We start from the raw sequence: 448,772 nt of genomic DNA, 5'->3' as shown, positions 1-448,772 counted from the left end.
CTGCCGGGCGATTTCCGGAACTGAAATCGGCCCGTCGACCGGTTGACCGCCGGTCATCGCCACGGCGTCGTTATAGAGGATCTTGTAAGTGATGTTCGCACCACTGGCGACCGCGGCGCGTATCGCGAGCAGGCCCGAATGATAATAGGTCCCGTCACCCATGTTCTGGAAAATATGCCGCGTGCCGGTAAACGGCGCGAGGCCCGCCCAGTTGAGCCCCTCCGCCCCCATGTGGGTTGGCGGCAGAGCTTCTTCGGGGCGCGCGAAGGCGGCCATGGTATGACAGCCTATGCCGGTCATCGACACGCTGCCTTCAGGGATGCGGGTGGACCGGCTGTGCGGACAGCCCGAACAGAAAAAGGGGCTGCGCTTCGGCACATCGGCGGCGGTGGCCCTCTGGCCGATTCGCGCCGCGATCCGGGCGGCTGCGTCTTCGATTTGAGGCGTTGTCCGCTCCAGTGCGCGCAGGCGGCCCACAATTGCGAGGGCGATGGAGCCCGGATCGAGCTGGGGCGCCTGCGGGAGGAGCGGCTGCCCGTCCTCGTCGCATTTCCCGATCAGCCGCGGGCGCTCCGCCTCGTTGATCAGCAACGCAGCGATTTGCGGCTCGACGAAGGCCTGCTTCTCTTCAATCACGAACAGGGTTCGGTGGCCCCGCGAAAAGCGGGTGATGGCGCTGGGCTCGACCGGCCAGATGCACCCCAGCTTGAACAGTGACAGGCCGAGGGTGGCGGCGGTTTCTGTATCGAGGCCCAGCAGGGCAAGCGCCTGCATCGTATCGCCGTGACTCTTGCCGGCGGTGACGAGGCCCAGCAGCGGCTCCGCCGCGCGGAATATGGTCCGATCGATTCCGTTGGCGCGGACGAAATCATGCACCATCGGCAGACGATGATCGAGCATGATCTGTTCCTCGCGCAGCGGCGCGAAGACGCGTTGACGCGCATGAACGCCCTCAGGCGGGATATGGTCGGTGGCGGGGAGGATGGGCGCGAAGCGGTCGAGATCGAGATCGACCGTCGCGGTCTGTTCGGCCACCTCATTGACAAGCTTCATGCCTACCCATGCACCGCTGTAGCGCGAGAGAGCATAGCCGAGCAGGCCATATTCGATGATCTCCCCGACGTCGGCGGGATAGAACGAGGGGATCAGAGCGGCCGCCATCGCCTGCTCGCTGTGATGCGCCACCGAGGACGACTTGCCGCCGTGATCGTCGCCGTAGAAAACCATGACGCCGCCATTGGGATGCGCGCCATGGTAGTTGCCATGCTTTAGCGCATCGCCCGAGCGATCGACACCCGGACCCTTGCCATACCATGCCGCGAACACCCCGTCGAAGAGGGGATTAGGCACGGCATCGATCTGCTGCGTGCCGCGCACCGCGGTGGCCGCAAGATCCTCGTTCACCCCGGGGGCGAAAGTGATTTTCGCTCTTTCGAGGCGGTCCGATATCGACCACAGCGCAAGGTCCACGCCGCCGAGCGGCGAGCCGCGATAGCCGCTGATATAGCCCGCGGTGTTCAGACCTCTCGCCTGATCGAGCTCTTTCTGCGCCAGCAGGACACGGGCGATTGCCTGAGTGCCGCTCAGGAAGATGCATCCCGAGCGGACCGTCCACTTGTCATCGAGCGCGACGCCGAATCTCTTATTTTGTTCGATCACCTGTGGCATCCCGTCCCCCGCGCTTCTTGTGAAAGGCACAATAGCCGCGGCCGCCGGGACAGACTGTCACCTATGCGACGGTGTCTTATGATAGAAATGGCGCAGTCCGCGGGGATCGATTATCCGGATAGCGCCATAATCCGTCGTGATCAGGCCCTCGGCCTGCAATTGGCGCAACACGCGGTTGACCCGCTGCCGCGATCCGCCGACCGCTGCCGCCAGTTCATTCTGTGAAATTCGCACGCTTGCCGCTTCGCCTGGTGCCGGGCGGGCATATTCGATCAGGCGGGCGCAGACGCGGCTCGCAAGGCTGGACAGGCTTGCCTCGATGAAATGGGTGCTGATGAAGCGCATCTGGAGCGCGAGCAGTCTGAGCAGGGCATTGTCGAAATCGCGATGATCTTCTCGCAGCCGGGTGAAGGCCGGAGCGCTGATCACCTGGAGCACGGTGGGCGAGATCGCTTCGGCTGTCTGGGGCATCGCCTCGCCATCGATCAGCCCGGACACTCCGAAACAGTCGCCTGCGCTGAAGAAAAGAAAGATGATCTCGCGCCCGTCGTCACGCGACACCGACACGCGAACAGCGCCCTCGACGATGCGGAACATTTCGGGGCCGGGGTCCCCCTGCTGATAGATCAGGCTACCGGCCGCCACCCGGCGGGGGTTCGCCGCCGCGGTGAAGGCCTCGGCCGTAACGGACGAAGTCCATTGCAGCAGGTCGAAGCTTTGGAAGTTCGGCTGGACGCTTTCCATCGGGGCCTCAGGGCAGGGTGCCGCGTTCCTGATAGGTGCCAAGGACGACGAAGGTCTTGACGCGCTTGAATCCATCCATCTGGTGCAACCCGCTCAGGAACTCCTCGAGCGCACCTGTGGATGCGGTCCGCACCTTGAGGATCATGGCAGTGTCGCCCGCGACCGTGTGAATTTCCTCGATCGCGTCGAGCGAGGCCATGTCGAGCACTTGCCGGGTGGTCTCCCAGTTGCTGGTTTCGAGGTGCACGAACGCCAGGAGGTCGCGCCCGACCTTGTCCGGATCGAGCATGGCGACCGTGCGCCGGATCGTGCCGTTCCGCTTCATCCGCTTCACCCGCTCATGGACCGCAGGAGGCGAAAGATTCAGCAATTCGCCGAGTTCGGCAAAGCTTCGATCGGCGTTTTGGGCCAGCAGGCCTAATATTTTTCGGTCCACCGGGTCGAGCTCGCGGGGGCGCCGTGTCGACGGCTGATCGCCATTCGTTTCTTGTGTTGGCATCATGTCATCCATTTTCTTGTCGAATCATATTAGCCATATTTACCGCAAAGGTGAACTTGATTCGGAGAATAGGCGATGTCCCTGAATATTTATTCCCATCCGGACTTTGATGATCATGAAATGGTTATCTATTGCACCGACAAGGCCAGCGGCATGCGCGCCTTTATCGCGGTGCACGACACCACGCTGGGGCCGGGTCTGGGTGGTTGCCGGATGAAGGCATATGAAAGCGAACAGGATGCGCTGAGCGACGCGCTGCGGCTTTCACGCGGCATGACCTACAAATATGCCATCAGTGGTCAGGACTATGGCGGCGCGAAGGCCGTGATCATCGACAATCGCGATGAAGCCACCCGGTCGGAACGGATATTGGCATTCGCTCGCTGCCTTGAGCGGTTGGGTGGGCTCTATGTAACGGGCGAGGATGCCGGGATCGAGACGGCCGATGTGCGATTGATGCGGACGGCGACGCGCCATGTCCGCGAACTGCCGATGGATGACGCCGGAGAAATTGCGCTCTGCACCGCCGTTGGCGTGTTCCACGGCATCAAGGCTGGACTGGAGTTCGCTGGTTTGCCGGGCATCAAGGGTAGCGTTGTCGCGGTCGAGGGGTTGGGCAAGGTCGGCATGAGGTTATGCCAGCTGATCCATGAGAACGGCGGACAGCTGATTGTCTACGACATCGACGAGGCGCGGATCGCCAGTGCTCGCGATCGCTTTGGCGCCGTCGTGGCCGAGGCTGGGACTATCCATGCCGTCGAGGCCGACGTCTACGCTCCTTGCGCGCTGGGTGCAGTGCTCAACCCGGGCACAATACCGCAGCTTCGCGCCGCGGTGGTGGCGGGAGCGGCGAATAATCAGTTGAGCGACCCTGACCAGGATGCGAAACTGGCTGCGCGCAATATCGTCTATTGCCCCGACTTTGTCGTCAACGCAGGCGGCGTGCTGTGCGTGCCTGAAAAAGGTATCCCGTTCGATCTGGACTCGGCGCTCGGTCGGGCCCGCAATATACAGAATGTAACGGCCAAGGTGCTCGAGCATGCGCGCGACCACGGGATTACTCCGGGTCGGGCGGCAGATGTGATCGCGCTCGCTCGACTGACAAAGGCGAATGGCCCGAGGGAAGCCTGAAAAGGGTTCCAGGCAAATTATCGTGCCCGGTGAGGCAGGCCGCTGCCGGAGTCTAAAGCTTCCGCTCGAAAGCAATATGGTTTTGAGCGGAAGCTCCCGCGGCATTCGGTGGCTTTACACAAAATACAGACTGGCCGAGCCCGTCGGGAGCCGGCGCCGAGGGCAAGCGCCAGCCGAAGCCAAATCTTCCGGTCGACCGGGACAGGCGGTGATCGCGATGCCTGCTGCATCGAATGCTAATCCGATGGCTGGCCCAGCTTCATGCCGAGTTCGTCACAAAAGAAGATCAGCTCATCGATATCCCGCTGCATGAAGCGTTCCGCCGTCATCTGGTTATGGCCTGCACCATCACGAACCCGGAGCCGTACCCGGCGTCCCGACACGCTGGCGGCTTCGATGGCCGCCACCATTTTCCGGCTGTGCCAAGGCGGCGTGATCGGATCGTGAGCGCCGGCATCGCAGAGCAGGGCAGGATAGCGGACGCCGGCGCGTATGTTTTGAATGGGCGAATAGGCGCGCATCGCCGCCACGTCGGCGGGAACATCGGGGTCGCCATAATCTGCCTTGACGATGTTGAGCGACACGGGGTCACGGCCCAATGCCATGAGGTCGCTGACCGGCACTTGCGCCACGGCCGCGCCAATCAGTTCGGGCCGCTGGGTCACCGCGACGTTCACCAGAAGCCCGCCATTCGACGTACCCCAGATACCGGTTCGTTCGGGCGTGGTGATCCCGCGGGCGTGGATGTCGGCAAGCACCGCGTAGAAGTCGTCGAATGTTCCCTGCTTGCGATGCATGCGTCCGGCATGCCAGAACTCGGTGTCACGTTCGCCGCCGCCGCGGAGCTGGCAGTGGACCCAGATGCCGCCCAGCTCTGTCCAGGCCGCCGCCATGGGGATATAATGCGGCAGCTCGGGCATGTTAAAACCGCCGTAGCCGGTCACGATAGCGGCGGCCGAGCCGTCGAGTGGAACCGAGGCCTTGCGCATCACCCAATAGGTCACCGGACCGTGCGGGCCTTCGACGACGAAAGACCGCACCTCGCGATCGGCAAGCCGATTTGCCGGTGGCTCGAGCTGTTCGAGCGAAAGCGACGCGAGGTCGGCGCGATAGACGCTGGGACCGCTGTCGAGAGTGCTGTGGACGAAGGTGCAGCCATTACCGTCCGCCCCGACAATATTGAACATATTCGCGCCGATATAGCCAAGAGGCATCACCCCGAATGCGCCGCCCTCGGGCAACGGGACGGCGCCCAGATAGTTGCCCTTGATGTCCAGCGACTTGAGCCGCATCGCGCCACCCTCAATGGTCGCAAGCGCGACATAGTCGCCGCAGCGGGTGATCGACAAGAGCTTGCATTCCTCGTGATCCGCAAGGATCTCGCGCCACGTTGACCGGTCGTCCGCGCTCGCCAACGGGATTGCTACGAGGCGGCACCATCCTGAGGTATCGTCGGTGATCGCCCAATATTCGTCGCCGATGAAGGCGCCGCGGTACATCGCCGAGGCATCAGGCAGGAAACGCGTCCAATCACTGTCGCCATGCCGCTTGATCCATTGCGGCCGGGGTCCGGTCTGCGGACCGGTGATCGCCAGCCAGCGGCTCTCTCGTGCAGTCATTGGCCAGGCGAAGGGCATGTTGAGGTCGACCGCCTGCTGCTCGGCTTCGCCGGTCAGCGGCTGCCACCAGACCTGCATTTGAGGAACCATTTGCCCCTCGATCGTCGTGATCCCCAGTGCCTGGTAGAAGAAACCGTCGTTGTCAGGCGCCCAGGCGCAAAGGCCTGCCTGAGTGATATTCTCGAACGTCCTTATTATTGTTCCATCAGCCACTTTCACCAGCCGGCAGCGCAGGTCGCCATCGACATCGATGCCGACGAGCACCATCATGCCGTCGGGCGAGGGAAGGCAAACTGCGAGATTTGCGTTCGGGCCGTCCAAACCGGGGTCGACGAGCAGCCGGCCTTGCCCTGTAGGCTCGGACGAAGCTGTCAGGACGACATTGCCCTGTCCGGCAGGCTGGACCTTCCGAAACCATATGTCGCCGAAGCGCTCCGGCGCGGTCGTCGTGAAGAGATCGACGAACGTGTTCCTTACGACCTCGGTTACCGCTGCAGCGTTAGGGGAGGCCGCAAGTTCGTCGACCGTCAGGGCGTTCGCCTGCTCTTGCCAGGCGATCGTCGCCGGATCGCTGTCCTCCTCGAGCCAGCCCAGTGCCTCCCGCTCCCTGCCTTGATCCCCGCTTTGGGTCATCGCAAAATTTCCTCCAGTGAATGGTTGGACGACCGGTCGGGTCGACTTTTATCATTAATTCTAGAAAGTCTTTTCTCTCGACTTCTAAAAAGTGTCAAGACAGCAATCCGCGCAGGGCGACGACGGTCGGACCCGCGGATGACAAGCGCATGGGCATTCCCTGAAAGTCAGGCGAAAAATGGTCTGCATGGCAGCGCACCCGGATACCGCGGACGGCTATCGCGGAGACTAGGGTTTCGTTGTTATTTTCTCCGGACGCCAGTCGCGCATCGGTGGCGTGCGCGGGCAGGATCATCGTCGATATGCGTGTTTTCGGAATTCGAAGGTGCCAGACTCGGCAAGACGCGCCGCGCGGCCGCGGTTCGGAATTATCCAATAGCGCCGTCGCCGACAATCAGGACGGAAAGAGGCGCAGCGTGCGCGCCGAAGCGCTTTGCCTGCAACAGATGTCCGCTCGTTTCGAATCCGGCGGGAGGGCCGCTAGTCCCCAACCGGCCATTTCGTCGTTCCCGCGCGTGGCGCTTCCTGAAATTATCGCTGTTTGAGAATTCGGACCGTTTGCTCGCGCATCGCGAACTTCTGGACCTTGCCGGTGACGGTCATCGGGAACTCGTCGACAAAGAGGATATGGCGCGGGATTTTGAAGTGCGCGATGCGGCCGCGGCAGTGCATGCGAACAGCGTCTTCGTTAAGGCGCGCGCCGGCGCGCTGGACGATCCAGACGCACATCTCCTCGCCATATTTTTCGTCGGGAATGCCAACTCCCTGGACATCCACGATATCGGGGTGGGTGAGCAAAAACTCCTCGATTTCGCGCGGGTAGATATTCTCTCCGCCGCGGATGACCATGTCCTTGATTCTGCCGACGATCCGGCAGTAGCCAGCCTCGTCGATGGTCGCGAGGTCGCCGGTGTGCATCCAGCCATCCTCGTCGATGGCTTCGGCCGTCCGATCCTTGTCGTCCCAATAACCGAGCATCACCGAGTAACCGCGCGTGCACAGCTCGCCGGTCGCGCCGCGCGGGACGATATTGCCGCCGAGATCGACGAGCTTGACCTCGAGGTGCGGCTGGACGCGGCCGACGGTCGAGACGCGCAGATCGAGCGGATCATCGGTGTCGCTCTGGAAACTCACCGGGCTCGTCTCGGTCATGCCATAGGCGATCGTCACCTCGTTCATATGCATGCGATCGATGACCTCACGCATCACGGCCATCGGGCAGGGCGACCCCGCCATGATGCCGGTACGCAACGACGACAGGTCGAACTGGTCGAAATCGGGATGCTGGAGCGCCGCGATGAACATCGTCGGCACCCCGTAGAGCGCGGTGCAGTGCTCGGTCTCGATGGTCGCAAGCACGGCCTCGGGATCGAAAGCTTCGGCGGGATAGACCATCGCCGCGCCGTGGACCACGCAGGCAAGATTGCCCATCACCATTCCAAAGCAATGGTAGAGCGGCACCGGGATACAGATGCGGTCATTTGAGGTGAGCCCGATCCGCGCGCCGACGAAAGCGCCGTTGTTGAGGATATTGCGGTGCGACAGCGTTGCACCCTTCGGGAAGCCCGTGGTGCCGCTGGTAAACTGGATGTTGACCGGCATCGCGGGGTCGAGGCGAATATCGTCGAGAATCCCGACGTTGTCGCTTTTGAGCGACGAGAAGGCGAGGCATCCCGCATATTCGCCTTCGCCAAGCACCGCGACGAGACGGAGATCGGGGAGCCGCTGGGCACGAAGCATGCCTGGCATGGCGGTGACGAGCTCGGGCGCAAGTTCGCGTAGCATCGCGACATAGTCGCTGCTCTTGTGCGAGGGGGCGAGGATCAGCGCCGCGCAACCCACCTTGTTGAGCGCATAGTCGAGTTCGGCCACACGGTAGGCCGGATTGATATTGACGAGGATGAGGCCCGCCTTCGCGGTCGCGAACTGGACGATCACCCACTCGGCGCAATTCGGCGCCCATATGCCGACCCGGTCGCCGGGCTTCAGGCCGCGTTCGAGCAGGCCGGCGGCAACCGCGTCGACCTGTGCCTTGAGCTCGCGCCAGGTCCAGCGGACATTCTGGTGCCTGACGACAAGCGCTTCGCCTTCGGGCTGGCGAGCAACGCTGGCATCGAAACAGTCGCCGATCGTCAATTCGAGGAGGTCGGGGTCTTCCACCCCGCGCACGAAACTGTCGGTCATGTTCTTGCTGTTACAAACCTTCGTCACGCATCAGCCTCCGCGCGCCACGTTGATCACGGACAATTGCGTATATTCGGCAAGTCCCTCCTCGGACTGCTCGACGCCGAGGCCTGACGACTTGACCCCGGCCATCGGGATATGCGGCCCGATGGCGATGTGCTGGTTGACCCAGACCGAACCGCTTTCGATCCGGTCGGCAACCGCAAGTGCGCGATCGACGTCGCGCGACCACACCGAGGCGCCGAGACCGTAAGGGGACGCATTGGCGCGTGCGACGACATCGTCGATGTCCGAATAACGGATGACGGGGAGGATCGGACCGAATTGTTCCTCGTCGACGATCTGGTCGCCATCGGTGACATCGCGAACGATCGTCGGGCGCAGGAAGTATCCGGCGCGGACCATGACCTCGCCGCCGGCCACCACCGTTCCGTCCGCGCGCGCGCGCTCGAGAAAGGCCTTGACCTTCTCATATTGCGCCTTGTTCTGGATCGGCCCGATCTGCGCGCCCTGTGCCAGTCCGTCGTCCACCACCGCAGCTTCCGCGAGGCGCGCGAGTTCATCGCACATCGCATCGTAAATGCTGTCGTGGACATAGGCGCGCTTGATCGCGAGGCAGACCTGTCCGCAGTTCAGAAAGGCGGCATTGAAGATGTTCTGCGCGGTCTCGCGTACATCGACATCGTCGAGGACAATCCCCGGGTCGTTGCCACCGAGTTCGAGGGTCAGCCGCTTGAGCCCGGAGGCGGCGTTCGCCATGATTTTCTTGCCGGTCGCGGTCGAACCGGTGAAGCCGATCTTGGCGATGCGTGAGTCTGCGGTGAGAAATCCGCCAAGATCATTGTCGTCGGCGATGATGTTGACCACCCCAGCCGGAAAGATGTCGCGGCAGAGTTCGCCGAGCATCAGCGCCGTGACCGGCGTCGTCGGCGCGGGCTTCAGGACGATCGTATTGCCCGCGATCACCGCCGGTCCAATTTTCCAGCAGGCCATCAGCAACGGAAAATTCCAGGCAATGATGCCGGCGACGACGCCGAGCGGCTTGCGGCGCACCCGGATCAGTCCGCTCGCGTCGTCCTGGATCGTGCGCTCGGCGATCTCGAGCGTCGCATAATGGCGAAGATAGCCTTCTGCCCACGCGATCTCGCCCTGAGCTTCGGCGAGCGGCTTGCCTTGTTCCTGTGTGAGCGCGCGCGCCAGCTTCTCGGCGTTGGTCACGATAGCGTCGGCCAGTCGAATGACGTGAGCTTGCCGCTCTGCCATCGGGACCTCGGCCCAGGAAGGGAAGGCGATCTCCGCCGCCTCGATCGCTTCGCCCGCCTGCCGCTCGGAGGCGCGTGCGACGGTGGCGAACACCTCCTCGGTTGCGGGGTTGATCACGTCCATCGCGTGGTCGCCGTCAACCAGATGGCCGCCGATCAGCATCTTGTAATCAGGCATCTCTCTCTCCGATCAGAATTTGGTGCCCACGGTCACGCCGTAGGTTCGCGGTGATCCAACATGGTTATAGTCGAAGCCGAAGCCCGCGAGCAGGTCGACGCGTGAGGTGAAATAGAATTTGTTGGCGAGGTTCTTGCCCCATAGCGACGCCGTCCAGCGTCCGTCGTCCGACACCCAGTCGATATGCCCCGAAAGCAGTAGGTAGCTCTTCTGGCGGAGGCGAGGGATGTTGAGCACTTCGAAATACTGGTTCGACGAGTAGGCGAGGTCGCCGTGCAGGCTGAGCTTGCCGCTGCCGCCGTCGATCACCGTCGCATCGAAACCGCCGGAGAAAGTCAGCTTCGGCGCGTTCGAAAGCCGGTTGCCGCTGACATCGACGCCGCTGACCGTGCCGCGATTGATCTTGGTGTCGAGCAGGCCAAGCCCGCCGCGCAGTGTCAGCATGTCGCTGGCGCGAACGGTCAGTTCGGCCTCACCGCCGAGGATACGCGAACGCGGAATGTTGAGCAGCGTTTGCGCTGCGGTCGCAGGATCGACGTTGATGAACTGCTGGTTGCTGTAAGTGTAATGAAAGGCCGCCATGTTGAGGGTGACGCGGCGGTCGGCAAACTGGCTTTTTACCCCGAGTTCGAATGCGTCGATTTTCTCTGCCTTCGCAACCGAAAGTTCCGAAGGGTCGAAGAAGGCCTGCGCGTTGAAGCTTGGCGCGCGATAGCCGCGGCTGTAGTTGCCGTAGAGCATCACATCGGCGTTGACCTTGTAGTCGGCGCCGATCTTGCCCGACAGATTTTCCGTGCTGTAATCGAGCCGCGACGGCGGGATCAGGTTCATCACCAGCACTTCGTTGGGGCCGAAGGCATTGGCCTCGAAATCGCTCTGGACACCCTTGTCATGCGTGAAACGGATGCCGCCGCGCAGCGTGAGCGCGTCGGTGGCCTCGAAGCTCATGTCCGAATAGAGCGCATAGCTCTTTTTAACCTGGTCGAAGCTGTTCCGGAACAGGCAGCCCAAGGGAAAGCCGACTGCACAATCACCGTCGGTGACGCCGGGCAGGCCATCGGAATCAATGTCTTTTCCGATCTCGAAAGTTGTCTGATTATAGACCTTCTCGCGGTTGAAATAGGCGCCAAGAATGAAGTTGAACGGGCCGCCGAAGTCGCTTGTGAGGCGCAGATCCTGCGCGAATTGCGTCGCGCGGTCGACGTAGGGAATCTCGAGCAGTTCGCTCGCTGTCCCGTCGGTATCCTCATAAAAGCTGAGCCGGCCCTTGTCCCAGGAGGTGACGCTGGTGACGGCGAGGGTGTCGCTGACATCGAAACTGCCCGTCAGCGATACCGACCATGTGCGCGCACGGCGGCGGTCGGTGACATTCGCCTCGATCTGGCGGCGGCTTAGGCCGGGACGATTTACCGCTTCGGGCTGGGCATAGATGCCGTAGTTGCGCGGGTTCTGGTAGCTTGTCGAGGCGCGCAGGACGAAGCGCGCGCTGTCGCTGGGTTCGAAAAGCAGACTGCCGCGTATGCCATATTCACGCACGCTCGCGAGGTCGGGTTCGCCCGGCAGCTGGTTCTTGAACCAGCCGTCGGCGCGCGCAAAGGTGAAGGCGACGCGCGCCGCCAAGGTTTCACCGAGCGGCACGTTCAGCGCGCCATTGGCCTCATAGCGATCGTAATTGCCGTAGCCTAGGTTGAGATAGCCTTCGGTGCCGCCGAGTTCCGGCGTCCGGCTGATCAGGTTGACCGCACCGCCGGTGGTGTTCTTGCCATAGAGCGTGCCCTGCGGGCCGCGCAGCACCTCGACGCGCTCGAGATCGTACATTGCGACGCCCAGGAATGCGAAATTGCCTTTGTAGACTTCGTCATAATAGGTCGCGACGGGGCTCGCCTGGTTGAGACTATAGTCCGACATCGAGACCCCGCGCAGCGCGAATATCGGGGTATTGTCTCCGACGGTCGAGGTAAGCTGTAGGTTGACGATCCTGCCCGCGAGTTCGTCCGCGCTCATGACGCGCGACTTTTCGAGCGCCTCTCCGCCGATCGCGCTGACAGCGATGGGAACGTCCTGCAGCCGCTCGGAGCGCTTCTGCGCCGTGACGACGATATCGGTGCCGTCGCTCGTCTCCGCGGCAGCAGGCTTGGCGGTCGTTTCGGACGTTTGCTGGGCGAGCGCCGGCGCCGAGACACCGGCGAGCAGCAGCGCGAGCGCCGAGCAGGTCAGACGACGCATTTTTCCATTGCGCATTCGATATACTCCCCTGTTCCCACTATTATTAGTGCTGTTTCTCCGACATGCGCGCGACCATGTTCGCGCGGACTGTGGCCGCTTCCGCGCGCAGCGGCTTCAGGCGCAGCCTCCCGACCTCGGCGGCCGAATAGGGTGTGAAGTCGGGCGGAATATTCGTGGGGTCGAACCGGACGAGCGACCAGTTGATCACCTCGGCAAGATCGGCGTCGGACAGAGCGGCGGTGGCGACGCCCGGAACACGCACCAGATACTCGCGGCCCCCCGGCACCTGGAGGAACCGCGCGACATATCCGGCCATCGTCGGCGTCGTCGTGGAGGAGCCGGTCGCGTCGGCGCGGTGGCAGCCCTGGCACGACAAGATCCAGTTCTGCCGCGCGCGCGCCGGGTTGGCGACGCCCGCTATCGGCTCGGATTGGCTGCCCTCGGATGGGACCGTGGCCACCCCGGTCGCCAGTATCAGCGCAGGGGCGGCAAGCCATTTCATTTGCCGGCGGCACCCGGTTGCAGCTTGGCGACTGCCGCGGGCGAAAGCGATGCGCCGCCGACGCGATATCCCGCGATTTCCTTCGCCGTGAACGCCTTTGCGTTCGACCCGCGCACGACGTGGTTGAGCACCGCAGCTACCTGCGTGTCGTTGAGACCCGCCTGCGCGGGCATCGTCCCGCGATAGACTTTTCCGGCGACCGTGATCGGTCCCGACACGCCGCGGATCACGACGAGGGCAAGATAGCGCCGACCGGCGGCGGTCGCTGCGAGCGCGCGGACATCGGCTTTCAGCGGTGGAAAGGCGCCGGGAACACCCGCACCATCGGCGAGGTGGCAAGCGGCGCAGCGCTTGTAGATCGTCGCGCCGTCCTGCGCGGTTGCCGGTGCCTGCGCCCCGAGGGCTGCGAGACCGAGCAGCATCGCCAGCCGCCGCATCATTGCTGCTCCAGCGCGACGCCGAGGATCACCGCGGTCGAGCAATTGTAGACCGAGCTCGACGTTCCGAGGCACCAGTTGATGTCGTTGTTCGCCTGCGGGCGGACCATCGGCCGGTCGCGTTCGTTGCGGTTGCAGAGGCAGCGTCCGCAGGATGATTTGCCGCAGCAGTCGTTGTAGCTGACGATATAGGAGCGATTGTCGGCGGGGTTAAGGCAGGTCCCGATCCAGGTGATCGGCGACATCTCGGTGCCCGGCGGACAGCTGCTTGCCGTGCCGCCGCAGCAGCTGCAGAGGAATCCGTCGATCGCGCAATAGCGCCAATAGTCGCATTGCGTCTGGTCGCCGGGGTCCTGCGGATTGCCGGTCGTCTGCGGCGCGACCTTGTCGCCGCCATGACCATGGGTCTGCGCTTGTGCCCGCGATACCGGCAGCACGGGAAAAGCCGCGGCGCCGGTGATCGCGCCGCCGATCAAGGTCAGCAAGCTTCTCCGCGAGGTCGCGCGCGCGACCTGTCGTGTCAGCTTCTCCGAAAATTTGTCGAGACCCGACATATCGTCCCTTTCATGGTGTTTTTCGGGCGTTCAGCCGCGCGCGAGATAATCCTGAATCGAAGCTACGCGGCGTTCCTTGGCCTCGAACAGGCTTTCGAGATGCTCGCGATTGTTGACGAGGCCGAGCGAGGCGATGTTGCCTGCCTCGTCGATCAGCACCGCATAGGGGAGCTTCGAGACGCCGAGCGACCGGCCCAGGTCCTCGGACAGCACATAGTCGAAGCCTGCCAGACCCTCGGACATCACCAGCCGGCGGTGCGCCGCCGTATCGCCGTCGCTCGCGAGCACGACATCGAGCCATGAGCGCTCAGCGGCGCTTGCTGACCGGACCACGGGGAGAAGCGTTTTGCACACCGGACAGTCGGGCGAGAGAAAGAAGATGAGCTGGCCGCGGCGCTGTCGTTTGCCGCCGATCGCGACCTCCTTGCCCTCGAGCGACCGTAGCGTCAGTTCGGGCGCCTTGTCCCCGACAATGACCCTTTGATGCAAGGTGAGCGCGCCGGCCGGCGCGATGCGCTCGTGCAGGACGCCGACCTGCCGCGCGAGCGCCGCGACAAGGACGCAGAGCACCGCAATGGCGATCCACAGCAGGATTTGCGAGGTGAGAAAAAATCCGGTCATCGGGCGACACTCCTGCGAGTGGAAGGAAGATTGGCAATTTCGCCCGCGGCGAAGAGCAGTGCGACAAAGGCGAGAGCGGCGAGGATCGACTGGATATCGACGCCGCCGCCAATTGTAGGTGAGAAGGCGAGGGCAAGTGCGGCCGCGGCGAGTGCGCCAGCCCGGCCGATGGCGAAGCGGCCGATCCCGTGCCGCGGCTTGCCGAAATCGCAGCCGCAGTCGATCATCGCGTCACCCCGCCGCCGTGCCGCAGACAGGGCCATCGCATAGAGCGCCCACAAGAGTGCGCCGAGCAGCGCACCGCCAGTGCGCGATGCGGGGAAGCACAGCGCCAACGCTGCCGCCGCCTCGATTGCGGCCGCCGCCATCGTCACCGGCATCGCGACGACCGGGTTCAGCCGCAACAGGCTGGCGGTTGCCTGCGTCAGCCTTGTGCGCTGCGCGAGCTTATGCACCGCCGAGGTCGCGAGCATCGCCGCGAGGAACAGCGCGAGAACTGGGAAAACCGCGGACATCAACGAACCGCCGTCATCGTCATCGGGTCGTGCGCGACGTTCACGATCGTGCGGACGAATGTGCCGCTGGCGGCATCATAGACGTCGAGCGAGCCATCCGGGCGCGAAGCGACCAGCAGCGGCTTGTCCTGCTGCGTTGCCTCGATCGACACGCTATGGTTCTTGAGCGCGATGCGGCGAACAAGCGATTTCGCCTTCGGATCGATGACCCAGGCTTCGGTGCCGCCATCCTTGTGCGAGCCTTCGCCGCCCTTCGGATTCATGAGAACGTAAAGCAGGCCGGCCCGGTCGGCCGAGATGACCTGCCAACCGCCGGGGCGCCATGCGGGCTCGCCACCTGCCTGGTTCGGAATTGCGAAGCCGCCCAGATCCTTTGCCGCGGCCCCCGCGAAGTCGATGGCGCGCAGATTGCCCTTGAAGCTCACGAACCAGCCGGTGCGCCCGACCATCGCCGGGGTCATGAAAAGTGGATCGTCATCGATATCGTTAAAAGCCTCGCTCGTGACCGCGGGGCCTGGTTTTCCGGCCGCATCAAGCGCGATGCTGGTTATCGTGCCATCGGCGCAGAGCGAGGCGAAGCCGCGGGGACCGGTCGGGTAGATGAGTGAGCACCCCGGAAGGTCGACGTCGGACAGAATTTTCCGGCTAACGAGATCGACGACGGTTACAGAAGATCCGGGAGTGAAGTTGAAGACGAGCGCCCATTTCTCGCCGTTGGTGAACTGGAGGCTGTTGCGCTGCGTGACGAACAAGCCGCGCTTGCCGCCGGGAAGGATGATCTCGTCCTTCGGCGCGAGGGTCTTCGGATCCCAGACGGTTATGACATCGGTTCGCTCGCCGCGCGTCAACCGCGAGTAAAATGTCTCGCCGACATAAATCTCGCCGCGGCTCGACGAGGGGAGGATGTTGCCGAACTGGGCGACCGGAATCTGTCCGACGAGATTGTGGTTCTCTTTCGCAACGTCAACGATCGCTACCCGGCCGTCGGGCAGACTGTTGAAATGCAGGTCGTGTACGAACACCCAGCTATCGGGATAGCGAGCCGGCAGTTCGGTGACAGTTGGAACAGCCTCTTCGGGGAGCGGCTGGGGAAAATCGGCGGCATCGGCAGCGCCGGCCGCGATCAGCGCCATCGCAAAAAGCGCCAAATGTTCAACGCGCGCCATCCCGATCTCCCTTTGACCCGTTGCCGGCTTCCGGCCTCTGGTGTTAAAAATTATGCAGATGACTAAAGTTAGTCAAGTGCGTAAAGTCGGGCGCTTGTCCGATTGGACTGAGTTGGCTAGGCGGGAGCAGGAGGCCATTCGAAATTGTCCAATTTTATCGTTCCGGACCTGAAGATTACGCCGCGGATCGGCGGCTACGCGCGCGGTCAGGATGGCTTCGAGCAGATCTTGCGTTCGGCGCTTTCGCTTCTTGTCGACCATGGTGCGTCAGCGTTGACGTTGCGCCGGATCGCCACCGAGTCGGGGATGAACGTCGGTAGCCTCAACTATTATTTCAAATCGAAGGAAGAGCTGATTCGCGAGCTGCTGAACGCAGTGATCAGCAGCTACGAGGAGGCCTTCGATGAAATCATCCACGAGCCGGGTGCAAGCGCCGAAGCCCGGCTCGAGAATCTCGTCGCACTCATACTCGACGACATCACCACGAAGAAGACAACGCGTTTCTTCCCCGAGCTATGGGCGATGTCGAACCACGACAGCTTCGTCACCGAGAGGATGAACGAGCTTTATGAGCGCGCTCGCGTCTCGCTCAACGAGCTCGTCGCGGAGATCAACCCGGGTCTCTCCGCCGAGGCGCGGGAAATCCTTGCGCTCTTCATGTCGGCATCGATGGAGGGAATGACCCTGTTCGCCGGATACGAGAAGCCCTGGGTCGCCAAGATGCCGCTCATTCAGCTCTTGGCGAGAAAATCCTTTGTTGAACTGGCGAGGACTTTGCGTACTGAAGATCTCATGACGAGCTAGGCATCTTGCCGCAGTCTCCCGGTTTTGCCGACTTGATAAGATCCAGAAAGCCCCGGCACGCCGCATCTTGCAACTGCGGCATCCGGTCCTGCCAGAGTTTGCCATAGCCCGCGAAGACGGCAATGCCTTCGACGGAGGACAGGATGAGCGCGGCCAATATCGTCCGATCTTCTGCCTCGAGGGTGGGATTGAGCTCGCCGATGATCAATATGAAACGCTCATGCTCGCGAAGATAGAGTTCGTCGATACACTGCTTCGCGAACGGGTCATGGTTCGCCAGTGACCAAAGTTCCGGGAAAATGTAGCTGGTCTGCCGCGTCGTCCCGTCGCGCAGGATGAAGGTCACGAGATCGATAAATCTTTGCTCGGGGTCGCTGCCGGCCTGCACGGTCGCGCTGCTGATGGCGTCCTCATAGCTGCGCGAGATTGCTTGAAGGAGCGCGCGGACGAGATCGTCCTTCGACTTAAAATAATAGCTGATGTTGCCGGCCTTCATGCCGCATTCCTTGGCGATCCGGCGCAGCGTCATATCCTTATAGCCATGCTCGACGAGCACCGACAGCGCAGTCTTGAGGATCAGCTCGAACCCTTCTTGGCCCCTCGCATAGCCACGTTCGCGAGGAACAAACCTCAGGATCGAGAAATCGAGATCAGGCAATTTTGAACCTTCCTGCATCAACGCGAACAGCCGCCCAAGGTCTTATGCGGCAGATGAGGCGAAGTCACGCGAACTGGCGGCCGTGCCTCACAACCGCGCGCAGCCGGATCAAAACTTGACAGATGTCAAAAATATTTCGAGATGGCTTCGTCGCCGGGGATAGCCCCCGTGGCAGAGCGCGAGAGGAGCCAATCCATGTCGGATAAATCAAGCGAAGCAGGGGGAAGCGCCGAGGACGGGACGCTGAAGGTCAGACCTATCGATCTTGCCGCACCGATTGCCTGCGAAGCGAAGGTTGCTGGCCCGGGTGAACCCTTTGTGCGCGGCGGCGTGCACAGCGTTCACACAAGCGAGGATGGCGCGATGACCGTCGGCATCTGGCAGGGCACACCAGGTACAGTCACGCTGACTGACTATCCTAGCGACGAACTCTGGTACATCCTCTCCGGCACGATAGAATTTGCCGACAAGGGAGAGGGCGCGCTCAAATTCAGTGCGGGAGAGTCTTTCCTGTTGCCGCGGGGATTTTCGGGTAATGCCAGCATCAGCGGCGAGTTTCGCAAGCTCTTTGCGATGTCGCCGGCACTGCGGCGCTGAGGGGCGAGCAAAGCGTGCCGTCGGCGCTGTAGGGGCAGAAGTCGGGGAGGATTGAATGGGTCATGAGCTCTCCATTCACCAAGCGCTCCGGCGCGCGGTGTTATTGCGCGGCGAGGGCGTGGCGATCATCGACGGCGCCAAAAATTTTAGCTGGTGCACCTTCGCCGAACGCTGCGCGCGGCTTGCGGGCGCGCTCCATTCCATGGGGGTCTGCCCCGGCGCGCGTGTCGCCTTGCTTGCCCTCAATTCGCATCGCTCGCTCGAAGCTTTCTTCGGCGTTATTCACGCGGGAGCAGCCATCGTTCCGCTCAACCACCGGCTATCGAAGCCCGAGCTCGAGGCGCAGCTCGCAGATAGCCGGCCCGATGCGATCATACTTGGCGATGACTATCTTAGCTATGCGGACAGCTTTGCCGAGATCTGCGGCCGTTCGCGCCTGATACACGCCGGGGACGGCTCCGCGCCGATTGGGCTGCGGTCGTTCGACACGCTGGTCGCCGAGTTCGATCCCGTCGCAGCGGCAGAGGAAGGCGGCGATACACTTGCTTGTCTCCTCTATACGAGCGGCACGACGAGCGCCGCCAAGGGTGTCATGCTCAGCCATGCTAACCTCATCGCGAATAGTCTGAACACGATACCGGAGCTGGGTCTTGGTCGGGACACGGTCCATCTCCACCACGGGCCGCTCTTTCACGTCGCCTCCGCCGCGAGACTTTTTTCGGTGACGCAGGCCGCCGGAACCCATGTCGTTCTGCCGCGCTTCGTCGCCGCCGACGTGATCGCCGAAATCGAGCGCGCGCGTGTCACGCACGCGACATTCGTTCCGACCATGTTTCGGGCGATGCTGGATGAGCCCAGTCTCGCGACCAGCGATTTGGGCTCGCTCCGCATGATCTCATACGGGTCCGCGCCGATGCCCGAACCCTTGCTCGACGAGATGATGGCGGCACTTCCGCAGCTTCGCTTTCTCCAATCCTACGGAATGACCGAACTTTCGCCGGTCGCGACTATCCTCGGATGGCGCGACCATCTTGCTGAAGCTCGCGGCAGCGGCCGGCTGCGATCGGCCGGGCGTCCCGTTCTTTCGTGTGAGGTGATCGCCGCGGACCCCGAAGGACGGCCGCTACCTCCGGGAGAGACGGGCGAGATATTGGTTCGCGGTCCCAATGTGATGCTTGGCTACTGGGACCGTCCCGAGGCGACTGCGGAGGCGCTGCGAGATGGCTGGATGCATAGCGGCGACGCCGGGTACCTCGATGACGAAGGATATCTGTTCATCGTTGACCGCCTGAAGGACATGATCATCTCGGGCGGGGAGAATATTTATTCGCAGGAAGTCGAGAATATACTGGCGGCGCATCCTGCCGTCGCCGAGTGCGCGGTGTTCGGGCGTCCGCATCCGCACTGGGGCGAGGCGGTGCACGCCGTGGTCCGGCTTCGCCAAGACGCTGCCGTGACCGAAGCGGAACTGATCGCCTTTTGCCGCGAGCGGATCGCGCACTATAAATGCCCTCGATCGATCGAGACGCGCGCCGCGCCGATGCCGCTTAGCGGTGCCAACAAGATCCTGAAGTCCAGGCTTCGTGAGCAGTTGCTCACCCGCGACGCCGCGGCGCCGGCCTAGAGACAACCATTCCCTGCGGAAGAAAATCCCCGGCGCGCGCTGTCGAGGCCAAGCGCCGGGGCAGTCGGAGGAGAGTGTCGGCCGGGACGGAAGGGAACTGGCCGCCCCGGCATTCGAATTCCTCTTCTAGAAGCGTCCGTTGATGCTCACCCCGAAGGTTCGCGGCGGTGAATAACCGCTGAGCGTGTTGTCGAGGAACGAGACCGGGTTGCGCCGCACCACGCGAAACTGGTCGAGCACATTCTGGACGAAGAAGGTGATTCCGTAGCGCTCGTCGGCGTCCTGCAACGTCAGGCGGAGATTGAGGTTGAAGAAGTCGTCCGTCTTGCTGTCCGGCGTGAGCTGCGGCGCCTTCACCCCGTTTCCGGTCCAGTAATAGTTGCCCTGGACATAGTTGAAGTCGGCCTGCGGCGAGATCAGCGCCTTCGTTCCGATCGGCAGATCGAGTTTGACGAGGCCGTTGACGGTCCAGCTACCGGTACCCGGTACGATGTTGCCTGACCGGTCGATCGGCCCCGTACCCGTCGGCTCGATGAAGCGTTTATACTTGCCTTTCTGCCAGCCGGCACCGAGCTTTGCGGTCATGATGTCGATCGGACGTGCAGTGGCCTCGAGCTCGAACCCGTAGAACTCCACCTTGTCCGCGCTGCTGAGGAACTCGCGCGCGAACTGATCGACGACCTTCTGATGATAATTGTCGACATCATAGTAGAAGGCCGCGAAGTTCGTCTGGATACGCCGGTCGGCGAGCGTCAGCTTGACGCCAGTTTCGTAAGCGAGAACGGTCTCGGGCCCGATCGAATTGGCCTCCGAGATGTCCACGAGCGCCGCGGTATTGAAGGCGCCACTCTTTACCCCGCGCGACAGGCTTGCATAAAGCAAGGTGTCTGGCGACGGTTGATAGTCGAGTGCGAGCCGTCCGCTCCAGTTCGTCCAGTCGCGCTTTTGCTGCGAACGCTCGAGGCCCGACAGGTCGGTGACGTCCGAGAATTTCGGATGGAGCGGATCGATGGCGGCGGGATTGACGAAGGTCGTCGCACCATCATAATTTGCAAAACTGAGGTCGAGGGAGCGCTTGTCCCAGGAGACGCGCCCGCCAATGGTCAGCTTCAGCTTGTCGTTGAACTTGTAATCCCATTGCGAAAAAAGTGCGGCAGACGAAAGATTCTGCTTATAGATGCTGTAGGTGAGAAAGGCGGCCGGATCGGTGCCGAAATAGCCGAACGCGCCCGAATCGTCGCCGGCGTAGAACCAGATGCTGCCGTCGAGCTTTTCTTTCAGATAATAGGCGCCGATGATGAAGGAGAGCGGACCGTCGGTCTGCGACGTGATCCGCACTTCCTGTGAAAATTGCTTGCTGTGCGCAGTGCCGCCCTGGACGCCGTAAAGCGCGGTCTGCACGGGCCCGGCTCCATAGCCAAGATCGAGCAAGCCGATTTGCGTTCCATCGAAGAAATTGGTGGAGAGCCCCGACTTGATGTCGAGATAGCCGGTGATCAGGTCGAGGCCGACAGGTCCGAGATCGATATTGGCACGCGAGGAAAGCTCGCCATATTCGACATTCTCATACTGGCCGAGTTCCTGACGGATCTCGCGCTTATTCCCTAGAATTTCGCCGGTGAAGTTGTTGACGGCTTGCTCGGTCGGCCGGATCGACGGGGCGCCATCATATTTGCCATATTGCGCTTTGAGGAGGACGCTGGCGTTGGAAGCGAGGTCGATGTCGAGCAACCCGCGGACCGACCACCGATTGTCTTTCCCGATACGCTCGCCATCGTTGATGTTGACGAAGTCGCCATCGTCCCGCCGTCCGAAGAAGGCGAGGCGTCCCCTGACGCTGTCGCCGGCGATCGGTCCTCCGACCGCGAGATTGAGGGTGCGCTCGCCATGGCCCGCAAACGAGGCTGACCCCGAACCCTCGAGCGTGCTCGTCGGGCGGCGCGAGATGAACTGGATGGCGCCTGCCGACGAGTTATAGCCGAACAATGTGCCTTGCGGGCCTTTCAGCGCCTCGACCCGTTGCAAGTCGAAGAGCGCGAAACCCTGGCCCGTGACGTTGTTGATTAGGATGTCGTCGGCGTAAATTGGGACAGGCGTGTTCGACGAGGGGTTGAAGTCGGCGTTGCTCATGCCTCTTACCGAGAAGAGCGGCGCGCTGGCACCGAGCGTGTTGGTGGCGCTCATATTGGGGATTTGTTGAACGATCTGGGTGGCGTCCTGGAACCGGAAGCTCTCGATTGTATCGCCGCTAAGGACGGTGATAGCGATCGGGACGTCTTCAAGACCTTCCTCGCGGCGCTGCGCTGTCACGACGATTTCGCCTTCGTCTGTCCGTGCGCTCGTTGCGCTTTCCGCAACCTGTGCAAAGGCCGGCATTCCCACCGCTGACAGGCAGGCGGAGCCCGCGAGCATCCATGGCTTCATTCTCATCCCACATCCCCTTTGATTTGAAACATCGGATGCCGGATCGCCCGTGACGCCTGCCGACACCCAGTTCGCTCACCAATACTATGCGTATGACCAAAATTGGTCAATCGTCAAAAATACGTGGCTATATTGCTGGAATCCCGTGCATCCTGGCTTCGCGCGATGCCTTTTTTGCAACCCCGCGCTCGCGGAATGCTCCATTCGCGACTCGCATGCCTGGTATCCGCAAGCCGGATTTGAAAGTTTGACAGATGACAAAGATTGTGTTTGGATAGGCCCACTTGCTTCGTCAGCTGAGGAGAGATTTCGATGAAGAACCCTGAAACCGAGGCTCCTTTGCCGTCGCGCCGAGCTGTCCTCGCCGGAGCTGCCGTTGCCGGCGCTCTGGCGTCGCCGATGGCACGCGGCGCGCCCGGTGGCGGGACGACGGCTGCTGGCCGAACGGACGAATATGATGCGATCGTGGTCGGTGCCGGTTTTGCGGGGCTGACCGCAGCGCGCGAGCTCAAACAGCATGGCTACAAGACCCTGGTTCTCGAGGCGAGGGACCGGGTAGGCGGTCGAACATATACGGCTGAATTCAATGGTAAGCCGCACGACCTGGGCGGGACCTGGGTTCACTGGTTCCAGCCGCATGTCTGGGCGGAGATCAGCCGCTACGGGGTCGAGATCGAAGAGTCGCCGGGCAATTTCGCGGACGATGTTATCTATCTCGACGAAGAGGGCCGGCGCCACCAAGCCAAAATGTCGGAACGCGGCGCGGAATTTTATGGACCGATCCAGGCGATGTTCGCCGATGCGCGCGAGATCATGCCACGCCCGGCTGAACCTTTCGTCGACCGTCGCTGGGTCGAGGCGGACACTATCTCGGTGGCCGACAAGATCGCGGCGACGCAGCATACGCCCGAAAGCCGCATACTGGCGGCAACGATGTTCACCGCCAACAGCGGCGGCGCTTCAAAAAACGTGTCCTGGGTCGACATCGTGCGCTTGGTCGCGCTGAGCGGCTATAGTCTCGAACTCGAATCCGACGTCGTCAGCCGTTTCAAGATCAAGGGCGGGATGCGGTCACTCTATACGGCGCTCGAGAAGGACTGCGGTGCGACGATCAAGCTCGACAATCGGGTTGCGGTAATCGAAACGACCGCGAGCGGCGTCCGCGTTATCGGCGCCGACGGTGAGGTCTACTCTGCGAAAGCGGCGATCTCGACCGTTCCGTTGAATGCGCTCAAAGATGTTAAATTCAGCCCGCCGCTCCCCAGGGAAAAGCTCAAGGTCTCGATGGAAGGCCATGCCGGCAAAGCGAACAAGATCCATATCCTGATCGAGGGCGAGCGTCCGATCTTCACCGCTTGGGCACCCGGTACCGGGCCGAGCCCGATCAACCACATCTTTTGGGACGGCGCTGCAAATGGGCATACGCACCTTATCGCTTTTGGATCCGGCGACAATCCAATCCAGGTCATGGATAGGGAGGCAGTCGAGAAGGCGGTGCGACAGTTTCTTCCCGATGCGAAGGTCGTCGCGGTCAAGGCGCATGACTGGAACAACGATCCCTATTCCAAAGGCGCCTGGTGCATCTCAAGGCCGGGGCAAATTTCAAACGCGCTCCGCGATCTGCAAGCTCCTCACGGCCGTGTGTTCTTTGCAAGCGGCGACTGGGCCAGCGCTTGGCGGAGTGCAATCGACGGCGCGATCGAACAAGGTATTGTGACGTCTCGCAATGTGCACCGCTTGCTTTCAAGACCATAGGCGTCGCTAAAATAGCTCGCATTCGTACGGTATTAAGGAAACCAGTTTGCAAGCTGGCCGTCTGGAACCGTTTAGAGTTTCGGACGTAAGGCGTCGGAAAGTGGGCGGTGCCCGAACCGCGGTGATCATGGGCTGAGTTATGGGGGAGCTGTTTTACGCGCGCCGCGGGGCGGCTGATGGCTGCCTAGAAGGTGGACGTGCGCGCTAGCGAACGCTCCAAATTCGGATTGCGAAACCGGACGGCAAACTGCAGACGCGCCGATTCTGGCAGTGTGACCTCGGCTTTGCGGCGGCACCGACGTGAGCCTGCCCGCTGTCAGGCGCTGGACTGTGCGGGCTCGTGTCGGTGAAAGGCGGTACCGGTATTCCGGATGGCAGGACGGACGAGCGTGCGCGAGAACGTGGCGATCGAGCGTGAAGCAGAACCCCAGCGCGCGAATCGGGCTAATCTGGATATCGCGTTCAGCGTTCGACTCGCCAGGTAAAGGTGCCGAATGGGTCTGCCCGCGGCAGCCCGCGTTCAATCAGGTGCCGCGCTCGCCGCCCGCTTCGCATCGAAGCTTGCAGTAATCCGCGGAGCGGTTCGTGCAACGGCCACTAACCGCCAAGCACCGCCTTCAACTCGACGAATTCGTCGAAACCATATTCTCCCCACTCGCGGCCGTTACCGCTCATCTTGTAGCCGCCGAACGGCGCGAGAATGTCGCCAGCCGATCCGTTAATCGAAATCCGCCCGGCGCGGATGCGCGCGGCGACGCCGGGCAGGTCGTCACCGTCACCGCCCCACAGATAGGCCGCGAGGCCATAATCGGTGTCGTTGGCGATGCATACGGCATCGTCGGGATCGTCATAGCCAATGATCGACAAGACCGGGCCGAAGATCTCTTCGCGCGCGATCGTCATGTCGGAGGTGACGTCGGCGAAAACCGTCGGGCGGACATAATAGCCGGTTTCCAGACCATCGGGTTTGCCGGGGCCGCCGGCGACCAGCGTTGCGCCCTCTGCGATGCCTTTTTCGATCAGTTGCTGGATGCGTTGCCACTGCAATTGCGAGACGACGGGGCCGATCACGGCGTCGCTTGCGGGGCTGCCGACCGTCACCTTCGCGGCCTCTTCGCGGGCGAGTGCGGTGATCTCGTCCATGCGCGCCGCGGGGACGAGCATGCGGGTCGGTGCGTTGCACGACTGGCCGGAATTGTTCATCACATGGCGCACAGCCACGCCAACGGCTTTCGGGAAATCTGCGCCGGACAGGAGGATGAACGGCGATTTTCCGCCAAGCTCCTGCGCCACCCGCTTGACCGTCGGCGCCGCGGCGATGGCGACCGCGACCCCGCCGCGCGTCGATCCGGTAAAGGAAACCATGTCGACGTCGCGATGCGAGGCAATCGCCGCGCCGGTGTCGGCGCCGCCGTTGACGAGGTTGAAGACTCCGGGCGGAACCCCAGCGGCATCGAGAATCTCGGTAAAGACAATCGCGGAAAAAGGCGCGACTTCCGATGGTTTGAGGACGATGGTGCAGCCGGTGGCAAGCGCCGGTGCGACCTTGCATGCGACCTGGTTCATCGGCCAGTTCCACGGCGTAATCAGCCCGCAGACGCCGATCGCTTCCTTGCAGATGCGCGTGGTGCCGCGCTGTTCCTCGAAGACATAGTCGGTCAGCACCTTGATCGCGGCTTCGAAATGCGACAGCCCGCTTTTCGTCTGCCCGCCGGCGGCGAGCGCGGCGGGGGCGCCCATTTCGAGAGTGATCGCCGCGGCAATGTCGGCCTCGCGCCGGCGATATTCCGCCACGATACGCCCTAGCAGGGCGAGCCGCTCTTCGCGCGTCGTCGTCGACCAGCTCGCAAAGGCGCGCCGCGCCGCGGCGACGGCGCGATCGACGTCCGCGGGACCGGCTGCGGCGATCCGGCCCGCGACCTGCTCGGTGGCGGGATCGATGACATCGATAACTCCGGCTTCGGTGGGCGCCAACCAGACGCCGTCGATGTACAAATTCCGATGGTCACGCATAGCGGCCCTCCTGTTTCGATCTGTGAACTGGGATTAAGGGGCGGTGGCAGGCGTATCGCGCCGCGCCGACCAGAGCATGCTGATTGCAGCGTAGGCGACGACGATCACCACCAGCCAGCGCAGCCAGTCGAGCGGTAGCGACTTGACCAGATAGGCGGCAATCAGCACCGCCGGGACGCCTCCCACTGCGAGCCCGAGTGCCGCGGGCAGGCTGTAGCGGCCGCTGGCGACGAAGCGAGCGCCGCCCACCGGCATCAGAAAGGCGCACGAGCCCATCATGATCGGGAAGGCGACGAGCGGGTTCATGCCGAGCAGGCTGACGAGAATGAGGCACGGCGCATACAGCCCGACGCCGAGCATCATCAGCGCACCGAGCAGAAAACTCACCGCAACCGCAAGGGCCAGCTTCGCACCTTCCAGCCCCTCCGCAACGCCGCCGCCCGGCATCAGCCCGAGCAGGCTGACAAGGAACAGGATTGCGGCGCAGAGCAGCGCAACGCCCATGCCGATCTGGATGGCGCGCCGCGGCAGGCGGGCGACGAAACCGACGCCGAGCCAGGCTCCTGCGACCGCTGCGACGATCATCCCGATCAGCGTTGCCGGATCGACCGAAACGATCGCGATAAAGATCAACGCCTGCGTAATCGTCGGCAGCGCATGGCCGACGTTAAGCGTGCCGGGAATTTTTTCATCCGCCACATGGCCGGAGAGTTTGAAAGCCGCCGTTGTCGAGGCGAAGGAGCCGATGCCGAGCGTGTCGAAGAAATTGGCGACGAAACCAATGGCCAGATCAACCGGACCGGGGCGGCGCCCGGCGGGGGGCGTTTCGGCATTGCGCCGTTCAAGCTTCCACCAGCGGACTGCGAACCAGATCGCAATGAGGCTCAGTGCGGCAAGAATAATGTGGGTGAGCGACGGGATCATGCATTTGCTCCCGTGTCGTGCGCCGCGAGGCGCGCACGTTTGACCGGCGCTGTTTCCGGGATCGAATACATGGCGATCAGGCCGATGATCACGCCGCCAATCATGTACCAGGCCGGGGTCATCGGGCTACCGCTCAACTGGGTCAGCCAGGCGACGGTAAATTGCGCCGACCCGCCGAACACCGATACCGCCAGCGCATAGATCAGGCCGAGTGCGCCCGAGCGCACGCGCTGCGGCAGCGATTCTGCGATCACGACGAAGAAGACCGATGAGGCGAAGGTCGAACAGATCGCGAGGATCGCGCAGGCAACATAGAGCGCGGTTGCCGTCCGTTGCTGTTCGAGCAGTTCGAAACAGGGAAAGACGGCGAGGGCGAGGGCGATCCACGGCACCAGCATCACCGGCTTGCGCCCGATGCGGTCCGACAGCGATCCGGCGAGCGGCGCGCAGATGGCGCCGCAGACGCCAACCACCACCGTCGCGCCGAAGGCGAACTGGGTCGTCATGCCCAGCGTCGCGCTGGCATATGTCGTCATATATTTGAGCAGATAGTTGGTCGTCGTCGCCGCCGCTACGAGGCACACCCCGGCGATCGCGACGCGGCGATAGCTGACGGCGATCTCCACCGGATCGTTCGCGGCTTCGGGATGGAGCGTTTCGACGAGGGTGCGCCGCAGGACGAGGCCGATCGGGATGATCACCGCGCCGAGCAGCAGGGCGATGCGCCAGCCCCATGCGTCGAGCATCGCGTCGCTCATCAGCGACGAGAGCAGCAGCCCGATAATGCCGGCGGTCAGGGCCGAGAGGTCAGCACTCATCGCCTGCAGCGAGGTATAGAGGCCGCGCCGGTTCGCCGGGGCCGCTTCCATCAGGAAGGCGGTCGCGGCGCCGACCTCGCCGCCGACCGCGAAGCCCTGGATCAGGCGGCAGAGCACCACCATCACCGGCGCGGCGACGCCGATTGCGGCGTAGGACGGAATGAGCGGCAGCGCGAGCGACGCAAACCCCATCAGGCCAAAAGAGACCAGCATCGCCGGCTTGCGGCCGACCCGGTCGGCGAACCGTCCGAGCAGGATCGCGCCGAGTGGCCGGGTCAGGAAGCCGACGCCGAAGGTCGCGAGCGACGCGAGCAAGCTGAGCCCCGGCGTGTCGGACGGAAAGAAGGTCCGCCCGATTTGCGCCGCGAAATAGGCATAGGTGACGAAATCGTAGAATTCGATGGCGTTGCCGAGGCACACCCCGGCGACCTGCTTCCTCGACGCCGCAACCGGCGCTGCCCCTTCCGCGGACATCGTCTATTCTCCCCACACCGCTTCGTAGATGCGCAGCCAGTTGTCGCCGGTCAGCTTGCGCAGTTCGTCGTCGGTCCAGCCGCGCTGCGCGAGCCCCGTCACGACATTCGGCAATTTGCCGATATTTTCGAAGCCCTTGACATAATCCCACGGCAATTCCTGCGTATAGGCTTCGGGCGCCATCAGGATCACGTCGGCCTGGGTCAGCGGCCCGACGTCATTGTTGCGACCTTCGAGGAAATCGGGGCCGAGGCCGATGTGATCGATACCGATCAGCCGTTTCAGATAGTCATATTGGTCGAGATGCCGGTAGAGGCTTGCCTGCGGCGAGCGGACGAGCTTCGCATCGCTCGCCTTGCGGACGTGGAAGTCGCTGAACGCGGTGACGCCGACCACGCCGCCGGTCCTGGCAATCGCCTCGAACATCGCGTCGGTGGTGCAGCGCGGATTATCGTTGAGGGCGCGCACATTGGTGTGGCTGCAGATGACGGGGACGCCCGACGAGACGGCGAGCGCGGCGAAGGAGGTTTTCTCGTTCGTGTGCCCGGCGATGTCGAGGACAAGATTTTCCTTGTGGATCGCCTCGACCAGCCGGTGCCCGGCGCGGGTCAGCCCGGTGTCGGGTTCGAGGCAACCGCCGCCGAACGGGTCGGCGAGATTATAGGATATGCCGCAGATGCGGAGGCCAACTTCCCGATAGGCGCGCAGATTTCCGAGTTGGGGCTCGCCGCCGACGATCAGTCCGCCCGCCGACTGCCAACCCGCGATATGCGAGAGGCGCCCTTCGCTCTTGAGGCGCCGGATGTCGCGCACGCTGCGCGCCTGACCGATCTCGGCCTTGTTCTCGTCGAAGAAGCGGAACAGGCTGGCGAAGGACGCGAAGTCGTCGCCGACGCTCTGGTGCCAGCAATCGACGCCGCCCTTGCGGAGCATCGCGAGAAATTCGGGCGAGCGTGCCGAGGGGTCGAGACCGTTGACGACGATCCGCTGCCCCGCCGGCCTTGCCTTGGCGAACGCGCCGCCGGGGAGGCTGATCGCGGCCCCCGCCGCGAGTGCGCCACTCAGGACGGCGCGGCGGCAGGGATCAGCCGACGCGGGCAAGGAGCCGTCCTCCATCCGCGAGGAAGCGGGCCTTGCCGTCGGGGCCCGGCTTTACGAAGCGGAGCAATCCCGGCTGGACGCCGGCGAAGGACGATGGCCGTTCGAACAGGCCATCGCCCATCGACGCCAGTTTCAGCGCCGGCTTTTCCATATCCGAGTTGTCGTAGGTCCCGATCTTGTCATAGGTCCGCAGCGTCAGCCCACCCGCTGCGGCGGCGATCACATAGCGATCGGCGTTATTCTCATAGGTGCCGACATAGCGCGCGGAATCGATGCGCTTGCTGCTCCGCTGCAACGGGGCAGGGGGTTTGAGGCCGGTCCAGCCGCGCGTGACCGGATTCAGAAACGCGTCCATCAGCGCGTCGCCGCGATCGCAATTGGTCAGCAACGCCGCGACGCGCCCGGTGGCGGGATGCGCGACGAGCATCGACCGCACGCCCGGCCCGCCGCCGCCATGGCTGACGAGCCCGCCGGGCTGGATGCTCCAGCCTAGCCCATAGCCATGCGATTCGACGCCCATGCTTACATATTCGCTGGTCTTGGTGATCATCGCCCGCGCCGATGCTTCCGACAGGATGCGCGTGCCGTTGGTGCCGACCCCGCCGCCGATCAGCGCGCGCGCGAAGTCGACGAGGTCGGTCGCCGTGGTCATCTGCGTCGCGCCGGCCGGGGCAAAGCTTGGCGCGAGGAAGGGCCGCCTGGTCTGGAACATCTTGCCCGTCGTATAGTCGGTAAGATCGCCGATGCTGGTCCGGAAGCGCGGCACGTCGAGCGGATCGACGAGGGCATGCGCCATGCCGAGCGGTTCGTAGATGCGCTTCCTGACGAGCGTGTACCAGCTCTCGCCGCGCAGTTTCTGCGTCAGATAGCCGGCGATCACCGTCGCGACATTGTTGTACGACGTCTCCGTACCCGGTGCGAACAACTGGCCGAGACCGGCGCAACGGTTGATCGTGTCGACGATGCGTTCCTGGTCGGGGCCATATTCGGGCAGCCATTCGCCGTCGATCCCGCTGCTGTGATTGATCAGCATCTTGCAGGTGACGCGGCCGAGCGCGTCCATGTCGCGGGTGCGCAGTTCGGGGATATGCTTGAGGACCGGATCGTCGAGGGCGATCAGCCCGTCGTCGACGAGCTGCATCACCAGCGTGGCATTGGCGACCTTGGTGATCGAGCCGACGTGCATCAGCGTGTCGGGGGTGACCGGATCGCCGGTGACGCTGTTACGGAGCCCGGCCACGGCGCTGTGCAGCGTGCTGCCGTCCCAATAGGCAAAGGAAGCTCCGGTGATGCGATGCGCGTCGACCGCGGCGCGCAGCGCAGCGACGAAATCGACTGTCGGCGCGCTGTCCGATGCCCTTGAGGCCGCTGCTGAGGTCGCTGCCATTGCCACCGGCGGGGTCGCGACGCCGCCAGCTGCGACAAGCGCCGCGCCCGTTTTCAGGAATTCCCGCCGAGTCGACATCAGCCTCTGCCTCCCATCCGATCGCGCGGTGTGCGCCGTCTTCTTTGACCAGCTTTCCCTTTGCTACGCCGTCAACAACGGGGTGGGGAAATTTTTCATTTCAAAATTGGATAAAATGTCCTAAACGCAGATCGACTGTTAGCCATTGGGGGATTGTCATGTCAAGACTGCGCACCGCGAACCGCCGCACCATCCGGATCGGACTGATGGGGTCCGCCGCTGGCGGCGTCCTGTTGTCGGCAATGATGCCGGCCGCGGCGATGGCGCAGGGGGCGTCGAGCGACGCCGATCCGAACGAGATTGTCGTCACGGCGACGCGCCGCGAAACGACGGTCCAGGATACGCCGATCAACATTGCGGCCGTCACGGGCGACCAGCTCGAACGCGAAGGTCTGAGCTCGATCGCGGAAGCGACCCGCGCCGTTCCCGGGATCAGCATCATCGACCAGGGCTCGCGCGGCGCCAGCCAGATCATTGTGCGCGGCCTGAACGCCGAACCGCTCCGCGCCAACGACGTCGGCAATGATGGCGGCGGCACGGTCGCGACCTACCTCGGTGAAACGCCGGTGTTCATCGAGCTGAAGCTCAACGACATGGAGCGCATCGAGGTGCTGCTCGGGCCGCAGGGCACGCTCTATGGCGCCGGCACGCTGGGCGGCGCAATCCGCTATATTCCGCGCCGTCCGCAGTTCGACGCCTTCTCGCTCGATGTGCGCGGCGACGTCTATAAATATGATTCGGCGGGTTCGGCGAGCTTCGATGCGGGAGCGACGATCAACATTCCGGTCGCGTCCAATCTCGCGCTCCGGGCATCGCTCGACCGGCTCGAGGATTCAGGTTTCATTGACCAGCCTTATGTCGTGCAGACGCCGGGCGTGTCGCTGCCGAATGCGCTGGCCACCCCGGCCGGGCGCGAAGCGAATTTCCGGCGCGTCAAGGATGTGAACTATGAGGACACCTGGTCGGGCCGGGTGGCCGCGCGCTGGCAGCCGTCGGACGCCATCGACCTCAACCTTACCTATTATTTCCAGTTTCAGGACAGCGGCGGCCGCCAGTCTTCGTCGGCGCGGCTGACCAATCTGCCCGTCACGATCGGCAAATATGAATCGGCGCTGCGCGTCGAGGAACCGTCGAAGCGCGACAATCAACTGGTGGCACTGGAAGCCAGTTTCGATCTCGGCTTTGCCAAGCTGACCTCTGCATCGAGCTATTCGGACTATCGTTCGCGGGCGCAGCGCGACCAGACCGACCTCGCGATCCAGCTCGGTTTTGGATACGAAAACTTCGATCCGCTCGTCGACTACACCGATGAACGCGTCAAGGAAGAGCGGATCAATCAGGAGCTGCGCCTCGTTTCGACCGGCGGCGGCCCGTTCAACTGGGCGATCGGCGGTTTCTACAACAAATATAAGCAGCGCATCGATTATGCGGAGCTGATCCCCGGATTCTACACCGGCGATCTGCGCGACTATATCTCGCTCGATCTGCGCAAGCGCGAGGAATATGCCGTTTATGGCGAGCTTTCCTATGACCTCACCGACGCGCTCAATGTGACGGTCGGCGGGCGCTATTATAAATATGACCTGGTCACCTCGGCGCAGTTCGCCTTTGGCCCGGTCCCCCCTTCAGGGCCGGCGTTCTTCCCGGCTACGCCGGGCGGCCAGAAGGACGACGGCGTGCTCGGCAAGTTCAACATGTCGTATAAATTCTCGCCTGACATCCTCGGCTATCTGACGGTCAGTCAGGGCTATCGCGGCGGCAATTCGAACGGCGTGTCGCCGTGCCCGACGCCGCTGCCGGTGGACGTCTTCGTGTGCGGCCAGCCAAACGAACTGGCCTATAAGCCCGATACGACGACCAACTATGAAATCGGGCTGAAGACCGAGCTTTTCGACCGGCGTCTGACGCTCAACGGCGCGCTTTTCTATGTCGACTGGAAGGATGTCCAGATCGGTTCGGCGACGCAGGTCGGACAGGTGGGGATCACCGTCAACGGCAATGGCGCGTCGAGCAAGGGGGTCGAGCTCAGCCTCGATGCGCGGTTGGCCGAGGGGCTTCGCCTGCAGGGCAGCTATGCCTATACCGATGCGCAGCTCGACGAATTGTCGCCCAACCTGATCGCCACGATCGCACCGCCGGGATTCGATACCGTCTATATCGACGGGCAAAAGGGCGATCGCCTGCCGGGATCGGCCAAGCATCGCGGCAGCGTGTCGCTGTCCTATACGACGCCGGTCAGCAATTCGCTCGACCTCGACATGGGCTGGAGCAGCACTTTCTCGGGCAACGTGCTCACCACGACGGGGGGACGGGGTGGCAGCCTGACGCTGCCGTCCTATTCGATCAGCTACGCGCGGATCGGCCTCGTCAACAAGGATGCCGGTTATTCGGTCACGCTTTATGCGGACAATATCTTCAACGAATATGCCGAAATCGGCGTCCGGGATTCGGCGCTCTACAACCAGAATGTGGTCAATGCGGGCGGCAATACCGTCTATTTCCGCCGCTTCTCCACCTCGGTCGCGCCGCCGCGGCGGGTCGGCCTGCGCTTCACGAAAAGCTTCTGATCCGATAGGCCTCGCCCGCAGGGGCGGGGCCTTTTCCTGCAGGGGGGGATGAATGACGCGTCGTGCTATTCTGGTGTCGCTTGCGGTGGTAGCCTTGGCGGGGATCGCCGCCGCGCGGTTCGCGCCCTATATCTATGCCGAAAGCTGGCCGCTGCTGAACGATCCGGCAACGGTGATGTCGCCCGAACCGGCCAGGATCGCCAAGGGCCGGATGGCGGACGACTATTTCGCTGTCGAGGATCTGGGGCATGGCGTTTATGCGATCGGCGAGCCGCGCTATTATCAGGCGAATTATTCCTACCTGATCGTCGGCGACAAGCGCGCGCTGCTGTTCGACGCGGGCTCGGGCACGCGCGATATGCGCCCGGTGGTCAAGGGGCTGACCGACCGCCCCGTGACAATCTTGCCGTCGCATCTGCACTATGACCATCTCGCCGGGATCAAGGATGGCGACCGCGTCGCGATCGTCGACCTGCCGGCGACCCGCGCCGATGCCGACGGCAACCGCTTCCGCCCCGGCCGCTATCAGTTCCTCGGCATGTTCGACGGTCTGGAGACGCCGGCGTTCGAAGTCGCCGAATGGATCAAACCCGGCGCGACGATCGACCTTGGCGGGCGGACGTTGCGCCTGCTGTCGACGCCCGGGCATACGCCGCAATCGGTTTCGCTCTATGACGCGGCCGGCGGCCGGCTGTTCACCGGCGACTATATCTATCCGACGATGCTCTATGCCTTCCTGCCCGGCGCGAACAGGGGTGAATATCGGCGTACGGCGCAGCGTCTGTTGAAAGAGCTTCCTCCCGAAACCCGCCTCTGGGCCGCGCATTGCTGTCGCCGCGAAGAAGGCTATGCCGCGCCGTGGCTGACGATGAAGGATCTGGCCGACCTCGATCGCGCTTTGGGCGGGATCGATGCCGGTACGCTCAAGGGTGAGGGCTTCTTCCCAAAACGCTATCGCGTCAACGACCAGATGGATATCGGGACGACGCTGCCGTGGATCGGTTCCTGACGCGTCAGAAGCGCGCGAGGTCGTAAGGCGCCGGGTCGAACGGCGGTTCGCCGGCCATGATGCCGCAGAGGAGTTGTGCCGAAACCGCCGCTTGCGTAATTCCGAGATGCTGATGGCCAAAGGCATATCCGATCCGCGGCATCGCGGCGAGACGGCCGATCGCCGGCAGTGAGTCGGGGAGCGAGGGGCGACTACCCAGCCAGACTTCGGGGTCTGCGGAGAGACGCATGTCGTCGAAATAGCGACCGGCAAAAGCTGCGAGGCTATGCGCGCGCCGCCAGTCGGGCGGCGCGGCGGCGTCGGCAAACTCGACCGTTCCGGCTAGGCGCAGCGCGCCGTCCATCGGGGTTGCAACGCAGGATTCGCGCTGGAAGGTGACGGGCCGCGAGAGCAGGCTGCCAAGGCCGGGCAGCGCGAGGTGATAGCCGCGCTCGGCCTGAAGGGGGACGGCTGCGCCGAGTGGCCGCAGCAGCGCCCCCGATGCGAGACCTGTGGTAATCAAAATCCGGTCGGCGCGGTGGGAACCGGCGTCGGTGACGAGTAGGGCGGCGGTGTCGTCGCATCCGATCGTCAGCACGCGTTGGCGGATCACGCTTCCGCCGGCTTCGCGGAAACGGGCGAGCAGGCTCCGGCTCAGCGCTAGCGGCTCGCCGATGTCGGCGTCGCTTTCGTGGAGCAGGCCGGCGGTTGCCGCCTTGCCCAGTGCGGGTTCGAGCGCCAGCAAGTCGTCCCGATCGAGCCGACGCGACGGCAGGCCGTGCTGCGCAAGGCGCATCCGGACATCGTCGAGCTCCGTACGGTCTTGCGGATCGCGGATCAGCCGGATCATGCCTTTTTCGCGCAACTGGTCCGGCCGGCCGCAATGCGCGAGCAGGTCGCGCCACGCCGCGACCGCACGGCCGTTGAGTGCGGCAATGGCGTGCGTGATCGCATCCTGTCGCCGCGCTGACAGCGTCGTCGCGGCGCGCATCATCCACGGCATCAGCTGCGGCAGCGCCGCAGCGCGGATGACCGCCGGCGCGTCGCGGGCCAGCAGCATCCGCGGCAGGCTGGCGATGCGGCCCGGGGTAATCAGCGGGAAGATTTCGGATGCCGCGATAATCCCGGCATTGCCGAAGGAACAGCCCATGCCAGGATCGGCCGCATCGAACAGCGTGACGCGGTCACCGCGCCGTTGCGCCTCGACCGCTGCCGCCAACCCGACGATGCCCGCGCCGACGACGACGGTCGATCTAGAACTCACCGATCTTTTCCCAGACCAGCTCAGCCGCGGCGAGATCGGCCAGCGCGGTGCCGACTGACTTGAACAGCGTGCGCGTTCCGGCGGGGAGCACCAGGTCGCCCCCGACGAGGGCGCCGATGTCGCCGCGGATCGCATGCCGTGCGATCACGCCCTGTTCGAGCGGGGTGCGAAGGTCGCCGGCCTCGGCGAGCGCGCCCTCGATCGTGTCGACATAGATCACCGACTGGCGAACGCCCTCGTCGTCGATCTCGCGCATGTCGGGCCGATAGCCGCCGACGAGATCGACGTGGGTTGCCGGCTGCACCCAGTCGCCGCGGATCAGCGGTTCGGTTGCGCGCGTTGCGGCGGAGATGATGTCGGCACGTCCCGCGGCTGCTGCCAGATCGTCGGCAATGGTCACCTTGGCATCGGGCAAGCGCCGACGGACTTCAGCCGCGGTGTGTTCAGCCTTGGCGGCCGAGCGGCCCCAGACCTCGACGGTATCGATGGGGCGCACCACGGCATGGGCTTCAGCGAGAAAGGGAGCGAGATGTCCGGTTCCGAGCAGCAGCAGATGACGGGCGTCGGGGCGCGAAAGCGCGCGTGATGCGAGCGCCGAGATCGCCGCGGTGCGGCGCGCGGTCAGCTCTTCGGCATCGAGTATGGCGAGCGTCTCGCCGGTCCTGGTATCGATCAGGATGAACAGCCCGCCGATCACGGGGAGGCCGTTCGCCCCATTGTCCGCCGTGACGGTCAATATCTTCACGCCGGCATACCGATCGGCCATCGCGGGCATGACGAGCAGTTCGCGGCCGGTTTGGCGCGACACGCCAAGCCGCAGCGGCGCCGCGGCCGGTCTGCGCAGCGCGATGGCCAGATGATCGACGAGCGCCGCAAGGGGCAAGGCGCCGGCGACTTGCGCGGCGCCGATCGTTTTCATGCCTGAATATGATCGCGTAAGCGCGTGATCTCCCATAGCGGGAAGATAATAGGATTATTGGATAAAAAATCCAACATCTTTTTGATTGGCGTTCAGGCCACCGCGGTGGCTATTTTTCCGTCGTCCTCGCGGTCGCGCGCATCGAGCATTTCGAGCAGGTCGGCGCCTGTGCGTTCGATATGGTCGCGGGTCAGCGCCACCGCCTGGTTGACCAGCCCGCGCCTGCAGAGGTCGAGCAGGCCGCCATGATCTTCCTGCGCCTTGTCGATGCCATATCCGACCGTCAGCACGAGCCGCGTGTAGCGGTCGGCGTTGACGAGCAGACCGCGGACGATGTCGAGCGTCTTGCTGCGGCCGGACGGGGCGTAGAGTGCCATATGGAATCGCCGGTTGAGGTCGCCCCAGGTGTCGACATCGCCGGTCAGCAGCGCGGCATCATATTCGGCGAGGATCGACGTGGCGATGGCAAGGTCATCCTCGGTCATATTTGCGATGGCGTGGCGGATGAGGTCGGGTTCGAGCATTGTGCGCAGATCAAAGAGCTCTTCGATATCGCTGCGCGACAGGCCGGTGACGACATATCCCTTGTGCGGGAAGCTGGCGACAAGGCCTTCGCTTTCGAGCCGCGAAAGCGCCTCGCGCACCGGGATCCTGCTCGTTCCCATCTGCTCGGCCAGCGCGTCCTGCCGCAAGGGCGACCCGTCGGCGATCTCGCCGGACAGGATGAGCTGGCGGATTTCATCTGTGACCGCATCCGCGATCTTTACGCGGCTGACGATTTTCGGCTGCCTCTTTTCCGGCTTTTTCACCGAACTTCCCCGCTTGTTCCTTCCGGTCAATGATAGGCGGCTAGAGGCTTCGGCGCAATTGGATAAAAAACTGGGGATTGGGCGTGGCTGGGGGCCGCCCTTGTCATTCGTTTGGCATCGATGCCCGCTTGTCCAAATCTCGATCAGAAAGCGGGCATACCGCAACCGGCCAGCGGAGATCAATACGTGAAGACGTTATCCCACATGTACGACGCAACATCGATGGGTGCGACATAATCGCCGGTATAGCCGAGACCGACATAGCCGCTGTAAAGGACGTGAGTTCCGCCGGTGATCGTCACCAGACCGGCACGTGTTCCGCCGCGGCAGTCGCGATATTCCTCGAGCCTGACATCGTCCCTGAGCTGGACGCGCGTCAATTCGTCGCTGCAGCCGTCGATCCGCTTCCACGAGGCGAGGCTTTCGCGGGCGCCCTGGACGCCAAGAGGTATGCCAAGCAACACGTTCGGAAGGCCCAGCGGCGGCGAATTGCCATAATAGTTGATCGTGCCGTCGCCGGTCGCCGCGATTGCGGTCACGCTGACCGGTCGTGCGGGACGGCACTGGTTGCTGTTGAGCGGAAACGAGATCGACACCACGGCGGTGACGATGTCCGCCGCCTCGCACGCCATGCGCTGGGCCATTCCGCCGCCGTTCGAGATGCCGGTGACATAGACGCGGCCGTCGTCGATGTTGGACCGGCGCTTCACCTCGCCGATGACGGTGCGCAGGAACGCGACATCGTCGACCATCAATGCATTGCCGAGGAAGCAGCAGCCATAGGCATTCCAGCTCAATGCCATGCCGTCAGGCCAGACAGCGATAAAACCGCGTCGATCGGATTCGCGCAGTTGGCCCGACCATTTGCGCTCGTCGGCGGCGTAGCTGCTGAACCCATGGAGGTCGAGCAGCAATGGGACGTCGTCCTGCCCCGTATAGCTCTCGGGAACATGGACCAGATAGGAGCGAAGCAATCCGCCCGACCATGTCCATATCGTGTGGTCGCCGGGTTGCAGGCAATTGCTTGCGCAGGGGGCGGCCGATGCCGGCACCGCTGACGCGGCCCAGACGGCAAGCCACGCGACCAGCGCAACGCGCAGGGCCTTGAAAAGCGAACGGATCATATCCTCTCCTTCCTTGTTCATCTGCGTTGGGGTGGGGAGGGCAGCGGGATGAGGTCGCCGTCGTCGAGCAGTTCGCGCGGCAGCGGCGGGTCGGTGAATGGCTTTTGCGGTGCCATTTCTGTGAGCGGGGGACGGTTTTCGGGGGTCGGCAGCGCCGGCGGCGCGGTTGCGCGCACGGGAGCCGGTCTGGCGCTTTCGACCTGCGGGACAGCCTGGACGGTCACCGCGGCGGGTGTCTCAGCATCGTGGGAGGGGCCGGCGTCGCAGCCCGCGAGGAGGATCGGCAGCAAGGGCGCCGCCGCGCGCCAGCCCGCCGCACGCCAGCCCGGCGCCATCATGGCCGGCCTCCGTGCGCGCGGCGCGCGATCGCGCCGAAATGGCGTGCGCTCGGTTTGGGCGTGCGTGCGAAGTTGTGGCGGTCAACCGCGACAAGGCCGAAGTGCGGCGCATAGCCCCGCGTCCATTCGAAATTGTCGAGCAGCGACCAGTAGATATAGCCTTTGACGTCGATGCCGTCGGCGATGCAACGGCGCAATTCGTTCAGGGTCGCATCGATAAAGGCGATGCGGCGGCGATCGTCATCGGTGCCGATGCCCGTCTCGGTCAGATAGACGGGCTTGTCGATGTGCCGCGCGGCGTAGCGCAGCGTCGCGCCGACCGCCGCGGGATAATATTCATATCCCATCGCGGTCAGTTCGGCGCCCTCGGGCGCAGGCATCAGCCCGTCGTCGTTGAACCGCAGCCGCGAATAGGTCTGGACGCCGACGAAATCGCTGTGCCGCGCCGCGTCGATCCACTCGCCATATATCATGGCCTCGACCCCGGCCTGGATCTGCGCTGCGTTCGGTCCGACGCCGTCGATCTGTTGCATCGACAGCGTCAGCCCGACGGGAAAGTCGCCGGGGCCGGCCTTGATCGCCTGATAGGCCTTGGCGTGCGCATCGCGCAGGATCGGGTCGACGCGGTCGGGATCGGCAAAGAGGTAGGACGAAAAGGCGGGGGCGCTGCGCCGGCGCCGGGCGGTTTCGATCATGTTGCGCGCCCGCGCTGCCCCGGCATCGGTCGCAAAACGCGGCAGTGCCTTGCGGAGCAACAGGATATTCGCTTCGTTGAAGGTCGTCGCCATGCCGATCAGCGGGCCCAGCGCGGCCGTGGTGCGTTCGGCGAAGCGCGCGAACAGGTCGGCGCCGTCGGCGACCTCGTAGCCGCCGCGGTCGGCGAACCACAGCGGCACGGTGAAATGGTTGAACGTCACCATCGGCAGCAACCCGCGCCGGTGGCAGCCCTCCAGCACGTGCTTGTAATGGTCGAGCGCGGCAATCGAGAAACGGCCGGGCTCGGGCTCGATCCGCGACCATTCGATCCCGAAGCGGTAGCAGTTGAGGTCCAGCGAGGCCGCGATGTCCAGATCCTCGCCATAGCGATGATAGCTGTCGCACGCGTCGCCCGACGCATCCTCGAACGCCGTCGGTTCCAGATTTTCGAGAAACCAGGCGTCCGAATGGACGTTGTTGCCCTCGCTCTGGTGACCCGAGATCGCGGTGCCCCACAGGAAGCCGGGTCGCGGCGTGTTCGCCGCCGGGGCGGCGAGCAGCCTTGCGGCAGGAACGAAGCCCGCGAGCGCGGCGGCGACTGCGCGCCGGGTCGGGGTGAAGCGCGGCGTTTCCGTCACGATCGGGCTCGCTGGACAGGGGTTTCTGTCGGTGGAGCAAGGCATGTGAACTGTGCGCGTGCAGGCTCGCACGCCGATCGGCCGTGGCAAGGCATCTGTCTCTCCCGGTCCCGCTATGTTGCGAGTCGCAGCAAGGGTTATCATCGAATCGAGAAATTCACTACAATATTAATGAGTGAAAATGTGACTTGAGACATAACCGAATTTATGGGGATCTTTATCGGATTTTTGCGGAAAAATTGAAATGATCATGTTATTAATTCATGTATTAATGACTGTTGACAACCGGAAGTTTTGAGCACAAATCCCGGACCGAGAGCGCCGCAGAGCGTTTGTCATTGGGAGAAGATATGATGAGGAAGCTGCTGCTTTCCGTGTCGGCCGTCGCCTTGCTCGGCCCCGCGTCCGCCCTTGCGCAAGGCGCGCCTGCACCGATCGATGAAACAGCCAATGCCGACGATGGCGAAATCGTCGTCACCGCCGAGCGTCGCAACGTCAGCCTGCAACGGACCAGCGTCGCCGCGACCGTGCTGACGGGCGAGGATCTGGTCCGCAAGAGCGTCAACAGCGTCGAGGGGCTGCAATTCGCGTCGCCGTCGCTGACCGTGAACACCACCGGCCAGGGCAATGCATTCAACATCCGCGGGATCGGCAAGACCGAACAGAATAGCGCGATCGGCGTCGGCGTGATCACCTATCGCGACGGCGTCGCGACGCTGCCGGGCTATTTCCAGAGCGAACCCTATTACGACATTGCGAGCGTCGAGGTACTGCGCGGGCCGCAGGGTACGTTCGCGGGCGGCAACGCGACCGGCGGCGCGGTGTTCATCACCGAACAGAATCCGGTGTTCGACCGTGTCGGCGGCTATTTCCTCGCCCAATATGGCAATTACGACCATATCAAGCTGCAGGGCGCGCTTAATATTCCGGACAGCGACACGCTGGCGATCCGCTTTGCCGGCAACATGGAGCGTCGCGATACCTTCTATGACGTGTCGGGCCCGTGGACCGGCAACCCCGGCAACCGCCGCGACTATAGCGGCCGCGTCAGCATCGCGTGGGAACCGACCCCCGAACTGCGCATCCTGCTGAAGGGCGATTACAACAATATCGAATATGGCGGTCTGCCGGCGAGCCGGGCGACCGAAGCCGGCGATCCGCTGAAGGTCGCCAACGACGCGCATCTCAGCGGCCGCGACGAATTCGGGCGCATCGTGCTCAACGCCCAATATAAGCTCGCCAGCGGGCTGACGCTACGCTCGATCAGTGGCTTCCAGCGCGGAACGACCCAGATTTCCTACGATGCCGACGGGACCGCGACGATCGTGCCGGCCCTGTCGTTCCGCGACCGGATCAGCGAGGAAATCTGGTCGCAGGAATTCAATATCATCTCGCCCGATACCGGTCCCTTCACCTGGATTCTGGGTGGCTATTACCAGCATGACAAGATCATCATTCCGGAAAAGGGCGGCTATTATTCGGATGCGACGCCGAACACGCCGACCGCGCTCGACATCGAGATCGTCGGCACCAATCCCAAGACCGCGCTCGCGGCCTTCGGACAGGTCGGGTACGAGCTGGCCGATGGGCTCCAGATCACCGTCGGCGGACGCTGGTCGCGGACGACGTCGGCGAACGATGCCGAGGCGCGGGCCTATTTCACCGGGATTCCCGGCCCCATCCTGACGCTCGCGCAGGTCGACCGGACCGTCAACCGCAAGGTGAACGGCAAGGTCGCGATCAACTGGACGGTCGATCCCGACAATTTCCTCTATGCCTTCGTCGCCACCGGAACCAAGGCGGGCGGCCTCAACGGCCCGAATATCCTCGGCCGCACCCCGCTTGCCTTCGATCCCGAGGACGTCACCGATTTCGAACTGGGCTGGAAGAGCACATGGTTCGACGGCCATCTGCGCACGCAGCTCGGCGGCTATTACAATATCTACAAGAATTTCCAGATCAGCATCGTCGATCCGTTTGCACCCAGCATTTCCTCGATCTTCAACGTGCCGGGCAAGACCAAACTCTATGGTGCGGAGTTTTCGGCGCAGGGGAGTTTCGATGCCTTTTCGTTCGACGTCGCCGCGTCGGTGTCGAATTCGAAACTCGGGACTTTCTTTGCCGCCGATCCGCGGCTCGGCGGCGCCGCGACCGCGTGCGATCCCGAAAGCGGCCCGGCCGGCGGGCGGTGCGTCGATCTGTCGGGTAACGAACAGGCCTATGCGCCGAAGCTGACGCTCAGCGCCGGCGCGCAATATGCGATCCCGCTCGGCAGCGATGCCACGCTGACGCCGCGCGTTGACTTTGCTCATATCGCCGCAAACTGGGGCAGCCTGTTCCAGAACCGGCTGTTCGGCGACCGGCTGGAGGCGCGCAACATCCTGAACGCCCAGCTGACGCTCACCACCGGCGACTGGACGGTCGCGGCCTATGGCACCAACCTGACGAACCAGCATTATGTCGCGGCGATCAACGGTGCGCGCCGCCTTGCGGGTGCCCCGCGTCAATATGGCCTGCGCGTCAGCCGAAGCTTCTGATCCTCCCTCGCGGGCATGGCCTGGTCCCGCCATGCCCGCATTTTTATACGGAATCAGCCCGATGTCGGCAGCCCCGTTCCCGCCACGCCCTGCCATCGAGGGTCGCGATGACCGTTACGCATGGTTCGTTCTGGCCGCGCTCTGTTTCGTTTACATCCTCAACTTTCTCGACCGGCAATTGCTGTCGATCCTCGCCAAGCCGATCCAGGACGATCTCGGGATCAGCGACGGCGAACTCGGGCTGCTCGGCGGGCTATATTTTGCGATATTCTATTGCGTCCTCGGCATTCCGGTCGCGTGGCTCGCCGACCGGACGAACCGCGTCCGCGTGCTGTCCGTTGCTTGCGCGCTGTGGAGCGCGGCGACAATCGCGTGCGGCATGTCGACGACTTATGTCCAGCTGGCGGCGGCGCGGATGGGCGTCGGCATCGGCGAGGCGGGCGGGGTGCCGCCGTCCTACTCGATCATCTCCGACTATTTTCCGCCCGAACGGCGCGGGCTGGCACTCGGCCTGTTCAACCTCGGCCCGCCGCTCGGGCAGGCGCTGGGCGTCGCCTTCGGTGCCAAGGTCGCGGCCGCCTACGACTGGCGCCTCGCCTTTCTGCTGCTCGGCGTCGCCGGACTGATCGCCGCGGCGGGCGTTTGGGCCTTCGTCCGCGAACCGCGACGCGGGGCGACCGATGCCGCGCCTGCATCCGCCCCGGCCGGCGACACGCCGACCTTCAGTGCAACGATGAAGATGTTCTTTGCGCGTGCCGACCTGACGCTCGTCTCGCTGGCGGCGGGGGCGACGCAGTTCATCACCTATGCGACGCTCGCTTTCACAACGCTGTTCCTGATGCGCGAGAAGGGGATGACGCTCGACCAGATCGCGATCTGGTATGCGTTGGTGCTGGGTGTGGGGGTGAGCGCGGGCATCTATCTGTCGGGCCGTCTCGTCGATCGTTATGCCGCAAGTCATCCCGAAGCTTATGGGCTGATTCCCGCGATTTCGCTGTTGCTCGCGGTCCCCTTTTTCATCGGCTTCGTGCACACGCCGGCCTGGCCGCTCGCGATGCTTTTCCTGCTCGGCCCGACTTTCCTCAACTATTTCTACCTGACGCCCGCGGTGACGCTGGTCCAGAATGCCGTTCCTGCGCGCCAGCGGACGCTGGCCGGGGCGGTTCTGCTGCTCATCATGAATCTGATCGGGCTCGGGCTCGGCCCGACCTGGCTCGGCGCGGTGAGCGACTGGTTCAAGCCGACGCACCCGGACACTTCGCTGCAGCTCGCTTTCTACAGCCTCATTCCCTTCTATTTCGTCGCGATCGCGCTTCATCTCGCGCTCGCGCGGGTTTTGAAGCGCAACCACCGAAAGGACGCCCATGTCGCCGCTTAAGCTCTTCACGCTCATTGCCGCCGCCGCCGCGCTGCCGATTGCCGCACAGGCACAGACCGTCGCGGTCGCGCAGGGCAAGCTGACCGGCGAGACGCTGGCGGACGGGACGCGCGTCTTTCGCGGCATCCCGTACGCCGAGGCGCCGGTCGGCGGTCTGCGCTGGCGTCCTCCCGTCGCGGCCGGCGCGTGGAAGGGAACGCGCGATGCCACCAAATTCGGGCCCACCTGCATGCAGATTACGGCTGGCCCCGGGACCGACAGCGTCTATGCCGAGCCGATTCCGGCGATGAGCGAGGATTGCCTTGCGCTCAACGTCTGGACGCCGAAGGGTGCGAAGAAGGCACCGGTCATGGTCTGGATTCACGGTGGCGGCCTTGCCGGCGGTTCGGCCAGCAGCGCCTTTTACGACGCAAGGCATATCGCCGCACAGGGCGATGTGGTCGTCGTGACTATCAACTACCGCCTCGGCCTGTTCGGCTTTTTAAGCCACCCCGGCCTTAGCGCCGAATCGCCGCACGGCTCGTCGGGCAATTACGGTTTGCTCGATCAGATCGAGGCGCTGAAATGGGTACAGACGAACGCCGCCGCGTTCGGTGGCGACCCGGATAATGTCACCATTTTCGGCGAATCCGCCGGCGGACTCAGCGTCATGGACCTGATGGCCAGTCCGCTCGCGCGCGGCCTGTTCGCGAAGGCGATCGCGCAAAGCGCCTATATGGTCATCAACCCCGGTCTCAAGGCGGGCGCCTATGGTGCGCCGTCGGGCGAACAGATCGGCACGATCGCCGCGGCGATGCTGAAGGCCCCCGACGTGGCGGCACTCCGCGCGATCGATGCCGAAACGCTGAACGCGGCGGGGCCGAAGATCGGCTTCTTCCCGCAACCCGTGATCGACGGCTGGGTGCTCGAAAAGCAGGTGGTCGACAGCTTCGATGCCGGCGAGCAGGCGAAAGTGCCGCTGATCGTGGGCTTCAATGCGGGCGAGATCCGCACGCTGCGCCGCCTTGCGCCGCCGGTTCCCGCCGACGCGGCCACCTATGAAGCTGCTATCCGCGCCAACTACGGCGCGCTCGCGGACGATTTCCTGAAGCTCTATCCGGCGTCGGACCTTGAGGAGAGCGTCCTCGCCGCGACGCGCGATGGCATCTACGGCTGGACCGCGCAGCGCATGGCCGAGAAACAGGCCGCGGCCGGCGCGCCCGCTTTCCTCTATTATTGGGATCACAGCTATCCCGCCGCCGACTCGCTGAAGATCCCGGCGTTTCACGCCATGGAGATCCCGTACATCTTCGGTCAGGTCGGCGCCGACGCCGTCCTGCCGAAGGCGTGGCCCCGCGCGCCGGTGAACGCGGCCGAAACCGCGCTGTCCGACGCGTTGCTGGGCTATTGGACCAGTTTTGCGAAAACCGGCAAGCCGGCGGTGAAGGGCGCGGCCGAATGGCCCGCCTATGGTGCCGAGCGTGGTTATATCGCCTTACGCGGCCAGCCGGCCGCCGCGGCCGACGTCCTGCCGGGAAGCTATGCGCTGCACGAAGAGGTCGTCTGCCGTCGCCGCGCCGCCAACCAGATGTGGATGGCGAATATCGGCATCGCTGCCGGCGCCATCCCCGCCACTCCCTGTCCGACGAAGAGAAATGCCCCGTGAACCCCGGTAATCCGCAACCCTATGCGCTGACGCTCGACAAATTCCTTTCGCACGCCGCGAAATGGCACGGCGGTCGCGAGGTCGTGACGGGCACTGCGTCCGCGCGCACCAGCTATGCCGCCTTGTCGGCGCGTAGCAACCGCCTCTCTGGGGCGCTGCTGGCGCTTGGTCTGCATCCGGGTGAGCATCTTGCGACGCTGGCGTGGAATACCCAGGCGCATATGGAATGCTGGTATGCGGCAATGGGGGTGGGCGTCGCGTGTCACACGCTCAATCCGCGGCTGACCGCCGACCATCTGGCGAAGATGGTGCGTCAGGCGGAGGTGCGCGTTCTGGGGGCGAGCAGCGGGCTTGCGCCGCTGGTCGAGGCGCTGGTCGCGCTGTGTCCGACGATTGGCCATGTCGTGCTGTTGGACGATGGACCTGCGAGCGATGCGGTGCCCGATGTCCGCGGCGCGCGGCTATGGCATCTGGACCAACTGCTCGCGGTGCATGGCGCGCCTGCCGAATGGGGCGCTTTCGACGAAAATATGCCGGCGGGCCTCTGCTTCACCTCGGGGACGACCGGCGATCCCAAGGGCGTAACCTACACCCACCGTTCGAACTATCTTCACACCGCGCATCTGCTGCAGGCCGACGTGATGGGGCTGACGTGCGAGGATGTCGTGCTGGTCGCGGTGCCGATGTTCCATGCCAATGGCTGGGGCTTTCCCTTCGCGGCGCCTGCGGTGGGCGCGAAGATGGTGCTCCCAGGCCGCGATCAGGACGGCGCCAGCCTTGCGCGATTGATTGCGGACGAGGGAGTCACGGTCGCCGCGGGCGTTGCGACGGTGTGGCTGGGGCTGGTCGACCATCTCGACGCGGCCGGCGGCGAACTGCCGTCGCTGAAGCGGCTTTTGCTGGGCGGTTCGGCCGTCCCGCAGGCGCTGATGGACCGCCTCGAACAGAGACTGGGCGTCACCGTACAGACGAGCTGGGGGATGACCGAATTGTCGCCGCTGGGCGCGATGACGCCGGCGACTGCGAAAACCCGCGTCGCCGTGAAGTCGGGGCGTCCGCCGATGGGCGTCGACCTGCTGCTCACCGACGAAAAGGGTGTGGCGTTGGCCGACCAGCGCGGTGGCGAGGGGCGATTGCGCGTGAAGGGCGGCAGCGTCGTCGAGCGCTATTTCGGTCAGACGGAGAAGGCGACCGACGCGGGCGGCTGGTTTGATACGGGCGATCTTGCGACGATAGACGCCGACGGCAACCTCAGCATCACCGGCCGCGCCAAGGACCTGATCAAGTCGGGGGGCGAATGGATCAACCCCGCCGAAATCGAGGCGATCGTCGGCGGATTGCCCGAGGTGGCGCTGGCGGCGGTCGTCGGCCGCGCGCATGAAAAATGGGGCGAGCGGCCGGTGCTGATCGTCGAGCCGCGCGCCGGGGCGGAGGTCAGCGACGAGGCGTTGCTCGGTGCGCTGCGCGGCCGCGTGGCCAACTGGTGGCTGCCCGATGCGATCGTGAGGCTGGCGGCGATGCCGCTGGCGCTGACCGGAAAAATCGACAAAAAGCGATTGAGGGCCGAACATGGCTGAAACACTGACAATGCGACGTTCCAGAGGGCTTGTCCCGCGGGGCCAAGGGAATGAAATGACCAAGCCGGAAAAGCAGGTGAAGCGTAGCAGGAAGCCGACCAAGGCCGACCAGCGCGCGGCGACGATGGAACAGATTTACGACGCCGCCGAGGAGCTGTTCTCGAAGCGCGGCCTGTACGGCGTGACGCTGAAGGAGGTCGCGGCGCAGGTCGGTGTCCACCAGTCGCTGCTTCACTATTATTTCAAGGACAAGAAGGAGCTGTTCGACGCGGTCATCGCGCGCCGCGCGCCGGTGACGATCGAACGCCGGATGAAGGCGCTCGACGCCTATGAGCGCGCAGTCGAGGGGCGGCCGACGGTCGAGGGCGCATTGCGTGCCTATCTCGACACCGACCTCGAAACGCATGGCGAGGGCGGCATCGGCTGGCGCCATTATGGCCAGCTCGGCGCGCAGATGAGCAACACCGCCGAATGGGGCGCCGAACTGATGGACACGCATTTCGATGCGGTCGTGCTGCGGCTGATCGGGATACTCCAGCAGGCGATGCCCGACTGTCCGCGCGAAGACCTGTTCTGGGGCTATCATTTCGTCTCGGCCGGCCTGATGCTCACGCTCGGCCGTACCGGGCGTATCGACAAGCTGTCGGGCGGGCTCTGCAAGTCCGACGATTTCGAGGCGGTCAGGGAGCGTATGGCGCGCTTTATGGCGGCGGGCTTCATCGCGACGTGCGAAGCGCGCCGCGCGGCGCGCGAGGCCGGGCAGTGAGCGCAGCGGCGGCGCCGAACTGGCTGCGCGGCAAAAGCGGCCGAATCCGCAAACGCTGGAAGATCGCGATCACGATCGTCGTGCTGCTCGCGCTGCTGTCGCAATGTTCGGTCGCCCAAAGCCTGATCGAAAGTTCGCGCGAACCCGAAAAGCCCTTCGCGGAGACGAAGGCGCCGCCCGCGCCCGACTATGCGCAGCAGGCGGCGTGGTTCGCCTTTCCCGGCCGCAACGGTCCGGAGCGGTCGGTGCCGCCGGGCTTCAAGGCGATCGATGAGGCCGGGGCGCCCGCCGACGTCTTTTTCATCCATCCGACCATGTATCTGAAGAACGACGTCTGGAATGCGCCCTACGATGTCGACGGCGCGTATAACGGCCCGGTGCTGCTCGCGCAGCTTTCGGCCTTCAACGGCTGCTGTGCGCTCTATGCGCCGCATTACCGGCAGGCATCGCTGCGTGGGCTCGGCGACGGAGACGCGGTTGCGCTTGCCTATTCGGATGTAGCGCGCGCGTTTCGATATTATGTCGAGCACCACAACAAGGGCCGGCCCTTCATCATCGCGTCGCACAGCCAGGGGACGGGGCACGCGGTTCGTCTGTTGCAGGAGGCGGTGATCGGCACCCCGCTGCAGGACCGGCTGGTCGCGGCCTATACGATCGGCGCCTACACGCCCGCGAGTTTCGCGTCGCTCGGCCTGCCGACCTGCGCCAGCGCGCGCCAGACGGGCTGTGTGATCTCGTGGAACGCCAGCGAGAAAGGCCGCGACGCGGCGTCGATGCTGACGAAGAGCGTCGATTTCTGGTGGCAGGGCCGACGGGTCAAAAGCACCGCGCCGGCGATTTGCGTCAACCCGCTGACCTGGGACGAAACGGGCTCGGCGGGGGCGGCCGCCAACCTTGGCGCACTGCCCTTCCCGAAGGCGCCCTACCCCGAACGGGCAGCCCCGCTGGCTCCGCTCGAAAATGGTCTGACGGGGGCGCGATGCAACGACATGCTGCTCGACGTCGAAATCGGTTGGATGTCGCCGTTCCGGGACTCGCTGAGCTGGTTCTACGGCAGCTATCACCGCAACGACTATGGATTGTTCTATGCGAATATACGCACCAATGCGGTCGACCGCGTCGCGAATTGGAAAGCGCGTCATCCGGGCTGAGCGCAAAGCCAAGCCGATGATCCACGCGATGATCGCCTTCATTCTGTGCGGCGCGGCTGCGCCGGTTGCGGCGCGACATGTTGCGGCGTCGGCTATGGTTGCCGAACCCTGCGCCGGGTTGGTCATTGCGGTTCCGGATTCGGTAAGAGCCTATTTTGGGGCGCTCGCCGAATTGGCGCAGGGCGCCGCGCGTCCCGCGCCGCCGCCAGAACTGAAAGCCTATCAGGCAGCCAATGCCAAAGCCCGGAAGAGCGACTGGGCCGACCTCTGTCGTTATCGCGCCGACAATGAAAGGCGGTCGGCCGATTCAGCCCGGCCACCGCGTATCGTGTTCATGGGCGATTCGATCACTGAGCTTTGGGCCCTCGCTGATCCCGCACTTTTTAGCGCCGACATCGTGAATCGAGGGATCAGCGGTCAGACGAGCGCGCAAATGTTACTGCGATTCCAGGCCGACGTCATCGCGCTGCGTCCTGCAAAGGTCCATATCCTTGCAGGGACCAACGACATCGCCGGCAACGCGGGGCCAACCAGCGCGGCGCAGTTTCGCGACAATATCCGCGCGATGGTCGCGCTAGCAAAAGCGAACGGGATCGGCGTGATCCTTGGTGCGATTCCGCCTGCCGGGCGTTTCGCGTGGAAGCCCGGCATCGATCCCGCGCCGCGGATCGTCGATCTGAACGCCTGGCTGAAGGCCTTTGCACAAGCTGAAGAGATCACATTCGTCGATTATCATGAAGTGATTTCGGACGGCAGCCGTTCAATCGATGGGCGTTTCACGTTCGACGGGGTTCATCCCAATCGCATTGGATATGGTGAGATGAAACGGGCGTTGCAGAGAAATTTCTAGCCGATCGCAAATGCGCTTCTGATTTGGAGCAGACTGGCAATGACCGCTTCGCCAGCCTTTCATCGGCAAGCCGGCGGACAGGTTACCGCCATTCGCAGTTGCGAAACATGCCCGGATCATAGGGGCGGGTGGCGCTATTGTGGTCGCTTACGAGGAGCGGCTACCGGCGGAGACAACTTGTGGCAGGTCCCATCGAGGAAAACCGCCGACTGAACATTCATTCCGAGAAATGACATACCGTTATCAAATGCCTCAGTGAGTCCGAATGTTGCGTCGGGGTAGAGGAGGAAGACACCGCCTGCGGCATTGTTATCGGGTACGTTCGGTGCGAGCTTTTCCGCGACGAACGAAACGGCGCCCCTGAAATCATTCTTTGTGATCGGATATTGCTTTCCTTGGATAAAGAGCGGCTTGCCGTCCCAAGTCGGTGTGGTGCCGTCGTTGATTTTAACGACGTTCCTGCCGAGGTCATAGGTAAGCGTGATCGTGAAAGGGTGTGTGGAGTCGATATTTCCGCTTGCCGAACCCCAACGAACGCGCCCATCGCACTGCACCTTTACGATCCCGTTGCCGACGAGAATTTGCGCGGCGGCCGGTTCGGGAACCCATAGCGCTAGCGCAAGCACGCCTGCCCACAACTTGGATTTCATTCTCATTCTCCTTGGGTATCAGTCTGAGGAATAGGAGCCATCGCCGCAGGCGCGACGACCGGTCCTGCCTGTGACGCAGCCACTCGCGCGTCCGCCGCATGCCACATCGACGCCGTCCGTGCTGGTGGTACAGATCGTCGCAAGGGCCCCGCACGCCACATCGCTTCCATCCGTACTCCCGGTGCAAATCGACGCTTGACCGCCGCAGGCAACGTCGGAACCATCCGTGCTCCCGGTGCAGATCGAAGCGAGCCCGCCGCAGGCAACGTCGGATCCGTCCGTGCTACTCGTGCAAATCGACGCACGGCCGCCACAGGCGACCGAATTTCCGTTCGTGCTGCCGGTGCAGATCGGCGAAAGACCCCCGCAAGCAACGCTATTGCCGCTTGTGGAAGACGTGCAGATTGGAGCAAGTCCGCCGCATGCCGCCGAATTTCCGTTCGTGCTCGTCGTGCAGATAGTCGCGCGCCCGCCGCAAGCGGCATGTCCGCCGTCTGTGGATGTCGTGCATATGTTGGCATTGGGGCCGCATGCCACGGTCCTGCCATCCGTTGAGGACGCGCATATGTCGCTGCCGAACGCAACCGCCTCGTCTTCCGGGGGAGGCGCGGCCACGGAGGTGGCCATGGCGCCCGCTTGATCGGATTTGCTATTTGCAATCGCGGGTTCCGCAGCTTGGGGCGCGATTGCGCTGGTTCGTTCCTCCGGGGGAGACGGGGCATTGCTGCAAGCCGCGACAGCGATCAGCCCAATCGTCAGGAGGGCTCGAGAAAATAAGCGGTAAAAGGTCAGCATGCCTTAATTTCCAAAAAAACCACGCCGCCAATGGTGTGCCAGGCGCGACCGTTCCCGCGGAGATTATGAGTTTCGATCCAAGTTTGAGCCCTCATCAATCTTGATCCGCGTAAACGCAGCGCCAACCCCACCAAAGCGCGGCTGCCGCAATCATGCCAGCACCAATGGCATGCACCGGAGCCGCGATATCGCCAAATGCGATGTATGCGGCGTTCCAGATCCGGCTGAAACCGATTGTCTCGAACGATAGTGACTGCAGCATGATGACCGCTGCCACGACCAGCCACGGCTGTCCGTGCCGACGGTGGCGAGACCATAGCCACAGCGCGATCACAGCCGCGGTCATGCCGCCGAGATGGACGCTCCAGCGGAACAACGGGAAATCCTGGGGGCCGTTGATAATGAGGCCGGGAAGGTGGGCATTGTACACGCGCCCCAGCGCAGGTCCGATCAGAAGCAACGGGGTCGCAAGCAGCCAGGCGGCATGCCGCGCGACATTGCGCCGTTCCTTCAGCGCCATCACGCCAAACCAGAGGAAGGCCGCCGAGCCGATCAGATCGTAGACGCCGAGCGGCGAGCCCCAAAGGTTGTAAAAGGGATCTTGTCCGGAACCCGTTGCGATTGCCATGCTATGCTCGACCCCGGCGGCACCGACAAGGAAGAGCGGGATCAGGACAAAAGCCGCCAGACCAAGGCTGCGGTGCCGAGCACGATGCCCCTGGTCGATCGACCAGCTCTGCGCTGCGAGCAGCAACAGCCAGGCCGTCGCTGTGATCGCGTGAACATGCCAAGCTATCTTCGCCGTGCCGAGCCGCGAGAAATATCCGGGCCAAAAGGCCAGTACCGTCATCGCGATTATCGCGAGACAATAGATCCACGCATTGCGGTACGGCACATTCACCACCCCCACTTTCGCCAGCAGGGGTCAGTGACTACCCCCCGCGTCCCCGTTGCAAGTGATCACAAGAGGGTGCGCAGAGCAAGAAATAGTAACGTCCGCTGTTCGAGGTTCACGCCTTCGACCCTGACAGGTCGTCATCTGCAATACTCCGAAGAAGCGTGGGCAGGGTTTCACGAGCATGTTCGACGCCAGACGATTTCCGACTGTCCGCTGACCTGCGACAACACAGGCAAGCGGACAACCACACTAAATCGCAAATGTGACGTGGCCATTCTCATCGATAGGCCAGTTGGGGTTCCATGCTATCTCCCAGGCATGATCGTCGGGATCGGCCACATATCCTCGAAAACCGCCATGCGAGGGGGCATCTGCTGGTCTGATGAGGCGCCCGCCTGCTTGGACGAGCTGCTCGATCGCGCTTTCAACCTCCGCTTGGCTCGACACATTATGTCCTAGCGAAAAGGCGCCGGGCGCTGAAAGCCCCGAACGGTTCATGTCTTCTTCAAGTGCCGACTTGTCGAACGTGCCGAGCACAAAGCCGTTCATCTGATAGAAGATGATTTCTTCGTTCTCAAAGACAGGCGTCCAGCCAAATCCCTCGACATAAAAGCGGCGGGACCGCTGGAGATCGCTGATACCGAGTGTGATGACGGAGATCTGATGTTGCATATCCAAAGCCTTTCCCTCGCTGCCGCACCATTACGACAGCGTTCCAGGTCTAGGGACACAACGCCGCAGCGAAGGTCAGGGCCCGCTTGCGCGGGGACCGGGCTAACCGCACCAATCTCCCCTTTCTCGACGCACATTTGTTAGCGATGCCAAACAGGGTGGGCAACGTCGACTATCGGTCGCTTTTTGTCCTTATGCTATGGAACCGGACGCCGCCGATGAGGGTCCTGCTGAAGACATCGAGGTCAGCCACGGCTTGCAAGGAAATCAGGAGGAAGCATGATAAAATTCTTTGTGAGGCGGGCAGCGGCCCTGGTTCTGGCTATTTCCGTCCCGAGTTCGGTGTGGGCGCAGGATTACAACTATGTTCCTGGTTGGGCCGATGCGACCAACCACAAATACAAGGGAGAAAAGAAAGGCGAGTGGAAGGCAAAAACCGAGCTCTTCGATCGCTTGGGTCGGCAAAATCCTAACGCCCGATGCGCGCTAAAAAACCTGTCCGAAACGGACGGGAATGTCATAGTGAACCAGTATCGCAGCCGGGAACGCAAGACGAATGCCGCCATGGCTTTTCGGTTGGCGCAGCAACAGGTCGATGCACATCACCAGCGCTTGAAGGCGCAAGGCAAATGTTAGCTATACAGCAATAGCGGAATATCTGTGGACAGAGAGGCTTCGCCACGACAGCCGGATTTGGCGAAATTTCCATTCAGCAGGAATATTGCCTCCTCCGGCCCTTGCCTCTCGCGCACCGCGATCGGCTGCTTCTTTCAATTCCTCGTCAAAAGCGGACTGACTGCAAACGGCCAATTGCGAAGCGTTGGACGGCGAACACGCCGTCCAACGCTTCGCAAAGGTTCATTCGGCAACCGGCGCCACCCGCGTCCCAAAACCGTCGACCGCCTTCGCGTCGAAGAAGGCAAAAGCGCCTACAATCCGTCCGTCCTTCAGTGTCAGGATCCACGCATAGCTGTTGGCGTAGGGCTGGCCGTCACGTGCCGTTCCCTTCGCGTAAAAATGCGCGATTACCGTATCGCCGTCTGCGTACATATTGTGGACGCTCGGGATCAAACGCGCGCTTATCCGGGCGTTAAACGGTCGGACGACCTCGGCTATGAACGCTTCCTTCGAGGGGTAGGTCTTGCTCGCGAGCGAATTGCCGGAGATCGTCCACACCGCTTCGTCGGTAAGCGGATCATAAGGTCCGCCGGTTCCGGCCGCCCATGCATCCATTGCCCTGGCGATCGTCGCGCGGTTGGTTTCGGCTTCGGCGATATCGGTGAGCCCGTCGTTCGCACATTGGCGTTTCGCGAACTCGAAAATGAGGAGCATCTGCTCGCGTTCGCTGTCTCGCGCCGGGCCTGTCGCCGCCTGTTCGGCGACCTGCCCGATCCCGACGCGCGCTGGTATCTGCCGTCGGACCTGCGCGCGCTCGGCCAGTCGATCGTCTCACCCGAAAGCGACGATGCCGCCGCTGACACGCTCCGCCTTGCGCGCAGTACCGAACTTCTCTGCAAGTTTTTCGCGGCGCTGCGCTCCGGCAATCTCGTTGCCGTCGAAGGGCAGCCGAGCCTGACCGAAAGCGACATCGCGCGCATCGCCGCCGCGCGCCGGATCGTCGACACCCGCTGGCAGGAAAAGCTGACGATCGACGACATCGCCAAAAGCTGCGGCATCAATCGCGACAAGCTGACCCGCGGGTTTCGCGAGCTTTACCAGTGCAGCATCGCCGAGGCGCTGAGCGAGCGGCGGCTGCGCCAGGCGCGGCAGATGCTCGCGGCGAGCGATCTGCAGGTCGCGAGCATCGGCTATCGCTGCGGCTATCTCAACAACGCCAGCTTCACGCGCGCCTTTTCGCGCCGCTTCGGCATGGCGCCCACCGCGATGCGCCGCGTCGGAGTCGCAGCATGAGCGGAATGGTCGATCCCGGTGGGCGCGGTTCGTTCGTCGAGCGCGCGGTCGAATCGGTGCGCGATTTCATCTTCACCAGACGATCGCCGCGGCGAGCGGCAATCAGCTTTTCTATCAGATCGTCCGCTCGTTCGAGCAATTGATGGCGCTTGCGATCCCGCGCGCCTGGTCCGGGCGGACGACGCATGAAGAACGCGACGAGACGCTGGCGTTGCATCGCGAGGTCGCCGAAGCGATCGCCGAACGCGATCCGGCGCGCGCGCCGCGATGGAAAGCCATTTCAACAATTCCATCGGCGAAATGCTGCGGGATCAGTTCTGATTTTATCGCGCCGGTAGGGGGACAGCGCGGCTATCGCTCCATCGCCAGGCGCCCGATTTGGTGATCGCCGGAGCCCGGTTTAAGGGGCGGACGATGGCCGATATTCCGATCCTCTACAGCTTCCGGCGCTGCCCCTATGCGATGCGCGCACGAATGGCCCTGACGGTGAGCGAGACGATGTATTCGCATCGCGAGGTGGTGCTGCGCGACAAGCCGCCCGCAATGCTCGCGGCTTCGCCGAAGGGGACCGTGCCGGTGCTGGTGCTTGCAGACGGTCTGGTCATCGACGAAAGCCTCGACATCATGCGCTGGGCATTGGCGCAGCATGACCCGGAACGGTGGGTGCCGCGCGCCGACGCGGCGCTGGTCATGGAGTTCGACGAGGGCTTCAAGCATCATCTCGACCGATATAAATATTCCGGGCGCTATGATGCCGACCCGATCGCGCACCGTGCGGCGGGTCTGGCGATGCTGGCGAAACTGGACGAGCGATTGGCGCGGCATGCCTTTCTGGACGGTGCGGAACGGGGTTTCAGCGACATCGCGCTATTTCCTTTCGTGCGGCAGTTTGCGGGCGTCGATGCGGACTGGTTCGCGGTCAACGCGCCGCAGCGGGTCCGGGATTGGCTGGTCGGCCTCGTGACGTCGGACCTGTTTGATCGCGTGATGGTCAGGTTCGCGCCATGGGCGGAAGGAGAAGCGGGCCGAACCGAACGAGCGGCCACGCGTTGTCATTGAATTCGCGCGCGCATCGCTTATGTCGAAGATGCGGGCCGGGCCCCTCTGGCGATCCTTCTGGATCGTGATGTCGGACCGCATCGGGGATTTCCGATGCCGGCTCGACCAACAGGCTTTTTTCAAGCCGCATCGCATCCCCGGTCGGATCATGTTTGGAGACCATGCGATGACGCATATTTTTTCCCGATTTTCCTGGCGCCATGGGAGCAATGCGCGATGACCGGCGCCGCAGTTGGTATGCCCTGTCCGGCATGCAGAACCCCGCTCGCCATGTCTGATCGACAGGGGGTCGAGATCGATTATTGCCCGCAATGCCGCGGTGTGTGGCTCGATCGCGGCGAACTCGACAAGATCATCGAGCGCAGCGCGCTGTCGCAGCCGACGCCGCAGCACGCCCCTCAATCGGCCCCGCCTCCGCAGGGTTATCCCGCGGCATCGCACGGGTGGGATCCGGGTTATAACAAGCATCACAAGGGATATCCGAAACGGCGAAAATCCTTCCTTGAAGAGCTTTTCGACTGAACCGGCTGGCGGGGACGGCTCGGCCGTCCCCGCCGCTTTTCCCGACAGGCTGCGCCGAGGGGGCGTATCCGCATCCTTAACACCAAAGACCGATGGATATGATCGGGTCGCTATGCTTTAGTTGGCGGCATGGCAGACGATGCACCACGGTATAAGACTTATAACAGCCCCGCCGGCGGCTGGGGGGCCGCAGCGGCGACCGCGAAGGTGTTGCTCGAACAAAGCGTCGTCACCAAGGGATCGCGCGCGCTCCTGTCGATGAACCAGCCGGGCGGCTTCAAATGCCCGAGTTGCGCCTTCCCCGACGCGCATTGCACAAAGAAGCTCGAATTCTGTGAAAATGGCGCCAAAGCGCTTGCGCACGAGGCGACGAAATTCCGCGTAACACGCGACTTTTTCGCACAGCACAGCGTCACCGACCTGATGGCGCAGTCGGATTATTGGCTGGAGATGCAGGGGCGGCTGACCGAGCCGATGCGATATGACGCCGCGAGCGATCATTATGTGCCGGTCGACTGGGACGACGCTTTCGCGCTGATCGGCGCGCATCTGCGCGCGCTCGCCAGTCCGCATCAGGCCGAATTCTATACATCGGGCCGCACCGCGAACGAGACCGCCTTCCTCTATTCGATTTTCGTCCGCGAATTTGGCACCAACAATTTTCCCGATTGTTCGAACATGTGCCACGAACCGACGAGCCGCGGGCTGCCGCACTCGATCGGTATCGGCAAGGGCACGGTGATCCTCAAGGATTTCGACCATGCGGAGGCGATCTTCCTGATCGGGCATAATGCCGGCACCAACGCACCGCGCATGATGACGCCGCTCGTCGAGGCGCGCAAACGCGGGATTCCCATCGTCGCGGTCAACCCGATGCCCGAACGTGCGCTGATCAAATTCACCGAGCCGCAGGATATCGTTCAGATGGCGACCTTCGGGTCGAGCGCGATCACCAGCGAATTCGTGCATATCAGGATCGGCGGCGATCTCGCGTTCCTGAAGGGCATGATGAAGACGCTGTTCGAGCGCGAGGCAGCTGGCGAAACCGTCCTCGACCATGATTTCATCGCCGAGCACACATCGGGTTTTGCCGGGCTCAAGGCCGATATCGAGGCGCAGCACTGGCCCGACCTTGTCGCGGCATCGGGGATCGACGAGGCGCAGATCCGCCGCTGCGCCGAAATCTATATTCGCTCGAACGCGACGATCATCTGTTACGGCATGGGGGTGACCCAGCATCAGCAGGGGTCCGAGCTCGTCCAGCAGATCGCGAACCTGCTGCTCTTGAAGGGCAATTACGGCAAGCCCGGCGCGGGCATCTCGCCGATCCGCGGCCATTCGAACGTCCAGGGCGACCGCACCGTCGGCATCGACGAGAAGCCGAGCCAAGCCTATCTCGACAAGGTGCGCGATGTCTTCGGCTTCGAGCCGCCGCGCGAACATGGGCACCACTCGGTCGAGTCGGTCGAGGCGATGCTGGCGGGTACGGCAAAGGTCTTCATCGGGCTCGGCGGCAATTTCGTCCGCGCGGTGCCCGACACCGATCGGTCTTACGCGGCGATGCGAAAGCTCGACCTGACCGTCGGGATCGCGACCAAGCTCAACCGCGGGCATCTAGTGCATGGCAAGGACGCGCTGATCCTGCCCGTTGTGGCGCGCTCAGAACGGATCGAAACCGCCAAGGGCGAACAGTTCGTCACGATCGAGGATTCGATGTCGAACGTGACCGCCTCGCGCGGTGTGCTCGAACCCGCGAGCGAGTATTTGCTGACCGAGACCGAAATCGTCTGCCGCATGGCGATGGCGACCTTGCCGGAGAGCAAGGTCGATTGGGCGAGCTATATCGATGATTACAGCCTGATCCGCGACAAGATCGCGGCGGTTTATCCTGCGCTCTATGAAGGCTTTGCCGAGCGGATCGAGGCGCCGATGGGTTTCCACCTCGACATCCCGCCGCGCCGGCGCGTCTGGGCGACGCCGAGCGGCAAGGCCAATTTCCTTGTCCTTCCGGGGCTCGCGGTCAACGCGCCGGTAGCCGATCCCGACATGCTGCGCCTCGCCACCGTGCGGTCGCACGACCAGTTCAACACGACGATCTACAGCTATAACGACCGCTATCGCGGCGTGTATAACGACCGCATGATCCTGTTCATGAATGCCCAGGATATCGCCTCGCGCGGGCTGGCGGCGGGCGCGAAGGTCGCGCTCGAAACGATCGGCGCCGATGGCATTTCGCGCCGCGTCGATGGGCTCACGATCCTCGACTATCCGATGTCGCGTGGCTCGGTGGCGGGTTATTATCCCGAGCTCAATCCGCTGCTTCCGCTCGCTTTCTATGACAAGACCAGCGGCTGTCCGGCGGCGAAGTCGATCCCGGTGCGCGTCGTCGGGGCCGCGGGCTGACACCGCCGATGGCCGTCGGAAAGCATATCGCGCCGGTCCGTTTCCTGATCTTTCCCGTCGTGCTGGTCGCCGTGCTGGCTGCGGCGCTTGTCGCCGGGGTCGGTCCGCGCGCTGCCCTCCTGATCGGCTTCGACGCGGCAGCGCTTGTCTTTCTGTGCACGGTCGTGCCGCTGTTCCGCGCCGATGCCGAACAGATGCGCCGCCGGGCCGAACGCAATGACGCCAACCGCGCCGGCTTGCTCGCGATCACCGTGCTGTTGTCGCTCGTCATATTGTTCGCGGTGGGCACGCTGGTCGCCAGCCCGGACCAGCTCGATCGCGCCGATGTCGTCCTGATCGTCGCGACCCTCGCGCTTGCCTGGCTGTTCGCGAACATGGTGTTCACGCTCCACTATGCGCATCTCTTTTATCTGCAAAAGGATGGCCGCGACCGGCGCGGGATCGAGGTGCCGGGGGTGCATGAACCCGATTACTGGGATTTCCTCTATTTCGCCTTCACGCTCGGTATGACCTTCCAGACCTCCGACGTCACCATATCGGGCGCGCATATGCGGCGCGTCGTGCTCGGCCACTGCATGGCGGCGTTCATCTTCAACATGGGTATTTTGGCGTTCACCGTGAATGCCATCGGCGGGTCATAGCCCCGTCAGGCGGTCGAGGTCGGCGGCGCTGTTGATATTCGGCGGTACGAAATCGCTCGCCACGCTACGAGCGCCGATCCCCCGGGCGAAGGCTTTGACTGCGAGATCGCTCCCATCTTCCAGCATGACCTGAAGGTCGCGCAGCGCTGCGACGGGCCACAGCCCGATCACCGGCTGCGTCTCCAGAAAGGCCGGCGCGGGCTCCAGCAGCGCGCGCAGATCATCGGGCAAACGAACGCAATCGACCGACGCGGTCAGCAACTGATCAAACCCGTGATCCGCGGCATTGATCAGCGCCCCGGCCATCCCGCCCAGCGGCCCCATATCGGGGCGCGGCCAGTCGGCGATCTCGCCGCGACCGACGATGACCACCGCGTCGCAATGAGAGCGGAGCGCCGTCGCGGCATGGTCGAGCAAGCTTCGTCCATCCAGCATGGCGAGCGCCTTGTCCGACCCGAAACGGCTCGACCGTCCGCCTGCGAGGACCGCGCCGAGCGTTTTCACGCGATCATTCCGTGCGGATCGCTGACAATGAGTGCCGAGTCCGTCCGTGCGAGAGCGACGAGCGTCAGGCCAGCCGCAGCCGCGCGTGTCGCGGCAAGGCTGGTGGGGGCCGAAACCGTGACGAGCATCGGGCAGCCCGCGCGCGCGGTCTTTTCGACGAGTTCGTAACTGCACCGCGCGGAGAGCAGAATGAAGCCGCTGGCCGGATCGACGCCTGTGCGCGCCATCGCGCCGATCAGCTTGTCGAGCGCATTGTGGCGCCCGACATCCTCGCGTGCGAGCAGGATTTGCCCCGCGGGCGAGCAGAAGGCCGCGGCATGGACCGCACCCGTGGCCTGGCCGAGCGGCTGGTGATCGCGGAGCGACGCCAATGCGGTGGCGATCGCGCTGCGGTCGGTCCCGATCCGTGCGGTCACGGGGGGCAGCGGCCGCAGCACCTCTTCGATATTCTCGATCCCGCAAAGCCCGCAGCTACTCTCGCTCACCCGCGTGCGTGCGCGTTCGAGCGCGATCGCATTGCGTTCGGGCGGCAACCAGATGCGCAGCGCAAAACCGCCTTCGATCGGATGGACATCGACGCGGCCGATCTGGTCTGCGGTTTCGATCAGACCCTCGCTCAGTGCAAATCCGACAGCATAATCATCGAGATCGGCGGGCGTCGCCATCATCACCGCATAGGCGATGCCACCGACCTCGACCGAAACCGGCGCCTCGATCGCGATGCTGCGGGTCAGGTCAGCGTCGCCGGGTTCGGCAAGGCCGAGGCGGCGGACGGGCAGGTCGACCATCTCTCGATCGCGCTGATCATCTGGCTGAATCATCTGCGCAGCCTAAACCATCGACGCGGGCTTGTCCCAACCGTCGCGGCCGAGCCGGTCGGCGAGGAAGTCGATGAACACGCGCACGCGCGCGGGCAGGGTCGACCCGCCGAGGTAAAGCGCATGGAAGGGCTCGATATCACCCGGATTAAAGTCGGCGAGAATCTCGACCAGTCGGCCGTCGGCAATTTCGTCGGCGACGTTGAAGCGGCCGACACGCGCGATACCGACATTTTCAAGCGCAAGCTGGACGACGGTGTCGCCATTGTTCGCCTCGATCGCGGGCGTCACGGGAAGGTCGAAGCCTTGGCCGTCGCGAACGAACGGCCACCACGGCTGGCGGCGGCGGAAGTTGAAACCAATGCAGCGATGGTGCTCAAGCTCTTCGGGCATTGCGGGAGTGCCGTGCTTCGCCAAATAGGCGGGCGAGGCAATGACGGCGCGGTCGCTTTCGCCCAGCCGCCGCGCGATCAGCGGGCTGTCGGGCAGCGGGCCGATGCGGATCGCGACATCGGCGCGCTCCTCGACGAGGTCGATCACCATGTCGGTCAGGCTGATGTCGACGATGATCCCGGGGTAGAGGTCGGCGAAGGTGCCGAGCAGCGGCACGATATAGCGGCGGCCATAGGAATGGGTGGTGCTGACGCGGAGCCGCCCGCGCGGTGCGGCCTGTTCGCCGATCGCCTGCTCGACTTCGGTGAGGTCTGCGAGGATGCGCCGCGCGGCGTGATAATAGGCCTCGCCTTCCGCCGTCATCGCCAGCGCGCGCGTGGTACGGACGATCAGGCGGACGCCGAACCGCGCCTCGATTCCCGAGATTGTCCGGCTGACCGCCGACGGCGACAGGCCGAGCACGCGCGCCGCGGCGGAAAAGCCGCCGCGCTCGATCGCGGTCGCGAAGATTTCCATATCGGCGGCACGGTTGACGCGATCGCGGCTCATCTGTGCGTTATACGCATAAATGTTTGACCGAAACACGCTCTAAACTTGGGCTATTTGCACCGCCATCTGTGCGTCTGATGAAAATCAGGGAATCAGGCTCATGAAGATCAATTTTCCGCTGCTGGCACTCGCGACCGGCGCCTTCGGCATCGGCATCACCGAATTCGCGCCGATGGGCCTGCTGCCCGATATGGCCGAGGGGCTCGGGGTCTCGATTCCCGCCGCCGGGCTGCTCGTCTCGGCCTATGCGCTCGGCGTGATGCTCGGCGCGCCGCTGATGACGCTCACCACCGCGCGGATGAACCGCCGCACCTTGTTGATCGGCCTGATGGCTATCTTCACGCTCGGCAACTTTCTCTCGGCGATCGCGGGCGATTATTCGACGCTGATGGTCGCACGCGTGACCACTTCGCTCAATCATGGCGCCTTCTTCGGCGTCGGCTCGGTCGTCGCGGCCAGCCTCGTCGCACCCGACAAGCGCGCGAGCGCGGTCGCGGCGATGTTCATGGGGCTGACGCTCGCCAATGTGATCGGCGTGCCGCTTGCGCCATGGATCGGCGAGAGTTTCGGCTGGCGCACCGCTTTCGGCATCATCGCGATCTGGGGCCTTTTCACCATGGCCGCGCTTCGCTTCGCGCTCCCCGACATCCCCCGGGCCGAGGGTGGCAATATGCTCGCCGAACTTGGTGTGCTGAAGCGCCGCGAAGTGCTCGTCGCGCTTGCGCTGACCGCGATCGGGTCGGCGGCGATGTTCACCGTCTTCACCTATATCGCGCCGATCCTGACTGAGGCGACGGGGGCGGGGACTTTGTTCGTGACCGCGATGCTGGTGATCTATGGCCTTGGCCTCACCGTGGGCAACTGGCTTGGCGGCGTGTTCGCCGATCGTTCGATCGACCGCACGCTGATTGTCTCGCTCAGCGGGCTTGTCGTGATGCTGATCCTGTTTGCGGCGACGATGTATTCGCCGATCGCCGCGGCAGTCACGATCTTCCTGTGGGGCGTCGCGACTTTCGCCATCGTCCCGCCGCTCCAGATGCGCGTGATGGAGGCGGCATCCGACGCTCCGAACCTTGCCTCGGCGGTCAATATCGGCGCGTTTAACCTTGGCAATGCCATCGGGGCGGCGGTCGGCGGCGGGGTGATCGGCGCCGGACTCGGCTTCCCTGCGGTGTCGATTGCGGGCGCCGTCATGGCTCTGGCGGGACTGGTCATCGTCCTTGCGACGCGGCAACGCGCCGTTCCGTTACTCGTGCAAGCCTGACGATTGCCATTTGCGCCGCCGGGCTTATGCAATCGGCGGCATGGAAACGCCGATTCTCGCTGTCCTCCTTGGCAAGTCGCAGCCCTTTCGCGGCGACGAGCCCAGCGCCATCGGCAAGCTGCCGGTCATGGACGCGGTCGCTGTCGATGCGATGGGGCTTGTCGGCGATGAACAGGCCGACCGGACGGTCCATGGCGGCATCGACAAGGCGATCCATCATTATCCGGCCGACCATTATGACTGGTGGCGGAGCTATCTGGGCGATGCCCCCTTGCTCGATGCGCCAGGCGCGTTCGGCGAGAATATCTCGACGACCGGGCTCGACGAGCAGAATGTCTTTCTCGGCGACCGCTTTCGGTTGGGCACCGCTCTGATCGAAGTGACGCAGGCGCGCCAGCCGTGCTGGAAGCTCGACCACCGGTTCCAGACCAAGGGCGTGATGGCACAGGTGGTCAAGACGCGGCGCACGGGGTGGTATTATCGGGTGCTCGAACCCGGCCATGTCCGCGCCGGCGACGGGCTGGAGCTTGTCGAGCGGCCCTATCCCGAATGGCCGCTGGCGTCGCTCTTTGCCCTGCTGATCGGCGGCGAGGCGAAAGACCGGCTGGCCGACCTGCGCGCGCTGCGGGACGTGCCGATCCTCGCCGAAACATGGAAAGCGCGCCGCGCCAAGCTCGCCGAGCAATTCGGCGCCGACTAGGCGGCGGGGAGCGCCGCCCGACGATCCTTGTCAGCCATTCACCAGGCCGTCGAAATATTCGGGATCGGCCGAGCGCGCTTCGCTGACGAGGCGTTCGGTCTGTTCGGCAAGGCGAGCGACCTCTTCGGTAGTAAAGTGCAGCCCCAGCTTGCTCCGCCGCCAGAGGATGTCGTCGGTCGTCCGCGCCCATTCGCGCGTTACCATCCAGCGAAGCTCGGCGACGCTGAGCCCGTGCGCAATTTCGCCGCCGAGCGCGGCCCAATCATCCGCGCCTGCAAGCCAGCGCCGCGCGTCGGTGCCATAGGCGCGGGCGATGCGATCGATCGTCGGGGCGGCGAGGAAGGGATGGGCGAGCTTATATTCGGCCTTGAGCGCCGCGACGCCATCGGTCGGAAAATTACCGCCGGGCAAGGATGACCTGCCGGTCCAGCGCTTGCCCGACAGGGCATCGATGTGCCCCGAAAGTTCGTTGACCGCCTCTTCGGCGACGTGGCGATAGCTGGTGATCTTGCCGCCATAGATGGTGAGCAGCGGCGCGCCTTCGGTCATGTCGAGGTCGATCCGGTAGCCGCGCGTCGCCGCCTCGGGACGCCCCGATCCGTCCTCGATCAGCGGCCTCACTCCCGAATAGGTCCACACGACATCGGCGGGGGTGACGGGCATGCGGAAATAGAGGCTGGCGCCTTCGCACAGATAGGCGATTTCCTCGTCGCTCGCCTTCGCCTCGCTGGCCGGCCCCTCATGGTCCTGATCGGTCGTGCCGATCAGCGTGAAGTCGCGTTCATAGGGAATGGCAAAGAAGATACGCCCGTCGGGAAGCTGGAAGAAATAGGCATAATCATGCTCGAAGATCCGCCGCACGACGATATGCGATCCGCGAACGAGCCGCATCTGATGATCGGGCTCGGCATCGGCGCGCTTGAGCAGGTCGAGCACGGCGGGGCCCGCCGCATTGACGACGCTGCGGCCGGTGAAGCGATATTGGTGGCCCTGGTCGTCGCGCGCGTCGACCACCCACAGCCCATCCTCGCAGCGCAGCATCTCGGCCCGCGTGCGCGTGCGGACGCGGGCGCCGCGGTCGGCGGCGTCACGGGCATTGAGTGTGACGAGGCGGGCGTCGTCGACCCAGCCGTCCGAATATTCGAAACCCTTCACATATTGCGGCTGAAGCGGTCCGCCCGCGTCGTGATGCCGAAGATCGATCGAACGCGTCGCGGGCAGTTTCTTGCGGCCGCCGATATGGTCGTAAAGAAACAGGCCCAGCCGCAGCAGCCAGCGCGGACGCAGTCCCGGCCGGTGCGGCAACACGAAGCGCAGCGGACGAATGATGTGCGGCGCGATGCCCCACAATATTTCGCGTTCCTTCAGCGCCTCGCGCACCAAGCCAAACTCATAATGTTCAAGGTAGCGCAACCCGCCGTGGATCAGCTTGGTCGATTTCGACGAGGTGCCTTCGGCAAGGTCGTCCGCCTCGATCAACAGGACGCGCGCGCCGCGCCCCGCCGCATCGCGCGCAACGCCCGCGCCATTGACACCGCCGCCGACGACGATGACATCATAAGGGGCAGGGGTGTCGGTCATGGCGTTCCTATGGCAGCGTTGTCGGATTTGCCAAGAGGCGACATCGTATGCGGCTTACGTATGCGCGTTGCATTCGCGGGGTGCATCCTTCAATTCAATCATATTATCCAAGGGGACTGTAGTGAGCGTGAAAGTCGAAACCCTGATCCTGTTCGGCGCGACGGGCGACCTTGCGCAGCGCATGCTCTTTCCCTCGCTCTACAATCTGCACGTCGACGGGTTGCTTGAAGATGCGCTGACGATCGTCGCATCGGGGCGCTCGAAGATGGATCGCACGGCGTGCCACCAGATGGTGCGCGAAGCGCTCGCCGATCATCTGTCCGACGATCGGCTCGACGACGCGCAGATCGCGAGCTTTCTGGAACGGGTGGACTATTGTCCGGTCGATGCCGGTGCCGGGACGGGTTATGACGATCTTGCGGCGCAGCTTGGCGACCGGCTTGGCCGCCCGATTGGCGCTTACCTGTCTACCCCGCCCTCGATGTTCGGACCGATTGCGCAGGGGCTGAAGGCTGCGAACATTGCGTGTGCCGAATGCCGGATCGCGATGGAAAAGCCGATCGGGCAGGATCTCGCGTCCTCGCGGCAGGTCAATGCAGAGGTCGGCGATGCCTTTGCCGAGGACCGCGTCTTCCGCATCGACCATTATCTGGGCAAGGAAACGGTCCAGAACCTGCTCGCGCTGCGTTTTGCAAATATGTTGTTCGAGCCGCTGTGGAACGCGCAGGCGATTGACCATGTCCAGATCACCGTTGCCGAAACCGTCGGGCTCGAGGGCCGCGTCTCTTATTATGACGGCGTCGGCGCGCTGAAGGACATGGTGCAGAACCATATGCTGCAGCTGCTGGCGATCATCGCGATGGAGCCGCCGTCCAGCGTCTCGTCGACCGCGGTGCGCGACGAGAAGGTGAAGCTGCTCCGCAGCCTTCGCAAGATGAGCGCCGAGGATGTGAAGATGCACAGCGTCAAGGGGCAGTATAGCAGCGGCGCAGTCAATGGCGGCGCGGTCTCGGGTTATGCCGACGAACTCGGCAATCCGTCGAACACCGAAACTTTCGTCGCGTTGAAGGCCTATATCGACAATTGGCGCTGGAAGGGCGTTCCCTTTTACCTTCGTACCGGCAAAAGGATGCCGCAGCGCAAGTCGGAGGTGCTGATCCAGTTCAAGCCGGTGCCGCACAATATCTTTGCGCGGGTCGGCGCGGGCAAGCTCGACGCGAACAGCATGATCATCAACCTGCAGCCCGAGGAGAATATCCGGGTCAAGGTGATGGCAAAACAGCCGGGACTCGACCGCGACGGGGTCAAGCTCAAGGAAGTGACGATGGACGTCTCGCTCTCGCACAGCTTTGCCGGCGAGCGCCGCCGCATCGCGTACGAACGCCTGCTGCTCGATTTCATCGAGGGCGACCAGACCCTGTTCGTCCGTCGCGACGAGGTCGAGGCGCAGTGGCAGTGGATCGATTCGATCCGCGACGCCTGGGCCGCGGTCGACATGGCGCCGCAGAATTACACGGCGGGAAGCTGGGGGCCGTCGAGTGCAATCGCGCTGATCGAGCGCGACGGAGCGAGCTGGCATGACTGATCTGAACCCCGTAATCGCCAAGGTTACCGATCGTATCATCGAACGCAGCGCGCCGCGCCGCGCCGCCTATCTCGACCTGATGGATCGCCAGCGCGACGCCGGAACCAACCGCGGCAATCTGTCGTGCGGTAACCTTGCGCACGGCTTTGCCGCCTCGGGCGAGGACAAGCCTGCGATCCGTACCGGCGCGGCGATGAACATCGGCATCGTCACCAGCTATAACGACATGCTCTCGGCGCATCAGCCCTACGGCCGCTATCCCGAGCAGATCAAATTGTTCGCGCGCGAAGTCGGCGCGACCGCGCAGGTCGCGGGCGGGGTTCCCGCGATGTGCGATGGGGTGACGCAGGGGCAGGCGGGCATGGACCTGTCTTTGTTCAGCCGCGACAATATCGCGCAGGGCACCGTGATCGCGCTCAGCCATGCGATGTTCGAGAGCGCGCTGCTGCTCGGCATATGCGACAAGATCGTCCCCGGCCTGCTGATCGGTGCGCTGCGCTTCGGTCATCTGCCGCAGATATTGATCCCGGCGGGACCGATGCCCTCGGGTCTTGCGAACAAGGAAAAGCAGCGCGTCCGCCAGCTTTATGCCGAGGGCAAGGCGAGCCGCGATGAGCTGCTCGAAGCCGAGGCAGCAAGCTATCATGGGGCAGGCACCTGTACCTTCTATGGCACAGCGAACAGCAACCAGATGATGATGGAACTGATGGGGCTCCATATCCCCGGCAGCGCCTTCACCAATCCCGGAACGAAGCTGCGGCAGGAATTGACGCGCACCGCAACGCACCGGATCGCCGAGATCGGTTGGGACGGCGACGATTACCGGCCGCTGGCGCGTTGCATCGACGAAAAAGCGATCGTCAACGCCGCGATCGGCCTGCTCGCGACGGGCGGGTCGACCAACCATGCGATCCACCTGCCCGCCATTGCCCGCGCGGCGGGGATCATCATCGACTGGCAGGATTTCGACGAATTGAGCCACGCGGTGCCCTTGCTCGCGCGCGTCTATCCGAACGGCGCGGGCGACGTGAACAACTTCCACGCGGCCGGCGGTGTCGGCTATGTCGTCAAGGAACTGCTCGGCGCGGGGCTGTTGCACGGCGATGTGCTGACTGTTGGCGGAACGATGGCCGATTATGCTGCCGAGCCCGTGCTCGTGAACGACGAACTCCACTGGCAGGCGGCGCCGACCGAGAGTCGCGACGATACGATGTTGCGCCCCGTTTCCGCGCCTTTCTCGGCCGACGGCGGGATGCGCCTGCTCGCGGGTAACCTTGGCCGTGCGATCATCAAGACCAGCGCGGTCGCCGAGGATCGCTGGACGATCGAGGCGCCGTGCCGGATCTTCGATACGCAGGATGCGGTGCTGGCGGCGTTCAAGGCCGGCGAACTCGAGCGCGATGTGGTCGTCGTCGTGCGTTTCCAGGGGCCGCGCGCGAACGGCATGCCCGAACTGCACAAGCTCACCCCGGCGCTTGGCGTGCTGCAGGACCGCGGTTTCCGCGTCGCCTTGCTCACCGACGGCCGGATGTCGGGGGCGAGCGGCAAGGTGCCGGCGGTGATCCATTTGTCGCCCGAGGCGCTGCCCGGTGCCGACGGGGTCAGCGGCCCGCTCGCCTTCCTCGCCGACGGCGACATCGTCCGTGTCTGTGCGCGCAAGGGTGAAGTGTTGGCGCTCGTCGATCCCGCCATATGGGCGGCGCGCAGCCCCGCAGTGGCTCCGTCGCCCGCGGTCGGTGTCGGCCGCGAACTGTTCGCGCTGTTTCGTCACCATGCCGATGAGGCCGAAAAGGGTGGTTCGGCCGTGCTTGCGGCGATGGAAACAGTCATCTGAACCCGATCTGTCGCCTTATGGGCGACGCCAGTCTTGAATGGAGTGAATATGTCCGACAGCGGTATCGAGCAGATCATGCGCTTCGCGCCGGTCATCCCGGTGATCGTCATCGACCGCGTCGAAGACGCGGTGCCGATGGCCGAAGCACTTGTCGCGGGCGGGCTGAAAGTGCTCGAAGTCACGATGCGGACCCCCGCCGCGCTCGATGCGATCCGCGCGATGAAGGCGGTCCCCGGCGCTGTCGTGGGCGCCGGCACGGTGCTCAACCCCCGCATGCTCAAGGACGCGATCGACGCGGGTTCCGAATTCATCGTTTCGCCCGGCCTTACCGACAGCCTTGGCGAAGCGGCGGTCGCGAGCGGCATTCCCTTCCTGCCCGGCGTCGCCAATGCGTCGAACATCATGGCGGGGCTCGACCTCGGGCTCGACAGCTTCAAATTCTTTCCCGCGGCAACGAGCGGCGGAATTCCCGCGCTCAAAGCGCTCGCGGGGCCGTTCGGCGGGATCAATTTCTGCCCCACCGGCGGCATCAGCCTTGCGACCGCACCCGAGTGGCTTGCCCTCGAACCGGTGCTGTGCGTCGGCGGTAGCTGGGTGGTTCCAGCGGGCCCGGTCGACGTGACCAAAATCGAGACGCTGGCACGCGAGGCCTCCGCGCTTTCGCGCCATTGATAAACGCCATCTTTACTGCCACTGTGCCTAGGTAAAACGGCAACATAGCCGTTGGTGGGGAGATGCGCGTGCCGAGGCCGCAGCCACATTTGGAAGAAGTATTGGCGTCCGAGCCCGGGCCGCATATCGCCGCGCTGTTCGATTTCGACGGCACGATCATCTCGGGCTATTCGGCGACCGCGATGCTGCGCGAGAAATTCCAGCGCCGCGAAATGTCGGTGGAAGAGATCGCCGAGACGGCGCAGGTCATCGCACAGCACAGCCTTGGCACGATCGGCTTTTCGGGGCTGATGTCGGGCGCCGCCAAATTCATGAAGGGCGTCGACGAGGACAGCTTCATCGAGTTTGGCGAGGAGCTCTACAAAAAGCATATCGCGCGGAAGATCTATCCCGAGACGCGCGCGATCATCGAGGCGCATCAGGCCAAGGGGCACCGCGTCGCGATCATCTCGTCGGCGACGATCTATCAGATCGAGCCGACGGCGCGCGACCTTGGCATCACCGACATCAAATGCTCGGCATACGAGATCGAGGACGGCGTTTTCACCGGCGAGATCATCCGGCCGCTCTGTTTCGGCGAGGGCAAGGTGCTCGCGGCGGAAGAGCTGGCCGAGGAATATGGCCTCGATCTCGATCAGAGCTTTTTCTATTCGGACAGCGACGACGATATCGAACTGCTCGAACGCGTCGGCAAGCCGCGTCCGCTCAATCCCAATCTCAAGCTGAAAGCCATTGCCGAGGAAAATGGCTGGCCGGTGCAGCGCTTCGGTAGCCGCGGGACGCCGTCGTGGGTCGATTATACGCGCACCATCTATGCCACCGGCTCGCTCGTCGGCGCCTTCGCCGCCGGGCTGCCGATCTGGGCGCTGACGCGCTCGCAGCGTGAGGCGGCCAATTTTTCGATCGGGCTGTTCGGCGACTTTGCGACGGCGATCTCCGGCGTCGAGCTGGAGGTCGAGGACGAGAAGAACCTCTGGTCTTCGCGCCCGTGCATCTTCATCTTCAACCACCAGAGCAAGGCGGATGTGATGATCCTCGCCAAGCTCATCCGCCGCGACATGGGCGGGGTGGGGAAGAAGGAAATCAAGGACATCCCCATTCTCGGCAAGCTGATGGAATGGGGCGGTACCGTCTTCGTCGACCGCGCCGACGGCAAGAGCGCGATCAAGGCGATGGAGCCGCTGGTCGACGCGATCAAGATCGAGGGCAAGTCGATCTGCATCTCGCCCGAGGGCACGCGCAGCCTGACGCCGAAGCTCGAACCGTTCAAGAAGGGCGCGTTTCATCTCGCGATGCAGGCCGGGGTGCCGATCGTGCCGATCGTGATTCATAACGCCACCGACGTCGCGCCGAAAAACGAGTTTGTGATGCGCCCGGCGACGGTGCGCGTCACCGTGCTGCCGCCGGTCGATACCTCGGGATGGAGCCCGAAAACGATCAACAATCACGTTCGCGATGTGCGGAACATGTTCCTGCGTACGCTCGGCCAGCCCGAGGAGAGCGTGGCGGAATCGGTGGCGACCGAGGCCGCTCCCGCAGCAAAGGCCGAAAAGCCGAAGGCAGGGAAAGCGGCCGAGAAGAAGTCCGTTCCCAAGAAAAAGGCGCCGGCCAAGAAACCGGCCGCCCGCAAGGGAAAGACCGGCTAAGCGGTGGCTGACGGAACGCCCCGCACCGGAATCGTGGCGGAACAGGCGGCCGACCGGCTCTATATCATCGACGCGCGCAACGGCGTCGAGCGGCGTATCCTGCTCGACTGGATCCATTCGACGAGTGGCGATGACGAGCCGGCCTGGGCCAGCCTCGATATCGAGGATGGCGACCATGCGCTGCCCGTCGACGTGCTGCAGGCGCGGCTGGGCGGTGCGCCGTCGCGGCAGGTCGTGCCGCTGCGCGTCGCCTGGCGCATCCCGGGCTTCGACAAGGATCGCGCGCTCAAATTCCGGCACCTGATCTTTGGCGACCCGCGCCATCCGGGCCCGCTGCGATCGCGGTTGATCCTGCTTCGCGACCGCCGCCGCGCGCAGATATTGGTCGGCGAAGCAGCGACGCTCGACATGCTGCGCGATCGTTTCTGCGCGCAGACCGGCGGCGGTGATGGCGAGGGTGCCGACAGCCCCGAATTTGCGGGCTTCGTCGCGCGGCAGGCTGCGCTGGCACTCGATGTCGCCGAACGCGGAGTGCGCGGCACGCGGTACAAGGTGCCGCGCTTCGTCGCCGATGGCCTGCGTACCAGTCCCAAATTCCGCGCCGCGCTTGCCGACCTCGCGGAAAAGACCGGACGCCCCGTCGGCGATCTCTATCGCGAGGCGCGGCCGCTGATGAAGGAAGTCATCGCGCGGCCTTCGGCGCTCTTCCTCGACCTGCGGGCGCGGCTCGATCGCATGATGTTCGGCGGCTATGCGCCCGAAATGGAGGTCGATGCCGCCGAACTCGCGAAGCTCCGCAATATCCTGCGCGAACATCCGACCGCGATCCTGTTCACGCACAAGACCTATATCGACGGCGCGACGCCCAGCCGGCTGACCTATGAAAAGGACATGCCGATGCTGCACAGCTTCGGCGGGGCGAACCTCGACTTTGCGGTGATGGGTGAATTCTTCCGCCGCTCGGGGATGATCTTCATCCGCCGCAGCTTTCAGGACCAGCCGGTCTACAAGCTCGTTCTGCGCCACTATATTGCCTGGCTGCTCGCCAAGCGTTTCCCGCTTTCATGGGCGTTCGAGGGGACGCGTTCGCGGCTCGGCAAGCTGATGCCGCCCAAATATGGCCTGATGAAATATGTCCTCGACGCAGCGCATGCGACGGGAACGCAGGGCGTCCATTTCGTGCCCTTCGTCACCAGCTTCGACCTGATCCGCGACGTCGAGGAATATGCCGCCGAACAGACCGGGCGGAACAAGAAGCCCGAAAGCCTGTCCTGGTTCCTCGGCTATATGAAGAGCCTGAAGGAACCGTCGGGCCGCATCCGGCTCGATATCGGCGATCCGGTGGTGATCGAACAGGCGCCCGGACCCGACGACAAGCGCGCGCTGGAAAAGATCGCTTTCGCGGTCGCTGTCGAGGCGAACCGCGTCACGCCGCTCACCGTCACGTCGGTGATGTGCCTGATCCTGCTCGGCATGGCGCCGCGCGGTGCGACGTCGGCGGAACTGCTCGGCGCGATCGGCGCGGTGACCGACTGGGCCCGGGCGCGCGACATTCGCCTCAGCAGTGAACTCGAAAGCGGCGACGATGCCGCGCTCTCCGCAACGGTCGATACGCTGGTCGAGAGCGGCCTTCTGACGCGTTACGAGGCGGGGAGCGAGAATGTCTATTCGATCGACCCCGCCAAGCATCCGATGGCGAGTTATTACCGCAACATCATCGCGCATCATTTCCTCGACCGTGCGATGATCGAGCTGGCGCTGTTCGAACTGCGCGACGCCGACAGCGGCGATGCCACGGCCGCCTTCTGGGCCAAGATCGACCGGCTTCGCGACCTGTTCAAATTCGAATTCTTCTATCCGCCCCGCGACGAGCATCGCGCCGCGATCGAGGCCGAACTGGCGCGCATCGACCCGGTGTGGGACCGCCGCCTCGCGAGCGGCGACCGCGGCATCGCGCAGATGCTGCGTCGCTGCCAGCCGGTTGTCGGCCACGCGATATTGCTGCCGTTTGCCGAGGCCTATTCGGTCGTCGCCGAACAGCTTGCACGCGCGAAGCCTGGCGATGCGGTCGACGAAAAGGCCCTGCTCGACGCCGCACTCGTCGAGGGGCGGCAGGCCTATCTGCTTCGCCGGATCAGCAGCGAGGCGGCGATCGGCAAATTGCTCTTTGCCAACGGGCTGTCGTTGATGCGCCATATGGGGCTCGCGGAGGAGGCGACGCCGGTGAATCTCGCCGCGCGCCGTGCGCTGCTGATGGAACTGCGCGGCCTTGCCAACGTCATGGAAACGATGCGGCTTTCAACCGTCGCGCTTGCCGACCGGTTGCCGGGTTCAGGAGGATAGGATGCTCAAACAGCTCAGCGCGCAGGACGCCCAGTTCCTCTATACGCAGACGGCGAACAATCTGACGCATATCATGGGCGTCTATATCTACGACCCCTCGACCGCGCCGGGCGGCTTCGTGCGCTTCAAGGATATTATCCGCCACGTCGAAAGCCGCGTCGACACCTCGCCCTTGTTCAAGCGCCGGTTGCACCGCCTGCCGTTCGACATGGACCATCCCTATTGGGTCGAGGATGAGCATTTCGACATCGAAGCGCATATGAGCCACGCGCGCCTGTCCGAACCCGGCGACTGGCGGCAATTCTGCATCGCGGTCGCGCGCTGGTTCTCGAAGCCGATGGATATGAACCGGCCGCTCTGGGATATTTATATCATCGAGGGGCTCGACCGCATTCCGGGCATCCCGAAGGGCAGCTTCGCGATGCTCCACCGTGTCCACCACGCCGCCGTCGACGGCGCATCGGGCGCACACGCCTTCATCGCGATGAGCGATATCGACGCCAAAGGCACTCCTGCGATCGCCGAACCGCCGCCGGTCGAAGATCTCGGCAAGGCGCCGTCGAGCGCCGAAACGCTTTCGCGCGCCTGGTCGGCGTCGATGCAGTCGCCGGTCAAGTTTATGAACGCGCTGATGAAGATGTCGCCCGCGATCATCTCGTCGGCGCGCAAGTCGATCGCCGAAGGCGGGATGACTGCGGGCGTTCCCGAAACGCGGTTCAACGTGCCCGTCGGCCCGCACAAGATGTTCGACGCGACGACAGTCGCGCTGACCGACGTCGCCGAAATCCGCAAGAAGGTGCCCGGTGCGACGGTCAACGACGTCGTGCTCACCACTGTCGGCGGCGCGCTGCGCAAATATCTCGCGAAGCACAAGGAGCTCCCGAAGGACAGCCTCGTCGCGGTCGCGCCGATCAATCTGCGCGGGAAGGGCGGCAAGGCGTCGAAGCCGGGCAATCAGGTGTCGGCGATGAGCGTCCCGATCCGTACCGACATCGCCGACCCGCTCGAACGGCTCGCGGCGGTTCGCGACTATACGGTCGATGCCAAGGAAGCCAAAGCAGGCGTCAGCGCGCGGATCATGACCGGCCTGTCGCAGCATATTCCGGGTGCGACGATGGCGGCGGTCGCGCGGCTGGTGACCAGCGAGCGCTTTGCGGTTCGCGGTACCAACCTCTTCATCTCGAACGTGCCCGGCGCGCAGGTGCCGCTCTATCTGGCCGGCGCACAGCTTGTGCAGCAGCACGGCATGGCGCCGCTTGCGAACAATATGGGGCTGTTCGTCGCGACCCCCAGTTACAACGGCCGGATCGCCTTTTCGCTCATCTCCGAGCGCGCGGTGATGCCCGACATCGCCTTTTTTCGCGAATGCATCGACGAAAGTTTCGCCGATCTGATGGCGGCAGTGCCCAAGCCGGAAAAAGCGAAAGCCGTTACGGCAGCGCCGAAGGCGGCCGCCAAGTCCGCTCCGAAACCCAAGGCCAAACCGAAGTCGGCGGCCCAAACTGCGACAAAGAGCAGGGTGAAACCGGTTGCCAAAGGCAACGCAACCGGCAAGACTCGCAAAAAATAATGATGCTCTCGCAGGACTACCGAATGCTTTTTACCCCGACGCTCAGCGCCGACCGCGATCTTGTGACCGCGCCCGATTATGCTGCCTGGACCAAGGCGGCGCACGAGCATGACAAGAAATCGGGAATGCAGGCGTGGCGAGACGCCGACGAGAGCAAGCATTTCGATTATAAGGCGATCCGGGCGAGGCTCGAAAAGCTGCGCAAGCTGTCGGCGGCGGGTGACGTCAAGGGGCTGCTCTTTGTTCTGAACGAAGGCATCCATGGCAATATCGACGGCATGGGGCACGAACGGCTGTATCAGAAGGCGCGCTTTGGCACGAAAAAGCTGATCGAGGATTATGTTGCCGAGGTGGTTGCCTCGCTCGACAAGATCGCCGCGGCACGCAGCATCGGTCGCGACGAGAAGCGCGATTTCTTCCGCCGTGCCCAGCATTGCTACGGCCGTTCGGCGCTATTGCTCTCGGGTTCAGGCAGCTTCCTCTTTTTCCATATCGGCGTCGTGAAGGCATTGTGGGAAGAAGGCGTGTTGCCCGCTATCATGTCGGGCGCCAGCGGCGGGTCGATTGTCGCCGCGGTCGTCTGCACGCGCAAGAATGCCGATATCGGCGCCTTTCTCGAAAGCGGGCGCCTCGCCAACCCCGGTCGCAACCCCGACCAGAAGCGCCTCGCCCCCGATGAGGTGCGCGCGCGTCTCGACGACCTGATTCCCGACCTCACTTTTCAGGAAGCCTATGAGGTCAGCGGCCGCCACCTCAACGTCTCGGTCGCGCCCGCCGAAAAGCATCAGAATGGCCGTCTGCTCAACGCGATCACCGCGCCCAACGTGCTGATCCGCGAGGCCGTTCTGGCATCGTGCGCGGTTCCGGGGGTTTTCCCGCCCGTGATGCTGATGGCACGCGACGATGCGGGCAACCGTGTTCCCTATCAGCCCGACCGGCGCTGGGTCGACGGGTCGGTGACGCACGATATCCCGACCAAGCGACTCGAACGGCTGTACGGCGTCAATCATCATATCGTCAGCCAAGCGAACCCGATCGCACTGCCCTTCGCCAGCGACACGCGCAAACAGATGGCGCCGATCGAGGCGATCCAGCATGCGTCGATGGCGACCTTCAAGGCGTGGCTCAACGCCAATATGGTGATTTTCCAGAAGCCGCTCGAACTGATCCCGCCCATCAACAGCCTCGCCAACATGGCGCGTTCGGTGATCAATCAGGAATATACCGGCGACATCAACATCATCCGCCCGCCCAAATTCTGGTCGCCGACAAAGATTCTGAGCGATCTGGGGCAGGAGGATATCGACGAGCTGATCGATACCGGCGAGCGCACCGCCTGGCCGAAGGTCGAAATGGTCCGCACGCAGACCGCGATCAGCCGCGCGCTCGAAGCGATATTGGCAAAGATCGACAAGGCGGGCGACGACGGCCCCGGCCACCGCAGCGCCGCGCTGCAAAAGGCGGTTCGCTGAGCATGGCGGCGGGCGCTGTGATCCTGTCGGCCGGTTCCGCGGGCGCAGGTTCGAGGCTGCATGTCACCCACTGGCTTCCCGAAGGCCGACCGCGCGCGGTCATATTGCTTGCGCACGGCTATGCCGAACATGCCGGCCGCTATGACTATGTCGCAAAGCGGCTGACCGATGCCGGCTATGCCATTTATGCGGTCGATCATTGGGGCCACGGCCAATCGGACGGCGACGGCGGTTTCGTGCCGCGCTTCTCCACCTTTCTCGACGGCATGGCCGAACTGCTGACACTCGTCGAGATCAACCATGGCGATACACCGCGCCTTCTCCTCGGCCACAGCATGGGCGGGCTGATCGCGACATTGTTCCTCGTCGAAAGGCAGAATGCCTTTGTCGCCGCCGCGGTTTCGGGGCCGGCGATCCTGCCCGCCGAGCCGCCGTCGCGCTTCACCGTCTGGATCAGCCGCTTCCTCTCGCGCTTCTTCCCGCGCCTTGGCGTGTTGTCGCTCGACGCCAACGGCGTCAGCCGCGACGCGCAGGTTGTCGAGGCCTATAAGGCCGATCCGCTCGTTTACACCGGCAAGATCGGCGCGCGGCTGGGCAAGGAATTCATGGACGCGATGGCGGTCGCACAGGCCGACGCGCCGAAAATTCGCCTGCCGATCCTAATCCAGCATGGCGAGGCAGACCGGCTGACCGCGCCCGCCGGGTCGCGTTACCTGTTCGACAATGTCGGCTCGGCCGACAAGCGCCTCGAAATCTATCCCGGCCTGTTCCACGAAATCTATAACGAGCCCGAACGCGATGCCGTGCTCGACGACCTGATCGGCTGGTTTGACGCGCATGTAAAAGGGACGGACGCCGCATGAGAATTTTGCTGGTCCTGCTCTTCGCGCCGCTGATCGCGCTGGCGCTGATGTATTTCGTGTTTCCGGGCCGGCTTGTCGCGCTGGGTCGTTCCCTGCTGCGGCGGCGCGGCGGAATGGTGCAGAAGAGCGTCGTCGTCGACGGCCGTAGCTGGCCCTATCTCGAGGGCGGCGATCCGGCGAAGCCGTTGTTGCTGCTTGTCCACGGTTTTGCGGGCGACAAGGATAATTGGTCGATGATCGCGCCGTACCTGACGCGCGATTATCATGTCATCGCGCCCGATCTGCCGGGCTTCGGCGAAAATGAGCGCAACCCCGACCTTGCCTATAATCTGGAAGCACAGACCGCGCGGTTGAAGGCATTTGCCGATACGCTCGGGCTGCAGCGTCCGCACGTTGGCGGCAACAGCATGGGCGGCTGGATCGCGCTGCGCTATGCGATCGATTATCCGGGCGCGCTCGCCAGCCTGATCCTGCTCAACAATGCCGGCGTCAACGGCGCGAACGAAAGCGAGCTTCAGAAACAGGCGGCGAACGAGGATTATAATCCGCTGATCCTGGCCAATCTGGAAGACGCCGACCGGCTGGTCGCGATGGTCGTCCACAAGCCGCCGCATATTCCGTCACGGCTGAAACCCGTGCTCTACGCCGACGGCCTCAAATATCGCGATCAGCTCGACAAGATCTTCTGGATCATCGCGACCGAAGGGCGCGATCATCCACTCAACGACCGGCTCGGCGAGGTGGAAGTGCCAACGCTGATCATCTGGGGACGGCATGATCAATTGCTCGATGTGAGCTGTGTCCCCGTGCTCGAAGCCGGCATCACGGGAAGCATGTCGCATATCTTCGAACATGTCGGGCATGTGCCGATGATCGAGGATCCGAAAGCGACTGCGGCGGTGATGAAGGGCTTTCTTGCCAAGCATTGAAATGCGCGTCAGTCTCTCCTGAAAATAGGAGAGCGGAATGCGGTTGAAGGTGGGGCTGCTCGGCGGGGGCAGCTGGGGAACGACGGTCGCATCGGTGGTGTCGCGTAACGCGCCGATCACGCTCTGGGCGCGCGACGCCGAAACGGTCAACGGCATCAATAGCGATAACGAGAACCGCCGATATCTGCCCGGAATCAAGCTGCCGCCGGCGCTGCGCGCGACCGCAGACATGGCCGAGGTCGTTGCAGGCGCCGACGTACTTGTCATGGGCGTACCCTCGCACAGTTTCCGCAGCGTGCTCGAAGAGGCGCGTAGCCATTTGCGTCCCTGGGTGCCCGTCATCAGCCTGACCAAGGGGCTCGAACTGTCCTCGGGACAGCGGATGACCGAGCTGATCGAGGAAGTGCTCCCCGGCCATCCCGTCGGCGTGCTCACCGGTCCCAATCTCGCGCGCGAGATCATGACGGGGCAGGCAGCGGCGAGCGTCTTGTCGATGGAGGACGAGATCGTCGTGCGCGCGCTCCAGCCGGTGTTTCATTCGGGGCTGTTCCGCGTTTACACCAACACCGATCTGCTCGGCTGCGAGCTTGGCGGGGTGCTCAAGAATATCATCGCGATCGCGGTCGGCATGGGCGACGGGCTGGGGGCGGGCGACAACACCCGCTCGGCCTTGATGACGCGCGGGCTGTCCGAAATTACACGGCTCGGCGTCGCGATGGGCGGGCGCGCGGAAACCTTTGCTGGGCTGACCGGCATGGGCGACCTGATCGCGACCTGTACCAGTCCGCTAAGCCGCAACCGTCATGTCGGGGTCGAACTCGGTAAAGGGCGGCCGATCGACGAGATCATCGCGGGGATGAACATGGTCGCCGAAGGCGTGAAGAGCGCGCCGACCGTGATTGCACTCGCCGAACGCTACGGTCTCGATATGCCGATCGCGCGCGACGTGTTCGATGTGACGCAAGGTAAACGCAGCGCACAGGACGTGTTTCGCGGGCTGTTAAGGTCGGCCGTTGGCGACGAAGCGCACCCTGGCTAGGCGATTCCGCCGCGACCCGTGCCATTTCGGCGATCAGCCGGGAAGAAAATGGCCGTGCGCTTCGTTGACTCCCCTGACCGGCCCGCGAGCGGGCGGGCAATCAGGAGATGGACGATGAAAAAATGGACCACCCTTGCAGTCATTCTGGCGCTCCCCGCCACCGCCGCGGTTGCGGCCGTCCCTTATGGTTCGATGCCGCCGGGATTTGAGGCACCGCACATCCGCACGTCGCCGATCGCCGGCGTCGTCAACCAATATTGGTACAATTATAAGGCCGACATTCTCGAGGCCGAGAAGGAATTGCGCAGCGATCTTCGCCACGCCACCGACCGCGAAGACCGCTGGGATGCGTGGGACGAGTGGGAGACCGAGGTGGTCGATGCCGACAAGGATTATGTGAAGGAAATGCGCAAGAAGGGCTATCGCAGCGGCCGCGTGACGGTCGGCGGCTAAGTTCTCGCGAGTTCCCCGGAGCCCTCTCCGGGTCGCAGGGAAGGGCGGGTGTCATGGGGCACCCGCCCTTTCTTGTGTCAGAGTGTGGCCTCGGCCAGCAACGCTTGCGCTTCTTCGCCCTGCCAATCGATGGCGCCGACCACGCGCCAGATCTCGCGGCCTTCGGCGTCATAATAGATGCTGGTCGGAAGCGCGCTACCGGCGTCGTCGAGCAGGCCGTTCTGCGGATCGACATAGGGCTGCAAAGCCTTCAACCCCGCCTTCTGGAACCACGGATCGACAACCTCCGCGCCCTGCAGGTCCTGCGCGACCGCGATCACCGTTATGCGGTCGCCGCTTTTCGATGCGAGCGCATCGAGCGTCGGCATCTCGGCGACGCAGGGCGCACACCACGTTGCCCACAGATTGACGAGCAGCGGACGCCCACGAAAGTTGGCGAGAGTGACGGGCGCATCGTCGGGGCCCTGAAAGCGAGCGGCCGGTGCCGCCTGACCCTTCTTGCTCCGGTCGACCTGATGCTGAAAATGGCCGACGCCCTTCGCTTGGCCCGCCGAAACATTTGCTTGGCCTTGCGCGGCTTGCCCGCCCGCCTGCTTTTCCCTATCGCAGCCCGCGATCGATCCGGCCAGAAGCACGGCGAGGATCACAAGATACGGGCTTGGAACGCGGCGAATGACGACTTCTCCTGACAGCAACAGCATGTGGGGCGGCCGCTTCGGTGGCGGACCCGCGGCGATCATGCAAGAGATTAACGCGTCGATTCCCGTCGACAAGCGCCTGTGGGAAGAAGATATCGCGGCGAGCCGCGCGCATGCGGCCATGCTTGGCGCCGCCGGGATTATCGCGGCCGAAGACGCGGTTCAAATTGATCGCGGGCTGGCGCAGATCGCTGACGAATTCGCCGCAAACGGCGTGCCCGTCGACCTGAGCCTCGAAGACATTCACATGACGGTCGAATCGCGGCTGAAGGAATTGGTCGGTGAACCGGCCGGCCGACTCCACACTGCACGCTCGCGCAACGATCAGGTCGCCACCGATTTTCGCCTGTGGACGCGCACCGCCTGCGAGCGCATCGACGCGGGGTTGCGGGCGATCCAGACCGCGCTGCTGACGCGTGCCGACGAACATGCGGGCAGCATCATGCCGGGCTTCACGCACCTTCAGGTCGCACAGCCGGTGACGCTCGGGCATCATCTGCTCGCCTATGTCGAAATGTTCGGCCGCGACCGCAGCCGCTTCGCCGATGCGCGCCGTCGCCTCAACGAATCGCCGCTCGGTGCGGCCGCGCTCGCGGGCACGGGTTTTCCGGTCGATCGCCACGCCACCGCTGCCGCGCTCGGTTTCGACCGGCCGATGGCGAACAGTATCGACGCCGTGTCGGACCGCGATTTCGCGCTCGAATTCTGCGCCTCCGCGTCGATCGCCGCGATCCACCTCTCGCGCCTCGCCGAAGAGATCGTGATCTGGGCCAGCCAGCCCTTCGGCTTCATCAGCCTGCCCGACGCCTGGTCGACGGGCAGCTCGATCATGCCGCAAAAGCGCAATCCCGATGCCGCCGAACTCGTGCGCGGGCGCGCGGGGCTGCTGCTCGGCGCCTTCCAGCGGATCAGCGTGATCGTGAAGGGCCTGCCGCTCACCTATTCGAAGGATTTGCAGGACGACAAGGAAACCGTCTTTGGTGCCTTCGACGCGCTCGCGCTGTCGCTCGCCGCGATGACCGGTATGATCGAAACGCTGACCTTCCGCACCGACCGCATGCGCGCGCTCGCCGCATCGGGCTATTCGACCGCGACCGACCTCGCCGACTGGCTGGTGCGCGAGAATGGCCTGCCGTTCCGCGAGGCGCATCATGTCGTCGGCGCCTGCGTCAAGCGCGCCGAGGAACTGGGCGTCGAGCTGTCCGCGCTGCCCGCCGGCGACGCCGCTGCGATCCATGCCGCGGTCACGTCCGAGGTGCTTGCCGCGCTGACCGTCGAGGCATCGGTCGCGAGCCGCACCAGCTATGGCGGCACGGCGCCGGACGGGGTAAGGAAGGCCGTGGCCGCGGCCCGTGCGGCGCTCGAAGGAACGATGTGATGGCGACCAAGCGCCTCATCATGGCTGTATTCGCTGCAACCGCGCTGCTCGGCGCGTGCGGTAGCAAGGAAGATCTGAAGCCCGTGGCAGGCCAGCCTGCCCCGGTGATTCCTGTCGGCGCGACCAGCGCCCCGCCTACGGAGGAGCTTACGACGCCTGACGCGCAGGCCCGGCCAGCGCGCAGCGACGAACTTCTCAAACGGTCCGAACAACGCGAAACCGACGATTTTGACTTGCCGCCTCCGGGCTGAGCTTCAGGACTTTACCAATGAATCATTTTGAAATTCGGGACGGCGTGATGCACGCCGAGGATATTCCGCTGCCGCGCATCGCCGAAGAAATCGGTACCCCCGTCTATGTCTATTCGCGCGCGACGCTCGAACGTCACGCACAGGCGTTCCGTGACGGGCTGAAGGATGTGCCGAAGAAGCATCTCGCCTTCGCGATCAAGTGCAACCCCAACCTCGGCGTGCTGCGCGTGCTTGCGCGGCAGGGCTATGGCGCCGACGTCGTATCGGGCGGCGAGCTCGAACGCGCGCTGGCAGCAGGCATGGCGGCCGAGGACATCGTCTTTTCGGGTGTCGGCAAGACCCGCGCCGAACTTGCGCAGGGACTCGACCGCGGCATCGGCCAGTTCAATATCGAGCATGAGCCCGAGGGCATCGCGCTCGCCGAAATCGCGCTCGCGAAGGAAATGACCGCGCCCGCCGTTCTCCGCGTCAATCCCGACGTCGATGCAGGCACGCATGCCAAGATTTCGACCGGCAAGGCCGAGAACAAGTTCGGCGTCGGCATCGACGTCGCACCCGAAATCTTCGGCCGCCTTTCGGCGCTGCCGGGGCTCAATATGCGCGGCATCGCGGTGCATATCGGCAGCCAGCTCACCAGCCTCGACCCGCTCGAAGCGGCGTTCGAACGTGTCGGCCAGCTTGTTGCCGAACTGCGCGCGGCGGGACACAGCATCACCCATGTCGACCTCGGCGGCGGCCTTGGTGTGCCGTACAAGGCCGACGATAACCCGCCGAGCCCGGCCGAATATGGCGCGATGGTCGCGCGCGTGACCAAGGATTGGGACGTCACATTGATGTTCGAACCCGGACGCGTGATTGCCGGCAACACCGGCGTGCTGCTGACCGAGGTTCTCTGGGTCAAGCCGGGTGTGACCAATCCGTTCGTGATCGTCGATGCGGCGATGAACGACCTTGCGCGCCCCGCACTCTACGACGCCTATCACGATTTCGTTGCGGTCAAGCCGACCGGCGAGACGATGACCGCGTCGATCGTCGGCCCGGTGTGCGAAACCGGCGACACCTTCGCACGCGACCGGATCACCGACGAAGTTGCACCGGGCGATCTCGCCGTGTTCCGCACCGCCGGTGCTTATGGCGCGACGATGGCGTCGACCTATAACAGCCGCAGCCTCGTTCCCGAAGTGCTCGTCGACGGTTACCGCTATGCCGTCGTCGCCGATCGCATCACGGCGGGCACGATCATGGCCGCCGAGCGCGTGCCCGACTGGATCGACTGAGGTGGAGCAGCTTCCCGTATTCCTAAACCTTCGCGGCCGCACGGTCGTGCTGGTCGGGGAGGGGGAAGCCGCCGATGCCAAGGCGCGGCTGATAGCACGCGCGGGCGGGCGGATCGTGCCGAAGTGGGAGGAGGGCGCAACCATCGCCTTTGTCGCACTCGACGATGATGGCGAGGCGCGCGCTGTCGCGGCGACGCTCCGCGCACGAGGTCTGCTCGTCAACGTCGTCGATCGCCCTGGTCTCTGCGATTTCACTACCCCCGCGATTGTCGACCGCGCGCCGGTGACGATCGCGATCGGTACGGGCGGGGCCTCGGCCGGCCTCGCAAAGGCCGTCCGCCAGCGGATCGAAGCTTTGCTCCCCGCTCGTCTCGGCGCGCTCGCTTCTGCGCTCTATGCCGCGCGGGACTCCATGAAAGCGCGCTGGCCCGTCGTGGCCGACCGCCGCCGCGCGATCGATGCCGCACTGGCAAGCGGTGGTGCTCTCGACCCCATTGGTGCTGATGCGGCCGACAAGGTCGAAAGCTGGCTGGCGAGCGAAGCGCAGATCCACCGCTCGCGCCTGGAAACCATCGCGCTGACGAGCGCCGATCCCGACGAGCTGACCTTGCGCGCCGCACGTTTGCTGGGCGAGGCCGATCATATCTTTCACCCCGCGGACCTTCCCGCAGCCATCCTCGACCGCGCCCGCGCCGACGCGGTACGCCACATCGCCGATGCACCGCCCGCCGACCCGCCATCCGGCCTGTCGCTCTGGATTTCGCGGTCATGAGCCCAGTCCACCCGCTCTATGCCGCGATGGAGCCGACGATTTTCGAGCATATGTCGGGGCTCGCGCGGGCACATGACGCGATCAATCTCGGGCAGGGCTTTCCCGATGAACCGCCGCATCCCGACATGATCGCGGCTGCAGCGCGCGCGCTCGCCGAAAGGTCGAACCAATATCCCCCGGCCTTCGGGCTTCCCGAACTGCGCGACGCGATCTGCGGCTTCTATGCCCGGCGGCAGGGCCTCGCGCTGTCGCGTGAGCAGGTGATCGTGACTTCGGGCGCGACCGAGGCGCTTGCCGCCGCGATCCTTGCCTTCGTCGCGTCAGGGGACGAGGTGATTCTGTTCCAGCCCGCCTATGACAGCTATGCGCCGATGGTGCGCCGCGCTGGCGGTATTCCGGTGTCGGTCGCGCTCGCGCCGCCCAACTGGCGCTATGATCGCGAGCAGCTCGCGGCGGCGATCACGCCGTGCACGCGTGTGCTCATGCTCAACGACCCGCTCAATCCGGCCGGGACAGTCGCCAGCGAAGCAGAGATGGCGATACTGGCCGACATCTGCGTGCGCCACGACCTCATCGCGATCTGTGACGAGGTCTGGGAGGATGTCCGGTTCGACGGCGTGCCGCATCGTTCGCTGATGTCCTTCCCGGGCATGGCCGAACGCGCGGTAAAGATCGGCTCGGCGGGCAAGATCTTCGGCCTCACCGGGTGGAAGACCGGCTGGCTATGCGCCGCGCCCGCGATGGCCACCGCGCTTGGCCGCGCGCACCAGTTCCTGACCTTCACGACGCCGCCCGCATTGCAATGGGCGGTGGCTGAGGGTTTGGGTCGGCCCGATGCGTGGTTCGCTGAGCAGCGCGGGCGCTGGGCCGCGTCGCGTGCGCATCTGCGCGATGCGCTGGACGCCGCTGGCTTTGCGGTCCTGCCGAACGCCGCGACCTGGTTCCTGTGCATCGACCTCGCCGCATCAGGAATTACGCTTTCCGACCGGGAATTCAGCGAACGCGCGGTGCGCGAGGCAGGGGTCGCCTCGATCCCCGTATCGGCACTTTTCGAAGGCGACGGCCCGCGCCACATCCTGCGCCTCTGCTTCGCCAAGGATGGCGCGATACTCGACGAGGCGGTACGGCGCCTCGCGGCCTTTCGCGACACATTGCGGGCCGAAACCGCTTAGGGCGCGATCGCCAGCCCGTCGCCATTCTTGCCCGCCGCGATCCGGCGCAACACCTCGCCGCTCGCGACGTCGATTTCCGCCACCTTGTCGTGCCCCGTCTCGGCGGCATAGAGCCGCTTCGAATCGGCGCTGAATAACAGGGTGACCTGCCCCTTGGCCGCCTCGCCCGACACTTTGACCGTTTTCACCAGCGCGCGCGTCTCGGCGTCGAACAGGCTGATCGTGCCGCTTGCGATATTGCTCGTCGCAACCAGCTTGCCGTCGGGGCTTGCCAGCACGCGGATTGCAACCGGGTCGACCGGGTGTTCGGCGATCTTCTTTCCGGTCTTCGTATCCCAGATCGATACCCGCGGCGCATCAAGGTCGCCGACCCAAAGCTCGCGGCCCTTCTTCGTCAGCGCCAACCCCTCGGGCTTGCCGCCGATAGTCATATCGCGAAGCTTCTTGCCGGTCTTGAGGTCGAGCACACTCACCGTCCCTGCCCCGATATTCGCAGTATAGGCCGTGCGGTTATCGGGCGCGACGACGATCATATGCGTGCCCTTTTGCCCGGTCGAAATCGACATGAGCTTGCCATCGGGCGCAACCACCGCGACTGACTCGCTGCCCTCGGTCGTCGCGACCATTCGCCCGTCGGACAGCCACAGCAGCCCGTGCGGCCGCTGGTTGGGGCTGAGGTCGATTGTCCTGACCTTGGTCCGGTTCGCCACATCGAACACGTCGATCGTCGTGCTGCCATAGGCGACGACCGCCGCATGCTTGCCATCGGGCGAGACCGCGATCTCGTGCGGCATCTTGCCGGTGGGCAACCTCGCCAGTTCCTCGCCCGACGCCAGTGCGATGACGCTCAGCGTATCTTCGCCCTTGTTGCCGACGAGCAATGTTTCCGCGCCGGCGGGCGCGGCCAGCGCAAGGGCACAGAGGGCGGCGGCGATGATGCGGTGCATGACAAATCTCCCGGTTGCGACCGCGACACCCTATCCGGCGCGGCACCGCCGGCAACCCCGCTTCGACGAGCGACATGGCCGCGATTACGATAAGTTAACTGTGAAGCGCCGGCCTGTCTTCCTAGCCATGTTCCCGGCGGCGGGTCGCGCCGCGGATCATAACAGGAGGGGGAATATGGGTCTGCCAACCATCGATATCGAGGCACTGCCGTTGCTCGACACAGCAGTCGGACTGTTCGGATCGCTCGTCGGCGAAAGCGCATCGTCGGGGCCGTCGGTATTCGAGATTGCCGTCGCGATCGCGATGATCGTTTACGACTGAACCGCGGTGGGGATGGGCGTTGCCACCAACCCGGCAGCATCCGTTCCCGCGCCTTTTGCGATGTCCACGATGCCATCCCGCCACGATCATTTCCCCCGCGCCGATATGGCGCGCCGTCTCGCCATGCGCTGCGCGGTCGCCGATCTCGACGCCGAATGGAAAGCGGCCGAAATCGCGCCCGACGGGATGGTCGCCGCCATCGCGGCGCTCGCCGATGCGCCTGCCGATACCGTGATCGCGCGCCTTCTTCCTCGGCTTTCCGACATAGGCTGGCTTCGCGGCCGTCTCGATGCGGCGCTGGCGCTGCTCGCGGCCGACCCCTTTGCGCGCCCACCGCTCCGGTTGGTTGGCGGCGGTGATGGCGGGCCTGGCGGGCTGGTGCTCGTCGATGGCGGCGCGATCCGCCTGACGCTTCAGATGCGGCCATTCACCGCGAACGAGCCGGCGCCGCGCACCGCGCTCTTCGTCCCCGGCCGCGCGGCGATCCATGTCCTCGATTGCGGCGGCGCGCAGCTTCGCCGGCATGTTGTGGCCGTGAGCGCAGCCGAAGATGCCGGGGGATTTACCGTGACCAATGCCGCGCGCTGTCACAGCCTGCCGCCGCGCGCATTGGCCGACGGCGAGACGCTATTGCTCGACACCGCGCGCGAAAGCTTCACGCTCGAAGCCGGCGAGGCGGGCGCCCGCCGCGATATCCTCTTCCTCGAACTCACCGCCCAGCCGCCCTCGCGCTTGCCGATCCGTGCCTATGACATAGAGAGCGGCCGGCTGATCCACGTCAGCGCCTCGAGTAGCGACAGCAGTTTTCGTCAGATGGCGCTCGCCTTGCTCCGCCAGCTTGGTCGCGCCGACGCCGCACCGCTTTTCGCCGCCGAAGCACAAAGCGAGGATTTCGCCGCGCGCTGGAACGCGATGCGCGAACTCGTCGCGCTCGATCCTGCGGCAGCGTTTCCGCATCTGGCGGCGATGGCGGCGGCCGATCCCCATCCCGAGGTGCGCGCCGCCGCCGCGGCAACGAAAAGTATGATCTTCCCGCCTTCCGGTGAGACGGGGGGGGAGGGGGATGGAGGGCCCGCGCCTTGCCCAAGGCCGGCGCCCTCCACCTCCGAAACCGCTCCCAAGGCGCCGCAGCGCATCGCGGACCCTGCTCCATGCCCTGTCTGATCGACCCGCCCGCGGGGACCGCGCTCGACATCGAGGAAGTCGCGGCCCGCCTCGACGAAAGCGGCGTCGACCTCACCGACCAGGCGAGCATCGCGCACTGCGCCGACCTGCTCGCCGGGCTCCAGCGCAACCGCGACTTTCTCGCCGGCCGCGTGATCGCCGCGCTCAAGGCGAGCTACGCGGAACAACTCGAAATCAACCGCTATTCGGCGCAGGTCTTCCTCCTTCACAGGAGCCCGCGCGGCTTCTACCTCCGCGCCAACCTGTGGCCGTCGCAGCGCGACGCCGCTTTCGCCGCGAGCGGGCCCGCGGCCTTCTCCTACGGCGTCCCGCACGACCATAATTTCCACTTCCTCACTACCGGCTATTTCGGCCCCGGCTATGTTAGCGACTATTATGATTACGACCCCGAAGCGGTTGACGGCCGCTTGGGCGAGGAGCTGGCCCTGACGTTCGTCGAACGTAGCCAGCTCAGCGAAGGCAAGCTGATGCTCTACCGCGCCCACCGCGACATCCACAGCCAGCTTCCGCCCGAAAGCCTCTCAGTCAGCCTCAACATCATGGACGAGGGCGAGCACGTTCCCTGGCGTGACCAGTATATCGTCGACCTCGACCACGGCACGATCGCGAAGCGCCCGACGCTGACCAGCGGCGAAATGCTGCTCCGCTGCGCGGTGCATCTGGCGGAGAATGGAAGGGATGTGGCTGAGCAGTTCGCCAAGGCACACCCAGTGCCGCGGGTGCGGGCGAATGCGATTGCGGCGCTTGCTGCGGTATCGGCGGAACCCGATGCGGTATTGGAGCGGGGCATGGCCGATGCCGATGCGCGTGTTCGGGATGATTGCCGGCGCTGGATCGGGCTTTAGCTTCGCCTGCTGACAGCGGCGTTTTCGGCTGCTAGGGCGCGGCGCATGACCACTCCGCTTTCGCATATCCGCAACTTTTCGATCATTGCGCACATCGACCATGGCAAGTCGACGCTTGCCGACCGGCTGATCCAGTTCACCGGCGGCCTCACCGCGCGTGAGATGTCGGCGCAAGTCCTTGATAATATGGACATCGAGAAGGAGCGCGGGATCACGATCAAGGCGCAGACGGTGCGCCTGAAATATACCGCGAAGGACGGCGAGACGTACGAGCTGAACCTGATGGACACGCCCGGCCACGTCGACTTCGCCTATGAAGTGTCGCGCAGCCTTGCCGCGTGCGAGGGCGCGCTGCTGGTCGTCGACGCCGCGCAGGGGGTCGAGGCGCAGACGCTGGCGAACGTCTATCAGTCGATCGAGCATGACCATGAGATCGTGCCGGTGATCAACAAGATCGACCTGCCCGCGGCCGACGTCGACAAGGTGAAGGCCGAGATCGAGGATATCATCGGCCTGCCCGCCGACGACGCGGTGCTCGCCAGCGCGAAGTCGGGGATCGGCATCGAGGAATGCCTCGAGGCGATCGTCACCAAGATCCCGCCGCCGAAGGGCGACGCCGCGGCGCCGCTGCTCGCGATGCTCGTCGACAGCTGGTACGACCCCTATCTGGGCGTCGTCATCCTCGTCCGCGTCGTCGACGGAATCCTGAAAAAAGGCCAGCAGATCAAGTTCATGCAGGCGGGCACCACCCACCTGATCGACCGCGTCGGCTGTTTTACGCCGAAGCGCGAGGAATTGACCGAAATCGGCCCGGGCGAGATCGGCTTCATCACCGCGCAGATCAAGGACGTCGCACAGGCACGCGTCGGCGACACGGTGACCGACGCGAAGAAGCCCGCCGCGAACCCGCTGCCGGGGTTCAAGGAAGTCCAGCCGGTCGTCTTTTGCGGCCTGTTCCCGACCGACGCGAACGACTTCGAAAAGCTGCGCGAGAGCATCCAGAAGCTCCGCCTCAACGACGCCAGTTTCTCGTTCGAGATGGAAAGCTCGGCCGCGCTCGGTTTCGGCTTCCGCTGCGGTTTCCTCGGCCTGCTCCACCTCGAGATCATCCAGGAGCGGCTGAGCCGGGAATATGACCTCGACCTGATCACCACCGCGCCGTCGGTGGTGTACAAGCTGAAGCTCAGCCACACGAAGAATGAGGCGGCGAAGGAGATTGAGCTCCACAACCCCGCCGACATGCCCGACCCGAACCGCATCGACGAGATCGAGGAGCCGTGGATCGAGGCGGTGATTTACGTGCCCGACGATTATCTCGGCCCGATCCTGAAACTGTGTCAGGACCGCCGCGGCATCCAGAAGAACCTGACTTACGTGGGCGGCCGCGCGCAGATCACCTATGAACTGCCGCTCAACGAAGTGGTGTTCGATTTCTATGACCGGCTGAAGAGCATCAGCCGCGGTTATGCGTCGTTCGACTATCACCAGATCGGCCACCGCGCCGGTGACCTCGTCAAGATGAGCATCCTCGTCAACAACGAGCCGGTCGACGCCCTCTCCATGATCGTCCACCGCGGCAGCGCCGAAAGCCGCGGCCGCGGCATGTGCGAGCGGCTGAAGGACCTGATCCCGCGCCACATGTTCAAGATCCCGATCCAGGCCGCGATCGGCGGCAAGGTGATCGCCCGCGAAACCATCGCCGCGCTGCGCAAGGACGTGACCGCCAAATGCTATGGCGGCGACGCGACCCGCAAGAAAAAGCTGCTGGAAAAGCAGAAAGAGGGCAAAAAGCGGATGCGCGAGTACGGAAACGTCAACATCCCGCAGGAGGCCTTCATTGCAGCGCTCCGGATGGGTGACGACGCCTAATCCGCTTTTTTTTTATCAAAGCAGAAATAGGGCAGGTGGGCGGATCAGGCGAAGCTGCGGGGCAGCTTCCACCCGCTCGCCGGATGCACCCACTAGAGACTGTGAACACTCCACAAGCGGGAATATTGTTGCCCTGCAGATGCAAGGTGATGCTTAGTTTGCCCCATGTTCGCGGGACTAAGCTACGCCATCGCTGCACAGCCTAGAGGGGCTCCTTTCGCAATACCTACGCCCTTAGGCTGCGACCGCTTCAGTACCGTCCGCCATACTGCCGATGGCAACTTGACGTTTTGCTTGGCGCCATTGGGCGTGATAATATTCCGCTCTCGCTCGACATTGGGAATCTATCTGAGCCGCCTCGTAAAGCCGAGACACTAAGCGAGGATAAAGTCGCAACTTATCAGCAGCGTTACCGAGTCCTTCGATTTCTCGTATCTGTGCGCGGATCTTCTGCCAGCGAGAGAACGGAAGTTCGACACCTTGATCGGTCACCACGACGCCCGTAACGACCTTTGGCGCAGATGACGGAAATCTCCTATCCTTGTGCGCACGCAGGCCCGCCCTAAAAATCATCGTCCGCGCTTCGTGCAAAACGAGATTTGATGCATTTGGACCTGACATGGTTATGTCATCGACATAGCATGTCATTACTAATCCATGCTTATTTGCTAGATTAGCTAGGCTATCGAATAGATTTTTATAAGAATAATAAGATATAATTGGACTAATGGCGCTACCCGTCGCAAGTTTTCCTTCAAAGCAAATTAAATTTGCTAAAAGTCCGGCTACATCCTCGGCGCACCTCATTTCATCGCGAAAGAAATGCATAACCTTATGCTGCGGTACAGACTGATAAAACTTAGCGATATCGACCTTAATTAAAGCCCCCGCGCCCACGTGAGAACGCGCATTGGTAAGATAAGAACGTCCTTTTGCCGCAGAATGCAAATATTCTGGCATCTGTACCCGGCTCAAGTATCGGTGTAGCTGCCTGTGCAGGCTCTGCAGCGCGGGACCGGGCTCTTGAATTAAGCGCCCGGTCTCCTTGTGCTGGAAAACTCGATAGCTTCCGTAAGCAGCTAGGCCATCGAGCTTGTTAAGATCCCAGCCGAGCCTTTTTGCAAGGGCGTGCGGGGATCGAATGCCATATAAATGGCATCGATCAATGGGAATGCGCTGATCTGTTCGACGTCGATTCGTGCTCATCTTCCGTATCTTCTGCCAGCCACTCGAGCATTTTTAACACCTTGTCGGCGAGAAAGACTCTTGCTTTGTCATAGGTCCCGTTTTGCGTTCGTTCTGCAAAAAGCATAATAGATGAAACCGGAATATCAAATCTTGAAGCGTACTTTGAAAGAACTTCAAGGCTAGGATCTTTTTTCCCTCTTTCAATTTCATTGAGGTAAGACCTGGAAATTTTCAATTGATCAGCCAGATCGGACTGCGAGAGTCTGTGATACTGGCGCATGGTTTTTAAAGCGCGATCATACATATATACCTCCAACAAAGCCCCTTTTGTTGGTTTAAGAAATTAAGGGGGGTTTACTCGAACATTTCCCCGAACTTCGCGATCACACGAAAAACCTTGAGAGCGATACTCAAGATAGTCAATGCTATCTTCCAAGTCTTCGGCCTCAGCAGCGCATCCTTAAAAGGGTGCTTACTGCGGCTAGTCGTCGCATGCGTCTTCTCGGCATCCGGTAGGGTTGAACCCATTGGTACTTACTCCTTAATCGCTCGCCCCAGAATTAGGGCCAGCTCCACCGTAAGGAGCAACAACTGGAGAAAACGCACCCCCCCTAACCCTTCGCGTCCGGTCCACCCGAACGCGCCTTATCGGTGGTGGCGGTGGTCCCGCGCGTGCGGTGCCCTCACTTTGCCGATAAGTGGGAGGATCTGCCGAAACCGATCCCGCGGATGATTGCTCATCCAGAGTTTAAGGTGGTCTGTTGCCTTTTTCCCGAATGCTTGAAGGGTATATAGGTCATTGATTGCGCCCTGTCAACAATTATTCGCTGACAGCGAACAATATTCGTCGATCACGCCGAGTGGTGCTCAAGGAACCGTTTCCCCCAACCGCACAATCCGCACCACGCACCGCGCCGGGATTTCGATGATCCCGCTCAGCATCAGCCGTTCCTCGTCGCCGACGATCATCGCCGAGGCGGCGAGGATTTTGATGCAATCGTCGTCGCGGACGAGGCGGCCGACCGAGGTGCAGGTCTGGACCGGCTCGGGCTCCAGATGCGCGGCGTCGGTCCAGCCGCCATAGGGCTCGCGCGGCTGGATCCAGTCGATCTGGACGATGCGGCCGAAGCGGGCGCAGATGCGGTTTTCGTCGAGGGCGCGTTCGAGGCTCATCGGGCGTCCTCCATACTGTCGGTTTCGGCGGTGGCGCTGCCGCCCGCCTTCCACGCGGCCCAGCTTTCCTCGCTGTAGGCGGCGTTCCATTCGCGCTCCAGCTCGGCGATCGCGCGTTCGATCCGTCGGCGCGCGCCGTCGCGTTCGCGGCCGGTGGCGCCGCCGCTGAGGCTGTTGTCTTCGAGGAAGCCGTGGGGGTGCTGGATCACGGGCTGGCGCGCGGCTTGCCACGCCTCGGCCTGTTCGCGGACGGTGTAGGCGGCCATGCGCATGTCGCCGCGCGCGATCCGGCCGTTCGCGATGTCGCTCTCGCCGACTTCGCCCTCGATCATATGATCCTCGAAGCGTTCGAACCACAGTTCGTCCTCGCGGCCGCCTTCGGTCCACGGGACATGGTCGGCGGGGGGTGGGTTGGGGTTGGCGAGGTCGCCGCCTTCCTGTTCCTCCCAGTCGATATTGCCCGCCCCGGCCGCCAGCGGCACGATCATGTCGGGGTGGTACATGTGCCACTCATGCTTTTGCGGATTCATATAGGCGTCGTGTGCGCGCGCCGCGGCCCAATCGGTGCCGGGGCCGGTGAGCAGATCCCATGCGGCGCGCTTGACCGGATCGTGCGAGATCTTGCGCTGAAAGCCGGTGCGGATGATGCGGAGGCGATCGTCGAGGTCAGTTTCCTGCCGGTTCGCGCGCCGGTTGTGTTCGAGCATTGCGGCCTGGCGCTCGGCCTCCCACTCGGCGCGCCATTTCTCGCGCAGGCGGTGGATGCTGTGCGGGATCGCGCTGGCGGGGCGGCCGTCGACGGGGTCGATGGCGCCGAAATTCTCGGGAAAGCGGCTGGCGGCGATATGCTGCATCGCGCGGATGTGCGGGCGGCGGCGCTCGAGGATGACCTCTCCGCGCTTCGAGATCGTCTCGGGCACTCCATAGATGGCATATTCCATGAGCAGGTCGGCGACGCGGCGCGCGCCCGCCTCGACCGCCCTGTCCCACGCCGCGGCGAAGCTGCCCGCGTCGTCGCGCTTGCGGAGCTGATAGAAGGCCGCGGTCGAGTGGCCCGCGGCCTTTGCCGCCATGCTGACCGCGCCGGTCGCGGCGAGATGCGCGATGAAGATGCGCTGCTTCTGGGCGTTGATGCCGGTCCAGCGCTTGCTGCGCCGCTCGACGGGGGTGAAGGCGAGATCGTCGGGCAGATCGTCGGGATTTATCGCGGGATCGGCCTCGGCCTCGAGGGCGGCGGGGAGGGGCGGGAGGATTTCCTGTGACATCAATTTTGCTCCTATGGTTCGCTGGATATTTCAAGCGAACCATATTGGAACAATGTAGGAAAGGGAAAAACGGCCGCGGTTTGCGCGCCCAACGCCGCCCCGGTCAGGGTCGGGGCGACGAAGGGGGAGGGGGTGGCGGGTTGGCGGCGTGCGGGCGGCTACATCTCGATCGTGATGCGCACCTTCGACGGGGTGGTGCCGGCGGCGTGGGCGATTTCGGCGCGCATGCGTGCAACGAGGTCGGAGAGATGATCGCCGCCGGGCGCGGTGTCGCGGCTCAAAAGTTCGGTCGGCGAGGTGCCGAGAAGGTCGGCGAGCGCCTGAAGCCGCGCGAGGCGCGGGCGCGAGCGGCCCTGTTCCCAATAGCAGATCGAGGTGACGGTGACGCCGAGCCGGTCGGCGATGTCGGTCTTGCTGTATCCGCGCGCCCGGCGCAGCCGCGCGAGGCGGTCGCCGAGCAGCTCATAGGGCGCGTTGTCGCTCAGTGGGTGATCATGGATCACAGATGTGCAACCTTTCCGACTTCGACATGCAACTTTTACCAAAGTTAAGGGCGGTTCGGCTTTCAACATTTCACCGATCGCGTGCGGGGAAATTGCTGAGGGTTAATGGCCCGCGCCCGGTGTGGGTGGGGGTGTGGATGGGGGTGGATTGCGGACGGGCGGGGCCTTGCCTATCGTCGCGGAGCGGGAGGCCGCGATGACCGGAACCGACGGAGAGGCACGCATGGGCATGCGGATCGAAGATATCGTCGTGGATTGCACGCTCAACGACGGCACCGCGGTGCGCCTGCGCACGATCAATCCCGACGATGCGCCGCTGATCCGCGAAGGCATTGCGAAGCTGTCGGCGGAGTCGCGCTATCTGCGCTTTTTCTCGCCCGCGCCGGTGCTGCCCGATGCGGTGGTGCAAAGGCTCGCAGATGTCGACGGGCACGACCATATCGCGTGGGGCGCGATTTGCAGCGACTGCCCCGGGCGGCCACCGATCGGCGCGGTGCACGCGGTGCGCCACCGGCACGACGGGCCGGTCGGCGAATTTTCGGTCGCGGTGCTCGACGAATTTCACGGACTGGGGCTGGCGCGGATGATGACCGCGGCGCTGCTCGTCCATTGCCGCGCCGAGGGGCTGGATAGGCTCGACGTGCATATGCTGTCGGAAAATGCCGCGGCGCGGCGGCTGGTCAAATCGCTGGGCGCGGCGTGGGCTGTCGAGTCGGCGGGGGTCGCCGAATATCGGCTCGATGTCGCGGACGCGATCGCATCGCTGCGCGCCGATGCCGATGCGCCGGGGGTGCAGGATGTCTTGCGCGCGCTGGAAGGCGATGGGGAAGGCGAAGGTCGGGCGGGCTAGTCCCTCCCGCCGCCCTGGGTCGCTGGGGGCGGCGGAAGGGTGGTCCGTGGATCCTCTCGCTTGGAGTATGTTCCCGTCCCGAAACGGGTCAATAACGGTTGCCGGCGCCAAGCGCGGTGATCGCGATCACAGGGTGCGAAAGAGACGGAGAAGGAACGGCGCGCACGATAAAGGGCGCCGGAATCGACCGGCGCCCTTCACCCTGCCCTTTAGGGGAGGCAGCCCTTGTTTCGTGGTTCTTATTTCTTCGCGGGGTCGGCCGGCGGGGTGGCGCCGACTTCCGACGGAGCGATCTCGCCCTTGTCGTCCATCGCGTTGGCCTTTTCCTCGCCCGCGGCTTCGACGGCGTCGGCCTTCGCTTCGGTTGCTTCCTTCGCCGGGCCTTCGGGCATGGCGTCGGCCTGTTCGTCGATCACATCGGCCTTGGCTTCGGCCTGATCCTCGACCTTGTCGGCGGCGGGGCTCTGGCAGGCGCCGAGCGCGAGGGCCGAGGTGGCGGCGAGGGTGATGAACATCTTACGCATATCGAGTGACTCCCAAAGTTGACTCGGGGGCTTAACGCGGGATGAACGTCAGGGTTGCAATGAAATTGTCATCGCACTGGAATCGGGCCCATTTTCTTTGCAATACCGATCAGGCGGGCGGCTTGACCTTGACCCAGACCTGCACCGTCGCGGCGAATTTTCCGGGCGCCGGCGGGGTGACGTCGATCCGTTCGGCGGTGACGAGTTCGCCGGTCGCGAGGTTGAAGCTCGCCCAAGGCTTGGGCATGCGGCCGAAGCTCATCTTCTGGATCGGCTGGCCGGTGGCGGTGTTCATGATCGTTGCTGTGATACCCATCGCGCGCCGGTAGCGGGCCGCCCCGTCGACTGTCCACCCGCGAGCGCAAAAAAAGAGGGCGCCCGAAGCGCCCTCTCTCGTGCCTGGTCCGGTTCCGCGGCCTCAGAAGCGCTGCTGGCGCTCATACAGGTCGCGGTAGTGCTGGATGCGCGTGACGCGCAGTCCGGGCATGCCGCTGCGGTCGATCGACCGCTGCCATCCGGCAAATTCCTCGAGGGTCAGCCCATAGCGTTCGCACGCTTCGTCGACGGACAGGAGCCCGCCGTTGACGGCCGCGACGACCTCTGCCTTGCGGCGAACGACCCAGCGGGTCGTCGACGGGGGCGGCAGCGAGTCCAGCGTCAGCGGTTCCCCGAGGGGGCCGATAACCTGTGCGGGCCGGATTTTCTGATTCTCGATCATATTCATTCCATATTTGAAACGTCGGAGGGGGGTGTGTCCGACGCATTCGGATCTAAAACAGAGGGATTCAACATCGGCTGAAGCCCTCTGGTAAACAGGCTGTTCATAGTTTCGGGCAGGGCGTTCACATCGTCGGACAGGTCGAAAAAGCGAACGATGCGCGGGCCCTTTTGTTCCGTGTTAGCGGGCGTCCCGCAGAATGTGTCGCGCAGCGCATTAAGCTTCGCCATGTGGCGTTCGCGATGTGCGTGCGCCCGCAACTGCCGCACGGTCGGCAACGCTGCCTGACGCGCACTCGACACGGCCAGCAGAATGTCGAAGCCGGGCTTCGACAGTCGGGCCGCGCCGGCAATGCGGGGGAGATCGGACGGTACAAGGTTCATGCGACTCATCTACGGCACAGGAGCTAAAGTCCCGTAAATGCCGGTTTCAGAACCCGTTAGCGAAGCTTAACCCGCGTCAATATATTGACAGCTACGGCGGAAAAGCTGGTATTTTTGCAACTGCATCCCTAGATGGCGCCGACCATGATCGAGACGATTGCCTCTCCTGCCGGGCTCGCCCAAGCCGACTTTCAGCTCGCTTCGCCGCTGAAGGACCGGCGAATCGTCGTCGCGATGTCGGGCGGGGTCGATTCGAGCGTGGTCGCCGCGCTTGCCGCGCGATCGGGTGCCGAGGTCATCGGTGTAACGCTCCAGCTCTACGATCATGGCGCCAAGGCGAAGCGCGTCGGGGCCTGCTGCGCTGGCCAGGATATTCGCGACGCGCGCGCGGTCGCCGACCGGCTGGGCTTCGCGCATCATGTCTATGACCATGAAAGCCGTTTTCGCGACACGGTGATCGACCAGTTCGCCGACGAATATCTGAGCGGCAGGACGCCGATCCCGTGCGTGCGCTGTAACATGGGGGTGAAATTCACCGACCTGTTCCGGCTGGCGAAAGAGCTTGGCGCCGACTGCCTCGCGACCGGCCATTATGTGCGCCGCGTGATGGGCCCCGCCGGCGCCGAACTGCACCGTGCGGTCGACCCGGCACGCGACCAGAGCTATTTCCTCTTTGCGACGACGCAGGACCAGCTCGACTTCCTGCGCTTTCCCTTGGGCGGGCTTGAAAAGAGCGTCGTGCGCGAGATCGCGCGCGATCTGGGGCTCGGCGTCGCGGGCAAGCCCGACAGCCAGGATATCTGCTTCGTCCCCGACGGCGATTATGCGACGCTGGTGCGCAAGCTGCGCCCCGACGCCGACGATCAGGGCGCGATCGTCCACGTCGACGGCACGGTGCTCGGCGCGCACAAGGGGTTGATCCATTATACGGTCGGCCAGCGGCGCGGGATCGAGATCGGCGGACAGGCCGAACCCTTATATGTCGTGCGGCTGGAGGCCGAGACGAAGGCGGTTGTCGTCGGGCCGCGCCGCGCGCTCGCGGTTTCGGCGGCGCGGCTGGGCGAGGCGAACTGGCTCGCCGATGTGGAGGGCCGCGACGTGCTCGCGAAGGTGCGCAGCATGGCAAAGCCGGTTCCCGCGCGCGTTGCCGGCGACCGGCTGATCTTCGCCGACGCCGAATATGGCGTCGCGCCGGGGCAGGCAGCGGTGCTCTATGATGCCCGCGACCATACGCGCGTGCTGGGCGGAGGCTGGATCGAAGAGACGTTCGCCGCGGACTTCAACCCGGAATAGATTGCACTTTTTGCCCCGATGCCGCAGCCTGCCGGCAAATTGGGGAGAAAGATGATGGTCAATTGGGTGTTGCGCGGCGCGGTCCTGCTGTGGGCGGCGTTTTTTGCCATCGTCGGCGCACGCGGGCTGTTCGATCCCGCCAGCTATACCGAGACCTTCGGCATATTGGTCGAAGGGCCCGCCACGAATACGATCCGCGCCGACCTGTCGGCCTTTTTCATCGTCGCTGCGGGCACCGCCGCGATCGGCGCGCTGGTGCCGGGCTGGTTGCGCGCGCTGCTCGTTCCCGCTGCCCTGTATGGAACCGCGCTTGCGGGCCGGTTGTTCGGGGTGGCGAGTGGCGATACCGTGAATAGCGGCATCGTGCAGGCGATGATCATCGAGGCGCTGACGGTGCTGTTGATGGTCGGCAGCTGGTGGGTGCTGTCGCGCCCGGTGGCGAGCGAGCCGACTACGAATGATGTGGTGCATTGAACCGGGGCCGGTTGCTAGCGGCCGATTGCGGAGGTCGAGATTATCGATATTTTGTCCACATCGCGCCTAACGGGGTGACGTACATCAATGGGTCTTCTAGCAAAATACCGTCATCATTTGGCTGTCGAGGCGGCAGGTGGACAAGGCTTGTTCGCGAGAATTCTGCGATACTTCCGGGCGTTCTGGTTCATCTGCCTTTTCGGAGCCATGCTTTTTCTCGCCTATGGCGTGTGGGTTGCATTTACGAGCGATCTTCGTGAGGGGGCGGGAATGGCTCTGATAGTTTTCCCCGCCGGTGCGTTTCTAATTTGCGCACTCGGAGCGGCCCCTTACGGCCTTGCTCAACTTTTCCTTTCAGCTCGGCCGCCTGCGAAAGATCACAGCGAATAGCGCTGTGGGCGGGTTGCGGACATCACCAGCTTTGTCACCCCGGACTTGATCCGGGGTCCATGACGACGGCGCAGCTATGGATGCCGGATCAAGTCCGGCATGACGAAAGAGGCTAAGGAACGTTAGATTCCTACCCCTAAGCTGACTGTCTGATATTCGACGGATTTCCGGCCTTACTTGTCATTTTAACCATTTTGTGAGTTACTGCGCCCCGGGTCGCTTCTGTTTTCCTTTGTGGTGGGGAGGAAGCGTATGGCAGGCGATGAGGATAAGAGGGCAAGTTCGGAGCGGCGATCGGGTGATCGCCGAACAACCGACGACCCGAATTACAACGGACCGGATCGTCGCAAGGGCGACCGGCGGACGGGCAAGGACCGCCGCTCCGACTGAGCGCGGCGGCGCGCCGGCAGGAGAAGAATTTTGACCGAACCGCGCGTGCCGCGCCTGAGCGTCGACATCGTGTCCGACGTGATGTGCCCTTGGTGCATCATCGGCTGGCTGAAATTCCGCAAGGTGATGGATCATTTTGCGGGGCGGCTGGATTTTCATGTCCAGTGGCACCCGTTCGAGCTGAACCCCGATATGCCTGCCGAGGGCGAGGATGCCGCAAGCCATGTGATGCGCAAATATGGGATCAGCGCCGAACAGAGCCGCGCGAACAGCGGGAAGATGGCCGGGGCCGCCGCCGAGCTTGGCTTCACCTTCAACCGCGGGCCCGATTTCCGGATGCGTAACAGTTTCGATGCGCACCGCCTGCTGACCTGGGCGGGCGCGCTGGAGGAGCCGGAGCAGGACGGTGCAACAGGCGTGCAGACCGCGCTGAAACTGGCGTTGTTCACCGCACATTTCACCGACAATCGCGATGTGAGCGATCATGCGGTGCTGGCCGATGTCGCGGCGTCGGTCGGGCTGGATCGCGCGCGCGCCGCCGCCATCCTTGCATCGGACGAGTTCGGCGAAATGGTGCGCACCGAGGAAGCCTATTGGGCCGACCAGAATATAACCGGCGTGCCGGCCTTCATTCCGGGCGGCCGCATGCTGATCCCCGGCGCGCAGGATCCCGAGGTTTTCATTCGGGTGATCGAGACGAAGATACTGGCGGCCGCCGCCTGAAGAACCGCGCGGGGCGCCCTGATCGCAGGCTCCCTCCATCGCTATTGGTCGAAACGGCGCCGTACCGGGCGCGATTGACGTCGTTCGTCCGCCATAGCGGAGCCGCCTCATTGGGATTTTGCTAAGCCTCCACCTTTAGGGTCGGGCCATGTCTGGGCCCGATTTCCACTATCCGCACCGCCGCGCCGTTCGCCACCGCCGCAAGCCCCTGCGCAGGCGGCGCGGCGTTGGGTCGAACCTGTGGCTGACGCCCGTCATGGCCGTGGCGTTCGTCGTGTCGCTCGCGACCTTTCAGCGCGTCCCGACCATCACCGGCATATTGCCCGCGCCGGTCGCAGAGCTGTTCGCGGGCGGCGAAGGCGGCGCGGCGCGCGATGCGCTGTCGGCCCGGTTCGGCTTTTGCCACAGCGGCAGTGGCAGCAATTGCGTCGTCGACGGCGACACTTTCTGGTTCGCGGGCGAGAAATATCGCATCGCCGACATCGACACCCCCGAAACGCATCCCGCGCGCTGCGCCGAAGAGGCCGCGCTGGGTGAGGCGGCGACCGGGCGGCTCCAGCTATGGCTCAACGATGGCGCGTTCACGCTGGAACAGGCCGACCGCGATACCGATCGTTACGGCCGCAAGCTGCGCATCGTCACGCGCGGCGGGATGAGCGTCGGGTCGGTGCTGATCGACGAGGGGCTGGCGAGGCCCTGGGAGGGACGGCGCCGCCCCTGGTGCTAACCGATCCTTATCGGTCGGCGCACGCTTTCATTTCCGCGTCGCTGGCAGCGGCCGCTGCGCATTTCGCCGCTGCCATGGCGCCGTCGGCCATCGCTTCGACCTCTTCGGCGGTGATGTCCTCCGACGGCTGCGGCAATTCCTCGCGGAGCGGGGCGTTCGGCCCGGCGAGCTGGCGGTCTATATCGTCGGCCAGCAGCGCGGCCAGCGGATCGTCGCCCTTGGCGCGCAGCGCATCGCGGCGGGCGATCAGCGCCGGCTTGCGGTCGGCTTCGGGAAGCGCCGCGACTTCGAGATAGAGACGCGTCGCCGCGAGCCATGGCGCATCGTCGGTCAGCACATCCTCGGCCCAGCGGCTGAACGGGCCGCCCGCGGGCCCCCATAAGCCGTCGTGCCGGTCAAGGAAGAAGATCAGGCGCGATCCCTTGGGCACCATATAGCGGATGCAGCCGCCGATCTGGGACAGGGGGTGCGCATTTTCGAGGTCATAGGGATTGCTGAGCAGGGCAAAGCGGTCGGTCGCGAGCGCGATCGGCAGCGTCGTCGGCGCCGCCGCCGGGTCGCCCTTCAGCACCGCGACCGGCCGGATATCGATGCGCATCGTGTCGGGGTCGGTCGCCTCGTCCATCGTCGTGCCGCCGGTGACGGTGGCGAGCAGGATCATGTCGGCGCTCTCGGTCAGTTCCATGTTCGTCGGGATGCGGTAGCCCGAGGCGACCGAGCAGGCGAGGGCGGGGAGCGGCGCGGCGAGAAACACGACGGCTGCGAGCAGGGAGAGAGAACGCATGGCCGGACGGTAGCGGCGCGGCGGCCGGATGGAAAGCGGGCGCGGCTTTCGGGCGCCCTACCTTGGTATAGGGGAGCCGACTCGGCTTTCTGTGCGTATGGTGCAGAGGCTCCTCCCTTCGGAGCGGCAAGGAGAATGACCATGGCAGAGCATGACCATAGCGCGATCAAGGAAGGTCAGACCGTCGTCGGTGCCGACGGCGTCCACATCGGCACTGTCGACCATCTCGACGGCGAGCGCATCAAGCTGACCAAGGCCGACAGCGGCGACGGCAAGCATCATTATCTGCCCGCCGGTCTGGTCGCGGCGGTCGAGGGCGACACGGTGCGCCTGTCGGCGAATGCCGCGAACGCGGTCGACCTGTTCGAAGAGGCCGAATAGCCCATCCCCCGGACAACAGAGAGCCGGTGGCGCAATCGGGCGCGCCGGCACTGAAACTGGCCCGTCCCATCCCCCCGGGGCGGGCCATTTTCATATCCGCGCCCGGATGAGCGGAGGGCGTGGGCAAAGCGAAAGGGAGCCGGTGTCCCGGCTCCCTCCCCGATCGCGCTCGCGATGCGGTCTCTCCGATTATGCAAGGCGGGGAGCCGAGTGCACCCGGCTCCCCCCAGCGCGGCCACGTCCCTCTTGCAAGGGGTCGCCGCGGCTTGTTTCGTTCAGCGCGACTCGATCGCCGCAGTGGTGTGGGCCTGGATTTCGGCGGCGGACAATTTGGTGACGAGGCCGTGGGTTGCACCCACTGCGCCGTGATAGATGTCGGCGACGGGGACATTGTAGAGCTTGCCGCCGCGGATCACGACCGCGGTGTCGCCTTCGACGCTCTGCACAGTGCCGACGCTGTCGCCGCCCACATTGTAGAGTTCGGCGCCCGCGCGCACCTGTTCGCGCGTTGCAAGCGTCAGGTTCGCGGCGTCGACCGCCTTGCCGACCGTGCCGTCGGCCTGATCCACGGTGCTGCCGACGGGGTTGGTCACGCCGTCGGCGCTGTCCTGAAGTGCGCCGCCGTTCAGCCCGACCTTGCCGACGAGATTGACGGTCGCGCCGCCGTCGGGCGCGAGCTGGGCCAGAGCGGTCTGGGCGAGCGCGGGAAAGGCGAGGAAGGCGGGGGCGACCGTCAGAAGGGCGAATGCTTTGCGCATGTCTGTCTCCGTCGAGGGTTGGTTTCGGCATCGGCGCCAGCCCGCGGGGGGGGGGGGGGGGTAGGGGCGGCGCCGATGCCTACGACGAAGAAACACGTGCAATGTCCGATTGTTGCATCGCGTCCGTGCGGTTGCGACGGGTAGGCGCGGACGCGCGACGAGCGGCTAGTGCGGATGCTGTCGGGGCGGCGCGGCGATCAGCTTGTTCAGCGTCGCGAGGCGGCGGCGCGCCTCGCTCCAGTCGCGTTCGGGATGCGCCTGAATCTGGTCGAGGAGGACGCGAACCTCCTTGCGGCGGTCGCCTTCGGTTACGGCCTGCATCGGCTTTCTCCTTTCGCGGGCGAGTATAGCAGGGATCGGGCGCCGTGCGCGCCGGTTTGCCGCAGGGCCGGGGCGCTTGGCCCGGTGTCGCGAGCCCAAAGGTCGCGAAGATTGCGCATCCGGCACGCGGGCGAAACATTGCAAAGATCGCGCGCGGTGCGACGTTTCACGCGGGCGGGGCGGGGAATTCAGCATGTCAAAGAGCTAGCGGCGAAAGGCTGGCACGCGGCGGCGATGTAGGAAAGGGGACCGCGATCCTATTTCGCACGTCGGGCGGGGTGGCGCCGTGCGCCCGCGCTTCCTATGTGTGCCGCGATGACAGGCGGGTTTTCCAGACAGATTGTGATCGGCCGGCTGAAGGCGAAGCCGCTGCTGGCGGGGCAGTTGCTGTGCGCGCTGGCGGCGGCGGGGCTGATGCTGCGACAGGCGAGCGTCGCGTGGGGCGACAGCGCGGCGGACATATTGCGTTCGATATTGGTCGGCAATCTGCTGGTGAGCGCGGGGATCGCGGTGGCGCTGCTCGGCTTTACGGCCTTTTATCGCGCCTGGCGGCGGCGCGGCGCCTTTATCTGGCACGATGGCGCGCGGCTCTATCGCGGCAGCGAGGAGAGCTGGCCGCTGCCGCTGATCCGCGACGTGGTGATCGCGAAGAACGACCTTGGCATCGCGTCGCTGCGGCTGGTCGTCGACGACGACAGCGAAGTGACGCGCGAGCTGGTGAAGCTCTATCTGCTCGAGGATTCGCCCGAGGCGGTGCGCGGCGGGGTGATGTTCGCGGTCGCCGGGCTACGCGGCTTTCCGGCGGGGTCGGCGATGAATTGATCGCGCGCGGCCGACGCGAGCCGCCCGCCTAGCGACCGGGTGCCGGTGGATAGGGCGCGGCGCCGTCGTGATCGTAGCTGTAGCTTTGCGACAGGCGAAAGCGCGCTTCGGCGGGCATCCATTGCCACAGGTGCATATAATGCGCGCCGCCGACCATGTCCCAGCGCGCGTCGCGGGCGTTCCATTCGAAGAAGACATGCGCGCCCTCCTCCAGCGCGCCCCAGTCGCCCATCGCGCGGACGCGGTGCGAGCCGGGGACGAGCAGGCGGCGGTTTTTATACCCCGCCTGCGTTCCGCCCGGCTGACGGCTGGCGCAGCTTTTTGCGACATCGGCGATCATCGCGTCGCGGCTGGGTTCGGCAAGCCCGCCCTTGTCGTGGATCATGCGGAAATCGGCGGCGAGCAGGTCGGGGAGCGCCTTTGCGTCGCAGCCTTCGAAGACGGCCCAGAAGAGGCGGGCGTCGTTGGTGGCGATCTGCGCGGTGAGGGCTTCGCCGGTGGGCATGGGGGTGGGGGCTGCGAGCGCGGCGGCGAGGAGGAGGGAGAGGGGCATGGCGGGATTCCTGCTGTGTTATTTGTTTAATACAGCAGGAGGGTGGGAAGGCAAGGTGGCGATTTCACCAACTTCGCTAGGATTTGAAGACATTTGCCCGATGCCATGCGAGGAAGCTTGGATGCGGGCGAAGCGCTGGATCGAGCGGTTCGATCGCCTTGCGGTCGGGCCGGAGCAGCCGATCGAGGCTTTCGGTATCGTTGACGTGGCGCGAAACTAGGACCGAGAGGTCGTCGCCCAAGGAAATCAGACCGCGGTCGAACATCCAATGCGCGGTGCCCGAGAGGGCGAGGCCATTGTTCACGGAGTCAGGGCCATTCGCAGCGACGGGGCGGATATGCGCGGCGGCGACTTCGGCGCGGCCGCCGCCGTTGATGAACTTGAGGCCGGTCATTGCGCAGCGCTTGTCATAGGCAGCGAGCACGGCGGTGCGGAAGACGCGGTCGCGAACGATGCGCGAGGTCAGGCTTTCGGCGCGAACGCGCTGCTGCTCGAAGCGGAACGGGCGCTGGGTATCGTGAAGCGAGGGCGGCAAGGGGGACGCCGGATCGCCAACGCGGGGCAGGGCGTTTTCGTCGTCGCCAAGGCCGAGGTCGATGATGCGAACAAAGTCGCGCTGGCTGAGCGGGCGCACGGCCGCTTGCGCATTAGCCAAATCGCTTTCGACAAGCGCGCCATCGATTGTCCGCGGGACGTTGTGCGCGAAGTCGAGATAGGTATCGGGCTGGATCAGCGCGAGATAATGGCCTTCGCGCGTGGGGTCGGGAACGATTTTATTGACCCAGGCGACGGCGTAAAAACCCCGGCCGCCGGCCTTTACGGGTTCATAATAGACCGCCCAATCGCCTTCGAACTGGCTAGCGCGCGACAGATAGGCTTTGGGGAATTGATATTGCCGATAGGGCTCGTCGGCATAATGCGTGTCGCGGCGATGGACGAAGACCCCGGGCATGGCGCTTGGTTAGCGGATGAGCCTTGGATAGGCGACGGCTAATTAGGGGGTGTCGCGCCTGTAAATAATTCCTCCATTATGGTGCGTCTTAGCTTAGTCATCATATGTTATTGGTACAATTGGCTCAAATCTAAAAGCAGAATGATGAATCTTCCTTAGAAAAAAATCCAGTTCAGATTGTTCATATTCATCTATAACTTCTCTATGTATATTGTGAAAAATAGCGTACTTTTCCGCAAGTTCCCTAAATTTGTACCTGCCCTCTCCTACAATGCAGTTGTATGATAGCAGGCACAGTTCTGGATTGCTTAATTGCGATCTAACAATTCTTGCGTAGTGGTAAGAAAGGTCATCATCTTTTGGGCATTTTTCGTCAATTAGCCTGTATATGTGGTATACAGTTCTAAAATAGTGACCAAGAAAATGGACAAATCTATTGTATGTTTCGTTGTATTTTTTTGCAACGATCTTTATGTTTAAGTATCCATCAGGTTCTATATCATTCCTTATAATATAAAGAATGACCTTTAGTCCCTCTCTCCCATGATGATATCGAATAGTAATTCTGTTCCCTGCTCGGAGGAGGGGAGGGTATTTTGCTTTAAAGGTGCTGTCCTTACGCTTCTGGAGGAGCTCCATCTGTATTTGAGATGTGATTGATTCCAAATTTTTCAAAAGAGTGAAAAAATTTGACTCAAACTGAGAAATTCTTCTCGCGTGTTGTTCGTTGGAGAATGTAACGTACACGCCAACAGCTGCAACCATGGTCATTAAAGAAGCAACAAAGCCAAAAGAATCCCCGAACGCGCCTGATAAGGCGTAAGGGTTTTCAGAGCTGTTATTAAAGAAATATTTGAATGATTTGTCGTTTGACAAAACGATAAGCCAGATTAGCCACGGCAAAGAAATGGCGATCGCTATTGCATATACGGAAATCTTCCGTTTCAAGACATTATCCCCCTAGCCGCTAGCTGGCGACTCATCGTCGCTCTATTTAACGGCGTGGTAGGCGTTTTTTAAACCGAAAACCCGCCCGAGTTGCGCCGGTTCGAGTTCGCCGCCAGCACCTTCTTGCCTGTCGGGGTCAGCGCCCATTTGGCGCCCTGTTTGACCACGAGGCCCAGCGTGACGAGTTCGTCGCGGACGGGGTCGGTCGGGAGCTGGGGGCGGCGGTTCGAGAGACCTTCGAGGGTCGCGCGCTGCGGCTGGCTGAGGATCAGGAGTTTCTGTTTTTTTTCTTCGGTCATTTTTTGGGCCTCTGACGTCTTGGTCTTGTCTGGTGCGGGGCGTTTTCGCCTCGCTAGGCCCCGGCTTGCGCCGGGGTTCACAATGGTAATGCCCCTCCCGAAGGGGAGGGGTTCTGGTTGTCTTACTCGGCGGCGATGCCGGCTTGCTTGAACATGTCTTCGCCGTCGTCGCTCGCTTCGCCGGCTGCGGCGCCGTCGTCGTTCGCTTTCGCCTTCTTGCGGTTGTCGAAGCTGGACCACACGGTGTTCCAGTCGCCGCGCGTCGCGCCCTTCGAATATTCGGTCGCGCGCGTTTCGAAGAAGTTGGCGTGCTCGACGCCGTTGAGCAGCGGGGCGAGCCAGGGGAGCGGATGCTCGTCGATCATGTAGATCGGCTGGAAGCCGAGCTGCCCCAAACGCCAGTCGGCGATGTAGCGGATGTAGCGCTTGATTTCCTTCGGCGTCATGCCGGGGACGGGGCCCTGTTCGAACGCGAGGTCGATGAACGCATCCTCGAGCCGCACCGTTTTCTGGCAGGTGTCGATGATGTCTTCCTTCACCGCCTTGGTCAGGCAGTCGCGTTCCTTCACGAAGGTGTGGAACAGCTTGATGATGCCTTCGCAGTGGAGGCTTTCGTCGCGGATCGACCAGCTGACGATCTGGCCCATGCCCTTCATCTTGTTGAAGCGCGGGAAGTTCATCAGCATCGCGAAGCTGGCGAAGAGCTGAAGCCCTTCGGTAAAGCCGCCGAACATCGCGAGCGTGCGCGCGATATCCTCGTCGCTGTCGACGCCGAAGGTGCCCATATAGTCGTGCTTGGCGCGCATCTCGTCATATTCGAGGAACATGCCATATTCGCTTTCGGGCATGCCGATCGTGTCGAGCAGGTGCGAATAGGCCGCGATGTGCACGGTTTCCATGTTGCTGAACGCGGTCAGCATCATCTTGATTTCGGTCGGCTTGAACACGCGGCCGTATTTGTCGTGGTAGCAATCCTGCACCTCGATATCGGCCTGCGTGAAGAAGCGGAAAATCTGCGTCAGCAGGTTGCGTTCATGGTCGCTGATCTTTTGCGCCCAGTCGCGGCAATCCTCGCCCAGCGGCACTTCCTCGGGAACCCAGTGGATCTGCTGCTGGCGTTTCCAGAAATCATAGGCCCACGGATATTCGAAGGGCTTGTAGGTCTTGCGGGCTTCCAAAAGCGACATTGGCGTACTCCAGTCGAAACTCGGTCCAAATTCCCTCTCCCCTTGTGGGAGAGGGAGGGGCCCAAGGCGTCAGCCTTGGGAGGGTGAGGGGGTGTCGGCCTCGTTCCCCCTCATCCGGCCCTGCGGGCCACCTTCTCCCACAAGGGGAGAAGGGAGGGTGGACGCGATCGAGGTCAATACGCCCTCCAGATTCGTCATCACATCGTCATTCCAGAAGCGGATCATCCTATATCCTTCACCTTCGATGAAGCGTGTCCGCGCTTCGTCTTAGGCGACCGCTTCGCCATGCTGTCCTCCGTCGATTTCGATCACCAGCCGCGCGGCGTGCGATGCGAAATCGGCGAAAAAGGGCCCGAGAGCTTGCTGGCGGCGGAACTTTGCGTGAGGAAAAGCCTCTCGCAAGGCGCGCCACATGCGCTTCTCGGCGTCGGTGGCTTCGCGGCGGAGCGTGCGCGCTCTTTCGGTCGTCCACCGGGGGAGGTCGGCCTTGCGGCTTCTTCCCCTCACCCTCCCATCGCCGCTCACGCGGCGACGGGCCCCTCCCTCTCCCACAAGGGGAGAGGGGCTTCACTCTTTACTGACAGGCCAGGCACTCGTCGTAATCGGTGCTTTCGGCGCTGAGTTCGAACTTCGGCGCTTCGGCGGTGTTGTCGGCCTCTACCCCGCCCGCGAAGCCGGCGCGCTGCACCGATTTCGAGCGGAGATAATAGAGCGATTTGATGCCGAGTTCCCACGCGCGGTAGTGGAGCATGAGCAGATCCCATTTCTCGACGTCGGCGGGGATGAACAGGTTCAGCGACTGCGCCTGATCGATATAGGGCGTGCGGTCGGCGCTGAGTTCGAGGAGCCAGCGCTGGTCGATTTCGAAGCTGGTCTTGTAGCAGTCCTTCTCGTCCTGCGTCAGGAAGTCGAGGTGCTGGACGCTGCCGCCGCGTTCGAGGATCGAGTTCCACACCGCGTCGCTGTTCTTCGCCTTGTCGACGAGCAGCGCTTCGAGGTGCGGGTTGCGGATCGAGAAGCTGCCCGAGAGCGTCTTGTGCGTGTAGATGTTCGCCGGGATCGGCTCGATGCACGCGCTGGTGCCGCCGCAGATGATGCTGATCGACGCGGTCGGCGCGATCGCCATCTTGCAGCTGAAGCGCTCCATCACGCCCTGATCGGCGGCGTCGGGGCAGGGGCCGCGCTCGTTCGCGAGCAGCATCGATGCCGCGTCGACCTGTGCACGGATATGCTTGAAGACGCGCAGGTTCGACGATTTCGCCATCGCGCCCTCGAACGGCAGGCCGCGCGCCTGGAGGAAGCTGTGGAAGCCCATGACGCCGAGGCCGACCGAACGTTCGCGGCTGGCGCTATATTTGGCGCGCGCCATTTCGGGCGGGGCGCGGTCGATATAGTCCTGAAGGACGTTATCGAGCATGCGCATCACGTCTTCGATGAAGACCTTGTCGCCGTTCCATTCGTCCCAGGTTTCGAGGTTCAATGACGAGAGGCAGCAGACCGCGGTGCGATCCTCGCCCAGATGGTCGCGGCCGGTCGGCAGCGTGATTTCCGAGCAGAGGTTCGAGGTGGTGACTTTGAGCCCGAGGTCGCGATGATGCTTGGGCATCATGCGGTTCACCTGATCGATGAAGATGATGTAGGGCTCGCCGGTCGCGAGGCGCGTTTCGACGAGCTTCTGGAACAGCGCGCGCGCGTCGACAGTGCCGCGGACGCTCTGGTCCTTGGGGCTGCGCAGGTTGAATTCGGCGCCGTCGCGGACGGCCTCCATGAACTCGTCGGTGATCAGCACGCCGTGGTGCAGGTTGAGCGCCTTGCGGTTGAAGTCGCCCGAGGGTTTGCGGACCTCGAGAAACTCCTCGATCTCGGGGTGCGAGATGTCGAGGTAGCAGGCGGCCGAGCCGCGGCGGAGCGAGCCCTGCGAAATCGCGAGGGTCAGGCTGTCCATCACGCGGACGAAGGGAATGATGCCGCTGGTCTTGCCGTTGAGGCCCACGGGTTCGCCGATGCCGCGCACCGCGCCCCAATAGGTGCCGATGCCGCCGCCGCGGCTGGCGAGCCAGACATTCTCGTTCCAGGTGCCGACGATACCCTCGAGGCTGTCGTCGACCGAGTTCAGGTAGCAGGAGATGGGCAGGCCGCGGCCGGTGCCGCCGTTCGAGAGAACGGGGGTCGCGGGCATGAACCACAGCTTCGAGATATAGTCGTAGAGGCGCTGCGCGTGATCCTGATCGTCGGCATAGGCGTCGGCGACGCGCGCGAAGAGATCCTGATAGGATTCGCCGGGCAGGAGGTAACGATCCTCGAGCGTTTCCTTGCCGAAATCGGTCAGGAGCGCATCGCGGCTCTTGTCGGTGACGATGTCGAATCGACGCGCGTGCACCTTCGGCTCGCTGCTGTCGTTGAGCTTGGCCGTGGGCTTTCCTTCGGGCGCCGATTCGCTCACCGCCGGAGCATCATTCTTTGCCAGTTCCATCGTCGCCACGTCGCTCGTCTCCACTCGTTCCGTTTCCCGAAAATCCATCGAATTCGCCCCCGATATGAACGCGCACGCGGTGCGCTTTGTTCCTGTCTTGTTCGACTCAGGGCGAAGCCCCGGTCTTAGCATTTAAACCCGTCCCGGTGGGCACTTTTTTTGGCCGCAGGAAGGGTTTTCCCGTGTCCATATGCGATGGACGACGGAAATCCGCCACTTGCAGCCTTATACTATTTCTTGGGGTGCCCCCGTGTTTGACCCACCACCTATAGTGCCACGTCGGCGCGGCGATGCAAGACGGTAAATGACAGAACGGGGACTCAACTCGTCGATAATTTGATTCGTTTCGTCGACGCTGATGGACGCGCGGGGCGGCGAGGGCAAGGCATAGTGCGGCTTTGCGCGGCGATCGTTGCGACCGGGCGGGGGATCATTTTTTTTATGGGTACGAGCCCGGGCCAAAGAGCGGCGGCGAATATGGCGCGCTAGCGATCGGGAAGGCGTGGGGCGGGCCGTGTCCGGCGCGCAAGGGCGCACGGGTTGCAGGCAAAGAAAAAGGGCCCCGGAAATGTCCGGAGCCCTTTTTTATCTCGTTCCTGGCTTACGCTTCGCCGCCACCGTTACCGGTGCCGCCGCCGCCGAGAAATTTCCAGAACCAACCCATGTCAGATCTCCTGTTGGCACTGCCCACGACGAACAGTTAACGGCGCGTATACCTTAATCGACATGGTAAATCGAGTCTTAACCAAAATGATTACCACCATTTTGGCAGTTAAGCGGTGCGATTTTGGGGAATGGTGCTCAGTGTCGCAGTAAGTTCGGAAAACAGTTGAGGTTTTCCAAGATGATAGCCTTGTCCGACATCGCAGCCGAGGTTGGCTAGCAAGGCCATGGTTTCGGCGTCTTCGATGCCTTCGGCGACCGCCACGGCACCCAGGCGGTGGGCGAGATCGATCGTCGATTTGACGACTTCGAGGTTCCGCTGCGAATCGCGCATGGTCATCACGAATCGCTTGTCGATCTTGATTTCGTCGGCTTCGATCTCGGTCAGATATTCGAGGTTCGACTGGCCGGTGCCATAATCGTCGATCGACAGACGAATGCCCGTGCGGCGAAGCTGCGCCAGCGTCTGGCGCGCCTGCCGGCTGTTTTCGATCTGCGCGGTTTCGGTGATCTCGATCGTCAAGATTTCGGGCGGCAGATGATGCGCGGTGAGCATCACGCGGATCGTGCCGACAAGGTCGTTATGGTCGAGCAGGCTCGCCGACAGGTTGACCGACATGTTGATATGGATGCCGCGTTCGCGCAGCTGCGCCGCCGAACGGATCGCCTGATCCATCACGAACAGGGTGAGGCGATAGATGTCCTGGCTCTTTTCGGCCTGGACAATGAATTCGTCGGGCGGGATCGGGCCGCGCGTCGGATGCGTCCAGCGCGCGAGCGCCTCGACCCCGACCAGCTTGTTCGTCGCGATCTCATATTGCGGCTGGAAGGCGACCCAGATGTCGCCGCCGGTCAGGGCATCCTCGAGCTGCGAATGGAAGCTCAATTGCCAGCCGGCGTCCTCTTTCTGGCGCGAGGTATATTTGGTCCACAGCGAGCGCGTGCGGATCGCGCGCTCGGCGGCGACGAGCGCGGCGGCGAGGCGCTGCGCGTTCGATCCTTCGAACTCGTCGTTGACCCCGAAGGCGATCGCGACGTCGACGCGGAGCTCGCCGATGGTCAGCGGCGCGTTGAACAATGCGGCGAGGCCCGCGAGCTGCCCCTCGATCTGGCTGTGCTGATAATAGGGGACGAGCCACGCGAAGGTGCCGTCGAGATCGTGATGCAGCGTCGTGCCCTGCGACGCGAGCTGGAGGCGGCGCGTGACCTGTTCGACGAGCTTGCCGATGCCGTCGCCGGGAATGAAGGCGGCGAGATCCTCGAAATTGACGACCTTGGCGGCGACGACGGTCGCGCTGCCGAACGCCGCCTGCGTGCGCAAGGCTTCGAAATTGGGCAAGCCCGAAACCGGGTTTTCGCGCTGGGCCGAGGCGCGGCGACGGGTGCGCGACACGTTGGTGCTGACCGCGGCGATCAGGAAACAAGCGGCGCCGATCTGGGTCGAGACGAGCGAAATGCTGAGCATGACCTTGGCCGCGATCAGGGCCGCGGTCGCCGCGAAGGCGGTCCATGCGTACCAGCGGCCGCGCCCGATCGCGAGCGCTCCCATCAGCACCGCGAAGGTGAGGGCAAGGCCCGGGAGGAAGCCGATGTCGATCGGGGTGCCGCGCTTCAGCGCCTCGCCGGCGATCAGGTGGATATAGGCCCCCGGCAATTTTTCGTGGCCGGGCAGGAAATGCTGGTCCGACGAGGATGCGTTGGTGGGCGCGAAAATGACATGTTTGCCGGCGAGCTCGGCGCGCCCGACGCGTCCGTTCAGCACGTCGATGGCGCTATATTCGGTGACCGTCGACGTGTCGTAGGAAAAATCGAGCGCGAACACACCGGGCTTGTCGAGCGGGCGGTCGGCGAGGAGTGCGGCAAAGCTCGGTATATGGCGACCGTCGGCGATCACCGCCAGCGGGACGCGCCAGACCTGCCAGAATTCATATTCCCAGCAAATGCAGGCGCGCACCGCGCGGTCGCTCATCGCCTGCGACGGCCAATAGCTGACCTTGACGTCGGTGCCGGTCATCCGGGCGGCGGGCACGGCGACGACGACCCGGTCGTCCATCGCATTCACCGCGGCGACGACCTTGGAAAAATCGGGATGGGTCAGCCGGCGATAATATGAAAAGTCGATGAACAGCCGCTTCGCGCCGGCATCGTCGATCCTTTTGATGAGCCGGGCGTGATTGGCGACCGAAAATTCCTGATCCTGGAGCGACTGCAACGTCTTGTCGTCGACCCCGACGATGACGGTGTCGCCCGACACGGGACGCCAGGCAAGGCGGCCGATCGCCGCCTCGATCACGCGATCGACCGGTTCGCCGATCGCCGAAAAGCCGACGATCAGGCTGAGAATCAGCGAGAGCGCGATCGTTCGCCAGCTGATGATCAGACTTTTGACCGGGATGGGCACGCACGTCTCCAGCAATTGCCGGCCCGTGCCTAGTCCCAGATGGTTATCATCGCGTTAATTATGAACGAAACCCTGCGCCGGACGCGGAGACGTCAGGCGCAGGATTCCCTATGTTTCAGGCGATCGCCGGAAGCGGTTCGAGCGCGGCGTCGCCGGCGAGCGCCGAGGCGGCGAGGCCGGTCGCCGCCGGGACGATCTGTTGCAGGTAAAAGCGGGTGGATGCGATCTTGGCTTCGAGGAAGGCGCGGTCGCCATGGCCTTCGCCCAGCGCGGTGCGAGCAGCCTTGTTCTGGATTGCCATCAGCCAGCCGCAGGTCGCGGTGGCGAGCATGGTGAGATAGGGGTAGCTGCCCGCAAGCCGGTCGCCGGTGTTCGCGCCGACCATCCAGTCGGTCACCGCGCGGCAGGCGTCGACAAGCTGTTGCAACTCCGGAAAATCGGCAGCGCCACGCGCAATATCGTCGATCAGGCCGCGCACCCCGTCGCCGCCCGCCATGCCGAGCTTGCGCCCGACAAGGTCCGCCGCCTGAATGCCGTTGGTGCCTTCGTAGATCGGAGCGATGCGCGCGTCGCGATAATGCTGTGCGGCGCCGGTTTCCTCGATGAAGCCCATGCCGCCATGGACCTGCACGCCGAGGCTGGCGACCTCGCAGCCGATGTCGGTCGCGTGCGCCTTGACGAGCGGGATGAGGATTTCGGCCCGCATGGCGGCGGCTTCGTCGCCGAGCTTGCCGAAGTCGATCTGCGCCGCGGCATAGTAAGTGAGCGCGCGCGCGGCCTCGGTCTGCGCGCGCATCCGCCACAGCATCCGCTTGACGTCGGGGTGGTGCGCGATCGTCACCGGAGTGCGATCGGGCGAACCCGCGAGCGACGACTGGACACGCTCGGCGGCGTAGCGCTGCGCCTGCTGCGTCGCGCGCTCGGCGATCTGGACGCCCTGGCAGCCGACCATCAGGCGGGCGTTGTTCATCATCACGAACATCGCCTTCATGCCGCCCATCTCGCCGCCGACGATCTCGCCGAGGCAATCCTCGCCCTCGCCATAGACCATCACGGCGGTCGGCGATCCGTGGATGCCGAGCTTGTGCTCGATCGACGCGCAATGGACGCCGTTCGAAATCGTCGGATTGCCGGCGTCGTCGAGGCGGTATTTGGGGACGAGGAAGAGCGAGATGCCGCGCGTCCCCTCGGGCGCGCCGGGCGTGCGCGCTAGGACGAGGTGGACGATATTGTCGGTAAGATCATGCTCGCCGAAGGTGATGAAGATTTTCTGCCCCTTGATCCGGTAGAGGCCGGCGTTCGGACCATCGGTGACCTTTTCGGCGGTCGAGCGCAGCGCGCCGACATCGCTGCCCGCGGCGGGCTCGGTCAGGTTCATCGTGCCGTTCCACTCGCCGTTGACCAGCTTGGGCAGCCATGTCTGGCGCTGTTCCTCGGTGCCGTAGGCCATCAGCGCATGGATCGCGCCTGCGGTCAGGATGGGGCAAAGGGTAAAGCCCATGTTCGCGCTGCCGAGCGCCTCGATCACCACGGTCGCGAGGGTGAAGGGCAGATCCTGCCCGCCATATTCGCCGGGGCCGTCGATGCTGCCCCAGCCTGCCTCGACGAACTGTTTGTAGGCGTCCTTGAAGCCCGGGGGCATGGTGACCTTGCCGTCCTGCCATTGGGGATTGGTCGTGTCGCCGACGCGATTGAGCGGCGCATACATCTCGGCAGCGAATTCGCCGATGCCGGTGACGATCGCCTCGACCATGTCGGGGGTTGCGGCGGCGAATTTGTCGTGAGCGGCCATCGCGTCGACACGCGCGATATGATCGAGCACGAAAAGCTGTTCGGTGGTGGGCGGCGTGTAGGTCATGGGACGGGACACTTTGCTGGTGAATATCGTTGCGCGGGCGCTATAGCGCGGCATGGCCGACGGTCAAACGCGCATGACGACAGATATCCGCCCCTTCGGCGCGGAGGCAATGGCGCGCGCCGGGGGGCTGATCGGGGAGGGCCAGCCGGTCGCGGTGCCGACCGAGACGGTCTATGGCCTCGCCGCCGATGCCCGCAACGCCGACGCCGTAGCGCGCATTTATGCCGCCAAGGGCCGACCCGATTTCAATCCGTTGATCGTGCATGTGCCCGACCTCGCCGCAGCCGAGCGGCTGGGGGTGTTCGGTACGGTCGAGCGGGCGCTGGCGGAAGCCTTCTGGCCGGGGCCGCTGACATTGGTGGTGCCGCGCACGGCCGACTGTCCGGTGGCGCGCATCGCGACGGCAGGGCTCGATACGATTGCGCTCAGGGTGCCGGGGCACCGGGCGATGCAGGCGTTGCTGGCGGAAAGCGGAGCGCCGCTGGCCGCACCGAGCGCCAATGCGAGCGGGCGGGTGAGCCCGACGAAGGCAGACCATGTGCTGGCGAGCCTCGACGGCCGGATCGCATTGGTCATCGACGATGGGCCGACGACGGCGGGCGTGGAATCGACGATCGCGCGGGTGAGGGATGGCGCGGTCGAAATGTTGCGGCCGGGGCCGGTGACGGCGGAGATGCTCGCGGCGGCGAGCGGGCTTGAAGTGTCGGGCGTCAAGGGTTCGGAGATCGTCGCGCCGGGGATGCTCGCTAGCCATTATGCGCCGGGCAAGCCGGTGCGGCTGGGGGCCACGGATTTTGCCGTGGACGAGTTCGGTATCGGGTTCGGCGCCGTCGCGGGCGACTATGATCTGAGCGCGGCGGGCGACCTGACCGAAGCGGCGGCGCGGCTGTTCGATGCGCTGCACGCGGGCGCGGCGAGCGCGAAGGCGAAGATCGCGGTCGCGGGGATCCCGTTCGAGGGACTGGGCGCGGCGATCAACGACCGGCTGGCGAGAGCGGCGGTCTAGGCGGCTGCGGGCTCGATCGGGTCGCCGTGCGGCGCCTTGCGCGCGACGATCAGGCAGGCGGCGACGATCAGCACGGCGCCCGCGAGCGTCGGCAGCGTAACCGCTTCGTCGAAGAAGAACCAGCCGAACAGCATCGCCCAGAGGAAGCCGGTATATTCGGTGGTCGCAAGGATCTGCGTCTCGGCGCGGGCATAGGCCCAGCTCAGAAGCAGCAGCGAGGTCGTTGCGAGGACGGCGGCGCCGAGGATGTGCGGTGCGTGGCTTGTGGCGGGTACTTCGAGGAACCACGGTGCGCCGAGCGCGAGGATCGCGGCGACGAAGAAATTCTGGAAGAAGGCGATCTCCATCGGTTCTGCCATCTTCGCCTGTCGCCGCGCGAGGATGAGGTTGTAGGCGTAGAAGATCGCCGAGAGGAAGACGGCGCCGACGGCGAGCAAGGCTTCGTCGCTATAGTCGCTGCCGCCCAATTTGCCCGCGACGATGACGATTACGCCACAAAGGCCGAGGATCGAGGCGGCAATCGAGCGCGGGCCGATCTTCTCGCCGAGGAAGATCGCCGCCATGTAGAGCGCCATCAGCGGCGCGACGAAGGCGAGCGCGATCGCCTCCGCCATCGGCAGCCGCGCGAGCGCCCAGAAGAAGCTCAAGGCCATGCCCGCGACGAAGAGCGAGCGCCACGCGTGGATGCGCATCGTCGGGCGGTCGGGCCATTTGGGGCGGCTCGCGAAATAGATGAGGCCGGCGACGAGCGTCCCGGTGCCGGTGCGCCAGAGCACGGCATTATAGGCGCCGAGGTCGATCGACAGCCCCTTCATCAGCACGTCCATCGCCGAAAAGGTCGCGATCCCGGCACACGCGATCAGGAAGGGGATGACGGGCGAGGGCGAATCGGGGCGCATGGCCCGCCTCTAGCGGAGGGGTTCGGACTTGCACAATGAAACGAAGCGGCGCAGCATCGCGGCGGGTTGCTGGATGGAGCGGCGCCATGACCAAACCGAGCAAGTTCGCGCATGTCGTCTATATGACGCGGCGCTATGACGAGATGATCGCCTGGTATCAAAAGGTGTTCGAAGCCGATGTCGTGCATCAGGATCCGGCGCTAGCCTTTCTGACCTATGACGACGAGCATCACCGCTTCGCCTTTGCCAATCTCGACCTGCTGAAACCCGGCGGCGACGGTGGGCGCGGCGATGTCGGGGTCAATCATGTCGCCTATACCTATGCCAGCGCGGGCGATCTGATGGAGGTTTACAAGCGGCTGAGGGCGGCGGGGATCAAGCCCTATTGGCCGATCCACCACGGCACGACGCTATCGCTCTATTATGCCGATCCCGACGGCAACCGGATGGAGTTCCAGGTCGACCATGGCACGGTCGAGGATGCCGTGGCTTATATGAAAAGCGACGCGTTCGGTGGCAATCCGATCGGGATCGAATATGATCCCGACGCCCTGCTCGCCCGTTATGAGGCGGGGGCGAGCGAGGCCGAATTGATGGCGATCCCCGACGGGCCGCCGTCGGGGATCCCGGCCGAGCACGGGATGGTTTGAGCGCCTAGCGAAACGTCGCCTGTCCCGCGCCGTCGATGTTGAGCTTCTGGCCCGAGCAATAGCTGTTCGCGTCGCTGACGAACCACACCACTGCTGCCGCGACGTCGGCGGGGACGGCGACGCGGCCGAAGGGCATTTTGGTGTCGAGGTGGTGGATGTCTTCCTTGCCGGTGATCGCGCGCGACAGCTTTTCGCCCATGTCGCTGACGGTCAGCGCGGGGGCGACGATGTTGACGCGGACGCCGTTCGCAAGCTCTTCCTTGGCGAGGGCATAGGCGAGGGCTTCGCCGGCCGCCTTTGCCATCGTGTAGGGCGCGCCGTTCGGCGAGTGGGTGTAGGTGGCGATGCTGGAAATGACGATGATGTCGCTGCGGGCATGGGTGCGCAGTTGCGGCAGCGCGAGACGGCTGAGGCGATGCGGGCCGGCGGCGTGGACGGCGAAGAGCTTGTCGACTTCCTCGGGGGTCGTGTCGGCGACCGACAGGCCGCGGCTCGCGATGCCGGCGTTGTTGACGAGGATCGAGAGGGGGCCGAAGTCGGCTTCGACTGCGGCGACCATCGTGGCGCAGGCGGCTTCGTCGGTGACCGAGGCCTGATAGGCCTTTGCCTTGCGGCCGAGCGCCACGATCGCGGCGACGGTTTCGGCGGCGGCTTCCTCGCCGCGCGTATAGTTGACCGCGACGTCGGCGCCCGCTTCGGCGAGGCCGATCGCGATGCCGCGGCCGATCCCGCGCGAGGCGCCGGTGACGAGCGCGACGCGCCCCGCAAGGTTCATCCCGGTCATGTCTCTCTCCCTAGTCCATCAGTTCGTTATAGATATCGTCGTCGCTGCGGCTGGCGGCGTTGCGCCATTTGGGCGCCGCCTTGCGGTTGAGCACGCGGCCGTCGGCGTCGAGGATCGCGACCGTGGGCGTGCCCTTGATCCGGAAGCCGAAGCGCTTGGGTACATCGGGGTTGCGGCCCCAGCCCTTCACATGCGGCATGCCGATGTCGGCATAGACGATTTCGTAGCGCGCGCGGACGGGAGCGAAACGGTCGGTCGCGATCAGGTTGGCGAGCCAAGCGCTGTCGTGGCAGCCGCCGGTGCCCATGACGAGCAGCACGGGTTTGCCCGACTGCCTGGCGGCGGCGAGCGCGGCGTCGATTGCGGGCATCGGGTCGGCGATGAAGGCGTCGCTTTTATACGCATCCTCGACGCCGGGCAGCGTGCGCGTGTCGCTCGCCGTGGCGGGTGCGATCGCGAGGAGCGCGGCGGTTAGGGCGAGCGGGATCGGGCGCATCATTCGCCGACGATAGGTTTTGCATGACGTTTCCGTCAACGTAAGATAGCCTTCGCCGCATGAGCTGGAAAAAAGAGACGGACGAACTCGCGGCCCGGCGCGCGATGGCCGAGAAAATGGGCGGCGAGGAAAAGGTCGCGCGCCAGCATGGACGCGGCAAGATGGACGCGCGGGCGCGGCTCGCGGCGATCGTCGACGAAGGCAGTTTTCGCGAGATCGGGAAGATCGCGGGTCGCGGCAAATATGGTGCCGACGGCGAGCTGGAAGACCTTGCCGCGAGCAATTTCATCTTCGGGCGCGCGAATGTGGATGGCCGGCCGGTGGTCGCCTCGGCCGACGATTTCACCGTGCGCGGCGGGGCAGCCGATGCGGCGCTGCACAGGAAGTTCGTCCAGTGCGAGGCGATGGCGCATGAATATCGCCTGCCGCTGATCCGCATGATCGACGGCACCGGCGGCGGCGGATCGGTCAAGACGCTCGAGGATATGGGCTATACCTATATTCCCATGGTGCCGGGCTGGGACGAGATTATCGCGAACCTCGACACGGTGCCGGTGGTGGCGCTGGCGCTCGGGCCGACGGCGGGGCTGGGCGCGGCGCGGGTGGTGGCGAGCCATTACAGCATCATGGTGCGCGGGCTGTCGCAATTGTTCGCGGCGGGGCCGGCGGTTGCTGCGGCGATTGGCGACACATTGGACCGCGAGGAACTGGGCGGGGTCGATGTGCACACGCGCAACGGCGTCGTCGATGACGAGGTGGCGAGCGAGGCCGAGGCCTTTGCGGCGGCGCGGCGGTTTCTGTCGTATCTGCCGTCGTCGATCCACGATCGGGCGCTGCGTACCGAATGCCGCGATCCGGTCGACCGGCGCGACGAGAGCCTGCTGTCGGTGGTGCCGCGCGAGGCGAAGCAGGTCTATTCGATGCGGCGCATCGCGAATGCGGTGTTCGATCAGGGCAGTTTCTTCGAGATGGGCGCGCGCTGGGGCCGCGCGGTGATTACGGCGTTCGCGCGACTGGACGGCTATCCGGTCGCCGTGCTCGCGAGCGATCCGTCGTACCTTGGCGGATCGTGGGACGCGAAGACGAGCGAGAAGGCCGAGCGCTTCGTCAAGATGGCCGACCAGTTCCGGTTGCCGATCGTCCATCTCGTCGACAATCCGGGCTTCATGATCGGCGGCGAGGCCGAGCGGACGGGGACGATCCGCTATGGCGTGCAGGCGATGAACGCGATCTACCGCGCGACGGTGCCGCTCGCGTCGGTCGTCGTGCGCCGGGCTTACGGGATCGCGGGCAGCGCGATGTCGAACGCCGAGCGCTTCCAGTACCGCTTCGCCTGGCCGTCGGGCGACTGGGGCAGCCTGCCGATCGAGGGCGGGGTCGAGGTTGCGTACAAGAGCGAGCTGGAGGCGGCCGAAGATCCGGCGGCGCATCTGGAAGCGATCCGCGAGCGGCTGAACCGCGTGCGATCGCCGTTCCGCACCGCCGAGAAATTCGGGGTCGAGGATATCATCGACCCGCGCGATACGCGGCCGCTGCTTTGCGAGTTTGCCGATCTGGCGTGGCGGGTGTTGAAGTAGATTTATCCCTTGTCGTCATCCCGGACTTGATCCGGGATCCATTTGCGCGATGTTGTCTGGATCCCGGATCAAGTCCGGGATGACGAGGGGAATGGGATAGGCATGACCGGCGCGCGCCACATGGGCATGGACTGGCTCCGCATCGGGGCGTTCGGCCTGCTGATCCTCTATCATATCGGCATGTATTTCGTGCCGTGGGACTGGCATGTGAAGATCGCCGCGCCGATCGACTGGGTCGCGATTCCGATGCTCGCGACGAACAGCTGGCGGCTGGCGCTGCTGTTCCTCGTCTCGGGCTATGCGAGCGCGGCGCTGTTCGCGAAGCTTGGCGGCAGCGGTGCCTTTGCGCGGTCGCGAAGTTCGCGGTTGCTGATCCCGCTCGCCTTCGGGATCATCTTCATCATTCCGCCGCAGCCGTGGATCGAACTGGTCGGCCAGCATGGTTACGCCCACGGCTTCCTGCATTTCTGGGCAAAAGATTATTTCCGTTTCGGCGCGCTCGACGGGATCATCTTGCCCACGTGGCAACATCTGTGGTTCGTCGTCTATCTGTGGGTCTATACGATGCTGGCGGCGTTGCTGCTCGCGGTGATCCCGGAGACGGCGCGGGCGAAAATCACCGCTGTCGCTGCGGGCGCGCTGCGCGGGTGGCGAATGCTGGTTACGCCGCTGGCGCTATGGCTGCTGATCTATACCCTGTTTCCGACGCATGACGAGACGCATGCGCTGTTCGACGACGGGCCGTCGCATCTCCATTATCTGGTGCCCTTCTTCGTCGGCTGGCTGCTGCGCGTGCGGCCGGTGCTGTTCGATACCGTCGCGCGATATTGGAAAGTGGCGCTGTTGCTCGCGCTGCTCGCCTTTGTGCCGGTTGCGTGGATAGAATGGACCTGGCCGGGCGATACCGTCGCACCCCGATGGGCATTTCCGCCCTATCATCTTGCGCGGCTGGTCAATGGATGGATGGCGATCGTCGCGCTGCTCGGCATTGCCGACCGGTACTGGAACCGCGACCATCCGCGGCGCGCGATGCTCGCCGAGGCAGTCTTCCCCTTTTACATCGTCCATCAGACGATCATCGTCGTGGCGGCTTGGTATCTGCTCAAGGCCGAGGTCGCGGCGCTGCCGTCGTTCCTGATCCTCGTCGCGGCGACGGCAACGGGCTGCTGGCTTTTCTATCGGATCGGGCGCAGCATCGGCTGGCTGCGGCCGCTGATAGGATTGCAGCGCAAATAGGGGGAGAGACGCCATGGGCGCATTTAAAGCCATCCTTGCGATCATCGGGGTCGCCGCGATTTTGGTGGGCGGGCTGTGGACGCTGCAGGGGCTCGACATCGTCCGTTGGCCGGCGAGCAGCTTCATGCTCGGCGATACGGTCTGGACGCGCAACGGCATCGTGCTCGCGGTGGTCGGAATTTTCCTGGTCTGGTTCGCGCGCAAGCGTTGAGCGCTGTCGATTACAAATGTAGTTGATCTGTATTATCTATATGATACACTTTGATCTGGCCGGGGCTGGATTGGAGATTGAGATGATTCGTTCGCCGCGCATATTGCCCGCATTGTTGTTTGCCGCCGCGATGGTGGCCGGACCGCTTCTTGTTTCCTCGCCGGTCATGGCGGCGGACGAGGCGAGCGGCGATGCCATCGCGGAAAAATACGCGGCGCTGCTCGAACGCGATTATGTCTATCCCGAAACGGGCAAGCGTTATGCCAATGCGATCCGCGCGGGTATCGCCGCGGGCCGGTACAAGGCGCTGACCGGCGAGGCGCTGGGTACTGCGATAGACGGCGATGTCCATGCGGTGTCGCCCGACGGCCATTTGCGCCTGCGCGTTCCCGAAACGGCGGCTTCGGCCACGCCCGCCCCCGGCGCCGCGGCACCCGCGCCGCGCCCGAAGAAGGTGCCGGTCGAGCAGGCGGGCTGGATCGCGCCGAAGATCGCCTTCGTGCGGTTCAACGTCTTTCCGCAGGACGAGGCCGTGACCGCCGCCGCCGCAAAATTCATGGCCGATCATGCCGATGCGAAAGCGATCATTTTCGACATCCGCACGCATAATGGTGGCGGGCTCGACCAGATGGATGTCATCTTTCCCTGGTTGTTCAACAAGGAAACGCGGCTCGTGACGATGGCGACGCGCGCGTCGGTCGATGCCGAGGGCGGATCGCCGATCGCCGGGGTGGCGTCGATGCGGATGGCAAAGGGCGACGCGGGCATGGTGGCGCGCGAGCATTGGGCGACGCCGAACGCCGACAAGCGGCTGCGCGATGCGAAAGTCTATGTGTTGACCTCGGGCGCCAGCGCCTCGGCGGCCGAGCATTTCGCGCTGGCGATGAAGCACACGGGGCGCGGCGTGCTGGTCGGGGCACCGACCGCGGGTGCCAATCATTTCGGGCGCGGCGAGGAACTGGGCGGCGGCTATGGCGCCTTCATTCCCGTCGGGCGGACCTATGATCCGGTGACGGGCAAGGACTGGGAAGGCGAGGGTGTGCTCCCCGATATCGCGGTGGCGCCCGCCGATGCGCTGGCGCGTGCGCTGACCGAGCTTGGTATCGCGCCCGCCGAAGCGAAGACGCTGTCGGACGCGCATATGCCGAGCTGGCCGATGGAGCGGCGCAAGCCGCGCGGGGCGAAGGCTTCAGGCGGCTGAGGCGGCAAGGCTGGTGAGCGCGTCGCCGTCGACGCGCATCACCGTCCACTCGTCCATCAGCTTTGCACCAAGGCTCTGGTAAAAGCCGATCGACGGGGTGTTCCAGTCGAGCACCCACCATTCAAGCCGTGCGCAATCGCGTTCGACGCAGAGCTTTGCGAGATGCGCGAGCAGCGCCTTGCCGAGCCCCGATCCGCGCGCTTCGGGGCGGACGAACAGATCCTCAAGATAGATGCCGGGGCGCCCCTCGAAGGTCGAGAAATTGTGGAAGAAGAGCGCGAAGCCCTGCGCCTGCCCGTCGATCTCGCCGATTACGACTTCGGCGTAGGGACGCGGGCCGAACAAATTGGCGCCAAGTTTCGCCTCGTCGAAGCGGACCTCGTGCGCGAGCTTTTCATAGTCCGCGAGGTCGCGGATGAACTGCGCGATCAAGGGCAGGTCGGCGGGCGTGGCGGGGCGGATCGAAAGGGTCATTGGGAGGTCCGGGACTGAAAAAAGCGATTGTAGGCGACGAACAGCGCCGCGCCAACCGACGAGGCCATCAGCCCGACGACGATCGAATCGAAGATCATCAGCGCCCAGACGGCCGCGGCATGCGCGCCTAGTGCCCAAAGATGGTTCATGCCGTGGAGCCATGAGAGCGGGGCAAAGCCGAGCAGCAGGAGCAGCGCGAGCAGCAGGAGCCAGGGCCAGCTCTTGGCGATCAGCGCTTTCCAAGGCGTGGCACCGTCGCCGAACAGCCCCGCAAGCATCACGAAAAGAAAGGGCAGCGACAGCAGGCTGAAGACGACAGGGACGGCGACCGGCGCCTTCTCGCCCGTCAGCAACGGGAAGAGCTCGCCCACCGAACCCACGCCCATGAACAACAGGAAGCCGAGAATGAGGCGGCCCCAGCCGACCCGGCGAATGTCGTACCAGCGTCCGCCATGCGTGCGGCACCACCAGAAGCGCGCCGAGGCGATGAAGGTCAGAACCAGCCCCGCGATTTTCACATAGCCGAAAGCCCAGCGCAGCGGATCCTCGCTCGCGATCTTCGCGGCGGCGCGGCTGTCGAACATGCCGAGGTGGATTTCGACGACATGTTGCACGAACTCGGGGATCACGATTAGGGCAACGACAGCGGGCGCGATCCAGAAAAGGCTGATCGTGCGCGTGAGATATTCGCCGATGGCCGAGAGGACGGCGCGGAAGATCGCGGCGATGCGCGATGGCGCTGTATCGCCCGGCGAATATGGTCGGTTATCGATGGTCATTCGCCCCCTGCGGATCGTTTCGGCGGCAAGGCTAATCGAGGCGGTACGTGGCGGCTAGTGGAAAGCGTCAAGCCAGCGGCGGCGTCAGCGCCTGTCGTCACCGATTCGAACGATTTTTCCGACCTCAAGCTCGTCGATGCGAAGCTTGCGGATGCGCGCGCTGCCGATACGGAGGCGACCGATCGCGAGGGCGCCGACGGCAAACGCGCCGAGCGCGAAGGCGCCTATGGCAAGGACGGCGACATGCCCCGCACCCAGTGCGGCGGCGCCGGTTGCCGAGGCACCGGTCGCGGCCGCCTTGCGGGCGACCGGGGGTTCGATGACGATGTCGGATTTCGTCGTCACGCCGCCTTGCCGTGGAGCGTGTCCATGCTCACCGCGCTGCCCGCGTCGATTTCGGCCGCCTTCGCTTCGACCAGCTTGACGATATGGTCGATCATGTCGGCGTCCTCGACATGGTGGTCGGTGACGCCCGACAGGAACACCATATGCTTGCCGTTGCCGCCGCCGGTGATGCCGATGTCGGTCTCGCGTGCCTCGCCCGGACCGTTGACGACGCAGCCGAGGACCGAGAGCGACATCGGGGTCTTGATGTGGCTGAGCGCGTCTTCGAGCGCCTGCACGGTGCGGATGACGTCGAAGCCCTGCCGCGCGCAGCTGGGGCAGGAGACGACGCGGACGCCGCGCGTGCGCAGACCCAGCGATTTCAGGATTTCATAGCCGACGCGGATTTCCTCCTCGGGTTCGGCCGAGAGGCTGACGCGGATCGTGTCGCCGATGCCGGCCCAGAGGAGATTGCCGATGCCGAGCGCCGATTTGACGGTGCCGCCGATCAATCCGCCGGCTTCGGTGATGCCGAGGTGAAGCGGGCAGTCGACCGCGTCGGCAAGCTGCGCATAGGCGGCGACCGCAAGGAAGACGTCGCTCGCCTTCACCGCGACCTTATATTCGTGGAAGTCGTGATCCTGCAGCAGCTTGATATGGTCGAGCGCGCTTTCGACGAGCGCTTCGGGGCAGGGCTCGCCATATTTTTCGAGCAAATCCTTCTCGAGGCTGCCCGCGTTCACCCCGATGCGGATCGCACAGCCATTGGCCTTCGCGGCGCGGACGACCTCGCCGACGCGCTCGCTGCTGCCGATATTGCCGGGGTTGATGCGCAGGCAGGCGGCGCCGGCGTCGGCGGCTTCGAGCGCACGCTTGTAGTGGAAGTGGATGTCGGCGATGATCGGGATGCGCGATGCGCGGACGATCTGGCCAAGCGCGGCGGTCGAATCGGTGTCGGGGCACGAGACGCGGATCAGGTCGGCGCCGGCCTCTTCGCAGCGGCGGATCTGGTCGATCGTCGCGACCGGATCGCTGGTCAGCGTATTGGTCATCGTCTGGACGCTGATCGGCGCGCCGCCGCCGACGGGGACGTTACCGACCATGATCTGGCGGCATTCGCGCCGCGCAATGTCGCGCCAGGGGCGCAGGCCGGGATTATGGTCGCTCATAAATGGGGCTCGGACAAAGGGAGATATGCGTTGCTCTTTAGCCGTGCAGGCGCCGCTTGGCAAAGCGAAGCACGTGACAAGTGGATTGTTGCGGGAAAGACACAGTTTGACACAGATTCGAAACATTCGAGCAATTTTTATTGTGAGTCCCCGCAGAATGCGCAACTTTGCGCGGGTACGTCGTTACAGGCCCGAATGAAGAGGCGTGAACACGCGCGGCAGGCGGGACGATCCGTTTATCGAGGGGGATCACCCAATGAAGTTTTTTGGCAAGCTGTGTTGCGGCGCGTTGCTCGCTGCGTCCGCCATGTCGACGCCGTCTTTCGCCCAGGATGAAGCGGAAGGGGCCAGCGGCCCGCTCACGCTTTCGGGCGGTATTTCCGTCACCTCCGACTATCGTTTTCGCGGCATTTCGCTGTCGAACGAAAAGGTCGCGGTGCAGCCGACGCTGACGCTCAGCCACGATAGCGGCTTTTACGTCGGCACCTGGGGGTCGTCGCTTCCCGACAGCGACGCCTATGGCAAGTTCGAGCTCGACCTTTATGGCGGCTATGCGACCGAGATCGCGCCGGGCACGTCGATCGACGTCGGCGTGACCTGGTACACCTATCCGGGCAGCCATGACGGCGGTGCGCCGACCGACTATTTCGAGGCGATCGGCAAGCTGTCGCACGACATCGGTCCGCTGTCGGCGACCGGCACCGTTGCCTATGCCTGGGACCAGAAATCGCTGGGCGACGACAGCCTGTATCTGAACCTCGGTCTGGGGTTCGGTGTCCCGAACACGCCGATCACGCTCAACGCGGGCGTCGGCTATGCCGACGGTTCGCTGGCGCTGACCGCGCCCGACGGTAATTATATCGACTGGTCGCTTGGTGCTTCCTATGCCGTCGGCCCCGCGACGCTCTCGGTCCAATATGTCGACACCGACATCAAGAAGACGGGCGTCAAGGCGTTCGACACGCTTTACGATCCAACCGTGGTCTTTACGCTGGGCGTTTCTTTCTGAACGCCTGACGGGTCAGCGACCACGCGCGAAGGGGGCGGCTTCGGGGGAGGCCGTCCCCTTTTTCGTGCCGGTTTTCCGCGCCGAAATGTTGCAAAAAAGTCGCATCGCAGGGCGAAGAAGCGCGAAAATATGCGGGTGTCGACTTTTTGTTTGTGCAGCGCAGCAATTTGGTCAACAAAAGTGTCACGCAAGACCGGATCGGCCCGAAAAGAGGCTGGCAGTCGAGCGGCAGGCAGGGACGATCCATCAATCTTGATACAGGGATCTGTCCATGAAAAATCTTTCCCGCGCATGCCTTGGCATGCTCATTGCCGTTTCAGCGCTTCCCGCCACTGCCCACGCCCAGGAAGAAGAATCGGGCGACGGCATCACCATCACCGGCAGCGCCACCGTCGTCAGCGATTATCGTTTCCGCGGCTTCAGCCAGTCGAATGAAGAGGCCGCGATCCAGGGCGGTTTCACCATCGGCCATGACAGCGGCCTCTATGTCGGCACCTGGGGGTCGAGCATCGGCTTCAACAACGGCACCGAAATCGACGTCTTTGCCGGTTTCGCGAAGGAAGTCTCGTCCGGCCTGACCGCCGACGTCGGCGCGACGCTCTATCTCTATCCGGGCTCCTCCAACACCTCGGTCATCGAACCCTATGCCTCGTTGACCGGCGCGATCGGTCCGGCGGCGGTCAAGGGCGGCATCGCTTGGGCGCCGGGCGGGCAGGATTCGCTCGGCGATGCGAGCGCCGTCTATCTCTACAGCGATGTCGGGGTGCAGATTCCCGACACGCCGGTGAAGCTGAAGGCACACCTTGGCTATGCCAAGAGCGACAGCTTCCTCGGTGGACTCGACGGCGAGGTAGTCGACTATTCGGTGGGCGTCGACTTCACCTGGAAGGTGCTCACGCTGGGGGTCGCCTATGTCAACACCGACGCGCCGAAGTTCGGCGGTTACAAGGAGTCGGTGGGGGCCGACGGTGCGGTCGTCTTTTCGCTCGGCGCAGCATTCTGACGCCGGGCGGGGGGCGGCTTCGGGGGAGGCCGCCCCCCTTTCATTTCAGGACAAGCGGACGGAAAAGCGGCCCGAAAGGCCGCTTTTTTCATGCCCGCGCGCTTCGCCGCAACGCGCTTGACCGCATCGGTGAACCGTGCAATTTCATCGACGAGTTGAAGCAGCGGAGTTTATCCCCCATGACTCAAGGCGTTTCCGTTCCCCCCATCCCGCCTGCGCGAAGCGAGCGAAGTCCCGGCATAAAGCTGGTCGTCGCGGTGCTGATCGCGGTTGCGTTGATGGTTCCCCTTTTGATGATTTACGGCCTGCTCTGGGATCGCCAGCAGCAGGCGCAAACCGCGCAGGCCTCGATCGGACAGGGCTGGGGCGGGCAACAGACGATCGCCGGACCGGTGATCGTCATTCCTTACCGGGCGACCGAAACGACGACGGTGCAGGAGAATGGCAAGGATGTGACGCGGACGGTGAACACGATCCGCAACCTTTATCTGTCGCCGCAGACGAACAAGGCCGACGTCGTCATCAAGCCCGAAAAGCGCAAGAAGGCGATTTACGAAACCGTCGTCTATGAAAGCCAGATCGCGGGGCATGCCGAGTTCGTGCTGCCCGCCGACATTGCGCGGTACGGCGTGAGCCGCGAGGCATTGATGCTCGATCGCGCCGAAGTGCGGCTCGGGATCAGCGACGCGCGCGGGCTGGTGGATGGCAATAGCCTGACTGTCGATGGCACGCCGCTCGCGCTCCAGCCCGGCAAGGGGCTGCTCTCGACCGGCAATTCGGGCACCTTCGCTTTCGTCGACTGGAGCGCCGCGGCGCCGATGAAGGTCGATTACAAGATCGGCGTGCGCGGGCTCGGTGATTTCAAGCTGATCCCGCGCGGCGTCGATACGCGCTGGACGGTGAAGTCGAGCTGGCCGAACCCGAGCTTCGGCGGCGATTTCCTGCCGGCGAAACGCGAGGTGAAGGGCAGCGGCTTTACCGCGACCTATGCGATCCCGAACCTCGCCCTGGGGCAGGCGCAGGTGCTGACGGGCGATCTGTCGCCGCCGGTCACGACCAGCTATGGCCCGCGCGAAGTCTATATGGAGCCGGTGGCCGTCGAGGCCGCGGGCAGCGGCAATACGGGCGAAGCGTCGGGCGGCACCGCGAAGGCGGTCGCGATCAGCCTGATCGAACCCGTCGACCTCTACAGCCAGGTCGATCGCAGCATCAAATATGGCTTCCTGTTCATCGGTTTCACCTTCGTCGCCTTTTTGATGTTCGACATCATCGCGGGCGCGAAGGTCGCGCCGGCCGAATATCTGCTGACGGGTATCGCGCTGGTGCTGTTCTTCGTGCTGTTGCTGGCGTTCGCCGAAGTAATCGGGTTCATGCCCGCCTATATGGTGGCGTCGGCGGCGATCATCGGGCTGCTGACCTTCTATAGCGCGGCGGTGCTGAAGAGCTGGAAGCGAGCGCGTTTCCTCGCGGCGATGCTGATCGGGCTCTATGCCCTGCTCTACACCTTGCTCAACCTCGAAGCCTATGCGCTGCTCATCGGGTCGGTGCTGATGTTCTTTGCCCTTGCCGGGGTGATGTACATGACGCGCAACATCGACTGGGGCGGGATCGGCAAGAAGGAGGAGCCGGTGGCGGCGTAAACGAACAATCCTCCCTGTACCGTCGGTGCAGGGAGGAGTTTCCTACCGCCAGCGCAAATTATGGGGGCCGAGATCCGCGAGGGTATTTGCCCCCATCAATTTCATGCCGCGCTCCATCTCGGCGCGGAGCAGGGCGATCGCGCGGGCGACGCCATCTTCGCCCGCCGCGGCGAGCGCATAGAGATAGAGGCGGCCGCCCGAGCAGGCCTTGGCGCCGACCGACAGCGCTTTGAGCACATGTGTGCCGCGCGTGATGCCGCCGTCGCAAATCACCTCGACCTTGTCGCCGACCGCATCGACGATTTCGGCGAGCGCATCGAAGGGCGAGATGCTGCCGTCGAGTTGGCGCCCGCCATGGTTCGACACCATGATCGCGGTGGCGCCGATATCGGCGGCGCGCTTGGCGTCTTCGACCGCGACGATGCCCTTCAGGCAGAAGGGGCCGTCCCATTTTTTGCGGATCGCCTCGGCGTGTTTCCAGTCGAGGCTCTGGTCGAGCATCGAGGTGAAATATTCGGCGACCGACTTGGGCACGCTCGACCCTTCGGAGACATGCGTCGCAAGATTGGGCAGGCTGAATTTTTCGCGGAGGACATAATTGAGCCCCCAGCCGGGTTTGGCGGCGTAGCTCAGCATGTTTGACGCCGTGAAGCGCGGCGGCGAGGTGAAGCCCGAGCGCAGGCAGCGTTCGCGGTTGCCGCCGACTATTGTATCAACCGTGAGCGCGACGGCGTCGAATTTCGCGTCGCGCGCGGCGTCGAGCATCGCCTGATTCAGCCCCTCGTCGTGGTGGACGTAGAGCTGGAACAGCTTGGGGCCGCTCGTCAGCGCGCCCGCTTCGGCGAGGCTGATTGTCGCGAGACTCGATATGCCCGCGACGGTGCCCGTATTCGCGGCGGCGCGGAGCACCGCGCGCTCGCCCTGCCAGTGGAACAGGCGCTGGAGCGCGGTCGGCGAGAGGAAGAGCGGCATCGCCATTTCTCGGCCGAACAGGGTCGTCCGCATGTCGACGCTTTCGACCCCGGCGAGGACGCGCGGGATGAGGTCGCAATCGTCGAACGCCGCGCGGTTGCGGCGGCGCGTTACCTCGTCGTCGGCGGCGCCGTCGATATAGTCGAACACCGGCCATGGCAGGCGGCGCTTCGCGAGCGCGCGGAAATCGTCGATATTATGGCAGTCGGTAAGGCGCACCCTGTCCCCCGTCGTAAAAGCTAGAACACTGTCCGGGCGGCGGTCGTGCTCTTGGTCGCAAAGCTGAAGCGCGGTTCGACCGCAAGGTTCGCATCGAGGATATGCGCCGCGACGCGCTTGCCGACCGCGGGGCCGTTTTTGAACCCATGCCCCGATCCGCCGCCGACGAGCCAGACATGCTGCTGCCCCGGGAAGCGGTCGATCAGATAATCGCCGTTCGAACTATTCTCATATTGGCAGACGCGTCCGCCGATCAGGGGCGCATTGGCAAGACCGGGGAAGCGGCGCGCCATGTAGGCGCGCGCCTCGGCGATGCCCTCTGCGGTCAGCGTGCGTTCCATCGTGTCGGGATCGATCCGCGGGCCGTGGCGGTCGATGGCGATCTTGAAGCCCGCGCCTTCGAGATCGGGTATGCCATAGAAGATGCCGCCATTGCTGTTGTCGGCCCAGACGGGCAGTTCGGGCGGAGCGAAGCGCGCGTCGCCCTGCGGCGCGCCGAAATGATAGACCTCCTGCCGCGTTGCGACGATCTTGTTCATCAACTGCTGCGGGAACAGCTCGGCGATCCACGGGCCCGCGGCATAGACGAGATGGTCGGCGGTGCCGCCGTCGGGCAGCGTGTGGAGCTTCGTCTTTTTCGAGAAGAGCGGCGCGGGCATGACGACGCGTTCGACCTCGATCTGCGCGTCGGCGATCAGTTCCTGCACACCGCGTGCGGCGATCAGCGCACCCGCCTCGGTTTCGAGGATGCCGGTTTCGCCCTGATAGAATTGCATCTGGCGGTACTTGTTCTGGAGCCAGCTGACGTCGCCATGCTCGTGGCCGACGCGGTTCGCCTGCAGCCATGCCAGCGACTGCGCGGTATAGGCGTCGCCCTGCGGCGCGAACCAGAGCACGCCGGTGTTTTGGAAGATCGGCGCGCTCGCGCTGTCGGAGAGGTCTTTCCAATATTTGAGCGATTCGCGCGCCATCTCCGAATAGATGGTGTCGGCGCCATAGCCCATGCGGATGACGCGGCTCTCGCCGCCCGACGACGCGCGCGCATGGCCCGCGCCATAGGCGTCGAACAGGCGCACCGACTTGCCCGCGCGGAGCAGATGCCATGCGCTCCATGCCCCGAACACGCCCGCGCCGATGATCGCGACGTCGACATGCTGGACCTTCGGTTTGGCGGGCTTGCGCTTTTTCGAGCGGCGTTCCTTGCGCTCGGCCGCTGCAGCGGCGGTAGCGACGGGCAGCGCCGCGAGCCCGGTCAATAGCGCACGGCGGGTCGGCGTATCAGCGGCCAACGGTCGCGCCCTCGCTCTTCTTGTAATAGCGATAGCCGCCGATCCATGTTTCGAGCGGGGTCATGCGGCGGATCTCGTCGGGGCTTGCGAGCATCGGGTCGGCGTCGACGATCAGGAAGTCGGCGCGCATCCCGGGCATCAATGTGCCGATGCGATCCTCTGCGAAACCGGCGAAAGCAGCGGTGCGCGTGAAGCCGTCGAGCGCGGTTTCGCGGCTGACCGCTTCCTCCGGGCGCCAGCCGCCGAAGGGCTCGCCCTTCGTATCGGTACGCGAGATGGCGGCCGCGATGCCGGGGAAGGGGTTCGCACTCTCGACCGGAACGTCGGACCCGAAGGCGAGGCGGGCGCCCGCCTTTTCGAGGCTGCGCCACGCATAGGCGCCCTTGAGGCGATCGGGACCGAGGCGCGCTTCGGCCATCACGCGGTCGCTCGTCTGGTGGACGGGCTGCATCGACGCGATTACCTTCAGCTCGGCGAATTTCGGAATGTCGAGCGGATCGATGATCTGTGCATGTTCGATCCGCCAGCGGCGTTCGCCCGGCAGGTCGGCGGTGAGGTCGGCGATCGCGCCCAGAGCCTCGGCATTGGCGGCGTCGCCGATCGCGTGGATCGCGACCTGGAACTTGTCCATCGACGCGCGCACCATCTTGTTGCGGAGCTGCGCCGGGGTGAGCAAAGGCAGGCCCTTCTGACCCGGTGCGTCGCTGTACGGGGCTTTCAGCCATGAGCCGCGCGAGCCCAAGGCACCGTCGAGATAGAGCTTCACCCCGACCATGCGCAGGCGATCGTCATAGAGCCAGGGCGTCGGTTCGGACCCGGCGATGATCGCCATATTGTCGATGTCGCCGCCATAGCTGAGGATGCGCACCGCGAGCTGTTTCTTGTCGCCGGCGCGGCGATACGCCTGCCAGTCGGCGATGCTGGTGCCCATGTCGGCGATCGCGGTGATGCCCTGTTCGAGCAATTTTTGCTGCGCCAGATACAGCGCGCGGTCGAGGTCGCGCGCGAGCGGCTTGGGCTTGGCGCTGTCGACGAGGCTCATTGCGGCGTCGACGAAGACGCCGCTCGGTTTGCCGCCCTCCATTTCGATGCGGCCGCCCTCGGGCGATTTGCTTGCGGGCGTGATCTTCGCGGCGGTCATCGCGGCGCTATTCGCCCAGCCAGCGTGCCCGTCGACGCGTTCGAGCCAGACGGGGCGGTTCGGCACCGCGGCGTCGAGATCGGCGGCGGTCGGGAAGCGGCCGAGGCCCCATTTCTCCTGGTTCCAGCCCGAGCCGATGATCCACGGCATTTCGGGATTTTCGGCGGCATATTTGCGGATCGCCGCCTGTGCCTCGGCGAGGCTGCTGGTGTTCGACAGGTCGAGAAGCATGAGCTGGAAGCCCAGCCCCATGACATGGCCGTGCGCGTCGATCAGCCCGGGGATGAGGGTCTTGCCTTGACCGTCCTGTTTGAAATCGGGGCGTTCGGGGCGCTTGTCCTTGCGGTCGAGCAGTTGCTTGACCTTGCCCTGCGTGTCGATCACGAGCCCGGTGAAGCGGACGAGCTTGCCGTCCTTGTCGAGCGTGATGCCGTTGACATTGTCGACGAGCGTATCGGCGTGCGCGGGGGCGGTGAGGGTGAGGCCCAGCGTGGCCAGCAACAGGCGCTTCACTTCGGCAGCCTCGTCACGAGCGAGCTGGTGTCCTTTCGCCCGCCCCCGGCCTTTTGCACGTCGGCGTAAAATTGGTCGACGAGGCTGGCGACGGGGAGCGTCGCGCCGTTGACGCGCGCTTCGTCGAGCGCGAGGCCCAGATCCTTGCGCATCCAGTCGACCGCGAAGCCGAAGTCGAATTCGTCCTTCGCCATCGTGCCCCAGCGGTTGAGCATCTGCCAGCTCGCCGCGGCGCCGCCCGAGACGGCCTCGAACACCTTGTCGGTGTCGAGCTTCGATGCCTGCGCGAAGCGGAGGGCCTCGGACAGTCCCTGAATGACGCCGGCGATCGCGATCTGGTTGACCATCTTGGTCGTCTGTCCCGCACCGGGGCCGCCGATATGCACCATGCGCGCGGCATAGGCCTGCATGACGGGTTCGGCGGCGTCGAACGCGGCCTTGCTGCCGCCGCACATGATCGAGAGCGTGCCGTTCTGCGCGCCAGCCTCGCCGCCCGAGACCGGGGCGTCGAGGCAGAGGAGGCCGAGCCCATCGGCTTCGACCGAAAGCTGGCGCGCGATGCGCGCGGAGACGGTTGTATGATCGACGAACAGCGCGCCCTTCTTCATCACCTTGAACGCGCCGTCGCGGCCCAAAGTGACCTGTGCGAGATCGTCGTCGTTGCCGACACAGGTGAGGACGACATCGGCACCCGCCGCCGCCTCGGCCGGGGTCGCCGCTGCGGTGCCGCCATGCTGCGCCACCCACGCGTCGGCCTTCGCGCGCGTGCGGTTATAGACGGTGAGGGCATGCCCCGCCTTGACGAGATGGCCCGCCATCGGTCCGCCCATGACGCCGGTGCCGATGAATGTGATGCGCAATTTTTGTTCGCTCATGCGCGGTCCATAGCATTGTTTGCTTCGCGCGCCAGATGGGCTAGGGCCGCACCGCTATGACTGATCAACTCACCCTGACCCCCGCTGCCGATCTTCCGGCACTCACATTGGACGATGTGCGCGCGGCGGCGGGGCGAATTAACGGCGCGGTCGTGCGGACGCCGACCCTGCATTCGCAGACGCTGTCCGAACTGGTCGGTGCCGAGGTCTGGCTGAAGTTCGAAAATCTCCAGTTCACCGCAGCATATAAGGAGCGCGGCGCGCTCAATGCGCTGCTGTTGCTCAGCGACGAAGCCAAGGCGCGCGGCGCGATCGCGGCGTCGGCGGGCAATCATGCGCAGGGCCTTGCCTATCATGGCAAGCGCCTTGGCGTACCCGTCACGATCGTGATGCCGAGCACGACGCCGCAGGTGAAGGTGTCGCAGACCGCGAGCCATGGCGCGACGATCGTGCTGCACGGCGAGACGTTCGACGATGCCTATGCGCACGCGCGCGTGCTCGAAGTCGAGCGCGGGCTGACCTTCGTCCATCCTTTCGACCATCCGCATGTCGCGGCGGGGCAGGGGACGGTGGCGCTCGAAATGCTCGAGGATGTACCCGAACTCGACACGCTGATCGTGCCGATCGGCGGCGGCGGGCTGCTCGCCGGCATGGGCACCGCGGCGCGCGGGATCAAGAACGACATGCGGCTGATCGGTGTGCAGGCCGAGCTTTACCCGTCGATGTATGCCGAGCTGAACGGCGTCGATATGGCGTGCGAGGGCGATACGCTGGCCGAGGGCATCGCGGTGAAGGAACCGGGTGCCTACACGCGCAAGATCGTCGCCGACCTCAACGACGATATCGTGCTGGTGGCGGAGCGGCATCTGGAACGTGCGGTGAGCCTGTTGCTCCAGATCGAAAAGACCGTGGTCGAGGGCGCTGGCGCGGCAGGGCTTGCGGCGATGCTCGCGCATCCGGAAGAGTTCAAGGGGCGCAAGGTCGGGCTGGTGCTGACCGGCGGCAATATCGACACGCGCCTGCTCGCCAACGTGCTGCTGCGCGACCTCGCGCGTTCGGGGCGTATCGCGCGCCTGCGCATCCGCTTGCAGGATCGTCCGGGCGCGCTGTTCAAGGTGATGAAGCTGTTCGACGAGAAGCAGGTCAACATCATCGAAATCTATCACCAGCGGATCTTCACCACGTTGCCGGCGAAGGGCCTGATCACCGACATCGAGTGCGAGGCGCGCGACCGCGAGCATCTCGACAGCCTCGTCGCCTCGCTGCGCGATGCGGGCTATATGGTGACCACCGTCGAACTCGCATGAGGGAGTTCACGCTCGAACTTACCGCGACGCCCGAGAGCATCGACGAGTTGGGCCATGTCAACAATGCCGTCTGGGTCCAGTGGATCCAGCAGGTCGCGACGGGGCATTGGGACGCTGCGGCGCCGCAGGGCCACAAGGACGCTTTTGTCTGGGTCGTGGTACGGCACGAGATCGATTATCTGCGCGCGCTCGGCCCCGGCGAGACGGTGACTGCGCGGACGTGGGTCGCCGACAAGCCGCAGGGGGCGAAGTTCGACCGCTTCATGGAGTTCACCGGCGCCGACGGGAAGGTGCATGTCCGGGCGCGGACGGTGTGGGCGCTGCTCGACAAGGCGAGCGGCCGGCCGCTGCGGGTGACCGACGAGATACTCGCGCCGTTCCAATGATCATCCGGCCGGCCACCCATGCGGACGCCGCCGCGATCTGGCGCATATTGGAGCCGGTGATCCGCGCGGGCGAGACCTATACGCTCGATCGCGACATGCGCGAGGCCGATGCGCTCGCTTACTGGTTCGGGGCGGACAAAGAGACGTTCGTCGCCGAAGGCGAAGGTGTCGTCCTCGGCACCTATTATCTGCGCGCGAATCAGGCGGGCGGCGGGCGCCATGTCTGTAATGCCGGCTATATGACCGCCGCCGCTGCGACCGGGCGCGGGGTTGCGCGGACGATGGCGCTGCATTCGATCGACCATGCGAAGCTTCGCGGCTTTCGCGCTATGCAGTTCAATTTCGTCGTCAGCAGCAATGTTCGCGCGGTCGGATTGTGGCAGTCGCTGGGGTTCGAAATGGTCGGCCGCCTGCCGGGCGCGTTCGATCATCCGTCGCTGGGTTTCGTCGATGCGCTGGTGATGTGCCGTAGCCTTTGACTATCGCTTGAACCGTTCGCCGAGCGGTTTTTCGGCGAGCGCGCGCAGCGTTTTCAGGATCGCGCCATGGGTGTCGCCAACCTCTTCGAAGAGCGCGCGATACACCTCGCTGATCCGCACACTATAGGCATCGATACGGCGGAGCTGGTCATGGCCGGTTTCGGTCAGCCGGAAAATCTTGCGCCGCGCGTCGGCGGGGTCGGCGTGCTGCGTGATGACCCCGAGGCGAAGCAACGCGGGGCATTTCTGGATCACCAGCTGGTGCGACTGGCCGAGCTTGCGGGCGAGGTCGGCGGCCGTGGCTTCGCCCGCCTCGTTCAACGCCGCGAGCAGCGAGCAGGACCGAACGGGGACGGTGATGCCGGCGTCGTCGAACAGCGGACGCGTCTGCTCCTCGATCCGCTGGCTCAGCGCTTCGCTGAGGCGGCCGAGGAAGGTGATATCGTCGAGATCGGTCGATATGTCAGTCGAGGCGGGCATAGCTTTGGGTGGTTCCGTCACGGTCGATGCGTTCGAGCGCGGTGACCTTGCCGCCTTTGCGCACAATACGGAAGCGGAAGTCGCGCACCCCCTCAAGTCCGAGCAGGTCGCCGGCGAGCGGTTCGAGCATCAGGCGGAAGCGGCCGCGCCAGGTGTAGAGCAATTTGCCGTCGACAAGGTCGATGCGCCGTCCTTCGTAACGGCCGGCAACGGCCTTGAGCGCGGTGGCCGATGGCTGGGGGCGTTTGGAGAGTTCGGGCGCGAGCCAGTCGGCCTCGGCACGTTTCGCCGGGTCCGCCTTCGCCAAATCGGCGAGCGCGAGGCGGTGCGCGACGGCGAGCGCATCGGCGGACGCGACCGGATGATCGGGCGTCACGCCCCGCCCCTCAAAATCGCTGCGATCGACGGGATCGCGAATCTGGCCGATCGGCACTTGCAGGAAGAAGTCGGTGCCGACGGGCTTGCGGTCGACCGGATGCGCGCCGCCTGCGGTGCGTTCGCCGACCAGTGTCGCTCGGCCGAGCTTCTTCAACGTGTAGGCGAACCATTCAGCGGCGGAAAAGCTGGTCGAACCCGTCAGAACGTAGACGGGTTTTCCTGTCAGGCGTTTCGCGGGGAGCGCGGGGAGAACCCACTGGCCGCGTTCGACGCGGCGGCCGTCGAGCGTGTAATAATAGTCGAACAGCTCCACATCCTTGTCGCCGCGAAAAAGCTGGCTTGCGAGGAGCTGCGCCATCTCCAGATGGCCGCCATTATTGTAGCGCAGGTCGTAAATCACCGCGTCGCCATTCTCGATAAAGCGCATCGCCGCGGCGGCGGCATCATAGCCGAGTTCGGGGTCGGCGAAGTGCGTCAGGTCGATATAGGCGATATTGCCGTCGAGATAACGGAGCCCGGCAAAGCCGAAATTCTTACGCGCCTCGTCGCGTCGTTCCTCTTCGCGCAGTGCGGCGACGCGCGCGGGATCCTGCTTTGCGGCATAGTCGGCAACCCATAGGGGATCGACCCCGACCGCGAAATGCAGGTCGCTCGATGCGGCGATCAGATCGTCGGTCAGCTTGCTCGCGAGCGCGCGCCGGTCGGGCGCGGCGTCATAATCGCCGGCATCGAGGTGGCGGCGCAGCGTCGCGGCGATGGTCTTGGCCTTTTCGGGAAAGACATAATTCGCCTCGAGCGTTTGCCCGAGCTGTTCGACGACGGCACGCTTGTCGGCGGCCGTGAACGGCGCGTCCTGGGCTGCGGCGGTGCTTACCAACGAGGATGCCGTCGCGGCGAGGATTAGTGCCCAATGTCGAATATTCATTCGTTTTCCTGCCTGCGATGCGAATTATACAATATATTGCGCAATATATTGTAATTATCGGTTCCGCAAGCAGGAGATCGATCGACGAGAGGGAGCCGTCGCCGCGCCGGAAGGGGCGACGGCCGTTCCGAAATGTCGCGGAATTTCTCCCTGCGTAAATTTTCGGGCCAAAAAAATTACGCTTTTCAGACACGGCTTTATCGGCCGTCCGTGCCGTGCGCCCGATGGCCTGCGCAACTTTCGCCCCTGCCGCGAGTAATCTTGTCCCAGAACGGACCACGCGAATACGCGGGCCCACCTGCGCGGGCGGCAGTTTGAAGGAGAAGTATATGGGCGCCGTTTCCAAGAGTCCGAGAATTTTGCTGACGCTGGCGATGCTGGCGGGAACCGCCACGATAGGGGTAGCGGCGCAGTCGCAAGAGGCCCAAGATGCATCGGGCAGCGACGTCATGGCGACCGTAACCGCCCAGATTCCGCCCGCGTCTGAAATGACCAAGGGCCCCAAGGTCGAAGGCATCATCTCGGCGCGCAGCGAAGGCCGGATTCAGGTGACGACCGCCGACGGCAACAACACGATCCTGTCGATCATCCCCGAAACCCGCGTCAAGGGCAGCGGCGGCTTCCTCGGCCTCGCCAGCAACAAGCTGGCGGCGGATTCGCTGCTGAACGGCCTGCCCGTCACCGTCGAGACGCTCCAGTGGAGCGGCGGCCTCGCGGCGAGCCAGGTTTCGCTGAAGAACAAGGATCTTCGCACCGCGTCGATGATCCGCACCGGCACCGACCAGCGCTTTGCCGAGCAGACGGCCGCAACCGACGCGCTGCGCAGCCGCGTGGGCGATATCGACCAGTATAATGTCAAGGGCACGACCAACGTGAACTTCGACACCGGCAAGGCCGTGCTGACCGAACAGGCGAAGGCCGATCTCTGCTCTGCGGCAAGCCAGGCCGACGGGATGGACAACGCGCTGCTGCTCGTCGTCGGCTACACCGATTCGACGGGAAGCCAGGAGTTCAATCAGGAACTCAGCGAAAAGCGCGCGAGCCGCGTCGTCAACCATCTGCAGCAGGCCTGTGGCTGGAAGCCCTATCGCATGCTGACCCCCACCGGGATGGCCGAAGCCGACCCGGCGGCCGATAACAGCACGCCCGAAGGCAAGGCCCAGAATCGCCGCGTTGCGGTCAATATTCTGGTGAGCAAGGGCCTCGACGGTCTGTAAGATGCACGGGGTGGGCGGCGCCCACCCCGGCAAACCGGCTTAGCGGTTGCCGCCAAAGGTATAGCTGAGCGCGATCCCCCCCGACGGTTGGCTGCGCGAGCCGAGTTCGCGGGTTACGGGCGAGTCCGCCGCATCGCCGACGAGCCGGTCGTAACGGCCATAGACGGCAATACCCCAATTTTTTCCGAGCATGCGGTGGTAGCCCGCGGTCACGCCGACCGACTGGATGCCGCCGTCCGGGCGATAGGCCGGAAGCCCCGAGGTGGTCGCGGCGGCCGGAGTCACGCCGAAATAGGCGCGCGTATATTTGCTGTCGCCGAGCGTCACGCGCGGGCCGATCGAGAAGAGCCAGTCGTCGCCCTGCCGCGCGACATAGTCGGCGCTGATTTCGCCGGTCCAGCCCTTGTGACCGCTCAGCCCCTTGCGTCCCTCGAGACGGACGCGGAGTTCGGGGGTCAGATTGACCTGTCCGAACGCGCCGGCCTCGATCGACAGGCCGACCTTGGGCAGATCGGCGCCGATATCGGACGCCTTGCGCTTGCCGATGAAACCGAAGGCCGGACCAAAGGCGAAATTGCCCGAGTGAAGGAGCGGCGACCCGAAGCTCTCGTCGGGCGCTTCATATTCGAACTGGCTTTCGCGGGTGCGCGAAACGTCGACATAGGGGCCGACGCTGAACTTGTCGGCGCCGGGCCAGGTGGGCGAGATCTGCGGGCCGAGAATGATGCGCGTGCGCTTTTCTCCGCCCCCATCACCTTCCTGTGCGTGCGCTGGCGCGGCCAGCGCTACCAACGAGACGAGGAGAAGCGCGGAAAGCCTGTTGCGATCGGTCATGCGAAATCCTTGTTGTTCCGCATGAAATTCCCAGCGGTAGGGTTTCGTTCCTACAGCGGCGACCAGCCGGAGTCTTCTTCGCTTTCGTCCTCGCCCGGTTCGGGATGGCCGATCGCCTCGAGCAGCTTGTCGAGCAGGGCGGGCACGCCCGCGCCGCTTGCGCCCGACAGTGCCATCACCGGGCGTCCGCTTTCGGCCTCGAGTTCGGCCGACAGCGCGGCGATCAGCTCGTCGTCGAGCGTGTCGGTCTTGTTGAGCGCGACGATCACCGGCTTGTCGACCAAGTCGGCGCCATAGGCTTCGAGCTCGTCGCGCACGATGCGATAGCTGGTCGCGACATCTTCGTCATTCGCATCGACGAGGTGCAGCAGCACGCGGCAGCGTTCGATATGGCCGAGGAAGCGGTCGCCGACGCCGGCGCCTTCCGCCGCGCCGGCGATCAGGCCGGGAATGTCGGCGACGACGAATTCATGCCCCTTGTGGCTGACGACCCCGAGCTGGGGACGGAGCGTCGTGAAGGCATAGGCGCCGACCTTGGCCTGCGCGTTGGTCACCGCGTTGATAAAGGTCGACTTGCCGGCATTGGGCAGCCCGACAAGGCCGGCGTCGGCGAGCAGCTTGAGGCGCAGCCACACCCACAATTCCTCGCCCGGCCAGCCCGGGCCATGCTGACGCGGGGCGCGGTTGGTCGAGGTCTTGTAGCTGGCGTTGCCGCGGCCGCCGTCGCCGCCGCGCAGGAAATGGACGCGTTCGCCCTCCTTGGTGAGGTCGGCGAGCAGGCTGCGATCCTCGTCGTCGTCGAGGATCTGGGTGCCGATCGGCACTTGAATGACGAGGTCGGGGCCGCCCGCGCCGGTGCGGTCGCGGCCCGCGCCGGGCGTGCCGCGCTTCGCCTTGAAATGCTGGGTGTAACGAAAGTCGATCAGCGTGTTGAGGCCGGCGACGGCTTCGAAGACGATATCGCCGCCCTTGCCGCCGTTGCCGCCGTCGGGGCCGCCATATTCGACATATTTCTCGCGCCGGAACGACACGGCACCGGGGCCGCCGTCGCCGGACTTGATGAAGATCTTGGCTTGGTCGAGGAAATGCATGGTGGGGCCTTCGGGCGCGGAAACAGAAAACTAGACGCTTTCCCCCGTTCGTGTCGAGCGAAGTCGAGACACCCCGCAGCATGGCGCCAAGCCGAGGAGCATCTCGACTTCGCTCGATGCGAACGGGGATGGGGAATGCGGCCCTTTAGCGTGCGCGCAACAAAATTGCCAGCGGCTTAGTCCTGCGGCTTGCCGCCATGCTCGGCCCAGAATTTGGCGATCCGCCCCGTGATGAGTTCGGTCGCCAGAACGCGCGACGTGTCGCGTGGCAGGTCGAGCGCCTCGGCCATCGGTCCGCCGAGCTGGGCGTCGCCGAGTGCCATCAGGACGAGCGCGAGCGTATCCTCGTGCATCAGCCGTTTTTCATGCGCGTCGGGCGCCATGCCGTCGATCAGCCGGTGGATTGCATCGACGATCGGGTCGAGCGCATCGTCGTTGCCCGTTGCCGCCATCCATGTCGCAAGCGCGCCCGCGCCGCCCTCGTTGAAGGCATCGAAGGCGAGGTCGACGATCTCGCGCACATTGCGTTCGCCGGGCGTCGATTCGGCCATTTTCTGGCCGATCGTCGCGCACACCGTTTCGGCCTGATAAGCTGCGAGGGCCTTTTGCAGCCCCGCGGCGCTGCCGAAATGGTGGAGCAGGTTCGCGTGGGTGCGGTCGATCCGCGCCGCCACGGCTTTGAGTGTCACCGCCGCCGGTCCCGTTTCGACAAGAATCTGGCGCGCGGCCTCGAGCGCGGCCGAACGGCTTTCCTCGGGACTCAAACGCTTCTTCACTATTGACATATGTGTAAGTAAACCCTATTGCTGGCCCATCTCTCCTTTTCGACGGTATGCGCCATATGTCCAGTCTTTCCCGGTTGCCCACGCCCGCCGACCTTTCGATCACCCCGCGCGACATGCGCTTTGGCCGCGACGACCGGCAGGGGCGCTGGTGGCTCAATGGCGATCCGATCGCCTCGGCTTTTCATACCGCGCTGTCGGTGACTTTCCCGCGCGGCGAGGCGATGTTCATCGAGGCGGTGAAGGCGCATCGCGAGGGCGTTCCCGACAAGCTGGCGCGCGAAATCCGCGCCTTCACGCAGCAGGAAGTGATCCACAGCCGCGAGCATGTGGTGTTCAACAAGAAGGCTGCGGAGGCGGGGTACGACCTCAGCGAGCTCGAAGCCGATGTGAACCAGGTTCTCGACCTCATCAAGACGCGGCCGCAGATCGTCAACCTGATGGCGACGATCGCGCTCGAGCATTACACCGCGATGATGGCGGCGGTGATGCTGCGCGAGGACAGCATGTACGCCGGGGCCGAACCCGAATGGGCCGCCCTGTGGAAATGGCATGCGATCGAGGAAATCGAGCATAAGGGCGTCGCTTATGACACCTGGCTCCACGCGACGAAGGACTGGAGCCGCTTCCGGCGCTGGCGCGCCAAGTCTCTGATGATGATCCTGGTCACCACGCGTTTCTGGCCGAAGCGGGTGAAGGGGATGAAGGCGCTGCTCAAGCAGGACGGCCTGACCGGCTGGCGCGTTACGGCGCGTATCTGGTGGTATCTGCTCGGCACGCCCGGCGTGCTGCGCAAGAGCTTCTTCCCTTGGCTTTCTTATTTCATGCCGGGCTTTCACCCGTGGAACCATGACGACCGGGCGCTGATCGGAAAATATGAAAGCGATTATGCCGACGCGATCATGCCGGCACATTCGTCGAAACCCGAGCTGGCTGCGGCGGCAGCCTGAACCCCCGCGAAGGCGCGATCCGGGACGGTCTCTCTCTCCCCTCCCGGGATTGCGCCTTTGCGGGGGCCTTAGTTTCCGGCCGGCACGAGCGTTCGCGGGGCGACGCGATAGCCCCACAGGCACAGTCCGAGCATGACGAGGTTCGAGACAAGGTCGAGCGCCATCCAGCGCGTCATCACCGGCACGACGAAGACGAAATAATAGTTGAACCAGAAGAAGGGCAGCAACGCGGCGGCGTAAATCGCGAAGGTGCCGCGCGTCCAGCGGCTGAACGCGATGAACAGTCCGCCGAGCACTGCCTGTGCGCCGAAACAGCCGATCAGCAGCGCGCTCGTCGTGCTGAGGTGCCGATAGTCGGGGGCGATCGAAAGCCGTTCGACCATATGCGGTGCGAAGAGACACCAGCCGCCGAGGATCAGAAAGGGAAGGGCGAGCAGGCGCTGCGGCCAGAGCGGCGTTAACATCGCGCTGCCATATCATTTAGGCGGCGGCCACGCCATGTGGGGGCGTCGGTCGGGGACGGGGGATTGAGGTGGGTGGCGGCTAACGATCGGAAGCGGCCTGTTACCTTCCCCGTCACCCCGGGCTTGACCCGGGGCCGGCCTTGTCTTTTCGACGTCATGCGGGAGGAAGGCGGGTCCCGGGTCAAGCCCGGGATTACGAAGGTGGGGATGGCAGCTCCCCACCCCATTTCGGTCGATCACTCGCCAACGGCGTGCAATGATCACTCACGACCGAAAGTGGACATTTGTCGAGCCTCGCGCCGCCGCCAGAAGCGGGCTCAACGAGATCGCTAATTGGTGAGCTTGTCGGGGGCGTCAACGCTGCAGGACAAAAGTGAGCCACTCAACTCGTTAGGCTATTTTAAGCGTCTCCCACCGTATCGATGAAAACAAAGGGGATATATCGTGCGCGGTTGTTTAATGATGGTGGGATTGCTGGTTGCTGGCACCTTACTCGTGCTTGCCGGATACGGTTACGGACTGCTTGGCGAGGAGCGCTATCGTTACAAGATGACGGTCGAGGTGAACACGCCGGATGGCGTGAAGACCGGTTACGCCGTGCGAGAAATTAGCATCCGCACGCCGCCGCCAATACCGATGCTTGGGGAACATAGAACTGGCTTTGGCGTCCGCGGCGAGGCCGTTGTCGTTGAGATCTCTCCGGACAAAATACTCTTTGCGTTAGTTAGTGGTGCGGACGGACAATATGAATTTGGAGGACGGGATGTTTCATTTCTTTTCGACGAACTGGCCCCCAATTCCACCGATGCCATCATAAAGCTTTGGCCAGTAAAGCCTGTCACTCGGCGACCCAAACTAGATAACCCTCTTCCAGCACTCGTCACATTTAAAGATCTACGAGACCCCATGAGCCTTACGCGCCTTGATGCAAATGACCTTGCATCGGCGTTCGGAGATGGCGTGGCTTTGAAGGAAGTCACGATCCAAAGGACCGATGCGCCCGTAACCGATGAAATCGAAAAACGCATCAATTGGCTCGACGATCTTGAACGCTATAGGACCGATCCGAGCAATCCATTCACCAGCACTTTGCCGTCGGGCATCGGCGACCTCAAAAGAAAATGAGCCTTTAAAACGGGGTGAATCATGTCTGCTTCCCACCCCAAAACAGACTTCGCTTTTGCCATGACTGTCAGACTGGACGCCGCGGTCCGCGTCCCATATCCCTTCAACGGTGGAGGGGACCATGCAACCACATATGACCGCTGCCGAGGTCACGCAGTTCGAACTGCAGCTCGCGGGGCTGTCTTCGTTGCTCGAGTTCGGGTGCGGCGGCAGTACCGTGGTGGCGGCGCGGCAGGTCCGGCGCATCGTCAGTGTCGACAGCGATCCGGCCTGGCTGACCCGCGTGCATGCCGAGGTGTCGCGTGAGGCGGTCGAATTCACCCCCGTTCATATCGACATCGGCCCCGTGGGCGAATGGGGCTATCCGGTCGATGAAAGCCGCTTGCGCGACTGGCCGCGCTATCACACGCATATCTGGCGCGTCATGGAGGGAAGCCCCGACGCGGTGCTGATCGACGGGCGTTTTCGCGTTGCCTGCCTGTTGCAGGCGATCATCCACTGCAAGCCCGACTGCATCTTCCTGTTCCACGATTTCAACGACCGCCCGCAATATCATGCCGTGCTGCGCCATGTGGACGTGCTGACGCGCGTCGATACGCTCGGCGTGATGCGCGCCAAGCAACAGGTCGATGGCAAGGCGGTGCTGCACGACCTGTTCGACCATTATCTGAACCCGGATTGACCGGCCCGCGCCGGTTCGGCACATCGGGACGATGTTCACATCGCCCCCCGTCATCGAAACCGACCGTCTGCGCCTGCGTCCGGGCCGCCTGTCCGACAAGGACGTGCATGTCGCCATGTGGGCCGACGAACGCGTCACGCGCTTCATCGGCGGCGAACCGCGCGCGCCCGACGTAAGCTGGGGCAAGTTTCTGGGCTCGGCGGGGCTGTGGCCGGTGATGGGCTTTGGCTATTGGGTGTTTGCCGACAAGGACAGCGACGCGCTGGTCGGCATGGGCGGGCTCAGCTATTTCGGCCGCGGTATCCCAGAGCTCGAGGGGGTTCCGGAGGCGGGCTGGGCGTTCGACGCCGACCATTGGGGTGCCGGTTATGCGACCGAGGCGATGTGCGCCGCGCTGGGCTGGGCCGATGCGAACCTCGATGCCACTGAAGTGCGCTGCATCATCGACCCCGGCAATGATGCGTCGGAGCGCGTGTCGGCGAAGCTCGGCTTTCGCCGCATCGGTGAGAGCGACGCATTGGGTCATGTGGTCGCGATCTATTCGCGACCAAAGGGCGGTTAGGCCGGCTCGACCACCAGCACGCTGCCGTCGGCGCTGACGACGCGGACCTTGCTGCCTTCGGCGACGTCCGGCCCGCGCACCGGCCATTCGCCGTCACCAACCTTCGCGCGCCCGCGGCCATCCTCGATCGCCTTGGTCACCGTCAGCACTTCACCGATCAGACGGCCGCCGCGCTGGTTGAGGTGCGGGTCGGTGGTGGTGATCGGGTTCGCTTTCAGCCAGCGGCGCGCGCCGTAGAGCGCGATGAACGACAGGATGGCGAAGACCCCGAGCTGCACCGGGATGCTGAGCGGGACGACCCAGGCGATCGCGCCCGTGGCGATCGCGGCCGCGCCCAGCCAGATCAGGAAAAAGCCCGGTGCGACGATCTCGGCAGCGGCGAGCAGCACGCCGAGCGACAGCCACGCCCAATGGGGTTCCATGTTCGTCAGCCATTCGGGCATGTCAGCCTCCCGTCTTCCGTTCCAGCGCGTCCTTGGCAAGTTCGCCGATGCCGCCGAGCGTGCCGATGAGCTGCGTCGCCTCGACGGGGAACAGGATCGTCTTGGCATTCGGGCTGGTCGCGAACTGGCTGACCGCTTCGACATATTTCTGCGCGATGAAGTAATTGATCGCCTGCGCATTGCCGCCGGCGATCGCGTCCGACACCATCTGCGTCGCCTTGGCTTCGGCCTCGGCCTCGCGCTCGCGCGCCTCGGCGTCGCGGAAGGCGGCTTCGCGGCGCCCTTCGGCCTGGAGGATCTGGCCCTGCTTCTCACCCTCGGCGCGCAGGATTTCCGATGCGCGCATGCCCTCGGCCTCGAGGATGTTGGCGCGCTTTTCGCGCTCGGCCTTCATCTGGCGCGCCATCGCGTTCGAAATGTCGGCGGGCGGGCGGATGTCCTTGATCTCGACGCGGGTGATCTTGACGCCCCACGGCGTCGTCGCATCGTCGACGACGTGCAGCAGGCGGGTGTTGATCTCGTCACGCTTCGACAGCGTCTCGTCGAGATCCATCGATCCCATCACGGTGCGCAGGTTCGTCGTCGTCAGGTTCATGATCGCGAGATAGAGGTCGCTGACTTCATAAGCGGCCTTTGCGGCGTCGAGCACCTGGAAAAAGACGACGCCGTCGACGGCGACCATCGCATTGTCCTTGGTGATGATTTCCTGACCCGGAATGTCGAGCACCTGTTCCATCATGTTCACCTTGCGACCGACACGGTCGAAGATCGGCATGATGAAATTGAGCCCCGGCTGCGCGGTGTGCGTAAAGCGACCGAAACGTTCGATCGTATAGGCATAGCCTTGCCGGACGGGCGTCAGCGCCCATAGCAGGAACACCAGCGCCAGAACCACCAGTGCAAGTGCGAATTCCATCGATCATCCCCTCTGCAAAATCGGCCTTTGCAAACCCGCTTCCTTATTGCGGCAATGGCAGGGTTGCGCCACAGAAAAGCGCATGACCCCAAGTGACTACTCCGCGGACCATCCGCCGCGCTCGCTGCTCTATGTCCCCGGTTCGAACGCGCGCGCGCTCGAAAAGGCCAGTGGGCTTGCCGCCGATATGCTGATCATCGACCTGGAGGATGCGGTGCCTGCGGACCGCAAGATCGAGGCGCGCGAGGCGATGCGCCGGGCGGTCGAAGCCGGATATCCGGGCAAGCGGGTCGCGGTGCGCGTCAACGCCACGGGGGCGTATGAGCAGGAGGCCGATATCGCGGCGCTCTATGGCCTCGCGCTCGACGCGGTCGTGCTGCCCAAGGTCGATGCGCCCTCCGATCTCGATCCGCTTCGCGGCATGGGCTTGCCGGTCTTTGCGATGATCGAGACGCCGGCGGCGATCTATGCCGCGCGCGATATTGCGGTCGACCCGGCCGTGACCGGATTGATCGCGGGGCTCAACGACCTTGCGCACGAGCTGAGGCTGCCCGACGGAATGGACCGCGGCGCGATGAGCCACGCGATCCAGGCGATCGTGCTGGCGGCGCGTGCCGGCGGGATATGGTGTTTCGACGGCGTCTATAATGCGATCGACGATGCCGCGGGTTTTGCGGCCGAGGCGGCCGAGGGGCGGCGGCTCGGTTTCGACGGCAAGACGCTGATCCATCCGTCACAGGTCGATCCCTGCAACGTGGCTTTTGCGCCCTCCGAACGCGAGATCGCGGCGGCCGAAGCACTGGTCGCGGCCGCGACGGGTGGGGCGCAGCGCCATGATGGCCGGATGATCGAGGATATGCATGTCGCGGCCGCAAAGGCGTTGCTGGAGCGCGCGGGGCGCGGCTGAGGCTGTCGTTCGTCTTTCGACGAACCGCCTTGTCGGGCTTCGGGAGAAATGCCATGCGGCGGGCCATGAAAACTGCCCGTTTCCACGCCGCCGTTGCGGCCATCGCCCTTGTCGCTTTCGCTCCCCCCGTTTCGGCCGCGCCCGCGAAGAGCGACGCCCCGGTTACCGAGGCGCAGCTTGCCGACCATATCAGGATATTGGCGAGCGACGCGTTCGAGGGGCGTGCGCCGGGGACCGAGGGCGAGGATCGCACGATCGCCTATATCGTCGGTGAATGGGCGAAGGCGGGGCTCGAAGCCGTCCCGGGGAGCGCGACGCCCTGGTTGCAGCCGGTGCCCTTCGTCGAAACGCAGGCGCTAGGCGGCACGGCGAAATTCAAGGTCAATGGTCGCGATTTCGCGCTGGCGGACGACGGGATCATCCTCAGCAGCCGCGATGCGTCGGCCTCGTTCGTCGACCTTCCGGCCGTTTTCGTCGGCTATGGCCTCGATGGTGCGGGCAAGGTCAATGCCGACGTCAAGGGCAAGCTTGCGATCATGCTGTTCGAGAATGCGCCTTTTGGCGACAAGCTGCCGCGTTATCGCGAACGGCGCCAGATGCTCGCCGATGCGGGTGCGTCTGCCGTTCTCGTCATCTCGAGCGATGCCGTGCCATGGACGGCGCTGCGTGAAAGCGCCGGTGTGAAATCGGTGCGGCTCGCGAGCGCCAAGCCGGGCGCGCCGGTCACTGGTTTCCTGTCGATGGAGGCGGCCGACGCGCTGCTCAAAAGGGCGGGGCAGGATAGCGGCGCGCTGAGCGAGGCCGCGAAATCTGCGGACTACAAGGGCGTGGCCCTGCCGGTGACTGCCGACCTCGCGGCAAAATCGACCACGCGTCCGTTCGCCAGCAACAATGTCATCGCGAAGCTTCCCGGCGCCAAGCCCGATGGCAAGGCGGTGCTGTTCCTCGGCCATTGGGATCATCTCGGCATCTGCGAGCCCGAAGGCGCCGCCGATCGCATCTGCAATGGCGCTGTCGACAATGCGAGCGGGATCGCGGTGCTGATCGAGGTTGCAAAGCGGCTCGGATCGGGCGCGCGTCCCGACCGCGACATCTATTTCATGGCGACGACGGCGGAAGAGAAAGGCCTGCTCGGCGCTCATTATTTCGCCGATCATCCGGTGGTGCCGCTGTCGGACATCACCGTCGCGCTCAATGTCGATACGGTCGCGATCTCGCCGCGCGGCACGCCGGTTGCGACGATCGGTCGCGGCAAGCCCGCCTATGACGCGGTGGTGCGCGAGGCGGCGACGAAGCTTGGCCGCAAGCTCGACGAGGATGGCGAGGCCGACGCCTTCATCCAGCGGCAGGACGGCTGGGCGCTCGGCGCCAAGGGCGTGACCTCGCTGATGGTCGGCGGCAGCTTTTCGGACATGGCTTTGCTCGAAGCCTTCCTCGGCAGCGACTATCACAGCGCGGCCGACAATTTCTCCGACAAGATTCCGCTTGGGGGCGCCGCAGAGGACGCCGACCTGCATGTCGCGTTGGGGCGGGCGTTCGCCGACACGACGCGGTGGCCGGGTAAGTAGTGATTTTCCGCTAGCGCGAAAACGGCACCGGCCCGCTCCCCCACCCGGCCTCCCACAGAATACACTGGAATGGGAGGCCGGGTGGGGGAGCGGGCCGGTGCCGCCTCGTTTCGGCTAGGCCGAAACGCGAATTACGCCGCCTGCTTGGCGCGGTCGGCCATTTCCTGATTGAGCATTTCGGCCAGCAGGAAGGCGAGTTCGAGGCTCTGCCCCGCGTTCAGGCGCGGGTCGCAATGCGTGTGGTAGCGGTCGGCGAGATCCATCTGGGTCACGTCCATCGCACCGCCGGTGCATTCGGTGACATTCTGGCCCGTCATCTCGATATGGATGCCGCCGCCATGCGTACCCTCGGCACGGTGTACAGCGAAGAAGCCGCGCACTTCGGCAAGGATGCGCTCGAACGGGCGCGTCTTGTAGCCATTCGGTGTCTTGATGACGTTGCCGTGCATCGGGTCGCACGACCAGACGACGGGATGGCCCGATTCCTTCACCGCGCGCACCAGCTTGGGCAGATGCGCCTCGATCTTGTCGTGGCCGTAACGCGTGATCAGCGTCATGCGCCCCGCGACATGGTTCGGGTTGAGTGTATCGAGCAGGCGCAGCAGCACGTCGGGCTCGAGGCTCGGGCCGCACTTCATGCCGACCGGATTGCCGATGCCGCGCAGATATTCGATGTGCGCCGACCCCTCGAAGCGGGTGCGATCGCCGACCCACAGCATATGGCCCGAGGTGTCGTACCAGAGGCCGGTCAGGCTGTCCTGCCGCGTCAGCGCCTGCTCATAGGGGAGCAGCAGCGCCTCGTGGCTGGTGTAGAAGCTGGTGCCCTTGATCTGCGGGACCGTTTCGGGGGTCACGCCGCATGCTTCCATGAAAGCCAATGCTTCGGAAATGCGCGCGGCGGTTTCCTGATACTTCTTGGCCCACGGGCTGCGGTCCATGAAGTCGTGCGTCCAGGCGTTGACCTGCTGCAGGTTCGCATAGCCGCCGTTCGCAAAGGCGCGCAGCAGGTTCAGCGTCGCCGCCGACTGGTTATACGCCTTGACCATGCGCTGCGGATCGGGCTCGCGGCCCGCTTCCTCGAACGCGATGTCGTTGATGATGTCGCCGCGATAGCTCGGCAATTCGACGCCGTTCACATCTTCCATGTCGGCCGAACGCGGCTTGGCGAACTGGCCTGCCATACGGCCGAGCTTCACCACGGGCATTTTCGACGCAAAGGTCAGCACGACCGCCATTTGGAGCAACACGCGGAAGGTGTCGCGGATATTGTTCGGATGAAACTCGGCAAAGCTTTCGGCGCAATCGCCGCCCTGCAGCAGGAACGCCTTGCCTTCGGCAACCTTGCCGAGTTCAGCGGTCAGGTCGCGTGCTTCGCCGGCAAATACCAGCGGCGGATAATTGCTGAGCTCGCGCTCGGCAGCGGCCAGCGCATCGGCGTCGCGATAGGTGGGAAGCTGGCGGGCCTCGTGCGAGCGCCAGCTATGCGGTTGCCAGTTTTTCGTCATATGCCTGTCTTTTCGCGTTCGAATCGAGCGCCACATGGCGCCTATGTCGCGCAGAAGCAATGTTTCCGGCACGAACAGCGCTGAAAATTAGCATTATCGTGACATTTGCGCACCTATGCTTTTCTTGGATGGCAAAAACGGTTAGTTTGTTACGCGCTTTGGATGCGGAGCGATCTGCGTCCAAGGCTTTTTGCGATCGGCAACGTCATACACCCGGTGACCCGAAGACGGGTCGGGATGCGAGCAACTAGCTATGGCGAATTTCGAATCCGCGTGGTTCGTATATGGGGTTCTGCTCTTGTTGCTCGCGACAAGCCTTGTCGTGCGAATCGAATATGCGCGCCTTGGCCTTGCCGCAGCCGCTCTGGTGGCGCTGCCGCTGACCCTGTTCCGGGGCCCCGACGTCGGTTACGGCCTGCTGGTACTCGCCATCCTCGCGATCAACCTCGGCATATTGGCCCGGCTGTGGTTCGGGGGAGCGAATGTCCGCTTCACGGCCGAGGAAGAAGAATTGCGCCGCCAGCATTTTCCGGGGCTCGGCGCGGCGGTCGCGCGCGACCTGATCGATCAGGGAAACTGGATATCGGCAAAGCGCGGCGAGGTGCTGATCCGCGAGAGTCAGGCGGCGCCCAGCCTCTTCTATCTGGCGGAGGGCAAGGCGGCTATCCTGCGTGACGGGGTCGAGATTGGGAAACTCTCGGACGGCGCATTGATCGGCGAAGCGACCGTGCTCGACGGATCGCATGCGACGGGAACGGTGCTCCTGAGCACCAACGCCCGCATGTGGTTCGTGCCGGCCGCGGCGCTGCGCGCTTATCTGGCGGCGAATCCGGGCATTGCGGGGTCGCTGCACGAAGGCTTTGCGCGCGCGCTGCGTGGCAAGCTGGCGAGCGCGAACACGCGTATCGCCGACCGGCCGTCGATTTCCTGAGTTCGCCCCTTCTCAGCCTCGAAACTGCAACCCGCCCCTGCTAGGCCTCTGTCCATGACTATGATTCTCTATGGTATTTCGAACTGCGACACGGTGAAAAAGGCGCGGCGCTGGCTCGACGAGCAAGGCGTGGCCTATCGCTTTCACGATGTGCGCAAGGATGGGCTCGACGCGGCGCGGCTGCAGGGCTGGATCGACGCGCTCGGTTGGGAAAAATTGCTCAACAAGGCCGGTACGACCTTCCGCAAACTGCCTGACGCGCAAAAGGACGGCCTCGACGCCGCATCCGCAAAGGCTTTGATGCTCGATCAGCCCGCGATGATCCGCCGACCGGTTGTCGAAACGGCGGGTGATGTCAGCGTCGGTTTCTCGGCCGACGAATGGAAGGCACGTTTTGCAGCATGACCCGGTCGTTTTTGGCCTTGCTGGCCGTGTTGTTCTCCTCGGGCTGCTCGGCTGACGTCGTGACCGCGCAGCCGACCCTCGACGGCCAGCCGCCGATTGTAATCGCGCACCGCGGGGCGTCGGGCGAACGCCCCGAACACACGCTGGCGAGCTACCGGCTCGCGATCGATCTCGGTGCCGACTATATCGAGCCCGACCTGGTGCTGACCAAGGACGGCGTGCTCGTCGCCCGGCACGAGAACGAGATTTCGGAAACCACCGACGTCGCTGCGCATCCCGAATTCGCGGGCCGCAAGGCGACGAAGACGATCGACGGACAGCAGGTCATGGGCTGGTTCACCGAAGATTTCACGCTGGCCGAACTCAAGACGCTGCGCGCGCGCGAGCGGCTGCCGAAACTGCGCAGCACCGAATATGACGGCCAGTTCGAAATCCCGACGTTCGAGGAGATCCTGACCCTGCTCGCCGAGGTGAACAAGGGACGAGATAAACCCGTCGGCGTCTATCCCGAAACCAAGCACCCGAGTTATTTCGTGGCGATCGGCCTGCCGCACGAGGCGCCGTTGCTCGCGATGCTCGATCGTTTCGGCTATCGCGGCCGGACCGCGCCCGTGTTCATCCAGAGTTTCGAGGTCGGCAATCTGATGGACCTGCGCGCCAGGAGCGAGTTGCCGCTGATCCAGTTGATGGATGCCGAAGGTGGTCCCGCCGATCGGCCGGGTACCAGCTATGCCGCCATGACGTCACCGGCGGGGCTGAAAATGATCGCGGGCTATGCCGACGGTATCGGTCCTGCAAAGGCTCTGGTCATTCCGCGCGGAGCGCTCGGCCGGCTCGGAAATCCGACCGATCTCGTGCGCGATGCGCATGCGGCGAAACTGAAAGTCCACCCGTGGACGTTCCGCCGCGAAAATTACTTCCTGCCGCTCGGCGACAAGGGCGGGGTCAATCCCGCAGGGCATGGCGACCTTGCGGGCGAGATCGCTGCCTATCTTGCGACCGGAATCGATGGCCTGTTCAGCGACAATCCGCGCGAGGCGGTTGCCACGGTGAAGGGAAGCGGAGAATGAGCGAAAAGCCATTGGGCCAGAGCGGCCTGTCGATCCGGCCGTTCGTGCTGGGCGGCAATGTCTTCGGCATGACGGCCGGGCGCGATGCCAGCTTTGCCGTCCTCGACCGCTTCGTCGAGCTTGGCGGCGGGATGATCGATACCGCCGACGTCTATTCGGCGTGGGTTCCGGGCCATAAGGGCGGCGAATCCGAGAGCATGATGGGCGCCTGGCTGAAGCATAGCGGCGCGCGGGACAATGTATTGATCGCGACCAAGGTCGGCATGATGCCCGGCGGCCTGAAACCCGATCGCATCCGCGAGGCGGTGCAGGGGTCGCTCGATCGCCTGGGCGTCGACACGATCGACCTGTATTTCGCGCACAAGGACGATCCCGACGTGCCACTGGACGAGGCGCTCGGCGCCTTTGCCGAACTGGTCGATGCGGGCATCGTGCGGGCGATCGGCGCGTCGAACTATTCGGCAGAACGCCTCGCCGAGGCGCTGCGCGTGGCGGACGAAAATGGCCTGCCGCGCTTCACCGCGATGCAGCCCGAACTCAACCTGCTCGATCGCGCGCAATATGAAGGCGCATTGCAAAAATTGTGCATCGACGAAGGGCTGGGGGTCGTCACCTATTTCAGCCTCGCCTCGGGCTATCTGTCGGGCAAATATCGCGGTGCCGACGATCTAGGGAAAAGCCCGCGCGGTGCGCGCGTCAAACCCTATCTCGAAGGGAAGGGACCGGCGGTGCTGGCGGCGATGGACCGCATCGCCGCCGAGACGGGCGCCACCCTGTCGCAGATCGCCCTCGCATGGGTCGCCGCACAGCCCGGGGTCACCGCGCCGATCGCCAGCGCGACATCGACCGCGCAACTCGACGAGTTGATGGGCAGTCTCGACCTCCGTCTCGACGACGGGCAGCTTGAAGCACTCGGCGCAACCTAAGACCCGGGCCGACACCACCGGGGAGGGGCATCGGCCCGGGCCCGCGCGGCCGCGCTGTCTCAATCGCCCGTTTTATCCCACTGGAACACAGTCTCGAGCGGCTTGCCGAAGACGTGGGCGATCCGGAATGCGACCTCCAGCGATGGGGAATATTTGCCCTGCTCGATCGCCGCGATCGTCTGGCGCGTGACGCCGACACGGTCGCCGAGATCGCCCTGCGTCATTTCGCCGGCAAGAAAGCGCAGGGTGCGGATGTCGTTGGTGAAAGGGGGCTTAGCCATGCCAGCCCCTTCGGTAGCTGAGGAGCACCACGACGCTGTTCACCAGTTCGGCAGCGACGATCGCGAACAGGCCGCAATTCGCCAGCCGCACTCCGCCTTCGACAAAGGGCATGTAGACGCCGACGACCATCATTCCCACCAGCAGCACATAATAGCCGGCGGTCGCCCCGCGCCGGCGGATCGCGCGGTCGCGCTCGTCGGCACGCACGCGCTCCGATTTCGGCGCCTGCGCCGACAGGATGACGGTGCCGACGATGACGGTGGTGGCGTGCGCCACGGCGATCGATCCGAAGAGCCACAGCATCGGAAACACCTCGCGCCCGGCGGGATGTCCGGAGAGAAGAAGCCCGAAATAGAGGGTGTAGACGGCGACCATCGCGATGACGTTCAGCCATGCGGTCTTTTCGCGGAAGTTCATCGACGAGTCTCCGGTGTCGGGGTCGGCAAGTTGCCGGGCGGATTCGAGGATCGCGGGCGACATGGCTCAACAGCCCCGGCGATAAAGATAAAGCTGCGTCCCGATCCGTACCGCCTCCGCCACGACCAGCGTGGCGATCATCAGGTTGAGCTGCGCGGCCTGCCCGATCCCCCAGAAGATCAGGAAGATGTTGATCCAGATGCCGACGACAAGCGGATAATAGCCGAAATATGTGCCGCGCATATCGAAGCTGCGGTCGCGTTCATCCGCGCGGGCTTCGGTATCGCGCGGGCTGCGGATTGCCAGCAAGGCTGTTGCGATGGTCATCGCGATGATGATGGCGATGGTCACGGGCACCAGCATGCCGGCGGTCGTCATGACGCCCGCAGGGCTGTCCACGATCTGCCACGGATAAACGAGGAAATACCAACCGAAGGCCAGAATCATCGTCACCAGCGTGACCCAGTGAATTTTCTCCCGAAACGACATTCGCAAGGCTCTGTGTCATGTGATTCGAACCTTATGTATAATATTTTTAACATTGAGTCAATATTTCATTACATCGCCGACCTTTGTCGCTTTCGCGCCCGCGCTTTAGCCGCTAAGCCCCCGCGCCATGTCCACACTCCCCAAAACGCTCACCCTCGACACCTCGACAAGCCGCGCCAATCCGACGCCGCAGCCGATGAAGCGCCTGACGGTGCCGCGTATTCGCCAGCGCAAGGGCGGCGAGCCGCTTGTGATGCTCACGGCCTATACCGTCCGCATGGCGCAGCTGCTCGACCCGCATTGCGACATGCTGCTCGTCGGCGATTCGCTTGCGCAGGTGATTTACGGCCTGCCGCACACCGTCGGCGTGACGATGGAGATGATGGCGCTGCACGGTGCCGCGGTGGTGCGCGGCAGCTATCATGCCGCGGTGATCGTCGACATGCCCTTCGGCAGCTATGAGGCCAGCCCGCAGCAGGCGTTCGACAATGCCGCGCGGCTGCTCAAGGAAACCGGCGCCGCCGCCGTGAAGGTCGAGGGCGGCAAGGTGCTCGCGCCGACGATCGAGTTCCTGACCCAGCGCGGCATTCCGGTGATGGGCCATGTCGGGCTGACCCCGCAGGCGGTCAATATTCTCGGCGGCTATGGCGTGCGCGGCAAGAGCGAAGAGGAAGCACGCTCGATCGTCGAAGATGCGGTTGCCGTTGCGCAAGCCGGCGCCTTTTCGATCGTCATCGAGGGCGTGCTCGAATCGATCGCGATCGAGATCACGGACAAGGTCGATTGCCCGACGATCGGCATCGGTGCTTCGGCGCAGTGCGACGGGCAAGTGCTCGTCACCGACGATATGCTCGGCATGTTCGAACGCGTCCCCAAATTCGTGAAGCGCTATCAGGACATGGCAAGTGTCGTGAACGGCGCGGTCAAGGACTATGCCGACGAAGTCAGGTCCCGTTCATTCCCGACCGAGGATCAGACCTACGCCGGTTGACGGCACGGCGATCATGCAAAGTGAAACGCTTGGCGTTTTTCGGCGCCGTCGCTAAGAAGCGGCGGGCCCTGGCGCCGATATCGAGTATATGGAGGTTTGAGTGGCCCTGAGCCCGACGAATGATGCCGCGCTGTTGCAGGAAGTCGACGAGGCCGTCCGCAAGGACCGGCTCGATACGATCATGCAGCGTTATGGCCGCTGGATCATCGGTGGTGTTCTGGCCGCATTGCTGGCGTTTGGCGGTTATCTCTTCTGGAGCCACCGGCAGGATGCCGCGCGTGGCGAGCAGGCCGAAGAACTGATCGCGGCGTTCGAAAAGCTCGGTGCCAACCAGCCGCGCGCTGCGACGGCCGAACTGGAAAAGCTCGTGGCCGAAGGCGACCCCGCCTATCGCGCCGTTGCGCAGATGCAGGAAGCGAACATCAAGGCGCAGACCGGCGACCTGAAGGCCGCCGCCGCACTGATGGCGAAGGTCGCCGCCGACACCAAGCTCGACCAGGCGCTGCGCGACCTCGCGCTGATCCGCCAGACGGCGTTCGAATATGACACGCTGAAGCCCGAAGTGGTGATCTCGCGGATGAAGCCGATGGTCGACGCGAAGGATCCGGCGTCGAGCTGGTTCGCGAGCGCCGCCGAACTCTCTGCGACCGCGCATTATCAGCTGGGCCAGTTCGATCAGGCCGGCGCGCTTTATGGACGCATCGCGAAATTGCCCAACGTCACCAAGTCGCTGCAGTCGCGCTCGGTGCAGATGGCGGGCATGCTCGGCGTCGATGCGGTCGCCGACCGGGCCGACGAAAGCGCCGAAAAGGACCAGAAAGGCAATGCTGCGCCAAAGGCAGCGGCAGCCGAAAAGACTGAGGAAGCCAAATAATATGCGGAAAACGCGTTACGGAATTTATGCGGCGCTGCTGGCGCTGCCGCTCACGGCATGTGGGGTGCTGAAGGGCGACGGCGGACCGAAAACCCCGACCGTCGGCGACCGCGTGTCGATCCTGTCGAACGACAACAGCGTCAAGGTCGATCCGGCCACTGCGGCGATCGCGGTCGTGCTGCCCGAACCCGCCGTCAACGCCAATTGGGCGCAGTCGGGCGGCAATGCGTCGAAGTCGATGGGCCATCCCGCCCTCGCCGCGACGCGTAGCCGGTTGTGGGAAGTCAGCGTCGCCGGAGGCACCAACAAGCAGCGCCTCGCCGCGTCGCCGGTCGTGGCCGACAACCGTCTGTTCGTGGTCGACACCGACGCGGTCGTCACCGCCTTTGCCGCCGATACCGGCGCAAAGCTGTGGAGCGCGGCGATCGGCAGCACCGGTAAGGATTTCAAGGCGTCGCTGTTCGGCGGCGGTGCCGGTGTCGACGGCAATGTCGTTTATGCGACGAGCGGCGTCGGCGACGTCGCGGCGCTGAATGTCGCCGACGGGTCGGTGATCTGGAAAGTGAAGCCCTCGGGCCCGCTGCGCGGCGCACCGACGATTGCCTTTGGCGGCGTCTATGTGATCAGCCAGGACAATCAGATTTTTGCGCTCAACGCCGCCGATGGCGCGGTGCAGTGGCAAGCGACCGCGTCGATGGAGGCGGGCAGCGTGTTCGGCGCCGCTTCGCCGGCAGCGGGGCAGGGGACGATCGTCGCCGGCTTCTCGTCGGGCGAGGTACAGGCGTACCGCTATGAAAACGGCCGTGACCTGTGGGAAGATGCGTTGGCGCGCACCTCGATGGCGCTGTCGGTCTCGACGCTCACCGACGTCGATGCCGATCCGGTCGTCGACCGGGGCCGCGTCTTTGCGCTCGGGCAGGGCGGACGCATGGCGAGCTATGAACTCGTTACCGGCCAGCGCAGCTGGGAAATCTCGATCGCGGGCATCTCCACGCCCTATGTCGTTGGTGAGTGGGTCTATGCGATGACCGACGACGGCAAGCTGCTGTGCGTCGCGCGCACCAGCGGCAAGGTCCGCTGGATGCAGCAGCTCGCACGTTTCCGCGTCGAAACCGAAAAGAAGAAGAAGGATCCGATCCGCTGGACCGGGCCGATTCTTGCGGGCGGCCGTCTGATCGCGGTGAACAGCGAAGGGACGCTGTCCGAATTCTCGCCGACCGACGGATCGTTGCTGGGGTCGACCGAGTTCAAATCGTCGCTGTCGCAGCCCCCGGTGGTTGCGAACAATATTTTGTATGTCCTCGCGGACGACGGCAAGCTCACGGCCTGGCGCTGATACAGCGTTCGGGCCGGGGTGGCCCGGATAGGATAGGAACCAAGCCATGTCGCGATTCGCGACGATTGCCATTGTCGGCCGCCCCAATGTCGGCAAATCGACGCTGTTCAACCGGCTGGTCGGCAAGCGCCTTGCGCTTGTCGACGACCAGCCCGGGGTGACGCGCGACCGGCGCGAGGGCGACGGCGAACTGCTCGGCCTGAAATTCACGATCGTCGATACCGCGGGTTTCGAGGATTATGACGCGGCGACGCTGCCGGGCCGCATGCGCGTGCAGACCGAAAAGGCGGTGCGCGAGGCCGATGCCGCGCTGTTCATGATCGACGGGCGCGCGGGCGTAACCCCGCTCGACGAGGAAATCGCGCGCTGGCTGCGCAGCGAGGACACGCCGATCATTCTCCTCGTAAACAAGGCCGAGGGGAAACAGGGCGAAAATGGCCTGATGGAGAGCTATTCGCTCGGCTTCGACAATCCGATCGCACTCAGCGCCGAGCATGGCGAGGGCGTCGTCGACCTGTTCGACGCGCTGCGCCCGATCGTCGAGGCTTATGACGCCGCCGAAGCCGAAGCGTTCCCGCCGTCCGTCGAAGGCGAAGAGGATGAGGATGCGCCGCTCGGCCCGATGAAGCTCGCGATCGTCGGCCGCCCCAATGCGGGCAAGTCGACCCTGATCAACCGCATGATCGGCGAGGATCGGCTGATTACCGGACCGGAGGCGGGGATCACGCGCGACTCGATCCGCGTCGACTGGCAATGGGAAAAGGACGGCGAGGTCCACGAGATCCAGCTGTTCGACACCGCGGGCATGCGCAAGCGCGCCAAGGTCGTCGACAAGCTCGAAAAGCTCTCGGTCGCCGACGCGCTCCACGCGGTCGATTTTGCCGAGGTCGTGGTGCTGCTGCTCGATGCGACCAAGGGGCTGGAGGCGCAGGATCTGCGTATCGCCGACAAGGTATTGCAGGAAGGGCGCGCGCTGATCGTTGCGCTCAACAAATGGGATATCGCTGAAGATCCCTCGGCGCTGTTCAACGGCGTTCGTACCGCGCTCGACGACGGGCTCAGCCAGGTGAAGGGCGTGCCCGTGCTCAGCATCTCGGGCGCGACGGGCAAAGGCATCGACACGCTGGTTAAGGTCGCGTTCGAACAGCGCGAAATCTGGACCAACCGTGTTTCGACCGCGCGGCTCAACCGTTGGTTCGAAGGCGCGGTCGACAATAATCCGCCCCCGGCGCCGGGCGGCAAGCGCATCAAGCTGCGGTACATCACACAGGCACGCACCCGCCCGCCGACGTTCGTCGTCTTCGGATCGCGCACCGACAGTCTGCCGGGAAGCTATGAACGCTATCTGGTCAATGGCATGCGCAAGGAACTGGGGTTCCAGGGTGTGCCGGTGCGCCTCAATTTCCGCAATTCGCGCAATCCCTACGACGAGTGACCGGGCCTGACGCATTGGGGCCGCTTGTCGTCGACGCGCGCGGTATGCGCTGTCCCTGGCCCGCACTCCGGCTCGCGCGCGCGCTGCGCGAAGCGTCCGACGTGCTGCTGCTCGCCGACGATGCCCAGGCGGGGCGCGAGGTCGCGGCGCTGGCGGATGAGCATGGCTGGTCGGTCGAGGATACCGTGGCGGCTTCCGGCGAGGCAGGCTGGCGCGTCCGGCGCTGATCCAAAATGGGGCGCCTTGCGCATCAAGTATCGTGACGCCGTAACGTCTTTTTTACCGAAGTTGGGGCATGGATCGACCGGGACCACGGCCGAATTTGAACACCAAGGGACGGAACATTGGACGAAATCCTGGTCGATTGGGATGAGTTTCGCGCGACGCGCACCCAGTTGGGCGCGGCGTTTGTACGGATTCTCGGCTATTTTCGCGAGGACGGGACCAAATCGGTTGCCGCGATCGAAGAGGCGATGCGCGCGCGAGACGCTCGCGGCCTCGTCATGCCCGCGCACACGCTGAAAAGCGAAGCGCGCCAGTTCGGCGGCGAAAGGCTCGGCGCGCTGGCCGAGGATATAGAGGTTTTTGCGCGACACTGCGTCGAAAGCCAGATCAGCCCCGAAGAATATCTGCCCCGCGTTGTCGAGCTTCGTTCGCTGTTCGAGGAAACGCTGGGTGCGCTGGAGCGCGAGGCAAATCCGCTCGTCCAGCGGCGTCCGTCCGGTTTCGACCGCGCGGTCGGCTATTAGGCGCCGGACAGCTTCCGCATAGGTTGAAGCCGCCAGCGAGACAGGCTGCGCCAGATCCATTCGAGGGGGCCGTAATTGAAGCGGTCGAGCCAGGGCTTTGACCAGAGAAGCATGGCGGCCCACATAGCAAAGCAGAAAAGATAGAGCGCGGTGCGGCCGACGCTCCCGTAGAGGCCAAGGCCATAGCCGTAGAAGATCGTCGTCATGACGATCGACGTCACGAGATAATTGGTGAACGCCATGCGTCCAGTCGCGGCGAGGCGAGCCCGCACGCGGTCGCTCGCCGCGGTCTTGATCAACAGCATGATTAGCGCCGCCCAGCCGATCGTCATCGCGATATCGAAGGGCGCCGACAGCGACAGCGACGCGCCGAACGTCGAGACCGCGCCGAAGCCGTCGGCATATTGATACCATGCAAGGCCGACGAGCGGAGGAATCCCGATCAGGAAGCCGGTCAGCGCCCATTTGCGATAGCGCGCCGCTTCCCATTCGCCGGTCAGCATCCGCGATTTGAACAGCGCCATTCCGATCAGCATCAGCCCCATCGTTTCCCACAGGAACATCAGCGCCGAGACGAGCGGTTCGCTGAGCCGTTCGCCCAATTTCTCGGCGACGATGCTGCCATAGCTTCCAAGGTGAAGCGTGATTTCCTTCGCATAGCTCGCGGCATTCGGACCCATGTCGGCGTTGAGTTGTACAAGGTCGCTGCGGATCTGCGCCGCGCCTTCAGCGGGGAGTCTTCCCGCCTCGGCCAGTGAAAACATGAGCCAGCCCATTCCGAGGAAGCCGATGCCTGTCACGAGGAAGACGACCGCCCAGACGACGAGCGCGCGGATCGACAGGTTGCGGAATGCAAAGAGCAGGAGGCCGCATATCGCATAGAGAAAGAGGATGTCGCCGAACCAGATGAAATAGAAATGGATGAGGCCGAAAATGGCGAGCCAGAACATGCGCGAATAATGGGCGCCGGCGGCGCTCCGTCCGCTTGCCGCGGCGCTCTGGATCACGAGCAGGGTGCTCGCGCCGAATAGCATCGAGAACAGGCCGCGCATCTTTGAATCGACGAAGACGAACGTGAAAAACCAGGTCGCGAGATCGATGTTTCCGATCGGACCGCCCGCCATGGGGTTGGTATAGGCCGAAAAGGGCAGGGCGAACGCGATGATGTTCATCGCCAATATGCCCATGACCGCGACGCCGCGGATCGCGTCGAGACTTTCGTATCGCGCCGGTGCCATGTTCATCCCCGTTCCCCTGATGGTCGAGAGGACGGGGTATAGCGGAGGACGAAAAGCGTCGAGGAGTTTCGGCGTCAACGAGTTATTGACATCTGTGTCAGTAATGCTATCTCCGCCACATCACCTGATTCGAACGAGAACAGCCATGACCCCGACCATCTTCTCCCACCCCGACCGTCAGATGCCGAAGTTCCGCCCGTTCAAGGCGTTCCAGCACTTCCGCAAGCTCATCAAGGATAAGGAAGACACCGAACAGGTCTTCCACATCTTCGAGAATCTGCCGCGCAAGGGTTTCATGGACGATGCGCGCGCCTTTGTGGAAAGCGATTTCGGCAAGAAGCTGATGGAACGCGAACCCTATCTGCCCGACCTGCTCGACGATCATAGCTGGATCGATGCGCTGCCCGAGGGCACCGTCGGCCACGCCTATGTCACCTTCATGCGCCGCGAAGGCCTGTCGGCTGCCGGTCTCGTCGCCGAAAGCGACAAGATGGGCCGTCCGCAATATGACGATCAGGTGCAATGGTATTCGAACCGCCTGCGCGATACGCACGACCTGTTCCATATCCTGACCGGCTATGGCCGCGACGCCCTTGGCGAACAATGTGTGCTTGGCTTCACCTATGGCCAGACCGGCAATTACGGCAATGCGTTCATCGCCTATGCCGGTGGTTATGAAGTGAAGCGCAGCATCAAGAGCAATGCGCCCGTGATGGGCGCGATCCGTCAGGGCCAGCGCCATGGCAAGGCGTCGAAGGCGATCATCGAGCAGGACATCCGTTCGCTGCTCGCCGAACCGCTCGAAGCCGCGCGAGCCCGCCTCGGCATCGGCGAGCCGACGCTCTATCAGGAAGCGCACCGCGCCTACCGCAACCGCGGCATCGATCCGTATAATTTCCTCGCGGCGGAAGTCGCGGCGGCCTGACAGTCTGACAGCTCCTGCCTTGCGACCCGGCGGCACCTTGCTATCATGCCGCCGGGTCGCGTCGTCAGGGGTTTTCCATGATTTTGACGCCGTTGGTCGTAGCGCTTGCCTCATCAAGCCCGGTCATGGCCTGTGTCTATAGTCCGACCAACGGGACTGTCCGACATTCGCCTTATCCTTCGCCCGCGTTCGAAGCTGCCGGCGTTCGATGGTTTGTGAAGAATGAGGCGATCAGCTTTGCGGGCGGCACCTACACAAAATATGGCCTTCCGCGGCAGTTGGCGCCGTCCGATATCGAGGCGGCAAGCCAGAGCGGCAATGTCCCGCTGTTCGTCGAGGCCGGCAATCAAGCCGATCAACCCGAGATCGTCTATATCATGGTGCGGTCTGCGGACTGCAGTTTCCAGCCCTACGCGCGGCAGCAGCGATAGCTACAGCCGCGCGATCAATGCCTGCGCAGCGGCGGGGTTGCGGACCTTGGCGCCCGAGATGAAGAACAGGAAGACATCGCGGTCGCCCTCGGCCCAAGCTTTGGCTTGCTGTGCCCATTTGTCGAGCGCCTTGGCGTCATAGCCGGTTTCGATATCCTCTTGGCTGCGCTGGAGCCGCGCATAGGTGAAGTCGGCGGTCTGCTCATCGATGCACGGAAATTCGTCGCTGTCGGCATAGACCACCGCCATGTTCCGCTCGCGCAGCATGGCGGTGAAGGCCGGATCGCGGAAGCTTTCGTCGCGGACCTCGATCGCGTGGCGGAGCGGCAAGCCGTCCTGGCTGTCGGGCAGCAGGTCGAGGAAGCCTACGAAATCGTCGCGATCGAACTTCTTCGTCGCCATGAATTGCCAGTGGATCGGACCGAGCCGGTCGCCGAGCCGCGTCAGCCCCTGCGTCAGGAATTTCTCGACCGAGCCCGCGCCCTCGGCCAGTATCTTGCGGTTGGTGGTGAAACGTGACGCCTTGACGCTGAACTGGAAGCCGTCGGGAACCGAGGCGGCCCAATTGGCGAAGGTCTCGGGCTTCTGGCTGCCATAATAGGTGCCGTTGATCTCGATGCCGGTCAGATGCTGGCCGGCATATTCGAGCTCGCGCTTCTGCGCGAGGCCGGCGGGGTAGAAGGGGCCGCGCCACGGTTCGAAGGTCCAGCCCCCGACTCCGACATGGATGCTCATCGGCCCCTCTCTTTCAGTTATGCGAGCGCCGCGTCGGCCCCCATCAGGTTCGGGAAGAAGCCTTCATGCGCTTCGCGGAGTTCCGCGAGCGTCACCTGATGATCGCTGCCTTCGAGTTCGAAGACGATGCGGTCCTTGATCGTGCGGCCGACCGGATCGACCGGCACGTCGGCGCGGCCGGCGGCGTCGAGGAAGTCGGCGAGGCAGGTGTCGCAGACGGTAACCAGATATAGCCCCTGATCCTCGCCGAAGAAGCTCTCGGCGACGCCGAAGGGCTGTTCTTCGCTGACGAGCACGCCGATGTTCGACTTCAGCGCCATTTCGGCGAGCGCCACGGCCATGCCGCCGTCCGAGACGTCGTGGCAGGCGGTGATCCAGCCGGCATTGATCGCGTGACGGATGAAGTCGCCGGTGCGCTTTTCGGCGCGCAGGTCGACGGGCGGCGGCGGGCCTTCCTCGCGGCCGAGGATTTCGCGCAGCCACACCGACTGGCCGAGGTGGCCGGCACGTTCGCCGACCGCGAGCACGATGTCGCCGGTGCGCTTGAAACCGATGCCGACCGCGCGGTTCAGGTCGTCGATCACGCCGACGCCGCCGATTGCGGGGGTGGGCAGGATCGCGCTGCCGCCGCCGGTCGCCTTGCTCTCGTTGTAGAGGCTGACGTTGCCTGAGACGATCGGATAGTCGAGCGCGCGGCACGCTTGCGCCATGCCGTCGAGGCAGCCGGTGATCTGGCCCATGATTTCGGGGCGCTGCGGGTTTGCGAAGTTCAGGCAGTTGGTGATCGCGAGCGGCGTCGCGCCGACCGCGCTGATGTTGCGCCAGGTTTCGGCGACCGCCTGTTTGCCGCCCTCGACCGGGTCGGCATAGCAATAGCGCGGGGTGCAGTCGGTCGACATGGCGAGCGCGCGGTTGGTGCCGTGGATACGGACGAGCGCGGCGTCGCCGCCGGTCTGGAGCGTGTCGGCGCCGACCTGGCTGTCATATTGTTCGTAGATCCAGCGGCGGCTGGCGATGTCGGGGGTGCCCATCAGCGTCTTGAGGTCGGTGGCGACGTCCTTGGTTTCGGGGACGTTCGTCAGCTCGGCCTGCTTCGGCGTGGGCACGTGCGGGCGATCATAGAGCGGCGCGTCGTCGGCGAGGGGGGCAAGCGGGATGTCGCAGACGATCTCGCCATGATGCTCGAGAACCATGCGGCCGGTGTCGGTGACGGTGCCGATGACCGCGAAATCGAGTTCCCATTTGTGGAAGATCGCCTTGGCGAACTCTTCCTTGCCGGGTTTCAGGACCATCAGCATGCGTTCCTGCGATTCGGACAGCATCATCTCATATGCCGTCATGCCGGTTTCGCGCTGCGGCACATCGTCCATCTTGAGGTGGAGGCCGACGCCGCCCTTTGACGCCATCTCGACCGACGAGGAGGTAAGGCCTGCGGCGCCCATGTCCTGGATCGCGACGATCGCGTCCGACGCCATCAGTTCGAGGCACGCCTCGATCAGCAGCTTTTCGGTGAAGGGATCGCCGACCTGCACGGTCGGACGCTTCTCCTCGGCATCCTCGCCGAAGTCCGCCGACGCCATGGTCGCGCCGTGGATGCCGTCGCGGCCGGTCTTCGAGCCGACATAGACGATCGGATTGCCGACGCCCGAGGCAGCCGAATAGAAGATCTTGTCCTGCTCGGCGACGCCCACGGTCATCGCGTTGACCAGGATATTGCCGTCATAGGCCTTGTGGAAATTGACCTCGCCGCCCACCGTCGGCACGCCGACGCAATTGCCGTAACCGCCGATGCCGTGGACGACGCCCGAGATGAGGTGCTTCATCTTCGGATGGTCGGGACGGCCGAAGCGCAGCGCGTTGAGGTTCGCGACCGGGCGCGCGCCCATGGTGAACACGTCGCGCAGGATGCCGCCGACCCCGGTCGCCGCGCCCTGATAGGGTTCGATATACGACGGGTGGTTGTGGCTCTCCATCTTGAAGATCGCGGCGAGCTTCTTGCCGTCCGGCCCTTCGCCGATGTCGATAACGCCGGCATTCTCGCCGGGGCCGCAGATCACCCAAGGCGCCTCGGTCGGCAGTTTCTTGAGGTGCAGGCGCGAGCTTTTATAGCTGCAATGCTCCGACCACATGACCGAGAAGATGCCGAGTTCGACGAGGTTCGGCTCGCGCCCGATCGCGTTCAGGACGCGATCATATTCCTCGGGCGAAAGGCCGTGCTCGGCGACGATTTCGGGGGTGATGGCGGGCGCTTGCTGAGTCATGGCGCGCCTTTAGCGATACCAGCGCAAAACGAACAGACCCCATGATGCATTTTGCACCATGGGGTCTGCGGTCGGAGAGAGGGTTCAGCGCGAGGCGAGGGTAGCCGTCTCGATCTTGAGCGGTTCGACGTCGCGGAGAGCAAAGCTCACTTGCTGCGAGCCGACGGTGCCGCGGACGCGGTGCTGGCCGACGCGGAGCGTGAACGGCTTGCCGGTGCGTTCCTCGACGCCGCTGATGACACGCGTATCGCCGACCTGCGTGACGCTGTAGCTGTAGGTGCTGCCCTCATGCTCGAAGCGGTTGGTCGGTGCATCCTTCGCAAGAGCGACGGACGGCGCCAGCGCGAGCAGGCCGAGGGCGGGGAGAATATATTTTTTCATGGTGCAAGTCCTTGTCTGAAAACAAAACTTGCCTTTGAGCCCCTCTCTTCTTGTGCGGTGCAACATGAATGCCGGCGTGCGCGCCGGCAATTGCAAAAAGCGGAACCGTGATTGCGTCGAAGCGAATGGGTCAGCCGGCGGCGAGGCGCCTGTTCGCCCCGGCCCATGCCGCGGTTCCCGCGAGCAGCGTATAGGCAAACAGCATCGTCGCCGGGACCGCGAGCGAATAGACGGGTTCTTTGGGGCCGAACCAGTCGACCGCCTGCGCAAAGGCCATCAATCCGGCAAGAATCCAGATCCGTGCATTCCCGCCCGGTGCCTTGGTGCGCGCCATGTAATAAAGGAATGCGCCGCCGATCAGCAGGATCTCCAGCGGCATCGCAACCAGCGGATGGTCCCAGAGTCCGAGGCCGAGTTTGGGCGGCATGCCATAGAGCGTCAGGTCGGGAATATGGACGATGAGGTCGATGAACCAGTGCGACACCACGACCAGCGCAGCGCCGATTGCCGCCTGCTTGCGCTTCGTGGCGAACCAGACGAGCGCCCCGAAAATCTTGGCCCATATCAGCGCGCCGAGCAGGCTGTGCGTATAGGGCATATGATAGAGGTCCATCGGGTTCATTGCGGTGATGCCGGGGACGATCCGCATCGCCTCTACGCCGGGGATGAGCAGTGCGGCGAAGCCGATATCGACGAGTTGCGCCGCGACGAACAGGGTTCCGAGCCCCGCCGCCTTTGGCCGGGCGGCCGCGATCAATGCCGGAGCGAAATGGCCGATGAACATGGCGCGACGCTATAGGGCAAAATCACCACGTCAAGCTTGACCGAAAGGGGGCGAAGGGGCCAAAGCAGGGCGATGACGGACACCCCCGAAACCGCAGCCACCGCCGATATCGCCTCGCTGTCGTTCGAAGCCGCGATGGGCGAGCTCGAAACGATCGTGCGGCGGCTCGAAAGCGGCGACGTCAGCCTCGAGGAATCGGTGGCGCTTTACGAGCGCGGCCATGCGCTGCGCGGCCATTGCGAGGCGCGGCTGGCCGCGGCACAGGCACGGATCGAACAGGTCAGCCTGGGCGCCGACGGGCGGCCCACGGGAACCACCCCCTTCGGCGAAAGCTGATCGACCGTGGCGCTCGTCGAGGAGGACATTTCACGCGGAAGGCAATTGCTGCTGTCCACCCAGGCAGAGGTCGCGGCCGGGATCGATACGTTGTTCGACCATCTGCTCGCGGTTCCGCCCGATCCGCGCGGTCCGCTTTATGAAGCGATGCGCCATGCCGCGGTCGCCGGCGGCAAGCGGCTGCGGCCGCTGCTGGTTCGCGCGGCGGGTGATCTGTTCCACGTCGACCGCTCGCTGACGCTTCGCGTCGGAGCCGCGGTCGAGGCGATGCACGTCTATTCGCTGATCCACGACGACCTGCCGTGCATGGACGATGACGATATCCGCCGCGGGAAGCCGACGGTGCACAAGGCGTTCGACGAGGCGACGGCAGTACTCGCGGGCGACTCGCTCCATGCCCTCGCGTTCGAATGGCTGTGCGATCCGGTGACGAGCGCCGATCCGTTCGTGCGCGCCGAACTGTGCTGCGAGCTTGCGCGCGCCGCGGGTCCGGCAGGCATGGCGGGCGGGCAGATGATGGACCTCGCCGCCGAGACATCGAACTTCGACCTGCCGACGGTGACGCGGTTGCAACAGCTCAAGACCGGCGCGCTGATTGCCTTTTCGGTCGAGGCGGGCGCGATTCTCGCGCGGATTCCGGCCGAGGGCCGCCGCCCCTTGCGCGGTTATGCGCGCGATATCGGCCTTGCTTTCCAGATCGCCGACGACATCATGGACGTCGAGGGCGACGAAGCGCTGGCGGGCAAGGCGCTGCACAAGGATGACGCCGCGGGCAAGGCCACCTTCGTCACGCTGATGGGGATCGAGCGCGCGCGCGAACAGGCGGGGCTGCTCGTCGAACAGGCGATTGCGCATCTCGGCGGCTTCGGCGAAGAGGCGGCGCTGCTGCGTGCGATCGCGCATTATGTCGTGGAAAGGGACCGTTGATGCGGGTGGGGGTTTATCCGGGAACGTTCGATCCGATCACGCTCGGGCATATGGATATCATCCGCCGCGGTGCGAAGCTCGTCGACCGGCTCGTTATCGGCGTGACGACCAACATCGCGAAGTCGCCCCTGTTCGACGATGACGAACGGATCGCGATGGTAAAGGCCGAAGTCGCGGGAATCGACGGTGACATCGAGGTCGTCGGTTTCAATTCGCTGTTGATGGATTTTGCCGATGCGCAGGGCGCGTCGATCATCATCCGCGGCATTCGCGGCGTCACCGATTTCGAATATGAGTATCAGCTGACGGGAATGAACCGCCAGCTCAACGCGCGCGTTGAAACCGTCTTCCTGATGGCCGATGTCAGCCTGCAGCCGATCGCTTCGCGGCTGGTCAAGGAAATCGCGATCTTTGGCGGCGATATCCATAAATTCGTGACCCCAGCCGTGCGCGAGGCGGTCGTCAGCCGTATCGCCGAGCGGGGGCTCCTTCAGGGCGAGCGCTGACGCCGATCATTGAGCGTTCAGCTTTTTCCCGCTAGGGCGCGCCATCAGGGCGCAAATCCAGTCTATTCTTCTAAAGGCCGATCCAGCATGACATCTTCCTTCCGCCCCTTGGTACTTATGGCGATGGCGTTCGGTCTTTCGGTTGCGGCCGTGGCACAGGAGGCGCCGCCCGCGCCCGCCCCGAACCCGGAGGAAAGCCAGCCGGCACCGCCGGTCGAAGCGCCTGCTCCGGCCCCGGTCGACGTACCCGCTGCGCCGGCGACGAATGAGACCGCGCCCGCTGCGGACGTGCCCGCGGTGCCGACGATGACGCCCGACCAATATATCAACAACCCCGAATATATGCTGAACCTCGACCTTTCGACGGGCGGCCGGGTTGTGGTCCAACTCTTTCCCAATGTCGCGCCGAACCATGTCGACCGCATCAAGCAACTCGCGCGCGCGGGCTTTTACGACGGGATCAAGTTCCACCGGGTGATCGACGGCTTCATGGCGCAGACGGGCGATCCGTCCGCGACGGGACAGGGCGGATCGCAGCTTCCGGACCTGAAGGCCGAATTCAACCCGACCCCGCATCTGCGCGGGACGCTGTCGATGGCGCGCGCCGAGAATGAGGACAGTGCGAACAGCCAGTTCTTCATCATGCTCCAGCCGCGCTTCTCGCTCGACCGCCGCTACACCGCCTTCGGCCGCGTCGTTTCGGGTATGCAATATATCGACGCGATCCATAAGGGCGAGCCGCCCGAAGTGATGTCGCGGATGGTGCAGGTGTCGGTTGCTGCCGACAACAAGCCGGTGCCGCCCGCCTCGATGCTGACCGAAGCCGTGCCCGCACCCGCGCCCGAAGTGACGGTCGACGAGCTCAACGCTCCGATCAAACAGTAAGCGCGGGCGCGCGCCGTCCGGAATACGATCCAGCCATGCGCGTCGACGCCTTCGATTTCGATCTGCCCAATGAGCGCATCGCGCTCCGTCCCGCGCGGCCACGCGATGCGGCGCGGATGCTCGTCGTCGATGGCGGTACGATGGTCGATGCGGGGGTAACCGACCTGCCGGCGTGGCTGCGCCCCGGCGACTGCCTCGTCTTCAACGATACGCGCGTCATTCCTGCGCAGCTCGAGGGGTGGCGCGGAGAGGCGAAGATCGGCGCGACGCTGCACAAGCGGATCGATCTGCGCCGCTGGCAGGCGTTCATCCGCAACGCCAAAAGGCTGCGCGTCGGCGAGACGGTCGATTTCGGCGCGGGCGTCGAAGCGCTCGCCGAGGAGCGGCTGGCCGACGGCAGCTTCATCCTTGCCTTCGCCGGCGACGAGCCGGTCGAAGTCCTGCTCGAACGGGCGGGGACGATGCCGCTGCCGCCCTATATCGCGGGCAAGCGGCCGACCGACGAAGACGACCGCAGCGACTATCAGACGATGTTCGCGCGCGAAGACGGCGCGGTCGCGGCACCGACCGCAGCGTTGCACTTTACGCCGAAGCTGATCGAGGCGCTCGCGGCGGCCGGGATCGCGAGCGAAACGCTGACGCTGCATGTCGGGGCGGGCACCTTCCTGCCGGTGAAGGCCGACGACACCGAAGATCATGTCATGCACGCCGAATGGGGGCGTATCGACGCCGACACCGCGGCGCGGCTCAATGCGGTGCGCGCGGCGGGCGGCCGCGTCATCGCGGTCGGCACCACCAGCCTGCGCCTGCTGGAAAGCGCGGCGCAGGATGACGGCATCATCGTGCCCTTCGCGGGCGACACCGCGATCTTCATCACCCCCGGCTATCGTTTCAAGGCGATCGACGGGCTGATGACCAATTTCCACTTGCCGCGCTCGACCTTGTTCATGTTGGTCAGCGCCTTGATGGGATTGGAGACGATGCAGGCGGCCTATGCCCATGCCATCGAAGAGGGCTATCGCTTCTATAGCTACGGCGACGCGAGTTTATTGTTGCCGCCCCGATAGGGCAGGCGAAGCGTCAATATTCGATCGTGATCTTGACCTTGCCGGGCTCGACGCCCGCGAGCGCGGCGATCTCTTCTCGGCTCGAGCGGACCAGCGCATGCATTTGCTGCGCGCTCGCCGCGGGGTCGCCATGTGCGGCCGAGGGCTCGCCGGCAAGCAGTTCGCGTTCCGAAATGCCGAATGCGTCGGCCAGCATCATCAGATTGCTGCGCCGCGGAACGGTCTTGCCGCTTTCCCAGGCCCAAATGCTGGGTTTGCTGAACCCGGTCCGGTCCGAAAGTGCAGCGCGGCTGAGTCCGCGTTCCTTGCGGAGACGGAGCAGGCGCTGCGCCAATATCTCGCCGCCATCGGGCGTGCGGGCGGGGTCGACGTCGCCTGGAAGCGGGTTGCGTAGCTGCGCCGCGCTGAGCGCCGCGCGCGACAGCGGCCGGTCGAATCGGCAACCGGCGAGCGCTTCGCTGCGCCAGACGACCGTGGCCGCGGTATCCGGCGCTTCGGGCAGTGCCAGCGTGAGCCGCTGGTCGATGGCGAGATCGGACGTTGTCTCGATCAGCATGCCGGTCGCCGACAAATTGTGGATCAAGACCGTGGCACCCTCGCTGTCGCCGAGCGATCCGGGCGCTTCGAAGCGCATATGCATGCGGGGAGCGCCGCGCGCGCTATCGGCGGTCTTCTGCTCTTCGATCATCGCATGAATGGCCATGGTCCAGCCCTATGCGCGGTGATCGGTTGTCGAGTGGTTAATGGGCGGCTCCGCATCGCAAGCCCATGCGCCGCCGGACCTTTGGCAACAAGGTCCACTCATCCCCGCCGGGGCGAACTGTGTGCGGCTTGCGGCAGGTGAATCGCCAAATCGCCGCGATTCTCCCCCAGATTTTTGCGATTCGGATTAACTTTTGACCAATTTCAATGTTAATAATTAATCTGTCGCTGTCCCGATTCTGAACAGGGGTGCTTTCTTCCTATGCGCGACACGCGCGCGATTAACCCTCGTCAAGCCCGAAAAAGTCTGGATTCTCGTTTGAGATGAACGGCGTTGCGTCCCCGGATTTTCGGCCGGGGCCTTTTAGGGGGTGCCGTCCCAAGTTAATTTCTGTACTAAGTTTTTATTAACAGACGGATTGATGAGTCGGTTGCAACTCATCGGGCACGGGGGTGCCAAGAAGGCCAGCCGCAAAGCGGGGCCCGAACCGTCAGGAAATTTTGGGGGTTCGTGTCATGAGATTCATGATTTTTGCGCTTGCGGCGGCGGCTTTCGCTGTGCCTGCGAACGCAGAAGAAATCCGGAACGTCAAATCGCTCGATATCGCGGTGAGCGGTGCTGTTCGCCAGCATTGCGCGATGGGCAGCATCGGAAATATGGATTTCGGCAATCTGGAACGTCGCGGCCTGGGCGTCGAAACGCAGGTCGCGCTCGACTGCAATGTCCCCTTCACGATGACGATCAAGGGCGCTCACGGCGGGCTGACGCATAGCAGCATGCCGGGCGGGCAGGGGCCGTTCAGCGGCACGCTGCCGTACAGCCTCGCGGTCGAAATGCCGATCCGGTATCCGGCGCAGCAGATCATCAGCCGTTCTTTCAACAGCCGCCAGCTTTTGTCGGGCGGCATCATTTCCAGCAACGGCGGCATCGCCACCGACGGCATGCGACTGTCGGTCGAACTTGGTCAGCCCTCGGGCGAGGCCGGGCTGCTCGCCGGCGAATATTCGGAAACGATCACGATCACCGTCGCTCCGATTTAAAGAATTCGCCTGCGGCTTCGTCGCGGGCGGAATTAGACCGGAAGGGCAGGCACCGATGTCCTCCCGGTTTCTCCGACCAGCCGGTGCAAAAGATGCCTTCGTCCGTGGTTTCGGGCGGCGGCGACAAAATAGAGGGAAGAAGATTATGAAGAAGATTCTTACCGGCGCGATTGCCGCCATCGCTCTCGTGGGCGTTGCTTCGCCCGCCGCCGCTCAGCAGACGAATGAAAATCACTATGCCGGCATTCCCGTTCTCGGCAATGTGACCAATCCTTCGTTCGGCACCACTGCGCTGAATATCGGCGTCCTCGCCGGCATCGGCACGCGCTACACCGCCAATGCGGGTGCTTCGAGCAACGTCGGCACCGTCGGCAACGTCGATGTTTCCTTCACCCTGAAGGGCGCTGTGAGCAAGGACTGCTCGTTCTACGCCGGTAACAATGCTAGTGCGACCACGCTCAACTTCGGCACGATCGGCATCCAGGCTGGCAACAACGTCAACGTCAGCGACGCCTTCGAAATGACCGGTCCGGCTGCTGCGGTTGTGACTTCGGCGACCGCTGGTTGCAATTTCCACAACAACGTCAAGATCGAAAAGAGCAGCGCTTCGGGCATGGTCAACACCAATCCGACCCTGTCGTATGACAGCAACCAGTTCCAGGCCAACATCCCCTATCGCGTCGATGCCGCTTGGACCGGTGTTCTCGGTGGTGCGGGCGCCGTTGCTGGAACGCCGCAGTCGCTCAGCGTCTCGGAAACGCAGCTCACCAACACCATCGGCCAGGGCGCTTGGCGTTCGGGCATGATCCTGACCTTCCTCGCTCCGGTCGCCGCCAAGGCGCTTGTCGCGGGCCAGTATGAAGGCACGACCCGCCTGACGCTGACCGCGCTCTAAGAGCAAGCGGTAAGTTTGGAGAAAGGGGAAAGAGCGATCTTTCCCCTTTCTTTATGAATCAATGCAATTATCCGGCCCTTCGCAGGGAATGGGGGAAATATGACGAAGATGCTCGCGCTGAAGCGCCAATGGCGGGCTATGCTCGCGATTCTGGCGGCGATCTTCGTCTTTGTTCCCGCGGCGCTCGCGATGCGCGTGACGCCCATGGTCCTCGAAATCGATTCGCGCGGCACCAGCACCGCAGCACGAATAGAGGTCCAGAATCTCAACAAGGGCAATATGCCCTATCAGGTTCGCATCCTGCACCTTGAATTCGGCAAGGACGGCAGCATCACCGAAACGCCGGCCGACGACAAATTCCTGGTCTTTCCGCCGCAGGGCGCGCTGCCGCCGGGCGGACGCCAGGTGATCCGCCTGCAATGGGTCGGCGATGCCGAAATTGCGGCCTCCGAAGCCTATTATGTCTCCGTCGAGCAGCTTCCTGTGACGCTTGAGCCCGGGTCGAAGGAGGGGCTCGATGCCCAAGTACAGGTGCTCTACAATATGCGCGCCTTGCTTGTCGTCGCGCCTCCCGGCGCGAAACCCGATGTCAGCGCGCTGCCTGCGCGCCAGTTGAATTACCAGCCGCCCGCATTGCCGGGCGCAACCGATCAGCCGCCGATGCAAGATGGGGTCGAGGTCACGCTCACTAACGCCGGGCGCCGTCATGCCATGATGTCGAATTTCGGCTGGCGGCTTGAGGGCAAGGATCGTGAAGGCAAATATCTTCGCGTCGATGTCTCGTCCGACGAACTGATCCAGGCGATCGGCACCGGTTATGTTCCCGCGCTCGGCGAGCGGAGCTTCCGCCTTCCCATCCCGGGCTTTGGCCCCGATCCGATCAAGATGACCTTTATCCAGTGAGGGTTGCCAGGTTTCTCTGTTCGGTCGCGCTGCCCGCGATCTACGCGGCTGGCGCGGCCGCGCAGGTCTCGATCCCCCTGCCGTCGAAGCCGCCGGCGGCTGGGTCGCAGACGCCGATTCCGCTTCCGGGCGGCCCGCTCCCCGCGCCGACCCCGGCGCCAACGCCGGCACCGCTAGGGCCGCAGTTGCCGATCGGCCCGCACGGGCGGCCCGACATCAACCCCTACGACCGCGACATCGATATGACGGCGCCGCTGACGTTTATGAACAGGTCGCTGGGCGATATCCCGATGCGGCTGACCGCCGACGACCGATTCCTGCTCGATGCCGCGGTTTTCGTCAGCCTGATGAAACCAGTCCTCAATGACGAGGCGCAGGCATCGCTGGCTGGTCGCTTGCAGGGACTCGAACAATTCGGCCCGGACGACCTCGATCGCACCGGCGTTCAATTGACCTACGACCCCAGCACGCTGGCCGTGGTGGTTGTGCAGGTCGACCCCGACCAGCGTTCGGTCGAAGACCTGTTCGCGCCGCCGCGAGCCGACCTGAACGATGTCTCGATGCAGCCCGCTGGATTTTCGGCGTTCCTGAATCTCAACGTGATCGGAACGCATGTATGGGAGGCCAGGGAGCGCCAGCCCCCCACGGTCAATTTCGATGGTGCGATCCGGCTTGGCCGTTTTGTGTTCGAAGGCGATGCACAGGTTGGCGAGCGTATCGGCCTGACCGACAGCAAATATCGTTTTACGCGCAACTATGCGCGTGTCGTCTTCGACCAGCCGGAGGATTATCGGCGCTGGTATCTGGGCGATCTCGATACCGAAACGCGGGGGCTGCAATCCTATGTCCAGATGGGCGGTATCGGGGTTTTGCGCCAGCGCCGCCGCTTCAATGCCTTTCGCTCTGCCGTGCTGCAGGCCGACCGACAACTCGTCGTGCAACGCGAATCGACCGTGCGTTTCCTGCGTAACGGGACGCTGTACCGCGAAATGCGCCTTCAGCCGGGCCGCTACGATTTCAGTTCGCTGCCGCTGATTGCGGGCAGCAACGATATTCAGATCCAGGTCACCGACAACAGCGGTGCGGTGCAGAATCTGGCATATCAGCAGTATCTCGATCCGATCGATCTCGATCCCGGCGATTTCGAATATGGCGCCTATCTTGGCCCGACGAGTCGAACCTTTGACGGGGCGCCCGATTATCGCGGGCCGATGGCGTTCTCGGGCTTTTTCCGCAAGGCGTTTTTCGACGCGCCGGCGGTTGGCGTGGGTGTCCAGGCAAGCAAGGACGTCCAGACGCTGACGGGCCAGACTCAATTTGTTCTGCCCAACGGCGGTCGCATCCTGCTGGACGGAGGCGCCAGCCATTCAAAGTCGGCGGGCGCCGGTTTTGCGGGTGGCGTCGGGTATGAACATTTTTTCGACAACGGCGCCACGTCTGATACGCTGACCGTCCGCGGCGATTATTTTTCGCCCCGCTATGCCACTTTGGGCAATGTCGACGCGATCAATACCTCGGCACTCACGCTGAGCGCACAATATACGCGCATGTTCAGCCAGAAGCTGATGGTGTCGTCCAATGCGTCGTACATTCAGGGGCGAAACGGATATGGCAAGACCTATCGGGTCGGATCGACCGCCAATTACCGCTTGGACCGGCAGTGGACCATGCGCGGGGGCGTCGACTACACGCGCTATCCCAGCGGCTTGGGAAGCCGGAACGGCATCAGCTTCACGGTCGGGGTGGTGTTCCAGCCGAATTACCTGCGCCGCGCCGAGGCCCGCTATGAGAGCCGCGAGAAGCTGGCCGAGCTCTCTTATAATCAGAGCAACGAGAATCTGATGAACAGCTTCGGCTTCGGCGGCGTGGCGGCTTATGAAGACGGGCAGACGCGCGCGCAGGGCTATGCGACCTATTCGGCCAATCGTTTCGACGCCGCCGTCAGTCACGCGACATTCGGTCCCAGCGTCTCGCGCTTCGGCGACGTCAACGCCACGACCGTTCGCGTCGGAACGACGATCGCATACGCCGATGGCATGTTCGGCATCGGTCGGCGGGTCAACGACAGTTTCATGTTGTTGAAGCCCTATGACAATCTCGGCAAGCGCAGCGTCGTTGTCGGCCAGACTCTGGCGAAGAACGACTATGTTGCCCGCAGCGGCGCGATGGGGCCGGCGCTTTACAACTTCCTCGGCTCTTATGTCCCTCAATCGGTCCAATATGACGTCGAGGATGCGCCGCCGGGATATGACATCGGTACAGGTGTGGTGCGCGTCAATCCGCCCTATAAGAGCGGCTATGTCGCTCGCATCGGGACCGATGCCTTTGCCACGGCCATGGGCACGCTCGAACTCGGCGACGGCAAGCCGGTCTCGCTTATCGGTGGCCGGGTCACGATGCTAGACGTGCAGGATAAGGACGCGCCGAAACCGATTCCGTTCTTCACCAACTCGGTGGGACGTTTCGCGGTGCCAAGCCTCACACCCGGACGCCGTTATCTGGTAGAGACCTATGGCCCGAACGGGACGATAGACAAGGCGTTCGAATTTACCGTGCCAGCCGACACCGACGGTCTGGTGAAACTCGGCACCGTTCTTCGCGGTTCGAAAAATTAGGAGGCCATGATGCTTCGCCATTTCCTGACTGTTGCAGCGGCATTGACGGCCACATCGGCTTTTGCGCAGGCGGGCCCTGCTCAGGCGCCGATGCAGACCGACTGCCTTGTTCGCATGAGCGCGGCTCCGGCCGCATGGATGCTCCGCGGGTACGACCCATTCGGCGGCGAGACGCCGCAGGCCACGTTCAACATCACTTACATCAACGGTGGTGGGTCGGAATGCCGCTTTACGCCGTCGTTCGAGACGAACCAGCAGACCTTCGGCCTGTCGAAAGGGACGGGCAGGTCGATCGGCTATGCGCTGCTCAACCTTACAGACTCGCAGGATGTGACGCCGCGTGCAGGACGTTCGCTGCGCACGGCATCGCAGCGCGAACTGGTCCTTGCACCGAACGAGAGCAAGACGTTCCTGTATAAGCTCGTCGCCAATCCCGACGATGTCCGCGATTCGGGCACTTTCACCCAGGATATCAGGATCGAGGCGCAGGATCGCAGATTCCGCTCGCTCGGTGGTACGCAGATTGTGCTGGGCCTCGAAGTGCTGCCCTCGGCCCGCATGGGACTGTCGGGCGCATATTCGATGGCCGACGGCCACGCCGTTGTCGATCTGGGCGAGCTGCGCCCCGGGGTTGCGCCGGTACCGCTGCACCTGCGTGTAAACAGCACGGGCCAATATGATCTGCAGGTGACGTCGGCGAATTCGGGCAAGCTGCGTCTTGGCGCAAGCGATTGGACGGTCCCCTATTCTGTTGCGGTGGGTGGCACCTCGGTCAATCTGTCGGGCGCCGGCCGTGTTTCGGGACCGACCGGCAGCGGTTATCGTCGTGACTCGCTCCCCATCCAGTTCGTGATCGGCGACACCTCCGATCGGCGCGCCGGAACGTACAGCGACGTCATCTCGATTTCGGTCACCGCGCGCTGATACGCACCCACTTCGATCGCGACTCTTGAGCCGGATTCCGGCGCGCTGCCTTAACTGAATGTTAGATTTGCGAGCCTAAACAATCATCCAACAGCTTCGGCCTACAGGCGGAAAGGTTTGGCGGATGATTCAGAAATTCTCGCTCGGCGTTGCGAGCTTCGTGCTCGTGGCGGCACCGACGACCGCCATGGCGGCGACGTTCGGTTTCAATCTCAGTCTGACGGTTCCGGTGCATTGCACGGTCCAGCATCAGGCGACGGGGTTCGGCGCGATTAACGGCAATGCCGTGTCGCTCGGCAGCTTCCGCGAATATTGCAACGCGCCGACGGGCTATGATCTTGTCATCAACTATGCCCCCGGTTCGCTGGAAGGCACCCGGATCATCGCCGGAAATGACGAGATCATTCTTAACGGATCGGGTCACGCCGTGCTCAGCCGCGCGACGGGTCCGCGGATCAGGGAGCGGCCGATCGCCGCGGTTCCGGGCGAAGAGGGTTTCGACACCGATCGCTTCGAGCTGACGATCATTCCGACCTGACGACGGCCGGATGACGGCAAGCACAAACCCTCCGGCGATTCCGGAGGGTTTTGTGTTGCGCGAGGGTCAAGGTCACATTTCGATCGTGAACCGGATCTTGTCGGGGCTGACGCCAGCGGCCCTGGCGATTTGCGCCTTGGCCCGCTCGACCAGCGCGTTCAGATTTTCGGCCTCCCCGACGCCGAGAAGTTCAGCGATTTCAACGCCGAGCGCGACCGACAGAGCTTCCATCCGGCCGGCCTTGGGCCGTGCCTTGTCAAGTTCCCATGCGGAAATCGACGGCTCGCTGACTCCGAGCCGGAGGGCGAGCTGTCCCTGCGTCAATTCCCGTGCCGTTCGCAGTCGCTGCAGGCGGAGGCCAAAGCTTTCAGCGCCGGGGGCGGGTTGGTCGTCGGGCACGACTGCGTCCGGCCTCACCACGCTGCGTAGCTGCGCAGCGCTGAGCGTCGCTGGCGAGATCGGCATTTCGAACCGGCATCCGGCAAGGTCGCCGCTGGTCCAGATCACTCGCGTGGCGGTTTTGCCGCTGTGCGGCAGATTGACCTCGATGATTTCGCCGATTTCGAGCGACACTTGGCTTTCAACGAGCAAGCCTGTCGCGGAAATATTGTGAACAAGTGCCTCGATCTCGGCGCCCGTCGCTTTCGATCCGTGAAGCGGAAGCCGCAATTGCCGTCGCGATGCACGGCCGCTTTCGGCCGCTCGAGGGGTATTGTTCAGATACACAGTCATCGCCATGCGCACACCCATCGCGAGGCTAACATTAACTTTTGGCTTCGCGAAAAGGTTAATAGGGGAGGGGTGCTAAAAGTCACGACGCCCATCCTGCATCGCAGAGGTGAGATAGCGACAACCCACTCAAATGAAACCGTTTCCGGAAAACCCTTAGATATTTACTCTATCGCAATGCCTTGCCTGCATAGCGGCCGGGGTGTGGGGATCAGGTGAAGAGTTGGTTTAATGGACGGGCCATCGCGGATTAATTCCGACGAGCAAGCGAAGGACGAGGCGAGCGAAAGCGCGCGCGGTTTTTTCCGCCTGCTAGGCGCCCGCACCGGAAAAGCGCGCAGCGATATTTCGGCAAGCCTGGATACCCAAGAGGCGCTGCTGCTGCTCCAGAATTATGAGGAAAGCGGGCAGGGGTGGTTCTGGTCGACCGACGACAAGGGGCGGTTGACCTATATCACCGATTCGGTAGCGCGATTGATGGGGCGCACGACAGGCGCGTTGCTCGGTACCGCCTTTACCGACCTTTTCCTGCCCGTCGACAGCCATGGCGAGCGCCAGCGGACACTGCCTTTCCTGCTGACGAAGCAATCGAAGTTCGACGATTTGCCGCTGCGCAGCGCTTTCGAAGGCGACGATCGCTGGTGGGCGATATCGGGCCGGCCGCAGTTCGACGGCGGCGGCAATTTCAGCGGCTATCGCGGCAGCGGAACCGACGTGACCGCGCAGCGCCGCTCGGCCGAAGACGCGTCGCGTCTGGCGCTATATGACTCGCTGACCGGGCTCGCCAACCGGTTCAACATCTCGAAAAAGCTCGACAAGACGCTGGCGGCCTTTGCGCAGCAGCAACGGTCCTGCGCGATCATGCTGCTCGACCTCGATCGGTTCAAGCAGGTCAACGATACGCTCGGCCATCCTGCGGGCGACGCGCTGTTGAAGCAGGTCGCCGAACGCCTGCTCAAGATCGTCGGCGACAAGGAGATGGTCAGCCGCCTTGGCGGCGACGAATTCCAGATCATCCTTCCCGACATCGAGGATCGCGGCAAGCTGGGCGACATGGCCGCGGATATCATCGCGAGCCTGTCGCAGCCATATTCCGTCGAGGGCAGTCGCTGCATCATCGGCGCTTCGGTGGGGATCGCGATCGCGCCCTTCGACGGCTTGAGCGGAGACGAACTGGTCCGCAACGCCGACCTCGCGCTCTATGCGGCCAAGGGGAACGGCCGCGGGCGGTTCAGCTTTTATTCGAGCGACCTCCACACCGCGGCCGAAGATCGTCGCGCGCTCGAGGATGATCTGCGCGACGCGCTGACACGGAACGAGATGGCGCTGATTTATCAGCCGGTCGTCAATGCCAAATCGAACATGGTGAGCGGGGTCGAGGCGCTGATCCGCTGGACCCACCCCGACCGCGGTGTGATCTCTCCAGCGGTCTTCATTCCGATCGCCGAGGAAGCCGGGCTGATCTGGAAGATCGGCGAGTGGGTGCTGCGGACGGCGTGCGAAGATGCGGCGAGTTGGCCGGGTGACATGCGGGTAGCGGTCAACGTCTCGCCGATCCAGTTCGCCAACGAGGAATTGTCGAAAGCGGTTGCCAAGGCGCTTGCCGCGACCGGCCTCTCGCCGGACCGGCTCGAACTCGAAATAACCGAAAGCGTCTTCCTGGGTGACACGGCCGAAACAGCGCGGATGTTCAAGGCGCTGAAGGCGCTGGGGGTTCGTCTGGCACTCGACGATTTCGGTACCGGCTATTCCTCACTCGCCTATCTGCAATCGGCGCCGTTCGACAAGATCAAGATCGATCAGAGCTTTGTCCGCGACGCGACGATTCCCGGATCGCGCAATGCCGCGATCATTGCCGCGATCGTCGCACTTGCCGAGGCGCTGGAAATGGAGACGACCGCCGAAGGCATTGAATCGCTCGACCAGCTCGAACTCATCCGCAAGCTGAACGTCAGCCATGTCCAAGGCTATGTTTACAGCAAGGCGGTGCCACAGGCCGAGTTGCTCGAACATGCCGAGGGGACGTGGACGATCAAGCCGGATGGCCCCGCGCGCCAGCGCAACGACCGTTTCTCGCTGTTCCGCAAAGTGGGCGCGATCCACGACAATCATCGTTATGCCGTCGTGATCCGTAACCTGTCGACCACGGGTGCCTTTATCGAGGGCCTGCTCGACGTGCCCGTCGGCACGCGTTTTGTGATCGATTTCGGTGAGGGGCAGCTCGTCACCGCAACGGTCCGCCGTTCGATGAAGCATCAGCAGGGCGTTGAATTCGAGCAGACGATGGTCAGCGACGGCAATGGCGGGCTTTGTACGCGTCACCGCGTTTCACCCTATCTGATCGCGGCGGCGACCCAGTCCACTTCGGCATTGGCGCTGCCGTCGTTTACGACGACGAGCGACTGGAAAGCGGCTTGAGGCCGGAACCGCCGCTTCGTTGAATCGTTTCCTCTCCGACCGCCAATGGACGGAGACGAACATGACCGAGACCAAAATCTTTGCGCGACTGAAGGCCGATCACGACCGGCACCGCGAGCTTCTCGACCGGATCGACGCGACCCAAGGCGATAGCGACGAGCGCCGTTACCTGTTCGAGACGTTTCGCGTCGAGGTGACTGCGCATGCCGCGTCCGAAGAGATGTCGCTCTATGCGACAATGCTCGCCAATCCCGATTTGCGCGACGAGGCGCAGCATAGCGTTGCCGAGCATAAGGAAATCGAGGATTTCCTGACCGAGCTGTACGAGATGGATTTTTCCTCGACCGGCTGGCTCACGCGATTCCGCACGATGAAGGAACGCTACCTCCACCATATCGACGAGGAGGAGGAAGAGATGTTCCCCGAGGCTGAAAAGGGACTGTCGGACGCGAAGAAACGCGAGCTCATCAAGATATTCGAAAAGCAGAAGCCGAAGGAAAAGGCGAAGGCGGCAGAGGAGGAGCCGTCGAGCGAGCATGCCAAGGCCTGACCGGCCGGCTCGACTTTTGGCGCCCGCGCCGTCATAGGCGCGCGCCATGAGCGACAGATTCACCTTTTCCATCGCCGCGACCGACGGCGCGGCGCGCACGGGAACGATCCGGATGCAGCGTGGAGAAATCCGCACGCCGGCCTTCATGCCTGTCGGCACCGCCGCAACGGTGAAAGCGATGCGCCCCGCCGAAGTGCGAGGGACGGGCGCCGACATCATCCTTGGCAACACCTATCATCTGATGCTGCGACCGACCGCCGAGCGCATGGCGCGGCTTGGCGGGCTCCATAAATTCATGGGCTGGGATCGACCGATCCTGACCGACAGCGGCGGTTATCAGGTTATGAGCCTGTCTGCGCTGACCAAACAGAGCGAGGAAGGCGTCGCGTTCAAAAGCCACCTCGACGGATCGCGCCACATGCTGACGCCCGAACGCTCGATGGAGATCCAGCGCCTGCTCGGCAGCGACATCGTGATGGCGTTCGACGAATGCCCGCCGAATGGTGTCGACGCCAAGCGCGCCGAGGCGAGCATGGAGCGGTCGATGCGCTGGGCGGCGCGCAGCCGCGCGGGCTTCGATTCCGGGGAGGAACATGCCTCGCGCTCTGCGCTGTTCGGCATACAGCAGGGCTCGCTCGACGAGAAGCTGCGCGCGCGTTCGGCGGCGGCGCTGACCGACATCGGGTTCGACGGCTATGCGATCGGCGGACTTGCCGTTGGCGAAGGGCAGGAAGCGATGTTCGGGGTGCTCGACTATGCGCCCGCGCAGCTGCCCGCCGACAGGCCGCGCTATCTGATGGGCGTGGGCAAACCCGATGACCTTGTTGGCGCGGTCGCGCGCGGCGTCGATATGTTCGATTGCGTGTTGCCGACGCGGTCGGGGCGCAATGGTCAGGCGTTCACCCGCGATGGACCGATCAATATTCGCAACGCCAAATTCTCCGAAGACCAGGGGCCGCTCGATGCCGATTGCCGCTGCCCGGTATGCACCACCTGGTCGCGCGCCTATCTGCACCATCTCGTCCGCTCGAACGAAATGCTGGGCGCGATGCTGATGACGCAGCATAATCTGCATTATTATCAGGATCTGATGCAGGATATGCGCGTGGCAATCGGCGCGGGTGCGTTCGCCGCGTTCCAGAGCGATTTCAACGCGCGCTACAAGCGCGAGTCAAAGGGAAGCTGAGTCAGTCGAGCTTGCCGAGCAGATCGAGCAGCGACTGGGGAATATCTTCGTCGACGGTGGATTCATACGCGCGGCGCAGGGCGCCGTTGACGTCCTGCCCCTTGGCGGAAGGTTTTTTATCCGCGTCCTTTCCGGAGGTCTCGCTGCGCGGCGAACCGGTTTTAGACGACATTATCGAAGCATCCGCTGGACATGGGGCCTTTTGCTAACCGCGCATACACCAAAGAGCAATGGCGCGTTTGTTCCTTCGCGATGAAACTATTTTCGCGCTAAATCGTTCCCTATCGACGAAATATATTGGATGATGCCGGGAAAGTGGAGAGCGCTGTCCCTTTTTCGGACGCGTCCATCGATGTTTATGCGGGCTATCAGGAGGTAAAATATGTCATTGGGTCAGTCGGTTGCGCCGCATCTTCCCTATCTGCGGCGGTATGGCCGATCCATCTCTGGTAGCCAGCCAAGCGGTGACGCGTTGGTCGCGCGGTTGCTCGAGACATTGGTCGCGAACCCCGGCGCAGTCGATGTCGGCGCCGACCTCCGCATCCAGCTGTACCGGATGGTCCACGACAATTTCGGCCTGATGACCGAGCAGGCGGCGGGTGGCGAAGCACCGTCGAGCGACATCGCGATCGCCGACGCCCGCCTGCGCCGCATTCCGTCGCTCGCGCGGCAGGCTTTGCTTCTTACCGCCGTCGAGGGTTTTAGCGTCGAAGATACCGGCCGCATCATAGGCCGCGATGCCGAGGCGGTGCGCGGCCTGATCGCCGATGCAACCGACGAGATCGATCGCCAGACCCGCGCACGCATTTTGATCATCGAGGATGAACCGATCATCGCGATGGATATCGAAATGATTGTTCGCGAACTGGGCCACGATGTCGTCGGCGTCGCGACGACGCACCGCGAAGCGGTCGACGAGGCGCAGAAGCACCAGCCCGGCCTTGTGCTCGCCGATATTCAGCTCGCCGACAACAGTTCGGGAATCGAGGCGGTGCAGGAAATTCTGACCGACCTCAAGGTGCCGGTCATCTTCATCACCGCTTTTCCCGAACGGTTGCTGACCGGCGACCGGCCGGAGCCCGCATTCCTGCTCACCAAGCCGTACCAGCCCGCGACGTTGCGCGCCGCCATTTCGCAGGTGCTGTTCTTCGACGAAAGCACGATCCCGGCCTGAACCGTTTCCGCCCGCCCTTGTCACGCGCCGCGTCGCGGGTGATAGGGCGGGGCGATGGCTATCCTCGATGCTTCCAGCCGCCAGTCGGCACTCGACCGCCTGACAGCGCACGCGCCCTTCCTTGCACGGCTTGCCGATCTCAATCCCGATGACGTCGCCCGTTATCTGCGCGACGGTACGGACGTGGCATTGGCGGCCATCACGCCGCCGTCGGCGGGCGACGATATCATGCGGACGCTGCGCCAGTGGCGCGGGCGGCTGGCGCTGCTCCTTGCACTTGGCGATTTGTCGGGCGAGCATGATGTCGCGACGACGACGCGGCTCCTGTCGGATTTCGCCGATCAGGCGTGCGATGCCGCGCTCGCGGCGGCCTTTGCCGAGCGGGTGCCCGACGAGGAGCCGCGCGGGCTTGCGGTAATCGCGCTGGGCAAGCTCGGCAGCCACGAGCTCAATTACTCGTCGGACATCGACCCGATCCTGATCTTCGATCCCGAAACCCTGCCGCGCCGGTCGCGCGACGATCCCGGCGAGGCGGCGGTGCGGATCGCGCGGCGGATGACCGAAATATTGTCGGCGCGGACCGGCGATGGGCATGTGCTGCGCGTCGACCTGCGGCTGCGTCCGCATCCCGAGGTGACGCCGATCGTGCTGCCCGTCGATGCGGCGATCTCCTATTATGAATCGGAGGCGCTAGCTTGGGAGCAGGCGGCCTTCATCCGTAGCCGCGCGTCTGCGGGGGACCGCGCGCTTGGCGAACAGTTCCTGTCGGCGATCCAGCCCTTCATCTGGCGCCGCAGCCTCGATTTCCGGCAGCTCAAGGAAATCGGCGCGATGAGCGATCGGATCCGCGACCATTTCGCACAGGGGCAGGCGTTCGGGCCGGGGTTCGACCTGAAGCGCGGGCGCGGCGGCATCCGCGAGATCGAATTTTTCGCGCAGGTCCATCAACTCATCTATGGCGGGCGCGATCCTTCGCTGCGCGTGCCCGCGACGGCCGATGCGCTCGCGGCGCTTGCGACCGCAGGGCGGATCGAGCCCGAGATCGCGGCCCGCCTGTCGGGCCATTACGCGACGCTGCGCCGGATCGAGCACCGTCTGCAGATGATCGAGGACCAGCAGACGCACAGCCTGCCAACGCAGGAGACCGCACTCGACTGCGTCGCGCGGCTCGATGGCGAAGCCGATGGTGCGGGGCTGCTTGCGGTGCTCGAACCCGTCGTCGCCGACGTCGGAAATTGTTACGACCGGCTCGTCGCCGAACGCGCAGTGACGACCGGACTGCCGCGCGACGAGGATGGTCTTGCGGTGCAACTGGCCGCGGCGGGGTTCGATCCGCCCGACGCGGCGCTCCGCACGATCGCCGAATGGCGCGGTGGCAAGTTGCGTGCGCTGCGCAGCCCCGCCGCGCTCGATGCGCTTGAGACGATGCTGCCCGAGCTGGTCAAGGCGCTCGGCGCGGCACCAGATCCGCAAGCGACGCTGACGCGCTTCGACAAGCTCGTTGCCGGGCTGCCGAGCGCCATCAATTTCTTTCACCTGCTCGCGGCGCAGCCGGCACTGGCGCGGATCGCGACGCGGATCTTGTCGCTCGCGCCAACGCTCGCCGATGCGCTCGGGACGCGGGTCGAGCTGATCGAGGGGCTGATCGACCAGCGCGCTTTCGATGCGCCCGCAAATAAGGAACAGCTCGCCGCCGAATGGGGGCCGGGGCTCGCGGTGCTCGATTATGAGCGGTTGCTCGACCGCGTCCGCGACCATGTCGGTGAACGGCGCTTCGCCTATGGCGCGCAGCTTGTCGCGGGGGCGACCGATCCGCTCGTGATTGCATGCGGCTATTCCGAACTCGCCGAAGCGGCGCTGCAAGTGCTCGCCGACGCAACGGTTGCCGAATTCGTCGCGGCGCATGGCCGCATCCCAAATAGCGAACTTGTCGTGCTCGCGCTCGGGCGCCTCGGGGGCCGCGCGCTGACGCATGCGTCGGACCTTGATCTCATCTATCTTTTCACCGGCGACCATCTCGCCGAATCCGACGGGCCGCGTCCGCTCGGCGCGACCACCTATTACAACCGGCTTGCACAGCGCGTGACCGGCGCGATGTCGGTGCCGACCGCGGCGGGCAAGCTCTACGATGTCGACACGCGGCTGCGCCCGCAGGGCGCGCAGGGACCGCTTGTCGTGACGGTCGACAGCTTCGAACGGTATCAGCGCGAGGAAGCCTGGACGTGGGAGCATATGGCGCTGCTCCGCGCGCGGCCGGTCTATGGTTCCGACGCAGCAAAGGGCGAGGTGCAGCGCATTATCGACGAATTGCTCGCCGCCCCGCGCGATCCTGTGAAGCTCGCGGCCGACGCTGCCGAAATGCGCGAGAAGATTTCGGCGCACAAGCCGCCACAGGGGCCGCTCGACATCAAGGGCGGACCCGGCGGGCTCGTCGACCTCGAATTCGCGATGCAGGTGACGCAGCTCGTCAGCGGGCAATGCCATGACCCGAATATTTCGTCGGCGCTTGGCTGCATGAAGGCGGTAGCGCTCGTTCCGCCCGAAGTGATCGAGGCGCACGGCCTGCTTGCGCGGATGCTGGTGATGCTGCGCCTGACCGCACCCGAAGGCGAACCGCCGACCGCCGCCGCGCGCCAGCTCGTCGCGAGCCAGTGCGGTGAGCCCGGCTGGCCGCAACTGCTTGCCGCGCACGACGCCGTGCGGCAGGAGATCGCGAATTGGTGGGCATCGATTCGCCCCGCAAAGCAGGAGACAAAGCCGTGACCCTCGCAATCGGAGATGGCGTTCCCGCCGTGAAGCTGCTCGACGCCGATGGTGCTACGATCGACCTCGCCGCGATGAAGGGCGCGCCGCTGGTCGTCTATTTCTATCCCAAGGCCGACACGCCCGGCTGCACGACCGAGGCGCAGGATTTCACGCGCCTTGCGCCCGAATTCGCGCATCTGAACGCGCAGGTCTTTGCGGTATCGCGCGATGCACCGGCGAAACTCTGCAAGTTTCGTGACAAATACGGCCTCACCGTCCGCCTCGCTTCCGACGAAGATGGCACCGCCTGCGAAGCGTTCGGTACCTGGGTGGAAAAACAGAATTACGGTCGCAGCTATATGGGGATCGAACGCTCGACTTTTCTCTTCGACCGTGAAGGAAAGCTGGCGAAGGAGTGGCGCAAGGTGCGTGTGAAGGGTCATGCCGACGCCGTGCTGGAGGCCGCAAAGGCCCTTTGATGCAGTCGCTGGGCGAAGCCGCGCGCGCGGTCCTGCTGACGCCGGACCCGCACGACAAGCGCCGCGCGGCGCGCAGCCTGGCACGGGCGTGGCGGCAGGGCCGACTCGCGCATCGCTGCGATACGCCGATGCCGGACCAACCCGCATGGCCGGCAACGCCAGAACTGCTCCCGCCGAACCGGATGCCGAAGCGCGGCAGGGGCGGGTCCGAGCGTGGGCGCGTCGCGTTGCTTCATGCGCTCGCGCATATCGAGTTCGTCGCGATCGACCTGGCTGTCGATCTGGTCGGGCGGTTCGGCGGCGAATTCCCGCGTCGGTTCGTCGACGACTGGATCGCCGTGGCTGCCGACGAGGCGATGCATTTCGCATTGCTCGACCGGCGACTTCGGCAGCTCGGCAGCCATTATGGCGCGCTCCCAGCGCACGCCGGATTGTGGGAATCGGCCGAATCCACCGCAGACGATGTACTGGCGCGGCTTGCGATCGTGCCAATGGTGCTCGAGGCGCGCGGACTTGACGTCACGCCGTCAACGGTCGAGCGCTTCCGTGCGGCGGGGGATGAGACGTCGGCGAATATTTTATCGCGTATTTACAACGATGAAATCCGCCATGTGACCGCTGGCACAGTCTGGTTTCGGCAAAAGTGCGATGAAATGGGATTCAACGTCGTCGAAACGTGGCACGCGCTGGTGAAGTCGCGCTTTCGGGGCAGTCTGAAGCCTCCGTTCAACGACTCGGCGCGCCACGACGCCGGTTTAACGCAAGAATTCTACGCCGTTATTGCTTCGTAAGGATTGGAACAGCACACAGGCTTCCGCGGGGGATGAGCAATCATCCAAACCAAGAAACACCGGCGCCAAGGCCCATTCTACGGACTTTGGCGACATGGCAAACGCGGGGTCGTAGTTTTGATAAACACTCTTCTGGCGCAGAAGTTGCACCAAGTCGCAATATTCTGCGCGGCAGCATGTTTCGGACTGGCCACACCGGCCGCCCACGCTGCCGAAACCAGTGCCGACGCTGGTATTGTCACGCCCGACGAACCCGATGATGACAGCTTCACCGCTGGCGTTCCGTCGGTCGGCGAGGACAGCGAAGCCCGCGCAATCTTCCAAGCGTGGAAGCGCCTCGACACCGGCCTGACCGCCTCGATCGGTGTTGCCGTTCCGTCGCGCCGCCCGATCGACCAGATGTCGCTGTCGTCGTCGTACGGCATGCGCGTCCACCCCGTCACCGGCAAGGTCGCCCGCCACAATGGCATCGACATTCCGGCACCGCACGGCACCCCGATTTATGCGACCGCCGATGGCATCGTCGGCCGCGCCCAGCGTCTCGGCGGCTATGGCAATTATGTCGAAGTCGAGCATGGCAACGCGATCCAGACGCGCTATGGTCATATGTCATCGTACATCGTGACCCCGGGCCAGTCGGTGAAGAAGGGCCAAGTCCTCGGTTACGTCGGTTCGACCGGTCGTTCGACCGGCAACCACCTCCATTATGAAGTCCGCATCGAAGGCGCTCCGGTCAACCCGATGCCGTTCGTTCGCTCGGACCAGATGGCGATCGCCGCCATCACCGGCAAGAATGTCGCGATGGGCGGTCCCGAATAACAAGCTTTCCTGGGTCGGAGAGGAGGGGCGCCAGGCGGGTCAACCGTCGAGGCGCCCTTTTTATTTGTGCATAAGGTCCCTATCTAGCGCTCATGGCCACGCAGCTTTCCGAAATCACCCTCTCGCCCGCCGCCGCAGCGCGCGTCCGCTGGATCGCGACCCGCAAGGGAGAGGCTGAGGCCGCGCTCCGCCTCGCGGTCGATGGCGGCGGCTGTTCGGGCTTCACTTACCGCTTCGGCCTCGCCGAAGGAATCGATGCCGATGACATCGTCACCGAAACCGACGGGGTGAAGCTGGTTGTCGACCCCATCAGCATCGATCTGGTGCGCGGGTGCATCGTCGACTTCGTCGATTCGCTCGGCGGATCGTCGTTCAAGGTCGAAAATCCCAACGCGGCCTCGGGCTGCGGTTGCGGATCGAGCTTCTCGATCTGACGCCTTTCACAGCGGCGCGCTTGCTGGCATAGCGAGCCCATGAAAATCGCGACCTTCAATATCAATGGGATTAAGGCCCGTTTGCCGCGCCTCGTCGAATGGCTCGAGGAAACGCAGCCCGATATCGCCTGCCTGCAGGAACTGAAATCGAGCGACGAGACGATGCCGACGAAGGAGATCGAGGCGGCGGGTTACGGCTTTCTCTATCATGGTCAAAAGGGCTTCAACGGCGTCGCGATCCTCGCGAAGGGCACCCAGCCGGTGGAAACGCAGAGCGGTCTCGCCGGCGAACCCGAAGACGAGCAGTCACGCTATCTGGAGGCCGACGTCCATGGCCTGCGCGTCGCGTCGATCTATCTTCCCAACGGCAATCCGCAGCCCGGACCGAAATTCGATTACAAGTTGCGGTGGATGGCACGGTTGCGCGAGCGCGCGAAATTCCTCCTCGCCTCCGAAATTCCGACGATCCTGACCGGTGACTATAATGTCATCCCGCACGACGATGATGTGTGGGATCCGCGCGTCATGGCGACCGACGCGCTGATGCAGCCCGAATCGCGCGACGCATGGTTCCGCCTGCTCGGCGACGGCTGGACCGACGCGATCCGCAGCCGCCATCCGGCGGGCGGGGTCTGGACCTTCTGGGATTATCAGGCCGGCGGCTGGCAGCGCGACCATGGGTTCCGCATCGACCATCTGCTGCTCAGCCCCGCGCTCGCCGACCGGCTTGTCGACGCGGGCGTCGACAAGGATCATCGCGGCCGTGAAAAGGCCAGCGACCATGCGCCGACCTGGGCGATCCTCGACTAAGCGTCGGGATACAGCGTCGACATCACCCGCGTCAGGTCGAGCGCATAATGATGCGCCACCGCGCCTGCGATCACGCTTTCGAGGCTGCGCGTCGGCTTGAGGTCGCGGCCTTCGTAGCGCGCGGCGGTGCCGAGGCCGGGCCAGTCGGCCGACACCTTGCCGCCGTCGCTCAATCCGCCGCCGAGCAGCATCGCGGTCGATGCGGTGCCATGGTCGGTGCCGCCGGTGCCGTTGACCTCGACCGTGCGGCCGAATTCGGTCGCGACGATGACCAGCGTGTCGTTCCATGCGGGACCGAGCCCCGTCTGGAGCGCACCGACGAGCTGGTCGAGCCCGCGCAATTGCGCCGCGAGCCGTCCGCGCTGGCCGCTGTGCGTGTCCCAGCCGCCCGTTTCGACCATCATCACCCGCGCGCCGTCGACGGGCAGCATCAGCGACGCTGCGAGCTTGCCAAGGTCGGCGCCGTTGCGGCCGTTGTTGCCGCCGATGTCGCCCGCGAGTTCCTGCGTCTTGATCGCGCTGTCCCAGAGTGGATGAAGGAGGGGATCGTCCTGATAGAGCGCAGTCAGCCGCGCGATCAGGTCGGCGTCGGCCTGCGGCAGGCGGCTCGGCGCATAGGTGCCGACCTGTACGGATCCGCGAAGCGCGAGCGGCACCGCTGGGGCGATGGCAATGGCGTCGCGTTCGGCGGCGGGAAGCAGAGTGAGGAGCCGACCGACCCAGCCATCATCACGTCCATAGGGCCGCGATCCGCCGCCCTCGAGCATATTCTGCCCGTCGAAATGCGAACGATCCCGATAGGCGGTAGCGACGGCGTGTGCGAAATGCGCCTGCTTGCCGGTGTAGAGGCCAGCTGTCGTCGCGAGCGCCGGGTGCAGCGTGAACATGCCGTCGAGCTTCGCGCCGGCGGCAGTTTCGTCCGCCATCGCGCGGCGCGCTGCGGCAAAGGCAGGGTCGCCGGTGGGCGCAACGGTGGCGAGACCATCGGCGGCGCCGCGCTGGATGATGAAGACGAGGCGCTTTGGCGTGCCTGCGGCGGCATAGGCAAAGCTGGGCAGCGCGCCCGTGGCTGTGACGGCAATCCCAGACAGGACGATCGAACGGCGTGAGAGGATCATCATCTATCTCCGCAGGAAAGCAGGGCTGGCGAACAGCATCGCGAGCCCCTGTCCGGGGCTGTCGGCGCGCGCGATCGCTTGGGCGGTTTCGGGGGTGAGTGCGTCGGCTAGAACAAGCGGGGCGAGGGCGCGGGCATCTGCGCGGTCGCCGATCCGTCCCGCGATGCGGCTCGCGAGTTCGACGCGCTGCATCAGCGCTGCCGATCCGGCCCAGGTTGCGACCACATCGTCATAGCCCTTGGGCGATCCCGGGCGCCACATCGGCTGGCCGAGTTGGGCGAACATCGCGGCGATATTCTGCCGCTCGCCGAGCCCCGGAGTTTTCAGCACGCGCAGCATCGACACAGTCCAGTCCCAAGGGGATTTGAACATTGCGGGGGCGACCACCCATGGCTCCGGCGAAGCGACAAGCGTGCGATAGAGCGACGGAAGATCGCCGCCGGTCTTGAGGAAGTCTGCCGACAGCCGGTCGACAAGCGGGGCGGGCGGATCGTCGCTGGTGAAGTGTCGCGCCAGCTTGGTCGCGATATGTTGCGCGGTCGCGGGATGGACGGCGAGGTCGCGAAGCACGGCTTCGGCCTGACGGCCGCCGGGCTGGTTGTAGCTTTTGCCGAGGATCGTCTGCGCGCCCGGCTGGTGCAGCCGCTCGACGAACAATGTCTCGCCGGGTTCTGCGTCGGCGGGCATCAGCCGCTGGCCCGCGCCGCGCCCAAGGCCCGCCACGGTCAGGCCGGTGAGCGCCTTCGCAAAGCTCGTCACATCGGCCTGCGTATAGCCCGTGCGCACGCCGAGCGTGTGCAATTCCATGATTTCGCGTGCGAGATTCTCGTTCAGCCCCGGCGCCTGCCGGTTGCCGCGATTACGGATGCGTGTCGCGAAGGGGCTGTCGGGGCCAAAGCTTTGCGCCTGGTCGAGATAGAGAAGCATCGCGGGATGACGGATCGCGGCGACCAGCAGGTCGGAAAATTTGCCCATGATATGCGGGCGGATCGCCTGATTCTCGTAATTGCCCGCAAAGCCGACGACGGTCTGCTTGTCCGCCGACACCGCGAAATGATTGGACCAGAAATGGACAAGCCGTTCGGGGAAAGGCGTCGGTGTCGCGATCGCTGCGGCGAGGCGCGCGCCCACGGCCTCGGCATAGTGGCGCCGGAAACCCGCGCGCGACATGCGGCGAAGCTCCTGGGGCATCGACGCTTCGCCATCGTTCATCTGCGCCACATCGTTCGCCTCGCGGCGCATCGCCTGCCGCTCATCGCGATATTCGGCATAGGCATTAGCGATCGCCGCGCGTCCGGCAAGGCCAGCGAGCGCGGGCGGGGCGGGATCGTAATCGTCGATCTGGCGCGTCAGCCAGGCCCTCGGGTCACCGATCGCGGGATCGTCGAACCGGCGGCCGAGACCGAAGCGGTGGGCGGCAAGATATTGGACTGCCATGACAAACCTTTCCGCGCCCCAAACGCACGATGGTCGTCATTTGTCGCAAATCTGTCCCGGCGTCAGAGCGATTTGTCGTAAATCTGGTACACGCGGTTAACCTTGGCCTCGATCGCGTCGGCGACGGCGTTCATCCCCTGATTGTCGTCGAGCACCCAGCCGATATCGCCGCGCTGGGTGCCATAATCGCGCACCGCGTCGCGGCGGATATATTCGATCATCATGAAGGCAAGCGTGCTCGCCATGCGGCTGTTCTGCAGCTTTTTCGCGACACCCATCAACGGCACGCGCAGGATGTGGCTCTGCGGCTTGCGTAGCCACCACAGCAGCCGCGCCCAGTTGAAGGGAAGCAACGAGCCGTCCATGTCGATCAGCAGCTGGTTGATGTTGGGCAGCACGATCATGAAGGCGACCGGTTCGCCATCGACTTCGGCGACGCGGATCAGATCCTCGAACACGATGTCTTTCAGCTTTTTGCCGACATAGGCGATCTCGCTGTCGGTCAGCGGGACAAAGCCCCAATTGTCCGACCAGGCATCGTTGAGCAGCCCCATGATCAGTTTCGCTTCGGCAGCGAAACGGCGCTTGTCGACCTTGCGGATGCGAATGCGGGCATTTTTTTCGCCGGCCGCGACGATGCGATTGACGAGGGGCGGGAACCCGTCGGCAATCGCGACGTCATAGTTCAGCAGCTGCTTGACCCGGCGATAGCCCGCGCCCTCGATCCATGCCCGATAGAGCGGGCTGTTGTGCCCCATCATCACCGTCGGCCGGTTGTCGAACCCCTCGATCAGCAGGCCGGGTTCGTCCCAGATCGAAATCGACAGTGGGCCCAGCGCGCGGTGCATGCCCTGGGTGCGCAGCCAATCCTCGGCGGTAGCCAGCAGCGCCTGCGCGGTGGCTTCATCTTCGGCTTCGAGCAGGCCCCAATTGCCGGTTCCGGGGCCCATGCCCTGTTCGGCCGGCTGCGCCAGCGCCAGTTCGTCGATATGCGCCGAGATGCGGCCGATCGTGCGGCCACCCTGCCGCGCGAGGAAGAACTGCGCCTTGCCATGTTCGAACCACGGATTCTTGCCCGGAGTGAGCAGGCCGTACACTTCGCCCTTCAGCGGCGGAACCCACGACGGATCACCGCGATTGAGCCGATAGGCAAGCTCGACGAACTCGCGCAGATCGGCCTTGTCCTTGACCGGGTGGATGGTGATCGGGCCGTCGCTATGTCCGCTCATACTGGTTTCCTGAAAAGGGCATCCTATATTTTGTGGCGACGCATTACGGCATAGAAATGGCGCTGGCGACCCGCATTCGGCCATTTTGCTGCCACGAAAATATGGTTTTGGACCCGCTATGACGACGATCAATCCTCCTGCCGATCGGATCGCGACCCCGTTCGTGACGTCGGCGACGAAAGTGCCCAAGTCGGCGATTGCCGACGACATGGCGATGATCCGCGCGGCCTCGGAGCTGACGCGCGATCTCGTGCAGCCGAACGCGCGTATCTATTGGACCGATATGCTCGCCTCGGCTTTCGTCGGCTATGCCGGTATCGCGGCCGCGATTCTCGCCCCCTCCACGGCGTGGATGTTGGTCGCCGCGGCGATTTCGGTGATCGCGCTGTATCGCGCGGGCAGCTTCATTCACGAGCTGACGCATATCCGAAAAAATGCGCTGCCGGGCTTCCGTCTTGGCTGGAACATCCTTGTCGGCGTGCCGATGCTGATCCCGTCCTTCATGTATGAGGGCATCCACAGCCTGCACCACAACCGTACCAAATATGGCACGGTCGAGGATCCCGAATATCTGCCGCTCGCGCTGATGAAGCCGTGGACGGTGCCCTTGTTCGTCGTCGCAGCCGCGTTCGCGCCGGTCGCGCTGGTCTTTCGCTATGCCGTGCTCACCCCGCTGTCGTTCCTGATCCCGCCGCTGCGCCGGATCGTCGTCGAACGCTATTCGGGGATGATCATCAACCCGCTGTTCCGCCGCAAGCCGCCCGAAGGCGAGTTCCGTCGGCAATGGGCATGGCAGGAGGGCGGCGCCTGGGCGTGGTCGAGCCTGCTGATTGCCGCTGGCGTTTTCGGCTGGGTGCCGCTCCGCGCGCTGCTCATCTTCGGCGCGATTGCGTCGGCGACGCTTGTGCTCAACCAGATCCGCACCCTCGTCGCGCATCTGTGGGAAAATGACGGCGACGTACTGACCGTGACCGGCCAGTTCCTCGACAGCGTCAACGTCCCGCCGCCGGGGCTGCTGCCCGAATTGTGGGCGCCGGTGGGTCTGCGCTATCACGCGCTGCATCACCTGCTGCCGGGTGTGCCTTATCATTCGCTGGGCGAGGCGCACCGCCGCCTGAAGGACGCGCTGCCCGTGGATTCGCAATATCATGGCGCGAACTACGACAGCCTGCCCAAGCTGGTGATGAACCTCGTCGCCGGTTCCGCGCGCGGTGCGGCGGGGCGCTAGTCGCGCTCAGGCATAACCCACCCAGCCGCGCCAGGTGAACGCGGCGTAGAATTGTTCGACGCCCGCGAACCCGGCGGCGCGCAATATGTCTTCGTCGGCTTGGGGGCTGAGCATCGCGACATGCGTGGCGACAGCCTCGCGGCCCTTTGCGACTTGTTCCGGGTCGCCGCCCGAGGCAATGGCAAAGGCAGCGTATCGATCGAGCCAGCGCTCGCGCTCGTCCGGGCCCTGCGGAAAGCTGCCGTGCGCGGCTACGAAGGGGGCGCCGGGTTTCAGGCGACGGCGGATTTCAGCGGCGGTGCGGATGCGCTCTTCGACATTGAGGAAATGGAGCGTCAGCAGGCACGTCGCGCCGTCGAACGGTCCGGCTGGGGCGTCGTCGATATAGCCTTCGATCAGGTCGGCGCGCTGGGCTTCGGGGCCAAGCACCTGCGCGGCGAGGTCGAGCATCGGGCCTGCCGGGTCGACGCCGGTGAAGCGCCATCCCGGATGCGCCTCGGCCATCGCCTTGATCTCGCTGCCGCCGCCCGCGCCGAGGACGAGGATATGGGCGTCATTGGGGACGCGCTCGGCGAGCAGAAGCCCGGTCATGCGGTGGAGCCCGTCGAGGCCGGGCACGAAACGGCGCGGCCCATCCGTGTAGCGCGCGACCGCCTCTGGATCTTTGAAGCTGTCGAGGAAATGCTGCGTGCCTTCAGCCATGAATATGCTCCTTTGTATCGGGGGATCGTGCGGCCATGCGCGCGTGGAAATCGGCGGCGAGGGCCGCGAGGGTTACTTCGCCGAAGCGCGCGAGCAGCAGCGCCTCGGCATCGCGAAAGCCGGAGTCGAGTGCGGCGTTGACCGCCTGTTCGACGAGGCAGCCGGGCGCCTCGGTGCGGTTTCCCATCGCCATCAGGCTGGGCTGCCCGATCGCGTCATAGACATCGCGCATGGTGATATCGGCGAGGGGCTTTGCGATCGTCCAGCCGCCGCCATGTCCCTTTTCGCTGTGGACGAAGCCCGCATCGCGTAGCCCGCCGAGGATGCGGCGGATCACGACCGCGTGCGTTTGCATCGCTTTCGCAAGCTGATCCGAGGTCATCGGGGATTCCTGTTCGGCCATGTGGAGGAGGACGTGGAGTACGCCCGAGAGCCGGCTGTCGCGTTTCATGTAACTTTAAATAGTACGTGATATGCAGAGGTCAACCCCGGGGCTTGATCGCATGGCGCGGCGCTGATAGGTCCACTCACGATGACCAACGACCGATCCACCCGATTCAAGGCGTATTGGCGCTCCTTTACATAGGAGCGGCATGGCATCACCTGTGACCATCGCCGCCGTGACCGGAAGGCGAATGGTTGTCATCACATCATCAGACCAGAAACCCCGGCCTCGGCGTGCGCTTTTTGAAGAAGACGCGACATGACCGATACCTTGCTTGCCCTGTCGACCGACCATTGCCGCATCACGCCGCTTTTTGCCGATGATGCGCGCGCGCTGGCCGCGATCACCGACGAGACGGTGACCGCGCGGGTCCATTTTCTGCCTGCACCCTTCACCGAAGCCGATGCGCGTGCGTTGATCGCCAGATCCGGCGGCGGCGACGTTTTTCATGCGGTGCGCGACGAAAGCGGCCTCGACCTCAACGGTGTAATCGGGGTTCACCGCCGTTTGGGGCAGGAGTATGAGATCGGATACTGGTTCGCGGCGCGTGTGCGCGGCAAGGGGATCGCGACCGAGGCGGTGCGCGCGGTGGTCGACGCACTCGCCGTGTCGCGGCCGGGATGCTCGATCGTCGCCGAATGCCATCCCGACAACGAGCGCTCGCGCGCGCTGCTGCGTCGGATCGGCTTTGTCTCGACAGGCCGCCCCGGAAAGCGTCCGGGGCGGACGCTGATGGCCTGGCGTGCGGCGCCCGCCTATCGCATCGACGTCTGCTGATAGGGGCCGGGCGGGGCGACCTCTTCGGTCAGCGCCTTGGCGATCGCGGCGACCGAGGTCGGGGCGTAAGCGAAGCCCATATGGCCGCAGTCGACCTCGACCTGCCGGTCGCTTTCGTGCGGAAGCCCGCGCGCGCTGCCGACCGCGACGACGCCGTCATGTTTCGACCAGAGCGCGAAGGTCGGCATTTCGGGTCGCGGCGCAGGGTGAAAGTCGATCGGCGGATTGTCGACCGGATGGCGCGCGATCAGGTGATAGAGACGCCAGGCGCGATTGGCGCGGCGGCTGCCCGAAAAGGGCGAACCGAGCGTCACGACGCGCGCGACCTTGTCCGGATGATGCTTGGCATATTCGCGGGCGTAGATGCCGCCGAGGCTCCATCCGACGAGCGCGGGGGCATAGCCGGTGCGGTCGATGATCCATTGCACGCGCGTGTCGATGCGGTCGATGATGTCGGCGGTCGCGCCGCGGTTGAAGCCGAGGCCCCACGCATAGCAGCGGAAGCCCGAGCGGCGGAGGTCGGCGCGAAGCGCCTTCGTTGCCCAATCGCCCGACAGGAAGCCCGGAAGAACCATGACCGGGGGATGTTCGCTGTCGGGATTGGGCTCGGCCGGCATCGGCCGGATGCGGCCGCCGAGCGCGCGCGCCAGCGACCCCATCTCGCGCCACAAGAGCGCGAGCGGCGGCAGCGCGTCGGGGTCGGGAATGCGCGCCGGCCATTCGGCGCGCCGGGTGAGGAAGCCGCGGATCATGCGGCCGCCTTTACCTTTTCGGGACGAGTTTCACCAGCTTGCCATTCTCGCCATCGGTCAGCAGCCAGACTGATCCGTCGTCGCGCACCTCGACCTCGCGGATCCGCTGGCCGAAATTCCAGCGATCGGACTTATGCAGCGTGTCGCCGTCGATGCTCATGCGGACCAGCCCTTCGCCCGACAGCGCTCCCATCAGCAGGCTGTTCTTCCAGCCCGGATAAAGGTCGCCATCGTACCAGGCGAGCCCTGCAGGGGAGACCGAGGGGTTCCACCACAGCTTCGGCGCCGCAAATTCGGGGCGGGTCGGATGGTCGGGAATATCCTTGCCGTCATAATGATCGCCGTTCGAAACGATCGGATATCCGTAATTCGCCTTCGCCTCGACCAGATTGACTTCGTCGCCCCCCTTCGGGCCCATTTCCTGATTCCACAGTTTGCCGGTGCCATCGAAGGCGAGGCCGAGAATGTTGCGGTGGCCGAGCGACCATATTTGCGCGGTGACGCCGCCCTGAGCAGCAAAGGGATTGTCGGCGGGGACGCTGCCATCGGGGTTGAGGCGGAGGATCTTGCCGAGATTGGCCTTCATATCCTGTGCGGGATCGAACTTCTGGCGTTCGCCCGATCCGATGAAGAGATATTTGCCGTCGGGCGAGAAAGCGAGGCGGTGCGAGAAATGGCCGCGGCCGGTGACCTTCGGATCCTGTTTCCAGATGATCTGCAGACCGTCGAGCCGCGGCGCGGCGCCTTGTACCAGCTTCGCCTTGGCGACGACGGCGCCGAAGGTATCGCCGCTGCCGGCCTCGACCCAGCTCAAATAGATGGTATCACTGGTCGCAAAGTCGGGGGCGACGATCACGTCGCCGAAACCGCCCTGCCCGCCATAGGCGACGGTGGGGACACCCGCGACATCCTGTGTCGGACCATTCTCCTGCCACAGTTTGAGCTTGCCCGATTTCTCGGTAACCAGCGCGGCGCGCGTGCCCGGGACGAAGGTCATCGCCCAAGGTTCGTTGAAGCTCGCGATCTCCTGAACCGTGAAGGGCGCGTCGGCGAGCGGCGTCGCCGGCTGTGCGCCCGATGCGTCGAGTTTTGCGGTGTCGGCAGGGGCGGCTTCGGTCGCGGCGGGCGCCGAGCAGGCAGCGATGGTGAGTGCGGCGATCAGGGCGAGGGGCGGCAGGTTCGTCATCGGGAAGCTCGCTTTGCTGAGGGAGGGACGCGCCGTTCTGACGCGCCCGCATCGCAAAGTCGAGAGGGCTTAACGGTTCGCCGCCTCGCGCCGCGCGGTGATCGTCTCGACGCTGTCCATGATTGCGTCGACCGCCTCGCTCGATGGCGGAGCGTCGGCACGTTTCTGGGAAAATTGGCCGCTATTCATGATATCCTCGAGCGCGGCGCGAGCACGCGAGACGCGGCTCTTCATCGTGCCGAGCGCGCAATCGCAGATGCTGGCGGCTTCTTCGTAGGACAGGCCGCCTGCGCCGACGAGGATCAATGCCTCGCGCTGGTCCTGCGGCAATTCCATCAGGCCGCGCTGGAGGTCGGCCATCTCGCCGCTGTCTTCCTGACTGGCCGGGGTCGACATGGTGCGCTCGACCGCGGTCTCGTCATATTCGCCGACGAACTTGTTGCGGCGCATCTGCGACAGGAAGGTGTTGCGAAGGATGACGAAGGTCCAAGCCTTGATCGACGTGCCGCGTTCGAACCGTTCGCGCGACGCCCATGCCTTGACCATCGTGTCCTGCGTCAGATCGTCGGCGAGATCGGGATTGCCCGACAGGCTGCGGCCATAGGCGCGCAGATGGGGGATGACACCGGCGAGCAGCGTCTTGAATTCGCTGTCGGACAGGGTTTCGGCCTGCGGCTGCGAAGCAGCGGCGGTGGTTCCGGTCATTATGGCTTCGGACTTTTCTGATCGAGCCGGGAAAGAAGATCGAGCATGTTGTCGGGCAGTTTTTCGGCAACGACATTGCCGTAAATCATGCGCAGCTTCGCGCTCACCGGCTCGGGTGCCTGCCGTCCCGTAAGCGTGCGATGCCACTCGTCGCCGTTCGTACCGGGAAAGCTTCCCTCCGTTCGGCGCGGCGTATCGGCGCCCAGGGGCGGCGGGGCCTTGCCGTTCATCCTGTTGTTGCCTTGCGTAGCCATGCGGGAGCAACGAGGAAGGCGCCCGCTGGTTCCACGGATTCCGTTTTTTTGCGACGAATGCGTTGCCAATAAACCACACCGGCCGTAAGCCATGTCCTGTGAGGGGTCACATTTTGCCCGGCCTGCGTCCGGGGCATGCGAGGTGGCCAGTTGCTTTCCGTTACCTATGTGAGCGTCGCCGATCCGTCGATCAGCGACGAAGAAATTGCGTCGATCCTGGTGTCGGCGCGCCGCAACAATGTGCGCGACGAACTGACCGGCGCGCTCGTCTATAATGGGCATAACTTCCTTCAACTTCTGGAAGGGCCGGACGAAAAGGTCGAAGCCTGCCTTGCTGTCATCCGCGACGACGCGCGGCACAGTGGCATGATCGAAGTGCGCCGCCGCACGATCGAAGCACGCGACTTCGGCGAATGGGCGATGCTGTATGACCCGCGTTTCGAATGGCGCGACGACGGTCTGTCGCGGCTCGCGGCCGACGGCCGGATCGATGCCGTAGACGAAAAGATATTCGCCAATTTCATCGCACTGGGCCGCCGCCCGTTTGTAGAGTGACCGGCGGCGCGCTTGCAATGCAAGGTCGAAACGCTAAGCCGGTTGGAACATGAAGAAACATTGCCAGACAAAGGCCTTTTTATCAGCGATATAACGCCCCAACCGCTCGACGATGCCAGCTTCAAGCGCGAATTGGCGGCGATGCTGCCGCACCTGCGCGCGTTCGGGCGCAGCCTGACGGGCAATGCGGACCTCGCCGACGATCTGGTGCAGGAAACGATGCTAAAGGCATGGAAGGCGCGCGCGCAATATGTGCCCGGACCGGCCAGCATGAAAAGCTGGGCCTTCGTCATCCTGCGCAACTGTTTCCTGTCGCAGATGCGGCGCAAGAAATTCACGGCGGAATATGACGAAATGGCGGCCGAGCGTTTGCTTGTCGCGCCCGACGATCAGGACGACAGCCTGCATCTGGCGGACGTACAGCGGGCGCTGATGCTGTTGCCCGTCGACCAGCGCGAGGCGCTGGTGCTGATCGGCGCAGGGCAGCTCTCCTATGAAGAGGGCGCCGAGATTTGCGGTTGCGCAGTCGGTACGATGAAAAGCCGCGTGTCGCGCGGCCGGGCGGCGCTTCAGGCCATTTTGGAAAGCGGCGAAATGCCGCTGCGCAGCACCGACGCCATCCCGTCGAGCGAGGCGTTTCGAACGATCATGGACAATGTCGACCAGTTGACCGGGGGCGGGCCGTCACCGGATTAAGCGGAACTTTCGGACCGCACGCCTCGTCCGTTTTCTCGTTACGATTGATGCCTACAGCACCTTGCGGCCGTCGGGATAAGCTGTCTTACGCCGCGAGTTGCGGCGTGAAGAGCAGGCTCTGGCTGATCGCAGCGCGGACCGTATTCTCGCGAAAGGGTTTCGAGATGAGGAAGGTCGGTTCGACCCGGCCGCCGGTCAGCAGCCGTTCGGGAAAAGCGGTGATGAAGATCGCGGGGACCGGGGCGATCGCCAATATGTCCTGAACCGCATCGATCCCCGACGATCCGTCCGCGAGTTGAATATCGGCGAGAACGAGCCCGGCGTCGGTCTCCTCGAATGCCGCGACCGCATCCTCGTGCGTCGTAGCGATTCCCGCGACGCGGTGGCCGAGATCGCGCACGATCTGTTCGAGCTCCATGGCGATCAACGGCTCGTCCTCGATGATCAACACCGAGGTGCGCGATTCGCGGTCGAGTTCGCCGACCGCATCGGCGAGCAGGGTTTCGACCGTCCGGTTGTCGGTGCCCGTAATCAAGCCGGCTTCCTCGACCGAAAAGCCCTCGAGCGCGGTGAGGAGCAACACCTGTCGTCCGAGCGGTGTGATCTGGACAAGGCGCCGGTGCGCCGCGCGGACGAGCGGGTGTTCGCCTTCGTCGCTGTCTTCGCCCTCGTCGATATAGGCGCTTTCCCAGATGCGGTGAAAATTGCGGTAGAGGTCGATCCGCGTGCCGTCGCCGCTGTGAAATTCATCGGGCGCCGCGACGATGACTTCGAGGGTCGTGTGCACGAAATTGTCGCCATGCTGCTGGCTGCCCGTCAAAGCCCGGGCATAGCGGCGCAGGAAGGGCAAATGTCCGCGAAGTTCCTCACCCAATGTCATCAAATTGCTCCCTCTTGAGTTCAGTCATACGCGCCCCGGCGCGGGTGGGTTCCCGCGCGGCGACCGGAAAGCCGCGTTGATGACTGCAACTTGTCGCGCATCAAAGCGTAGAGTCAGCCGGGACGCGATGATGAAGCGGCGTAAGTGAGTGGAATAAAACCACTTTCCTTTTGCGCCGCGCGTATGCTTTTACAGGGACCATATTCATGGCAGAGCGGCGCCCCGGGGAATCGAGCGATACAGGGTCACCGGTATCGCAGCGTAGCGAGGGAGGGAATTTGGCGGACGGGGGCAACGACACGGCAATCGCGGCCGAACGGCTGCGGCTCGACACGCTTCGCGAGTATCGGATTATGGATACCGCGCCCGAGGCGGCGTTCGACCGCGTAACGCGAATGGTTGCCGAATTGTTCGATATGCCGATCGCGCTGATATCGCTCGTCGACGACCGACGTCAGTGGTTCAAGTCGGCGCATGGTATCGAAACCCGCGAAACGCCGCGCGACTTCAGTTTTTGTCCGTATGTGATCGCGGAGGATGCGCCGGTCATGGTGATCGACGCGCTGGCCGATCCCCGCTCGCGTGATAATCCGCTCGTCATCGGCGATTTTCATATCCGCTTCTACGCAGGCGTGCCCCTTCGCGCGCATAATGGCGCGATCCTCGGCAGCCTTTGCGTCCTCGACCGCAAGGAGCGGGCCGCGCTGACCGAGGTCGATCTGGCGCGGCTCGAGGATTTTGCCGGAATCATCATGGCCGAGGCCGATCTGCGCCGCATCGGTGCCGAGCGCGACGACGCGCGCCGCACACTTGAGCGGGCTCTCGATTTTTCCGGGATAGCGACCTGGCAATATGATCCGAAGGCCGATCGGCTGAGCACGCAGGGCGCCGGAGCCGAACTTTGGGGTTCGGGTTTCGAAGCGACACTGGCGACGGGCAACGGCTTTTTTGATCTCGTGCATCCCGACGATCGAGCGGCGCTGCGGACCCTATTGGAAGAAACAGTCGCCAATCGCACCCCTTATTCGGCCGAATATCGCGTACTCAATTCGGAAAGGGGTGTCCGCTGGAACGCCGTGCGCGGCGACTGGGTCGGTCATTCGGACGAGGCAATGCTGACCGGGGTGAGCATCGACATCACCGAACAGAAAAGCCGTCAGGAAAATGCCAATCTACTGATGCGCGAACTGCATCACCGGATGCGCAATCTGTTCGCGACGGTCAGCGCGATCATCTCGCTGACCCGTCATGCCGCGCGCGATGTCGACGACTATGTCGAACGGATCAGCAGCCGCCTCGACGCGCTGAACCGCGCGCAGAATGTCCTGCTCGGGTCGAACTTCATGACCGGATCGATGCACGCACTGATGCGCGAGGTCGAGGCGGCCTTTCCGCGCATCCGCTGGTCGGGGCCTGACCTGTTGCTGCCCGAAAACGCTCTGGTCGCGATGGCGCTGCTGTTCAACGAACTGGCGACCAATGCCGTCAAGCATGGCGCATTGACCGGAGAAAATGGCCGTGTCGATGTCAGCTGGACGCAGGAAGAAGAGGGCGCCGACGACCGCATGTTCCGCCTGACCTGGGCCGAAAGCGGCGGCGCCCGCGAGGTGGTGGCGCCCGAGCATACGAGTTTCGGCACGCTGCTGATGGAGCGCAGCGTGAAGAACAATCTTGGCGGGACGGTCGAACGGCGGTGGGACCCGAGCGGGCTGATCGTCGAAATCGCCCTGCCTGCGCGCTGGCGCGACGCATAAGCGCGTTCGGCCGATATCGAAGTATTTGTTCTCTTTATGTTCTGACGCTAAGCATGGAACATGTCTGCCAAACCGATTCTCGAAAAACTGGCCGTGCTCGCCGATGCGGCGAAATATGATGCGTCCTGCGCGTCGTCGGGGACGGTGCAGCGCGATTCGACCCAAAGCAAGGGGATCGGATCAACCGAGGGCATGGGCATCTGCCACAGCTATGCGCCCGACGGCCGGTGTATATCGCTGCTCAAGATCCTGCTGACCAACTTCTGCATCTACGACTGCCGCTTCTGCATCAATCGCGCGTCGAGCAATGTCGAACGCGCGCGGTTCAGCCCGCAGGAGGCCGTCCGGCTGACGCTCGATTTCTACAAGCGCAATTATATCGAGGGATTGTTTCTGTCGTCGGGAATCATCCGGTCCGAGGATTACACGATGGAGCAGCTCGTCGAGGTTGCGCGTATCCTGCGCGAAGAGCATCGCTTTGGCGGCTATATCCATCTGAAGACGATTGCGGGTGCCGATCCGGGGCTGATCGCGCTTGCGGGGCTCTATGCCGACCGCCTGTCGACCAATGTCGAATTGCCGACGGAGGCGGGGTTGCAGAGCTTCGCGCCCGAAAAGAAACCCGAGACGATCCGCAAGACGATGGCATCGGTACGCGTCGGCGCTGACGATGCGATCGAGGCGGCGAAGAGCCGGCTGATCGGCAAGGCGGTGCCGCCGCGCTTCGCGCCCGCGGGGCAATCGACGCAGATGATCGTCGGCGCCGATGCCGCGCGCGACGATGATATCCTCAAGACCGCGACGAACCTCTATTCGGGCTATCAACTGCGCCGCGTCTATTATTCCGCATATAGCCCGATCCCCGATGCGAGCAGCGATTTGCCGCCGGTACGCCCGCCTTTGATGCGCGAGCACCGGCTGTATCAGGCCGACTGGCTGCTGCGCTTCTATGGTTTCGAGCGCGCCGAGATCATGGAGGGCGCGAGCGGCGGGATGCTCGACCTCGCCATCGATCCAAAACTCGCATGGGCGCTGATGCGGCGCGAGGCATTTCCCGTCGACATCAACCGCGCGCCGCGCGAGTTGCTGCTGCGTGTGCCGGGGTTGGGGACGAAGGCGGTCGACCGCATCGTCGCGGCGCGGCGGCTGGGCAATTTGCGGCTCGGCGATCTCGCGAAGCTGACCGCGTCGGTGAAGAAGGTTTTGCCGTTTATCGTCACCCCTGATTGGCGGCCGGGCAAGCTGACCGACAGCGCCGATCTGCGCGCACGCTTCGCGCCGCCCGCGGAGCAGCTGGCGCTCGCGCTGTGAGGGAGGTGGTGCTGCAAACCCCCGGCGATTTCGCTGAGTGGCGGAGTGCTGCGCGAGGGCTTCTCGGGAGCGGTATTGCGCCGGACGATGTGAGCTGGCGCGGTGGTGCCGAGGGGGCGTCGCTGTTCGGCGATGAGGCGGTCGCGGTGCCCGCGGGCGCCGTATCGCTGCCGCGCGAATTGCTCGAGATCGCCGAGCGGGTCATTTGCCATCGCGATCCTGAAGTGCCGGCGCGGCTCTATCGGATCATCTGGCGCGCGGCACGCGATCGGCAATTGCTCGCGCGGGCGACCGATGCCGAGGTCGACTGGCTGCGTAAGGCCGACAAGGCGATCCGCCGCGACGTGCACAAAATGCATGCCTTTGTGCGCTTTCGCCGCCTTGGCGAGGAGGCTGGACGAGAAAGTTTCGCCGCTTGGTTCGAGCCGACCCACCGCATCTTGCGGCTGACCGCGCCTTTCTTTCAGCGGCGCTTCTACGGGATGGATTGGGCAATCGTGACGCCCGATGCGCGCGCGATCTGGCGGGACGAGAAACTCATTTATGGACCCGGCGGCACGAAGGACGAGGTGCCTGATAGCGATATCGTTGAGGATCAATGGCGCACCTATTATGGCGCGATCTTCAACCCCGCGCGTGTCAAGATCGACGCGATGCGCGCCGAGATGCCCAAGAAATATTGGAAGAACCTGCCCGAGGCGCAGGATATCGCGCCGCTGCTTGCGGGCGCCGAGGCACGGGTGGAACGCATGCGCGAAGCGGCCGTTTCTCTCGCGAACCCTCTGACCAACAAATGGCGGACGCGCGTGCCCGAAGACTTGCTCCTCGATGATGATGTGAAGTCGCTCAGCGACGTCGCGCGCGCGGTTGATCGCTGTAAGCGCTGCCCGATCGGGTGCAATGCGACACAAGGCGTCGCGGGCGAGGGGCCGACCGATGCGCGCATCATGGTCGTGGGCGAGCAGCCGGGCGATCATGAGGATTTGCAGGGACGGCCCTTCGTGGGCCCGGCGGGGCAGGTGCTGAACGAAGCGCTGGCGGAAGCGGGGCTCGACCGGACGCGGCTGTTCCTCACCAACGCGGTCAAGCATTTCAAGTTCGAGCCGCGCGGTAAAAGGCGGTTGCACCAAAACCCGACGACCGGCGAGATCGATATGTGCCGCTGGTGGCTCGACAAGGAGCGCACGTTCGTGAAACCCGACTTGATCGTGACCTTGGGTGGAAGCGCCTTGCGCGGGGTGACGGGCAAGAGTGCGAGCATCACGTCGATGCGCGGCGCGGTGCATGAACTGGCGGGCGGCAGCAAGCTGGTCGCGACGATCCATCCATCCTTCCTGCTTCGCCTGCCCGATCGCGAACGTGCTGCTGAGGAACGCAAGATGTTTGTCGCCGACCTGATCCGCGCACGGAAACTTGCCGCCTGATGGCAAAAGCGAAGACCTGGATCGAGCCACATCCAAGCGGCATTCATGTGAAGCCCGCCGACCTGTGGATCGATCCCTCGCGCCCAGTCGAACGCGCGGCGGTGACGCATGGCCATGCCGACCATGCGCGCAGCGGCCATGGCGCGGTGTTCGCGACCCCCGAGACTTTGGCGATCATGGCGCTGCGCTATGGCGTCGATGTCGGGGCGAGCCATAATCAGGCGTTTTCCTATGGCGACGGTTTCGAGCGCGGCGGGGTGCGCTTCAGTTTTTACCCGGCGGGACATGTGCTCGGCAGTGCGCAGATATTGATGGAATATCAGGGCGAGCGGATCGTTGTTACGGGCGATTACAAGCGTCGGCCCGACCCGACGTGCAAGCCCTTTGAGGTCGTGCCGTGCGATATCTTTGTCACCGAGGCGACTTTCGGCCTGCCGGTGTTTCGCCATCCGCCGACGGTTGACGAGATTGCGAAGCTGATCGGCGCGGTGCGCGCCGAGCCTGATCGGTCGGTGCTCGTCGGCGCCTATGCGCTGGGCAAGGCGCAGCGCGTGATCGCCGAATTGCGCGGAGCGGGGTGGGATGCGCCGATCTATATCCATGGCGCGCTCGAGAAGATGTGCCAGCTTTATGCCGTGCGCGGCGTCGATCTCGGCGAGCTGCGGCTCGTGAGTGAAACCGATAAGGCCGAGATGGCCGGGCAGATCGTGATGGCGCCGCCGTCGGCGCTCAACGATCGCTGGTCGCGGCGGCTGCCCGATCCGGTGACCGCGATGGCGTCGGGCTGGATGCGCGTGCGTCAGCGTGCGCGGCAGCGGATGGTCGAGCTGCCGCTGGTGATTTCGGACCATGCCGACTGGGATGAGCTGACGACGACGATTTCGGAGGTGAACCCGAAGGAAAGCTGGATCACGCACGGAAGCGAGGATGGCCTACTGCGCTGGTGCGAACTGCATCAGCGCAAGGCGCGCGCGCTGCATTTGGTCGGCCGCGATCTGGAGGAAGAGGCGTGAAGCGCTTCGCGGCCCTGATCGACCGGCTGATTTATACGCGCTCGCGCAATTCGAAGCTCGCGCTGATCGTCGACTATCTGCGGCACACGCCCGACCCCGACCGGGGATGGGCGATCGCGGCGCTGACCGAGAGCCTCGACTTTCCGGCGGTGAAGGCGGGGACGGTAAGGGCGTTGCTCGCGACGCGGGTCGATGAGGAATTGTTCCGGCTGTCGCGGCATTTTGTCGGTGATACGGCGGAGACGGCAGCGCTGCTCTGGCCCGATGCGTCGAGGAAGAAGGCCGACCTCAGCGTCTCCGAAGCCGTCGATGCGCTCGCGGCCGCAAGCCGCAGCGATGCGCCTGCCGTGGTGGCATCCTTGCTCGACCGGCTCGATGCCGACGGGCGCTACGCACTGCTCAAGCTTGCGCTCGGAGGGATGCGGGTCGGCGTATCGGCGCGGCTGGCGAAGCAGGCTTTTGCGCAGGCGTTCGATGTTCCCGTCGACGATGTCGAGGAGCTGTGGCACGCGATCCCGCCGCCCTATGCGCCGCTGTTCGCATGGGGCGAGGGCAGGGCGGAGCGGCCCGACCTCAAGGATGTCGCTTTCTTCCGTCCCTTCATGCTCGCGCATCCATTAGAGGAGGAGAGTGTCGACCTCTCCGACTATGCCGCCGAGTGGAAATGGGACGGCATTCGCGTCCAGATCGTGCGCGGTGGCAGCGAGACGCGCATCTACAGCCGCGGCGGTGAGGAGATCAGCGGGGCGTTCCCCGAACTTGTCGCGGCGTTCGATCAGGACGCGGTGATCGACGGCGAACTGCTCGTGCGCGGCGAGGTGCAGGGCGGTGAGGCGGCGAGCTTCAATGCACTGCAACAGCGCCTCGGACGCAAGGTCGTGTCGAAGAAGATGCTCGCCGACTATCCGGCTTTCGTGCGCGTTTACGACCTGCTCGCGGTCGACGGTGAAGATCTGCGCGGGCTCCCCTGGACCGAGCGGCGGCGGCAGTTGGGGGCGTTCGTGCCGCGCCTCGCCGACAGCCATTTCGACCTGTCGCAGGTGATCGAGGCCAGCGATTTCGACGACCTCGCCGAGCGCCGCGCGGGCGCGCGCGATGCGGCGGTCGAGGGTGTCATGTTGAAACGCCGCGATGCGCCCTATGTCGCGGGGCGCCGCGCGGGGCTCTGGTATAAATGGAAACGCGACCCGCTCACGGCCGATTGCGTGATGATGTACGCCCAAAGGGGGAATGGACGCCGCGCGAGCTTCTATTCGGACTATACTTTCGGCTGCTGGTCCGATGCGGGCGAACTGCTACCCGTGGGGAAGGCCTATTCGGGCTTCACCGACGAGGAGTTGAAGTGGCTCGACAAATTCGTGCGCGACAACACGCTGAACCGTTTCGGCCCGGTGCGCGAGGTCGAGAAGTCGCTCGTGCTCGAAGTCGCGTTCGATTCAATCCATGCGTCGAAGCGCCACAAGTCGGGTCTCGCGATGCGCTTTCCGCGCATATCGCGCATCCGGCGCGACAAGCCCGCCGAAGAGGCTGACCGGATCGCGGCGCTGCAAGCGATGGTGACCTGAAAATTAGCCGGAAAAATTGCGATCACGGGGTTGCAACCCATGGACGCGATACCGAGTTAAAGGCCGCAAACCCCTCAAGAACACAATGGAGACTGCCATGACGATCGCCCATCCTCCCCTGCCGTACGCCCAGGACGCGCTGGAACCGCATATCTCGGCTGACACGCTGGCGACGCATCATGGCAAGCATCACAAGGCCTATGTCGACAAGGTCAACGCCGCGATCGAAGGCACCGACCTGGCCTCGAAGCCGCTCGAGGAAATCGTCCATCATGCCGAAGGATCGGGCAACAAGGGCCTGTTCAACAACGCCGCGCAGTCATGGAACCATGCTTTCTATTGGGAAAGCCTGAGCCCGACCAAGACTGCCCCCGCGGGCGATCTGGCTGCGGCGATCGACCGCGATTTTGGTTCGCTCGATGACCTCAAGAAGAAGCTCAAGGAAACCGCGGTCAACCATTTCGCGTCGGGCTGGGCCTGGCTCGTCTCGCGCGACGGCACGCTGTCGGTCACCGACACGCACGACGCGGGCACCGAACTGGTCGCGGGCATCAAGCCGCTGCTCGTGATCGACGTGTGGGAACATGCCTATTACATCGACCGCAAGAATCTGCGCCCCGCCTATGTCGACGCGGTGGTCGACGAACTGCTGAACTGGGACTTTGCGGCGGAAAATTTCGCGCGCGATACGACCTGGACCTATCCGGCGTAAGCCAAAGATCCTCCCCGTGCCGCAGGCATGGGGAGGGGACAGCCAAAGCGCTGACGGAGGGGCAAGGACCGATGTCGTCGCCCTTCCACCACCTTCGGTGGTTCTCCTCCCGTCACTTCGCGACTGGGAGGATTTTTCTTGGCCGCCGTAACGATAATTGGCCCGACCGGGCCTATCGGGATCGTCCGCCTTCTCCTATAGGGCCGCCATGACGATCAGCCTGTTCGAACTTTTCAAAATCGGTGTCGGTCCTTCCAGCTCGCATACGGTCGGGCCGATGGTCGCGGCGCGGCGGTTCACCGTGTGGCTCGACGAAGCCGGGCTTCTGACCAAGACGGCGCATGTCGAGGCCGACCTCTATGGCTCGCTCGCGCTGACCGGGAAGGGGCATGCCGCCGATACTGCGGTGGTCGCGGGGCTCGCGGGCGAAATCCCCGCCTCGACTAGCCTTGCCGCGATCAAGGCGCATTGGGACCGCGCCGAGAGTGAGGGCTTTATCTATCTGCTCGGCCGCCAGCGGGTCCGCTTCCAGCCGAAAAGCGACCTGCATTTCCAGATGCGCCAGCGCCAGCCGTTTCATAGCAATGCCTTGAGTTTTACGGCGCGCGACGGCGACGGGGAAATCCTCGCGAAGCGCATGTATTTCTCGATCGGCGGCGGCTTCGTCGTCGATGAGGACGAGGCGGGCCGCAACAGCCGCGGCGCCGAGGATGAAGTCGAACTGCCCTATCCCTTCACCTCGGGTGCCGACCTGATCGCGATGGGCAAGGCGTCGGGCCTCAGCTTTGCCGAAATGATGTTCGCCAACGAAGTGCGTCACCGCCCGCCGAACGAGGTGACGGCGGGTATCGATGCGATCGCCGAGGCGATGGATGCCTCGATCGATGCGGGCTGTTCGAGCACGGGCATTCTGCCCGGGGGGCTCAAGGTCAAGCGCCGCGCGCCGCAGATCGCCGACGACATCCGAAACCGCCACGAAACCAATCTGATCGACCCGCTCGCGATGATGGACTGGATCAACCTGTGGGCGATGGCGGTGAACGAGGAAAATGCCGCGGGCGGCAAGGTCGTCACCGCGCCGACCAACGGCGCGGCGGGGATCATCCCCGCGGTGATCCGCTTCTACCGCCGCGGCTATCGCGGCGACGCCGCTGGGGTGCGCACCTTCCTGCTCGCCGCGGGCGCGGTCGGCGCGCTGTACAAGCGCAACGCCAGCATCTCGGGCGCCGAGGTCGGCTGCCAGGGCGAGGTCGGCGTCGCTTGCTCGATGGCGGCGGCGGGGTTAACCGCCGCGCTTGGCGGCACCAACGCGCAGGTCGAAAACGCCGCCGAGATCGGCATGGAGCATAACCTCGGCCTCACTTGCGATCCCATCGGCGGCCTCGTCCAGATTCCGTGTATCGAGCGCAACGCGATGGGCGCGATCAAGGCGATCGACGCGAGCCGCATCGCGATGATCGGCGACGGCACCCATGTCGTCAGCCTCGACACGGTGATCGTTACGATGCTGCAGACAGGTCGCGACATGCGGGATAAATATAAGGAGACGTCCAAGGGCGGGCTGGCGGTCAGCGTGGTGGAGTGTTGATCAACACCTCTCCTGCATCGTCACCCCGAACTTGATCCGGGGTCCTGAAGTCATAGGCCCCGGATCAAGTCCGAGGTGACGAAGTTTGTCGAAGTACCGTCGGCAACTCCTCGCGCAGCTTATCGATCAGCAACCGCACCTTCGGCAGCAGATGCCGCCTTTGCGGATAGACCGCCCAGATCGATTCCTCCTGCGGGCGGAGTGGATCGAGCAGCGAGACGAGCGCGCCGCCTTGCAGGTGCGGCATCACATAAAAATCGGGAAGCTGGCAGACGCCGTGGCCCGCGAGCGCGGCTTCGGTGACGGCGGTGCCGCTGTTGCAGCGCCAGCGGCCGGCGGGGCGGTGGGTGACGTCCTTACCTTGTGCGCGGAAATGCCAGGCGGGGGCGGTGCCGAGCAGGCATTCGTGGCGCGCGAGATCGTCGATCGACGCGGGTGTGCCGGCGCGCGCGAGATAGGCGGGGGCGGCGCAGAGGTGGAGGCTGCGCGAGGCGATGCGCGTCGCGACGAGGCCTGAATCGGGCAGCGTGCCGGTGCGGATCGCGAGGTCGAAGCCCTCGGCGAGCAGGTCGACGACGCGGTTGGTGAGTTCGAGCGTCACCGTCACATCGGGGTAAGCGAAGGCATAATCGCGCGCGATCTGCGCGACGAAACGCTCGCCCATCGCGATTGAGCAGGTCATCCGCACCTCGCCGCGCGGCGCGCCGTCGTCGCCGACCGCCGCCAGGGCGTCGTTGCGCGCTGCGATGAGAGTGCGGAACTGCTCGATCAAGGTGCGCCCCGCCGGAGTCGGGACCACGCGCCGCGTCGTGCGCACGAAGACCTGCGCGCCGATCCGGTTTTCGAGCGCGATCACTGCGCGGCTGATGTGCGAGGTCGAGGTTCCGAGCCGCGCCGCCGCCGCGACGAAGCTGCCCGCGTCGGCGATCGCGACGACTTCCTCGATGCCGTCCCAGCTCATTATCCCTCCAGTGCAACAATATATTGCCGATTGGCCCCTTTATCGCGCTTTGGATCGGTGTACAGCGGGCGCAACCTTTTTCCGTGAGGAGCATCCCCATGAAGACCCGCGCCGCCGTTGCGTTCGAAGCGAAGAAGCCGCTCGAAATCGTAGAACTCGACCTCGAAGGCCCGAAGGCGGGCGAGGTGCTGGTCGAGATCATGGCGACGGGCATCTGCCACACTGATGCTTACACGCTCGACGGTTTCGACAGCGAGGGCATCTTCCCGAGCGTGCTGGGGCATGAGGGCGCGGGCGTCGTGCGCGAGGTCGGCGCGGGCGTCACCAGCGTGAAGCCGGGCGACCATGTGATCCCGCTCTACACCCCCGAATGCCGCCAGTGCAAAAGCTGCCTTTCGGGCAAGACCAACCTCTGCACCGCGATCCGCGCCACCCAAGGGAAGGGGCTGATGCCCGACGGCACGACGCGGTTCAGCTACAAGGGCCAGCCGATCTTCCATTATATGGGCTGCTCGACCTTCTCGAACTTCACCGTGCTGCCCGAGATCGCGGTCGCGAAGATCCGCGAGGACGCGCCGTTCCAGTCGAGCTGCTACATCGGCTGCGGCGTGACCACCGGCGTGGGCGCGGTCATCAACACCGCGAAGGTGCAGGTCGGCGACAATGTCGTCGTCTTCGGCCTCGGCGGCATCGGGCTCAACGTGATTCAGGGCGCGCGGCTGGCCGGTGCGAACCAGATCATCGGCGTCGACATCAACCCCGACCGCGAGGAATGGGGCCGCAAGTTCGGCATGACCGAATTCCTCAACACCAAAGGCATGAGCCGCGAGGATGTCGTCGCGACGATCGTCCAGATGACCGACGGCGGCGCCGATTACACCTTCGACGCGACGGGCAATACCGAGGTGATGCGCATCGCGCTCGAAGCCTGCCACCGCGGCTGGGGCACGTCGATCATCATCGGGGTGGCCGAGGCGGGCAAGGAAATCGCGACGCGCCCCTTCCAGCTCGTCACCGGGCGCAACTGGCGCGGCACCGCGTTCGGCGGCGCCAAGGGCCGCACCGACGTGCCCAAGATCGTCGACATGTATATGACCGGCAAGATCGAGATCGATCCGATGATCACGCACGTCATGGGACTCGAGGAGATCAACAAGGGCTTCGACCTGATGCATGCGGGCGAGAGCATCCGCAGCGTCGTCGTCTACTGACGATTTCGCCTTTCCGCCGCGCCCATCTTCCGCCATGCGACGCGCGGAAGACGGGTGAGGGAGTGACGATGTGAGCGGACCCTATGTTCTGACCTTCAGCTGCGTCGACGCGGTGGGCATCGTGGCCGCCGTGACGGGGCTGCTCGCGGAGCGCGACGGCTTCATTCTCGACAGCCAGCAATACGCGGATCTGGATTCTGGCCGCTTTTTCATGCGTGTCGAGTTTCGCGGTGCAGGACCGCGCTTTCCCGAAGGGCTGGCGGGGGTGGAAGAAGCCTTTGCGCCGATCGTAGCGCGCTTCGCGATGGACGCGCGGATCAGCGACCGCGCCGCGAAGCCGCGCTTCGTCATCGCGGTGTCGCAGGGCAGCCATTGCCTCAACGACCTGCTCCATCGCTGGTCGACCGGCAATCTGGCGATCGACATCGTCGGGGTGGTGTCGAACCATGAAGCGCAGCGGCGGCTTTCGGAATGGCATGGGGTGCCGTTCCACTATCTGCCCGTCAACGACGCGAACCGCGAAGCGCAGGAAGCGGCGATCCTCGACGTCATGGCGCGCGGCGGGGCCGAATATCTGGTGCTCGCGCGCTATATGCAGGTGCTGTCGCAGGATCTGTCGGCGAAGCTCGCGGGGCGCTGCATCAATATCCACCACAGCTTCCTGCCGGGATTCAAGGGTGCCAAACCCTATCATCGCGCGCAGGAGCGGGGCGTCAAGCTGATCGGCGCGACGGCGCATTTCGTCACGAGCGACCTCGATGAAGGGCCGATCATCGAACAGGCGGTCGAGCGGGTCGATCACCGCGATAGTGTCGACGAGCTGATCCGCATCGGCCGCGATACCGAGGCGCAGGTGCTGGCGCGCGCGGTGCGCTGGGTTGCCGAGCAGCGCGTGCTGATCGACGGCCGCAAGACGGTGGTGTTCCGTTAGTTCGTCATTTTCGTGGGGCCGGAAACATTATCGTGGCTGGTTCTGACCGGACGGGCAGCGTAGGTATCGAATCGCAACCATAATCAGGAGGAGCGGAAGCCCATGTACAGTCACAATATGGTCGGCGCGAACGACATCGACGCCGCCAAGAAATTCTATGACGCGACCTTTCAGGCGATCGGCGGCAAGCCGGGCATTCAGGACGACAAGGGTCGCCTGATCTATATGCACAATGGCGGGCTGTTCCTCGTCGGCAAGCCGATCGATGGCGAAGCCGCGACCGTCGGAAACGGCTGCACGATCGGTTTCGCGATGGAAGGCCCCGAGCAGGCGAAGGCCTGGCACGATGCAGGCGTCGCCAATGGCGGCACCTCGATCGAAGATCCGCCGGGCGTGCGCGAAGGCGGTTTCGGTCAGCTTTATCTCGCCTATCTGCGCGACCCGTCGGGCAACAAGCTCTGCGCGCTCCACCGCGTCGTTTAAGGGACAGTCATGCGCGGCGAAGCGGGATTGCTGACCGATCTGGATACGCTTGGCATCCCCTTCGCTGCCTATGAGCATGTCGCGGTGTTCACCGTTGCCGAGAGCGACGAGGTGAATGCCGCGATCCCGGGCGCGCATACGAAGAATCTGTTCCTGAAAGACAATAGCGGCGCCTATTGGCTCGTCACGGTGCCGGGCGAAGCGCGCGTCGATCTGAAGGCGTTGCCGGCCGCGATCGGCAGCAAGCGCGTGAGCTTCGGCAAGGCCGAGGATATGGAGCGGTTGCTCGGGATCACGCCGGGGTCGGTGACGCCGCTCGCGGCGATCAATGCCGAGCCAGAAAGCATAACGGTGGTGCTCGATGAAGGCCTTGCCGCCGCCGACACCGTCAACGTCCATCCGCTGCGCAACACCGCGACGATCGGCCTGCCGGGAGCAACGATCCTCGACCTTCTGCGTCATTGGGGCCATCAGCCGCTTGTCGCATCCATCCCCATACAGGAACCCGCATGACCCTCGAAACTGTCTCCACCGTTCGCAGTCATGGCGGCACGCAGGGCGTGTACAAGCATGCGAGCACGACGACCGGCACCGACATGACCTTTGCGGTCTTCGTTCCCGATCATGCGCCGGGCGCGAAGCTCCCGGTTCTCTGGTATCTGTCGGGGCTCACCTGCACCCATGCCAATGTGATGGAGAAGGGCGAATATCGTGCCGCTTGCGCCGAGCATGGCGTGATCTTCATCGCGCCCGATACCAGCCCGCGCGGCCCGGCTTCAAACGGAGACGCCGTTCCCGACGATCCCGATGCGACCTATGACTTCGGGCTCGGCGCCGGCTTCTATGTCGATGCGACGGCGGAGCCCTGGGCGAAGAATTACCGGATGCGCTCGTACATCGAGGATGAGCTACCCTCGCTGGTGCTGCGCAATTTTGCGAGCGCGGACCTGACGCGGCAGGCGATTACCGGCCATTCGATGGGCGGGCATGGCGCGCTGACCATCGGTCTGCGCAATCAGGATCGCTTCCGCTCGGTATCGGCCTTTTCGCCGATCGTCGCGCCGTCGCAATGCCCGTGGGGCGAGAAGGCGCTGACCGGCTATCTGGGCGACAACCGCGAGGACTGGCACGCCTATGACGCGTGCGCCTTGCTCGACCAGGGGCTGCGCGTACCCGACCTGCTCGTCGATCAGGGCGATGCCGACAATTTTCTTGTTGAACAGCTCAAGACCGAATTGCTCATCGATGCATGCAAGCGTTCGGGGCAGAAGGCCGACATCCGCATGCAGCCGGGTTACGACCACAGCTATTATTTCATCTCGACCTTCATGGCCGAGCATGTCGCCTGGCATGCGGAGCGGTTGAACGCCTAGCGCACTTCCGGAATCAGCAGGCTGGAACCCGTCGTCCGTCCGGCCTCGAGGTCGGCGTGGGCACGTGCCGCATCTTCGAGCGAATAGCGCTGGCCGATCGTGATCTGCACGGCGCCGCTCTCGATCATCTCGAACACCCGTGCGGCACCCGCGGCCCGCTCGCCGGGATGGAGATAATAGTCGAACAGCGTCGGGCGCGTGACGAACTGCGACCCGTGCTGCGCGAGGATGCCGAGGTTCACGCCGGTGACCGGGCCGCCGGCATTGCCATAGCTCACGATCAGGCCGCGTCGGGCGGTGGCTTTCAGCGACGTCGCCCAGGTCGCCATGCCGATGCCGTCGAAAGTGACGGGGACGCCTTGACCATCGGTGATTTCACGGACGTGCGCAGCGACGTCGTCCGTCTTGTACATCAGCACATGATCGGCGCCGGCTTCGCGGGCGGCCTGCGCTTTCGCCTCGGTGCTCACGGTGCCGATCACGGTGGCGCCGATCGCTTTCAGCCACTGGACGAGGATCAGCCCGACACCCCCGGCGGCGGCGTGGACCAGCACGGACGATCCGGCTTCGACCTTGGCGCAGCGTTCGACCAGCGCTTCGACGGTGCACGCTTTCAGCAGCGCGGCGGCGGCGGTATCGCCGTCGATGGTCGCGGGCAGTTTGAACAGCGAAGCGGCGGGAACGAGCCGCGCCGAACTATATGCGTTGCGCTGCGGGCCGAAGGTGGCGACGCGGTCGCCGGGCTGGAGGCCGTGAACGTCGGCGCCGACGGCGATGATTTCGCCGGCCGCCTCGACACCCAGTCCGCCGGGAAGCTCCACCGGATAGGTGCCGTCACGATGATAGGTGTCGATATAGTTGAGCCCGACCGCGGTCTGACGGAGCAGAACCTGGCCGGGGCTGGGGTCGCCAAGCGTGACCTCGCGCCAGTCGATGACCTCGGGCCCGCCCTGGCTTTCGATAAAGGCTTCGATCGCTTTCATGTCGCGCTCTCCTGCTGTCCGGTCCATCTGGTGGACCGGGCCGAGTAGTGCAAGGGCGGAGCGATGAAAGCCCCTCCCACAAAGGGGAGGGGATCAACTTATTTGGGGCGACGCGGGCTGCGCTGGCCGTAGGGCTTGGGCTTGTAGCGTTCGTTGCCGCCCGGACCACCGGGGCCACGCGGACCACGCGGACCTGCACGGTCACCGAAGCCACGGTCGCCGCCGGGGGCGCGGCCGAGCGTGTTGCGTTGCGGGCGGTCGCCCGAGCCGCCATGCCCGCCCTTGTCCCGGCGCGGGGGGTAGGTCGGGCCGTCGGGTGCGGGGGTGATCGACACGCCGCTGTCGTCCTCGCCATCCTCGTTGGCGCTGCGCACCACCGCCTCGGCGAAGCGGTCGGCGATCGCGCGCGGGATGTTGAACATGGTTTCCTTGGGACCGATGCGGATCGCGCCAATCTCGTTCTTGCTCACATGGCCGCGGCGGCAGAGCAAAGGCAGGATCCAGCGCGGGTCGGCATTCTGGTGGCGACCAATGTTGAGGCGGAACCAAACGCTGTCCTCGAACCCGTCGCGGCGGTCTCCACCACCGCGCTCGGGACGCTCGAAGCGTTCGCCGCGCTCGGGGCGGCCGGCGGCGTCGCGGCCGCGCGGGCTGTTGTCGAGCAGATCCTCGGGCGGCGGCATCAGCGCGCGGTGCGCCTGAACGAGCGACGCCGCGATGTCTTCGGGCGTGCGCTCGGCCATCAGGCGCTGCGCGAGTTCGATGTCTTCGGGTTCATGCTCGACGGGCGTAAGCAGTTTTTCCATCAGCCGTTCCTGATCGCGCTTGCGCACGTCGGCGGCGGTGGGCGCATCCATCCACTCGGCGTTGATCCTTGCACCGCGCAGCATTCCGTCGACGCGGCGGCGGCGCGGATAGGGGACGATGATGACTGCGGTGCCCTTTTTGCCCGCACGGCCGGTGCGGCCCGAACGGTGCTGGAGCGCCTCGGCGTCGCGCGGAATCTCGACGTGGATGACGAGGCTGAGCGTCGGCAAGTCGATGCCGCGCGCGGCGACGTCGGTTGCGACGCACACTTTTGCGCGGCGGTCGCGGAGTGCCTGCAACGCTGCGTTGCGTTCGTTCTGGCTATGCTCACCCGACAAGGCGACCGCGGCGAAACCGCGCTCGACGAGGCTGGCGTGGAGGCGGCGCACATTGTCGCGCGTCGCGCAGAACAGCATCGCGGTCTCGGCGTCGTGCAGGCGAAGCAGGTTGACGACCGCGCCTTCGATATCGGCGGGGGCGACGGTCACCGCCTGATAGGCGATATCGCCATGGCCGCGGTCTTCACCGACGGTCGAGATGCGCAGCGCATCCTGCTGGTAGCGCTTGGCGAGTTGGACGATCGGTTTCGGAAGCGTCGCCGAGAACAGCAAGGTGCGGCGCGTTTCGGGCGTACCGTCGAGGATTTCCTCGAGATCGTCGCGAAAGCCCATGTCGAGCATCTCGTCGGCCTCGTCGAGGACGGCGACGCGGAGCGCCGTGAGGTCGAGCGCGCCGCGTTCGAGATGGTCACGCAGACGCCCGGGGGTGCCGACGACGATCTGCACGCCCTGACCCAATGCGCGGCGTTCCTTGCTGGCGTCCATGCCGCCGACGCAGGTCGCGATGCGCGCGCCGGCCTTGGCATAAAGCCAGCCAAGTTCGCGGCTGACCTGCAGCGCGAGTTCGCGCGTCGGCGCGACGATCAGCGCGAGCGGCGAAGTTGCGAAGGGCAGGCGGCCGTCTTCGATGAGCTCGTCGGCCATCGCGAGGCCGAACGCGACGGTCTTGCCTGAGCCGGTCTGCGCCGAAACGAGCAGATCGCGGCCTTTGGCGTCTGATTCGGTCACCTGCGTCTGGACGGGGGTGAGCGCTTCATAGCCGCGCGCGACAAGGGCGTCCGAAAGGACGGGGGAAAGATTTTCGAAAGGCATTGTTATCTCAATAGTAAGGGCAGTCACCGGTGCGGTGACGGGCCGACGGAAAAGGGGCTCAATGGGCTTAAATCACCTGTCCGGCAGCGTGTCCGCTAGCCCAGGCCCATTGAAAATTATAGCCGCCTAACCACCCTGTGACATCTACGGCTTCGCCGACCGCATAGAGGTTCGGGACGGTTTTGGCCATCATTGTTTGCGAGGACAGGTTTGCAGTCGAAATTCCGCCGACGGTAACCTCGGCTTTGGCGAAGCCTTCGGTGCCGTTGGGACGGAAAATCCACCCCGCAAGCCGCGCCTCTGCATCGGCGAGCTTACGGTCGGTCTGGGCGCCGAGTTCGCCGGGAAGCGCGAGGCGTTCGGCGAGTGTTTCGGCGAGGCGGTCGGGGAGCAGCGCGCCGAGAGTGGCACGCAATGTGGCGCGCGGGCGGGTGCGTTTCGCTTCGGTGAGCCAACCCGACGGGGCGTCCGGCAGCAGGTCGATCGTCACGGGGTCTCCGTGCCGCCAATAGCTGCTCACCTGCAGGATCGCGGGCCCCGACAGGCCGCGGTGGGTGAACAGCGCGGCTTCGCGAAAGGCGGCCTTGCCGGCGCGAGCCTCGACCGGGGCGGCGATTCCCGACAGGTCGCGAAACAGGACATCGTCGCCGCCGAGGGTGAGCGGGACGAGCGCGGGGCGTGGCTCGACGACCTTGAGGCCGAACTGTCGCGCGAGGTCGTAGGCGAGGCCGGTCGCGCCCATCTTCGGGATCGACGGGCCGCCGGTTGCGATGACGAGTGCGGGGGCGCTGAAGTCCTGGTCGCCGAACCGCACGGTGAATTGGCTGTCGGCGTGGGTGACATCGCTGACCGGCTGGCCGGTGCGGATCTCGACGCCGGCCTTGGCGGCTTCTTCCAGCAGCATTGCGACGATCTGTTTCGCCGAACCGTCGCAGAAAAGCTGGCCGAGCGTCTTTTCATGATGCGCGATGCCGTAGCGATCGACGAGCGCGATGAAATCGGCGGGAGTGTAGCGCGCGAGCGCCGACTTTGCGAAATGCGGGTTGGCCGAGAGAAAGCGGTCGGGCGCGGTGTTCACATTGGTGAAGTTGCAGCGTCCGCCGCCCGAAATCAGGATTTTCTTGCCCACCGCGTCGGCATGGTCGAGCAACAGCACGCGGCGGCCGCGCGCGCCCGCGACCGCGGCGCACATCAGTCCGGCCGCGCCGGCACCCAGCACGATGGCGTCAAATTCGGTGGTGGGCATGGTGGATCAGTGCAGCTTTGCGATCGACAGGCCGTCGGCCTTGGCGCGAACCTTCACCGATTCCTCGCTGCGCGTCAGCGCCTTGGCAATGGCTTTTAACGCCATGCCCTTTTTTGCGAGCGTATGGAGTTTGTCGATCTCGGCGGCGGTCCATGGCTGTTTGTGGCGTTCGAACTTGTCTTTCATGCCTGCGTCTCCGGATCGGCTTCGACGGCGAGGATTGCGATGGCATCCTCGCGGTCCTGATATTCGACGCTCTCGCCTGCCTCGGCGCCCATCAGCGCCCGCGCGAGCGGGGCGGAAAAGGCGATGTGGCCGCGCGCCGGATCGGCCTCGTCGCCGCCGACGATGGTGATCGTCTTTTCGGCCTTGTTCAGCCGGTACGTTACGCGGCTCCCGATGCCAGCGCTGGCGTCGGCCGGGGGCGTCTGCACTTCGGCGGTTGCCTGCCGGGTGTGGAAATAGCGCAGACGGCGCTGCAATTTCTTGCGCGCATCCTCGTCCGCTGTCGCGGCAATCGCCATTTCGAGGCGCGCGACCTCTTCGCCGAGCAGGCGGGCGCCGCGCGGCGTCACCAAGTTCGCGCCGACCGGGATCGGCAGCTCGAACTCGGGTTCCTTATGTTCGTCGTCGCTTTCGCGGCGAAAGGCTACGCTCATCGTTTCTTTCCTGATTGAGGGCGGCCCCTGACCCACGAAGGTGGCGACAAGATGGCGCTCGGGCTGGACAGGTGCAACTTTTGTGTGTTATGCAAGCAATACACGAAGGAGAATATCTATGCGTAACTGGACGATGGCTGTACTGCCGCTGGCCCTTGCAATGTCCGTCGCGGCGTGCAGCGCCGAGGTGACGAGCGACAGCAAGAATGGCAAGCGCACGGTCGAGGCCGGTCCGGTGACGACGCAGGCATATGATCTCAAGGGCTTTACCGGTGTGAAGGTTGCCGGCCCCGACGACGTCACCATCCGCCGCGGCGAGGCTTTCTCGATCACCGCGAAGGGGCCGAAGGGCGTGATCGACGAACTCGAAATCAAGCTCGACGGCGATATGTTGTCGATCGGGCGGAAAAATTCGGGGTTCAGTTTCGGCAGCAGCGACGACGATGTCGAGATCGCGATCACGATGCCCGCGCTGCGCGCTGTGCGCCTGACCGGATCGGGTGAGATCGACGCCGACACGGTCGATGGCGATGCGGTCGAGGCGGTGGTCACCGGATCGGGCGATCTCAAGGTCGCGGCGTTGAACGGCAAGAGCGCAAAGCTCACCGTGTCGGGATCGGGCGATATCGAGGTTGGCGGCGGCACGATCGGGTCGGGCGATTTCGACGTGACGGGTTCGGGCAGCATCGATGCAGGCGGGTTGTCTGCAACGACGCTCGACGTGTCGATCACCGGATCGGGCGACGTCGATGCGAAGGCCAGCAGCAGCGCCGATATCGCCATCCTCGGGTCGGGCGACGCGACGATCGGCGGGGGCGCCAAATGCTCGACGCGGACGATGGGGTCGGGCACCGCGACCTGCAAATGATGCGGCTATGGTGCTGACCGGCCGAAAAGGGTAGGGCGGCACCATGACCAACTTATCGTCCGATATGTTGCGGTGGGCCGCGTTCGCGGCGACCGCCCTGTTTGTCGCCGGTCCGGTATCGGCCGCCGAAAAACGCTATGGCCTCACCAGCTTCGAGACGATCGACGTCAGCGCCGACGTGGCGGTCGAGGTGGTCAGCCGTGCGCCGGTCAGCGCCATTGCGACCGGGCCGCAGGACGCGCTCGACCGGCTGAGCGTCGAGGCGCGCGACGGCAAACTGGTGATCAGCGAGCGTCAGTTCGCGGGCGACGAGAAGCGCCGCGGCCCGCGCGGACCGGTGGTCGTGCGCATCAACGCCGCGAATTTGCGCGCGGCGACGCTTTCCGGCGCGGGATCGCTGCAGATCGACAAGCTGAAGGGGCAGCGTGCGATGGTCGGGCTGCGCGGGCCCGGACGGCTGACCGTCGGCCAGATCGCCACCGACCGGCTTCAGGTCGCAATGATCGGCAATGGCACGATGACCCTCGCAGGGGCAGCGAAAAACGCACAGATGACGCTGTCGGGCGCCGGCGCGGTCGACGCCGGCGCGCTGGCGATCGACGAATTGATCAGCGACAGCGAGGGCGCGGGAGACCACATTCTGCGCGCCGTCAAAAGCGCCACGATCACCGCGCGCGGGATCGGCAAGACCGTCGTGCTGGGTCGGCCCGTGTGTACCGTGCGCAATGTCGGCAGTGGCTCGGTGACGTGCGGGCCGGCGAAATAGCCTAGTGCGTCGATGCCGTCCCCAGCCCGTCGATCTTCTTCGACTGGCGGACGATCAGCCCGGGGAACCAGCGCGCAAGGCGCGACAAGCGCTTTGCCATCTTGCCGACCGTGGTGTGGACGCTTGTCCCGTGCACAGCGTCCCACGCCGCCTCGGCGACGCGCTCGACGGGGACGATTTCGAAGCCGCTGTCGGACAGGCGGTTGCGCGCGGGTTCGTTGCTGTCGGCGCTGACCTGGTCGAGCAGGGGCGTATCGATGAAGCCTGGCATCAGCGAGCGTACCTTGATGCCATATTTGGCAAATTCGATTTCGAGCGCCTCGGTAAGGCCACGCACCGCGAATTTGGTGGCCGAATAGACGGCGAGACCGGCGACGCCATAGAAGCCGGAGGCCGAGCCGGTGTTCAGGATCGTCGATCCCGGCGTCGCGCGGAGCAGCGGGAGCGCCATATAGATGCCGTTGACGACGCCGCCGAAATTGATCGCGATCAACCGGTCGGCTTCCTCCGGCGCCATGTCCATATATTGCCCGCCCGAGCCGATGCCGGCGTTGTTGAACAGCACGTCGAGCCGGCCGCCGCTGGCTTTCGAAAATTCGTCGAGGGCGGCTTTCCACTGGTCACGGTCGCGGACATCCATGACGTGGCGCGATGAAGCTCCGTCGGGAAGCAATGCTGCGGTTTCATCGATACCGGCGCGGTTGACGTCGGCGATTCCGACGAACCAGCCTTGCCCGGCGAAATGGCGCGCGACCGCGCGGCCGATGCCCGAACCGCCCCCGGTGATGAAAATCGCCTTCCGTGCCACAGCGTCCCTCCTTACATTGATGTCAGCGCGACAAGATGCGAAGTTGACGTTTCGGTCAAGCGGCAATCGCGGCTTGGCAAGGCAAAGCACGGCTCGCTATGAGGACGCCGATGACCTGCGCCCTTCGCTCGATCTTCCTGTCGCTGCTGATGCTGTGTGCGGGCCTTGCCGCCCCGGCGCGCGCCGAGGTGGTCGTGAGCTTTTACAGCCATGATTTCGGCGATCGATTTCCGCACGCTTTCATCGTGATGAAGGGCACGCTCGACGCGACGGGCGAGGTGGTCGACAGCAATTACGGTTTTACCGCCGTATCGGTCAGTCCCGCGATCCTTCTGGGGTCGGTAAAGGGCAAGGTGGAGTCGTCCAAGCCCGATTATATCGAGAAGAGCGATCGCCAGTTCGATGTGACCGTCGACGATGCAACCTATGCGCGCGTGATGGCGAAGGTCACCGAATGGCGTGACCGCGAGCAGCCGAGTTACAGTCTGAACAAACGCAACTGCGTCCATTTCGTGATGGAACTTGCCGAGGTGGTCGGGCTGAAGGTCGACCGAAAGAGCAAATTGTTCAAGAAGCCTAAGAGTTTCCTGATCGAAGTGCGTGGATTGAACCCCGCGCTGGTCGATCCCGCCCCGGCGCCAGCCCCCTAGACGCGCCACGGCTTTCACCCTATATTCAGGGAACGGGGTGCAATAATCTGGGCTCCGGATGTAGTTAGGGGCGATTCTTGCGGCTGTTGCTGACCCTTTTGGCATTGTTGACCGGCTTGGCGACCGCCGACCGGGCCGTTGCCGCGCCTGCCGTTCCGGCGGCGATGGGGGCGCTGGTCCTGTTTGCCGAAACGACTGGCAAGGCCGAGGCGAGCGATGTCGAACGCCGTCCGATCGCCACTGCGCCGACGCGGCGGGTTTCTGGCGGAAATGGAAAGACGCGCAAGGTCGCGCCGCCGCACCTTCCCGGTATTCTCACCGGCAGCGACCGCGCGCTCGAATAGCCTGTTGCTCCCGCGCCTTTCCTGAGGCGCCGCTCCGCGACGGGGCTTTTGCTTTATATTCGCGCGGCCAGAGGGCTGCCCATTCATTCAAATTCCAAGGAAAATCCTATGTTTGCTGGCTTGGCCAAGAGTCTGTTCGGCTCGTCCAACGATCGCTACGTCAACTCGATCCGCAAGATCGTCGACAAGATCAACGCATTCGAACCCGCGATGCAGGCGCTCGACGACGCCGGACTGCAGGCGCAGACGCAGAAATTCCGGTACCGCCTCGAAGCCGGCGAGACGCTCGACGACATCCTGCCCGAAGCCTTTGCCACGGTGCGCGAGGCCGCGGTCCGCACGCTCGGCATGCGCCACTTCGATGTGCAGATGGTCGGCGGTATCGTGCTCCACCGCGGCGAGATCGCCGAAATGGCGACGGGTGAAGGCAAGACGCTGATGGCGACCTTGCCCTGCTACCTCAATGCGCTCGAAGGCAAGGGCGTCCATGTCGTGACCGTCAACGACTATCTCGCGACACGCGACGCCGAATGGATGGGCACCGTCTATGGTTTCCTGGGTCTGACGACCGGGATCATCGTCCCGAACCTCAACGAGATGCAGCGCCGCGACGCGTATAACAGCGACATTACCTATGCGACGAATAACGAGCTGGGGTTCGATTACCTCCGCGACAATATGAAGTTCGACCGCCAGCAGATGGTCCACCGTACCTTCAACTTCGGTATCGTCGACGAAGTCGATTCGATCCTGATCGACGAAGCGCGCACGCCGCTGATCATTTCGGGCCCCACCGACGACAAGTCGGAGATGTATGTTCGCGTCAACGAGGTCGTGCTGCAACTCGTCGAAGAGGATTATGAAAAGGACGAGAAGTCGAAATCGATCAGCCTGACCGAAGAAGGCACCGAGCATGTCGAGCGGCTGCTCGAAGCGGCGGGCCTGCTGCAGGGTAACAACCTCTACGACATCGAAAACACGCAGGTCGTCCATCACGTCAACCAGGCGCTGAAGGCGATCCAGATGTTCAAGCTCGACATCGATTATATCGTCAAGGACGGTAAGGTCGTCATCATCGACGAGTTCACGGGCCGCATGATGGACGGCCGCCGCTGGTCCGACGGCCTGCACCAGGCTGTCGAGGCGAAGGAGGGCGTCCAGATCGAGCCCGAAAACCAGACTCTCGCGTCGATCACCTTCCAGAATTATTTCCGCATGTATCCGAAGCTCAGCGGCATGACCGGCACTGCGGCGACCGAAGCGGCGGAATTCTTCGACATCTACAAGATGAATGTCGTCAACATCCCGACCAACCGTCCGATCGCACGGATCGACGACGAGGATGAATTCTACAAGAATATCACCGACAAGTTCGGTGCGATCGCCAAGACGATCCGCGAGGCGAACGAACGCGGCCAGCCAGTGCTCGTCGGCACGGTGTCGATCGAGAAGTCGGAGCTGCTGTCGTCCTACCTCGAAAAGGAAAATGTGCCGCACAGCGTGCTCAACGCGCGCTTCCACGAGAGCGAGGCGCATATCGTCGCGCAGGCGGGCCGCACCGGCGCGGTCACGATCGCGACGAACATGGCGGGGCGCGGCACGGACATCAAACTCGGCGGCAATGAAGAATTCCGTATCGACGACGAGTTGAAGGATCTGGCCGAAGGGCCCGAGCGCGATGCCGCGATCGCGCGCATCCAGGCCGAGGTTGCCGCCGAGCGCGAGGCGGTTAAGGCCGCGGGCGGGCTGTTCGTGCTCGCGACCGAGCGTCATGAAAGCCGCCGCATCGACAACCAGCTACGCGGCCGTTCGGGGCGTCAGGGCGACCCGGGCCTGTCGAAATTCTACCTGTGTCTCGACGATGATCTGCTGCGCATCTTTGGCCCCGACACGCTGTTCTCCAAGATGATGAACAAGAATCTGGAGGATGGCGAAGCGATCGGGTCGAAGTGGCTGTCGAAGGCGATCGAGACTGCGCAGAAGAAGGTCGAGGCGCGCAATTACGACATCCGTAAGCAGGTCGTCGAATATGACAACGTCATGAACGACCAGCGCAAGGTCATCTACGAACAGCGCGGCGAGATCATCGACAGCGAGACCGTCGACGAGGTCATGGCCGCGATGCGCGCCGAAACGGTCAATTCGATCGTTGCCGATGCGTGCCCCCCGGGCAGCTATCCCGAACAATGGGATATCGAGGCGATGAAGGAGCGCACGGCGAACATTCTCGACCTTTCGCCGCCGATCGACGAATGGATGCAGGAAGATGCGGTCGACGCCGAAATCTTCGAAGAGCGCATCCAGCAGGCGGCCGACGCGGTTGCCGCCGAGAAGGCGAGCCTCGTCGATGCGGAAACGTGGAAGGGGATCGAAAAGTCGGTGCTGCTCCAGACGCTCGACCATCACTGGAAGGAGCATCTCTCGACCCTCGACGCGCTGCGTCAGGTCGTGTTCCTGCGCGCCTATGCGCAAAAGCAGCCGATCAACGAGTATAAGCAGGAAGCCTTCGCGCTGTTCGAGCGCATGCTGCAGAATATCCGCGAGGATGTGACGCGGACCGTCGCGCGCATCGACCTGCGCTTCGAAGAGCCCGAGGCGATGCCGCTGCCCGACCTGCCCGATTTCCTGACGACGCATATCGACCCGTTCACGGGCGAGGACAACAGTGCCGACATCGATGCAGGCACGCTGGGCGTGATCGCGAACACGCTGCCGCCGATGCAGGTGCCGAAGCCTGACCTGCCCGAGGGTGAAAATCCCTACGCCGAGCTGGAAATCAGCCGCAATGCGCCGTGCCCGTGCGGTTCGGGCCGCAAGTACAAGCATTGCCACGGGACGATTTGAGTTGAGCTGCCGCGCGCTCTCGGGCGCGCGGCAAGCCCTTGAAGTTACCGTATCAATCGACGTGATGAGTCCGCTTGCCAAGGTGTGCGGGCGCGATTAGCATCGCTCTCACAAGCTTGGCGGCCGCGTAGCCAGACAAGCAGCGCAGCAGGCAGGAATATGGGGCCGCGCACGCTCGACCATCGAGTGCGGCCGGGTTGGCATGTTGCGTGGAAGGGACCGGGGCATCTCCTTTTTCGACGAAATGACCGGGCAGGGCGGAGAAATCCGTTCGGCCTATCGCGACTATTCGGACTGGTTCGACCGCGAAGACGCTGCACGTATTCAGCGCAAGACACAGCAGGCCGAAGCCTTTTTCCGCACCACCGGCATCACCTTCAACGTCTATGGCGAGGATGAGGCCGACGAACGGCTGATCCCCTTCGATGTCGTTCCGCGCATCATCTCCGCGAGCGAGTGGCGCCGCCTGTCGCGCGGCATCGAACAGCGCGTGCGCGCGCTCAACGCCTTCCTCCACGATATCTATCACCGGCAGGAGATATTGCGCGCGGGTCGTGTGCCGACCGAACTCATTTCACGCAACGAAGCGTTCCTCCCGATGATGATGGGCATGGATCCGCCGGGCGGGGTCTATACGCACATCAGCGGCATCGACATCGTGCGCACCGGCGCCGACGAATTCTATGTGCTCGAGGACAATGCGCGCACGCCCTCGGGCGTCTCCTACATGCTCGAAAATCGCGAGACGATGCTCCAGATGTTTCCCGAACTGTTCTCGAAGATTTCGGTACGCGAGGTGAGCGACTATCCGCTCAATCTGCTGAAGTCGCTCGCCGCCTGCGCGCCGCCGGCGTGTGGCGGGACGCCGACCGTCGCGGTGCTGACGCCCGGCATCCACAACAGCGCCTATTTCGAGCACAGCTTCCTTGCCGATCAGATGGGCGCCGAGCTGGTCGAGGGGCATGACCTCCGCGTCGTCGACGGGCGCGTGGCGATGCGCACGACACAGGGCTATACGCCGATCGACGTTCTCTATCGCCGTGTCGACGACGACTTTCTTGACCCGCTCAATTTCCGGCCGGACTCGGTGCTCGGGGTGCCGGGTATCTGGGATGTCTATCGTGCCGGTGGGATCACGATCGCCAATGCGCCGGGGACAGGGATCGCCGACGACAAGGCGCTTTATAGCTATATGCCCGACATCATCGAATTTTATACGGGCGAGAAGGCGCTGCTTCCCAATGTGCCGACATGGCGCTGCAGCGAGCCCGAACATCTGCGCGAAGTGCTCGACCGTCTGCCCGAACTGGTGGTGAAGGAGGTCCACGGATCGGGCGGGTACGGGATGCTGGTCGGCCCGGCGGCGAGCAAGAAGGAGATTGCGGCGTTCCGCGCGAAACTGGAGGCGAACCCGCGTAACTATATCGCGCAGCCGACGCTGTCGCTGTCCACCGTGCCGATCTTCACCAAGGCGGGTCTGGCGCCGCGCCACGTCGATCTACGCCCCTTTGTGCTGATGTCGCCGCAAGGGATCCGGATCACGCCGGGCGGCCTGACGCGCGTCGCGATGAAAAAGGGGTCGCTTGTCGTGAACAGCAGTCAAGGCGGCGGCACCAAAGACACCTGGGTATTGGAAGACTGATGCTCGGGAAAACCGCAGGCAGCCTCTATTGGATGGCACGCTATCTCGAACGGAGCGAGAATAACGCGCGGCTGATCGACGCGGGGTTCCGCATTGCCCTGACGCGGTCGAGCACCGCGCGATCCGAATGGCGATCGGTGCTCGTCACCGCCGGACAGGATGTCGCGTTCCGGCAAGCGCATGGCGAGGACTATACATCGCAGCGCGTGGTCGATTTCCTGCTGCGCGATCCTGCCAACCCGTCGAGCATATTGTCGGTCGTCAAACGCGCGCGCGACAATGCCCGCACCGCGCGAACCTATTTGACGCGTGAGGTGTGGGAAGCGGTCAACACGAGCTGGATGACGCTCGGCGCGCTGCTCAAGCGCCAGGTGCGCGAGGACGATCTGCCCGACGTGCTCGCGGCGATCCGCCAGCAGAGTGCGCAGGTGGTCGGGGCTTTCTCTGGCACGATGCTGCGCAACGACGGCTATAATTTCGCGCGGCTCGGTACGTTCCTCGAACGCGCCGACAACACCGCGCGCATCCTCGACGTAAAATATTATCTGCTGCTGCCGTCGGTCGCGCATATCGGCAGTTCGATCGACAACGTGCAATGGGAGACGATCCTGCGCTCGGTATCGGCGCATCGCGCCTATCACTGGCTATACGGGGCGGAGATCAGCGCGCTCAAGATCGCCGAATTCCTGATCCTCTATAAACAGATGCCGCGCAGCCTTGCCTTCTGCTGCGATCAGATGAACGACAATCTCGGCCTGCTCCAGCGCAGCTATGGTGAGGAGACCGAGGCGGTGCGCATGGGAATGTCGATCTGTCGCGATCGGTTGTCGCGCCCCATCCAGTCGATTTTCGACGGCGGCCTGCACGAATTCATCACCGACTTTCTCCGCGCCAACGCTGCACTCGCGCGGCAGATCGAGCGCGATTACCGGTTCGTGGAGTGAATATGCGCCTTCGTGTCGACCATAGCACGCACTATCATTTCGACGGCCATGTCGCCTATGCGCTCCAGCAATTGAAGCTGACGCCGAAGGAACGCCCGGGGCAGCAACTGATCCACAACTGGTCGATCGAGATCGAGGGCGGCGCGCAGCAGCTCCATTATACCGATCATCACGGCAATGGCGTCGATCTGGTGTCGGTGAACAGCGGCGCGAGCGAACTTCTCATCCGCTGCACCGGCGAGGTCGAACTGGTGACATGGGACGGCGTGATCGGATCGCATCGCGGCGCGATGCCGCTCTGGACCTTTCTCCGTCCAACGCCGCTGACGCGGGCCGGGCGCGGCGTGCGTTCGCTCACCGCCGAACTGGGACGTGATTTTGCGAACGAGATCGAGCGAGCGCATGCGCTTTCGGCGCTGATCCTCGCAAAATTGCCTTACCGCATCGGCGTCACCGATGCCGAGACGACCGCCGAACAGGCGTTCGCCGGCGAGGGCGGCGTGTGCCAGGATCATGCGCATATCTTCATCGCCGCGATGCGCCATCTCGGCCACCCGGCGCGTTATGTATCGGGCTATCTGATGATGAACGACCGGACGCATCAGGATGCAACCCACGGCTGGGCCGAGGCGTATTTCGAGCATATCGGCTGGATCGGTTTCGACGTGAGCAACGGCCACTCGCCCGACCAGCGCTATATTCGTGTCGCGACGGGCCTCGATTATCGCGACGCCGCCCCGGTTCGCGGGATGCGCTATGGTGCAGCGCAGGAAAATCTGGTTGTCCAATTGCAGGTCCAGCAATAAGCGGGCTGGGACATTCAGGACTTTCCGGGCGGGGAAAACGGGATTCGATGACTTATTGCGTTGGCATGCGTTTGAACAAGGGGCTGGTGTTCATGTCGGACACCCGCACCAACGCGGGTGTCGACGACATCTCGCAGGTCCGCAAGATGCGCAGCTGGCATGTTCCGGGCGAGCGCGTGATCACGCTGATGTCGGCGGGCAATCTCGCGACGACGCAGGCGGTGGTCAGCCTGCTCGACGAGCGTACCAAGGCCCCCGAGGAACGCCATCCGTCGATCCTCGCCGCGCCATCGATGTTCGCGGTCGCGACGATAATCGGCGAAACGCTGCGCCACATCGTGATGCGCCACAATGACGAAGGCCAATCGGCGGCGGATTCGCTGTTCCGCGCCTCGCTGATCGTCGGCGGGCAGATCAAGGGCGCCGAGCCACGGCTTTTCCTGATCTATCCCGAAGGCAATTTCATCGAAGCGGGTGAAGACAACCCGTTTTTCCAGATCGGCGAGACGAAATACGGCCGCCCGATCATCGTGCGCTCTTATGATCCGACGATGTCGTTCGAGGATGCGGTGAAGCTGCTTTGCGTGTCATTCGATTCGACGATCCGAGCGAATGCGGGTGTCGATCTGCCGATCGACCTCAAGGTCCACGAGCGCGACGATTTCTCGACCGTGCGTGAGCGCCGTTTCGAGCGCAACGATCCCTATTTCGAGAGCGTCGCCGACGGCTGGGCCGAGGCGCTGGGGATCGCGTTGGCGGAGCTTCCCGACTTTCATTTCTGACCGGCTTCGGCCACCGTCCCGGTACGACGAAACGGGAGGGATCGCCATGTCGCGCTGGATAGCTGCTGCACTTGTTCTGATGGTCAGTCCGGCGGCGGCCGAGGAGGCGAGCTTCGACAAGGCGCTTGGCGACTTTCGCGAACTGCATCGCGCTGAGATGCGCCGCGCGAAGGTCGCAGGAAGCAGCTTTTATGTCGTGCGCGATGGGCGGACCGTTGCGGCCGACCATCTGGGCGAGCAGGATGTCGACGCGCATGTGCCCGTCAATGCCGACACCATTTATCATTGGGCGTCGATCACCAAGACGATGACCGGGATTGCTATCATGCAGCTTCGCGATCGCGGGCTGCTGTCGCTCGACGATCCGATCGTCAAATATGTGCCCGAACTCGCGGCGGTGCATAATCCTTACGGCGGCACGGACGCGATCACGCTGCGCCAGTTGATGAGCCACAGCGCGGGCTTTCGCAGCGGAACCTGGCCGTGGCGCGACCAGGACTGGCAGCCGTTCGAGCCGAAAGGCTGGGCGCAGCTCGCGGCGATGCTGCCGTACACGCGGGTCGAGTTCAAACCCGGCAGCCGCTTCGGCTATTCGAACCCCGGCATCGTCTATCTGGGGCAGGTTATCGAGCGGCTCTCGGGTGAAGATTATGAAGTCTATATCGACAAGAACATCCTGAAGCCGCTGGGTATGTATGCGAGCTATTTCGACCGCACGCCGCCGCACTTGCTGCCGCATCGGTCGCATAGCTATTACATCCAGGATGGGCGGCGGGTCGCGGCGCCGTTCGATGTCGATACCGGGGTGACGGTGTCGAACGGCGGGCTCAACGCGCCGATGCCCGATATGGCGAAATATGCGGCCTTCCTGCTCGGCGATCCGGCGCGCCAGGCCGAATATGATCTGGTGCTGAAACGCTCTTCGATCGAGGAAATGTGGCAGCCGCAGATTTCGGCGGGCGAGGATTTCACGCAGGGCCGCATGTCGAAGACGACGCAGAGCGGCTTGTCCTTCTTTCTGGATCGCAGCGGCGGGGTGCGCTTCGTCGGGCACAATGGCGACCAGAACGGCTTTCGCGCCTATCTCAGCCTCTGTCCCGATCAGCGCCTTGGCAGCTTGCTGGCGTTCAATACCGAGACCCGCGGGGTCGAGAATAGCGAAGCCAATCGCAAGACGGCGGAATCGCGCGTCGCGCTGGCGACCGACGCCCTGTGTGGAGCCGTCGCGGGTTCGCCGCGTTAAATCTCATCCGAAAAAGGGAGGGCCCGGAAGGTGCGTGACCTTCCGGGCCGTGTTGCTCCGGCTGCCAGGGAGGGGGGAGGGGCTGCCGGAACTCGGGGGTGCCCTCTATATGGCGCCTGACGGCTTCCCGCTCAATCATACCAAAGCATGATATGGCCTATCCGGGCGCGTAGCGCGCCCGATATCAGCGGTTTTTGCGTCCTTCGATCAGGCCGTCGACGAGGCTCGGGTCGGCGAGCGTCGAGGTGTCGCCCAGCGATCCGAAATCATTCTCGGCGATCTTGCGCAGGATGCGGCGCATGATCTTGCCCGACCGCGTCTTGGGCAGTCCGGGGGTGAGGTGGATATGGTCGGGCGTCGCGATCGGGCCGATTTCCTTGCGGACCTGCTGCTTGAGCGCCGCTTCGACCTCGGCCGATGCCTCGACCCCGGCGTTGAGCGTCACATAGGCGTAGATGCCCTGACCCTTGATGTCGTGCGGGAAACCGACGACCGCGGCCTCCGCGACGAGATCATGGAGGACGAGCGCGCTTTCGACCTCGGCGGTGCCCATGCGGTGGCCCGAGACGTTGATGACATCGTCGACGCGGCCGGTGATCCGCCAGTAGCCGTCGGCATCGCGGCGGCAGCCGTCGCCGGTGAAATATTTGCCCTTGTAGGTCGAGAAATAGGTCTCGGCGAAACGCTGATGGTCGCCATAGATCGTCCGCGCCTGCCCCGGCCAGCTATGCGTGATGCAAAGATTGCCTTCGGACGCGCCGCCCGTCTGTTCGTTGACGAGGACGGCGCCCTCGGCATCGACGAGCTCGGGGCGGATGCCGAAGAAGGGACGTCCGGCGCTGCCTGGCTGCATCGGATGCGCGCCCGGCAGGGTGGTGATCATGATGCCGCCCGTCTCGGTCTGCCACCATGTGTCGATGACCGGGACGCGGCCTTTGCCCACGACCTGATGATACCAGCGCCACGCCTCGGGATTGATCGGCTCGCCGACGCTGCCGAGCAGACGGATCGACGACAGATCGTGGCGTGTCACATACTCGTCGCCCTCCCGCATCAGCGCGCGGATCGCGGTCGGTGCGGTATAGAGAATGTTGACCCGATGCTTGTCGACGACCTGCCAGAAGCGGTCATGATCGGGATAGTTGGGCACGCCCTCGAACATCAAAGTCGTCGCGCCGTTCTGAAGCGGGCCGTAGACGACGTAGCTGTGGCCGGTGACCCAACCGATGTCGGCGCTGCACCAGAAGATCTCGCCGGGGCGATAATCGAAGCCGTAGTAGAAGGTGCTCGCCGTCCAGACCGAATAGCCGCCGACGGTGTGGAGCACGCCCTTGGGTTTGCCGGTCGAGCCCGAGGTGTAGAGGATGAACAGCGGGTCTTCGGCACCCATCGGTTCGCACGGGCAGTCGGCGCCGACATCGGCCGATAGCGCGTCGTACCAATGGTCGCGGCCTTCCTTCATCGCGACGTCGCCGCCAGTGTGCGCGATGACGAGCGCGGCCTTGACGTCGACGCGCTCAAGCGCCTTGTCGACATTGGCCTTCAGCGGAACCACCTTGCCGCCGCGTAGCCCCTCGTCGGCGCAGATCACCCAGTCGCTCGCGCAATCCTCGATGCGGCCGTGGATCGCCTCGGGCGAGAAGCCGCCGAAGACGACGCTATGCACCGCGCCGATGCGCGCGCAGGCGAGCATCGCCACCGCGCCCTCGGGGATCATCGGCATATAGATGGTAACGCGGTCGCCCTTCTGGACGCCCATTTTCTTCAGTGTGTTTGCGAAACGGATGACATCGGCGAGCAGCGCCTTGTAGCTGATCGTCCGCGTCTCGCCGTCGGGTGCGTCGGGTTCGAAGATGATCGCGGTCCGGTCGCCATGGCCGGCGGCAACATGGCGGTCGACGGCATTGTGGCAAAGGTTGAGGATACCGTCCTCATACCATTTGATCTCGACAGGGTCGTAGGACCAGTTCGCGATTTTCGTCGGCGCCTTGATCCAGTCGATGCGCTTCGCCTGATCGGCCCAGAAGCTGTCGGGGTCGTCGATGCTCTGCGCGTAAAGCCGGTCGTAATCGTCGGCGGTGCAATGGGTGTTCGCCGCGGCGTCGGCGGGAACCGGAACCAGCGGTTCGGAGGGGGGCAGGTCGGACACGGCTATTCTCCCGCTTTCGATTTGACTCACTTGCTGGCTGCGATAACCCGCGAGCCACAAGTTGCAAGGCGCATGCGCGCTTATGAAGGGACGGAATATGGTTCAACTGGGCCAAGAGATAGCTGGCCTGCTCGACCGGCTGGGCGTCGACCGCGCGCGGTGGACCGACGGGTCGATGCCCGCGGTGACGCCGTTGACGGGCGAACGGCTGGGCATGGTCGAGGTCGCCGACTCCGCGGCGATCGATGAGGCGCTTGATCGTGCGACGGCCGCCTTTCGTCGTTGGCGCGATGTGCCGGCGCCGCGGCGCGGCGAACTCGTCCGCCTGTGGGGCGAGGAACTCCGCGCCGCGAAGGACGATCTGGCGAAATTGGTGACGATCGAGGCGGGCAAGGTCCCGTCCGAGGGCGCGGGCGAAGTGCAGGAGATGATCGACATCTGCGATTTCGCGGTTGGGCTTTCGCGCCAGCTTTACGGCCTGACGATCGCGACCGAACGGCCAGGGCACCGGATGATGGAGGTCTGGCATCCGCTCGGCGTTGTCGGGGTGATTTCCGCGTTCAATTTCCCCGTCGCGGTATGGGCGTGGAACGCGGCGGTCGCGCTGGTGTGCGGCAACAGCGTGGTGTGGAAGCCGTCGGAAAAGACGCCGCTGACCGCACTGGCGACGCAGGCGATTTTCGAGCGAGCGCTGGCGCGCTTCGGTGATGCGCCCGAAGGAGTGGCACAGCTGCTGGTCGGTGGGCGCGAGGCGGGCGAGGCGTTGGTCGACGACAAGCGCGTCGCGTTGGTGTCGGCGACCGGCTCGACGCGGATGGGGCGTGCGGTGGCCCCGCGACTGGCCGGGCGTTTCGCACGGGCGATCCTCGAGCTGGGGGGAAACAACGGCGTAATCGTCGCACCGTCGGCCGACCTCGACCTTGCGCTGCGCGGCGTCGCGTTCGGCGCGATGGGAACCGCGGGACAGCGCTGTACGACGACGCGACGGTTGTTCCTGCACGACAGCATCTATGACGGTTTCGTCGCGAGGCTGAAGGCGGCCTATGCCAGCGTCGGCGTCGGCAACCCGCTCGAGGGCGAGGTACTTGTGGGCCCGCTGATCGATCGCGCGGCCTATGAGATGATGCAGGACGCGTTGACGGCCGCCGAAGCCGCGGGCGGGGTCGTTCATGGCGGCAAGCGGGTGGGTGAGGGTGAAAGCTTCTATGTGAAGCCCGCGCTCGTCGAGATGCCGGGGCAGGTCGGACCGGTGCTGGAGGAGACGTTCGCGCCGATCCTCTATGTGATGCGCTATTATGATCTCGATGCGGTGATCGAGCTGCACAACGATGTTGCGGCCGGACTGTCGTCGGCGATCTTCACCACCGACATGCGCGAGGCCGAACGTTTTCTCGTGGCGAGCGACTGCGGTATCGCGAACGTCAATCTTGGCACTTCGGGCGCAGAGATCGGCGGGGCGTTCGGGGGCGAGAAGGAAACCGGCGGCGGACGCGAGAGCGGATCCGACAGCTGGAAGGCCTATATGCGCCGCGCGACCAACACGCTGAACTATTCGGACGCGCTGCCGTTGGCGCAGGGCGTGTCGTTCGACATCTGACGGGATCGATCAGTAGCAGTCCCATTGGTAGAAGATCTTGCTGAAGTCGCGCTTCAGCAGGTCTTCGCGCCGGATCATGAACTGACCCTGCCCCGAATCGCCCCACATGATATGGTCGTCGCTCCACAGGTTGAGGAGGACGCGGTCGACGTCCTGATAGGGCGGGCTCGAACGCCAGTCTGACTGGGTAAAGCCGGGATGGCCGCCGACATGATGGCCCTGAACCGCCAGCTCATTCTGCTTTTCGGCAAAATCATAGATGCGGTCGCCTTTGGTGCGATCGTTCAGCAGCGTTTCGAGATCGCGTTCGGCGAGCCAGGATTCGACCGAGGGAAACTGATCGGTTCGCTTCGGTTTCAGCGCGATGCCGCGCGCGACCGTGGCGTCGGCAAGCGGTGAGTAATCGTCGATCCCGTGGTCGCCCGAGGGCCGTCCAAAGTGCAGCTTGCCGGGGCCTCCCATCGTCTCGCGCCAGATGACGCGGAACTTGCCGGCCTCGGGCTTTTCGAAATTCGCCCCATAGAGATCGTCGCGGGCGATGAAGAATTGCAGGACGCCGCTGGTCGGATAGTCGGGCAGCGGCGGCAGTTCGGCGAAATCGACCTGTGCGAGGAAAGACATCGGCCGCCCTCCCGCGTCGGCGGGCCAGGCTTCACCTGTCGCCAGCCAGACCGGGCCACCGATGCGCGTGCCGGCTGGGGTCGCGGGCGCGGGACCCGCCGGTTCGAGATCGATGGCGGGGAGGCTGTGCTTTTTCTGCCACGCGGCAAATTCGGCCACCGCCGGATCGCGCAGCATGTTCTGCATCGTCGGCTCGGCCTGTGTTTCAGGTGTGCAGCCCAACGCGCCTGCCAATGCCAATGCGGCGGGGATCAGTATCTTTCGCATGAGCGAGACCTATCGTTTCCGCCGATCGTGCGCGAGCGATTGTTGCGACGCTCCGGTCAGGTCGCGCGCCAACCGAAACGATCTTCACCCATCGCGACGATCTCGCCCGCCGTGCCGACCGGTTCGGCCTTGCCGTCGGTCAGGAATGCCAGCATCGCCGCGTCGGCAACGTCGACATGCGCCAATGTGCGTTTGTCCGCGGGCGTCCGCGCGACGACGACACCGGCTTTCGGCGCGCCATCGCGGCCGTAGAACACTGTGTAGCTTTCGATGGTCGCCGGTCCGGTATAATCCTCGACCAGTTCGGGAACCGGGCCGCGTTTGGTTTCGGCTTCGGCCTGATAGTCGAAGTCCTGCGGGAAATTCGCGGCGGCGATCGGCTGGTTGCCGAGGACGATGCAGTGGTTGTCGGTCGCAAAACCGCCGTTGGCGAAGAGGAAGCCATAGCGGCCTTCGGTGCGCAGCTTGTCCACCATCGAGACGACGGCATGGCTCATATAATTGGCGATCGGGCCGCCTCCGAAGGTCAGGCCGCCGAATACCGTTGCCGGGCGGTCCCACGGCCAGCCGAGGATGCGCCGCGCCATCTTGGGCACACAGGGGAAGCAGCTGTAGAGTTCGACGCAGTCGAAATCATCGACGCTCATCTGGTTCAGTTCCAGCGTGCGGGTGATCGACGTTTCCATACTGACGCTGCCGTCGTAGCGGTCGCGGTGCAGGATGTTTGCCGGCTCCTTTGCCGCGGCGCCCATGCCGACGTAGATCAGCCGGTCTTCCGATATCCCGCGGCGGCGCGCTTCGGCGAGGCTGGCGACGAGGAAACCGGCGCCCTGATTGACCGACGAGTTGGCGACCATCAGCTTCGAATAGGGAAAAGCGATCGGGCGGTTGCGCTCGTCGACCTTGAGAATGTCCTCGGGGGTCGCTGGTTTGCGAATCCAGGCGCCATCGTTCGCGGCGGCGACGTCCGAGAAACGCGACCAGATTTCGGCGCTTTCGAACTGGGCGTCCTCAAGGCTTTCGCCCCATGCCGCGCGGGTCGCATTTTCATAGAGCGGATAGACGTCGACCGGCGCGGCGAGGCCATGCTTCTGCGCATAATTGGGCTCGCGCCGCGTCGCGACCTTGCGGATCGCATTATAGCTTTTGTCTTCGCCGCTCGCGGCCTTGGCAGCGCGTCCGGCGGCGGTGCGCAGCGCCTCGGCCCCCACGATCGCGGCGAGCTTGACTTCGCCCGCGCCGATGCGGTTCGCGGCTTCGTTGAGCAGGCGAATGGGCGTGTCGCCGTGCGGCGCCGCCGACTGATAATTGATCGCGGGCGCGGCGCCGATCGCCGCGGCGAGCGGTTCGGGCAGCTTGCCGAGGCTGTGGAAGCTGATCTGGTCGACGATCGCGAGGCTGTCGATTTCGGCGAGCGGGACGCCGGCGTCCGCCGCCGCGACCTTCAGCGCGGCGACCATCAGGCCGAGCGAGTCGAGCCCCTGATCGGGATCTTCGGGGCGGTCATTGACCTGTCCGACGCCGATGATGACGGGAATGCGTTCGGGATCGATCATCGCCGGTTCCTGGCCCATGTCAGCGCGCCTTCCATTCGGGCTTGCGCTTCTGCGCGAAGGCAAGCGGGCCTTCGCGCGCGTCTTCGCTCGCCATCAACACCTTGCGCTCGCGCTTATTGTCGTCCCAGTGCGTGTCGTCGCCGGCGATCTGACCGTCGATGATGCGGAGTGCGACGCGCTTCGACGCCTGCACCGACAGCGGGGCATTGCCCGCGATCTTTTCGGCGAGTGCGATCGCGGTCGGCATCAGATCGGCGAGCGGGACGACGCGGTTGGCAAAGCCATAGCGCAGCGCGGTCGGCGCGTCGAAAGGGTCGCCGGTCAGCAGATGCTCCATCGCGACTTTCTGCGGCAATTGCTTGACGATGCGGAAGGCTCCGCCCGCTGCGGCGAACAGGCCGACCTTGACCTCGGGTAGACCGAACTGCGCATTTTCAGAAGCGACGACGAGGTCGCACATCAGCGCGAGTTCGCAGCCGCCGCCGAAAGCGAAGCCGTTGACCGCGCCGATCACCGGCTTCGAGATCGGATGCGCGGCAAAACCGCCGAAACCCCATGCCTGCTGGGCCTTGTCCTCGGGGGCAAGCGCCCCACCGCGCGATAATGAGACCAGATCGGCGCCGGCGCAGAAAGCCTTGTCGCCCGCGCCGGTGATGATGACGACACGGATTTCCGCGTCGTTCTCCGCTTCTTCAAGCGCGGTGCCGATGCCGACATGAACGTCCGCATTGACTGCGTTGCGCGCCTCGGGACGGTTGATCGTCACGATCAGAATATGGCCCTGACGGGTGGTCAGAACGGCGGGCTGCGCGGCGTCGGTCATATTGTCTCTCCCTGCGCCGGACCCGCGAGGGCGCGAATCCGGCTGTCGGGAAAACTATCGGCCGAAGTTAACGTTTACGTCAACTGCTAAGAGCGGGAGGCTGGCCTCAGATCGACTGGCCGGTCTTCGCCCAGTCGGCGAGGAAGCCTTCGATGCCCTTTTCGGTGAGGATATGCTTGAACAGCCCCTTGATGACCGACGGCGGCGCGGTCATCACGTCGGCGCCGATCTTGGCGGCTTCGAGGACGTGAATGCCGTGGCGCACGCTCGCGACGAGGATCTCGGTTTCATAGCCGTAATTGTCGTAGATCAAGCGGATGTCGGAAATGAGCTGCATTCCGTCGAAGCCATTGTCGTCGTGGCGGCCGACGAATGGCGAGACGAACGTCGCGCCGGCCTTGGCCGCGAGCAGCGCCTGCGCTGCCGAGAAGCAGAGGGTGACATTGACCATCGTGCCGTCGCCGGTCAGCGCCTTGCAGGTCTTGAGCCCGTCGATCGTCAGCGGCACCTTAATGCAGACATTGGGAGCGATCTTGCGGAGGATTTCGGCCTCTTTCATCATCGTCGCATGGTCGAGCGCGACGACCTCGGCCGACACGGGGCCGTCGGTCAGCGCACAGATTTCCTTCGTCACTTCCTTGAAATCGCGGCCCGACTTGGCGATCAGCGACGGGTTGGTCGTGACCCCGTCGAGCAGGCCCGTTGCGGCGAGTTCCTGGATGTCGGCGATTTCGGCGGTGTCGGCGAAGAATTTCATGGCGCGGGGCTTTCCTGTGGGAAGGTGATTCGGGTTTGAAGCTCCCCTAGAACAACGCGCGATAAATATGAACCGCCGCGCCGGATTTGGACTAGTGTTCGACCTTTGTTCCAGTTAAGCGCGAAGCTATGGCCAAAGCGAAACGTCAATATGTCTGCCAGAATTGCGGGGGCGTCTCATACCGCTGGCAGGGGCAATGCGCCGATTGCGGCGAGTGGAATACGCTCGTCGAAGAGGCCGCCGAAACGGTATTCTCTGCGAAACATGATCTTAGTCGCGGCGGGCGAACGCTCGCGCTCGAAACGCTCGATGCCGAAAGCAAGATGCCCGAACGCATGCTGTGCGGGATCGCCGAGTTCGATCGCGCGCTTGGTGGCGGTTTCGTTGCTGGATCGGCAACGCTGATCGGCGGCGATCCCGGGATTGGCAAATCGACCTTGCTCTTGCAGGCGGCGGGTCGGCTCGCGAAGGCGGGCAAGTCGGTCGTCTATATCAGTGGTGAGGAAGCCGCAGGGCAGGTGCGGCTCCGCGCGCAGAGATTGGGACTCGGCGACGCGCCGGTCGCGCTCGCGAGCGCGACATCGGTGCGCGATATCCTCGCTACGCTCGAAGGACGGCGCGCCGATTTCGTCGTGATCGATTCGATCCAGACGATGCACAGCGACCTGATCGACAGCGCGCCGGGAACGGTGAGCCAGGTCCGCGCGAGCGCGCAGGAACTGATCCGCTATGCCAAGGACAGCGACACCGCGATCGTGCTCGTCGGCCATGTTACCAAGGACGGAACGATCGCGGGACCGCGCGTGCTTGAACATATGGTCGATACGGTGCTGGCGTTCGAGGGCGAGCGCAGCCACCAATATCGCATCCTGCGCGCGGTGAAGAATCGCTTCGGCGGCACCGACGAGATCGGGGTGTTCGCAATGGGCGAGGAGGGGTTGGGCGAGGTGTCGAACCCGTCGAGCCTTTTCCTGACCGATCGCAGCCGCGACGTACCGGGATCGGTCGTGTTTCCGGCGCTGGAGGGAACGCGGCCGGTGCTCGTCGAGGTGCAGGCGCTGACCGTGCGGCTGGCGAGCGGTGCGACACCGCGCAGGGCAGTGGTCGGCTGGGACAGTGGACGGCTCGCCATGGTACTCGCGGTGCTGGAAGCACGGTGCGGGCTCCAGATGGGCGCCGCCGAGGTCTATCTCAACATTGCGGGCGGTTACCGGCTCACCGATCCGGCCGCCGACCTCGCCGTCGCGGCGGCGCTGATCTCTGCGTTCAGCGAGCGGCCGGTCCCCGCCGACGCAATCGTATTCGGCGAACTCTCGCTGTCGGGCGAGGTGCGGCAGGTTTCGCACGACGGGCTGCGGCTGCGCGAGGCGGCGAAGCTCGGTTTCTCCCGCGGTTGGGGGCCAAAGGGCATGAAGCCGGTCGGCGGGATTTCGGTCACGGGTTTCGGCCGGCTCGGCGAACTCGTTGACCTGATGCTCGGGCGGGATTAGCGGACGGCAAATGGGAAGTTTGACCGCTCTGGATATCCTCGTGCTGACGCTGGTGGGCGGCGGCGCGATACTCGGCTTTTCGCGCGGCCTGGTGCAGGAAGTGACGACGCTGCTTGCCTGGGTGCTGGCGATCGCAGCGGTGCGCTTCTTTCACCCGCTCGTCACCGGCCTGCTCGAAGGCTGGGTAGGCGGCGAAGGCGGCGCGGCAATGCTGGCATTCGTGCTGCTGTTCGGCGGCGTGTTCGCGCTCGCCAAATGGGGATCGCGCGCGATGGGTCAGCGCAGCCGCGCATCGCTTGTCGGCGGGTTCGATCGCGGACTTGGCGCAGGCTTCGGTGCGGTCAAGGGGCTGTTGATCGCCTCGATCGGCTTCATGTTGGTGACGCTTCTCTACGATATCGGCTATGGCAATGCACAGCGTCCGGCATGGATGATCGAGAGCCGGACCTATCCGGCGCTCAATGCAACGAGCAGCGCGATGAGCAAAGTGATCGCCGAGCGCCGAGCGCAGGCGCGCGAGGCCGAGACCGAAGCCGCCAAGGCGGACGGGGCCGACAGGTCATGAGCGCGCCGCTCTATAATCGCGACATATTGGCGCTGGCGGTGGCAACCTCAGAATATCTGCCGATCGCCAATGCACGCCACCGGGTGAGCAAGCGCGCGCCGCTGTGCGGCAGCGCGATTATCCTCGATCTCGATACCGACGATGCGGGCCGCATCACGCGTGTCGGCATGCATGTCGAAGCCTGCGCGCTCGGACAGGCGTCGGCGGCGTTGCTCGCGCGCCACGCGTCGGGACTGGCGCTCGCGGAGATCCGCGCGGCGCGTGATGCTATTGCGGGCTGGTTTGCGGGTGAGAGCGACCGGCCCGACTGGCCCGGCTTCGACCTGCTTGCGGCGGCGCAGGGCTATCCCGCGCGTCACGGCGCGATCCTGCTCCCCTTCGATGCCGCCATCGCGGCGCTCGAAGAGCAGGCGACCGCGGCATGACCTTGCTCGCGCTCACGGCTGCTGCTGCGGAAGCCGCCGAAAAGGTTGGAGAGGCGGCGACCGACACGGCGTTGGTCGAAGGCGCGATCCTCCTCGGTGTCGCGACGCTCTTCGTGCTGATTTTTCGCCGACTTGGTCTGGGGGCCGTCCTCGGTTACCTGATCGCCGGTGCCGTCGTCGGGCCGCACGGGCTCGGGCTGGTCGGCGGCGGCGAATCGAAGCTCGCCTTTGCCGAGCTTGGCATCGCCTTCCTGCTTTTCCTCGTGGGGCTCGAACTGTCGCCGCGGCGGCTGTGGGACATGCGCCGTGCGATCTTCGGGTTGGGCATGGTTCAGGTGGTGGTGACAGGGCTCGTGCTGACCGGGCTCATCCATCTGACATTGGGCTTCAGCCCCGCGGCTTCGCTCGCGCTCGGCCTGCCGCTCGCGCTGTCGTCGACCGCGCAGGTGTTGCCGGGGCTCAAAAACTCGGGGCGGATCAATTCGCCCTTCGGCGAAAAGGCATTCTCGATCCTGCTGTTCCAGGATCTGGCGATCGTGCCGATGATCACGATCGTTGCGGTGCTGTCGCGCGCGCCCGCCGATCCGTCGGCGCCGCCGGGATGGCAGATGGCGTTTTTCACGCTGTGGGCGATCGTCGTGCTGGTGCTTGCGGGGCGCTTCGTGGTCAATCCGTTGCTGCGGATCATCGGCCGTTATGGCGAGCGCGAATTGTTCGTCGTCGTCGGGTTGCTGACCATCCTCGCCAGTGCCGCGCTGATGCACAGCCTGCACCTGTCGACCGCGCTCGGCGCTTTCATCGCCGGCGTGATGCTCGCCGACTCGCCCTATCGGCACGAGATCGAATCGGATGTCGAACCCTTCCGCCTGATCCTGCTCGGCCTCTTCTTCCTCGCGGTCGGCATGGTGCTCGATATCGGTGTGGTGATGGAACGCCCGTTGCTGGTGCTCGGGCTTGCAGCGGGGCTGGTTGCGGTCAAGTTCGCGGTGCTGACCTCGATCATTCGCCTGTTCGGCAAGCCTTGGAAAGTCGCGCTCGGTCTTGGGCTCCTGCTCAGCCAGGGCGGCGAATTCGGCTTCCTTCTTTTCACCCAGGCGGCCGACGCCTTGCTGATCCGGCCCGAAGCCGCGAGCCTGTTCAGCGCCGTCGTGACATTGTCGATGATTTCGACGCCTTTCCTGATGCTGTTCGCGCGAAACCTGGAATTCGCGCCCGAGACCGACCAGCCCGTGCTCGACGATCCCGGCGCCGCGCCGCGCGGGTCGGCGATCGTCGTCGGTTTTGGCCGCTTCGGCCAGATCGTGTCGCAGATGCTGCACGGCGTCGCATGTTCGGTGACGCTGATCGACAAGAAGCCGAGCCAGATCGAGCTTTCGAGCCGTTTCGACACCAAAGTCTATTTCGGTGACGGGCTGCGCGTCGACCTTCTCCGCCGTGCGGGTGCCGAAGAGGCGCGGTTGATCATTTTCTGCATGGACGATGCATCGGTCGACGCCGCGGCGATGAAGCCGATTGTCGAGGCCTTTCCCAACGCGAAGATATTGATGCGTGTCTTCGACCGGCGCCAATTGCTCGCGGTCGACGGTTCCGGCGTCGACGGCGTCATCCGCGAAGTGTTCGAAAGTTCGATCGCGATGGGGCTTTCTGCGCTTCGCTATCTCGATGTCGATCCGACCGAAATGGACGATGTCGAGGCGACGTTACGTCAACTCGACGAGACGCGGCTGCAGGCGCAGATCGACGAGGGCGATATTTCGGCGGGCATGGACCATCGGTTCAAGCCTGGAGGCGGCCGCGAGGCGGACAGCGTGCTCGAAAACTTCCGTCGCAAGCGGCAGGCGGCAAAGGCCGCGCGCGAAGAAGATGAGGCGATGGGGCTCGGGGCCGGGAATTAGCCGCCGCGTTGCCGCGCCATCAGGCTGGCTGACATCGCGGCCGCCGCGAGCGCCGGTACGCCGCCGATCGCCATCGCGAGCAGAAGATTGCCGCCGACCGCTCGATCCGACAAGCCGCCGGTCAGGAGCGGGCCGAGCGCGCAGAATGCCGCAATGACGAAGCTGTAGATTGCGAAGCTGCGCGCGCGCAGTTCGGCAGGGACGATGTCCTGCAGGATCGTCGGGATCAGCGCATTGGCGGTGCTGGTCAGCGCAAGGAATAATGCGATCATCGCCAGCGCCTGTTGTTCGGTCGGGGCGGCGCCAAGCCATATGAGGCACGGGATCGCCAGCGTCGCCCCCGCCGCCATCACCGCCGGGCGCGATGCTTCGCCCAGCCGCGGTCGCAGGAAGCGGTCGACGATCCCGGCGACGGCGAGGCTGCCGAGGCTCGTCACGAGCGTGATCAGCCCGAGCGCATGGCCGGTCGGGACGAGGTCGGAGGCATAGCGGCGGACAAGACCCATCGCCGCCATCGGGGCGACCGCCTGCACCGCAATGGCAAGCCCGCCTGCCGCGCCGAGGAACAGCAGGATGCGCCGTTGATGCGCGCGAAGGAAGGGGCCAAGCGCCGCATCCTCGCGCCGCTCGCTCCCGGTCGGGAGGCCGCGCGGCGGATCATGGACGAGCAGGCCGATCGTCAACAGGGGCAGTGCCAGCAAGCTGAGGCACAGCAAGGCGGCACGCCATGGTTCCATGTCAGCGGGCGCGATCGTGCCTGCGAATTCGAGCAAGTTTCCGCCGAAATAGAAGCCCGCGCTCGCGCCCGTCGCCATCAGCGCCGCGAAGGCGAGGTTGGACGGCACGCGATGACGGTCGCTGACGAGGTCGGGGATAAGCGAATAGACCACGGGTATCATTGCGAATTCGGTGATCCCCGACGCGGCGCGGCCGATGAAGAAAAGCTCGAAATCGGGCGCAATGCCGCTGAGTGCCGTCAGCATCCCCCAAAGAAGGATCAATCCGAGCAGGATCGATTTGCGCGAATATCGGTCGGCAAGGCGTGCGAGTGGCACGGCAAGCGCACTTGCGACGAGGATGCCAGCGATGCCGTGCAGCGCGCCGATCACCGCGTCCGAAACGCCGAAGCTCGCCTGGATCGCGGGCGACAGGATCGATTGTAGCCCGCGGTCGCTCATCTGGACGCCCGCGGTCACGCCGAGGAAGGCGACCGTCCATAGTCCCGCCGCCGTCGTCGTTCGTTCGCCGGCGGTCAGGCCCGTCGTATTGGCAATCGCAACCAATTATCCGTCCCCACCGTGCGCATATTGCAAGTCATTTGCAACTGGCTAGACCAAAGCGGCGCCGGGGGGAAGAGGGCGGTTTGGGGGTGGAGAGCCGACGTTTCCTCAGCCTCTTTCGTCATGCCGGACTTGATCCGGCATCCATAGCTGCGCCGTCGTCGTGGACCCCGGATCAAGTCCGGGGTGACGAGAGCGCCGTATCCTCCCTGCGGCGGAGCCGTGGGGAGGGGGACCGTCGCCGCAGGCGATGGTGGAGGGGCTGCGACGCCGCGTCAAACGCCCCTCCGTCAGCCCTTCGGGCTGCCACCTCCCCATGGCTGCGCCACAGGGAGGAGATTAGCGGCAACTAACGGTCGTTAGCGGCCAATATCGGTCTTGTTCTACCCGGAAGCCTTGGATTCAGGCGTCCAGAAATTCGGCGACCGCGTCGAGCCCATAATCCTCGGTGACGAAGCTCCGTCCGATGCCGCGGGTCAGGATCAGCGGCAGTTTGCCGCCGCGCACTTTCTTGTCGTGCGCCATATGACCGGCGAGCGTTGCGCCGTCGGTGTTGACCCCGGCACTGGCGAGGCTGTGCGGCAGGTCGACGCTCGCCAGATGCGCACGCACCCGCTCGGCGTCCTCGGCGGTGCAGAGGCCTCTCGCGGCCGAGAATTGATGCGCGAGGACCATGCCCGCAGCCACCGCCTCGCCGTGGAGCAGGCGGTCCGAATAGCCGGTTTCGGCTTCCAATGCGTGGCCGAAGCTGTGGCCGAGATTAAGCAGTGCGCGGATATCCTGCGTCTCGCGCTCGTCGGCCGCGACGATCCGCGCCTTGGACGCAACGCTGTGGGCAATCGCATGCGCGCGTGCCGAGCTGTCGCCCGCGAGCAGCGCCGCGCCATTGCTTTCGCACCAGGCAAAGAAATCGGCGTCGTCGATCAGACCATATTTGACGACCTCGGCATAGCCCGCACCAAGTTCACGACGCGGCAGCGTTTCGAGCGTCGTCGGGTCGATCACGACCAGTGCGGGTTGATGGAAGGCCCCGATCAAATTCTTTCCGGCGGGCACGTTGATCGCCGTCTTGCCGCCGACGCTGCTGTCGACCTGCGCCAGCAAGGTGGTGGGCACCTGGATGAAATTGCAGCCGCGCTTGACGATGCTGCACGCGAAACCGACGAGATCGCCGATCACGCCGCCGCCCAGCGCGATGACATGGTCGCCGCGTTCAACGCCTTCGCCGATCAGCCATTCGGTCAGCCGCGCAAGACCCGCCCAGCTCTTCGTGCCTTCGCCCGGTTCGAGGACGAAGGAGGAGAAGGAGATATTTTCCATGGCCAGCGCGGTGCCGAGCGGGATCAGATAATGATCGGCGACATGGGTGTCGGTGACGATCATCGTGCGCGGGCGTTTAAGCAGCGGCGCGACATGCGCGCCGATCTCGCGGATCAGTCCGTCGCCGATCAATATCGGATAACTGCGGCTGCCGAGTTCGACGGTCAGGCTTTCCATTACGGATTTTCCCACTTTGACAGGGCCTCGAGGATCGCGCGCACCGTATGGTCGTGCGGTGTGCTCGCCGAACTGACGCGAATATGCGCCTCGGCATAGAGGGGATTACGGATCGCTGCCAGTTCGCGCAGCACCTCGCCGGGGTCGCGGTTTTTGAGCAGCGGGCGATGGCTGCGGCGGCCGACGCGTTCGACGAGCGTCGGAATGTCGGCGTCGAGCCAGATGCAAAGGCTGCCCTGCAGGATCAGGGCGCGCGTCTCTTCATTGACGAAGGCGCCGCCGCCCGTCGCGAGCACCATCGGCTTTTCGCCGAGCAGGCGGGCAATCACGCGCCGTTCGCCGTCGCGGAAATGCGCCTCGCCAAAGCGCGCGAACATGTCGGAGATGGTCATGCCTGCCGCGCGCTCGATTTCATCGTCGGCGTCGGCGAACCGCATGCCGAGGCGTTGTGCGAGGCGGCGGCCGATCGTCGATTTCCCCGACCCCATCAGACCGACGAGCACGATCGACCGGTCGCGGATCGACGCGGGGATGGCCCCTGAAGAAATCGGGCCCGGGCTTTTCGGGTTTCGCGACATGGTGCGCGCGGCTATACCGCCCATGCGGCGCGGGACAATGGTTTTACTGCCTGCGCAATATGGGACGAACGGCAGGCATTGGATATTGCGCACACGGGGCAGATCGGGAAAGAGCCGTTGGATTGCACGATTGATCGTGCTGGCACTGGCGATAACGGCTTTCTTTTTGTTCCTGCTGTTCCTGGGCCGGCCGATCGAGCCGCGAATGATTGAGGTGGATGTGACCGACAAGATTGCCGCAAGCGCGCTGCCCCAGAGTGATGCGTCGGAAGGCCATGTCCAATGAAGATGAAAACGCTGACGCTGACGCTGGGGCTTTCGGGCACGGCACTCGCTGCCGCGCTGGTCCTTCCCGCGCTCGCGCAGGAATCGCTGTTACCCGAAGGTTTCGGTAACCCGGCCGATACGCCAGCACCGCGGCCGACCCCCGCGCCGACGCCAAGCGCGACGCCGACACCGAGTTCGGCACCGGTTAACGGCAGCGCCCCGCCGCCCGCGGTGCCGACGATCGGGACGACGAGCGCGAGCGCAGCCGCTGAAGGCGGCGAGGCGGATGAGGAGGGCGAAGAGACCGAATCGGGCGGGCTGAAATATGACCTGCCGCCGGGCGCGCGTCGTCTGCTGACGCGGGTCGGGCCGCTGACGCCCGAAACGGGCGGGCTGGCGCCCGATGCCTTTGGGGTGCGCGGCCAATATGCCGCTGCGATCATGCGCAAGACGAATGGCCAGCTTGCCTCGCGCTGGGCGCAGATATTGCTTCGTCGTTCGCTTGCCTCGGCGATCGACACGCCCGACACGATCAACGGCGCCGACCTTGCCGCCGATCGTGCGTCGCTGCTGCTGCGCATGGGCGAATCGATCATCGCGCGCCGGATCGTCCAGTCGGTCGACTATGACCGCGCGAGTCCGCGCCTCGTCGCCGCGGCCCAGCAGACCTATCTTGCCAACGCCGATCCGGCGGGCATGTGCCCCTATGTCCCCGCAGGGCTTGCGCATGGCGATGAGCAGGCGTGGCGGCTGACGTCGGCCATCTGTTCGGGACTGTCGGGCGAAGCCGGGCCTGCGGGCTGGGCGATCGGCCGCGTGCGGTCGAGCGGCAAGATTTCGAACTTCGACATATTGCTCGCCGAACGTGTGCTCGGTGCGACGGGCGCCGGCCGCCGCTCGACGACGATCGAATGGGATAAGGTCGACCGATTGACGAGCTGGCGCTTCGGCATGGCGACTGCGACGGCGATCCCGGTGCCCGACGCGCTGCGCACGGCGGCGCCGTCCAATATCAAGAGCTGGACGGTTCTTGCGCCGATGACCGACATGGCGAGCCGCATCGCCGCCGCACCCGAAGCGGCCGCGCGGGGCGTGCTGTCGAGCGAGGCATATGTTTCTTTGCTAAGTGCCGCGGCGAGCGAGGAAGAGCCCACCGAAACGGTCGCAGCGCAGACCGAGCAGCTGCGAGGCGCATTCCGCTTGGCGACCGGTGCTGACCGCTATGCGGCGATGGAGCGTCTGTGGGGCGCTGGCGCCAATCCGACCGGGCGTTATGCCGCGATGGTTGCGACCGCGCGCGCTGCGGCCGCGCTGCCCGTCAATACCGATGTCGGCGGCGATCCCTGGCAGTTGCTGGGGTCGATGCTGGCGGGCGGCTATGATGAGAATGCCGTCGCATGGGTCCCGACGGTTTCGGTCGGCAGCCGCGCATGGGGCGTGCTCGCGGTGGGATCGCCGCGGCCGCTTACGGGCATGAGTGCCGGAGCGGTCGGCCAGTTCGCCGGCGACGACGATAGCGCCGAAGCGCTGCGATCGAAATTCCTGCTTGCCGGTCTGGCCGGTCTTGGACGGCTTGATGCGGGTGCGGCGGCGTCGGCTGCGGGCGACCTCGAGGTCGATCTGGGCAAGCAGACGCGCTGGTCGCGGGCGATCATGGCGGCGGCCGAACGGCGCGAGCCCGGTATGGTGGCCTTGCTTGCTGCGGCGGGATTGCAGGGCGATTGGGCGGATGTCCCGCCCTATCACCTCTATTATATCGTCAGGGCGCTGCGGGACGTCGGTCTCGCATCCGAAGCGCGCATGATCGCCGCCGAAGCGCTGGTGCGTGTCTGACGGCGTTCTGATTGACCGGTTTCTGGAGATGATGGCGGCCGAGCGCGGAGCGTCGCGCAACACGCTGGCCGCCTATCGCCGCGATCTGGAGCAAGCGGCGGAGTGGGTGAAAGGTCCGCTGGCGAACGCCGATGCGCCAACTTTGCGTGGATTGATGGCGGACTATCGATCGCTTGCGGCGAGCAGCGCCGCGCGCAAGCTCTCGGCCCTGCGCCAGTTTTTCGCTTTCCTGGAGGGCGAAGGCGAGCGCGCGGATAATCCTGCGCTCGATATCGCGCGCCCCGCGACCCGCAGGCCGTTACCGCGCATCCTGACCCACGATCATGTCGAAAAGCTGTTCGCGCAGGCCGAGGAGGAGGCCGCGGGAGACGCGCCGCCCGCCGCCTCGGTGCGGATGCTGCTTTTACTGGAATTTCTTTATGGTTCGGGTTTGCGTGCCAGCGAACTGGTGTCGCTTCCTCGCCGGGCGATAGCCGGCGAGCGCCAATATCTGATCATACGCGGAAAGGGCGACAAGGAGCGGCTGGTCCCATTGTCCGAACGCGCGCGCGCCGTACTCGATCGCTGGATGCCGTTTCTCGCCGATGGGTCGCCCTGGCTGTTCCCGTCGGGCAAGGCGCATATCTCGCGCGTGCGGTTGTTCCAGATGCTGCGTGATCTCGCTGCGCGCGCGGGGATCGACCCGGCCGCGATCAGCCCGCATGTCCTGCGCCACGCATTCGCCACCCATTTGCTCGAGGGGGGCGCCGATCTGCGCGCGCTGCAATTGATGCTTGGTCATGCCGATATCGCAACGACGGAAATCTACACCCATGTTGACAGCCGCCGCCTTGTCGAGCTGGTCAACAAGCGGCATCCGCTGGCAAGGATGGATGGCACCCACCCCGAAGTTGACGTTGCCGCGCCTTCGTCCTAGCGCTCGCCTATGACAGCCTTTCTGGATTTCGAAAAACAGGTCGCGGCGCTCGACCGGCAGATTGCCGAGTTGCGCGAAATGGGTGACGATCCCACCCTCAACATCGACAATGACATCGCGCAGTTGGAGGATAAGTCCTCGAAATTGCTTCGAGATATCTATTCGAAACTGACGCCTTGGCAAAAGACGCAGGTCGCGCGACACCCCGATCGTCCGCATTTCAAACATTATGTCGCCGGGCTGTTCGACGATTGGATGCCGCTGGCCGGCGACCGCAATTTCGGCGACGATCAGGCGATCCTTGGTGGGTTGGCGCGCTTCCGCGGTCGCCGCGTGATGGTCATCGGCCACGAAAAGGGCGACGACATCCCGTCGCGAATGAAGCATAATTTCGGGATGGCGAAGCCCGAGGGCTATCGCAAGGCGATCCGCCTGATGCAGCTCGCGGATCGTTTCGGACTGCCGGTGGTAACCCTGGTCGACACGTCGGGTGCCTTTCCGGGCATCCAGGCCGAAGAACGCGGCCAGGCCGAAGCGATCGCGCGGTCGACCGAACAATGTCTGGCGCTTGGCGTGCCGATGGTCGCAGCAGTCGTCGGTGAGGGCGGTTCGGGCGGCGCGATTGCGCTGGCCGCCGCAAACCGTGTGCTGATGTTCGAACATGCCGTCTATTCGGTGATTTCGCCCGAGGGTTGCGCGTCGATCCTTTGGCGCACATCGGACAAGGCGGCGGATGCCGCTGCGGCGATGAAGATGTCGGCGCAGGATCTGCTGGGACTGAAAATCATCGACCGGATCGTCACCGAACCCGTCGGCGGCGCGCATCGTGCCCCCGAGGTCGCGATCAAGGCGCTGGGCGATGCGATTGCGCAGGAACTGGACGCATTGGCGGGTCTGCCGCGCGAGACGTTGCTCGCCGCGCGCGAGGATAAATTCCTGGCGATGGGCCGCGCCTAGGCGTGTTCCGGCGGAACCCGATCACGGGTGTTCGCGTTCCCTTTTTCGAAATCGGCGGCCGCGCTTCATTGCGCGGCTTGCCTTGTCGCACGATGGGAATATCCCTGTCCGACGGAATTGAGTGGGAGGCATTTCGATGAGCTGGAAGAACGGAAAGAAGCTGGCGGTCGTACTGGCGATGGGCGGCCTCGCTGCGACCGGCGCGGCTGACGCGCAGCTGAAGGCGATCAAGACCGCGACGAGCATTTCGCCTGCCGAACGCAAGCAGGGCACCGATGCGCATCCCCAGTTGATGGCCGAATTCGGTGGAGCCTATAGTGGCCCGCAGGCGGCCTATGTAAATCGGATCGGGCAGAATATCGCCGTCCAGTCGGGCCTGTCGCGCTCGCCCAGCGATTTCACCGTCACCTTGCTGAATTCGCCCGTGAACAACGCCTTCGCGATCCCCGGCGGCTATGTCTATGTCACGAGGCAGCTTATGGCGCTGATGAACGACGAGGCGGAGCTTGCCGGGGTGCTCGGGCACGAAGTCGGCCATGTCGCCGCGCAGCACAGCAAGAAGCGTCAGTCGGCGGCGACGCGCAACCAGATCCTCGGCGTGCTCGGCGCGGTGCTCGGTGGCGCGATCGGCGACAATGGCGGGTTGCTCGGCGGTCTGGGTGGGCTCCTCCAGAATAATTCGCTGCGCGTCGCGCAGCTTGCGACGCTCGGCTTTTCGCGCAGCCAGGAATTGCAGGCCGACCAGCTCGGCGTCCAATATCTGCGCAGCGCAGGATATGACCCGCTCGCGCTGTCAACGATGCTGACGAGCCTCGCCAACCAGACGACGCTCGATGCCCGCCTGGCGGGCGGCGACGCGCGTTCGCTTCCCGAATGGGCAAGTACCCACCCCGATCCGGCCTCGCGCGTGCGCAATGCACAGACGCTGGCGAGCAGAGTGGGCGGCAGCGGCGGCAATCGCAATGCCGACGCCTTTCTGGCCTCGGTCGACGGCGTGCTTTATGGTGACGATCCGGCTCAGGGCGTGGTCGAGGGGCGCGACTTCCTGCATCCCGACCTCAAACTGCGTTTCACCGTGCCGAATGGCTATGGCATGCAAAATGGCGCTGATGCGGTATCGGTCAGTGGCAATGGCGGGCAGGCGCAATTTACGACGGGGCCGTACAGCGGCGACATGAACGCCTATATCGGCGCCGCGTTCAAGGCGGTCGCCGGAAATGCGTCGATCACCCCCGGCGCGGTCCAGCGCACGACGGTGAACGGCATCCCGGCATCCTATTCGACGGCGCGCGTGAATACCCAGTCGGGGCAAGTCGACGTCACCATCTTTGCTTATGAATTTTCACGCAGCAGCGCGTTTCACTTCGTCACGCTGACGCAGGCCGGTGCGGGCAGCGTGTTCAACCCGATGTTCAACAGCGTCCGGCGACTGAGCGCAGCGGAAGCGGCGGCGATCAAGCCGCGGCGGATCGACGTCGTGACCGTCGGGCGCGGCGATACGGTTGCCACGCTCGCGCGGCGGATGGCCTATAGCGATTATCAGGCCGAACGTTTCCAGGTGCTCAACCGCCTGACCGCGTCAAGCCGCCTGACCCCGGGGCAGAAAGTGAAAATCGTCGTTTACGCTAGTCGTTGACGCACAAAAAAGGGCGGCCTTGACGGGCCGCCCTTTCTTTTTGTTCCGTCCGGAAAAACCGGGCGTTACGTCAATTAGCTCTTCTTCAGGCCGCTATCGACCTTGTTGAAGGTGTTGGTGACGCTGTTACCAACGGCGCCCATCGCGGCGATGCCGGCGACGGCGATCAGAGCTGCAATGAGGCCATATTCGATGGCGGTCGCGGCTTTGGTATCGCGGACGAATTTCTTGATGAACTTCATGACTGGTCTCCTGATTTCACTTACCCTGTTGACGGTCTGGTCTGGGTCAACATCAGCGGGTTTAGAGTGAATAGGTTTTGAAAATCTTAATGTGGAAGTGCGCGCCCGGAATGGCGATCCCGAAATGAGACGCGGCCGTCCGCCTACATATTATCGGTCGCAGCGGTCGACACCTTGCCCCACATGTTACCGGTAGAATTGGCGACATTTCCCACCGCGGCGAGGGCAGCGATAAAGATAAGGGCCAGAATCAGCCCATATTCGACGGCTGTAGCGGCTCTGGTCGACCGCATCAGCCTGTAAAAGTTTCGCATTGTTCCACCCCTGACTGAAATTATAGTTCCCGAGGGTGCCCATATTTACACAGGAAGGTTAACAATTTGTCCGTGTCAGAAGCCGGAAAGCCGCAGAAAACCTCGCTTGTCGTCGTTGCGGCGGCGCTTGTCGACCGCGACGGGCGATTGCTCGTCCAGCAGCGCCCCGAGGGCCTGTCGATGGCGGGGCTGTGGGAGTTTCCGGGCGGGAAGCTGGAGCCCGGTGAAACGCCCGAGCAGGCGTTGATCCGCGAACTCGATGAGGAGCTGGCGATCGATGTCGACCATGCCTGCCTCGCACCCGCCTGTTTCGCGAGCGATATGCTCGGCGACCGGCACCTTCTTCTGCTGCTTTACGTGTGCCGCAAATGGCGCGGGACACCGGTCGCGCAGCATGCCAGCGCGCTTCGCTGGGTGCGCCCAGTCGAACTACATGGCCTTGACATGCCGCCCGCCGACAAGCCGCTGATCGGCTTGCTGGAGGCGCTGGTCTAGTCTTTCGGCTTCAGCGCCGCAGCCAGCGAGGCGGTGCCGCTGCCGCGCCGTGCCGGTTGGGGCTGGTCGGGATGCGGCGCCCAGCCGCTGAAATGGACGAGGCGAAATGTTTCGCCGATACGGCCGTCAGGGTCGGCCTGGTCCGCGAAAGCGGCTGCAATCCGCATGGCTTCTTCGCGCGTCAATGGCGGGGGCGCTGGCGCGAGCCGGCTCGACAGGCCTGCGGCCCGCAGATCGCGCGCAAGGGTGAACCAGTCGCCATAGCGCACCGTCAGCGCTTCGACATCGACGACGGGTAAGGTGAAGCCGACGCGCTGGAGCAGATTGCCCATCGCGGAAAGGTCGATTTGCGGATGAAGGCGCGCGATCGCACGCACGCCCTCGGTAACGACCGAACGACGCAAGCGCGGCAGGCTGCCGTCGCCGACAAAGGCGCCGAGCAACAACCCGTCGGGCGCTAGCAGCGCGCGGAGGCGAAGCAGCGCGCCCGGCACGTCGTTGACGCTGTCGAGACCGCCGGGCCAAAGGATGAGATCGAAACTGGCGAAGGGCAGGTCGATGGCGTCGGCCTCGACCGCGATCGCGCCGGTTTCGGCCGCGAGGCGCGGTCCGGCTTCGACGAGCGTGAGATCGGTATCCGCCGCGCGCAGATGGTCGACGAGCGTCCTGTCATGTGAACCGATCAAAAGGGTGCGGGGAAACGCACGCGTCACCATCGTCAACCGGTCGAGCAGCGTTTCGGTGATGATTGGCGCAAGAAAGTTGGCCGACGCGGGCAGGCGCGCCATGCGGTCGCGCTGGGCGCGATGGCGGGCGGCGGAAAATAGGGGGCGGGGCGGTTGCGACATGCGCCGCTTGTGCCGTCCCCGGCGATGCGGCACAAGTCGGGGATGGCGACGGCGACGGGGGATGTCGAAAAAGACGAAGCGCCGACAGGGGCGTGGCGCGGCGGTTTGCGCGTCGCCGCCCGTGCGATCGTCGACTATGCCTTGCCGCCGCGCTGTCCGGGCTGCGGAGTCGTCGTGGTCGAAGACCGGCAGTTTTGCCTGACCTGCTGGTCGTCGCTCGATTTTCTCGATGGCCCATCCTGCTCATGCTGTTCGATCCCGTTACCGAGCGCCGTACCTGGCGAGCCGGTCGCGTGCGGTGCGTGCCTCGCGGGCGCCCCGCCGTTCGAGCGCGCTCCCGCCGCCGTCGCTTACGGTCCTGTCGCGCGCACGGTGGCGCTGCGCCTTAAATATGCGCGGCGAACGGGACATGCGCGTCTGATGGCGCGGTTGATGGCGCGGCAACTCACCATGCTGGGCGATATCGACGCGATGCTGCTCGTTCCGGTGCCGCTGCATCGCTGGCGGCTCTGGTCGCGCGGGTTCAACCAGGCGGCACTGGTGGCCGACGAATTATCGCGGCTGACCGGCGTACCGCACGACCATCATCTGCTTTTGCGGGTCAAGGCGACCGCATCGTTACGCGGCAAGGGGCGGCGCGAGCGCGAGCGCATCGTTGCGGGCGCATTTGCGCTGGCAAGCGATGCCAAGGCGCGCGCGGCGGATCGTCATCTGGTGCTGATCGACGATGTCCATGCCAGCGGCGCAACGCTGCGGGCCGCGTCGCGCATGTTGGGACGCTGCGGCGCAGCGCGCGTATCGGCGCTCACTTGGGCAAGAGTGGTCCCCGAAGCCCTGATGACCGGCAACATATTTGACTTTGCTTCGTTGGATTCCGATATGACGGACCTAGTGATGACAGGATAGCCACATGGCCAAGATCGAAGTGTTTACGAAATTTTTCTGCCCCTATTGTTCGCGCGCCAAGGCGTTGCTCGATCGCAAGGGTGTCGAATATCAGGAAATCGACCTGACGACCGACCGCGCCGGGTTCGACGCAATGGTCTCGCGCGCAGGCGGGGCGCGTACCGTTCCTCAGATTTTCATCGACGGAAAGCATATCGGCGGCAGCGATGATATGGCGGCGCTCGACGCGCGTGGTGGGCTCGACCCGCTGTTGGGGCTGGCCTGACTTGATCGTTTTCGACCTTTGTTGTGCCGCCGGAGATCACCGTTTCGAAGCCTGGTTCGCGAGCAGCGAGAGCTTTTCGGATCAACAGGCGCGCGGGCTGATCAGCTGCCCCGTGTGCGGCGATGACAATGTGAAAAAGGCGGTGATGGCGCCTCGGGTCGGAGCGAAGTCGAATCAACTCGTCGCTCAGATCGCTGCCAAACCCGCCGTTTCGGAGGAACCGTCGCCCGAACTGGTGCGCAAACTTCTTGCCGATATTGCTGCGAAACAAGCCGAAATGCTACCACAATCGCGTTGGGTGGGCCGCGATTTTGCCGACGCCGCGCGTGCGATGCACGAAGGCCGCGCGACCGAGGATCTGATCCACGGCCAGGCGTCGCCCGAGGAGGCGCAATCGCTTCGCGATGACGGGATCGCCGCGATGCCGCTACTTGTACCGATCGTCCCACCCGAGGCGGCCAATTAATCCATTGCGATTGACGCTTCGCGCGCTGCGCCGCTACACGAGCGGCGGCGCACCCGTAGCTCAGCAGGATAGAGCATCAGATTCCTAATCTGGGGGCCACTGGTTCGAATCCAGTCGGGTGCACCATCATTTGAGTTCGAAAAGTGTCGGTTCGTCGGGCGATGGTGTTTCGATGACGAGCAGCCCGAGGTGCATGGCTTGGGTTATCAGGTGCGCGCGGTTGCGGGCATTCAGCTTCAATCGCACATTTTCGATATGCCGTTCGACGGTTCGCGGAGCGATATTGATCTCGAGCGCGATCTGCTTGGCCGAGCAGCCGACTGCTACCAATTCGAGTATTTGATGCTCACGAAAGGTCAAATGCGGTTCGACGTTCAAAGCGTTTCGATGCACGGTGCAATCCCCTGACACCCAAGGCGTAGACACTTTGCGACCGACGAGCATCTTTTGCGCGGCAATTGCCGCAACCCACCTGCTCTGGCTTAGATGATATCCCTTTGCGCGCTGTTTAGCAATTAACCTAAGCTAATTAACCATATAGCGACACTGCGTATGTCAATATAGCTATGACATTGAAATCAAGTCGTAATCCATCCTGAAACGCTAAGGAAATTTACGTAAGTGATTTTGCTGGGCGGTTCATACACACAGATTCCTTGGTTTTTATGCGGATGGATTCAACACCCGCAAAGGCAGATGAGACTCGCAAACGGGGTCGCCGCAAATACCAATTCCAGATTGGAGACGTGGCGTGCAAGGTCTGTCGACAGAATTCCAACGTGGATCCATTCCACAGGATACCATCCTAAAATTTCGTAAAGGCGAGATTATTTTTTCGCAGGGCGATCCGGGCGATTGCTGGTTCGAAGTCATCTCCGGAACCGTTCGAACGTGCCATTTTCATGTCGACGGGCACCGCCAGCTGACGGGCTTTTTCTACCAGGGTGACGTGTTCGGCGTCGAATATGGCGCGCGGGACGCTGCGGCCGAGGCGGTCACCAACACGATCCTCACTCGCCGTGCTGCGTCGAATGGCGACCCTGATTCACTCGGACAGAACCGCGCGCTCGAACGGGCGCTGGACAGTGCGAATCAATGCATATTCTTGCTCGGCCGCCGCAATGCCAATGAGCGCGTTGCGGCGTTTCTGTTGATCGCGGCCAAGCGGCTGTCGGCTTTCGGTAGCGTTCCGTTGCCCATGACGCGGGGCGATATCGCCGATCACCTCGGCCTGACGATCCATACGGTTAGCCGGACGATTTCAGGCTTTGTGCGGCAGGGACTGATCGAACTTGAGGGCCCCCAATTGTGCCGGCTGGTCGATTTCGATGGGCTGCGCGCAATCGCCGGTGAAGAAATGGGCGTTGCGATCGATCATATGCGTAGCATGCCGGAGCGCCGGCCGTTTACAGGTCAGGGAGCAGGGGTATGAGCAGCATGATCGCCCCGCCCGTGCTGCGCCATGTCGGCGTGGCTGCTGTCGGCCTCTCGACAGTCTTCGTTCCGTCACAGGCGAGCGCGCACGAAACCCCGGCGCTCGAATGTTTGTGCGCTGCGCTTCCCTTCCTCGACACCGCGCCAACTTGGAATGCGGCTGCGTCCGGGGCGGGTGGCATCGCCGAGAGCACCCCGGCCGCAGGTGCGCAGAGCGAGATCGACGCACAACGCCAAATCCTCGCCGCACAACGTGCGCTGATCGATCAGCAAAATGCGATGCTCGTCGAGCAGCGGCAACAGATCGTGAAGATGCAGGGGCAATTGATAACCCAGCAGGCACAAATCGACCGACTCTCGTCCTTCGCCCTCGCCGAAGCACCGCTGGAGATGTTCCGCGGAACCGGCATGGGGGGGCAGGGCGCCGGCCCCGCGCTTCCGGGCCCGGGAAGCGACTCGGTTGCGCTGCCCGACGCGCCCGTGGGCGAAGCGCCCCCACCGGAGGAGCCGCCCGAACAGCGTGTCGCTGCGGTTCCCGAGGGGCAGGGCGTATTGACGCGCGCCGGCCATCTTATCTTCGAGCCTTCGTTCGAATATACGCGTTCGTCGACCAATCGGCTCGTCTTTCGCGGTATCGAACTGATCCCGGGCATCCAGATCGGATTGATCGAGGCGACCGACGCCGACCGCGACACGCTCGTCGGCACCGCATCGCTTCGTTACGGCATCAGCGACCGGCTCGAAGCCGAAGTGCGGCTGCCTTATCTTTATCGCAACGACAGGATCGAGGTCGTCCAGCAGCGCGATGAAGGGATCGTCCGGTCGATCGCTTTACGCGAGGACGGGATCGGCGACGCCGAATTTTCGCTGCGGTACCAACTCAACCGGCCGGTCGGGCAGAAGCCGATCTTCGTCGGGTCGCTGCGCGTCAAATCGGATACGGGCAAGGGGGCGTTCGATATCGGCTATGACGAGTTCGGCGTCGCAACGGGCCTTGCCACGGGGTCGGGCTTCTGGGCCGTCCAGCCAGGCATCAATTTCCTGATGCCGTCGGATCCCGCAGTCATCTATGGCGGTCTCGCCTATCTTTATCATATCCCGCGCGACGTGAACAAAATGGTCGGTGACGTCCTGATCGGACGCGTCGATCCGGGTGACGCGGTTTCGGCCAATGTCGGTTTCGGCTTCGCGCTCAATCCGCGCTTCTCCTTCTCGCTCGGTTATCGCCACAACTATATCTTCCCGACCCGCTCGGAGATTGGCGACACGATCCAGAAGTCCAACTATATCCATGTCGGTTCGCTCAATTTCGGCATGTCTTATCGTCTGACGGCGCGCGACGTCCTGAACCTCGGCTTCGAAATCGGGGTGACCGAGGATGCACCCGACGTATCGATCACGCTGCGCATGCCGTTCGGCGGAAAGATATAGGTCTTCGACGTTCCAACAATCGCGACAAAGAAAAGCCCCGCCAAAAGGCGGGGCAGGTGAACCGTTCCTGTGAAACAGGATCGGGGGGTCGTTCAGTTGCCGAGCGCGCTGACCGTCTGTGCGCCCATCACGGCGCCGATCGCATCGCTCATCCGGGTAGATGCCAGCGCGTCGCGGAAACCTTCATAACCGCTGATGTCGAGTACGGCGTCGACCTGCTGGTTCAGCGAGACGTTGCTGGCGGTGTTGATCAGGACATTCTGGATCGCATCGGTGCTCTGGATCAGTGCCGTTTGGCCATTGTTCGCCAAAAATACCGGCTGGTCGCCGACGCGCATGGTGATGCCGCCGCTGGTCAGGATGCCGCCCTGTATCTGCGCCGCGTCGACCGCGGTCAGGGCCGGCGAGACGAAGCGTTCGATCGACTGTCCCTCCGGGGTCCAACTGATGACCGTGCGGAGCGCCAGCTCGTCATTCACGAAGCTGCGGATATCGGCACCGAATGCGATAACCATGCCCTGAAAGGCAAAGCCGCCACGCTGTGTCGCGAGCACCTCGTCCGACACCGTCTCGGCCCCGGCGAGCGGATCGCCGCCCGGGGGTTCGCTCGCGGCGAGCAGTATGGGGGCGCAGGCAAGCAGGAGGATGCGGGGGGACATGATGAGCCTCATTTGACGGTGCCGACGCGCACATCGAGCAGGATCTGCGGCGTCAGCTGATATTGCGGGGGGAGGTTGGTCGTCAGATCACCGACCGAAACATGGAGCGCGCCGTCCTCTTCGAGCGGCGCCCGCGACCAGGGCCCCCAGTCGCCGGCAAGGTTGAATGCGGGGCGTTGCTTGCCCCCTTCAACGATGGCCAATGCAATGCCGTTCCAGTGCTTTTCGAAATCGCTGAGCGAATATTCGTTGAGACCGAGAACCGAATCACCGGTGAGCACACGGTCGCCGCGAACGCCCTTGATCACGACAAAATGCTTGAAACCGTTCAGGTTCATCAGAACGATTGTCGGACGCTTTACCTGCTTCAACTGCTCGGCCGTGATCCGGAATCCTTCGGCGCGATAGCCACGTGAGGCGAGATAATTCTTCATGTCGAGCATCGAGAAGCCGACTTTGCGGATCGCCTCGCGGTCGCCCTTTTCCCACATTGCGCGAAAGGGCATCGTTTCCGATGTCGGCGCGCCATAATGATAAGTGAGCAGGGTCGCGACGGCGGCGGATCCGCAGCTGAAGTCGTAGCGCTGGCGAATGACGGAACGGAAGGGGATATCCCACCAGGTCATCACCTCAAGCTGATAGCTGCCACCCGTCTCGGGTCCGGTCAACCGGACCTCGGCAGCAGCAGGTGTCGCCGCCAAGGCGCACACCATGCCCGCGATCAAGGCTCGCATGGGCCGCACGGCGAATTCAGTCGCCGAGGTTGATGGTCAGGTTCATGCCGCTCTGGGCGCTGACCTGCGCACCGGTGTTGATCAGCAGATTGCCGACACCGTTGAAATTCGAAAGAGCGAAATCGCTGAGCGTGACCGCGCCAGCGGTATAGTCGCCCTTCAGGATGTTGCCGCTGACGATCGAATCCATCGTCTGATTGGTAATAACGAGCGATTGGCCGCCGCGCAGCGTGTCGAGCTCGGTATCTTTCAACATCGGCGATTTGCGTTCGGGGTGCGCTGCGACCGCCGGAGCAGTTACCACGATGTCGGTCGGGACAGCCTCGGTAATCAGGGGAACCGCCGCATCGGGGGGCGGCAGTTGCGCCGATACGGGTACGGACAAACCTGCCAAGGCCAATAGGACCGGGACGATCGGGGGTTTCATGACGGGGCGCTCCTTGAATGCGTAACTGGAAGAAATGGCCGGCCCGTCAGTGGAGCCGGGCCGGCCATCCGGGGGGACTTGATCAGTCGCCGCCGCCGTCGCCGCCACCGGCTGCCGGAGCAGTGGTGTCGCCGAAGCTGACGGTGCCTTGTGCGGCGATGTTGGTTGCTGCCTGGGTGTTGGCGTTGATGCCCGTGTTCCAGGCGGCGTTCAGGATGCCGGCATAGGCAGCAAAGGCGTTGCCGCGGACCGAGTTGTTGCCGCTGTTGTAGCCAACCGAAGACGGCGTACCGTCTTCGCCGTCCAGATCGACGACTTCGTCGAGGTTCTGGTTGGTGTTCGTGGCGGTCAGGACCTGGAACGCGAGGACGCTGTTGTTGCCATTGCCCGAGCCATTGCCGTCATTGTCCTGGAAGCTGTCGGCGGCATTGTCCTGCACGAACAGGTCGATCAGGTCGTTGACGACGATGGTGTCGTTGCCGATACCGTTTGCAGCACCGTTGGTGCTGTTGTCATTGTCCTGATTCTGTTGCGCGAAGGCCGGAGCGGCCGTTGCAACTAGAGCCAGCGTCGACACCGCCAGCATGACTTTCTTCATCATGACTTCTTCCTCTCGATAAAGGGGATGGCTCGCGATGCCCGAACGGCATTGCTGATGCGGATCCTCCCCGACTCCGTCCGCATCGGTGCGAACAAGGCGATCATGATCCGCACGGGCGTCGCCCGCTTTGCGAATTCACAATGTCGGGGGTGGGGAAATACCCAGATGATCCCGGTGGGTGGATTTGCAGAGGGTCAGCCGGAGCCGGAATCGTCCGCGCCGCCTGCGAAATATTCCTTGATCCGTTTCCATGGGCCCGCGCGGCGAGCGTCCTTATAGACGAGGTTCGCTGTAAGGCTCAGCGACACGGTCGTGCCTTTTCCGGGCGCACTGTCGATTGAGAATTTGCCGCCGATCCGTTCGGCCCGTTCGCGCATGGTGATCAGCCCGAAATGGCCTTCGCGCCGTCCCGCGCGCAAAATGGCGTCGGGGATGCCCGCGCCATTGTCGCGAAACCGGATCGTCAGGTCATCGCGGTCGAAGCGCACAATTATGTCGACTTCGGTCGCTCCGGCATGATGCGCGATGTTGAAGAGCGCCTCGCCGCCGATGAGGGCGATTTCGGACGCGACGAAAGGATCGACCGGACATGCTGTGCCCTCGACCTCGACTGTCACCTGAACCGCCGGGTAGAAGGGGTGCGCCTTGACCAGATTGCGGATGACGTTTTCCAGGTCAGTGCTATCCTGATGCCCACGGAGTGCCTGAACGCGTTCGCGACCTTCGAGAATTACGTCGTCTGCCAGATTCAATGCCTTGTGAAGCGAGGCGCGTTCCGCATTCTCGCGCGGCATGCGGTCGGCGACAGCCTGGAATTGCAGCACAAGGCCCTGGACGCCCTGCAGCAACGTGTCGTGCAGGTCGCGGGCGATCCGTTCGCGCTCACTGACGCGCTCCTCGAGCCGGCTGCGCAAGCGCCGCATCGCTTCGGCATAGCGCCACTGCAATATCGCCCATGCCAGAAGAAGCCCCGCCACGACGCACAACAGCAGGAACCAGCGCGACTGGGTGAAGGTCGGCGGGATCTCGAAATCGACGGCGGCGCCCTCTTCGTTCCACACGCCATCGTCGTTCGCGGCAACGACGTGGAAGCGATAAGATCCAGGGGGCAGGTTCGTATAGAAAGCCTGCCGCCGCGTACCGGCGTCGACCCAGCCCCGATCCTGCCCTTCAATGCGGTATCGAACCCGCGTCGCGCGCGGGTTGGAAAAGTTGAGGACGGCAAAGTCGATTTCGACGTCGGATGTGCCGGCAGGCAGTTTGATTCGACGCGGATCGCGATATCGTCGATCGGCGAACAGCCCGCTGATCGCAACGTTGGGCGGGCTGCGCGTGCGCGCAATATCTTCGGGATCGAGCCATAAGGTTCCCGTCTGGGTTGCTATCCACAAACGCCCGTCGCCGCCGCGAACGATCGAACGGCGGCTGTGATCGTGCGGCAGGCTTCGAAGGCCATCGAGGGCGCCGAACACGCGGACCGGCACCGCGGCGCGGGGATCGGCGAAGGCCTTATCCAGCCGGCCGGGTGCGATCTGCATGATCCCCGCAGGGCCAGCGAGCCAGCTTTCGCCGCCAGGTATCACGACCATGCCGTTCACGCCGCTGAACGGCGGCATCCGGTTCGCGGATATCGACTGGAAGCGTCCGCCTCGAAGCCGGGCAAGGCCGAACCGGCCGGCAACGAACAGGCTGCCGTCGGGCGCGGGATAGAGCGCGGCATCGTCGGGCTCATAGCCATGCCAAGGTATTGCGGTTCTGATCGACCGTGCGCCCTCCACCCGCGCGAGCGTGCGGTCGTTCCATTGAACGAAAACACGCCCGTTCGCGTCCGTAGTCATGGATTTGGGAATGAAGTCGCGGCTCGACGGGCCGAAAGGCTGATCCCAAGTCGCGCCGCGCCGCCGCGCCATCCCACCGAGCGACGCGGTGATCCAATAATCGCCGTTCGTGTCGAAGGCGCAGTCATAGATTGTCGAATTGAGCGGAATCCGCCCGGCAAGTTGCCGCACTTGCCCATCGCGCCAGGCGAACAGATTTTTCCGCACACCGATCCATATGGAACCGTCGGGGGCCTCGCAAAGCGTGTTCGGTTCCGCCAAGGGGTGGAAGATCGCTTCCGGATGTCCGCCGGGGCGGACGCGATATACCGTCGATGCCTGACCGATATAGACTGTGCCGTCCGATGCCCGGAGCAAGAGGTCGCCGAAGGCGGCAGGGTCCGTAAGACCGGGCTCGAAACGCACCGTCGCGGGCCAGAAGCGGTCGACGCCATTCTCGGTACCCGCCCAGATATTGCCTTCGGCATCCTGCGATATCGCAGTCGTCGCATTTGACGACAGCCCGTCGCGCGCGGTGAAATGCTCGACGCTGGCGACAGCGTCGGCCTGGCTGGCGGCTCCTCGTGGATCGGGCCGGGCGACGCGCTGGATTCCGTTATAATAGGTTGAAATCCACAAATTTCCCTCGCGGTCGAACATGGGCCAGCCGCGAATTTCGGCGGCGTCGGTTGCATAGGGAAACCGCAGCGGTGGCGGGGCGCCGTGTCCGCCGGGACCGGTGATCGGATAGGAGCCGCCCTGTTCGGTCAGCCAGACGCGTTCCTGCGGATCGAGCGAGAGCCGGCCCAGCGCGCGTTCTTTCTTGCGCACGATCTCGAAGCGCTCCTTGCCGGGAGACATGCGCGCGACCGACCCCGTGAAGGAAACCCAAACGGTGCCGTCGCGCGTGACCACCATACTGAACGGATTGTCGATCGGCGCGGCGGCTCCGGTCCCGAACGACGTCCATCGACCGGCGCGATAGCGCAGCAACGGCAGCCCGATCCGTTCGGTCAGCACCCAGATCGTACCATCGCCGGTTTCGTGCATCGCCTGAACCCGGTCGGGCGAACGCGGCACATCCAGAAAACGAAACCGACCGTCGCGATAAACTGCGAAGCGGCCCGAGCGTCCGAAATTGGTCCAGATATCGCCGTTGCGGCGAACGAGGATGGCCGATGGCGGGCCATTCCGTATCAGATCGATACCCTCGCTGACATTGTCGAACCGGATGCCGTCGAACCGGAACAGGCCGTTCGCGGACGCGATCCAGATATAGCCGCGCCGTCCGTGCTTCACCGCAAAGACCGGTTTGGGCGCGTCGCTTTCTTCGCTCCAGTGGCGGTGATGATATTGATAGACCGAACGCTCGAACGCAGCCATCGCGCTGCCCGCGGAGAAGGCGGACAGGATGCAGATCAGGATGGCGATCAGTTTCCGCATCGTGGCCCCTCCAACGGGAGAAGCCTAGCTTCGCCCGACGCGTGGGCGAAGCATTAAAATGCCGAGGCGAGTTCAAACTTGCGAGGGCCACCTTGTTTGTGGGGTCACGCGGCTGACGGGAAGTTTGACGCGGACCATCGCACCGCCACCGTCGAGATTCTGGATATCGATGCTGCCGCCATGCGCGCCCGCGACCGATTGGCAGACCGCAAGGCCGATCCCCATTCCCGTTTCTTTCGTTGTGAAGAAGCCCTTGAAAACCTTGTCCAGATTTTCGGGTGCGATCCCCGGTCCCGAATCCGTTACCGCAATTTCGATCCAGCCGACGCTGTGGTTGCTCTCGATCTGCACCGACCGTTCGCTGCTCTCGCTGCCGTCGATCGCCTGGAAGCTGTTGACCAGCAAATTGACGAGAAGCTGATTCAGCTGGACCCTGTCACCGCTGATTCTCGGCAGGTCGGGTGCGAGCCGGGTGGCGATCACGATACGCCTTTCGCGGCTTTCGCGGCCGATGAAGCGCAGCGCTTCGTCGACCACGTCGTTGATGTCGAGGTCGGTCCAGACGGGCTCGCGATTTGCGGCCATGCGCTGGATGCGCAAAATAATCTCGTTGGCATGCTCGGCGCTTTCGATGATGCGCTCGATCCGGTCGGCCACCCGATCGAGCGACCCGCCGCGCGACAGCCACCGCATACTGGCGCCGCCGTTGGCGACGATTGCGGTCAGCGGCTGCTTCACTTCATGCGCGATCGTCGCGACCATTTCGCCCAGCATGGAAATGCGTGCGGCGTGGGCAAAGTCCGCCTGCAATTGACGCAATTCGGTCTCTGCGCGGACCTGGTCGGTGATGTCGACCATCGTGATGAAGGTGACGGTCATATCTTCGGGCGGGCGGGGAAAGGTCACGAGGAACAGCACGTCGAGGGCCCTGCCGTCGAATGTGTTGATCCTGATCTCTTCGATATGGTTTCGCTCGCCGTTGAAATGTGCGGTCATCACGCGCACCGCCGCTTCGGGTGTCGCCTCGAAAATATAGCGGACGGGATTCAGAAACTGCACTTCGGTGCCGCCGAGCATCGCAACCGCGGCACGGTTGACGTCGGTGACCACGACCGTGTTGCATGCAAATTCGACCAGTTCGGGATGCCGGGCAAGATAGGAGGCGATGTCGGTGACCCCCTGCATGCGCAAGGTCTCGAAGGCTTGCCCGGGGCTGCGCGCATCGACTTGCCACAACGGAACCGGCATATGTTCGAGGAGCCGTTTGAAGCCGCCGGGCTCGACCGAAGAGTGAAGGGCGGGGGCCTCCTCGTCTCGCTCTCTCGTCCGGGCGGGAGAGGGGGGCTCGGAGTGCTCCGGGACGGGCCCGAATTCGACAAAGCTTGCGGGGCGTCCCGCTGCGCCGCTGAATCGGACAATCCGGACTGCGACATCGATGAAATCTCCGTCGATCCGGCGGCGCGTTACGGTTCCCGACCAGTCCTCGCTGTCACCGATATCGTCTCGGTTGATCCAGCTTTCCCATGCGAGCGGATCGAGACAATATCCGATCGTCGTACTCGCGGGCCAGCCATAAAGGCGGGTAGCGGCGGGGTTCCAGAAGCGGACGATTCCCTCCGCGTCATAAACGATGATGCTCTGCGTCGCCTGTTCGACGATGCCGGAAAAGGGCGGAGCATCGTCGCCGGTCAATCCGTGCGCTTCCGCCTCTCCTGCGCCGTTTTCATGCATCGTTCCGCCCCCGAATTCGATAGAATGTCATCTTTGTTTTCATTGTTCAGGGAAGAGCGCGATCGCCGAAAGTCCGGTGTCTATGTTCTCCTGCGCTTGGCGAGACCGTGCCGTTCAGGTCGCGTAAGCGGCTCTCCCGCCGATGGGGGCTGGCGGTCTTGCAGCAATTTTCGGCACGTCAGATACGGCTCGGCCGTCCGCCGGTCGCGGCAGGTGCGGCGCAATGGTTTCCCACGACCGAACCAGATCGCTCGCCGACGCCAAATTCATTTTGCGCATCACATTGCTTCGGTGCAGTTTCACCGTCACCTCGGTAATCCCGAGATCATAGGCGATCTGTTTGTTCAGTCGCCCCATCGCGACGTGCTGCATGACCTCGCGCTCGCGCGGCGTCAGCGCAGAGAAACGCTCGAGGTGCCCGTTGCAGATCCAGCTGGCTCTTCGCTGCGTACAATCGCGCGCAATCGCCGTCTGGATCGCGTCGAGCAGCGTCTGGTCGCGAAACGGTTTGGTGAGGAAGTCGATCGCGCCCGCCTTCATTGCCTGCACCGACATCGGTATGTCGCCATGGGCGGTCAGGAAAATGACGGGCTTGCCGCGGCCCGGTCCCGTGCAAAGCTGCCGCTGGAAATCAAGGCCGCTCGCGCCGGGCATGCGGACATCGAGGATGAAGCAGCCAGGGCGGTCGGGCAGCGACGCCTTTTCGGCCTCGGCCGGCGATCCGAAACCAATGGCGTCGATGCCGACCGATGCGAGCAGGTTCGCCACTGCGTCGCGAATGGCGTCGTCGTCGTCGACGACAATTATGAGGGGATCATCATTCTCCATGACTTCCTCCAGCGCGGCGTGGGCGTGTGGTCGCTTGACGTGTGACGTTGCAAAGTGGCGCGGTGCCCGGCGCGAGGATAAATGGCGGTCGCCGATATGCCATCCCCGTCGCCGGGAGCCCTCGCTGCCCCGTTCGGGGGTGGAATCAGGTGCCCAACATGCCCCGCTCCATCGCCACGGTGACCGCGCGGGTGCGATCGTTGACGTCGAGCTTGACGAAGATATTCTTGAGATGCGCCTTGACGGTTTCTTCGGCGAGGCCGAGCGCCGCGGCAGCCTGTTTGTTCGCATGTCCCTGCGCGACGAGTTCGAGGACCGACAACTCGCGTTCGGTCAGGGGTTCGTCGGCGACATGCAGCGCGATCTGTTCGGACACGTCGGGGTCGATATGCCGTTTGCCGGCATGGACGGCGCGAACGGCGTCGACGATTTGCGTGCGCAGGCTGTTCTTGAGCAGATAACCGGTCGCTCCGGCGCGGAGCGCGCGCACCGCCTGGGCGTCGCCCGCATAGGTGGTCAGGACCAGGATTTTTGCAGATGGTGCTTCAGCGCGGATCGCTGCCGTTGCCTCGACCCCGTTCATTCCGGGCATCTGCAGGTCCATCACTACCACATCGGGATACAGCGATCGAAATTGTTCGAGTGCCTCAGCCCCGTCGCCGGCCTCGCCAATGACGAGCAGGTCCGACTGATTGCCCAGCATCGCCGCGACGCCGGCGCGCAGCACCGGGTGATCGTCGACGATCAATATCCTTATGGGGGGACGGTCTTCACTCATGGCTGGAATGTCCCGAGCTCCGCGCGGTTCCGGGCACCGGCGCGCGTGTCGCTGCAATCGTCATTAATCGGATCGGCGACAAAGGAACAGCGACAAGTACGTGCGTCATTTTCCCATCAGGCCTATCTCGGCACGCATCGTCGTGCGTCCGGTCGCGTCGCACGCCCACGATCGCACGGCATCGCCTTCGCGGGCGAGGCAGAGGTCGAAGGGCGCTCCGTCGATCAGCGGCGCCTCGGCACGGAAGTTGAACCAGCGTGGAAGTGTACCCGGCGCGGTGCGCAGGAAATGATCCATCAGCAGGGTCGCGATCAGCGGGCCGTGGACGACGAGACCGGGGTAGCCTTCGACATCGCGGGCATAGTCGCGGTCATAATGGATGCGGTGGGCGTTGAAGGTCAGCGCCGAATAGCGGAACAACAGCGCCGCATCTGCCGCCAGGCTGCGCGTCGCATCGGCGGGTTCGCGTTCTGCCGGCGCGACCGGGGCGGGGGCGGCAGGTGCCATCGGCGCGGGTTCGCGAAAGACGATGTCCTGTTCCTCGCGAATGGCGGCGATACCGTCGGCCGTGACATCGTGGCGCAGCGTGACGAACAGCAGGTTACCGCTCGCTCCGCGCTTGGGCTTGATGGCCTCGATCGTCGTGACGCGGGTCAGCGCGGCGCCGACCGCGACGGGCGCCAGGAACTCGATGCGGCTGCCAGCCCACATGCGGCGCGGTAGCGGAACGGGCGGCAGCAGGCCCGTTCCGTCGCGGCGCGGATGACCGTCCTCACCGATCGCCGACTGGCGCGCGGTGGGCAGGAAATAGAGCCAATGGCCGAGCGGTGGGACGGTGCCTGGCACCCACGGTGAGACATCGTGATCGAGCAGGGCCGCGAGACCGGCGAGCGGCGCTGCGGTCGCGGTATCCTCGCGCGTTTCGCTGCGGCCGACCCAGGCGAAATAATCGTCCATCAGAAGCTCTTGGGCAGGCCGAGCGCGTGGGTGGCGACATGGCTGAGGATGAGGTTCGTACTGATCGGCGCGACCTGATAGAGCCGCGTTTCGCGAAATTTGCGCTCGATGTCATATTCCTCGGCAAAGCCGAAGCCGCCGTGCGTCTGGACGCACATATCGGCCGCGTACCAACTCGCTTCGGACGCCAGCATCTTCGCCATATTCGCCTCGGTCCCGCAGTCGTGCCCGGCGTCGAACATCCGCGCGGCGTTGTCGACCATCCCGGCGGCGGCGGCGATCTGGACATAGGCGCGCGCGATCGGGAACTGGACGCCCTGATTTTCGCCGATCGCGCGGCCAAAGACCGAGCGGTCTTTCGCATAGGCCGTGGCACGGTCGATAAAGAAGCGGCCGTCGCCGATGCACTCCGACGCGATCAGGATGCGTTCGGCGTTCATGCCCGACAGGATATAGCGAAAGCCTTTGCCCTCCTCGCCGATCAAATTGGCGGCGGGGACTTCGAGATCGTCGAAGAACAGCTCGGTCGTTGCGTGGTTCAGCATCGTGCGCACGGGACGGATGGTGAGGCCGTTGCCGACCGCTTCGCGCATGTCCACGAGCAAGACGCTCATCCCGTCGGAGGGCTTGGCGCTTTCGTCACGCGGGGTGGTGCGGCAGAGCAGGACCATCAGGTCCGAATGTTCGGCGCGGCTGATCCAGATTTTCTGCCCGTTGACGATATATTTGTCGCCGACCCTTTTGGCGAAGGTGCGGATGCGCGTCGTGTCGGTGCCCGCCGTGGGCTCGGTTACGCCGAACGCTTGAAGACGGAGATCGCCGTTGGCTATCGCAGGAAGATAGGCCTGCTTTTGTGCGTCCGATCCGTGTTTGAGCAGGGTGCCCATCGTGTACATCTGGGCGTGGCAGGCGCCGCCGTTGCAGCCCGAACGATGGATTTCCTCAAGCACCGCGGTTGCGGCCCCGAGCCCGAGTCCCGAGCCGCCATAATCCTCGGGAATCAGGACTGACAGAAAACCCGCCTCGGTCAACGTGCGCACGAACTCCGCAGGATAAATGCGGTCGCGGTCGAGCTTTTGCCAATATTCGCCGGGGAAATCAGCGCAGAGGCGACGCACCGCCTCGCGGATTTCGGGATAGCTCTGCGGTTGTGCTTCGGACATTGACGTTCGGCTCTCCCCTGTAGGTCGGGGAGAGCCTTAGAATGCGAAGCTGTTTCGGTGCAACCGAAACAAATGTTAGATGCTCGGCAAGTCGAGACCCTTTTCGCGCGCGCAGTCGATCGCGATATCGTAGCCCGCATCGGCGTGGCGCATCACACCGGTGCCGGGGTCGTTCCACAATACGCGTTCAAGGCGCTTTGCCGCTTCGGGCGTGCCGTCGGCGACGATCACCATGCCGCTGTGCTGCGAATAGCCCATGCCGACGCCGCCGCCGTGGTGCAGCGATACCCAGGTCGCGCCCGAGGCGGTGTTGAGGAGGGCGTTGAGCAGCGGCCAGTCTGAAACCGCATCCGACCCGTCGCGCATCGCCTCGGTCTCGCGGTTCGGCGACGCGACCGATCCCGAATCCAGATGATCGCGGCCGATCACGACGGGTGCGCTCAGTTCGCCCGACGCCACCATTTCGTTGAACGCAAGGCCGAGCCGGTGGCGGTCGCCGAGCCCGACCCAGCAGATGCGCGCGGGCAGGCCCTGAAACTGGATCTTCTCGCGCGCCATATCGAGCCAGTTGTGGAGATGCTTGTTGTCGGGAAGCAGTTCCTTCACCTTTGCGTCGGTCTTGTAGATATCCTCGGGATCGCCCGACAGCGCCGCCCAGCGGAAGGGGCCGATGCCGCGGCAGAAGAGCGGGCGGACATAGGCCGGGACGAAGCCCGGGAAGTCGAAAGCATTTTCGACGCCCTCGTCCTTCGCCATCTGGCGGATGTTGTTTCCATAGTCGGTCGTCGGGACGCCCGCGGCCTGCAGGTCGAGCATCGCCTGCACATGGACGGCCATCGAGGCCTTGGCGGCTTTCGATACGGACGCGGGGTCGCTCTCGCGCTTCGAAAACCATTCGTCGAGCGTCCATCCGGCGGGGAGGTAACCGTTGACCGGATCGTGCGCCGACGTCTGGTCGGTGAGCAGGTCGGGGCGGATACCGCGGCGGACGATCTCGGGCAGGATTTCGGCAGCATTGCCGAGCAAGCCGACCGAGACGGGCTTGCCCTCGGCGTGGCTCGCCTCGATCATCGCGACCGCCTCATCGATGGTCGAGGCCTGCTTGTCCAAGTAGCCAGTGCGCAGGCGCATTTCGATGCGGCTTGGCTGGCATTCGATCGCGAGGCAGCTCGCGCCCGCCATCACCGCCGCGAGCGGCTGTGCGCCGCCCATGCCGCCGAGGCCGGCGGTGAGCAACCAGCGGCCGGCGAGGCTGCCGCCATAATGCTGGCGCCCCATTTCGACGAAGGTTTCGTATGTGCCCTGAACGATGCCCTGGCTGCCGATGTAGATCCAGCTGCCCGCGGTCATCTGACCGTACATCATCAGGCCCTTTTTATCGAGCTCGTGGAAATGGTCCCAGTTCGCCCATTCGGGGACGAGGTTCGAGTTGGCGAGCAGCACGCGCGGCGCATTCTCATGCGTGCGGAAGACGCCGACGGGCTTGCCCGACTGGATCAGCAAAGTCTCATCGCCCTCGAGCCGTTTCAGCGTCTCGACGATCCGGTCATAGCTTTCCCAGTCGCGCGCGGCGCGGCCGATGCCGCCATAGACGACGAGTTCGTGCGGCGCCTCGGCGACGTCGGGGTGGAGATTGTTCATCAGCATCCGCATCGGCGCTTCGGTGAGCCAGCTTTTCGCGCTGATCTCGGTCCCGGTCGCCGGGCGGATCACGCGGCTGTTGTCCAGTCTCGCATTCAGGGGGCGGGTCATGAATGTCCTTTCGCAAAATCGAGGGTCGCGGCGATCACTTGCTCCAGCACGGGCCGGATCGCGGGATTGGGGTCGAGGGGGGAGGGCCAGTTGGCGTGCGTGATCGTTTCGGGCTCGGTCATGTAACCGCGCTGCGCGAGTTCCATTTGGATCGCATGGATGCCGTCGTCGGGGCGGCCGTAATGCCGCGTCGTCCAGCCGCCTTTGAAGCGGCCGTTGACGACATGGCTCTTGCCGCTCGCGGCGCAGATGTTCGCGACGATGGTTTCGAGTTCGGGGGCTGCGGTCGCGCCGCCGTTGGTGCCGATGTTGAATTGCGGCAGCTCGCCGTCGAACAGGCGCAGGACATGGCTGCGGATCGAATGGGCGTCGTAGAGGACGACGCGGCCGTGGGCGGATTTCAGGCGGGCCAGCTCTTCGCTCAACACCTCATGATAGGGTCGGTGATAAGAGTTCAGCCGCTGCAAGATCTCGGCCTCGTCGGGCGCATCAAAGCGATAGAGCGGGTCGCCGTCGAAGGTCGTCGTCGGGCACAGCTCGGTCGTCGCCTGCCCCGGATAGAGCGACGCACCCGATGGGTCGCGGTTCATGTCGATCACGCTGCGCGAAATATCGGTGGCGATCAGCGTCGCGCCGAGGTCGGCGGCGAAGGCGTAAAGTTCGGCGATCCACCAGTCGGTGTCGATCTGCGCGTGCCAGGGCGAAACGAACTGCTCGTCGAGACCTGCGAGGTCCGTCCCGCCGTGCGGGAAGGCGATGACGAGCGGCGCTTCGCCGCGGTGGACGCGCAGCCAGTCCATCAGCCGACGCCCGGCAGGCTGGCGGGCACCGCTGCGACGAGGCTGCCGGTGCGGACCAATGCGGTCGCGGCTTCCATATCGGGATGGAAATGCCGGTCGTCTTCGAGTGTGGGGACTTCGGCGCGCAGATGCTTGTGCGCGGCTTCCAGCGCGTCGCTCGATTTGAGCGGCGCGTGGAAGTCGATTCCCTGGCACGCCGCCAGCAGTTCGATGCCGATCACCGCGCTGGCATTGTCGGCCATGTCGAGCAGGCGGCGCGCGCCGTGCGCGGCCATCGAGACATGATCTTCCTGATTGGCGCTGGTCGGGATCGAATCGACGCTGGCGGGATAGGCGCGCTGCTTGTTCTCGCTGACGAGTGCGGCGGCGGTGACCTGCGGGATCATGAAGCCCGAATTGAGCCCGGGGCGCGGGGTGAGGAAGGCGGGGAGGCCCGAGAGCGCAGGGTCGACGAGCATTGCGATCCGGCGCTCGGATATGGAGCCGATCTCGCACAGTGCCATTGCGATCATGTCGGCGGCGAAGGCGACGGGTTCGGCGTGGAAATTGCCGCCCGACAGCGCCTCGTCGGTATCGGCGAAGATCAGCGGGTTGTCCGAAACGCCGTTCGCCTCGATGCCGAGCGTCGTTCCTGCCTGTCGCAAGAGGTCGAGCGCGGCGCCCATGACTTGCGGCTGGCAGCGGAGGCAATAGGGATCCTGCACGCGCGGATCGTCGACCGCGTGCGATGCGCGGATCGCTGATCCCGCCATCAGGCCGCGCAGCGCATCGCCGACTTCGCGCTGGCCGGCATGGCCGCGCAATGCGTGGATACGCGCATCGAAGGGTGCGTCGGAGCCTTTGGCCGCTTCGGTCGAGAGTGCGCCGGTGATGAGTGCGGAGCGCAACACGGTTTCGGCGCGAAACAGGCCGGCAAGCGCATTGGCGGTGGAGAATTGGGTGCCGTTGAGGAGCGCGAGGCCTTCTTTGGGGCCGAGGTCGAGCGGGACGAGGCCTGCCTGTGCTAGTGCCTCGGCGGCGGGTGACGTCTTGCCGCCGATTTCGATCTCGCCGACGCCGATCATCGCTGCGGCCATGTGCGACAGCGGCGCGAGGTCGCCGCTCGCGCCGACCGAACCTTGCGACGGGACGACGGGGGTCAGTCCCTTCGCCAGCATCGCCTCGAGCATCACAACCGTCTCACGCTTCACGCCCGATGCGCCCATGCCGAAGCTTGCGAGCTTGAGCGCCATCATCAGCCGCACGATCTTCGTCGGCGACGGCGCGCCGGTGCCCGCAGCGTGGCTGAGCACGATATTGCGCTGGAGCGTCGCCAGATCGTCGTCGGCGATCCGCACGCTCGCGAGCTTTCCGAAGCCGGTGTTGATGCCGTAAACGGGCGCGCCCTTCGCAACGATGCGCGCAACCGCAGCGGCGCTGGCGTCGATCGCATCCCATGCATCGGCGCTCAGTTCGGCACTCGCGCCCTCATAGATTTCGCGCCAGTCGGCGAGCGAGATATGCCCGGGCTCGATGATCATTGTCCGTCCTTGATGCGTTGGTGAAGCGGGTTGAAGCCGATGCGGTAGACAAGCTCGGCCGGGTCGCCGACGTCCCAGATCGCGAGGTCGCACGCCTTGCCGGCCTCGAGCGTGCCGATCTCGCCGGAAAGGCCGAGCGCAGCGGCGGCGTTGACCGTGACGCCGCGGAGCGCCTCGACGACCGTCAGCCCGAACAAAGTCGCGCCCATGTTGAGCATGAGCAGCAGCGAGGTCGTCGGCGAGGTACCGGGGTTGTTGTCGGTCGCGAGCGCGATGCGCGTGCCGTGTCGGCGCATCGCGTCGATCGGCGGCAGCTTCGTCTCGCGCATGAAATAATAGGCGCCGGGCAGCAGCACCGCGACGGTGCCCGCCTCGGCCATCGCGCGGACGTCGTCGTCGGTCGCATGTTCGAGATGGTCGGCCGACAGCGCGCCGTGGCTTGCGGCGAGCGCGCTGCCGTGGAGCGCCGACAATTGTTCGGCGTGGATCTTGACGGCTAGGCCGCGCGCCTTTGCCGTCTCGATCACGCGCGTACATTGCGCGGGCGAGAAGCCGATGCCTTCGCAAAAGGCGTCGACCGCGGTCGCGAGCGGCGCGGCGGCGGGGATCATCTCGTTCACGACGAGGTCGATATAGGCGTCGCTGTCTTCCTTATATTCGGGGGGTAGGGCGTGCGCGCCGAGGAAGGTCGGTTCGACGCGAATGTTGCGATGGCTGGCAAGCGCGCGCGCGGCGCGCAGCATCTTGAGTTCGTCGTCGGTCGAGAGGCCGTAACCCGACTTGATCTCGATCGTCGTGACGCCTTCGGCGATCAGCGCGTCGAGGCGCGGGAGCGCGGTTGCGACGAGGTCGCCTTCGCTCGCTTCGCGTGTCGCGCGCATCGTCGAGACGATGCCGCCGCCCGCGCGCGCAATCTCTTCATAGCTCGCACCCGCAAGCCGCATCGCCCATTCGTTCGCGCGGTTGCCGCCGTGGACGAGGTGGGTGTGGCAGTCGATCAGGCCCGGCGTGATGAGGCGACCGCCGCAATCATGGACGGTTCCCATCGCCGCGGGCGCACCATCGGCGGGCCCGGCATAAACGATCTGGCCGTCCTTCGCCGCCAACACGCCATCGTCGATCAAGCCGAGGTCTTCACCGGCCATCGTTGCGAGTCGGGCGTTCGTCCAGCGTTGCTCCATCTGGACTATGTCGTTCGATTGCGCCATTATGTCTAGACATAATATGAGGACGAACGATGATGGCTCTCTGGTTCGAACGCGCGTGGATCGATGGTGGCTGGGCAAAAGATGTGCGGATCAGCGTCGCCGACGGCCGGATTGCGTCGATCGAAGCCGGTGTTGCGGCGGCCGACGATGAGCGGCATCGCGTTGCGCTTCCCGGCCTTTGCAATGTCCACAGCCATGGCTTCCAGCGCGGCATGGCGGGTTTGTCGGAACGCCGCAGCCGACCCGACGATAATTTTTGGAGCTGGCGCGAGATCATGTACCGCTTCCTCGACCGGTTGACGCCCGAGGACGTCGCGGCGATCACGGCGCAGGCTTATGCCGAGATGCTGGAAACCGGATTCACGCGCGTCGGCGAGTTTCATTATCTGCACCACGATCCGGCGGGTGCGGCCTATGCCGACCCGGCGGAGATGGCGGGCGCGATCGTGCGGGCGAGCGACGAGACGGGGATCGGCCTGACGTTGCTTCCTGTCTTCTACGCGCATGGCAATTTCGATGCGGCGCCGCCAAGCCCCGGCCAGCGGCGTTTCCTCAACGACGTTGACGGTTTTGCGGCGCTTCTCGATGCGTCGCGGGTGAAGCTTGCGGGCGACGCCAATATCGGCATCGCGCCGCACTCGCTGCGCGCGGTGACGCCGGACGAACTCGCTGCGCTGCTTGAATTGTTGCCGACCGGCCCCGTGCATATTCACGCCGCCGAGCAAGTGAAGGAGGTCGCCGACTGCGTCGCATGGAGCGGCGCGCGGCCGGTCGAATGGCTGCTCGATAACGCCGGCGTCGATGAGCGCTGGTGCCTGATCCATTCGACGCATCTCGACGCAAACGAAGTCGGTCGGCTTGCCGCGAGCGGCGCGGTCGCCGGGCTGTGCCCGATCACCGAGGGTAATCTGGGCGACGGCATTTTTCCGGCGGTCGATTATCTCGCGGCGGGCGGCCGCTTGGGGGTCGGCACCGACAGCAACATTCTCGTCGATGCGGCGCAGGAACTGCGCGCGCTCGAATATTCGCAGCGACTGGCGCAGCGCGCGCGGGCGCTGCTCGCGAGCGAAGCGGCGCCCTTCGTCGGCGCCAATCTGTTCGCGCGCGCGGTGCAGGGCGGGGCGCAGGCGCTCGGCGTGGCCGCCGGGCTGGCCGTTGGCCACGCCGCCGACATTGTTTCGCTCGATCTCGATCACCCGGCTTTTGCCGGAACCGACGATGAAACGCTGCTCGACCGCTGGATTTTCGCGGCGCGTGCGGGGGCGATCGACAGCGTGTGGCGCGCGGGCATCAAGCGCGTCGAAAAGGGACGCCATGTCGAGGCCGACGCGATCGGTGCTGCCTATCGCACCTGTGTCGCGCGGCTGCTCGCATGAATCCTGCACGCCGCATTCGCGAAGAAATTGCCGCGTCGATCCAGTCGGGCGAATGGCGCCCCGGCGACCGCGTTCCCACCGAACAGGAACTCGCCGCGCGCTATGGTTGCGCGCGTGCGACGGTGAGCAAGGCGCTCGGCGAACTTGCGGCTTCAGGACTGGTCGAACGCCGCCGCAAGGCGGGAACGTTCGTCGCGCATCCGCCGGTCCATTCGGCGGTGATGACCGTGCCCGACCTTGCCGAACTCATCGCCGCGCGCGGCGAGGCTTATCGCTGGGAGCTGGCGTCGATCGAAACCGAGGAAGCCGGCGACGATCTGCTGGCCGGACCGGCGCTGCGCATCGAGGGCGTGCATATGGCGGCGGGCGAAGCGTTCGCGCTCGAACGCCGGTTCATCGCACTCGATGAAGTGCCCGAGGCGGCGGACGCGGACTTTACGAGCGAGGCGCCGGGGACATGGCTGCTCGGCCATATCCCCTGGACGCAGGCACGCCATGTGATCCGCGCGGTGACCCCGACGCGCAAGGAAGCGGCGTTGCTCACGGGCTCCGCCTGCCTCGAACTCGACCGGACGACCTGGCGTGCCGGCCGTGTCGTGACCCATGTCCGGCAGTTGTTTCGTGGCGATCGTTTCGATCTTGTAGCGGAATTCAACGCCGGACCCTGACAATCAGCTAAAGGTCTCGCGTAGTCGCTCTGCCCGCCGCCGCACGGATCATCCTGTATCCGGCACGTGCTCGCGCGGTCCGCTTGTATTCGCCGATAGGCGCGGCATGTTGCATTGCAACAAGATCACGTAAATTCAGGGAGCCTCCCCATCCCATGACCAAGATCGACTTGGCGCTCGACGGCGCGCCCGTCCGAACGCCGCTCGCGAAGGCGGCGCGGCGCGACGCCAAGATATGGCTTTGTCTCGGGCTGATCGCTCTGGACGCGGCGGCGCTTGGCGTCGGCTTTGCCGTAACGCTGATGATTGAGCAGACGCGCGGCGTTTCGGACGGATTATTGACCGCGATGCTGGGCGCCCTGTTTGTCCATTTCGCGATCGCCTTTCAGAATCAGGCCTATAATCCGCGGTGCCTGACCCGCCCGGTCAAAAGCGTTCGCCAGACCCTATTGTCGTTCGCGACCACTCTGTTCGTTTTCTTGCTCGTCGCTTTCTCGTTGCGGATGACCGGCAAGGTGCCGCGGCTTGCGATCGGCACGGGTATGGTAACCGCGGTGACGCTGCTGGTGGCGCAGCGGCTTCTCGTCTGCCGGATCGTGCGCCGGGCTTTTGGCGACATGACCAGCGAACTTGTGATCGTCGATGGCGCGAATCTGCCGCCGTCCTATCTTGATCGCGAGATCATCAACGCGCGCGTGTCGGGGCTGCGGACCGACCTCGACGATCCCTATATGCTCGATCGGCTCGGCACGGTGCTGCAGGATTATGATCGCGTGACGATCGTTTGCGCGCCCGCGCACAGGGCCGAATGGGCGCGCGCGCTGAAGGGCGTGAACATCGTGGGCGAGATTGTGATGCCCGAGATCGCCGAGCTGGAACCGCTCACCACGCGCCAGCGTGGCGGAGTTACGACGCTCGTCGTATCGTGGGGGCCGCTCAACCGGGCGAACCGGGTGAAGAAGCGCGCGCTCGACCTTGCCGTGACGATCCCGGCATTGGTCCTGCTGTCGCCGCTGCTCTTGATCGTCGCGCTGGCGATCAAGCTCGACACGCCAGGGCCGGTCTTTTTCCGTCAGGAGCGGATGGGGCGCGGCAACCGCATCTTCCGCATTCTGAAATTCCGCAGCATGCGCGTCGAGACGACCGACGCGAACGGCGCGCGCTCGGCGAGCCGCGACGACGACCGGATCACGCGCGTCGGCAGGTTCATCCGGGCGACGAGCATCGACGAGTTGCCGCAGCTGATCAACGTGCTCTCGGGCAAGATGAGCCTCGTCGGGCCGCGCCCGCACGCGCTGGGTTCGACCGCCGGCAACGAACTATTCTGGCGCGTCGATCGGCAATATTGGCACCGCCACGCGCTCAAGCCCGGTATCACCGGCCTCGCCCAGATCCGCGGGTTCAGGGGGGCGACCAACACGAAGCGCGACATTCTCGACCGGCTCGAATCCGATCTCGAATATCAGCATGGCTGGTCGCTGCTCCGCGATGTTTCGATCCTCGCGCGGACCGCGCAGGTGCTCGTCCACCGCAACGCCTATTGAGGGCGTCAGCCGTCGACAATTTGCGGAGCGCGGCAGGCCAGCGCGGTGTCGAAGGCCCCGGCACGGCTTGTCGCGCGCATCAGCCCCGCATAGTCGCCCGTCCATTGATCGGCGAAACCCGCAACCTTGCCATAGCTGTTGTCGAGCAGCACATGCGGGATGTCGAGCAGCAGCGACAGGATATGCGCGTGGAGCCGGTCGGTCACGACGAGCTCGCCGGAGGACAGCATTGCAAGGCCGCGCTGGAACCGCCATTCGGCCAGGCGCTGTTGCCGCGCGGCGCGCTGCGCCATGGGATCGCGCGTGAAGAGGCGGCCAAGCTTCAGCGACAGGCGCAGGCGGCGTTTCTGGCCGGCATCTTCTTCGAGCCAATCGTCGGCGACGACGCCGGCGGGGAGCGCGGTCTCGCCCGCCGCGCGTTCATGGTCGGTGCGAAGAAGGGCGAAGACGGGCACGGTTGCCGGATCCTTCCTCTGCCGTCCGAGCATCAGCGCGGCATCGGGGCACAGCCGGATATCGCAATCGAAATGCTGTTCGGCAAAGGCGAGCGAGCGCGCGTCGCGGACGAGCAGGGTGAATTGCCCGTGCGCGCGGATCGCTTCGGCCATTTCGGCCGCGGCCGCGGGATCGGCATAATGGATCGATTGCGGCATCTGGATGATCGGACGTCCGCGATGCGTGCGGAGGAGGTGCAGGCGGAAGGCTTCATGCTTCGGCCAGAGCGTTCCCATGTTCCCGCCGCCATGGATCAGTATCGCTCCGCCGCCGATCGCCGCCCGACACGCCGCGTCGTCGAAATCGGCGATGGCCGAATAATATGCGGGAAGGCGCCCCGTCTTGCGCAGATACGCCATTTCGCCGAGCCAGATCGCCGAGTCGCCGACGTTCGAATGATCGGGGAAGTCGACCAGCGCGAGCTTGCCCGCGGGAAGCACCCGGTCGAGCTGCTGCGAAAAACGCTGGGCGAGTTCGCCGACGAGCTGATCGGCGGTCTTCTGGGTCATGTCGGGCTCTTTCTGATGCGTTTTAACAGGAACAGGAAGCGGTCGCGCCAGGGGCGCGAGATGACGAGCAGCGCGAGGCCGTAGAATATGCCGCCGATCGCGACGAGCAGCAGCAGTGACTGCCAGTCGGCGAGATGCGCATCGAGCAGGCGCATGGCGATCGCCAGTACCAGTCCCATCAGCGTCGAGGCGATGAGCGGTGCGCCGACCGCACGCAGGCTGTCGATCGGGCGGATGCCCGAGGCGCGGCGGAGCAGCCAGATCTGCATCGGCAAGGTCAGGTAAGCGCGCCCGACATAGGCGATGGCGACCGCAAACAACCCGAAGGGCAAGGCCGCGAGTGTCAGGATCACGCCGAGCACGAGCTGCGTCGTCGAGAGCGAAATCAGGCTGCGCGACGCGCCAAGCACGCTGAGCGATGGCGAGGCAAAGAAATTGAGCGTGAAGGGCACCGCCATGAAGGCGAAAATCTGTGCAAGCTGGCCGGCCTCGTCCCATTTCGGCCCGAACACGGTGGGTATGGCGATTGGAGCGAGCGCGCCGAAGCCCACGAGCGCGGGAAAGGACAACGCCGAAGCGCGCGAAATCATCCAGCGATAGGCCTCGCGCAGTTCGGCAGGCTCGTCCTTGACGCGCGCGAGCGTCTGTACCGCGACCTGCGTGAAGGGCTGGATCGCGCCGCGCCCGATCAGTTCGACGGTGCGCCAGGCGGTACGATAGACGCCGACTGCGGCGAGCCCGATCCCGGCGCCGATTGCCATTTCCTGCACGCGCACCGTCGCGAGAAAGGCGAGCTGGACATAGATTAGGCTGGCGTTGAGCATCAGGGTGCCGCGCAGGATGACCCAGTCGAACTGCCAGCCCGGTTTCCAGTCATAGGACGCGCGCGACAGGATGACCCCGACGATTTCGGTGACGAGGCGCTGGATGACGAGGCTCCAGAGACCGAGCCCGGCAAAGGCGGCAGCGACAGCACATGCGCCGCCGATCAGTCCGCCGACGACCGAGCGCAGCGCCGTTGTGCGGTGTCCGAATTCGCGCAGGCGCAGCGCCATATGGGTCGCGCCGAACGAGGAGATCGGAAGCGAAAGGCTCATCACCGCGAGCGGGAGGGCGATGTTCGGTGCCCCCATCCAATCCGCGATCGGTGCGGCCAGTGCCATGATCAGAATCGCCGACAGGAAGGAAAAGGCCTGCTGCGAGCGATAGATGGTGTCGAGGAAGGCCGGCGTGATCTCGCGCTTGCGGGCGATCGTCTGCACCAGCCCTGCGGTTGCGATGATGCGGAAGGCTTCGGCCGTCACCGCCATCACCGCAAAGGCGCCGATGTCGGCGCGCGTGAGCAGGCGGGCGAGGATCACGAAGACGACGAACGAGAAGATCTGGTCCGACAGGAAGCGCGTGACCGTCCAGCCGATCGAGCTCCGGCTGCGTGCGCGTAACCCGTCGTCGAAGCGGGCGGGCAGGTCAGCGCTCAAGCAGGCGTCTCGCTTTCAGCATCCGCATGCGCGCGCGTTCGACCTGCCGCCAGGCCCTTTGTTTCATCGAGTGATAGAGCGGGTCGGCCTTGGGCCCGAAGCGCGAACTGCCGATGTCGGAGACGATCGCCGCTTCAAGGATCGGTGCGGGATAAAGCGCGAGATTGGGCAGGCCGTGCGCCCACGACCGGTCCATCTCGTCGTCGATCGGGCGGCGGACGGTGCGGCAATGCTCCGCCAGCCGGCGCGCGCCTTCGAGCGTGATCGCATAGCCCTGTGTGCCATAGGCATGGCCGACGAGTTCGACGACCGCGCGCGAATGCTGGAGGAAATCTTGCCGAACGACGCGCTGCCAGGTCGGCCGCTTCGCATAAAGCCTGAGATAGTCGATACCCTCGGCGTGAAGGTCGGTGCGCGCGAGCGGTTCGAGATAGGCCCAGTCGACGACCGTATCGTCCTCGAGGACGATCGCCTGCCGCACGTCGCGGGCGATCATATCCTGCCAGATCGAGAAATGGCTGGCATAGCAGCCGATCTCGCCCTTGCTCATCGCGCGGCCCTTGTTGCGGCGGATCGCGGGTTCGTCGATCACCATTCCCGGCGCCGGGGCGGTGCAGGCATCGAAGAAGCGCCAGCCGAGCGACGTGCTTTCGGCTCGCTCGGCAAAAGCCGCGCGGCGCGCCGCGGCCGTTTCAAGCGACACCACCAGCACTTCGGTTGCTACGCCCGATTCGGGTAGGGAATCGCCCAATTGATATCGCCTTTTCAACTGCGGTTGCGCATCGCTGCGCGGTTCAGAACCAACGACGGGCCCGACGCGATCCTTGGTAGCGGGCAATTATTTGAGAGCGAAGGCGCCGACGCTCCGGTCGTCCGGCCAACGGGGCAACTCGTCTTCGCAGGTGCAGCATCCGGTTGACCGGCACGTCGCGAGAGGTCGATTGGGCCGGTGCGGGGGCACTGGACAGGCGTATCTATGTTTCAAGTCGCAGTCGTCATACCCGTATGGAACGGCGAGGCCGTGCTCGGCCGCTGCCTCGACGCGCTGATGCGTCAGACGCTCCCTCGCGCGGCCTATCAGATCATCGTCGTCGACAACGGATCGAGCGACGCAACGCGCAATATTGCCCGCAGCTATGCGGGCGTCGAATTGCTCGAAGAGAAGAGGCCGGGTTCCTATGTCGCGCGCAACCTCGGCATCGGGCGCGTGCGGGCGCCGATAACCGCCTTTACCGACGCCGATTGCGAGCCGGCCCCAGACTGGCTGGAAGGGATATTGCGCGCTGCGGCGGCGAATCCGGGATATGGTGTGCTCGCGGGCAAGATCGAGCTGTTCGATGAGATTGTTCAGGAGCGCGAGGTCTTTGGCGATTACGAGCGGCTGTTCAGCTTTCCGCAGGCGCATGCCGCGCGCGGCAATTGCGCGACGGCCAATTGGGCGAGCGAAACGGCGTTGCTGAAGGCGCTCGGCGGATTCGATGCGGCGCTCAAATCGGGCGGCGACCGGCAGATGGCGCTGCGCATCCGCGATAGCGGTCATCCGCTCGTCTATGTGCCGGCGATGGTCGTGCGCCATCCGGTGCGCGCAAGCCGCGCCGAACTGGTGCGCAAACGCCAGCGGCTGAGCGGCGGGCGCTGGGATCGTACCAGCCAGCGGCCGCGCCTCGTTCATGTGCTGGGTATCACCGCCGTCGACACGATCCGGCGGCTGCGCCGCGCCGCGATCTCGCGCGAACTGCCCTTGCGGCGGCGACTGGCGGTCATGGGCCTGACGTTGCAGCTCGCCGGGGTGGCGGTGGGCGAATATATCAATCTCGCGGGGGGACGAAAGGCAGCGCGCGACTGATGACTCTTCCCCATGATGCCCCGCGTTTTTCCGTGGTCATGCCGCTCTACAACAAGGCCGCGCATGTCCGCGCGGCGATCGAGAGCATATTCGCCCAAAGCTTCCCGGCGTTCGAAATATTGGTGATCGACAATCGCTCGACCGACGGTGGGCGGGAGATCGTCGCAGCAATGAACGACGATCGGATCAAGCTCCTCGACCTGTCGACACCGGGCCCCGGCGGTTATGCCGGGCGTAATATCGGGATTCGTGCCGCGCGTGGCGACTGGATCGCCTTTCTCGACGCCGATGACCTCTGGCAGCCCGATCATCTCGCGGTGTTCGCCGAGGGGCTCGCTGCAGACCCGGACGTGCGTGCCCTGGCGACGCGGTTCGATCATGTTTTCGATGATCGCGTGCAGCCCCAGCGCCTCGCGCCAGAACTCAATCAAGCGCAAAGCATCGATTTCGAGGGCTTTCTTGCAAGCTGGCTAGCGGTCCGCGAGTGCCCGATGTGGACCGGCGCGATCGCGATCCGGCGCGACATGCTGTTCGCGGCGGGGCTGTTTCCCGAAGGGCGCGCGGTGCGCGGTGGTGACAAGGATTTGTGGCTGCGCGTGCTTGCGCGAGGGACATTGCGTTATGACCCGCGCATCACCGCAATCTTTCACCGCGACAGCGACAACAAGGTCAGCAAGTCGACGACGACGCTCGACGTCCCCTGTCTCGTCGAAACCGCTCGATCAATGCTTGCCGGTGCGACGCCGCGCGAGACGGCGTTGCTGCGGCGGCTCGTGAATCAGGAAATCGCGCACTACGCCCGCTATGCGATGAAATATCCGGGCCGCACGGCGATCCGGCTCAGCGATCTCTATCTGCCCGAAGGGGCGAGCACCGCGGCGCTGTTGCTCGCCGCGAAGCTGGTCCCTGCGTCGCTCCGCCAATCCAGCTATGCCCTGCGCAACCGGCTGCTTGCGCGAGCGTGAAGCGCATCCGGGCTCTTGGCACCCTGCTGGCTGGCGGGGCGGGCCTCGCCGCGTGGCTGTCGCTTGCCGGCGGGTTTGTGCCGATGCTCGATTTGCTGGCGTCGTTCCTGCCGCTGTTCGGCTTCATGGTCGTGGCGGGATTGCTCATCGCGTGGCGGCACCCGCGCTGGACGGTTGTCGCGGCGCTGGTCGGCCTGACTCCGGTTGCGATCGGGGTGATCCCCGAACTCACGCGGGCGATTCCCCCTGCATCCGCGGGCGCGAACCAGATTCGCGTGCTGACGCACAATGTCTGGCAGATCAACCGCGACCCTGCGGGCACCGCGCAAGCGATCATCGATGCGAAACCCGATATCGTGATGGTGCAGGAGGTGGATGGCAGCTTTGCGCCGATGCTGGCGGCGTTGCGCCAGCATTTCGACTATGCGACCCAATGCCCGCCGGGCTGTGACCTCGCCATCTTTTCGCGCTGGCCGATCGCCGACAGGGACTATTTCCTGAAGGACGACCGGGGCCGGAAATTCGGTCCGCCGCTGCTTTGGGCGCGGATCGCCGAACCTGGCGGGCGTGCTTTCACCGTGGCGACGCTTCACTATCCTTGGCCGACATCGCGCGATCAGGCGGTGCGCAGGCGCGATGTGGCGCGTGCGCTGGCACGGATCGAACGCGGGTCGTTGATCGTTGCAGGCGACATGAACCTTACTCCTTGGGCTGCTGCGATGCGTGAGCAGGACCACGCCCTTGCACCGCTCACCCGCATGACGCGTGCGCTGCCAAGCTGGCCGCGCGCCTTTCCCGCGCTGCCGATCGACCAGCTTTACGCCGGGCCCGATTGGGGGCTGGTGTCGGCGCGGCGACTGCCGCCGACGGGATCGGATCATGCGCCGATCCTCGTGACGCTGGCGCCCCGGTGAAGCGAGCGATCACCTTTGCGCTGCTCGGCAGCTGCGGTGTCGCGGTGCCCGCGTTCGGTCAGCAATCGGACGCGACCGACGGTCTCGGCTCGGTTTCGAGCGAGAACAGCTTCGGCCGCGACCGCAATATAGCGGTGCTCGAGCGGCGCCGGCCCGACTACACGCCCGAACCGATCCAGTTCGGCGTTCTCGAACTGACGCCGCGTATGGCGATCGGCGCGGGTTATGACGACAATCTGTATGCGCAGCAGGACGACCGGATCGGCGATGCCTATCTGCGCATCCGCCCGCGCGTCTCGCTGGTCCGGCCGTCGCCTGATCTCAAGCTGTCGGTTGACGGCGAACTCGACCTTCTGCGCTACGCAAGCCGCGCGAGCGAAAACGCCACCCAATATTCGGTGAATGCGGGCGCGCTCTATACGATCAGCAAGTCGGACACGCTGAACCTCACCTTGCGGAACGGGCGATACAGCCAGGAACGCGTTTCGCCCGACAGCCCGACACAGGCCGACAGACCCGTCCGCTTTACGCTGAACGGGGGGACAGCCACTTATACCCATGTCTTCAACCGGCTGCGTGTCCGCGGGGTCGTCGACGTCGAGAACCGCAACTACAGCGATAGCGTGACCCCCGGCGGCGATCCGATCGACCAGGATTTCCGCGACCACACAATCTATACCGGAACAGCCGTCGGCGAATATGCGCTGAGCCCCAGCATCGCGCTATTCGTGGCAGGGTCGGTCAACAAACGCGATTATCGCGAACGGACCGGCCCGGTGCCGGCGCGCGATTCGAAAGGCTTCGAACTTGCCGGCGGCGCGAGTTTCGAGCTGGGCCGCAAGGCCAGAGGGGCGCTGCGGCTGGGCTATTTTCGGCAGGATTACCGGCCGTCCGAGTTCGAGGATGTCTCGGGCCTCCTCGTGCGCGGTGAACTGGCCTATTTCCTGACCCCGCTCGTGACGATCACCGGGACGGTCGACCGCGGGATCAAGGAAACGGGCGTCAATGGCGCCACCGGTTATCTTGCGACCAATATGACGCTGCGCGCCGATTACGAGCTGCTGCGCAACCTGATGATCAGCGCGGGCGGCGAGCTCGAGAAACGCGATTTCAACAATATCGACCGCAAGGATGATCGCTGGACCTGGCGTGGCAGCGCATCCTATCTGGTGAGCAAGCGGATGGCGCTGCGCTTTGACCTCCAGCGCCGCACCCAGTCGAGCTGGGGTGCGACGGCGGGGCGTGAGTTTGCGGACAATCGCGTCTCGGTCGGTGTGACCTTCTCGGGCCTGTGAGGCCCGGTCAGCGCGATCTGTAGAGCGCGCCTTCGCAGGCCGCGAGCAGTTCGGGCGGCGCCAGCCGATTGATATAGCCGTCGGAGCCCTGATCGGAGAGCAGTTTCGCCGGAATACCGCCGACGACGCCGCGTTCCGGCACGTCCCTTGTCACCACGGCGTTGGCGCCGATCGCGGCCTCGGCGCCGACGTTGACGCCGCCGATCACCTTGGCGCCCGATCCCAGAAAACTACGGTCGCCGATCACCGGCGCGCCGCGTCGACTGCCCCGGTTCATATAGCCGAGCACAACGCCATGCGTGACGTTGACGTTGCTGCCCAGCACCGTGTCGCCATGGAAATAGAAGCCGCCGAAGCGGTTGAGGAACAGGCCGGGCCCGATCTCCATATATTCGGGGATTGCAAAACCATATTTGTAGCGCGCACGAAGTAGTAGCCATTTGGCAACGAGGTAGAGGCCAAAAGCCTTGGCGGGCTTGAGTTTGAGCCATCCCGTCGTGCGCATCAGGACCGTATATTTATACCCCGGTGTGAAAGCGTAATGTTTCGCGAAAGCGCCGAAACCGACGCGCCCTGCATAACGGTAAAGATCGGCCGCGAGCAGTGCCTTCAATTTGGCGAAGCTCACCGGACAACCGCGAAGATGCGGCTTGCCGGCTTCTTCGGACACGGGTTCCTCGAACGCCGGAACGGGCGCCCGCGATGTACTGGCGATATCCATCAGAAATAACGTTCGCCGAAACGGATCGTGTCGCCGGGGAGCACCGCAAAATCGGCGGTCATCGGATATTCCTTCTCGCCCGCTTCGCCGGCGCGCTTCAGGAAAACGCGTTTTTCATTGGCGCGATAGGTGAAGCCATCGGCCTTCGCGACCGCGCCGCGAACGGTGAGGCCTTGTGTGTAGGGATATTCGCCGGGCTTGTTCACTTCGCCGAGCAAATAAATCGGACGGAAGCTTGCGACCTGAACCGAGACTTTGGGCTCGAGCAGATAGCCGTCGCCAAGCTTCGCTTCGATATCCTTCGAGAGCTGTTCGGTCTGGAGCCCCGCAGCCTTGACCTCACCGATCAGCGGGAACGCGATCGTCCCGGCGGGCGAGACCTCGAAATCCCCGGTCAGCTTTTCTTCGCCATAGGTCGCGACCTTGACCTTGTCACCGGGGGAGAGGACGAACGCTGCGGCGGGCGGCGGCGCGTCTCCGCTTCCCGCGAGCGGGGTCTGTCCGGCGCACCCGCCGAGTATCGCAAGCGCCCCCGCCAACGCGATCTGCCTGTGCCATTTCATGTACTTGCTCCCGGACTTCATGCTGCAATTTCGGTCGGTGCGGGCAGGGTAAGCGGTGCGTTCAGCGCCGCTTCGATCCGTGCCCAGTAATTGGCCGCAGCCCGTTCGACGCCATAGGCCAGCGAAGATGTGCGAGCGTGCTCGCCACAGATGCTGCGCCGCGGTTCGGTGAGGGTGCGGGTGAGCGCCGCCGCAAAGGCGGAGATGTCATCGGTCGGCACCAACGCGCCGGCGTCGACATCGATGCCGCCGCGTACCGCGTCGCGCGGGCAGCAGGCCAGAATTTCGGATGGGCCCGATGCGCAGTTGGTCGCGACCACCGGAACACCGCATGCCATCGCTTCGACCAATCCGTTCGGAAAGCCTTCGGCATTTGACGGCATCGCGTAAAGCCGCGCGCGCGATACCAGCGCGAACGGATTGGCGGCAAAGCCAGGCATGTCGACGCGATCGGCAATGCCGAGTGCGCGGGCCAGCGCTTCTAGCGCGCCGCGTTCGGGCCCTTCTCCAAGAATGACGAGGCGCTCCTCGGGGGCCGCTTCGGCATAGGCGCGAAGGAGCAGCGGGAAATTCTTGTTCGGCATCAATCGTCCGGCCGCGACGATATAGGGGCCGGAGGGGGTGAAAGCGGGCGCCTCGGCGGCGAGTTCGGCAATGCGCCGATGGTCGACTGGATTGGCGATCGCCGACATGCGGCTACGCGCGACGCCGAAATTGACGGCAAGGTCGTCGACCACGCCCTCGGAGACCGCAATGATATGCGCTGCGCGCGGATAGACCATGCGGACCATTGTCTTGGCCGCGAACGCGCCGCCCAGATGGGCGCTGGTGTTGACCCGCTCGCTGATCAGCCAGCGCCGGCCGCGCCCCGCCATTGCCCAGGCATTTGCGATATTGGCGCGGGTCAGGAAGCTGAGCGTCGCGTCGGGCGAAAGCCGCGCCGCCAGCGTGCGAAGCTGGGTCAGGCTCGGCAGCAATTTGTGTCGGGCATCCAGTTGATGAACCTCGACCCATTCGGGGACATCATAAGCGCGCGGTTCGTCGTCGAGCAGCGCGAGATGGATATCATAGCGCGTGCGCCAAGGTTCGGAGCCGCCGAGTAGCGTGACGAGCACGCGCTCAGCCCCGCCGCCCGCAAGCGAGTTGATCGCGAATAATATCCGCTTTCGATGCAGCATGTTTCCTCGTTGAAATGGGTTGCGAAATTCGCTTCGAAAGAACGCTTACCACGGCCATTTGTTGCGGTGCACACAGCCCGCCCCGCTTCATCGCCCCGGCGGGGCGGCTGGCCGATTTCAAAGGGTTTCGCGCCCCGATCCGCCTATCACAGGACCATCGACGGACATTTTGCGGAGGTGTTTTATGGACATTCGGCGAGTCGAGTGTCTGGATGGCCTGCGCGGTGTCGCGGCCCTCTGGGTGCTCATCGGGCATATGATGATCCTCACCGGTTTTCGCCTGCCGCTGGTGGGCAAGCCCGACCTTGGCGTCGACCTGTTCATCCTCCTTTCGGGCTTTCTGATGATGTTCCAGTATCGGCTCCGCGCGGGAAGCGAGGATTGGAACGCGCCGGGCACATGGGGGGCATTCTGGACGCGCCGTTTCTTCCGGTTGGCGCCGCTGTTCTATGTAACGCTCGCAGCCGCGCTGATCGCGGGCCCCGCAATCTATGCCGACCGCGTCGCGATCGACAGCTTCCTCGGACAGGGGCTCCAGCCTCCCGAACGGTATAACGACGCCAGCCTGACCAATATCGTGCTGCACCTGAGTTTCCTGTTCGGACTGCTGCCCGAATATGCCTTTCGCACACCGCTGCCCGACTGGAGCCTCGGGCTCGAGATGCAATTCTACCTGCTGTTTCCCTTCCTCATCCTGCTCGGGCAGCGCATCGGCTGGATCCCTGCGGCGTTGGTCGCGGCGGGTGGCGGCGTGATCGTCGCCTTGCTCGCGAAGGCGGCGGGGCTGGACTATCCGATGCCGTCCTTCCTGCCCCTGAAGCTCCAGCTTTTCCTCGCCGGCATGCTGATCGCTGCGAGTCCGGGGGAGCGTGGAACGCAACTATGGATACGTCTCTTCGCGGCGATGCTGCTCGCCGCGATTCCGATCGGGGGCGAGCAGGATATGCTGCACTTCGCCGTGCGCGAGTTGCTCGTGTTGGGCTTTTTCGCGCTGGTGCATTGGCGCGCAGTTGCGCCGATCGGGTCGATTTCCCGCCTGTTCGGCAGCCGGCCCTTCTATTGGCTGGGCGAACTTTCCTATGGCGCCTATCTGATCCATCTTCTGATCCTGCAACCCGTCGCGGCGGGAGTGATCGGGCGTTTCGGCACCGGAATCGGCGCGGTGGAGCGCTTTGTCCTGACTGGCGCGATCGTGATCCCCGCGACCTATGCGCTTGCCTTTGCTACCTACAGACTCGTCGAACTGCCCGGGCAGCGCCTGGGCAAGGCGGCGATCAAACGGGTGGTCGGCCGCAACACTTCGCGTGCGCGTCAGACGGTTCCCGAAACGATCGCCGCGCCATGACCATCTTTCGAGGAGAGTTTCCATGGATCGCCGAACGCTGCTGACTTCGATTGCAGGCACCGCTGCGGCAGGCGCCTGCACCGCGAAAGGCGCGGGATCGGAAAGCGCCGGGCGGCCGACACTGACGATCGATGCCGTAGGGGCGGGGCGCTGGCGCGTCCGTAGCTGGCAGTGGCGGGCCAACGCCTGGCACCCGCTGATCGCATGGGCGACGCGGTCCGATGCAGGGATCGAGGTCAGCGGGGCGATCGAGGCGGCGGATCGGGCGAAGGTCTTGGCCCGGCTCGGCGTCTAGGCTTCGACTATACCCGAATAGACGGCCCGGCGTGGAGCCTTGCGCCCGGGTGCGAGCGTCGCGCGATAGACGTCGAGCGTCTCCTCCGCCGCTCTGTCCCAACTGAAGCGCGCGCGGACGGCGTCGCGGTCGATCTGAAAGTTGGCGCAGTCCGTATTCAGTCGCTCGGTAAGCGCCGCGACATCGCCGACCGGGAAATAATTCGCCGGATCAAGCCCGATGTCGAGATTGGCGGAGATGTCGCTCAGCAGCATTCGCGCGCCGCAATTCGCCGCCTCCAGCGCCGCGATCGGCAGGCCCTCGTGATAGGATGGCATCACGAACAGCGCGCAATGTTCGTACAGGCATTTCAGCGTTGCGCGCGACTGCACCCCGGCGAAGATCACGCGCTCGCTGGCGCGGGCGAGCAGGTCGCGGGCATATTCGCTTTCATGGTCGGCCGAACCCGCGATCACCAGTTTTGCCGTGCAATTCGACCGCTCATAGGCGTCGATCAGGTCGTGCAGACCCTTTTCGGGAACGAGCCGCGCGACTGCGAGAAGGAAATTTCCATCCTCGAGCCCCAGGCGTTCGAGCACCAGCGCCGGATCGGCCTCGCCGGGCAGGTCGGAGGTGCCGTTGGGAATGTAGGATATCGCCTCCGCGCGTTTCGGGAAGCTCCGTTGTAACTGCGTCGCGAGCGAAGGTGAGACGGCGATCACCCGGTTGGCGAACGTCAGCGCCAGCCATTCGCCGGCACGCAGGGCGCTGCGCGCGAGGAGGCCCCATTTGGCGCGATGATAGTCGGTGCCGTGGTGCGTCATGACGACCTTCAGTCCCAGCAGCCGGGCCAATGGCGCGAGCAGCCCCGGGCCGATCGCATGGATATGGATCAATCCGGCGCGACGCTTGCGCGCGGACAGGACGGCGAGGAAGGTCGATACCAAGGCCTCCAGATTTTGCGAGCGTGGGCAGGGAATGCCGACGATCTCGACCCCGCGATGCTCGCCCAGCGGTTCGGGCAAGTAGGGCGCGCGGCCGAGCACCACCGAACGATGATCGGGCCAGATCGCCTTGATCCGCGGCAGCAATTCCTCGCAGTGGCTTTCGATCCCGCCCATCACATGCGGAAAGCCGCGGAGGCCGGTCACGCAGATGACGGGCGCGCCCGCGGGCTCGCCGGAAGACATATTCGTCCGTTGCAGCATTATTCGACTCCACTAGCGCCCCGCCGGATTTTCCGGCTCAGGCCACCGCTGCCATCGGCCCTCTTCCACCACTTTCGATTTCACCCAGATACCAGTCGACGAACCGCTCGATCCCCCGCGCAAGCGGGACCTTGGGGCTGTATCCGGTGAGCGCGTTGATCGCCGAGATGTCGGCATAAGTCGCGGTCACGTCGCCCGGCTGCATCGGCCGCATGAGCTTGATCGCCGGACGTCCGAGCGCGCGTTCGAGGACCGAGATCATGTCCATCAATCCGACGGGATTGCAGTCGCCGATGTTGAGCAACCGGTTCTCGCCGCCCGCGGGTGGGCGGTCGAGAACGCCGACGACGCCGTCGACGATATCGTCGATATAGGTGAAATCGCGCGCCATCCGACCTTCGCCGAATACTTCGATCGGCTGGCCGAGCAGGATTTTCTGCGCGAAGCCATAATAGGCCATGTCGGGTCGGCCCCATGGACCATAGACGGTGAAGAAGCGCAGCCCGCTGAGCGGCAGGTGATAGAGCTTGGCATAGCTCTCGCTCATCAACTCGCAGCTCCGCTTGGTCGCCGCATAGAGCGAAACCGGCGCAGTGCAGGGCTCGTCCTCGCGAAAACCCGTGCCGCCGAGCGGTCGGTCGCCATAGACCGAACTCGACGAGGCATAGACGAGATGCTCGATATTGCCCGCGTGGCGCGCCGCCTCGAGCACCGCGAGATGTCCTTTGAGATTGCTGTGCTCATAGGCGAAGGGGTTTTCGAGGCTGTAGCGTACCCCTGCCTGCGCAGCGAGATGGACGATCCGGCGAATGCCATTCGCCTCGACGAGTTCGCTGATCAGCCCGGGGCTGGCGATGTCTCCGTCGATCAACCGGAAATTGAAATTGTCCGTCAGCCGCGCTGTACGCGCCTTCTTGAGCGCGACATCATAGTAGTCGGTGAAATTATCGAGCCCAAGCACGCGTTCGCCGCGCGCAAGCAGCCGTTCGGACACCGCATGACCGATGAAGCCCGCGGCGCCGGTTACCAATATGGGACTGCCGTTGGTCATGCGGCGCGCCTCGCGTTCGCGGTGTCCGCGTCGTCGGAGGGCTGGCCCGGCAGGCCGACACCGACATAGTGCAGGCCCGCTTCCTCAGCCCGTGCCTGCGGATAGATATTGCGGAGGTCGACGAGCACGGGATCGGCCATCACGGCCTTGATCCGCGCAAGGTCGAGCGCGCGGAATGCGTCCCATTCGGTGACGATCACCGTCGCTGCCGCGCCTTCGGCGGCGGCATAGGCGGAGGATGCATATTCGACATCGTTCAGCACGGCCTTGGCCGCGTCCATGCCCTCCGGGTCATAGGCGCGAACCTTGGCGCCCGCATCCTGCAACGTCTGGATGATCGCGATCGACGGCGCATCGCGCATGTCGTCGGTGTTCGGTTTGAAGGTCAGCCCGAGCACGGCGACCGTGCGGCCGCGCACCCGCCCGCCCATCGCGGCGATAACCTTGCGGCCCATCGCGCGCTTGCGTTGCTCGTTCACCGCGACCGTCGCTTCGATCAGCCGCAGCGGCGCGTCATGGTCCTGCGCCGTCTTCATCAGTGCAAGCGTGTCCTTGGGAAAGCAGGAGCCTCCATAACCGGGACCGGCATTCAGGAACTTCGCGCCGATCCGGTTGTCGAGCCCGATACCGCGCGCAACTTCCTGAACATCGGCTCCCACCCGTTCGCACAGGTCCGCCATCTCGTTGATGTAGGTGATCTTCATCGCGAGGAAGGCATTGGCGGCATATTTGGTCAGTTCACTGGTGCGCCGGCTGGTGAAGACGATCGGGGCCTTGTTCAGCGACAGCGGGCGATAGACTTCCTCGAGCGGCGCGCGGGCACGCTCGTCCTCGATGCCGATCACGACGCGGTCGGGGCGCTTGAAATCCTCGATCGCGGCCCCTTCGCGCAGGAATTCGGGGTTCGAGGCGACGGCGAATTCGGCGACAGGGTTGCACTCGCGAATGATCCGCTCGACCTCGTCGCCGGTACCGACGGGCACGGTCGACTTGGTTACGATGACGGTGAACCCGGACAGCGCCCCGGCGATCTCGCGCGCCGCATCATGGACATAGGACAGGTCGGCATGGCCATCGCCGCGGCGGCTGGGGGTGCCGACCGCAATAAACACGACATCGGCGGCGCCGACCGCCTCGGACAACTCGGTGGTAAAGGCGAGGTTACCTGCCGCGACATTGCGCGCGACCAGCCCGTCGAGCCCGGGTTCATAGATGGGGATGCCGCCGGCGTGCAGGCGGGCGATCTTGCTAGCGTCCTTGTCGACACAGGTCACATGATGGCCGAAATCGGCAAAACACGCGCCAGATACGAGCCCGACATAGCCGGACCCGATCATTACGATACGCATTACGCGTTGCTCCCTTTTTGTATGAAGGCGATTTTTGTGCGCCTGCGAACAATCGCGTCGCGACGGTTAACGGTCAACTTGCCAGCTTTGAGCGGAGGCAATTGGAAGGCGAAATGATCGTTCCCAAAATCCCGACCCAGAACGGGACAGGCTGAGGAAATGCTATATATCAGAAGCAGATAATTCGCGGCTTCGGCTAAACGACGGTCAGGCGATTTGGCTGCAATGCGACGAAACGCTTCGACTTGAACTTGCCTCGGGTCGGCGGCGAAGTAGAAGCTGGACGGGATAAAGGGTGGGAAGGGCAGGATGCTGGAAGCGCAACGCGCGGCATTTTTCGCCGACTTGCCGGTCTCGCTGGCCATTCGCCGCGACCGGCTGCGGCGCGCAATGCTGATGATCGAACAAAATGACGATGCGCTCTGCGCCGCGCTCGCTGCGGATCAGGCGAATCAGGATGCCGAGTCTGCACTACTTACTGAAGTGACGCCGGCGATCGCGGCGCTACGTGCATCGCTGGGCAATGTCGGCCGCTGGATGCGGTCCGAAGGCGGCGGCGGTCTGCTCGCGCGGTTGGGCGGGGGCAGCGACTATGCCGAATATCAGCCGCTCGGGGTTGTCGGCATATCGGTGCCAGCGTCCTTGCCGCTCCTCCAGACGGCGAATATCGTTGCGAGCGCGCTCGCCGCGGGCAACCGGGTGATGCTGAAATTCGACGCGGCTTCGCCCGAACTTGGCCGGCTGATCGGCGATCTGGCCCCCGCTTTTTTCGATCCGCTAGAACTGGCGGTGGCGTCCAATGACGACTTTGCCGAACAGGCTTTCGACCTTTTGGTTACCGACGAACCGCAGGACGGCGGGGGGATGACGATCGCGCGTTCGAGCAAATCGCCAGCCATTATCGGTCGCTCGGCCGATTATGTGAAGACGTCAGGCAATGTTATCGCCCGTAAATGCCGCAAGGGCGGACGGATGCCGTTTGCGCCCGATTATCTTTTGGTGCCCGAGGAGCAGGAGGAGGCTATCGCCGCGTGGTTGTGGCGTGCGGCGATGCAGTCGGCTCGCGACGAGACTGCATCGACGGATGCTGAACGGCAGCGGCTGGCCCGGCTATTGGACGACGCGCGTGCGCGTGGAGGCGAGGTAATGACTGCCGAGCCGCGCGGGCGCGGCGTACCGTTCCACATTATCCGCCACGCCAGCGAGGATATGCTTGTGATGCGCGAGGATATCGCGGGCCCGATCCTGCCGCTGCGCAACTATGCGCGGATAGAGGACGCGATCGCCACGATCCGCCGTCGGCCGCCACCGCTCGCCATCTATTATTTCGGGCGCGATTCGGCTGAGCGCCGACATGTGCTCGAACAGACGCTGTCATCGGTCATTGCGTTCGACGGCCGGTGTCCTGTGGCCGCCAAGCTCGAAGTCGGCATGGCACCTAACATCGGGCATGACGAAGCCGGCTTCCGCCAGTTCAGCCGGATCCGGCATGTATATCGCCAGCCTTTGCTCGGTTTCATGCGTCGACCCGACCGCGAAGTTCGTGACGATCTCGGCGGAGCGGCATCGGCGCTGCGCTAATCCCGGGCATGCCACGCAACGCCTCATAGTACTGGCATCATATCGCATGGGATGGCTAACGCCGTGACGTATGGACGGCACATCCTCTCTTTTTGGCGGCGTGGTTTCGGTCGTCGCGGGCGGAGAGCCGGTCTATTTCGTGCAATCGGACGGCATTTATCGCGGTATAAGGGCGCGTGATGTCGGCAATGGCCTGTTCGTGATCCGCGAACCGGTTCGCGATGTGCAGATTGCCGGTATCCGTGTGGATGGCGGCTACCGGGTGATCGAGAATAGCGCCGCGCCCGACCTGGTCGCCGCCGGCTGTGTGGGGCTTCGCGTCCGCGGCGCGCGCGCCAGCAATCTCCGGCGCAGCTTCGCCCGAATCCGCTATGACAGCCACGATGGCGTGATCGAGGATGTCAGCGCGAGCGGTACGCTCGTCACCGGCGCCACCGATCTGCCGGTCGGCATCGCCTTCGACGGGACGGCGCATGATTTTCGGGTCGAGCGATGCTTCATGCGCGGCTTTCAATGGCAACGCGACGCCGGGCAATATTGGAACGGCGACGGCTTTTCGACCGAGCGCGGCAATGCGCGGTTCCAGTTCCGCCTATGCGCCGCATGGGACAATAGCGACGGCGGATTCGACCTCAAATCGACCGAAACGACGCTCGACGATTGTGTAAGCGGCCGGAATGCACGCAATTTCCGGCTGTGGTCGAGCATTCGGGCGACGCGGCTCATCAGCCTCGATCCCGTGAAGATCGGGGGTATCGGCGACACCAACCATTTCACCATCATGGCGGCGAAAGATGCAAGCGAGCCGCTGGTCATCGCTATCGACCATCTGGTCGTGAAGAGTGATCGCGGCTGGCCGATCTTCGACGTCCACAACGGCCCCGCAAAAATCATCGTGGGCTCGCACGACATCCAGGTGCCCGCGGGCACGCCGCTCGTGCGTTCGCGCGGCGGAGGATCGGTGCCGGGCGGAGTGTCCTTTGCCGGGACACCTCCAAAGCTTTAACTGTCCGGGCGCACTTTGCACACGCTTTGGCGCCGGGCTCTTGCTGCGATGCAGCGTAAGGGCGCAGTTGCCGTCCGTCAGCGCGCGGCGATCGTGTCTGCAAAAATCCGAATGCTGGTTTTGGGGGGGAGCCCAGTGACCAGAAAAGGGTGAAAAGATGCGAAAAATACGCAAGGCCGTGTTCCCCATCGGCGGCCTTGGAACCCGGTTCCTTCCGGCTACCAAATCGATGCCGAAGGAGATGCTGCCGGTCGTCGACCGGCCGCTGATCCAATATGCTGTCGATGAGGCCCGCGAAGCGGGCATCGAGCAGTTCATCTTCGTGACGAGCCGCGGCAAGAGCCTGATCGAGGATCATTTCGACCATGCCTTCGAACTCGAAGAGGCGATGGCCCGGCGCGGCAAGTCGCTTGCCGCGCTCGACGGAACCCGCCCGCCGCCGGGCGATATCAACATCGTGCGGCAGCAGGAGCCGTTGGGGCTCGGCCACGCCGTGTGGTGCGCGCGCCGCCTCGTCGGCGACGAGCCCTTTGCGGTCCTTCTCCCCGACGATCTGATGGTCGGTGAACCCGGGTGCCTCAAGCAGATGGTCGAAGCCTATGCCGACCTCGGCGGCAATCTCATTTGCACCGAGGAAGTGGCGGCGGAGGACACGCACAAATATGGCATTGTCACGCCGGGCGTGAGCGCCGGCGCGATCACCGAAGTGAAGGGGCTGGTCGAAAAGCCCGCTCCGGATGTTGCGCCGTCGCGCCTTGCCGTCATCGGCCGCTATATCCTGCAACCCGAGGTGATGGGCGTTCTCGGCAGTCAGGAGGAAGGCGCCGGGGGCGAAATCCAGCTTACCGACGCGCTGGCGCGGATGATCGGCGAGCAGCCGTTTCACGGCGTCACCTTCGAAGGGAAGCGGTACGATTGCGGCGACAAGAGCGGTTTCGTGACTGCAACGCTCGCACTGGCACTAGGCCGCCCCGACATCGCCCCCGCGGTGCGCGCGTTCCTGGCTGCGGCGTGATATGGACGCTGTCACAAGGCATATGCCGCGCGGCCGGCAAGCGGACCCGCAGGTCGATCGCGGTGCGCTGATCGACCTGCGAAGGGTCGGCGGCGTCCTGCGCCGGCGATGGATGATATTATGTGCGGCGATGGCCGCGGCGATCGTGATCGCCGCGGCCGCCTATCTGGCTGCCGAACCGCGTTATTTCGCCACCGCGCAGGTCGCGCTCGAGCGGACGGCCGAGCAGGTCATCAAGGTCGATTCGGTGATCCCCACCACCGACCCCGATTCGGCGGCGGTCGATACCGAGGTGCAGGTCTTGCGCTCGCCCGAATTGATCGGGCGGGTGGTCGACAGGCTCAAGCTCGACCGCGACCCGGCGTTCAACGAAGCTGCGGGGCAGGGGACGCCGAAGCAGCCCGACCTGATCGGGCGGCAGCGTGCGATCGGCACCATATTGAGTGGTCTGACGGTCAAGCGCGACGGGCTTTCCTATGCCATCAGCGTGTCGTTCGAGGGCGCCACACCGGTGCAATCGGCGCAGGTCGCCAACGCCCTCGTCGACAATTATGTCGCTGGGCAAACTGGCGCAAAGACCGAGGCGACGCACCGCGCGCGTGGCTTCCTTGAGCAAAGACTTCAGGACCTTCGCGCGCAGGTCGTCGGTGCCGAGCGCGAAGTCGCCGATTATCGTGCGGCGCACAGCCTGTTCGCGGTCTCCGAAGCGAGCACGGTGACGCAGCAGGAATTGTCGGGTCTTTCGACCCAGCTCGCGCAGGCCAAGGCCGAAAATGCCGCAGCGCAGGCTCGCCTTTCCGCCGCGCGCGCGCAGTTGAGGGGCGGGCGCACCGGCGAAGAGCTTGGCGATTCGCTCGATTCCCCTGTGGTCAGCCAGCTTCGCGCCCAGCGCGCCGAGGTGGCGCGCGAGGTCGGGGCGCTGGAAAAACGCTATGGCCCGCGCCATCCCGATCTCGTCCGCGCGCAGAGCCAGCTTCGCGTTGCCGATCAGCAGATCGCGGCCGAGGTGCAGCGTATCGTCTCCAACGTCTCGATCCAGGCGAGTATCGCCAGCCAGCGTGCGGGTTCGCTGGCAGGGTCGGTGGCGCAGTCGCAGGGCAAGCTTGCCAGCGACAATGAGGCGTCAGTGCGGCTGAACGAACTGGAGCGAAACGCCGAATCCGCGCGGACGCTCTATCAGGCATTCCTTGACCGCTATCGCCAGACGGTCGCGCAATCGGGGCTGGAGCGCAGCGATGCCTATATCGTCAGCCGCGCGCGCGTTCCGGGTGCGCCGAGTTCGCCCAACATGCTGATCTATGCCGCGATGGCGGTCGTGGGCGGACTGGGCATCGGTGTGTTGCTCGTCGTCCTGCTCCAACTGCTCGAACGTGGCATCGAAACGAGCGACGCGGTCGAGGAAATATTGGGCCTGTCGACGCTCGCGTCTATCCCCGATGCGAATACGCTGCCCGGCTATCGCAAGCTGGGTCCGCCGGCGCCGCCGGCGGAGTTGCTGCTCAAGCGGCCGCAATCGACCTATGCCGAGGCTTTCCGTATCCTGCGAACGTCGATCCAGTTCGCCGAGGCGGCGCAGCCGGTGCGTGTGGTCGCGATCACCTCGGCGGTACCGGGCGAGGGCAAGACGACCACCGCGATGGGTCTCGCCCGGGCGGTCGCGGCGGCAGGCGGCAAGGTGCTGTTGATCGATGCCGACGCGCGGCGGCGTGCCTCCAGCCGGCAGTTTGCCGACGGTGTCACGCTGGGACTCGACGAGGTTCTTGCGGGACAGGCGACGCTCGATCAGGCGATCGTGAAGGATAGCATGTCGGGCGCGTTCCTGCTGCCGCAGCGGATCGATTCCAAAGGCGTCGGCCTGACCGAGAGCCCGCGACTTGCCGAACTGATCGAGCAGGTGCGCGAGCGTTACGACCTTGTGATCCTCGACACGCCGCCGGTGCTGCCGGTCGACGAGGCGCGCGTGATCGCCAGCATGGCCGATGGCGTGGTGCTTCTCGTGCGCTGGCGCAAGACGCCGTCGAAGGCAGTTTCGGTGGCATTGCGGCGGCTGTACGACGTCCATGCCGAAATGCTGGGCGCGGTGCTGACATTGGTCGACGTGCGCGAACAGGAGCGGGCCGGTTATGAAGATGGCGGTACCTTCCTGAAGGCGTATCGCCCCTATTATGCCGACTGACCAAGGGGCGCTATGACCGCGCAGGCGCTACCCTATGGTCCGTCGTTCGGGCTCGCGATCCTGCTGCCGGTCACCGCGGTGCTGCTCGTCTCGCTCGTCATCGCGGCGCGGCGGGCGGGCAGCGTCGCGGGCGCATTTGTCGTGGTGGCGCTGTGGATGCGCTATACCGCCGGCGCCTATCATCTCTACATGTTCAAACCGCTCGCCGGCGGCCTTTCGGGCAATGCGCTGCTGTCGATCGGCGTGACCGCGTTCGGACTGCTTTTCGTCGTCAGGCCCGCCAATCTGGCGCTCAAATGGCTGCTGCCGGTCTATGCGCTGATCTTGCTCGCGCTGTTCAGCGCCGCGCTGAATGGCGATGCGGCGGGCGGCATCAACGCGGCGGTCAAATATGCCTATATGATCGTCATCCTGGTCGCGGTGTTTCAGGCGCTGCGCATCGACCCCGAGGCACGCTTTCTCAGCTGGGCGATGGTTTCTTTCCTGCCGCTGCTCGTTTTCCAGATGCTCTCGCTGGCGCTGAACCTGCCCAAGGGGTCGGAGGATGGAGACGGGCTCGTCTGGATCGGCGGCTATAATCACGAAGCGGCGTTTTCGGTCGCGATGATGACGGGGTTTCTGGTCGGCTGCTTTGCGAAGTCGGCGCCGCGATGGGTCCGGATCGCGTTCCTGACCGCGACCTTCATCGGCGTCCTCCTCGCCGGCTATCGCACGACGATCCTGGCCTTTGCTCCGCTCGCGCTGGCGGTGTTCCTGAGCGGGCTGACAATGAGCGTGCGGCGCGACCAGCGCGCCGCGATGGCGGTCACCGCGATGGTGGCGGGTGTCCTGTTCGTCTCGGTCGCGGCGCTGTTCTACAGCGAGAAATTCGCCGACCTTGCCGCCTTTCTCGCGGACCCGGCCGGCATGATCAAACCCCCGCGCGATTTCGACCTTCTCGAACGGCAGGTGATGTCGGCACGCCCGCTGATCTGGAGCAGCTATATCTATGCCTGGGCCGAGGGGACGCCGATCCAGCATCTGTTCGGCTTGGGGCCGGAGAGCTGGGAGGGCGTGTTCAAGGTCTATCCTCACAACACGCTGGTCGCGACGCTCTATGAACTCGGCTGGTCCGGGATTGCGGCGATGGTCACGCTATGGACGGCGATGTTCGCTGCGGCGGCATCGGCGCGCGGCGAGCGCTTCAAGCTGCTCGCCGCGCATTTTGCTTTCTTCCTGCTCAACATGGCGACAATGCCCTTCTGGCAGGTCGAGGGGCTGGCGCTCTACGGATTGCTTTGTGGTTACACCATCCATGCCGCCCGGTCGGCGCCGCGTCCGCTGTTTCGGTCACGGCGCCTGATTTCGGACGCGAGGGTGCGGCCTTCATTCTAGCGGCGTCTAGTGTCGCCCCAGTTCGTCGCGGCCGACCACCATGTAATGAACCTCGTCCGGACCGTCGGCAAAGCGCAAGTGGCGCACGTCGGCGTACAGGTCCGCCAGCGGCGTCCATTGCGAGATGCCGGTCGCGCCGTGGATCTGGATCGCCTGGTCGATGATCTGGCACGTGCGTTCGGGGACCATCGCCTTTGCCATGCTGACCCAGACGCGCGCCTCGCGATTGCCGAGCAGGTCCATCGCCTTTGCGGCCTTGAGTACGATCAGGCGCATCGCCTCGATCTCGATCCGCGCGCGCGCGATGACTTCCAGATTTTTGCCGAGTTGCGAAATCTGGCGGCCGAAGGCGGTACGCGAATTGCCGCGTTTCACCATCAGGTCGAGCGCACGTTCGGCCTTGCCGATCGTGCGCATGCAGTGGTGAATACGGCCCGGCCCGAGGCGCATCTGCGAAATCTCGAACCCGCGGCCTTCGCCGAGCAGGATATTCTCCTTGGGCACGCGGACGTTTTCGAAGCGCATGTGCATATGCCCCTGCGGTGCATGGTCGGCGCCAAAGACGTGCATCGGACCGAGTACTTTCACCCCCGGCGTGTCCATCGGCACGAGGATCTGCGAATGTTGCGCCTTTCGCGCGGCTTCGGGGTTGGTGTTGACCATGCAGATCAGGATCTTGCAGCGCGGGTCGCCGGCGCCGCTGATGAAATATTTCTCGCCGTTGATGACCCATTCGTCGCCTTCGAGGCGCGCGCTCGTCTCAAGGTTGCTGGCATCCGACGAGGCGACGCCGGGTTCGGTCATCACATAGGCCGAGCGGATTTCGCCGTTGAGAAGCGGCTTGAGCCAGCGTTCCTTCTGCTCGGGTGTGCCGACCATTTCGAGCACTTCCATATTGCCCGTGTCGGGCGCCGAGCAGTTCAGCGATTCCGATGCCAGCGGCGACTTGCCGAGTTCGGCCGCGATATAGGCATAGTCGAGGTTGGTGAGCGGCGTTCCCGTGTCGCCGTGCGGCAGGAAGAAATTCCACAGGCCTGCGGCCTTCGCCTTGTTCTTTGCGCCTTCGAGCAGCTCGAGCTGGCCCGGCGCCCAACTCCAGCGATCGGCGCGGCCTTCGCCGAGACGGAAAAACTCTTGGGTGATCGGATCGACATTTTCGGCGATGTGGCGTTTGACCGCATCGAACAGTGGCTGCGCTTCCTTCGACATACGAAGGTCGTTGAGTTCGGTTTCGAGTTCGATCTCGGTCATGGCAATTCTCCGCTAGGTTTCGCCGGAAATCTAGCCGCGCCTTGTCATCGAGGAAAATGATAGGAACGAATATAGGATATTCGCACGGCGAATGACTATTCGGGCTGCGTCAGCTCGTCGGCAATGATCGCACGGAGCCAGCGAAGACCCGGGTCTGCCTGCGCCGCCTGATGCCAGTAAAGATAGCTTCCGCCCTGTTCGACCGGAAGCGGGAGGTCGACGAGTTGCATCGGCCACATCGCGCCCAGCATCTCGGCATGCGACCGGGGCAGTGAAAACAGCATGTCGGATGTCGCGACGATCTGCCACGCGGTGATCGCATGCTGACAGCGCACCGCGACGCGCCGTGCGAGGCCCATGCGGTCGAGCGCCATATCCTCGATCCCGGGGCCATAGGGCCGCGATGTCGCGATGATATGTTCGAGCGAGAGATAGGTATCGAGGTCGATCTTCCCGTCGACGCGCGGATGTCCCTTGCGCGCCACGATAACGAGGGGTTCGGTCCCGAGATAATGACGCTGGAGCCGGTCGTCGGCGGGCAGCGCGACGTCGAGCGCGAGGTCGAGGTCGCCGCTCGCGAGCATCAAGACGAGATCGCGGCGGCGGAAGGTCACGCTTGCGAGTGCGACATGCGGAGCCTCACGCCGGACGCGCGCGACGAGCGAGGAGAAGCGCGGCATTTCGCCCGACAGGCGCACGCCGATGCGGAACTCGCGCGCCGCCTCGGCGGGATCGAACGACGCGGCGGCATCGAGCGCCGCGTCGAGCCCGCGCAATGCTTCGCGCACCGGACCCGCAATTGCACGCGCCGCAGGGGTGGGCACCAGCTTGTTGCCCTGCCGCACGAAGAGCGGGTCGTCGAACTGTGTTCGCAAGCGTGTCAGCGCATGGCTGATCGCGGGCTGCGACAGGTTCAGATGACGCGCGGCCGCCGACACGCCGCCCTTGACGAAAATGGCGTCGAATATTCGCAGCAGGTTGAGATCGAACCTGGCGAGCTGCCGCAACATCCTCCTCCTCCGCGCCGTGACATATGACGATCGGCCCTAATCGCTAACGGAGCGGAAGGAAACCGTGGCTACACCGGGCCGACGGACCACATCTGCAGGCTGATGGTGATATGGTTCGGAAGAAGTCATGAGGCTGATTCATCGCTGCGGTCGGGCAGCTGAAACCCGTCGCCACCCGAGGAATATCGCATTCGCAGCCGGTCAGAGGTGCCACAAATTTACGATGCTACCGGATCAGTGTGCCACCGCCCGCCATACGTTCGAGAATATCGTCACGCCACCAGAAGCGGTGCAGCACCACCATCGCGACATGCCCGACGATCAACGCGAGGAGCGTCCAGGCGAGCAGGCCATGGAGCGCGTTCGCCGGTGCCGTCATCCATGCGATCTCTGATCCGGTTGGCGGGGAAAGCTGGATGCCGAACAGGGTGATACCCTTGCCGCTCCCAATCATTCGCAGGACCGCGAGGCCCGGGACGACAATCATCAGAGCGTAAAGAAGGATATGGCCCGCGCGTGCTGCATTGCCGATCATATTGCGCTGATAGGCCGGACGCCGGCGTCGTTGGCGAAACGCCCAGAGCGCGCGTATGGCGATAAGAGCGAAAAGCAGCACGCCGATCGACGCGTGCGTGCCGACCCAGAATTTCATCAACGGGATGCGGCCCAGAATGTTTTTCATGATCATGCCGCCGAGTTGCCAAAAGAGCAGCAACGCCATGGTCCAGTGAAAGAGGCGCGTCACCGTTCCGTAGCGGCGCGATGTGTCGGAAAGCGGCATGGGAAATCCTCCTTTGCCTATGGCGCCGTTGACGATGCGAGGCGAAGCGCGCGGGGAATGGCGGCTGACACGATCGACGCATGATCCTCTTCGGCGAGAAGCCGGTACTGGACCTTGTCGGCGCCGATTTGCCCGGCCAGCAGGTCCGCGAACTCATGCGCGCGGCGAACCATCTGCCGGTCGGCGCGCCGTTGTCGGACGTCGTCGCGATCTGCGCGGGCATCTTGCCAGGGCGGCAGGGCGTCCTCCCACTCGCCGACACATAGCAGGACGGTCGGGTTCGACGGCGCTTTTCGGGCAAGGGCATTTCGTAGCGCATCGGCGTCCCACCAGATCGACGGGCTGATCGCTGCGGCCGCAGCGAACAGGTGCGGGCGATGCGTCAGCATCCAAAGCGCGAAATATCCGCCGAGCGAATGACCGAACAAAGTGAGCGCGGACCGATCGACCGGCACCTTGTTAGCGACGGAAGGTAGCAGCTCGGTCTCGATGAAATCGGCGAAGGGGGATGCCGAACCGCGCGGTCCGAAATCCTGTTCGCGATGCCGCCTTTGCGGATCGCGCCCGGACGCGGACAGGCCGATCAGGACGAGCGGTGATGTGCCGGTCGCGTCCGGGCGCCGGCTCATGCGTGCTAGCGCCTCGACAGCCGTTTCGAAACATCCCTCGCCGTCGAGCATCACCATCGCGGGCCAGCCGCCCGCGGGCGGGGCCCCTGCGGGCGCATGGACCGCAATGCGATACGCGCCGTCCTGATACGGAAGCGTCAGAGAAAGGCGCTTTACCGCGCTGCTGTCGTCTGTCGGGGCGGCGGAAAGGGGCATGATCCGATTAGGGCTGGAATTGCGAGCGATTTTCAATAAGGCGGATGGCATTGATGCGCCTTTCGATCAACCCATGCCAATCCCGGGGAAACAAAATGTCATGATCCAGTCGGCCGGACTCTCTCCGACGATGGAAAACATGCTGGGCGATTATCGGCGTGCAGTGCGGCGGCGGTTGATCGTGATTGCGGTCATCGCCATTCTCGCTGTTGCCGCCTTTGTCGCCGACCTGGTGACCGGGCCGTCGGGCATGGGCGCGTCGGACGTGCTGTACGGCATCGTCCATTCCGACCGCATCACGGCGGGCCAGCGGGCGATCATATGGGACGTGCGATTTCCCTATGCGATGATGGCGGTGATGGTTGGCGGCGCGTTGTCGCTTGCCGGTGCGGAAATGCAGACCATCCTCGACAATCCGATGGCGAGCCCCTTTACGCTGGGCGTATCCTCGGCGGCGTCCTTTGGCGCGTCACTCGCGATCGTGCTGGGCATCAGCCTGCCGTTCGCCGGGGGCTGGGCGACCGACTGGATGGTCTCGCTCAACGCCTTTCTCTTCGCCTTCCTCGCGATGATGCTGCTTCAAGCGGTGTCGCGGCAGCGCGTAGGCGGGGCGCAAACGCTCGTTCTGCTCGGCATCGCGCTTGTCTTTGCCTTCAACGCGCTGACCTCGCTCGTGCAGTTTCTCTCGTCGCAGGAGGCGCTTCAGCAACTGGTATTCTGGACGATGGGTTCGCTGTCGCGCGCGACTTGGAGCAATGTCAGCGTGCTTGCGCTCGTTCTGCTCGGCATCGCGCCCTTTTCGCTGGCATCGGCCAAGGCGCTGACCGCGCTGCGGCTGGGCGAGGATCGGGCGCAAAGCTTCGGGGTCGATGTCGCCCGGCTGCGTTTCCTGTCGCTGCTGCGCATCAGTCTGCTTGCCGCGACCGCGGTCGCGTTTGTCGGGGCGATCGGGTTCATCGGGCTCGTCGGTCCCCATATCGCACGCATGTTGCTGGGCGAAGATCATCGCTATCTGCTTCCGGCCAGCATGCTGACGGGGGCTGCGATCATGTCGATCGCATCGACGCTGTCAAAACTGCTGGTGCCCGGTGTGCTGATGCCGGTCGGTATCGTGACGGCGATGATCGGCGTTCCAATCTTCCTGTTCCTGATCTTTCGCAGCGGAAGGCGCGGCGCATGAGTGCAGGGCTTCATGTCAGCGGCCTGTCCGCGGGGTATCGCGACCGCCGGGTGATCGAAAACCTATCGTTGCCGCCGATCGCCGCCGGCGAGACGGTCGTGTTGCTTGGTCCAAATGCAGCCGGAAAGAGCACTTTGCTGCGTGCCTTGGCGGGGCTAGCGCCCGCGTCGGGATCGGTGCGGCTCGATGGCGTCGAACTTACCGGCCTGCCGCTTGCCGATCGAGCAAAAGCGGTGACCTATATGCCGCAGACGCTGCCGCAGGGCGTGGCGTTAACGGTCCTCGAAACGGTGATCGGTGCGCTGGAAGCATCGCCGACCGGGCGGCGTGACGGTGGAGATTCCGCGGAGCGCGCCATGACGGTACTCGGCCGTGTCGGTATCGACACGCTGGCGATGCGCGGGATCGACGAGCTGTCGGGCGGACAACGCCAACTCGCGGCGCTGGCGCAGGCGTTGATACGCTCGCCGCGATTGCTACTGCTCGACGAACCGACGAGCGCGCTCGATCTCAATCATCAACTACGCGTGCTCGACCTCGCGCGAAATCTGGCGCGAGAGCAGGGGATGATTGCGGTACTGGTCCTTCACGACCTTCAGGCCGCGGCGCGGATAGCCGATCGCGTCGTCGTGCTGTCGGACGGTCAGGTGACGGCCACGGGCACTCCCGAAGAGGCGATTACGCCTGCGGTTCTTGCCGACGTGTGGCGCGTTCAGGCGCGTATCGATCATTGCGAGCGCGGTTCGCTCCGCATGGTCATCGACGACGTTTTGTAAACGGCAACGCCCGGCCCCGTGAGGGACCGGGCGCGCCGGAGAGCATGGAATTTCCGAAATCAGGGGGTGATTCGCGTAACGGTATCGCCCTTCGGATCGTCGATAGGCGGCGTGCCGGGCGCGGCGTCGCGCGGCAGGCCGCGGGCCTTGTTCGTCACATAGACGCTGTTGTCGGCGCGGTTGATCGCGATCGTCTGCGGGAAGGTGCCGGTTTCCAGATCGGCAAGCTTTTCGTAGCTTTTCGCATCGACGACGCTGAGCGTGCCGGCCCGGCGGTTCGCGACATAGATCTGGCCGACCGCTCCGTTGTAGGCGACGCTCAGTGCGCCCTCGCCAGTCGGGATCGCCTTGATGAGCGAGCCATCCTTCGCGTTCAGCACGCCGAGGATGCCGTTGCCCTGATTGGCGACGAACAGGCGCTGGCTGGCGCTGTCGAATGCGACGTTGATCGCATTCTCACCGCCGCTCGCCCAACGCGATTTGACCGCGCCGCTCTCGCTGTCGAGGACGATGACGTCGTTGCTGTTCATGCCGGTCGAGAAAATCTGCTTGTTGGCGGGATCGAGCGCGAGGCCGGTCAGTGAAATGCCCGGGACGGAGAGGACGCGGTCGAGCTTGTTACTCTTGCCGTCGATCACCCAGATCGCACTCGGCGTATCGCTGCCGCGCATGGCGCCGACTACGGTGACGTAGACCTTGTTCGCGCCTTCATCGACCGCGATCTGGCGGACATGCGCCTTTTCGCCGACCTGCACGGTTCCGACGATCTTGCCGGTCGCGATGTCGACCGCCGACACCGAGCCGTTGCGCGTGTCGGTGCCATAAAGAATCTGGGTCTTCTGGTTGATCGCGAGACCGTAAAGCGGGCTGGCCGACACATCGATCGACCCCTTGGGCTGCAAGGTGTTGCCGTCGAGCCGTGCGATGGCGCCCTTGGTTTCACCGCGCGGGCCGACCGCCGCGATGTAAAGCTCGTTATTGGCGCTGTTCTGCACGATCTCGTACAGCCCGCCCGGCGCGACCTTGGCCGACTGGTTCACGGTGGGCTGCGCCCAGGCGATTGTCACGGTTGCGAGCGTGACGAGGGCGGCCGACAGGCCGAAAGCATTGCGCATGGTCATATCAATCTCCTGATACAGCGGGGGAGGGCTGAAGGTCGGTCCAATATGATCCTTCATAAGGGACGGCGAGGAAGTCCTTGTTGATCGCGGCGAGCGTGGCTTGCGGATCGAGGTCGCCGAACAGGTCGGGATGGATCCATTTTGCGAGCGCCTCGGTCGCGACGATGTCGATCGGCGAATTGATGAGCTGATGTGACAGTCCATGGACGCGGCCCGCGCTGATCGCCGCGAGGCTGCTGATCCCGCGGCGCTCGGTCACTTTCTTGAGCGAGGCGCGCGATCGCGCTTCGTCATATTGCGGGCCGACGACAAACCCGCCCGCCTTTTCCAGATGTGGTCCGCCGGTGGCGATATAGACGTCGGGATTCTTGTCGATCACATATTCGAGGTTGAGCTTGCCGAACGGCGCCTTGATCACATCTTCGCCGATATTCTTGCCGCCGACGAAGCTGATATAGTCGCCGACATTGCCCTTGCCCGGCGAGTTGCAGCAGTCGGGGCCATTCCCGGCATGCGCTTCCAGAAATACCGTCGGGCGCTTGTCGGCGGGGATCGACGCGACGCGCTTGCTGATGACGTCGAGCTTGTCCTGGCGGAATTTATTGTAAGCAGCCGCCTGTTCCTCGCGGCCGATCAGGCGGCCGAGCAGCGTCAGGCTGCGCGGCTGATTTTCGAACGGGTGGGAGAAGAAGTCGATGAAGACCACGCCGACCTTGGCGCCGGTCAACTGACTGACCTGCGCGTCGGTCGGTCCCGAACCCAAGGACACGATCGCGGCCTTGGGCGCCGCGGCCAGTACCGCTTCGACACTGAACTCGTCCGACGAATTGGACGTCTTGGGCAGCGTCGCCAGCTTGGGGAAGCGTGCGACATAGGCCTTATATTGTTCGGGACTGATGCGGTTGACGTCGCCCGACCAGCCCGACAGCAGGCTGACCGGGTCGGGATGGATCAGCGACAGCGCGATCAGATAGCGGCCGTCATCGATCGTTAGCGGGGTAGCGGGCGACGTCAGGTCGAGCGGCCGGTCACGAAGATCGGTCAGCGCGGCCTTTTTGTCACCCTTGGTTCCGTCCTCACCCTTGCCGCAGCCCGCAAGGACGAGCGGCAGGGCGCCGAGCAGCATCAGTGCGCCGCGGCGCGAGGTGGCCGAACGTTCGAGAGTCACCCTTCTGCCTTCCATGATTACCACCGATATTGCAGGCGTGCGGTCGCCGTCCGGCCCTGACCATAATAGCAGGCCTGCGCCGCGGTGCAGGTCGACACATAGCGTTTGTCGAACAGGTTGCGGGCGTTGATCGCGAGCGACAGGCCCGAGTCCGGCGCGTCATAACGGACGAAGGCGTCGAACAAGGTGAAGGACGGGATTTCGAAGAGCGGATCGTTGCTCACGAGCCCCCGGCTTTCGCCCGTGTAACGGACGCCGCCGCCGAACCCGATCCCTTTGAGCGCGCCCGCCTTGATGCGGTAATCGGCGAAGGCCGAGGCTTGCCAGTCGGGGATCTGGGGCAGATCGTTGCCAATCTGCGCGGCAACGCCGTTGCGGACCGTCGCCTTGGTCCGCGTTGCCGTTGCGATCAGCGTCAGGCCATCGGCCGGCGTCGCGCGGCCTTCGAATTCGATCCCGCGATAGCGGCCTTCGCCAATCTGGATTTGGCATGGAGTGAGCGTCGGGCCGCAACGGTTCACCGGATCGGCGGTCAGCAGATTCTGCTGGGTGATCTGGAATGCCGACAGCGTCAGATAGATGTTCCGCCCCGGCGGCTGAAAACGCAGGCCAGCTTCATATTGCTGCCCCGTTGTCGGGACGAACGGCTTGCCCGTTGCATTGGTGACGGGGTCATTCTGAAGCGGCAGGAAGGATTCGGAATAGCTGGCATAGGGCGCGAGCCCGAAATCGAAGAGATAGACGGCGCCGATGTTCCAGGTGAAGGATTCCGCCTTCAATTTGAAAGCCGAGGTTGTCAGGCTGTTCGACAGCGTGTCGGTCGCCCAGTCGTTGCGCGCGCCGACGGCGAGGCGCAGATTGCCGACCGAAATCTGATCCTGCAGATAGATGCCAGTCTGCTTCGATACCGCGCCGCCATGAACTTGCGGGCTGAGCGCGCCGGCATAACCTGACGTTCCGCGCGGGACGGGATTGAAGATGTCGATCAAAGGCAGCACGAGTGCGTTCGCGACACCATCACGGTCGTGCGACCAGTCGGTGTGGAAATAATCGACACCGCCCAATACGACATGCTCGACCGCGCCGGTCGAAAAGCGCGCTTCGATCTGTGTGTCGGTAGCCCAGCCTTCCGATTTGCCGACACCCTGAACCGCGCGGCGCTGGATCGACTGGCCCGGAATGCAGCCCGGGATGTTGACGGGGCAGGTCGCGAGCGTATCGCCGCCCATCACGACGGCGCGATAGAGGCTGTCGATCTTGGTATAGCGTGTGTTGTTGCGGATCGCGAAGCTGTCGCCAAAACGATGTTCGAAGGAAGAGCCGACCATATATTGGTTGCGGTCGAAATCGTTCCAGCCCGGCTCGCCCAGATTGGCGTCGAGCGAGATATATTTGCCGTTCGACGGGACCAGCGTCCCGAGCCGCGGCAGGAATTGGAAGGTCGATGCGCCTTCGTCGCGCTGATATTGGCCGAGCAGCGTCCATGTCGTGTCTTCGCCAAGACGGAAGGTGATGCTGGGCGCCAGATAATAGCGCGAATTTGGCATGTCCTTCGCGCGCGTTTCGCCATGCGACGCGACTCCGACCAGCCTGACCGCGACTGCATCGGACAGCGGCGCGCCGACGTCGGCGCTGACGAGCAGGCGTGCGCGATCCAGGTCGCCAAAGGCCTGCGTCTGGAACAGGATCTCGCCATGCGCCTGGAAGGTTGGCCTTTTGGTCACCAGATTGACGATGCCGCCCGGCGCGGTCTGGCCATAGAGAACGCTCGATGGCCCCTTGAGCACGTCGACCTGTTGCAGGCCGAAGGGGTCGAAGGCCGGGCGTGTCCATTGGCCGCCAGCGGGCAGACGCAGGCCGTCGACGAAATTATTGTTGCTGCCGAAGCCTCCGGCACCGAAACCGCGCACCGTGACTTCGTCGACGCGATTGTCGTTGCCCTGCGGCTGCGCCTGAACCCCCGCAACATAGGAGAGTGCGTCGGATACGCTGTCCACTGCGCGAATATCCATTTCGGCGCGGTTGACGACCGTGATCGTCTGCGGATTTTCGATCAGCGGCGTATCGGTCTTGGTGCTCGCTGACGCTGTGCTCTGCCCGGTCGCGATGACGAGGATTTCTTCATTTGCTACGTTTTGCGGGCCCGGTTCCTGCGCGAGCAATGTTGTCGGCAGAAATGCCGCGACGGCTGCGCCGACAGTTCGGACTCGCATGATCACTCCCTCAATCGGCCAATACGGCAACGAAAAGGGCGCTTATTAATAATCAGTCGCAATAGCAATATGAAATTTGTATCATATTGTTGCAGCCGTCGCAGAAGCCGGCCCAGCCCAGCCCATAGGTCAGGGTTTCGCCGCCACCGGAAGACGAAATGGCGCGCCTAGCCTGTTGAACGCGTTCATGGCCGCGATCGCGATCGTCAGATCGACGAGGTCTTTGGCTTCGAAAGCTTCCGATGCTGCGGCATAGGCCTCGTCCGAAGCATGTGTCTCGCTGACTCGCGTGACTTCTTCGGCCCATGCGAGCGCCGCGCGATACTGGTCGGGAAACAGGTGCGGGACTTCCTCCCAGACCGGAAGGAGCGCGACCTTGTCGATTGGCATCGTCTTGAGAAGATCGCGGGTGTGTAGATCGATACAGTGGGCGCATCCATTGATCTGTGACACCCGGAGGAAGACTAGGTGGATCAGTTCTTCCGGGAGGGCGGTGTTATTGGTGACGTAATGATGCACGCCATACAGCGCTTTTGCTCCAGCCGGAGCCACCTCGGGCCAATTCAAGCGCTTCATTTGATCTTCCTTTCCTGTTTGAGCCGGTATTGGCGTCATCATGCCTGACGAGCGGGAACCGCCGGCTGTGACATCGCACCCGAAAAAAGCTGGCGTACACCAAGTGTCGGCCAAGGAGGCGGAGAGGAAAGCCCCAAGGCAGGGCGATTGAAGTGTACCAATCCGGATGCGTCGCCATGGGGCATGCGCCATTGGTCAGCGAAAAGAGCGTTCGCTTGATTTGGTCGGAATTGAAAGCTGCCGGTCTGTGACAGCGGATCATTGAACTCCGGTCGTTCGAACGTAGGGAAGCCAAACCGAGATGGCGGTTCCTTCGCCAGGTATGGAAGATAAAAGAAACAGGCCGCCTATCGCTTCGGCACGGCTGCGCATGCCGCTGAGGCCCTGGCCACCCGACGTGACGCGGCCGACGTCGAAACCCGAGCCATTGTCCTTGATCGAGACGGTCACGCCGGATGCGGTGCCACGTATATCCTCGACGCACGCCAGGTCGATTCTCGTCGCCCCCGAATGCACCATCACATTGGCGAGCGCCTCTTGGAACAGTCGAAGCAGGTGCAGCGAATTGGTCGCATCCAGCCATTCGATCCTGTCGCACCGATCGACATTCCAGTGAAGCTTGATGCCCGCCTCGATCAGATCGGGTTCGGCCCGATGACGAAAGTTCCCGAGCAAAGCCACGACATCCCCTGCAAGGGGTTCCAATGAATCGACGGTCAATTTCAGATCGGATAGCGCGCGCTTCAGCGTCGCGATCGATGCGGGCGGGTGATTTTGACGCTCGGCTACGGTCAGCGCGGCGACGAGGTTCGATCCGATCCCGTCGTGCATTTCGCGCATGATGCGACCGCGTTCGGTTTCGAGTGCGCGCGCGACCTCCAGTTCGCGGACTTCCCTTTCGCGTTCCTCAAGGGCCGCGCGGGCATCGTCCACCCTGGATTCGAGCTCGGCATTAATGCCTTCCAGTCGTCCGAAGGCGAGGTTCGCTCGCCTCCCGAAAGACAACAGCAGGACGAGGCAGAACAGGCTGCCGATATAGGGCTGGAGGAAAAATCCGAGACCGTCCCAAAGGCGGCTGTCCCATTGCCGGCCGATGTCGTGGGTCGTACCGGCGATAATCGCAGCAAGGCACACGGTCATCAGAGCCGCACCGGCGTCGTGGGTCCGACGCCAATGCATGAGCAACAGGAAGGCGGTATAGGCCACGCAGGCCACGGCCAGCAAATTCCCGATCGAGTCCGTGCCAAAGGCGCCGGTCCATCCCCACTCGACCGTCGCAAACCTTATCAGGCACAGGAGCACGCCAGCGGTCAGCAGGATCGCGCCATGAAGCTTCCACCGTCGCAGTCGGACATAGACGAGGCAAAAGGCGAGGCTCGCCGACATGGCCGGATAAACGACATAATAGGTCATCGTCTTGAACGCGATGATGTTGAAAGGCGCCCGGACGGCGGTGAAGTTATAGTCGCGCGCGAACCACATCAAACCGAGGATGGCGAGGAGAAGCAGTTCCGTATCGCCCCGGCGAAGCAGCCAGAACCAGAGCGCGGCCGCGGCGAGCACGATCATTGTCAGGTTGGCGGCCTGTACGCCCGTGATGCGCCAGAAATGCGTTCGCTCGTGCCGCGCATCGAGCGCGGCGGCGGGGCCGATGTAATAATCGCCGCTGACCAGATCATAGTTGCTTTCGATCTTGACCATCAAAGTGTTCGTGCCCTCGGCAAGCAAGGGGGCGGGCAGGCGAACGATCTCGGGGCGATACCAGCCGAGCGCGCGATCGTCGCCCTCGGTGAAATTGCGGAAAATGTCCTGCCCGTTGAGCAGGACCGCGATGCGCTCGTAATTATTTTCGGTGTAGAGCGCGATGGGGCCGGCGGGGAGCATCCGGCGATCGAAACGTAGCCGCAGCCAGAGCGTCTTCGTCGTCGAGGTTGCCCCCATCTTCTCGAACGCGAAACCCTGGCGCGCGGGGCCGCGCTCCCATCCGCCGGTCGGTACGAGCGAACTGTCGGTGCGAATATAGTCGGCATCGGTAAAGCGCAGAATCTCCGCGCCATTGCTGTTTTCGCGGGCGATGCCGTTGAGCGAGGGCTCGGCCAGCGCGTGCGCGGGCCAGGCCAGCAGCAACAGGATCAGCGCCTTAATTGCGCGCGATAAGGCCCTGACTTCCCGCTTCAAACAATGCCTCCGCCCTGCTGTTTACCTCAAGCTTACGGTAGATGTTCTTCACGTGAAACCCGATCGTGTTGAGCGAGACGTGCAGGATGTCACCGCATTCGGCATAGGAAAACCCCCGCGCCAGCAATTGCAGAACCTCGGTCTCGCGCTCCGAAAGCGGCGACACGGGCGGCGGAAGCGTTGGCGAACGATCCTCGACCATTTGCTCCATGATACGGCGCGCGATGACTGGCGATATCGGAGAACCGCCGCGCCGTATCTCCGATATCGCTTCGACACAGGATTCGATGCGCTGGTCCTTGAGGAGATAGCCGCGTGCACCGGCGCGGATACTGTCCAGAACCTTCTGCTGATCGGCGAACTGGGTGATGACCAATATATCGGTGTCGCGCCCCTTGGCCGCCTCCTTGGCGATCAATGTGGTGCCGTCGCCGTCGGGAAGACCGAGGTCGCACAGCAGCACGTCGTAGCCGCCCGCATCGACGAGGCCGCTGCCGCTGATTACGCTGTTCGCCTTGTTGACGACCATCATGCCGGTCGCGGCGTTGACGGCGTCGGCGAAACGCCCGGCCAGGATCGGGTCATCCTCGATAATCGCAACGCGTATCACCTTCGTCGCCTCCAGTTCTGTTGTCCCGCGGACGATAGCCGCGCGGCTCGCGCAGTAAACCCACATGAATGGGTAGGTGGGGGCCACATGCTCATGTGGGGCGAGGCTTCGCCGCCCGCGCTAACCGCATCGCAGGGTCAGCGTGCGGGACCAGCGAGCCGTATCAAGCAAGCGGCGCGTCCCATTTTTGGAGCCATGAACATGATCAATACCAAGCATTTTCTGACCAGATCCGCGCCGTTGGCGCTTGCTGCTTCCTTGCTGGCACCGGGCGTTGCCCATGCCGACCCAACCCCCGAATGCAACATCGGCGATCCCTTGGCGCCGAGCTCGACCGAATGCGGCGTCGACGCCACGGTCACCAGCGACGATGGCACACAGGTCGCGGTGCAAGCGACCGCCGTGGGTTCCAACGCCAAGGCCCTTGGGAACGGTAGCAACGCGGTTGGCTACAGAGCCAGGGCGAACAACAATAATTCGACGGCGCTGGGCACCAGTGCTCTGACCTACGCCGATGGCGCAACCGCCGTTGGGAATGGCGCCGTCGTCGATATCGTGGGTTTGACCAAACTCAATCCCAATCCCGATGGTCTTCCGGATGTGCCGGATGCAAGCGTCGCCATCGGCTATCGCGCGCAGGCGGATGGCAATCGCACTGTCGTGATCGGCGGAAACGCGCGGGTTGGCGGTACCTTGGCAGAGCCGGGGATCGAACCCGACGACGCGACCGCAATCGGCTCTACCAGCCTGATCCTTTCCGACCGAAGCACGGCGATTGGCGCATTCTCTCAGGCGGGCGCCGGCAATGACACGCAAACCGACGCCACCGCAGTCGGTTTTCTGGCGAGGGCCAACGCGCGAAATGCCACGGCTCTCGGTAGCAACGCGTCGGCCGGGGCGGCCGATGCCGTGGTGCTCGGCGGTGGTGCCAAAACAGCTCTCAGCAATTCCATCGCGATCGGCGCCAATTCCAATGCGGACCGTGGCGCGGTTGCCGGGTACACCGCCTATGGCTTGGCCGCTCCCCAGTCTTCGACAGGCGAATTTTCCGTCGGCGGCGCTTATGTGGATGCCACGCTGACGCCGCAGGTGAATCTTCGTCAGATCACCAATGTTGCGGCGGGCAGCGCGGATAGCGACGCGGCAACGGTGGGGCAGCTCAAAGGCGCCCTCGCGTCAGCGGCGAACCCTTATGTGAAAGTCAACAGCACGGGCGCCGACGCGGTTGCTTTTGGTAGCAATTCCGTTGCCGTCGGTCAGGGGGCGTCGGTCAGTCATGCCGACGGCGTTGCCGTCGGCCGGGACAGCAAAGTGACTGGTGAATTTGGGGTCGCACTGGGACTTAGTGCGGAAGCGACCAATTTCGGCGTCTCCATCGGCGGACAGAGCAAGGCCGGATTTTTCGGCACCGCGCTCGGCTATAGCGCGACATCGGGGAGTTCCAGCACCGCAGTCGGCAACCGCGTCGAAGCCTCCGGAGTTTCGAGCACCGCGATGGGGGGATATGATTCCACCACCTTCTCCTCCACGACGGCGTCGGGGGATTTCAGCTCCGCATATGGCGTAGGCAGCACGGCGTCGGCGAATAACAGCAGCGCATTTGGCGCAAGCAGCCGGGCCACCGCGGCGAACAGCGTCGCGTTGGGCAACGGGTCGGTAGCCAATCAGGCCAACAGCGTTTCGGTCGGGCTGGTTGGCGGCGAACGCCGTGTCGTCAACGTTGCCGCCGGAACCGGTGCGACCGATGCCGTGAACAAGGCGCAGCTTGATGTCGTGGATGCGAAGGCCGCCGCGGCGCAGGCAACCGCCAATTCGGCGCTGGCGGCGGCGAATGCCGGTGCCGGAAGTGCCACCGCGGCACAGGCAACCGCCGACGCAGCTGTCGCCAGCGCGGCGGCGGCCCAGACGACAGCAAATACCGCACGGACCGAGGCGGCAGCGGCGCAGGCCACGGCGACGGGCGCTGCGACCGATGCCAGCGCGGCCTTGGCCCAGAATGTCGTGCAGGATGGACGGCTCACCGCTGTGGAGGGTGCCAACACGGCGCAGGATGCGCAAATTGCCACGGTGCAGACGGTCAATGCGACCCAAAATGGCCGGATCGCGTCGCTCGAGACCATGACGTCGACGGCTCTTCCGGCACTGCAGGCACTGGCCGCAACGCACAGTGCCCAGATCGGCGACCTCTACGCGATCACCGATCGCGATCGCCGCGAGGCGCAGCGCGGTACGGCCGCTGCGGTGGCTCTGACCCCCGCACCGATGCCTTCGGAGCCTGGCAAGACCAGCTATACCTTCAACCTTGCGACCTTCCGCGGGGAGCAGGCGGTTGGCGCGTCGATTGCACATCGCTTCGATACCGGGGCGCCGATGGCCTTCACTGCCGGCGTTTCCTATGCGGGCAGCAACAACACCGCCGTGCGGGTCGGTGTGGCCGGCGAGTTCTAAAATCTCGCCCGCTTGCAATAATCCCCGAAACGGCGGCGTGGGTCGATGAAAACCACGCCGCCGGATCGGCGGTCTTCCTCCGGCCTCGAAGCTGATCTGGACGTGCATGATAGGAATCCCCGGTGGCGAAGAGCCATCGACAGAATTTGACCTTTCGATACCGCGCAGCCAAATGGTCCGATGAGTGAGATAGCCTCCGTTCCCGTTTCCAGCCGGCCGCGCCGGATGACGCAACGCGGGATCGACACGCGCGAAAAGATTCTTGATGCGACGATCAAATGTATCGTGCGTGCGGGTTTCACCGCGACGACGATCGAACATGTGATGGTCGAAGCCGGACTGAGCCGCGGTTCGGTATTGCACCAGTTTCCTAACCGGGTTGCGCTGATGGCGGCGGCGGCGGAACTGGCGATGCGCCGCGTGATGGACTCGGCGCGTGTCATGGCGGAGGCGATCGACGACCCGTTCGAACGATTGTCCGACTACGCACGTATCTCGTGGGAAACGCATTCGTTGCCCGAGGGACTGGCGCTGACAGATATCCTGCTGGCGGCGCGCTGGGACCGCGAATTGCTCGACGGCTTGCAGCCGATCACCAGCAGGGTCGAACAGGAAATCCACGACGAGTTCATCAAGCTCGCAAGCGAGGCGGGTTTTACCGATGCCGAGGCATTGGTTCCCCACGGCTGGTTGCTGATCGCAAGCGTGCGCGGCCTGATCATCGAGAATAGCGTGAACCAGTCGCGCCCGATGATCATCGCTGCGATCGAACGAATGAAGGAGCGGCACCGACGCTTTTGCGCCAATCTTGCCGCACGTTCCGCGCCATAGAATAAAAATAGTCACCACTGATTAGTCGATCTTGACTAATTTTAGGTAATCTGGTTTCCTAACTGGGAGCCGGCATCAAAAGCCGGCCCCAAAAAGGAGAGTATGATGCCCAAGGGATTGGCGGCGCAGCTGTGCGCCGGTGTTACCTACGCTGCGCTGATCGTTGCCACGCCTGCTATGGCGCAAACGGCGGAGGCAGGTGCCGATGACGTGGCCGCCAGCGCGCCGGCCGACAATGCGGGCGAGATTATCGTTACCGCGCAGCGCCGCGAACAGTCGCTAAACTCGGTCCCGATGTCGATCACCGCGATCGGCGGCGACCAGCTCACAGCGCAGGGGATCAGCACGGTCGCAGACCTCGCCAAGATCGTCCCCGGCCTGACCTTTACACAGAGCCAGATCGCGACCCCGGTCTATACGATCCGCGGCGTTGGCTTTTACGAATCGACGCTTGCCGCATCGCCGGCGGTCAGCGTCTATGTCGACGAAGTGCCGTTGCCCTTTGCGATCCTGACGCAGGGCGCCGCGCTTGACCTGTCGCGCGTCGAGGTTCTGAAGGGGCCGCAGGGCACGCTTTACGGCCAGAATGCCACCGGCGGCGCGATCAATTATATCTCGGCCAAGCCGGGCAGCGATTTCGAGGCGGGCGCTGACGCGAGTTTCGGCCGTTTCGGCGCGCTCGAACTGTCGGGTTTCGTCAGTGCGCCGCTTACCGACACGCTGGGCGTGCGGCTCAGCGCACGCGTCGACGAGGGCGGCGCCTGGCAGCAGAATTACACGCGCGACGACAAGCTGGGCAGTTCGCGCCGCATTGCGGGTCGTGCGCTCGTCGTATGGAACCCGGTCGACACGCTGGAGGTGACGCTCAACCTCAATGGCTGGCGCGACAAGTCGGATGTGCAGGCGCCGCAGCTGACCGGCCACACGCCCTACAACCCCGCCGGGGCCTACCCCTATGTGCTCGCGACTCCGCTGGCGCCCGAAAATGCCCGCGCCGCCAACTGGTCGGCATCGACGCCGATGCGCCGCGACGATGATTTCTATCAGGCCTCGCTGCGCGCAGATTACGACGTATCGGACGACGTCCGCCTGACCTCGATCACATCGTGGCTCGAATTCAACACCGACGCGACGCAGGATCTCGACGCGACGCAGTGGCGCCAACTCGACAGCTATACGCCGGGCAGCGTCAAGAGTTTCTTCCAGGAACTGCGTCTAACCGGCACCAGCGGCGACGCGCGCTGGATCCTCGGCGCCAATTATTCGCACGACAAGGCAAGCGAGCAGCAGATCCTCTTCACGAACGATCTCAGCAGCAATGTGATCATCCCCGGCCTGCCGATCCTGACCGTCTCGGCGGTGTTCACCAACCAGAAGGTGACCACCTATGCGGGCTATGCGAACGTCGAATATGATCTGACGCCGAACCTGACCGCGCAAGGCGGCATCCGCTACACGCGCAACGAGCGCAGCTTCAATGGCTGCGGCTATGACGGTGACGGCACGACCTATTTGAGCTTCAACGTGCTTACCGAGCTGTTCACCGGAGCGCCGCCGATCACGCCGATCCCCGCTGGCGGCTGTTTGACCTTCAGCCCTGCCTTCCAACCGTCGCTGGTCGTCGACGAACTCAAGCAGGACAATATCTCGTGGCGTGGCGGGCTCACCTATACGTTCGACAATCGCGCGATCGTCTACGCCAATATTTCGCGCGGGTGGAAAGCGGGCGGTTTTCCGACGGTGCCGGCCTCGTCCTTCACCGGCTTCCTGCCGGCGACGCAGGAATCGCTGCTTGCCTATGAAGCGGGCTTCAAGCTGCCGCTCGCGGACCGCACGCTGCAGCTCAACGCCGCGGGCTTCTATTACGACTATTCGGACAAGCAGGTGCGTGGCCGCATTCTCGATCCGATTTTCGGGCTGCTCGAACGGCTGGTCAACATTCCGACGTCGCGCATCTATGGCGTCGAGGCGGCGATCGACTGGCGCCCCGTCGAGGGGCTGACCGCGAACCTGTCGGGCACCTATGTGAAAAGCCGGATCGACGAATTCACCGGCTATAATGGCACCGGGGTCTTCGCCGACTATGAAGGATCGGCATTCCCCTTTACGCCCAAGTGGCAGCTGACCGGCGACGTCCAGTATAAATGGCCGGTGAGCGATCGCTGGAATGCGGTGATCGGCACCAACGTCAATTACAACAGCGCGACCAATTCGACCTTCGGCGATCCCGCGATCCTGCGGATCAACGTCCGCACGCTCGTCGATGTGCGGGCGGGCGTCGAGAGTGAGGACGGCAAGCTGCGCGTCCAGCTCTGGGGCCGCAACATCTTCAACGAATATTATTGGAACTCGACCTTCCAGGCCGACACCGCGTGGCGGATGGCGGGGCGCCCCGCGACCTACGGCATCTCGGTCGGCTGGCGTTACTAAGGGAGCTGAAGCGATGCGATTTGCAGGCAAGACCGCGATCGTCACCGGCGGCGCCTCGGGTATCGGGGAGGCGTTCGTGCGCCGCTTCGTCGCCGAGGGCGGATCGGTGATGATCGCCGAACTCGATGTCGAGCGCGCCGCCGCGCTCGGCACCGAACTGGGCGAACGCGTTGCCTATGAACTGGTCGATGTGGCGGACGCGGAGGCGTTCGCGCCGCTCGCCGACGAAACGGTCCGGCGGTTCGGCGGGATCGACATATTGTTCAACAATGCCGGTATCGGTAATTTCGGTCTGACGCCGGACATGGACGTCGAGCAGTGGCGCCGCTGCATCGCGGTTAATCTCGACGCCGTCTTCTACGCCTGTCGTGCGATCATCCCGCATCTGAAGGCGCGAGGCGGGGGCGCGATCGTCAACACCGCGTCAGCCTCGGGCATGGCTGCCGACTATGGTTTTACGGCCTATAATGCGGCGAAGGCGGGGGTGATCAATTACACCCGATGCGTCGCCATCGACCATGCGCGCGACAATATCCGCGCCAATGCGATCTGCCCCGGCCCCGTCGATACCCCGCTGCTGACGACCGGCGTCGATGAGATTGAGGGGTTGCGCGCCGAGTGGGAACGGATCGTACCGTCGGGCCGTTTCGCCCGCGCGGAAGAAATCGCCTCCGTCGCGCTGTTCCTCGCCTCCGACGATGCCAGTGGCGTGACCGGCGCCTCGATTCCGGTCGACGGCGGGCTGACCGCGCACACCGGGCAACCCGATCTCCGCGACGTCATGGCCGCCGCCGCGCAAGCGTGAAAGGACAGACAAGATGACTGCCAAGAAACCGAGCTTTGAAGTCTATCGCGCGGCCGATGCGCCGCCGTATAGCGAGACATCGTGCATGGAATATTCGGGCATCACCCCGGTGATCGAGGAAGGGATCGTCCGCGCGACAGCCGAGGGCGCCGATGACGGAAACGAGGTGAAACTGCTCTTCTCGATGCCGGGAATGAGCCTGACCTATGCCTGGTTCAAAAGCGGTTTTCCGTTGCCGCTGCACAGCCACAATGCCGACTGCCTCTATTATATTATCGCCGGTTCGCTGAAGCTCGGCACCGAGGTGCTCGGCCCGGGTGACGGCTTCTATGTCGGCACCGATGTACCCTATACCTACAAGCCCGGCCCCGAGGGCGTCGAGGTGCTGGAGTTCCGCACCGCCGACGCGTTCGACATACGTTTCCGCGGCAACACCGCCGCTTTCTGGGACAAGATCGTCGACGGGCTGCGCAAGGAGAAGCCGGGATGGGAAGGTCAGCGCAAGCCGACCGAACTCGCAGGCATCAAATGAGCGGCGCCACGATGCGCGCCGCCGTCCGTCGCGGCGCCGCACTGACCGTCGACGACGTCCCAGACGTCGTTCCCGCGGCCGGACAGATCGTCGCGAAAACGCTCGCGTGCGGCATTTGCGGATCGGACCTGCACGCCGTCCATCATCTTGAGCATGGCGTCGAGATCGGGCGCCGCTGCGGCGCGCCCGACACCATCGATCCGTCGCGGGATCTGGTTCTGGGGCACGAATTTTGCGCCGAAATCCTCGATCATGGGCCGGATACCGAGAAGCGTTTCGCGGCGGGCACGCGCGTCGTCTCGACACCTTTCGCCTTCGGTCCGCTGGGCGCCGAACTGATCGGCTTTTCGACCCGCTATCGCGGCGCGCTCGCCGAGCGGGTGGCGCTCACCGAGGCGCTGTTGTTGCCCGTGCCGAACGGGCTCCCCTCGGAAATTGCGGCGCTGACGGAGCCGTTGTCGGTGGGAACCCATGCCGTCGCGGTGGCCAGTCCGGGGCCCGGCAGCGTCGCGATGGTCATCGGCTGCGGCCCGATCGGGCTCGCGGTGATCGTCGCGCTGAAACGCCGGGGTGTCGGCCCGATCATCGCCGCCGATTTCTCGCCCGCGCGCCGCGCGCGCGCCGAGAAACTGGGCGCCGACATCGTCGTCGATCCCGCCGCGACCTCGCCGCACGACCATTGGGAGGCGCTCGACGTCCCCGCGACGCTTGCCTCCTTCGGCACCGCACAGCTTTCGGGCCGGTCGATGCGCGACGCCATCGTCTTCGAATGCGTCGGCGTACCGGGCATGCTGCAAAACCTGCTCGAACAGGCACCCCCACTGGCGCATATCGTCGTCGTCGGTGCGTGCATGGAGGATGACCGCATCCTGCCGGTGCTGGGCATCAACAAGCAGATGCGCTTCAGCTTCGTATGGGCCTATTCACCCGACGAGTTCGCCGAAACGCTGCACGCTTTGGGTGAAGGGGAGATCGACGGATCGGCATTCCTGACCGATCGGGTCGGCCTCGGCGATGCGCCCGCAGCGTTCGATCGGCTGGCGTCGCCGGGCGACCAGGTGAAGATCGTCGTGGAGCCTTGGCGGTGAGCGATGAAACGACCCAAGCGATGGGCGGCGGCATGGCGGCGATCGTCACCGGCGGCGTCGTGCTTCTGATCGCGGGCTTCATTGTGCTGGGTCTCCTTCTCGGACTCACGCCGCTTTACGCGGGCTTCCTGCTGCTCTGGTATTGGGGTAGCGTTGACATGGTCGAGGGCAAGGCGCTGGCACCGCTCCTTGTCGGCGCGTGCGGCGGGACTGCGACGGCATGGCTGCTGCAATATGGCGCCATTCATGGCGGGCTGACGGGGGTGCTGCCGGTGCTCGGCCTGATCGTCGCGGCGATTTACGTGCAGCTGCGCGGTTGGCTGCCGTTGCTGATCAACCGGCCCTATATGCTCTATCTGACCGTGATGGCGGCCCCGCTGCTGCAGGCAGGCGAGAGCTTTGTCCATGTGATGGCGGCGATCGGCGCGGCGACGCTCTATTTCGGCGGTGTCGTCGCGGCCGGACGTGCGATCATGGCACGGCGCGCGGTCGCATCGGCATGACGGGGCTCGCAATCACCCAGGCGCTGCACCGTTCGGCGCGCGAAACACCGGGTCGCATCGCGACGGTCGACGGTGGGCGGCAGCGCGACTGGCGCGAGGTTATGTTACGAACACGCCGCATCGCCGCCGTCCTGCAAGCGCTCGGCATCGCACCGGGCGACCGCGTCGCATTGCTGGCGCCCAATGGCGACCTGTTCGTCGATTTCCTGTTCGGCAGCCTGTGGGCGGGGGCGGTCGCCTGTCCGGTCAACACACGCTGGACGCCGGGAGAAATCGCCTATGCGATCGCCGATTGCGGTGCGGAGATACTGATCGTCGATCCGGGTTTCCGGGCGATGCTGGCGGACATTCGCCGCGAAGCGCCGACGCTGCGCGAGGTCGTGATCGCGGGGCCGGTATTCGAGCAACTGATTGCCGCGACCGTTGAACCCGACGAGCATCTGCGCCACGGCGACGATCTGGCGATGATCCTTTACACCGGCGGGACGACCGGGCGGTCGAAAGGCGTTATGCTCTCGCACCGCGCGCTGATGGCCTATGCCCTGTGTCTTGCGGGATCGGGTGATGCGGCGCCGGGTGCCTGCATGCTCCACACCGCGCCGCTGTTTCATGTCGGTGCGATCTCAGGCTTTCTCGCCTGCCTGCTCGGCGGCGGGCGGCATGTCTTCCTGCCCGCCTTCGAGGCCGAGGCGGTGATGGCGGCGATAGCCGGGCAGCGCGTTACCGACATCTTCCTTGTCCCGACGATGCTGCAAGCGCTGCTCGATCATCCGCGTTTCGGCGAGCATGACCTCACCAGCGTCGAGCGCATCTATTATGGCGCCGCGCCGATGCCGCCCGCGCTGATGGACCGCGCGATTGCCGCCATGCCGCGTGTCGGCTTGGTGCAGGGCTATGGCATGACCGAAACGTCGGGGTCGATCTCGCTGCTGAAACCCTCCGACCATCGCGATCCTGACCGAGTGCGTTCCGCGGGCCGAGCGGTCATGGCGATCGAGGCGCGCATTGTCGATACAGATGACCGCGAAGTGCCGGTTGGCGAAATCGGCGAGATCGTCGCGCGCGGCGAGGCGGTGATGACCGGCTACTGGAACCGGCAGGAAGAGACCGCCGAGGCGTTGCGCGGCGGCTGGATGCATACCGGCGACGTCGGGCGGATGGACAAGGATGGTTATATCCATATCGTCGACCGGCTGAAGGACATGATCATCACAGGCGGCGAGAATGTCTATTCGGTCGAGGTCGAGGCGGTGCTCGCCGATCATCCGGGGGTGTCGCAATGCGCCGTCGTCGGACTGGCCGATGCACGCTGGGGTGAGCGCGTACATGCGGTGATCGTCCCGAAACCGGGGATGGCGGCGGATGCCGACGACATCATCGCGCATGCGCGCAAAACGCTCGCCGCCTATAAATGCCCGCGCTCGGTCGAGTTTCGCGCCGAAATGCCGCTTTCGGCCGCGGGAAAGATATTGAAGGCCGAACTGCGGAACTGAGCTGCGATCAGCCGTCGACGATGGCCGCGAGGGCTTCCGCCACGCGGTGCAGCGTCTGCGGATGCGACCACATCGGATGGTCGCGCGACTTGTCGGCGAGTTCGGTTTCGCGGCCTGCCAATATGCCGCTGATTGCGCCGCCCATGAAGACAAGCCGTTGGTTCAATATATCCGCGGGGACGTCGGGCTTCAGCTTTCGCACGGCGTCGAGGCAGCGTTGATAACCCGAGTTCCAGCACCCCGCGAGCGCATCCATGAACAGCGCGCGGTTCGACACTTGCAGCCCGACGACGAAGCGGTTGTAGCATTCTCCCCACGCCGGCGGATCGGGATCGATCGAGGTTTCGACGAGTATCTCCATGACCTCGAGGACGCTATGCGGGCCGCCCGTCGCGTTCGCGCGGTCGAGCGCAGCGTTCCGGCGACTGTCGATCTGCATTGCGCCATCCACGATCAATTCGCGGATCAGCGCTTCTTTGGAACCGAAATGATAAGTCAGCGCGGAATGGTTCCGGCTCCCGAGTGCCTCGGCAATTTGTCGCAAGGTAACCCCGTCGATCCCGCGTTCTGCAAAAAGCCGCAACGCGACCGATTTCATCAGGGTGACCGACGCCAAAGGTAGGGGATCATTTTTCGCCTTCATCATCGGGCAAATGCCATTGACATATCTGTCCGTCAATACCATCCATCTGGATGGATGAATCATTAGCAGGACGATGACAGTTGGAAAATGTCGATCTTTCGGCGCTGGAGCGATGGATGGCCGGGCAGGGCGTCGGCACCGGCCCGATCGCCGACGCGCGGCTGCTGTCGGGTGGGACACAGAATATCCTGATGCGCTTTCGCCGCGGCGACGCCGCTTTTGTGCTCCGCCGCCCGCCGCCGGTGCCGCGCGCCAATTCGAATGAGACGATGCGCCGCGAGGCGCGGGTGCTTGCGGCGCTCGACGGCACGGCCGTGCCGCATCCGCGCCTCGTCGCGGCCTGTCCGGAAGAGGATGTGCTGGGTGTTGCCTTCTACCTGATGGAGCCGGTCGAAGGCTTCAATCCGACACAGGGACTGCCCGCGCTCCACGCGGGCGACGCCGCGGTGCGCCACCGCATCGGCCTGTCGATGGTCGAGGCGATCGCCGCGCTCGGTGCCATCGATTATCGCGCGGTCGGGCTCGACGGCTTCGGCAAGCCCGACAATTATCTCGAACGGCAGGTCGGCCGGTGGAAAGCGCAGCTCGCCAGCTATCGCGATTTTGCCGAATGGCCCGGACCCGAAGCCATCCCCGGCGTCGAGCGCGTCGCGGGCTGGCTCGAGGCGCATCGCCCGGGGGAGTTTTTCCCCGGTATCATTCACGGCGATTTCCATCTCGCGAACGTGATGGTGCGCCCCGACAGCGGCGATCTCGCTGCAGTCGTCGACTGGGAACTCAGCACGATCGGCGATCCGCTGCTCGATCTCGGCTGGTTGCTTGCGACCTGGCCCGAGGATGACACGCCGCGTGCGACCGATGTCGCGATCACGCCGTGGGAGGGGTTCGCGACGCCCGACGAACTTGTCGCGCATTATGCCGCCGTCAGCGGTCGCGATCTCTCGGCGCTCGACTGGTATGTCGTGCTCGCCTGCTACAAGCTCGGGATCATCCTCGAAGGGACGCATGCCCGAGCGTGCGCCGGCAAGGCGCCGAAAGATACCGGCGACCGCCTCCACGCCCACACCATCGACCTGTTCGACCGCGCGCTGCGCCGCATTAGCTGAAGGAATGACGATGAAAGACGATACCGATTTCACGGGCCGGCGCGTGCTGGTCGTCGGCGGATCGAGCGGAATCGGCAACGGCGTCGCGCACGGCTTCCGCCTGCGCGGCGCCGATGTGCATGTCTGGGGCACGCGCGGGGCGGCGGGCGATTATGACGCGGCCGACGGCTCGGACCTGACCGGCCTCGGCTACACCTGCGTCGACGTCGGCGACCCCGATGCGATCGAGGCGGCACCGCTGCCGTTCGGCTCGCTCGACGTGCTGATCCTCTGTCAGGGCACCGTCGTCTATCGCCGCGGTGAGTTCGAGCGTGAGGGCTGGGACCGCGTCATGGCGGTCAACCTCGACAGCCTGATGCACATCTCGCGCAAGTTTCGAGCGCAATTGTCCGACGCGGCTGGCTCGATCGTCATCGTCAGCTCGATCTCGGGGCTCACGGCGAATATCGGCAACCCGGCCTATGCCGCGTCAAAGGCGGGCGCGATCAGCCTGACCAAGACCCTGGGGCAGGCGTTCGCCGCCGACGGCATCCGCGTCAACGGCCTCGCCCCCGGCCTCGTCGATACCAAGCTGACCAAGGTCACCACCCAGAATCCCGAGCGGCTGCAAGGCACGCTCGCCCATATTCCGCAGCGGCGGATGGGCACGCCCGAGGATATGGCGGGCGCCGCGATCTTCCTTGCGTCGCCGCTTGCTTCATACGTCACCGGCCACACGCTCATCGTCGATGGTGGGCTCTCGCTTTAAAATATTCTCAGGAAAGGCAGACAGATGAATTTCGAATATAGCGACAAGGTCGCCGGGCTGATCGCACAGATCGAAGTCTTTATGGACGAGCATATCTATCCGAACGAACAGGCCTATTACGACTTCGTCCACGACCAGAACAACCGCTGGCAGGAATGGCCGGGGATGGAGGCGCTGAAGGAAAAGGCGCGCGAACAGGGGCTGTGGAACCTGTTCCTCCCGCACGAATATGGCGCATTCTCGCCGGGGCTCACCAATCTCGAATATGCGCCGCTCGCCGAAATCTTCGGGCGCGTGCCCTGGTCGAGCCAGGTGTTCAACTGCTCGGCGCCAGACACCGGCAACATGGAAGTGCTGGCGAAATTCGGCTCGCCCGACCAGCAGGAAAAATGGCTGAAGCCGCTTCTGAACGGCGAGATCCGCTCGGCCTATGTGATGACCGAGCCGCAGGTGGCCTCGTCCGACGCGACCAACCTTGAACTGTCGATCATCCCCGACGGCGACGATTATGTCATCAACGGCCGCAAATGGTGGATTTCGAACGCGATGCACCCGCGCTGCGACCTCTTCATCGTGATGGGCAAAACCGACTTCGATGCGCCGCGCCATGCGCAGCATTCGCAGATCCTCGTCCCGCGCGACACGCCGGGGGTCATCGTGGTCCGCAACCAGACGATCTTCGGATCTTATAATTCGCCGGGCGGCGAGTCCGAACTGCGGTTCGAGAATGTCCGCGTGCCGAAGGAAAATCTGATCCTCGGCGAGGGGCGCGGGTTCGAGATCGCGCAGGGACGCCTTGGGCCGGGCCGTATCCATCACTGCATGCGCGCGGTCGGGCAGGCGCAGCGTGCGCTCGAATATATGGCGCGCCGCGTCGACAGCCGCGTTGCTTTCGGCAAGAAGCTCGCCGACCAGAGCAGCATCCGGCAGGACGTGGCGAAAAGCTTTTGCGAGGTCGAAATGGCGCGGCTGCTGACCTTGAAGGCGGCCGACGCAATGGACCGCTATGGCAACAAGCAGGCCAAGGATCTGATCGCGGCGATCAAGGTCGTCGCGCCGACCATGGCACAGACCGTGTCCGACCGCGCGATCCAGGCGCATGGCGGCATGGGGGTCAGCGAGGATACGCCGATCGCCTATTTCTTCACGCTCAACCGCTACGTCCGTATCACCGACGGACCCGAGGAAGTGCATATGTCGCAGCTCGGCAAGCAGAAGATCGCCGAATATGTCGCCGCGAACCGGCGCTGATCGGGAAAGGGAGCCAAGGCCATGAAAGCCCTTCGCTATTACGGCGCGCACGACATCCGCTACGAGAGCATGGACGACCCGACGCCGCAGTCGGACCGCGATGCGATCGTGAAGGTCACCGCCTGCGCGATCTGCGGCAGCGACCTGCACATCTATCACGGCCACGGCTTCTCCGAGGATGTCGGCTTCTGCGTCGGGCATGAGGCCGTGGGCGAGGTCGTCGAGACCGGCCGCGGCGTGTCGCGGCTGAAGGTCGGCGACAAGGTGATGATCCCCGCCGCGGTCGGTTGCGGGTCGTGCCGCCAGTGCCTCGCGGGCGTCGTCAATCTCTGCGAGTTCGGCATGGGCTCGTGCTACGGCCTGTCGGCGAAGCTGCAGGGTTCACAGGCGGAAGCGGTGCGCGTGCCCGCTGCCGACGTCAATGCGGTACTGATCCCCGACGGCGTGTCGGAGGAACAGGCGTTGCTGATGACCGACGCGCTCGCGACCGCCTGGTTCGGCGCGCGAAATGCCGACATCGTGCCGGGCAGCAGTGTCGCGGTGATCGGCCTCGGGCCGATCGGGCTGATGGCGGTCGAGAGCGCCTTCGTGATGGGCGCGCATGTCGTCTACGCGATCGATCCGGTCGCCGAGCGCCGCGCCCTGGCCGAGGAGGCAGGCGCGATCGCGCTCCACCCCGGCGAGGCGGTCGAGGCGATCCGCGAGGCGACGAAAGGTCGCAAGCTCGACTGTGCGATCGAGGTTGTCGGGCGCGACGAGACGGTCGACCTCGCGCTCCGCCTCGTTCGCGCGCGGGGCACCGTGTCGGTGATCGGGGTGCAGCAGTCGCGGCGTTATGCCTTCCCGCTCGAACGCTTCTTTGCCGCGGGCCTGACCTTTCGCGCCGGCACCTGCTCGGTACCCGAGGAATTGCCGACCCTGTTCCCGCTGGTGCAGTCGGGGCGGTTGAAGCCCGAAAAATACATCAGCCATCGCCTTCCGCTGAGCGACGGCGCGGAAGCCTATAAGCTGTTCGATGCTCGCGATGCCGGCGCGCTCAAAATGGTTCTGACGCCGGATTGAGTCATGCTTCGTGAGGCAATAGAGCCGAGCGTGTCTTCGTGACTCGCTGACGTCGCAGCAAACGGCGTAAACTCGGCACTTTCCCGATCAGTTGCGATGAAAGTTGCCTCAGCATGTCGGAAAATGCGACATCGTTCGTCTGGAGTAAGAGAAGGTAATTCCGGAGCGCTATGTCGAGCCTCGCTGAGATGTTGGCAAAAGCCCGGCGGGCGGTGATGCGGCGTGGCGTTCCTGCAGAGGATGCGGATGAATTGGTGCACGACGCTTTTATCAAGGTCGAGCAATATGAACGGGCCCATGCGGCGGAATCGAAAGAGGCTCTGCTGGTGACGGCGGCGGTGAATCTTTCGATCGATCGCGCGCGCAAAAGGCTCCGCGCGCCTTTCGCCGAGCATGACGATGTCGAGGCGATCGCCGACGGAGCCCCTGATCCACGGCAGATTGTCGAGGAGCGCGCACGTCTGGCGCATGCTGCGCTCGGCCTCGACCAACTGCCCGAACGAACGCGGCGCATCCTGCTGAAGCGCCGTCTTGAGAATCTCCCCTTCGCCGAAATCGCCCGATCGGAAAATATGTCCGTCGCGGCGGTCGAAAAGCAGGTCGCGCGCGCGACGCTGCAGCTCATGAAGTGGATGGAGCAATGGTGAGCCGGGGGAACGGAGCGGAGCGGACTGCGGCCGAGGCCGCCGCCTGGCTCGCGCGGCTGGAGTCGACGGGCCGCACCGAAGCGACCGAGGCGGGACTGCGCGTCTGGTTGGAAGCCGATGCGAGCCACAGAACGGCATTTGAAAAGGCCATGGACGTGTGGGCGATCCTCCCCGGCGCTGCGGTCTTGCGCGATGGGGCAAGTGCTAGTGACGCCAAACCCGGCCTCGTGTTCGGGACTTGGCTGGCTGAGCGGGCCCGTCCGCTCGCGCTCGTCGCCTCACTTCTGCTTGTCGTCCTGATCTCGGGATGGTGGCTGCTCCAGCAGCCGACGGGCTATTCGACCACGGTCGGCGAGCAAAAGGTCGCGACGTTGGAGGACGGCACGCGGATCGCGCTCAACACCGATACGCATCTGAACGTCCGTTATGAGGAAAAGCGGCGCAGCATTGTCCTCGACGATGGCGAGGCAATGTTCGAGGTCGCACGCAATCCGGCGCGCCCCTTCGTGGTGACTGCGGGCAACAAGAGCGTCACCGCGATCGGGACAAGCTTTATCGTTCGCAAGACGGGCGGCGCCGTCACCGTGACCCTGATCTCAGGGAAAGTCCGGGTCGACACGCATCCGACGTCGGTCGGTACGCCTGCAATACAATCCACCATGCTGACCCCCGGCGAGCGGTTCGCCGTCGCGGGCAATGCCGCCGCGATGGTGACCCCTGTTTCTTCGGAGGCAGCGACCGCGTGGCGCCGAGGGCAGGTGATCTTCAACGATACGCCGCTGTCTGCCGCGATTGCCGAGCTCAGTCGCTATGGTGGGCCCCAGATCGATGTCGCCGACCCTCGGCTTGGCGGGCTTACCGTTTCGGGCGTCTTCGCGACGAACGACACGGCGGAGTTCGCTGACGCGGTCGCGGCGTTGCACGGGCTGACGGTCGAACGCGACGCGGGCCGGATTCGCCTGGGCCGCTAGGCCGCCTTCCCGTCATCGATATATGTTGGTGTCCTCGCGGCGCGAGCGGTAGCGGGCCGTCCGCTCACGTAAAATTGCGGCATTCTTTAAGTCCATGAAAATGGTAATTATATTTCGCTAGGATCGGTTCGCGAAAATTTTATTTCACCGCGATGTCGGTTTTGGGGCAATCGCGCGTCTGCTTGAATGAGGCGGGTCGCAAGCAACACCCCGTCCACAAGGGGGCCATTGATGATTTCGAAAGCCACGCTCGCGGCTTGCGCCGCAACGATTGCCATCGTCTCCAATACCGCCGCGGCCCGGACGCAGGCCGAATATGATCTCGACCTGTCGGAACAGCCACTCGGCCGCTCGCTCCGCGATGTCGCTTCGAAAACCGGCACCAATATCGTCTTCGTCAATTCGGTGGTGCGAGGTAAAACGGCGCCGTCGCTGCGGGGCCGCTATACCGCCGGCGACGCCTATCGCGCGCTGTTGCAGGGGTCGGGTCTGATCCTTCGCGAAACCGCGGGCGGGTCTTACATCGTCACGCGCCCGGGCAGCACCACGCCTACGGCATCGGATCGTCCGGCGGCCGAAGGCGCGGGTTCGATCTCGGGCCGCGTCGCCCAGTCGGACGGCAATCGCAACATCGCCGGCGCGCTCGTGCGGATCGAGGAAACGGGGCAGGTCGCGACTGCCGACGATCTCGGGAATTTCCGCTTCGCACGCGTTCCGACGGGCAGCTATACGCTGACCGTTTCCTTCCTCGGTTTCATCGAGCAATCGACGCGCGTCGACGTGGCCCGCGGCGAGCAGACGAGCGCCGAATTCTGGATGGACGAAGGCAGCAACGCGACCGGCGAGATCGTCGTCTATGGTTCGCGCAGCGCGCGCGCCAACGCGCTCAACCTGCAGCGCACCGCCGAAAACAGCTCGGACGTCGTGTCGGTCGACGACCTCGGCAATTTTACCGGCACGACGATTTCGGAGGCGTTGCGCCGTGTCGCGGGGGTCTCGTTCCAGCGCGACGGGCTGACCGGTGATGGCACTAACATCATGATCCGCGGGCTCGACCCGGACATGAATGCGGTGAAGCTCAACGGGCTCAACTTGCCCGTCGGCAACGGCGTCGGCCGCTCCGCCGACCTCTCGAACATGCTCGCCGATTCGGTCAGCAAGATCACGATCAGCAAGAGCCTGCTCCCGAGCCAGGACAGCGCAGGCACCGGTGGCCTCGTCGAGATCGAGACGCTGTCGCCGCTCAACCGGCCGCGCCGCTACGCCAATCTGCTGGTCGAAGGCGGAAAGGGGGGCAAGAAGTTCAGCGACGATGTGCTGGTGTCGGGAACGATCGCCGGCAAGTTCGGCGCCGACGAGAATTTCGGGCTCAGCGCCTCGGTCCAGTATCGCAAGTCGAGCAACCGTTCGATCAGCTATGGCCATAATCTGCGCTATGGCGAGTTCCTGCCACCCGACGCCGACGGCAATCCGACGCTCGAACAATATGACGCCGTCCACCCGTTATCGACTTTCCCTTTCCTGCCCGACGCAACGCGCGCCTTTCCGCTGAGCCTCGGCACGACCTTCAACCATGTCGAGAACGAGAATGTCGCCGCGACGCTTTCGGCCGAGTGGAAGATCGGCGACCACAGCAACCTGAAATTCGACTTCCAGCACAGCGAAGCACGCCGGACGACGATTCAACTGAACGAAAGTTTCGGCGTCGATCTCGACTATGTCGCGACGCCGACGAGCGGCAATCGCACCGCGCTGATGGTCGACCTGACGCCCGGCAACGAAGCGCTCCAGCACACGCAAAATTATGTGTACGATCGCAATGCGCGCAACATCACCGATACCTATAGCCTGGGCGGAAGCACCAAGGCAGGGCGGTTCGATTTCAAATATCTGGTCGGCTATGCGCATGGTAGCGAGCGGCATCCATCGAATTTCGGATTGCAGTTGCGCATGCCCGCCGCCGATGCGCGCGCCGAATATTTCCTGCCCGCCGCGACCGACCCGGCGCTCGGCTATATCGTCACGCCCTTCGGTCCGCGCGGCGGCAAGGGGCTGCAGCTTCCCCTGCTGACCGAAGCGGGCTGGGGTTTCGTCAACGACACGTCCAACTTCACGATCGACGCCGCGAGCGGTCAGATCGACGCGACACGTGGCCGGAACGACCGTTACACGGGCGAATATAGCGCGAAATTCAACGCCGGCTGGGGCCCGCTGACCTATATCGAGGCCGGCGTGCAGTTCGAGCGCGTCAAGTTCCAGAGCCGGCTCACGCGCTCGCAGTTCGGCGGCAATGTGCCGATCAGTGCGCTGCCGCTCGAGCTTGTCCCCAACGATCTGTCGCGCATCGGCGTCACCGGTTCGCGCTTCGTGGTGATCAGCGAAGAATCGCTGCGGGATTTCGTCGACAATGTGAACGACTATGTCGACGGGACCAGCGGCCTCCTGTTGACCCCGATCGTGCTACCCGACGACATCAATCGCGAACGCACGCTCGAACAGAATCTCGCGGGATATGTCCAGTCACGCTTCGATTTCGGCAAGCTCGAGATCATCGGCGGCGTGCGCCTCAACCGCACGCGGCTGGAGGCCTCCAATCTGATCTTTCCGACCTATATCGGGCCGATCGACCCGTCGAACGGCGGCGGCTTCGGCATCGACCTCAAGTTCCAGAATGATTTCACGCAGCTCGCTAGCCAAAGGGCGACCGCGACCGACTGGCTGCCGCGCGTCCTTTTCAACTATCGCGAGAGCGACAATCTGATCTTCCGCGGCGGTTATTTCCTGTCGGTCGCACGGCCGCAGATCAGCCAGTTGTCGGCGCAAACGCGTATCAGCTTCATCAACATTCCGATCCCGGGCCCCGACGGGTTGAAGCCGATCCTGACGATCAACACCGGCAACCCCGACCTCAAGCCCGCAACCACGCATAATTTCGACCTCAGCGTCGAATATTATGACAAGGACATTGGCCTGCTCAAGCTGTCGGGTTTCTACAAGCGCATCAAAAATCTGCTGCAGGCCAATGCGACGAACGGCCCCGCGCAGCTCGCCGCGGTGCCGCTCCCCGACCATATCTATTTTCAGGGCGCCCCCTATTTCGATCCCGCGAATCCCGAAAATTATTTCATCACCGGCTCGACTCCCTCGAACAGCGACAAGATGGCGACGATCTGGGGCATCGAAGCTCAGGCCGAGCGGCGCTTCAACTTCCTGCCGGGCGCGCTCGCCGGCCTTGGCATCTACGCCAATTACACCTTCACGAAGAGCAAGCGTTCGCAGATCTATAACTGGCCCTATGGCGCTGGCGGGCAGGAGGTTTTCGAATTTTCCGGCATCGCGTTCAACAACCAGCCGAAACATTCGGGCACCGTCGCGCTGACCTATAACAAATATGGGATCGACGCGACGTTGGCCTATGGCTTCCAGTCGCGCACGCTCGACAATTTCTATCCGCGCGGTTTGTCGGTGTATCGCGAGGGTGTCCGCACGCTCGACTTCCGCCTCGAATATTGGATGCAGCCGAGCTTCGGCAAGCTGCGCCTCTATGTCGAAGGCGAAGACCTGCTGAAGGGCACGAACAGCCCCGATTTGCTCAATTCGGTCGGCGGCGTGGGCGACACGCCCCGTTTCTACAGCGGTGCGACCTATCTCGGCGGTCGCCGCATCAAGGCCGGTGTTGCCGTTACTTTCTGACGATTTCCCCTTCCGGCCGGCTGCTTTTGTCTCGGGCAGCCGGCCGGACTTCCCCCAAAGATGTGACAGGAACTTCTCCTCATGATCCGTACCAGCCTTTTGCTGTCGGCTGCGGCCGCCGCCCTTTCGCTCGTCCAGCCGGTACACGCAGACGAAGTGCTGCCGTTCGAGCAGTTCACGCTTCCCAATGGCCTGCGTGTCGTCGTCCACGAGGATCGCAGCACGCCGAAGGTCGCGGTAGCCGTCTGGTATCATGTCGGATCGGCCGACGAGCCCGCGGGCAAATCGGGCTTCGCGCATCTCTATGAACATCTGATGTTCAACGGGTCGGAACATCGCGACGACGAATGGTTCCCGCCGCTTCAGGAAATCGGCGCCTCGGCGGTGAATGGGGCGACGTCTTTCGATCAGACCTATTATTATGAGGTCGTGCCAACGGGCGGGCTAGAACGCGCGCTGTGGATGGAATCGGATCGCATGGGCCATCTGCTCGGTGCGATCACGCAGGCCAAGCTCGACGAGCAGCGCGGGGTCGTCCAGAACGAGAAACGCCAACGCGAAAGCCAGCCCTATTCTAAGATGGACGACGTCACCGCGCGGGCGCTGTTCCCGATCGGGCATCCCTATCATCATCCGATCATCGGCTCGATGGATGATCTCAATGCCGCCTCACTCGCCGATGTGAAGGACTGGTTCGGCCAATATTATGGCGCCGCCAACGCGGTGCTCTCGCTGTCGGGCGACGTCGATGCCAAGCAGGCGCGCGCGCTCGCCGAGAAATATTTCGGCAGCGTCGCCGCGGGGCCGCCGGTGAGCCGCACGGGCGCATGGGTGCCGAGCCTGTCCGAGGACAAACGCGATACGATGCTCGACACGGTACCGCAGGCGGCAGTTTCATGGAGCTGGGCGGTGCCTGGGCGCGGGACGCCGCAGTCATCGACGCTGCGCGCGGCCGCCAGCGCGCTGGGCACTGGCAAGACGTCGCGGCTGTACAAGGCGTTGATCCTCGATCGCCCGCTCGCGACCTCGGTCTCGGTCAATTACCAGCCGATGGCGGTCGCAGGCATTTTCTCGATCGACGCGCGGCTGAAGCCCGGCGTCGATCCCAAGGATGTCGAAACTGCGATCCGTCAGACGATCGACAGCTTCCTAGCCACGGGACCGACTGCTGATGAATTGAAGCGCGCAAAGGTGAGCAATTACGGCAATAACATCCGTGCGCTGGAATCGGTCTATGTTCGCGCGATGGCGCTCGCCGACGGCCTGATCTTCGCGAACAATCCCGCCGAATATGCCGAGGACAACAAGCGCTTCGATGCTGTCACCGGCCCGGCGGTGCTTGCGGACGCCAAAAACTGGCTGACCCGCGGTGCACACAAGCTGACTGTCCTGCCTTATGCGGCGCATACGACCACCGTCGATGGTGCCGACCGCACCAAGTTGCCTGGACTCGCTGCATCGCCCGGTCTGACCTTGCCGGTCGCGCAGGAAGCGCGGCTGTCGAACGGCATCCGCGTCGTCTTTTCGCCGCGTCAGAAAGTCCCGACGGTCGATATGGCGATCGTGTTCGATGCTGGCACGGCGGCGGATACGCCGGAGAAAAAGGGCCTCGGCGGCTTCGCGTTGCAGATGATGGGCGACGGGCCTGTCGGGCTGACCGCGCAGGCGTTCGAAGAGAAGCAGGCCTCGCTCGGCGCACGCCTCTATGCGAGTTCCGGCAGCGATACGACGAGCTTCATGCTGTCTTCGCTCAGCCGCGAATTGCCCGCGACCGTCGCGCTGTGGTCAAGCTATATCCGGAACCCCGGCTTCCGCCCCGACGATCTGGAGCGCGACCGTACCCAGAGTCTGTCGGGCATTGCGCAGTCGCTCGCCGAGCCGACCGCGATCGCGCAGCGGACCTTCACCAATGTCCTTTATGGCGCCGAACATCCCTATGGCGCGCAGCTTGCTGGGCGGGCGGACACGCTGAAATCCTTCACCCGCGCCGATGTCGCGGGCTGGCACACGAACTGGGTGCGCCCCGACAATGCGGTGATCTACGCCAGCGGCGATACGACGCTTGAGGCGCTGACTTCGCTGCTCGAAAAGGGGTTTGGCACATGGGCCCCGCCCGCCGAGGCCAAGGGCAGCAAGACGGTCCCCGCCATCCCCTTTGCCACAAAGAGCAGGGTCGTGCTCGTCGACAAGCCGGGCGCGATCCAGTCGGTGATCCGCGTCGGTCAGCTGATGCCGGACGGCCTCGATCCGCGCAATTTCGACTATGACGCCGCGAACGGGGTGTTGGGGGGCAATTTTACAGCGCGCCTCAACATGAACCTGCGCGAGGACAAGGGCTGGAGCTATGGTGCCAGCAGCTTCATCAATGAGCAGCGGGGACCGCAGAATTTCGGCGTCGCGACGAGCGTGCAGACCGACAAGACATCGGAGGCACTGGCCGAGATCGACAAGGAAATCCGGGCAATCCGCAAGGAACGGCCGGCAACGCAGGCCGAACTCGACATGATGGTGAAGGGCAATGTGCTGTCGCTGCCCGGCCAGTTCGAAACGAACCAGGCGTTTGTCAGCTATCTCCAATATGTGTCGCTCTACGAAAAGCCGTATGATTATCTGGCAACGCTACCCGCCAAATATGGGGCGCTGACGCCGGCGGCAATCACGAAGGCGGCGGACGAAATGCTGCGTCCCGAAGCGATGAGCTGGGTGATTGTCGGGGACCTGTCGAAGATCGAGGCGAAGATACGCGCGCTCAATCTCGGAGCGGTCGAGGTGTGGGATGCTGAAGGTCGGAAACTGCGCTAACGGCGAAAGGCGAGGTCTCGGCAGTGCGGTTGCGGGGCCTCATCGCCGACGCCTGTCCGTCGATCTTGTCGGCGCGGAATTGAACCGGCGATGGGGACGGTGCTGTGTTGGCGTCGCTCAATCTGGCCAATGTGATCGGCGAGACTGGCGATTGTCGGCGGGCTTGGCCTTCTGTCAGCTGCGTGGGCGGGTCTTGCGCTGACCTTTGTGGAGCTGGTTATCTTCCTGATGTTCGCTCCCCGGCGGAGTTAAATGGGCGGCGACAGGCAAAGAATGCCGCGCGTCGCCATTCGCTCGGAATGGCAGCTTCCGGAATTGCTCTTCCTGGAATGCTCGTGGGCAAACGGCGAGCTGACCACGAGATTCGAACCTCTGTTCGACCTTTTTCAAGGCTTCTCATCTCCTGGCTGGAGGAGATAGGAGGCTCGCATGAGAACTGCGCGCGCAATGCCCGATTGCCGACATTATCGAACCGGCCGTTTCCACAAAACGTCTAATCGCGCGCTTCAATGCGATTGCTCGGCTCCAAGAAAATCCGGGGCTTGATGACCCCGATTCCGACGAGTTCGCGACGGCGGCCTGATCCATTCAGCGCGCCAGCAAATTCGCGGCAGCGGAGTACGCGAATGTTGCGCGCATTCTCGTGAATTTCGAGAATCTCGAGGTGCGTGCAGCACGCATTTGCGCCAGTTTTGCTTCGAAACCGGCTAAACCCATTGGAGGGCATCGAGCCAGTTAAGCTATTGATAAAGCGCCGTTTTTCAAAATGAAGAAATTTCGTTTTGAACCGCAAGATATCGAAATGACTTTATATTTCAATAACTTAGGATTTATGGCTCCCCGCCGACGATAGTGACGAGTACCTGTGGTCGAAAGACCTTGAAAAACCAGAGAAATATAGGCGTACTCCAGCGAAAGTTGGTTTGGAGAGCTCCAAGCAACTGGAACCGCATGCCCGATTATCACTACGGGAGCGTGCGATCGATCTGGCCAAACGGAGTGGAACTGTCCGGACCAAAGATTTGGAGGCCGTCGGCGTTCCCCGCCAATATCCTCCCATGATGTGCAGGGAAGGGCTTCTTATTCGAGTTGGCTACGGCGTCTACAGAGCCGCTGCCGAAGACAGCAGGCCAGAGGAATCACGCCCCTCGCAGATGACAGGACACGACAAACCGTCCGATTTTTACTCCGAATGAGGGCTACCCGTTTTCGAAGACGTCGCTTCCCTACGCCCCCATGCTCTTCATCTCTCTCATTGGTCCGAAGCCCTCAGTCGACAATGCCGTAGCACTTTCTATCCTGATGCCATGGAGCGGAAATTTCAGATCATTGATGGACGTGCTGTGCGGACCGACATCGCCGTGACGGAATATGACCTGCTCGACTATTATAGCACGGCGCGCAGACGGCGGGATGCCAAGGAGTGGACCGTTGTTGCCGACCTTCCGGACATCATGCCGATCGACGCTCAGCTTCTCGACGCTCTCGAAACTTGGTTCGGTGACATATTGGACGACCTCTTGGCCGAAGGCGCAGGCCGTGAGCATGGTGACCATGCTCACGGGAAGTAGATGTTATCGGTCGGACCTATGCCCGGACGAGCAGGTACGGATATCCTGATCCGCCCATTCTTGCAGGTCCGGGATGGAATACACCACGCGGCCGCCAAGCTTTCGATACCGCGGCCCGGTGCCGTAAAGGCGGTGCTTTTCCATCGTTCGCGGCGAGAGGCTAAGGAAACGCGCAGCCTCGGACGTACGCAAATATCGGAATGGTGGAGTTTTCGAAGTCATCGTAAGCATCCTTCAGACAAGCACCGAATTGGCGCGCCTGACTCAACTCACGTACACTCGCGACATATTCCGATGGAGGGTTACGCCTGAAAGAAGACGGAGCGGCTCCGCTGATACCTTGATTGATCACGACGCAAGCTAGCGTCGCGCGCGCCTGACGACTGTCGGCTATCTTCCATCGGAGCCCAGTAGTTGCCGGTCTCCAACCGTCCAGGTTCACGAAGTTTCTCTAGGATCCGTAACCGCCGCTCGGCGTCACCGGGTCCGACTTTTGCGCGAGTTCATTGATTTGAATATTCGCACCATGCTTGATCAGCAGCTTGCCGCCTTCGCGAACAAGAACGAGGGTCATGCGATCGCGGCTCGGCGGAACGCTCTCTCCGGCAGGGTTGGTAAAGGCGCCGACGGACCAGCGGATGACGGCAACCGCTGCTTCACCCGGAAGCTCGACGATCGATTCAACATCCTCGAGCGCCAGGGGCACGCCCTTGAACATGATGTCGAAGAAGATGCGGTGCGCCTTGTCGACCTCGGCTTTGCCGCGCCAGTGCATTCCGACAATGTTTACCCAATGCACGTCGTCGGTGTAGAGGGCTGTCATGGCGCCCATGTCCGAAGCATTCCATGCGTCGGCGTAGTCCACGGCCAATCTCGCGACATCGTTCTTCAGGTCAAAACCAGTCATTTTGATTCCTTGCGCCGTGCCGACAGTCACGCTTGCCGCAGCCAATCCCCACAAGGCCTGTCGTCTGTCCATCGATCTTCCTCGTTGCCGCCCCCATTCTAGTCCGGCAGAACTCGGACAAATTGAACAAATGCGTCATGGAACGGCGGACCAGTCGGCGTGAAACCTGCGCGGCGGCGCGCCGCCAAGCTGCCGGCTGTCCCGGATCAAATGGGACTGATCGGCGTATCCCGCCTCATATGCCACGTCGGTCCAGCTACGTTTCGGAGCGGCGGATTTGGCTTCGAGCGCCGCACCGAAACGCACGGCCCTGGCGAAGAGCTTTGGCGTGAGGCCGGTCTGATGTTCGAACCGCCGCGCAAACTGCCGATCGCTGAGGCCTGTCTCTCTTGCGAGCTTACCGACGGGCGAGAGGCCGCCCGATTCAATGAGATCCCTCGCTATCCGGGCGACGATGTCGACGGGTTTCGCGTTGCTTATGCGATCCAGCACCCACCGCTGAGCGGCGTCGATGCGTGCCGCAAAATCGTCGGCTTGCAGAAGATCGTCGCGAAGATCGTCAGCGCATCGTCCGATCACACGCTGAGCTTCGAAACCCTGATCGGCAAGCTCGTTTGCTGCGATGCCGAACAGCGCGTTCAACCCACCAGGCTGAAAGTGGATGGTGAAGACTTTCAGGGAGCCGGAGAGGTGGAGCCGGGTACCCGGACGACCTTGCGGCCCGACTATCGCCATCTCTGCAGCAGGAGAGGCGGGCCCGCCACCGCGTGAAATCCGATACCGATCTTCGAGATAGAACTCGATCAACTGATCGACGCGGGCGGGCAGCGGCACCGACAAGGATTGATTGCCAAGTTCAGCGGTTCGCTCCGAGAAATAGCGAATATGATCGCCGAACTTAGCCGGCGGGCGATGCCTGCGTGTCCACATCAGGGCATCATCTCGTTTGGTGAACCATCGTCAAGGGGCCGCTTCCCTTTTGGCGCCTCTCGCATGATCCGCTTTTCACAGCCTACGCTAAGTAGCGAACGGACACCAACCGGCCATTCCGCACATTATCTTGCTGTTACAGTGCCGCTCTTGAGCGATGTGCTGCACCATTGGGCATGTCGCTATCGGCCGCTCCGGCCTGCATCCATAGCAATCTGGAGGATGCGATGGATGCTGTTCGAGCGTGTGTGCTGGGAGCGAGTGGCGGCATTGGCGCGGCGCTGGTTCACCGTCTCGCCGAGGCGGGATGCGAAACGATCTATGCAGGCACGCGGACATCTACGGCCAGCAGCACCGAGCGCGTGCAGCCATTTCGCTTCGACCTGCTCGATGAAGCAAGTCTGGGCGCGGCGGCGAGACGTATCGCTGCCGAAGGCCCTCTCGACCTCGTGATCGTCGCGACGGGCATGCTGCACCGCGTCGGCATACGCCCTGAACGGAGCGCCCGGCAAATTGATCTGGCCGCGATGGAGGAACTGTTCGCCATCAACAGCATCGGACCCGCGCTTGCGGCGAAATACTTCCTTCCGCTTCTCGCGCGCGAACGGCGCGCGGTGATCGCCTTTCTCTCGGCCCGGGTGGGATCGATCGGCGACAACCGCCTTGGCGGCTGGCACAGCTACCGCGCATCCAAAGCGGCGCTCAATGCGCTGGTGCGCTGCTTCGCGATCGAACTCGCGCAGCGCAACCGCGAAGCGATCGCAGTCGCCCTTCACCCCGGGACCGTCGATACGGCGCTTTCCGCACCCTTTAAGCGCAATGTGCCCGTGGACAGGCTCTTCCGGCCCGGCGACGGCGCGCGGCACCTGCTCGCCGTCATAGGAGGGCTGACGCCGGAAGACAGTGGGGGCTTCTTTGCATGGGATGGCAGCCGGATCGAATTTTAACGGGATCGTAGCGCCGCGCGGGGCGTTGCACGCGGAAGGCCCGCGGGCCGTTCAGACGAAGGATGCAAGATGAAGAAATCTCTCGTGGCCGCCGGGGTTGTCGGTGCGTCGCTGATCGCCGCGGCGCGCTTTGTCCCGCGCCCGGGGCCGGTCGGCAATCGCTCCGTTCCCGAGCCTTTGAAGCCGGTCGATCTCGATCGCTACATGGGCCGCTGGTACGAACAGTTTCGCTACGAAGCGTCGTTCGAAAAGGGTTTCGAGGCGGTGACCGCCGATTATTCGCTCAACGGCGACGGCACGGTGCGCGTCGTCAATCGCGGCCGCAAGGGCGTCATCGCGGGCAAGCAGAAGAAATCGGTCGGACGCGCCAAGCTCGTCGACCGGTCGATGAATGCCAAGCTCAAGGTCTCCTTCTTCGGACCCTTCTACGGTGACTATTGGGTACTCGATCGCGGCGACGATTATGACTGGTCTATCGTCGGCGAGCCCTCGGGGCGCTATCTTTGGGCGTTGACGCGCGCGCCGGTGCCTCATCCCGACCTGCTGGCGATGCTCGAGACGCGCGTGCGGGACCTCGGCTATGACTGGAGCCTCGTGCGTATCACGCGTCAGCCTGAGGCTTGAAGGCTTGGCTCCGCGGGCGCCTCGGCGTCTTCGATCATCAGCGCGGCGGTCGCCTTGGCGCTGGCGACGACCCCGGGGATGCCCGCGCCGGGATGCGTCCCGGCACCGACGAAATAGAGATTGTCGATGACATCGTCGCGGTTGTGCGTCCGGAACCAGGCGCTTTGCGTCAGCGTCGGCGAAAGGCTGAACGCACTGCCCTGGTGCGCGGCGAGATCGGCCGCGAAATCGTGGGGCGCATAATGGTGGCAGGTGACGATGCGGTCCCCGAGACCCGGAAGCAGGCGCTGCTCGAGCTTGTCGACGATGCGCGCGGCAAGCCGGTCGCTCTCGATCGCCCAGTCGACCGGCGCATGGCCGAGGTGGGGCACGGGCACGAGGGCGTAGAGCGTGCTGTGCCCCGGCGGGGCCACCGACGGGTCCGTTGCGCTTGGATGATGAAGATAGATCGCGAAATCGTCGGCGACGACGCCGCGCTGGTAGATGTCCTGCAGCAGCTCGCGATAGCGTTCGCCGAACAGGATCATGTGATGCGGGAGGTCGGGGAAGTGGCCTCGCACGCCAAGGTGAAGCACGAACAGGCTCGGCGTCCATGACTTGCGCGCGAGGCGGCGCGCGGCCTGGGGTCCTCGCCGATGGTCGAGCAGGTCGCGATAGCTGTGCATCACGTCCGAATTGCAGGCGATCGCGTCCGCGTCGATGCTCCGGCCGCTGGCGAGGCTGACGCCCGTCGCCTGGTCGTCATGCGTGTGGATGCGGGTAATGGCGTCACCGAGAATCAGCCTGCCGCCGATGCGCTCGAAATGCTTCACCATGCCGGCGACAAGGCGGTTGGTGCCGCCCCGCGCGTACCAGACGCCCCCGTCCTTTTCGAGCTTGTGAATGAGCGCGTAGATCGCGCTGGTCGCCATCGGATTGCCGCCGACGAGCAGCGTGTGGAAGGAAAAGGCCTCGCGCAGCTTTGCATTCGCGATGAAGTCGCTGACCTTGGCATAGACCGACTTCCACGCCTGCTGCCGGGCCAGCGCCGGCGCGGCCTTGAGCATCGATCGGAAGTCTAGGAAGGCGACGGCGCCGAGCTTCACATAGCCTTCGGCATGGACCGCCGCAGAATAGTCGAGAAAGCGCTGATATCCCGCGACGTCTTCAGGGCTGAGCGCCGCTATCTCGCGCCGAAGGCCGTCCTCGTCGTTGCTGTAGTCGAAGGTCGTGCCATCGGGCCATTGCAGGCGGTAGAAGGGCAGGACCGGCAGCAACTCGACATCGTCCGCCAGGCGATGGCCGCTGAGTTCCCAGAGTTCTGCGAGGCAATCGGGGTCGGTGATGACGGTCGGGCCCGCATCGAAGGTGAAACCGTCCCGCTCCCAGACATAGGCGCGGCCGCCCGGACGGTCGCGCGCCTCGACGATGGTGGTGGACAGGCCCGCAGACTGGAGGCGTATGGCAAGCGCCAACCCGCCAATTCCGGCGCCGATGACAACGACTTTCTTCAACATTTGCTCCAGGGTGATCGAGGGCGGGACGTGCGGATGTCAGGAGTGCGCCCGGGCGGCCGGTCGGGCTCTGTCCGCCACGGCGATCACCTCGCCAAGCGCATGTCCGCTTTGCCAAGCATATTCGACAAAGCCGTGCGAAAGCCAGTCGCCGCAGGCCCCGAGCCCGATGGACGCGTTCCAGAGATGTCCGAGATCGCTCCCCGAAGGCTGTGCGAAGCGCCAGCGCTGCGCGTCGGACAGGAGGGGGGCGGGCAGCGCCTCGCCCGCGGCGGTTTCCAGAATGGCAAGAATTGCGGACGCCGCAGTGGCCGCATCCGCGGCGAGGTGCGCCTCGCTCCAGCTCCAGTCCGCCTGGACGATCCAGTGCTCGGCATCGCTGCGACCCGGTCGCGCGTTGTTGCGGACGGCATAGACCAGCGGCGCCGGTCCGCGCAGGAAATCGGGCAGGGAAGCAATGCGTTCGGGGAACACGAACATCGCGCTCCAGACCGGGCGCGAGGGAACGCCCATCGCCGCGCGCGCCATCTCGAAATCATGGAGCGACAGGAGCGGCGCGGCCTGTTCGGCCGGGATGGCGAGAACGACGGCGTCGAAGCCGTCGAACCGCTTTCGCTCGCTATGGCATGCCCACCCCATTCCCTGCCGGGTGATCGCGGTGATCTGGGCCCCGAGACATATGTCGTGCGCGCGCGCCATATGCTTGAGCGGCGCGTTCATTGTCGGGGTGCCGACCCAGGCGTCGAGTCCCGCGGCTGGCCAGGGCGCTGCGAGGCCGCGCGCCTGCCAGTCGTTGACCAGCGCCTTGAACGGGCCCGAACGGGCGGTGAAATGGGTGGCGCCATGATCGAAACTGATCGCGGGCCCGCCGCTCCCGGACCGCCGCGTCGACATCCGGCCGCCGATACCCCGCGCCTTCTCGAACAGGGAGGGCATATGACCGGCGGCGCGCAAGGCGTCGGCACAGGCGAGGCCGGAAATCCCGGCACCGATGATCGCGACGCGCATCAATCGCTGCCTTCGCGCGTTTTGCAGGGCACCGTGTGTTGCCCGCGTCGCACGCCGGCGCGGGTTACGAAACGGAAAGCGAAAGAAGAGTGCAGTTTGCGAAGCATGACGCTTGCTTGCCCGCCCGTCCGGCCTTGCCGCAACATGTCCGTTCGGGCAGGTTGGCAAGAAACGAGAGAGGAAGAGGTCGCATGTCCTTAGGCGCGATGATCGCCACGAGTCCGATCGCGGCGGTGATCAGCAATCCGCGGCTCCCCGACAATCCAATTGTCGAATGCAACGACGCCTTTGTCGCGCTTACAGGCTATGAAGCGTCCGAAGTGATCGGCCGCAACTGCCGCTTCCTCGCCGGACCCGGCACCGAGGAAGAACTGACGGGGGAGCTTCGTGACGCCATACGCGACCGCCGTCCGGCGCTCGTCGAGATACTGAACTACAGGAAGGACGGAAGCCCTTTTCGCAACGCGGTGCTCGTTGCACCGATCTTCGGGACGGACGGTTCGCTCGAATATTTTCTCGGCTCGCAGATGGAGGTCGGTGACGCGCCTTCGGCGCTTGTCGATCGCCAGGGGGAGGCGCGGCGAAGGATCGAGCGTCTCTCGCCTCGTCAGCGCGAGGTCCTGCTGTTGATGGCGGCGGGGCAGCTCAACAAGCAGATGGGGTTCGAGCTCGGCCTCTCGGAGCGGACGGTCAAGATGCACCGTGCGGCCTTGCTCCGCGCGCTTGGCGTCGAGACCAACGCCGACGCGATCCGGCTAGCGGTAGAGGCAGGGTTCTGATGTCGGGTTCTACGAGCAGGCAGCCTGCAGCGATGATCTGAGGTATGTCGGTCGCCACGCGGGTCTGACAGAGATGCGGGCTCGCCTTAATCGCGGCGAGCCCGATTATCTTGCCATCAGGGCATCAGCACCGTGTCGATCACATGGATAACGCCGTTAGATTGCATCACGTCGGCGGGCCCGATCTTCGCCTTGTTGCCTTTCGTGTCGCTGACATACCAGGCGCCGTCCTTTTCCCAGGCCGTCAGCTTTGTGCCCTGTACCGTGGTCAGTACCGCCTTGCCGCCACCAGCCCTGGCCTGTGCGGCAAGGTCTGTCGCGGTCAGCCGGCCCGGTACGACATGATAGGTCAGGACCGCGGTCAGCGCCGTCTTGTTCTCAGGCTTGAGGAGCGTGTCCACTGTACCCGCAGGCAGCTTCGAAAAGGCGGCATTGGTCGGCGCGAACACCGTGAACGGTCCCGCCGACGCGAGCGTATCGACAAGGCCGGCGGCCTTGACCGCCGCGACAAGCGTCGTGTGATCCGGCGAAGCGGCGGCATTCTCGACGATATTCTTGGTCTCGTACATAGCCGCGCCGCCGACCGTCGGATTCTTTGCAGACGCGGAGCCTGTAGCGACAAGCGCCGTGGCGGCAAGCGGGAGCATGATCAGGGAAAGCTTCATCGAACATTCCTTCCAATTTCTCGCCAACGGTGGGGGGAAGAATGATGGCGAGAGCGAAGATGTCATGCGATCCAGAGCGATAGCTGCCAATATGACCGTTAGGGCATATCGAGCTGGGGCCGCGTTCGCAGGGCGGCGCTAGCCTCGGCGCGCTGTTGTCTCAGCGGTGATAGAAGCGAAGGGCGTGGCTGCCGGGACCTGCTTCTGACGGCACGAACACCTCGACTGCTTCAGGCAGGACCTGGAACCGTGCGGGGGTCGCGGTCACGATCTCGCCGTCCGTGTTGATCGGCATTGGTCGCCGCGTCTCGATCTCGAACTCGGTGCAGCGCGCGGTCCGCACTTCCTTCCAGGCTCCGTGAGTGCCCGAGCGGAAGGCGCGGACCATCAGCGCCAGTTTCCAGAGGTTCGTCATCTCGAGGCTGTAGAGATCGAGCGTGCCATCGTCGATCGCCGCGGTTTCCTCGACGACGTTGCCGCCGCCATATAGCCGCCCGTTTCCGATCGCGATCTGGTAGGTCTTGACGCGCGCAGCTTGTCCCTTCTCGATGATCCGGGCGCGAAAGCGCCGGGCGCCCGCAAGGATCCGGAGCGCGGCGACAGCATAGCCGAGTCGCCCGAACCTTTTCTTGATGGCGGGATCGAGCTTCTGGGCGAGTTCGCTGCTGAGACCGATGCTCGCCACGTTGAAGAAAGCGTGGCCGTTCACCAAGCCGGCATCGATCCGCCGCGTATGACCGGCGACGATGACGTCGGCCGCGGCCGCGAAGTCGATCGGGATCGATAGCGTCCGCGCTAGGTCGTTCGCGGTGCCGGCGGGAATGATGCCGAGCGGCAGTCCGCTCTCGATCACCGCGGGGGCTGACGACGAGATTGATCCATCCCCGCCGCAGACGACGACCATGTCGGCGGTCTGATGAAGGCGCGTGATATCGCGCGCAATCTCGGGCAGATTCTCGAACGGCTCGACGATGACCTTCAGCCCAGCAGCCTCGAAGCGCGTGCGAACCGGCTGCAACGCATCCTCGCCCTGTCTCGCCTTGGCATTATGAAGCAGCAGCACGCGCCTGCCGATGGTTGTTGGCATCCGATACCTATGACAGGAAATGATAGACCGACGTTCCCTATACGCGATCAGGGCGCATCGCCAGCCGAACACCTGTCGGAGCGATGAAGCGTTGCTGTGATAGTCTGGCAATCTGCCCATGGCGTAAGCCGAGGTGCGGCAAGGTCGACACTGAGAGGCTGTCGTCAGTCTTCTGACCCTCTTGACTCGATCCCCTTCGGTCCCAAAATTTATGGTCGCGGCGTCTGGCCGCGCGACGAGAAAGGAATGGACAGAAGGAAGGAGGCAAAAGCATGTCCGAGCCATTTTCCCGTTTTCTTCACCCCTTCGAGGTGGCGCGCCACCCGAGCCTCGAGCCCGAGGTCAAGCGCGCGCTTCTTGCATCATGGGCATCGGATCGCGCAGCGGTTCGCAACAAGCCCGCCCTTCGTAAACCGCCCGGTGCCCGGCGCGCTGTGCCCGTCGACGACGTACTTGCGGCGCTGCGGTCGCTGGATGGCGGTGAGGGGCAAGCGCCATAGCTCATCTGGAACGGCGTCATCCGCTCGGCGCGGCTGCCGTAGCTCTTGGCAATTGGAAAGGCGGGGCCGCACCAGATGGTAGCGGCCCCGCCAACGGTTATGAGGTCGCGAGATCCTTCTCGTTGGAGGTCCCGATCCGCCGCGGTTCGGTGTTGCTGCCGCCGATCTCGATCTTGCGCGGTTTCATCGCCTCGGGAATGACCCGGTTGAGCTCGATGGTGAGCAGGCCGTCGGCGAAGCTCGCGCTGCCGACCTCGATATAGTCGGCGAGCTGGAAGCGACGCTCGAACGCGCGTCGCGCGATACCGCGGTGGAGGTAGGTGCGCTTCGCATCCTCTTCGGCGGGCCTGCCCGTAACAGTGAGCTGGTTCCGCTGCGCGACGATCTCGATCTCGTCGGGCTTGAAGCCCGGGACCGCGAGCGTGATGCGAAAGCGGTCATCGGCCTCGCGCACGATGTCGAAGGCGGGATAGCCGTCGGACGTCTCGCTACGCTGCCCTTTTTCGAGCAGGTCGAAAAGATGATCGAAGCCCACCGTCGAGCGGCGGTAAGGGGTAAAGTCAAAATCGGTTCTCATTTCCAAATCCTCCTGATTGAAGCAATTCGGGCATGAGATGCGCCGGTACATAGAGCCGGCGCCCTCCATGTCCTGCAGGCCCGGAAAATCCGGCGTCCGGCAAAAAATTAGGAAGCCTCTTTTCCGGTTTCAAGACTGGTCACTGATATCCAGCTGCAACCTGTCACAGAACCGAAAAATGCGGGGAACAGCGTCTTGGGCGAGGCAATCGGAAATTTCGTCGGGATATCTTTAAAAGCCTTGTCGGGGCCGAAATCGGACGTGCTGGAGTTGCGTTCGCCGGCGGCGATCCGACCGAGACGTGGCGTCAGACAGCCGCGCGGCGATACGCATGGAGTGACACAGGACGCCAGAAGAGCGATTGATCTACATGCAGCCTGACTGCAACCGGCCACGCTAGGACTTTAGCAATTTCTCCTAACGGGGATTGTAACCGGGATTCCCTGTAGTTTGCTGAAGTCAGTGGCCTGCCGCCGCTAACGGAGCGCGGCTTCCACGAGGGCTGGACAATTCGCAGCGGCTGCAGGGGGAGGGGCCGCAGACTTCCGATCCTTGCGAAGGCCAAGCGCGCTTCCGATCGAGCGCGTGACCATGCCGAACACCCCGCCCGATTGCTTTTTCGATGTCCCTGGCGGCTCCAGCGCGATCGCGGGACTCGACAAGGTGCCCGTGACCCGGATCGGATCGACGAGTTTGAGCGCGGCCTTTTCCCTTGCCGCTCCGGCCAAGGTGAGGGCGATCGTCTCGCCGTCGAGATCGATCCGTCCGCGGCCGGTCCCGCGCGAGACCTCGGTATCAATCGTGAGCGGCGCGGGCGTGAGCACGCCGCCTTTCACCGTGAACACGAGGATCGCACAGCGCAGCGGCGTCATGGCATCCTCGTCGCCAAGCTTCTGACCGATCGCGCCGCCAAGATCCTGGCCCAATATGAAGGCCGCCGCCCGGTTTACGGCGCCGCTGCTCGCGGCGAAGGCGATCTTGCCGCTTCCCGATGCAAAGGCTTCGCGGACCGTATCGCCTTGGCCGCTAATCCGGACCACGCCCTGCAGCGGCCCGCGGATCATGTCCGGCTGGCCGATCATGGTGGCGAGCGAGCTTCCCGTGAGCCGCAGATCTGCCGCGAGAATGGGCGTATTGCCGCGAGAGTCGATCTCGACCCGGCCGGTCAGCCGGCCGGCATCCAGACCCGCGACCATATTCTCCACCCTGAGCAGGCGGCGATCGAGGACGAGATCGCCCTTGAGACTTCGGAAGGCCGATCCGCCCTTGATGAGAAGCCTCGCCGCCGAGAAGCGGATGGTCCCGTCGGTCGGTCCCATCCTGGAGAGATTGATCCGGGTATCGGGAATGACTCGCTTGCCGATCCGCGCTTCCTTGGCACGCGCGAGAGCGAGGCCGGCGTCATCGGCCAGATCGTCGAAATCGAACTGCGGTGCCTCGACGGTCGCGTCGATCTTCGTGCGGCCGCCGCGTTTCAGAACCGTCGCTTTCGTGTGGAGCCGCGAGCGACCGATCGTGCCGTCGAGCCGGTCGACATGCCAGTCGCTGCCGTCGCGGCGCACGTCGCCGGAAAGATCGATGTCCTGGGTCCCGAAGAGTCCGGCCTCGATGATATAGTCGAGCTGCTTGAGGTTTCTCCCGCGGGCCCGCATCTTGAGCTTCATCGACTGCGTATTGAGCGCGTCGGCCATCGTGCCGCGCGCGTCGAGGTCGAAAGCACCTGCTGCGAGCCGGGCCGTGAAGGGCCAGGCGGCACTTGCGTCGCTTGCCGCGAGGGGGCTGCCGCTGGCGGTGAGCCGCGCGGGTGCGCCGTCGAAGGTGCCGCTCGCTTCGATTTTCAGGCCGGAGGAGGGGCCGGCCGCAAGCGTGCCCCTGAGCTCGAGGCGGCGTTTTGCGTCACGGAGTGAGAAGCGCCCTCGCTCGACCAGAAGCCGCTCGAGCCGGAACGGACGATCCGCTGCCGGGGGCGTCCTCTCGGTTCGCCCGGCCCAGTTGCTCCTGCCTTGCGCGTCGCGCACGAGCGCTGCGTCGAGGTCGGCAATGCGCAAGGTTTGGACGTCCGGACTGCCGGCGAGGAGCGAGAAGATCGGCACCCTTGCGCTGGCGCTGCCGATCCTCAGAAAGTCCCCCGTTCCCGCCCATCGCGGCTGGCCGATCCGGACATCGCGGACGATGATTTCCGGCGAGAAAGTGAAAAATTCCGCGCGCGAGAGCCCTCCGATCGTGAAGGGCGCGCCGAACTCGTCCGAGAGCTTGCGCTCCGCCATGCCGCGCAGCGCGCCGACAGGAAAGGCGCCGAGCCCAAGGACGATGAAGATGGCAAGCAATCCACCGGTCGCCAGCACGGTGCGCCGCCGTGGCAGGAGCGAACGCGATCGGGGCGACGGCAGAGCGCCGGGCGTTTCCTCGCCGCCGCCTGCTTCAGACGTGCGCCGGGCACGGAAAGGCCCGCGCAGACGTGCTGCGCGGGCCGCCGCTGACCACCAGGAGGTCAGTAGCTGTTCTCGAAATCGTCGATTTCGCGCTCGGCTTCGTCCTGCGCGCGTCCATATTTTTCCTGGATCTTGCCGGCGAGGATTTTGCGGTTGCCGTTGATCTGGTCGATCTCGTCATTGGTGAGTTCGCCCCACTTCTTCTGGACATGACCTTTGACCTGTTCCCAATTGCCCTTGAGGGTATCGCTGTTCATCCTATTTCTCCATGGTTGAGTACCGGAAATAAAACGCCGAACGTGGGGCGTGGTTCCAATTAATATCTATCTAATACATCGTGTTATGAAGCACAGTTAAGGAAGCCGCAGAACGTCGGAACGTCCTCGGCAGTTGGTTTCGATGGAGCTGGAAATGCAGGAATGGTCCGCGTCAGTAGGTCGATGGCGGATCCGATGCGGGGAAGGATTCGTCGGATGCCTGGTCGACCGGCTCCCATGGACGGCGGACCTCGTCGCGCATCCCCGCCGGCCCCGCCGATCGCGTCTGGTCGAAATTTTCGGGATGCGTTTCGCCGTCGGCGAACGCCGCCGAATGCTTGTCGGTGACGACCCCCTTCGACTTGCTCCGCGTGAACCAGAACAGGGCGCCGAGCGTGCCGAGTGCGAGAAGCTTGCTGAAGCCGGAGTTGCTGGTCGTCGCGGTCATGTCGGGTCCATCCTCTTGCCTGGCGGTCTCATGGACAAGCGCGCGCCGGGCGGCAAAGTTGCCTCGCATCGCGGTCGGGGACGTCTGTTTTCGTACGGACTTATCCTATGATGCAATGGGTCCATTGCCGCAGCGGCGCCCGGTCCGCGCGGTCGGGCGGAAAATGGCAAAAAAAAGAAGCGGCGAGAGGCATGGGCCTCTCGCCGCTTCAACGATGCACGCATCGCCCCCCTCCATCCACCTTGCGGCCGTGGGTCGCATAAGGCCCCGCGGCGGATCGAGCTGTTGTGGCGAGGTTTAGCGAACTGGCCGGCACAATCTTGTAAAAAGCCGACAATTCTGTTCCCGGCGGGAAAATTGTTGGATTGCAGGGCTCGGCATCGAACGGTGCGTGGCGCACCGATGTCAGCCGGCGGAGACTCCCGGTCCGATGAGCGCGCCAAGCTCGGCGAGAATGGCGTCGCGCTCGAACGGCTTGCGGACAACCGGCACGCGCGCAAGATCATCGGGTATCGCGCCATCGTCGCCATAACCCGTTGCGAAGAGGAAGGGCGATCCTTGCACCATCAGCGTCCTCGCGATCGCCTCGGACGTCTCGCTGCCGAGATTGACGTCGAGAACCGCGAAGTCGGGACGGTGGCGCGAGAGAAACTCGATCGCGTCGCGCGAAGTCGTCAGCGTGGCCAGAATGCGGACGCCCGCCTCCTCGAGGATCTGTTCGAGGTCGATCGCGATGAGCATCTGGTCTTCGACGAGCAGCGCGGTCCTTCCCTCGAGCAGCCCGGTGAAATTCTCGTCAGGCGCCATATCGTCATCCTTCCTCGGCAGGACCGGCGCTTCGCGAAGCGAAATGAAGCGCCCGGGAATGAGAAACTCCGCCTGTAGTCCGTCGGCCTTGTAGTCGAGGTCGCTCGTCCCGCCGAGGTCGAACGGAACGCTGCGTTCGATGAGAACCGAGCCGAAGCCGCGGCGGCTCGGCATCTCGACGCGCGGGCCGCCGCTTTCGCGCCAGAGGAGCCGGCAGGCGCCGGTCTCGTTGAGCGACCAGCTGACCGACAATTGCCCGTTACTGGCCGAGAGCGCGCCATATTTGGCGGCATTGGTGGACAGTTCGTGGAGCACGAGCGCCATGATCGAATAGGCGCGGGCATCCATCCATACCGGCGGCCCTTCGAGCGCGATCCGCTCGCCGCCCGCCCAATAGGGCATGAGTTCGGCCTTCAAAAGATCGGCGAGCGCGCCGCCGCCGTCGCTGCGCACCACCTGGTCATGCGCGAGCGAGAGCGCCTGGATGCGGCCGCGCAGCGAATTGGCATAATTTTCGAGGGTTTCGCCATCGGCGGTCGGATGCACGACGAGCGAGCGGATGACCGCGAGGATATTCTTTACTCGATGATTGAGCTCCTCGTTGAGCATGCGCTGGCGCAGCTCGGCCTTCGAGCGCTCGTCGGCAAGGCGTTCGCTGTGCTGGAGGATCACCTCGACGAGCGCGGCGCGCGCGGCTTCGGCGAACTTGCGGTCGGCCTCGGTCCAGGGCGTGCTCTCGTGCCGCACCGTCTCCTTCCAGATCGCGAAGCTCTTGCGCGGCGTGAGCCGGTCGCCGAGCGGCCCCGTCTCATAGGTCTTGTCAGGATTGCCTGCCCAATCGAGCGTGTGCACGACTTCCTTGCGGAAGAAGAAGAGAAAGTCGCGCGGCCGCTGCGACAGGGGGACGATCAGCACCCCCGCTGCGGTGTCGGCATAGGCCTCCGCTCCCGGCACGGCGTTCGCGAGCTTGTGGCTGGCCCAGATCTGGCCCTCGGCGACATTCTCGGCGAAGCGCGTGAGGGCAAGGATCGTCTCGCGCGGCGGAACCTCGCCGACGTTCGTCAGCTGTCCGTTGAGCCACATCGCGGCGCTGTCGGCGGGAATGAGCTTCGAGAATTCGGGCATCTTCTCGCGCAGCATCGCATTGATATCGAGCGTGCCGACCGTGTCGCGAAGAAAGGCGTCGAGCGCCGCGCGCGCGGCATGCGCGGCCTCGAGCGTCTGTTTGTGGCCGAGCGCGCTCAGGTGCAGGGAGAAAAATTCGCCGAACATCTCGGCCGCGACGCGCTGCGCCATGGTCAGCGTACGCGGACCATAATGATGGCAGGCGATGAGGCCCCAGAGTTCGCCGTCGACGATGATCGAGATCGACATCGAGGCGCCGACCCCCATGTTGCGAAGATATTCGCAGTGGATCGGCGACACGCTTCTGAGGTGCGCAAAGGAGAGGTCGAGCGGTTCGCCCGACGCGTCGAGCGCCGGCTCGATCGCGATGCGTTCGAAGTTCGCGTCCGAGATGATGCGGATGCTGTTCTTGAGATACAGCGCGCGCGCCTGCTGCGGGATATCGGTCGCGGGAAAATATTGGCCGAGGAAGCTTTCGAGATCGCCGCGCTTGACCTCGCTGATCACCTTGCCCGCGCCATCGGGTCCGAACTGGTAGATCATGACGCGGTCATAGCCGAGCGCGGCCTGCACGAGGCGCGCGCCGTCACGGGTGAGCCGATCGATCCTGTCGATCGTCGCGATCCGCCCGGTCATCGCGCGCGCCATTTCGAGCGGCGCGGCAATCTCGCCCTGCGCCGGCTCGAACTCGATGATCGCGCTGCCCTTGAAGCGGTGCACCGAGACATCGAAGCGCCGGCCGTTCGGGAGGGCCTGGTCGAACAGAAGGGCGGACCGTCCGCTGAGCTGCGCGCGAGACAGCGCGTTGCGCAGCTCATGCGTGAGCTCGGGTCCCGCGACACCGGCAAGGTCGCGGCCGTTGAGCGCGTCTTCGATCCCGAGCATTTGCCCGCAATTCCGTGAATGGCGGAGGATGGTGACGGCAGCGGCGTCGCACGCGAGGAGGCAGCCATGGGGCTGGATGCTGCCCGGAATATGGATCGGCTCGCGATCGCAATTGGTCAGGTCGACCCGGGGGGTGTCGGTCATATCGTCTCTGGCAGATAAAGGGCGAGGGCGAGGTCGAAGGTCAGCGCGGCGCCTTCAAGAACCTCGGCATGATAGGGGGACGGCGTGTCGGAGAGCAGGTGCAGGAAAGCCGGCCACCGGGGCCGGTCGGACGATTGGGCGGCGAGATGACCGGCGCCGTTGTCGGCCGAAAGCCCGAGGGTGTGTGCTCGCTGCACCAGCAGCCGCGACCCGAGCGCGGAGCCTTCGAGGACGTAAGACATGCCAAGCCGCCGCGGCCCGCTCGCGGCGAAGCCGGGAGGAGGAGGGGCGGGAGGAACGGTCTCGCCCAGCGTCGCCAAGTCCGCCTTCATGAGCGGCGCGAGGGAAAGCGGCGGCCAAGGTGCGAAACCGGCGAGCGCGGTCTCCGCCGCCGCCCGGAACCGATAGCTGGCTCGCAGGAAGCCGCGATAGGCGTCGAGCGTCGCGAACGCGCCGATCGCCGCGTCCAGCCTTTCATGCTGCGCGGCGGTATGGTCGCGCAGGGCGCTGTGGAGAGGCTGGAGAGTCAATATCGGATCCGGTTGCGCACAATCCTATGGAGCCATTCCAGCCTTGTCACGCCCGGATTTCCTCGACTTATCCTAGGTTAAGTTTACGACCTTGATCGATGGCAGGAACTCCCCGCGCGCTGCGGGGTTCTCGAACACAGCCGCTTTGACCCGCGATGGGGCGGGGCGAGGGACGGTTCAGGAAGGGCGACGATTTTGCAACAGGCCGGGACGGACATCGGTGCAGTTCTGGCCAGCATGTTCGAGCAGGCGCCGACCTTCTTGGCGATGCTTCGCGGACCCGAGCATCGCTTCGAACATGTGAACCCGGCCTATGTCCGATTGATCGGCGGGCGGTCCGTCGTCGGGCAGACCGTCGCCGAAGCGCTGCCCGACGCGGTCGACCAGGGCTTTCTCTTCATCCTCGACCGGGTGTACCGGTCCGGCGAAGCCTATACCGCCCGCAATGCCCGCTTCATGATGCAGGCGGCGCCAGGCGCCGATCCCGACGAGCATTTCCTCGACTTCGTCTACCAGCCGATCACCGGGCCCGAAGGGTCGGTCGTCGGCGTGTTCGTCCAGGGCACCGATGTCACCGAACGCGTGCAGGTCGACCGGGTGCGGCGCGAGAGCGAGGAACTCTATCGCGGGCTGTTCGATGCGATCGACGAGGGCTTCTGCATCATCGAATTCTTCGACGGACCGCATGGGCCCGACAGCGACTATATCCATGTCGAGGCGAATGCGGCTTATGCCCGGCATGCCGGCATTCCAGACGTCGTGGGGCAGAAGCTTCGCGAGATGGTCGGCGACGAGGCCGACAGCTGGGTCGAGCGGTACGGCGCGGTGCTCCGCACCGGCGAGCCGATCCGCTTCCAGCAGGAGCTTGTCGCCACGGGGCGCTTCCTCGAACTCGCCGCGGTGCGGATCGAGCCGCCGAGCAAGCGGCAGGTCGCGGTGCTCTTTCAGGATATCACCGCGCGCCGCCGCGCCGAGATCGCGCTCGCCGAACTTAACGCGACGCTCGAGCGGCAGGTCGAGGAGCGCACCAACGAGCTGATGGCGGTCGAGGAGGTGTTGCGGCAGAGCCAGAAGATGGAGGCGGTCGGGCAGCTTACCGGCGGGATCGCGCACGACTTCAACAATATCCTCGCCGGCATCGGCGGCAGCCTCGAGGTGATGACCGCGCGGCTTGCGCAGGGGCGGGTGGGCGAACTCGATCGCTACATCACCGCCGCCACGTCGGCGACGCGGCGCGCCGCCAATCTAACGCAGCGGCTCCTGGCCTTCTCGCGGAGGCAGACGCTGGATCCCAAGCCGACCGCGATCAACCGGCTGGTCGACGATATGCTCGAGCTGATCGGCCGCAGCGTCGGCCCGTCGATCGAGGTCGAGACCGTCGGCGGCACGGGCCTCTGGACGATCAATGTCGATGCCGGCCAACTCGAGAATGCGCTCCTCAACCTCTGCATCAATGCCCGCGACGCGATGCCCGACGGCGGCAAGCTGACGATCGAGACCTCGAACCGCTGGATGGACGAGAGCGCCGCGATCATGCGCGGGATCGAGCCCGGCCAATATGTCTCGCTGTGCGTGTCCGACACCGGCAGCGGGATGGACGACGAAACCGCGGCGCGGGCGTTCGACCCCTTTTTCACGACCAAGCCGACGGGCGAGGGCACCGGGCTCGGGCTCTCGATGGTCTATGGCTTTGCCGGGCAGTCGGGCGGCGCGGCGCGCATCTACAGCGAAGCCGGCAAGGGCACGATGGTGTGCATCTATTTTCCGCGCCACCGCGATGCCGCCGCGGTTGCCGAAGAGACGCCGGCCGCCGCGTCGGAACCAGTTCCGCTGTCGTCGCGCGGCGAGACGATCCTGCTCGTCGACGACGAACCGCTCGTTCGCATGCTCGCAGCCGAACAGCTCGAGGATCTCGGCTATCATGTCATCGAGGCGGAAGACGGCCGGAGCGCGCTCAGGCAGCTCGCCGGGGGCGAGGCGATCAGCCTGCTCATCACCGACGTCGGCCTGCCCGGCGGGATGAATGGCCGCCAGCTTGCCGAAACGGTGCGCGAGACCCTTCCAAATCTCGAGATCCTCTTCATCACCGGCTACGCCGAGAATGCGGTGCTCAACCATGGTCATCTGGCGCCCGGAATGCACGTCATGACCAAACCGTTCCAGATGGACAGCTTCGCGCGCCGGGTGAAGGCGCTGATTGCCGGAACCTGATCGAAGCGGCACCGCCGTCTTCGTTGGCAGTCTCGAAGCTATGGCGCCCAAGCGCCTGATAGGTAGCGCTTCAGGACATGCTCCCAGCGCGCTGACGAAAACCCCATAACATAAGTTAAGTCGCTGTTTTATGAGGAACATTGACTTGTTCTGGTGCGTCTCTCCATCGTCCACCTTCGGACGATTTGTGATGTGAGGACGCGATCATGGCGCAGAACAACCAAGGCAATCAGGGCGGCAACCAGCAGCAGGGCAATCAGCCTGGTGGCGACCGCCAGCAGGAACAGAAGGATGGCGATCGCCGCCAGCCGGGCCAGGATGCCGACAAGGACAACCATGCCGGCCGCGATGACGAGAACCGTCAGAACCGCTGATCGGCGAGCGCCCTAAAAGCTCGCTCGGGCCGGGCTGCGCTGATCGCGCAGTCCGGCCTTTGTTTTGAGCATCGACTATGATCCTCCGGGCGCCGGCGCGCCTCTTCAGGTCGGAACAGGAATCTCTCGCTCGTCGATCACCCGGATGGGGCCGCCAGGCTGCTGGCCGTCGACCGCCAGGATCAGCAAGGCGAAGGAAAGCTGTCCATCCTCTCGCGTCACATTGATCCGCAGACCATTGTCGGGGAGCCGCAGACCGGGGTCGTCGGCCAGGAGGCTGGAGGCATAGCGGACGGCCTCGCGCTTCGCGTCTTCCGGGTTCGCAAATTCCATGCCCATGTCGTCGAGATCGACGCTGTGATCGACGAGGTGGAAAAAATAGCGGGCCATGGGTTCACTTTCCGGTGTCGCGGCGCAGGCGCCTTTCCCCATCAACCACTCAGCTGTCATTTCGATGCAGATACAGATCGTTAAATCCGGCGATATGCTGGAGCGTATCGAGATTGCCGATGGTGAGACGCCGCGATACGCGCTTCACGGCGCCCTCGCGCTCGAGAGTCTTGATGGTCCGGTTGACGTGAACGGGGGTGAGGCCGAGAAGATCGGCCAGTTGCTCCTGCGTCAGGGGAAGTTCAAGCCCGGCCAGCGGCTCTCCCGCTATCCGGGTGATCCGGTGGTTGAGTTCGCAGAGCAAATGCGCGAGCCGCGCGAGAGCATTGCGCCGGCCGAGATTGAGCAGCCATTCGCGGCCGATCGAGGCTTCGACCAATATGTCGACGAGAACCGCCCGCGCCAGCCCCGGACGCGGCGCTACGATCTTTTCCAGCTCCTTCAGCGGAAAGACCGCCAACTCGACGTCGGTGAGCGCTTGCAGGCTGTGATCGGCGACCTCGAGATAGAGCGACTGGAAGTCGAGCGCGTCGCCGGGAATCTTGAGCGAAACGATCTGACGGCCGCCGTCAGCCGCAGATTTATGCCGGTAGGCGAAGCCCGAGAGGAGGATGGGGCAGATGACCGCTTTCTCGCCTTCGCGAAAGATGATGTCGTTCGGTCCGAGCCGCCTGATCGTGTACGGAAGCGCGAGAACGGCCTCCTGGTCCGCGGTCGAAAGACGGCTGTGGCTCATCAGCTTGCGAAGGAATATACCGAGCCGTTCGCTTGTCGCGCCCTTGCCGGCATCGCCCATCCAGCGCGGTCCCGTCGCGAGATCATTCTTCACCTCTGTTCCCCTTTCAACGGCAAGTGTTTCCGTTGCGATGAAAACAGCGATCGGATGAATCCGTTCCGTCGGTTTGTGTTGACGGGGCGGCTGGCCAGCACCCGGATCGCCGGGACCCGCCGAGGCGCGTCCCGGTCAACCCGACTATAGCGTTCTAGCAGTTGCCCTTGACGCCATCGACACAGTCGCCGGCGGACTCGACGTCCTTGCCCGCGCCGTCGATCGTGTTGCAGGCCGACAGGATCAGCATGCCGCCCACCGCGAACATTGTCAGAAGCTTTTTCATCATGTCTCTCCGTTAAATTAGGTCGAGCATCTCCAGTCTCGATCATCGGGAAACGTTCGTGCGGAGCCGCAGTTCCGCTGCATGAGCCCCCTCTCGGCACGAAGCGTTCGGAGAGGGTCGCCATGTTGGGCCGGGCGGAATGTTCATCGTTTCGGGGAGCCTTGCGTCGTCCGCACATTTGACGGCTTGCGCACCCATGGCGGCGTGACCAGATTGCTCCCGATCCCCATGAGTGAAGAGATATTTTCTTGAAGATTGTAAATGGCGCCAGCCTCCAACCCCGCTGCGGCGGGGCGCCGAAGAAGATCGTGCTGCTGCTGCACGGTTTCGGGTCGAGCGGGACCGACATGATTACGCTCGCCCCGCAGTGGCAGGACGCGCTCCCCGACACGCTGTTTCTCGCGCCGCATGCCCCGCAGCGCTGCGGCATGATGGGATCTGGCTATCAATGGTGGGGGCTCTCCGGCTTTGCCCCGTCGGCTCTCGCGGCTGGGGCCGCCTCCGCAGCGCCTGCGATCGATGCCTTTATCGACCGCAAGCTCGCGCAATATGGTCTGAGCGAGGCGGATCTGGCGCTTATCGGCTTCAGCCAGGGAACGATGATGGCGCTGCACGTCGCCCTGCGCCGCCCCCGCGAGGTCGCGGCCGTCGTCGGCTATTCGGGGATGCTCGCGGGGACGCTCGGATTGGACCGCGCGGCTGGCCCGAAGCCGCCTATACTGCTGGTGCACGGTACGGCCGATCCCGTGGTGCCGATCGCTGCGCTGCATATGTCGGAAAGCGAGCTCAAGCGTCTCGATGTCGATGTCACAACCCACATCTCCCCTGGCGTGGGGCATAGCGTCGATCAGGTGGGCCTGCGGCTTGGCCGGGATTTTGTGGCCGAGGCCTTCACCCGTTAACGTTCTCCTCAAATTCGGGCCGGACGGCAACCGTCCCGAAGCGATCCGCCACGCTCTTCGGAGGAATGTTCCGCCGCGGAACTAGGGGGTCGGTCTAACCCTGATCGGGATATAGTCGGAAGTGACCGAGAGTTCTTTGACGCGGTCGCCTGGCGTCAGGTGGATGAAGAGATGCTGTTCGCCCGCGGCGGACGCGAGATCGAACGCATGCTCGGCTTCATAGACGTCGTCACGGTGCGCCTGGCTCCAGCCTCGCACGCTCTTCAGCGCCCGCACCTTCGCTTTGGCGAGATCGGTCGCAACGACGAACATATTCTTGTGGAGTTCGGCGAACTCGCCGGGAGCATATCCGCCGAGGTTCACATAAAAGAGGCGTTCCGGGCCCGTGAAAGGCTCTGGCCGCAGCGTGATGTCATAGCCGTCAACTTGATCGAGCTCGGCCCAACAGTCGATATGCAGGCTCTTGGGGATGCCCCACCATTGTTCACGAAGTCTAAGGTAAGTGTCGCGGATCGAGGGGGCGGCGACGAAGCGCATGTCGTGAAGTTCGATGTTGGCGAGCTCATGCTCGCCGCCGATGTAGATGGCGAAAAGCTTCATGCCGCTATCGCTGCCGAGACGTCGCCGGGTCCCGCGGCAGCCCCTGCCTGAAGGGCAACAGCAAGCTGCTCGCCCACGATCTCGCCCATCTCGTGCGAGCTCGTTATGCCCTGGATGAAAGGGTGCCGTCCGAGGAGGAAGGGCAGGCTGAGGCAGAAGAGCTGGTCCTCCGGAATGTCTTCGGACACCGGATGGAACTGGTCGTCGACCGCGATTCCCCGAAGCGCGCTCGGAGGCGCTTCGGGCTGGGCGTCGCGGATGACGCCCTGCTGCAGCAGCGAGGGGAAAGGGAAGGCCTTGGCAGCGAGCGGCCGCTGGCCCGTTGCTTCGATAAAGGCATCATATTTGTGATACGCACCGTCGACGATGACGGCGGCGCCGCCCTCGGGCCGATGGCTGTAGATGCGGTAGTCGTCGCCGATCGCCCGGACGGACAGCTTGCCGGCGCGATGCAGCGCGAGCATCCGCCGGATCGACGCATGCGGGACGGTCGCATAATCGTCGACGAACACCGGTTTAAAGTGCCGGTTGAAGCGGCGATATTCTTCGGGGTCGAGCTGCGGGACGATCAGCGCGAGCACTTCGTGCATCCGCAAAATTGCGTAGCGCCAGGGCACCACACGCTCATCGGCATAATTTTGCTCCGCCTCGGCGAGATTCTGCACCGCCCATTCGAAAGGGTCTGCGTCAGCGCGATCCGCAAAATAGCGTTCGCAGAAATCTTCGAGTGCGAGCGCCGCGATGCCGATCGCCTCGGCATAATCGGGATCGGCGGCTGCGAGCTCTTCCTTGAAAAGCGCGAAGGCGGGTTCGAGAAGCAAGCCGTCCGCTGCGAGCAGCGCTTCCATTGCCTCCGCCGTACAGATAGCGAGAGGCTCGTAAGGCAGGGGCGCGAAGAAATCGGCTTCGGGTAGCAGGCCCTTTCGCGACATCATCGTCATGTGGAAGCCTTCGGTTCCTGTGGCGGGCTCGTAGGCGATGCTGCCGTCGTTGCTCTCGACGAATTCGCCATGCGCCAGAGCCAGGGCGACGGCGGCGTCGATCGCGCTCAGTGACGAGCCGCGAATGCCGACTTCGCAAGCCGGGATCGCCGCGAGCGCATCGGCCGGCCAGGGGCTAATGAAATAGCCCGGGCGGGCTTCGGAATTGTCGGGCCATTGGTGACCTGTCGCGAGCACCACATGATCGAAGCGTTCTTGGCCGGCGGCGCCCGACTGCTCGCGAAGGTGGAGGGCCATGCCCTCGGGGCCGCTGACCGCATCGATCACCCGGCACCGCGTTCGCAGTCTGACGTCGATACCCGCGCCGCGCGCCTGATCGAGAAGTGCGTTAAAGCGGTCCTGAAAATATTTGCCGAGCACTAGACGTGGATAGAAAGCTCGCTCGTCGATCCGGCTCCGGTCGATGTCCATCGCGGCGAGAGCTTCGGCCGACTGGTCCTTGAGCCAGTCGGCAAGCCTCAAGCCAAGTGGGGGAATTTCGATGCTCGCGATATTCGCCAGCATCGCCGGATCGTTCCACCCCGGACTATAGGGTGTGCCGCGGCCCGCGACCGGCTGTGCCTCGAATATGGTCAACGCGAACGGCTCGGGTTGTTGTCCGAGAAGCGCCTGCAGGGTGTAGATGGCGGTCGGGCCCGCGCCGACGAATGCGATGGATCGTGTCATATTGCCGTAAATGCATCGCGGCGGCAAAGGCTGCCTGAATTATCGGCGGGACGATGCAAGAAGCGTCCAGACCTGATCTGGATCAAGTCGCTGCATGGCTTCGCCGAGCAGCGACAACGGGTGACGGGTCAGGGCGCCGTAAGCTTGACCTCGGGCAAAGCTACGAGCCTTTCCTTGGTCATCGTCGTCTGAAGATCGGTATCGCTGCCCTTGACCACCGGTTTCAGCCCTAGAATCGGCACATGGACATAGCGGTCGCCTGGACCCTCGAGCTCGACGAGGAGGCGATCGACCTTCTGGTCCGAATCTCGAAGCACCTGAGCGACCTCGCCAAGCTCCTTGCCGTTGATGTCGACAAGATCGGCGTCGAGAAGCTGTGCTTCGCTGAGGCCGAGCGCGGCGGGGACAGGGCCGGCCACCGTGGCACTCGTTTCGGAGGCCTTTTCGAGCCTTTCCTCCGCCGCTTCATTCTTGTCGGAGCAGGCCGCAAGGAGGCAGAGGGGGGCGGCGATGAAGATAAGGGCGCGCATGTCATCTCCTTCCGGGCTGCCTCGGTAACGCGCATAGCCGGGAGCGGTTGCGCTATATGCATCCAGCACCGCTCAGTAGCGGTCCCGATCCGCCAAGCCGAATGGAGCCAAGCTAGCTTCGGCAGCCTCGGAGAATGCGCTGCTTATGGTCGATGGCGGCGAGGATCAGCTCCGCTCGTGTCAGCTGCCCGAACAGGCGGAAGAATTCGTGATCGGCAATGCTTTTTCCGGGATTGAGAGCGAGCCAGTCCGCAGCTGCGGAGCAATAGGTCGGGCGACCGGTCATGGCTGCGGCAATCGTATCTAGATCGGTCCCGCCCGCCTCGATCGCCGCGCAGCGTCTGTTCAACTCGTCCTCGACGGCAGCAAGGTCAGCGCGCGTCAGCAACGGCCAGCGATCATGAAATTCGGAACAGTCGGTCACCGCTACCGTCCAAGGGATATTCGTGACAACCCAGTCCGCGACATCCGCAATCCGGTCGCTCTGCGATCGCGTTTCTGCGATGTCCCGCAAGGAGAAGCGGCTTACTGACGCCGGCACTTTTTCCAATATATTCATTGTCGGTCCCTCCGCCATTGCTGTCGATCTGCTGGCTGCTCAACGCGCTTCGCGAGCCTGGGTTCCGGTGTCCACGGCGTCGCGAAGGGGCGTGACCGCATGGACCTGCAAATGCGTGTAGCGAAGCGAGCGCCAGTAGGCAGCCATGGTGTGCGAAGCTGTAGGGCGGAACTGCGCCCGAGGGCGGGCGTTGGCTTGTGAACTAGGCCGCAGGAGAGGCGCAATGAACAGGCTAAGACGGCTCGAAACATTCGCCAGGACGGGCTGGTTCGCGCGCGGTGTCGTCTATTGCCTGCTCGCTTACATCGCGGTCACCGGCTCGGGCGCCGATGATCCTAGCCCGCAGGCCGTGTTCCGGTCGGTGCGCGAAATGCCGGCGGGTACGATCCTGCTTGCTCTGCTCGCGGTGGGGCTGGCACTTTATGGGGCCTACCGCCTCTATGGCGCTGCGCTCGACAGCGAAGGGAAGGGAAGCGACGCGAAAGGGATTGCGACGCGTATCGGCTATAGCGCCAGCGGTATGGCGCATTTCCTGCTCGCTTGGGCGGCCTTGCGGCTCGCTTGGGGCGGTGGCGCAAGCGAAGACGGCCGGGAACAGGAAGCGGCCGGCATGTTGCTCGACCTGCCGCTTGGCGGTGCGCTGCTCGGCCTCGTGGGCGCCGGCTTTCTCGCGGCGGCGGCGCAGCAGGCCGTCAAGGCCTGGACGACTGAGTTCGCGAAGGACCTCGCACCGGGCGCTCCGCGCTGGGCGGTGCCCGTGGGCCGCGCCGGCTTGGCGGCGCGCGCCTTGGTGTTTGCTGTCATCGGCTATTCGCTGGTCCGCGCGGGCTGGTTCGGCTCCGCAGGCGAGGTCAAGGGTCTCGGCGATGCGCTCGCCTCGCTGACGGATAATCCGACCCTCTATCTGCTCGTTGCCGCAGGTCTTTTTCTCTTCGGTGTCCATAGCTTCGTCGAGGCGCGCTGGCGCCGTATCCGCGATGAGGACGTGGTGGCCCGGCTCGCGGTGGCGGCACGCCGAAACCAGTGAAGTCTTGCGCGCGTGAGTGCGCGCAACCCTATTTGGGGTGCGGCGTTATGCGACTGGTTGAAGCAGGGAGAGACAGCATGAAAAAACTATTTGTAACGCTCGTAGCCACGTCGGCCCTCGCGCTTGGCGCTTGCCAGAGCAAGGAAGCCGACAAGGTCGAGGATGCGGCCGAAGCGCAGGCAGACGCTATCGATGACCAGGCCGACGCCATGCCCGATGGGCCCGCGAAGGAAGCGATGGAGCAGAAGGCCGACGTCGTTGAAGAGAAGGGCGAGGAAAAGGCCAATGCCATGGACGACAATGGCGAGATCGCTCCGTCGGAAACCGGCGTAGGCGATACGCAGAAGAAATAAGTCTGCCTCCCCTAAAGGGCAGGGTGAAGGGCGCCGGTTTCGGCGCCCTTTGTCGTTCAGGCCCGGTGGACGCTGCGGGGGAGGCGGTCGGCAATAGATCTCAGGAATTTTGTATCCGTTCAGGAACTTGCGGTCGATGCCGACGTTCAACGGCGCGAAGGAGATTGTCATGGAACAGGACGAATTGATGCGGGATGAGAAGCTGTCCGGAGATTTTCCGCACATCCCGCATTCGTCCTGGAGGCATGACCTTCCGGAAGAAGACACCGCGCCTTCGCGGCGCGTCGATGCTTCCGAATTCTGGGAGCGGCTAGGGCTTTAGCCAGCGCGATAGGTCTGGCAGGCTATTCCGTCACAAGAGAGAGAGTTCGGCAAGCGAACAGCGGTTCCGCTGCTTGTAGGACTTACGCCGATTGGTTCGAAGCGCTGCCGCCGGACGGAGCGGTCAGGACTTGGCGGTGATCAGCGGCGCGGTAGATCCGCGGCTGATTCTGAGCGTCACGCTGCCAAGCCCCGCGGCAGGAACCACCTTCATACGGTCGCCCGCGATGCCGCGATCATCGAGCAAATGCGCAAGGGCCTTCGCCTGCGCTTCGTCGCCTGCGATTTCGATCGAAGCGGCGGGCGCACCGCGGAGAATGGTGGCGACGTCGGCCGCCTGCCCCAAGCCGATGCTGGTAAGCTTTGGCTGATCCTCGACAAAGGCAGTGAAAGAAAACACGGCGTCCGTGCCCTCTCGCGAGGCCAGCCATTCGGCTATTTCACGCGCCAGCGAGCCCTCGGCAGCAACGAAGGTTGAGCCGTCGGGAAGAATGAGGAGCCCGTTGACGGGCCCGCGGGGCGACGCGGCTTCCACGCTTTGCGCGCCGAAAGATTGCAGCGAGAGGGTGGCTGCCCCGATCGTGAGGACCGATGCCATAATCAGCAGAAACCGCGTCATATTATCTCCCTGTATCGTCACTTCCTTAACTCGCGCCGGACCCTGATGTTGCCGGACAAACGGCCTTCCGCGCGTTCCAGAGCGGGCCATCAGGCGAGGTCGCGAACCTTGGGCTCGCGGTCCCAGTGGCGCTGGGTGCCGATCGTGATGAAGTCGGCAAGGGCAACGACGCCGTCGTCGGGTTCGACCCCGGCCTTGTCGAGCAGCGCCTGACTCCCTTCGTCATGCGCGATCGTCTTGCAGTGGCCGAAGGCGTCCATGAACCATTGCACCGCGGCGCCTTCGCGGGTCAGTTTCCCGGCGGCGGCTGGTGTGAGCACCGAGGCGACCGCATCGAACAGCACCGACGGCGAGCCGGCAAGCTGACCATCGGCTTTCAGCGTTCCGTTCGAGACGGGGATGCCACCGACCTTCGGCGCGACGAGGAAGGTGCTGCCGCCCGCCTGCTCGATCTGCTTCTTGAGCTTGTCGATGGCGGCCTTGTCGGATCCTTCGGCGAAGAGGATGGCGACCTTGCGGCCCTTGATGTCGGGACGGGCGTCCTTCTGGATCGAGAGCGCATCGGACGGCGCCATGTCGACCGGCGCTTTCGCGGGCTTGATCTTCGCGGGCAGGTCGATGGCGAGACCATTGGCGACGCGTTTCGCAAGATCCTCGTCGATATTGCGGAGCTGGCCGACCACGCGCGCGCGGACATGATCGAGCGCCACCTTGGAAAGCTCGAACACGAGCGCCGAGGCGATATGCGCCTTCTCATTCTCGGTCTGCGAGCGGAAGAACAGCCGCGCCTGGCTGAAGTGATCGGCGAAGAGATCGGCGCGGATGCGGAGCTTCTGCCCGCCATCGTTGCGCTCGTCGTTGGCCGAGAAGCTGGTGAAGCCGGTGTCGGGGCATGCGCGGGGGCCTGCGTCCTCGCCGGCCTCGGCGAGGCTGTTCGGCTCGTAGTTGGCGCGGCCCTTTGGCACGAGCGTTTGCATCATTCCGTCGCGCTGGAAATTGTGGAACGGGCATTTAGGCGCGTTGATCGGGATCTGGTGGAAATTGGTCGTCCCAAGCCGCGACTTCTGGGTGTCGAGATAGGAGAAGAGCCGGCCCTGCAGCAGCGGGTCGTTGCTGAAGTCGATGCCCAGAATGATGTTCGAGGGCAGGAAGGCCACCTGCTCGGTCTCCGCGAAGAAATTGTCGGGGTTGCGGTTGAGCGTCATCCGCCCGACGATCTCGACCGGCACATCCTCCTCGGGGATGAGCTTGGTCGCATCGAGCACATCATAGGGCTGCTTTTCGGCGAACGCCTCGTCGAAGACCTGGACCCCGAGATCCCATTGCGGAAAGTCGCCGGCATCGATCGCCTCGAACAGGTCGCGGCGTTGATAATCGGGGTCAGCGCCCGCGATCTTGACCGCCTCGTCCCAAACCGTCGACTGGAGACCGAGCACCGGTTTCCAGTGGAACTTGACGAACTTCGATCTGCCCTTCGCGTTGATGAAGCGGAAGGTGTGGACGCCGAAACCTTCAATGGTGCGGAAGCTGCGCGGGATCGTCCTGTCGGACATGGCCCACATGATCATGTGGAAGCTCTCGGGCATCAGGCCGATGAAATCCCAGAAAGTGTCGTGCGCGCTTGCCGCCTGCGGATAGCCGCGGTCGGCTTCCATCTTGACGCTATGGACGAGGTCGGGGAATTTCATCGCGTCCTGGATGAAGAAGACCGGGATGTTGTTTCCGACGAGGTCCCAGTTACCCGCCTCGGTGTAGAGCTTGACCGCGAAGCCGCGAACGTCGCGTGGCGTGTCGACCGATCCCGCGCCGCCCGCCACGGTCGAGAAGCGCACGAACACCGGACAAGTCTTGCCCTCCTCCTGGAAGATGTCGGCCTTGGTGAGTTCGGGGATCGCGCGCGTACATTCGAAGACGCCGTGCGCGCCCGAGCCGCGCGCATGCACGATCCGCTCGGGAATGCGCTCATGGTCGAAGTGGAAAATCTTCTCGCGGAGGACGAAATCCTCGAGCAGGGTCGGACCTCGCTCACCTGCCTTGAGGCTGTTCTGGTTGTCGGCGATCCGGTGCCCGAAATTGTCGGTAAGACGCGCGCGGCCGCTCCGTTCGTCATCGCCTGCGACATGCTGATGGGTCTCGCCGGCATTTCCCTTGTCCGATTTGATCGGCGTCTGGCCGCTTCCCGGCTGATGGTTGTCGAGGCCGTTGTCAGTTGCGGGCGAGGGCTGCGGCTTCTTCGTCATCCGGGCAGTTCCTTGGCTGTTTCGTTGCCAAGCCAACGCAGGTTGTGCGCGCAAGTTTCATGACATGGATAAAACGGAAATCTTGGAACTACATAAGTTAAGCCCGGTCTCCCTAGCTTGATCGGCCCACATTTGTGCAAACGGCAGCTTTCTACAACATGGCTTCTCGAAGCAGACGGTCCTCTCTCGGCCAGAAGCAGATGGTCGCTCGCCGGGCTTGCTGGTTCGCAAGGTTACGTCAGCGTATGAGGGGGGGCGGGACTACGCTGCTGAACCCACAAGTGCGTCAGGACACACTGTGGCTTTCATTTCTGCGCCAGCCTACGTGAAGGCGATTTTCCCGTTGAAGTGTCGAGACGATCTACGGTATTTTACTCTGCGATAGGATTTTTGGCTCTTTTCATCGCCGCTCCGGAGTAGGGGCGCGAAGGCTGGCGAATTCCGTCCAAAGCTAGGGTGCTTTGGCGTAGGCTTTCGTGCGTCTGGAAAAGAATGGCTCCCCGGGTAGTATTCGAACCAAAATGGTTAAATATTTGATATTATGCATTAAAGTGAAAAAATAAGAGGTTATATTTAAAAATTTTCCCCCCACTTTTCCCCACGGGTTCCAAAACGGAATTAAACCTCCAAAAAATGCATAAAAAATGACCGCTCTCGAAGGGCGATTCTGGGGTCGATTTTTGCCTCGCTATTGTCGGAGGCGTTTGCTCCCCATCGCGTCGGCAGCGAGGCTTCGACGCCATGCAACGAGCTGCCCCAACCAAGCCTCTTTTCGTCTCAACTGGACAGGTAGAAAGCGGAGCAAGAGCGTCCCCTAATTCCGCCATGGTCGACTAAATCTTCTTGAACGGGTGCGGCCTGGGCTTTTCGGATCGTCTTATGACAAGAGACGAAAAGGATCGACGAATGCAGGAGCTTCAGCCGCACGGTGCCCAATGGTTCGCGGTGGTCCTGAGGACCGCGCCGGCCTTCGCGCAGGCCGTTCGCTTCACTATCCAGTGCGAGCGATCCTCGCGTGTCTGCTCGATCTGCGGCGAACCACCTGTCGGCGATTTCCGCGTCATCGAACCCGTGGTGACGCCGCGCGGCGTACCCACGATCCGGCTATGCGACTGCTGCCTGACCGCAAGCGACAATATGGGCGAGATGCTGGTACCGGTCCGCGGACCCGATAGCGTGACGCGGCGGATCGCGCGCGCAGGCCAAGCGACCTTCGGGGCACTTTGGAAGCGGATCTATCTCGCGCGCCGCTGACGCGTCACGGCGTTCGATCGGCGCCCCAGGGGCGTTCGGTCTGCTCACGGTACATGTCGACGCGCGGGGCGCTGCGCAGCGCGATATTATGCGCCGAGAGGTCCTCATCCAGCCAGACCGAATATTCGTCGGGCTCGACGATCGCCGGCATGACGTTGCCGGGCGACACGGGCTCTGAAGCCGAAGCAAGCAGCCCCGCATAGCCGGTCCTGCGTCCCACGCGATCCCAGACGCCCGCCCACGCGAAGATCGGCCGGTCTTCGAACCCATACCAGGTCCGGGTGCGGCCGCCCGTGGGGCCATCCGGAAAGGCGAAGCCGTCCATCACGATCAGGCAGCGGTGGGGCAGGCCAAGGAGGTTCTTGTCCTTCTTCCAGAGGACGCGGTGCCAATAGCTTGTCACGGGCTTTTGGTCGGGGTCGCTGCCGAGTGGCGGTGGCAGACCCCAGGTCATCGTCTCGATGATCCGCTGTCCATCCTCGTTGCGAATGACAAGACCGGTGCGGCCGGGCCAGAGTTCGGGGGACCAGTCGGTGGGCCGGGGGCGCTCGCAGCCGAAATGCTCTGCGACTTCGCCCAGGCTCGTGCGGCAATTATAGAGTGTAGGCAGGGCAGAACTCCGTCACGGATTCTAAAAACTGTAGACAAGGCTCGCGCGGCTCGTCGTCGTCGTCGGCTCTATACCGGGATAAGGCTTGGTTTCGTGACGCGCGCTAAACTGGAGGCGCGTTGCGAGCGGGCCGATGAGCTTGCCGGTGATCGACGCCTGTCCCTCGATCGTGCCGCTCGCCGCCTCGAAAACGCCCGATCCCGAGGCCGCAACGCTGAACCCGGGCGCGACGATCCAGTCAAAGGCTGCCAAACCGCGCGCGCCAAACTGGGTCTCGCGAGGCCTCTCGCCGAACCAGTCCACTTGACGCCAGGAAGGGCCGCCCGAGAGGTCGAGGCTCAGTTTATCGGCGAGCGGGAATTTGCCGCCGAAGCCGAAGCTCTGCATCGTGCGGCTGCGGATTCCCGCGAAGCGGTCGCTCTCGAAGGTGGCGAGCGCGGTCAGGAAGGCTGTTTTCGACAGGCGCCGTTTGGCATCCCATGCGGCCGTATAGCGCTCGGACGCGGCAATACCTTCGACGTCCTGATAGTCGAGGGTGGCGCGCAGCTTTTGCGTCCAGCGTCCGTCAGTGCTTTCGATCGATGCCGCGATGTTGGCATTGGCCGCATCGGTGGGGCCGCTTGTCTGTCCGAGGCCGAACTCGAGGTTGCCCTTGAGGTCTGCCGCAGGCGGCGCTGTTGGCACGGCCGGGGCTGCCGTCTCGGGCGGACACTGTCCGGTCTTGTCGATTGCCTCGACGAGGGCCGCGGCTGAAGCGCTCAGCTCGGGTCTGCGTTTCGATGCGAGGGCGGCGACGCTCCGCGCCAGCAAAAGGTCGCCTTCGGATGCGGCGGCGCAGATGAGCGATCGCGTCTCGGGCGGCAGGTCAGCGCTTGTTGCCGGCACAGCGGCCGCGAGGACAAAGATCGAAAGCATCGCCGCTCTCCCTTCTCCGAATAAGACGTATGAGGAGAGCGAAAGCGCAACATGGCGACGGAAAATAACGTCATGCGGTCGGCGCTTGTTGGTGGCAGCGCCGCCCCGGCCTGGCGCCACGGGTGGCGGCCGGCTGCGTATGATAATTTTATTTCGTCGGCGAGTGCGGAAATTACCGTGCCGCGCGTCTTGCTATCGGAACCACAACCAATGGCTTGTCATTCCGCCGAGGCGTCCGATCATCCCACTCTCCCTCTCAAGGGTGGTCTGCCGACAAGAGGGCGAAGCTGTCACTGCGACCCGGCAGCTTCGCCCCCTCGGTTTCTCCCCTGCATCGCGGGAGTGTTGCATCAAAGCAACAATATGTCACAAATATATAATAATATGTCAAAGGCGGTGCGGAGCGTCGCCGCCTGAGCGTCTTCAGATTGCAAGCATCTTGCACATCAATGGAGACCATAATGAAAAAGATCGTTTCGGCTGCCGCCCTCGCAGTGGCGTCGCTTTCCTCTCCCGCACTCGCGCAGGATACCGGCTTTGCCGGTGGCCGCGTCGAACTCCTCACCGGCTATGACATCGTCGAAGGCGACGAGGGTCTCGTCTATGGCGTCGCCGCAGGTTACGACGTCGCTGTCGGACAGGGCGTGATCGGCATCGAAGCCGAGATCAACGACAGCACCGTTCGCGAAGTCTACAGCGATGCTTTCGTCGCAGGCGACGAACTGCGCATCGGCGCGGGCCGCGACATCTATATCGGCGGCCGTCTCGGCTTCGCCGTCTCGCCGCGCACGCTTCTCTATGCGAAGGCCGGCTACACCAACGCGGCGATCGACGTGCGCTACGACGATGGCACCACGGTCGAGAAGGCGCGCCCGAAGGGCGACGGCTACCGCGTCGGTGCGGGCCTCGAGCAGAAGCTCGGCCTGTTCGGCACCGGCGGCTATGGCCGCCTCGAGTATCGCTACTCGAACTACGGCAATGTCGAATATGACGGCACGAGCGTCGGTGCCAACATCGACCGCCACCAGATCCTCGTCGGTCTGGGCGTCCGCTTCTGACGAAAATTCTCCTCCTTGCCTTGCCCGCTGCGCCCGCGCGCAGCGGGCAAGCGACCCGGGCTTAGGAGGAGAGGGGCGCGCCTTCGCGGCGGAGGCGCCTCCATCCGTGCACATGCCGCGAGGGTGTCGAGCCTTGGGGAAGGCTCGTCCCGCTAATCCGCGGCCGGGCACGGCAGCCGGGCAATCGGCCTGCCCGAACCAATGCGCCGATGCGGACGCGGCGAGCCCCGGACAGGGCCGTGCGACGATCGAGGGAGGGATTATGCTGAGCGGGGGACCGGATCCGGCGGGATCGGAAGAGCTACCGGGAAGCGAGCCGGCGGCGCATTGCGCAGCGACAGCCGCGGGCCGGCTGGATGCCCGCGCGACTTGGCTTGCGAGCGATTTCGTGCCGCATTGCCACTGGCTTCGCCTCTGGCTGGCGCGGCGTTTCCCGAACGAACCCGACCTCGACGACGTGGTCCAGGAAAGCTTCACCCGCGTGCTCGGGCGTACCGATCCCTCGGTGGTCCGCAGCGCGCGCGCCTATCTCGCGCGGACCGCGCAGCTCATCATATTCGATCGCAAACGCCGCGCGGCGATCGCGACGATCGACTATCAGGGCAGTCTCGAACCCCTCGGCTTCGTCTGCCCACATCCGCTGCCTGACGAGATCGTGTCGGCGCGCCAGCAACTCGCGCGGGTCGTTCACACGCTTGCGGCGCTCCCCGAACGCACGCGGCGCATCGTCGAGTTGCGCCGTATCGAGGAAGGTTCGCTCGTATCCGCCGCCAAGGACGTGGGGATCAGCGAAACCGCAGCGCGCAAGCACCTCAATCGCGCGATGGCCGCGCTGCGTGCGGAGCAGGAGGAAGATATTTGAACTGCGACGCCGGCGCTTGCTCGGCGTCCGCGCCCGAGCATCCGCCGAAAACGGCGATGGCGGGTGCTGAAACTGCGTCGGCGGACGTCTTTCTTCTGGGATGCAATGGAGGGGCGGTATGAACAGGCTGGTTATCGCGATCGGGCGCGCGGTGCTTTTTGCTGCAGCGATGATGCCGGCAGCGAGCGAGGCGGCGCCGGTGGACAAAGATCGGGAATGCCTCATCCCGTCCTTTGCGCTTGCCGATACGGCGTCGCCAGCGATGCTTCGTCAAGGGCGCAGGCAGGTCGACGCCTATTTCGCCTGCGTCGATCCGATCATCGCCGAGCTGACGCACAAGATTTCGATCGAGCAGTCGCGGGGTGCGAGCGCCCTGGCCGCGCGCCGCGATGCGCTGGCCGCCGAGCGCGCGCGGGTCGAGGCAGACTGGGAGCGCTTTTCCGGCGCGTCGGTGCCGAACTCGCGCCGGAGATGAATCCAGCCATTTCCGGCCTCAGGCAACTTGCCGGCCCCCACCAGCTCTCCGTCGACCTCTTTGTGGCGATCCGTCTTCCGCATCATGCGTGCGGAATCCCGGAGCTCGACCGTCTTGGAAGATGGACCCGCGTCGGGTAGAGCAGAATTGGTTTCAAGTGATACTAGGTAGTGGGTTTGATGAGCGATCGGGAAGAATTGATACGCAACCTCGAGGCGCTCGACGAGCGACTGCGCTGGCTGTCGGCCTGGACGGTCCACAACGCCAATCATCTGCGCGAGAGCCGCGACGGGTTAAAGGTCGGCGGGCACCAGGCGAGCTGTGCGTCGATGTCGACGATCATGGCGGCGCTCTATTTTCATGCCCTGCGCCCCAACGACAAGGTGGCAGTGAAACCGCACGCGGGGCCGCTGCTCCACGCGATCCATTATCTGCTAGGGCGCCAGTCGCTCGATCAGTTGCAGCGCTTCCGCGGCTTCGGCGGCATGCAAAGCTATCCTTCGCGGACCAAGGACCAGATCCCCGTCGATTTCTCGACGGGATCGGTGGGGCTGGGCGTCGCGGTCACCGCCTTCGCTTCGCTCGTCCAGGATTATCTGATCGCGCACGGTGCGATGCCCGAGAGCGATGCGGGCCGCATGATCGCGCTGATGGGTGACGCCGAGCTTGACGAGGGCAATATCTACGAATGCCTCATCGAGGGCTACAAGCATGACGTGCGCAACTGCTGGTGGATCATCGACTATAATCGCCAGTCGCTCGACGCGACGACGGCGGACCGGATGTTCCGCCGCTTCGATGACATATTCGAGACCTGCGGCTGGCGCGTCGTCACGCTCAAATATGGCAAGCGCCAGCTTGCGGCCTTCCGCGAGCCGGGCGGCGAAGCGCTGCGCGCGTGGATCGACAATTGTCCGAATGCCGAATTCGCAGCGCTGACCTATCAGGGCGGCGAAGCCTGGCGCGCGCGTCTGCGCGCCGACCTCGCCGGCGATGCCGATGCGATCGGGCTGATCGAAAGCTTCGACGATGCCGCTCTGGCGCGGCTGATGACCAATCTCGGCGGACACTGCGCCGAGACGCTCGTCGAAGCCTTCGAGGGGGCCCAGGGCGAGCAGCCGACCCTGTTCATCGCCTATACGGTGAAGGGCTATGGACTGCCCTTTGCCGGCCACAAGGACAATCACTCGGGGCTGATGACCGAGGCGCAAATCGGAACGCTCCGGGACAGCCTCGGGATCGGCGCGGGCGAGGAATGGGAGCCGTGGGCAGGACTCGGCGACAATCGCGCAGCTGCACTCAAGCGGTTCGCCGAAGCGGCGCCGTTCGCTGCGAAGGCGCCGGAGCCGCTCGCGCCGCCGGTCACCGTACCTGCGCTTGCGGCACCCGCGGGGCGCGAGCAGTCGACGCAGGTCGCTTTCGGCAAGATCCTGTTCGAGCTTGCGAAGTCCGGCGCGCCGCTCGCCGACCGGATCGTCACCACCTCGCCCGACGTCACCGTGTCCACCAATCTCGGGCCTTGGGTCAATCAGCGCGGCCTCTTTCGCCGCGGCGAGCTTGCCGACGTGTTTCGCGCCGCCAAAATACCCTCCGCCCAGAAATGGTCGGGGCATGATGCTGGCCAGCATCTCGAGCTCGGTATCGCCGAGACCAATCTGTTTCTCGCGCTCGCCGCACTGGGTCTCTCCGCGCCGCTGTTCGGCACCCGGCTGCTACCCGTGGGCACAGTCTATGATCCCTTCATCGCGCGCGGTCTCGATGCGCTCAACTATGGCTGCTACATGGATGCGCGCTTCCTGCTCGTCGCGACGCCTTCGGGGCTGACGCTGGGGCCGGAGGGCGGTGCGCACCAGTCGATCAACACCCCGCTCATCGGCATGGGACAGCCGGGACTGACCTATTATGAGCCCGCCTTTGCCGACGAGCTCGCCGCGTGCATGGAATGGGCGTTCGGCCATATGCAGGCGAAGGACGGCGGCTCGGTCTATCTCCGCCTCTCGACCCGGAGCATCGCGCAGGCAGGGCGAAGCGACGAGCGTTGGCGCACCGGCGCGCTCGCCGGCGGATACTGGCTCCACGAGCCGGCGGGCACCGAGGCGATCGCCTATATTGGCGCAATGGCACCCGAAGCGATCGAAGCCTGGGTTCGGCTGTCGGCCGAGCGGCCGGGGCTGGGCTTGCTTGCCGTCACCTCGCCCGATCTGCTGCACCGCGGCTGGAGCGCAGCCACGCAGCGACGTATGGCGGGCGAGGCGGGCGCAAGCTCGCATGTCGAGACGCTGCTGGCGCCGCTCGGTGCGGGTGGACGCATTGTGACGCTGGTCGACGGCTCGCCATCGGCGCTGTCGTGGATGGGCGCGGTGCGCGGACAGCGCGTCTTGCCGCTCGGTCTCGATCGCTTCGGGCAGACCGGCGATCTTCCAGACCTCTATGCCGAATATGGCCTGGATGCCGACGCGATATGCCGCGCGGCCGGTGCCTTGTTCAGCAGCGCACGGCGCATCGCCGCCTGAGATCTAGCGGGTTCCGGCCTGAGGATGGGGGAATAGGGCTTTGGCGGCCGCTTCGGCCGCGGGAGCCAGTGGAAATACCCCCGCGGCCGGGAAGCGGCCCCTCCGGCTGACCGCGGTCACCCCCCGTGACCTCCAGCCGGCGTCAGCGGTGCATGGTCGAGCGCCGCTGGCGGGCCATGGGACGGCATGCGCTGCCTGCCTTCCCACTCCCCCACAAAAGCAAGACGCGCGGCGCGTTCAAAACCGCACCATATCGGGTCAACATTGTCGAAGGCAGAGTGGTTGCGGCGCGGGACGCTTCTCAAGGAACCCCGCGCCGCAACCCGGCATGCGCACACCGGGGAGATGCACAAATGCCGTCAAACAGGGAAATTGATAGCAAGGGACTGCATATCTCTACCCCCCGCTAACAAGACGCGCGACAGGCCGTAATCCGCAACATGGGACCGAATTTTTTGCGCGCTCGGCCCGCCCGGCGGGCCGGGAACAGCCAATATGCAATATGGTCGCTTAATAGGCGGCCGGAAAATCGGCGGCGCCAAGCTTGCCGAGCAGCGCGTGCCAGCCGCCGCAATCGAGGCCGGCGGCCTTGCACCAGTTCCTGTCCCAGATCGTCTCGGCATAGCGATCGCCGCCGTCGCAGCCGAGCATCACGATATGGCCGCGTTTGCCCCGCCGTGCCATCGCCTGCGCGAGGATCAGCGCGCCGATGACATTGGTCCCCGTCGACGGCCCGAAGCGGCGGTCAATGCGCTCGCCGAGCCAGCGCGTCCCCGCGACCGACCCCTCGTCCGAGACCGCAATCATATGATCGATCACCCCCGGGAGAAACGCCGGGCCGACGCGCGCGCGGCCGATGCCTTCGATATGCGGCGTGGACGTGCCCGTCGCGCCCATGTCCCCGCTCGCGAAGGCCTTGAAATAGGCCGACCCCTCGGGATCGACGACGCAGAGCCGCGTCGTGCCGAGCGCGCCCGCATGGCGAAGATAGCGCCCGATGGTCGCCGCGGTGCCGCCTGTGCCCGCGCCCGCTACGATCCAGGCGGGCGCGTCGAACCCGAGCGCGTCGAGCTGGAGCGCGAGCCGCGCCGCGATATTATGCGGTCCGCGCCAGTCGGGCGCATCGGCCGCACGCGCGAACTGGTCCATATGATAGCCGCCCATATGAACGGCGACCTCCGCGGCGGTCGCGGCAAGGTCGGTGCCGGGCCTCGCGTCCATGACGTCGCCGCCGGCCTCGACGATCGCGCGGCGCTTGGCGGGCGCGATCGTTTCGGAGACGACCGCGAGAGCGCGCAGCCCCAGCTTCTTCGCATACCAGGCTTCGGCGATCGCGGTCGAGCCAGACGACGCTTCGACGATCAGCGTGTCGGGGCCGATCGCGCCGCTCGCAATGCCCTGAACGAACAGCGCGTGCGCGAGGCGATGCTTGAGGCTGCCGCTCGGGTGGACGCTCTCGTCCTTGATCAGAAGCTGGACACCGGGGAACTCGGGCAGTGGGACCGGGAGAAGCGGCGTCTCGGGCGCCTGGGCGCGCTCGGCGTGAAGATAGGCCATTGCTTGCCGGCTCCAGTGGCGCAGATCGATGACCCGGTCGGGATCGGAAAGGCCCCGGCCCGCGTCGTCGCGGTCGCTGACAAGGCGAAGATGAGAGGTTGTGGCCGCGCGCGCGCGCCGGGCTGCCGCGGGCATGTCGGCGCCCGGCGGGGTGCGGAACCGGTCATTAGGCATCACTTACTCCGATCCATGAGGTCACCGCGACGGCCTCTCCGGGCGCCGGCCTCGGGAGCGGCGGTGCGAGAGGCGGAAAAAAGCCGCGGGCGGCCAGCGCCCGCGGCGAGGAGATGGTTCGAAGCCGCATCCGCCAGAGGCCATGCAAGGAGCCTGTGACGCCGCGAAACCGGTCAAATGGCGACGGGTCTCGACCCACGCTGCCCCCACGAACCCAAGGGGCGCCGAACTGCAACGTCCGCCCCTTTCGCTATCAAGACGCCCGGCGCGGGATAATCCGCACCCTCGCGGTAAAAAATGAGAGGGCGGGACGGGGGATGCCGCCGGCTCCGACCGGCGGGTTCAGGCGCAATCGGCAAAAGGCTTGCGCCGCTCCGGCGCGCCAGGCCCGACTTCCTCGCGTGTCGCCGCCAGAGCCTCGACATCGCTGCGGGCAATGCGGCGATGCCAGCCCTCGAAATGGCTCGCGAGCGTGCCGTCGTCGAGCAGGGCGACGAGGTCGGCGCGCGAGAGGCCGAGCCGGTCAGCCGCCGCAAGCGGGCTCAGGCTTCGTGTCCAGCGCGCGGTCATGACAGAGGTGCGCGCGCGCCGTCGGCGGTCAGCCGGAACCAGCGTCCTTTCTCGCGGAGCGCACCTTCGAGGATCGGGGCGCCGCTCGCCTTGTCGCGCGCCGGATAGACCTGCACCGCGATGACCTTGCCGCCGTAGAGCGGGGTGACCTTCTCGACGACCGTGTGGCCGACGAGGATCTTGGCGACGCCGAAGGCAGCGAGCGTGCGCTCGACATCGGCGTCGCTCGTGCGGCTCTCGCCTTTCGCAAAATAGCCGCGATACCATTGGGGGCCGAGGCTGCCGGCGATCAGCTGGAGACCTGGCTCCATCGCCTTGGTCTCGCTCGCCGGGACCGCGAGCGGACCGCGGATGCCGGCGTTGAGCGCGGGGACGTCGAGCTTCGCGTCGAGGATCGCGGGGGATATCCCGCCATGCAAAAACAGGAGGTCGCCAAGCTTCAGAACGGCGGGACGGCTGCGCAGCCAGTTGCCGAGCAAGGTCTCGGGGGTGAAGAGCGCGGCATAATCGCGCGCGCCGAGAATGCGCGCGACTTCGCCGTAGCGCGGATGGAGATAGCGAAGATCACCGCGCAGCACCATCGCTTCATGATTGCCGAGCAGGACATGCAGCGCGCCGCCCGCTTTGCGCGCCTCGCCCTCGAGCTTGTAGAAGAGCCAGAGGATTTCGAGCTGATGCGCGCCGCGGTCGAACATGTCGCCGGTGACGACCATCTGTCCCTTGCCGAAGCGCCATTCGAGCTTTTTGCCGATCACCCCCTGCGCCTGGAGGAATTCGACGAGGATCTCATATTCGCCGTGCGTGTCGGCAAGGACGAGGAGCTTGGCATCGGGCGCGAGGGAAATCCTGTCGGGGGCCGGCGCGCCCGACGGCGCGCGGAGCCCGACGCGAAAGGCGGGAACCTTGCCCACCGCCGCGATCTCGACCTTGCCATGCTTGCCGATCGCGCGGCTGGCGGCGGTGCGGTCGGCCGTGATGCTTCGGGCGGTCCAGCCTCCTTTTCCCGGGGCCACATAGGGCCCATCGCCCTCGGGGCCGATCGCTGGCGGCGCACCGCCATCGTCCTGCGCCAAGGCGGAGACCGGGATCGCGGCGCCAAGCAGGACGGCAAGCAGCGCGCCAAGCGCCATGCGGAAGGGAGGAATCATGCTATCTCCTGACGATAGGATGCGGGTGTGGCCGCTGGCTGGGTCGGCCGCCCGGACAATTATCGGTGCCTGTTCCGATTAGACGTGCGAGACGGCAAGACCCGCATCGTCCGGCAGGAAGGCTGCGCGCGGTGCAGCGGGAAGGGCAGGGGCAGGGGCAGGGGACAGAACCGCCGCACAGGCCGAATGACTTGCGCGCGCGGGCGTGGCATGAGGACAGCATGGCGGGTGGACAGGATATCGGCCCCATGGGCTCGCGCTGGGCGCGGGGGCTGCGCTCGGTCGAGCGTATGCCGGGCGGCGCCTTGCTCTACCGGGTGTTTTTCGGTTCGCGCGAGCGTCCGGCGGCACAGCGGCTCTCCTTCGACGATATCGACCGCGCCGAGGCGAACGGTCAGCCGCTTCGCATCTGGTTGGTCATCATCGGCGTGCATCTGCTGCTCATCCTCCTCCCGGTGGTCGCGCTGCTGCCGCCGCCCGAGGCCGATACCGCTCCCGAAAAAGGCATGATGGTCGACCTCATCTCCGAGCCCGACCGCGAAGGCGGGACCGGACGGCATGAGGTGGCACCGCTGAGCGCCGCCAGCGCGGTCGAGGCCCAGGAAGGGCGGGCGGCAGGGTTGCCGGTGCTCGCCTCACCGGTCGCCCCGAGCGACCATGGCGTTGCCGTCGGCGATACGCCGTTGGCGGCCGAGGCCGCTACGACGGCGCTCGACGCCCCGCGCGCGCCGGTGCCGCGCGAGGCGCCCGCCGCGATCGGGAGCGTCGCGGCGGGCCCCGGAACCATGTCCCCCGACGAGGCGCGCTGGGAGGGCGACATCCTCGCGCGCATCGGCGGCCGCAAGCGCTATCCCGCGCGCGCGCTCGAGGCCGGGGTCGAGGACAAGGTCCTGCTCCGGCTCGTCATCGACCGCGCGGGCAAATTCGTTCACGCCGAGATCGCGCGCAGCGCCGGGCATAAATTGCTCGATGCCGAGGTGCTCGCGCTCGCCCGCCGCGCGGCGCCCTATCCGCGCCCGCCGGCATCGGTCGTTGGGCCGACCGTGACGCTGATCGTCCCCGTCGACTTCGTCGTGACGAAAAAGAAATAGCGCTCGGCGCGCGGCTGTCCGGACAGGGCTGTCCGGACGGTGTCGCGTGCGCGCGGGGTCTTCTGCGCACCGGGTATCGGTGAAGCGCGATATGGGGCGCCGGATCGGCAGGGCTCGGTGCGGGCTCGTAGCGCCGCGGGTGCGGAAATCGCGATCCCGAACGTCTTGGGATGTGACGGTGCAGCGGCCGGTCCCCGTGTCGCCAGCCCGTTATTGCGCAGTTCTTTGGGGAAAGACTTGCTGCCGCAATCAGGGGCCGGCGCGGCTTTGCAGTGCGCCGCCGCCGGTCCCGCCTCGCCCCGAGACCCCGCCGCCCTGCCGGCCTCTGCGGGCTTTCGGTTTGGGCGTCCTTGCGTTGGTCGAACGCGGTGGCCTGTCCGTCGAGCGGGCCCCCGCCAGGGTGCGGATATTCCCCGTCCAGACGTCTTCTTTTCCGATACCATATTCTGGAGGGAAGATTTTCATGACATTGTTCAAGCCTTTTGCCGCGGCGCTGCTCGCGTCGGTGGCGCTGACGGCTATTCCGGCGGCTGACGCGAAACCGGCTGGTGCCAAGGCCGGCAGCACGGCGGTGAGCGCAGCCGATCCGCTTGCCGGGCTCGAGGTCGATATTCCCGCAAAACGGTTCGTGCTGAAGAACGGGCTGACGCTGATCGTTCATGAGGACAAGTCGGCGCCGCTCGTCGCGGTCAATATCTGGTATCATGTCGGCTCGAAGAACGAGCCCGCGGGCAAGTCGGGCTTCGCGCATCTCTTCGAACATCTGATGTTCAACGGCTCGGAGCATTTCAACGACGACTTCTTCAAGGCGACCGAGAAGATCGGCGCTTCCGACCAGAACGGCACGACCGACAACGACCGCACCAATTATTTCCAGACGGTGCCGAAGGCGGCACTCGACTCGATCCTGTGGCTCGAGAGCGACCGCATGGGGCATCTCCTCGGCGCGATCGACCAGGCGAAGCTCGACGAGCAACGCGCGGTGGTGAAAAATGAGAAGCGCCGCGGCGAGAATAATCCCTATTCGAAGGCGCAGGATCTCATCATCAAAGGCACCACGCCGCCCGACCATCCCTATGGCCACAGCGTCATCGGCTCGATGGAGGACCTCGACAACGCCTCGCTCGACGATGTGAAACAGTGGTTCCGCGATTATTATGGTCCCTCGAACGCGGTGCTCGTGCTCGCCGGCGACATCACGCCCGCAGAAGCCCTCGCCAAGGTCGAGAAATATTTCGGCGACATCGAACCCGGCACGCCCGTGTCGCAGCCGACGAGCTGGGTGGTGAAGAAGACCGGCACCGTCCGCGAGACGACCTATGTTCGTGCCGCGCAGCCGGTGTTTATCCGCACCTGGAACATCTCCGACTATAAGTCGGCCGATACCGACTATCTCCAGTTCTTTGCGCAGACCTTCGGCGGGAGCCGGACGACCCCGCTGGTCAAGCGCCTCGTGATCGACGAGCAGCTTGCGACCGAGGCCGATGCGAGCGTCAGCAACCGCGAAATCGGCGGGCAATTCTCGATCAGCGTCACCGCCAAACCCGGGGTCGATCTCGCGAAGATCGAGAAGATCGTTGACGAGGAACTCAAGAAGGCGATCGCATCGGGCCCGAGCGCGAGCGAAATGGGCAAGGTGCGGACCCAGAATATCGCCGGGCTGGTGAAGGGTCTCGAGGCGATCGGCGGCTTTGGCGGCAAGGCCAATCTCCTCGCCGAGAGCGAAACCTATCTGGGATCGCCCGATGCCTGGAAGACCGGCTGGGACCGCTTCCGCAAGGCGACCCCCGCCGACCTCCAGGGCGCCGCGAAACGCTGGCTTTCGGACGGCGACTATGTGCTCCACATGGTGCCGTTCGGCCAGCTGTCGGCCTCGGCCGAAGGCGCCGACCGCACAAAGATGCCCGAGCCCGGCGCAGCCGTGCCCGCCGTGTTCCCCGCGGTCGAGCGCGCCGAGCTCGCGAACGGGCTGAAGCTCGTCGTCGCGCGGCGCACGGGCATTCCGGTCGTCAACATGTCGCTGCTCGTCAACACGGGCGTCGCAGCCGACTGGCAGCGCGAGACGAAGGGCGCGAACGGCTTCGCGGCCGGGCTCATGGATCAAGGCACAAAGACGCGCACCGGCGACCAGCTCTCCGACCAGCTCGGCGCGCTCGGTGCCAGCGTGTCGTCGGGCGGCGGCGGCGAGAGCAGCGTCGTCTCGCTCTCGGCGATGAAGCCGACGCTCGGCAAGGCGCTCGACATCTATGCCGACGTCGTCCTCAATCCGGCCTATCGGATCGAGGATGTCGAACGCGCCAAGTCGAATGCGTTGGCGGGGCTCGCCGCCTCGAAGCAGGACGGCGCCAAGGCAGCGGGCCGGCTCGCGGGCTCGATCCTCCATGGCGCGGACTCGCCCTATGGGCAGCTCGTCGAAGAAGCCGATATCGCCGCGATCGATCCCGCGAAACTCACAGCATTCCATGACCGTTGGTTCAAGCCCAACAATGCGACGCTCGTCGTCTCGGGCGATACCAGCCTCGCCGAAATCCGTCCGCTCGTCGAGGCGGCGTTCGGCAAGTGGCAGCGCGGCAGCGTTCCTGAGCGGATCGTGCCGCTGACGCCCCCGGCGACGAAAAGCATCGTCTACCTCATCGACAAGCCCGGCGCGCCGCAGTCGGCAATCACCGCGAGCGTCATCGCGCCGCGCCGTGTCGAGGGTGACAATGCCGCGCGCGGCGCCTTCATCTCGGCGATCGGCGGCAGCTTCACCTCGCGCATCAATATGAAGCTGCGCGAAGAAAAGGGCTGGGCCTATGGCGCGAGCGCCGGCATCGGCGGCGGGCGCGGCAGCCGCACCTATTCGGCAAGCGCGACCGTGCAAACCGACAAGACGGCGGAATCGATGACCGAGATCGCGAACCTTTTGAAAGGCGCGGTCACCGACAAGAAGATGACGGCGAAGGAGCTTGCCGACGCCAAGGCCAATATGAGCCTGGGCCTCTCGAGCCAGTGGTCGAAGACGGCCGGTATCGCCGGCGCGGTGATCGACCAGATCAGCTATGATCTTCCGCAAGACTATTATGCGACTTATCCGCAAGCGATCGATGCGGTCACGCTCGAGGCGGCCAATGCGGCGGGCGCGCAGATCCTCGCGGGCAAGCCGCTGACCTGGATCATCGCAGGCGACCTCAAGAAGATCGAGGCGGGCGTCCGCGCGCTGAATATTGGCGAGGTGCGGGTGATCGATGCCGACGGCAAGGTCATTCGCTAAGCGCGTCACGCGCCGGGCCGGACGGCACGTCCGGCCCGGCGCATTGACGTCAGATGCATTGCCGATGTGTCGCTACGCTCATCGGTTCCCGGCTCGTGTTTGGCCACCCGTAGCAGGCGCAATTTGACCCCGTCAGCCCGAGGGGGGAGGCTGTCGACATGCGCCCGCAGGGCATTGGCCTTTCTCGGATATCGGATTGCGGTCTGGGGACTGATCTTGGGGCTCTGCGAACCTATTCGGTCGGCCGCGTTCACCATGGCCCGGGTTTCGGCACGCACGGCTTCGACTGTGCGCAAGAGGCGGTGCGCCCTGCTAAGTTTCTTCGATTTGGCCATGGTGTTTGCTCCCGTACAGGAGCAAATGGCAGCCCATTTCAGAGAGTTCGAATCTTCGATCCCGAAACAGGGTCTCGTGATACCGTAAGGGATCAATATATCTCGTCGGGGTTGGCCGCTTCAAGTTCAACATCGCAAGAGCAGGCTTTCCCAGGCGCCATCGATCCGCCCGCCTCCGATGCCGAACGGTTTAATTTCGAGGCCAAATGCTAAGTCTCGCTTTCGATTGACTGCATTTTTCAAACCATTTGCCCATGCCCGGCTAAAAAAGTCGGTCCCGATGTGCGGGAATGGAAGGCTCGCGCGTCTTACCCTTGAGACGTGGTGAGAGTGGGTGGTGGGCCGCGAGGCTGAGCCGACCCGGGGAGGGCCAGGCGCCGGGCGAAAGTCCGGCTGAAGGCCCTCCCGCCTCTCATCGGTCCGGATCATGGATGCGGGTCCCAAGCCGTGTCTGCATCAGGAGACGGGCGTACGCTGCTTGGCGGGGCGCCCGCGCCAACCTGCGCTTCCCGCGCAAGGTGGCGGCTCTTTCCACGGGAAGAGCGATGCGGCCGAACGGCAACCAACCGGGGTTCCCATTCACGGCCGCGTCATCCCGGTGCTTGTTTCAAAGCCAGGGGTAGCCGAGTGAACCAGACCATTCCGACTTTCGCCGATATCGAGGCCGCCGCTGCGCGCATGGCGGGGCAGATCATGGCGACGCCATGCGTGCCGAGCCAGACGCTCTCACGCCTCTTGGGCTGCGAGCTCTTCCTCAAGTTCGAGAATCTCCAGTTCACCGCGAGCTTCAAGGAGCGCGGCGCGCTCAACAAGATATTGGGCCTCCTGCCGCGCGAAAAGGCGGCGGGCGTTGTCGCCATGTCGGCGGGCAATCATGCGCAGGGGGTCGCCTATCATTCGGCGCGCCTCGGTATCCGCGCGACGATCGTGATGCCGCAGGGGACGCCGCTCACCAAGGTATCGCGAACCCGCGACCATGGCGCGAAGGTGTTCGTCTCGGGCGCTAACCTCGTCGAGGCTTATGACATCGCAGAAAATTATGCCCGCAACTTCGGCCTGACGATGATCCATCCCTATGACGATGGCGAGGTCATCGCGGGGCAGGGGACCTTGGGGCTCGAGCTGATGGCGGCGGTGCCCGATCTCGACGCCATCCTGCTTCCGGTCGGCGGCGGCGGGCTGGTCTCGGGGGTTGCGATCGCCGCGAAAACGATCAACCCCGCGATCAAGGTCATCGGCGTCCAGTCGGCGGTCTATCCCTCGATGGCGCGCGCGATGGCGGGCGAAGAGGGCGTACTCCCCGACGGCGTGACGATCGCCGAGGGCATCGCCGTCAAATCGGCGGGCCGCCTGACGCGGCGGATCGTCGCCGACTGGGTCGACGAAATCCTCGTCGTCGAGGAGGCATCGATCGAGCGCGCGATCGCGCTCCTCCAGTCGGTCGAGAAGACCGTCTGCGAAGGCGCCGGCGCGGCAGGGCTCGCCGCGGTGATCGAGCATTGCGATCGCTTTGCCGGGATGCGGGTCGCCGTGCCGCTCACCGGCGGCAATATCGACGCGCGTATCTTCGCGAACGTCATCCTGCGGGACCTCATCCGCTCGGGCGCGCTCATGCGCATCGATGTGCCGATATCGGACCAGCCGGGGTCGCTCGCAACGCTTGCCACCGTGCTGGCCGAGGAAGGCGCGAACATCGTCGAGGTCGCGCACGAGCGGATGAGCCTTGCGCTCAATCCCAAACGCGCCGCGCTCGATCTCGTCGTCGAGCTGCAGGACGGCGAGCATGGCGACCGCGTGCTCGGTGCGCTCCGCGAAAGGGGGTTCGATGCCGCCGCGCGCGCGATCGGTTGACCGCCGCCGGCTCATGCGATCGCAAAGCTGGCGTCCGCTCTTCGATCTCCCGCGCGAAGGCTCGGCGTTGCACCTTGAAGCGTCCGGCGAGGCTGGCGAGCGGCCGGTCGGTACCTCCGGTCGGCCGGCAGCGTTGGTGGACGCGTCATGTGCGCCGGACGATACCGGCGATCGGGAGAGCGTCCGCCGTGAAGACCGCCGCTAGAGTTTGGTGGACAGGACCGGCTGCTCCGGCAGCTCGGCGGGGAGCATGAAGCGCGCGCCGCGGACGTTCGGCAGGCGCCGGAGCGCCTGGAGCAGAACGAGCGCCGCCTCGTCATCCTGCGCGCCGAGATCGACCTCGATCCGCTGGATCCGCGTGCCGCGATCGGTCCGGATCGTGAAGGGCAGGCCGTCGTGCTCGCGGATTGTGCCCAGCACCCGGTCGAGGATGAACGGGCAGTGCTCGGTCTCGACGACGAGCTGCATCATGGCGGATCGCGCAATCTTGGGGAGCGCCAGCGGCACCGGAAAAGAGATCGACGGGCGGCACTGCTGATCGGCCATTTTTATCCCCACGGCGCGCATCGGACGTCGATGCACAAGCGCCCCTGGACATAAGACGCTTCGCAGCGGCAAATCAGCAACGGGCGTCCCGAATTTCCTGAGCGGGCGGAGGCGTGGACGGCAGCGCATTTAACGCAAATGGTGAGTATGACTGGCGGCTGGCGCGGTTCGATTGCGATTCAGATGGGCGATTTGAACTTATCGTTCGCAATTGCCACCGGAACGGATCGAATTATTTTGCGAAATCTGTTCCTGTGTGGGGGGTGGGCTGCGTCTATCCTGTGGGGAAGAGGAGGTGCAAGCAGCGGCTGTGAGCGAGGCGCGCACAAAATTGGATGCATTGGGCACGGCTTATCGGCCGGCGCTCATGGCCTTTTTCGTGCGCCGCGTCCGCTCGACGGCCGAGGCTGAAGACATGACGCAGGAGATTTTTATGCGTCTCGCCGACGCCGACCTCGACCAGATCGAACGACCCGAATCCTATTTGTTCCGCATGGCCGCCAATCTCGTGCGCGACCGCGCGCGGCGCGACCGGGTGCAAACGGGCATCAAGGATGAATATGCGCAATTGCCGGGGATCGGGATCGAGTTCCTCGACCCGCACCGCGTCGCCGAGGGCCATGACATGCTGCGCGCGCTCGATGCGGGGCTCGCCGAACTGCCCGAGCGCACCCGCCATATCTTCATTCTTTACCGGATCGAGAATGTCTCGAAGAAAGTCATTGCGGATCAGTTCGGGATTACCGACAGCGCGATCGAAAAACATGTGCGCCGCGCGATGCGATATCTGATCGAGCGGCTGGGGAGGCGGCCATGAGCGAAGAGGGCAAGGGCTCGTCAGGGGGCGCGCCCCGCGATATGTCCGCGATTGCCGACAAGGCCGGCGAATGGTGCATGATCTTCGCCGAGCGCGCGCTGACGCCTCTCGAGGCGATGGCGTTCGAGGACTGGATCGAGGCCGATCCCGAACACCGCCAGGCGTTCGAGCGCGCGAGCTTCATCTGGCGTGCGCTCGACGGCAAGAACAGCTCGCCCGCCTTGCTCTCGATGCGGATGGAAGCGCTCGCCGCGCTCGCCGGGCAGGATGATGCCCGAAACGCGTCGATCCCGCCGCGCTGGTGGCAGCGCCCGCTGGTCCGCCGCAGCGGGATCGGCGCGCTCGCGGCATCGATCGTCGCGGCAATCAGCTTTATGGCGTTGCAGCCCGCTTCGGTGCCTGCGGGTGTCCAATATGCCACAGCGCTCGGCGAGCGGCGCGTGGTGATGCTCGACGACGGCTCGCGGCTGTCGATGGATGCGGCCTCCGAGGTCGACGTCGCTTATTCGCAGGACAAGCGCGAGCTCGTCCTCAAATCGGGCCGCGCGAAATTCGATGTCTCCAAGGATCCGCTCAAACCCTTCACCGTTATCGCGGGCGACAAGATCATCGTCGCGACCGGCACCTCCTTCTCGGTCGAAATCCTGAACGGCGAGGTCAATGTGGTGCTGTTCGAAGGCCATGTCGCGGTCTTGAATCGCGCGACGCGCAAGCCCGCGGTCGTGCCCTCGCACGGACGGCTTGATGCGGCGGACCAGCTCTTGAAGCCCGGCCAGGAATTGTCGCTGCCCGCCGTGGGCGCAGCCAAGCTCGAGACGGTCGACGTCGGCATGGCGCGAAGCTGGGAGGCGGGGCAATTGAGTTTTGCCGACGAGCCGCTCGCGCAGGCGGTCGAGCGGATGAACCGATACTCCTCGACGAAGTTCGCGATCGGTGATGCGGCGGCGGGCCGGGTGGCGATCAGCGGCGTCTTCAATTCGGACGAAGTGAACGGGTTCGTCTCGGGGGTGACCGACGTCTTTCCGGTCCGGACGATCCGGCGCGGCGACGAAGTGCTATTCGTGACAAAATGATGAAAATTTTTTGATGCCCCGTTCCTGTTTCTCCCTTGGGCTGCGTCCAGGGTTTGAGGGCCAGGAAAATATCCGGCCTCGACCATGAGGGGAGTGATAATGGGGACCAATCTGATCCGTGCGATGCTTCTGGCTTCGGGAAGCGTTGCAGTCGCAATGACCGCCATGCCGGCGGCCGCCTACGCCCAGGAAGCCAGCTACCAGATCGACATTCCGGCGCAGGCGATGGGAGACGCGCTCCGCGCGCTCGGCCGGGCCACCAAGCAGAATATCGTATTCGACGGTGCTGCGGTACGCGGCAAGCGCAGCGTGGCGGTCAAGGGGCGCGTGACCGCAGGCGAGGCGCTTCAGAAGATGCTGTCGGGATCGGGACTGGTCATGGCGCGCGGCGCGGGCGGCGCGCTGACGGTGCAGGCGGGAAACGCGCCCGCCGTCGCTAGTCCGGCGCGCGCGGGACAGGGGCAGGGTCTGCTGGTCGGATCGGTGCGCGATCACAAGACCGGTGCGGCGCTCAAAGGGGCTCGCGTCGAGATCGTAGAGACGGGCGAGAACACGGCGACCGGTGATCTCGGAGATTTCCGCTTTGCGCGCTTGCCGACTGGCGAGGTGACGCTGCGGATTTCTTACCTCGGCTTTCCTGAGCAGACCGAGACGGTTTCCGTCGTGGGCGGTTTGACCAACCGAACCGACATCTATCTGGGGTCGGGCGCAACGACCGAGATCGTCGTGATCGGGCAGGTGTCTGCACGCGCGCAGGCGCTCAATCAGGAGCGCACGGCCGAGAATTCGACGACAGTGATCTCTGGCGACCTTCTGGGCAATTTTAACGGGACTACGGTATCTGACTCGCTTCGCAGAGCGCCTGGAGTTAGCTTTATTCAAGACCAGCGCACCGGCGATGGGACCAATATCATGGTCCGTGGAATGACGCCTGACTACAATCAGGTGAAGCTGAACGGTGTTCCGTTGCCCGAAGGAAGCGGCACTGGGCGTGCAGCCAATCTTAATAGCCTGCTGTCGGATTCCGTATCGGAGATCAGGATAAGCAAGACGCTGATGGCCAGTCAGGATAGCTCCGGATCTGGCGGGCTCGTGGAAATTGAAACTAAGTCGCCCTTGGATCGTCCTCGACGATATTTTAATATTCGCGCTGACGGCACAAAATATGGGAAGGGATTTGGAGACGAATATCTCATATCAGGCACAGCCTCGATGCGTTTCGGAAGTACCAGCAATTTCGGTATCAGCGCTTCGATGCAATATCGAAAGCAGAGCCTGTCGAGCTACGAATTTAATACAAGTGGCGTAGTCGGAGCGTACCTTCCTTTGGCTGCAAATGGGCAGCCTGCTACACAAGCAGACATTGATCCGCGAACGCCTTTTCCGCTCACGCCTGGCGGAAAATATTATATCACCAATGCGACGGCGAGCCGGACTGGACTTGATGCGGAGACACAAAATATCTCGGCTTCGGCCGAGTGGCAGATCAGCTCCGGAACGAACCTACGACTGGACTACATCCACGCACGCCGCCTCGAAAACCGATACAGCAGCAGTCTACTCCTCTCCCAGCCGTTTCGTTTCAATGCGTTGCGCCCTATTGCTGCCGAGGGGGGGGCTCCGCGTTACACTTATTTCAATGCAAATCTTAACCTTTCTATATCGAACACGCTTTCATTCGCAAAAGATGTCGAAGACACGAGCGATTCTTTCATATTCCGAGGTGAAAGTGCATTCGGTGGGCTGACCCTCAATTATGTTGCAGGACATACCAAGGGAAGCACGCGGACGCCTGAGGCAATCAATAATCTAACACTGGGCGCCTCTTTGCCCATTCCTAATAACTCTCCTTTTCTCGCCCCTGTGGCGATTGATCCTGCCACTGGGGGTGTCGTCACGATCTTTGGCCCGCGCACGGGCGATGGGTTGCCTGAACCACTCCTTTCCGAAGCTGGATTTAGCGCGCTAAATAACGCCACGCGCCGCTTTCAAAGCTCCTTTGGCGAAGTGGATTCACGGGGGTCATCGCAAAACTACTATGGCGACCTGAGGGCACGTTACGACTTGGCAGGCATGGCGCTGAAATATGTCGAGGCAGGCGTCAAGTTCGAACAACGCAAGTTCGTAAATTTGGTGGGAGCGGCCTTTGGCTATAGCGGAATACGAAATTCAGCGAATCAGTTTCCTTCAGCCTCAGATCTCGGCCTTGTGTTGGAAGGCGCTTCATTTCGACCGCTCACTGGCCAAGAAAGTGTTTATCGATCAATCAGTCCTGCCAGCGCTCGAGTGTTCTTCAACAATATCGACGACTACGTATCTCAAGGGCTTCTGAGAACATATGAGGAAATTCCGGAGGCCGTACTCAAGGATAAGAACACCGTTGAACGTGATTTCACTGGATTTGTCCAAGCGCGGGCAGACGTCGGGAAAATAGAAATCATTGGCGGGATCCGCTTCGAGCGGAGCAGCGTGAAAGCGTTCGTTGTAAATGACGTGCAGGTATATGATGAATTTGGCGAAATAGATCAGCCATACTATTTATCTTCGAGGGTAATTAGCAAGGACAGGGATAGTATAACATCTATACTCCCAAGAGTGCTGTTTAATTTTAGGCCTAATAGTGAGGTTGTAGTTAGAGCTGGGTATTATTCAACTATAGCGAGGCCCGCTATTTCGCAGCTTAATAGTTCATTTACTGTATTTTATAGTGCACAGAGAGTTTATGGGCCAACTTCTTCTCAGCCCTCATTGCAGATATTAAAGGGAAATCCGGGGCTGAGGCCGGCTCATTCCCATAATTTTGATATTGGTGCCGAATGGTACGATGAAAGCGTGGGCGTAATAAAAGTTAACGGATTTCTAAAAAGAATCTCTAACTTGATCGAAAACAATACCATCAGCACGCTCGATGCATTGGACGGAATTGAGCTTCCGGACCACCCCTCGATCGTGAATCGTCCCGATGACACCTTTGTAAGGGTGTCAATTCCTAGTAATAACTCTAAGATATCTACTATTTGGGGAGTGGATTTTGCGTTTGAAAGGCGGTTAGAATTTTTGCCTGGCATCCTGTCCGGGTTGGGAGTTTACGCAAATTTTGCTTATAACGATAGCAGTAAGACGATAACCCAAACTTGGGGCACTGCGCCGGTATATGAAAATGGAGTTTTAGTTCGCAGGCAAGGGATCTCTTACGAGCTAAAGACACCGTTTGCAGGTTCTACTAAGTATTCAGGAACATTTGGTGCTACATATTCGAAGTATGGGTTGGATGCTACGTTATATTATACGTATCAACCTGACAGATTGACTGGATTTGGTAGTAACGGATTGGATGCCTATAATGCAGGATATGATTCATTAGATTTTAGAATGGTATACGGATTCAAAATAGGAAAATCTGATGTAAGAATCTCCTTAGAAGGAAGGGACCTGCTCAAAGGATCTTCGGATTATGGTTATGGTTCTTATTTCGGAAACAAGGATTTGCAGATATTTACCCAGAAAAGCTATTTTGGCGGCAGAAAATTTGCGTTTGGAATATCTGCTGGATTTTGATGGATTTTCGTGGGTTTTATTTATGAAATTCTTCAAAGTAGCGTTGTTGTATTTTATCGCTCTCATATTTTTTGGTGTTACTGTGAGTGTGGCCGCGCAGGATGGAATCGATCGAGAAACTGCGAGAAGTTTGCAAACTGGTACCCTCGCGAATGGGTTAGCCTACTACATCCAGCGCAAGGGGCCCTCCTCGGACAAGATCAGCATTTCGCTCATTGTCCGGGTAGGGGCGGCGCACGGCGTGCCTCATGAACTGGAAGCAGCTCATGTCATTGAGCATATCGTAGTGGCAAAGCTAAGAGATGTTGACACCAAAGGTTCAATTTCTGAGCGCGTTTCGCGGATGGGTGGAACTCCTGGCCGCGACTATGGAGCGGGCGCCGGTTTCCAATTTACGAGCTACACTGTCAAGGTCCCTGCGGGAGATCCTGCGGCCCTAACAGCGGGAATTGAAATACTTACTGATTGGGCTTCCTCAATGAAGCTAGAGGATGATGAGATTGATCGCGAGCGTAAGGTGGTGGCTGAGGAGGCACGACTTGCGGCGCCATCTTTTCACTCGAACTTAGGGGTTCGACACCACAATTGGTATCCGCGAGACGCGCTTTACCATTGGGAGATACCGTTGCGGGGAACGGTCAGCGCGGGCCCTGAAACTGTCAGGGCACTACACGGCCGCTATTACGTTCCCGGCAATATGGCTGTCGTAATCGTGGGCGCGATTGACCCAAACATCGTGTTCGGGGAAATTTCCTCGCGCCTCGGCCCGCTTCCAGCCCGAGAGGTGCCTGCCCCACTGGGAACCACGGTCTCTGATATTACAGGGGGCAGATATATTGATGTTTCCCACCCTGACCAAAGTTCCACCCGCGTCGAGGTGACTTACAAATTTAGGCGAACGAAGCGGGGTCAAGTTCAACGAGCGAGGGAGACAGCGGTCCTGCGGATTGCCAACCATCTGCTGCCCGATGCAATGGCCGGCCTTACGCAACGATATGCAGCCCCGACAATTGAGCTTTTAGCAGACGTAGAGCCGGGAAATTTTGCGGGAGCAAGTGGAGTCGATATATATAGCTTTAAAGCGCGCGTACGTTCTGAGCGCACCGCGGCAGGACTGGCCGAGATTTTCCACCTCATATCTACAATACATCGCGAAGATTTCGACGATAAGTCTATCAAAAAAGCTAAAACTGCGGCGCTTTATAGGTTGAAAGACGACGATGATATTGGGGAGACTCACAACCGTTGGGTAGATCATTTCCTCTTTGGAGCGTCCGATGCGTCGGTAGCGGATATCCGAGCGGCAATCGAGTCGATGACGCCTGCTGAATTCAATCAGGCGTTCCGGCAAATTCTTGATCCAACTCACCGCGACATTTTCGTTTTCCATTCGCCAAAAAATTCGGCATTTGTTCCCGATAAGAAGGCCGTGGACGAGTTAATAGCGCAGGCCGACCGCGTAAAGCCGTTGCCGCTCTCGATTCCGAAATTGAGGCTTCCAGTATTTGAGCCGCTAAATTCTTCACCCGCCGTTTTTCGAGACCCCAAGTCAGAAGCGGATGGCTTCATGCGCTGGACATTGCCAAAGTCTGGCGCAACTTTGCTCTTCAAGCGGACAATTGCGTCCCACGTAGAGGCGGCTCTGCTGCGGCCTGGAGGCGCTTCGCGGTTCCCGGTCGATAAGATGGAACAGGTGCTGGCGGTCGGTGATGTGGTGAAGGCGTCAGGCTTCGCGGGATTAAACCAGTTTGAAGCCCAGAACTTTCTTCAATCTAATGGAATCATGTTTGATCTGTCAGCTACAGCTGATCGTGAAGAACTGAAAATTGGCGGACCCGCCGACAAATGGAATTTAATCTTAAAAATTGCGCGAGCGCAGTTCGTTCAGGCGCGCTGTAGCAGGGAAGGTTATGGGGAAGTGATGTCGCGGATTGCTCGTAACATTGACGAGCCGGACACTGCGTTTCTCCCTCGGACCAAGTTCGAACAGGCAGTGGCAAAGGTGTTAGCTAATCCGATACTTGGGCTCAGCGAACAGGAGCTCGACTTCAGGAGGATTTGCGGCTTTCATCGCGAAATTTTCAGCGATACTGAATCCATGACGATCGTGATAACCGGAAACCTCCAGCCGGGTGACGTTTACCAATCGGTTGCTGATAGGCTCGACATTCCTGCATCGGTTCGAGTCAATGTTCCGAGCGTGCGAAAGCTGCCAGACACGGAAGCCAGCCGGACCACGGTCTATGACGGCAAAGACGCTGCGATTGTACGATTAACAATTCAGCGTAGCGACCTTGATCCTGCATCTGATCATGCCGGAGAATTAGCCGTTAAGATCGTTCGCGAGCGTCTCGAGGCAAGAATAAGGGTTGCAGAAAAGGCTTCATACTCCGTGTCGGCTTTTTTCATGCGCTCAGCGAAGCCTGATCGGGCGAGTTTCAACATAGAATTCAATTGTGATCCTAGAAATGTGGAACGGCTCATTGAGGCTGTGAAGGACGAACTGCTAAGTTTGCGGAAACGTGGTGTTACGCAAGAGGAGTTCGCTGGAGTTTTGAAATTGCCACCTCGTCGAGCAAATAATACTGCCATTGCGGAGCGATGGCTTGTTAGGGGCTCAGTACAAGGCGCTAACCCTCCGAATTACAGAGATATCCTAGCTTGGGTGGAACGGTTCACCGACCTTTCCCGCCTCGCCGAGATTGTCCAACTTCCGATTGCGGCCAATTCGGCGACCCCGACGAGCGACCAAAGTTCTGGTTTATAGAGTCCTGTTTGATCCGCGATGCGGATAAATTCTACATAACCAAAACCTTAGAAGTTTTTCATTGTGGCATAGTTGCGCGCCGCCCTTTTCAATAGATGGAGTCTTTATGAAGCGAATTCTTATGCTCTCGACCGCAATTGTCGTTTTCGGCGTGACAAGCCCCTTGTTGCACTCGCAAATGACGCAGGATTCTAAAGTTCACGAAGAAAACGCGATCGATCAATTTCGGTCAGGAAATCTTGAAAATGGCTTCGGATATATTATTCAACGCAATAACAATCCCAAGGGGCGGATAGAACTACGCCTAGTGGTTCGCGCCGGAATGAAAAATGAAGCGCCTGATCAAATTGAAGCGGCTCATCTTGTAGAACATATCGTCGCCAATCATGTGGCTGCTGATGTGAAGAAAAGCGTCTGGGAGTGGGTACCAAGCTGGGGAGGTCAGACGGGAGTTGATTTCAACGCAGAAACGCATTGGGATCGGACCGTCTATATTTTGTCGATACCATCTGATCGACCTGATCTGTTGCGCGAAGCGTTGCAGATTCAGCGTGGCTGGGCTCAGGGCGCGAAATTGTCTCGAGATGGAGACGCTCGCGAGCGTAAAGCGGTGAGTGCGGAGCTTTTGCGGTTCGAAGATGCGGAGGCACGATTATTTGATCGCTACGCGCCGCAGTTGGTAGGTTCTGGACATCTAAGTACGCTGGAACAGCGCTTAAATTCAATGGCCTCAGAGAATACTGCGGCTGCACTCCGATTCTATGACGAATGGTATCAGCCACAAAACCAAGCGCTAATTGTAGTTGGCGATTTGGACCCAAAAATATTAGAATCCGAAGTAAGAAAAATATTTTCCGATATGGTTTCTAATGAAATGAAGGGGTTCGTTCCTTCGAATGTTGCAGTGCGACCAGGTCGTAGAGTGCACCTCGCTGTACAACCTGGCATTGAGGTGCCTTTATTGAATTTGATTTCGTTAAAAAATTTCGAAAATACATCGGGCGAGAAGTCTCTGCGAAACTCATTCATTATTGCAATATTAGATAGAATGATTGTTATGCGTTCCGGTATATTGGGATTTGATACACTTAATGGAATGCCCCATGGAATTAAAGAGGTAGGGAGTACCTCCATGGTCGCATTGACGGGCGATACAAAGGGGATCCGGGTATCTATTCCTACTCGGGAAAAGAAAAAAACGGATGCGTCAATAGATTTGCAGTTTGGTATTAGGAAATCAATAATTGACTACGGATTCTCTGAATCTGAATTTGACGAAGCTCGTGAATATCTACTCAAATCTTTGGCGAGTGACCAACGTTCGCTTTCTCCTGCCGTCGTGCGAAATCTTATTTCCGAATGGATGATGGGAATGCCCGCCATGGATAGCGAGGCGCGCAATCAGATTAAACACAACATACTCCGATCCATCACTGTCGATGAGGTCTCACAAATAGCGCGTGAGTGGTTGCGCTCTCCCGCGGAAGACATTATACTTACGGGTGCTAGTAAAGCAGATTTGGCGAAAATAAGTGATGCCAAAAAATTGCTGGCGAGAGGGCGGGCGGTACCTTCTCGTCGCTATTCATCGCCGGTTCCGGTCGCTGACCTTAAGGTGAAGGTGGCGGTTCCAGAGTATCGAGGTTCTCCAAATGTAGAGTACTTCGAGGGGTCTGGCGTGACCCGCGTGCTCATTCCGGAAAACGGAATTTCTGTCATTTTTCGGCCAGCGCAATATCCGAGAATGGGGAAGGGCTATGTACTTATGACGGCGCTCCGTCGTTTCGGGACCAACGATGTTCCTACCGAAGACTTCCTGGCCGCGTCTGTCGGCTCGGATGTCCTGTGGCGAACTGCGCCGGGCCTGACGCCAGTGGACGATTGGCGTCTATTGGCTGAAAAGAATATTTGGGCTGCCAATCGCGTAGGTGCGGACAAGACCGAAATGCTCAGTGGTGGTCCGCAGGCCGACATTGAGACGTTGATGAAAATCTTCTATTCACATTTTCAGTTAGACCGTGAAGGTCGGTTGAAGTCGTTTCCGGATCGCCAGAAATACATGGCTCAGAGTACCGAAGATTGGATTTCTCCGACTGACGAAAAATTTTCTAAAGAGATCGAGGCGGAAACCAAGTTCGAGTTTGTTGAAAGAGGAATGCCAACCGCTGATCAGATAAGATCTTTGACCTTTGAGCAAGCATATAGAATGTTTGACCATTTTTACGGGCCGACAGGAGAATTTGTCTTCGCTGTGACAGGGGATTACGACATTGATCAGGTCATGCCTTATGTCGTTCGCTATATTGCGGCTCTTCCTGGCCGGAGGTCTTTATCCGACAAAGAGGGCCTTAAGCACACATTGCGTCCGGGAGCACTTACCAAAACAGTGTATTTAGCCGAACCCGGAAAGGCTCGCGTGTTCCTTTATATAAACGGGAACGGGACAGCAGTTCAGGAATCAGATAAAGTGCAGGTGCGAGGCCTCAATCTTATTCTGTCACAGCGACTTCGCGACCGTATTCGAGAAAAAGAACAAGGTACCTATTCAGTCATAGCGCAGAGCCGTGTAATGAGAAACGGCGAATACTCCACCTACGTTGATTTTCAATGCGCTGATGAAAATTTTGATCGCCTTATGGACGCGGCTGTCGAAGAGATAGAGCGTCTCGTCGAAGAAGGTCCTACTGATTCGGAGATAACGGCTGCCGCTAAGATCGAAAAAGATTACTTCAGGCAGCAGAGTCGCGGAGACAACTATTTTTGGGCAAATTATTTTATGAATCGGTTCTTCGATTACAAAGGGAATAATTCTGCATTTGATTTCCCTGTCTACTTGGCGCCGACGCGGATAGGGGTTCACGAAAAGGCAAAAGAACTGCTGAGATCGGAAAATTTGAAGCGCTTCATCATGAGGCCCGTCGACCAGAAGCCTGCTGGGTAAAAAGCGGATAAGCCTTCAGAAGACACTTTGTCGGCCCCTTCGAAACGAAGCAGACATTTGATCCGCCTTATAGAAATGTAAGCGATAATTCATCCCCACAGTTTCATCAGTAGGTGCCCGCTTGTTTTGAAGCGGGCACCTATGTTTGTATCTTCTGCGGCTGTTGACATGACCCCCTGGTTTCCACCAGCCAGGACTAGGTGTTTGATCCCACGGTTTGATGGTGCGATCCTTTCGTTGGAATGGAAGGAAGCCATATGGGACAAGTACGTCACGGGAGCGCCACGACCACGCACGCCGTCCGAGCAGCAATACAGCGATCGCAAGCTTCGCTCGCGACGCTGAGCCGGGAACTGGGGATCAACCCCAAGACAGTGGCGAAGTGGCGTAAACGAACGACGGTCGAAGATCTGAAGACCGGGCCGAAGGCCCCTCATTCCACGACGTTGAGCGAAGCTGAGGAGACGATGATCGTCGCATTCCGACGGCACACACTGCTGCCACTCGACGACTGTCTCTATGCCCTGCAACCCTCGATCCCGCATCTGACACGGTCAGCGCTACATCGCTGCCTGCAGCGCCATGGCATCTCACGTTTGCCCGACATCGATGGCGACAAGCCCAAACGGCAGCGCTTCAAGCGATATCCCATTGGCTTCTTCCACATGGACATCGCGGAGGTGCAAACGGCCGAAGGCAAGCTGCACCTGTTCGTCGCCATCGACCGAACCAGCAAGTTCGCAGTCACCCGGCTGGTCGACAAGGCCGACAGGCGAACCGCATGGGAGTTCCTCGATCACCTGCTGGAAGCCGTGCCCTACCGTATCCACACGATCCTGACCGATAATGGCATCCAGTTCGCCGAGCAGCCGCGCAATCGCAACACCGCCTGGTCGCGCCAGATGCGCTTCGACATGATCTGCGAGGCAAACGACATCGAGCACCGCCTCACCAAGCCGAACCATCCATGGACCAATGGGCAGGTCGAGCGGATGAACCGCACGATCAAAAATGCAACCGTCGAACGCTTCCACTACGATAGTCATGACGAGCTGCGCACGCATCTCGCCGACTTCATGGATGCCTATAACTTCGCTCGTCGGCTCAAGACGCTCAGTGGGCTCAATCCCTACGAATACATCTGCAAATGCTGGACTTCAGAGCCAGATCGATTCATCGTCAATCCGAACCACCAAATGCCGGGACCAAACACCTAGCTTGGCCCTTTGGGCATTCGCGTTCAGGGCTGCGCGCGATGGCCTGACCGAACGATCTTGAACGCAGCGTCGAGCACAGAGTCTTCCGATGTCGCGATCTGGTGAGTCGCAAAGGGAAGGTGGGGTACTACGCCTTCTACCTCGTCTTTGCCATTCGGGCGGAGAAAATGGCTTTTGGGGTAGGTGACGACGATTCCGGTACCCGGCAAAGTGAAATGCTGGACCGAGGCATAGTTTGACGCCACGTCTGCGGTTTCCTCGCCAATCACCTTGCCGAAGCCATAATCCTGGACGAGCGCCGCGACCGAGGCCGCGTTGGAATAGCTGTGGCGATTGACCAGCACCCAGACCCTTCCTTTGAAGCGCGGTTCGGGCCGCGGCATCACCATCGGCAGCGCATAGGCGTAGCGGGTACCGTTGGGCTGGCGCTCCTCAGCCTCGATCTGCTTCAGGAAATCCGCATCGATTGGCGTGCCTGCGGCGCGCTGGCGGGCATAGTCGGCCTTTGTCGCCGCGCTCGCCTTAAGCATGAACGACGATGCGAAGCGGAAGGGGCGGTCGGCGAACCAGGCGACCATCGGATCGCTGAAGCTGTTGTCCCCGCCCGGGTTGTTCCGAAGGTCGAGGATCAGGTCGGTGGCGCCGTTCGCAATGATCTTGCGGAAGCTGTCGTCGATGAAATTGCGGAACGAGGAGGCCTCATAGGACGGCGCCGGCCCGTCGCCGGTCGTCTCGATATTGTAGAAGGGGCCGGGTCGAAGATAGGCGAGCCCGCCGTCCAGCGGTCTATGCTCGCGCGTCCCGAAATCGACCGACGGCTGCGGTGCAGGAAAGCGCTTGGCGAGCGCGGCACGCTGCTCGAAGTTGATCGCGTCGACCGGGACCCTCACGGTCTTGTCTGCCAGTCTCGCTGTGACGGTGACCGCACTCACCGCTCCACGGTCGAGCCAGAGAAGCGCGTGGAAACTCTCCTCCATCTGCGCATGCGCCATATAGGGGCGCTCGGCCGAGACATAGGCCGAGAGCTGGTCCAACAGCTCGCGGATCGGCACGCCGTTTATCGCGAGGATTTCGGTGCCGGCCCGCAGCACGCCATTCTGGTCAGCGGTCTCGGTGAGCGTCACGCGATCGCCGTCGACGCGGATGAAGATCGGCAGAAATGTTCCGCCGCTCTGCAGATGCGTAACGAACGCCGCGATCGGCGCGTTGATGCGGGCATGACCGATCCGGCCATAGGCCACGAATTTCTGGAACAGGATTGCGGTGGCGGTCGGATCCATCGGTCCCTCGATCGTCGCCAGCAATGTCCGGTAATAATCGTCATACTCGGCCTTCGGACGGTGCGCGTAGAGATCGTAATGCGCCTCCTGCAGCGTGTCGTACAGATAGGCGAAGTCCGACCGGACCGTCTCGGGCGGTAACGCCGCCGGCGGGGCGGGAACGACCGGGGCAGCTGGCGCCTCCGCCGCGACCGCGAAGTTGGGCCCTGTCAGGGCGGCCATCAGCAGGGCAGCGATCAGGGTTTTTCTCATGCGAACCGATAATCCATGGAACTCGGGAAGATGCAAGGCGGACGCGGGGCTGCTGGCCGGTCAGGCGCGGCGTACGACCCGTCCGCTTCGCGGCGAGCGGTGGCTCGGCGTCGACAGGCGCGGCACCATCGGGATGGCGGCCGCGGGGTCGAGCAGTGTTCGTGTGGCCTCGGCAATGTCATGGCTGCGCATCAGGCTCTCGCCGACGAGGAAGGCCTTGATCCCCGCAGCTGCGAGCCGCGCGCAGTCGCCATGATGACGAATGCCGCTTTCGGCGATGAGGAGGCTGTCCTTGGGCACATAGCGCGCGAGGCGCTCGGCCACCGCAAGATCGGTCGCGAAGGTCTTGAGATCGCGGTTGTTGATCCCGATGAGGCGCGATGCGAGCTGACCGAGCGCGCGGCCGAGTTCTTTCTCGTCATGGACCTCGACGAGCACTGCGAGATCGCGCTCGATGGCCGCCGCTTCGATTTCGCGCATCGCGGTGTCGGACAGCGCCGCAACGATCAGCAGGATCGCGTCGGCGCCGATGGCCGCGCTTTCGGCGACCTGCCAGGGATCGATGATGAAATCCTTGCGCAGCACCGGCATGTCGCACGCAGCGCGCGCGTTGACGAGATAATTTTCATGACCCTCGAACCACGGCGCATCGGTCAGCACTGACAGGCATGCGGCGCCGCCCTCGGCATAAGCGCGCGCGTGGCGGGCGGGGTGGAAATCCTCACGGATGAGCCCGCGCGAGGGCGAGGCGCGCTTGATCTCGGCGATGAGGCCGAAGCCGCCGGCGGCAATCCGCTCTGCGAGCGCTTTTTGAAAATCGCGTCGGCCCGGGCGCTGCATGCGATCGAGTGTGTCGAGCGAGCGCTGGCGCTTGCGCGCGGCAACCTCCGCCGCCTTGGTGGCCAAAATCTGGGCAAGCTTGTTCATGGGGGGTGTCCAATCGGGGGGCGCGGGGTCAGGCCTATGTCATGAAGACGTTCGGGAAAGGCGTTTACGCAACACGGGCTGCGGTGCGGGTGGGGGAGCCACGGGTGGCGGTGTGCCGGGGTCTCCCCGCGTCTCCCCTCACATCCATGACGCGCCGGCACGCGAAATCCGCACGGGCCATAATGACCAGGGCGCCCGATCGCCGATTGCCGGCGAACGCGAAAGACCCGGACACATCTGGCCGCGCCGCCTCCCGCTCCCCCGCCCGGCTCCCGGCGGCGCGGCGGATCGAGGTTCTGCGGGTGCCTGCCGACGGGGTGACGAAAGGTGAGCCAAGGATGGGGAAGGCCGTGCGGCGAGCGCGGGAGCGCGCCGGACATGTCTCCTCGGCCGCGCGCGACGCCCGGGGTGCGCGAGGAGCTCCGATCACCGGGATCAGAGCGGCAGCTCGGTCGTGGCTTTCAAGGCTTCCATCGAGAAGGCGGCCGATACATCCTCCAGGTCCGGGATTTCGCTGATCGTGCGGTAGATGCGGTTATAGGCCGCCATATCCTCGGCGACGATCTTGAGCAGATAGTCGACGCCGCCGGTCGTGCGGTGCAGCTCGACGATCGCCGGCATGGCGAGCAGCGTCTCGACGAAGCGGTCCGTCCACTGGCGGCCGTGATTGCGCGTCCTGATCATGACATAGCCGATGAGCGCGAACCCCAGCGCGCCCGGCGAGAGCAGGGTCACGCGATCGCCGATGATGCCTTCCTCCTTCATCCGGTTGATCCGGCGCCAGCAGCCGGTCGAGGTGAGCCCGGCTTCCTGCTCGAGTTTGGTCATGGGAATCGTTGCGTCGCGCTGCAGCGCGAGGAGGATCTTCCGGTCGATGGAATCAATGATATTGCGCGACATCGCCGATTATCTCCAAACCCGTTGCGCGAGCGCGCTTCGAACCCCAACGATTCGCAACGTCATTTCCGGAAAATTGCTGTAGCTTTTTCTTCGTCGCCGCTCGGGGGGAGGGGCGATCCGCGAAGGATATCGGCTGTGCCTGTCCGGGTCCCGTCAATCGGGATTTGGCAGGGATTTGAGGGCGTTTCGCCCGCGAGGGGTCGCAGGGGCCGGACGATGCGCATCGGCGCATTGTCCGGTTCGCGCGGGGCCGATAAATATTTCGCGCGGCGATTGCGGTTGATGGGGAGTCAAACGTCTATATGTCGAGAGTGGGAACGAGACATGGCGATGTGGGGACCATATTACCCGATATCGACGCCGTGTGCGCCGCCGGGTGCATGCGCTCCTGTTCGTGCGTTTCGAACGTGCCGGCTGGCGGCGCCAACGTTACGCCGATCCGCGACGGGCTTGCTCCCTTGACCGGCCAGACGCGCGATACGGCGACGCTCCAGTCCGTCTTCGTCTCGATCCGCGGGCATGTCGAAAATTATATCGCGCGGCGGGTGAGCAGCCGTGAAATCGCCGAGGACATGGCGAGCGAAATCTATCTCCGCCTCGATCGCGCCGAAATGGAAGGCGACGGCGTCGAGGATGCGCGCCGCTATATCTTCCGCATCGCCTCCAACATGGCGATCGACCATGCACGCACCACGCGCCGGCGCGGCCGGATGCTCGAGGTCGAGGCCGCGACGATGCCGCAGGACGGCTTCCCGAGCGCCGAGCAGCTCGTCATGGCGCGCGCCGATCTCGCCATCGTTGCCGACGCGGTCGACGAGCTCCCCGAGCTTGCCCGCGAAATTCTTTTTGCCGCGCGCATGCACGGCATGAGCCACGCCGAAATCGCCAGCCGCTTCGGCGTGTCGGTGAGCCTCGTCGAAAAATATCTCCTCCGCTCGGTGCGCCACTGCAAGGCGCGGCTCAACGAGGCCGCGGGCGAGGAAGAGGAAGGATCGAAGATCCGGACCTGGTACAAAAGCGCCGCGAAGCTCGTCGGGCGCTAGGGTCGCACCGCGAGTTCGAACTTCGAGGCATAAGAAATCTTCCGAACATTAAAATGTTTAGGAATTTTAACCGTTTATACGGGCTTTTCCGCAGTTGATTTTGTTAGAAATTTGATGTATAAATTCTAACAGAAAGGACCGTCGGGCCATGGCCGCTATCGCTGATCGCATTATGAGACGCGTCCGTGGGAAGGGGCGCGGCTGGGCGTTTACGCCGAAGAATTTCATCGATATGGGCTCGCGTGCGTCTATCGACATGGCGCTTTCGCGACTCGTTCAGGCAGGCGATATTCGCCGCATCGGTCGGGGGCTTTATGACTATCCCAGGCATCACGCCGCTTTGGGAGCGCTCGGGCCCGATCCGTCCAGTCTTGCGGCCGCGCTGTCAGTTCAGAGCGGTGAGCTGATCGCGCCCTCGGGTGCGGCGGCGAGCAACAGCTTCGGCCTGTCGGCGCAGGTGCCGGCACGTCCCGCCTATGCAACCACCGGGCGAAGTCGCACGCGGGCGGTTGCAGGGCGGACCGTGAGCTTTCGCCACAGCCGGACGCCCGTGATCAACCATGCCAGCGAAGTCGCCAATGCGGCGCTCCAGGCGCTTGCTCATCTCGGTAAAAACCAAGTCGATGACGATGTCATCGGGCGCCTTGCCGCGAGGCTGGGCGACAAAGATATTTCCGACCTGCTCCGCGCCCGTCCGCAGATGTCGGGATGGATGGGCGACGTCATCCTTAAAATCGCAGCTACGCGTCATGGATGAATTTGAGCGTCGCGCCCCGGCGGAGCGGCGCGCGGCGCACGGCGACGGTTAGCGGTGGCGGAACGGCGGCAGGCGTTATGCGGATCGCTGAGGACGAGCTCGGTCAGCGTTCGAAGCCTGCATCGGCGCCGTCTTAGGGGTGATTTTCCTCCGATAGGCCTCGGCGCCGGGTAGCCGGGCTCGTATCCTTCAACCGGTTTAACGCCCAAGCGCCCCCGGTCAGTTCGCGTCTTGGTGCGCGGCATGCGCCTCACCGATGCTCCGGGTCAGCTCGAAGACGGTGGTTAACGGGGCGCCCGGCGGGTTACCTTCCTCCATGCGCCGTGCGAGCTGCGCGGCGGCGCGCTTCTCCGCCCCTGCCACGAGAGGCATAAGTGCGTCGCAATCTGCGGTCTTTCCGCTCTTCGGGTCATAGCCTGCACATCGTTTCGCGCATTCGGCCTGCACCTCGTGCCGATTGTCGGGCCGGTCGAAATCGCCGTGATGGAGGATGAGCCAGATCTCGAAACAAGGGTCGGAAAAGGCGGTTCCGACTTTCGCTGCGCGGCAGCGTGCGAGTGCCTCCTCCACATGGGGATGCTCGTCCCGGTCGAACACCGCCCATACTTCGTCGGTCTCCTCGAAGGATGACCGCGCGCGACCGCGACGCGACCGCGCTTTCGCATCGGCACTGGCTTTTTTTGCAATCGTTGCCGGCACGCCCGCGGCCTCGACAATCTCGATGTCGATGAGCGCGCCGAGCGATGCTTTGCGAATGGCTCGGAAATAGTCGGGTTCGGTGTTCTTTCCTTCAGTGTAGATGACGAAACGGCGCTTGGGTTCGCGAAGATTGACCCGCCGCTTGAGGGATCGCGCGGCTCGCATCGTCATGCCCTCAAAAGCAGGGAAAGATCGGTCGAGCAGGGAATCGCGCCATAGCGTCCTTCAAGATAGCCGCGTTCGAAATTATCGGTCTGACGCGACTTGATCTCCGACAAGGGGAAGAGATGCGTCGCGCCTTCGCCATCCTTTTCACAAAACCATATCTGGTCGCGGCGCAGCCATTCGCTGTTCAGCAAATTGGTATCGTGCGTGGTCGCGATCAGCTGCGAGCCGTTCCGATTTATCTCCGGATCGGCGAACAGTCTCAGAACCTGCTCCGCCGCATGCGTGTGCAGGCTTGCGTCGAGCTCATCGATAATGACCACGCTGCCCTCGTCGAGCGCTTTGAAGACGAGGTTCATGATCAGGATCAGTCGCCGCGTGCCCGAGCTTTCCCGCTCCAACCCAAGGTAGCAATCCTCTCCGCCGACGCCGCGATGCGCAAGCTCGATCATGACGTCCTTTTCCCGATCGACCACGCCGTCGTCGGAGAAGTTGGCTTCGCCCAGATGCTTCCGCGCAATGCCTGCGAACTCCTTGATCACATTTTTGACGACCTCGGGAATCTCGATGTCGAACTGGCGGTAACCGGTGACGCCGGTGCCGATTGCTTTCAAAAAGGTGATCGTGCGCGGATCGATCTGGTCTTTCTTGAATGTGTTGTTGATGAGGTCCTTCGCCACCGATACGGTGCTGCTATATTCACAGCGCCGAAAAAACCTGACGATCCGGCTGAGCTCGGCATGATCGTTCTGGGTCGCCGTCGAAATAAAGAGGCTGTTCGGGCGCATAAGCTCGACGAGAAGCTTCTTGGGGCCCTTGAAGAACTGGCCGAACTCGACGTCATCGTGCGAGCGTTCGAAAAGCTTCCGCCGCTTTCCTTCCGGATAGGAATAAAGCCATTCGCTCAAATAGCGCTCGTCATCGCAGGTAAAGCCATATTGGAAGCGCACGCCGTCTACGAGGAAGTCCGCTTCCAGTTCGGTCGGCTGGTTCGCAATGGCAGGATCGAGAGCAAAGGGAATTCGGGGAACGCCGCCTTCGGGATTGCCGCGGCTATGCGACTGCATCACCGCCGAGCACATCCAGTTCAGCGCCTTCACAAAATTCGTCTTGCCCGACGCATTGGCGCCGTAAAGTACTGCTCCTGGCAGCCCTTCCAGATCGGTTCCGGCAATCGGAAAAAGAGCGACATCCGGCCCCTTGAGCTTGGTCGCGATAAACGACAGCTCTTGCCGGCCCGCGATGGAAAGATAGTTCGATGCGCTCATCCGAAGCAGCATGAAATCCTCCTTAAACTGACTTCAAACCCCGTTATGAGGCCATATATGTGAATTTTGTACAAATTCCAGCTTTAAAGCATACTTGATCCGGTTTGCATCGATCCGCATCGTTGGAGCGCCTGCCGGATTTCGAGCGCACTGCTTGGCAAATATATATGTTGTCCGGCGCGCTGCTTTTGTGGGCGTGCGATGCGGCGGCCGTGGGAGCTTATGTTCTCGCCGCAATTCGCCGCATTCTCCTGTGCGGGTTTGTCCGGCCCGCACGTTTCGAGTCCGAACGCCACCATATGCGCCCGCTTCGGGCGCTGGGGCCGAAATGGAGATGGGGATAATGAACATGGGGTTGGCAGGAGCGTCCGCGATCGGGACGATGGCAATGGGCGGTATCGCTCGCATGCAGGGAGGCCACTCGGCCGGTTTGGCGCGCACGGCGGCCGCCGCTGCGCTTGTCGCGGGCGGCTTGCTGCTCGCGCCTGCCGCGATGGCAGCCGCGCCGGTTGCCGCGCCCGCGCTCGTGGTGCCAAAGAATCTCACCTATTGGGAAATGTTCGCGCACGCGACGCTCGTCGTGAAGCTCGTCATGATGATCCTGCTCGCTGCCTCGGTCGTCACCTGGACGATCTGGATCGCGAAGCTGCTCGAGCTCAAAAAGGGCCGCGCGCAGCTCCGCGCCGACAATGAGGCGCTCGGCAATGCCACCGAACTCAAGGGGCTGAAGGTTCCGGCGCACGCCGCCCCCGCGCGCATGCTCGCCGCGACCCAGTCCGAACTCGCCAAGGCGGGGCCGCTGCTCACGGTCGAGGCGGCTGAAGGGCTCAAGGAGCGCGTCGCGGCGCGCCTCCTCAATGTCGAAACCTCGACGATCGAGAAGATGCTGAAGGGCGCGAGCGTGCTCGCGACGGTCGGCGCGATCACGCCCTTCGTCGGACTGTTCGGGACCGTCTGGGGGATCATGAACAGCTTCATCGGCATCTCGCAGTCGAACACCACCAATCTCGCGGTTGTCGCGCCCGGCATCGCCGAAGCCCTGCTCGCAACCGCAATGGGGCTCGTCGCCGCGATCCCGGCGGTCATCATGTATAATCATGTCGCGCGCTTCATCGCCGGCCAGCGCCGCCTGCTCTCCGAAGCCTCGACCAATATCGCCTGTCTCCTCAGCCACGAGGTCGACCGCCAGCTTGCGGGCCGCACCCGCGGCATCGCGGCCTGATCGCCGGCGTTTTTCAAAAGGGAGAGGAAACGCCATGGCGATGAAAGTCTCGCACAGCGACGACGGGCTCGATCTCAATCACGACATCAATGTGACGCCGTTTATTGACGTCATGCTCGTGCTCCTGATCATCTTCATGGTCGCGGCGCCGCTCGCGACGGTGAATGTGCCGATCGACCTGCCGGTCTCGACCGCGCAGCCGCAGCCGCAGGACGATGATCCGATCGTCCTCAGCCTCGGCAAGGATCTCGCGCTCAACCTCGGCAATGATCCGATCGACCGCGCCGCGCTCGGCGCGCGCCTTGGCGAGCGGACCAAGGGCAATTTGAATGCGCGCATCTTTCTGCGCGCCGATACGACGATCGACTATGGCGATCTCATGAAGCTGATGAACGAGCTGCGCGGCGCGGGCTATTTGAAGGTTGCGCTCGTCGGGGCCGAGGAAGGCGCGCAATGACCCCGGCGGCAGCGATGAAGCCCGGCATGGCGGTCAGCGTCGATATCGCGGGAAATGCGGGTGCCGGTGCCGGTTCCGGTGCGGGCGCGGGCGCGGGTGTCCGCGGTTCGGGCGCGCGGAGCGAGGCGCAGTCCGGCACGGCGGGCGCGGAAGCGGCGCGCGCGGCGAAGGGCGGCGCGACAGGCGGGGCCGGCGGAACGGGCAATGCGCCGGTGCCCGGCAATGCCGGTGGTCCCGCCAGGCCGGTCGGGACAGGCGAGCCGCCCTATCTCACCTGGGCGGCGATCGGATCGCTCGGGCTCCACGCCGGGGTTGGCGCGGCCATGTTCCTCGGCTTTGCGACCGGGCCTTCGGCGCCGCCGCCCGCCGCGATGGTCGTAGAAATCGCGTCGCTGCCTTCCGCACCGCCCGCGCCGCCGACCGACATGCCGCCACAGCCCGAGCAGGAAGAGGCGAAGCCGAAGCCGGTCGTCAACCGCCTCGATATCCCGCCGATCCCGAAGCTCGCCTTCAATGTGAAGCCCGCGGTCGCGGTACCGCTGAAGGAGCCCGAGGACCTCAACAGGAAACAGGCCGAAAAGCCCGCCGAGGAAACCACCAGGGCCGCCGCGCCGTCGGCGCCGCGCGAGGATCGGCCCGCCGCGCCGAACATGGGGGCACCGTCGGACCAGCCTTCCAACGCAGCGATGAACTGGGAAGCGAAGGTGATGGCGACACTCGAGCGCCGCAAGCGCTACCCGTCGGACGCCGCAGGCGCGCAGGACATCATCCGCGTGCGCATGACGATCGATCGGAGCGGGCGTATCGTCGGCTCGCAGATCCTGCGCAGCAAGGGGGTCGGGCCGCTTAACGCCGAAGTCACCGCACTGATGCGCCGCGCGAGTCCGCTGCCCAAGCCGCCGAAGGACATCGCCGGCGAATTGATCGTGCGCACCGTCGATGTCGATTTCACGATGAAGAAATAGCGCGGCGAAGGAATAGCACAGCATCGATGCCACGCAGCTTTTGACTCCGAAACGGACAAGGTTATGCGTTGCGGGATTGGGGGAGTTGCTCGTTACACGGTTATGACGGATCAAGGACAGGACAGACCCGCGCTGCGTCGCGGCCCCGATCCGGAGGAAGAAGCGCTCGAATGGCTCGTGCGCCTGACCTCGGGCGACGTCGGTGCCGACGAGCGCGCGCGCTTTGCGCGCTGGCATGCCGAGCCCGGTCACGCCGCCGCCTATGACGAGGCGCGGCTGCTCTGGGAAGGCATCGGCCAGGTCTTTTCGGCGCCCGACAATGTCGTGGTGCTGCGCCCGCCGGTGCGCTCGATCCGGAGCTGGGGCCGGCAGGCCGCCGCGATCGCCGCATGCGTCGCGGTCTTTGGCCTCGCGGGGCAGCAATATATCCGCTTCTGGCAATATGACGCGACGACCCGCGGCAGCGCGCGCGGCACCGAGACGCTCGCAGACGGCAGCCGCATCGAACTCAACACCGGCTCGGCGCTCGACGTCGCTTATTCGGGCCGGGACCGGCGCGTCACGCTCGCGCGCGGCGAGGCCTTTTTCAATGTGAAGCGCGATCCGGCGCGCCCGTTCATCATCAAGGCGGGCAGCGGCGAGGTGCGCGTGCTCGGCACTGCCTTCTCGGTCGAACGGAGCGGCGAGGGCGCACGCGTCACGGTGATCCGCGGCAAGGTGCGCGTCGAGGCGGCAGGCAAATATGTCGACCTCGTGCCCAACCAGCAGGTGCGGTTCGACGGCGGACCGCCGCAGGCGGTGCGCGGCGTCGATGCGGGCAAGCTCCTCGCCTGGTCCGAAGGCCGGCTCGTGTTCGAGAAGCGGCCGCTCGGCGAGGTCGTCGCCGCGATCGACCGCTATTATCCCGGCATGATCATCCTCGACAATGAGAAGGCCGCGAAGAAGAGCGTCGACGCGGTCGTGCATCTCGACCGGATCGACGAGTGGCTGGGCAGTCTTGAAAAGTCGCAGGATGTGACGCTGCGGCGGGGGGCCGGGATTGTTTACATTAGCTGAGGCTCCGTTCGGCACAGCGGTGCGATCGGGACGGCATTGCCGGTTGAAGTCCTGAAACCTCACAAATTTGGAATTTCATTCGGAAGGTACAGAAGGTCTAAAGGGCAGGGGCCCCAATGTCCTCGAGTCTGGCCGCTACAGTATCGCGCTGGTCACGTGGGAAGGGGTGATCAACCTGCATACACAGACCGTCATCGTGAATCTGCGCTATGTCATCGATCAGCTATCGGGCATCTACACCGACGAGGAATCTTGTCTGTGGCTGCATTCACCTCATCCGCTGCTTGGCAATGAACGGGCCATCGATTTCATCAACGCCGATCGAACTCCAGAGGTTCTTGCGGTGATCGAGCGTTTCGACGCTGGCGCATTTCTGTAGGCGCGCTGTCATTGAGTGGCTGGCGCGCTCGCGACCTTGCGTTCTCGGGCTGATCGAAAGGCGCGAAGACATGGTCTTGAGGGCGATGTCTGGCGCATTATCGGCGAAGATAGGGATGTTTTGCGGGCTATCCTGCTGATCTGGGATGCCCAGTTTTGATCCCAAATAGCCAACTAACCCGGCAAAACCGGAGTCAGACTCCACAAGTGCAAGGTTGATTGAGCAAAGCAGTCATGGGAAATCAGCGAACTGCGTGTAGCTTGCTATGGGCGTCGCCAAGGCCGAAAAAAATGCTCCATCGCTGTGTTCGATCTGGTTTTGGGGCTGAATCGCGCATCCTTCCAATGCTTCCTTTGTCGCCACTCAAGATTTTGCTGCCGCCAGGGATGCCGCGATGTCACCGATGGAGCGGAACAGGACCATGGGATCATCCCTTGAGGGCAGAAATCCTCTGCGCTGCCAAAATCTCGCGGCATCCTCATCCACCGCGTTGACAACAAGCGCGCGCCCGCCGACGAGCTTTGCTGCCTCGACACAGCGCTCCAGAGCGTGTTTCAGCAATCCTGATCCGATCCCACGGCCTGCCCAATCGATGTCGGTTGCCAATTGTCCGAGCAGCAAACAGGGGATTGGATCAGGCGGCTGACCCGTACGGATCGCGCGTGGCATTGCAGTCGGCACAATGGCGGTAGGCGCAAGTCCGTAATATCCGACCGCGCGCCCGGCCTCCTGGACAACCATGACCGCCGTGAAACCGCGTTGATGGTTGGACAGCGCCCTGTTCTTCAACCAATTGTCGAGTGACGGCTTCCCGCATGTGAACTGCGACAGGTCGTGGCCGTCAGTCAACGGCTCAGGAGCGGAAACGGCCAACTCGGAAAAGCGCCCTATTTCTCGGTGGCCGCTTCCCACGGCGCGGGACGCTTCAGCAATTCGGTCAAAGCGGGGACAGGCTTGGCTGGTGCGTCAAGCATCGCAACAAAGGCCTCGAAAGCCTCAGCGCTGACACGCAACAGGCCGGTTTCCATGATCGCCTCCTCAGCAGCGCGCACGGCCGCATCGCGCATGAATTCCGTGCGTGAACGCCCACGCAACTGCGCGCCGCGATCAATGATCGCCAGATCGGCGTCAGGCAAACGCATCGAAAGCGGATGATCCTTGCGTTGAGCGGCGCGGGGCATGAACATTCTCCTTACTACGATCTGCTATCAAGGCGTAGCGCATTTTGCAATACATCTGTTCCAGCTCCTTAGGTTGGGCTTCATAGGCATCACCGGTGAATTGCCTGATGGTCCCTCATCCGGAGCGTTGCCGTCGAAGCGGTGCAATTCCAGAAGCAGAACCCATCCAGCTGCCCCTTCATCGCATTGGGAAGAGGAGCAGTGCGGCTTTGCCTCCCCGGCGCGTTGAGCGGGTATCCGCGTCACGGCGCCCTTGCGAAAGTCACCAACCATGCGTTCGATCCTTCTTGCCGGCCTGGTGCTGGCTTCGGCTGTTGTTCCTTCCGCTATGGCCCGGGCCGAGACACCGATTGCGGTGGCTTCGTCTTCCGCAGTGCAGGCGGCACGCGCGTCGGCGAAGATTTTGAAAGGCGTCCTGCCAGTGCGTGCGCGTGCGACCGGCGCTGCGGCCGAAACGGCATCGACTTCGCGTGCGGCCTCGGCGGCGATCGCGCATAGCTGCCGCAAGCCCGAGCTCGCCGATCGGCCGCGGATCACCAAGGCGGAGATCGAGCGCACGACTGCCGCGGTGCAGGATTATGTCGAATGCATGCGCCCGGTGCTCGAGAAGCAGCGCGCCGCCGCCGAGAAGCTGTTCAGCGACGCGAAGGCGGCGGCCGAGGCGAGCAATGCCGAGGCGACCGAGGTCAATGCGCTCGTCGATGCCTATCGCAAATGGGAACAGGAACATCAGGGCGACGAGGGGTGAATCGGGGCGGGTGGCTGGCGCCCCGGCCTGTTGATGCTGCCACGGGAGAAATCCGGTCTGCAGCCGGGCCCATCTGATCGGAAGCGGATGCGTTCCGCATGCCGCGTGCTGCGGCTCGGGGAGGAAGCAATGCGGTTTTCAAGCGGTAACCGGGCAGCCGTAGCGCTGGCCTTTACAGCCGTGACGGCGGCAGCGGTAATATCTTGTCCGGCAAAGGCGCAGTCGCGCCATTATCAGGCAGTGCGCAGCGGCGAGCCACTACGCGATCGTATTGCCTATCTGCTGACGCTGCTTGCCGCTGACAGCAAGGCGAGCGAAGCGCTGGCCCGCGATCCCGCTTTGGCGCTGGTCGGCGAGCGGCTCGCGGCGACCGAGCGCGAATTGATCGCGGTGTGCGCCGACGACAAGGCCGAGCTTTGCCCGGTCGAAAAGCTGATGCTCACGGGCAGCGAAATCGATGCGGTCGCAGCCGCTTTGGCGCGGCTTGCGGGTAGCGAACCCGCGCTCCAGCGTCTCGTGCAAAAGCATCTGCGCAGCTCGGGGCGCTACCAGCTCCATGCCGGGCTTGACGATGCGGCCCTGCTTGCGGCGGCGTGGAAGGATGCAGCGCTCGCCGTCAATCGCATCTACCGTCTCTACGCGCTCGGCGAGAAGCCGGCCTATCCCGCCATCGACAGCCTCGACCGCGATCCGAAGGCAGCGGCGTTCCAGGGCCGGCTCGCCGAGCTTGTGGCGATGGGCGGGGCGCGGACGAGGGGGACGGGGGACATCTTCGCGCCCTGGTCGCGCAGCGCGATGGATTTGCTGACGCTCGTCCAGCGCGAAGAGGCGGCGCGCTACGAGCCGCTCGACAGCGGGGCCAATCGACCGGCCAATACACATGCGCGCGGGGTCGACTGGAAGCGCTTCCGGTACACGGCGATTCTTGTGCCCGGAAACGGCCTTGCGGCGGGCGAGCGCGCGGTGTCGCCGATCGGCGAATTGCGGCTGAAGCTTGCGGTCGAGCGCTGGCGGCAGGGCCTCGCGCCGTTCATCATCGTGTCGGGCGGGCATGCGCATCCCAACCGCACCGAATTTTCCGAAGCGGTCGAAATGAAGCGCCTGCTCGTCATGCGCTACGGCGTTCCCGAGCGCGCCGTGCTGATCGATCCCTATGCGCGGCACACCACCACCAATTTGCGCAATGCGGTGCGATTGCTGTTCCGCGCGGGCGCGCCGATGGACCGGACGTTTCTGGTGACGTCGAGCCCCTGGCAGGCATCCTATGTGGCCGAGGCCGGGAAGACGGGGCTGATCGAGCGGTCGAAGCGCGAGCTGGGCTATGTGCCTTACCGCGATGCGTCGATGGTTTCCGCAGTCGATGTGGCGGTGATGCCCGATGTTTTGGCGCTGCAGAGCGATCCGGAGGAACCGCTCGATCCCTGAGGTCAGGCTTTCGCGCGTGACCGCACGCAGATGTCACGCGTCGGACGACGGGCCAGCCAACCACTCGGGTATGTCTCGATGCGTGTGGAGGATACGCCAGACGTCGATATGATCTTCCTGCTCCATGTAAAAAATGGCCCAAGGAAAGGGGCGCAAGAGCTTGTGCCTCAGGGCGGGTAGGTCGAGTTCATGGGCGTATCGAGGCGATCCGATTCCCGGGTCCGAACTGATGCGGGAATAAAGCTTCTCCAGTGCCATGACGAACGCGAGGGCGACGTCTGCTCCGCCTTCATTCCGATAGTGAGAGATCGCAGCATCCGTATCTTGCTCAGCAACAGCGCGCAGAACAAGAGGTTTCCGGGGCATTAGCCGTCGCTGGCCAGCTTGCGCAGGCGCGCAAAATAATCAGCATCGGCGCTGACGCCTTTTGGCGAACTCGCGCCAGCAACAAGAAGGGTGCGCAGATGTTGCCGGTCCTGGTCTCTACGAATCAACTCGCGGACATATTCGCTGCTCGTTCCATAGCCGCGAGACGTGACTTGTGTGTCGACATAGGCCTTCATGTTTTCAGGCAACGAGATGTTCATGGTGGACATGCTGCCACCATGGCAGTTTTGGCAAAATTTGGCAAGAACGACGGTTAGGTTTTGGGCTTTTACCACATGGCTGCAGAGCGTTCGGGTCGATCCAGGAGGATAGCTGCGCCCCCTCCTAGGTGCAGGTGCGAACGCATGGAGAACCTCGGTGCGGCACGCTATGTCAACCTAGGCCGATAGCCTCGAGCAACGCTGCAAAGCCTTCGTCGATACCCGCCACGCGCCGCGCGCCCTCAAGATCGAGCTTTTCCTCAAGGCGCGGCGCCGCCATCCCTTTTACATAGGCAGGCCAGCGCTGGACCAGTTGCTTGAGAGCAATCCCGCTCGACTGCGGATCACGCGTGTGGCAGCCGGGCAGATGGCGCAGCAACAGGCCTTCATGGCATGGGCGCTGCCAGACGAGCGCCAGCCCCTCATCTCCTGCAAGCTGTCGTCCGCGCTGGTCGCGCTGCGGCGATTGGCCGAGCTTGTCGGTATCGAGAAGCACGAAATGGTGCGGATAGGGTTCGCCGTGGCGGATGGCGCGGCGCGCGACTTCGCGCACGGCTTTTTCAATGATCGCAAGCGGATCGCCCCCTCCTGGCTGAAGCAGCACCGCGTCGAGATGAACTTGCAGTCCGGCGGCATCGGCAAATCGTTGGAGGAGCGCGGCATAGCTTTGTTCGCTCTCCCCCTCGCAACCGATGAACAGACGGGTGCGCAGCAGGCGCTCGCGCCGACGAGGAAGGGGGCGAGGCGGCCTCATCCGATGCTCGGCACCGCGCCATAGGCACCCGCAAGATATTTGCGATAATGGTTATCCTCGCGTCGCACCGCCTTGATGTCGCTGAGCGCGAAAATCTCGGTACGCCCCGTGGCATCCTTCTCCGTGAAGAATATTTCTTCCTTCTCAAGCTCCTCGAGCAGTGACGCATTATGGCATGTCATCCAGAGCTGGGCATTATGCGGATTGCGCGCCGGATCCTGAAACCAGCGGAGGATCTCGGGAAGGATCAGCGGATGAATGGCGGTGTCGAGTTCGTCGAGTATCGCAATGCCGCCGACATCGAGCGCCTTGAGCAAGGCTGGATAGAGGCGGAGAAACATACGCGTGCCTTGGCTTTCAAGCATCAGCGGCATCAAGCCGTCATGCCCATGGTGCGCGAAAAGCATGAGCGGGCCATTTGGACCTTGGTCAACGCGAATGCCGCTGATGCCAAGATCTATGCGCTCGATCTCTCGGTTGAGCGATGCCATCAGCATGGGGTCGCTCGCATAAAGGCGCACGACCTGATCCTCGAGGCCGTCCGCGCGCTCGATCAATATGTTTGAATAGACGCGCTGAGCCATCTCCCAGATCGCCGTCGCAAAAGGATGCTTGAGCTGCGCCAGCGTCGAGATGACGCTGGCATTGGGGCGCAGGATCTTGCCGAGGGCTTGTGAAAATCCGCTCAGCGGAAAGCCTGTTCCGCCTATGACCTTGCCTTCCATGTCGCGCTCGAACAGCCGAACCTTGCGATGAAACGGGGGCGGCCAATAATAAAGGGCTTCGCGCTCGACAGTCGTACGGATTGGGCCGCCGAGTTCGAGTTCGTAGTGATAGAGGCATTCAGGGGCGTCCGGACGATCATCCTCCGGGTCGACAAGCCCGCCGAGCGATACGCTGAGGCGTGTCGAACGCGCGCGGCCATCATTGCTGTTAAACCGCTCGAACGGCAAGCCGCCGTCAGGGGCAATGCCGAAGCTGTCGCGCAGGAACCAGGCGATGAACGACAGCGCACGCAATATCGTTGATTTGCCGGAGGCATTCGCGCCAAAGACCGCGATCACCTTCGGCGCGCGGGTGTCCGAACCCATCCAGAGCGGCGCGAACCGGTGCGGCATTTCGGGCGCATTGTCAGCGACGCGGAGGTCGACGACCTGCTCGTCGAGGACCGAATAGAAATTTTCAATCGTAAGGGCGTGGAGCATGGATTGTCCATTTGTAGTTTCGAGTGAAGTTCAACGAAATAATGTCAAAATGTCAATCAAAACGTAAAATTTTGATGTGTTGGCTGCCCTGTCTGTCTCGCTTGCTATGACATGTTGGTACTAGAGGGGCGTTGTTGCTCGCAGTGAAGCCAGAATTCTGTCGCAGGCGGCGGCGCGGGCGCCCGGTGGGTCAGCGCGAGGACCATTCGCGACATGCGTGTCGTTGCGGAATGTTTCTGTTTCGATGTCATAGACGGGCGAAGCTCTATGGCTACCGCTTGCGGGCTGGATTTAATCAGGCGATCACCTAGAGGGAAGCTGACGAAGACCGGAAACCGTTTGAAAAAGCGTAGAAAAGGCAAGTTCGACCATGAGTGACACGAGGCAGAATTCGCTTGGCGCGATGGCCGATACCAGGCGCCATCCGGATATACGCGCGTTCGCCGAGGCCGCGCCACTGCTGGAATCGCATGCGAAAAGCAATATGTTGCGTCATGGGCTTGCACGGGAGAAAAGGAAATGAGCGCTTCTACCGCGCTCGCGGCGGCTGCAGTCTTCAACCTCCTATGCACGGGGCAGGAGATGTCGACGATCGGAAACAGCGATCACGAGTCGGAGCGCTTCTCTGTGGTCTATCGCGTCAACCTGACCGAAAAGCGATATTGCTCGGATGATTGCAGAGAGACGCTGCAGCTTTACAGCGTCAGTCCGACCGAAATCCTGTTCAATTATATCAAGCGGCCGAACGGCTATCAGATCAGCACAAGCGTCAAGCGCGAGAGCGGCGCTTATGCCTATATCTTCGATACGCCAGACGGATATCATATGAAAACGGGCGTTTGCAAAAGGGCGCCATTTACAGGGTTCGCCAAGCCAAAATTTTAGCTGCTTGGTGAAACCCCACGATAGATATCGAAGAGGGAGCGGAAGAAGCGATCATAGGCAGGCGTACGCGGATCGCGCCGCTGCGATGCGCGCAGCGATACCGCGTCTATTGGATTGGAACCGCGCATGAAGAGCTTGTGGCTTGCCCAGACTTCTCCGACGACGGTGACCTTGGGCGCACGTGCCGCGGCGTCGATCTGGGCGTAGCACCAGAGCTGGCCCCACAGATTGGGCCAGAGATTGGCAGGGAGCGGCAGATAGGAATTTTTCAATTCGACGATGAGAATCTCGCCCGTTCCCTCGTGACGGTACACAAGGTCGGGCGAGGCCCTGAGAGGCGTGCCTCCGACCTCGAGCGAGGCGATCGTAAAATAGCCTGTATCCATGTTGCGCTCGAGGTGCAGTCCATTGTGAACGAGCGTCCAGCCCTGGAATTTCTTCCGGAGCAAAGACGGGTCGAGCGAAGTCTCCGCTTGCTGTCTCAATTCCCAGACGGCTTTTTCGGTCTCTTTGCCGCGTTCCCGATCCTGCTCATTTCCCCACGCATCGGCGTAAAGTGAGTAGATCCATTGTGAAAATGCGGACGCCGTCGGTTGCGGGTCTCTCGGCCGCCTTTTCTCGGCAAGGCGTAAAAACTTGCTGGGCACCATCTGGAAATTTACATCGGAGGTCGTCCCGAGTGGGTCTTTTAGCAGCCTTTCGCCGAAAAGGACGCGGCCACGATTTATGGCCGCGTTAAAATTGGATCGAAGATTGGCCGTGCGTGATGTCGGCCAGAATCTGATTTCTAAAAGGTCGGGATAAGACCATCCGTCGTAGTAAAAATAATCGTCATCGATCAGGTCATCTAGCTGTTTTTCGATTGCGTTTATCTTTTCGAGCGATGGCTCGATATGGGTGGAAACAGTGACGTGGTGACCGCCGTCGCCTTCATACCGACGTGCCTCGAATCCTGCATTGATGAGGCGATCGAAATTACGTTGTGCGCTGGCTTCTGGGCAATAGTCCCGATCTTCATACGGATTGCAAAACCGAAACTGGAAATTGATCTCTCGTAACGGCCCGAGAATGCTCCAGCTTTTCTCGAGATGCACAATATGTTCGAGCTTCTCAGCGTCCGTTTCAAGATAAGAGGATATTCTGCGGATCATTGGCAGACTATGCCGAGGGAGTTGATGCATGTCCAACTGCGGAAACCGGTAAATAGCGTCGGAATCGTTTCACGCTCCGCTTAGCCACAGCTCATCCGCGGCGGTATCGTCGGCCGATGCTGAATGCTGTTCAGTCCATTATTTCAACACTGCTGTCTGCTGAATCCTGTAGTAAGCTTCTGAGTAGGCGCGCTAAGGCTTTGGAAATTCGACGATGCCGCCGACGGTCTCTTCGAGCGCTGATGGCGACGATTGATTTCACAGAAGATCCTGATGCAAGATTGATCCTTATCGCTAGGGACAATTGAGACTGAACTCAACATGGGCAATTTGTGCGTTGGCCCTCTATTAAACGCGGGACTGTGGCGTCTGGCACGACCTCCCGATTCCCGCATAGCTAGACCCCAAAAACTTCATCCATTTTGGTCGGCAATTGAACGAAAACTCTTCGTTCTTCGCGAGTTTTGGGGCATAATTGTCAGCGCAATAGAGTGGCGTAAGTTACTATTATTCTTGATGTTTTCCTATGTGGGGGAGGGGCGATTTATGCGATCAAAGCTGGCCCATCATTTGCGCCTGTCGGGCACGCCTCGTGACCTCGTCAGCGCGCCCCGCTCACGCCTCACTCGCCGTCGAGTTGCTTCCGCAATAACGCGCGAATTGCCTCAGGCCGCGTTGGCTTGGGATCGGGCTGCGCCGCGATCCATGCGTCGAGCGGTCCGAGCATGTCCGGGAGCAGTCGGAGATGCACCGAAAAGCCCTTTCCCGTGGGCTTCGGCCCGCGCTTCTTTTTTGGTACCACAGTTTCTTGATCTGACATGGAAGACATGATACCCCGCTAAGCGGACCGAGCGGAAGCTGTAACTTCCACCCGGCCCTGACCACAACCGACTTACCGTGGAGTCGAACTATGGCTGATAGCCCTGTAGCGCCGCCTGGCGGCGCGGCCAATGATTCGCGTCGAAACTTGCTCAAGAGCCTCGCGCTCTCCCCGTTCGCGATGGCCTCGCCCGGTGCGTCCGGCGCGACTTTGTCGCCGCTCCCTTGGTCCGAAGCGCTCACCGATTACGGCCGCGCGCGCGCCCATTATGACGCTTTCCTCGCGCATGTGCTGAGCCCTGCATGTCGTCGCGCCGAGCAGGCGATCGCTGCGGGCGGTGACCGGCGCTCTTCTATGGCCGCACACGGCATCTTCCCGCTCGAGGAGCATGGCAATGATTTGGCGTTGGCTCGCTGGGCGGCACTGCGCGCGTTGATCCTCACCCCCGCGCCCGACGCACCGTCGCTCCTCATGAAGATGCGCTTCGCTTATGAGGATATCTTCCGGCATCAGGATCAGGATGCACTGTTCGCCGCGTTGCTGCGTGATGCCGAACAATGGCTGTGAGGGGGAGGGCGGTTGCTCGGCTCGCCCGCCTTGTTTGCCCTGGGGCACAACTTCCGCACCGGCCCAAGCGACAAGATCTGCAACCTTTGCAGCAGGAAGGGTGGGGGCTTCCGCCCCCGCCCCCCGCTGCCGCGTCCGCGCTGCGTCCGCCTTCTCGCTCGCGCGAGAGGGTATTCAGGGAGGTGCATCGTTATGGTATATCGTATCTCACTATCTTCTCAGCGCGCCGCGCCCGTGGCGCGCGGCCCCGGCGCACTCGCCCTATGGCGGCGCGCCGTCCATCCTGGGCCCTGCGACGCGCAGCGGTGCCTGGCCCGTGGCGCAGGGCGGCCCGCAGCATGGTTGCGGGACGCGGGCGCCTTCTATGTTCCTTCTTTGCTGCGCACGCGATCGTGCGCGCCTCCTCCTGTTCTTGTTCCTTCTCTCTGCGCCCTGCGGACGCAGGCGCCCCCTCTCTTGTGTTTCCCCTTCTTGGCAAAGCCGCAGGCGAGCTTCTCCAAGTTTCCTTGTAACCTTTTTTCCACCCCACCTTTGCGGAACCCTCCGCCCCAGACGTTGAACCACTGACATCCGCAAGATCGCGGGTTACTCTAAGAGGGGGCTCTTTCATGACCGATCACAAGACCAGTCGACGCTTTTACCATAGTTCGCGCCTCGCGCTCGCGGTGGCGCTTGCCGTGCCCGCAGCGGTGGCGCTGCCCGCGGCCGCCTATGCGCAGGACGCCCAGAGCTTCTCCATCCCCGCGGGCGACCTCGCCGGCGCGCTCCAGACCTATTCGGCGCGCACCGGCGTCCAGCTCGTCTATTCGTCCGAACTGGTCAGCGGCAAGCGCTCGGCCGGCGTCTCGGGTTCGATGACGCCGCAGCAGGCGCTGGGGCAGCTTCTCGCGGGCACCGGGCTTTCGGCGCGGCTGTCGGGGAATACCGCGACCTTGGTGCAGGCGTCGGGCGATGAGGTCGCGGCTGCCGATGGCGAGCGGATCCTCGGGACGGTGACCGTCGAGGGCTCGCAGGGCGGTGGGGCCTATCAGGCGCCCGTGCGCGGTGACGGGATTGCGCAGCTTGGCGGCATTCGCGGTGGGCAGGATGAGGAGGCTGACGGATATCGGGCGAAGGTGGCAAGCGTCACCATGGGCGCCCCGATTCCGATCGAGGATATCCCGCGCTCAGTCACGGTCCAGACCCAGCAGCAGATCGAGAAGCAGGACATAACCGATCTGACTGAGGCGCTGAGCCGCATGCCCGGGATTACCATTCAGGATGCCGGGACGCCGGGCGAGCCGGTCATCTATTCCCGTGGATATAGGATCGAGCAATATCAGGTTGAGGGTGGTCCCGCGCGTTCGCTAACGCTTCCGGGCGCGCTGACGCAGAACCTGGATGGCTTTGAGCGGGTTGAACTGGTGCGAGGCCCCAATGCGCTGACGACCGGCGCCGGGTCTGTAGGCGGCTCTATCAACCTGATCCGCAAGCGTCCGGGTCCTGTCCAGGCGATCTCTGTAAAGGCGGATGTCGGAAGCTATGGCCGCTATGCTCTGGTCGGTGATTTCTCGACCCCAAGCATCCTCGGCTCGCCGATCGCTTTCCGCGGCGTTGCCAGCTTCCGGAAAGAGGGTAACATCCTGGAGGATTTCAACCAGCGCAATTACCTGATTACGGGCCTGTTCGATGCTCCGCTCGGTGATGATGCGCGGCTGGAGTTAGGATTCTCCCACAATCGTTCGAAAATCGACGGTGCGAACATCGGTGTACTGCGCTACTTCGATGGCCCAGTGATCGAACTTCCTCGGAGCGTTAATATTGCCGACAAGTCGGTGGGACGGAACGACAAATATACAGAAATATTCAGCAAATTTTACGTGGATGTAGCCAAGGACTGGGATTTTGAGATTGGCGCATTCTATTCGATGAGTAATAATGACACGGATTCATTTAATATAGAGGCGTATCTTCTGTCTGTTCTGCGTCCCGATCAGGTGTTTTATCCAGGATCAATAACCAAAGCATCATTGTACGATGTAGAGTCAGATCAGCTCGGCATAGATGCAAAATTGACGGGTCGCTTCAATACATTTGGCCTCAGGCACGATGTATTTGCGAATGTTTCATATAATGAAATTCCTTCCCAAGATATTTCTCCTTCGGGTTCTGGTTCGTATGAGCGAGCTATAATAACAAATTTGAATGATCTGTTAAATCCGTCATACAGTTCATTCACTTCTCAAGTGTCGGCTGGAACGATATATGATGGATCGATAAGGAGAAGTCTTGGAATAGTTCTTGGTGATACGATTGGCTGGCGTGATCTTGTTGCCATAACGGCGCTCGTGCGGCGAGATATGTTGAAGAATGATTTTGTGAGAGTTTATAGGACATTCACTGGACGGGAAACGTCGCCGGACTATGATAGAAGGGTTTCAAATATTAAATTATCATCTATTGGATCTACTTGGCGGCCGAGCTTTTCTGCAACACTAAAGCCGATGAAGCGGGTGACACTATTTGCAAGTTACGCTGATGGTTTTAATAGGCAGGATTATTATTATCAAAGATCGGGGGAGGCTCCCAATTACATCTATAGTTCTCTTCCGCCGATTGAGTACCAGAATAAAGAAATCGGTCTCAAATATGCGACCGGAAAAATTCTCTTCTCAGCCTCCTTGCATCGAATCAAGGAGCGGAACAGGGGGGTGCTTGCGTCCTATTCTGGGTGTCCGCCCTATGCCGGGATTCCTGAGGGGAGTCGTTGCTCTGTCATGGTGCCATATTCGAACGGCAAAGGATTTGATCTGGAGGTATCCGGAGAGTTGTTCGATGGTTTGAGTATCAATGCGAACTTCAACTATAGCAAAGCAAATATAACGCCGCCACGGACCGAACCTGTGGAGATAACCAATCTCCCGGCATCTTCTGGCAGCGTCTTTGTCGATTGGCGTCCGGGCTTTGTGGACGGTCTGGCGTTTCAATTGGGTGGCCGTTACCGGAGCCGGATTTATCAGACGGGCCAGCGTTATCCTTATGATCAAAACGCAAATCCGATTCCTTGCCCGGGCAACGATTGTCGTTTTGAATTCGGCGAGAAGGCCTACGCCGTGTTCGATCTTGGAGTTGACTACAAGATCGCCAACGGCGTTGATTTTAGGCTGTTTGTCGAGAATCTGACCGATGCGAAATACCTTTCGACTGTCTCTCCGGGCATAACCGGGAGTTTTTATGGTCGGCCACGCACCTTCATGGCGAGCGTGAAATGGTCGGATTCTGGCCGGGCCGCTGCTGATGGTCGCAGTCCGACCAACGGCCTGGCGCCGTTCGGTGACCCGTCGGACTGGTATGCGGCCTTTGGCGCCGGCTACACGGTGGCGCCGGGAATGCGTGCCAAGGCGGAAGGAAAGGCGCAGGATGGTACAAGTCCCGTCGTCTGGGACTTCCACACCAAGGCAAATGTGGCGCAGATCGTGGCTCTCGGGTACCGACTGACTGATAATATCCGGTTCGAGCTTGAAGGGGCTCACCGTATGTCGCCATTTGCCAGGATCGGTGGCAATGCCGTCGCGCCCTTCGGCGTGTGCGGGATACCTGCGAATGCACAGCTCAGCCAACAGCCGCACGACTGTGATGATGTTCCCGGCGATATCGAGAATTGGTCTTTGATGGCCAATGCAATTTATGATTTCGGGAAGCCCGGCGGTGCCTTCAGGCCCTATATTGGCGGTGGCCTCGGCCTGTCCCGCTATTCGGTTGGCCTGCAGGGGAAGATGGATGGAATCGGCGGTACCGGCCCGTGGTCTATACCCACGCTATATGAAGGGCAAATCTACCACGATCCGGACTTCATTCGCGAAATCCAGGAGTTCGTGGGGGGACGGAGCAATTCCATCTCCCTTGCCTGGCAGGTAATGGCGGGCGCTTCGGTTAAGCTGAATAAGCGATTGGAACTCGATCTGGGATATCGGTACTTCAATGTGCCGGGTGCTAAATGGACCCTTCACAACCTAGGAGAGTCAACAATCGTTAATACACCTATGGGGCCCAGGAATGCATCGCCTTTGACGCCCAGTCTCGGAAACTTCAAGGCGAACTATGCGGCGCATAACTTTACGGTTGGCATGCGTTGGGCATTCGGAGCCTCGAAGAAATAGACGCACTGGAAGAAGGAAGGGGAGGTAACTCCCTTTCCTTCCCGATCTGCATCGTTGCTCCAGGATCATTGGGAATATCATGAAAAACAGATGCGTACGCCCGCTGTGCGGCGTGGCAAGCTGGTTGGCGGTTTGCGCGGGCGTTGTGCTGTCTGGGCTGGCGGCCCTTCCGGCGGTGGCGCAGGAGAATCTGCCTGCGGCGCAGCTGGCTGAGTTGCGCGGACAAATCCGGGCTGGCTCGCTTTCAAATGGATTCCGCTATGTCATCGCGCCCACGGGAACGCTGCCCGCCGAGAGGCAAAGTGAATTTGTCTCGGTCGTGCTTCATGTCGACACAAATGCGGCAGACGGCGGGGATTTGATGGAGCTTCCTCATCTTCTGGAGCACATGCTGGCGCTTCATACAATGCGAGCACCGGATGGAAAACTGATTAAGCGGATAGATTTCCCAAAATACTTTGGGGCGCCTTCGCCATTTTTCGCCAATCCAGACAAATATGGCTTCACTGTACCGAGGGTGCGCGTGACGGAGGCCATAGGGCATTTGCGGACGATTGCTCACGGTGCGAATTTTCAAGAGCATGATATAGTATCGGAGATCAATATTGTAAAAAGTGAAATATTGATGATTGGCCCATATTCTGGGACGGGCCTGATTGTATCCAACATGGCCAAATCATCATCCATGAGCAGGCATACTGTTAAGGCGCGCTTGGAGAGCCTGAGAAAGACTCGTGTTACCGACGTACTGAAATTTTACGCGGATCGATATCGGGCAAATAATGAGATTCTCTATATTGTTGGTAACGTCGATGCTGAGCGCGTTGAGCGGGAAATAATCCGGCGTTTCTCCGACATGCCGGGCGGCGGATCGCCAGCTTCTCCGCTGCTGCCTTCATCCGATCTTACACGGGGGCCGGTTGACCACCTACCTGGGATACGTGGGAGCACGTCCATGGTCTTGCTGGGATATCGGGGGGATGAGGCTGCCGACAGCCGGCGGCAGACTGTGCAGATCGTTCTCGCTCAAGCGTTGATGGCTGAAATGGCGGGCCGCTCGGGCCGTATCGGATTTCCGGCGCGCGACGTGCAGATTAGACCGCGCCTGCTGGACGGCACGGGCAGCCACGCTGGCATCGATATAATATTCTCGTCACTGTCTGGTGAGTTTTCGCCTGCTTTTTCTCAAATTGCCGGTGCGATCGACTTTTTGTCGTCCGAGTCCGCGGCTGGGGCGATTGAGCGGGCGAAAAGCGATATCAAGGCGGCAACCAGCGCCTTCGACATGGCCGAGTGCCTGCGCCAGGATTCGATTTATGCGGACTTGGTGAGAGCAAGCGAAAACGGACGTTTTGGTCAACCCGATTGCAGGATGGGAATGGCTCCTGGCGAGGTGGACTCGATAACCATCGCCGAGGTCCGCGCCGAGATGCGTCGTTTGAGCGAGCCGCGCAATCTCGGCTTTGTGGCCGTAGCGCCCCTCGGTGATCGTGAAGTCGGATTGCGGAATATTCGCAAAATCCTTGCTCATCCTGTTGCGCTGTCGGGCCAGGATTCTGCATCATTCAACGGCCCTGCCGAGTTGCCCGAGATCATCAAATTGCCGCGGAATTCCGCCGAGCCGAAACTCCTACCGATTCGTGACAATCTTTATCGTCTTGCCGGAGCCGATTCTCCGCCGATCTTTGTTGAGAAGGAAGAGAGCGGAGCCGGCTTCGGGGTCACGATTTTCGGGTCCTCGGTGAAAGAGCTTCTGGCGTCCGAACAGGCTTTGGCCCCAGGCTTGATGCGCCTTGCGCGCTTGAGCGGTTTTGGCGGCCTCGATGCCGAACAGATGCGCGCATATCTGAAGCAAAATCAACTTAATTTCGATGTGCGTATCCAGCGGGAATTCAGCAGCATCGTTGTGAGCGGCCCGTCTGACAAGCAGGCACTCGCGCTGAATCTTCTTCACCACCTCGTTCGTGGTCCTGATTCTGATGATCTGGCAACGCGCGAGTTGAAGCTGGCCTCTCTGGATCAACGCTGTGGTGCGAACGCGCTGGTCGATCTTGCTGAGCGGGCTATGGGCTTGGGTTTGATGCCACCCGCGTCATTAAACGGCACATGCGCTCACTTGACGGCCACACCCGATGCAAAGGCGGCGCGCAGCATTTGGACGAAGATCTTCGGAAACTCTCGGCAATGGACGCTTGTGGCGCGCGGAGCGGTTGGACCTGATCTCCTGAATGGCCTGCGATCGCTGAAGCATGCATTTCCGTCCGACACGTCGATGTCGCAAGTCAGGAGTGAGGCATCAGGCATCGGCTCTCTTCCAATCGGCAGGCAATTTATCACCAAGCGCGGTGACGGCAGTCCTCAGGCGTCGGTCCGGATATATATTCCTCTTCATCTCGACGGCGTGAAGGATGTCGATGGCTTTCTGGAAAGTCTGGGGGCCATATTCCCGCCAATGGGTAAGTTCTGGCATCGCCTTAGAGTCGAGGAGAACGGAGCATATTCACCCGGGACTAGCATTCAAACCTTCTCGGGCCGACCCGATCACATATTTCTTGTCGTTAACTTCGTTTGCGATCCATCGGACATTAAGCGGCTGATCGAGGCAACCTGGAACGAGTTCAGCAAGCTGCAATCCGCCGGTCTCGACGTCGATGATGCGGCGCGAATAATGGCGCTCAAACCCGCCAATGTGAAGTTGATCGATGAGCTGCAGGGGCCCGGCAAATACTCTTTTTCAGAAGGGAATTTGAATATAAGTCGTGTGATCATGCCGGCTGAACCTGATCGTGTTCTAAAGGCTATTAGATCAGCAAAAAGAGAAGAAATTATTATATTCAGCCTCGTCTCGTAATTTATGTTATGAATGTCAATTCAAGCTCATATATTATGTATATGTTGTATAATATTTTAAGTTTGAAGGAAAAGGGTGTGGTTGTCATGAGTCGTGCGATTTTGGTGTTGGTATCTGTGTGTGCACTGGGAATGGTCGTGCCGGATTTGGCAGGTGGAGCCCAGGCTAAGGAAGGTATCTGGACCAATCCCGTGTCTGAAGAAGGTATTGCTGTTATCTCCAAAGGCGATGTCTGGTCTTACTTTGCTGCAACTGGTGATCCGAGTCTTGACTGGAAATTGGGAAAGGGCACGTCGGGCTGGAAGTCGGGCCCGACCCATATTGGCTACGACGATAACGGAAGTCCTGGTCTTTCGACTGTCTTCACGACTGGCCCGTCGCCGAGCAGCCGTTATCCGGTCGCCTATTTTCGCAGGGCAGTTACGATTCCGGCTATTGCGAGAGGCAAGGATTTGCGTCTTTCCGTCGATTGCGATGATGGTTGCATCGTTTATGTGAATGGCACGGAAGTCGGGCGTGTTCGTGTTCCTGCCGGACCTGTGAAGCCTTATACGGCCAAATTGTCTGGGCGTGACTGGGCGAAGCTTTTTGTGCCGACGGCGCTTTTCAAGCCGCGAGGAAACGTCATTGCCGTCGAGGTGCATCAGGTTGATGCCAAGAGTTCCGACATGCGCTTCTCGGCGATGCTTCACACCGACGACGTGGTGAAGTCGGCACCTGCGGCGATGAAGTCTGACACCGCGATTGTCCAGATCACGCTGGACGGCCAACCGCTCTCCGATTGGCGTCTTCTTGACGTTCCGGTAGATTATGCTGACCTTTCAAGAATGCCCTCGAGTAAGGCTGATAGTGAGCTTTGCCTCAAAAGCACGATCGATCGTGCTTGCCACCGTCTGGCCCCAGGTCAGACGGGAATATGGAACATCGAATATAACCGCAAGACATACAAAGTCCGCTTGGAGAGATGATCGATGAGGACGGTGCCCTGCGCGCCATTGGCGCGCAGGCAAGGCGCTGCTCCGCTCCGCTATTGGCGGCTGCGCTCCGCAGCGCCTTGCGTGGGTGGCCGGACGATGGTGGTGGACGGCGGTGAGCCAGCCGGCTCGCTTGTTCACCGCATGCGGAATGCGCTCCCTCCCTTGTCTAAGGGATGGAGCCGCAGCCCATCAGCGAGTAGCGATTTTCTCGAACCCTTAGCTCTGGTTTTCTGGGTATGGAGGTGCGCTCCCTTGCCAAAGCCACGACCTTCCGCGAGACTCTTGGTCCGTCATGCGTAACGACCTTTCCCATCTTCCGCCGGCCAAGCAGCGCGATCTCGAGCGCGTGGTCGCGATCCTGTTCGAGGAGTTCGGCGACGCGACCGCGCTTGCCTCGGGCGAGTGGAAGAAGCAGGGGCGGATTCTCAAGATCGTCCTTTATGGCAGCTATGCCCGTGGCGGCTGGGTTGACGAGCCGCACACCGCAAAGGGCTATCAGTCGGATTTCGATCTGCTGATCATCGTGTCCGATCCGCGGCTGACCGATCCTGTCAAATTTTGGGAGAAGGCCGAGGAACGGCTGACCCGCGAATTCGGGATCACGAAGACGATCCGGACGCCGGTCAATTTCATCGTTCATACCTTGCAGGAGGTGAACGATGGGCTCGCGCACGGGCGTTATTTTTTCATGGATATCGCGAGGGACGGGATTGCGGTCTATGAGAGCGAAGGCGCCCAACCGTTGCATTCTCCCAAGCCGAAAACGCCTGAACAGGCGCTGGCGATGGCGACGGAATATTTTGAGGAGTGGCTGCCGAGCGGCAAAGAGTTCTTCGACAACTACGTTTTCAATCGTGATCAAGGTCGCTTCAACAACGCGGCCTTTCAGCTCCACCAAGCCACCCAACGCCTCTATCATTGCGTTCTTCTCGTGGTCACATTCTACACGCCGCACGTTCACAATCTCGGTTTCCTGCGCACCCAGGCCGAGCGGCTGGATCGGCGTCTGGTCGACGCATGGCCCCGCGAACAGCGGCGTGAGCGTGCGATGTTCGAGAAGCTGAAGGACGCCTATGTGAAGGCGCGCTACTCCAAACATTATCGCATCACCGAGGAGGAACTGGCCTGGCTCGGCGAGCGCGTCGAGGCGCTTGGCGCGATCGTCCATGAGATCTGCAGCGAGCGCATCGCCGCGCTTGAGGAGATTGCGGGCAGAAGGGTCTGACTCGTTAGAAAAAGCGTCGCTTGCCTGACTGACTCTCTGATGTCGGGAGAAAGGCGACCAAATCCGGCTGTGGGGAGGGGGAATTGCAGGTCAGTCTGGCATATCAGGGTGGTGGCGCTCGGGTCATCGAACTCATGGCGGCTGCCAAGGCTTGTAACGTGGCGGTCGATGAAGGTCGCTTCGAGGTCATCCGCGTCAGCGGTGCATCGGCTGGCGCGATCGCGGCCGCGATGCATGCGACAGGGTGCGATATCACAGCGATTGTCGATCGGGCGCACACCCTCAAAGGGAAGGTCGAGCAGCACTTCCCGTCTACGCGGTTGCGAAAGCGCAATGCCGTCCCGCGTCTGCTCTTCGGCTACCCGCTCTTCGATGAAAAACATGTGCGGGAGTTGATTCTGGAGCTTTTCAGGCTCGGCGGCGTCGACGCCGAATGCCCGATCCGTGACCTTCCGTTGAAGGTGCCTCAGCTTCGTATCATGCGGTCGGACATTCGTTTCCACAACGCGTCTGCTGCCACGGAGACCTCGGAAGCACGCCTCGTCGATGCGCTCGTCGATTCAGCTGCCATTCCCTTTGCCTTCCGCCTGCCGGGAACGGCTGCCAATCCGGAAATCTTGGATGGTGGCCTTTTTCAGAATCTGCCCGCCAGCGCAGCGATGGCTGATCTGCAGGCGGGGCAGGTCGCGCTTGGCTTTTCGTTTCCCAAGGAAGATGCGCCCGATCTGAGGTCGGCCAGTCCGCTCGATTATGGCAAGGCGATCCTGGGGAGTCTCCTCGACGAGCGTATTGCCGATGCCACCACGCGCATCAAACCCGGCAATATCATCGAGATTCCCAACCGCCGGTCGACCTTCGAGTTCGCCCAGGCCTTCTTGGATACGATGCGCGCCCAATTTTCCGAGGATGGCGCGTGCCTGCGTCAGCGTGCCTGATGTCTCTCCGGCCTCGATGATGATCGTCGCTTCGCTGAGCGCGCTCATTGTCGCATTGCGCTCGGGGAAGAAGAAGCGGTTATGCTGCGGCGTCTGCGCGGCATAGCGCAGCACCGGCACCTGGCTGATGAGCAGATGCTCTTCGGCGATGCGCTCCTGAAGCTTCCGGTTCTCGGGCGGATAAGTGACGCCGAGCGGGGTTCCGATCACCGCGATGACCTTGCCGCCTGCTTCCATCGCGCCGCGAAGTGCCGCCGTGTCGACACCGCGCGCGAGTCCCGAAATGACCGTGATGCCGCGCTCGGCCAGTTCGCGGGCGACGCGCTGTGCGCGTTTGATGCCTTCGGGACTGGGATCGCGGGTGCCGACGACCGCCGCCGATCGCGTCTCGGTCAGTTCCCATGCGCCTTGGTAATAGAGAAGTTCGACCGGGTGGCGTGCGTCGCGCAGGCGCGCGGGATATTCGCCGGTGCCGTGGATGCGTGTCGAAAAGTTTCGTACGCCGCCGCCCAGCAGCTTGGCGAGCGCGCGTGATGCGTTTGTTTCGGCTTCCTCGTGGTCCACAAAATCGGACGGGCGTTTGGTCGCGTTCTGCGCGAAGCGTTCGGCGAGCGTCTTGAAGCTGGCATTGGGTATGAGCCAAAGCGTCTCATAGGCACCCATCTCGAGGCGCGGCGAAATGGGTGCAACCGCGGGGCGGCTTGGTTCAAGTGGAAGCTTTTCACCATGCATCAATCCCTCAGACGCACCGGCTCTCGGATACCGCAGGTTCTCGGCACGGTAACTGTTTCCGATATGGACTGTTTCGGGTTCGGAGCGTTAACGGTGCTCCTAGTCTCCTTCAGCGTTCGTTAGACTGTCGTGGGCGGGCAACGATCGGCACAAGTGAAGCTGGCGGCTTGCAAATATGCCAAAAAGTGAATATGTCGCTTCTGACATGCTGAGTTTAGCTGATCGTCTTGAGGAATTCTTCCGCCGTTTGCTGGCGGCGCCGGCATGCGCCACTCGCGATGAGGCCTTCGCACTTCTCGGTCGCATCCTGATCGAGGTCGAGGACGAACTCTCCGGTATCGTGTTCGACGCCGGCTATCCGCTCGATGATGGGCGCATGTATCCGCCGCGCCCCGATGCCCGGCGGGATGTGCCGGGGCGGACCGATCTGCATCGCTATCGCAGTCGGGGTCATAACAGCTTTATCAGCGCAAGCGGAGCGATCTTGATCTGCGATCGGAATGGCAACATCCTTTTGAACAAGGCCGACAGCGGTCAGAGGAGTATCGAGTTATGACTAGCCCAACCCTCCCAAAGGCTATCGGCGAGTTCATCGACGCGGTTCGATCCGAAGTCGCGGCGGCGGTCGATGTCGATGCGCCGGCAAAAGCTGATGGTGAATGGTGGATCGATATCGAGATCGACGGGATGCAGAGTCAGATACTTTGGCAAAAATCATCCGGTTTTGGTGTCTATGTTCGCGAGACCGGCTTCGGCGCGCGGCCGCAGGAAATTTATCGCAAGGCTACCGAAGCCGGAGCGCGCGTGCTGCAACTCGCGGCGCAATGGAAGAAGGATGCAACGCATCATGCCTTGCGATTGAACGAGCTGCGACATTTGTTGGGAGAAACGCAGGGCGATGTCGCCAAGGCGTTGAACCTCGACCAGGCCCGTATATCCAAGATCGAGAATGCCGCGGATATGAAGATCAGCACCTTGTTGGACTTCCTCGCTGCGATGGGAGGGACGTTGGAGCTTCGCGCCCGTTTCTCGTCCCTTGAGGCTGCGATCGAACCCGTCGATCCCGTGCGCAGGAAAGTGAGAGTGCGGCATGCAGCTTAACCTGCTCGTTCTGCGCGCGCATAATCCGGAGAGGCTGGCGGGCTTCTATACGGGGCTCGGACTTCGTTTCACTCCCGAGAAACATGGTTCCGGGCCGCTTCATATGGCGTGCGATACCGGCCACGGGATTTTCGAGATCTATCCGTGCAGCGAGGCACACACCCATACTCGCGGCGTAAGGATCGGCTTCGCCGTGACCGATCTCGATGGCCATTGCCGGCAGGTCGAGTCCGGCTTTGGCCGTCTCGTCCGGGCGCCACAGGTAACCGAGTGGGGGCGCACTGCCACGATCGAGGATCCGGAAGGTCATGTCATCGATCTCACCGAGATCGACTAATCCGGTTCGGGCTTGCCTTCGAGCATGTCGCACTCCATCGCTTCCGTCGTCCAGCGCTCACTGCCCATTTGAGCGGTCGCGCGTTGCAGCTGTCATGCTGCGATCTGCCCGTAAGTTGAATTGCCTGCTCCTGTATAAGACCCGATACAGGAGCTCGATCGGTTTGCGCCTTGCTGGGAGTGATGGCGGTTGCGAAGGTCCGTGAAGAAATTGCTTCGGCGATTGCGGACATGGGTATCCTGCACGTTAAGCCGTTGTGCCGATATAGTTCCTTTTATCATTCTGCGCCGGTCGTCCGGCGCTTTGTCTCTCCTGATGCCGTGCCGCGACAGGCTTGAAGCGCTGGCGTTTGCCGATGATTTCATTCTCGCGGTTCGTTTGGCGACGAGCCTTGGGGAAATCGAAGACCTGCTCGAAGGCGCGGCGCGCTTCATGGATTTTCGTCATTATGCGATGATCCATCATGATGATGCGCGGTCGCGTTCGTCGGGTCTCATTCATATGCTAAATTACCCCGCAATCTAGGCCGGAATGAGCTGAGTAAAGTCATCGAGGGCGCTACCGCGCCAAATAAGTCTTCAGCCCCCGGCTGCGTCCGCAGCCCCTTGTTGGCGCCGCTACCGCGGCGGCATTTTGCTTGCTCTCTCTCTCTCTCTCTCTCTCTCTCTCTCTCGCGCGCGCGCGCGAGCCGCGCCGCGCCGCGCCACCCACCACCGAGCCGACTGTTCCAAGGAGACGGCGGCATAGCCGTCACCAACGTAACGCAAACACCAGGCCGGCCAGCCGAGCCACGAGGCGAGGAGTCGAGCATTATGCGAGACGGCTGCACCGCAGCCACCCCAGAGGTGCGCTCCGCGCACCGTCGATGACCTTTTAAACCCACACCCCCTTAAGCACACACTTCCACCCGCGTCCGAGAGGACGCCTCGCGAAGACCGGCCAGCCGAGCCGCGAGGCGACGCGACCAGAGGCGCTTCCAGCGCCAGCGGTCAACCTTTAAACCCACGCGCCCAAAATCCCACATTTCGGCCACGACCTCACAAAGGTCGTCAAAATTTCTGACCCAAGCCCTCAAAAGCACCAAATTCTGCCATTCCTGCCACCCCCTCCATGCAGAACCCGTCGCCCACCACCCGTGCAGAGCCCTGCACCTGACGCTCTTTCACCCCATACAGAACCTGTCGCCCGCCGCGCTGCAAAACCCTGCGCCTCGGCGCGCCGCATCGCTGCCAATCCTGTCGCTCGCCTCTGTGCCAAGTTTCGTCCCCGGCGCTGTTGCAGCCCATGCCGATCGTGTCGCTGGGGCGGGTGCCGATCCTTGTGCTCGCCCTGAAGCGGGGCAAAACACTCCATCTCGGATATTTCTTTTGGCGGGTCTGGCTGCGCTCTTCCGGCGGTCGCGCGTCCTTCTTTTTGGAAGGCTCGGTCGGGGAGGGAACATGCGGCGCGATGTGGAGCTGAGTGTCCGGGGGCGGGCTGCGCTGCCGGCGGTGGTCGGGGAGGTGCTGGAGGCCTGTCCTTTCTGCGGCGGTGCATCGCTGATCCGGAAGGGCACCTATCGCAAGACCTTCGAGACCGTGCAGCGCTGGCAATGCCGGACATGCCGTCGCACCTTCCTGCCGGTCCGCGCCAAGGGCAAACATTATCCGCTGAAGATCATTCTCGAGAGCCTGATCGTCTATTATTCGGGGGAGACCCGCGAGCGGACGTCGGCGATCATCAAGGAGCGGTTCGGGATCGCGGTGCCGGGGCGCACCCTCAGCTCATGGCTCGCCGAATATCGCGAACTCACCGGCTATGATCGGGTGCGGGGTGCGGCGCAGGGTGTCTATAGTCCCAAGCAGCTCGTCCGCTCGGTCCGCCTCCATCACAAGCAGGTCTATAAATATTGCGTCCACCGCGCGAAGCTCGCCTGGATCCTCGGGCAAGAAGAATATGCGACGGTCCGCCCGCTCGGAATCTATCTCGCGCATATGATGACCGACTGTCCGCACAGCCTGTTCGCGACCGACGCGCGCGCGTCGCAGGGCAAGGCGCCGTTCGATATTGATGCGGTTGCGATCACGGCTACGCATAATCATGCCTGCCGTCTTGCGCATCTCGTGCTGCAGACCGTGACCGTCAACAAGCGCCGGCACGACGAACTGCAGCGCTTCATGCTCCATGTCGATGCCGCCACCGTCGCGGTCGAGGTGCCCATCTATCTGACGCCCGAGGACATCCGGCATTTTCGGGAAGTGGCGGGGTTCGATGTCCCGCTGGACGACAGCAATATCCTCACCGGCCATATCGACATCGTGCAATTGCGCGGCGGCAAGATCCATATCCTCGACTACAAGCCCAAGGCGGCGAAGGAAAAGCCGATCGTCCAGCTCATGGTCTATGCGCTCGCCCTGTCGCGCCGCATGAACCTTCGCCTCTTCGACTTCGTCTGCGCCTGGTTCGACGAGCATGACTATTTCGAATTCTATCCCCTCCACGTTGTCCACAAGCGCCGGGGTCTGGATGCTGTGCGTGGCCGGTGATGTCGGAGCGGGTAGACATATGGTAACATATATGTTACTTGTTGGGGGCTCGAATAGTGATCGTTGAGGAATATGTGCGCGAGGACGGTTCCTGCCCGTTTCGATCCTGGTTCGGGAGAGTGGACAATCAGGCCGCGGCCAAGGTGGCGACCGCGGTCCTGCGGCTCGAGCTCGGTAACATATCGAATGTGAAATGGATCGGCGGCGGGCTCGGTGAATATCGGATCGACTGGGGGCCGGGGTACCGCATCTATCTGACCCGGGACGGGGATGAGCTTATCATCCTGTTCGTGGGCGGGACGAAGAAGCGGCAGCAGGCCGATATCGCGTTCGCCGGCGCGTTGCTTGGTGAATATAAGGCGCGCAAGGCCGCGACAAAGAAAGCGAAGAGGTGATGGCATGGCGTTGACCCGGGATTTCAAAGAGACGGTGAAGGAACGCGCCGCGCGCGATCCCGCCTTTGGCAAGGCCATGCTCGACGAGGCTGCGTCGGCCTTCCTCAATGGCGAACCGCAGCTCGCGCGGTTGATCCTCCGCGACCTCGTCAACGCGTCCTTCGGGTTCGAGGCTTTGGCGAGCGAGACTGATCGCCCCAGCAAGAGTCTGCACCGGATGCTGTCGGAGAATGGCAATCCCAGCATGGACAATCTGGCGGCGATTTTTGGGGCGGTACGTCGGCGCCTCGGTGTCGCGATTGAGGTCCGCGCCGTCGCGGCTGCCTGAGCCTGCGTGCGAGCGTCCATTCTCACTCCCGGCGCTTGCCCGGTGTTAGTCGCTTGTCCCGGGAATCTCCCTTGCGAGCCTGGCGAATATCTCTTGCGCTGGCTTCGTCCGGCCTGTCTCGGAGTCTGCAAGACCTCGGACAATGGCTCGGTCGAGAGCTGACAGCTTCGTTCCGGATGCTTGCACCTCGCTGGTAGCATGTCCTGGTTCGATCGGCTTCGGATGCGTCACGTCTGGTTTCTGCCTTTTCCCGGCGCGAATATCCGGCGGGCAATGAAGAGGCCGATGATCGGCACGCCCGGCCAGCGGGTGACAAGCTTAGTCTGGACCGCGCGGTAGTGCGTGCCCGAGGTCAGCACATCGTCGACGATCGCGAAGGCGCGCGGTTCGGGGTCTGCTTGGGTCTCATCGATCTCATACATGCGGACGAGCTTCTCGACCGTGACCCGGCCGCCCTTGCCGGATTCATGTGCGGCGTTGGTCGAGAAGCGCTGCGTGACGAGTGGGCGGACATCGAGGTCGGATGCGATGTTTCGGCATATCCGTTCGATTCGGTCGTCATGATCGGGGTGACTTGCCGCCTTCGAGCCGGGGACGGGGATGAAGGTGGCTTGTTTTGCCCATTGAGGATCGAGCGCTTCGCGTAAGTGCTCGGCGCAGCGCTCGATCGCCCTGTCCTTGAAGCGATAGCCCGGCTTGTCCGACTGGCTCGGCTTTTTCTTGAGGTTGCGGATCAGCATGTTGGTGCAGCTGCTCTCATGCCCGCGCCCTGGTGTATATTCGTAGAGATAATAGCAGAGGTCGTCCGCGGTGAGCATCGTGTGCGCCCACCGGTTGCCGGCGTCGATCTGGCTGAAGCGGATCATGGCAGCGCCCGCGCAAGGTCTTCGGAGGTGCGGATGCGGATCGCGCCCTGCGCTTCGTAGCGCGCGGGCCATTTGAGGCCGGGGTGCTGGAAGCAGCTTTCGAGGATGAGCAGTTTGCGCCGCTGGTAGATCGCCGCGCGCGCCTGCGTCAGCGTACCCGAGGTCTCGCCGGCTTCGACGATGATCGTCGCTTCGCTGAGCGCGCTCATCGTCGCGTTGCGTTCGGGGAAGAAGAAGCGGTTGTGCTGCGGCGTCTGCGCGGCATAGCGCAGCAGCGGCACCTGGCTGATGAGCAGATGCTCTTCGGCGATCCGTTCCTGCAGTTTCCTGTTCTCGGGCGGATAAGTGACGCCGAGCGGCGTGCCAATGACCCCGATCACCTTGCCGCCCGCCTCGATGGCGCTGCGCAGCGCGGCCGTGTCAATGCCGCGCGCGAGGCCGGAGATGACGGTTATGCCGCGCTCGGCGAGTTCACGCGCCACGCGCTGTGCGCGTTTGATGCTTTCGGGGCTGGGATCACGGGTGCCGACGACTGCGGCCGCGCGCGTTTCCGCCAACTCCCACGCACCCTGATAGTAGAGAAGCTCGACAGGGTGGCGCGCGTCGCGCAGTCGGATTGGATATTCGCCGGTGCCGTGAATGCGTGTTGAAAAATTGCGCACGCCTCCGCCGAGCAACTTGGCGAGCGCGCGCGAAGCATTCGCTTCGGCGTCTGGGTGGTTCGTGAAATCGGACGGGCGCTTGCCGGGGTTTTGCGCGAAGAGCTCGGCGAGCGTCTTGAAGCTGGCATTTGGCGCGAGCCACAGCGTCTCATAGGCGCCCATTTCGAGGCGCGGTGAGATCGGTGCCGTCGCGGGCGAGGGCGCCGGGGGCGGAGCGTGGTAGTTTGGCGTCACATCTTCTAGACGCGCGGCTTCGGCCCGCACGCAGTCGAAACCGACACATATCGTCTCCGATCCGGTTCCTGTCTCGCAGGCATCTGAACCGACCGGTATTTTTTTGGGGGGGGGGGGCTGTTAGAGCGATGCCGGGAAATAGAATCCATAGCGGGCCTGAAATATGGCCCATTGCGGACGTGCCTTTTCTCACCAGCCGGGTGCCCGCCTCTGGGGGCGTTGCTCCGCCCAGCGGAGGTAGAGCGGTGCCAGCTCGCCGGGGAGGCCGCACTCGAAATTCTCGTCAAGCGGATAATGCGGCATCGCGATCTCGATCGCGTCGAGCAATAGCGCTCCCTGCTTTGCGTCCTTGCCGCGCTTTTGCGGATTGCGCTTCGCCTGCTCCGACATCCAGATTTTCTGCAGCGCAAACCATCGCGGATCGGGTGCCACGATGCGGACCGGGCTTCCGTCACGGCACACAAGCACCTGGTCGACGGCCTTGCCGTTCAGCAGCCATTCCTGCTCGGGAAGCGGTACGGGGCGGGGGCGGTCGGTGCGCGCCATTGTGCCGGCGCGCGACGGCGCCACCAGCACTTCCACCTCATAGGCCTTGGCATTGCGTGCCTGGAATGTGCGTTCGGTATTGACCGTGAAGGTGGGGTCGACCGCCTTCAGCATGTTCCACAAAACCTGCTCGTCGCGCGTCGTATCGCTCTCGATCCACGCGAGATCGAAATCCGCCGTCTCGTCGGGTAGCTCGCGAATAAACCCGTTGGCTTCCAGGGCATAGGCGGCGATGGCATTGGTGCCGACGACCAGCAACGAGCCGTCCAGCAGTCCGCGGCGATCGGCTTCGCGCAGGATCGGTCCGGCCTCGCTTGCGATCATCGGGATACGCAGCGCCTGCGCCAGCCTCGCCGATTCGTCCAGCGGACCCCGGCTCGCCTCGCGGCGTGTCTTGATATCTTCCTTGGCCGCGCGATAGGCCTCGAACCGGGCTTCGAGTTCGTCCGACCATGGTCCAAGGCTGCGCCCATTGCCCGACCGGTCGAAGATCTCGTAGAGATAGGCACGGCCTTTGACCTCCTTGCGGCGGAGGTCATAGGGCAGGGCAGCCCAACGTCGCTCCGCGTCGATCCAGCCCTCATAGCGCTGGCGCAGGTTGATAAGCGTCCGCAGCTGCTCGTCGGTAAAGGGTTTCATCGCATTCATGGCGTTATCCCGCATATGTCCGAATTGATCATTATGCGGGATAACATGTTCTTGAACTGAGTAATAGATCAGTAAAATGAAGCATTATCCCGCATTTTTGAATTTTGTGAATATGTGGGATAACGGCTTGCGTCGCTATGGAGGACTCCGGGCCCCGATGGAGGTCGAGCAAGGGCTGACGTCATTGCCGACGGTCGGGCTGCTCTCATCATCGGTGTCGTGCGCATTTTCATAAGCAGGAATTGTCACGACAATGTCGGGCGAAATTGCTATATCGGCGGCAAGGAGATTCCCAATGCCTCGCGCTGCTGCCCGTACTGAAAAACTCGATCTGCGTCTTACCGCTAGCGCCAAGCGCATTCTGCAAACGGCGGCGCTGGCGAGTTCGCGCTCGGTGAGCGAATTCGTGATCGAAAGCGCCCTCGCGCGCGCAGCCGAGACGCTTCCCGACCGGACAATATTCGGTCTCGATGCCGAGCGTTGGGATGCGTTTCAGACGGCCCTGGATGCGCCCCCCAAGCCAGTCGAGACATTGCGGAAGTTGCTGAGCGAGCCGAGTGTTTTTGAGCAACCGCGCGCAAAATGAGCGGTGCCAGAGTGGGTGCGCTGCGCATTGAAAAGCTCGCGCGTACCCACGTGGTCGCCGGTTTCGATTGCGGCAAGGAGCCGCTGAACCGCTTTCTGGATCGTCACGCTCTCCAGAGCCAGCAGACCGGTTCTGCCAATAGCTATGTGGCGATGGATGGAGAGCGCGTCGTCGGCTTCTATAGTTTGGTCGTAGGCGAAGTGGCGTATGACGATGCTCCGGAACGGCTGACCAAGGGAATGCCAAGGCATCCCGTGCTGATCATTCTGATCGCGCGGCTGGCCATCGCGATAGGCTATCAGGGCAAGGGGCTTGGAGCGGGTCTGCTCAAGGATGCAGTGCTGCGGACCTTGCAGGCGGCCGAGCTGGGTGGCATACGTGCGATCGTCGTTCATGAGAAGGACGATGATGCGAGGGAATTCTACGAGCGCTATGGGTTCGGGCCGTCGCTCACCGACAATTATCACCTCTCCCTTCTCCTGAAGGATGTTCGGCGCACGCTTTCCTGAGAAGATGCCGAGTCTCTGCGCGGATGGCGACACCATGTCCAGGAGTTGGGGCGCGTCGGGGGCCGTCTCTTCGCATCGACCGGTTCGGAAACCGCACCAGACAGATATGAAGTAGGGCGACGAGGTCGTAGGCTCGCAGGATCGTCGCCGTCGCTTGGGTGGGCGTGGTTCAACCAGCATCGTCGGCTCCGTGACCCGGGCCGGCACCTGGTCGCGTGAAGCCGATGAACAGCCCGCGCATGGAAGGTCCGCCATGAGGGAGTTCCGTGTCGCCGCGTCGCGCCCTTATTATGGTGGCGGCACCCTGACAGGCTTCGCGAATAATGGCCGCGATAGCATAGCCCGATCCGGTGCAGATCGCGATCAGCCATAAAAGCTCATTCGAAACCTCAGGCATTCAATACTCCATCGCGTTCGTAACCTTGCGCCCGATGCCCGCCGTTGCGGTGGCGCGTTATCGCCGTAATGGCCCGATTCGCGGCGAGGTTGAATTGCCTGCTCCTGTATGGAAGCCCGGTACAGGGGTAGCGCCTCGGGCGCCGATCATGCGCGGAACCAGAACCCGATTGCTGAATAATCGTCCGGCAATGTGCGGACATCCGACTCTCGCACGTTGGGCCGTTGTGCGAATGTATTTCCTTTTTTTCCCTGATGCCGCTCGTCCGGCCCTTTGTCCCTCCTGATGCCCTGTCGTGACAGGCTGGAAGCGCTTGAGTTTGCCGATGATTTCATCGTCGCGGTTCGCGCGGCGACGTGCCTTGGCGAGATCGAGGACCTGCTCGAAGGCGCGGCGCGCTTCATGGATTTTCGTCATTATGCGATGATCCATCACGACGATGCGCGGTCACGTTCGCCGGGCCTAATTCACATGCAGAATTACCCCGCAGTCTATGCCGAGCGCTACATTGCGGAGCAGCTCTATCGCAACGATCCGGTCGTGCTCGCCTGTCTCGCCGCCGACGCCTGCTTCGCCTGGGATCAGATCGGCGAGCTGATCACGGTCGACCGGCGGCACCGCCGCTTTATCGAGGCCGGTGCGCGCGAGGGGGTGAGCGATGGTGTCACCGTTCCGTCCTTCGTTCTGGGCGAGCGCAGCGGTTCCTGTCATTTCAGCGGGCCGCGCGATCCCGATCGCGCGCGCTGTTTCGTAGGGCCCGCCCATCTTGTCGGCAGCTATGCCTTTCAGGCGGCGCGGCGGATCATGCTCGGGGGACGGCTTCGCGAATTTCGCGTAGCGCGTTTAACGCCCCGGCAACGCGACTGTATCGTCCTCATCGGTCGCGGCCTGTCGAACAAGATGATCGCGCGCAAACTCGGCATCAGCGACTTCACCGTCAAAACCTATATCCAGCGCGCATCCGAGCTCTACGAGGCGCACACGCGTACCCAGCTCGTCATCTCCGCGGTGCTCGATGGCGAGGTCGGCGTGCACGAAGTTCTGCCCAGCAAATACCTCCATTTGGTCGACTGATAAGGGGTCGCGTTTTCCGCTTTCCTTGGAGCTCAATTCCAAGGGAGCAAAACATGATCCATATTATCGCAGGGCTCGGCGAACCACACGAACAGCCTCTCCTCAACTCGATGTTCGAAGCGCGCAAGCGCCTGTTCGTCGACCTGCTCGACTGGGATCTCGACGTCGTCGACGAGCGCTTCGAGATCGATCGTTTCGACGACGCTTATGCAACCTATATCATCGTCGCGAACGATGCCGGGCTGCATCGCGCCTCGATGCGCCTTTTGCCCTCCGTGCGGCCGCACCTTCTCGGCTCGATGTTTGAGCGGCTTTGCACGGACGGCGTGCCGGTCGGGCCCGACATTTTCGAGATCACACGCCTCTGCCTTCCCGCCACCGAGCTTGCGAGCGAGCGGCGGCTACTGCGCAATGGCTTGATCCGCGCGATGGTCGATCATGCGCTCGAACATGGCATCCGCCGCTTCACCGGCGTGGTGACCGCGCGCTTTCGCGAACAGGTGCTCGCGATGGGCTGGCAGGGCGAGGCGCTCGGGCCGGGGCAGGATATGGGCGGTGGCCGCCTCGGTGCCTTCGCGATCGATATCTGCGAAGACACGCCCGCGCATCTCGACGCCAATTGCATTCACCGGCTTGAAGATATGGTGGCGGTGAACGGCGCGGAGGCGGCTGTGACGGGCATGGGCGGAGCGGGGCAGTGAAGGGCGCGTTCACGCCCGACAGCGCGCCTGTGCGACTGGAGCGCGACGGCTGGTGTCTCGTCCGCCATGCGCTGCCGCCGGGCGTGATTGCTGGGATCGACGCGATGCTGGCGGCGGATTTCGCCGCGACGCCCTTTTGCGTCGGCGATTTCTTCGGCGAGCGCACCAAGCGGTTCGGGCGACTGCTGACGCGCGCGCCGGCAACGCGTGAGCTCGTCATGCATCCCGCGATCCTGCTGCTCGCCGAGCATATGCTGGGACCCGGCTGCGACCGGATCGCGCTCAATCTCACCCAGGCGATCGAAATCCATCCCGGCGCGCTCGCCCAATATCCGCACCGTGATCATGACCTTTGGCCGATCGCGAAGGGCGGGATGAACTTCCAGATCAACGTGATGTGGCCGCTCGTGCCGTTCACCGCCGAGAATGGCGCGACGCGCCTCTGGACCGGAAGCCACAAGGCGGAAGGCAGTGGCCTGTTCGATGAGGCGGATGCCGTCGCGGCCGAATGTCAGCCCGGCGACGCCTTGCTCTGGCTCGGCGGCACGCTCCACGGCGCGGGCGGCAATGCGAGCGGTGCGCCGCGCCGCGGCATCGTCGTCAGCTATTGTCTTGGCTGGCTCAAACCCTTCGAGCTGCCATGGCTCATCTATCCGCCCGAGGCGGCCAAGGCGTTCGATCCCGATCTCGCGGCGCTCGTCGGTTACGCGCAGCATCGTCCCAACCTCGGCAATGTCGAGGGGCGCTGCCCGTCATACCTGCTAGGCGGCGAGCACCGCGAGCATGTCGCGGCGGTCGACGCGTTGCTGCCCGAGCAGGAAGCGGCCCTCCGCGCGCATGTCGCCGCGCAGCGCGGTGCGGCAGGCCATGGCCAAGATTGAGCTGACGCCAGCACTGCCGCCGGGCAGCTGGCGCGAAGCCGGCGCCTATGCAGGTCTAGAAGCATGCGGGCGGCGCGGGCTCGCCTGGGAACTACTCCGCCGCACGCCGGGCTATGCCGAGGCGGCGGCGTGCGAACCGGGCGCGGCGCGGGTGAGCGAACCCGTCCTGCCTGCGGCGCGCGCCGAATTCACCGCGCGCTGGGGGCTTCACTTTCGCTGAGGATCCGGGGAGGCGTGCGCCCGGCGCACGGCTGCTCTGGTCGCGCGCGCTCGATCCCTCGGTCATTTGTCTCTGGGGTGAGGAGGCAGAGCATCTCGCCGACTTTCTGCCGCGTCTGTCGAACACATGGGTGGTTGACGGCGGCCCGGTTCGGCACTGCCTGATTGGAGAGAGCGGGAGCGGGCTTTGCTTCGATCTCGTCCAGCGCGATGGAGCAGGGATTGCGCCATTCTGCTTCGGCACTGACTTCGGAAGCCATTTTCCGCTTCGGCTGGCCGAATTCCGGCGGCTCCGCGCATGGCTGCTCGAAGATGAATTTCCCGCGCCGTCTCCATTGTTCCAGATCGACGGCGCGCGCGCGGTCCGTGTCCTGCGGACGATCGACGCGCTTGGCGAAGGCGCGTCGCTCCGCGCGATCGGAACAGGCATCGTCTGTGCGGAGGGATGGCCCGGCGACGGCGAATGGATCAAGTCGCGCGCCCGCCGGCTTGTCGATGCCGCGCATGCGATGTGGGCCGGGGGGCCTGCCGCCATGCTCGCATCCGGTTGAGGCAGTGAAGCCGGGACCAGGAAATAACCCTTGCCAAGCACCGTGACTTCGCTCGTCAGGAAGGGTTGTTTTGAAGAGCCTTACTAAGCGGCTTTTGAACGCCCTGATATCCGCGAAAGGCGTGCCGGCCTATTGGCAGTGCGCGCGATAATAATCCTCGTCGAACAGCGCCTGCGGCCTGACATTCAGCGCTTCGCAAAGACTCCAGATCGTCAGCAAGGTCGCATTCTGTTCGCCGCGCTCGATCAACCCGACATGCGCCCGGTCGACACCCATCCGCGCTGCAACCTCTTCCTGACTCAGATCGGCCGCCTTGCGATAGCGATGCACATTGCAGCCCACGAGTTTTCGTACGTCCATCCCGATCTTAGAGGACAGGCGGGCATTTTGATGCTACGTATTATAATACTCCATCGGCGATACGAGAGCGTAGCTGTTGACTATTCTTCCCCGGGCAATGCCATCGCTGTCTCCTGAGGCGCCCGATGCGGCGACCGTAACCGACTATGATAGGCGGCATATGCTGACCTATGCGCGGCTGCTTGACGCTGCTGATGGTGGCCATGACTGGGCGGCTGCCGCCGCCGATATCCTGCTGCTCGACGTCGGGGCAGACCCCGATGCGGCGGAGCGCTGTTGGCGCTCGCATCTCGAGCGCGCGCGCTGGACGGTCGGGGAGGGGCTTTCCTCGGTGCTGTTCGATGCGCCGGGCGAATGGCCGTCGTCGGCGGCGGACGCCGTGCCGGGCAGGGGCGGCGGTCCGGAATAGGGCGCTGCCGCGCCCGTTCTTCCTATTGTCCTCGTTGCGGACAGGCGGGGTCGAAAATTCCTTTACGGAATCGGTTGCGGATCGGCCCTTCCCAAACGTCTCGTTGGCGTGGGGGCGGCATCGGTGTCGGCTTTCCACGCCCAACGAAGGAAAATCATTCCATGCATCGGACCGTTCGCTTTCTTCCCCTCGCTCTCCTCCTTGCCGCCACGCCGGCATTGGCGGCGCCGGCCGCCGACGAGCCCACGCGCGTGCTCGTCAACCACGCCGACCTCGACCTCACCAACCCCGCAGGCGTAGAAACCCTCGAACGGCGGATCCGTCAGGCCGTGCGCCAGGCATGCCCGCGGTTGACCCGCGACCTGCGCCAGAGCGCTGCGGCGCGCAAGTGTCAGCAGGCGTCGGCCGAGCGGGCCAAGGCGAAGGTCGAGGTCGCGATCGCCGAAGCGCACGCCGGCCGTCCGCGTCTTGCCGCAGCTGCAGGCGACAAGACCGTCGCCGCACGATAAGCCGGGCGGTCAGAATCGGGGCGGCCCCTTTCAACGCCCCGGCCTGACCATAACCGGATGATGGAAAGCGCTCGCCCCTGTGGGGCGGGCGCTTTTTGCATGTCTGTAGGTTTGGGCCGGTGCAGCGCGTACCCGCGCCTTATGACGGCTGCGAAAGGCGGCGTGCCTGTCGCGGCGCGCTGCGCAAAAGGCGGGGCCGGCATCCCTTGATCGGAAGCAAAAGGAGCTTCGCACATGTCCGATACCCGATACCGATGCCTCGCCAACCGCCCCATATTTTGGCGGGTGGCTTGACCACACGCGGGTGCGCCCATAGCCTATGTCCTAAGGACATAGGCTATGGGCGCACCGATGAAGTTCGCATTTGCCTCTTCGCCCCGCGCGCGGATATCGAGAGTGGCCGGTCATCAAATGCCTGCGCGCAATTTTCGGTTGAGGAAGGCGGCGTTTCCTTTTCTCCGCAATAAGCGCGCTTGAAAGAAAAAGGGCCCGCGAAGCGGACCCAGTTTGCCGATAAGGGCGGCGGGGATCTGTTTTGGGTGCCGGGAGTGCCCGGCTTCGGCGCCTTGCCATCGGGAACCCGCCTTCGTTCGAATTTCGCGCTCTCCCTGCGCCATCGGGTATCGATCGGGCTACCGCCCGTTTGCTCGGTCTTCCTTTCGCGGCGCCACCGGTTTTCCCGTGGCGCGTCATTATTCTACGGTCTCGATCTGCTTTTCGAGCAACATTCTACGGTCTCGATCTGCTTTTCGAGCAACCGACGGAGCGCGGCAAAGTTGCGCCAGATATTGTCTCTTGCTCATGAAACTTCG

Annotated in this window: 432 protein-coding genes, 1 tRNA gene, 2 pseudogenes and 1 riboswitch (1 of these 436 only partly in view); of the genes and pseudogenes, 236 read left to right on the top strand and 199 right to left on the bottom strand. The window is 63.6% G+C overall.

All coding sequences use genetic code 11. The annotated features are described in order from the left end of the window. From BLW56_RS04980 to BLW56_RS04970, 3 genes are all read right to left on the bottom strand, one after another. Positions 1 to 1,659, bottom strand: partial view of an indolepyruvate ferredoxin oxidoreductase family protein gene (locus BLW56_RS04980; protein ID WP_256203308.1) — the 5' end (the start) only. It extends 1,830 nt beyond the left edge of the window; only the first 1,659 of its 3,489 coding nucleotides appear in the window; it begins with the start codon at positions 1,657 to 1,659; its stop codon lies off the left edge, out of view. A gap of 66 nt (positions 1,660 to 1,725) precedes the next feature. Continuing rightward, positions 1,726 to 2,412, bottom strand: coding sequence for a Crp/Fnr family transcriptional regulator (locus BLW56_RS04975; RefSeq protein ID WP_177175827.1), 687 nt, complete (start codon positions 2,410 to 2,412; stop codon positions 1,726 to 1,728). 7 nt (positions 2,413 to 2,419) lie between these two features. Continuing rightward, the gene (locus BLW56_RS04970) at positions 2,420 to 2,923 is read right to left on the bottom strand and encodes an Lrp/AsnC family transcriptional regulator (RefSeq protein WP_218140488.1); all 504 of its coding nucleotides are present in this window, start codon (positions 2,921 to 2,923) and stop codon (positions 2,420 to 2,422) included. 63 nt (positions 2,924 to 2,986) lie between these two features. On the opposite strand from BLW56_RS04970, the gene BLW56_RS04965 reads away from it, so the two are divergent. Further along, the gene (locus BLW56_RS04965; RefSeq protein ID WP_093509509.1) at positions 2,987 to 4,042 is read left to right on the top strand and encodes a Glu/Leu/Phe/Val dehydrogenase family protein; all 1,056 of its coding nucleotides are present in this window, start codon (positions 2,987 to 2,989) and stop codon (positions 4,040 to 4,042) included. A gap of 236 nt (positions 4,043 to 4,278) precedes the next feature. Here BLW56_RS04965 and BLW56_RS04960 read toward each other — a convergent pair whose 3' ends face one another. From BLW56_RS04960 to BLW56_RS04915, 10 genes are all read right to left on the bottom strand, one after another. Beyond that, positions 4,279 to 6,294: a prolyl oligopeptidase family serine peptidase gene (locus tag BLW56_RS04960; protein ID WP_093509508.1), complete on the bottom strand. Its 2,016-nt coding sequence runs from the start codon at positions 6,292 to 6,294 to the stop codon at positions 4,279 to 4,281. 531 nt (positions 6,295 to 6,825) lie between these two features. Then, positions 6,826 to 8,478 (bottom strand): AMP-binding protein, encoded by a 1,653-nt coding sequence (locus tag BLW56_RS04955; RefSeq protein ID WP_093509507.1) that lies wholly within the window; start codon positions 8,476 to 8,478, stop codon positions 6,826 to 6,828. A 30-nt stretch (positions 8,479 to 8,508) separates the two neighbouring features. Continuing rightward, entirely contained in the window at positions 8,509 to 9,918 is a 1,410-nt protein-coding gene (locus BLW56_RS04950) for an aldehyde dehydrogenase family protein (protein WP_093509506.1), read from the bottom strand. Positions 9,919 to 9,930: 12 nt separating this feature from the next. Beyond that, on the bottom strand, positions 9,931 to 12,159 hold the full coding sequence (locus BLW56_RS04945) for a TonB-dependent receptor (protein ID WP_256203307.1): 2,229 nt from the start codon (positions 12,157 to 12,159) through the stop codon (positions 9,931 to 9,933). Positions 12,160 to 12,187: 28 nt separating this feature from the next. Continuing rightward, on the bottom strand, positions 12,188 to 12,646 hold the full coding sequence (locus BLW56_RS04940; protein WP_256203306.1) for a cytochrome C: 459 nt from the start codon (positions 12,644 to 12,646) through the stop codon (positions 12,188 to 12,190). Next, on the bottom strand, positions 12,643 to 13,086 hold the full coding sequence (locus tag BLW56_RS04935; protein ID WP_093509505.1) for a c-type cytochrome: 444 nt from the start codon (positions 13,084 to 13,086) through the stop codon (positions 12,643 to 12,645). Before BLW56_RS04935 ends, BLW56_RS04940 begins: the two co-directional genes overlap by 4 nt. Further along, positions 13,083 to 13,637, bottom strand: coding sequence for a methylamine dehydrogenase light chain (locus BLW56_RS04930; RefSeq protein WP_093509504.1), 555 nt, complete (start codon positions 13,635 to 13,637; stop codon positions 13,083 to 13,085). Before BLW56_RS04930 ends, BLW56_RS04935 begins: the two co-directional genes overlap by 4 nt. 30 nt (positions 13,638 to 13,667) lie before the next feature. After that, positions 13,668 to 14,258 (bottom strand): redoxin family protein, encoded by a 591-nt coding sequence (locus tag BLW56_RS04925; RefSeq protein ID WP_093509503.1) that lies wholly within the window; start codon positions 14,256 to 14,258, stop codon positions 13,668 to 13,670. Continuing rightward, the gene (locus BLW56_RS04920) at positions 14,255 to 14,773 is read right to left on the bottom strand and encodes a MauE/DoxX family redox-associated membrane protein (protein WP_093509502.1); all 519 of its coding nucleotides are present in this window, start codon (positions 14,771 to 14,773) and stop codon (positions 14,255 to 14,257) included. Before BLW56_RS04920 ends, BLW56_RS04925 begins: the two co-directional genes overlap by 4 nt. Beyond that, positions 14,773 to 15,939: an amine dehydrogenase large subunit gene (locus BLW56_RS04915; RefSeq protein WP_256203305.1), complete on the bottom strand. Its 1,167-nt coding sequence runs from the start codon at positions 15,937 to 15,939 to the stop codon at positions 14,773 to 14,775. The genes BLW56_RS04920 and BLW56_RS04915 overlap by 1 nt, the downstream gene beginning before the upstream one ends. A gap of 144 nt (positions 15,940 to 16,083) precedes the next feature. On the opposite strand from BLW56_RS04915, the gene BLW56_RS04910 reads away from it, so the two are divergent. Further along, complete coding sequence (locus BLW56_RS04910) at positions 16,084 to 16,743, top strand: TetR/AcrR family transcriptional regulator (protein ID WP_093509501.1); 660 nt, start codon at positions 16,084 to 16,086, stop codon at positions 16,741 to 16,743. Here the strand turns inward: BLW56_RS04910 and BLW56_RS04905 are convergent. Then, positions 16,730 to 17,419: a TetR/AcrR family transcriptional regulator gene (locus BLW56_RS04905; protein WP_093509500.1), complete on the bottom strand. Its 690-nt coding sequence runs from the start codon at positions 17,417 to 17,419 to the stop codon at positions 16,730 to 16,732. The genes BLW56_RS04910 and BLW56_RS04905 overlap by 14 nt on opposite strands. Before the next feature lie 177 nt (positions 17,420 to 17,596). Here BLW56_RS04905 and BLW56_RS04900 point away from each other — a divergent pair, with 177 nt between their 5' ends. Then, positions 17,597 to 17,998 (top strand): cupin domain-containing protein, encoded by a 402-nt coding sequence (locus BLW56_RS04900; protein ID WP_177175826.1) that lies wholly within the window; start codon positions 17,597 to 17,599, stop codon positions 17,996 to 17,998. Positions 17,999 to 18,053: 55 nt separating this feature from the next. Beyond that, positions 18,054 to 19,622 carry an acyl-CoA synthetase gene (locus BLW56_RS04895; protein ID WP_093509498.1) on the top strand — a complete coding sequence of 523 codons (1,569 nt, stop codon included), beginning with the start codon at positions 18,054 to 18,056 and terminating at the stop codon, positions 19,620 to 19,622. Positions 19,623 to 19,748: 126 nt separating this feature from the next. Here the strand turns inward: BLW56_RS04895 and BLW56_RS04890 are convergent, their stop codons facing one another. Further along, positions 19,749 to 22,052, bottom strand: a complete 2,304-nt coding sequence (locus BLW56_RS04890; RefSeq protein ID WP_093509497.1) for a TonB-dependent receptor — start codon at positions 22,050 to 22,052, stop codon at positions 19,749 to 19,751. A 306-nt stretch (positions 22,053 to 22,358) separates the two neighbouring features. Here BLW56_RS04890 and BLW56_RS04885 point away from each other — a divergent pair, with 306 nt between their 5' ends. Next, complete coding sequence (locus BLW56_RS04885; RefSeq protein ID WP_093509496.1) at positions 22,359 to 23,801, top strand: flavin monoamine oxidase family protein; 1,443 nt, start codon at positions 22,359 to 22,361, stop codon at positions 23,799 to 23,801. A 597-nt stretch (positions 23,802 to 24,398) separates the two neighbouring features. Here BLW56_RS04885 and BLW56_RS04880 read toward each other — a convergent pair. From BLW56_RS04880 to BLW56_RS04860, 5 genes are read right to left on the bottom strand one after another with little or no spacing between them, the layout of a single operon-like run. Next, entirely contained in the window at positions 24,399 to 25,814 is a 1,416-nt protein-coding gene (locus BLW56_RS04880) for an aldehyde dehydrogenase family protein (protein ID WP_093509495.1), read from the bottom strand. A 33-nt stretch (positions 25,815 to 25,847) separates the two neighbouring features. Continuing rightward, positions 25,848 to 26,738: a sulfite exporter TauE/SafE family protein gene (locus BLW56_RS04875; protein ID WP_093509494.1), complete on the bottom strand. Its 891-nt coding sequence runs from the start codon at positions 26,736 to 26,738 to the stop codon at positions 25,848 to 25,850. Further along, positions 26,735 to 28,030 carry an MFS transporter gene (locus tag BLW56_RS04870; RefSeq protein ID WP_093509493.1) on the bottom strand — a complete coding sequence of 432 codons (1,296 nt, stop codon included), beginning with the start codon at positions 28,028 to 28,030 and terminating at the stop codon, positions 26,735 to 26,737. The genes BLW56_RS04875 and BLW56_RS04870 overlap by 4 nt, the downstream gene beginning before the upstream one ends. A 3-nt stretch (positions 28,031 to 28,033) precedes the next feature. Then, positions 28,034 to 29,131, bottom strand: a complete 1,098-nt coding sequence (locus tag BLW56_RS04865; RefSeq protein ID WP_177175825.1) for a dipeptidase — start codon at positions 29,129 to 29,131, stop codon at positions 28,034 to 28,036. Then, on the bottom strand, positions 29,115 to 30,596 hold the full coding sequence (locus BLW56_RS04860) for a serine hydrolase domain-containing protein (protein WP_093509491.1): 1,482 nt from the start codon (positions 30,594 to 30,596) through the stop codon (positions 29,115 to 29,117). Before BLW56_RS04860 ends, BLW56_RS04865 begins: the two co-directional genes overlap by 17 nt. A gap of 158 nt (positions 30,597 to 30,754) precedes the next feature. Between BLW56_RS04860 and BLW56_RS04855 the strand changes: the two genes are divergently transcribed. Both BLW56_RS04855 and BLW56_RS04850 read left to right on the top strand, forming a co-directional pair. Beyond that, positions 30,755 to 33,163 (top strand): TonB-dependent receptor, encoded by a 2,409-nt coding sequence (locus BLW56_RS04855; RefSeq protein WP_177175824.1) that lies wholly within the window; start codon positions 30,755 to 30,757, stop codon positions 33,161 to 33,163. A 52-nt stretch (positions 33,164 to 33,215) separates the two neighbouring features. Beyond that, on the top strand, positions 33,216 to 34,172 hold the full coding sequence (locus BLW56_RS04850) for an MBL fold metallo-hydrolase (RefSeq protein WP_093509489.1): 957 nt from the start codon (positions 33,216 to 33,218) through the stop codon (positions 34,170 to 34,172). A gap of 4 nt (positions 34,173 to 34,176) precedes the next feature. On the opposite strand, the gene BLW56_RS04845 is transcribed toward BLW56_RS04850, so the two are convergent. The 6 genes from BLW56_RS04845 to BLW56_RS04820 form a co-directional block, all read right to left on the bottom strand. After that, on the bottom strand, positions 34,177 to 35,415 hold the full coding sequence (locus tag BLW56_RS04845; RefSeq protein WP_177175823.1) for an NAD(P)/FAD-dependent oxidoreductase: 1,239 nt from the start codon (positions 35,413 to 35,415) through the stop codon (positions 34,177 to 34,179). Further along, positions 35,405 to 36,334, bottom strand: a complete 930-nt coding sequence (locus tag BLW56_RS04840; RefSeq protein ID WP_093509487.1) for an ornithine cyclodeaminase family protein — start codon at positions 36,332 to 36,334, stop codon at positions 35,405 to 35,407. The genes BLW56_RS04845 and BLW56_RS04840 overlap by 11 nt, the downstream gene beginning before the upstream one ends. A gap of 92 nt (positions 36,335 to 36,426) precedes the next feature. Next, positions 36,427 to 37,143: a GntR family transcriptional regulator gene (locus BLW56_RS04835; RefSeq protein ID WP_177175822.1), complete on the bottom strand. Its 717-nt coding sequence runs from the start codon at positions 37,141 to 37,143 to the stop codon at positions 36,427 to 36,429. Between the two features lie 179 nt (positions 37,144 to 37,322). Further along, positions 37,323 to 38,267: an alpha/beta hydrolase family esterase gene (locus BLW56_RS04830; RefSeq protein ID WP_177175821.1), complete on the bottom strand. Its 945-nt coding sequence runs from the start codon at positions 38,265 to 38,267 to the stop codon at positions 37,323 to 37,325. Positions 38,268 to 38,284: 17 nt separating this feature from the next. After that, positions 38,285 to 38,605, bottom strand: coding sequence for a hypothetical protein (locus BLW56_RS04825; protein ID WP_143043375.1), 321 nt, complete (start codon positions 38,603 to 38,605; stop codon positions 38,285 to 38,287). Beyond that, on the bottom strand, positions 38,602 to 39,939 hold the full coding sequence (locus tag BLW56_RS04820; RefSeq protein ID WP_256203304.1) for a glycoside hydrolase family 1 protein: 1,338 nt from the start codon (positions 39,937 to 39,939) through the stop codon (positions 38,602 to 38,604). Before BLW56_RS04820 ends, BLW56_RS04825 begins: the two co-directional genes overlap by 4 nt. Positions 39,940 to 40,292: 353 nt before the next feature. Here BLW56_RS04820 and BLW56_RS04815 point away from each other — a divergent pair, with 353 nt between their 5' ends. The 7 genes from BLW56_RS04815 to BLW56_RS04785 all read left to right on the top strand — a co-directional run bounded on the left by BLW56_RS04815 (position 40,293) and on the right by BLW56_RS04785 (position 49,843). Beyond that, complete coding sequence (locus BLW56_RS04815; RefSeq protein ID WP_177175820.1) at positions 40,293 to 42,476, top strand: TonB-dependent receptor; 2,184 nt, start codon at positions 40,293 to 40,295, stop codon at positions 42,474 to 42,476. A 61-nt stretch (positions 42,477 to 42,537) separates the two neighbouring features. Next, a complete protein-coding gene (locus BLW56_RS04810; protein WP_093509481.1) occupies positions 42,538 to 43,854 on the top strand; it encodes a spinster family MFS transporter in 1,317 nt (438 codons plus the stop codon). Beyond that, positions 43,841 to 45,499 (top strand): carboxylesterase/lipase family protein, encoded by a 1,659-nt coding sequence (locus tag BLW56_RS20725; protein ID WP_093509480.1) that lies wholly within the window; start codon positions 43,841 to 43,843, stop codon positions 45,497 to 45,499. The genes BLW56_RS04810 and BLW56_RS20725 overlap by 14 nt, the downstream gene beginning before the upstream one ends. Continuing rightward, on the top strand, positions 45,496 to 47,076 hold the full coding sequence (locus BLW56_RS04800; protein ID WP_218140487.1) for an AMP-binding protein: 1,581 nt from the start codon (positions 45,496 to 45,498) through the stop codon (positions 47,074 to 47,076). Before BLW56_RS20725 ends, BLW56_RS04800 begins: the two co-directional genes overlap by 4 nt. A 55-nt stretch (positions 47,077 to 47,131) precedes the next feature. Further along, positions 47,132 to 47,842: a TetR/AcrR family transcriptional regulator gene (locus tag BLW56_RS04795; RefSeq protein WP_256203303.1), complete on the top strand. Its 711-nt coding sequence runs from the start codon at positions 47,132 to 47,134 to the stop codon at positions 47,840 to 47,842. Then, on the top strand, positions 47,839 to 48,993 hold the full coding sequence (locus tag BLW56_RS04790; protein WP_143043374.1) for a DUF3089 domain-containing protein: 1,155 nt from the start codon (positions 47,839 to 47,841) through the stop codon (positions 48,991 to 48,993). The genes BLW56_RS04795 and BLW56_RS04790 overlap by 4 nt, the downstream gene beginning before the upstream one ends. A 16-nt stretch (positions 48,994 to 49,009) precedes the next feature. Beyond that, entirely contained in the window at positions 49,010 to 49,843 is an 834-nt protein-coding gene (locus BLW56_RS04785) for a GDSL-type esterase/lipase family protein (protein WP_177175819.1), read from the top strand. 134 nt (positions 49,844 to 49,977) lie between these two features. On the opposite strand, the gene BLW56_RS04780 is transcribed toward BLW56_RS04785, so the two are convergent. Then, the gene (locus tag BLW56_RS04780) at positions 49,978 to 50,493 is read right to left on the bottom strand and encodes a hypothetical protein (RefSeq protein ID WP_093509476.1); all 516 of its coding nucleotides are present in this window, start codon (positions 50,491 to 50,493) and stop codon (positions 49,978 to 49,980) included. Between the two features lie 235 nt (positions 50,494 to 50,728). Here BLW56_RS04780 and BLW56_RS04775 point away from each other — a divergent pair, with 235 nt between their 5' ends. Next, a complete protein-coding gene (locus BLW56_RS04775; protein ID WP_177175818.1) occupies positions 50,729 to 51,133 on the top strand; it encodes a hypothetical protein in 405 nt (134 codons plus the stop codon). A 249-nt stretch (positions 51,134 to 51,382) separates the two neighbouring features. On the opposite strand, the gene BLW56_RS04770 is transcribed toward BLW56_RS04775, so the two are convergent. Next, entirely contained in the window at positions 51,383 to 52,138 is a 756-nt protein-coding gene (locus BLW56_RS04770; protein ID WP_093509474.1) for a hypothetical protein, read from the bottom strand. 297 nt (positions 52,139 to 52,435) lie between these two features. Beyond that, positions 52,436 to 52,858, bottom strand: coding sequence for a VOC family protein (locus tag BLW56_RS04765; protein ID WP_093509473.1), 423 nt, complete (start codon positions 52,856 to 52,858; stop codon positions 52,436 to 52,438). Positions 52,859 to 53,137: 279 nt separating this feature from the next. Here BLW56_RS04765 and BLW56_RS04760 point away from each other — a divergent pair, with 279 nt between their 5' ends. Continuing rightward, entirely contained in the window at positions 53,138 to 53,494 is a 357-nt protein-coding gene (locus tag BLW56_RS04760; protein WP_093509472.1) for a hypothetical protein, read from the top strand. A 222-nt stretch (positions 53,495 to 53,716) separates the two neighbouring features. Here the strand turns inward: BLW56_RS04760 and BLW56_RS04755 are convergent, their stop codons facing one another. Further along, positions 53,717 to 54,190, bottom strand: a complete 474-nt coding sequence (locus tag BLW56_RS04755; RefSeq protein ID WP_093510789.1) for a nuclear transport factor 2 family protein — start codon at positions 54,188 to 54,190, stop codon at positions 53,717 to 53,719. On the opposite strand from BLW56_RS04755, the gene BLW56_RS20805 reads away from it, so the two are divergent. The 7 genes from BLW56_RS20805 to BLW56_RS04720 all read left to right on the top strand — a co-directional run bounded on the left by BLW56_RS20805 (position 54,158) and on the right by BLW56_RS04720 (position 59,394). Beyond that, positions 54,158 to 54,769, top strand: coding sequence for a helix-turn-helix transcriptional regulator (locus BLW56_RS20805; protein ID WP_256203302.1), 612 nt, complete (start codon positions 54,158 to 54,160; stop codon positions 54,767 to 54,769). The genes BLW56_RS04755 and BLW56_RS20805 overlap by 33 nt on opposite strands. Continuing rightward, the gene (locus BLW56_RS21035; RefSeq protein ID WP_371262204.1) at positions 54,766 to 54,912 is read left to right on the top strand and encodes a hypothetical protein; all 147 of its coding nucleotides are present in this window, start codon (positions 54,766 to 54,768) and stop codon (positions 54,910 to 54,912) included. Before BLW56_RS20805 ends, BLW56_RS21035 begins: the two co-directional genes overlap by 4 nt. Continuing rightward, the gene (locus tag BLW56_RS21030) at positions 54,852 to 55,154 is read left to right on the top strand and encodes an FCD domain-containing protein (protein WP_371262228.1); all 303 of its coding nucleotides are present in this window, start codon (positions 54,852 to 54,854) and stop codon (positions 55,152 to 55,154) included. The genes BLW56_RS21035 and BLW56_RS21030 overlap by 61 nt, the downstream gene beginning before the upstream one ends. Before the next feature lie 29 nt (positions 55,155 to 55,183). Next, positions 55,184 to 55,828, top strand: a complete 645-nt coding sequence (locus BLW56_RS04740; RefSeq protein WP_093509469.1) for a glutathione S-transferase — start codon at positions 55,184 to 55,186, stop codon at positions 55,826 to 55,828. 216 nt (positions 55,829 to 56,044) lie between these two features. After that, the gene (locus BLW56_RS04730) at positions 56,045 to 56,350 is read left to right on the top strand and encodes a TFIIB-type zinc ribbon-containing protein (RefSeq protein ID WP_093509467.1); all 306 of its coding nucleotides are present in this window, start codon (positions 56,045 to 56,047) and stop codon (positions 56,348 to 56,350) included. A 129-nt stretch (positions 56,351 to 56,479) separates the two neighbouring features. Continuing rightward, on the top strand, positions 56,480 to 58,753 hold the full coding sequence (locus BLW56_RS04725; protein ID WP_093509466.1) for an FdhF/YdeP family oxidoreductase: 2,274 nt from the start codon (positions 56,480 to 56,482) through the stop codon (positions 58,751 to 58,753). An 8-nt stretch (positions 58,754 to 58,761) separates the two neighbouring features. Next, positions 58,762 to 59,394: a DUF1345 domain-containing protein gene (locus BLW56_RS04720; protein WP_093509465.1), complete on the top strand. Its 633-nt coding sequence runs from the start codon at positions 58,762 to 58,764 to the stop codon at positions 59,392 to 59,394. On the opposite strand, the gene BLW56_RS04715 is transcribed toward BLW56_RS04720, so the two are convergent. Genes BLW56_RS04715 through BLW56_RS04705 form a run of 3 tightly spaced genes read right to left on the bottom strand, consistent with a single transcriptional unit; the run spans position 59,389 to position 61,658 of the window. Next, positions 59,389 to 59,898 (bottom strand): molybdenum cofactor guanylyltransferase, encoded by a 510-nt coding sequence (locus tag BLW56_RS04715; RefSeq protein ID WP_093509464.1) that lies wholly within the window; start codon positions 59,896 to 59,898, stop codon positions 59,389 to 59,391. The genes BLW56_RS04720 and BLW56_RS04715 overlap by 6 nt on opposite strands. Next, positions 59,895 to 60,719: a formate dehydrogenase accessory sulfurtransferase FdhD gene (fdhD, locus tag BLW56_RS04710; RefSeq protein ID WP_256203301.1), complete on the bottom strand. Its 825-nt coding sequence runs from the start codon at positions 60,717 to 60,719 to the stop codon at positions 59,895 to 59,897. Before fdhD ends, BLW56_RS04715 begins: the two co-directional genes overlap by 4 nt. A gap of 9 nt (positions 60,720 to 60,728) precedes the next feature. Next, entirely contained in the window at positions 60,729 to 61,658 is a 930-nt protein-coding gene (locus BLW56_RS04705) for a LysR family transcriptional regulator (protein ID WP_093509462.1), read from the bottom strand. A gap of 100 nt (positions 61,659 to 61,758) precedes the next feature. Here BLW56_RS04705 and BLW56_RS04700 point away from each other — a divergent pair, with 100 nt between their 5' ends. Continuing rightward, entirely contained in the window at positions 61,759 to 62,922 is a 1,164-nt protein-coding gene (locus BLW56_RS04700) for an MFS transporter (protein ID WP_093509461.1), read from the top strand. A 40-nt stretch (positions 62,923 to 62,962) separates the two neighbouring features. Then, positions 62,963 to 63,622, top strand: a complete 660-nt coding sequence (locus BLW56_RS04695) for an MOSC domain-containing protein (RefSeq protein WP_093509460.1) — start codon at positions 62,963 to 62,965, stop codon at positions 63,620 to 63,622. Between the two features lie 30 nt (positions 63,623 to 63,652). Here the strand turns inward: BLW56_RS04695 and glpD are convergent, their stop codons facing one another. Then, complete coding sequence (glpD, locus tag BLW56_RS04690; RefSeq protein WP_093509459.1) at positions 63,653 to 65,203, bottom strand: glycerol-3-phosphate dehydrogenase; 1,551 nt, start codon at positions 65,201 to 65,203, stop codon at positions 63,653 to 63,655. A gap of 181 nt (positions 65,204 to 65,384) precedes the next feature. Here glpD and zwf point away from each other — a divergent pair, with 181 nt between their 5' ends. From zwf to BLW56_RS04635, 11 genes are all read left to right on the top strand, one after another. Beyond that, complete coding sequence (gene zwf, locus BLW56_RS04685) at positions 65,385 to 66,788, top strand: glucose-6-phosphate dehydrogenase (protein ID WP_256203411.1); 1,404 nt, start codon at positions 65,385 to 65,387, stop codon at positions 66,786 to 66,788. Continuing rightward, positions 66,781 to 68,622 (top strand): phosphogluconate dehydratase, encoded by a 1,842-nt coding sequence (edd, locus tag BLW56_RS04680; RefSeq protein ID WP_093509457.1) that lies wholly within the window; start codon positions 66,781 to 66,783, stop codon positions 68,620 to 68,622. Before zwf ends, edd begins: the two co-directional genes overlap by 8 nt. A 48-nt stretch (positions 68,623 to 68,670) precedes the next feature. After that, positions 68,671 to 69,294: a bifunctional 4-hydroxy-2-oxoglutarate aldolase/2-dehydro-3-deoxy-phosphogluconate aldolase gene (gene eda, locus BLW56_RS04675; RefSeq protein WP_093509456.1), complete on the top strand. Its 624-nt coding sequence runs from the start codon at positions 68,671 to 68,673 to the stop codon at positions 69,292 to 69,294. Between the two features lie 101 nt (positions 69,295 to 69,395). After that, a complete protein-coding gene (locus BLW56_RS04670; protein WP_256203300.1) occupies positions 69,396 to 70,940 on the top strand; it encodes an HAD-IB family hydrolase in 1,545 nt (514 codons plus the stop codon). A 3-nt stretch (positions 70,941 to 70,943) separates the two neighbouring features. Next, positions 70,944 to 73,283 carry a glycerol-3-phosphate 1-O-acyltransferase gene (locus BLW56_RS04665; protein ID WP_093509454.1) on the top strand — a complete coding sequence of 780 codons (2,340 nt, stop codon included), beginning with the start codon at positions 70,944 to 70,946 and terminating at the stop codon, positions 73,281 to 73,283. Position 73,284: 1 nt separating this feature from the next. Beyond that, positions 73,285 to 74,853 (top strand): wax ester/triacylglycerol synthase family O-acyltransferase, encoded by a 1,569-nt coding sequence (locus tag BLW56_RS04660; protein WP_093509453.1) that lies wholly within the window; start codon positions 73,285 to 73,287, stop codon positions 74,851 to 74,853. A 23-nt stretch (positions 74,854 to 74,876) separates the two neighbouring features. Then, positions 74,877 to 76,325 carry a DUF3336 domain-containing protein gene (locus BLW56_RS04655; RefSeq protein WP_093510788.1) on the top strand — a complete coding sequence of 483 codons (1,449 nt, stop codon included), beginning with the start codon at positions 74,877 to 74,879 and terminating at the stop codon, positions 76,323 to 76,325. A 2-nt stretch (positions 76,326 to 76,327) separates the two neighbouring features. After that, positions 76,328 to 77,188: an alpha/beta hydrolase gene (locus BLW56_RS04650; protein WP_093509452.1), complete on the top strand. Its 861-nt coding sequence runs from the start codon at positions 76,328 to 76,330 to the stop codon at positions 77,186 to 77,188. Continuing rightward, positions 77,185 to 78,117, top strand: coding sequence for an alpha/beta fold hydrolase (locus BLW56_RS04645; RefSeq protein WP_093509451.1), 933 nt, complete (start codon positions 77,185 to 77,187; stop codon positions 78,115 to 78,117). The genes BLW56_RS04650 and BLW56_RS04645 overlap by 4 nt, the downstream gene beginning before the upstream one ends. Positions 78,118 to 78,154: 37 nt before the next feature. Next, a complete protein-coding gene (locus BLW56_RS04640; RefSeq protein ID WP_093509450.1) occupies positions 78,155 to 79,156 on the top strand; it encodes an NAD(P)H-dependent glycerol-3-phosphate dehydrogenase in 1,002 nt (333 codons plus the stop codon). 114 nt (positions 79,157 to 79,270) lie between these two features. Further along, positions 79,271 to 79,609, top strand: coding sequence for a hypothetical protein (locus BLW56_RS04635; protein ID WP_093509449.1), 339 nt, complete (start codon positions 79,271 to 79,273; stop codon positions 79,607 to 79,609). Positions 79,610 to 79,686: 77 nt separating this feature from the next. Here the strand turns inward: BLW56_RS04635 and BLW56_RS04630 are convergent, their stop codons facing one another. After that, positions 79,687 to 80,310 carry a TlpA family protein disulfide reductase gene (locus tag BLW56_RS04630; protein ID WP_093509448.1) on the bottom strand — a complete coding sequence of 208 codons (624 nt, stop codon included), beginning with the start codon at positions 80,308 to 80,310 and terminating at the stop codon, positions 79,687 to 79,689. Here BLW56_RS04630 and argH point away from each other — a divergent pair. Genes argH through BLW56_RS04605 form a run of 5 tightly spaced genes read left to right on the top strand, consistent with a single transcriptional unit; the run spans position 80,309 to position 85,157 of the window. Next, a complete protein-coding gene (gene argH / locus BLW56_RS04625; RefSeq protein WP_093509447.1) occupies positions 80,309 to 81,685 on the top strand; it encodes an argininosuccinate lyase in 1,377 nt (458 codons plus the stop codon). The genes BLW56_RS04630 and argH overlap by 2 nt on opposite strands. Beyond that, positions 81,685 to 81,936, top strand: coding sequence for a hypothetical protein (locus BLW56_RS04620; protein ID WP_093509446.1), 252 nt, complete (start codon positions 81,685 to 81,687; stop codon positions 81,934 to 81,936). Before argH ends, BLW56_RS04620 begins: the two co-directional genes overlap by 1 nt. A 17-nt stretch (positions 81,937 to 81,953) precedes the next feature. Further along, positions 81,954 to 83,213: a diaminopimelate decarboxylase gene (gene lysA, locus BLW56_RS04615; protein WP_093509445.1), complete on the top strand. Its 1,260-nt coding sequence runs from the start codon at positions 81,954 to 81,956 to the stop codon at positions 83,211 to 83,213. A 1-nt stretch (position 83,214) separates the two neighbouring features. Further along, entirely contained in the window at positions 83,215 to 83,985 is a 771-nt protein-coding gene (locus BLW56_RS04610; protein WP_093509444.1) for a precorrin-2 dehydrogenase/sirohydrochlorin ferrochelatase family protein, read from the top strand. Beyond that, positions 83,982 to 85,157 carry an aminotransferase gene (locus tag BLW56_RS04605; protein ID WP_093509443.1) on the top strand — a complete coding sequence of 392 codons (1,176 nt, stop codon included), beginning with the start codon at positions 83,982 to 83,984 and terminating at the stop codon, positions 85,155 to 85,157. Before BLW56_RS04610 ends, BLW56_RS04605 begins: the two co-directional genes overlap by 4 nt. On the opposite strand, the gene BLW56_RS04600 is transcribed toward BLW56_RS04605, so the two are convergent. Next, on the bottom strand, positions 85,154 to 86,104 hold the full coding sequence (locus BLW56_RS04600; protein WP_093509442.1) for a beta-propeller fold lactonase family protein: 951 nt from the start codon (positions 86,102 to 86,104) through the stop codon (positions 85,154 to 85,156). The two genes, BLW56_RS04605 and BLW56_RS04600, sit on opposite strands and share 4 nt — an antisense overlap. Positions 86,105 to 86,279: 175 nt before the next feature. Between BLW56_RS04600 and BLW56_RS20565 the strand changes: the two genes are divergently transcribed. The 4 genes from BLW56_RS20565 (at position 86,280) to lepA (ending at position 90,325) form a co-directional block, all read left to right on the top strand. Beyond that, the gene (locus BLW56_RS20565; RefSeq protein ID WP_177175817.1) at positions 86,280 to 86,426 is read left to right on the top strand and encodes a hypothetical protein; all 147 of its coding nucleotides are present in this window, start codon (positions 86,280 to 86,282) and stop codon (positions 86,424 to 86,426) included. A gap of 69 nt (positions 86,427 to 86,495) precedes the next feature. Beyond that, a complete protein-coding gene (locus BLW56_RS04595; protein ID WP_177175816.1) occupies positions 86,496 to 87,590 on the top strand; it encodes a HEAT repeat domain-containing protein in 1,095 nt (364 codons plus the stop codon). Then, positions 87,578 to 88,456 carry a transposase gene (locus BLW56_RS04590; protein ID WP_143043371.1) on the top strand — a complete coding sequence of 293 codons (879 nt, stop codon included), beginning with the start codon at positions 87,578 to 87,580 and terminating at the stop codon, positions 88,454 to 88,456. Before BLW56_RS04595 ends, BLW56_RS04590 begins: the two co-directional genes overlap by 13 nt. A gap of 45 nt (positions 88,457 to 88,501) precedes the next feature. Next, positions 88,502 to 90,325 (top strand): translation elongation factor 4, encoded by a 1,824-nt coding sequence (gene lepA, locus BLW56_RS04585; protein WP_093509440.1) that lies wholly within the window; start codon positions 88,502 to 88,504, stop codon positions 90,323 to 90,325. A gap of 234 nt (positions 90,326 to 90,559) precedes the next feature. Here the strand turns inward: lepA and BLW56_RS04580 are convergent, their stop codons facing one another. From BLW56_RS04580 to BLW56_RS04560, 5 genes are all read right to left on the bottom strand, one after another. Beyond that, entirely contained in the window at positions 90,560 to 91,531 is a 972-nt protein-coding gene (locus BLW56_RS04580) for a reverse transcriptase family protein (RefSeq protein WP_093509439.1), read from the bottom strand. Continuing rightward, positions 91,488 to 91,817 carry a helix-turn-helix transcriptional regulator gene (locus BLW56_RS04575; RefSeq protein WP_093510787.1) on the bottom strand — a complete coding sequence of 110 codons (330 nt, stop codon included), beginning with the start codon at positions 91,815 to 91,817 and terminating at the stop codon, positions 91,488 to 91,490. The genes BLW56_RS04580 and BLW56_RS04575 overlap by 44 nt, the downstream gene beginning before the upstream one ends. 563 nt (positions 91,818 to 92,380) lie before the next feature. After that, complete coding sequence (locus tag BLW56_RS04570; RefSeq protein WP_093509438.1) at positions 92,381 to 92,686, bottom strand: hypothetical protein; 306 nt, start codon at positions 92,684 to 92,686, stop codon at positions 92,381 to 92,383. Then, on the bottom strand, positions 92,683 to 93,951 hold the full coding sequence (locus tag BLW56_RS04565; RefSeq protein WP_093509437.1) for a hypothetical protein: 1,269 nt from the start codon (positions 93,949 to 93,951) through the stop codon (positions 92,683 to 92,685). Before BLW56_RS04565 ends, BLW56_RS04570 begins: the two co-directional genes overlap by 4 nt. 158 nt (positions 93,952 to 94,109) lie before the next feature. Beyond that, positions 94,110 to 94,454, bottom strand: coding sequence for a helix-turn-helix domain-containing protein (locus BLW56_RS04560; protein WP_177175815.1), 345 nt, complete (start codon positions 94,452 to 94,454; stop codon positions 94,110 to 94,112). A gap of 196 nt (positions 94,455 to 94,650) precedes the next feature. On the opposite strand from BLW56_RS04560, the gene BLW56_RS04555 reads away from it, so the two are divergent. Beyond that, a complete protein-coding gene (locus BLW56_RS04555; protein WP_093509435.1) occupies positions 94,651 to 95,304 on the top strand; it encodes a GNAT family N-acetyltransferase in 654 nt (217 codons plus the stop codon). A gap of 239 nt (positions 95,305 to 95,543) precedes the next feature. Here the strand turns inward: BLW56_RS04555 and BLW56_RS04550 are convergent, their stop codons facing one another. The 4 genes from BLW56_RS04550 to BLW56_RS04535 form a co-directional block, all read right to left on the bottom strand. Further along, a complete protein-coding gene (locus tag BLW56_RS04550) occupies positions 95,544 to 95,828 on the bottom strand; it encodes a hypothetical protein (protein WP_093509434.1) in 285 nt (94 codons plus the stop codon). A gap of 109 nt (positions 95,829 to 95,937) precedes the next feature. Next, positions 95,938 to 96,144 (bottom strand): hypothetical protein, encoded by a 207-nt coding sequence (locus BLW56_RS04545; RefSeq protein ID WP_083435639.1) that lies wholly within the window; start codon positions 96,142 to 96,144, stop codon positions 95,938 to 95,940. 102 nt (positions 96,145 to 96,246) lie between these two features. Next, positions 96,247 to 96,546: a CtrA inhibitor SciP gene (locus tag BLW56_RS04540; RefSeq protein WP_037518529.1), complete on the bottom strand. Its 300-nt coding sequence runs from the start codon at positions 96,544 to 96,546 to the stop codon at positions 96,247 to 96,249. 2 nt (positions 96,547 to 96,548) lie between these two features. Further along, positions 96,549 to 96,929 (bottom strand): hypothetical protein, encoded by a 381-nt coding sequence (locus BLW56_RS04535; RefSeq protein ID WP_093509433.1) that lies wholly within the window; start codon positions 96,927 to 96,929, stop codon positions 96,549 to 96,551. 144 nt (positions 96,930 to 97,073) lie between these two features. Here BLW56_RS04535 and mnmA point away from each other — a divergent pair, with 144 nt between their 5' ends. The 4 genes from mnmA (at position 97,074) to BLW56_RS04515 (ending at position 100,926) form a co-directional block, all read left to right on the top strand. Beyond that, entirely contained in the window at positions 97,074 to 98,222 is a 1,149-nt protein-coding gene (gene mnmA, locus BLW56_RS04530; RefSeq protein ID WP_093510786.1) for a tRNA 2-thiouridine(34) synthase MnmA, read from the top strand. 51 nt (positions 98,223 to 98,273) lie between these two features. After that, positions 98,274 to 98,696, top strand: coding sequence for a hypothetical protein (locus BLW56_RS04525; protein WP_256203299.1), 423 nt, complete (start codon positions 98,274 to 98,276; stop codon positions 98,694 to 98,696). A gap of 810 nt (positions 98,697 to 99,506) precedes the next feature. Further along, positions 99,507 to 100,199 (top strand): DsbA family oxidoreductase, encoded by a 693-nt coding sequence (locus BLW56_RS04520; RefSeq protein WP_093509431.1) that lies wholly within the window; start codon positions 99,507 to 99,509, stop codon positions 100,197 to 100,199. A gap of 148 nt (positions 100,200 to 100,347) precedes the next feature. Then, complete coding sequence (locus BLW56_RS04515) at positions 100,348 to 100,926, top strand: thermonuclease family protein (protein WP_256203298.1); 579 nt, start codon at positions 100,348 to 100,350, stop codon at positions 100,924 to 100,926. 7 nt (positions 100,927 to 100,933) lie between these two features. Here BLW56_RS04515 and BLW56_RS04510 read toward each other — a convergent pair whose 3' ends face one another. Continuing rightward, a complete protein-coding gene (locus tag BLW56_RS04510; protein ID WP_093509430.1) occupies positions 100,934 to 101,710 on the bottom strand; it encodes a hypothetical protein in 777 nt (258 codons plus the stop codon). A 141-nt stretch (positions 101,711 to 101,851) separates the two neighbouring features. Here BLW56_RS04510 and BLW56_RS04505 point away from each other — a divergent pair, with 141 nt between their 5' ends. Then, complete coding sequence (locus tag BLW56_RS04505; protein WP_093509429.1) at positions 101,852 to 102,091, top strand: DUF2171 domain-containing protein; 240 nt, start codon at positions 101,852 to 101,854, stop codon at positions 102,089 to 102,091. 275 nt (positions 102,092 to 102,366) lie between these two features. Here the strand turns inward: BLW56_RS04505 and BLW56_RS04500 are convergent, their stop codons facing one another. Both BLW56_RS04500 and BLW56_RS20560 read right to left on the bottom strand, forming a co-directional pair. Continuing rightward, the gene (locus BLW56_RS04500; protein ID WP_093509428.1) at positions 102,367 to 102,849 is read right to left on the bottom strand and encodes a hypothetical protein; all 483 of its coding nucleotides are present in this window, start codon (positions 102,847 to 102,849) and stop codon (positions 102,367 to 102,369) included. Between the two features lie 165 nt (positions 102,850 to 103,014). Next, on the bottom strand, positions 103,015 to 103,170 hold the full coding sequence (locus BLW56_RS20560) for a hypothetical protein (RefSeq protein ID WP_177175813.1): 156 nt from the start codon (positions 103,168 to 103,170) through the stop codon (positions 103,015 to 103,017). A 342-nt stretch (positions 103,171 to 103,512) separates the two neighbouring features. Here BLW56_RS20560 and BLW56_RS04495 point away from each other — a divergent pair, with 342 nt between their 5' ends. Then, positions 103,513 to 103,992 carry a hypothetical protein gene (locus tag BLW56_RS04495; protein ID WP_093509427.1) on the top strand — a complete coding sequence of 160 codons (480 nt, stop codon included), beginning with the start codon at positions 103,513 to 103,515 and terminating at the stop codon, positions 103,990 to 103,992. A gap of 28 nt (positions 103,993 to 104,020) precedes the next feature. Here BLW56_RS04495 and BLW56_RS04490 read toward each other — a convergent pair whose 3' ends face one another. From BLW56_RS04490 to BLW56_RS04450, 9 genes and pseudogenes are all read right to left on the bottom strand, one after another. Continuing rightward, positions 104,021 to 104,545, bottom strand: a complete 525-nt coding sequence (locus BLW56_RS04490; RefSeq protein WP_093509426.1) for a DUF4440 domain-containing protein — start codon at positions 104,543 to 104,545, stop codon at positions 104,021 to 104,023. 76 nt (positions 104,546 to 104,621) lie between these two features. Then, the gene (locus tag BLW56_RS04485) at positions 104,622 to 105,497 is read right to left on the bottom strand and encodes an HNH endonuclease (RefSeq protein ID WP_093509425.1); all 876 of its coding nucleotides are present in this window, start codon (positions 105,495 to 105,497) and stop codon (positions 104,622 to 104,624) included. Positions 105,498 to 105,590: 93 nt separating this feature from the next. After that, a complete protein-coding gene (locus BLW56_RS04480) occupies positions 105,591 to 106,445 on the bottom strand; it encodes a putative phage abortive infection protein (RefSeq protein WP_143043370.1) in 855 nt (284 codons plus the stop codon). Between the two features lie 68 nt (positions 106,446 to 106,513). Then, positions 106,514 to 106,744: a hypothetical protein gene (locus BLW56_RS04475; RefSeq protein WP_093509423.1), complete on the bottom strand. Its 231-nt coding sequence runs from the start codon at positions 106,742 to 106,744 to the stop codon at positions 106,514 to 106,516. 122 nt (positions 106,745 to 106,866) lie between these two features. After that, positions 106,867 to 107,931: a ribonucleotide-diphosphate reductase subunit beta gene (locus BLW56_RS04470; RefSeq protein WP_093509422.1), complete on the bottom strand. Its 1,065-nt coding sequence runs from the start codon at positions 107,929 to 107,931 to the stop codon at positions 106,867 to 106,869. Positions 107,932 to 108,000: 69 nt separating this feature from the next. Beyond that, positions 108,001 to 108,345, bottom strand: a pseudogene (locus BLW56_RS04465) (endonuclease domain-containing protein). 160 nt (positions 108,346 to 108,505) lie between these two features. After that, the gene (locus tag BLW56_RS04460; RefSeq protein ID WP_093509421.1) at positions 108,506 to 110,452 is read right to left on the bottom strand and encodes a ribonucleoside-diphosphate reductase subunit alpha; all 1,947 of its coding nucleotides are present in this window, start codon (positions 110,450 to 110,452) and stop codon (positions 108,506 to 108,508) included. 724 nt (positions 110,453 to 111,176) lie between these two features. Further along, entirely contained in the window at positions 111,177 to 113,468 is a 2,292-nt protein-coding gene (locus tag BLW56_RS04455; RefSeq protein WP_093509420.1) for an EAL domain-containing protein, read from the bottom strand. A 115-nt stretch (positions 113,469 to 113,583) separates the two neighbouring features. Beyond that, positions 113,584 to 115,326, bottom strand: a complete 1,743-nt coding sequence (locus BLW56_RS04450; RefSeq protein WP_093510784.1) for an acyl-CoA dehydrogenase — start codon at positions 115,324 to 115,326, stop codon at positions 113,584 to 113,586. A 73-nt stretch (positions 115,327 to 115,399) separates the two neighbouring features. Here BLW56_RS04450 and BLW56_RS04445 point away from each other — a divergent pair, with 73 nt between their 5' ends. Next, the gene (locus BLW56_RS04445) at positions 115,400 to 116,332 is read left to right on the top strand and encodes an L-threonylcarbamoyladenylate synthase (RefSeq protein ID WP_177175812.1); all 933 of its coding nucleotides are present in this window, start codon (positions 115,400 to 115,402) and stop codon (positions 116,330 to 116,332) included. Here BLW56_RS04445 and BLW56_RS04440 read toward each other — a convergent pair. Further along, positions 116,329 to 117,231: a DMT family transporter gene (locus BLW56_RS04440; protein ID WP_093509418.1), complete on the bottom strand. Its 903-nt coding sequence runs from the start codon at positions 117,229 to 117,231 to the stop codon at positions 116,329 to 116,331. The two genes, BLW56_RS04445 and BLW56_RS04440, sit on opposite strands and share 4 nt — an antisense overlap. Positions 117,232 to 117,317: 86 nt before the next feature. Here BLW56_RS04440 and BLW56_RS04435 point away from each other — a divergent pair, with 86 nt between their 5' ends. Then, entirely contained in the window at positions 117,318 to 117,881 is a 564-nt protein-coding gene (locus tag BLW56_RS04435; protein WP_093509417.1) for a VOC family protein, read from the top strand. 4 nt (positions 117,882 to 117,885) lie between these two features. On the opposite strand, the gene BLW56_RS04430 is transcribed toward BLW56_RS04435, so the two are convergent. Together BLW56_RS04430 and BLW56_RS04425 are read right to left on the bottom strand one after the other, a co-directional pair. Continuing rightward, the gene (locus tag BLW56_RS04430; RefSeq protein WP_093509416.1) at positions 117,886 to 118,665 is read right to left on the bottom strand and encodes an SDR family NAD(P)-dependent oxidoreductase; all 780 of its coding nucleotides are present in this window, start codon (positions 118,663 to 118,665) and stop codon (positions 117,886 to 117,888) included. A gap of 10 nt (positions 118,666 to 118,675) precedes the next feature. Beyond that, positions 118,676 to 119,164 (bottom strand): thioredoxin family protein, encoded by a 489-nt coding sequence (locus BLW56_RS04425; protein WP_093509415.1) that lies wholly within the window; start codon positions 119,162 to 119,164, stop codon positions 118,676 to 118,678. A gap of 56 nt (positions 119,165 to 119,220) precedes the next feature. Here BLW56_RS04425 and BLW56_RS04420 point away from each other — a divergent pair, with 56 nt between their 5' ends. The 4 genes from BLW56_RS04420 (at position 119,221) to BLW56_RS04405 (ending at position 123,386) form a co-directional block, all read left to right on the top strand. Beyond that, positions 119,221 to 120,738: an acyl-CoA carboxylase subunit beta gene (locus BLW56_RS04420; RefSeq protein ID WP_093509414.1), complete on the top strand. Its 1,518-nt coding sequence runs from the start codon at positions 119,221 to 119,223 to the stop codon at positions 120,736 to 120,738. 102 nt (positions 120,739 to 120,840) lie between these two features. Continuing rightward, entirely contained in the window at positions 120,841 to 121,974 is a 1,134-nt protein-coding gene (locus BLW56_RS04415) for an acyltransferase family protein (RefSeq protein WP_093509413.1), read from the top strand. Positions 121,975 to 121,987: 13 nt separating this feature from the next. Next, positions 121,988 to 122,185, top strand: a complete 198-nt coding sequence (locus BLW56_RS04410) for a hypothetical protein (RefSeq protein WP_093509412.1) — start codon at positions 121,988 to 121,990, stop codon at positions 122,183 to 122,185. Positions 122,186 to 122,267: 82 nt separating this feature from the next. Then, positions 122,268 to 123,386, top strand: a complete 1,119-nt coding sequence (locus BLW56_RS04405) for a S41 family peptidase (RefSeq protein WP_177175811.1) — start codon at positions 122,268 to 122,270, stop codon at positions 123,384 to 123,386. On the opposite strand, the gene BLW56_RS04400 is transcribed toward BLW56_RS04405, so the two are convergent. From BLW56_RS04400 to ispG, 4 genes are all read right to left on the bottom strand, one after another. Continuing rightward, positions 123,375 to 123,860 (bottom strand): GNAT family N-acetyltransferase, encoded by a 486-nt coding sequence (locus BLW56_RS04400; protein ID WP_093509410.1) that lies wholly within the window; start codon positions 123,858 to 123,860, stop codon positions 123,375 to 123,377. The genes BLW56_RS04405 and BLW56_RS04400 overlap by 12 nt on opposite strands. After that, complete coding sequence (locus tag BLW56_RS04395) at positions 123,857 to 124,639, bottom strand: hypothetical protein (protein ID WP_093509409.1); 783 nt, start codon at positions 124,637 to 124,639, stop codon at positions 123,857 to 123,859. Before BLW56_RS04395 ends, BLW56_RS04400 begins: the two co-directional genes overlap by 4 nt. An 84-nt stretch (positions 124,640 to 124,723) precedes the next feature. Beyond that, the gene (locus tag BLW56_RS04390) at positions 124,724 to 124,984 is read right to left on the bottom strand and encodes a hypothetical protein (RefSeq protein WP_256203297.1); all 261 of its coding nucleotides are present in this window, start codon (positions 124,982 to 124,984) and stop codon (positions 124,724 to 124,726) included. After that, a complete protein-coding gene (gene ispG, locus BLW56_RS04385) occupies positions 124,981 to 126,132 on the bottom strand; it encodes a flavodoxin-dependent (E)-4-hydroxy-3-methylbut-2-enyl-diphosphate synthase (protein WP_093509408.1) in 1,152 nt (383 codons plus the stop codon). Before ispG ends, BLW56_RS04390 begins: the two co-directional genes overlap by 4 nt. A 256-nt stretch (positions 126,133 to 126,388) precedes the next feature. On the opposite strand from ispG, the gene BLW56_RS04380 reads away from it, so the two are divergent. The 3 genes from BLW56_RS04380 (at position 126,389) to creD (ending at position 129,784) form a co-directional block, all read left to right on the top strand. Further along, positions 126,389 to 127,141, top strand: a complete 753-nt coding sequence (locus BLW56_RS04380) for a TorF family putative porin (RefSeq protein WP_093509407.1) — start codon at positions 126,389 to 126,391, stop codon at positions 127,139 to 127,141. A 271-nt stretch (positions 127,142 to 127,412) separates the two neighbouring features. Next, the gene (locus BLW56_RS04375) at positions 127,413 to 128,144 is read left to right on the top strand and encodes a TorF family putative porin (RefSeq protein WP_093509406.1); all 732 of its coding nucleotides are present in this window, start codon (positions 127,413 to 127,415) and stop codon (positions 128,142 to 128,144) included. A 179-nt stretch (positions 128,145 to 128,323) separates the two neighbouring features. Next, entirely contained in the window at positions 128,324 to 129,784 is a 1,461-nt protein-coding gene (gene creD / locus BLW56_RS04370) for a cell envelope integrity protein CreD (protein ID WP_093509405.1), read from the top strand. A 42-nt stretch (positions 129,785 to 129,826) separates the two neighbouring features. Here the strand turns inward: creD and BLW56_RS04365 are convergent, their stop codons facing one another. From BLW56_RS04365 to BLW56_RS04350, 4 genes are read right to left on the bottom strand one after another with little or no spacing between them, the layout of a single operon-like run. Continuing rightward, positions 129,827 to 130,975, bottom strand: a complete 1,149-nt coding sequence (locus tag BLW56_RS04365) for an alpha-hydroxy acid oxidase (protein WP_093509404.1) — start codon at positions 130,973 to 130,975, stop codon at positions 129,827 to 129,829. Between the two features lie 20 nt (positions 130,976 to 130,995). After that, on the bottom strand, positions 130,996 to 132,264 hold the full coding sequence (locus tag BLW56_RS04360) for an FAD-dependent oxidoreductase (RefSeq protein WP_177175810.1): 1,269 nt from the start codon (positions 132,262 to 132,264) through the stop codon (positions 130,996 to 130,998). After that, positions 132,254 to 133,918, bottom strand: a complete 1,665-nt coding sequence (locus BLW56_RS04355; RefSeq protein WP_093509402.1) for an amidohydrolase — start codon at positions 133,916 to 133,918, stop codon at positions 132,254 to 132,256. Before BLW56_RS04355 ends, BLW56_RS04360 begins: the two co-directional genes overlap by 11 nt. Then, entirely contained in the window at positions 133,915 to 134,793 is an 879-nt protein-coding gene (locus tag BLW56_RS04350; RefSeq protein WP_093509401.1) for an NAD(P)-dependent oxidoreductase, read from the bottom strand. Before BLW56_RS04350 ends, BLW56_RS04355 begins: the two co-directional genes overlap by 4 nt. 56 nt (positions 134,794 to 134,849) lie before the next feature. Here BLW56_RS04350 and BLW56_RS04345 point away from each other — a divergent pair, with 56 nt between their 5' ends. The 3 genes from BLW56_RS04345 to BLW56_RS04335 are packed head-to-tail and all read left to right on the top strand — an operon-like array spanning position 134,850 to position 136,965. Continuing rightward, positions 134,850 to 136,100: a threonine ammonia-lyase gene (locus BLW56_RS04345; protein ID WP_093509400.1), complete on the top strand. Its 1,251-nt coding sequence runs from the start codon at positions 134,850 to 134,852 to the stop codon at positions 136,098 to 136,100. Beyond that, positions 136,097 to 136,486: an acyl-CoA thioesterase gene (locus BLW56_RS04340; protein WP_093509399.1), complete on the top strand. Its 390-nt coding sequence runs from the start codon at positions 136,097 to 136,099 to the stop codon at positions 136,484 to 136,486. The genes BLW56_RS04345 and BLW56_RS04340 overlap by 4 nt, the downstream gene beginning before the upstream one ends. Further along, the gene (locus BLW56_RS04335) at positions 136,483 to 136,965 is read left to right on the top strand and encodes a GNAT family N-acetyltransferase (protein WP_093509398.1); all 483 of its coding nucleotides are present in this window, start codon (positions 136,483 to 136,485) and stop codon (positions 136,963 to 136,965) included. The genes BLW56_RS04340 and BLW56_RS04335 overlap by 4 nt, the downstream gene beginning before the upstream one ends. Here BLW56_RS04335 and BLW56_RS04330 read toward each other — a convergent pair whose 3' ends face one another. Next, complete coding sequence (locus BLW56_RS04330) at positions 136,966 to 137,445, bottom strand: MarR family winged helix-turn-helix transcriptional regulator (RefSeq protein WP_093509397.1); 480 nt, start codon at positions 137,443 to 137,445, stop codon at positions 136,966 to 136,968. Continuing rightward, entirely contained in the window at positions 137,429 to 138,748 is a 1,320-nt protein-coding gene (locus tag BLW56_RS04325) for a S41 family peptidase (RefSeq protein WP_093509396.1), read from the bottom strand. The genes BLW56_RS04330 and BLW56_RS04325 overlap by 17 nt, the downstream gene beginning before the upstream one ends. Positions 138,749 to 139,077: 329 nt before the next feature. Between BLW56_RS04325 and BLW56_RS04320 the strand changes: the two genes are divergently transcribed. Further along, positions 139,078 to 139,965: an OmpA family protein gene (locus BLW56_RS04320; protein WP_093509395.1), complete on the top strand. Its 888-nt coding sequence runs from the start codon at positions 139,078 to 139,080 to the stop codon at positions 139,963 to 139,965. A 39-nt stretch (positions 139,966 to 140,004) separates the two neighbouring features. Here BLW56_RS04320 and BLW56_RS04315 read toward each other — a convergent pair whose 3' ends face one another. The 3 genes from BLW56_RS04315 to BLW56_RS04305 form a co-directional block, all read right to left on the bottom strand. Continuing rightward, a complete protein-coding gene (locus tag BLW56_RS04315; protein ID WP_093509394.1) occupies positions 140,005 to 140,799 on the bottom strand; it encodes a MipA/OmpV family protein in 795 nt (264 codons plus the stop codon). 50 nt (positions 140,800 to 140,849) lie between these two features. Further along, positions 140,850 to 141,890 (bottom strand): GTPase ObgE, encoded by a 1,041-nt coding sequence (gene obgE, locus BLW56_RS04310; protein ID WP_093509393.1) that lies wholly within the window; start codon positions 141,888 to 141,890, stop codon positions 140,850 to 140,852. A gap of 176 nt (positions 141,891 to 142,066) precedes the next feature. Further along, a complete protein-coding gene (locus BLW56_RS04305; RefSeq protein WP_093509392.1) occupies positions 142,067 to 142,675 on the bottom strand; it encodes a TetR/AcrR family transcriptional regulator in 609 nt (202 codons plus the stop codon). Positions 142,676 to 142,731: 56 nt separating this feature from the next. Between BLW56_RS04305 and BLW56_RS04300 the strand changes: the two genes are divergently transcribed. Beyond that, positions 142,732 to 143,622: a metal-dependent hydrolase gene (locus BLW56_RS04300; RefSeq protein ID WP_093510782.1), complete on the top strand. Its 891-nt coding sequence runs from the start codon at positions 142,732 to 142,734 to the stop codon at positions 143,620 to 143,622. Between the two features lie 68 nt (positions 143,623 to 143,690). Here BLW56_RS04300 and BLW56_RS04295 read toward each other — a convergent pair whose 3' ends face one another. Further along, positions 143,691 to 144,086 carry a hypothetical protein gene (locus BLW56_RS04295; RefSeq protein ID WP_093509391.1) on the bottom strand — a complete coding sequence of 132 codons (396 nt, stop codon included), beginning with the start codon at positions 144,084 to 144,086 and terminating at the stop codon, positions 143,691 to 143,693. 462 nt (positions 144,087 to 144,548) lie between these two features. Here BLW56_RS04295 and BLW56_RS20330 point away from each other — a divergent pair, with 462 nt between their 5' ends. From BLW56_RS20330 to BLW56_RS04280, 3 genes are all read left to right on the top strand, one after another. After that, positions 144,549 to 145,211 (top strand): hypothetical protein, encoded by a 663-nt coding sequence (locus tag BLW56_RS20330; RefSeq protein ID WP_218140486.1) that lies wholly within the window; start codon positions 144,549 to 144,551, stop codon positions 145,209 to 145,211. Positions 145,212 to 145,332: 121 nt separating this feature from the next. Further along, entirely contained in the window at positions 145,333 to 145,893 is a 561-nt protein-coding gene (locus BLW56_RS04285) for a hypothetical protein (protein WP_256203296.1), read from the top strand. Between the two features lie 31 nt (positions 145,894 to 145,924). After that, entirely contained in the window at positions 145,925 to 146,455 is a 531-nt protein-coding gene (locus tag BLW56_RS04280; protein ID WP_093509388.1) for a GNAT family N-acetyltransferase, read from the top strand. On the opposite strand, the gene BLW56_RS04275 is transcribed toward BLW56_RS04280, so the two are convergent. Both BLW56_RS04275 and BLW56_RS04270 read right to left on the bottom strand, forming a co-directional pair. Beyond that, complete coding sequence (locus BLW56_RS04275) at positions 146,452 to 146,898, bottom strand: NfeD family protein (RefSeq protein WP_093509387.1); 447 nt, start codon at positions 146,896 to 146,898, stop codon at positions 146,452 to 146,454. The two genes, BLW56_RS04280 and BLW56_RS04275, sit on opposite strands and share 4 nt — an antisense overlap. A gap of 1 nt (position 146,899) precedes the next feature. Beyond that, entirely contained in the window at positions 146,900 to 147,814 is a 915-nt protein-coding gene (locus tag BLW56_RS04270) for an SPFH domain-containing protein (protein ID WP_093509386.1), read from the bottom strand. A gap of 82 nt (positions 147,815 to 147,896) precedes the next feature. On the opposite strand from BLW56_RS04270, the gene BLW56_RS04265 reads away from it, so the two are divergent. Both BLW56_RS04265 and BLW56_RS04260 read left to right on the top strand, forming a co-directional pair. Next, the gene (locus BLW56_RS04265; protein WP_093509385.1) at positions 147,897 to 148,721 is read left to right on the top strand and encodes an HpcH/HpaI aldolase/citrate lyase family protein; all 825 of its coding nucleotides are present in this window, start codon (positions 147,897 to 147,899) and stop codon (positions 148,719 to 148,721) included. Positions 148,722 to 148,786: 65 nt separating this feature from the next. Next, positions 148,787 to 150,289, top strand: a complete 1,503-nt coding sequence (locus BLW56_RS04260) for a M28 family peptidase (RefSeq protein ID WP_256203295.1) — start codon at positions 148,787 to 148,789, stop codon at positions 150,287 to 150,289. Between the two features lie 131 nt (positions 150,290 to 150,420). On the opposite strand, the gene BLW56_RS04255 is transcribed toward BLW56_RS04260, so the two are convergent. After that, positions 150,421 to 151,794, bottom strand: a complete 1,374-nt coding sequence (locus BLW56_RS04255; RefSeq protein WP_093509383.1) for a class II 3-deoxy-7-phosphoheptulonate synthase — start codon at positions 151,792 to 151,794, stop codon at positions 150,421 to 150,423. A gap of 253 nt (positions 151,795 to 152,047) precedes the next feature. Here BLW56_RS04255 and BLW56_RS04250 point away from each other — a divergent pair, with 253 nt between their 5' ends. The 4 genes from BLW56_RS04250 to BLW56_RS04235 are packed head-to-tail and all read left to right on the top strand — an operon-like array spanning position 152,048 to position 155,126. After that, the gene (locus BLW56_RS04250) at positions 152,048 to 152,725 is read left to right on the top strand and encodes a cyclic nucleotide-binding domain-containing protein (protein ID WP_093509382.1); all 678 of its coding nucleotides are present in this window, start codon (positions 152,048 to 152,050) and stop codon (positions 152,723 to 152,725) included. A gap of 54 nt (positions 152,726 to 152,779) precedes the next feature. Further along, a complete protein-coding gene (locus tag BLW56_RS04245; RefSeq protein WP_218140485.1) occupies positions 152,780 to 153,130 on the top strand; it encodes an ArsC family reductase in 351 nt (116 codons plus the stop codon). Continuing rightward, positions 153,127 to 154,200 (top strand): glycerophosphodiester phosphodiesterase, encoded by a 1,074-nt coding sequence (locus BLW56_RS04240; protein ID WP_093509380.1) that lies wholly within the window; start codon positions 153,127 to 153,129, stop codon positions 154,198 to 154,200. The genes BLW56_RS04245 and BLW56_RS04240 overlap by 4 nt, the downstream gene beginning before the upstream one ends. After that, positions 154,197 to 155,126 (top strand): aldo/keto reductase, encoded by a 930-nt coding sequence (locus tag BLW56_RS04235; protein ID WP_093509379.1) that lies wholly within the window; start codon positions 154,197 to 154,199, stop codon positions 155,124 to 155,126. Before BLW56_RS04240 ends, BLW56_RS04235 begins: the two co-directional genes overlap by 4 nt. A 59-nt stretch (positions 155,127 to 155,185) precedes the next feature. Here the strand turns inward: BLW56_RS04235 and BLW56_RS04230 are convergent, their stop codons facing one another. Genes BLW56_RS04230 through BLW56_RS04220 form a run of 3 tightly spaced genes read right to left on the bottom strand, consistent with a single transcriptional unit; the run spans position 155,186 to position 156,272 of the window. Then, on the bottom strand, positions 155,186 to 155,407 hold the full coding sequence (locus tag BLW56_RS04230) for a helix-turn-helix transcriptional regulator (RefSeq protein ID WP_093509378.1): 222 nt from the start codon (positions 155,405 to 155,407) through the stop codon (positions 155,186 to 155,188). Beyond that, a complete protein-coding gene (locus BLW56_RS04225) occupies positions 155,400 to 155,888 on the bottom strand; it encodes a hypothetical protein (protein WP_256203294.1) in 489 nt (162 codons plus the stop codon). Before BLW56_RS04225 ends, BLW56_RS04230 begins: the two co-directional genes overlap by 8 nt. A gap of 3 nt (positions 155,889 to 155,891) precedes the next feature. Further along, positions 155,892 to 156,272: a hypothetical protein gene (locus BLW56_RS04220; protein WP_256203410.1), complete on the bottom strand. Its 381-nt coding sequence runs from the start codon at positions 156,270 to 156,272 to the stop codon at positions 155,892 to 155,894. A gap of 169 nt (positions 156,273 to 156,441) precedes the next feature. Between BLW56_RS04220 and panB the strand changes: the two genes are divergently transcribed. From panB to BLW56_RS04190, 6 genes are all read left to right on the top strand, one after another. Beyond that, positions 156,442 to 157,305 carry a 3-methyl-2-oxobutanoate hydroxymethyltransferase gene (panB, locus tag BLW56_RS04215; RefSeq protein WP_093509376.1) on the top strand — a complete coding sequence of 288 codons (864 nt, stop codon included), beginning with the start codon at positions 156,442 to 156,444 and terminating at the stop codon, positions 157,303 to 157,305. 100 nt (positions 157,306 to 157,405) lie between these two features. Continuing rightward, on the top strand, positions 157,406 to 158,179 hold the full coding sequence (locus tag BLW56_RS04210) for a tetratricopeptide repeat protein (protein ID WP_093509375.1): 774 nt from the start codon (positions 157,406 to 157,408) through the stop codon (positions 158,177 to 158,179). Between the two features lies 1 nt (position 158,180). Further along, the gene (locus BLW56_RS04205; protein WP_093509374.1) at positions 158,181 to 159,515 is read left to right on the top strand and encodes an outer membrane protein assembly factor BamB family protein; all 1,335 of its coding nucleotides are present in this window, start codon (positions 158,181 to 158,183) and stop codon (positions 159,513 to 159,515) included. 46 nt (positions 159,516 to 159,561) lie between these two features. Then, positions 159,562 to 160,950, top strand: coding sequence for a ribosome biogenesis GTPase Der (der, locus tag BLW56_RS04200; RefSeq protein WP_093509373.1), 1,389 nt, complete (start codon positions 159,562 to 159,564; stop codon positions 160,948 to 160,950). After that, positions 160,947 to 161,177: a sulfurtransferase TusA family protein gene (locus BLW56_RS04195; protein ID WP_256203293.1), complete on the top strand. Its 231-nt coding sequence runs from the start codon at positions 160,947 to 160,949 to the stop codon at positions 161,175 to 161,177. Before der ends, BLW56_RS04195 begins: the two co-directional genes overlap by 4 nt. 117 nt (positions 161,178 to 161,294) lie before the next feature. Then, entirely contained in the window at positions 161,295 to 161,699 is a 405-nt protein-coding gene (locus tag BLW56_RS04190; protein WP_177175808.1) for an Hpt domain-containing protein, read from the top strand. On the opposite strand, the gene BLW56_RS04185 is transcribed toward BLW56_RS04190, so the two are convergent. Beyond that, entirely contained in the window at positions 161,696 to 162,943 is a 1,248-nt protein-coding gene (locus tag BLW56_RS04185; protein WP_093509371.1) for a DUF418 domain-containing protein, read from the bottom strand. The two genes, BLW56_RS04190 and BLW56_RS04185, sit on opposite strands and share 4 nt — an antisense overlap. Positions 162,944 to 163,082: 139 nt before the next feature. Between BLW56_RS04185 and BLW56_RS04180 the strand changes: the two genes are divergently transcribed. Both BLW56_RS04180 and BLW56_RS20325 read left to right on the top strand, forming a co-directional pair. Further along, the gene (locus tag BLW56_RS04180) at positions 163,083 to 163,862 is read left to right on the top strand and encodes a Coq4 family protein (protein ID WP_256203292.1); all 780 of its coding nucleotides are present in this window, start codon (positions 163,083 to 163,085) and stop codon (positions 163,860 to 163,862) included. Positions 163,863 to 164,077: 215 nt separating this feature from the next. Beyond that, positions 164,078 to 164,293 (top strand): hypothetical protein, encoded by a 216-nt coding sequence (locus tag BLW56_RS20325; RefSeq protein ID WP_143043367.1) that lies wholly within the window; start codon positions 164,078 to 164,080, stop codon positions 164,291 to 164,293. Here the strand turns inward: BLW56_RS20325 and BLW56_RS04170 are convergent, their stop codons facing one another. The 4 genes from BLW56_RS04170 to BLW56_RS04155 form a co-directional block, all read right to left on the bottom strand. Beyond that, complete coding sequence (locus BLW56_RS04170) at positions 164,294 to 165,028, bottom strand: DUF72 domain-containing protein (protein WP_093509368.1); 735 nt, start codon at positions 165,026 to 165,028, stop codon at positions 164,294 to 164,296. 17 nt (positions 165,029 to 165,045) lie between these two features. Continuing rightward, on the bottom strand, positions 165,046 to 167,289 hold the full coding sequence (gene purL / locus BLW56_RS04165) for a phosphoribosylformylglycinamidine synthase subunit PurL (protein WP_093509367.1): 2,244 nt from the start codon (positions 167,287 to 167,289) through the stop codon (positions 165,046 to 165,048). Positions 167,290 to 167,373: 84 nt separating this feature from the next. Next, on the bottom strand, positions 167,374 to 167,670 hold the full coding sequence (locus BLW56_RS04160; RefSeq protein WP_093509366.1) for a hypothetical protein: 297 nt from the start codon (positions 167,668 to 167,670) through the stop codon (positions 167,374 to 167,376). Between the two features lie 130 nt (positions 167,671 to 167,800). Then, the gene (locus BLW56_RS04155) at positions 167,801 to 168,454 is read right to left on the bottom strand and encodes a hypothetical protein (protein WP_093509365.1); all 654 of its coding nucleotides are present in this window, start codon (positions 168,452 to 168,454) and stop codon (positions 167,801 to 167,803) included. Between the two features lie 72 nt (positions 168,455 to 168,526). On the opposite strand from BLW56_RS04155, the gene BLW56_RS04150 reads away from it, so the two are divergent. The 5 genes from BLW56_RS04150 to queA all read left to right on the top strand — a co-directional run bounded on the left by BLW56_RS04150 (position 168,527) and on the right by queA (position 172,175). Further along, positions 168,527 to 168,790 carry an exodeoxyribonuclease VII small subunit gene (locus BLW56_RS04150; protein WP_093509364.1) on the top strand — a complete coding sequence of 88 codons (264 nt, stop codon included), beginning with the start codon at positions 168,527 to 168,529 and terminating at the stop codon, positions 168,788 to 168,790. Between the two features lie 45 nt (positions 168,791 to 168,835). After that, complete coding sequence (locus BLW56_RS04145; protein ID WP_256203291.1) at positions 168,836 to 169,717, top strand: polyprenyl synthetase family protein; 882 nt, start codon at positions 168,836 to 168,838, stop codon at positions 169,715 to 169,717. After that, positions 169,717 to 170,223, top strand: a complete 507-nt coding sequence (gene coaD / locus BLW56_RS04140; protein WP_093509363.1) for a pantetheine-phosphate adenylyltransferase — start codon at positions 169,717 to 169,719, stop codon at positions 170,221 to 170,223. The genes BLW56_RS04145 and coaD overlap by 1 nt, the downstream gene beginning before the upstream one ends. Before the next feature lie 87 nt (positions 170,224 to 170,310). Beyond that, positions 170,311 to 171,108, top strand: a complete 798-nt coding sequence (locus BLW56_RS04135; protein WP_371262203.1) for a peptidylprolyl isomerase — start codon at positions 170,311 to 170,313, stop codon at positions 171,106 to 171,108. 35 nt (positions 171,109 to 171,143) lie between these two features. Continuing rightward, complete coding sequence (gene queA, locus BLW56_RS04130) at positions 171,144 to 172,175, top strand: tRNA preQ1(34) S-adenosylmethionine ribosyltransferase-isomerase QueA (RefSeq protein WP_093509362.1); 1,032 nt, start codon at positions 171,144 to 171,146, stop codon at positions 172,173 to 172,175. A 13-nt stretch (positions 172,176 to 172,188) separates the two neighbouring features. On the opposite strand, the gene BLW56_RS04125 is transcribed toward queA, so the two are convergent. Further along, positions 172,189 to 172,878: a helix-turn-helix domain-containing protein gene (locus BLW56_RS04125; RefSeq protein WP_093509361.1), complete on the bottom strand. Its 690-nt coding sequence runs from the start codon at positions 172,876 to 172,878 to the stop codon at positions 172,189 to 172,191. A gap of 515 nt (positions 172,879 to 173,393) precedes the next feature. On the opposite strand from BLW56_RS04125, the gene BLW56_RS04120 reads away from it, so the two are divergent. From BLW56_RS04120 to BLW56_RS04095, 6 genes are all read left to right on the top strand, one after another. Continuing rightward, complete coding sequence (locus BLW56_RS04120) at positions 173,394 to 173,918, top strand: hypothetical protein (protein WP_093509360.1); 525 nt, start codon at positions 173,394 to 173,396, stop codon at positions 173,916 to 173,918. A gap of 145 nt (positions 173,919 to 174,063) precedes the next feature. Next, complete coding sequence (locus BLW56_RS04115) at positions 174,064 to 174,813, top strand: hypothetical protein (RefSeq protein WP_093509359.1); 750 nt, start codon at positions 174,064 to 174,066, stop codon at positions 174,811 to 174,813. A 99-nt stretch (positions 174,814 to 174,912) separates the two neighbouring features. Then, the gene (locus tag BLW56_RS04110) at positions 174,913 to 175,716 is read left to right on the top strand and encodes a fimbrial biogenesis chaperone (protein ID WP_093509358.1); all 804 of its coding nucleotides are present in this window, start codon (positions 174,913 to 174,915) and stop codon (positions 175,714 to 175,716) included. Continuing rightward, positions 175,713 to 178,331 (top strand): hypothetical protein, encoded by a 2,619-nt coding sequence (locus tag BLW56_RS04105; protein WP_256203289.1) that lies wholly within the window; start codon positions 175,713 to 175,715, stop codon positions 178,329 to 178,331. The genes BLW56_RS04110 and BLW56_RS04105 overlap by 4 nt, the downstream gene beginning before the upstream one ends. A 9-nt stretch (positions 178,332 to 178,340) precedes the next feature. Beyond that, positions 178,341 to 179,255 carry a hypothetical protein gene (locus tag BLW56_RS20800; protein ID WP_256203288.1) on the top strand — a complete coding sequence of 305 codons (915 nt, stop codon included), beginning with the start codon at positions 178,341 to 178,343 and terminating at the stop codon, positions 179,253 to 179,255. Between the two features lie 124 nt (positions 179,256 to 179,379). After that, positions 179,380 to 179,793, top strand: a complete 414-nt coding sequence (locus BLW56_RS04095) for a hypothetical protein (RefSeq protein WP_093509357.1) — start codon at positions 179,380 to 179,382, stop codon at positions 179,791 to 179,793. A 72-nt stretch (positions 179,794 to 179,865) separates the two neighbouring features. On the opposite strand, the gene BLW56_RS04090 is transcribed toward BLW56_RS04095, so the two are convergent. Then, positions 179,866 to 180,531: a helix-turn-helix domain-containing protein gene (locus BLW56_RS04090; RefSeq protein WP_256203287.1), complete on the bottom strand. Its 666-nt coding sequence runs from the start codon at positions 180,529 to 180,531 to the stop codon at positions 179,866 to 179,868. 222 nt (positions 180,532 to 180,753) lie between these two features. Between BLW56_RS04090 and BLW56_RS04085 the strand changes: the two genes are divergently transcribed. From BLW56_RS04085 to tgt, 3 genes are all read left to right on the top strand, one after another. Beyond that, complete coding sequence (locus BLW56_RS04085; RefSeq protein WP_093509356.1) at positions 180,754 to 182,940, top strand: EAL domain-containing protein; 2,187 nt, start codon at positions 180,754 to 180,756, stop codon at positions 182,938 to 182,940. A gap of 61 nt (positions 182,941 to 183,001) precedes the next feature. Further along, on the top strand, positions 183,002 to 183,490 hold the full coding sequence (locus BLW56_RS04080) for a hemerythrin domain-containing protein (protein ID WP_093510774.1): 489 nt from the start codon (positions 183,002 to 183,004) through the stop codon (positions 183,488 to 183,490). 46 nt (positions 183,491 to 183,536) lie between these two features. Next, a complete protein-coding gene (tgt, locus tag BLW56_RS04075) occupies positions 183,537 to 184,676 on the top strand; it encodes a tRNA guanosine(34) transglycosylase Tgt (protein ID WP_093509355.1) in 1,140 nt (379 codons plus the stop codon). 1 nt (position 184,677) lies between these two features. Here tgt and BLW56_RS20555 read toward each other — a convergent pair whose 3' ends face one another. Further along, positions 184,678 to 184,848, bottom strand: coding sequence for a NepR family anti-sigma factor (locus BLW56_RS20555; protein ID WP_156377358.1), 171 nt, complete (start codon positions 184,846 to 184,848; stop codon positions 184,678 to 184,680). Positions 184,849 to 185,058: 210 nt separating this feature from the next. Between BLW56_RS20555 and BLW56_RS04070 the strand changes: the two genes are divergently transcribed. The 7 genes from BLW56_RS04070 (at position 185,059) to xth (ending at position 191,928) form a co-directional block, all read left to right on the top strand. Next, the gene (locus BLW56_RS04070; protein ID WP_093509354.1) at positions 185,059 to 185,850 is read left to right on the top strand and encodes a response regulator; all 792 of its coding nucleotides are present in this window, start codon (positions 185,059 to 185,061) and stop codon (positions 185,848 to 185,850) included. 54 nt (positions 185,851 to 185,904) lie between these two features. Further along, positions 185,905 to 188,613 carry a bifunctional [glutamine synthetase] adenylyltransferase/[glutamine synthetase]-adenylyl-L-tyrosine phosphorylase gene (locus tag BLW56_RS04065; protein ID WP_093509353.1) on the top strand — a complete coding sequence of 903 codons (2,709 nt, stop codon included), beginning with the start codon at positions 185,905 to 185,907 and terminating at the stop codon, positions 188,611 to 188,613. After that, positions 188,610 to 189,074 (top strand): peroxiredoxin, encoded by a 465-nt coding sequence (locus tag BLW56_RS04060; RefSeq protein WP_177175806.1) that lies wholly within the window; start codon positions 188,610 to 188,612, stop codon positions 189,072 to 189,074. Before BLW56_RS04065 ends, BLW56_RS04060 begins: the two co-directional genes overlap by 4 nt. Further along, a complete protein-coding gene (locus tag BLW56_RS04055) occupies positions 189,074 to 189,865 on the top strand; it encodes a ferritin-like domain-containing protein (protein WP_093509352.1) in 792 nt (263 codons plus the stop codon). Before BLW56_RS04060 ends, BLW56_RS04055 begins: the two co-directional genes overlap by 1 nt. Before the next feature lie 144 nt (positions 189,866 to 190,009). After that, positions 190,010 to 190,684: a M23 family metallopeptidase gene (locus tag BLW56_RS04050; RefSeq protein WP_256203286.1), complete on the top strand. Its 675-nt coding sequence runs from the start codon at positions 190,010 to 190,012 to the stop codon at positions 190,682 to 190,684. A 92-nt stretch (positions 190,685 to 190,776) separates the two neighbouring features. Further along, the gene (gene erpA, locus BLW56_RS04045; protein ID WP_093509350.1) at positions 190,777 to 191,118 is read left to right on the top strand and encodes an iron-sulfur cluster insertion protein ErpA; all 342 of its coding nucleotides are present in this window, start codon (positions 190,777 to 190,779) and stop codon (positions 191,116 to 191,118) included. Between the two features lie 39 nt (positions 191,119 to 191,157). Continuing rightward, the gene (xth, locus tag BLW56_RS04040) at positions 191,158 to 191,928 is read left to right on the top strand and encodes an exodeoxyribonuclease III (RefSeq protein WP_093509349.1); all 771 of its coding nucleotides are present in this window, start codon (positions 191,158 to 191,160) and stop codon (positions 191,926 to 191,928) included. Here xth and BLW56_RS04035 read toward each other — a convergent pair. From BLW56_RS04035 to BLW56_RS04025, 3 genes are all read right to left on the bottom strand, one after another. Next, complete coding sequence (locus tag BLW56_RS04035; protein WP_093510772.1) at positions 191,925 to 193,046, bottom strand: DUF1501 domain-containing protein; 1,122 nt, start codon at positions 193,044 to 193,046, stop codon at positions 191,925 to 191,927. The two genes, xth and BLW56_RS04035, sit on opposite strands and share 4 nt — an antisense overlap. A gap of 3 nt (positions 193,047 to 193,049) precedes the next feature. After that, positions 193,050 to 194,483, bottom strand: a complete 1,434-nt coding sequence (locus BLW56_RS04030) for a DUF1800 domain-containing protein (RefSeq protein ID WP_093509348.1) — start codon at positions 194,481 to 194,483, stop codon at positions 193,050 to 193,052. Between the two features lie 62 nt (positions 194,484 to 194,545). Next, positions 194,546 to 195,712, bottom strand: coding sequence for an N-acetyltransferase (locus tag BLW56_RS04025; protein ID WP_093509347.1), 1,167 nt, complete (start codon positions 195,710 to 195,712; stop codon positions 194,546 to 194,548). Positions 195,713 to 195,830: 118 nt separating this feature from the next. Between BLW56_RS04025 and BLW56_RS04020 the strand changes: the two genes are divergently transcribed. Next, a complete protein-coding gene (locus tag BLW56_RS04020) occupies positions 195,831 to 196,940 on the top strand; it encodes a fatty acid desaturase family protein (protein WP_093509346.1) in 1,110 nt (369 codons plus the stop codon). Positions 196,941 to 196,946: 6 nt separating this feature from the next. On the opposite strand, the gene BLW56_RS04015 is transcribed toward BLW56_RS04020, so the two are convergent. Further along, positions 196,947 to 197,642, bottom strand: coding sequence for a class I SAM-dependent methyltransferase (locus BLW56_RS04015; RefSeq protein WP_093509345.1), 696 nt, complete (start codon positions 197,640 to 197,642; stop codon positions 196,947 to 196,949). Continuing rightward, positions 197,635 to 198,093 (bottom strand): RrF2 family transcriptional regulator, encoded by a 459-nt coding sequence (locus BLW56_RS04010; protein ID WP_093509344.1) that lies wholly within the window; start codon positions 198,091 to 198,093, stop codon positions 197,635 to 197,637. Before BLW56_RS04010 ends, BLW56_RS04015 begins: the two co-directional genes overlap by 8 nt. 252 nt (positions 198,094 to 198,345) lie before the next feature. Between BLW56_RS04010 and BLW56_RS04005 the strand changes: the two genes are divergently transcribed. Then, a complete protein-coding gene (locus BLW56_RS04005) occupies positions 198,346 to 198,864 on the top strand; it encodes a GNAT family N-acetyltransferase (RefSeq protein WP_093509343.1) in 519 nt (172 codons plus the stop codon). Here BLW56_RS04005 and BLW56_RS04000 read toward each other — a convergent pair. From BLW56_RS04000 to BLW56_RS03985, 4 genes are all read right to left on the bottom strand, one after another. Next, positions 198,843 to 199,616, bottom strand: a complete 774-nt coding sequence (locus BLW56_RS04000; RefSeq protein WP_093509342.1) for an esterase/lipase family protein — start codon at positions 199,614 to 199,616, stop codon at positions 198,843 to 198,845. The two genes, BLW56_RS04005 and BLW56_RS04000, sit on opposite strands and share 22 nt — an antisense overlap. A gap of 10 nt (positions 199,617 to 199,626) precedes the next feature. After that, positions 199,627 to 200,802 carry a PQQ-dependent sugar dehydrogenase gene (locus tag BLW56_RS03995; RefSeq protein WP_093509341.1) on the bottom strand — a complete coding sequence of 392 codons (1,176 nt, stop codon included), beginning with the start codon at positions 200,800 to 200,802 and terminating at the stop codon, positions 199,627 to 199,629. A gap of 69 nt (positions 200,803 to 200,871) precedes the next feature. Beyond that, positions 200,872 to 201,507, bottom strand: a complete 636-nt coding sequence (locus BLW56_RS03990; RefSeq protein WP_093509340.1) for a sigma-70 family RNA polymerase sigma factor — start codon at positions 201,505 to 201,507, stop codon at positions 200,872 to 200,874. Beyond that, positions 201,507 to 201,737 (bottom strand): NepR family anti-sigma factor, encoded by a 231-nt coding sequence (locus BLW56_RS03985; RefSeq protein WP_143043366.1) that lies wholly within the window; start codon positions 201,735 to 201,737, stop codon positions 201,507 to 201,509. Before BLW56_RS03985 ends, BLW56_RS03990 begins: the two co-directional genes overlap by 1 nt. A 174-nt stretch (positions 201,738 to 201,911) precedes the next feature. On the opposite strand from BLW56_RS03985, the gene BLW56_RS03980 reads away from it, so the two are divergent. Further along, positions 201,912 to 202,316 carry a BLUF domain-containing protein gene (locus BLW56_RS03980; protein WP_093510771.1) on the top strand — a complete coding sequence of 135 codons (405 nt, stop codon included), beginning with the start codon at positions 201,912 to 201,914 and terminating at the stop codon, positions 202,314 to 202,316. Between the two features lie 60 nt (positions 202,317 to 202,376). Next, a complete protein-coding gene (locus BLW56_RS03975) occupies positions 202,377 to 203,012 on the top strand; it encodes a sigma-70 family RNA polymerase sigma factor (RefSeq protein WP_256203285.1) in 636 nt (211 codons plus the stop codon). A gap of 85 nt (positions 203,013 to 203,097) precedes the next feature. Here the strand turns inward: BLW56_RS03975 and BLW56_RS03970 are convergent, their stop codons facing one another. After that, positions 203,098 to 203,892 carry a response regulator gene (locus tag BLW56_RS03970; protein ID WP_093509338.1) on the bottom strand — a complete coding sequence of 265 codons (795 nt, stop codon included), beginning with the start codon at positions 203,890 to 203,892 and terminating at the stop codon, positions 203,098 to 203,100. 278 nt (positions 203,893 to 204,170) lie between these two features. On the opposite strand from BLW56_RS03970, the gene BLW56_RS03965 reads away from it, so the two are divergent. The 7 genes from BLW56_RS03965 to BLW56_RS03935 all read left to right on the top strand — a co-directional run bounded on the left by BLW56_RS03965 (position 204,171) and on the right by BLW56_RS03935 (position 213,259). Next, positions 204,171 to 205,646 carry a sensor histidine kinase gene (locus tag BLW56_RS03965; protein WP_256203284.1) on the top strand — a complete coding sequence of 492 codons (1,476 nt, stop codon included), beginning with the start codon at positions 204,171 to 204,173 and terminating at the stop codon, positions 205,644 to 205,646. 60 nt (positions 205,647 to 205,706) lie between these two features. Continuing rightward, the gene (locus BLW56_RS03960; RefSeq protein ID WP_093509336.1) at positions 205,707 to 206,957 is read left to right on the top strand and encodes a putative DNA modification/repair radical SAM protein; all 1,251 of its coding nucleotides are present in this window, start codon (positions 205,707 to 205,709) and stop codon (positions 206,955 to 206,957) included. Continuing rightward, positions 206,954 to 208,381 (top strand): UdgX family uracil-DNA binding protein, encoded by a 1,428-nt coding sequence (locus tag BLW56_RS03955; RefSeq protein ID WP_093509335.1) that lies wholly within the window; start codon positions 206,954 to 206,956, stop codon positions 208,379 to 208,381. Before BLW56_RS03960 ends, BLW56_RS03955 begins: the two co-directional genes overlap by 4 nt. After that, a complete protein-coding gene (locus BLW56_RS03950) occupies positions 208,381 to 209,394 on the top strand; it encodes a ligase-associated DNA damage response exonuclease (RefSeq protein ID WP_093509334.1) in 1,014 nt (337 codons plus the stop codon). Before BLW56_RS03955 ends, BLW56_RS03950 begins: the two co-directional genes overlap by 1 nt. Further along, on the top strand, positions 209,391 to 210,959 hold the full coding sequence (locus BLW56_RS03945) for a cisplatin damage response ATP-dependent DNA ligase (protein WP_093509333.1): 1,569 nt from the start codon (positions 209,391 to 209,393) through the stop codon (positions 210,957 to 210,959). Before BLW56_RS03950 ends, BLW56_RS03945 begins: the two co-directional genes overlap by 4 nt. A gap of 97 nt (positions 210,960 to 211,056) precedes the next feature. After that, a complete protein-coding gene (locus tag BLW56_RS03940; protein WP_093509332.1) occupies positions 211,057 to 211,671 on the top strand; it encodes a superoxide dismutase in 615 nt (204 codons plus the stop codon). A gap of 208 nt (positions 211,672 to 211,879) precedes the next feature. After that, positions 211,880 to 213,259, top strand: a complete 1,380-nt coding sequence (locus tag BLW56_RS03935; RefSeq protein WP_093509331.1) for an L-serine ammonia-lyase — start codon at positions 211,880 to 211,882, stop codon at positions 213,257 to 213,259. A gap of 64 nt (positions 213,260 to 213,323) precedes the next feature. Here BLW56_RS03935 and BLW56_RS03930 read toward each other — a convergent pair whose 3' ends face one another. Then, positions 213,324 to 214,220, bottom strand: coding sequence for a LysR family transcriptional regulator (locus tag BLW56_RS03930; RefSeq protein WP_371262202.1), 897 nt, complete (start codon positions 214,218 to 214,220; stop codon positions 213,324 to 213,326). A 98-nt stretch (positions 214,221 to 214,318) separates the two neighbouring features. Between BLW56_RS03930 and BLW56_RS03925 the strand changes: the two genes are divergently transcribed. From BLW56_RS03925 to fghA, 5 genes are all read left to right on the top strand, one after another. Next, complete coding sequence (locus BLW56_RS03925) at positions 214,319 to 215,431, top strand: S-(hydroxymethyl)glutathione dehydrogenase/class III alcohol dehydrogenase (RefSeq protein WP_093509329.1); 1,113 nt, start codon at positions 214,319 to 214,321, stop codon at positions 215,429 to 215,431. Between the two features lie 70 nt (positions 215,432 to 215,501). Continuing rightward, complete coding sequence (gene purU / locus BLW56_RS03920; protein WP_093509328.1) at positions 215,502 to 216,362, top strand: formyltetrahydrofolate deformylase; 861 nt, start codon at positions 215,502 to 215,504, stop codon at positions 216,360 to 216,362. Positions 216,363 to 216,464: 102 nt separating this feature from the next. Further along, positions 216,465 to 216,845 carry a VOC family protein gene (locus BLW56_RS03915; RefSeq protein ID WP_093509327.1) on the top strand — a complete coding sequence of 127 codons (381 nt, stop codon included), beginning with the start codon at positions 216,465 to 216,467 and terminating at the stop codon, positions 216,843 to 216,845. Between the two features lie 9 nt (positions 216,846 to 216,854). Then, a complete protein-coding gene (locus BLW56_RS03910; protein ID WP_093509326.1) occupies positions 216,855 to 217,358 on the top strand; it encodes a prolyl-tRNA synthetase associated domain-containing protein in 504 nt (167 codons plus the stop codon). Next, a complete protein-coding gene (gene fghA / locus BLW56_RS03905; protein WP_093509325.1) occupies positions 217,355 to 218,218 on the top strand; it encodes an S-formylglutathione hydrolase in 864 nt (287 codons plus the stop codon). Before BLW56_RS03910 ends, fghA begins: the two co-directional genes overlap by 4 nt. On the opposite strand, the gene BLW56_RS03900 is transcribed toward fghA, so the two are convergent. From BLW56_RS03900 to BLW56_RS03880, 5 genes are all read right to left on the bottom strand, one after another. Beyond that, the gene (locus tag BLW56_RS03900; protein WP_093509324.1) at positions 218,215 to 219,201 is read right to left on the bottom strand and encodes a quinone oxidoreductase family protein; all 987 of its coding nucleotides are present in this window, start codon (positions 219,199 to 219,201) and stop codon (positions 218,215 to 218,217) included. The genes fghA and BLW56_RS03900 overlap by 4 nt on opposite strands. A 98-nt stretch (positions 219,202 to 219,299) precedes the next feature. Then, complete coding sequence (locus tag BLW56_RS03895; RefSeq protein ID WP_093509323.1) at positions 219,300 to 221,159, bottom strand: DEAD/DEAH box helicase; 1,860 nt, start codon at positions 221,157 to 221,159, stop codon at positions 219,300 to 219,302. Positions 221,160 to 221,226: 67 nt separating this feature from the next. Further along, complete coding sequence (locus BLW56_RS03890) at positions 221,227 to 222,405, bottom strand: BaiN/RdsA family NAD(P)/FAD-dependent oxidoreductase (protein ID WP_093509322.1); 1,179 nt, start codon at positions 222,403 to 222,405, stop codon at positions 221,227 to 221,229. A gap of 6 nt (positions 222,406 to 222,411) precedes the next feature. After that, positions 222,412 to 222,591 (bottom strand): hypothetical protein, encoded by a 180-nt coding sequence (locus BLW56_RS03885; RefSeq protein ID WP_054724496.1) that lies wholly within the window; start codon positions 222,589 to 222,591, stop codon positions 222,412 to 222,414. Then, the gene (locus BLW56_RS03880; RefSeq protein ID WP_093509321.1) at positions 222,588 to 223,064 is read right to left on the bottom strand and encodes a GreA/GreB family elongation factor; all 477 of its coding nucleotides are present in this window, start codon (positions 223,062 to 223,064) and stop codon (positions 222,588 to 222,590) included. The genes BLW56_RS03885 and BLW56_RS03880 overlap by 4 nt, the downstream gene beginning before the upstream one ends. A 118-nt stretch (positions 223,065 to 223,182) precedes the next feature. Here BLW56_RS03880 and BLW56_RS03875 point away from each other — a divergent pair, with 118 nt between their 5' ends. Then, a complete protein-coding gene (locus BLW56_RS03875; protein WP_093509320.1) occupies positions 223,183 to 223,932 on the top strand; it encodes a head GIN domain-containing protein in 750 nt (249 codons plus the stop codon). 43 nt (positions 223,933 to 223,975) lie between these two features. Beyond that, positions 223,976 to 224,698: a head GIN domain-containing protein gene (locus BLW56_RS03870; RefSeq protein ID WP_093509319.1), complete on the top strand. Its 723-nt coding sequence runs from the start codon at positions 223,976 to 223,978 to the stop codon at positions 224,696 to 224,698. Position 224,699: 1 nt separating this feature from the next. On the opposite strand, the gene BLW56_RS03865 is transcribed toward BLW56_RS03870, so the two are convergent. Beyond that, a complete protein-coding gene (locus BLW56_RS03865) occupies positions 224,700 to 225,506 on the bottom strand; it encodes an SDR family oxidoreductase (protein ID WP_093509318.1) in 807 nt (268 codons plus the stop codon). A 110-nt stretch (positions 225,507 to 225,616) separates the two neighbouring features. Between BLW56_RS03865 and BLW56_RS03860 the strand changes: the two genes are divergently transcribed. From BLW56_RS03860 to BLW56_RS03825, 8 genes are all read left to right on the top strand, one after another. Next, positions 225,617 to 226,156 (top strand): hypothetical protein, encoded by a 540-nt coding sequence (locus tag BLW56_RS03860; protein ID WP_093509317.1) that lies wholly within the window; start codon positions 225,617 to 225,619, stop codon positions 226,154 to 226,156. Positions 226,157 to 226,254: 98 nt separating this feature from the next. After that, positions 226,255 to 226,500 carry a hypothetical protein gene (locus tag BLW56_RS03855; protein ID WP_256203283.1) on the top strand — a complete coding sequence of 82 codons (246 nt, stop codon included), beginning with the start codon at positions 226,255 to 226,257 and terminating at the stop codon, positions 226,498 to 226,500. Positions 226,501 to 226,608: 108 nt separating this feature from the next. After that, complete coding sequence (gene secA / locus BLW56_RS03850) at positions 226,609 to 229,344, top strand: preprotein translocase subunit SecA (protein ID WP_093509316.1); 2,736 nt, start codon at positions 226,609 to 226,611, stop codon at positions 229,342 to 229,344. A 244-nt stretch (positions 229,345 to 229,588) separates the two neighbouring features. Continuing rightward, a complete protein-coding gene (locus BLW56_RS03845) occupies positions 229,589 to 230,986 on the top strand; it encodes a circularly permuted type 2 ATP-grasp protein (RefSeq protein WP_371262201.1) in 1,398 nt (465 codons plus the stop codon). After that, a complete protein-coding gene (locus BLW56_RS03840; RefSeq protein ID WP_093509315.1) occupies positions 230,986 to 231,930 on the top strand; it encodes an alpha-E domain-containing protein in 945 nt (314 codons plus the stop codon). The genes BLW56_RS03845 and BLW56_RS03840 overlap by 1 nt, the downstream gene beginning before the upstream one ends. A gap of 2 nt (positions 231,931 to 231,932) precedes the next feature. After that, on the top strand, positions 231,933 to 232,736 hold the full coding sequence (locus tag BLW56_RS03835; RefSeq protein ID WP_093509314.1) for a transglutaminase family protein: 804 nt from the start codon (positions 231,933 to 231,935) through the stop codon (positions 232,734 to 232,736). A 47-nt stretch (positions 232,737 to 232,783) separates the two neighbouring features. Then, positions 232,784 to 233,518, top strand: a complete 735-nt coding sequence (locus BLW56_RS03830) for a peptidase (RefSeq protein ID WP_093509313.1) — start codon at positions 232,784 to 232,786, stop codon at positions 233,516 to 233,518. Between the two features lie 46 nt (positions 233,519 to 233,564). Next, the gene (locus BLW56_RS03825; RefSeq protein WP_093509312.1) at positions 233,565 to 234,761 is read left to right on the top strand and encodes a serine hydrolase domain-containing protein; all 1,197 of its coding nucleotides are present in this window, start codon (positions 233,565 to 233,567) and stop codon (positions 234,759 to 234,761) included. A gap of 184 nt (positions 234,762 to 234,945) precedes the next feature. On the opposite strand, the gene acs is transcribed toward BLW56_RS03825, so the two are convergent. After that, entirely contained in the window at positions 234,946 to 236,910 is a 1,965-nt protein-coding gene (gene acs, locus BLW56_RS03820; protein ID WP_093510767.1) for an acetate--CoA ligase, read from the bottom strand. Between the two features lie 97 nt (positions 236,911 to 237,007). Here acs and BLW56_RS03815 point away from each other — a divergent pair, with 97 nt between their 5' ends. After that, entirely contained in the window at positions 237,008 to 238,507 is a 1,500-nt protein-coding gene (locus BLW56_RS03815; RefSeq protein WP_218140484.1) for an L-piperidine-6-carboxylate dehydrogenase, read from the top strand. A gap of 9 nt (positions 238,508 to 238,516) precedes the next feature. Here the strand turns inward: BLW56_RS03815 and BLW56_RS03810 are convergent, their stop codons facing one another. The 4 genes from BLW56_RS03810 to fsa form a co-directional block, all read right to left on the bottom strand. Then, positions 238,517 to 239,395, bottom strand: a complete 879-nt coding sequence (locus BLW56_RS03810) for a YwqG family protein (RefSeq protein WP_093509310.1) — start codon at positions 239,393 to 239,395, stop codon at positions 238,517 to 238,519. Between the two features lie 56 nt (positions 239,396 to 239,451). Beyond that, positions 239,452 to 240,969: an acetyl-CoA acetyltransferase gene (locus BLW56_RS03805; protein WP_256203282.1), complete on the bottom strand. Its 1,518-nt coding sequence runs from the start codon at positions 240,967 to 240,969 to the stop codon at positions 239,452 to 239,454. 1 nt (position 240,970) lies between these two features. Then, the gene (locus BLW56_RS03800; RefSeq protein WP_093509309.1) at positions 240,971 to 241,774 is read right to left on the bottom strand and encodes an enoyl-CoA hydratase-related protein; all 804 of its coding nucleotides are present in this window, start codon (positions 241,772 to 241,774) and stop codon (positions 240,971 to 240,973) included. 106 nt (positions 241,775 to 241,880) lie between these two features. Then, positions 241,881 to 242,531 (bottom strand): fructose-6-phosphate aldolase, encoded by a 651-nt coding sequence (gene fsa / locus BLW56_RS03795; protein ID WP_093509308.1) that lies wholly within the window; start codon positions 242,529 to 242,531, stop codon positions 241,881 to 241,883. A 128-nt stretch (positions 242,532 to 242,659) separates the two neighbouring features. Here fsa and radA point away from each other — a divergent pair, with 128 nt between their 5' ends. From radA to BLW56_RS03775, 4 genes are read left to right on the top strand one after another with little or no spacing between them, the layout of a single operon-like run. Then, positions 242,660 to 244,021: a DNA repair protein RadA gene (gene radA / locus BLW56_RS03790; RefSeq protein ID WP_093509307.1), complete on the top strand. Its 1,362-nt coding sequence runs from the start codon at positions 242,660 to 242,662 to the stop codon at positions 244,019 to 244,021. 10 nt (positions 244,022 to 244,031) lie between these two features. Further along, a complete protein-coding gene (locus tag BLW56_RS03785; RefSeq protein WP_093509306.1) occupies positions 244,032 to 244,586 on the top strand; it encodes a CvpA family protein in 555 nt (184 codons plus the stop codon). Continuing rightward, positions 244,583 to 245,011: an iron-sulfur cluster assembly scaffold protein gene (locus BLW56_RS03780; protein ID WP_093509305.1), complete on the top strand. Its 429-nt coding sequence runs from the start codon at positions 244,583 to 244,585 to the stop codon at positions 245,009 to 245,011. Before BLW56_RS03785 ends, BLW56_RS03780 begins: the two co-directional genes overlap by 4 nt. Further along, on the top strand, positions 245,008 to 246,906 hold the full coding sequence (locus BLW56_RS03775) for a cation:proton antiporter domain-containing protein (protein WP_093509304.1): 1,899 nt from the start codon (positions 245,008 to 245,010) through the stop codon (positions 246,904 to 246,906). Before BLW56_RS03780 ends, BLW56_RS03775 begins: the two co-directional genes overlap by 4 nt. Here the strand turns inward: BLW56_RS03775 and BLW56_RS03770 are convergent. The 3 genes from BLW56_RS03770 to BLW56_RS03760 all read right to left on the bottom strand — a co-directional run bounded on the left by BLW56_RS03770 (position 246,903) and on the right by BLW56_RS03760 (position 250,261). Next, the gene (locus BLW56_RS03770; RefSeq protein ID WP_256203281.1) at positions 246,903 to 248,189 is read right to left on the bottom strand and encodes an MFS transporter; all 1,287 of its coding nucleotides are present in this window, start codon (positions 248,187 to 248,189) and stop codon (positions 246,903 to 246,905) included. The genes BLW56_RS03775 and BLW56_RS03770 overlap by 4 nt on opposite strands. A gap of 399 nt (positions 248,190 to 248,588) precedes the next feature. Continuing rightward, on the bottom strand, positions 248,589 to 249,683 hold the full coding sequence (gene aroB / locus BLW56_RS03765; RefSeq protein WP_093509303.1) for a 3-dehydroquinate synthase: 1,095 nt from the start codon (positions 249,681 to 249,683) through the stop codon (positions 248,589 to 248,591). Then, entirely contained in the window at positions 249,683 to 250,261 is a 579-nt protein-coding gene (locus BLW56_RS03760; protein WP_093510764.1) for a shikimate kinase, read from the bottom strand. The genes aroB and BLW56_RS03760 overlap by 1 nt, the downstream gene beginning before the upstream one ends. Before the next feature lie 130 nt (positions 250,262 to 250,391). Between BLW56_RS03760 and BLW56_RS20550 the strand changes: the two genes are divergently transcribed. From BLW56_RS20550 to BLW56_RS03740, 5 genes are all read left to right on the top strand, one after another. Beyond that, positions 250,392 to 250,547, top strand: coding sequence for a hypothetical protein (locus BLW56_RS20550; protein WP_177175803.1), 156 nt, complete (start codon positions 250,392 to 250,394; stop codon positions 250,545 to 250,547). Next, positions 250,544 to 252,361: a hypothetical protein gene (locus BLW56_RS03755; protein ID WP_093509302.1), complete on the top strand. Its 1,818-nt coding sequence runs from the start codon at positions 250,544 to 250,546 to the stop codon at positions 252,359 to 252,361. The genes BLW56_RS20550 and BLW56_RS03755 overlap by 4 nt, the downstream gene beginning before the upstream one ends. Beyond that, complete coding sequence (locus BLW56_RS03750; RefSeq protein ID WP_093509301.1) at positions 252,354 to 253,277, top strand: tyrosine recombinase; 924 nt, start codon at positions 252,354 to 252,356, stop codon at positions 253,275 to 253,277. Before BLW56_RS03755 ends, BLW56_RS03750 begins: the two co-directional genes overlap by 8 nt. Before the next feature lie 9 nt (positions 253,278 to 253,286). Continuing rightward, entirely contained in the window at positions 253,287 to 254,234 is a 948-nt protein-coding gene (locus BLW56_RS03745) for an acetyl-CoA carboxylase carboxyltransferase subunit alpha (RefSeq protein ID WP_093509300.1), read from the top strand. A gap of 136 nt (positions 254,235 to 254,370) precedes the next feature. After that, the gene (locus tag BLW56_RS03740; protein WP_371262200.1) at positions 254,371 to 255,870 is read left to right on the top strand and encodes a M48 family metalloprotease; all 1,500 of its coding nucleotides are present in this window, start codon (positions 254,371 to 254,373) and stop codon (positions 255,868 to 255,870) included. Positions 255,871 to 255,944: 74 nt separating this feature from the next. On the opposite strand, the gene BLW56_RS03735 is transcribed toward BLW56_RS03740, so the two are convergent. After that, a complete protein-coding gene (locus tag BLW56_RS03735; protein ID WP_093509299.1) occupies positions 255,945 to 256,112 on the bottom strand; it encodes a Flp family type IVb pilin in 168 nt (55 codons plus the stop codon). Positions 256,113 to 256,492: 380 nt separating this feature from the next. Here BLW56_RS03735 and BLW56_RS03725 point away from each other — a divergent pair, with 380 nt between their 5' ends. Further along, the gene (locus tag BLW56_RS03725; protein WP_256203280.1) at positions 256,493 to 256,921 is read left to right on the top strand and encodes a (deoxy)nucleoside triphosphate pyrophosphohydrolase; all 429 of its coding nucleotides are present in this window, start codon (positions 256,493 to 256,495) and stop codon (positions 256,919 to 256,921) included. Here BLW56_RS03725 and BLW56_RS03720 read toward each other — a convergent pair. Further along, the gene (locus tag BLW56_RS03720) at positions 256,918 to 257,709 is read right to left on the bottom strand and encodes a methyltransferase type 12 (protein WP_256203279.1); all 792 of its coding nucleotides are present in this window, start codon (positions 257,707 to 257,709) and stop codon (positions 256,918 to 256,920) included. The two genes, BLW56_RS03725 and BLW56_RS03720, sit on opposite strands and share 4 nt — an antisense overlap. 84 nt (positions 257,710 to 257,793) lie before the next feature. On the opposite strand from BLW56_RS03720, the gene BLW56_RS03715 reads away from it, so the two are divergent. The 4 genes from BLW56_RS03715 to BLW56_RS03700 all read left to right on the top strand — a co-directional run bounded on the left by BLW56_RS03715 (position 257,794) and on the right by BLW56_RS03700 (position 259,532). Further along, positions 257,794 to 258,675, top strand: coding sequence for a ComF family protein (locus BLW56_RS03715; RefSeq protein WP_093509296.1), 882 nt, complete (start codon positions 257,794 to 257,796; stop codon positions 258,673 to 258,675). Positions 258,676 to 258,679: 4 nt separating this feature from the next. Next, positions 258,680 to 258,940 carry a glutaredoxin 3 gene (gene grxC, locus BLW56_RS03710; RefSeq protein WP_093509295.1) on the top strand — a complete coding sequence of 87 codons (261 nt, stop codon included), beginning with the start codon at positions 258,680 to 258,682 and terminating at the stop codon, positions 258,938 to 258,940. A gap of 1 nt (position 258,941) precedes the next feature. Continuing rightward, the gene (locus BLW56_RS03705) at positions 258,942 to 259,406 is read left to right on the top strand and encodes a DUF1178 family protein (protein ID WP_093509294.1); all 465 of its coding nucleotides are present in this window, start codon (positions 258,942 to 258,944) and stop codon (positions 259,404 to 259,406) included. A 49-nt stretch (positions 259,407 to 259,455) separates the two neighbouring features. Continuing rightward, positions 259,456 to 259,532, top strand: a tRNA-Arg gene (locus tag BLW56_RS03700). Here BLW56_RS03700 and BLW56_RS03695 read toward each other — a convergent pair. Then, on the bottom strand, positions 259,533 to 259,784 hold the full coding sequence (locus tag BLW56_RS03695) for a response regulator transcription factor (protein WP_256203278.1): 252 nt from the start codon (positions 259,782 to 259,784) through the stop codon (positions 259,533 to 259,535). 373 nt (positions 259,785 to 260,157) lie between these two features. Between BLW56_RS03695 and BLW56_RS03690 the strand changes: the two genes are divergently transcribed. Then, positions 260,158 to 260,838, top strand: coding sequence for a helix-turn-helix domain-containing protein (locus tag BLW56_RS03690; protein WP_093509292.1), 681 nt, complete (start codon positions 260,158 to 260,160; stop codon positions 260,836 to 260,838). Continuing rightward, positions 260,835 to 262,271: a hypothetical protein gene (locus BLW56_RS03685; protein ID WP_093509291.1), complete on the top strand. Its 1,437-nt coding sequence runs from the start codon at positions 260,835 to 260,837 to the stop codon at positions 262,269 to 262,271. The genes BLW56_RS03690 and BLW56_RS03685 overlap by 4 nt, the downstream gene beginning before the upstream one ends. A 92-nt stretch (positions 262,272 to 262,363) precedes the next feature. Here BLW56_RS03685 and BLW56_RS03680 read toward each other — a convergent pair whose 3' ends face one another. From BLW56_RS03680 to hutI, 14 genes are all read right to left on the bottom strand, one after another. Then, entirely contained in the window at positions 262,364 to 262,930 is a 567-nt protein-coding gene (locus BLW56_RS03680; RefSeq protein WP_143043364.1) for a hypothetical protein, read from the bottom strand. A gap of 8 nt (positions 262,931 to 262,938) precedes the next feature. After that, entirely contained in the window at positions 262,939 to 263,664 is a 726-nt protein-coding gene (locus BLW56_RS03675; RefSeq protein WP_093509289.1) for a C39 family peptidase, read from the bottom strand. A gap of 16 nt (positions 263,665 to 263,680) precedes the next feature. Further along, positions 263,681 to 264,091, bottom strand: coding sequence for a hypothetical protein (locus BLW56_RS03670; RefSeq protein ID WP_093509288.1), 411 nt, complete (start codon positions 264,089 to 264,091; stop codon positions 263,681 to 263,683). 82 nt (positions 264,092 to 264,173) lie between these two features. Further along, entirely contained in the window at positions 264,174 to 264,692 is a 519-nt protein-coding gene (locus BLW56_RS03665) for a hypothetical protein (RefSeq protein WP_093509287.1), read from the bottom strand. Between the two features lie 194 nt (positions 264,693 to 264,886). Further along, a complete protein-coding gene (locus BLW56_RS03660) occupies positions 264,887 to 267,952 on the bottom strand; it encodes a sensor histidine kinase (RefSeq protein WP_093509286.1) in 3,066 nt (1,021 codons plus the stop codon). A gap of 72 nt (positions 267,953 to 268,024) precedes the next feature. Then, the gene (locus BLW56_RS03655; protein WP_093509285.1) at positions 268,025 to 269,683 is read right to left on the bottom strand and encodes a PAS domain-containing sensor histidine kinase; all 1,659 of its coding nucleotides are present in this window, start codon (positions 269,681 to 269,683) and stop codon (positions 268,025 to 268,027) included. A gap of 114 nt (positions 269,684 to 269,797) precedes the next feature. Next, a complete protein-coding gene (locus tag BLW56_RS03650) occupies positions 269,798 to 270,511 on the bottom strand; it encodes a response regulator transcription factor (RefSeq protein WP_093509284.1) in 714 nt (237 codons plus the stop codon). A 145-nt stretch (positions 270,512 to 270,656) separates the two neighbouring features. Beyond that, positions 270,657 to 271,289, bottom strand: coding sequence for a response regulator transcription factor (locus BLW56_RS03645; RefSeq protein ID WP_093509283.1), 633 nt, complete (start codon positions 271,287 to 271,289; stop codon positions 270,657 to 270,659). 105 nt (positions 271,290 to 271,394) lie between these two features. Next, positions 271,395 to 272,246 (bottom strand): FAS1-like dehydratase domain-containing protein, encoded by an 852-nt coding sequence (locus BLW56_RS03640; RefSeq protein WP_093509282.1) that lies wholly within the window; start codon positions 272,244 to 272,246, stop codon positions 271,395 to 271,397. Continuing rightward, positions 272,246 to 273,409: an acyl-CoA dehydrogenase family protein gene (locus BLW56_RS03635; RefSeq protein WP_093509281.1), complete on the bottom strand. Its 1,164-nt coding sequence runs from the start codon at positions 273,407 to 273,409 to the stop codon at positions 272,246 to 272,248. The genes BLW56_RS03640 and BLW56_RS03635 overlap by 1 nt, the downstream gene beginning before the upstream one ends. A gap of 75 nt (positions 273,410 to 273,484) precedes the next feature. Continuing rightward, positions 273,485 to 275,161: a urocanate hydratase gene (gene hutU, locus BLW56_RS03630; RefSeq protein ID WP_093509280.1), complete on the bottom strand. Its 1,677-nt coding sequence runs from the start codon at positions 275,159 to 275,161 to the stop codon at positions 273,485 to 273,487. Then, entirely contained in the window at positions 275,158 to 275,961 is an 804-nt protein-coding gene (hutG, locus tag BLW56_RS03625) for an N-formylglutamate deformylase (protein WP_093509279.1), read from the bottom strand. The genes hutU and hutG overlap by 4 nt, the downstream gene beginning before the upstream one ends. Continuing rightward, positions 275,961 to 277,481, bottom strand: coding sequence for a histidine ammonia-lyase (hutH, locus tag BLW56_RS03620; protein WP_093509278.1), 1,521 nt, complete (start codon positions 277,479 to 277,481; stop codon positions 275,961 to 275,963). Before hutH ends, hutG begins: the two co-directional genes overlap by 1 nt. Beyond that, the gene (gene hutI, locus BLW56_RS03615; RefSeq protein ID WP_093509277.1) at positions 277,478 to 278,689 is read right to left on the bottom strand and encodes an imidazolonepropionase; all 1,212 of its coding nucleotides are present in this window, start codon (positions 278,687 to 278,689) and stop codon (positions 277,478 to 277,480) included. The genes hutH and hutI overlap by 4 nt, the downstream gene beginning before the upstream one ends. A 29-nt stretch (positions 278,690 to 278,718) precedes the next feature. Between hutI and BLW56_RS03610 the strand changes: the two genes are divergently transcribed. The 3 genes from BLW56_RS03610 to BLW56_RS03600 all read left to right on the top strand — a co-directional run bounded on the left by BLW56_RS03610 (position 278,719) and on the right by BLW56_RS03600 (position 282,277). After that, positions 278,719 to 280,065 carry a formimidoylglutamate deiminase gene (locus tag BLW56_RS03610; RefSeq protein WP_093509276.1) on the top strand — a complete coding sequence of 449 codons (1,347 nt, stop codon included), beginning with the start codon at positions 278,719 to 278,721 and terminating at the stop codon, positions 280,063 to 280,065. Continuing rightward, complete coding sequence (locus BLW56_RS03605; protein ID WP_093509275.1) at positions 280,062 to 280,733, top strand: UTRA domain-containing protein; 672 nt, start codon at positions 280,062 to 280,064, stop codon at positions 280,731 to 280,733. The genes BLW56_RS03610 and BLW56_RS03605 overlap by 4 nt, the downstream gene beginning before the upstream one ends. Positions 280,734 to 280,888: 155 nt before the next feature. After that, entirely contained in the window at positions 280,889 to 282,277 is a 1,389-nt protein-coding gene (locus BLW56_RS03600; protein WP_093509274.1) for an exopolysaccharide biosynthesis polyprenyl glycosylphosphotransferase, read from the top strand. 5 nt (positions 282,278 to 282,282) lie between these two features. On the opposite strand, the gene BLW56_RS03595 is transcribed toward BLW56_RS03600, so the two are convergent. Genes BLW56_RS03595 through BLW56_RS03585 form a run of 3 tightly spaced genes read right to left on the bottom strand, consistent with a single transcriptional unit; the run spans position 282,283 to position 285,510 of the window. Then, positions 282,283 to 283,281, bottom strand: a complete 999-nt coding sequence (locus BLW56_RS03595; protein ID WP_093509273.1) for a polysaccharide pyruvyl transferase family protein — start codon at positions 283,279 to 283,281, stop codon at positions 282,283 to 282,285. Beyond that, positions 283,278 to 284,759, bottom strand: a complete 1,482-nt coding sequence (locus BLW56_RS03590; protein ID WP_093509272.1) for an oligosaccharide flippase family protein — start codon at positions 284,757 to 284,759, stop codon at positions 283,278 to 283,280. Before BLW56_RS03590 ends, BLW56_RS03595 begins: the two co-directional genes overlap by 4 nt. Next, positions 284,749 to 285,510, bottom strand: a complete 762-nt coding sequence (locus BLW56_RS03585; RefSeq protein ID WP_256203277.1) for a glycosyltransferase family 25 protein — start codon at positions 285,508 to 285,510, stop codon at positions 284,749 to 284,751. The genes BLW56_RS03590 and BLW56_RS03585 overlap by 11 nt, the downstream gene beginning before the upstream one ends. Before the next feature lie 225 nt (positions 285,511 to 285,735). Here BLW56_RS03585 and BLW56_RS03580 point away from each other — a divergent pair, with 225 nt between their 5' ends. The 4 genes from BLW56_RS03580 to BLW56_RS03565 are packed head-to-tail and all read left to right on the top strand — an operon-like array spanning position 285,736 to position 289,779. Further along, complete coding sequence (locus tag BLW56_RS03580) at positions 285,736 to 286,605, top strand: glycosyltransferase (RefSeq protein ID WP_093509271.1); 870 nt, start codon at positions 285,736 to 285,738, stop codon at positions 286,603 to 286,605. Next, positions 286,605 to 287,570 (top strand): glycosyltransferase family 2 protein, encoded by a 966-nt coding sequence (locus tag BLW56_RS03575; RefSeq protein ID WP_093509270.1) that lies wholly within the window; start codon positions 286,605 to 286,607, stop codon positions 287,568 to 287,570. Before BLW56_RS03580 ends, BLW56_RS03575 begins: the two co-directional genes overlap by 1 nt. Beyond that, positions 287,567 to 288,484 (top strand): endonuclease/exonuclease/phosphatase family protein, encoded by a 918-nt coding sequence (locus BLW56_RS03570; protein ID WP_093509269.1) that lies wholly within the window; start codon positions 287,567 to 287,569, stop codon positions 288,482 to 288,484. The genes BLW56_RS03575 and BLW56_RS03570 overlap by 4 nt, the downstream gene beginning before the upstream one ends. Beyond that, entirely contained in the window at positions 288,481 to 289,779 is a 1,299-nt protein-coding gene (locus tag BLW56_RS03565; RefSeq protein ID WP_177175801.1) for an outer membrane beta-barrel protein, read from the top strand. Before BLW56_RS03570 ends, BLW56_RS03565 begins: the two co-directional genes overlap by 4 nt. Positions 289,780 to 289,786: 7 nt before the next feature. Here BLW56_RS03565 and BLW56_RS03560 read toward each other — a convergent pair whose 3' ends face one another. Genes BLW56_RS03560 through BLW56_RS03550 form a run of 3 tightly spaced genes read right to left on the bottom strand, consistent with a single transcriptional unit; the run spans position 289,787 to position 292,241 of the window. Beyond that, the gene (locus tag BLW56_RS03560; protein ID WP_093509267.1) at positions 289,787 to 290,500 is read right to left on the bottom strand and encodes a serine acetyltransferase; all 714 of its coding nucleotides are present in this window, start codon (positions 290,498 to 290,500) and stop codon (positions 289,787 to 289,789) included. Further along, entirely contained in the window at positions 290,500 to 291,063 is a 564-nt protein-coding gene (locus tag BLW56_RS03555; protein ID WP_093509266.1) for a polysaccharide biosynthesis/export family protein, read from the bottom strand. The genes BLW56_RS03560 and BLW56_RS03555 overlap by 1 nt, the downstream gene beginning before the upstream one ends. Before the next feature lie 17 nt (positions 291,064 to 291,080). After that, positions 291,081 to 292,241: a glycosyltransferase gene (locus BLW56_RS03550; RefSeq protein WP_093509265.1), complete on the bottom strand. Its 1,161-nt coding sequence runs from the start codon at positions 292,239 to 292,241 to the stop codon at positions 291,081 to 291,083. A 184-nt stretch (positions 292,242 to 292,425) separates the two neighbouring features. Here BLW56_RS03550 and BLW56_RS03545 point away from each other — a divergent pair, with 184 nt between their 5' ends. Both BLW56_RS03545 and BLW56_RS03540 read left to right on the top strand, forming a co-directional pair. Next, entirely contained in the window at positions 292,426 to 293,586 is a 1,161-nt protein-coding gene (locus tag BLW56_RS03545; RefSeq protein ID WP_093509264.1) for an acyltransferase family protein, read from the top strand. 22 nt (positions 293,587 to 293,608) lie between these two features. After that, complete coding sequence (locus tag BLW56_RS03540; protein ID WP_093509263.1) at positions 293,609 to 293,881, top strand: hypothetical protein; 273 nt, start codon at positions 293,609 to 293,611, stop codon at positions 293,879 to 293,881. On the opposite strand, the gene BLW56_RS03535 is transcribed toward BLW56_RS03540, so the two are convergent. From BLW56_RS03535 to BLW56_RS20545, 4 genes are read right to left on the bottom strand one after another with little or no spacing between them, the layout of a single operon-like run. Next, positions 293,878 to 295,068, bottom strand: coding sequence for a glycosyltransferase family 4 protein (locus BLW56_RS03535; RefSeq protein ID WP_093509262.1), 1,191 nt, complete (start codon positions 295,066 to 295,068; stop codon positions 293,878 to 293,880). The genes BLW56_RS03540 and BLW56_RS03535 overlap by 4 nt on opposite strands. 37 nt (positions 295,069 to 295,105) lie before the next feature. Then, on the bottom strand, positions 295,106 to 296,119 hold the full coding sequence (locus BLW56_RS03530) for an NAD-dependent epimerase/dehydratase family protein (RefSeq protein WP_093509261.1): 1,014 nt from the start codon (positions 296,117 to 296,119) through the stop codon (positions 295,106 to 295,108). Then, positions 296,116 to 297,468, bottom strand: coding sequence for a UDP-glucose dehydrogenase family protein (locus BLW56_RS03525; RefSeq protein WP_093509260.1), 1,353 nt, complete (start codon positions 297,466 to 297,468; stop codon positions 296,116 to 296,118). Before BLW56_RS03525 ends, BLW56_RS03530 begins: the two co-directional genes overlap by 4 nt. Beyond that, entirely contained in the window at positions 297,468 to 297,833 is a 366-nt protein-coding gene (locus BLW56_RS20545) for a hypothetical protein (protein WP_177175800.1), read from the bottom strand. The genes BLW56_RS03525 and BLW56_RS20545 overlap by 1 nt, the downstream gene beginning before the upstream one ends. 25 nt (positions 297,834 to 297,858) lie before the next feature. Between BLW56_RS20545 and BLW56_RS03520 the strand changes: the two genes are divergently transcribed. The 5 genes from BLW56_RS03520 (at position 297,859) to BLW56_RS03500 (ending at position 304,620) form a co-directional block, all read left to right on the top strand. Continuing rightward, positions 297,859 to 299,049, top strand: a complete 1,191-nt coding sequence (locus tag BLW56_RS03520) for an aldehyde dehydrogenase family protein (RefSeq protein WP_256203276.1) — start codon at positions 297,859 to 297,861, stop codon at positions 299,047 to 299,049. A 70-nt stretch (positions 299,050 to 299,119) separates the two neighbouring features. Then, positions 299,120 to 300,055, top strand: a complete 936-nt coding sequence (locus BLW56_RS03515; protein WP_093509258.1) for a hypothetical protein — start codon at positions 299,120 to 299,122, stop codon at positions 300,053 to 300,055. A 157-nt stretch (positions 300,056 to 300,212) separates the two neighbouring features. Beyond that, complete coding sequence (locus BLW56_RS03510; RefSeq protein WP_093509257.1) at positions 300,213 to 301,070, top strand: UTP--glucose-1-phosphate uridylyltransferase; 858 nt, start codon at positions 300,213 to 300,215, stop codon at positions 301,068 to 301,070. 22 nt (positions 301,071 to 301,092) lie between these two features. Next, positions 301,093 to 303,246 (top strand): GumC family protein, encoded by a 2,154-nt coding sequence (locus tag BLW56_RS03505; protein ID WP_177175798.1) that lies wholly within the window; start codon positions 301,093 to 301,095, stop codon positions 303,244 to 303,246. A 12-nt stretch (positions 303,247 to 303,258) separates the two neighbouring features. Continuing rightward, complete coding sequence (locus BLW56_RS03500; RefSeq protein WP_093509255.1) at positions 303,259 to 304,620, top strand: hypothetical protein; 1,362 nt, start codon at positions 303,259 to 303,261, stop codon at positions 304,618 to 304,620. Positions 304,621 to 304,626: 6 nt separating this feature from the next. Here BLW56_RS03500 and BLW56_RS03495 read toward each other — a convergent pair whose 3' ends face one another. The 4 genes from BLW56_RS03495 to BLW56_RS03480 form a co-directional block, all read right to left on the bottom strand. After that, the gene (locus BLW56_RS03495; protein WP_093509254.1) at positions 304,627 to 305,871 is read right to left on the bottom strand and encodes an acyl-CoA dehydrogenase family protein; all 1,245 of its coding nucleotides are present in this window, start codon (positions 305,869 to 305,871) and stop codon (positions 304,627 to 304,629) included. Between the two features lie 95 nt (positions 305,872 to 305,966). Further along, a complete protein-coding gene (locus BLW56_RS03490) occupies positions 305,967 to 306,881 on the bottom strand; it encodes a LysR family transcriptional regulator (protein ID WP_093509253.1) in 915 nt (304 codons plus the stop codon). A gap of 226 nt (positions 306,882 to 307,107) precedes the next feature. Beyond that, positions 307,108 to 307,662: a cytochrome b gene (locus tag BLW56_RS03485; RefSeq protein ID WP_093509252.1), complete on the bottom strand. Its 555-nt coding sequence runs from the start codon at positions 307,660 to 307,662 to the stop codon at positions 307,108 to 307,110. 17 nt (positions 307,663 to 307,679) lie between these two features. Continuing rightward, positions 307,680 to 308,486 carry an alpha/beta hydrolase gene (locus BLW56_RS03480; RefSeq protein WP_177175797.1) on the bottom strand — a complete coding sequence of 269 codons (807 nt, stop codon included), beginning with the start codon at positions 308,484 to 308,486 and terminating at the stop codon, positions 307,680 to 307,682. Between the two features lie 100 nt (positions 308,487 to 308,586). On the opposite strand from BLW56_RS03480, the gene BLW56_RS03475 reads away from it, so the two are divergent. Further along, on the top strand, positions 308,587 to 309,666 hold the full coding sequence (locus BLW56_RS03475; RefSeq protein WP_218140483.1) for a FecCD family ABC transporter permease: 1,080 nt from the start codon (positions 308,587 to 308,589) through the stop codon (positions 309,664 to 309,666). Next, the gene (locus tag BLW56_RS03470) at positions 309,663 to 310,442 is read left to right on the top strand and encodes an ABC transporter ATP-binding protein (RefSeq protein ID WP_093509249.1); all 780 of its coding nucleotides are present in this window, start codon (positions 309,663 to 309,665) and stop codon (positions 310,440 to 310,442) included. Before BLW56_RS03475 ends, BLW56_RS03470 begins: the two co-directional genes overlap by 4 nt. Before the next feature lie 59 nt (positions 310,443 to 310,501). Here the strand turns inward: BLW56_RS03470 and BLW56_RS03465 are convergent, their stop codons facing one another. From BLW56_RS03465 to BLW56_RS03440, 6 genes are all read right to left on the bottom strand, one after another. Further along, positions 310,502 to 311,563 (bottom strand): YncE family protein, encoded by a 1,062-nt coding sequence (locus tag BLW56_RS03465; RefSeq protein WP_093509248.1) that lies wholly within the window; start codon positions 311,561 to 311,563, stop codon positions 310,502 to 310,504. A 1-nt stretch (position 311,564) separates the two neighbouring features. Next, on the bottom strand, positions 311,565 to 312,731 hold the full coding sequence (locus tag BLW56_RS03460) for an ABC transporter substrate-binding protein (RefSeq protein ID WP_218140482.1): 1,167 nt from the start codon (positions 312,729 to 312,731) through the stop codon (positions 311,565 to 311,567). A 17-nt stretch (positions 312,732 to 312,748) separates the two neighbouring features. Next, positions 312,749 to 314,944, bottom strand: a complete 2,196-nt coding sequence (locus tag BLW56_RS03455; protein WP_093509247.1) for a TonB-dependent siderophore receptor — start codon at positions 314,942 to 314,944, stop codon at positions 312,749 to 312,751. A gap of 129 nt (positions 314,945 to 315,073) precedes the next feature. Next, positions 315,074 to 315,520, bottom strand: coding sequence for a carboxymuconolactone decarboxylase family protein (locus BLW56_RS03450; RefSeq protein WP_093509246.1), 447 nt, complete (start codon positions 315,518 to 315,520; stop codon positions 315,074 to 315,076). Between the two features lie 258 nt (positions 315,521 to 315,778). Continuing rightward, positions 315,779 to 317,647, bottom strand: a complete 1,869-nt coding sequence (locus BLW56_RS03445; RefSeq protein ID WP_093509245.1) for a sensor histidine kinase — start codon at positions 317,645 to 317,647, stop codon at positions 315,779 to 315,781. A 13-nt stretch (positions 317,648 to 317,660) separates the two neighbouring features. Then, positions 317,661 to 318,374 carry a response regulator gene (locus BLW56_RS03440; protein ID WP_093509244.1) on the bottom strand — a complete coding sequence of 238 codons (714 nt, stop codon included), beginning with the start codon at positions 318,372 to 318,374 and terminating at the stop codon, positions 317,661 to 317,663. 129 nt (positions 318,375 to 318,503) lie between these two features. Between BLW56_RS03440 and BLW56_RS03435 the strand changes: the two genes are divergently transcribed. From BLW56_RS03435 to BLW56_RS03400, 8 genes are all read left to right on the top strand, one after another. Further along, the gene (locus tag BLW56_RS03435) at positions 318,504 to 320,756 is read left to right on the top strand and encodes a YadA family autotransporter adhesin (protein ID WP_093509243.1); all 2,253 of its coding nucleotides are present in this window, start codon (positions 318,504 to 318,506) and stop codon (positions 320,754 to 320,756) included. Between the two features lie 180 nt (positions 320,757 to 320,936). Next, positions 320,937 to 321,587 (top strand): TetR/AcrR family transcriptional regulator, encoded by a 651-nt coding sequence (locus tag BLW56_RS03430; protein WP_093509242.1) that lies wholly within the window; start codon positions 320,937 to 320,939, stop codon positions 321,585 to 321,587. 105 nt (positions 321,588 to 321,692) lie between these two features. Continuing rightward, positions 321,693 to 324,017, top strand: a complete 2,325-nt coding sequence (locus tag BLW56_RS03425; RefSeq protein WP_177175796.1) for a TonB-dependent receptor — start codon at positions 321,693 to 321,695, stop codon at positions 324,015 to 324,017. A 13-nt stretch (positions 324,018 to 324,030) separates the two neighbouring features. Continuing rightward, on the top strand, positions 324,031 to 324,822 hold the full coding sequence (locus BLW56_RS03420; RefSeq protein ID WP_093509240.1) for an SDR family NAD(P)-dependent oxidoreductase: 792 nt from the start codon (positions 324,031 to 324,033) through the stop codon (positions 324,820 to 324,822). Between the two features lie 13 nt (positions 324,823 to 324,835). Then, complete coding sequence (locus BLW56_RS03415; protein ID WP_093509239.1) at positions 324,836 to 325,354, top strand: cupin domain-containing protein; 519 nt, start codon at positions 324,836 to 324,838, stop codon at positions 325,352 to 325,354. Beyond that, positions 325,351 to 326,442: a zinc-binding dehydrogenase gene (locus BLW56_RS03410; protein WP_256203275.1), complete on the top strand. Its 1,092-nt coding sequence runs from the start codon at positions 325,351 to 325,353 to the stop codon at positions 326,440 to 326,442. Before BLW56_RS03415 ends, BLW56_RS03410 begins: the two co-directional genes overlap by 4 nt. Further along, positions 326,439 to 326,945: a hypothetical protein gene (locus BLW56_RS03405; RefSeq protein ID WP_143043361.1), complete on the top strand. Its 507-nt coding sequence runs from the start codon at positions 326,439 to 326,441 to the stop codon at positions 326,943 to 326,945. Before BLW56_RS03410 ends, BLW56_RS03405 begins: the two co-directional genes overlap by 4 nt. Continuing rightward, positions 326,942 to 328,438 (top strand): acyl-CoA synthetase, encoded by a 1,497-nt coding sequence (locus BLW56_RS03400; protein ID WP_093509237.1) that lies wholly within the window; start codon positions 326,942 to 326,944, stop codon positions 328,436 to 328,438. Before BLW56_RS03405 ends, BLW56_RS03400 begins: the two co-directional genes overlap by 4 nt. Before the next feature lie 7 nt (positions 328,439 to 328,445). Here BLW56_RS03400 and BLW56_RS03395 read toward each other — a convergent pair whose 3' ends face one another. Beyond that, on the bottom strand, positions 328,446 to 329,081 hold the full coding sequence (locus tag BLW56_RS03395; protein ID WP_093510758.1) for a TetR/AcrR family transcriptional regulator: 636 nt from the start codon (positions 329,079 to 329,081) through the stop codon (positions 328,446 to 328,448). Positions 329,082 to 329,161: 80 nt separating this feature from the next. Between BLW56_RS03395 and BLW56_RS03390 the strand changes: the two genes are divergently transcribed. The 8 genes from BLW56_RS03390 (at position 329,162) to BLW56_RS03355 (ending at position 341,361) form a co-directional block, all read left to right on the top strand. After that, complete coding sequence (locus BLW56_RS03390; protein WP_093509236.1) at positions 329,162 to 330,187, top strand: phosphotransferase family protein; 1,026 nt, start codon at positions 329,162 to 329,164, stop codon at positions 330,185 to 330,187. A 10-nt stretch (positions 330,188 to 330,197) separates the two neighbouring features. Next, positions 330,198 to 330,935, top strand: a complete 738-nt coding sequence (locus BLW56_RS03385) for an SDR family NAD(P)-dependent oxidoreductase (protein ID WP_093510757.1) — start codon at positions 330,198 to 330,200, stop codon at positions 330,933 to 330,935. Positions 330,936 to 330,959: 24 nt separating this feature from the next. Continuing rightward, positions 330,960 to 332,186: an acyl-CoA dehydrogenase family protein gene (locus BLW56_RS03380; RefSeq protein WP_093509235.1), complete on the top strand. Its 1,227-nt coding sequence runs from the start codon at positions 330,960 to 330,962 to the stop codon at positions 332,184 to 332,186. 21 nt (positions 332,187 to 332,207) lie between these two features. After that, positions 332,208 to 333,248 carry an alcohol dehydrogenase family protein gene (locus tag BLW56_RS03375; protein ID WP_093509234.1) on the top strand — a complete coding sequence of 347 codons (1,041 nt, stop codon included), beginning with the start codon at positions 332,208 to 332,210 and terminating at the stop codon, positions 333,246 to 333,248. Positions 333,249 to 333,418: 170 nt separating this feature from the next. Beyond that, positions 333,419 to 333,895 (top strand): RNA polymerase sigma factor, encoded by a 477-nt coding sequence (locus tag BLW56_RS03370; protein WP_093509233.1) that lies wholly within the window; start codon positions 333,419 to 333,421, stop codon positions 333,893 to 333,895. Next, entirely contained in the window at positions 333,892 to 334,866 is a 975-nt protein-coding gene (locus BLW56_RS03365) for a FecR family protein (protein WP_177175795.1), read from the top strand. Before BLW56_RS03370 ends, BLW56_RS03365 begins: the two co-directional genes overlap by 4 nt. 231 nt (positions 334,867 to 335,097) lie before the next feature. Next, complete coding sequence (locus tag BLW56_RS03360; protein ID WP_177175794.1) at positions 335,098 to 338,559, top strand: TonB-dependent receptor; 3,462 nt, start codon at positions 335,098 to 335,100, stop codon at positions 338,557 to 338,559. 81 nt (positions 338,560 to 338,640) lie between these two features. Beyond that, the gene (locus BLW56_RS03355; protein ID WP_093509230.1) at positions 338,641 to 341,361 is read left to right on the top strand and encodes a M16 family metallopeptidase; all 2,721 of its coding nucleotides are present in this window, start codon (positions 338,641 to 338,643) and stop codon (positions 341,359 to 341,361) included. A gap of 493 nt (positions 341,362 to 341,854) precedes the next feature. On the opposite strand, the gene BLW56_RS20540 is transcribed toward BLW56_RS03355, so the two are convergent. Beyond that, positions 341,855 to 342,154 carry a hypothetical protein gene (locus BLW56_RS20540; protein WP_093509229.1) on the bottom strand — a complete coding sequence of 100 codons (300 nt, stop codon included), beginning with the start codon at positions 342,152 to 342,154 and terminating at the stop codon, positions 341,855 to 341,857. A 130-nt stretch (positions 342,155 to 342,284) separates the two neighbouring features. Between BLW56_RS20540 and BLW56_RS03345 the strand changes: the two genes are divergently transcribed. After that, positions 342,285 to 342,557 carry a type IV toxin-antitoxin system AbiEi family antitoxin domain-containing protein gene (locus tag BLW56_RS03345; protein WP_143043360.1) on the top strand — a complete coding sequence of 91 codons (273 nt, stop codon included), beginning with the start codon at positions 342,285 to 342,287 and terminating at the stop codon, positions 342,555 to 342,557. A gap of 111 nt (positions 342,558 to 342,668) precedes the next feature. After that, positions 342,669 to 342,932 (top strand): hypothetical protein, encoded by a 264-nt coding sequence (locus BLW56_RS03340; protein WP_093509228.1) that lies wholly within the window; start codon positions 342,669 to 342,671, stop codon positions 342,930 to 342,932. 3 nt (positions 342,933 to 342,935) lie between these two features. On the opposite strand, the gene BLW56_RS20795 is transcribed toward BLW56_RS03340, so the two are convergent. From BLW56_RS20795 to BLW56_RS03325, 3 genes are all read right to left on the bottom strand, one after another. After that, positions 342,936 to 343,163, bottom strand: a complete 228-nt coding sequence (locus tag BLW56_RS20795) for a helix-turn-helix transcriptional regulator (RefSeq protein ID WP_143043358.1) — start codon at positions 343,161 to 343,163, stop codon at positions 342,936 to 342,938. Between the two features lie 220 nt (positions 343,164 to 343,383). Then, on the bottom strand, positions 343,384 to 343,911 hold the full coding sequence (locus BLW56_RS03330; RefSeq protein WP_093509227.1) for an SgcJ/EcaC family oxidoreductase: 528 nt from the start codon (positions 343,909 to 343,911) through the stop codon (positions 343,384 to 343,386). A 63-nt stretch (positions 343,912 to 343,974) separates the two neighbouring features. Beyond that, positions 343,975 to 344,769, bottom strand: coding sequence for an AraC family transcriptional regulator (locus BLW56_RS03325; protein WP_093509226.1), 795 nt, complete (start codon positions 344,767 to 344,769; stop codon positions 343,975 to 343,977). Positions 344,770 to 344,996: 227 nt separating this feature from the next. Here BLW56_RS03325 and BLW56_RS03320 point away from each other — a divergent pair, with 227 nt between their 5' ends. Together BLW56_RS03320 and BLW56_RS03315 are read left to right on the top strand one after the other, a co-directional pair. Then, positions 344,997 to 345,716 (top strand): SDR family NAD(P)-dependent oxidoreductase, encoded by a 720-nt coding sequence (locus tag BLW56_RS03320; RefSeq protein ID WP_093510756.1) that lies wholly within the window; start codon positions 344,997 to 344,999, stop codon positions 345,714 to 345,716. A 69-nt stretch (positions 345,717 to 345,785) separates the two neighbouring features. Continuing rightward, positions 345,786 to 346,340, top strand: a complete 555-nt coding sequence (locus BLW56_RS03315) for a lipocalin family protein (RefSeq protein ID WP_093509225.1) — start codon at positions 345,786 to 345,788, stop codon at positions 346,338 to 346,340. Here the strand turns inward: BLW56_RS03315 and BLW56_RS03310 are convergent. Then, entirely contained in the window at positions 346,325 to 347,836 is a 1,512-nt protein-coding gene (locus BLW56_RS03310; RefSeq protein WP_093509224.1) for a phytoene desaturase, read from the bottom strand. The genes BLW56_RS03315 and BLW56_RS03310 overlap by 16 nt on opposite strands. A gap of 36 nt (positions 347,837 to 347,872) precedes the next feature. Further along, the gene (locus BLW56_RS03305) at positions 347,873 to 348,841 is read right to left on the bottom strand and encodes an NAD(P)/FAD-dependent oxidoreductase (protein WP_256203274.1); all 969 of its coding nucleotides are present in this window, start codon (positions 348,839 to 348,841) and stop codon (positions 347,873 to 347,875) included. A 206-nt stretch (positions 348,842 to 349,047) separates the two neighbouring features. Here BLW56_RS03305 and BLW56_RS03300 point away from each other — a divergent pair, with 206 nt between their 5' ends. Further along, positions 349,048 to 349,620, top strand: a complete 573-nt coding sequence (locus BLW56_RS03300) for a PAS domain-containing protein (protein WP_093509222.1) — start codon at positions 349,048 to 349,050, stop codon at positions 349,618 to 349,620. Between the two features lie 116 nt (positions 349,621 to 349,736). On the opposite strand, the gene BLW56_RS03295 is transcribed toward BLW56_RS03300, so the two are convergent. Then, positions 349,737 to 350,285: a fasciclin domain-containing protein gene (locus BLW56_RS03295; RefSeq protein ID WP_177175792.1), complete on the bottom strand. Its 549-nt coding sequence runs from the start codon at positions 350,283 to 350,285 to the stop codon at positions 349,737 to 349,739. 160 nt (positions 350,286 to 350,445) lie between these two features. Continuing rightward, positions 350,446 to 351,372: a lipid kinase gene (locus BLW56_RS03290; protein ID WP_093509221.1), complete on the bottom strand. Its 927-nt coding sequence runs from the start codon at positions 351,370 to 351,372 to the stop codon at positions 350,446 to 350,448. 272 nt (positions 351,373 to 351,644) lie between these two features. Between BLW56_RS03290 and BLW56_RS03285 the strand changes: the two genes are divergently transcribed. Then, positions 351,645 to 351,872, top strand: a complete 228-nt coding sequence (locus tag BLW56_RS03285; RefSeq protein WP_093509220.1) for a hypothetical protein — start codon at positions 351,645 to 351,647, stop codon at positions 351,870 to 351,872. A gap of 97 nt (positions 351,873 to 351,969) precedes the next feature. On the opposite strand, the gene BLW56_RS03280 is transcribed toward BLW56_RS03285, so the two are convergent. From BLW56_RS03280 to BLW56_RS03255, 6 genes are all read right to left on the bottom strand, one after another. Then, positions 351,970 to 352,449: an Hsp20 family protein gene (locus BLW56_RS03280; RefSeq protein ID WP_093510754.1), complete on the bottom strand. Its 480-nt coding sequence runs from the start codon at positions 352,447 to 352,449 to the stop codon at positions 351,970 to 351,972. A 476-nt stretch (positions 352,450 to 352,925) separates the two neighbouring features. Next, positions 352,926 to 354,794 carry an AsmA family protein gene (locus BLW56_RS03275; protein WP_093509219.1) on the bottom strand — a complete coding sequence of 623 codons (1,869 nt, stop codon included), beginning with the start codon at positions 354,792 to 354,794 and terminating at the stop codon, positions 352,926 to 352,928. Positions 354,795 to 354,940: 146 nt separating this feature from the next. Further along, a complete protein-coding gene (locus tag BLW56_RS03270; RefSeq protein WP_093509218.1) occupies positions 354,941 to 355,138 on the bottom strand; it encodes a CsbD family protein in 198 nt (65 codons plus the stop codon). Positions 355,139 to 355,310: 172 nt separating this feature from the next. Then, on the bottom strand, positions 355,311 to 355,586 hold the full coding sequence (locus BLW56_RS03265; RefSeq protein WP_093509217.1) for a hypothetical protein: 276 nt from the start codon (positions 355,584 to 355,586) through the stop codon (positions 355,311 to 355,313). Between the two features lie 405 nt (positions 355,587 to 355,991). After that, the gene (locus BLW56_RS03260; RefSeq protein WP_093509216.1) at positions 355,992 to 358,547 is read right to left on the bottom strand and encodes an HWE histidine kinase domain-containing protein; all 2,556 of its coding nucleotides are present in this window, start codon (positions 358,545 to 358,547) and stop codon (positions 355,992 to 355,994) included. Next, positions 358,544 to 359,077 carry a biliverdin-producing heme oxygenase gene (locus BLW56_RS03255; RefSeq protein ID WP_093509215.1) on the bottom strand — a complete coding sequence of 178 codons (534 nt, stop codon included), beginning with the start codon at positions 359,075 to 359,077 and terminating at the stop codon, positions 358,544 to 358,546. The genes BLW56_RS03260 and BLW56_RS03255 overlap by 4 nt, the downstream gene beginning before the upstream one ends. Positions 359,078 to 359,314: 237 nt before the next feature. Here BLW56_RS03255 and BLW56_RS03250 point away from each other — a divergent pair, with 237 nt between their 5' ends. Continuing rightward, positions 359,315 to 361,288: a PAS domain-containing protein gene (locus tag BLW56_RS03250; protein ID WP_093509214.1), complete on the top strand. Its 1,974-nt coding sequence runs from the start codon at positions 359,315 to 359,317 to the stop codon at positions 361,286 to 361,288. 206 nt (positions 361,289 to 361,494) lie between these two features. Then, the gene (locus BLW56_RS20530; RefSeq protein ID WP_177175791.1) at positions 361,495 to 361,662 is read left to right on the top strand and encodes a hypothetical protein; all 168 of its coding nucleotides are present in this window, start codon (positions 361,495 to 361,497) and stop codon (positions 361,660 to 361,662) included. 105 nt (positions 361,663 to 361,767) lie between these two features. Here the strand turns inward: BLW56_RS20530 and BLW56_RS03245 are convergent, their stop codons facing one another. The 3 genes from BLW56_RS03245 to BLW56_RS03235 form a co-directional block, all read right to left on the bottom strand. Continuing rightward, positions 361,768 to 362,112 (bottom strand): DUF6894 family protein, encoded by a 345-nt coding sequence (locus BLW56_RS03245; RefSeq protein WP_218140481.1) that lies wholly within the window; start codon positions 362,110 to 362,112, stop codon positions 361,768 to 361,770. Further along, positions 362,102 to 362,881 (bottom strand): Crp/Fnr family transcriptional regulator, encoded by a 780-nt coding sequence (locus BLW56_RS03240; protein ID WP_093509212.1) that lies wholly within the window; start codon positions 362,879 to 362,881, stop codon positions 362,102 to 362,104. The genes BLW56_RS03245 and BLW56_RS03240 overlap by 11 nt, the downstream gene beginning before the upstream one ends. Positions 362,882 to 363,035: 154 nt before the next feature. Then, positions 363,036 to 363,167, bottom strand: a complete 132-nt coding sequence (locus tag BLW56_RS03235; protein ID WP_093510753.1) for an entericidin A/B family lipoprotein — start codon at positions 363,165 to 363,167, stop codon at positions 363,036 to 363,038. Between the two features lie 248 nt (positions 363,168 to 363,415). On the opposite strand from BLW56_RS03235, the gene BLW56_RS03230 reads away from it, so the two are divergent. Then, a complete protein-coding gene (locus tag BLW56_RS03230; RefSeq protein ID WP_093509211.1) occupies positions 363,416 to 364,069 on the top strand; it encodes an alpha/beta hydrolase in 654 nt (217 codons plus the stop codon). Between the two features lie 81 nt (positions 364,070 to 364,150). On the opposite strand, the gene BLW56_RS03225 is transcribed toward BLW56_RS03230, so the two are convergent. From BLW56_RS03225 to BLW56_RS03210, 4 genes are all read right to left on the bottom strand, one after another. Beyond that, positions 364,151 to 364,669 (bottom strand): DUF1543 domain-containing protein, encoded by a 519-nt coding sequence (locus BLW56_RS03225; protein WP_093509210.1) that lies wholly within the window; start codon positions 364,667 to 364,669, stop codon positions 364,151 to 364,153. Then, positions 364,666 to 366,336: an FAD/NAD(P)-binding protein gene (locus tag BLW56_RS03220; protein ID WP_093509209.1), complete on the bottom strand. Its 1,671-nt coding sequence runs from the start codon at positions 366,334 to 366,336 to the stop codon at positions 364,666 to 364,668. The genes BLW56_RS03225 and BLW56_RS03220 overlap by 4 nt, the downstream gene beginning before the upstream one ends. A 128-nt stretch (positions 366,337 to 366,464) precedes the next feature. After that, positions 366,465 to 366,866 (bottom strand): PRC-barrel domain-containing protein, encoded by a 402-nt coding sequence (locus tag BLW56_RS03215; protein WP_093509208.1) that lies wholly within the window; start codon positions 366,864 to 366,866, stop codon positions 366,465 to 366,467. Positions 366,867 to 366,978: 112 nt separating this feature from the next. After that, on the bottom strand, positions 366,979 to 367,425 hold the full coding sequence (locus tag BLW56_RS03210; protein ID WP_143043355.1) for a hypothetical protein: 447 nt from the start codon (positions 367,423 to 367,425) through the stop codon (positions 366,979 to 366,981). A 223-nt stretch (positions 367,426 to 367,648) separates the two neighbouring features. Here BLW56_RS03210 and BLW56_RS03205 point away from each other — a divergent pair, with 223 nt between their 5' ends. The 3 genes from BLW56_RS03205 (at position 367,649) to BLW56_RS20525 (ending at position 369,127) form a co-directional block, all read left to right on the top strand. Further along, entirely contained in the window at positions 367,649 to 368,452 is an 804-nt protein-coding gene (locus BLW56_RS03205; RefSeq protein WP_177175790.1) for a DUF1206 domain-containing protein, read from the top strand. Between the two features lie 77 nt (positions 368,453 to 368,529). Continuing rightward, positions 368,530 to 368,805, top strand: coding sequence for a hypothetical protein (locus tag BLW56_RS03200; RefSeq protein ID WP_093509205.1), 276 nt, complete (start codon positions 368,530 to 368,532; stop codon positions 368,803 to 368,805). A gap of 136 nt (positions 368,806 to 368,941) precedes the next feature. Then, the gene (locus BLW56_RS20525) at positions 368,942 to 369,127 is read left to right on the top strand and encodes a hypothetical protein (RefSeq protein ID WP_093509204.1); all 186 of its coding nucleotides are present in this window, start codon (positions 368,942 to 368,944) and stop codon (positions 369,125 to 369,127) included. A 123-nt stretch (positions 369,128 to 369,250) separates the two neighbouring features. Here the strand turns inward: BLW56_RS20525 and BLW56_RS03190 are convergent, their stop codons facing one another. Together BLW56_RS03190 and BLW56_RS03185 are read right to left on the bottom strand one after the other, a co-directional pair. Continuing rightward, positions 369,251 to 369,745, bottom strand: coding sequence for a hypothetical protein (locus tag BLW56_RS03190; RefSeq protein WP_143043354.1), 495 nt, complete (start codon positions 369,743 to 369,745; stop codon positions 369,251 to 369,253). Positions 369,746 to 369,834: 89 nt separating this feature from the next. Further along, entirely contained in the window at positions 369,835 to 371,985 is a 2,151-nt protein-coding gene (locus BLW56_RS03185) for a catalase (protein WP_093509202.1), read from the bottom strand. A gap of 906 nt (positions 371,986 to 372,891) precedes the next feature. Between BLW56_RS03185 and BLW56_RS03180 the strand changes: the two genes are divergently transcribed. Continuing rightward, the gene (locus BLW56_RS03180) at positions 372,892 to 373,239 is read left to right on the top strand and encodes a hypothetical protein (RefSeq protein WP_093509201.1); all 348 of its coding nucleotides are present in this window, start codon (positions 372,892 to 372,894) and stop codon (positions 373,237 to 373,239) included. 4 nt (positions 373,240 to 373,243) lie between these two features. Here BLW56_RS03180 and BLW56_RS03175 read toward each other — a convergent pair whose 3' ends face one another. Further along, complete coding sequence (locus BLW56_RS03175; RefSeq protein ID WP_093509200.1) at positions 373,244 to 373,849, bottom strand: SOS response-associated peptidase family protein; 606 nt, start codon at positions 373,847 to 373,849, stop codon at positions 373,244 to 373,246. Between the two features lie 21 nt (positions 373,850 to 373,870). Then, positions 373,871 to 374,764, bottom strand: coding sequence for a DUF481 domain-containing protein (locus BLW56_RS03170; protein WP_093509199.1), 894 nt, complete (start codon positions 374,762 to 374,764; stop codon positions 373,871 to 373,873). A gap of 461 nt (positions 374,765 to 375,225) precedes the next feature. On the opposite strand from BLW56_RS03170, the gene BLW56_RS03165 reads away from it, so the two are divergent. From BLW56_RS03165 to BLW56_RS03150, 4 genes are all read left to right on the top strand, one after another. Further along, positions 375,226 to 375,822, top strand: a complete 597-nt coding sequence (locus BLW56_RS03165) for an outer membrane protein (protein WP_093509198.1) — start codon at positions 375,226 to 375,228, stop codon at positions 375,820 to 375,822. 262 nt (positions 375,823 to 376,084) lie between these two features. Beyond that, positions 376,085 to 376,684 (top strand): RNA polymerase sigma factor, encoded by a 600-nt coding sequence (locus BLW56_RS20520; protein ID WP_177175789.1) that lies wholly within the window; start codon positions 376,085 to 376,087, stop codon positions 376,682 to 376,684. Between the two features lie 118 nt (positions 376,685 to 376,802). Then, a complete protein-coding gene (locus tag BLW56_RS03155) occupies positions 376,803 to 377,159 on the top strand; it encodes a hypothetical protein (protein ID WP_093509196.1) in 357 nt (118 codons plus the stop codon). A gap of 179 nt (positions 377,160 to 377,338) precedes the next feature. Further along, on the top strand, positions 377,339 to 379,672 hold the full coding sequence (locus BLW56_RS03150; RefSeq protein WP_093509195.1) for a transketolase: 2,334 nt from the start codon (positions 377,339 to 377,341) through the stop codon (positions 379,670 to 379,672). A 510-nt stretch (positions 379,673 to 380,182) separates the two neighbouring features. Here the strand turns inward: BLW56_RS03150 and BLW56_RS03145 are convergent. The 3 genes from BLW56_RS03145 to BLW56_RS03135 form a co-directional block, all read right to left on the bottom strand. Then, positions 380,183 to 381,403, bottom strand: coding sequence for a PLP-dependent cysteine synthase family protein (locus BLW56_RS03145; RefSeq protein WP_093509194.1), 1,221 nt, complete (start codon positions 381,401 to 381,403; stop codon positions 380,183 to 380,185). A 342-nt stretch (positions 381,404 to 381,745) separates the two neighbouring features. After that, positions 381,746 to 381,973 carry an excisionase family DNA-binding protein gene (locus tag BLW56_RS03140; protein WP_093509193.1) on the bottom strand — a complete coding sequence of 76 codons (228 nt, stop codon included), beginning with the start codon at positions 381,971 to 381,973 and terminating at the stop codon, positions 381,746 to 381,748. Next, a complete protein-coding gene (locus BLW56_RS03135; RefSeq protein ID WP_093509192.1) occupies positions 381,970 to 383,121 on the bottom strand; it encodes a metallophosphoesterase in 1,152 nt (383 codons plus the stop codon). Before BLW56_RS03135 ends, BLW56_RS03140 begins: the two co-directional genes overlap by 4 nt. Positions 383,122 to 383,369: 248 nt before the next feature. Between BLW56_RS03135 and BLW56_RS03130 the strand changes: the two genes are divergently transcribed. The 3 genes from BLW56_RS03130 (at position 383,370) to BLW56_RS03115 (ending at position 389,651) form a co-directional block, all read left to right on the top strand. Continuing rightward, a complete protein-coding gene (locus tag BLW56_RS03130; RefSeq protein WP_143043353.1) occupies positions 383,370 to 384,212 on the top strand; it encodes an energy transducer TonB in 843 nt (280 codons plus the stop codon). Positions 384,213 to 384,675: 463 nt separating this feature from the next. Then, complete coding sequence (locus tag BLW56_RS03125) at positions 384,676 to 387,465, top strand: M16 family metallopeptidase (protein WP_177175788.1); 2,790 nt, start codon at positions 384,676 to 384,678, stop codon at positions 387,463 to 387,465. Positions 387,466 to 388,248: 783 nt separating this feature from the next. Then, positions 388,249 to 388,376, top strand: a riboswitch (SAM-I-IV-variant riboswitch). 51 nt (positions 388,377 to 388,427) lie between these two features. Beyond that, complete coding sequence (locus BLW56_RS03115) at positions 388,428 to 389,651, top strand: threonine ammonia-lyase (RefSeq protein ID WP_305809692.1); 1,224 nt, start codon at positions 388,428 to 388,430, stop codon at positions 389,649 to 389,651. Positions 389,652 to 389,852: 201 nt separating this feature from the next. On the opposite strand, the gene BLW56_RS03105 is transcribed toward BLW56_RS03115, so the two are convergent. Continuing rightward, a complete protein-coding gene (locus BLW56_RS03105; protein ID WP_143043351.1) occupies positions 389,853 to 390,197 on the bottom strand; it encodes a hypothetical protein in 345 nt (114 codons plus the stop codon). A gap of 256 nt (positions 390,198 to 390,453) precedes the next feature. Between BLW56_RS03105 and BLW56_RS03100 the strand changes: the two genes are divergently transcribed. The 6 genes from BLW56_RS03100 to BLW56_RS03075 all read left to right on the top strand — a co-directional run bounded on the left by BLW56_RS03100 (position 390,454) and on the right by BLW56_RS03075 (position 402,570). Further along, the gene (locus tag BLW56_RS03100) at positions 390,454 to 391,014 is read left to right on the top strand and encodes an RNA polymerase sigma factor (RefSeq protein ID WP_371262199.1); all 561 of its coding nucleotides are present in this window, start codon (positions 390,454 to 390,456) and stop codon (positions 391,012 to 391,014) included. Next, positions 391,011 to 392,087, top strand: a complete 1,077-nt coding sequence (locus BLW56_RS03095; protein ID WP_093509185.1) for a FecR family protein — start codon at positions 391,011 to 391,013, stop codon at positions 392,085 to 392,087. The genes BLW56_RS03100 and BLW56_RS03095 overlap by 4 nt, the downstream gene beginning before the upstream one ends. A 99-nt stretch (positions 392,088 to 392,186) precedes the next feature. After that, entirely contained in the window at positions 392,187 to 395,645 is a 3,459-nt protein-coding gene (locus BLW56_RS03090; RefSeq protein WP_177175787.1) for a TonB-dependent receptor, read from the top strand. Next, the gene (locus BLW56_RS03085) at positions 395,542 to 398,412 is read left to right on the top strand and encodes a M16 family metallopeptidase (RefSeq protein ID WP_093509183.1); all 2,871 of its coding nucleotides are present in this window, start codon (positions 395,542 to 395,544) and stop codon (positions 398,410 to 398,412) included. The genes BLW56_RS03090 and BLW56_RS03085 overlap by 104 nt, the downstream gene beginning before the upstream one ends. A 106-nt stretch (positions 398,413 to 398,518) precedes the next feature. Beyond that, a complete protein-coding gene (locus tag BLW56_RS03080) occupies positions 398,519 to 401,353 on the top strand; it encodes a M16 family metallopeptidase (RefSeq protein WP_093509182.1) in 2,835 nt (944 codons plus the stop codon). Between the two features lie 257 nt (positions 401,354 to 401,610). After that, a complete protein-coding gene (locus BLW56_RS03075) occupies positions 401,611 to 402,570 on the top strand; it encodes an IS481 family transposase (RefSeq protein ID WP_093510751.1) in 960 nt (319 codons plus the stop codon). Between the two features lie 23 nt (positions 402,571 to 402,593). Here BLW56_RS03075 and BLW56_RS03070 read toward each other — a convergent pair whose 3' ends face one another. The 3 genes from BLW56_RS03070 to BLW56_RS03060 all read right to left on the bottom strand — a co-directional run bounded on the left by BLW56_RS03070 (position 402,594) and on the right by BLW56_RS03060 (position 405,929). Then, positions 402,594 to 404,102 (bottom strand): S41 family peptidase, encoded by a 1,509-nt coding sequence (locus BLW56_RS03070; RefSeq protein ID WP_093509181.1) that lies wholly within the window; start codon positions 404,100 to 404,102, stop codon positions 402,594 to 402,596. Positions 404,103 to 404,162: 60 nt separating this feature from the next. After that, complete coding sequence (gene trpC, locus BLW56_RS03065; protein ID WP_093509180.1) at positions 404,163 to 405,029, bottom strand: indole-3-glycerol phosphate synthase TrpC; 867 nt, start codon at positions 405,027 to 405,029, stop codon at positions 404,163 to 404,165. A 435-nt stretch (positions 405,030 to 405,464) separates the two neighbouring features. Continuing rightward, entirely contained in the window at positions 405,465 to 405,929 is a 465-nt protein-coding gene (locus BLW56_RS03060; protein WP_093509179.1) for an Lrp/AsnC family transcriptional regulator, read from the bottom strand. Positions 405,930 to 406,309: 380 nt separating this feature from the next. On the opposite strand from BLW56_RS03060, the gene BLW56_RS03055 reads away from it, so the two are divergent. Further along, a complete protein-coding gene (locus BLW56_RS03055; protein ID WP_177175786.1) occupies positions 406,310 to 406,972 on the top strand; it encodes an RNA polymerase sigma factor in 663 nt (220 codons plus the stop codon). Between the two features lie 148 nt (positions 406,973 to 407,120). Next, positions 407,121 to 407,729 (top strand): DUF6088 family protein, encoded by a 609-nt coding sequence (locus tag BLW56_RS03050; protein WP_093509177.1) that lies wholly within the window; start codon positions 407,121 to 407,123, stop codon positions 407,727 to 407,729. Positions 407,730 to 407,948: 219 nt separating this feature from the next. Here the strand turns inward: BLW56_RS03050 and BLW56_RS03045 are convergent, their stop codons facing one another. Then, positions 407,949 to 408,599, bottom strand: a complete 651-nt coding sequence (locus BLW56_RS03045; RefSeq protein ID WP_093509176.1) for an RloB family protein — start codon at positions 408,597 to 408,599, stop codon at positions 407,949 to 407,951. Beyond that, entirely contained in the window at positions 408,596 to 409,873 is a 1,278-nt protein-coding gene (locus BLW56_RS03040) for an AAA family ATPase (RefSeq protein ID WP_093509175.1), read from the bottom strand. The genes BLW56_RS03045 and BLW56_RS03040 overlap by 4 nt, the downstream gene beginning before the upstream one ends. 331 nt (positions 409,874 to 410,204) lie before the next feature. On the opposite strand from BLW56_RS03040, the gene exbB reads away from it, so the two are divergent. The 5 genes from exbB (at position 410,205) to BLW56_RS03015 (ending at position 413,940) form a co-directional block, all read left to right on the top strand. Beyond that, the gene (gene exbB / locus BLW56_RS03035; RefSeq protein WP_177175784.1) at positions 410,205 to 411,083 is read left to right on the top strand and encodes a tonB-system energizer ExbB; all 879 of its coding nucleotides are present in this window, start codon (positions 410,205 to 410,207) and stop codon (positions 411,081 to 411,083) included. Between the two features lie 34 nt (positions 411,084 to 411,117). Further along, positions 411,118 to 411,540: a TonB system transport protein ExbD gene (gene exbD, locus BLW56_RS03030; RefSeq protein ID WP_093509173.1), complete on the top strand. Its 423-nt coding sequence runs from the start codon at positions 411,118 to 411,120 to the stop codon at positions 411,538 to 411,540. Next, positions 411,537 to 412,505: an energy transducer TonB family protein gene (locus BLW56_RS03025; RefSeq protein WP_143043350.1), complete on the top strand. Its 969-nt coding sequence runs from the start codon at positions 411,537 to 411,539 to the stop codon at positions 412,503 to 412,505. The genes exbD and BLW56_RS03025 overlap by 4 nt, the downstream gene beginning before the upstream one ends. Positions 412,506 to 412,607: 102 nt before the next feature. Next, positions 412,608 to 413,561, top strand: coding sequence for a FecR family protein (locus tag BLW56_RS03020; RefSeq protein ID WP_177175783.1), 954 nt, complete (start codon positions 412,608 to 412,610; stop codon positions 413,559 to 413,561). Positions 413,562 to 413,628: 67 nt separating this feature from the next. After that, positions 413,629 to 413,940 (top strand): MbcA/ParS/Xre antitoxin family protein, encoded by a 312-nt coding sequence (locus BLW56_RS03015; RefSeq protein WP_218140480.1) that lies wholly within the window; start codon positions 413,629 to 413,631, stop codon positions 413,938 to 413,940. A gap of 363 nt (positions 413,941 to 414,303) precedes the next feature. On the opposite strand, the gene BLW56_RS03010 is transcribed toward BLW56_RS03015, so the two are convergent. Together BLW56_RS03010 and BLW56_RS03005 are read right to left on the bottom strand one after the other, a co-directional pair. After that, positions 414,304 to 414,789, bottom strand: coding sequence for a GNAT family N-acetyltransferase (locus BLW56_RS03010; RefSeq protein WP_256203272.1), 486 nt, complete (start codon positions 414,787 to 414,789; stop codon positions 414,304 to 414,306). Positions 414,790 to 414,827: 38 nt separating this feature from the next. Then, complete coding sequence (locus tag BLW56_RS03005) at positions 414,828 to 415,121, bottom strand: type II toxin-antitoxin system TacA family antitoxin (RefSeq protein WP_093510750.1); 294 nt, start codon at positions 415,119 to 415,121, stop codon at positions 414,828 to 414,830. Positions 415,122 to 415,392: 271 nt separating this feature from the next. On the opposite strand from BLW56_RS03005, the gene BLW56_RS03000 reads away from it, so the two are divergent. Both BLW56_RS03000 and BLW56_RS02995 read left to right on the top strand, forming a co-directional pair. Continuing rightward, positions 415,393 to 415,869 carry a hypothetical protein gene (locus tag BLW56_RS03000; RefSeq protein ID WP_093509169.1) on the top strand — a complete coding sequence of 159 codons (477 nt, stop codon included), beginning with the start codon at positions 415,393 to 415,395 and terminating at the stop codon, positions 415,867 to 415,869. 129 nt (positions 415,870 to 415,998) lie between these two features. After that, positions 415,999 to 417,294, top strand: coding sequence for a YdcF family protein (locus tag BLW56_RS02995; RefSeq protein WP_177175782.1), 1,296 nt, complete (start codon positions 415,999 to 416,001; stop codon positions 417,292 to 417,294). Positions 417,295 to 417,327: 33 nt separating this feature from the next. Here BLW56_RS02995 and BLW56_RS02990 read toward each other — a convergent pair whose 3' ends face one another. The 4 genes from BLW56_RS02990 to BLW56_RS02975 form a co-directional block, all read right to left on the bottom strand. Then, on the bottom strand, positions 417,328 to 417,660 hold the full coding sequence (locus BLW56_RS02990; RefSeq protein WP_093509167.1) for a type II toxin-antitoxin system RelE/ParE family toxin: 333 nt from the start codon (positions 417,658 to 417,660) through the stop codon (positions 417,328 to 417,330). Then, on the bottom strand, positions 417,660 to 417,890 hold the full coding sequence (locus tag BLW56_RS02985) for a type II toxin-antitoxin system ParD family antitoxin (protein WP_093509166.1): 231 nt from the start codon (positions 417,888 to 417,890) through the stop codon (positions 417,660 to 417,662). The genes BLW56_RS02990 and BLW56_RS02985 overlap by 1 nt, the downstream gene beginning before the upstream one ends. A gap of 163 nt (positions 417,891 to 418,053) precedes the next feature. Continuing rightward, positions 418,054 to 418,635, bottom strand: a complete 582-nt coding sequence (locus BLW56_RS21025) for an RloB domain-containing protein (RefSeq protein WP_093509165.1) — start codon at positions 418,633 to 418,635, stop codon at positions 418,054 to 418,056. Beyond that, positions 418,632 to 419,840, bottom strand: coding sequence for an AAA family ATPase (locus BLW56_RS02975; protein ID WP_093509164.1), 1,209 nt, complete (start codon positions 419,838 to 419,840; stop codon positions 418,632 to 418,634). The genes BLW56_RS21025 and BLW56_RS02975 overlap by 4 nt, the downstream gene beginning before the upstream one ends. A gap of 519 nt (positions 419,841 to 420,359) precedes the next feature. Between BLW56_RS02975 and BLW56_RS02970 the strand changes: the two genes are divergently transcribed. After that, on the top strand, positions 420,360 to 420,725 hold the full coding sequence (locus BLW56_RS02970) for a hypothetical protein (RefSeq protein WP_093509163.1): 366 nt from the start codon (positions 420,360 to 420,362) through the stop codon (positions 420,723 to 420,725). Here BLW56_RS02970 and BLW56_RS20310 read toward each other — a convergent pair. Next, positions 420,722 to 421,876, bottom strand: coding sequence for a ribonuclease E inhibitor RraB (locus BLW56_RS20310; RefSeq protein ID WP_177175781.1), 1,155 nt, complete (start codon positions 421,874 to 421,876; stop codon positions 420,722 to 420,724). The two genes, BLW56_RS02970 and BLW56_RS20310, sit on opposite strands and share 4 nt — an antisense overlap. 910 nt (positions 421,877 to 422,786) lie before the next feature. On the opposite strand from BLW56_RS20310, the gene BLW56_RS02955 reads away from it, so the two are divergent. The 6 genes from BLW56_RS02955 to BLW56_RS20780 all read left to right on the top strand — a co-directional run bounded on the left by BLW56_RS02955 (position 422,787) and on the right by BLW56_RS20780 (position 433,390). Beyond that, a complete protein-coding gene (locus BLW56_RS02955) occupies positions 422,787 to 423,263 on the top strand; it encodes a hypothetical protein (protein ID WP_143043347.1) in 477 nt (158 codons plus the stop codon). Between the two features lie 608 nt (positions 423,264 to 423,871). Beyond that, a complete protein-coding gene (locus BLW56_RS02950; protein ID WP_093509159.1) occupies positions 423,872 to 427,402 on the top strand; it encodes a TonB-dependent receptor domain-containing protein in 3,531 nt (1,176 codons plus the stop codon). Between the two features lie 112 nt (positions 427,403 to 427,514). Beyond that, the gene (locus tag BLW56_RS02945; RefSeq protein WP_177175780.1) at positions 427,515 to 430,253 is read left to right on the top strand and encodes an insulinase family protein; all 2,739 of its coding nucleotides are present in this window, start codon (positions 427,515 to 427,517) and stop codon (positions 430,251 to 430,253) included. A 35-nt stretch (positions 430,254 to 430,288) separates the two neighbouring features. Continuing rightward, on the top strand, positions 430,289 to 431,221 hold the full coding sequence (locus tag BLW56_RS20305; RefSeq protein WP_177175779.1) for a hypothetical protein: 933 nt from the start codon (positions 430,289 to 430,291) through the stop codon (positions 431,219 to 431,221). Between the two features lie 301 nt (positions 431,222 to 431,522). Continuing rightward, a complete protein-coding gene (locus BLW56_RS02935; RefSeq protein ID WP_093509156.1) occupies positions 431,523 to 432,455 on the top strand; it encodes a HEPN domain-containing protein in 933 nt (310 codons plus the stop codon). Positions 432,456 to 432,538: 83 nt separating this feature from the next. Next, complete coding sequence (locus BLW56_RS20780; protein WP_143043345.1) at positions 432,539 to 433,390, top strand: patatin-like phospholipase family protein; 852 nt, start codon at positions 432,539 to 432,541, stop codon at positions 433,388 to 433,390. 33 nt (positions 433,391 to 433,423) lie between these two features. Here BLW56_RS20780 and BLW56_RS20775 read toward each other — a convergent pair. Continuing rightward, positions 433,424 to 434,053, bottom strand: a pseudogene (locus BLW56_RS20775) (DNA-processing protein DprA); the annotation flags it as partial. Between the two features lie 244 nt (positions 434,054 to 434,297). Between BLW56_RS20775 and BLW56_RS02920 the strand changes: the two are divergent. Genes BLW56_RS02920 through BLW56_RS02910 form a run of 3 tightly spaced genes read left to right on the top strand, consistent with a single transcriptional unit; the run spans position 434,298 to position 435,560 of the window. Continuing rightward, the gene (locus BLW56_RS02920) at positions 434,298 to 434,678 is read left to right on the top strand and encodes a hypothetical protein (RefSeq protein WP_218140479.1); all 381 of its coding nucleotides are present in this window, start codon (positions 434,298 to 434,300) and stop codon (positions 434,676 to 434,678) included. After that, positions 434,675 to 435,223: an XRE family transcriptional regulator gene (locus BLW56_RS02915; RefSeq protein WP_093509152.1), complete on the top strand. Its 549-nt coding sequence runs from the start codon at positions 434,675 to 434,677 to the stop codon at positions 435,221 to 435,223. Before BLW56_RS02920 ends, BLW56_RS02915 begins: the two co-directional genes overlap by 4 nt. Further along, positions 435,213 to 435,560 (top strand): VOC family protein, encoded by a 348-nt coding sequence (locus tag BLW56_RS02910; protein WP_093509151.1) that lies wholly within the window; start codon positions 435,213 to 435,215, stop codon positions 435,558 to 435,560. Before BLW56_RS02915 ends, BLW56_RS02910 begins: the two co-directional genes overlap by 11 nt. A gap of 246 nt (positions 435,561 to 435,806) precedes the next feature. Here BLW56_RS02910 and BLW56_RS20300 read toward each other — a convergent pair whose 3' ends face one another. Then, entirely contained in the window at positions 435,807 to 436,007 is a 201-nt protein-coding gene (locus tag BLW56_RS20300) for a hypothetical protein (RefSeq protein WP_143043344.1), read from the bottom strand. Positions 436,008 to 436,999: 992 nt separating this feature from the next. Between BLW56_RS20300 and BLW56_RS02895 the strand changes: the two genes are divergently transcribed. From BLW56_RS02895 to BLW56_RS02885, 3 genes are all read left to right on the top strand, one after another. Continuing rightward, complete coding sequence (locus BLW56_RS02895; RefSeq protein WP_093509148.1) at positions 437,000 to 438,085, top strand: PD-(D/E)XK nuclease family protein; 1,086 nt, start codon at positions 437,000 to 437,002, stop codon at positions 438,083 to 438,085. Between the two features lie 74 nt (positions 438,086 to 438,159). Beyond that, complete coding sequence (locus BLW56_RS02890; RefSeq protein WP_256203269.1) at positions 438,160 to 438,480, top strand: type II toxin-antitoxin system RelE/ParE family toxin; 321 nt, start codon at positions 438,160 to 438,162, stop codon at positions 438,478 to 438,480. A gap of 4 nt (positions 438,481 to 438,484) precedes the next feature. Beyond that, positions 438,485 to 438,808: a helix-turn-helix domain-containing transcriptional regulator gene (locus tag BLW56_RS02885; protein WP_093509146.1), complete on the top strand. Its 324-nt coding sequence runs from the start codon at positions 438,485 to 438,487 to the stop codon at positions 438,806 to 438,808. Positions 438,809 to 439,035: 227 nt separating this feature from the next. Here the strand turns inward: BLW56_RS02885 and BLW56_RS02880 are convergent, their stop codons facing one another. The 3 genes from BLW56_RS02880 to BLW56_RS02870 all read right to left on the bottom strand — a co-directional run bounded on the left by BLW56_RS02880 (position 439,036) and on the right by BLW56_RS02870 (position 441,764). Continuing rightward, positions 439,036 to 439,674, bottom strand: coding sequence for a hypothetical protein (locus tag BLW56_RS02880; protein WP_093509145.1), 639 nt, complete (start codon positions 439,672 to 439,674; stop codon positions 439,036 to 439,038). Next, on the bottom strand, positions 439,671 to 440,570 hold the full coding sequence (locus BLW56_RS02875) for a DNA-processing protein DprA (protein ID WP_256203268.1): 900 nt from the start codon (positions 440,568 to 440,570) through the stop codon (positions 439,671 to 439,673). The genes BLW56_RS02880 and BLW56_RS02875 overlap by 4 nt, the downstream gene beginning before the upstream one ends. Before the next feature lie 189 nt (positions 440,571 to 440,759). Then, positions 440,760 to 441,764, bottom strand: a complete 1,005-nt coding sequence (locus BLW56_RS02870) for a GSU2403 family nucleotidyltransferase fold protein (RefSeq protein WP_177175778.1) — start codon at positions 441,762 to 441,764, stop codon at positions 440,760 to 440,762. A 295-nt stretch (positions 441,765 to 442,059) separates the two neighbouring features. Between BLW56_RS02870 and BLW56_RS02865 the strand changes: the two genes are divergently transcribed. Continuing rightward, the gene (locus tag BLW56_RS02865; protein ID WP_093509142.1) at positions 442,060 to 442,350 is read left to right on the top strand and encodes a type II toxin-antitoxin system TacA family antitoxin; all 291 of its coding nucleotides are present in this window, start codon (positions 442,060 to 442,062) and stop codon (positions 442,348 to 442,350) included. Positions 442,351 to 442,361: 11 nt separating this feature from the next. Continuing rightward, positions 442,362 to 442,859 carry a GNAT family N-acetyltransferase gene (locus BLW56_RS02860; protein WP_256203267.1) on the top strand — a complete coding sequence of 166 codons (498 nt, stop codon included), beginning with the start codon at positions 442,362 to 442,364 and terminating at the stop codon, positions 442,857 to 442,859. A gap of 169 nt (positions 442,860 to 443,028) precedes the next feature. On the opposite strand, the gene BLW56_RS20295 is transcribed toward BLW56_RS02860, so the two are convergent. Continuing rightward, positions 443,029 to 443,256, bottom strand: coding sequence for a hypothetical protein (locus BLW56_RS20295; protein ID WP_143043343.1), 228 nt, complete (start codon positions 443,254 to 443,256; stop codon positions 443,029 to 443,031). 285 nt (positions 443,257 to 443,541) lie between these two features. Between BLW56_RS20295 and BLW56_RS02855 the strand changes: the two genes are divergently transcribed. The 5 genes from BLW56_RS02855 (at position 443,542) to BLW56_RS21020 (ending at position 446,682) form a co-directional block, all read left to right on the top strand. Beyond that, complete coding sequence (locus tag BLW56_RS02855; RefSeq protein WP_093509140.1) at positions 443,542 to 444,330, top strand: LuxR family transcriptional regulator; 789 nt, start codon at positions 443,542 to 443,544, stop codon at positions 444,328 to 444,330. 53 nt (positions 444,331 to 444,383) lie between these two features. Beyond that, complete coding sequence (locus tag BLW56_RS02850) at positions 444,384 to 445,031, top strand: acyl-homoserine-lactone synthase (protein WP_256203266.1); 648 nt, start codon at positions 444,384 to 444,386, stop codon at positions 445,029 to 445,031. Further along, positions 445,028 to 445,912 (top strand): phytanoyl-CoA dioxygenase family protein, encoded by an 885-nt coding sequence (locus BLW56_RS02845; RefSeq protein ID WP_093509139.1) that lies wholly within the window; start codon positions 445,028 to 445,030, stop codon positions 445,910 to 445,912. The genes BLW56_RS02850 and BLW56_RS02845 overlap by 4 nt, the downstream gene beginning before the upstream one ends. Then, complete coding sequence (locus BLW56_RS02840; protein ID WP_143043342.1) at positions 445,899 to 446,132, top strand: transcriptional regulator domain-containing protein; 234 nt, start codon at positions 445,899 to 445,901, stop codon at positions 446,130 to 446,132. Before BLW56_RS02845 ends, BLW56_RS02840 begins: the two co-directional genes overlap by 14 nt. Positions 446,133 to 446,262: 130 nt before the next feature. Beyond that, positions 446,263 to 446,682 (top strand): DNA -binding domain-containing protein, encoded by a 420-nt coding sequence (locus tag BLW56_RS21020; protein WP_177175777.1) that lies wholly within the window; start codon positions 446,263 to 446,265, stop codon positions 446,680 to 446,682. Positions 446,683 to 446,811: 129 nt separating this feature from the next. Here BLW56_RS21020 and BLW56_RS02830 read toward each other — a convergent pair whose 3' ends face one another. Next, positions 446,812 to 447,042 carry a helix-turn-helix transcriptional regulator gene (locus tag BLW56_RS02830; protein WP_093509136.1) on the bottom strand — a complete coding sequence of 77 codons (231 nt, stop codon included), beginning with the start codon at positions 447,040 to 447,042 and terminating at the stop codon, positions 446,812 to 446,814. A gap of 97 nt (positions 447,043 to 447,139) precedes the next feature. On the opposite strand from BLW56_RS02830, the gene BLW56_RS02825 reads away from it, so the two are divergent. After that, the gene (locus BLW56_RS02825; RefSeq protein ID WP_093509135.1) at positions 447,140 to 447,451 is read left to right on the top strand and encodes a hypothetical protein; all 312 of its coding nucleotides are present in this window, start codon (positions 447,140 to 447,142) and stop codon (positions 447,449 to 447,451) included. A gap of 161 nt (positions 447,452 to 447,612) precedes the next feature. Further along, positions 447,613 to 447,960, top strand: a complete 348-nt coding sequence (locus BLW56_RS20515) for a UrcA family protein (RefSeq protein WP_177175776.1) — start codon at positions 447,613 to 447,615, stop codon at positions 447,958 to 447,960. Positions 447,961 to 448,772: the final 812 nt, after the last annotated feature.

Origin of the sequence: Sphingopyxis sp. YR583 (genome assembly GCF_900108295.1) — a bacterium.
Lineage (GTDB): Bacteria > Pseudomonadota > Alphaproteobacteria > Sphingomonadales > Sphingomonadaceae > Sphingopyxis.
This window is presented reverse-complemented; position numbering and strand designations above follow the sequence as displayed.

What these genes read in the sequence shown, in the direction of transcription:
- BLW56_RS03085 (WP_093509183.1), top strand. Translation starts at nt 395,542, where the DNA reads ATGGTTATGGTTCTTATTTCGGAAACAAGGATTTGCAGATATTTACCC.
- BLW56_RS03480 (WP_177175797.1), bottom strand. Translation starts at nt 308,486, where the DNA reads ATGCCCCTTTCCGCCGCCCCGACAGACGACAGCAGCGCGGTAAAGCGC.
- hutH (WP_093509278.1), bottom strand. Translation starts at nt 277,481, where the DNA reads ATGATCATCGAGCCCGGGCATATCTCGCTCGCCGACTGGCGCGAAATC.
- BLW56_RS04500 (WP_093509428.1), bottom strand. Translation starts at nt 102,849, where the DNA reads ATGCGCAAAGCATTCGCCCTTCTGACGGTCGCCCCCGCCTTCCTCGCC.
- BLW56_RS04335 (WP_093509398.1), top strand. Translation starts at nt 136,483, where the DNA reads ATGATCATCCGGCCGGCCACCCATGCGGACGCCGCCGCGATCTGGCGC.
- BLW56_RS03210 (WP_143043355.1), bottom strand. Translation starts at nt 367,425, where the DNA reads ATGAATATATTGGAAAAAGTGCCGGCGTCAGTAAGCCGCTTCTCCTTG.
- BLW56_RS03395 (WP_093510758.1), bottom strand. Translation starts at nt 329,081, where the DNA reads ATGAAGGCGAAAAATGATCCCCTACCTTTGGCGTCGGTCACCCTGATG.
- BLW56_RS04700 (WP_093509461.1), top strand. Translation starts at nt 61,759, where the DNA reads ATGAAGATCAATTTTCCGCTGCTGGCACTCGCGACCGGCGCCTTCGGC.
- BLW56_RS03760 (WP_093510764.1), bottom strand. Translation starts at nt 250,261, where the DNA reads ATGTCGCGAAACCCGAAAAGCCCGGGCCCGATTTCTTCAGGGGCCATC.
- BLW56_RS03290 (WP_093509221.1), bottom strand. Translation starts at nt 351,372, where the DNA reads ATGCCAACAACCATCGGCAGGCGCGTGCTGCTGCTTCATAATGCCAAG.
- BLW56_RS03910 (WP_093509326.1), top strand. Translation starts at nt 216,855, where the DNA reads ATGCGCGGCGAAGCGGGATTGCTGACCGATCTGGATACGCTTGGCATC.
- BLW56_RS04410 (WP_093509412.1), top strand. Translation starts at nt 121,988, where the DNA reads ATGGGCGCATTTAAAGCCATCCTTGCGATCATCGGGGTCGCCGCGATT.
- BLW56_RS04185 (WP_093509371.1), bottom strand. Translation starts at nt 162,943, where the DNA reads ATGAACATGGCACCGGCGCGATACGAAAGTCTCGACGCGATCCGCGGC.
- BLW56_RS04315 (WP_093509394.1), bottom strand. Translation starts at nt 140,799, where the DNA reads ATGACCGATCGCAACAGGCTTTCCGCGCTTCTCCTCGTCTCGTTGGTA.
- BLW56_RS03970 (WP_093509338.1), bottom strand. Translation starts at nt 203,892, where the DNA reads ATGACATTGGGTGAGGAACTTCGCGGACATTTGCCCTTCCTGCGCCGC.
- BLW56_RS03470 (WP_093509249.1), top strand. Translation starts at nt 309,663, where the DNA reads ATGAGTGCAGGGCTTCATGTCAGCGGCCTGTCCGCGGGGTATCGCGAC.
- BLW56_RS03075 (WP_093510751.1), top strand. Translation starts at nt 401,611, where the DNA reads ATGGGACAAGTACGTCACGGGAGCGCCACGACCACGCACGCCGTCCGA.
- BLW56_RS03135 (WP_093509192.1), bottom strand. Translation starts at nt 383,121, where the DNA reads ATGATTCCTCCCTTCCGCATGGCGCTTGGCGCGCTGCTTGCCGTCCTG.
- BLW56_RS04490 (WP_093509426.1), bottom strand. Translation starts at nt 104,545, where the DNA reads ATGCCCCTCTCCCTCCTCCTCGCCGCCGCGCTCGCAGCCCCCACCCCC.
- BLW56_RS04070 (WP_093509354.1), top strand. Translation starts at nt 185,059, where the DNA reads ATGTCATTGGGTCAGTCGGTTGCGCCGCATCTTCCCTATCTGCGGCGG.
- BLW56_RS04555 (WP_093509435.1), top strand. Translation starts at nt 94,651, where the DNA reads ATGACCGGAACCGACGGAGAGGCACGCATGGGCATGCGGATCGAAGAT.
- BLW56_RS04830 (WP_177175821.1), bottom strand. Translation starts at nt 38,267, where the DNA reads ATGATCCGTTCGCTTTTCAAGGCCCTGCGCGTTGCGCTGGTCGCGTGG.
- BLW56_RS20555 (WP_156377358.1), bottom strand. Translation starts at nt 184,848, where the DNA reads ATGTCGTCTAAAACCGGTTCGCCGCGCAGCGAGACCTCCGGAAAGGAC.
- BLW56_RS03340 (WP_093509228.1), top strand. Translation starts at nt 342,669, where the DNA reads ATGGAGCGGAAATTTCAGATCATTGATGGACGTGCTGTGCGGACCGAC.
- BLW56_RS03670 (WP_093509288.1), bottom strand. Translation starts at nt 264,091, where the DNA reads ATGAAACCCCCGATCGTCCCGGTCCTATTGGCCTTGGCAGGTTTGTCC.
- BLW56_RS02825 (WP_093509135.1), top strand. Translation starts at nt 447,140, where the DNA reads ATGCCATCGCTGTCTCCTGAGGCGCCCGATGCGGCGACCGTAACCGAC.
- BLW56_RS03425 (WP_177175796.1), top strand. Translation starts at nt 321,693, where the DNA reads ATGCCCAAGGGATTGGCGGCGCAGCTGTGCGCCGGTGTTACCTACGCT.
- BLW56_RS03680 (WP_143043364.1), bottom strand. Translation starts at nt 262,930, where the DNA reads ATGTCCCCCCGCATCCTCCTGCTTGCCTGCGCCCCCATACTGCTCGCC.
- BLW56_RS03925 (WP_093509329.1), top strand. Translation starts at nt 214,319, where the DNA reads ATGAAGACCCGCGCCGCCGTTGCGTTCGAAGCGAAGAAGCCGCTCGAA.
- BLW56_RS20795 (WP_143043358.1), bottom strand. Translation starts at nt 343,163, where the DNA reads ATGCTTACGATGACTTCGAAAACTCCACCATTCCGATATTTGCGTACG.
- BLW56_RS04890 (WP_093509497.1), bottom strand. Translation starts at nt 22,052, where the DNA reads ATGAGAATGAAGCCATGGATGCTCGCGGGCTCCGCCTGCCTGTCAGCG.
- hutU (WP_093509280.1), bottom strand. Translation starts at nt 275,161, where the DNA reads ATGACCCGCCCCCTGAATGCGAGACTGGACAACAGCCGCGTGATCCGC.
- BLW56_RS03525 (WP_093509260.1), bottom strand. Translation starts at nt 297,468, where the DNA reads ATGCGTATCGTAATGATCGGGTCCGGCTATGTCGGGCTCGTATCTGGC.
- BLW56_RS03165 (WP_093509198.1), top strand. Translation starts at nt 375,226, where the DNA reads ATGAAAAAGATCGTTTCGGCTGCCGCCCTCGCAGTGGCGTCGCTTTCC.
- BLW56_RS04770 (WP_093509474.1), bottom strand. Translation starts at nt 52,138, where the DNA reads ATGACGGTACTGGCCTTTTGGCCCGGATATTTCTCGCGGCTCGGCACG.
- BLW56_RS04660 (WP_093509453.1), top strand. Translation starts at nt 73,285, where the DNA reads ATGCTCAAACAGCTCAGCGCGCAGGACGCCCAGTTCCTCTATACGCAG.
- hutG (WP_093509279.1), bottom strand. Translation starts at nt 275,961, where the DNA reads ATGGACTGGCTGCGCGTCCACCGCGGCGAAGCGCCGCTCGTCATCGCC.
- BLW56_RS03410 (WP_256203275.1), top strand. Translation starts at nt 325,351, where the DNA reads ATGAGCGGCGCCACGATGCGCGCCGCCGTCCGTCGCGGCGCCGCACTG.
- BLW56_RS03575 (WP_093509270.1), top strand. Translation starts at nt 286,605, where the DNA reads ATGACTCTTCCCCATGATGCCCCGCGTTTTTCCGTGGTCATGCCGCTC.
- BLW56_RS04905 (WP_093509500.1), bottom strand. Translation starts at nt 17,419, where the DNA reads ATGCAGGAAGGTTCAAAATTGCCTGATCTCGATTTCTCGATCCTGAGG.
- BLW56_RS04065 (WP_093509353.1), top strand. Translation starts at nt 185,905, where the DNA reads ATGGCTATCCTCGATGCTTCCAGCCGCCAGTCGGCACTCGACCGCCTG.
- BLW56_RS03130 (WP_143043353.1), top strand. Translation starts at nt 383,370, where the DNA reads ATGGGCTCGCGCTGGGCGCGGGGGCTGCGCTCGGTCGAGCGTATGCCG.
- BLW56_RS03960 (WP_093509336.1), top strand. Translation starts at nt 205,707, where the DNA reads ATGTCTGCCAAACCGATTCTCGAAAAACTGGCCGTGCTCGCCGATGCG.
- BLW56_RS03200 (WP_093509205.1), top strand. Translation starts at nt 368,530, where the DNA reads ATGAAAAAACTATTTGTAACGCTCGTAGCCACGTCGGCCCTCGCGCTT.
- BLW56_RS03260 (WP_093509216.1), bottom strand. Translation starts at nt 358,547, where the DNA reads ATGACCGACACCCCCCGGGTCGACCTGACCAATTGCGATCGCGAGCCG.
- BLW56_RS02855 (WP_093509140.1), top strand. Translation starts at nt 443,542, where the DNA reads ATGCCCTGTCGTGACAGGCTGGAAGCGCTTGAGTTTGCCGATGATTTC.
- BLW56_RS04570 (WP_093509438.1), bottom strand. Translation starts at nt 92,686, where the DNA reads ATGAGCCTCGAACGCGCCCTCGACGAAAACCGCATCTGCGCCCGCTTC.
- BLW56_RS04545 (WP_083435639.1), bottom strand. Translation starts at nt 96,144, where the DNA reads ATGGGTATCACAGCAACGATCATGAACACCGCCACCGGCCAGCCGATC.
- BLW56_RS20525 (WP_093509204.1), top strand. Translation starts at nt 368,942, where the DNA reads ATGCCGACGTTCAACGGCGCGAAGGAGATTGTCATGGAACAGGACGAA.
- BLW56_RS02975 (WP_093509164.1), bottom strand. Translation starts at nt 419,840, where the DNA reads ATGCTCCACGCCCTTACGATTGAAAATTTCTATTCGGTCCTCGACGAG.
- BLW56_RS03490 (WP_093509253.1), bottom strand. Translation starts at nt 306,881, where the DNA reads ATGTTGCGGCAGCTCGCCAGGTTCGATCTCAACCTGCTGCGAATATTC.
- BLW56_RS03815 (WP_218140484.1), top strand. Translation starts at nt 237,008, where the DNA reads ATGGTTCAACTGGGCCAAGAGATAGCTGGCCTGCTCGACCGGCTGGGC.
- BLW56_RS04505 (WP_093509429.1), top strand. Translation starts at nt 101,852, where the DNA reads ATGGCAGAGCATGACCATAGCGCGATCAAGGAAGGTCAGACCGTCGTC.
- BLW56_RS03070 (WP_093509181.1), bottom strand. Translation starts at nt 404,102, where the DNA reads ATGAGAAAAACCCTGATCGCTGCCCTGCTGATGGCCGCCCTGACAGGG.
- BLW56_RS04300 (WP_093510782.1), top strand. Translation starts at nt 142,732, where the DNA reads ATGTCCAGTCTTTCCCGGTTGCCCACGCCCGCCGACCTTTCGATCACC.
- BLW56_RS04180 (WP_256203292.1), top strand. Translation starts at nt 163,083, where the DNA reads ATGACCCCGACCATCTTCTCCCACCCCGACCGTCAGATGCCGAAGTTC.
- BLW56_RS03225 (WP_093509210.1), bottom strand. Translation starts at nt 364,669, where the DNA reads ATGAAGCTTTTCGCCATCTACATCGGCGGCGAGCATGAGCTCGCCAAC.
- BLW56_RS04450 (WP_093510784.1), bottom strand. Translation starts at nt 115,326, where the DNA reads ATGACCTACACGCCGCCCACCACCGAACAGCTTTTCGTGCTCGATCAT.
- BLW56_RS04225 (WP_256203294.1), bottom strand. Translation starts at nt 155,888, where the DNA reads ATGTCGCCCGCGATCCTCGAATCCGCCCGGCAACTTGCCGACCCCGAC.
- BLW56_RS04765 (WP_093509473.1), bottom strand. Translation starts at nt 52,858, where the DNA reads ATGCAACATCAGATCTCCGTCATCACACTCGGTATCAGCGATCTCCAG.
- BLW56_RS03145 (WP_093509194.1), bottom strand. Translation starts at nt 381,403, where the DNA reads ATGCCTAATGACCGGTTCCGCACCCCGCCGGGCGCCGACATGCCCGCG.
- BLW56_RS04295 (WP_093509391.1), bottom strand. Translation starts at nt 144,086, where the DNA reads ATGTTAACGCCGCTCTGGCCGCAGCGCCTGCTCGCCCTTCCCTTTCTG.
- BLW56_RS03310 (WP_093509224.1), bottom strand. Translation starts at nt 347,836, where the DNA reads ATGTTGAAGAAAGTCGTTGTCATCGGCGCCGGAATTGGCGGGTTGGCG.
- BLW56_RS03915 (WP_093509327.1), top strand. Translation starts at nt 216,465, where the DNA reads ATGTACAGTCACAATATGGTCGGCGCGAACGACATCGACGCCGCCAAG.
- BLW56_RS03675 (WP_093509289.1), bottom strand. Translation starts at nt 263,664, where the DNA reads ATGCGAGCCTTGATCGCGGGCATGGTGTGCGCCTTGGCGGCGACACCT.
- BLW56_RS03500 (WP_093509255.1), top strand. Translation starts at nt 303,259, where the DNA reads ATGACCGCGCAGGCGCTACCCTATGGTCCGTCGTTCGGGCTCGCGATC.
- BLW56_RS03990 (WP_093509340.1), bottom strand. Translation starts at nt 201,507, where the DNA reads ATGACCGGAACCACCGCCGCTGCTTCGCAGCCGCAGGCCGAAACCCTG.
- BLW56_RS02880 (WP_093509145.1), bottom strand. Translation starts at nt 439,674, where the DNA reads ATGATCCGCTTCAGCCAGATCGACGCCGGCAACCGGTGGGCGCACACG.
- BLW56_RS03985 (WP_143043366.1), bottom strand. Translation starts at nt 201,737, where the DNA reads ATGAACGGCAAGGCCCCGCCGCCCCTGGGCGCCGATACGCCGCGCCGA.
- BLW56_RS04840 (WP_093509487.1), bottom strand. Translation starts at nt 36,334, where the DNA reads ATGAAAACGATCGGCGCCGCGCAAGTCGCCGGCGCCTTGCCCCTTGCG.
- BLW56_RS03900 (WP_093509324.1), bottom strand. Translation starts at nt 219,201, where the DNA reads ATGAAAGCGATCGAAGCCTTTATCGAAAGCCAGGGCGGGCCCGAGGTC.
- BLW56_RS04395 (WP_093509409.1), bottom strand. Translation starts at nt 124,639, where the DNA reads ATGACCATCGATAACCGACCATATTCGCCGGGCGATACAGCGCCATCG.
- BLW56_RS03530 (WP_093509261.1), bottom strand. Translation starts at nt 296,119, where the DNA reads ATGACCAACGGCAGTCCCATATTGGTAACCGGCGCCGCGGGCTTCATC.
- BLW56_RS04885 (WP_093509496.1), top strand. Translation starts at nt 22,359, where the DNA reads ATGAAGAACCCTGAAACCGAGGCTCCTTTGCCGTCGCGCCGAGCTGTC.
- BLW56_RS03950 (WP_093509334.1), top strand. Translation starts at nt 208,381, where the DNA reads ATGGCAAAAGCGAAGACCTGGATCGAGCCACATCCAAGCGGCATTCAT.
- argH (WP_093509447.1), top strand. Translation starts at nt 80,309, where the DNA reads ATGTGGGGCGGCCGCTTCGGTGGCGGACCCGCGGCGATCATGCAAGAG.
- BLW56_RS02950 (WP_093509159.1), top strand. Translation starts at nt 423,872, where the DNA reads ATGACCGATCACAAGACCAGTCGACGCTTTTACCATAGTTCGCGCCTC.
- BLW56_RS04755 (WP_093510789.1), bottom strand. Translation starts at nt 54,190, where the DNA reads ATGCTCCTCATTTTCGAGTTCGCGAAACGCCAATGTGCGAACGACGGG.
- lepA (WP_093509440.1), top strand. Translation starts at nt 88,502, where the DNA reads ATGACCACTCCGCTTTCGCATATCCGCAACTTTTCGATCATTGCGCAC.
- BLW56_RS04330 (WP_093509397.1), bottom strand. Translation starts at nt 137,445, where the DNA reads ATGCCCGCCTCGACTGACATATCGACCGATCTCGACGATATCACCTTC.
- BLW56_RS04400 (WP_093509410.1), bottom strand. Translation starts at nt 123,860, where the DNA reads ATGACCCTTTCGATCCGCCCCGCCACGCCCGCCGACCTGCCCTTGATC.
- BLW56_RS03665 (WP_093509287.1), bottom strand. Translation starts at nt 264,692, where the DNA reads ATGATGAAGAAAGTCATGCTGGCGGTGTCGACGCTGGCTCTAGTTGCA.
- BLW56_RS04880 (WP_093509495.1), bottom strand. Translation starts at nt 25,814, where the DNA reads ATGCGTGACCATCGGAATTTGTACATCGACGGCGTCTGGTTGGCGCCC.
- BLW56_RS03285 (WP_093509220.1), top strand. Translation starts at nt 351,645, where the DNA reads ATGTCCGAGCCATTTTCCCGTTTTCTTCACCCCTTCGAGGTGGCGCGC.
- BLW56_RS04430 (WP_093509416.1), bottom strand. Translation starts at nt 118,665, where the DNA reads ATGACCGGGATGAACCTTGCGGGGCGCGTCGCGCTCGTCACCGGCGCC.
- creD (WP_093509405.1), top strand. Translation starts at nt 128,324, where the DNA reads ATGACTCAAGGCGTTTCCGTTCCCCCCATCCCGCCTGCGCGAAGCGAG.
- BLW56_RS03220 (WP_093509209.1), bottom strand. Translation starts at nt 366,336, where the DNA reads ATGACACGATCCATCGCATTCGTCGGCGCGGGCCCGACCGCCATCTAC.
- BLW56_RS03455 (WP_093509247.1), bottom strand. Translation starts at nt 314,944, where the DNA reads ATGCGAGTCCGAACTGTCGGCGCAGCCGTCGCGGCATTTCTGCCGACA.
- BLW56_RS03840 (WP_093509315.1), top strand. Translation starts at nt 230,986, where the DNA reads ATGCTCGGGAAAACCGCAGGCAGCCTCTATTGGATGGCACGCTATCTC.
- BLW56_RS04925 (WP_093509503.1), bottom strand. Translation starts at nt 14,258, where the DNA reads ATGACCGGATTTTTTCTCACCTCGCAAATCCTGCTGTGGATCGCCATT.
- BLW56_RS04280 (WP_093509388.1), top strand. Translation starts at nt 145,925, where the DNA reads ATGTTCACATCGCCCCCCGTCATCGAAACCGACCGTCTGCGCCTGCGT.
- BLW56_RS20310 (WP_177175781.1), bottom strand. Translation starts at nt 421,876, where the DNA reads ATGATCCGCAGAATATCCTCTTATCTTGAAACGGACGCTGAGAAGCTC.
- BLW56_RS03045 (WP_093509176.1), bottom strand. Translation starts at nt 408,599, where the DNA reads ATGACGATGCGAGCCGCGCGATCCCTCAAGCGGCGGGTCAATCTTCGC.
- BLW56_RS03025 (WP_143043350.1), top strand. Translation starts at nt 411,537, where the DNA reads ATGACCCCGGCGGCAGCGATGAAGCCCGGCATGGCGGTCAGCGTCGAT.
- BLW56_RS04535 (WP_093509433.1), bottom strand. Translation starts at nt 96,929, where the DNA reads ATGAACCTTGTACCGTCCGATCTCCCCCGCATTGCCGGCGCGGCCCGA.
- BLW56_RS04630 (WP_093509448.1), bottom strand. Translation starts at nt 80,310, where the DNA reads ATGCTGTTGCTGTCAGGAGAAGTCGTCATTCGCCGCGTTCCAAGCCCG.
- BLW56_RS04515 (WP_256203298.1), top strand. Translation starts at nt 100,348, where the DNA reads ATGTCTGGGCCCGATTTCCACTATCCGCACCGCCGCGCCGTTCGCCAC.
- BLW56_RS04160 (WP_093509366.1), bottom strand. Translation starts at nt 167,670, where the DNA reads ATGAAAAAATATATTCTCCCCGCCCTCGGCCTGCTCGCGCTGGCGCCG.
- BLW56_RS03845 (WP_371262201.1), top strand. Translation starts at nt 229,589, where the DNA reads ATGACCGGGCAGGGCGGAGAAATCCGTTCGGCCTATCGCGACTATTCG.
- BLW56_RS04740 (WP_093509469.1), top strand. Translation starts at nt 55,184, where the DNA reads ATGGCCGATATTCCGATCCTCTACAGCTTCCGGCGCTGCCCCTATGCG.
- BLW56_RS03305 (WP_256203274.1), bottom strand. Translation starts at nt 348,841, where the DNA reads ATGCGCGTCGCGATCATCGGTGCCGGGATTTCCGGCCTCGCCTGTGCC.
- BLW56_RS03105 (WP_143043351.1), bottom strand. Translation starts at nt 390,197, where the DNA reads ATGGCCGATCAGCAGTGCCGCCCGTCGATCTCTTTTCCGGTGCCGCTG.
- BLW56_RS04730 (WP_093509467.1), top strand. Translation starts at nt 56,045, where the DNA reads ATGACCGGCGCCGCAGTTGGTATGCCCTGTCCGGCATGCAGAACCCCG.
- BLW56_RS04485 (WP_093509425.1), bottom strand. Translation starts at nt 105,497, where the DNA reads ATGCCCGGGGTCTTCGTCCATCGCCGCGACACGCATTATGCCGACGAG.
- zwf (WP_256203411.1), top strand. Translation starts at nt 65,385, where the DNA reads ATGCTCTTTCCCTCGCTCTACAATCTGCACGTCGACGGGTTGCTTGAA.
- BLW56_RS03400 (WP_093509237.1), top strand. Translation starts at nt 326,942, where the DNA reads ATGACGGGGCTCGCAATCACCCAGGCGCTGCACCGTTCGGCGCGCGAA.
- BLW56_RS04645 (WP_093509451.1), top strand. Translation starts at nt 77,185, where the DNA reads ATGAGAATTTTGCTGGTCCTGCTCTTCGCGCCGCTGATCGCGCTGGCG.
- BLW56_RS04940 (WP_256203306.1), bottom strand. Translation starts at nt 12,646, where the DNA reads ATGAAATGGCTTGCCGCCCCTGCGCTGATACTGGCGACCGGGGTGGCC.
- BLW56_RS03430 (WP_093509242.1), top strand. Translation starts at nt 320,937, where the DNA reads ATGAGTGAGATAGCCTCCGTTCCCGTTTCCAGCCGGCCGCGCCGGATG.
- BLW56_RS03635 (WP_093509281.1), bottom strand. Translation starts at nt 273,409, where the DNA reads ATGTCCGAAGCACAACCGCAGAGCTATCCCGAAATCCGCGAGGCGGTG.
- BLW56_RS03645 (WP_093509283.1), bottom strand. Translation starts at nt 271,289, where the DNA reads ATGAGTGAAGACCGTCCCCCCATAAGGATATTGATCGTCGACGATCAC.
- BLW56_RS03775 (WP_093509304.1), top strand. Translation starts at nt 245,008, where the DNA reads ATGACCTTGCTCGCGCTCACGGCTGCTGCTGCGGAAGCCGCCGAAAAG.
- BLW56_RS03860 (WP_093509317.1), top strand. Translation starts at nt 225,617, where the DNA reads ATGACCTGCGCCCTTCGCTCGATCTTCCTGTCGCTGCTGATGCTGTGT.
- BLW56_RS04960 (WP_093509508.1), bottom strand. Translation starts at nt 6,294, where the DNA reads ATGACCCAAAGCGGGGATCAAGGCAGGGAGCGGGAGGCACTGGGCTGG.
- fsa (WP_093509308.1), bottom strand. Translation starts at nt 242,531, where the DNA reads ATGAAATTCTTCGCCGACACCGCCGAAATCGCCGACATCCAGGAACTC.
- BLW56_RS04970 (WP_218140488.1), bottom strand. Translation starts at nt 2,923, where the DNA reads ATGGATGACATGATGCCAACACAAGAAACGAATGGCGATCAGCCGTCG.
- BLW56_RS04090 (WP_256203287.1), bottom strand. Translation starts at nt 180,531, where the DNA reads ATGGCGATGACTGTGTATCTGAACAATACCCCTCGAGCGGCCGAAAGC.
- trpC (WP_093509180.1), bottom strand. Translation starts at nt 405,029, where the DNA reads ATGAACAAGCTTGCCCAGATTTTGGCCACCAAGGCGGCGGAGGTTGCC.
- BLW56_RS03090 (WP_177175787.1), top strand. Translation starts at nt 392,187, where the DNA reads ATGGGGACCAATCTGATCCGTGCGATGCTTCTGGCTTCGGGAAGCGTT.
- BLW56_RS04260 (WP_256203295.1), top strand. Translation starts at nt 148,787, where the DNA reads ATGAAAACTGCCCGTTTCCACGCCGCCGTTGCGGCCATCGCCCTTGTC.
- BLW56_RS04085 (WP_093509356.1), top strand. Translation starts at nt 180,754, where the DNA reads ATGGACGGGCCATCGCGGATTAATTCCGACGAGCAAGCGAAGGACGAG.
- BLW56_RS03235 (WP_093510753.1), bottom strand. Translation starts at nt 363,167, where the DNA reads ATGAAAAAGCTTCTGACAATGTTCGCGGTGGGCGGCATGCTGATCCTG.
- BLW56_RS03185 (WP_093509202.1), bottom strand. Translation starts at nt 371,985, where the DNA reads ATGACGAAGAAGCCGCAGCCCTCGCCCGCAACTGACAACGGCCTCGAC.
- BLW56_RS03800 (WP_093509309.1), bottom strand. Translation starts at nt 241,774, where the DNA reads ATGACCGACGCCGCGCAGCCCGCCGTTCTGACCACCCGTCAGGGCCAT.
- BLW56_RS04470 (WP_093509422.1), bottom strand. Translation starts at nt 107,931, where the DNA reads ATGTCGCTTTTGGAAGCCCGCAAGACCTACAAGCCCTTCGAATATCCG.
- BLW56_RS20545 (WP_177175800.1), bottom strand. Translation starts at nt 297,833, where the DNA reads ATGGCCAGCGAGACCGGCAAGTCGGCGAAAAATGCCGCGCGTTGCGCT.
- BLW56_RS03515 (WP_093509258.1), top strand. Translation starts at nt 299,120, where the DNA reads ATGGACGGCACATCCTCTCTTTTTGGCGGCGTGGTTTCGGTCGTCGCG.
- panB (WP_093509376.1), top strand. Translation starts at nt 156,442, where the DNA reads ATGTCCACACTCCCCAAAACGCTCACCCTCGACACCTCGACAAGCCGC.
- BLW56_RS04930 (WP_093509504.1), bottom strand. Translation starts at nt 13,637, where the DNA reads ATGTCGGGTCTCGACAAATTTTCGGAGAAGCTGACACGACAGGTCGCG.
- radA (WP_093509307.1), top strand. Translation starts at nt 242,660, where the DNA reads ATGGCCAAAGCGAAACGTCAATATGTCTGCCAGAATTGCGGGGGCGTC.
- BLW56_RS04815 (WP_177175820.1), top strand. Translation starts at nt 40,293, where the DNA reads ATGAGGAAGCTGCTGCTTTCCGTGTCGGCCGTCGCCTTGCTCGGCCCC.
- BLW56_RS02865 (WP_093509142.1), top strand. Translation starts at nt 442,060, where the DNA reads ATGCCTCGCGCTGCTGCCCGTACTGAAAAACTCGATCTGCGTCTTACC.
- BLW56_RS03320 (WP_093510756.1), top strand. Translation starts at nt 344,997, where the DNA reads ATGGATGCTGTTCGAGCGTGTGTGCTGGGAGCGAGTGGCGGCATTGGC.
- BLW56_RS03060 (WP_093509179.1), bottom strand. Translation starts at nt 405,929, where the DNA reads ATGTCGCGCAATATCATTGATTCCATCGACCGGAAGATCCTCCTCGCG.
- eda (WP_093509456.1), top strand. Translation starts at nt 68,671, where the DNA reads ATGTCCGACAGCGGTATCGAGCAGATCATGCGCTTCGCGCCGGTCATC.
- BLW56_RS03550 (WP_093509265.1), bottom strand. Translation starts at nt 292,241, where the DNA reads ATGCTGCATCGAAAGCGGATATTATTCGCGATCAACTCGCTTGCGGGC.
- BLW56_RS04945 (WP_256203307.1), bottom strand. Translation starts at nt 12,159, where the DNA reads ATGCGCAATGGAAAAATGCGTCGTCTGACCTGCTCGGCGCTCGCGCTG.
- BLW56_RS04350 (WP_093509401.1), bottom strand. Translation starts at nt 134,793, where the DNA reads ATGAGCGAACAAAAATTGCGCATCACATTCATCGGCACCGGCGTCATG.
- BLW56_RS03890 (WP_093509322.1), bottom strand. Translation starts at nt 222,405, where the DNA reads ATGCCCACCACCGAATTTGACGCCATCGTGCTGGGTGCCGGCGCGGCC.
- BLW56_RS02955 (WP_143043347.1), top strand. Translation starts at nt 422,787, where the DNA reads ATGGCTGATAGCCCTGTAGCGCCGCCTGGCGGCGCGGCCAATGATTCG.
- BLW56_RS04540 (WP_037518529.1), bottom strand. Translation starts at nt 96,546, where the DNA reads ATGATCGAGAATCAGAAAATCCGGCCCGCACAGGTTATCGGCCCCCTC.
- BLW56_RS04795 (WP_256203303.1), top strand. Translation starts at nt 47,132, where the DNA reads ATGACCAAGCCGGAAAAGCAGGTGAAGCGTAGCAGGAAGCCGACCAAG.
- BLW56_RS03605 (WP_093509275.1), top strand. Translation starts at nt 280,062, where the DNA reads ATGAATCCTGCACGCCGCATTCGCGAAGAAATTGCCGCGTCGATCCAG.
- BLW56_RS02850 (WP_256203266.1), top strand. Translation starts at nt 444,384, where the DNA reads ATGATCCATATTATCGCAGGGCTCGGCGAACCACACGAACAGCCTCTC.
- BLW56_RS03610 (WP_093509276.1), top strand. Translation starts at nt 278,719, where the DNA reads ATGATGGCTCTCTGGTTCGAACGCGCGTGGATCGATGGTGGCTGGGCA.
- BLW56_RS04205 (WP_093509374.1), top strand. Translation starts at nt 158,181, where the DNA reads ATGCGGAAAACGCGTTACGGAATTTATGCGGCGCTGCTGGCGCTGCCG.
- BLW56_RS03170 (WP_093509199.1), bottom strand. Translation starts at nt 374,764, where the DNA reads ATGCTTTCGATCTTTGTCCTCGCGGCCGCTGTGCCGGCAACAAGCGCT.
- BLW56_RS02870 (WP_177175778.1), bottom strand. Translation starts at nt 441,764, where the DNA reads ATGAATGCGATGAAACCCTTTACCGACGAGCAGCTGCGGACGCTTATC.
- BLW56_RS03050 (WP_093509177.1), top strand. Translation starts at nt 407,121, where the DNA reads ATGGCCGCTATCGCTGATCGCATTATGAGACGCGTCCGTGGGAAGGGG.
- BLW56_RS03055 (WP_177175786.1), top strand. Translation starts at nt 406,310, where the DNA reads ATGCGCTCCTGTTCGTGCGTTTCGAACGTGCCGGCTGGCGGCGCCAAC.
- BLW56_RS03720 (WP_256203279.1), bottom strand. Translation starts at nt 257,709, where the DNA reads ATGGCGCGCCTGCCCGCGTCGGCCAACTTTCTTGCGCCAATCATCACC.
- BLW56_RS03580 (WP_093509271.1), top strand. Translation starts at nt 285,736, where the DNA reads ATGTTTCAAGTCGCAGTCGTCATACCCGTATGGAACGGCGAGGCCGTG.
- BLW56_RS03040 (WP_093509175.1), bottom strand. Translation starts at nt 409,873, where the DNA reads ATGCTGCTTCGGATGAGCGCATCGAACTATCTTTCCATCGCGGGCCGG.
- BLW56_RS04635 (WP_093509449.1), top strand. Translation starts at nt 79,271, where the DNA reads ATGAAAAAATGGACCACCCTTGCAGTCATTCTGGCGCTCCCCGCCACC.
- BLW56_RS02895 (WP_093509148.1), top strand. Translation starts at nt 437,000, where the DNA reads ATGCGGCGCGATGTGGAGCTGAGTGTCCGGGGGCGGGCTGCGCTGCCG.
- BLW56_RS04095 (WP_093509357.1), top strand. Translation starts at nt 179,380, where the DNA reads ATGATTCAGAAATTCTCGCTCGGCGTTGCGAGCTTCGTGCTCGTGGCG.
- BLW56_RS04550 (WP_093509434.1), bottom strand. Translation starts at nt 95,828, where the DNA reads ATGCGTAAGATGTTCATCACCCTCGCCGCCACCTCGGCCCTCGCGCTC.
- BLW56_RS20520 (WP_177175789.1), top strand. Translation starts at nt 376,085, where the DNA reads ATGCTGAGCGGGGGACCGGATCCGGCGGGATCGGAAGAGCTACCGGGA.
- BLW56_RS03830 (WP_093509313.1), top strand. Translation starts at nt 232,784, where the DNA reads ATGACTTATTGCGTTGGCATGCGTTTGAACAAGGGGCTGGTGTTCATG.
- BLW56_RS03450 (WP_093509246.1), bottom strand. Translation starts at nt 315,520, where the DNA reads ATGAAGCGCTTGAATTGGCCCGAGGTGGCTCCGGCTGGAGCAAAAGCG.
- BLW56_RS04110 (WP_093509358.1), top strand. Translation starts at nt 174,913, where the DNA reads ATGACGAAGATGCTCGCGCTGAAGCGCCAATGGCGGGCTATGCTCGCG.
- BLW56_RS04380 (WP_093509407.1), top strand. Translation starts at nt 126,389, where the DNA reads ATGAAGTTTTTTGGCAAGCTGTGTTGCGGCGCGTTGCTCGCTGCGTCC.
- BLW56_RS03520 (WP_256203276.1), top strand. Translation starts at nt 297,859, where the DNA reads ATGCTGATGATCGAACAAAATGACGATGCGCTCTGCGCCGCGCTCGCT.
- BLW56_RS02910 (WP_093509151.1), top strand. Translation starts at nt 435,213, where the DNA reads ATGCAGCTTAACCTGCTCGTTCTGCGCGCGCATAATCCGGAGAGGCTG.
- BLW56_RS04920 (WP_093509502.1), bottom strand. Translation starts at nt 14,773, where the DNA reads ATGTCCGCGGTTTTCCCAGTTCTCGCGCTGTTCCTCGCGGCGATGCTC.
- BLW56_RS03080 (WP_093509182.1), top strand. Translation starts at nt 398,519, where the DNA reads ATGAAGCGAATTCTTATGCTCTCGACCGCAATTGTCGTTTTCGGCGTG.
- BLW56_RS03655 (WP_093509285.1), bottom strand. Translation starts at nt 269,683, where the DNA reads ATGCATGAAAACGGCGCAGGAGAGGCGGAAGCGCACGGATTGACCGGC.
- BLW56_RS04255 (WP_093509383.1), bottom strand. Translation starts at nt 151,794, where the DNA reads ATGACGAAAAACTGGCAACCGCATAGCTGGCGCTCGCACGAGGCCCGC.
- BLW56_RS03330 (WP_093509227.1), bottom strand. Translation starts at nt 343,911, where the DNA reads ATGGACAGACGACAGGCCTTGTGGGGATTGGCTGCGGCAAGCGTGACT.
- BLW56_RS04250 (WP_093509382.1), top strand. Translation starts at nt 152,048, where the DNA reads ATGGCGAATTTCGAATCCGCGTGGTTCGTATATGGGGTTCTGCTCTTG.
- BLW56_RS20725 (WP_093509480.1), top strand. Translation starts at nt 43,841, where the DNA reads ATGTCGCCGCTTAAGCTCTTCACGCTCATTGCCGCCGCCGCCGCGCTG.
- BLW56_RS04620 (WP_093509446.1), top strand. Translation starts at nt 81,685, where the DNA reads ATGGCGACCAAGCGCCTCATCATGGCTGTATTCGCTGCAACCGCGCTG.
- BLW56_RS04030 (WP_093509348.1), bottom strand. Translation starts at nt 194,483, where the DNA reads ATGGCAGTCCAATATCTTGCCGCCCACCGCTTCGGTCTCGGCCGCCGG.
- BLW56_RS04375 (WP_093509406.1), top strand. Translation starts at nt 127,413, where the DNA reads ATGAAAAATCTTTCCCGCGCATGCCTTGGCATGCTCATTGCCGTTTCA.
- BLW56_RS03600 (WP_093509274.1), top strand. Translation starts at nt 280,889, where the DNA reads ATGACCAAGATCGACTTGGCGCTCGACGGCGCGCCCGTCCGAACGCCG.
- BLW56_RS03495 (WP_093509254.1), bottom strand. Translation starts at nt 305,871, where the DNA reads ATGACCGAGATCGAACTCGAAACCGAACTCAACGACCTTCGTATGTCG.
- BLW56_RS03940 (WP_093509332.1), top strand. Translation starts at nt 211,057, where the DNA reads ATGACGATCGCCCATCCTCCCCTGCCGTACGCCCAGGACGCGCTGGAA.
- ispG (WP_093509408.1), bottom strand. Translation starts at nt 126,132, where the DNA reads ATGAGCGACCATAATCCCGGCCTGCGCCCCTGGCGCGACATTGCGCGG.
- BLW56_RS04120 (WP_093509360.1), top strand. Translation starts at nt 173,394, where the DNA reads ATGAGATTCATGATTTTTGCGCTTGCGGCGGCGGCTTTCGCTGTGCCT.
- BLW56_RS03880 (WP_093509321.1), bottom strand. Translation starts at nt 223,064, where the DNA reads ATGAGCGTAGCCTTTCGCCGCGAAAGCGACGACGAACATAAGGAACCC.
- BLW56_RS03140 (WP_093509193.1), bottom strand. Translation starts at nt 381,973, where the DNA reads ATGACCGCGCGCTGGACACGAAGCCTGAGCCCGCTTGCGGCGGCTGAC.
- BLW56_RS04705 (WP_093509462.1), bottom strand. Translation starts at nt 61,658, where the DNA reads ATGAGCCGCGATCGCGTCAACCGTGCCGCCGATATGGAAATCTTCGCG.
- BLW56_RS03125 (WP_177175788.1), top strand. Translation starts at nt 384,676, where the DNA reads ATGACATTGTTCAAGCCTTTTGCCGCGGCGCTGCTCGCGTCGGTGGCG.
- BLW56_RS04950 (WP_093509506.1), bottom strand. Translation starts at nt 9,918, where the DNA reads ATGCCTGATTACAAGATGCTGATCGGCGGCCATCTGGTTGACGGCGAC.
- BLW56_RS03380 (WP_093509235.1), top strand. Translation starts at nt 330,960, where the DNA reads ATGAATTTCGAATATAGCGACAAGGTCGCCGGGCTGATCGCACAGATC.
- BLW56_RS03300 (WP_093509222.1), top strand. Translation starts at nt 349,048, where the DNA reads ATGATCGCCACGAGTCCGATCGCGGCGGTGATCAGCAATCCGCGGCTC.
- BLW56_RS04080 (WP_093510774.1), top strand. Translation starts at nt 183,002, where the DNA reads ATGACCGAGACCAAAATCTTTGCGCGACTGAAGGCCGATCACGACCGG.
- BLW56_RS04725 (WP_093509466.1), top strand. Translation starts at nt 56,480, where the DNA reads ATGGCAGACGATGCACCACGGTATAAGACTTATAACAGCCCCGCCGGC.
- BLW56_RS04510 (WP_093509430.1), bottom strand. Translation starts at nt 101,710, where the DNA reads ATGCGTTCTCTCTCCCTGCTCGCAGCCGTCGTGTTTCTCGCCGCGCCG.
- BLW56_RS04265 (WP_093509385.1), top strand. Translation starts at nt 147,897, where the DNA reads ATGACCCCAAGTGACTACTCCGCGGACCATCCGCCGCGCTCGCTGCTC.
- exbD (WP_093509173.1), top strand. Translation starts at nt 411,118, where the DNA reads ATGGCGATGAAAGTCTCGCACAGCGACGACGGGCTCGATCTCAATCAC.
- BLW56_RS03465 (WP_093509248.1), bottom strand. Translation starts at nt 311,563, where the DNA reads ATGACCATGCGCAATGCTTTCGGCCTGTCGGCCGCCCTCGTCACGCTC.
- BLW56_RS04440 (WP_093509418.1), bottom strand. Translation starts at nt 117,231, where the DNA reads ATGCGCCCCGATTCGCCCTCGCCCGTCATCCCCTTCCTGATCGCGTGT.
- BLW56_RS04760 (WP_093509472.1), top strand. Translation starts at nt 53,138, where the DNA reads ATGATAAAATTCTTTGTGAGGCGGGCAGCGGCCCTGGTTCTGGCTATT.
- BLW56_RS04460 (WP_093509421.1), bottom strand. Translation starts at nt 110,452, where the DNA reads ATGGATTTTCGGGAAACGGAACGAGTGGAGACGAGCGACGTGGCGACG.
- BLW56_RS04975 (WP_177175827.1), bottom strand. Translation starts at nt 2,412, where the DNA reads ATGGAAAGCGTCCAGCCGAACTTCCAAAGCTTCGACCTGCTGCAATGG.
- BLW56_RS04345 (WP_093509400.1), top strand. Translation starts at nt 134,850, where the DNA reads ATGACTGATCAACTCACCCTGACCCCCGCTGCCGATCTTCCGGCACTC.
- BLW56_RS04600 (WP_093509442.1), bottom strand. Translation starts at nt 86,104, where the DNA reads ATGCACCGCATCATCGCCGCCGCCCTCTGTGCCCTTGCGCTGGCCGCG.
- BLW56_RS04245 (WP_218140485.1), top strand. Translation starts at nt 152,780, where the DNA reads ATGACTATGATTCTCTATGGTATTTCGAACTGCGACACGGTGAAAAAG.
- mnmA (WP_093510786.1), top strand. Translation starts at nt 97,074, where the DNA reads ATGATCGAGACGATTGCCTCTCCTGCCGGGCTCGCCCAAGCCGACTTT.
- BLW56_RS04340 (WP_093509399.1), top strand. Translation starts at nt 136,097, where the DNA reads ATGAGGGAGTTCACGCTCGAACTTACCGCGACGCCCGAGAGCATCGAC.
- BLW56_RS03835 (WP_093509314.1), top strand. Translation starts at nt 231,933, where the DNA reads ATGCGCCTTCGTGTCGACCATAGCACGCACTATCATTTCGACGGCCAT.
- BLW56_RS04965 (WP_093509509.1), top strand. Translation starts at nt 2,987, where the DNA reads ATGTCCCTGAATATTTATTCCCATCCGGACTTTGATGATCATGAAATG.
- BLW56_RS03280 (WP_093510754.1), bottom strand. Translation starts at nt 352,449, where the DNA reads ATGAGAACCGATTTTGACTTTACCCCTTACCGCCGCTCGACGGTGGGC.
- BLW56_RS02985 (WP_093509166.1), bottom strand. Translation starts at nt 417,890, where the DNA reads ATGTCCACCATGAACATCTCGTTGCCTGAAAACATGAAGGCCTATGTC.
- BLW56_RS20300 (WP_143043344.1), bottom strand. Translation starts at nt 436,007, where the DNA reads ATGACGAAAATCCATGAAGCGCGCCGCGCCTTCGAGCAGGTCTTCGAT.
- BLW56_RS04055 (WP_093509352.1), top strand. Translation starts at nt 189,074, where the DNA reads ATGCAGTCGCTGGGCGAAGCCGCGCGCGCGGTCCTGCTGACGCCGGAC.
- BLW56_RS03640 (WP_093509282.1), bottom strand. Translation starts at nt 272,246, where the DNA reads ATGGACGATTATTTCGCCTGGGTCGGCCGCAGCGAAACGCGCGAGGAT.
- BLW56_RS03715 (WP_093509296.1), top strand. Translation starts at nt 257,794, where the DNA reads ATGCGGCACAAGTCGGGGATGGCGACGGCGACGGGGGATGTCGAAAAA.
- BLW56_RS03660 (WP_093509286.1), bottom strand. Translation starts at nt 267,952, where the DNA reads ATGCGGAAACTGATCGCCATCCTGATCTGCATCCTGTCCGCCTTCTCC.
- BLW56_RS03875 (WP_093509320.1), top strand. Translation starts at nt 223,183, where the DNA reads ATGCGTAACTGGACGATGGCTGTACTGCCGCTGGCCCTTGCAATGTCC.
- aroB (WP_093509303.1), bottom strand. Translation starts at nt 249,683, where the DNA reads ATGGAAAGCCTGACCGTCGAACTCGGCAGCCGCAGTTATCCGATATTG.
- BLW56_RS03650 (WP_093509284.1), bottom strand. Translation starts at nt 270,511, where the DNA reads ATGGAGAATGATGATCCCCTCATAATTGTCGTCGACGACGACGACGCC.
- BLW56_RS03810 (WP_093509310.1), bottom strand. Translation starts at nt 239,395, where the DNA reads ATGCGAAAGATACTGATCCCCGCCGCATTGGCATTGGCAGGCGCGTTG.
- BLW56_RS03825 (WP_093509312.1), top strand. Translation starts at nt 233,565, where the DNA reads ATGTCGCGCTGGATAGCTGCTGCACTTGTTCTGATGGTCAGTCCGGCG.
- BLW56_RS04415 (WP_093509413.1), top strand. Translation starts at nt 120,841, where the DNA reads ATGACCGGCGCGCGCCACATGGGCATGGACTGGCTCCGCATCGGGGCG.
- BLW56_RS04780 (WP_093509476.1), bottom strand. Translation starts at nt 50,493, where the DNA reads ATGAAATCCAAGTTGTGGGCAGGCGTGCTTGCGCTAGCGCTATGGGTT.
- BLW56_RS04860 (WP_093509491.1), bottom strand. Translation starts at nt 30,596, where the DNA reads ATGTCGACTCGGCGGGAATTCCTGAAAACGGGCGCGGCGCTTGTCGCA.
- BLW56_RS04000 (WP_093509342.1), bottom strand. Translation starts at nt 199,616, where the DNA reads ATGATCCGCGGCTTCCTCACCCGGCGCGCCGAATGGCCGGCGCGCATT.
- BLW56_RS03325 (WP_093509226.1), bottom strand. Translation starts at nt 344,769, where the DNA reads ATGTGGACACGCAGGCATCGCCCGCCGGCTAAGTTCGGCGATCATATT.
- BLW56_RS04915 (WP_256203305.1), bottom strand. Translation starts at nt 15,939, where the DNA reads ATGGCGCGCGTTGAACATTTGGCGCTTTTTGCGATGGCGCTGATCGCG.
- BLW56_RS04015 (WP_093509345.1), bottom strand. Translation starts at nt 197,642, where the DNA reads ATGGCTGAAGGCACGCAGCATTTCCTCGACAGCTTCAAAGATCCAGAG.
- BLW56_RS04590 (WP_143043371.1), top strand. Translation starts at nt 87,578, where the DNA reads ATGCCCTGTCTGATCGACCCGCCCGCGGGGACCGCGCTCGACATCGAG.
- BLW56_RS03535 (WP_093509262.1), bottom strand. Translation starts at nt 295,068, where the DNA reads ATGCTGCAACGGACGAATATGTCTTCCGGCGAGCCCGCGGGCGCGCCC.
- BLW56_RS20530 (WP_177175791.1), top strand. Translation starts at nt 361,495, where the DNA reads ATGGCGCAGAACAACCAAGGCAATCAGGGCGGCAACCAGCAGCAGGGC.
- BLW56_RS04325 (WP_093509396.1), bottom strand. Translation starts at nt 138,748, where the DNA reads ATGAATATTCGACATTGGGCACTAATCCTCGCCGCGACGGCATCCTCG.
- BLW56_RS04305 (WP_093509392.1), bottom strand. Translation starts at nt 142,675, where the DNA reads ATGTCAATAGTGAAGAAGCGTTTGAGTCCCGAGGAAAGCCGTTCGGCC.
- BLW56_RS03885 (WP_054724496.1), bottom strand. Translation starts at nt 222,591, where the DNA reads ATGAAAGACAAGTTCGAACGCCACAAACAGCCATGGACCGCCGCCGAG.
- BLW56_RS20800 (WP_256203288.1), top strand. Translation starts at nt 178,341, where the DNA reads ATGCTTCGCCATTTCCTGACTGTTGCAGCGGCATTGACGGCCACATCG.
- BLW56_RS03780 (WP_093509305.1), top strand. Translation starts at nt 244,583, where the DNA reads ATGAGCGCGCCGCTCTATAATCGCGACATATTGGCGCTGGCGGTGGCA.
- BLW56_RS03005 (WP_093510750.1), bottom strand. Translation starts at nt 415,121, where the DNA reads ATGCCCCGCGCCGCTCAACGCAAGGATCATCCGCTTTCGATGCGTTTG.
- BLW56_RS03420 (WP_093509240.1), top strand. Translation starts at nt 324,031, where the DNA reads ATGCGATTTGCAGGCAAGACCGCGATCGTCACCGGCGGCGCCTCGGGT.
- tgt (WP_093509355.1), top strand. Translation starts at nt 183,537, where the DNA reads ATGAGCGACAGATTCACCTTTTCCATCGCCGCGACCGACGGCGCGGCG.
- BLW56_RS04270 (WP_093509386.1), bottom strand. Translation starts at nt 147,814, where the DNA reads ATGGAATTCGCACTTGCACTGGTGGTTCTGGCGCTGGTGTTCCTGCTA.
- BLW56_RS03930 (WP_371262202.1), bottom strand. Translation starts at nt 214,220, where the DNA reads ATGAGCTGGGACGGCATCGAGGAAGTCGTCGCGATCGCCGACGCGGGC.
- BLW56_RS03155 (WP_093509196.1), top strand. Translation starts at nt 376,803, where the DNA reads ATGAACAGGCTGGTTATCGCGATCGGGCGCGCGGTGCTTTTTGCTGCA.
- BLW56_RS03415 (WP_093509239.1), top strand. Translation starts at nt 324,836, where the DNA reads ATGACTGCCAAGAAACCGAGCTTTGAAGTCTATCGCGCGGCCGATGCG.
- xth (WP_093509349.1), top strand. Translation starts at nt 191,158, where the DNA reads ATGAAAATCGCGACCTTCAATATCAATGGGATTAAGGCCCGTTTGCCG.
- BLW56_RS20305 (WP_177175779.1), top strand. Translation starts at nt 430,289, where the DNA reads ATGTATATGTTGTATAATATTTTAAGTTTGAAGGAAAAGGGTGTGGTT.
- BLW56_RS03510 (WP_093509257.1), top strand. Translation starts at nt 300,213, where the DNA reads ATGCGAAAAATACGCAAGGCCGTGTTCCCCATCGGCGGCCTTGGAACC.
- BLW56_RS04580 (WP_093509439.1), bottom strand. Translation starts at nt 91,531, where the DNA reads ATGAGCACGAATCGACGTCGAACAGATCAGCGCATTCCCATTGATCGA.
- BLW56_RS03245 (WP_218140481.1), bottom strand. Translation starts at nt 362,112, where the DNA reads ATGACAGCTGAGTGGTTGATGGGGAAAGGCGCCTGCGCCGCGACACCG.
- BLW56_RS04170 (WP_093509368.1), bottom strand. Translation starts at nt 165,028, where the DNA reads ATGAGCATCCATGTCGGAGTCGGGGGCTGGACCTTCGAACCGTGGCGC.
- BLW56_RS20560 (WP_177175813.1), bottom strand. Translation starts at nt 103,170, where the DNA reads ATGCAGGCCGTAACCGAAGGCGACCGCCGCAAGGAGGTTCGCGTCCTC.
- BLW56_RS04010 (WP_093509344.1), bottom strand. Translation starts at nt 198,093, where the DNA reads ATGAAACGCGACAGCCGGCTCTCGGGCGTACTCCACGTCCTCCTCCAC.
- BLW56_RS04420 (WP_093509414.1), top strand. Translation starts at nt 119,221, where the DNA reads ATGAGCTGGAAAAAAGAGACGGACGAACTCGCGGCCCGGCGCGCGATG.
- BLW56_RS04035 (WP_093510772.1), bottom strand. Translation starts at nt 193,046, where the DNA reads ATGATCCTCTCACGCCGTTCGATCGTCCTGTCTGGGATTGCCGTCACA.
- BLW56_RS03995 (WP_093509341.1), bottom strand. Translation starts at nt 200,802, where the DNA reads ATGACGAACCTGCCGCCCCTCGCCCTGATCGCCGCACTCACCATCGCT.
- BLW56_RS03095 (WP_093509185.1), top strand. Translation starts at nt 391,011, where the DNA reads ATGAGCGAAGAGGGCAAGGGCTCGTCAGGGGGCGCGCCCCGCGATATG.
- BLW56_RS03250 (WP_093509214.1), top strand. Translation starts at nt 359,315, where the DNA reads ATGTTCGAGCAGGCGCCGACCTTCTTGGCGATGCTTCGCGGACCCGAG.
- BLW56_RS02995 (WP_177175782.1), top strand. Translation starts at nt 415,999, where the DNA reads ATGCGGTTTTCAAGCGGTAACCGGGCAGCCGTAGCGCTGGCCTTTACA.
- BLW56_RS04150 (WP_093509364.1), top strand. Translation starts at nt 168,527, where the DNA reads ATGACGGACACCCCCGAAACCGCAGCCACCGCCGATATCGCCTCGCTG.
- BLW56_RS04230 (WP_093509378.1), bottom strand. Translation starts at nt 155,407, where the DNA reads ATGGCTAAGCCCCCTTTCACCAACGACATCCGCACCCTGCGCTTTCTT.
- BLW56_RS20565 (WP_177175817.1), top strand. Translation starts at nt 86,280, where the DNA reads ATGGGTCTGCCAACCATCGATATCGAGGCACTGCCGTTGCTCGACACA.
- BLW56_RS04125 (WP_093509361.1), bottom strand. Translation starts at nt 172,878, where the DNA reads ATGGCCATTCATGCGATGATCGAAGAGCAGAAGACCGCCGATAGCGCG.
- BLW56_RS04285 (WP_256203296.1), top strand. Translation starts at nt 145,333, where the DNA reads ATGCAACCACATATGACCGCTGCCGAGGTCACGCAGTTCGAACTGCAG.
- BLW56_RS03440 (WP_093509244.1), bottom strand. Translation starts at nt 318,374, where the DNA reads ATGTGGGTTTACTGCGCGAGCCGCGCGGCTATCGTCCGCGGGACAACA.
- BLW56_RS03755 (WP_093509302.1), top strand. Translation starts at nt 250,544, where the DNA reads ATGAAGATGAAAACGCTGACGCTGACGCTGGGGCTTTCGGGCACGGCA.
- BLW56_RS03020 (WP_177175783.1), top strand. Translation starts at nt 412,608, where the DNA reads ATGACGGATCAAGGACAGGACAGACCCGCGCTGCGTCGCGGCCCCGAT.
- BLW56_RS20330 (WP_218140486.1), top strand. Translation starts at nt 144,549, where the DNA reads ATGGTGGGATTGCTGGTTGCTGGCACCTTACTCGTGCTTGCCGGATAC.
- BLW56_RS03385 (WP_093510757.1), top strand. Translation starts at nt 330,198, where the DNA reads ATGAAAGACGATACCGATTTCACGGGCCGGCGCGTGCTGGTCGTCGGC.
- BLW56_RS20295 (WP_143043343.1), bottom strand. Translation starts at nt 443,256, where the DNA reads ATGCCTGAGGTTTCGAATGAGCTTTTATGGCTGATCGCGATCTGCACC.
- BLW56_RS04695 (WP_093509460.1), top strand. Translation starts at nt 62,963, where the DNA reads ATGGAAACGCCGATTCTCGCTGTCCTCCTTGGCAAGTCGCAGCCCTTT.
- BLW56_RS03215 (WP_093509208.1), bottom strand. Translation starts at nt 366,866, where the DNA reads ATGCGCGCCCTTATCTTCATCGCCGCCCCCCTCTGCCTCCTTGCGGCC.
- BLW56_RS02970 (WP_093509163.1), top strand. Translation starts at nt 420,360, where the DNA reads ATGAGCGCTTCTACCGCGCTCGCGGCGGCTGCAGTCTTCAACCTCCTA.
- BLW56_RS04005 (WP_093509343.1), top strand. Translation starts at nt 198,346, where the DNA reads ATGACCGATACCTTGCTTGCCCTGTCGACCGACCATTGCCGCATCACG.
- hutI (WP_093509277.1), bottom strand. Translation starts at nt 278,689, where the DNA reads ATGGCGCAATCGAACGACATAGTCCAGATGGAGCAACGCTGGACGAAC.
- BLW56_RS02830 (WP_093509136.1), bottom strand. Translation starts at nt 447,042, where the DNA reads ATGGACGTACGAAAACTCGTGGGCTGCAATGTGCATCGCTATCGCAAG.
- BLW56_RS04025 (WP_093509347.1), bottom strand. Translation starts at nt 195,712, where the DNA reads ATGAGCGGACATAGCGACGGCCCGATCACCATCCACCCGGTCAAGGAC.
- der (WP_093509373.1), top strand. Translation starts at nt 159,562, where the DNA reads ATGTCGCGATTCGCGACGATTGCCATTGTCGGCCGCCCCAATGTCGGC.
- BLW56_RS04575 (WP_093510787.1), bottom strand. Translation starts at nt 91,817, where the DNA reads ATGTATGATCGCGCTTTAAAAACCATGCGCCAGTATCACAGACTCTCG.
- BLW56_RS03805 (WP_256203282.1), bottom strand. Translation starts at nt 240,969, where the DNA reads ATGGGCCAGGAACCGGCGATGATCGATCCCGAACGCATTCCCGTCATC.
- BLW56_RS02885 (WP_093509146.1), top strand. Translation starts at nt 438,485, where the DNA reads ATGGCGTTGACCCGGGATTTCAAAGAGACGGTGAAGGAACGCGCCGCG.
- BLW56_RS03295 (WP_177175792.1), bottom strand. Translation starts at nt 350,285, where the DNA reads ATGAAGCTTTCCCTGATCATGCTCCCGCTTGCCGCCACGGCGCTTGTC.
- BLW56_RS04825 (WP_143043375.1), bottom strand. Translation starts at nt 38,605, where the DNA reads ATGATGGCGCCGGGCTGGCGTGCGGCGGGCTGGCGCGCGGCGGCGCCC.
- BLW56_RS03870 (WP_093509319.1), top strand. Translation starts at nt 223,976, where the DNA reads ATGACCAACTTATCGTCCGATATGTTGCGGTGGGCCGCGTTCGCGGCG.
- BLW56_RS04900 (WP_177175826.1), top strand. Translation starts at nt 17,597, where the DNA reads ATGTCGGATAAATCAAGCGAAGCAGGGGGAAGCGCCGAGGACGGGACG.
- BLW56_RS04320 (WP_093509395.1), top strand. Translation starts at nt 139,078, where the DNA reads ATGGGCGCCGTTTCCAAGAGTCCGAGAATTTTGCTGACGCTGGCGATG.
- grxC (WP_093509295.1), top strand. Translation starts at nt 258,680, where the DNA reads ATGGCCAAGATCGAAGTGTTTACGAAATTTTTCTGCCCCTATTGTTCG.
- BLW56_RS04565 (WP_093509437.1), bottom strand. Translation starts at nt 93,951, where the DNA reads ATGTCACAGGAAATCCTCCCGCCCCTCCCCGCCGCCCTCGAGGCCGAG.
- BLW56_RS03180 (WP_093509201.1), top strand. Translation starts at nt 372,892, where the DNA reads ATGCAGGAGCTTCAGCCGCACGGTGCCCAATGGTTCGCGGTGGTCCTG.
- fdhD (WP_256203301.1), bottom strand. Translation starts at nt 60,719, where the DNA reads ATGATTCAGCCAGATGATCAGCGCGATCGAGAGATGGTCGACCTGCCC.
- BLW56_RS03540 (WP_093509263.1), top strand. Translation starts at nt 293,609, where the DNA reads ATGGATCGCCGAACGCTGCTGACTTCGATTGCAGGCACCGCTGCGGCA.
- BLW56_RS04850 (WP_093509489.1), top strand. Translation starts at nt 33,216, where the DNA reads ATGACGCGTCGTGCTATTCTGGTGTCGCTTGCGGTGGTAGCCTTGGCG.
- BLW56_RS04935 (WP_093509505.1), bottom strand. Translation starts at nt 13,086, where the DNA reads ATGATGCGGCGGCTGGCGATGCTGCTCGGTCTCGCAGCCCTCGGGGCG.
- BLW56_RS04115 (WP_093509359.1), top strand. Translation starts at nt 174,064, where the DNA reads ATGAAGAAGATTCTTACCGGCGCGATTGCCGCCATCGCTCTCGTGGGC.
- BLW56_RS20515 (WP_177175776.1), top strand. Translation starts at nt 447,613, where the DNA reads ATGCATCGGACCGTTCGCTTTCTTCCCCTCGCTCTCCTCCTTGCCGCC.
- BLW56_RS04605 (WP_093509443.1), top strand. Translation starts at nt 83,982, where the DNA reads ATGAGCCCAGTCCACCCGCTCTATGCCGCGATGGAGCCGACGATTTTC.
- BLW56_RS04955 (WP_093509507.1), bottom strand. Translation starts at nt 8,478, where the DNA reads ATGACCGACAGTTTCGTGCGCGGGGTGGAAGACCCCGACCTCCTCGAA.
- BLW56_RS03745 (WP_093509300.1), top strand. Translation starts at nt 253,287, where the DNA reads ATGACAGCCTTTCTGGATTTCGAAAAACAGGTCGCGGCGCTCGACCGG.
- BLW56_RS03735 (WP_093509299.1), bottom strand. Translation starts at nt 256,112, where the DNA reads ATGAAGTTCATCAAGAAATTCGTCCGCGATACCAAAGCCGCGACCGCC.
- BLW56_RS03265 (WP_093509217.1), bottom strand. Translation starts at nt 355,586, where the DNA reads ATGACCGCGACGACCAGCAACTCCGGCTTCAGCAAGCTTCTCGCACTC.
- BLW56_RS04235 (WP_093509379.1), top strand. Translation starts at nt 154,197, where the DNA reads ATGAGCGAAAAGCCATTGGGCCAGAGCGGCCTGTCGATCCGGCCGTTC.
- BLW56_RS04220 (WP_256203410.1), bottom strand. Translation starts at nt 156,272, where the DNA reads ATGATTCTGGCCTTCGGTTGGTATTTCCTCGTTTATCCGTGGCAGATC.
- glpD (WP_093509459.1), bottom strand. Translation starts at nt 65,203, where the DNA reads ATGACCGACACCCCTGCCCCTTATGATGTCATCGTCGTCGGCGGCGGT.
- BLW56_RS03935 (WP_093509331.1), top strand. Translation starts at nt 211,880, where the DNA reads ATGACGATCAGCCTGTTCGAACTTTTCAAAATCGGTGTCGGTCCTTCC.
- exbB (WP_177175784.1), top strand. Translation starts at nt 410,205, where the DNA reads ATGAACATGGGGTTGGCAGGAGCGTCCGCGATCGGGACGATGGCAATG.
- BLW56_RS04445 (WP_177175812.1), top strand. Translation starts at nt 115,400, where the DNA reads ATGACGACAGATATCCGCCCCTTCGGCGCGGAGGCAATGGCGCGCGCC.
- BLW56_RS04855 (WP_177175824.1), top strand. Translation starts at nt 30,755, where the DNA reads ATGTCAAGACTGCGCACCGCGAACCGCCGCACCATCCGGATCGGACTG.
- BLW56_RS03270 (WP_093509218.1), bottom strand. Translation starts at nt 355,138, where the DNA reads ATGAACAGCGATACCCTCAAGGGCAATTGGGAACAGGTCAAAGGTCAT.
- BLW56_RS02920 (WP_218140479.1), top strand. Translation starts at nt 434,298, where the DNA reads ATGCCAAAAAGTGAATATGTCGCTTCTGACATGCTGAGTTTAGCTGAT.
- BLW56_RS03315 (WP_093509225.1), top strand. Translation starts at nt 345,786, where the DNA reads ATGAAGAAATCTCTCGTGGCCGCCGGGGTTGTCGGTGCGTCGCTGATC.
- BLW56_RS04895 (WP_093509498.1), top strand. Translation starts at nt 18,054, where the DNA reads ATGGGTCATGAGCTCTCCATTCACCAAGCGCTCCGGCGCGCGGTGTTA.
- BLW56_RS03190 (WP_143043354.1), bottom strand. Translation starts at nt 369,745, where the DNA reads ATGACGCGGTTTCTGCTGATTATGGCATCGGTCCTCACGATCGGGGCA.
- BLW56_RS04425 (WP_093509415.1), bottom strand. Translation starts at nt 119,164, where the DNA reads ATGATGCGCCCGATCCCGCTCGCCCTAACCGCCGCGCTCCTCGCGATC.
- BLW56_RS04785 (WP_177175819.1), top strand. Translation starts at nt 49,010, where the DNA reads ATGATCCACGCGATGATCGCCTTCATTCTGTGCGGCGCGGCTGCGCCG.
- BLW56_RS03505 (WP_177175798.1), top strand. Translation starts at nt 301,093, where the DNA reads ATGCCGCGCGGCCGGCAAGCGGACCCGCAGGTCGATCGCGGTGCGCTG.
- BLW56_RS03895 (WP_093509323.1), bottom strand. Translation starts at nt 221,159, where the DNA reads ATGCCTTTCGAAAATCTTTCCCCCGTCCTTTCGGACGCCCTTGTCGCG.
- purL (WP_093509367.1), bottom strand. Translation starts at nt 167,289, where the DNA reads ATGACTCAGCAAGCGCCCGCCATCACCCCCGAAATCGTCGCCGAGCAC.
- BLW56_RS03370 (WP_093509233.1), top strand. Translation starts at nt 333,419, where the DNA reads ATGTCGAGCCTCGCTGAGATGTTGGCAAAAGCCCGGCGGGCGGTGATG.
- BLW56_RS04155 (WP_093509365.1), bottom strand. Translation starts at nt 168,454, where the DNA reads ATGTTCATCGGCCATTTCGCTCCGGCATTGATCGCGGCCGCCCGGCCA.
- BLW56_RS03355 (WP_093509230.1), top strand. Translation starts at nt 338,641, where the DNA reads ATGATCCGTACCAGCCTTTTGCTGTCGGCTGCGGCCGCCGCCCTTTCG.
- BLW56_RS04875 (WP_093509494.1), bottom strand. Translation starts at nt 26,738, where the DNA reads ATGATCCCGTCGCTCACCCACATTATTCTTGCCGCACTGAGCCTCATT.
- erpA (WP_093509350.1), top strand. Translation starts at nt 190,777, where the DNA reads ATGGCCACGCAGCTTTCCGAAATCACCCTCTCGCCCGCCGCCGCAGCG.
- BLW56_RS04595 (WP_177175816.1), top strand. Translation starts at nt 86,496, where the DNA reads ATGCCATCCCGCCACGATCATTTCCCCCGCGCCGATATGGCGCGCCGT.
- BLW56_RS04135 (WP_371262203.1), top strand. Translation starts at nt 170,311, where the DNA reads ATGACATCTTCCTTCCGCCCCTTGGTACTTATGGCGATGGCGTTCGGT.
- BLW56_RS04650 (WP_093509452.1), top strand. Translation starts at nt 76,328, where the DNA reads ATGGCGGCGGGCGCTGTGATCCTGTCGGCCGGTTCCGCGGGCGCAGGT.
- BLW56_RS04810 (WP_093509481.1), top strand. Translation starts at nt 42,538, where the DNA reads ATGTCGGCAGCCCCGTTCCCGCCACGCCCTGCCATCGAGGGTCGCGAT.
- BLW56_RS04525 (WP_256203299.1), top strand. Translation starts at nt 98,274, where the DNA reads ATGATGGTCAATTGGGTGTTGCGCGGCGCGGTCCTGCTGTGGGCGGCG.
- BLW56_RS03595 (WP_093509273.1), bottom strand. Translation starts at nt 283,281, where the DNA reads ATGACCCAGAAGACCGCCGATCAGCTCGTCGGCGAACTCGCCCAGCGT.
- BLW56_RS04240 (WP_093509380.1), top strand. Translation starts at nt 153,127, where the DNA reads ATGACCCGGTCGTTTTTGGCCTTGCTGGCCGTGTTGTTCTCCTCGGGC.
- BLW56_RS04020 (WP_093509346.1), top strand. Translation starts at nt 195,831, where the DNA reads ATGACGACGATCAATCCTCCTGCCGATCGGATCGCGACCCCGTTCGTG.
- lysA (WP_093509445.1), top strand. Translation starts at nt 81,954, where the DNA reads ATGAATCATTTTGAAATTCGGGACGGCGTGATGCACGCCGAGGATATT.
- obgE (WP_093509393.1), bottom strand. Translation starts at nt 141,890, where the DNA reads ATGCATTTCCTCGACCAAGCCAAGATCTTCATCAAGTCCGGCGACGGC.
- BLW56_RS04720 (WP_093509465.1), top strand. Translation starts at nt 58,762, where the DNA reads ATGGCCGTCGGAAAGCATATCGCGCCGGTCCGTTTCCTGATCTTTCCC.
- BLW56_RS04640 (WP_093509450.1), top strand. Translation starts at nt 78,155, where the DNA reads ATGCGGTTGAAGGTGGGGCTGCTCGGCGGGGGCAGCTGGGGAACGACG.
- BLW56_RS03685 (WP_093509291.1), top strand. Translation starts at nt 260,835, where the DNA reads ATGAGCAGCATGATCGCCCCGCCCGTGCTGCGCCATGTCGGCGTGGCT.
- BLW56_RS04435 (WP_093509417.1), top strand. Translation starts at nt 117,318, where the DNA reads ATGACCAAACCGAGCAAGTTCGCGCATGTCGTCTATATGACGCGGCGC.
- BLW56_RS03150 (WP_093509195.1), top strand. Translation starts at nt 377,339, where the DNA reads ATGAGCGATCGGGAAGAATTGATACGCAACCTCGAGGCGCTCGACGAG.
- BLW56_RS03485 (WP_093509252.1), bottom strand. Translation starts at nt 307,662, where the DNA reads ATGCCGCTTTCCGACACATCGCGCCGCTACGGAACGGTGACGCGCCTC.
- BLW56_RS03545 (WP_093509264.1), top strand. Translation starts at nt 292,426, where the DNA reads ATGGACATTCGGCGAGTCGAGTGTCTGGATGGCCTGCGCGGTGTCGCG.
- BLW56_RS04405 (WP_177175811.1), top strand. Translation starts at nt 122,268, where the DNA reads ATGATTCGTTCGCCGCGCATATTGCCCGCATTGTTGTTTGCCGCCGCG.
- BLW56_RS03475 (WP_218140483.1), top strand. Translation starts at nt 308,587, where the DNA reads ATGATCCAGTCGGCCGGACTCTCTCCGACGATGGAAAACATGCTGGGC.
- BLW56_RS04475 (WP_093509423.1), bottom strand. Translation starts at nt 106,744, where the DNA reads ATGACCGAAGAAAAAAAACAGAAACTCCTGATCCTCAGCCAGCCGCAG.
- BLW56_RS02915 (WP_093509152.1), top strand. Translation starts at nt 434,675, where the DNA reads ATGACTAGCCCAACCCTCCCAAAGGCTATCGGCGAGTTCATCGACGCG.
- coaD (WP_093509363.1), top strand. Translation starts at nt 169,717, where the DNA reads ATGCGGGTGGGGGTTTATCCGGGAACGTTCGATCCGATCACGCTCGGG.
- BLW56_RS03555 (WP_093509266.1), bottom strand. Translation starts at nt 291,063, where the DNA reads ATGAAATGGCACAGGCAGATCGCGTTGGCGGGGGCGCTTGCGATACTC.
- edd (WP_093509457.1), top strand. Translation starts at nt 66,781, where the DNA reads ATGACTGATCTGAACCCCGTAATCGCCAAGGTTACCGATCGTATCATC.
- BLW56_RS02935 (WP_093509156.1), top strand. Translation starts at nt 431,523, where the DNA reads ATGCGTAACGACCTTTCCCATCTTCCGCCGGCCAAGCAGCGCGATCTC.
- BLW56_RS21035 (WP_371262204.1), top strand. Translation starts at nt 54,766, where the DNA reads ATGAGCGGAATGGTCGATCCCGGTGGGCGCGGTTCGTTCGTCGAGCGC.
- BLW56_RS02840 (WP_143043342.1), top strand. Translation starts at nt 445,899, where the DNA reads ATGGCCAAGATTGAGCTGACGCCAGCACTGCCGCCGGGCAGCTGGCGC.
- BLW56_RS03375 (WP_093509234.1), top strand. Translation starts at nt 332,208, where the DNA reads ATGAAAGCCCTTCGCTATTACGGCGCGCACGACATCCGCTACGAGAGC.
- BLW56_RS04655 (WP_093510788.1), top strand. Translation starts at nt 74,877, where the DNA reads ATGCTTTTTACCCCGACGCTCAGCGCCGACCGCGATCTTGTGACCGCG.
- queA (WP_093509362.1), top strand. Translation starts at nt 171,144, where the DNA reads ATGCGCGTCGACGCCTTCGATTTCGATCTGCCCAATGAGCGCATCGCG.
- BLW56_RS03560 (WP_093509267.1), bottom strand. Translation starts at nt 290,500, where the DNA reads ATGGATATCGCCAGTACATCGCGGGCGCCCGTTCCGGCGTTCGAGGAA.
- fghA (WP_093509325.1), top strand. Translation starts at nt 217,355, where the DNA reads ATGACCCTCGAAACTGTCTCCACCGTTCGCAGTCATGGCGGCACGCAG.
- BLW56_RS04275 (WP_093509387.1), bottom strand. Translation starts at nt 146,898, where the DNA reads ATGCCCGAATGGCTGACGAACATGGAACCCCATTGGGCGTGGCTGTCG.
- BLW56_RS03740 (WP_371262200.1), top strand. Translation starts at nt 254,371, where the DNA reads ATGAGCTGGAAGAACGGAAAGAAGCTGGCGGTCGTACTGGCGATGGGC.
- BLW56_RS03785 (WP_093509306.1), top strand. Translation starts at nt 244,032, where the DNA reads ATGGGAAGTTTGACCGCTCTGGATATCCTCGTGCTGACGCTGGTGGGC.
- BLW56_RS03205 (WP_177175790.1), top strand. Translation starts at nt 367,649, where the DNA reads ATGAACAGGCTAAGACGGCTCGAAACATTCGCCAGGACGGGCTGGTTC.
- secA (WP_093509316.1), top strand. Translation starts at nt 226,609, where the DNA reads ATGTTTGCTGGCTTGGCCAAGAGTCTGTTCGGCTCGTCCAACGATCGC.
- BLW56_RS03435 (WP_093509243.1), top strand. Translation starts at nt 318,504, where the DNA reads ATGAACATGATCAATACCAAGCATTTTCTGACCAGATCCGCGCCGTTG.
- BLW56_RS04870 (WP_093509493.1), bottom strand. Translation starts at nt 28,030, where the DNA reads ATGTCCGCGGAAGGGGCAGCGCCGGTTGCGGCGTCGAGGAAGCAGGTC.
- BLW56_RS03360 (WP_177175794.1), top strand. Translation starts at nt 335,098, where the DNA reads ATGATTTCGAAAGCCACGCTCGCGGCTTGCGCCGCAACGATTGCCATC.
- BLW56_RS21025 (WP_093509165.1), bottom strand. Translation starts at nt 418,635, where the DNA reads ATGAGGCCGCCTCGCCCCCTTCCTCGTCGGCGCGAGCGCCTGCTGCGC.
- BLW56_RS03000 (WP_093509169.1), top strand. Translation starts at nt 415,393, where the DNA reads ATGCGTTCGATCCTTCTTGCCGGCCTGGTGCTGGCTTCGGCTGTTGTT.
- BLW56_RS02990 (WP_093509167.1), bottom strand. Translation starts at nt 417,660, where the DNA reads ATGCCCCGGAAACCTCTTGTTCTGCGCGCTGTTGCTGAGCAAGATACG.